The organism is Streptomyces sp. NPDC042100, assembly GCF_055582325.1.
In genome coordinates, this window is sequence record NZ_JBVJDK010000006.1 from 172,223 (window position 1) to 518,956 (window position 346,734).

General features: G+C 73.7%; 289 protein-coding genes and 1 CRISPR repeat array. Of the genes, 151 read left to right on the forward strand and 138 right to left on the reverse strand.

What is annotated here, in order from left to right:
- Positions 1–214 precede the first annotated feature (214 nt).
- Positions 215–958 carry a zinc finger domain-containing protein gene (locus tag ACZ6J5_RS15590; RefSeq protein ID WP_469391631.1) on the reverse strand — a complete coding sequence of 248 codons (744 nt, stop codon included), beginning with the start codon at positions 956–958 and terminating at the stop codon, positions 215–217.
- A 9-nt stretch (positions 959–967) separates the two neighbouring features.
- Positions 968–1,789, reverse strand: a complete 822-nt coding sequence (locus ACZ6J5_RS15595; RefSeq protein WP_469391633.1) for a helix-turn-helix domain-containing protein — start codon at positions 1,787–1,789, stop codon at positions 968–970.
- Positions 1,790–2,640: 851 nt separating this feature from the next.
- On the opposite strand from ACZ6J5_RS15595, the gene ACZ6J5_RS15600 reads away from it, so the two are divergent.
- The 11 genes from ACZ6J5_RS15600 to metG all read left to right on the forward strand — a co-directional run bounded on the left by ACZ6J5_RS15600 (position 2,641) and on the right by metG (position 19,012).
- On the forward strand, positions 2,641–2,847 hold the full coding sequence (locus ACZ6J5_RS15600; protein ID WP_388068419.1) for a helix-turn-helix domain-containing protein: 207 nt from the start codon (positions 2,641–2,643) through the stop codon (positions 2,845–2,847).
- 214 nt (positions 2,848–3,061) lie between these two features.
- Positions 3,062–3,997 (forward strand): tyrosine-type recombinase/integrase, encoded by a 936-nt coding sequence (locus tag ACZ6J5_RS15605; protein WP_469391635.1) that lies wholly within the window; start codon positions 3,062–3,064, stop codon positions 3,995–3,997.
- Positions 3,998–4,147: 150 nt separating this feature from the next.
- Complete coding sequence (locus ACZ6J5_RS15610; protein WP_469391637.1) at positions 4,148–5,743, forward strand: hypothetical protein; 1,596 nt, start codon at positions 4,148–4,150, stop codon at positions 5,741–5,743.
- A gap of 535 nt (positions 5,744–6,278) precedes the next feature.
- Positions 6,279–6,929: a hypothetical protein gene (locus tag ACZ6J5_RS15615; RefSeq protein ID WP_469391639.1), complete on the forward strand. Its 651-nt coding sequence runs from the start codon at positions 6,279–6,281 to the stop codon at positions 6,927–6,929.
- An 11-nt stretch (positions 6,930–6,940) separates the two neighbouring features.
- On the forward strand, positions 6,941–9,691 hold the full coding sequence (locus ACZ6J5_RS15620; RefSeq protein WP_469391640.1) for a toll/interleukin-1 receptor domain-containing protein: 2,751 nt from the start codon (positions 6,941–6,943) through the stop codon (positions 9,689–9,691).
- A 57-nt stretch (positions 9,692–9,748) separates the two neighbouring features.
- A complete protein-coding gene (locus ACZ6J5_RS15625) occupies positions 9,749–10,531 on the forward strand; it encodes a hypothetical protein (RefSeq protein WP_469391642.1) in 783 nt (260 codons plus the stop codon).
- Positions 10,532–10,569: 38 nt separating this feature from the next.
- Complete coding sequence (locus tag ACZ6J5_RS15630) at positions 10,570–13,380, forward strand: WD40 domain-containing protein (protein WP_469391644.1); 2,811 nt, start codon at positions 10,570–10,572, stop codon at positions 13,378–13,380.
- A 205-nt stretch (positions 13,381–13,585) separates the two neighbouring features.
- The gene (locus tag ACZ6J5_RS15635; RefSeq protein WP_469391646.1) at positions 13,586–14,095 is read left to right on the forward strand and encodes a hypothetical protein; all 510 of its coding nucleotides are present in this window, start codon (positions 13,586–13,588) and stop codon (positions 14,093–14,095) included.
- Positions 14,096–14,196: 101 nt separating this feature from the next.
- Complete coding sequence (locus ACZ6J5_RS15640) at positions 14,197–15,762, forward strand: ATP-binding protein (protein ID WP_469391648.1); 1,566 nt, start codon at positions 14,197–14,199, stop codon at positions 15,760–15,762.
- 8 nt (positions 15,763–15,770) lie between these two features.
- Positions 15,771–17,027, forward strand: coding sequence for an AAA family ATPase (locus ACZ6J5_RS15645; protein WP_469391650.1), 1,257 nt, complete (start codon positions 15,771–15,773; stop codon positions 17,025–17,027).
- Positions 17,028–17,287: 260 nt separating this feature from the next.
- Entirely contained in the window at positions 17,288–19,012 is a 1,725-nt protein-coding gene (metG, locus tag ACZ6J5_RS15650) for a methionine--tRNA ligase (protein WP_469391652.1), read from the forward strand.
- Between the two features lie 86 nt (positions 19,013–19,098).
- Here metG and ACZ6J5_RS15655 read toward each other — a convergent pair whose 3' ends face one another.
- From ACZ6J5_RS15655 to ACZ6J5_RS15730, 16 genes are all read right to left on the reverse strand, one after another.
- Positions 19,099–19,797, reverse strand: a complete 699-nt coding sequence (locus ACZ6J5_RS15655; RefSeq protein ID WP_469391654.1) for a DsbA family protein — start codon at positions 19,795–19,797, stop codon at positions 19,099–19,101.
- A 17-nt stretch (positions 19,798–19,814) separates the two neighbouring features.
- Positions 19,815–21,833 carry a bifunctional copper resistance protein CopD/cytochrome c oxidase assembly protein gene (locus tag ACZ6J5_RS15660; RefSeq protein WP_469391656.1) on the reverse strand — a complete coding sequence of 673 codons (2,019 nt, stop codon included), beginning with the start codon at positions 21,831–21,833 and terminating at the stop codon, positions 19,815–19,817.
- Positions 21,820–22,473, reverse strand: a complete 654-nt coding sequence (locus tag ACZ6J5_RS15665) for a copper resistance CopC family protein (RefSeq protein WP_469391658.1) — start codon at positions 22,471–22,473, stop codon at positions 21,820–21,822. Before ACZ6J5_RS15665 ends, ACZ6J5_RS15660 begins: the two co-directional genes overlap by 14 nt.
- 141 nt (positions 22,474–22,614) lie before the next feature.
- Positions 22,615–23,292 (reverse strand): hypothetical protein, encoded by a 678-nt coding sequence (locus tag ACZ6J5_RS15670; protein WP_469391660.1) that lies wholly within the window; start codon positions 23,290–23,292, stop codon positions 22,615–22,617.
- Positions 23,293–23,483: 191 nt separating this feature from the next.
- On the reverse strand, positions 23,484–24,689 hold the full coding sequence (locus tag ACZ6J5_RS15675) for an LLM class flavin-dependent oxidoreductase (RefSeq protein WP_469391662.1): 1,206 nt from the start codon (positions 24,687–24,689) through the stop codon (positions 23,484–23,486).
- Positions 24,686–26,026 (reverse strand): NtaA/DmoA family FMN-dependent monooxygenase, encoded by a 1,341-nt coding sequence (locus ACZ6J5_RS15680; protein WP_469391664.1) that lies wholly within the window; start codon positions 26,024–26,026, stop codon positions 24,686–24,688. The genes ACZ6J5_RS15675 and ACZ6J5_RS15680 overlap by 4 nt, the downstream gene beginning before the upstream one ends.
- 145 nt (positions 26,027–26,171) lie before the next feature.
- Positions 26,172–27,086, reverse strand: coding sequence for a fumarylacetoacetate (FAA) hydrolase (locus tag ACZ6J5_RS15685; protein ID WP_469391666.1), 915 nt, complete (start codon positions 27,084–27,086; stop codon positions 26,172–26,174).
- Positions 27,087–27,168: 82 nt separating this feature from the next.
- Positions 27,169–28,455 carry a pyridoxal phosphate-dependent aminotransferase gene (locus ACZ6J5_RS15690; protein WP_469391668.1) on the reverse strand — a complete coding sequence of 429 codons (1,287 nt, stop codon included), beginning with the start codon at positions 28,453–28,455 and terminating at the stop codon, positions 27,169–27,171.
- A gap of 112 nt (positions 28,456–28,567) precedes the next feature.
- Entirely contained in the window at positions 28,568–30,403 is a 1,836-nt protein-coding gene (locus tag ACZ6J5_RS15695; protein WP_469391669.1) for an AMP-binding protein, read from the reverse strand.
- On the reverse strand, positions 30,400–31,545 hold the full coding sequence (locus tag ACZ6J5_RS15700) for a Glu/Leu/Phe/Val dehydrogenase dimerization domain-containing protein (protein ID WP_469391671.1): 1,146 nt from the start codon (positions 31,543–31,545) through the stop codon (positions 30,400–30,402). Before ACZ6J5_RS15700 ends, ACZ6J5_RS15695 begins: the two co-directional genes overlap by 4 nt.
- Before the next feature lie 71 nt (positions 31,546–31,616).
- Entirely contained in the window at positions 31,617–32,180 is a 564-nt protein-coding gene (locus tag ACZ6J5_RS15705) for a type 1 glutamine amidotransferase (RefSeq protein ID WP_469391673.1), read from the reverse strand.
- Positions 32,181–32,194: 14 nt separating this feature from the next.
- On the reverse strand, positions 32,195–33,016 hold the full coding sequence (locus ACZ6J5_RS15710; RefSeq protein ID WP_469391675.1) for an amino acid kinase family protein: 822 nt from the start codon (positions 33,014–33,016) through the stop codon (positions 32,195–32,197).
- Positions 33,013–34,101: an N-acetyl-gamma-glutamyl-phosphate reductase gene (gene argC, locus ACZ6J5_RS15715; RefSeq protein ID WP_469391677.1), complete on the reverse strand. Its 1,089-nt coding sequence runs from the start codon at positions 34,099–34,101 to the stop codon at positions 33,013–33,015. The genes ACZ6J5_RS15710 and argC overlap by 4 nt, the downstream gene beginning before the upstream one ends.
- On the reverse strand, positions 34,098–34,949 hold the full coding sequence (locus ACZ6J5_RS15720; protein WP_469391679.1) for an ATP-grasp domain-containing protein: 852 nt from the start codon (positions 34,947–34,949) through the stop codon (positions 34,098–34,100). Before ACZ6J5_RS15720 ends, argC begins: the two co-directional genes overlap by 4 nt.
- A gap of 1 nt (position 34,950) precedes the next feature.
- A complete protein-coding gene (locus ACZ6J5_RS15725; RefSeq protein WP_046912295.1) occupies positions 34,951–35,136 on the reverse strand; it encodes a lysine biosynthesis protein LysW in 186 nt (61 codons plus the stop codon).
- A 108-nt stretch (positions 35,137–35,244) separates the two neighbouring features.
- Positions 35,245–36,399, reverse strand: coding sequence for an isopropylmalate synthase (locus tag ACZ6J5_RS15730; RefSeq protein WP_469391681.1), 1,155 nt, complete (start codon positions 36,397–36,399; stop codon positions 35,245–35,247).
- Positions 36,400–36,633: 234 nt separating this feature from the next.
- On the opposite strand from ACZ6J5_RS15730, the gene ACZ6J5_RS15735 reads away from it, so the two are divergent.
- Positions 36,634–37,428, forward strand: coding sequence for a maleate cis-trans isomerase family protein (locus tag ACZ6J5_RS15735; protein ID WP_469391683.1), 795 nt, complete (start codon positions 36,634–36,636; stop codon positions 37,426–37,428).
- 144 nt (positions 37,429–37,572) lie between these two features.
- Here the strand turns inward: ACZ6J5_RS15735 and ACZ6J5_RS15740 are convergent, their stop codons facing one another.
- From ACZ6J5_RS15740 to ACZ6J5_RS15755, 4 genes are all read right to left on the reverse strand, one after another.
- Complete coding sequence (locus tag ACZ6J5_RS15740; protein WP_469391684.1) at positions 37,573–38,274, reverse strand: response regulator transcription factor; 702 nt, start codon at positions 38,272–38,274, stop codon at positions 37,573–37,575.
- 18 nt (positions 38,275–38,292) lie between these two features.
- Entirely contained in the window at positions 38,293–39,606 is a 1,314-nt protein-coding gene (locus ACZ6J5_RS15745) for an IS701 family transposase (RefSeq protein ID WP_469391686.1), read from the reverse strand.
- A 559-nt stretch (positions 39,607–40,165) separates the two neighbouring features.
- The gene (locus ACZ6J5_RS15750; protein WP_469391688.1) at positions 40,166–41,398 is read right to left on the reverse strand and encodes an MFS transporter; all 1,233 of its coding nucleotides are present in this window, start codon (positions 41,396–41,398) and stop codon (positions 40,166–40,168) included.
- A 206-nt stretch (positions 41,399–41,604) separates the two neighbouring features.
- Positions 41,605–42,171: an SDR family NAD(P)-dependent oxidoreductase gene (locus tag ACZ6J5_RS15755; protein ID WP_469391690.1), complete on the reverse strand. Its 567-nt coding sequence runs from the start codon at positions 42,169–42,171 to the stop codon at positions 41,605–41,607.
- A gap of 134 nt (positions 42,172–42,305) precedes the next feature.
- Here ACZ6J5_RS15755 and ACZ6J5_RS15760 point away from each other — a divergent pair, with 134 nt between their 5' ends.
- The gene (locus tag ACZ6J5_RS15760; RefSeq protein WP_469391692.1) at positions 42,306–45,830 is read left to right on the forward strand and encodes an AfsR/SARP family transcriptional regulator; all 3,525 of its coding nucleotides are present in this window, start codon (positions 42,306–42,308) and stop codon (positions 45,828–45,830) included.
- A gap of 115 nt (positions 45,831–45,945) precedes the next feature.
- On the opposite strand, the gene ACZ6J5_RS15765 is transcribed toward ACZ6J5_RS15760, so the two are convergent.
- Both ACZ6J5_RS15765 and ACZ6J5_RS15770 read right to left on the reverse strand, forming a co-directional pair.
- On the reverse strand, positions 45,946–46,626 hold the full coding sequence (locus tag ACZ6J5_RS15765; RefSeq protein ID WP_469391694.1) for a ScbR family autoregulator-binding transcription factor: 681 nt from the start codon (positions 46,624–46,626) through the stop codon (positions 45,946–45,948).
- Between the two features lie 360 nt (positions 46,627–46,986).
- Positions 46,987–47,562 (reverse strand): TetR family transcriptional regulator, encoded by a 576-nt coding sequence (locus ACZ6J5_RS15770; protein WP_469391696.1) that lies wholly within the window; start codon positions 47,560–47,562, stop codon positions 46,987–46,989.
- A gap of 342 nt (positions 47,563–47,904) precedes the next feature.
- On the opposite strand from ACZ6J5_RS15770, the gene ACZ6J5_RS15775 reads away from it, so the two are divergent.
- The 4 genes from ACZ6J5_RS15775 to ACZ6J5_RS15790 all read left to right on the forward strand — a co-directional run bounded on the left by ACZ6J5_RS15775 (position 47,905) and on the right by ACZ6J5_RS15790 (position 51,404).
- Entirely contained in the window at positions 47,905–48,333 is a 429-nt protein-coding gene (locus ACZ6J5_RS15775; RefSeq protein WP_469391698.1) for a cell division protein SepF, read from the forward strand.
- A gap of 874 nt (positions 48,334–49,207) precedes the next feature.
- Positions 49,208–50,428: an AAA family ATPase gene (locus ACZ6J5_RS15780; protein WP_469392154.1), complete on the forward strand. Its 1,221-nt coding sequence runs from the start codon at positions 49,208–49,210 to the stop codon at positions 50,426–50,428.
- On the forward strand, positions 50,425–50,781 hold the full coding sequence (locus ACZ6J5_RS15785; protein WP_469391700.1) for a nucleotide pyrophosphohydrolase: 357 nt from the start codon (positions 50,425–50,427) through the stop codon (positions 50,779–50,781). The genes ACZ6J5_RS15780 and ACZ6J5_RS15785 overlap by 4 nt, the downstream gene beginning before the upstream one ends.
- Positions 50,782–50,906: 125 nt before the next feature.
- Positions 50,907–51,404, forward strand: a complete 498-nt coding sequence (locus ACZ6J5_RS15790; protein ID WP_469391701.1) for a DUF6099 family protein — start codon at positions 50,907–50,909, stop codon at positions 51,402–51,404.
- A gap of 50 nt (positions 51,405–51,454) precedes the next feature.
- Here the strand turns inward: ACZ6J5_RS15790 and ACZ6J5_RS15795 are convergent, their stop codons facing one another.
- Positions 51,455–51,721, reverse strand: coding sequence for a hypothetical protein (locus tag ACZ6J5_RS15795; protein WP_469391703.1), 267 nt, complete (start codon positions 51,719–51,721; stop codon positions 51,455–51,457).
- A gap of 247 nt (positions 51,722–51,968) precedes the next feature.
- Between ACZ6J5_RS15795 and ACZ6J5_RS15800 the strand changes: the two genes are divergently transcribed.
- The 17 genes from ACZ6J5_RS15800 (at position 51,969) to ACZ6J5_RS15880 (ending at position 81,278) form a co-directional block, all read left to right on the forward strand.
- The gene (locus ACZ6J5_RS15800; protein WP_469391705.1) at positions 51,969–52,892 is read left to right on the forward strand and encodes an LLM class F420-dependent oxidoreductase; all 924 of its coding nucleotides are present in this window, start codon (positions 51,969–51,971) and stop codon (positions 52,890–52,892) included.
- Between the two features lie 4 nt (positions 52,893–52,896).
- Complete coding sequence (gene mmuM / locus ACZ6J5_RS15805) at positions 52,897–53,811, forward strand: homocysteine S-methyltransferase (RefSeq protein ID WP_469391707.1); 915 nt, start codon at positions 52,897–52,899, stop codon at positions 53,809–53,811.
- A gap of 263 nt (positions 53,812–54,074) precedes the next feature.
- Entirely contained in the window at positions 54,075–55,577 is a 1,503-nt protein-coding gene (locus tag ACZ6J5_RS15810) for a 3' terminal RNA ribose 2'-O-methyltransferase Hen1 (RefSeq protein ID WP_469391709.1), read from the forward strand.
- On the forward strand, positions 55,574–58,102 hold the full coding sequence (locus ACZ6J5_RS15815) for a polynucleotide kinase-phosphatase (protein ID WP_469391711.1): 2,529 nt from the start codon (positions 55,574–55,576) through the stop codon (positions 58,100–58,102). Before ACZ6J5_RS15810 ends, ACZ6J5_RS15815 begins: the two co-directional genes overlap by 4 nt.
- Positions 58,103–58,482: 380 nt before the next feature.
- Complete coding sequence (locus ACZ6J5_RS15820) at positions 58,483–59,208, forward strand: Crp/Fnr family transcriptional regulator (RefSeq protein ID WP_469391713.1); 726 nt, start codon at positions 58,483–58,485, stop codon at positions 59,206–59,208.
- Positions 59,209–59,293: 85 nt separating this feature from the next.
- Positions 59,294–60,160, forward strand: coding sequence for a nucleotidyl cyclase domain-containing protein (locus ACZ6J5_RS15825; protein WP_469391715.1), 867 nt, complete (start codon positions 59,294–59,296; stop codon positions 60,158–60,160).
- On the forward strand, positions 60,157–62,520 hold the full coding sequence (locus ACZ6J5_RS15830) for a hypothetical protein (RefSeq protein ID WP_469391717.1): 2,364 nt from the start codon (positions 60,157–60,159) through the stop codon (positions 62,518–62,520). Before ACZ6J5_RS15825 ends, ACZ6J5_RS15830 begins: the two co-directional genes overlap by 4 nt.
- Positions 62,517–63,902, forward strand: coding sequence for a hypothetical protein (locus ACZ6J5_RS15835; protein ID WP_469391719.1), 1,386 nt, complete (start codon positions 62,517–62,519; stop codon positions 63,900–63,902). The genes ACZ6J5_RS15830 and ACZ6J5_RS15835 overlap by 4 nt, the downstream gene beginning before the upstream one ends.
- Complete coding sequence (locus ACZ6J5_RS15840) at positions 63,899–64,483, forward strand: Pycsar system effector family protein (protein WP_469391721.1); 585 nt, start codon at positions 63,899–63,901, stop codon at positions 64,481–64,483. The genes ACZ6J5_RS15835 and ACZ6J5_RS15840 overlap by 4 nt, the downstream gene beginning before the upstream one ends.
- A 7-nt stretch (positions 64,484–64,490) precedes the next feature.
- Positions 64,491–66,977 carry a VWA domain-containing protein gene (locus ACZ6J5_RS15845; RefSeq protein WP_469391723.1) on the forward strand — a complete coding sequence of 829 codons (2,487 nt, stop codon included), beginning with the start codon at positions 64,491–64,493 and terminating at the stop codon, positions 66,975–66,977.
- 76 nt (positions 66,978–67,053) lie between these two features.
- Positions 67,054–70,533 carry a tubulin-like doman-containing protein gene (locus ACZ6J5_RS15850; protein ID WP_469391724.1) on the forward strand — a complete coding sequence of 1,160 codons (3,480 nt, stop codon included), beginning with the start codon at positions 67,054–67,056 and terminating at the stop codon, positions 70,531–70,533.
- The gene (locus ACZ6J5_RS15855) at positions 70,530–73,085 is read left to right on the forward strand and encodes a hypothetical protein (RefSeq protein WP_469391726.1); all 2,556 of its coding nucleotides are present in this window, start codon (positions 70,530–70,532) and stop codon (positions 73,083–73,085) included. Before ACZ6J5_RS15850 ends, ACZ6J5_RS15855 begins: the two co-directional genes overlap by 4 nt.
- The gene (locus ACZ6J5_RS15860) at positions 73,082–75,178 is read left to right on the forward strand and encodes a serine/threonine-protein kinase (RefSeq protein ID WP_469391728.1); all 2,097 of its coding nucleotides are present in this window, start codon (positions 73,082–73,084) and stop codon (positions 75,176–75,178) included. Before ACZ6J5_RS15855 ends, ACZ6J5_RS15860 begins: the two co-directional genes overlap by 4 nt.
- A complete protein-coding gene (locus ACZ6J5_RS15865) occupies positions 75,178–77,310 on the forward strand; it encodes a hypothetical protein (RefSeq protein WP_469391730.1) in 2,133 nt (710 codons plus the stop codon). The genes ACZ6J5_RS15860 and ACZ6J5_RS15865 overlap by 1 nt, the downstream gene beginning before the upstream one ends.
- A 48-nt stretch (positions 77,311–77,358) precedes the next feature.
- Positions 77,359–78,591 (forward strand): arginine deiminase, encoded by a 1,233-nt coding sequence (locus ACZ6J5_RS15870; RefSeq protein WP_469391732.1) that lies wholly within the window; start codon positions 77,359–77,361, stop codon positions 78,589–78,591.
- A gap of 97 nt (positions 78,592–78,688) precedes the next feature.
- Positions 78,689–79,699, forward strand: a complete 1,011-nt coding sequence (gene argF / locus ACZ6J5_RS15875) for an ornithine carbamoyltransferase (RefSeq protein ID WP_469391734.1) — start codon at positions 78,689–78,691, stop codon at positions 79,697–79,699.
- Positions 79,700–79,835: 136 nt separating this feature from the next.
- The gene (locus tag ACZ6J5_RS15880; protein WP_469391735.1) at positions 79,836–81,278 is read left to right on the forward strand and encodes an amino acid permease; all 1,443 of its coding nucleotides are present in this window, start codon (positions 79,836–79,838) and stop codon (positions 81,276–81,278) included.
- On the opposite strand, the gene ACZ6J5_RS15885 is transcribed toward ACZ6J5_RS15880, so the two are convergent.
- Positions 81,229–81,684, reverse strand: a complete 456-nt coding sequence (locus tag ACZ6J5_RS15885; protein WP_469391737.1) for an ATP-binding protein — start codon at positions 81,682–81,684, stop codon at positions 81,229–81,231. The genes ACZ6J5_RS15880 and ACZ6J5_RS15885 overlap by 50 nt on opposite strands.
- Before the next feature lie 341 nt (positions 81,685–82,025).
- On the opposite strand from ACZ6J5_RS15885, the gene ACZ6J5_RS15890 reads away from it, so the two are divergent.
- Complete coding sequence (locus ACZ6J5_RS15890) at positions 82,026–82,853, forward strand: enoyl-CoA hydratase family protein (protein ID WP_469391739.1); 828 nt, start codon at positions 82,026–82,028, stop codon at positions 82,851–82,853.
- Positions 82,850–85,126, forward strand: a complete 2,277-nt coding sequence (locus ACZ6J5_RS15895; RefSeq protein WP_469391741.1) for a bifunctional salicylyl-CoA 5-hydroxylase/oxidoreductase — start codon at positions 82,850–82,852, stop codon at positions 85,124–85,126. The genes ACZ6J5_RS15890 and ACZ6J5_RS15895 overlap by 4 nt, the downstream gene beginning before the upstream one ends.
- A gap of 39 nt (positions 85,127–85,165) precedes the next feature.
- On the opposite strand, the gene ACZ6J5_RS15900 is transcribed toward ACZ6J5_RS15895, so the two are convergent.
- Together ACZ6J5_RS15900 and ACZ6J5_RS15905 are read right to left on the reverse strand one after the other, a co-directional pair.
- The gene (locus tag ACZ6J5_RS15900) at positions 85,166–85,996 is read right to left on the reverse strand and encodes a PaaX family transcriptional regulator (RefSeq protein WP_469391743.1); all 831 of its coding nucleotides are present in this window, start codon (positions 85,994–85,996) and stop codon (positions 85,166–85,168) included.
- A 4-nt stretch (positions 85,997–86,000) separates the two neighbouring features.
- Positions 86,001–87,656, reverse strand: coding sequence for an AMP-binding protein (locus tag ACZ6J5_RS15905; RefSeq protein ID WP_469391745.1), 1,656 nt, complete (start codon positions 87,654–87,656; stop codon positions 86,001–86,003).
- A gap of 167 nt (positions 87,657–87,823) precedes the next feature.
- Between ACZ6J5_RS15905 and ACZ6J5_RS15910 the strand changes: the two genes are divergently transcribed.
- The 3 genes from ACZ6J5_RS15910 (at position 87,824) to ACZ6J5_RS15920 (ending at position 91,360) form a co-directional block, all read left to right on the forward strand.
- Entirely contained in the window at positions 87,824–89,302 is a 1,479-nt protein-coding gene (locus ACZ6J5_RS15910) for an acyl-CoA dehydrogenase family protein (RefSeq protein ID WP_469391747.1), read from the forward strand.
- On the forward strand, positions 89,299–89,697 hold the full coding sequence (locus tag ACZ6J5_RS15915; RefSeq protein WP_469391748.1) for a RidA family protein: 399 nt from the start codon (positions 89,299–89,301) through the stop codon (positions 89,695–89,697). The genes ACZ6J5_RS15910 and ACZ6J5_RS15915 overlap by 4 nt, the downstream gene beginning before the upstream one ends.
- A 112-nt stretch (positions 89,698–89,809) precedes the next feature.
- The gene (locus ACZ6J5_RS15920; RefSeq protein WP_469391750.1) at positions 89,810–91,360 is read left to right on the forward strand and encodes an MFS transporter; all 1,551 of its coding nucleotides are present in this window, start codon (positions 89,810–89,812) and stop codon (positions 91,358–91,360) included.
- An 88-nt stretch (positions 91,361–91,448) separates the two neighbouring features.
- On the opposite strand, the gene ACZ6J5_RS15925 is transcribed toward ACZ6J5_RS15920, so the two are convergent.
- The 3 genes from ACZ6J5_RS15925 to ACZ6J5_RS15935 all read right to left on the reverse strand — a co-directional run bounded on the left by ACZ6J5_RS15925 (position 91,449) and on the right by ACZ6J5_RS15935 (position 92,867).
- Complete coding sequence (locus tag ACZ6J5_RS15925; RefSeq protein WP_469391752.1) at positions 91,449–91,745, reverse strand: helix-turn-helix domain-containing protein; 297 nt, start codon at positions 91,743–91,745, stop codon at positions 91,449–91,451.
- A complete protein-coding gene (locus ACZ6J5_RS15930) occupies positions 91,742–92,509 on the reverse strand; it encodes a hypothetical protein (RefSeq protein WP_469391754.1) in 768 nt (255 codons plus the stop codon). The genes ACZ6J5_RS15925 and ACZ6J5_RS15930 overlap by 4 nt, the downstream gene beginning before the upstream one ends.
- A gap of 199 nt (positions 92,510–92,708) precedes the next feature.
- Positions 92,709–92,867, reverse strand: a complete 159-nt coding sequence (locus ACZ6J5_RS15935) for a hypothetical protein (protein WP_469391756.1) — start codon at positions 92,865–92,867, stop codon at positions 92,709–92,711.
- Between the two features lie 164 nt (positions 92,868–93,031).
- Between ACZ6J5_RS15935 and ACZ6J5_RS15940 the strand changes: the two genes are divergently transcribed.
- Entirely contained in the window at positions 93,032–95,854 is a 2,823-nt protein-coding gene (locus tag ACZ6J5_RS15940) for an AfsR/SARP family transcriptional regulator (RefSeq protein WP_469391758.1), read from the forward strand.
- A gap of 24 nt (positions 95,855–95,878) precedes the next feature.
- Here the strand turns inward: ACZ6J5_RS15940 and ACZ6J5_RS15945 are convergent, their stop codons facing one another.
- Positions 95,879–96,778, reverse strand: a complete 900-nt coding sequence (locus ACZ6J5_RS15945) for a serine/threonine protein kinase (RefSeq protein ID WP_469391768.1) — start codon at positions 96,776–96,778, stop codon at positions 95,879–95,881.
- A gap of 62 nt (positions 96,779–96,840) precedes the next feature.
- Here ACZ6J5_RS15945 and ACZ6J5_RS15950 point away from each other — a divergent pair, with 62 nt between their 5' ends.
- From ACZ6J5_RS15950 to ACZ6J5_RS15965, 4 genes are read left to right on the forward strand one after another with little or no spacing between them, the layout of a single operon-like run.
- The gene (locus tag ACZ6J5_RS15950) at positions 96,841–98,400 is read left to right on the forward strand and encodes a PD-(D/E)XK nuclease family protein (protein WP_469391770.1); all 1,560 of its coding nucleotides are present in this window, start codon (positions 96,841–96,843) and stop codon (positions 98,398–98,400) included.
- On the forward strand, positions 98,397–99,527 hold the full coding sequence (locus ACZ6J5_RS15955; protein ID WP_469391771.1) for a pPIWI_RE_Y domain-containing protein: 1,131 nt from the start codon (positions 98,397–98,399) through the stop codon (positions 99,525–99,527). The genes ACZ6J5_RS15950 and ACZ6J5_RS15955 overlap by 4 nt, the downstream gene beginning before the upstream one ends.
- Complete coding sequence (locus tag ACZ6J5_RS15960; RefSeq protein WP_469391773.1) at positions 99,520–103,050, forward strand: pPIWI_RE_Z domain-containing protein; 3,531 nt, start codon at positions 99,520–99,522, stop codon at positions 103,048–103,050. Before ACZ6J5_RS15955 ends, ACZ6J5_RS15960 begins: the two co-directional genes overlap by 8 nt.
- Positions 103,051–103,058: 8 nt before the next feature.
- Complete coding sequence (locus tag ACZ6J5_RS15965) at positions 103,059–105,782, forward strand: pPIWI_RE module domain-containing protein (RefSeq protein ID WP_469391775.1); 2,724 nt, start codon at positions 103,059–103,061, stop codon at positions 105,780–105,782.
- Between the two features lie 60 nt (positions 105,783–105,842).
- On the opposite strand, the gene ACZ6J5_RS15970 is transcribed toward ACZ6J5_RS15965, so the two are convergent.
- Both ACZ6J5_RS15970 and ACZ6J5_RS15975 read right to left on the reverse strand, forming a co-directional pair.
- Positions 105,843–107,372, reverse strand: coding sequence for a helix-turn-helix domain-containing protein (locus ACZ6J5_RS15970; protein WP_351661050.1), 1,530 nt, complete (start codon positions 107,370–107,372; stop codon positions 105,843–105,845).
- Between the two features lie 284 nt (positions 107,373–107,656).
- Positions 107,657–108,262 carry a sigma-70 family RNA polymerase sigma factor gene (locus ACZ6J5_RS15975; RefSeq protein WP_469391777.1) on the reverse strand — a complete coding sequence of 202 codons (606 nt, stop codon included), beginning with the start codon at positions 108,260–108,262 and terminating at the stop codon, positions 107,657–107,659.
- Positions 108,263–108,318: 56 nt separating this feature from the next.
- On the opposite strand from ACZ6J5_RS15975, the gene ACZ6J5_RS15980 reads away from it, so the two are divergent.
- Together ACZ6J5_RS15980 and acnA are read left to right on the forward strand one after the other, a co-directional pair.
- On the forward strand, positions 108,319–109,200 hold the full coding sequence (locus ACZ6J5_RS15980; RefSeq protein WP_469391779.1) for an alpha/beta fold hydrolase: 882 nt from the start codon (positions 108,319–108,321) through the stop codon (positions 109,198–109,200).
- Positions 109,201–109,357: 157 nt separating this feature from the next.
- Positions 109,358–112,072, forward strand: a complete 2,715-nt coding sequence (gene acnA, locus ACZ6J5_RS15985) for an aconitate hydratase AcnA (RefSeq protein WP_469391780.1) — start codon at positions 109,358–109,360, stop codon at positions 112,070–112,072.
- Between the two features lie 62 nt (positions 112,073–112,134).
- Here acnA and ACZ6J5_RS15990 read toward each other — a convergent pair whose 3' ends face one another.
- The gene (locus ACZ6J5_RS15990) at positions 112,135–112,275 is read right to left on the reverse strand and encodes a hypothetical protein (protein ID WP_469391782.1); all 141 of its coding nucleotides are present in this window, start codon (positions 112,273–112,275) and stop codon (positions 112,135–112,137) included.
- Between the two features lie 955 nt (positions 112,276–113,230).
- On the opposite strand from ACZ6J5_RS15990, the gene casA reads away from it, so the two are divergent.
- The 7 genes from casA to cas2e all read left to right on the forward strand — a co-directional run bounded on the left by casA (position 113,231) and on the right by cas2e (position 122,757).
- Entirely contained in the window at positions 113,231–117,871 is a 4,641-nt protein-coding gene (casA, locus tag ACZ6J5_RS15995) for a type I-E CRISPR-associated protein Cse1/CasA (RefSeq protein WP_469391784.1), read from the forward strand.
- Between the two features lie 58 nt (positions 117,872–117,929).
- A complete protein-coding gene (gene casB / locus ACZ6J5_RS16000; protein ID WP_469391786.1) occupies positions 117,930–118,691 on the forward strand; it encodes a type I-E CRISPR-associated protein Cse2/CasB in 762 nt (253 codons plus the stop codon).
- Between the two features lie 79 nt (positions 118,692–118,770).
- A complete protein-coding gene (cas7e, locus tag ACZ6J5_RS16005) occupies positions 118,771–119,997 on the forward strand; it encodes a type I-E CRISPR-associated protein Cas7/Cse4/CasC (protein WP_469391788.1) in 1,227 nt (408 codons plus the stop codon).
- Positions 119,994–120,737, forward strand: coding sequence for a type I-E CRISPR-associated protein Cas5/CasD (gene cas5e / locus ACZ6J5_RS16010; RefSeq protein ID WP_469391790.1), 744 nt, complete (start codon positions 119,994–119,996; stop codon positions 120,735–120,737). Before cas7e ends, cas5e begins: the two co-directional genes overlap by 4 nt.
- Positions 120,728–121,444, forward strand: coding sequence for a type I-E CRISPR-associated protein Cas6/Cse3/CasE (cas6e, locus tag ACZ6J5_RS16015; RefSeq protein ID WP_469391792.1), 717 nt, complete (start codon positions 120,728–120,730; stop codon positions 121,442–121,444). Before cas5e ends, cas6e begins: the two co-directional genes overlap by 10 nt.
- Positions 121,445–121,447: 3 nt before the next feature.
- Positions 121,448–122,398, forward strand: coding sequence for a type I-E CRISPR-associated endonuclease Cas1e (gene cas1e / locus ACZ6J5_RS16020; RefSeq protein WP_469391794.1), 951 nt, complete (start codon positions 121,448–121,450; stop codon positions 122,396–122,398).
- On the forward strand, positions 122,395–122,757 hold the full coding sequence (gene cas2e, locus ACZ6J5_RS16025) for a type I-E CRISPR-associated endoribonuclease Cas2e (RefSeq protein ID WP_469391796.1): 363 nt from the start codon (positions 122,395–122,397) through the stop codon (positions 122,755–122,757). The genes cas1e and cas2e overlap by 4 nt, the downstream gene beginning before the upstream one ends.
- 158 nt (positions 122,758–122,915) lie before the next feature.
- A CRISPR array of direct repeats spans positions 122,916–124,104; the repeat unit is 29 nt; unit sequence GTGATCCCCGCGCACGCGGGGTTGGTCCC.
- Between the two features lie 910 nt (positions 124,105–125,014).
- Here the strand turns inward: cas2e and ACZ6J5_RS16030 are convergent.
- The gene (locus ACZ6J5_RS16030) at positions 125,015–128,857 is read right to left on the reverse strand and encodes a GH92 family glycosyl hydrolase (RefSeq protein WP_469391798.1); all 3,843 of its coding nucleotides are present in this window, start codon (positions 128,855–128,857) and stop codon (positions 125,015–125,017) included.
- 402 nt (positions 128,858–129,259) lie between these two features.
- Here ACZ6J5_RS16030 and ngcE point away from each other — a divergent pair, with 402 nt between their 5' ends.
- From ngcE to ACZ6J5_RS16075, 9 genes are all read left to right on the forward strand, one after another.
- The gene (gene ngcE / locus ACZ6J5_RS16035) at positions 129,260–130,699 is read left to right on the forward strand and encodes an N-acetylglucosamine/diacetylchitobiose ABC transporter substrate-binding protein (RefSeq protein ID WP_469391800.1); all 1,440 of its coding nucleotides are present in this window, start codon (positions 129,260–129,262) and stop codon (positions 130,697–130,699) included.
- 40 nt (positions 130,700–130,739) lie between these two features.
- Positions 130,740–131,669, forward strand: a complete 930-nt coding sequence (locus ACZ6J5_RS16040; protein WP_362473309.1) for a carbohydrate ABC transporter permease — start codon at positions 130,740–130,742, stop codon at positions 131,667–131,669.
- Positions 131,670–131,684: 15 nt separating this feature from the next.
- On the forward strand, positions 131,685–132,638 hold the full coding sequence (locus ACZ6J5_RS16045; protein WP_362473306.1) for a carbohydrate ABC transporter permease: 954 nt from the start codon (positions 131,685–131,687) through the stop codon (positions 132,636–132,638).
- A 155-nt stretch (positions 132,639–132,793) separates the two neighbouring features.
- Complete coding sequence (locus ACZ6J5_RS16050; protein WP_469391803.1) at positions 132,794–134,005, forward strand: ROK family transcriptional regulator; 1,212 nt, start codon at positions 132,794–132,796, stop codon at positions 134,003–134,005.
- A gap of 122 nt (positions 134,006–134,127) precedes the next feature.
- Positions 134,128–135,228: a sugar ABC transporter substrate-binding protein gene (locus ACZ6J5_RS16055; protein ID WP_469391805.1), complete on the forward strand. Its 1,101-nt coding sequence runs from the start codon at positions 134,128–134,130 to the stop codon at positions 135,226–135,228.
- A 149-nt stretch (positions 135,229–135,377) separates the two neighbouring features.
- Entirely contained in the window at positions 135,378–136,181 is an 804-nt protein-coding gene (locus ACZ6J5_RS16060; protein ID WP_469391807.1) for an ATP-binding cassette domain-containing protein, read from the forward strand.
- Positions 136,178–137,461 (forward strand): sugar ABC transporter permease, encoded by a 1,284-nt coding sequence (locus tag ACZ6J5_RS16065; RefSeq protein WP_469391809.1) that lies wholly within the window; start codon positions 136,178–136,180, stop codon positions 137,459–137,461. The genes ACZ6J5_RS16060 and ACZ6J5_RS16065 overlap by 4 nt, the downstream gene beginning before the upstream one ends.
- A 220-nt stretch (positions 137,462–137,681) precedes the next feature.
- Positions 137,682–139,601 (forward strand): 1-deoxy-D-xylulose-5-phosphate synthase, encoded by a 1,920-nt coding sequence (gene dxs, locus ACZ6J5_RS16070; protein WP_469391811.1) that lies wholly within the window; start codon positions 137,682–137,684, stop codon positions 139,599–139,601.
- Positions 139,602–139,745: 144 nt separating this feature from the next.
- Positions 139,746–141,254: an amino acid permease gene (locus ACZ6J5_RS16075; protein ID WP_469391813.1), complete on the forward strand. Its 1,509-nt coding sequence runs from the start codon at positions 139,746–139,748 to the stop codon at positions 141,252–141,254.
- 55 nt (positions 141,255–141,309) lie between these two features.
- Here the strand turns inward: ACZ6J5_RS16075 and ACZ6J5_RS16080 are convergent, their stop codons facing one another.
- The 6 genes from ACZ6J5_RS16080 to ACZ6J5_RS16105 form a co-directional block, all read right to left on the reverse strand.
- A complete protein-coding gene (locus ACZ6J5_RS16080) occupies positions 141,310–141,663 on the reverse strand; it encodes a PIN domain-containing protein (RefSeq protein ID WP_469391815.1) in 354 nt (117 codons plus the stop codon).
- 68 nt (positions 141,664–141,731) lie between these two features.
- Positions 141,732–143,870 (reverse strand): 3-hydroxyacyl-CoA dehydrogenase NAD-binding domain-containing protein, encoded by a 2,139-nt coding sequence (locus ACZ6J5_RS16085; RefSeq protein ID WP_469391817.1) that lies wholly within the window; start codon positions 143,868–143,870, stop codon positions 141,732–141,734.
- Positions 143,867–145,093, reverse strand: a complete 1,227-nt coding sequence (locus ACZ6J5_RS16090) for a thiolase family protein (RefSeq protein ID WP_469391818.1) — start codon at positions 145,091–145,093, stop codon at positions 143,867–143,869. Before ACZ6J5_RS16090 ends, ACZ6J5_RS16085 begins: the two co-directional genes overlap by 4 nt.
- Before the next feature lie 239 nt (positions 145,094–145,332).
- The gene (locus ACZ6J5_RS16095) at positions 145,333–146,616 is read right to left on the reverse strand and encodes an HRDC domain-containing protein (protein ID WP_469391820.1); all 1,284 of its coding nucleotides are present in this window, start codon (positions 146,614–146,616) and stop codon (positions 145,333–145,335) included.
- A 234-nt stretch (positions 146,617–146,850) separates the two neighbouring features.
- Positions 146,851–147,516 carry a response regulator transcription factor gene (locus ACZ6J5_RS16100; RefSeq protein ID WP_017242457.1) on the reverse strand — a complete coding sequence of 222 codons (666 nt, stop codon included), beginning with the start codon at positions 147,514–147,516 and terminating at the stop codon, positions 146,851–146,853.
- Between the two features lie 332 nt (positions 147,517–147,848).
- Complete coding sequence (locus ACZ6J5_RS16105) at positions 147,849–148,550, reverse strand: DUF3000 domain-containing protein (protein WP_469391823.1); 702 nt, start codon at positions 148,548–148,550, stop codon at positions 147,849–147,851.
- 91 nt (positions 148,551–148,641) lie between these two features.
- Here ACZ6J5_RS16105 and hemE point away from each other — a divergent pair, with 91 nt between their 5' ends.
- Positions 148,642–149,718 (forward strand): uroporphyrinogen decarboxylase, encoded by a 1,077-nt coding sequence (hemE, locus tag ACZ6J5_RS16110; RefSeq protein ID WP_469391825.1) that lies wholly within the window; start codon positions 148,642–148,644, stop codon positions 149,716–149,718.
- A gap of 69 nt (positions 149,719–149,787) precedes the next feature.
- Here the strand turns inward: hemE and ACZ6J5_RS16115 are convergent, their stop codons facing one another.
- A complete protein-coding gene (locus ACZ6J5_RS16115; protein WP_469391826.1) occupies positions 149,788–151,161 on the reverse strand; it encodes an FAD-dependent oxidoreductase in 1,374 nt (457 codons plus the stop codon).
- A gap of 26 nt (positions 151,162–151,187) precedes the next feature.
- Positions 151,188–152,207 (reverse strand): DUF4349 domain-containing protein, encoded by a 1,020-nt coding sequence (locus ACZ6J5_RS16120; RefSeq protein WP_469391828.1) that lies wholly within the window; start codon positions 152,205–152,207, stop codon positions 151,188–151,190.
- A gap of 138 nt (positions 152,208–152,345) precedes the next feature.
- On the opposite strand from ACZ6J5_RS16120, the gene hemG reads away from it, so the two are divergent.
- Together hemG and hemQ are read left to right on the forward strand one after the other, a co-directional pair.
- Complete coding sequence (gene hemG / locus ACZ6J5_RS16125; protein WP_469391830.1) at positions 152,346–153,809, forward strand: protoporphyrinogen oxidase; 1,464 nt, start codon at positions 152,346–152,348, stop codon at positions 153,807–153,809.
- Positions 153,810–153,826: 17 nt separating this feature from the next.
- Positions 153,827–154,540 carry a hydrogen peroxide-dependent heme synthase gene (hemQ, locus tag ACZ6J5_RS16130; RefSeq protein WP_469391832.1) on the forward strand — a complete coding sequence of 238 codons (714 nt, stop codon included), beginning with the start codon at positions 153,827–153,829 and terminating at the stop codon, positions 154,538–154,540.
- Positions 154,541–154,562: 22 nt separating this feature from the next.
- Here the strand turns inward: hemQ and ACZ6J5_RS16135 are convergent, their stop codons facing one another.
- From ACZ6J5_RS16135 to ACZ6J5_RS16155, 5 genes are all read right to left on the reverse strand, one after another.
- Positions 154,563–156,257 (reverse strand): alpha/beta hydrolase, encoded by a 1,695-nt coding sequence (locus ACZ6J5_RS16135; RefSeq protein ID WP_469391834.1) that lies wholly within the window; start codon positions 156,255–156,257, stop codon positions 154,563–154,565.
- A gap of 124 nt (positions 156,258–156,381) precedes the next feature.
- Positions 156,382–157,122 (reverse strand): TIGR04222 domain-containing membrane protein, encoded by a 741-nt coding sequence (locus ACZ6J5_RS16140; protein ID WP_469391836.1) that lies wholly within the window; start codon positions 157,120–157,122, stop codon positions 156,382–156,384.
- Positions 157,123–157,178: 56 nt separating this feature from the next.
- A complete protein-coding gene (locus ACZ6J5_RS16145; RefSeq protein ID WP_469391838.1) occupies positions 157,179–158,228 on the reverse strand; it encodes a TIGR04222 domain-containing membrane protein in 1,050 nt (349 codons plus the stop codon).
- Positions 158,225–159,625: an MbnB/TglH/ChrH family RiPP precursor modification enzyme gene (locus ACZ6J5_RS16150; protein WP_469391840.1), complete on the reverse strand. Its 1,401-nt coding sequence runs from the start codon at positions 159,623–159,625 to the stop codon at positions 158,225–158,227. Before ACZ6J5_RS16150 ends, ACZ6J5_RS16145 begins: the two co-directional genes overlap by 4 nt.
- A gap of 126 nt (positions 159,626–159,751) precedes the next feature.
- Complete coding sequence (locus ACZ6J5_RS16155; protein WP_469391841.1) at positions 159,752–160,447, reverse strand: NUDIX domain-containing protein; 696 nt, start codon at positions 160,445–160,447, stop codon at positions 159,752–159,754.
- 49 nt (positions 160,448–160,496) lie between these two features.
- Here ACZ6J5_RS16155 and ACZ6J5_RS16160 point away from each other — a divergent pair, with 49 nt between their 5' ends.
- A complete protein-coding gene (locus ACZ6J5_RS16160) occupies positions 160,497–161,255 on the forward strand; it encodes a DeoR/GlpR family DNA-binding transcription regulator (RefSeq protein WP_469391843.1) in 759 nt (252 codons plus the stop codon).
- A gap of 110 nt (positions 161,256–161,365) precedes the next feature.
- On the forward strand, positions 161,366–161,692 hold the full coding sequence (locus tag ACZ6J5_RS16165; RefSeq protein ID WP_469391845.1) for a hypothetical protein: 327 nt from the start codon (positions 161,366–161,368) through the stop codon (positions 161,690–161,692).
- A 41-nt stretch (positions 161,693–161,733) separates the two neighbouring features.
- Here ACZ6J5_RS16165 and ACZ6J5_RS16170 read toward each other — a convergent pair whose 3' ends face one another.
- Entirely contained in the window at positions 161,734–162,456 is a 723-nt protein-coding gene (locus ACZ6J5_RS16170) for a peptidyl-tRNA hydrolase (protein ID WP_469391847.1), read from the reverse strand.
- Between the two features lie 81 nt (positions 162,457–162,537).
- On the opposite strand from ACZ6J5_RS16170, the gene ACZ6J5_RS16175 reads away from it, so the two are divergent.
- Entirely contained in the window at positions 162,538–163,215 is a 678-nt protein-coding gene (locus tag ACZ6J5_RS16175; RefSeq protein WP_469391849.1) for an AIM24 family protein, read from the forward strand.
- A 25-nt stretch (positions 163,216–163,240) separates the two neighbouring features.
- Here the strand turns inward: ACZ6J5_RS16175 and ACZ6J5_RS16180 are convergent, their stop codons facing one another.
- The 3 genes from ACZ6J5_RS16180 to ACZ6J5_RS16190 form a co-directional block, all read right to left on the reverse strand.
- On the reverse strand, positions 163,241–164,158 hold the full coding sequence (locus tag ACZ6J5_RS16180; RefSeq protein ID WP_469392156.1) for a polysaccharide deacetylase family protein: 918 nt from the start codon (positions 164,156–164,158) through the stop codon (positions 163,241–163,243).
- Positions 164,159–164,196: 38 nt separating this feature from the next.
- The gene (locus ACZ6J5_RS16185; RefSeq protein ID WP_469392158.1) at positions 164,197–165,027 is read right to left on the reverse strand and encodes a PPK2 family polyphosphate kinase; all 831 of its coding nucleotides are present in this window, start codon (positions 165,025–165,027) and stop codon (positions 164,197–164,199) included.
- Positions 165,028–165,141: 114 nt separating this feature from the next.
- Positions 165,142–165,765 (reverse strand): TetR family transcriptional regulator, encoded by a 624-nt coding sequence (locus ACZ6J5_RS16190; protein ID WP_469391850.1) that lies wholly within the window; start codon positions 165,763–165,765, stop codon positions 165,142–165,144.
- A 75-nt stretch (positions 165,766–165,840) separates the two neighbouring features.
- Between ACZ6J5_RS16190 and ACZ6J5_RS16195 the strand changes: the two genes are divergently transcribed.
- Positions 165,841–166,797, forward strand: coding sequence for an oxidoreductase (locus ACZ6J5_RS16195; protein WP_469391852.1), 957 nt, complete (start codon positions 165,841–165,843; stop codon positions 166,795–166,797).
- Here ACZ6J5_RS16195 and ACZ6J5_RS16200 read toward each other — a convergent pair whose 3' ends face one another.
- The 3 genes from ACZ6J5_RS16200 to zapE form a co-directional block, all read right to left on the reverse strand.
- Positions 166,798–168,171 (reverse strand): alkaline phosphatase PhoX, encoded by a 1,374-nt coding sequence (locus ACZ6J5_RS16200; RefSeq protein WP_469391854.1) that lies wholly within the window; start codon positions 168,169–168,171, stop codon positions 166,798–166,800.
- 124 nt (positions 168,172–168,295) lie between these two features.
- Positions 168,296–168,724 (reverse strand): OsmC family protein, encoded by a 429-nt coding sequence (locus ACZ6J5_RS16205; protein ID WP_362473219.1) that lies wholly within the window; start codon positions 168,722–168,724, stop codon positions 168,296–168,298.
- Between the two features lie 60 nt (positions 168,725–168,784).
- Positions 168,785–169,870 (reverse strand): cell division protein ZapE, encoded by a 1,086-nt coding sequence (zapE, locus tag ACZ6J5_RS16210; RefSeq protein ID WP_469391856.1) that lies wholly within the window; start codon positions 169,868–169,870, stop codon positions 168,785–168,787.
- A 36-nt stretch (positions 169,871–169,906) separates the two neighbouring features.
- Between zapE and ACZ6J5_RS16215 the strand changes: the two genes are divergently transcribed.
- The 4 genes from ACZ6J5_RS16215 to msrB all read left to right on the forward strand — a co-directional run bounded on the left by ACZ6J5_RS16215 (position 169,907) and on the right by msrB (position 173,170).
- Positions 169,907–170,677, forward strand: a complete 771-nt coding sequence (locus ACZ6J5_RS16215) for a pyrimidine reductase family protein (RefSeq protein ID WP_469391858.1) — start codon at positions 169,907–169,909, stop codon at positions 170,675–170,677.
- Positions 170,678–170,783: 106 nt separating this feature from the next.
- Complete coding sequence (locus ACZ6J5_RS16220; RefSeq protein WP_469391860.1) at positions 170,784–171,254, forward strand: indole-3-glycerol phosphate synthase; 471 nt, start codon at positions 170,784–170,786, stop codon at positions 171,252–171,254.
- 92 nt (positions 171,255–171,346) lie between these two features.
- On the forward strand, positions 171,347–172,747 hold the full coding sequence (gene murC / locus ACZ6J5_RS16225) for a UDP-N-acetylmuramate--L-alanine ligase (RefSeq protein ID WP_469391862.1): 1,401 nt from the start codon (positions 171,347–171,349) through the stop codon (positions 172,745–172,747).
- Positions 172,748–172,762: 15 nt separating this feature from the next.
- Positions 172,763–173,170, forward strand: coding sequence for a peptide-methionine (R)-S-oxide reductase MsrB (msrB, locus tag ACZ6J5_RS16230; protein ID WP_469391864.1), 408 nt, complete (start codon positions 172,763–172,765; stop codon positions 173,168–173,170).
- A gap of 51 nt (positions 173,171–173,221) precedes the next feature.
- Here the strand turns inward: msrB and ACZ6J5_RS16235 are convergent, their stop codons facing one another.
- The gene (locus ACZ6J5_RS16235; protein ID WP_469391865.1) at positions 173,222–173,659 is read right to left on the reverse strand and encodes a Fur family transcriptional regulator; all 438 of its coding nucleotides are present in this window, start codon (positions 173,657–173,659) and stop codon (positions 173,222–173,224) included.
- Between the two features lie 206 nt (positions 173,660–173,865).
- On the opposite strand from ACZ6J5_RS16235, the gene katG reads away from it, so the two are divergent.
- On the forward strand, positions 173,866–176,091 hold the full coding sequence (gene katG, locus ACZ6J5_RS16240; protein ID WP_469391867.1) for a catalase/peroxidase HPI: 2,226 nt from the start codon (positions 173,866–173,868) through the stop codon (positions 176,089–176,091).
- A gap of 45 nt (positions 176,092–176,136) precedes the next feature.
- On the opposite strand, the gene ACZ6J5_RS16245 is transcribed toward katG, so the two are convergent.
- Together ACZ6J5_RS16245 and ACZ6J5_RS16250 are read right to left on the reverse strand one after the other, a co-directional pair.
- Entirely contained in the window at positions 176,137–176,745 is a 609-nt protein-coding gene (locus ACZ6J5_RS16245; protein ID WP_469391869.1) for a hypothetical protein, read from the reverse strand.
- A gap of 13 nt (positions 176,746–176,758) precedes the next feature.
- Positions 176,759–177,532, reverse strand: coding sequence for an SDR family NAD(P)-dependent oxidoreductase (locus ACZ6J5_RS16250; protein WP_469391871.1), 774 nt, complete (start codon positions 177,530–177,532; stop codon positions 176,759–176,761).
- 211 nt (positions 177,533–177,743) lie between these two features.
- On the opposite strand from ACZ6J5_RS16250, the gene ACZ6J5_RS16255 reads away from it, so the two are divergent.
- Complete coding sequence (locus ACZ6J5_RS16255) at positions 177,744–178,508, forward strand: dienelactone hydrolase family protein (RefSeq protein WP_469391873.1); 765 nt, start codon at positions 177,744–177,746, stop codon at positions 178,506–178,508.
- Positions 178,509–178,599: 91 nt separating this feature from the next.
- Here the strand turns inward: ACZ6J5_RS16255 and ACZ6J5_RS16260 are convergent, their stop codons facing one another.
- Positions 178,600–178,812 carry a hypothetical protein gene (locus ACZ6J5_RS16260; RefSeq protein WP_469391875.1) on the reverse strand — a complete coding sequence of 71 codons (213 nt, stop codon included), beginning with the start codon at positions 178,810–178,812 and terminating at the stop codon, positions 178,600–178,602.
- A 91-nt stretch (positions 178,813–178,903) separates the two neighbouring features.
- Positions 178,904–179,296, reverse strand: coding sequence for a VOC family protein (locus ACZ6J5_RS16265; RefSeq protein WP_469392160.1), 393 nt, complete (start codon positions 179,294–179,296; stop codon positions 178,904–178,906).
- A gap of 109 nt (positions 179,297–179,405) precedes the next feature.
- On the opposite strand from ACZ6J5_RS16265, the gene ACZ6J5_RS16270 reads away from it, so the two are divergent.
- The 5 genes from ACZ6J5_RS16270 (at position 179,406) to ACZ6J5_RS16290 (ending at position 183,530) form a co-directional block, all read left to right on the forward strand.
- Entirely contained in the window at positions 179,406–180,041 is a 636-nt protein-coding gene (locus ACZ6J5_RS16270) for a nucleoside/nucleotide kinase family protein (RefSeq protein WP_469391877.1), read from the forward strand.
- Positions 180,042–180,058: 17 nt separating this feature from the next.
- Positions 180,059–180,637 carry an isochorismatase family protein gene (locus ACZ6J5_RS16275; protein WP_469391879.1) on the forward strand — a complete coding sequence of 193 codons (579 nt, stop codon included), beginning with the start codon at positions 180,059–180,061 and terminating at the stop codon, positions 180,635–180,637.
- Positions 180,638–180,906: 269 nt separating this feature from the next.
- Positions 180,907–181,866 (forward strand): DUF1444 domain-containing protein, encoded by a 960-nt coding sequence (locus ACZ6J5_RS16280; protein ID WP_469391881.1) that lies wholly within the window; start codon positions 180,907–180,909, stop codon positions 181,864–181,866.
- A 35-nt stretch (positions 181,867–181,901) separates the two neighbouring features.
- On the forward strand, positions 181,902–182,303 hold the full coding sequence (locus ACZ6J5_RS16285) for an FKBP-type peptidyl-prolyl cis-trans isomerase (protein ID WP_469391883.1): 402 nt from the start codon (positions 181,902–181,904) through the stop codon (positions 182,301–182,303).
- 93 nt (positions 182,304–182,396) lie between these two features.
- The gene (locus ACZ6J5_RS16290; RefSeq protein ID WP_469391884.1) at positions 182,397–183,530 is read left to right on the forward strand and encodes an aminopeptidase P family protein; all 1,134 of its coding nucleotides are present in this window, start codon (positions 182,397–182,399) and stop codon (positions 183,528–183,530) included.
- On the opposite strand, the gene ACZ6J5_RS16295 is transcribed toward ACZ6J5_RS16290, so the two are convergent.
- The 3 genes from ACZ6J5_RS16295 to ACZ6J5_RS16305 form a co-directional block, all read right to left on the reverse strand.
- On the reverse strand, positions 183,499–184,863 hold the full coding sequence (locus tag ACZ6J5_RS16295; protein WP_469391886.1) for a cytochrome P450: 1,365 nt from the start codon (positions 184,861–184,863) through the stop codon (positions 183,499–183,501). The genes ACZ6J5_RS16290 and ACZ6J5_RS16295 overlap by 32 nt on opposite strands.
- 125 nt (positions 184,864–184,988) lie before the next feature.
- Entirely contained in the window at positions 184,989–186,740 is a 1,752-nt protein-coding gene (gene treZ / locus ACZ6J5_RS16300) for a malto-oligosyltrehalose trehalohydrolase (RefSeq protein WP_469391888.1), read from the reverse strand.
- A gap of 92 nt (positions 186,741–186,832) precedes the next feature.
- Entirely contained in the window at positions 186,833–187,876 is a 1,044-nt protein-coding gene (locus ACZ6J5_RS16305; protein WP_469391890.1) for a GNAT family N-acetyltransferase, read from the reverse strand.
- Positions 187,877–188,005: 129 nt separating this feature from the next.
- On the opposite strand from ACZ6J5_RS16305, the gene ACZ6J5_RS16310 reads away from it, so the two are divergent.
- Together ACZ6J5_RS16310 and ACZ6J5_RS16315 are read left to right on the forward strand one after the other, a co-directional pair.
- Positions 188,006–188,563, forward strand: a complete 558-nt coding sequence (locus ACZ6J5_RS16310; RefSeq protein WP_469391892.1) for an FHA domain-containing protein — start codon at positions 188,006–188,008, stop codon at positions 188,561–188,563.
- A gap of 108 nt (positions 188,564–188,671) precedes the next feature.
- On the forward strand, positions 188,672–189,874 hold the full coding sequence (locus ACZ6J5_RS16315) for a cytochrome P450 (RefSeq protein WP_469391894.1): 1,203 nt from the start codon (positions 188,672–188,674) through the stop codon (positions 189,872–189,874).
- Positions 189,875–189,905: 31 nt separating this feature from the next.
- On the opposite strand, the gene treY is transcribed toward ACZ6J5_RS16315, so the two are convergent.
- Positions 189,906–192,272, reverse strand: coding sequence for a malto-oligosyltrehalose synthase (treY, locus tag ACZ6J5_RS16320; RefSeq protein ID WP_469391895.1), 2,367 nt, complete (start codon positions 192,270–192,272; stop codon positions 189,906–189,908).
- 90 nt (positions 192,273–192,362) lie between these two features.
- Here treY and ACZ6J5_RS16325 point away from each other — a divergent pair, with 90 nt between their 5' ends.
- The gene (locus tag ACZ6J5_RS16325; protein ID WP_469392162.1) at positions 192,363–193,577 is read left to right on the forward strand and encodes an MFS transporter; all 1,215 of its coding nucleotides are present in this window, start codon (positions 192,363–192,365) and stop codon (positions 193,575–193,577) included.
- Here ACZ6J5_RS16325 and glgX read toward each other — a convergent pair.
- On the reverse strand, positions 193,546–195,666 hold the full coding sequence (gene glgX, locus ACZ6J5_RS16330) for a glycogen debranching protein GlgX (RefSeq protein ID WP_469391897.1): 2,121 nt from the start codon (positions 195,664–195,666) through the stop codon (positions 193,546–193,548). The genes ACZ6J5_RS16325 and glgX overlap by 32 nt on opposite strands.
- A 147-nt stretch (positions 195,667–195,813) precedes the next feature.
- On the opposite strand from glgX, the gene ACZ6J5_RS16335 reads away from it, so the two are divergent.
- The 4 genes from ACZ6J5_RS16335 to ACZ6J5_RS16350 all read left to right on the forward strand — a co-directional run bounded on the left by ACZ6J5_RS16335 (position 195,814) and on the right by ACZ6J5_RS16350 (position 200,236).
- On the forward strand, positions 195,814–196,644 hold the full coding sequence (locus tag ACZ6J5_RS16335) for a Tat pathway signal sequence domain protein (protein ID WP_469391899.1): 831 nt from the start codon (positions 195,814–195,816) through the stop codon (positions 196,642–196,644).
- An 83-nt stretch (positions 196,645–196,727) separates the two neighbouring features.
- Positions 196,728–198,029 carry a copper amine oxidase gene (locus ACZ6J5_RS16340; RefSeq protein ID WP_469391901.1) on the forward strand — a complete coding sequence of 434 codons (1,302 nt, stop codon included), beginning with the start codon at positions 196,728–196,730 and terminating at the stop codon, positions 198,027–198,029.
- A 146-nt stretch (positions 198,030–198,175) separates the two neighbouring features.
- Positions 198,176–199,426, forward strand: coding sequence for an SAV2148 family HEPN domain-containing protein (locus ACZ6J5_RS16345; protein WP_469391903.1), 1,251 nt, complete (start codon positions 198,176–198,178; stop codon positions 199,424–199,426).
- A gap of 87 nt (positions 199,427–199,513) precedes the next feature.
- Positions 199,514–200,236: an exonuclease domain-containing protein gene (locus ACZ6J5_RS16350; RefSeq protein ID WP_469391905.1), complete on the forward strand. Its 723-nt coding sequence runs from the start codon at positions 199,514–199,516 to the stop codon at positions 200,234–200,236.
- Here the strand turns inward: ACZ6J5_RS16350 and ACZ6J5_RS16355 are convergent.
- Complete coding sequence (locus ACZ6J5_RS16355) at positions 200,233–201,060, reverse strand: alpha/beta fold hydrolase (RefSeq protein WP_469391907.1); 828 nt, start codon at positions 201,058–201,060, stop codon at positions 200,233–200,235. The two genes, ACZ6J5_RS16350 and ACZ6J5_RS16355, sit on opposite strands and share 4 nt — an antisense overlap.
- Positions 201,061–201,112: 52 nt before the next feature.
- Positions 201,113–201,970 (reverse strand): phosphotransferase enzyme family protein, encoded by an 858-nt coding sequence (locus tag ACZ6J5_RS16360; RefSeq protein WP_469391908.1) that lies wholly within the window; start codon positions 201,968–201,970, stop codon positions 201,113–201,115.
- A 137-nt stretch (positions 201,971–202,107) separates the two neighbouring features.
- Between ACZ6J5_RS16360 and ACZ6J5_RS16365 the strand changes: the two genes are divergently transcribed.
- From ACZ6J5_RS16365 to mgt, 4 genes are all read left to right on the forward strand, one after another.
- Positions 202,108–203,061, forward strand: coding sequence for a carbohydrate ABC transporter permease (locus ACZ6J5_RS16365; RefSeq protein WP_469391910.1), 954 nt, complete (start codon positions 202,108–202,110; stop codon positions 203,059–203,061).
- Entirely contained in the window at positions 203,058–203,897 is an 840-nt protein-coding gene (locus ACZ6J5_RS16370; protein ID WP_469391912.1) for a carbohydrate ABC transporter permease, read from the forward strand. Before ACZ6J5_RS16365 ends, ACZ6J5_RS16370 begins: the two co-directional genes overlap by 4 nt.
- Positions 203,897–205,213 carry an extracellular solute-binding protein gene (locus ACZ6J5_RS16375; RefSeq protein ID WP_469391914.1) on the forward strand — a complete coding sequence of 439 codons (1,317 nt, stop codon included), beginning with the start codon at positions 203,897–203,899 and terminating at the stop codon, positions 205,211–205,213. Before ACZ6J5_RS16370 ends, ACZ6J5_RS16375 begins: the two co-directional genes overlap by 1 nt.
- Positions 205,214–205,282: 69 nt before the next feature.
- Positions 205,283–206,476: a macrolide-inactivating glycosyltransferase gene (gene mgt / locus ACZ6J5_RS16380; protein WP_469391916.1), complete on the forward strand. Its 1,194-nt coding sequence runs from the start codon at positions 205,283–205,285 to the stop codon at positions 206,474–206,476.
- A gap of 52 nt (positions 206,477–206,528) precedes the next feature.
- Here the strand turns inward: mgt and ACZ6J5_RS16385 are convergent, their stop codons facing one another.
- Complete coding sequence (locus ACZ6J5_RS16385; protein WP_469391918.1) at positions 206,529–206,828, reverse strand: hypothetical protein; 300 nt, start codon at positions 206,826–206,828, stop codon at positions 206,529–206,531.
- A gap of 525 nt (positions 206,829–207,353) precedes the next feature.
- Here ACZ6J5_RS16385 and ACZ6J5_RS16390 point away from each other — a divergent pair.
- From ACZ6J5_RS16390 to ACZ6J5_RS16400, 3 genes are all read left to right on the forward strand, one after another.
- Entirely contained in the window at positions 207,354–207,920 is a 567-nt protein-coding gene (locus tag ACZ6J5_RS16390) for a DUF1697 domain-containing protein (protein ID WP_469392164.1), read from the forward strand.
- A gap of 67 nt (positions 207,921–207,987) precedes the next feature.
- Positions 207,988–208,593 carry a mycothiol-dependent nitroreductase Rv2466c family protein gene (locus ACZ6J5_RS16395; protein ID WP_469391920.1) on the forward strand — a complete coding sequence of 202 codons (606 nt, stop codon included), beginning with the start codon at positions 207,988–207,990 and terminating at the stop codon, positions 208,591–208,593.
- A gap of 55 nt (positions 208,594–208,648) precedes the next feature.
- Complete coding sequence (locus tag ACZ6J5_RS16400; protein ID WP_469391922.1) at positions 208,649–209,221, forward strand: TIGR03086 family metal-binding protein; 573 nt, start codon at positions 208,649–208,651, stop codon at positions 209,219–209,221.
- A gap of 13 nt (positions 209,222–209,234) precedes the next feature.
- Here ACZ6J5_RS16400 and ACZ6J5_RS16405 read toward each other — a convergent pair whose 3' ends face one another.
- From ACZ6J5_RS16405 to ACZ6J5_RS16465, 13 genes are all read right to left on the reverse strand, one after another.
- A complete protein-coding gene (locus ACZ6J5_RS16405; RefSeq protein ID WP_469391924.1) occupies positions 209,235–209,975 on the reverse strand; it encodes a sirohydrochlorin chelatase in 741 nt (246 codons plus the stop codon).
- Positions 209,976–209,980: 5 nt separating this feature from the next.
- A complete protein-coding gene (locus tag ACZ6J5_RS16410) occupies positions 209,981–210,880 on the reverse strand; it encodes an ABC transporter permease (protein ID WP_469391926.1) in 900 nt (299 codons plus the stop codon).
- Complete coding sequence (locus tag ACZ6J5_RS16415) at positions 210,867–211,664, reverse strand: ABC transporter ATP-binding protein (protein ID WP_469391928.1); 798 nt, start codon at positions 211,662–211,664, stop codon at positions 210,867–210,869. The genes ACZ6J5_RS16410 and ACZ6J5_RS16415 overlap by 14 nt, the downstream gene beginning before the upstream one ends.
- A 33-nt stretch (positions 211,665–211,697) precedes the next feature.
- On the reverse strand, positions 211,698–212,810 hold the full coding sequence (locus tag ACZ6J5_RS16420; RefSeq protein WP_469391930.1) for an aliphatic sulfonate ABC transporter substrate-binding protein: 1,113 nt from the start codon (positions 212,808–212,810) through the stop codon (positions 211,698–211,700).
- A 212-nt stretch (positions 212,811–213,022) separates the two neighbouring features.
- The gene (locus tag ACZ6J5_RS16425; protein WP_469391932.1) at positions 213,023–214,381 is read right to left on the reverse strand and encodes a sulfate adenylyltransferase subunit 1; all 1,359 of its coding nucleotides are present in this window, start codon (positions 214,379–214,381) and stop codon (positions 213,023–213,025) included.
- Complete coding sequence (cysD, locus tag ACZ6J5_RS16430; protein ID WP_469391934.1) at positions 214,381–215,316, reverse strand: sulfate adenylyltransferase subunit CysD; 936 nt, start codon at positions 215,314–215,316, stop codon at positions 214,381–214,383. Before cysD ends, ACZ6J5_RS16425 begins: the two co-directional genes overlap by 1 nt.
- Entirely contained in the window at positions 215,313–215,894 is a 582-nt protein-coding gene (gene cysC / locus ACZ6J5_RS16435; protein ID WP_469391936.1) for an adenylyl-sulfate kinase, read from the reverse strand. The genes cysD and cysC overlap by 4 nt, the downstream gene beginning before the upstream one ends.
- Positions 215,894–216,610, reverse strand: a complete 717-nt coding sequence (locus ACZ6J5_RS16440) for a phosphoadenylyl-sulfate reductase (protein WP_469391937.1) — start codon at positions 216,608–216,610, stop codon at positions 215,894–215,896. The genes cysC and ACZ6J5_RS16440 overlap by 1 nt, the downstream gene beginning before the upstream one ends.
- Positions 216,607–216,786 (reverse strand): hypothetical protein, encoded by a 180-nt coding sequence (locus ACZ6J5_RS16445; protein ID WP_469391939.1) that lies wholly within the window; start codon positions 216,784–216,786, stop codon positions 216,607–216,609. The genes ACZ6J5_RS16440 and ACZ6J5_RS16445 overlap by 4 nt, the downstream gene beginning before the upstream one ends.
- Positions 216,783–218,480 carry a nitrite/sulfite reductase gene (locus tag ACZ6J5_RS16450; RefSeq protein ID WP_469391941.1) on the reverse strand — a complete coding sequence of 566 codons (1,698 nt, stop codon included), beginning with the start codon at positions 218,478–218,480 and terminating at the stop codon, positions 216,783–216,785. The genes ACZ6J5_RS16445 and ACZ6J5_RS16450 overlap by 4 nt, the downstream gene beginning before the upstream one ends.
- Before the next feature lie 126 nt (positions 218,481–218,606).
- Complete coding sequence (locus tag ACZ6J5_RS16455; protein ID WP_351188065.1) at positions 218,607–218,690, reverse strand: putative leader peptide; 84 nt, start codon at positions 218,688–218,690, stop codon at positions 218,607–218,609.
- A gap of 145 nt (positions 218,691–218,835) precedes the next feature.
- Positions 218,836–219,405, reverse strand: coding sequence for a GNAT family N-acetyltransferase (locus tag ACZ6J5_RS16460; RefSeq protein ID WP_469391943.1), 570 nt, complete (start codon positions 219,403–219,405; stop codon positions 218,836–218,838).
- Positions 219,406–219,578: 173 nt separating this feature from the next.
- Complete coding sequence (locus tag ACZ6J5_RS16465) at positions 219,579–220,886, reverse strand: GAF domain-containing protein (RefSeq protein WP_469391945.1); 1,308 nt, start codon at positions 220,884–220,886, stop codon at positions 219,579–219,581.
- 560 nt (positions 220,887–221,446) lie between these two features.
- On the opposite strand from ACZ6J5_RS16465, the gene ACZ6J5_RS16470 reads away from it, so the two are divergent.
- Complete coding sequence (locus ACZ6J5_RS16470; protein WP_469391947.1) at positions 221,447–222,571, forward strand: YihY/virulence factor BrkB family protein; 1,125 nt, start codon at positions 221,447–221,449, stop codon at positions 222,569–222,571.
- 82 nt (positions 222,572–222,653) lie between these two features.
- Here ACZ6J5_RS16470 and ACZ6J5_RS16475 read toward each other — a convergent pair whose 3' ends face one another.
- From ACZ6J5_RS16475 to ACZ6J5_RS16490, 4 genes are read right to left on the reverse strand one after another with little or no spacing between them, the layout of a single operon-like run.
- The gene (locus ACZ6J5_RS16475; RefSeq protein WP_469391949.1) at positions 222,654–226,367 is read right to left on the reverse strand and encodes an SAV_2336 N-terminal domain-related protein; all 3,714 of its coding nucleotides are present in this window, start codon (positions 226,365–226,367) and stop codon (positions 222,654–222,656) included.
- Positions 226,357–227,379 (reverse strand): AAA family ATPase, encoded by a 1,023-nt coding sequence (locus tag ACZ6J5_RS16480; protein WP_469391951.1) that lies wholly within the window; start codon positions 227,377–227,379, stop codon positions 226,357–226,359. The genes ACZ6J5_RS16475 and ACZ6J5_RS16480 overlap by 11 nt, the downstream gene beginning before the upstream one ends.
- A gap of 37 nt (positions 227,380–227,416) precedes the next feature.
- Positions 227,417–229,237 carry a VMAP-C domain-containing protein gene (locus ACZ6J5_RS16485; protein WP_469391953.1) on the reverse strand — a complete coding sequence of 607 codons (1,821 nt, stop codon included), beginning with the start codon at positions 229,235–229,237 and terminating at the stop codon, positions 227,417–227,419.
- On the reverse strand, positions 229,237–229,692 hold the full coding sequence (locus ACZ6J5_RS16490) for a CU044_2847 family protein (RefSeq protein ID WP_469391955.1): 456 nt from the start codon (positions 229,690–229,692) through the stop codon (positions 229,237–229,239). The genes ACZ6J5_RS16485 and ACZ6J5_RS16490 overlap by 1 nt, the downstream gene beginning before the upstream one ends.
- A gap of 90 nt (positions 229,693–229,782) precedes the next feature.
- Between ACZ6J5_RS16490 and ACZ6J5_RS16495 the strand changes: the two genes are divergently transcribed.
- Positions 229,783–230,496 (forward strand): helix-turn-helix domain-containing protein, encoded by a 714-nt coding sequence (locus tag ACZ6J5_RS16495; protein ID WP_469391957.1) that lies wholly within the window; start codon positions 229,783–229,785, stop codon positions 230,494–230,496.
- On the opposite strand, the gene ACZ6J5_RS16500 is transcribed toward ACZ6J5_RS16495, so the two are convergent.
- Complete coding sequence (locus ACZ6J5_RS16500; protein ID WP_469391958.1) at positions 230,454–230,918, reverse strand: VOC family protein; 465 nt, start codon at positions 230,916–230,918, stop codon at positions 230,454–230,456. The genes ACZ6J5_RS16495 and ACZ6J5_RS16500 overlap by 43 nt on opposite strands.
- A 380-nt stretch (positions 230,919–231,298) precedes the next feature.
- Between ACZ6J5_RS16500 and rsgA the strand changes: the two genes are divergently transcribed.
- Positions 231,299–232,453 (forward strand): ribosome small subunit-dependent GTPase A, encoded by a 1,155-nt coding sequence (gene rsgA / locus ACZ6J5_RS16505; protein WP_469391960.1) that lies wholly within the window; start codon positions 231,299–231,301, stop codon positions 232,451–232,453.
- Between the two features lie 76 nt (positions 232,454–232,529).
- Positions 232,530–233,951: a bifunctional transcriptional activator/DNA repair enzyme AdaA gene (locus tag ACZ6J5_RS16510; protein WP_469391962.1), complete on the forward strand. Its 1,422-nt coding sequence runs from the start codon at positions 232,530–232,532 to the stop codon at positions 233,949–233,951.
- A gap of 123 nt (positions 233,952–234,074) precedes the next feature.
- On the opposite strand, the gene ACZ6J5_RS16515 is transcribed toward ACZ6J5_RS16510, so the two are convergent.
- From ACZ6J5_RS16515 to ACZ6J5_RS16525, 3 genes are all read right to left on the reverse strand, one after another.
- Positions 234,075–234,557 carry a DUF456 domain-containing protein gene (locus ACZ6J5_RS16515; protein ID WP_469391964.1) on the reverse strand — a complete coding sequence of 161 codons (483 nt, stop codon included), beginning with the start codon at positions 234,555–234,557 and terminating at the stop codon, positions 234,075–234,077.
- Between the two features lie 54 nt (positions 234,558–234,611).
- Complete coding sequence (locus tag ACZ6J5_RS16520) at positions 234,612–235,049, reverse strand: hypothetical protein (RefSeq protein WP_469391966.1); 438 nt, start codon at positions 235,047–235,049, stop codon at positions 234,612–234,614.
- Positions 235,050–235,238: 189 nt separating this feature from the next.
- A complete protein-coding gene (locus ACZ6J5_RS16525; protein WP_469391968.1) occupies positions 235,239–236,222 on the reverse strand; it encodes a helix-turn-helix domain-containing protein in 984 nt (327 codons plus the stop codon).
- A gap of 233 nt (positions 236,223–236,455) precedes the next feature.
- Between ACZ6J5_RS16525 and ACZ6J5_RS16530 the strand changes: the two genes are divergently transcribed.
- From ACZ6J5_RS16530 to ACZ6J5_RS16545, 4 genes are all read left to right on the forward strand, one after another.
- Positions 236,456–240,232: a S8 family peptidase gene (locus ACZ6J5_RS16530; RefSeq protein WP_469391970.1), complete on the forward strand. Its 3,777-nt coding sequence runs from the start codon at positions 236,456–236,458 to the stop codon at positions 240,230–240,232.
- 132 nt (positions 240,233–240,364) lie between these two features.
- Positions 240,365–241,597 (forward strand): protein phosphatase 2C domain-containing protein, encoded by a 1,233-nt coding sequence (locus tag ACZ6J5_RS16535; protein WP_469391972.1) that lies wholly within the window; start codon positions 240,365–240,367, stop codon positions 241,595–241,597.
- A gap of 27 nt (positions 241,598–241,624) precedes the next feature.
- On the forward strand, positions 241,625–243,367 hold the full coding sequence (locus tag ACZ6J5_RS16540; protein ID WP_469391974.1) for a pyruvate dehydrogenase: 1,743 nt from the start codon (positions 241,625–241,627) through the stop codon (positions 243,365–243,367).
- Positions 243,368–243,442: 75 nt separating this feature from the next.
- Positions 243,443–243,847 (forward strand): ATP-binding protein, encoded by a 405-nt coding sequence (locus ACZ6J5_RS16545; protein ID WP_469391976.1) that lies wholly within the window; start codon positions 243,443–243,445, stop codon positions 243,845–243,847.
- 28 nt (positions 243,848–243,875) lie between these two features.
- Here ACZ6J5_RS16545 and ACZ6J5_RS16550 read toward each other — a convergent pair whose 3' ends face one another.
- Positions 243,876–244,934: a DUF2637 domain-containing protein gene (locus tag ACZ6J5_RS16550; RefSeq protein ID WP_469391977.1), complete on the reverse strand. Its 1,059-nt coding sequence runs from the start codon at positions 244,932–244,934 to the stop codon at positions 243,876–243,878.
- A gap of 220 nt (positions 244,935–245,154) precedes the next feature.
- On the reverse strand, positions 245,155–246,012 hold the full coding sequence (locus tag ACZ6J5_RS16555; RefSeq protein ID WP_469391979.1) for a (2Fe-2S)-binding protein: 858 nt from the start codon (positions 246,010–246,012) through the stop codon (positions 245,155–245,157).
- A 148-nt stretch (positions 246,013–246,160) separates the two neighbouring features.
- Here ACZ6J5_RS16555 and ACZ6J5_RS16560 point away from each other — a divergent pair, with 148 nt between their 5' ends.
- Together ACZ6J5_RS16560 and ACZ6J5_RS16565 are read left to right on the forward strand one after the other, a co-directional pair.
- Entirely contained in the window at positions 246,161–246,922 is a 762-nt protein-coding gene (locus tag ACZ6J5_RS16560; RefSeq protein WP_469391981.1) for a GntR family transcriptional regulator, read from the forward strand.
- Positions 246,923–247,001: 79 nt separating this feature from the next.
- The gene (locus tag ACZ6J5_RS16565; RefSeq protein WP_469391983.1) at positions 247,002–248,534 is read left to right on the forward strand and encodes a WD40 repeat domain-containing protein; all 1,533 of its coding nucleotides are present in this window, start codon (positions 247,002–247,004) and stop codon (positions 248,532–248,534) included.
- Positions 248,535–248,706: 172 nt separating this feature from the next.
- Here the strand turns inward: ACZ6J5_RS16565 and ACZ6J5_RS16570 are convergent, their stop codons facing one another.
- Complete coding sequence (locus tag ACZ6J5_RS16570; protein WP_469391984.1) at positions 248,707–249,501, reverse strand: hypothetical protein; 795 nt, start codon at positions 249,499–249,501, stop codon at positions 248,707–248,709.
- 161 nt (positions 249,502–249,662) lie between these two features.
- Complete coding sequence (locus tag ACZ6J5_RS16575) at positions 249,663–251,354, reverse strand: PucR family transcriptional regulator (protein ID WP_469391986.1); 1,692 nt, start codon at positions 251,352–251,354, stop codon at positions 249,663–249,665.
- Between the two features lie 298 nt (positions 251,355–251,652).
- On the opposite strand from ACZ6J5_RS16575, the gene ACZ6J5_RS16580 reads away from it, so the two are divergent.
- The 5 genes from ACZ6J5_RS16580 (at position 251,653) to ACZ6J5_RS16600 (ending at position 258,401) form a co-directional block, all read left to right on the forward strand.
- The gene (locus ACZ6J5_RS16580) at positions 251,653–252,543 is read left to right on the forward strand and encodes an FAD binding domain-containing protein (RefSeq protein WP_469391988.1); all 891 of its coding nucleotides are present in this window, start codon (positions 251,653–251,655) and stop codon (positions 252,541–252,543) included.
- Positions 252,544–252,545: 2 nt separating this feature from the next.
- Positions 252,546–253,142: a (2Fe-2S)-binding protein gene (locus ACZ6J5_RS16585; RefSeq protein ID WP_469391990.1), complete on the forward strand. Its 597-nt coding sequence runs from the start codon at positions 252,546–252,548 to the stop codon at positions 253,140–253,142.
- A 2-nt stretch (positions 253,143–253,144) separates the two neighbouring features.
- A complete protein-coding gene (gene pucD / locus ACZ6J5_RS16590; protein ID WP_469391991.1) occupies positions 253,145–255,550 on the forward strand; it encodes a xanthine dehydrogenase subunit D in 2,406 nt (801 codons plus the stop codon).
- Positions 255,551–255,754: 204 nt separating this feature from the next.
- A complete protein-coding gene (locus ACZ6J5_RS16595) occupies positions 255,755–257,221 on the forward strand; it encodes an NCS2 family permease (RefSeq protein WP_469391993.1) in 1,467 nt (488 codons plus the stop codon).
- Between the two features lie 43 nt (positions 257,222–257,264).
- The gene (locus tag ACZ6J5_RS16600; RefSeq protein ID WP_469391995.1) at positions 257,265–258,401 is read left to right on the forward strand and encodes an XdhC family protein; all 1,137 of its coding nucleotides are present in this window, start codon (positions 257,265–257,267) and stop codon (positions 258,399–258,401) included.
- A gap of 28 nt (positions 258,402–258,429) precedes the next feature.
- Here the strand turns inward: ACZ6J5_RS16600 and ACZ6J5_RS16605 are convergent, their stop codons facing one another.
- A complete protein-coding gene (locus ACZ6J5_RS16605; RefSeq protein ID WP_469391997.1) occupies positions 258,430–258,669 on the reverse strand; it encodes a hypothetical protein in 240 nt (79 codons plus the stop codon).
- Positions 258,666–259,358, reverse strand: a complete 693-nt coding sequence (locus ACZ6J5_RS16610; protein ID WP_469391998.1) for a TNT domain-containing protein — start codon at positions 259,356–259,358, stop codon at positions 258,666–258,668. Before ACZ6J5_RS16610 ends, ACZ6J5_RS16605 begins: the two co-directional genes overlap by 4 nt.
- Positions 259,359–259,523: 165 nt before the next feature.
- Between ACZ6J5_RS16610 and ACZ6J5_RS16615 the strand changes: the two genes are divergently transcribed.
- Together ACZ6J5_RS16615 and ACZ6J5_RS16620 are read left to right on the forward strand one after the other, a co-directional pair.
- On the forward strand, positions 259,524–260,036 hold the full coding sequence (locus ACZ6J5_RS16615) for a helix-turn-helix domain-containing protein (protein ID WP_469392000.1): 513 nt from the start codon (positions 259,524–259,526) through the stop codon (positions 260,034–260,036).
- A gap of 3 nt (positions 260,037–260,039) precedes the next feature.
- Entirely contained in the window at positions 260,040–260,474 is a 435-nt protein-coding gene (locus tag ACZ6J5_RS16620) for a hypothetical protein (RefSeq protein ID WP_469392002.1), read from the forward strand.
- 117 nt (positions 260,475–260,591) lie between these two features.
- Here ACZ6J5_RS16620 and ACZ6J5_RS16625 read toward each other — a convergent pair whose 3' ends face one another.
- Positions 260,592–261,197: a TetR/AcrR family transcriptional regulator gene (locus ACZ6J5_RS16625; protein WP_469392004.1), complete on the reverse strand. Its 606-nt coding sequence runs from the start codon at positions 261,195–261,197 to the stop codon at positions 260,592–260,594.
- A 129-nt stretch (positions 261,198–261,326) separates the two neighbouring features.
- On the opposite strand from ACZ6J5_RS16625, the gene ACZ6J5_RS16630 reads away from it, so the two are divergent.
- The 5 genes from ACZ6J5_RS16630 (at position 261,327) to ACZ6J5_RS16650 (ending at position 265,209) form a co-directional block, all read left to right on the forward strand.
- Complete coding sequence (locus tag ACZ6J5_RS16630; RefSeq protein ID WP_469392005.1) at positions 261,327–262,490, forward strand: acyl-CoA dehydrogenase family protein; 1,164 nt, start codon at positions 261,327–261,329, stop codon at positions 262,488–262,490.
- 26 nt (positions 262,491–262,516) lie between these two features.
- Positions 262,517–263,101 (forward strand): GNAT family N-acetyltransferase, encoded by a 585-nt coding sequence (locus ACZ6J5_RS16635; protein ID WP_469392166.1) that lies wholly within the window; start codon positions 262,517–262,519, stop codon positions 263,099–263,101.
- A 35-nt stretch (positions 263,102–263,136) separates the two neighbouring features.
- Positions 263,137–263,901 carry an SDR family NAD(P)-dependent oxidoreductase gene (locus ACZ6J5_RS16640; protein WP_469392007.1) on the forward strand — a complete coding sequence of 255 codons (765 nt, stop codon included), beginning with the start codon at positions 263,137–263,139 and terminating at the stop codon, positions 263,899–263,901.
- Between the two features lie 58 nt (positions 263,902–263,959).
- Entirely contained in the window at positions 263,960–264,652 is a 693-nt protein-coding gene (locus ACZ6J5_RS16645) for a TetR/AcrR family transcriptional regulator (protein WP_469392009.1), read from the forward strand.
- A 161-nt stretch (positions 264,653–264,813) separates the two neighbouring features.
- Positions 264,814–265,209: a Zn-ribbon domain-containing OB-fold protein gene (locus ACZ6J5_RS16650; RefSeq protein ID WP_469392011.1), complete on the forward strand. Its 396-nt coding sequence runs from the start codon at positions 264,814–264,816 to the stop codon at positions 265,207–265,209.
- Between the two features lie 62 nt (positions 265,210–265,271).
- Here the strand turns inward: ACZ6J5_RS16650 and ACZ6J5_RS16655 are convergent, their stop codons facing one another.
- From ACZ6J5_RS16655 to ACZ6J5_RS16670, 4 genes are all read right to left on the reverse strand, one after another.
- Entirely contained in the window at positions 265,272–266,228 is a 957-nt protein-coding gene (locus ACZ6J5_RS16655) for an electron transfer flavoprotein subunit alpha/FixB family protein (RefSeq protein WP_469392012.1), read from the reverse strand.
- A 33-nt stretch (positions 266,229–266,261) separates the two neighbouring features.
- Entirely contained in the window at positions 266,262–267,047 is a 786-nt protein-coding gene (locus ACZ6J5_RS16660; RefSeq protein WP_469392014.1) for an electron transfer flavoprotein subunit beta/FixA family protein, read from the reverse strand.
- A 28-nt stretch (positions 267,048–267,075) separates the two neighbouring features.
- On the reverse strand, positions 267,076–268,227 hold the full coding sequence (locus ACZ6J5_RS16665) for an acyl-CoA dehydrogenase family protein (protein WP_469392016.1): 1,152 nt from the start codon (positions 268,225–268,227) through the stop codon (positions 267,076–267,078).
- 102 nt (positions 268,228–268,329) lie between these two features.
- Complete coding sequence (locus ACZ6J5_RS16670) at positions 268,330–268,821, reverse strand: hypothetical protein (protein WP_469392018.1); 492 nt, start codon at positions 268,819–268,821, stop codon at positions 268,330–268,332.
- Positions 268,822–269,600: 779 nt separating this feature from the next.
- Between ACZ6J5_RS16670 and ACZ6J5_RS16675 the strand changes: the two genes are divergently transcribed.
- From ACZ6J5_RS16675 to ACZ6J5_RS16705, 7 genes are all read left to right on the forward strand, one after another.
- Positions 269,601–271,181 carry a vanadium-dependent haloperoxidase gene (locus ACZ6J5_RS16675; RefSeq protein WP_469392019.1) on the forward strand — a complete coding sequence of 527 codons (1,581 nt, stop codon included), beginning with the start codon at positions 269,601–269,603 and terminating at the stop codon, positions 271,179–271,181.
- Between the two features lie 11 nt (positions 271,182–271,192).
- Positions 271,193–271,708, forward strand: a complete 516-nt coding sequence (locus tag ACZ6J5_RS16680) for an HPP family protein (protein ID WP_469392021.1) — start codon at positions 271,193–271,195, stop codon at positions 271,706–271,708.
- A gap of 5 nt (positions 271,709–271,713) precedes the next feature.
- On the forward strand, positions 271,714–272,634 hold the full coding sequence (locus ACZ6J5_RS16685; protein ID WP_469392023.1) for a sulfurtransferase: 921 nt from the start codon (positions 271,714–271,716) through the stop codon (positions 272,632–272,634).
- Positions 272,627–273,058, forward strand: a complete 432-nt coding sequence (locus tag ACZ6J5_RS16690; RefSeq protein ID WP_469392025.1) for a cupin domain-containing protein — start codon at positions 272,627–272,629, stop codon at positions 273,056–273,058. Before ACZ6J5_RS16685 ends, ACZ6J5_RS16690 begins: the two co-directional genes overlap by 8 nt.
- Before the next feature lie 253 nt (positions 273,059–273,311).
- Positions 273,312–273,794: a cobalamin B12-binding domain-containing protein gene (locus ACZ6J5_RS16695; protein WP_469392027.1), complete on the forward strand. Its 483-nt coding sequence runs from the start codon at positions 273,312–273,314 to the stop codon at positions 273,792–273,794.
- A complete protein-coding gene (locus ACZ6J5_RS16700) occupies positions 273,791–277,099 on the forward strand; it encodes an FAD/NAD(P)-binding protein (protein WP_469392029.1) in 3,309 nt (1,102 codons plus the stop codon). The genes ACZ6J5_RS16695 and ACZ6J5_RS16700 overlap by 4 nt, the downstream gene beginning before the upstream one ends.
- On the forward strand, positions 277,096–278,940 hold the full coding sequence (locus ACZ6J5_RS16705) for an acyl-CoA synthetase (RefSeq protein WP_469392031.1): 1,845 nt from the start codon (positions 277,096–277,098) through the stop codon (positions 278,938–278,940). Before ACZ6J5_RS16700 ends, ACZ6J5_RS16705 begins: the two co-directional genes overlap by 4 nt.
- Before the next feature lie 45 nt (positions 278,941–278,985).
- On the opposite strand, the gene ACZ6J5_RS16710 is transcribed toward ACZ6J5_RS16705, so the two are convergent.
- The 5 genes from ACZ6J5_RS16710 to ACZ6J5_RS16730 all read right to left on the reverse strand — a co-directional run bounded on the left by ACZ6J5_RS16710 (position 278,986) and on the right by ACZ6J5_RS16730 (position 284,761).
- The gene (locus ACZ6J5_RS16710; RefSeq protein WP_469392033.1) at positions 278,986–280,371 is read right to left on the reverse strand and encodes an ABC transporter ATP-binding protein; all 1,386 of its coding nucleotides are present in this window, start codon (positions 280,369–280,371) and stop codon (positions 278,986–278,988) included.
- A gap of 65 nt (positions 280,372–280,436) precedes the next feature.
- Positions 280,437–282,170 (reverse strand): ABC transporter permease, encoded by a 1,734-nt coding sequence (locus tag ACZ6J5_RS16715; RefSeq protein ID WP_469392035.1) that lies wholly within the window; start codon positions 282,168–282,170, stop codon positions 280,437–280,439.
- A gap of 400 nt (positions 282,171–282,570) precedes the next feature.
- The gene (locus tag ACZ6J5_RS16720) at positions 282,571–282,924 is read right to left on the reverse strand and encodes a hypothetical protein (RefSeq protein WP_469392037.1); all 354 of its coding nucleotides are present in this window, start codon (positions 282,922–282,924) and stop codon (positions 282,571–282,573) included.
- Positions 282,925–283,126: 202 nt separating this feature from the next.
- Positions 283,127–283,615, reverse strand: coding sequence for a winged helix-turn-helix domain-containing protein (locus tag ACZ6J5_RS16725; RefSeq protein WP_469392039.1), 489 nt, complete (start codon positions 283,613–283,615; stop codon positions 283,127–283,129).
- Between the two features lie 561 nt (positions 283,616–284,176).
- Entirely contained in the window at positions 284,177–284,761 is a 585-nt protein-coding gene (locus tag ACZ6J5_RS16730) for a TetR/AcrR family transcriptional regulator (protein WP_469392041.1), read from the reverse strand.
- 193 nt (positions 284,762–284,954) lie between these two features.
- Here ACZ6J5_RS16730 and ACZ6J5_RS16735 point away from each other — a divergent pair, with 193 nt between their 5' ends.
- Both ACZ6J5_RS16735 and ACZ6J5_RS16740 read left to right on the forward strand, forming a co-directional pair.
- Positions 284,955–285,503, forward strand: a complete 549-nt coding sequence (locus ACZ6J5_RS16735) for a carboxymuconolactone decarboxylase family protein (RefSeq protein WP_469392043.1) — start codon at positions 284,955–284,957, stop codon at positions 285,501–285,503.
- A 150-nt stretch (positions 285,504–285,653) separates the two neighbouring features.
- Entirely contained in the window at positions 285,654–286,667 is a 1,014-nt protein-coding gene (locus ACZ6J5_RS16740) for a LysR family transcriptional regulator (RefSeq protein WP_469392045.1), read from the forward strand.
- A 124-nt stretch (positions 286,668–286,791) separates the two neighbouring features.
- On the opposite strand, the gene ACZ6J5_RS16745 is transcribed toward ACZ6J5_RS16740, so the two are convergent.
- Entirely contained in the window at positions 286,792–287,247 is a 456-nt protein-coding gene (locus ACZ6J5_RS16745; RefSeq protein WP_469392047.1) for a tellurite resistance TerB family protein, read from the reverse strand.
- 148 nt (positions 287,248–287,395) lie between these two features.
- Positions 287,396–288,841, reverse strand: a complete 1,446-nt coding sequence (locus ACZ6J5_RS16750; protein ID WP_469392168.1) for a glyceraldehyde-3-phosphate dehydrogenase — start codon at positions 288,839–288,841, stop codon at positions 287,396–287,398.
- A gap of 289 nt (positions 288,842–289,130) precedes the next feature.
- On the opposite strand from ACZ6J5_RS16750, the gene ACZ6J5_RS16755 reads away from it, so the two are divergent.
- Together ACZ6J5_RS16755 and ACZ6J5_RS16760 are read left to right on the forward strand one after the other, a co-directional pair.
- A complete protein-coding gene (locus tag ACZ6J5_RS16755) occupies positions 289,131–290,261 on the forward strand; it encodes a hypothetical protein (RefSeq protein WP_469392049.1) in 1,131 nt (376 codons plus the stop codon).
- A 26-nt stretch (positions 290,262–290,287) separates the two neighbouring features.
- The gene (locus ACZ6J5_RS16760) at positions 290,288–291,229 is read left to right on the forward strand and encodes a DUF3592 domain-containing protein (RefSeq protein WP_469392051.1); all 942 of its coding nucleotides are present in this window, start codon (positions 290,288–290,290) and stop codon (positions 291,227–291,229) included.
- 76 nt (positions 291,230–291,305) lie between these two features.
- Here the strand turns inward: ACZ6J5_RS16760 and ACZ6J5_RS16765 are convergent, their stop codons facing one another.
- Both ACZ6J5_RS16765 and ACZ6J5_RS16770 read right to left on the reverse strand, forming a co-directional pair.
- Positions 291,306–291,953 carry a sigma-70 family RNA polymerase sigma factor gene (locus ACZ6J5_RS16765; protein ID WP_469392053.1) on the reverse strand — a complete coding sequence of 216 codons (648 nt, stop codon included), beginning with the start codon at positions 291,951–291,953 and terminating at the stop codon, positions 291,306–291,308.
- Positions 291,954–292,065: 112 nt separating this feature from the next.
- Positions 292,066–292,923, reverse strand: coding sequence for a hypothetical protein (locus ACZ6J5_RS16770; protein ID WP_469392055.1), 858 nt, complete (start codon positions 292,921–292,923; stop codon positions 292,066–292,068).
- Between the two features lie 233 nt (positions 292,924–293,156).
- Here ACZ6J5_RS16770 and ACZ6J5_RS16775 point away from each other — a divergent pair, with 233 nt between their 5' ends.
- The 3 genes from ACZ6J5_RS16775 (at position 293,157) to ACZ6J5_RS16785 (ending at position 296,188) form a co-directional block, all read left to right on the forward strand.
- Positions 293,157–294,287: an MFS transporter gene (locus tag ACZ6J5_RS16775; protein WP_469392169.1), complete on the forward strand. Its 1,131-nt coding sequence runs from the start codon at positions 293,157–293,159 to the stop codon at positions 294,285–294,287.
- Positions 294,284–295,399 carry a sugar ABC transporter permease gene (locus tag ACZ6J5_RS16780; RefSeq protein ID WP_469392057.1) on the forward strand — a complete coding sequence of 372 codons (1,116 nt, stop codon included), beginning with the start codon at positions 294,284–294,286 and terminating at the stop codon, positions 295,397–295,399. Before ACZ6J5_RS16775 ends, ACZ6J5_RS16780 begins: the two co-directional genes overlap by 4 nt.
- Positions 295,400–295,507: 108 nt before the next feature.
- A complete protein-coding gene (locus ACZ6J5_RS16785; RefSeq protein ID WP_469392059.1) occupies positions 295,508–296,188 on the forward strand; it encodes a GNAT family N-acetyltransferase in 681 nt (226 codons plus the stop codon).
- Positions 296,189–296,272: 84 nt separating this feature from the next.
- Here the strand turns inward: ACZ6J5_RS16785 and ACZ6J5_RS16790 are convergent, their stop codons facing one another.
- From ACZ6J5_RS16790 to ACZ6J5_RS16800, 3 genes are all read right to left on the reverse strand, one after another.
- Complete coding sequence (locus ACZ6J5_RS16790) at positions 296,273–298,222, reverse strand: DNRLRE domain-containing protein (protein ID WP_469392061.1); 1,950 nt, start codon at positions 298,220–298,222, stop codon at positions 296,273–296,275.
- A 180-nt stretch (positions 298,223–298,402) separates the two neighbouring features.
- Positions 298,403–298,936, reverse strand: coding sequence for a hypothetical protein (locus tag ACZ6J5_RS16795; protein WP_469392062.1), 534 nt, complete (start codon positions 298,934–298,936; stop codon positions 298,403–298,405).
- Between the two features lie 44 nt (positions 298,937–298,980).
- Positions 298,981–300,213, reverse strand: a complete 1,233-nt coding sequence (locus ACZ6J5_RS16800) for an acyl-CoA dehydrogenase family protein (protein ID WP_469392064.1) — start codon at positions 300,211–300,213, stop codon at positions 298,981–298,983.
- Between the two features lie 212 nt (positions 300,214–300,425).
- Here ACZ6J5_RS16800 and ACZ6J5_RS16805 point away from each other — a divergent pair, with 212 nt between their 5' ends.
- A complete protein-coding gene (locus tag ACZ6J5_RS16805; protein ID WP_469392066.1) occupies positions 300,426–302,387 on the forward strand; it encodes a CoA transferase in 1,962 nt (653 codons plus the stop codon).
- Complete coding sequence (locus tag ACZ6J5_RS16810) at positions 302,384–304,228, forward strand: class I adenylate-forming enzyme family protein (protein WP_469392068.1); 1,845 nt, start codon at positions 302,384–302,386, stop codon at positions 304,226–304,228. Before ACZ6J5_RS16805 ends, ACZ6J5_RS16810 begins: the two co-directional genes overlap by 4 nt.
- A 58-nt stretch (positions 304,229–304,286) precedes the next feature.
- Here the strand turns inward: ACZ6J5_RS16810 and ACZ6J5_RS16815 are convergent, their stop codons facing one another.
- From ACZ6J5_RS16815 to ACZ6J5_RS16825, 3 genes are read right to left on the reverse strand one after another with little or no spacing between them, the layout of a single operon-like run.
- Positions 304,287–305,051, reverse strand: a complete 765-nt coding sequence (locus ACZ6J5_RS16815; protein ID WP_469392171.1) for a metal ABC transporter solute-binding protein, Zn/Mn family — start codon at positions 305,049–305,051, stop codon at positions 304,287–304,289.
- Positions 305,048–306,019, reverse strand: a complete 972-nt coding sequence (locus tag ACZ6J5_RS16820) for a metal ABC transporter permease (protein WP_469392070.1) — start codon at positions 306,017–306,019, stop codon at positions 305,048–305,050. Before ACZ6J5_RS16820 ends, ACZ6J5_RS16815 begins: the two co-directional genes overlap by 4 nt.
- On the reverse strand, positions 306,016–306,651 hold the full coding sequence (locus tag ACZ6J5_RS16825; protein ID WP_469392072.1) for a metal ABC transporter ATP-binding protein: 636 nt from the start codon (positions 306,649–306,651) through the stop codon (positions 306,016–306,018). Before ACZ6J5_RS16825 ends, ACZ6J5_RS16820 begins: the two co-directional genes overlap by 4 nt.
- A 178-nt stretch (positions 306,652–306,829) precedes the next feature.
- Here ACZ6J5_RS16825 and ACZ6J5_RS16830 point away from each other — a divergent pair, with 178 nt between their 5' ends.
- The gene (locus ACZ6J5_RS16830) at positions 306,830–307,588 is read left to right on the forward strand and encodes a DJ-1/PfpI family protein (protein ID WP_469392074.1); all 759 of its coding nucleotides are present in this window, start codon (positions 306,830–306,832) and stop codon (positions 307,586–307,588) included.
- 176 nt (positions 307,589–307,764) lie between these two features.
- Here the strand turns inward: ACZ6J5_RS16830 and lysA are convergent, their stop codons facing one another.
- Positions 307,765–309,099 (reverse strand): diaminopimelate decarboxylase, encoded by a 1,335-nt coding sequence (gene lysA, locus ACZ6J5_RS16835; protein WP_469392076.1) that lies wholly within the window; start codon positions 309,097–309,099, stop codon positions 307,765–307,767.
- A 13-nt stretch (positions 309,100–309,112) separates the two neighbouring features.
- A complete protein-coding gene (locus tag ACZ6J5_RS16840) occupies positions 309,113–309,466 on the reverse strand; it encodes an SAV_915 family protein (protein ID WP_469392078.1) in 354 nt (117 codons plus the stop codon).
- 281 nt (positions 309,467–309,747) lie between these two features.
- Here ACZ6J5_RS16840 and ACZ6J5_RS16845 point away from each other — a divergent pair, with 281 nt between their 5' ends.
- The 3 genes from ACZ6J5_RS16845 (at position 309,748) to ACZ6J5_RS16855 (ending at position 312,611) form a co-directional block, all read left to right on the forward strand.
- The gene (locus ACZ6J5_RS16845; protein WP_469392079.1) at positions 309,748–310,947 is read left to right on the forward strand and encodes a hypothetical protein; all 1,200 of its coding nucleotides are present in this window, start codon (positions 309,748–309,750) and stop codon (positions 310,945–310,947) included.
- A gap of 106 nt (positions 310,948–311,053) precedes the next feature.
- A complete protein-coding gene (locus ACZ6J5_RS16850) occupies positions 311,054–311,893 on the forward strand; it encodes an isocitrate lyase/PEP mutase family protein (protein WP_469392081.1) in 840 nt (279 codons plus the stop codon).
- A gap of 85 nt (positions 311,894–311,978) precedes the next feature.
- Entirely contained in the window at positions 311,979–312,611 is a 633-nt protein-coding gene (locus ACZ6J5_RS16855) for a phosphoribosylanthranilate isomerase (RefSeq protein WP_469392083.1), read from the forward strand.
- Positions 312,612–312,711: 100 nt separating this feature from the next.
- Here the strand turns inward: ACZ6J5_RS16855 and ACZ6J5_RS16860 are convergent, their stop codons facing one another.
- The 8 genes from ACZ6J5_RS16860 to ACZ6J5_RS16895 all read right to left on the reverse strand — a co-directional run bounded on the left by ACZ6J5_RS16860 (position 312,712) and on the right by ACZ6J5_RS16895 (position 318,697).
- On the reverse strand, positions 312,712–313,506 hold the full coding sequence (locus ACZ6J5_RS16860; protein ID WP_469392085.1) for an aspartate racemase/maleate isomerase family protein: 795 nt from the start codon (positions 313,504–313,506) through the stop codon (positions 312,712–312,714).
- Positions 313,503–314,894, reverse strand: coding sequence for an MFS transporter (locus ACZ6J5_RS16865; protein WP_469392087.1), 1,392 nt, complete (start codon positions 314,892–314,894; stop codon positions 313,503–313,505). Before ACZ6J5_RS16865 ends, ACZ6J5_RS16860 begins: the two co-directional genes overlap by 4 nt.
- 42 nt (positions 314,895–314,936) lie before the next feature.
- Positions 314,937–315,632, reverse strand: coding sequence for an HAD family hydrolase (locus tag ACZ6J5_RS16870; protein ID WP_469392089.1), 696 nt, complete (start codon positions 315,630–315,632; stop codon positions 314,937–314,939).
- Positions 315,629–316,582, reverse strand: coding sequence for a pseudouridine-5'-phosphate glycosidase (locus ACZ6J5_RS16875; RefSeq protein WP_469392091.1), 954 nt, complete (start codon positions 316,580–316,582; stop codon positions 315,629–315,631). Before ACZ6J5_RS16875 ends, ACZ6J5_RS16870 begins: the two co-directional genes overlap by 4 nt.
- 67 nt (positions 316,583–316,649) lie before the next feature.
- Positions 316,650–317,366 (reverse strand): DsbA family oxidoreductase, encoded by a 717-nt coding sequence (locus tag ACZ6J5_RS16880; protein ID WP_469392092.1) that lies wholly within the window; start codon positions 317,364–317,366, stop codon positions 316,650–316,652.
- Positions 317,363–317,851, reverse strand: a complete 489-nt coding sequence (locus tag ACZ6J5_RS16885) for a nucleoside deaminase (protein ID WP_469392094.1) — start codon at positions 317,849–317,851, stop codon at positions 317,363–317,365. The genes ACZ6J5_RS16880 and ACZ6J5_RS16885 overlap by 4 nt, the downstream gene beginning before the upstream one ends.
- 7 nt (positions 317,852–317,858) lie before the next feature.
- A complete protein-coding gene (locus tag ACZ6J5_RS16890; RefSeq protein ID WP_046908007.1) occupies positions 317,859–318,176 on the reverse strand; it encodes a DMT family transporter in 318 nt (105 codons plus the stop codon).
- A 107-nt stretch (positions 318,177–318,283) separates the two neighbouring features.
- Complete coding sequence (locus ACZ6J5_RS16895; RefSeq protein ID WP_469392096.1) at positions 318,284–318,697, reverse strand: DMT family transporter; 414 nt, start codon at positions 318,695–318,697, stop codon at positions 318,284–318,286.
- A gap of 128 nt (positions 318,698–318,825) precedes the next feature.
- Here ACZ6J5_RS16895 and ACZ6J5_RS16900 point away from each other — a divergent pair, with 128 nt between their 5' ends.
- The 8 genes from ACZ6J5_RS16900 (at position 318,826) to ACZ6J5_RS16935 (ending at position 324,928) form a co-directional block, all read left to right on the forward strand.
- The gene (locus ACZ6J5_RS16900) at positions 318,826–319,281 is read left to right on the forward strand and encodes a MarR family winged helix-turn-helix transcriptional regulator (RefSeq protein ID WP_351668719.1); all 456 of its coding nucleotides are present in this window, start codon (positions 318,826–318,828) and stop codon (positions 319,279–319,281) included.
- A 387-nt stretch (positions 319,282–319,668) separates the two neighbouring features.
- Positions 319,669–321,189, forward strand: coding sequence for an AMP-binding protein (locus ACZ6J5_RS16905; RefSeq protein ID WP_469392099.1), 1,521 nt, complete (start codon positions 319,669–319,671; stop codon positions 321,187–321,189).
- A complete protein-coding gene (locus ACZ6J5_RS16910; RefSeq protein WP_362481425.1) occupies positions 321,186–321,455 on the forward strand; it encodes an acyl carrier protein in 270 nt (89 codons plus the stop codon). Before ACZ6J5_RS16905 ends, ACZ6J5_RS16910 begins: the two co-directional genes overlap by 4 nt.
- A 42-nt stretch (positions 321,456–321,497) precedes the next feature.
- Positions 321,498–321,872, forward strand: coding sequence for an ectoine synthase (locus tag ACZ6J5_RS16915; RefSeq protein ID WP_362481427.1), 375 nt, complete (start codon positions 321,498–321,500; stop codon positions 321,870–321,872).
- 85 nt (positions 321,873–321,957) lie between these two features.
- The gene (locus ACZ6J5_RS16920; protein ID WP_469392102.1) at positions 321,958–323,109 is read left to right on the forward strand and encodes an acyl-CoA dehydrogenase family protein; all 1,152 of its coding nucleotides are present in this window, start codon (positions 321,958–321,960) and stop codon (positions 323,107–323,109) included.
- Between the two features lie 18 nt (positions 323,110–323,127).
- On the forward strand, positions 323,128–323,838 hold the full coding sequence (locus tag ACZ6J5_RS16925; protein WP_469392104.1) for a transglutaminase-like domain-containing protein: 711 nt from the start codon (positions 323,128–323,130) through the stop codon (positions 323,836–323,838).
- A 12-nt stretch (positions 323,839–323,850) separates the two neighbouring features.
- Positions 323,851–324,672 carry a maleate cis-trans isomerase family protein gene (locus ACZ6J5_RS16930; protein WP_469392106.1) on the forward strand — a complete coding sequence of 274 codons (822 nt, stop codon included), beginning with the start codon at positions 323,851–323,853 and terminating at the stop codon, positions 324,670–324,672.
- Between the two features lie 4 nt (positions 324,673–324,676).
- Positions 324,677–324,928, forward strand: coding sequence for a DUF6253 family protein (locus ACZ6J5_RS16935; protein WP_469392108.1), 252 nt, complete (start codon positions 324,677–324,679; stop codon positions 324,926–324,928).
- 126 nt (positions 324,929–325,054) lie between these two features.
- Here the strand turns inward: ACZ6J5_RS16935 and ACZ6J5_RS16940 are convergent, their stop codons facing one another.
- Positions 325,055–326,398 (reverse strand): esterase-like activity of phytase family protein, encoded by a 1,344-nt coding sequence (locus ACZ6J5_RS16940; protein WP_469392110.1) that lies wholly within the window; start codon positions 326,396–326,398, stop codon positions 325,055–325,057.
- Positions 326,399–326,522: 124 nt separating this feature from the next.
- Positions 326,523–326,738: a DUF397 domain-containing protein gene (locus ACZ6J5_RS16945; RefSeq protein ID WP_469392112.1), complete on the reverse strand. Its 216-nt coding sequence runs from the start codon at positions 326,736–326,738 to the stop codon at positions 326,523–326,525.
- 140 nt (positions 326,739–326,878) lie between these two features.
- Here ACZ6J5_RS16945 and ACZ6J5_RS16950 point away from each other — a divergent pair, with 140 nt between their 5' ends.
- A complete protein-coding gene (locus tag ACZ6J5_RS16950) occupies positions 326,879–327,484 on the forward strand; it encodes a hypothetical protein (protein ID WP_469392116.1) in 606 nt (201 codons plus the stop codon).
- Between the two features lie 24 nt (positions 327,485–327,508).
- Here ACZ6J5_RS16950 and ACZ6J5_RS16955 read toward each other — a convergent pair whose 3' ends face one another.
- The 6 genes from ACZ6J5_RS16955 to ACZ6J5_RS16980 form a co-directional block, all read right to left on the reverse strand.
- Positions 327,509–327,874 carry a hypothetical protein gene (locus tag ACZ6J5_RS16955; RefSeq protein WP_469392118.1) on the reverse strand — a complete coding sequence of 122 codons (366 nt, stop codon included), beginning with the start codon at positions 327,872–327,874 and terminating at the stop codon, positions 327,509–327,511.
- A gap of 79 nt (positions 327,875–327,953) precedes the next feature.
- Complete coding sequence (gene meaB / locus ACZ6J5_RS16960) at positions 327,954–328,943, reverse strand: methylmalonyl Co-A mutase-associated GTPase MeaB (protein WP_469392120.1); 990 nt, start codon at positions 328,941–328,943, stop codon at positions 327,954–327,956.
- 4 nt (positions 328,944–328,947) lie between these two features.
- Complete coding sequence (gene scpA / locus ACZ6J5_RS16965) at positions 328,948–331,149, reverse strand: methylmalonyl-CoA mutase (protein ID WP_469392121.1); 2,202 nt, start codon at positions 331,147–331,149, stop codon at positions 328,948–328,950.
- Positions 331,149–332,996 (reverse strand): methylmalonyl-CoA mutase family protein, encoded by a 1,848-nt coding sequence (locus ACZ6J5_RS16970; RefSeq protein ID WP_469392123.1) that lies wholly within the window; start codon positions 332,994–332,996, stop codon positions 331,149–331,151. Before ACZ6J5_RS16970 ends, scpA begins: the two co-directional genes overlap by 1 nt.
- Before the next feature lie 117 nt (positions 332,997–333,113).
- Positions 333,114–334,952 carry a glycoside hydrolase family 15 protein gene (locus ACZ6J5_RS16975; protein WP_469392173.1) on the reverse strand — a complete coding sequence of 613 codons (1,839 nt, stop codon included), beginning with the start codon at positions 334,950–334,952 and terminating at the stop codon, positions 333,114–333,116.
- A gap of 363 nt (positions 334,953–335,315) precedes the next feature.
- The gene (locus ACZ6J5_RS16980) at positions 335,316–336,326 is read right to left on the reverse strand and encodes a questin oxidase family protein (protein ID WP_469392125.1); all 1,011 of its coding nucleotides are present in this window, start codon (positions 336,324–336,326) and stop codon (positions 335,316–335,318) included.
- Positions 336,327–336,633: 307 nt separating this feature from the next.
- Here ACZ6J5_RS16980 and ACZ6J5_RS16985 point away from each other — a divergent pair, with 307 nt between their 5' ends.
- Entirely contained in the window at positions 336,634–337,014 is a 381-nt protein-coding gene (locus tag ACZ6J5_RS16985) for a BlaI/MecI/CopY family transcriptional regulator (protein ID WP_469392127.1), read from the forward strand.
- 4 nt (positions 337,015–337,018) lie between these two features.
- Positions 337,019–337,951, forward strand: coding sequence for a M56 family metallopeptidase (locus tag ACZ6J5_RS16990; RefSeq protein ID WP_469392129.1), 933 nt, complete (start codon positions 337,019–337,021; stop codon positions 337,949–337,951).
- A gap of 34 nt (positions 337,952–337,985) precedes the next feature.
- On the opposite strand, the gene ACZ6J5_RS16995 is transcribed toward ACZ6J5_RS16990, so the two are convergent.
- Positions 337,986–339,206, reverse strand: a complete 1,221-nt coding sequence (locus tag ACZ6J5_RS16995) for a serine hydrolase domain-containing protein (RefSeq protein WP_469392131.1) — start codon at positions 339,204–339,206, stop codon at positions 337,986–337,988.
- Between the two features lie 75 nt (positions 339,207–339,281).
- Positions 339,282–340,208: a hypothetical protein gene (locus ACZ6J5_RS17000; protein WP_469392133.1), complete on the reverse strand. Its 927-nt coding sequence runs from the start codon at positions 340,206–340,208 to the stop codon at positions 339,282–339,284.
- A 126-nt stretch (positions 340,209–340,334) separates the two neighbouring features.
- Between ACZ6J5_RS17000 and ACZ6J5_RS17005 the strand changes: the two genes are divergently transcribed.
- Positions 340,335–341,594: an SLC13 family permease gene (locus ACZ6J5_RS17005; RefSeq protein WP_469392134.1), complete on the forward strand. Its 1,260-nt coding sequence runs from the start codon at positions 340,335–340,337 to the stop codon at positions 341,592–341,594.
- A gap of 77 nt (positions 341,595–341,671) precedes the next feature.
- On the opposite strand, the gene ACZ6J5_RS17010 is transcribed toward ACZ6J5_RS17005, so the two are convergent.
- The gene (locus ACZ6J5_RS17010) at positions 341,672–342,457 is read right to left on the reverse strand and encodes a DeoR/GlpR family DNA-binding transcription regulator (protein ID WP_469392136.1); all 786 of its coding nucleotides are present in this window, start codon (positions 342,455–342,457) and stop codon (positions 341,672–341,674) included.
- Between the two features lie 149 nt (positions 342,458–342,606).
- Here ACZ6J5_RS17010 and ACZ6J5_RS17015 point away from each other — a divergent pair, with 149 nt between their 5' ends.
- The 3 genes from ACZ6J5_RS17015 to ACZ6J5_RS17025 all read left to right on the forward strand — a co-directional run bounded on the left by ACZ6J5_RS17015 (position 342,607) and on the right by ACZ6J5_RS17025 (position 346,487).
- The gene (locus ACZ6J5_RS17015; RefSeq protein ID WP_469392138.1) at positions 342,607–343,482 is read left to right on the forward strand and encodes an SIS domain-containing protein; all 876 of its coding nucleotides are present in this window, start codon (positions 342,607–342,609) and stop codon (positions 343,480–343,482) included.
- Positions 343,483–343,659: 177 nt separating this feature from the next.
- On the forward strand, positions 343,660–344,508 hold the full coding sequence (locus tag ACZ6J5_RS17020; protein ID WP_469392140.1) for a class II fructose-bisphosphate aldolase: 849 nt from the start codon (positions 343,660–343,662) through the stop codon (positions 344,506–344,508).
- A gap of 107 nt (positions 344,509–344,615) precedes the next feature.
- Complete coding sequence (locus ACZ6J5_RS17025) at positions 344,616–346,487, forward strand: CASTOR/POLLUX-related putative ion channel (protein ID WP_469392142.1); 1,872 nt, start codon at positions 344,616–344,618, stop codon at positions 346,485–346,487.
- A 150-nt stretch (positions 346,488–346,637) separates the two neighbouring features.
- On the opposite strand, the gene ACZ6J5_RS17030 is transcribed toward ACZ6J5_RS17025, so the two are convergent.
- On the reverse strand, positions 346,638–346,734 hold a 97-nt coding region (locus tag ACZ6J5_RS17030), incomplete at its 5' end, for a substrate-binding domain-containing protein (protein WP_469392175.1).

A 346,734-nucleotide genomic window follows, 5' to 3' on the forward strand; every position in this document is an offset into this window, starting at 1 on the left:
ACCGTGAACCCGGACCGTGAACCCGGACCGTGAACCCGGACCGTGAACCCGGACCGTGAACCCGGACCGTGAACCCGGACCGTGAACCCGGACCGTGAACCCGGACCGGGTTCGGCGCTGCCCGAGGCGAGCTCGTGGCCGCAGAGCCCGGCCGAGGCTGGGCCGGGAGGAACTGCAGGGGGTGCGCCTGCTGTGGGCGATGCGCCGCCTGCTGTCAGTGGCGCGGCGAGCGGGTGCCGTTCGGGGCTGCCGGCGGTGGGACGGGAGACGCTGTGCGCGGCCGGGAGCGGGACGCTTCGGCGTGTTCCACGCGGGATGGATGAGGCTGGGAGCTCAGGGTGTTGCGGTGCACGGTGCCATCCGGCCCGATACGCCGGTCGCGGCAGGGGTGGTCCTTGGGGACGCCGCAGTGCGGGCACGGAACGCCGAGGGGATCGGGGAGCCCCTTCGCCACGGCAGCTTGGCGTGCGGTGCGTCCGGGGCGGAAGGGGGCGAGGGCGGCTTGGACGTCTGAGGGGATGGGCGAGCCCACGCTCTGGAGGCAGGCACCGATGTCGGCGGAGCGCGAGGCGCCGGTGGTGAGTTGGCGGTGGGACGAGGGCGCCTCGGTTCCTGCGGCGACGGCCTGCCGGTTGGCGGACAGCGCGGCTCGGTAGGCGGCAGGGTCGTCCGGGTTGGCCGCGGGGACGGGATCGGTGTGACGGGCGAGCTGGTCACGTTGGTAGGCGCGCCACTGTCGGATTATGTCCGCGGGCTGGATCCGGTACGCAGAAGTGCAGATGTGTTCCCGAGCTGCTTTGCTGGCGTCCCATCCGTGTTCGGTGGTGGCGGGGACGTCGTGGAGCAGTTCGTGCCAGCGGTTGATCTCGTCACGGGCCTCATTCGCGTCGGAGTGGGCCGTGCGGGGGTCGAGCTTGCCTATGTAGGCGAGGAGGACGGCGATTTCGCGGCGGTTCAAAGGGGTGGGCTACTCCGTTCCGGTCGGTTCTTCTAGGGCGGCGAGGAGGGCGGCCGAGTGGGCCTGGGAGCGAGTCCGGGCCGGCGAGGTGGTGGCACCTCCGGGCAGGGCATAGAGCGCTGGATGCCCAGGGGCGGGAGGGCGTTCACGGGTGATCCACGCGCGCCAGTCGGCGGCCCAGGCAGCCGCGCTGCGTGGTGCCGAAGCCGCCCGGTAGGCACGCCATTTTTCGTCCGCCGCGCGCAGAGCCTGCTCTCCGAGTCGAACGTGATGTTCTTCGGCCCGGAGCCAGTTGCGGGTGCCCTCGTCGATCTCCCACTCTGCGGCGGGGATGGGAGGAGCAGAGCTGCTGCTCTGACCGTTCACCTTCGATTCCACACCGTTCTGGGGGTCGGAATCCGCGCTCCCTTCGGGCCGGAATCCGGTCCCCTCGCGGGTCGGAATCCGAGCCCGGGTGCCGTGTTCTGGCCCTCCCGGCGATGGGATGGCGGGGTCGGATTCCGTTCCTGTGGGGGCCGGAACAAGGTCCCCCTCCAGGGCTGCGTCGGCGAGGAAGTGGGCGGTGACGGGAAGGTGGTAGTACTTCTCGCCCCGTGGTCCCTTCCGGCCCGGGATCTCGACCAACTCCGGGTCGGCGCCCGAGACCAGCCGGTCGAGGGCGTCGCGGACCGCAGTGCGTGAGGCGTTCGCTCGCCTCATGAGGGTGGGGACGGACGCGTAAGCGACGCATCGGCGGTCGACACACCGGTCGGCGATCAGGGCGAGCACCATGCGGGCGGTGCCCTTGCTGCGGCTGTGTTCCCACACCCATTCGCGGGCGTCGAGGCTCATCGAGTGCAATCTCCTGGTGGGATTCGGGGACAGGGAATGTGGCAGTAGGCCAGTTACAACACAGCCACACCCCGGCGTGGAAGTCCAGCTTTCAGGTAGAAAGCCGTCATGGCTCCCGCACCGGCCCCATGACAGTAAGCCCGATTCCCCGGTCACCGAAATGATCATGCTGATTCCATCGGTATCTCGCATCGCTCACGGCAGAACTGAATGGGCTTCCCCAGCGCCCTTTGAGCAAGTTAAAACACCACTCATGTCGCTGCGCCCACCCGAAATCGCCCCCGTCGGACGAGCCGTCGCCCGCACCACCGACGCGCCAGAACCCTCTCCGGCTGCTCCCGGCGTCAGCTCGCTGCCGGCGTCACCGCGCCGGTCCGCCTCTTGGCCTTCAGTGCGCTCTGGGGCGTCGAACGCGCCCTCCGAAGCTGCGTCATCGGCGGCCTCACCGCCATCGTCGCCGTGCTCGGCACCCCGTCGCGCAACCTCCTCGCCGCCCCTCTCGCGTGCCCGGTCACGACCAGAGTTGGCGAAATATAGCCGACGATCCCCGGTTTTCGAAACCGGGGATTCTCCGGACTATTGGTTGTCCCGGAGCGCCCGCCGGGCCAGTCGATGTCAGAAGTCCGCCGACCTCATGCGAGGGATGCCTTGTCCGATTCACCCCACGTCGACCGTGGAAACCCTGCCGTGGTTGCGAGGAGGTGGGCTGCGTTCCTTCTTCGCCGCCCAAAGAATCTGGTCGTAGGTGGAAGTCGTACTAGTTGATTTCGCCGCCACGGTCGAGAACGCCCTGTTTCATTCCAGGTCAGATTCCGCACCCTGCTTCTCCTGTTCACGCAAAGGAACCGCCTATGGCCCCGCGCCTGCTGTCCATACCTGCTGTTGCCGCAGCCCTGGACGTCGACCGCCGAACGGTCTACCGCTTCATCGCCGCCGGCGAGCTGCCCGTCGTCGACCTGCGCACAGGACCGGCTCGCTCTCGTGTCCGCGTACCCGCCGCGAGCCTGGACGACTTCATCAACAGCAGGGCGGTCGCACCGTCGGCGCGGCGCCGCTGACCAGGACCAATCCCGTCCGTACGCGAACACAGGAAGGATCGGAACCACGTACCTCCGGAAGCTGAAGTCCGGCAAATGGCAGGCGACCGTCCGCAACCGGGCTGGAGACCGGTTCAGCGAGTCGTTTCCCCTCAAGGCCCAGGCCCGCGCCTGGGGTACCGAGATGGAGACCGAGTTCTCCCGCGGAAGTCTGCGGGACCCGCGAGCTGGCGAGATGGCGTTTCGCGAGTGGCACGCCCGCTGGTGGCAGGCCCGCGTCGTCGAGCCCCACACGCTGCGTGGCGACGCCTCCAGCATCAAGAACCACGTGCTGCCCCACTGGGCCGACTGGGAGATGTGGGCCGTCACCCGCATGGACGTCCAGAGCTGGATCCGTGGACTGGTTGAGAAGGGGGTCGGCGCCTCGGCGATCAAGAGGGCGTACAACCTGTTGTCGTCCATCATGCGGGCGGCCGTCGACGACGATGTCATCGCGGTCAGCCCCTGCCGGAACATCGACCTGCCGCAGATCGCGGTCAAGCCGCCGCAGTGGTTCACCCTCGACCAGGCGCAGAGCATCGTCGACGAGCTACCGGCCCCGTGGCGCACCATGTGCCTGCTCGGCTTCTACACGGGCCTGCGCTGGGGCGAACTCGCCGGCTTGCACCGCCATCGGATCGACCAGCGCCGTTCCCGCTTGTTCGTGGTGGAGGTCAACACCAAGAGCGGTATCAAGGAGTACCCCAAGAGTTCGAGGAGCCGCCGGGAGGTTCCGCTTCCGCCACACGTCCTGGACGCCCTCGAACGGCACATCCACCCGCTCGAACGCGACGCCCTGGTCTTCGCCACCATTACCAAGGGGCGCGCTGGCCGTCGCCTCGACGACGGCAACTGGCGCCGCCAGACCTGGTGGCCGGCTATCGAGAACGCCCACTACTTCGACACCGACGGGGAGCAGCTCCCCGTCCCGCACTATCCGCCCCACTCCATGCGACACACCTGTGCCTCGTGGCTCGTCCAGAAGGGAGTCTCGCTCTACGAGGTCCAGCACCTCCTCGGCCACGAGAGCTTCCAGACCACCCAGCGCTACGCCCACCTGCAACCAGACGCCCACAAGGCCGTGCTCGGGGCCTGGGAGCGCTTGGACGTCCCGCTAGCCATCGACGCATGAAGGGTTCTGTGCCCCGCCTACATGGGCGGGGCACAGGCGTTGGGCGCTGGACCACAGCGGTATTACGGTTGGCCACTCAAGTGACGTCCTGGCTGCGCTCTGGGGGAGTCAGTCCGCCTATAGGGGCGTTCACCGGGGAGGGGAGCCGTTGTGCAGGCGCTGTATGCCGTTGATTTCGACGTCCAGGACGCTCAGTCCGCTCAAGGGCGAGAGCACGTCTACGAGCGTCTCCGTCGTCATCTCTCAGAATGGCTTGGTGACCGTGGACGCATAGAGGCGCCGTCCATCCATGATCTGGACCAATCTGGACAGGCCGAACTGGCAGGCAAGATCCCTGGCCACGGCCTGCGGCTGGTGAGTTGGTCCGCTGCGGGAGACGAGCGAACCCGTGCTCTGCGTTTGACCATCCACCAGCCATTGGCCGATGGCCCGGCCCAATTTGTTACCCGAGTCACGGTTTCCAAGTCGGCGGAAGGAGGCGGAGGGCTCAGGGTGGTGATGGGGAGGGAGATCCCTGACGGCTGGATTGCGCCTGTGCAGGATCCGCCCCTCAAGCGCCCCAACCTGCTGCGTGCAGTGTTTGGGGACCAGGAACTCGAGGTGCGGGTGCTGGGCCAGCTTGCCACGGGCCGATACGAGCGGATTCGGGAGGAGCCGCACGCGGACGTGCTCCTCGAGTCGCTCGCGCTGAGCACCCGCCTGCCCATCCTCTTGGTGCATCCCAGGGATCCAGCGGGGTGGAGCGCCGCGGCCCTTGCCTCCGCGCAATTGGCTGGACTGGCCCAGGTCGTAACTCTGAACTACGTCACCGCGCAGACCGTTCGCCGGGTCCACGAACAGGTGGCAGTTCCCAGCGGTGGGGCGCGGTTGGTCTGGCCTAACCTCGGTCTTGCCCATCCAGCCTATTCGCGCGAGGAGGTGTCTCAGCCCTCCTTCGTGGAAAGGCGGCTGATGCCGTCGCTCGCGCATCTTTCCGTAATCGCCCGCGGCAGTGACACGGCGTGGGAGGTGGCGCGTCAGGCTTCGTACCGGGCCGGGGCGCGCAAGGCGTCGGAGGAACTGTCGCGCGCCCAGGCTGCTGGTGACACCAACGCTGAGCTCAAAGCGTTGAAGGACCATGCGAGGCAGCTTGAAGAGGATGCAAAGTCGTGGGAGGACATGGCTCAAGCCTGTATGGAAGAGCGCGACAAGGCACGCTCGGAAGCCGCCGTCGCAGAGGTGTTGCGTCAGGACCGCGACTACTGGAAGACGCAGTATCTGGAATTGTCGAAGGGCGGGGCTGGCCAGGCTGTAGAGGTGGACGCCTGGAGCGAGATCCCCGTTCTGGCAGGGGATGCTCTGCCCACGTTCGAGGCTCTTACCAGGGTGTCGGAAGGGCGTATCGTCTTTACGGCGAAGGCCGTGCGCGCCTGGAAGGTATCAGAGTATCCGCATCCTCAGGAGATGACTGACCAGCTGATCGCCCTTGCGCAGGCGGCGATGGACCTGTACTCCAGCCCCGGCAAGATGCCGCGCCTGGACGAGTGGTTCTACGACAACCACGGATTGAAGTACGCGAACAGCGACGAGAAACTCAGCAAGAACAAAGAGAAGCGCTACTTTGAGTTCGAAGGCAAGCGCAGGGACGGCTTGCAGCACATCAAGGTGCGCGATGCAGTGTCGCCCAACGAGGTTGGGCGGGTTTATTTCGACCGCGACTTCGAGGGGAAGCGGCTGATCGTGAACCATGTTGGGCTGCACCTGTAGCTGGACGTCCCGTGACGCTCGTTTGACGCTCTGGCCGGCCGAGAGGCCGCCCAGAGCGGCTGTAAATCTGCGTTGACCTGCGACGTTGCAGATTCCCCCTGCGCGCGACCACTTCCCGATGACGCACCATGTGGAGTGCGTGGCGATTCTGGAGCCTGCTGACAAGCGCCGCTGACCTGGTGTTTCCCCCGTCCTGACGGGGCCTCAGCGTAAATGAGCCGTCTTCCGTGCCAGGGTGAAGTCCTGGTGCGGAAGGCGGCCTCTTCATGCCGAGTCCGGCGTTTCAGGGGCTGTGAGGCGGGCAGGGTACGTGGATGCCGGCCCCGGCGGTTCGAGGGCGCGGGGTCGCTCGGTGATTCCGGTTCCGGATGGTCGGGTTTCGCGGAAGCCGTCCCGCGCGAGGCATGTGCCTGGATACCATCCGGCCCTGCTTCCCAGTCGATCAGTCTTGTTCCGGCACAGGGGGAATGCCATGGCTCCCAGGACGCAACGGCCCTTACGGCGGCGGATACCGCGGTGCGCGCGCGGCTCGGCCGTGCGGCGGGTCGCGGTGCTGGTCCCGGCTCTGGTGCTGGTGTTCGTCAGCGGGTGCGCGGGCGGCACCGGCGCGGACGGCAAGAGCACGCGCGGCACGAACGGATCGGCCCGGTCGGCGACGCCTTCCCCCGCCTCGTTCCCCTCGGTTCCGCCCGAAGCCGCTCACTGCCCGGGTACGGTCCTCGATCACCGGGACATCAGCCATCCCTACCTCGGGGCGGTCCGCGTGTTCCTGATCCGGCGGACCGGCTCCGGCGCTCCCACCGGGTGCGTCGCCTCCGTCACCGGCAGCGGCGACGCACTGGCATCCATCGACGTGACCATCTACGAGAACGACCTGCATTTCGCCTCGCCGGAATCCGACGCCACCAAGAACACCTTCGTGATCTACAACCCCGGACGCTATGACGGGGTGCTGGTGCTCGTACCCGCCAAGGACGGGTTCGAGGACGTCAGGTGGACCGACCCGGACCTCCACTACCGCGGCGGCAGGTACGCCTTCTACTACGCACGGCTCGCCGGCCCCGGCGCGGACGGCCGGTACACGATCGTCCAGTCCCAGAACTCGTGCAACCCCAGCTGTGCCGAGGGCGCCACCTCGAACATCACGCTGCGCTGGAACGGCCACGAATACCTGCCGACCGGATGAGGGCGTGGCGCATGGCCCGCCGCCGGCGGCTCAGGACCGAACTCGGATACGGCGCCTTTCTCTCCTACAGCGGGGAGCGCGACCGGGGATGGCTGCCGCATCTGCGGCGGGCGATCGAGAAGCAGTCCCGCCCCTGGTACCAGCCGCCTCGGATCAGGGTGTTCCTCGACGACAGCAGCATTTCGATCGGGCCCGACCTCGGGGGAAAGATCGAGGCCGGCCTCGCCCGCTCGGACTGGCTCGTGGTCATGGCGTCACCGGAGGCGAAGGCCTCCGAGTGGGTCGACCGGGAGATCGCGTGGTGGTTGAGGCACAAGTCGGTCGACACCATCCTGCTCCTCGTGACCGCGGGGCTGCTGGTATGGGACGAGCAGCGTGGCGACTGGGACCCTGAACTCTCGACGGCGCTGCCCGCCCGCCTGCTGGGACGGTTCACGCGGCAACCCGTCTGGAAGGCTCTGGTCCTGCGCCCACCCGGGAGCGGGAGCGGCGCCGGTCCCGTGCCGGACGTGGACGGTGTCGCGCTCGGTATCGCGTCCGTCGTCCGTGGCCTCGCGGAGGAGGACCTCAGGTCGGAGGGCATCCGCGACACCCGGCGCAACCTGCGGACGGCCAGGATCACCGCGGCCGTACTCGGCTTGCTCCTCCTGGTCGCCAGTACGGTGTCCGTCGTCGCGCTGATCGCGCGGGCCGAGGCGGCCCGCCAGCGGGACCACGCCGTGGCCCAGCAGTTGATCGGCCAGAGTTCCTTCCTCGCGACCCGTGACCCGTTCGGCGCCCGGCTGAAGGCGCTGGCGGCATGGCGCATCGATCCCACCCCGGAATCCCGCCTCGCCATGCTCAACGCCGCCGCCGACCCGGCGTCCGGACTGCTCGCCCATTCCTGGCCCGTGGAATCGGTGGCTTTCAGCCCGGACGGCAGGACCATCGCCACCGGGAGCGGCGACGGCCTCATACGGCTCTGGGACGCGGCCACGCAGCGGAGGATCGGGGGTGCCTACAGCGGGCACCGCCTGGCCGTCACCTCGGTGGCCTTCGGACCGGGTGGCGAGACCCTGATCAGCTCGGGCTCCGACGGTACGGCCCGGCTCTGGAGCATCGCCGGCCACAAGCAGATCGGTGACGCCTTCGACGCCCGGGCCGGGATGCTCTCCTCGGCCGCCCTCAGCCCGGACGGGAAGACCCTCGTCCTGAGGGGCGACGGCGCCGCCGGGGCCGTACAGGTGTGGGACGTGGCGACGCACCGCCGGATCGGCGGTCCGCTGGGAGGCCGCTCCCAGGGCACTGGCCCCGTGGCCTTCAGCCCCGACGGAAAGACCTTCGTGACCGGCATCGGCCATGAGGTGAGGCTCTGGGACACCGACTCCCGTGCGCCTGTCGGCAAGGCGCTGACGATGGGCGACGGCGAGATCACGTCCGTCTCCTTCAGCCGTGACGGCCGTACCGTCGCCGCCTCCGACGCCGACGGCGACGTCCGGCTCTGGGAGACCGCCACCCGGGCCCCGATCGGCGAGCCGTTCAGCGCCGATGGCCGATGGGCCGACTCGGTGGCCTTCAGCCCCGACGGCGGGGTGTTCGCCGCCTCGTACGCCGACGGCAGCGTGCGGCTCTGGGACATCGCGGGGCACACCCAGGTGGGAGCTCCGTTCACCGGCCACATCAGCGACGTCCGGGCCGTGGCCTTCAGCCCGGACGGCTCGACCCTGGCCAGTGCGAGCGAGGACACCACGGTCCGGCTGTGGGACGTCCGGGCGCAACGGCAGATCGGCACACCGATCGGTACCGGGCCCCAGGGGGCGACGGAGTTCAGTTCTCGTGGGCATGTCCTCGCCCTGGGCGGATCCGCCTCCGCGGTGCGTTTCTGGGACATCGCCTCGCGCCGCCAGATCGGTGAGCCGCTGGTCTCCCGCGACGTGGACACGGGTGCTCCCTTCGCCCTCGGCCCCGATGGCACCGTGCTCGCGACCACCTCGTTCGCGACCAACGACGACGTGACGCTCTGGGACGTCGCGACGCGCCGCCGCATCGGCGAGCCACTGCCCGCCGGACCCGGCAGCGTCCGTGCGATGGCTTTCAGCCCCGACGGCGGGAGCCTCGCCACGTCCGTCGGGAACTCGGTGCGGCTCTGGGATCTGGCGACGCGCGGCCGGATCGGCAGGGAACTCGCCGTCAGCTCGTGGAGACTCGAATTCAGCCCTGACGGCAGCACCCTCGCCACCAACACCGATGACGACACCGTGGCCCTCTGGGACGTCGCCACGCAGCGCCGGATCGGCGAGACGCCCCCGAGTCACACGTCACAGATCAACGCGCTCACCTTCAGCCCTGACGGCACGATCCTGGCGACCGCGAGCCGCGACAGTACCGTCCGGCTCTGGAACGTGGCCACGCGCGAACAGATCGGCCAGCCGCTGACCGGGCATCGCGGCGGCGTGACGTCCGTCGCCTTCAGTCCGAACGGGAGGACGCTGGCCACCGGCAGCATGGATCACACGGTCAGGCTCTGGGACGTCTCCACCAGGCAGCAGATCGGTGCCCCGCTCGAAGGGCACAGCGCCGACGTCACCGGTGTGGGATTCGGTCCCGTCGGGAAGACGATCGCCGCCTGGGGCGAGGAGGGCTCCATACGGCTGTGGGACGCCGAGTCGACGGTGGACCCGGTGGACTCGCTGTGCCGGTGGGCGAGGGGTGCCTTCGACGCCGGCCGGTGGCGCGAGTACGTACCCGCGGGCCCCGCTTTCCGGCCGCTCTGTCCGCGTTGACCCCTCGGGGGCTATCTTCTTCCTACCACGGGGCACGACGGGGGAACGGACGAGACGATGAGCGACCAATTAGCGCGATCCAGGGCCCGGTTCGCGGGTGGGAGGCGCATCCTCGACAGCACTCCGCTCCGGCTCGTCGCGGCCACGGCGGTCGGCGCGCTCACGGGGCTCGTCCTCTTCAGCCTCACCCAGGTGACCAACCGCAGCCTCTTCGTCATCACGGGCGCCGTCGCGGGTGCGATGGCCGTCCTGGTCGTGCAGTGGTACCAGCGCACGGCGCGCCTCACCGAGGTCAAGGTCTCCGTCCCCCAGCTGAGCGAGCTCACCTTCGCCGTCAACAACGACTCCCGCCAGGTCGCCTGGCAGATGTTCGTCGAGACGGTGACCCGCGTGTCCACGCAGCCCCTGGCGAGCGACGAGGGAGTCGTCCGGGAAGCGCTCACCTCCCTGTACGGGCTGTTCGCGACGACGCGCGAGACCCTCAAGACCGCCCGCCCCTCGGCCCCCGTTCCCGGCGGGCAGACGGTCGAGTACCTGGCGATCACCATGCTGAACCGTGAGTTGAGGCCCTTCCTGTCCCAATGGCACCCCCGGCTGAGGGAGTTCGAGCAGGCCCACCCTGACGGCCCGGAGTCCGACTGGGCCGACAACGCCGCCTGCCGGGCGGAGTTGCAGCGGGTGCAGCGTGACATCCACGCCTACGCGGTGGGCTTCGCCCGCCTGGCCGGTGTACGGGAAGCCGAGTCGATGATCGGCCAGGTTCCCGCCCCTCGTGCCCCGGACGACCGGTCCGAGAGGAGCGCCAGTCCCTCGGCGGACAGCACCCGGCGCCCGCGCTGAACGCCCCGGAGGCCACGGGCGGCGGCACCGCCCCGGGCGTGCGGCGTGAGGCCGGGGAGCCGACCGGATACGACGCCTTCATCTCCTACAGCCACAGCGGGGACAGGGAGATCACCAAGGCCTTCCAGAGCCGATTACAGACCTTCAACCGGCCCTGGTACAAGCCGAGAAGCCTCAGGCTGTTCCGCGACGAGACCAACCTGGCGGCAAGCCCCCATCTGTGGCGCGAGATCGAGCGGGGACTCACCGGGTCCCGGTGGCTCGTACTGATGGCCAGCCCGGCCGCCGCGGCTTCCCCCTGGGTCCGCAAGGAGATCCGCTGGTGGCTCACCCACCGGTCGGCGGACACGCTCCTCATCGCCTGGACCGACGGAACACTCGTCTGGAACGACTCACGGACCTCGTTCGACTGGTCGAGGACCGACGCCCTCCCGCGCGAGGAGATGGACGGCGCCTTCGGCGAGCAGCCCCGCTGGGTCGACCTGCGCTGGCTGCACGGCGCGGAGCGGACCGGTGCGGCCGACCCGCGGTTGACCGAGTGTCTGGCGGAGTTCGCGGCGCCGATCACGGGCAGGTCCAAGGACGAGGTGATCGGCGACCACGTACGCCAGCACCGCCGGACGGTGCGCCTGGTGTGGTCGACCGTGGCCGTGCTCACCGCTCTGCTCCTGGTCGCGATCGCCGGGGGCGTCACGGCGTACCAGCAGCGCAACGCCGCTCGGGCCCAGGCCCTGATCGCGCAGTCCCGCCAGCTCGTCGCGGAGGCTTCGTCGATCAGCGACACCCAGCCCGACCTGGCCCGCCAACTGCTCGTCCAGGCCTACCGGCTCGCTCCGACCGCCGAGGCGGCCGGGGCTCTCGTCGGCAGCCGCGGCCTTCCCCGCGTCATCGACGGGATCGGCGCTCCTCGCGGGGTCGCGTGCAGCAGCGGGGGGCTCCTCGCCGTGGCCGATGACCGGGTACGGCTCTTCGATCTGGCCACCGGCGCACTGCGCGCCTCACTGGAGGAGCCGGACAGCGGCGTCGCCGCCGTCGCGTTCAGCCCGGACGGACGACTCCTGGCGATCGGCGACGCCGACGGCGGGGTCCGCCTGCTCGACGTGGCGTCAGCGGACAAGCCCAGGACCGTGGCGGTCGTGGCCGCGGCGGGCGGCGACACGAGGGAACTCGTGTTCACCCCCGCCGGCAGGCTCCTTGTTCTGACCGCCACGGGCGGGTCCGTACTCGACATCGAGGACCCGGCCCGCCCCCGTTCCCTGGGGTCCCTGCCCCCCGAGACGATCGCGGCCGGCCCCACGGGCTCGCTGGTCCTCACGGAGTCGCATGAAGACCTCTCGCTCGGACTGTGGACCCTGTCCGGCTCGGCCCGAACGAGCCGGGTCGCCGCCCTCGCCCCTCCGTCCGACCGTGCGCGCGTCACCAACGCCCGCGCCGCGTTCAGCGCGAACGGCCACCTTCTGGCGGTCGGCGGTGCGGACAACCGGGTGCGGCTGTGGGACGTCGCCGACCCCGCCCGGCCGGCGATCCGCTCGGATCTGCACACGCAGGGGCGCGACGGCGTCAGCAGCCTGGAGTTCTCCTCGGACGGGACCGTCCTGGCCCTGGGCGGCAACGACGGAGTGATCACCCTGTGGGATGTCGCCGACCCCTTCCGCCCCCACTCCGGCGCCCGCCTGACCGGCTACCCGGGATTCGCGTCCGTCTCCGGCATCGCCTTCGGCCCTGACGGGCAGACCCTGGCATCCATCGCGAGCGACCGGGAGCAGCGGACGTCGGCAAGGGTGTGGGCCGTGTCGGGCTACGACAGGACCTCCACCCTCACGGTCCTGCCGACGAAGGGAACGTTCCTTCCCTCCTTCAGCGCTGACAGCCGGCTGCTGGCCGCGGGCGGAGAGCCGACCACCGTGTGGCGGATGGACGACAAGCCGGGACTCCGCCGCGCGGCCACCGTCGAATCCTTCAACGCAGGTGGTCAGGCCGCGGCGTTCGGCCGGGACGGCCGCACCCTGTTCTCCGGTCTGCCCGTGGTCGCGTGGGACATGACGGACCCGGCGGCTCCGCGAAAGGTGACCCCACCGGCCACGCGTGACGACGGCGGTACGGCCATCGGGGTGAACCCCGTGCTTCCGCTGCTGGCGACGGGGACGGGGCCGCAGTCCCGTTCACCCGCGCCCGTGGGAACCGTGCAGCTCTGGGACGTGGCCGACCGGACACGTCCCGTGCTCGTCGGCACCCTCGGGGGTGCCGCGGTCGGCCGCCAGAGCATCGCGTTCAGCCCGGACGGCGGACTCCTGGCCGCGCCGACCGACGAAGGAGGCGTGCGGCTGTGGAACATCGCCCAGAACACCCGGCCCACGGCCGCGGGAATCATCGACGTGCCGGGGGCGAAGGCCACCGCGTTGGCCTTCGCCCCCGGCCACCGCACCCTGCTCGTCGGCGACGACAGCGGGGCGATCACCACCTGGGACGTCTCACGTCCCGCGCGGCCGTCACGCGGGGGCAGCGCCGCCCCGCACGCCGGCCAGATCAGCGGACTCGCCCATCACCCCGGCGGCGCGCTCGCGGCCGGAGCCGCGGAGGACGGGCGCATCCGGCTGTGGGACACGAGCGACCCGGACCACCTCGTGGAGATCGCCTCCCTCGCCACCGGCGGCGTGTACCCGCAGGCGTCCCTCGCGTTCAGCCCGGACGGCGGTCTCCTCGCGGCCAGCGGCGACCGGGGCACGCGGCTGTGGAGCGTGGACCCGGCCGCGATCCTGCGGCGGTTGTGCTCGGAGTCCGCCCGCATCACCCGCGACCAGTGGAACCAGTACCTCCCCGACCAGCGATACGACCCGCCGTGCGCCTGAGCGCACGCGAACGGAGGACACGATGACAAGCGGCTTACGGCGCGGAACCACCTCGTCCCTCGCCCTGCTCACGCTTCTCCCGCTCATCGGCGCGTGCGGCTCACCCCGCCCGGCTCCGCCCGTCCCACCCCTCACTCCCTCGTCCGTCGCCCCGGCGCCCGAGTCCCCCTCGCCCCCTCCGCCGTCCTCGCCGGATCGGGCCCCGGTGCTCGTCGGCCCGGCGCCGGCCGATCTCCATGACGTGGACTGGTCGAAGACCCCTGTTCCGGGCGAGTTCTGCGGCGTCCCGGGACTCGTCACGCTCGACACAGAGGGCAACGCCACCGCGACGTCCCGAACGTGGGGCACCGTGCGCATCCGACGGGGGACCAGCGTCGCGTACGGCGACACGGACGGTGACCGACGCGACGAGGCGGCCGTCTACCTGGGGTGTGATGACAACGGGTCGACGATGAGCGGACAACTCGTCGCCGCATACGTCGTGTTCACGCACCAGGGGAACGGCCTGGCCGCGCTCGGTGCGATCACGCCGCAGCAGAAGTCGGCCCAGTACACCACCGCGCTCGTCGGACTGGAGTTCGCGCCCGGCCGTATCACCGCGCATGAGCGCTGGTACCGCCAGACCGACGCCCACTGCTGTCCCAGCGGGAACGCCGACACCGTCTGGACGCGGGAAGGGGACCGCCTGACACCGGGAGCGCCCCGTGTCGTCTGATCGGGCCTTCGCGGGCGGCCCCGGTCGGGGCCCCTGAAAGGCTGCCCAACTTCCCTTCTCTGACGTACGATCCGGGAAACCCGGCTCGCTGAGAGGCGTACGTGGCAGGCACTCATAACCAGCAGGTCCTCGCGGAACACAAGGCGAAGTTCGAGCGGACGGTCCTCGGGGGCAGAGAGTTCAACAGGCTCCTTCGCGAGATGGGTGCGGAGCCGTACCGGTTCGTGGAAGACCGATTGGACGCGCGGCGCTGGTGGATCTACATCACGCTGCCGACGAACGTGCAGGACACTTTTGACCTGCACCTTGAGGTGCTGTGTCTGTCGGCCTCCTACGAACGAGTGGAACCGCGGACGCTGGACACGATCGCGGCTCGGTTACGCAAGGGCGAGGCGCGACTCGATCCGGACTTCGCGATCCTGCTCACTCCGGACTCGGGGGCGGAAAACCTCGTCCGCCGCCGCCGAGGGCAGCTGCCGATCCTGACGATCGACTCCAAAGAGCTGACGGAGACCAAGGTCAGGATAGGACTGCGTGAGCGCATCGCGCAGATCATGGTGACGCACGATCACTACGACCTGACCAAGCCGATCACCGAGCCCACGGCGTTCTACGGTCGTCGCGTCGAGGTGCGGGAACTCGACTTCGCCTTGGACCGTGGGCAGTCCGTGGGCATCTTCGGCCTGCGGAAAGCGGGGAAGACTTCGCTGCTCAACTATGTCGAGAACCATCGGGCGGAGCACGGCAAGCCGGTGATCAGGCTGGACATGAGTGGACTGTCGGCCGAGCAGTTCCAGCTCGGCCTGCTCGTGGAATGCCACAAGCTGGTGCGTGGCATGGCGGGCTCCGCCCCTCGTCTGACCCTGCTCACCCGTGACGGCAGGCCTCACCCCACCGCCGCTGTCCCGACGCACTGGCTCAACGATCTCGACATCCTGCTGGATGCCCTTCCCGGTCGTCTGGAACTGTTCATCGACGAGATCGACCAGGCGTGGCCCGGCGGCAGGTCGAACCTGGAAGAGGACGAGGCGCGAGCGCTCCTGAGGTGCCTCACCCAGCTCCGGGGCGTCATTCAGCGTCGCGAGGCCGAGGGCAAGGACGGGATCTGCATCGTGTGCGCGGGGGTCGATCCGGCGATCTTCGAGCGTCCGCTCCTCAAAGGACGGGACAACCTGCTCTACAAATTCGTCCGGCTGTCCTTTCTGTCGCCGATGAAGAAGGACGAGATGCAGGAGATGGTGCGGAGCCTCGGACGGCGTATGGGTCTGCGCTATCGCGACCCCGCGACGATCGACTTTCTCTTTCGGGAGTTCGGCGGCCATCCGCTTCTCACCCGCAAGGCCTGCTCCGCGGCCGCGGGTACGCGCCCTGATGACGTCATCCCGTGGCACGTCCCCCTGGAGGCGCTCCAGGAAGCCATGGACCAGCGCGGCCCCAATACCCCACGCTCCGAGGTGGAAGACGTCTTGAAGTCCTTCACCGACTGGTTCGGTGACGAGGCCGCGATGCTTCCCCTGCTGTGGTCGGAGGATCCGGAGGAGCGGCGAGACGCCCGGGAATGGGCGGAGAGCGAACCGGACATGGCCGCGCACCTGGTGTTGTACGGAATCACCGATGAGAAGTGGGCCCCGAGGATCCACGCCATGCGCTACCTGGTGCTGAAGTGAGGACGTGAATGAGGCTCTTGCCTGGCCAGCGCAGATGGGTCGACCAGGTATGCGAGTACCTGATAGACGGCGAGACGGTCATCGCCCGCGGGGTGCCAGGCGCTGGAAAGACCGTCCTGTTGGAAGCGGTGGCGCGCGAGCTTGGCGAGACGAGTGTCCGCACCCGAGGGCGAACGTACACGGATGACAATCAGGAAGAGCGAGTCACCGCTTTCCACCGGGATGTCTCCGCAGCCCTGGCCCGGTCTGGTGCGGCCCATCTGCTCTTCGACGACTATCCGCACGCTTTGCGCAATTCCCGTGGTCTGCGCCTCCAGAGGCAGTTGTTGAAGCTCTTAGTGGATGGCGACCGGTCTTTGGACATCGGTGCACTCCTGACCGGCCGATGGGGACGCAGCATGCACCTCGTCTCCACCGGCTCGCCGCTGGTCGCGCGTGCTCGCGTGGTCGCGCTGCCCCTTGCCGACGCCGCGGACTTCGAAGCCGTGGGCTGTGGCCGATCAGTGGACGCGATCGAGAGCGTCGGCGGGAATCTCGCGCTGCTCTCCAAGGCCGCACCCGTCCTGGGGCGCGTCGCTCTTCATCAGGTGAACCAGTCGGCCGAGACCCTCGCACCCCGGTGGGTCCGTGACGTGCCGTGGGGGGCGGCTACGTGGATCAAGGGCGTGCTGCGGGAGGGCCCGGGGCCGCTGCCCGCCGACGACTCGGCGGCCGAGGCGCTGGCTCCGCTGCTGGTCCCGGCCGGCGATCAGCGATACGGGGTCGTGCGTGCCCTGCACTCGGAGGCGGCGCGTGTCGCCCTGGAGGGGCGGGTGCCCACGTGGCCCGCGGACTGGCAGCGGTCGGCGAAGACCTTCGCGGGATTCCTGGCGGGGGTGCCCGAGGCCATCTGGGTGGACCGATACATGGCGGTGAATCCCGCGAGGCTCCTGGGATTCATCCGGGCCGTCCGCTCCGACTGCCGCACACCGCTGCGGATGCTGATCGCCGAGAACGGCAACGACATCACCTTCACCCCCGGAGACGTGGCGGCTTTCAGGGGGCAGAACTGCGCGATGAGGGTGATGCACCGTGGCGACCGGAGGCAGCTTCACGACCGCCACCTGATCTTTCTGGGGGACGCGGAGGGCGGCATCGTCCTGCCGACCGCACGGGTCCTGATGTGCCAGGATCCGCCTGGATCGGCTGTCGCCGTCCGGGCTCCGACGCTCGATCGCAAGCTGGTGCTCGACGCGTGGGACCGCGCCTCTCCTCTGCGTGTGTGAGGGCTCCATCCGTGGCGGGTCCCGATGACCGAGGGGGAGCGGGGACCGGCCGGCGGGGCCGCTCGGGGAAGCCGGCCACCGCGGCCGCCCCCGAAACTCAGGCGCTCCCCTGTGAGCCCGTTCGCTACCATGGCCGTGGCTTGCAGAGGCGGTTCGTCACCGTGTGTGACGGGGACTGTGCTGATCGGCTGCGACCCTCCCATCTTGGCGCGCCGTGGCTGGAGCCCCGGCGCCGTACGTACGAAATGGAGCATCCGAGGATGGCTCGACACCTGGTAACCAGCGCGCTTCCCTATATCAACGGGATCAAGCACCTGGGCAACATGGTCGGGTCGATGCTTCCCGCGGACGTCTACGCGCGGTACCTGCGGCAGCGCGGCCACGACGTGCTCTACATCTGCGCCACCGACGAGCACGGCACGCCCGCCGAGCTCGCCGCCAAGGCCGCCGGGCTGACCGTCGCCGACTTCTGCGCGCGGGCGCACGACGCGCAGAAGGCCGTGTACGACGGGTTCGAGCTCGCCTTCGACTACTTCGGGCGCAGCTCCTCCGCGCAGAACGTCGAGATCACCCAGCACTTCGCGCGCAAGCTGCACGAGAACGGCTTCATCGAGGAGCGGGTGATCCGCCAGGTGTACTCGCCGGCCGACGGGCGCTTCCTGCCCGACCGGTACGTCGAGGGCACCTGCCCGCACTGCGGCTACGACAAGGCCCGCGGCGACCAGTGCGAGAACTGCACCCGCGTGCTCGACCCCACCGACCTCGTCGACCCGCGCTCGGCGATCAGCGGCTCCACGGACCTGGAGGTCCGCGAGACCAAGCACCTCTTCCTGCTGCAGTCCAAGCTCCAGCACGAGGTCGAGGAGTGGATCTCCCGGGTCAGCCACGAGTGGCCGCACCTCTCCACCTCCATCGCCCGCAAGTGGCTCACCGAGGGGCTCAACGACCGGGCCATCACCCGCGACCTCGACTGGGGCGTCCCCGTCCCCGCCGACACCTGGCCCGAGCTCGCCGCCGAGGGCAAGGTCTTCTACGTCTGGTTCGACGCCCCGATCGAGTACATCGGCGCGACCAAGGAGTGGGCCGACGCCGCCCCCGACGGCGAGGTCCGCGACTGGAAGTCGTGGTGGTACGAGGCCGACGACACCGTCCGCTACACCCAGTTCATGGCCAAGGACAACGTCCCCTTCCACACGGTCATGTTCCCGGCCACCGAGCTCGGCGTGCGCGAGCCCTGGAAGAAGGTCGACGTCGTCAAGGGCTTCAACTGGCTGACCTTCTACGGCAGCAAGTTCTCCACCTCGCAGAAGCGCGGCGTCTTCACCGACGCCGCCCTGGAGATCCTGCCCGCCGACTACTGGCGCTACTTCCTCATCGCCAACGCGCCCGAGTCCGACGACTCCTCCTTCACCTGGGAGCACTTCACCGCCACGGTCAACAAGGACCTCGCCGACACCCTCGGCAACTTCGTCAACCGCGTGCTGTCGTTCTCCCGCAAGCGCTTCGGCGACGAGGTCCCGGCCGGCCACCCCGCCGGCGAGGCGGAGGCGAAGCTGGGCGAGGAGATCGCCCGGCTGCTCGGCGAGTACGAGGAGCAGCTGGAGGCCCTGCAGTTCCGCAAGGCCGCCGCCGCCCTCCGCGCGCTGTGGTCCGCGGGCAACTCCTACCTGGAGGAGAAGGCCCCCTGGCTGGAGATCAAGACCGACCCCGAGGGCGCCGCGCTGACCCTCCGCACCGCGATGAACCTGATCCACCTCTACGCGGTGGTCTCCGAGCCCTTCATCCCCGCCTCGGCCGCCGCCATGCGCGGCGCCTTCGCCCTCGCCGGCGACACCGCCGCCTGGGTCGGCGCCGACCAGGCCCGGGCCCTGGACGCCGTCCCCGCCGGCACCGCCTTCACCGTCCCCCCGGTCCTCTTCGCGAAGATCACCGAGGACGACCTGGAGGCGTACCGCGCGCGCTTCGGCGGTGCCCTGGAGGCTTGATCGCCGGGGGCTGATCCCCTGGGCGTGCGGCGGGTGAGCCCCGAGCGCTGTTGCGTTTCCCGCGCTCGGGGCTCAGCCCTGTTCCGTCACGGGGCCGCGAGGTGCCGCTCTATCAGCGCCTTCAGGTCCTCGTAGCTCCTCGGCTCGGCCTTCTTCCCCTGCACGAAGAACGTCGGCGTGCCCCGCACCCCCAGCGCCAGCCCGTCGCGCTGGTCCGCCGCCACGCGTTCCGCCGTGCCGGGCGCCGCCACGTCCGCGTCGTAGCGGGTCATGTCCAGGCCCAGCTCGCGGGCGAAGCCCCGGAAGACCGCGTCCTTCGGGGTCTGCGCCTCGCCCCACTCGCGCTGCGTCTCGAACAGCCTGTCGTGCATCGCGAGGAACCGGCCCTGCCGGGCCGCGGCCTCCGCCGCGCGCGCCGCCGAGCCGCTGTTGCGGTGCCCCGGCATGGGGAAGTAGCGGGCCACGAACGTGACCCGGTCCCCGTACTCCTTCTTCAGCCGGTCCAGCACCGGATGGAAGGCCCCGCAGCCCTCGCACTCGAAGTCCAGGAACTCGACCACGGTCACCCGGCTCTTCGCCGGGTTCGTCAGGCGGTGGCTGTCCGGGCGGACCACCTGGGCGTTCGCCGCCGGCTCCGGCAGGGCGGCGGCGTCCGTCCCCTGCTCCGGCGCGGGGCGGAACAGCAGGAACGAGCCGAACGCGACCGCCAGCGCCGCCAGCAGGACCGCCGCCGCCGACAGTTGCTTCCTCAGTCGCTTCCTCGGTGCGGTGCGGGTGTTGTCCATGGGTTCTCTCCTGTCGGTCATCGGGGCCTGCGGTTGTGCAGCGCGGCCAGGTACGCGTTGTACGCGGCCAGTGGGTCGTCCGCGTCGGCGCGGTCGATGCGGCGGTCGATCCGGCGGGCCTCGCGCGCGTCCGAGCGCACCCACTGGATCGCGAGGATCACCGTCGTGATCAGGACCGGGATGTCACCGGTCGCCCAGGCGATGGCGCCCGCGTTGTACTGGTCGTCCGCCAGTGACGGACCCCAGCCGCGCCCGACCGTCGTCCACCAGCCCTCGGCCAGCAGATCGGTCGAGCTCATCAGCGAGATGCTGAACCACGAGTGGAACGGCATCGTCAGGATCAGCACGAACAGGCGCCCCAGGTGCGGCGGCCGGCGCGGGCCCGGGTCCACGCCGATGACCACCCAGAAGAACAGCAGCCCGACCGCCAGGAAGTGCGTCAGCATCGCCAGGTGCCCCAGGTGCCCCAGGTGCCCCAGGTGGCTCCGCATCAGCCGCTCGAACAGCGGCGTGTAGTACACGGCGAACGCCGAGCCGATGAAGAGCGCCCCCGCCACCGCCGGATGCGAGATCACCCGCACGTACCCGCTGTGCAGCAGCCTCAGCAGCAGCTCCCGGGGCCCCGGCGCGGCGTCCTTCGCGGCGGCCGGCAGGGCCCGCAGCGCGAGCGTCGCCGGAGCGCCGAGCACCAGCAGGATCGGCACCGTCATCGCCAGGATCATGTGCTGGCCCATGTGCACGCTGAACATCACCTTGCCGTACACCGCGAGCCCGCTCATCGAGGCCAGGACCGTGACGGCGAGCCCCAGGAACCAGGAGACCGTACGGCCGGGCGGCCAGCGGTCGCCGCGCGCCCGCAGCCTGCGCACCCCCGCCGTGTACAGCAGTCCCGCCGCCCCCGTGCCGAACGCGAAGACCGGGTCGACGTGCCACTCCGTGAAGAGCGGCGTCCACGGGAAGCCGCCCAGCGGCCCCGGCATCGCGAAGCCCAGCGCCTCCTCCACCGGGCCCGGCTGCGCCACCGCGGGCGGCGGCGTCCGCGCCAGGCCCACCGCGAGGCCCGTCGCCACGCCCATCAGCAGCAGTTCCCCCGCCGCCAGCCGGACGAACAGCCGCGCCCCGCCCGCTCCCTCCGCGCCGAGCGCCGCCACCGTCCGCCGCCGGTGCCACAGCCCCGCCAGGGCCAGGAGCAGCAGCAGCGCCGTCTTCGCCAGGACCAGCCGCCCGTACGCGCTGGAGAACAGGTCGCCCCAGCCGGGCAGCCGGACCGCCGCCCCGACCACGCCCCCGGCGCCGACCGCGAGCAGCGCCGCCCCCGCCGTACCGCTGAACCGGCGCACGGCCACCGCCGCGTCCGGATGCCGCCGGGCCACCAGCGGCAGCACGGCGAGCAGCCCGCCGACCCAGACCGAGGCGCCCGCCAGATGGACCGCGAGGGACACCACGGCCGCGTCGTGCCCCGCCGAGCCCGCCGCGTGGCCCGTGAACGCCGGCGGCAGCAGCCCCGCGAGCGCGGCCAGCAGCCAGAACCTGGCCCAGCCCGTCGACGTCACCCCCTGGCCGAAGGTCGCGAGCAGCAGCCCCAGCGCCGTCGTCAGGGCGTACGCGGTGCCCCTGGTGTCGGTGACCGCGAAGTCCAGCAGCACGGACGGTTCCAGCACCTCGGCCACCGGCCGCGCGAACAGGTCGGACAGCGTGAACACCGCGACCGCCGCCGAGGCCACCGCCCACACACCGCCCGCCGCCGACGCCCACAGCATCGCCCGCGCCCGCGCCCCGGACAGCCGCCGGGGCCCCGGCAGCAGCACCGCCGCCGACAGCAGCGCGCCGACGGCGGCGACCGCCGCGCCGTCCGCGACGGTACGGGACAGGGGCAGCGCCCAGCGGGTCAGCGGGCCCGCGTCGGCGATCCCCGGCACCACGGCCCCGGCGCCTCCGGTGCCCGCGACCACGGCCGCCACGGCCGTCAGCGCCGCGAGCGCCGCGGCGGGCGCCGCGACCCGGGCCCGGCGCGCGGCGACGTCAGCGGGCGGCATCGTCCCCGGCCCTCCTGCGGCGGCGGACCGTGCGGGTCATGGCCACGGCCAGGCCCACGAGCCCGATGCCGAAGCCGATCCCCACGGCCTTGAGGCTGGTCACCGCGCGCTCCCCGGAGGCCTTCGCCGTACGGGAGAGGGTGGGGGAGGGCGACGGGGACGGGGACCGGGACAGGGACGGGGACGGGGGCGTCGGCGTGGCGGGCCGCTCGCTCGCGGGCGGCGCGGTCGGCTTCGGCGGGCGGACCGTGAACGTCGACGAGCCCGCGACCGGGTGCCCGTCCGCGGACACCACCCGGTACCCCACCGTGTAGCCGCCGCCCGGCGCCCCGGCGCCCGGCGGCCTGAGGGTCAGGCGGACCTCGCGCCCCGTCACCTTCGGCGCGCCGGCGCCGAGGGCGGTGCCGTCCGGGCCGGTGACGGCGAGCTGGGCGTACTTCCGCGACATGGGATCGCTGAACGTGAGCGTGACCGCGCCGGGTACGGCGGTGAGGACCGCCCCGTTCGCCGGGTCGGCGCCCGTCAGGTCGGTGTGGGCGGCGGCCTGCGGGGCGGAGACCGCCAGCAGGGCGGCCACGGCCGGGGGAAGGAGAAGGGAACGCGCCGCCGTACGGGCGGGGCGCGCGTGCCTGATGCGCATGGGAGAGGTCTCTCTGCCGGCCCCGGCCCGGTCGGGGCGGAGCGGCGGCGTGGTGAGGAGACCGCGGGGACGGCGCGCCGGGAACCGCTCGGGGCGGCGGAACGGTACGGCGGGGACGGCGTCGTGCCGTGCGTCGTCGCGTCAGGCCGCGAGGCGGAGACCGGTCACGGCCCGCGGCCGGAACGGAAGCGTCGGGAGCGGGGCCTGGCCGGGGGGAGCGCGCCCGGGGCAGGGGTACGCGAGGGCCACCGGCCGCAGCGGGGCCACGTCGCCGGCCGGCCGGAGCACCGGGCCGTGCGAGGGCGCCACGCGTCCGAGCAGTGGCAGCAGGGCGTACACGATCTGCTGGGCGGAGTCCGCGACCGGCCGCGCGCGCAGCAGCAGCGACTCGGTCGTGCCCAGCAGCCGCGCCGCGAGCAGCAGGGTGACGGCGTGCCCGCACAGCAGCACCGACGGGCCGGGCCCGGCGCCGGCGTGCTCGGCGAGTCCCGTCAGGTGCCCGCCGACCGCGCGTGCGCCGGTCAGTCCCGCGCACGCCTCCGGGACCACGTAGCAGAGGTGGTACGCGGCCTGGGCGCCCACGAAGGCGGCCAGGAGCTGGGTGTCGGTCAGCCGCCGCCGGGTGAGCACGAGGCCCAGCGACAGCGCGAGCGCGGTCACCAGGGCCAGGGCCAGCGGGCGCGCGGTGTGCCCCTGGAGCAGGGCGTGCCCGCCGACCGGCAGCAGCACGCACAGCACCGCGAGGACCCCGGCCCGTACCGCCCGCAGCGCGCCTGCCCACGGCTGCGCGCCGTACGGGGTGCGGAGAGCGGCGACCATGGCGGGCTTTCGGGCTGGGGAGGGGCGGTGGGGGCGCGCGAGGAGCGGCCGGAACGCAGCGTACCGGCCGCTCCTCGGGCCCCGCGCACCGGCCGCCGCCGAGGGGGCCCGAGGCCCCTCCCCGGTTGTCACCGACGGGCCTGACGGCCTCTCTCCCCCCGGCCGTCACCGACAGGCCGCCGCCCCTTCCCTCAGCCCTTCGCGTACCGGCTCGTCGGCCGGGGCAGGCCCAGGTGGCCGCGGAGGGTCGTCTCCGTGTACGCCGTGCGGAAGGCGCCGCGCCGCTGGAGCTCCGGCACGAGGCCCCGGGTGATCGCCTCCAGGTCGTGCGGGAGCGTCGCCGGACGGAGGCGGAAGCCGTCGAAGCCCAGCGGCCGCCAGTCGAGGAGCAGGTCGGCGAGGGCGGCCGGGGTGCCGGTGAAGAGGTGCGCGTCGGAGGCGAGCTCCGCCCCGGCCAGGGTGTCCAGCTCGTCCTTGCGCGCCTTCGCCGCCGCCTCGGTGTCGTCCAGCACCACCACCAGGTCCGCGAAGCGCCTGAGCGGGCGGGCCGCCAGGTCGCGGCCGGTGACGCGGACCGCGGTGTCGACCTCGGCCAGGATCCGGCGGGCGTCCGCCGCGTCGTCGGGTGTGACGAACACCAGGTCGGAGGCGCGGGCGGCGAACTCGTACGGCGTCGACGCGTGCGCCAGGCTCGCGACCAGCGGCTGGCCCTGCGGCGAGCGCGGGGTGATCGACGGGCCCCGGACGCTGAACAGCGGGCCCTCGAAGTCGACGGCGTGGAGTTTGGCGCGGTCGACGAAGCGGCCCGTCGCCGTGTCGCGTATCTCCGCGTCGTCCTCCCAGCTGTCCCAGAGCCGCCGCGCGACCTCCACCACGTCGGTGGCCTCGGCGAACAGCGGGCGCAGCCGGGCGGCGATCCGCTCCTCGCTCAGCACGTCCTCGTCGGTCAACTGCGGGGTGTCGCGCCGCCCGAAGTGGCGGGCGTCGGCGGCGCGGGAGGCGATCTGCGGGCGCCAGCCGGCCCGGCCCCGGGCGGCGTGGTCGAGGGTCGCGATGCCGACGGCGAGGTGGAAGGGCTCGGTGTGGGTGACGTTCGTCGTCGGTACGAGGCCGATGTGCGAGGTCAGCGGGGCCACCCGGGCCGCCACCAGGACCGCGTCCAGGCCGCCCCTGACCTGGTCGGTGCGGTCGTCGGGGCGGTGGAAGGCCGCGGACTGCTGGCCCAGGGCGTCCTCCAGCGTCACGAAGTCGAGCAGCCCGCGCTCCGCCTCGGCCACCAGGTCCGCCCAGTAGCCGGGCGAGAACAGCTCGGCCGGGCGGGCGTCCGGAGCCCGCCAGGCCGCCGGGTGCCAGCCCGCGTCGTTCAGCGCGACGGCCAGGTGCAGCGGCGGGGTCATGATGCCTCCTCGGGGGACCGCAGGGCGCCAAGGCCCAGGTGTTCACGGAGCGTCGTGCCGGTGTAGTCCTCGCGGTAGACGCCCTTCTCCTGGAGCAGCGGGACCACCCGGTCCACCAGGTCGTCGAGCCCGCCGGGCGTCAGGTGCGGCACGAGGACGAAGCCGTCGGCGCCGTCGCTCTGCACGTAGTGGTCGATGGCGTCGGCGACGGTGCGCGGGCTGCCCACGAAGGTCTGTCCGCCGTGCACCTCGATCATCAGCTCGCGGATGCTCAGACCGCGCTCGTCGGCCAGCTTCCGCCACCGCCGGGCCGTCTCCTCGCGGCCCTTGCGGAACACCGAATGCCCCTTCAGGACAAGGGACTCGGGCTCCGGGTCCACGTCGGGCAGCGGGCCGTCCGGGTCGTAGCCGGACAGGTCCCGGCCCCACACGCCCTCCAGGTGCGCGATCGCGGTCTGCGGACTCACCTGCGCCCGGGTGATCTCGTCGGCGTACGCGACGGCCTCCTCGTCCGTGTCGGCGACGATCGCCGTGGCGGTGGGGAGGATCTTCAGCTGCTCGTGCGTGCGCCCGTACGCGGCGAGCCGCCGCTTGACGTCCGCGTAGAAGGCGCGGGCGTCCTCCAGCCTGCTGTACTTGCTGAAGATGACCTCGGCGTCCGAGGCCGCGAACTCCCGGCCCGCGTCCGACTCGCCGGCCTGGATGATCACCGGGTGCCCCTGCGGTCCGCGCGGGGTGGTGAACCGGCCCTCGATGTCGAAGTGCTGCCCCCGGTGGGCGAAGCGCCCCGCGCCCTCGCGTACGAAGCGCCCGGCCGAGGCGTCCGCGAGCACGTCGCCCTCCGCCCAGCTGTCCCACAACTCCCGCGCGGTCTGGAGGAATTCGGCGGCCCGGGTGTAGCGGTCGGCCTCGTCGAGGAAGCCGCCCCGGCGGAAGTTCTCGCCGGTGAAGGCGTCGTAGCTGGTGACCACGTTCCACGCGGCCCGGCCGTCGCTCAGCAGGTCCAGGGTGGCGAGCTTGCGCGCCACCTCGTAGGGCTCGTTGAAGGTGGCGTTCACGGTGCCGGCGAGGCCGAGCCGGTCGGTCACGGCCGCGAGGGCGGCGAGCACGGTCAGGTTGTCGGGGCGGCCGACCACATCCAGGTCGTACACCTCGCCCTTGTGCTCGCGCAGCCGCAGCCCCTCGGCCAGGAAGAAGAAGTCGAACTTGCCGCGTTCGGCCGTCCGCGCCAGCCGGATGAAGGAGTCGATGGAGATCTGACTCTCGGAACGCGGGTCCGACCAGACGGTCACGTTGTGGATGGCCGGCAGCTGTACCGCGAGGTGCACCTGTTTCACCGTGCCTCCTCCTTCTCGGTTCTGGGGACGGGGGCCGGTCTGCTGAGACGAGCCTGCCTGGACACCTGTACGAGTGCCCAGGCCGACCGGCCCTGTTTCATGAGCTGTTCACGGAGCGGGGCCCTGGACGGCGTGCCCCGCCGCGTCACGCGAGCGGAGCGGGGCTCACGTAGGTGACCTGGTTCTCGAACGCGATCCCGTGGCTCTTCACCTCGATCGCGATCCGGTCCCCGTCGGCGATCCGGAAACCGTCGTGGAAGCTGGCCTCGTCCGCGCCGAGCAGCACGTAGTTGACCAGCCCGGGACGCCGCACCGCCGGGAACGAGAACAGGTGCGCCGCCATGTCCTTCACCCGGAAGTACAGCGCGTCGCCGCCGCACTCGAAGCCGCCCTCCCAGGCGGTCGCGCCGTCGCGGGTGATGGTCACCCGCCCGTTCGCGGAGCGGGGCGGCTCGCCGAGGAACAGCCAGGGCGCGAGGGCCGTGTCGCAGAGCTTGCAGTACGGGTTGTAGCCCGGGTCCGTGCGGTGCAGGCCGATGTCGCAGAGGTCGTTGCCGAAGGTGTAGCCCGCGTAGTGCGGGGTGCCGTCGGCGTCGTTCACGTAGACCAGGGCGACCTCGGGCTCCTCGATGAGCGCCACCGGGTTCGCGGGCACGGTCAGCGGCTCGCCGGGCAGCCGGATCCAGTCGCCGAAGCCCTTGAAGAACCACTTCGGCGGAGTGAACTCGGCGCCCTCCGGCTGGGTCTCGCCGCCCCACTTCTTGCGGTGCGTGCCCATGAAGCCGCTCAGCAGCGCGTTGCCGGTGCCCGTCGGCAGGAGCGGCGGGATCAGCTTCAGCCCGGGGTCGTCCGAGGGCACGGTCACGGGCGTGACGCCCTCGGTGACGGCGGCCCGGATCGCCTCCGCCGAGCCGTCGGTGGCGATGAACGCCGCCGCCAGCCGGCCCTCGGCCACCGGGTACAGGGTGTGCGGGGCGTCGGGCTCCCCGGGCGTGCCGAAGCCGACGTGGCGCTCGCCGCGGTACAGGGCCTCGAAGAGGCTGGGGGTCGGAAGGGACATGGGAAGACCTCCTGGAACGTTCGGGTGAGATTCGGGGGAGATTCGGGTGGGAGGGGAAGGACGGCGGGTGGGCGCCGGCCGGTCAGCGCGGGCCCGGCTTCGCCAGGGCCGCCACGGCCTCGCCGACCCACGCCACGGAGTCCCGGATCCACGGCAGCGCCAGCGGGTCCGGCGCCGCGAGCGCGGTCAGCCGCTGCTCGTCGGTGTCGCCGTACAGGCGGCTCGTCGCCACCCGGATCCGCAGCGCCTCGGCGGGTTCCCCGAAGGCGCTCGCCGGGAGCACGCCGACTCCGTGCCGCTCGCTGAGGAAGCGGGCCACGTCGTCGCCGCCCCGGACACCGTGGGTGCGGGAGAGTCGCTCTCGGAGCGGAACGAAGTCCGGGTAGAGGTAGCAGGTCGCCCGTACCGGGGCGAGCAGGGCGCCCGCCGCGGTGAAGTGCCCGGCGACCGCGCGCACCACCGTCTCGTGCAGCCGCCGGGCCGCCGCGATGTGCGCGGTCACCTCCGGCGGCTCCCCGAAGGCGTACGCGGCCACCGTCTGCACCGGCGCGGGCGGGCTCGACCAGATCTGGCTCGCGACCGACACCAGCCGCCCGTGCAGCTCCCGCCCGGGCTCCCCGTCCGGCAGCCGCGCCACGCCCGTGCGCCAGCCGCCGAGGGCCAGGTTCTTGGTCAGCCCCGTGGTCACGACGGTCCGCTCGGGCGCGTGCAGCGCGGGGGACTCGGCCGGCGCCCCCGTGTCGTACACGAGGTCCCCGTAGATCTCGTCCGAGACCACCACCAGGTCCAGCTCCCGCGCCACCGCCGCGAGCCGGCGCACGGTGCCGGGCGAGGCGATCGTGCCCGTCGGGTTGTCCGGCACCGTCACCACCACGGCCCTCGGGTCGCGCCCGGCCGCCCGCGCCGCAAGGACCGCCTCGCGCAGCCGCTCCGGGTCCGGCACGCCGCCCTCGCCCGGCGGTGTCGGCACGGGGAGCGGGCTCGCCCCCGCCAGCCGCGCCTGGGCCGCGTAGCTCACCCAGCTCGGCACCGGCACCACCACGTCCCCGCCGATCGCCAGCAGCAGCGCGAACAGCAGCGACTTGCTCCCGGGCCCGGCCACGACCCGCCCCGGGTCCACCCCGATCCCGCGCCGTGCCCAGTACCCCGCGGCGGCCTCCCGCAGCGCCGCGCTGCCGGGCACGGGGCCGTACGCGTTCTCCTCGGCCGCCGCGGCGAGGCGGTCCCGCAGCACCGGCAGCACCGGCAGGCCGATCTCCCCGCTGGCCATCGACAGCACCCGCTCCCCGGCCTGCCGCCGGCGGGCGAGCGCCTCGTCGGCGGCCAGGGTCGCGGACATCGAGACGGGGGCGGGGGCGGGCGGCGGCATGGGGCACTCCAGACGTGGGGTCGTATCGACGGAGGGGGGACAGGGGTTTCCGCGCACGGCGGGGGTGGCGGGGGCGGGGGCGGGGGTGGCTGGGGTGGCGGAGCGGGGCAGGTCAGGCGGGTGTCGGGCCCGCCCCGTACCGCTGCCGGAGTTCCACCTTGCGGACCTTGCCCGTCAGGGTCTTCGGCAGCGCGGGCAGGACTTCCACCCGGTCCGGAAGGAACCGGTCGTCCTGCCCCGAGGCCAGCAGATGCGCGCGGACCTCGGCCAGGGTGGGGCCCCCGGCCGCCGCCGCGTCCGACGGGACCACCACCGCGCAGATCACCGGCGGCTCGCCGGCGGCGGCCCCCGGCAGGCCCACCAGCGCGGCCTCGACCGCCTTCGGATGCGCGCCGATCACGGCCTCCAGCTCGGTCATCGGCGCCACCGCCCCGTCCCGGACGATCGCGTCGCGCGACCGTCCGATGATCCGGATGCCGCCCTTGCCGTCGTCCCGGGCGAGGTCGCCGGTGTCGAACCAGCCGTCCGCGCCGAACTCCGCCGCGAACGCCTCCTCGCGCCGGTAGTAGCCGAGCGCGAGGGACGCCCCGCGCACCCGCAGCCGGCCCACGCCGCCCGCCGCGCCCTCGGTGTCGATCCGGGTCTCCATGGCCTCGATGGCGCGCCCGTTGCTGTGCGCCGCCCAGTCCTCGGGGTCCGTGGGGCGGGTCATCGTGACCGGGCCGTTCTCCGACATGCCCCACAGCGAGTACGTGCGCGCACCGAGGGCCTCGTGGACCTCGTCGGCCAGTTCGGCGAGGACCGGGGCCGAGCCGATCACCACGTGCCGCAGCGTGCCGGTGTCCCGCTTCTCCGCGCGCTGCGAGGCGACGACGTCCGCGAGGGTGGCCGGCGGCCCGTACAGGAGGGTGGCGCGGTAGCGCTCGACCAGGTCGAGCAGCGCCTCGTTCTTCCGTACGTCCTGGAAGGCCACCGTCCCGCCGACCATGACACCCGCGAGGACGCCCTGCGCGAAGCCGGAGTAGTGGACGAGCGGGGTGGACACGGCGGCCACCCAGTCGTCGCCGAGCCCGAAGGCCTCGACGTAGCCTCGGATGGCCGAGTGCACGGTGTTCTGGCTGTGCAGCACGCCCTTGGACTCGCCCGTGGTGCCGGAGGTGAACAGCACCACGAACGGCTCGTCGGCCGTCAGCGGGGCCCGGCCGGCCAGGATCGCGGCGGCCTCCGGGCGCTCCTCCCGCGCCTCGGCCACGGCGTGCTCGTGGAAGGAGAGGGCGCCTCGCGGCGCCTGGCCGTCCACGACCAGCACGTGTTCCAGGGTGGGGAGTTCGTCCTTGAGGCGGGTGGAGATCTCGGCCAGCGGCGTGCCCGACCACTCGGGCAGCGTCACGGCCACCCGGGCGCCGGTGAGGCCGAAGCGGTGGCGCAGCTCCTCCTCCGGGCAGATGGGCGAGATGGGGCAGATGACCGCGCCGATCCGGATGCACGCGAACATCAGCGGCACCATCTCCCAGCGGTTCGGGAGCTGCACCGCGACGAAGTCGCCTCGCTGCACGCCGAGTTCGATGAGCGCGAGGGCGAAGCGGTCGGTCAGTACGCGCAGTTCGGCGAAGTCCAGCGTGTCGGTACGGGACTCGGGGATCCGGCGGCCCGCGATGGCGAGCTTGCGCGGGCGCTCGCGGGCCTGCCGGTCCAGGTCGTCCAGGAAGGTCTCGTCCCGCCACCAGCCCTGGCGCCGGTACGCGGCGCCGGCCTCGGCGGAGAGGTGCGCGGAGGCCGCCCAGGCGGCGGGCTCCCCGACGCCGGCCCCGGCCGAGGCCCCGGCCGCGCCCGCCGCCTCGCGCACGCCTCCGTCCTCGCGCACGCCTCCGTCCTCGCGCACGCCTCCGTCCTCGCGCACGCCTCCGTCCTCGCGCCTGCCCCCGGCCCCGGTCGTCGTGCCCGTCATCCGTGCAGGTCCTTCCGGCGCACGGCCAGCAGCTCCGGCAGCGGGTCGCCCGCGCGGCCGTCCGCGATCTCCAGCAGGTCGCGGGTGTTCCGCCGCACCCGGTCGCCGACCCAGTCGAAGACCCACGCCTTGCGGGCCTCCGCCGCGAGCTCGAAGGGGACGACCCGGGTGACGGCGAGGGCGGCCGAGGCCGCGCCGCCGATGTTGGCGATGACGCCCGGCACCAGCGTGCCGCCCGAGGCGGCCACCTTCTCCTTCGCGGCGGCGGTGGAGGCGAGGTTGGCGCCCTCGACGACCAGGCCGGCCTTCAGCCGGTGCGCGTTCTCGGCGGTGAGCGCGTACTTCTGCGCGGCGAGGATCAGCAGGTCGGCCGGCACGTCGAGCCAGGCGTCCGGGCCGCTGGACAGCGTGACGCCCGAGGGCAGCCGCGAGCGGTCGATGCGCCCGAACTCGTCCGTGATGGCGATGAGTTCGGTGACCGGGAGACGGTCGGCGCTGATCGTGCCCTGGACGTCGGCGACGCCCACGACGACGTGCCCGCGCTCCTCCAGGAAGCTCGCCACGGCCCGGCCGACCGCGCCGAAGCCCTGCACCACGACCCGGGCGGCCTCGCTGCGGCCCCGGGTCTCCAGGGCGGTGAGCGCGGCGACACCGACGCCGTGGCCGGTGCAGTCGATCAGCGGCTCGTAGTAGGTGCGCCAGTCGATCGGCATGTCGGGCGCGCCGAGCCGGAAGCGCGGGTCGTAGCCGGCCTCGTCGAAGAAGACCGCCCGGTCGGCGGGGGTGACGCCCATGTCGATGCCGAGGTGGATGCCGCCGTGCAGCAGCGGCTTCACGGTGCGGCCGAAGGTGCGGAAGGTCCGCTCGCGGTCGGCGCCCTCCGCGTTGTCGGGGGTCGCGACGATGCCCGCCTTGGCGCCGCCGATGCGCAGGCCCGCCAGGGTGAACTTGTCGGTCATGTCACGGGCGAGGCCCGCGACCTCCTCCTCGGAGACGCCGGTCGTCATCCGGGTGCCGCCCATCGCGAGGCCGTCGACGAGGGTGTCGACGACCACCCAGCCCTTGACCGCGCCGCGGCTGCCGTTGAGGTGGACGGTGAAGGCGGGTTCCTGCGCCTGCGGATTGTCCACAGCGTCGCTCATGTGTCGCCACTTCCTTGGGTACGTAGGTGAGGTGGGGGTGGGGGAGGTCCGGGCCGCCGGGGCCGCCGGGGTCACCGGTAGAGGGCGGTGAAGCCGCGCAGGATCTCCAGGCCGTCGGGGCGGAACTCCACGTGCGCCTGGGAGCCGACGATCCGTCCGTCGTCCGAGCGCAGGAACTCCACAGGCGCGTTGTCGGACCAGCCGATGGCGCGGAAGCCCGCCGGGGCCTCCTGGAGGTAGAGGGTGTGCCGGTGGAAGACCGTCACGGTCTTGTCGACGTGGGCGAAGAGCGGCTCGTTCGTGTCGACGGTCGCCTCGTACCCGCCGACGCGCTGCGGGCCCTCCGCGAGCCGGCCGCCGTTGGCGACGGCGATGATCTGCATCCCGCCGCAGATGCCGTAGACGGGGACGTCGCTGCCCATCACGAGGTCGATCAGCGGCCGGTAGTGCTCGGTCTCGTAGGCCCGCACCTTCGTGCCGCTGAGCACGATGGCCTGGTGACGGCCGTCGAGCCGGGCGGGCACGCCCGCCACGTCGGTGACGTCGGTGTCGGATCCCAAGGTGTCCAGGCGGGCGCGCAGTTGCTTCAGGGACAAGGTCCCGTTGTTGACGACGAGTACCCGGGGTCGGGCCATGGTGCCTTCGCTCCTCAGCTTCGGGTGATGACGGTGCCGGTGCGCCCGGCGAGCAGCTCGCTGACGGAGGCGGCGCCGATGACGACCCGCTCCACCCCGCCGTCCAGGGCCTCGCCGGCGGCCCGCAGCTTCTTCCGCATCCCGCCGGTGGCGCCCTTGTCGCGGAACGCGGCGGCGGCCCGCGCGTCGATCCGGGACACCGGCTCGCCGTCGATCAGCAGATGGGCGACATCGGTGACCAGGACCAGGTCGGTCGCGCCGGTCGCCGCGGCGAGGGCGGCGGCGGCCCGGTCGGCGTCGGTGTTGACCTCGCGCCCGGCGGCGTCGCGGGCCAGCGGGGTGACCAGGTGGGCGTGGCCGGGCCGCAGGTCCTTCAGGAGCGCCGGGTCGACGCCGGTGATCGGCCCGACCAGGTTCTCCAGCTCGACGAGCTGCTTGTCCCGCCACCACCAGCGCTCGGCCTCGCCCGCGGCGACCAGGCCGTCGGAGCCGAGCAGCCGCTCGCCGCCGATGCCTCGGGCGGCGAGCCGGGCGAAGACCTCCTCGGCCAGCTCGGCGCTGACCGTCTTGATGTCCTCGATCACCTCGGGGGTGGTCCAGCGGCTCTGGTTGCCGTAGCGGTCGCGGAGCACCGCGGACGGCTCGCTGTAGCGCGGGCGGAGCCGCTTGAGCGGCTTGGACCAGCCGTGCACGAGGACCAGGGGATGCGTGGCGCCGTACGCGGCGAGGTCGTCCCACCAGGCGCCGGACAGGTCGTCGAGGCAGCTCCCGCCGAGCTTGACGACGGTGGGGACGGGCGCGCCGGACGGGGCCGGCGGCTTCGGAACGGCGCTCATACGGGCAACACCGGCTGCATCGTCAGCCCCGTCTCCTCGGGCAGCCCGAACCGCAGGTTCGCCGCCTGCACGGCCTGGCCGGCCGCGCCCTTGACCAGGTTGTCCAGCGCCGAGAGCACGACGATCCGGCCGTCGTCCTCGTCGTACAGGACGGTGACGTCGCAGAAGTTGGAGCCGAGCACGGCCTGCGGGTCCGGCACCGGGATCAGCGTCTCGTTGTGCCGGCGGACCCGGACGAAGCGGTGCTCCTTGTAGAAGCGCAGATACGCCCGCTGGAGCTCGCGCTGGGACACGGGCTCGTCCGTGAACACGTAACTGCTGGTCAGCAGCCCGCGGACGTGCGAGACGCCGTACGCGGACATGCTCAGCGAGCCGATCGAGCCGGGCTTGCTCCGGACCAGGAAGTCCTTGACCTCGCCCGCGTGCCGGTGCCCGGTCGGGGCGTACGGGGCGATGGCGCCGTTGCGGAAGGGGTGCAGGTCCGCCGTGCGGAGCTGGAGCCCGCCGCCGCTGGAGCCGCTCTTGCCGTCCACCACGACCGTCTTCAGGTCGAGGCCGAGGCCCAGGGTGAGCGGGGCCAGGCCCAGGGTGATGGAGGTGGCGTAGCAGCCGGGCAGCGAGATCAGCGGCGCGTCGGCCAGCCGCTCCCCGACCAGCTCGGGCACGCCGTAGACGAAGCGCTCGGCGAGCTCGGCGCTGCGGCTGACCTTCGGGTACCAGCGGTCGTGCAGCTCGGGCGTCCGGATGCGGAAGGCCCCGCTGAGGTCGATGACGGCCGGGACCCGGTCGGCGAGCAGCGCCGAGAGCTCGGCGGAGACCGGCGCCGGGGTGGCGAGGAAGACCACGTCGAGGGTGTCGGCGAGCTCGTCGACGTTCTCGGCGGTGACCGGGCGGACGGTCAGTCCGCCGAAGTCGAGCCGCAGCCCGGGGTGGAGCTCGGACGGGCGGCGGCCCGCGTTGGAGGAGCCGCCGAGGAAGGCGAGCTCCAGGTCGGGGTGCTGGGTGATCAGCCGGATGAGTTCGCCGCCGGCGAGTCCCGAGGCGCCGACGACGCCCGCGCGGATCGGGCGGGTGGTGCGCGTCATGCGAGCAGCTCCTGGAGGTAGCGGCCGACGGCGGCCGGGATGTCCGCGCCGGTCGCGGAGGCCACCGCCCGGAAACCGGGGGCGTGGTTGACCTCGTTGACGACGTAGCCGTCGGGTGTGCGGAACAGGTCGACCCCGTAGATGCCGGGGCCGAGTTCACCCACCACCCCGTCCACGATCTTCAGGACGTCCGGGTCGTGGGCCACGGCGCGGCTGCTGTTGCCGAGCGCCGCGTTGTTGCGCCAGTCGGTGCCCGCACTCTCGAACTCGGCCGCGCCGACCACCTCGTGGCCGACGACCAGGCAGCGCACCGAGGTGCCGCCGCCGATGTACGGCTCGACCAGGCAGGCCTGCTCGAAGGCGTGGCCGAGGTCCTCGACGTAGTCGTACACCGAGTGGGCGAGGTCGGCGTCCCGGACGAGCGTGACGCGCTTGCCCATGCCGCCGAAGATCGGCTTCAGGACCACGGGCGTCGACAGCTCGGCGACGGCCCGCTCGAAGTCCTTGCGGGAGAGCACGAGCCGGAAGTCCGGCACCGGGACCCCGGCCCTGCGCAGCTCGGCGCGCAGGGCCGCCTTGTTCTCGCAGACGTGGATGGCCCGCGCGGAGTTCAGCACCCGCGCCCCGGCGGCCTCGGCGAGCGTGGCGACGAGGCCGCCGCGGGTGTAGCTGCGGCTGCGGACGAGCAGGGCGTCGAAGCCCTGGAGGGAGGGGGCGTCCTCGTGGCCGAGGGCGAGAGACTCGTCGTTGACCCATTCGACGGTCAGGCCGAAGTCCGGGCCGGCCTGGATCAGCTTGCGTTCCTCCCAGCTGATCCGGTCGGCGACGATCGCGATGCGACGGGCCATCTCACTGACCCCAGTCGCGCAGCTGCACCTCGACCATCTCCAGCGTGAGCGTGCCGTCCTGGACGGCCTCCACGCGCAGCGTCAGCATGCACTCGGGGCAGGAGAGGGTCTCTCCCTCGCCGATCGGGGGCACGGTCAGGTCGGTCTCGCACTCGGGGCAGACGCCGGTGAGGGTGGCGGTGGGCATGGGTGAACTGCCTTTCGGTTCAGGTGAGGTTGAGGTGAGGTGAGGTTGATGTGAGATGAGGTGAAGGGAACGGAAGGGAACGGAAGGCGATCGTGGGAGCGGGCAGGCTCAGGCCGCCGACTGGAAGTCGATCGCGGCCTTGCGGATCGCGTCCCGGTCGAGCAGCGGGGCGCCCCCGCGCTCCTGGCGCTCGGTGAGCCAGGGGGTGAAGGCCTCCACGTCGACGAACACGCCGGAGCCGTCCAGCGCCCACTTCACGAGCGCGGGCGTGAGCCGGGTGCGGACCAGCAACTCGCGCGAGTTGCCGACCAGTTCGGCGGGCAGCGTCTCGTAGGCCTCGGGGTGGGTGAGCTGACCGGGGAGCTCGTACGCGAAGGCGTGCGAGGTGGTCGGCCCGGACTGGAACGCCTCGCCGAGCCCCGCGCCCCTGAGGGCGATCCGGGACAGCTCGGTGAGGTGGGTCAGGTCGAAGCGGGTGTCGCCGTGGATGACCCGCAGCGAGGTGAGCAGCTCGGCGAGCGGCGCGTTGCCGCCGCGCTCGCCGATGCCGCCGACGGTCGCCGAGATCCACTGGGCGCCCGCCCGGACGGCGGCGAGGGAGTTGGCGACGGCCATGCCCAGCATGTTGTGGGAGTGGATCTCGATCTCGGACCCGTCGATCTCGGTGAGGTCGCCGATCACCTCCTCCATCTGCCAGGGCGAGAGGTACGCGACGGTCTCGGCCAGCCGGAAGCGGTCGGCGCCCGCCTCGAAGCCCGCCGTGACGTACGGGACCAGCCGCTCGCGCGGGGTCCGGGCCCCGTCCTCGCCGCTGAAGGTGACGTGGAAGCCGCGCTCCTTGGCCTGGGTGATCGCCGAACGGGCCAGCGTCTGGAGGAACTTGGCGCTCGGCGAGCCCAGCTTCAGCTTCGCGTGCTGCTCGGAGGTCGGGATCGAGTACATGATGTGGCGCACGCCCAGCCGCTCGGCCTCGTCCAGGGCCCGCCCGACCTGCTGGCGGTCCCGCACCACGACGAGCGTCATGCTGCGCTCGGGCGTCACGGCCTCGTGGGTGGCGAGCACCAGGTCGGCGTCCTTCGAGCCGGGGCCGGACACCATGCCGACCTCGACCAGCTCGACACCGGTCCGCACGAGCAGGCCGGCGATGGCCGCGGCGTCCTCGGGGCCGAACTCGACGCCCGCCATGTGCGCCGAATCCCGCAACGTCGCATCGGATACGCGGGGGAGGTGCTGGGGCGCCTCCGGCCTTTCTCCTGCTGCCATTTCCTCACTCCTTGTCGGGGGTTCCCGGATTTACGGGACCTGGGGGACTGGCGGCTTGTGATCACCACACTCCATCGGCCGCATGTAAGAAACAAGGGGAATCGGGTCAGGGCTCTGTAGGGGAATGTCAGGCAGTGTCAGGAACGACAGGGCGTGCAAGGCCGTTGTGAGCGGGGTGTGTTTTCGCCGGCCTTCCGCTGCCGGACGCGCGGGGCGCGCCCTACTGTGCGGGCCATGGACCTTTTCTCGCTGCCCCGACTCGGTGTCGTCGTCCCGCCGGAGAACCCCACGGCGGAACCGGAGTTCAACCGGCTGCTGGGAGCCGGAATGCACGTCTACACGGCCCGGTTCCCCACCACTCCGGGTGTCGGGCTCAAGGAGATGCTGGAGACCTACAACCGGGTGCTGCCCGAGACGCTCGGCGGCTTCGGCGCCATGCGCCTGGACGCCGCCGTCGTGGCGTGCAGCGCCTCCCACTACCTCTTGGACCCGGACGGGGACCTCGCCCTGTGTGAGGAGCTCTCGCGGGAGGCAGGCTTCCCCGTCCGCTCCTCGACGCAGGCGATCCTGGCCGCGTGCGAGGCGCTCGGCGTGCGCCGGCTGACGCTCGTCTCCCCGTACCAGCCGTGGCTGACGGAGGTCTCGCGGACCTTCTGGGAGCGGGCCGGGCTCACCGTCGACGACGTCGTCCTGGTCCCGGCGGGGCGGACACCCGAGGGCGCCGAGCACTTCGACCCGTACGAGGTCACCGCCGAGCGCATCGGCGAGCGGATACGCCTCCACCTGCGGGAACACAAGCTGCCCGAGGGCTCGGCGCTGCTCTTCACCGGTACGGGCATGGGCACGCTGGCCGCCCTGACGGAGCTCGCCGCCCGCCCGGACACCGCCGGCCGCCCGCTGCTCTCCTCGAACCTGGCGTCCGCGTGGTGGGCGCTGCGGGCGGGCGGGGGCGCGGGGGCCGCCGAGGCGCATCCGCTGGTGCGGCGGCTGGCCGCGCAGGTGGAGGTCGCGGCGGCGGGCGCGCGCTGACGCGGGGGAGACGGGGCGGGGGCTGACGCGGGGGAGGCGGGCGGTCGGGGGCGGACCGGTATGCGGCCCGCCCCCGTTCTCCGCCCCGCCCCCGTCTCCGCGTGTGCCCTCGCCCCCGCCCTCGCTCTGCCCGGTCTCCGGGTGTCAGCCCGCCGTGGTCTCCGGCAGCCGGGCGTAGGCCTTGTGGTGCCCCATCCGGTAGCCGACTCCGCGGACCGTGATGATCCAGCGGCTACAGCCGAGTTTCGCGCGCAGGGTGCTCACATGGGTGTCTATCGTGCGGCTCGTGGTGGCCCATTCGCTGCCCCACACCTTCGCCATGAGTTCCTTGCGGGAGATCACGGTCTCGGAATGCGAGGCGAGTACGTAAAGCAGCTCGAATTCCTTCGAGGTGATATCGACGAGCCGGTCTTCGAGCCGCACTTCCCGGGCCCGTGGATCGATGTGCAGCGGGCCGAGGAAGATCTCCTCGGGAATCGCCGAATGAGGTCTCCGGGCCCGGCGGAGAACGGCCTCCACACGGGCCGCGATCTCCCGGAAACCCCAGGTCTGCGCGACACAGTCGTCCGCGCCCGCCTTCAGGGCGAGGACCCGTTCCAATTCGTCGTCGCTGCGGGTGAAGGCGATCAGCGGGACATCGCTCTCGGCCCGCAGATTGCGGCAGACCTCGATGCCGTCGACGTCGGGCAGTTCGAGCGACAGCAGCACGAGGTCGGCGTCGCGGTAGGTGCGCAGGGCGTGTGCCCCGCTGTCCACGCTGCGGGCGGCGAAGCCCTGGCGGCGCAGATCGCGCACGAGTGACGCGGCGGAGGAGGCTTCCCGTTCCACCACGAGTACGTTTCTCATCGTCGCGGGCCCTTCTCGTCAGCCCGCGGCCCGGGCCGGCACCGGGGCGGGGCCGCGGAACGGCGGTACGGGGGCGCTGCCGCGCCGGCGCAGGTGCTGGTAGGCGTAGGCGGCGGACGTCATCGTCATGTGGTGGTGCCAGCCGGGATAGGAGCGCCCCTCGAAGTCCAGCGCGCCGAAGCGTTCCTGGAGCGCGGTGACCGTCGACCGGATGGTGGCGCGGCTGCGCATCAGCGCCAGGATCCGGTCCACCCGCCGGTCGGCGAGGCTGGTGATCCAGTACCGGGCGGGCCGCAGCCCGTCCGGGTCGGGGAGTTCGAGCAGCCGGTAGCCGCGCTGCGCGCCGTCGGCGCCGACCGTGCGCAGCGGGAGCCGCACCGTACCGGCGTACGTGTAGAGGGGCGCCCGCGCGCCGCCGCGATAGCGCGGGTCGGCGAGCGGGACGGGACCCGACAGGGCGGTGGGGACGGGGACGGCGGCCGGGACGGTCACGGGGACGGTGTCGAGCATGGCCGCCTGACGGGTCAGCGCATACGGCTGGCGCGCGTTGCGTTCGTCCATCAGGACGCCCACGGTCGTCACGGTCGGGGTGCGGCGCCCGCCGATCACCACCTGGCCGGGATTCACCTCGCACAGGATGTCCGCGCGGTGCCGGGCCAGCCCGGCGAGCACCCCGCTCGCGTCCTCGCTGCGGGTCAGGTCGAGCACCCACGGCAGCCGGGGCAGCCGGGGCTGGGCAGCGGCGCCCGCCGCGTAGTCGAGCACGCAGGCGCCCACCGAGCGGGCCGTCTCCTCGTCCGGTATCCGCGCCCGCAGCCGGCGCTCCTGGTCCCAGCCCCACGGCCCGTCGAGCACGAGGCTCCAGTCGACCGGGAAGCAGTGCGCGTCGGTGACCAGGAACAGCCCCACCGCGCGCTGGCCGTTGACGGTGCGGCCGGTCTCGGCGTCGACCCGGCGGTGCACTCCGACCGAGTGTTCCCCGCGTTTGGGGATGAGGAGCTCCGTGGCGGTCCAGGCGTAGGGAGCGGCGCCCGCAGCGACACGGAGCGCGAGTCTGCGGCGCACCGGCTCCCAGTCCCAGGTGCTGGTGTTGATGAACTGGTGCAGGCTGTGCGCCGCGGCCGGCGGTAAGCGCTCGGTGCGGGCCATGCTCCGGGGCGTCTTCCGGCCGGAGACATGGAGCAGGCCTCGTAGATAGGCACGGGCCCAGCGGCGTTGCTCCGCTCGGTGGAGGGGTCGGAAGATCTCCTCCAGGAACGCGTGCAGGTGGGTGTCCTCGTACCCCGCGGTCGCGCGTGCCGTGCCGGTCGTGGTCGACGTGCTTGACGACATGTGACGCTACGCCCCCTCGTACTCCTTCGCGCGCACCCCAGTCGGTGCTCCGCGTGCCGTACGAAGCTCAAAAATACCGTCTCGAAGGAAAATTTCACGGGCCACTCGGCGACTTTGCTCATTCGCCCTCTGACCTGCGGAAACGCCCCCTGTTCGGGGGCGTGCGGGACCCCCTCCCGGCACCGCGCGGCGGTGTGCGGCCGGGGGCCGGAGAACGGCGTGAAAAGCACCCCTCGGGCTTGCGCCCGCTGGTCACACGGCCAGGGCGCGGGCCGCGGTCCGGGGCGTTCCGGCGGGGTCGGGACACGTGTTCGGGCGCACGTGTCAACAGCTCGTGAACAATCGACGGACGGGGCGCCGGGACACCCCGGCGGGCGGGGACACCCCGGTGTGACGGGGCGTCCCCGTCACACCGGGGAGCCGCCGAAGGCCCGGGGGAAGGTGTGCCTTCGGCGGCTGCTCGGGAGCGGTCGGGGTGCCGGCCGCTCCGGTCGGTGGCGTACGGGTCCGGCGGGTCTGGCCGGTCCGGCGGTACCTCCTGGTACTGCGCGGGACCCGGTCAGGTGGTGGGGCGCTGGCCCGGGAAGCCGTGGGCGCGGGCGGCCAGGACGACCACCAGCACCGGCGCCAGGAGCAGCAGCACGGTCCACGGGAAGGAGTCGCTGCCGACCGCGTCCAGCAGGACGCCGCCGATGATGCCGCCGCCGGCCATGGCGACGTTCCACAGCGTGACGAGCATCGCCTGCGCCGAGTCGGCCTGTTCGCCGCCCGCGTCGGCGACGGCCGTCTGGAGCAGCGTCGGCACCCCGCCCCAGCCGAGGCCCCACAGGGCGGCGGCGACGTAGACGAGCGCGGTGTTGTCCGAGAGCACCGCGAGCAGCGCCGCCGCCAGGGCGACGAGCAGGGTGCTGGCGACCGTGAGCGCGCGCAGCCGGCGGTGGATCTGCGCGCCGACGATCCAGATGCTGGCGAGCGACGCGCCGCCGAAGACGAGGAGGACGAGGTCGGTGCTGCCGCCGAGGCCCACGTCGTCGAGGAACGTGGCGATGTACGCGTACAGGATGGTGTGCGCGAGTACGAACACGAGCGTCACGAACAGGACGGGGTTCACGCCCGGCACCTTCAGCGCCCGCAGCATCTTCGGGCGCTCGCCCGCCTCCTGGCCCGGGTAGTCCGGCACGGCGGCGCTGATCCACACGAGCAGGAGGACGGTGAGTCCGGTCATCGCGAAGAAGGCGACCCGCCAGCCGAGCTGCGAGCCGAGGAAGGTGCCCGCGGGCACGCCGAGCGAGAGCGCGACGGGAATGCCCGCCATGGCGATGGCGATCGCCTTGCCCTGGAGGTGGACGGGCGACATGCGCCGCGCGTAACCGGCGAGCAGCGCCCAGGCGAGACCGGCGGCCACACCGGCGACGAAGCGCGCGACCATCGTCACCTCGTAGACCGAGGAGACGGCGGTGACCGTGTTGGCCACGGCGAAACCGGCCATCGACGCGAGCAGCAGGCGCTTGCGGCGCCAGCGGGCGGTCGCGGCGGTGAGCGGGATCGCGGTGAGCGCGGTGCCGAGCGCGTAGATGGTGACCGTCTGGCCGGTCGCGGACTCGCTGACGGCCAGGTCCTTGCTCATCGCGGGCAGCAGACCGGCGGGCAGGGTCTCGGTGAGGCTGGTGATGAAGACGGCGGTCGCGAGGGCGAGCAGGGCGAAGAGCGGCAGCTTCTGCGGCTCGTCACCCCCGCCCGCCGCCGCCGGTGGCGACGCGGGAGCGGCGGTGGTGTCGGGTGAGGTGCTCATCTGGTGTGCTCCGGAGGGAGGAAGGAAGGGGGACGGGGACGAGAGAGAAAGACGGGGGTGGGGATGGGGGTGGGAGTGAAAGAGAAAGACGGGGGTGGGGGTGGGAGTGGGAGTGAAAGACAGGGATGGGGATGGAGATCGGTATGGGTACGGGGTCGAAAGAGAAAGGCGCGGGCTCGGGCGGGACTTGACGGATTCCGTGTGGCCTAGGCCGGGCCGAGGCCGCCGTCCACGGGCAGGTGGGCGCCGGTCGTGAAGGTCGCGTCCGTGGCGAGGAAGAGCGCGGCACGCGCGACCTCCTCGGCGGAGCCGAGCCGGCCGAGCGGCGGCAGCGGCGGCGGGGCGACGGGCGGCGCCGCCTCGATACAGCCCGGGGCGACCGCGTTGACCCGGATGCCGCGCGGCGCGAGCTCGGCGGCGAGCGCCCGTACGGCCTCCGGGGACGGGGCGGGCGCGGTCAGCACCACGGCGCCGCCGTCCCGCAGCAGCGGCAGGAGGGGCCGGGCGGTCGCGACGGCGTCCGCGAAGAGCAGATCCGGGCCGTCGAGGCCGTCGAGGCCGTCCGGCCGACCGGCCGCGTCGTACGAGCCGTCCGGGCTCTCGACGACGTGGGCCGCCGAGCCGAGTTCGGAGCGGGCGTGGGCGCCGTCGGCCGCTGTGCGGGCGGTCAGCAGCACGCGCGCCCCGCCCTCCACCAGCCGCTTCGCGATGGCCAGGCCGATCCCGGTGTCCTGGCCGACCACGACGGCCCTCCTGCCCGCGTACCTGGTCATGACCGCCGCTCCTCTCCGCCGCCGGGTGATGGTTCTCCCCGACTGTGCGCCCGGCCGCTTCGGGGACGCTTCGGATGCGCTGACGGTCGGCTGACGCGCGTGTGCCGAGGCGGGGGCGGGGTACGGTGGCCGACATGCGCTTTGGGGTACTGGGACCGCTCGTGGTGTGGGACGACGAGGGCGCGGCGGTCACGGTCCCCGAGGTCAAGGTCCGTGCCCTGCTCGCCGACCTCCTCGCCCACGACGGGGACCCGGTCTCCGTCGACCGCCTCGTGCAGGACCTGTGGGGCGACGAACCGCCCGGCAAGCCCACGGGCGCCCTCCAGGCCAAGGTGTCCCAGCTCCGGCGGGTCATCGGGCGCGACCGGGTGGTCCACCAGGCGCCCGGCTACCGGCTGCGCCTCGACCGCGCGGCCCACGAGGTGGACGCCGACCGCTTCCGCGCCCTGGTGGCAGAGGCCCGCACCGTACGGGACCCGCGCGGGCGGGCCGCGCTGCTGACCGACGCCCTCGACCTGTGGCGGGGGCCCGCGTACGCGGACTTCGCCGACGAGGATTTCGCACGGGGGGCTGCCCAGCGCCTGGCCGAGCAGCGCCTGTCGGTGCTGGAGGAGCAGGCGGAGGCCCGGCTCCTGGCCGGTGACCACGTGCTGCTGGCCGGGGAGCTCGCGGCCCTCGTCGACCGGCACCCGCTGCGGGAGCGCCTCCGCGCGGTCCAGATGCGGGCCCTCTACCTGGCGGGCCGGCAGAGCGACGCGCTGGCCACCTACGAGGACCTGCGCGCCCGTCTCGCCGACGAGCTCGGCGTCGACCCGGGCCCCGCCCTGACCGCCCTCCACCAGGCCGTTCTGCGCCAGGACCCGCGCCTGGGGGAGGCGTCGGAGGCGGGCGCGGGGGCGTCGGGGACGCCAGGGGCGCTGGGGACGCTGGGGGCGCCAGGGGAGGAGCGGTCCGCCGCACCGGCCCAGTCGTCCGCGACCCACGCGAGCGATGCGACCCACGCGGGCCATGGGCTCTACACGGGCCACTCGCCCCGCTCGTCTCACCCGGCCTCCCTCGCAGGGCCCACGGCACCCGACGCCCCCACCCCCACCCCCACCCCGACTCCCTCCAATCTCCCCGTCCCCCTCACCCACCTCATCGGGCGCGAGGAGGCCGTCGCCCAGGTGACGGGTCTGCTCGGCGGCACCCGGCTGGTGACGCTCACCGGGGCCGGCGGCGTCGGCAAGACGCGGCTCGCCGTGGCGGCGGCCGAGGAACTGGCCGGGCGGCCGGAGCGGGCCGAACTCGGCGACGGCGTATGGCTCGTGGAGTTCGCGGGTGTACGCGGCGGCACGGCCGCCGACCTGGCGCAGGTCGTCGCCGCCACCCTCGGCATCCGCGACGACGCCCCGGCGGCGCTGCCCGGCACCGGCGCGGGCGCCGCGGGCGCGCCCTCGCCCGCGCACCGGCTCGCGGCGGCGCTGCGGGACCGGCGCAGCCTGCTGGTCCTGGACAACTGCGAGCACGTGGTGGACGCGGCGGTGGAGCTCGCGGAGCTGCTGCTGCGGACGGCACCGGGCCTGCGGGTCCTCGCCACCAGCCAGGAACCGCTGGGGCTGGCGGGGGAGGCGGTGTTCCCGGTGGAGCCGCTGGGGACGGCGGACGCGGTGCGCCTGTTCAGCGAGCGGGCCTCCGACCGCGACCCCGGCTTCCCGCGCGACCCGGCCGCCGTCGCGGCCGCCGACCGCGAGGCCGTGGCCGAGATCTGCCGCCGCCTGGACGGCATCCCGCTCGCCCTCGAACTCGCCGCCACTCGCGTACGAGCGCTGGGGGTACGGGAGTTGGCGGCGCGGCTCGGTGACCGGTTCCGGGTCCTGAACTCCCGTCGGCGTGGTGTCCCGGAGCGCCAGCAGACCCTGCGGGCGGTCATCGACTGGAGCTGGGAGCTGCTGAGCGCCCCCGAGCGCATCGTGCTGCGGCGGCTCGCGGTGCACAGCGACGGCTGCGACCTGGACGCGGCGGAGGCGACCTGCGCCGGGGACGGGGTGACCCGCGAGGAGATCCTCGACCTGGTGACGCGCCTGGTGGACCGGTCGCTCGTCGGCGTGGTGGACGGGCCGACCGGGCGGCGCTACCGCCTGCTGGAGTCGGTGGCGGCGTACGCGACCGAGCGGCTGCACGAGATGGCGGACCTGGCGGCCGTACGCGACCGGCACCTCCGCCACTACCTCGCTCTGGCCGAACGCGCGGAGCCCCGGCTGCGCGGCGCGGGCCAGCGCACCTGGCTGGCCCGCCTGGACGCGGACGCGGGCAACCTGCGCGCCGCCCTGGACGAGGCGATACGACGCTCCGTCGCAGGGGGGCAGGCATCCCCCGAGGCCCCTCCCGCGACACCCGGGGGTTGGTCCTCCGAGGCCGTCCGTCTCGCCACCGCGCTGGCCTGGTGGTGGCTGCTGCGCGGGCGGCTCGCCGAGGGGCGCCGCAGTCTGGCGGCGGTGCTCGCCACCGCACCCGACGACCGTCCGGCGGATCCGGAACTCGCCCTCCTTCACGGCGCCTTCGCGCTGCTCACCGGCGACCACGCGGAGGCGTGCGCGCTCGCCGACGCGGTCGCGACCGCCGACGGCGTGCCCGACCCCGTACGGCGGGCGCGGGCGCTGTGGCTGTGCGCGTACGGCCTGTTCAGCGTCGGTGACCCCGCCGAGAGCGCGGCGCTGAACACCCGGGCGCTCGGCCTGTTCGACGCGGCGGGCGAAGGGTGGGGCACCGCCGCCGCGCTCGGGCTGCGCGCCACGCTCGCCATGGCGGGCGGCGATCTGGCGGGGCTCGGCCGCGACGGGCTGCGCAGCGCCGAGCTCTTCCGTGAACTGGGCGATCGCTGGGGCGAGTTGCAGACGGTTTCCCCGCTCGCGTCGCTCGCCGAGATCAAGGGTGACTACGCCGACGCGACCCGTCGCCAGCGCGAAGGGCTCCTCATCGCGAGGGAGTTGGGTCTTGAGGCGGAGGTGTCGGCCCGGCTGTCCGGGCTCGGCCGGCTCGCCCTGCTGGACCACGACTGGGACCGGGGCCGCGATCTGCACGAGCAGGCCCGCCGGATCGCCGCCGAACAGGGTTACAAATACGGCGAGATCCACTCCGAGATGGGCCTGGCGCTCGGCGCCCGCCGCTCCGGCGACCTCGGCGCAGCCGAGACCCACCTGCTGCGCATCCGGGACGGTTACGCCGAGCTGTCCTCGGCGGCGGGTGACCACCTGCTCTTCGCCGAGCTCGGCTTCCTGGCCGAACTGCGCGGCGACGCGGCGGGGGCCGCCGCGCACCACCTGCGCGGCTGGTCCGTCGCCCGGGCGCTCGACGAACCGCGCGCGCTGGCGCTGTCGTTGGAGGGCCTGGCGGGCGCGGCACTGCCGGCCGGGGGCGCCCGGGGCCCGGCGGTCGCCGCGCTGCTGCTGGGCGCGGCGGACGCGGCGCGCCGGGGCGTGGGAGCCCCGCTGCCGCCCGCCGAGCGGGGCGACGTGGACCGCGTCGCGCGGGCGGCCGGGGTGGCGCTGGGCGGGGCCGGGTACGAGGCCGCGTTCGCCAGGGGCGCCGGACTGACCGCGTACGAGGCCGTGGCACGGGCCGGGGAGGAACTGAACTGGCCCCTGGACCAGCCGGTCACGGACGGACCGGCGGACTGACGGAAGGACCGACCGCCCTGCCGACGGGCACGCGGTGACGTGTGCGGTGTGGGGTGTGCGGTGTGGGGTCTGGGGTCTGAGGTCTGGGGTGTGAGGTGTGACGCGGGCGGGGCGATCAGCCGCGCGGCGCGGACGGGCAGAGTTCGATGTCCTCCTCGGCGCACGGGATGATCGCCCGCACCACCGCGATCGTGCGTTCCGGCAGGTCGGCACGGTTGTTGAGGACCCAGGAGATGTGCTGCGCCCCGAAGAAGGCGGAGACGAGGACGGTCGCGAGATTGGTGGACGCGGTGAGGGCGCCGGGGGGGTCGGCCCCGTCGCCCGCGGTCTCCTTGGCGAGCCAGGAGGTGATGAGGTCCGTGTACCCCTCGTACGGGAGCGGGATCTGGGCGCCGATCAGCTGGCGTTCCAGCTGTAGCCGGGCCCCGGCCTGGAGCGCGGTCTCGTCACGGAAGGCGACGGCGGTGCGGATCAGCAGCTCGGCGACGGCGCTGACCGGCGGAAGGCCCAACTCCTCGACGGTACGGGCGATCTCGCCGATCCGGCGGTTGAAGAGCTCGGTCACCGCGACGGCCAGCGCGTCCTTGTTCTCGTAGTGAAAGTAGACGGCGCCCTTGGTCATGCCGGCCGACTGGGCCACGTCCAGGATGGTCACCGCCGGATACCCCTTGGCGGCGAAGGCGGAGGCGGCCGAGGCGAGCACCCGTTCCCGTGTCCGTACCGCGCGCTCCTGCTTCAGCTCCTTGGTGACGGCGGGAGCCGAAACGCTGAAGATGTCGCCCGAGTTGGCTGCCATGCCCCGTCCCATTCCCGCGGCCCCACTGATCCCCGTTTCGTACCGCCGGGAAGGAATCGTACGGGAGGGTGGCCGAAAACCGAAGGGCGCACCGCGCGCGCCGCGCCGCGCTCGCGGCGGCCGCTCCCACATCGGGGGAAGCGGCTCCGGACGGGCGCGCGAGACAGTCGAGTTGGGCCCGGACGCGTGCCCGCTGAGACCCCATCCCATGGGCGGCCCGCCCGCGCCCGGCACCTCCGCGCGCCGCCCGCTCGCCGGCACGAACCCCGGCTCGAACTCGCCGGTGCCCGGGGGTGGGCCTCTACGCGGACCATGACGTGGACCTCTGGCCGGCTTCCGGGCCGACGCTTACGCGGCTCTCTACGCGGCCCTCCCGCCGGCCTTCTCCCCGGCCTCCAGCAACTGCCAGACCTGACAGACCTGCCGGGTGCTGTGGGCGGGGGAGGCGTCGGTCGGCGCGGTGTAGCCCATGCCGAGCATCAGGGACAGGAACATCGAGCCGAGGACCTCGGGGCTGTGGGTCGCGGCGAGTTCCGCCCGGTCCTGGGCGGCGGTGACGAGCCGGGTGAGCTCGACCGTCAGGTCCGTGACCGCCTGCGGGGCGGTGTCGCGCGCGGAGGCCTCCTCGTACGCGAGGCGCAGGCCCGCGCGGAAGCGGAGGTCGGTGTGCATCCGGTGGACGAAGCCGACCGTGACGCGGTGCAGGACGGCGAGCGGCGGATCGGACTCGCCGATCGTCCGGAACAGCTCGCGCCACCCGGCGTCGAAGGCGGAGGTGAAGACGGCGGCCAGGGCCTCCTTCGAGGAGAAATGGCCGTACAGCGCGCCTTTGGTCATCCCCGCCTGGACGGATATGCGCTGCAGGTTGGCCCCCGCGAAGCCGTGCCGGGCGAATTCCTCGGCCGACGCGTCCAGGAAGCGTTCCTGTGTCCTCACCGCTCTCTCCTGCTTCGCCACGGTGTCCCTCCGGAGTCGCTCGGTCACGGAAAATAACAGTCTCTGGAGAATTTTTTCTCGTGGGAGCTCTCATACCCCGGGGCGCGGCGCCATGGCAACCAAGCGATCCCGTCGAGATGGTGACGGAACGGCACGTACCGGCGGACGCGGCGGCGAGATCGGCGCGAAGGCGTGCGGCGATGGCGAGAAGCGGACGGCGGGCCGATCCGAGATGACACGGCGAGCCAAGGGGTGATCTTGTGGGGGCTGCCCGGGTGAGACGAGCCCAGTCCGCTCGTGTCGCTGTTGGGCCGAACGGGTGAGTAACGGGAGGATGGGTCCATGAGTAGGTACGAGAGGTACGACGTCACCGACGAGCAGTGGGAGGGCCTCGCGCAGGTCGTGCCTCTGCGCGGCCGTGACGAATGGCCGTCCAGGGTCGACCACCACACGATCCCCGAGCAGTACGGAGCGGCCGAGCAGCGCCGCATGGTCGTGCTGCGTGTCCAGGTCTTCGCCGACGCCCGCGAGGTCGCGGAGTACCTCATCGCCCAGATCCCGGTCCTCCTCGATCTGACGAGCGCCGACACCGAGGTCGCCAAGCGGATCCTCGACTTCAGCAGCGGCGTGGTCTTCGGCCTCGGCAGCGGGATGCACCGGGTCGACCGGAACGTCTTCCTCCTCGCGCCGGCCGGTACGGAGGTCGAGGGCGCGGAGGCGGAGTCGGTGGAGGACGTCGACAGAACCGGGGTCACGGTCCCCCGTTCGTAGGAAGGTCATTCAGACGTAACGGTTCGTCACGCGGAGCGCTGCGTACGGTCCGATCATGACCACCACCGGCGGCTCCGCCCCCGCCCGCACGTCCCCCTGCCCGCCCGCCCCCACCTGCGAGGGCGCCGGCCCGACCCGCCCGGATCGGCCCGACGCCGGGGCGGCGGGGACCCTTGGGACGGAGGGGGCCGGCGGCGGGCTCGACGGGGCCGAACCGGACGTTCCCGTACGCCCTTCGGCACCCGGTTCCGGCGCGGGCGCGACGCCCGGTTCGGGTGCGGTGCCCGGTCCGGGTGTGGTGCCCGATTCCGGCTCCGGCGCCGCCTCCGGGCCCGGGGCCGAGCCCGCTTCGGGCTCCGGCGCGCCCGTCCCCGGCCCCGACTCCACCCTGAGCGTCCCCGTCCCCGGCCCCGACTCCACCCTGAGCATCCCCGCCCCCGTCTCCGGCTCCGCCCCGAGCGCCCCCGCGCACGCCCCCGACTCCGCCCCGAGCGTCCCCGCCCAGGGCGGCACCCGGGGACGCACTCGCACCCCGGGCCAGACCCAGGCTCCAGGCCAAGCCCAGGCTCCGGGCGGGACCCAGCCTCAGCGCCAAGCTCAGGCTCCGGGCCAAGCCCAAGCTCCACGCCAAGCCCAAGCTCAGGGCCGGTCGCAGGCTCCCGGGCGGCCCCAAGTGCCGGGCCGGGTGCCGCCGCCTGGCCGGGTCCCGCCCCCCGGACTGGTGCCGCCCCCCGGCAGGATCCCGCCCGCCGGTCCCGCTCAGGCTTCCGGTCGTGGCCGGCCCCCGGCCTCCGGTCGTCCCCCGGTCCGGGGCCTCGCGCCCGCCCGGCGCCCGTCGCCGCCGTTCCAGAACCCGGCGCCCTACCCGGGCCCCATTCCCGGCTCCGCCTCCGCCTCGGCTTCCGTCTCCGGGGGGCGGGGGCAGCAGCGGCCGGTCGTCACCGAGCTGCGGCTGTCCGCGTTCGCGGTGCACCGGGCGGCCGTGCTGCCGCTCGGGCCCGTGACCTTGCTGCGGGGGCCCAGCGGCAGCGGGAAATCGAGCGCGCTGCGGGCGTACGAGGCGCTGGCGATGCTCGGGGCGGGCGCCGGGCTCGGCGAGGCGCTGCCGGACGCGGCCGATCTGGTCCCGGAGCGGGCACGGCCCGACGCGCAGGGAAGGCGGGGCTTCCGGATCGGCTGCACGGTCGAGGGGTCGGCGGGCCCGGTACGGCTCGATGTCGCCGTCCAGGCGGAACCCCGGCTGCGGATCGTCGGCGAGCGGCTCACCGCGAACGGCCGCACCCTCCTGGCCACCGCCCTGCGCGACCCGGAGCGCAGCACGGTGCAGGCCGAGTGGCACACGGCGGGGAGCACTCCGGTCACCCGGGGGCCGCTCCCCGACGACCTGCTCGGCACCGCCCTGCTGCCGCTGCGGGTCGCGGGCAAGACCAAGGGGCAACTGGAGGTGCTGGCGGCCGCGGAACAGGTGCTGGTGGGATTGCGGTCGGTGTTCGCGTGCGACCCGAGGCCCGCGGGGATGCGGGCGCCGGTCCCGGTCGGCGAGGGCCGGCTGCGGCGCGACTGCCGCAACCTCGCCGAGGTGCTGCACCGCACGGCCACCGAGTGCCCGCGCCGGCACGCGCGGTTCGCGGCGGTGGCCGGCGCGGGCTGCGCGGGGCCGGTCACGGGGCTCGGGCTGCGCGAGCCCGCCGAGGGCCTGGTGCAGGCGGTGCTGGAGCGCGGCGCGGGACGGGGCCCGACCCCGCTGGGCCGGCTCGGGGAGGGCGAGCTGCGCTATCTGGCCCTCGCGCTCGTCCTGCTCACGGGCCCGGGGGTGCTCGCGGTGGACCCGCTCGCCGAGGTCCCCGAGGCGATGCGGACGCTGACGGTCCTCGCCGACGGCCTGGACCGGGGGCTCGACCCGCGCCAGTTCCGCGAACTGCTCGGGCTCGCGGCCTCGATCTGCGCCAACGGGCACATGCGGCTGGTGGGCACGGTGGGGACGGCGTGGGGCGCGGGGCCGGGCGACCCGGGCGAGGCGGGGGAGCCGGGCGAGGCGGGCGGTGCGGGCGGAGACTGGGGGCCGGGGGTGACGGTGGTAGACCTGGGGACGTGACCGAACCAGATGTAGCGGGCCTGCAGCGCCGCCTCGCCGACTTCGCGGCCGCCCGGCGGTGGCAGCCGTACCACAACCCCAAGAACCTGGCGGCGGCGCTCAGCGTCGAGGCGTCCGAACTCCTGGAGATCTTCCAGTGGTTGACGCCCGAGCAGGCTGAGCGAGTGATGGAGGACCCGGACACCGCGCACCGGGTGGGCGACGAGGTGGCGGACGTCCTCGCCTATCTGCTCCAGTTCTGCACCGCGCTCGGGGTCGATCCGCTCGCCGCGCTGGCGGCGAAGATCGACCGGAACGAGCTCCGCTTCCCGGTCCGCGCCGAGAACGACACTCATCGTCACTCTTCGGAGTGATCGACTTATCCCCACCGAGCCACCTGTCCACAGATTTCCGAATTCCCCTGGTGTTTGGGCTCAGTCGGCCTCACGCTGGGTAATGAATTGATGGGCAGTAAGTCATAAGAACGGGGGCGGCGTTGATGGAAGCGGAGCGACTCATCGCGACCGGTCGACACGCGTTGGCCGAGAGCCGCACGGCGCTGGACATCGTGGCGGAGGCCTGGCAGGCACAAGTGCTCGCCCAGGCGATAGGAAGTCATCTGCTGCTCTGCGGACTGCTGGAGCTGCGGAGCGAGGCGCGGGGACTGAGCGAGATCGGGGTGGGGCGCGGTCCGGTGGACCACCCCACGCTGCGCGGCGGGGTGCCGAGGGCCGCGCGGCTCACCGAAGTGGCGGACGAGCGGGCCGCGTTGACGGCGCTCGCGGCGCTCCTCGGCGAGGTGGGATTCGCCCTGGTCGGAGTGGCCTGCGCCACGGACGAGGAGGGGCTCTACTGGCAGTGCATAGAGGCGATCGACGCCGCCGACGAGGCCGGTGACCGGGTGCGCGGGATGCTGCGCCGCCTCACGGAGCGGGAGCGCGGCCGTCCGCCCGACCCGGCGCGGGGGCGGGCCGGTCCGAGACCGGGCCCGCGATGAGGAGCGCCCCGGCCTCGGCCGGCCCGGGGCGGGGAGTGCCGGTGAGGGCGTCAGTCGAGGCCGCCGCCGCGCGGCTCCGCGGTGCCCGCCTGGCGGTCGGCGGAGGACTGGATGTCCGCGTCGAGCTGCGTCAGGTCGGCCGAGAGCGCGGCCATCAGCTCCTCCATCTGCTGGAGCAGGCCCTTCGGAGCGCCGCCGCTCTGCTGCTCGGGCACGGTCGGCGCCGGCTGTGCCGACTGCTGCCCCGGCGGCACCGGAGTCACCTGCGGTACGGGCTGCTCGGGCACGGCCCGCTCCGGCGCGGCTTCCTGGGACATGTCGGCCTCCTGGCCCAGGCCCCTCCGCTGCGGGAAGGGCCACGAGAAGGTGCGTCGCACCGGCAACGGCCGCCGGCACGCGGGCCGGGCGGTCCGGCTCCGCCCGAGCCAACGACGGGTCACGGGCCCCGGTCACTGGCCTGGCGGGACGCCGCCCGCCCAGGGGGCGGATATTCACCCGACCGGGCCGGTGGTGATCGTTCGCTGACGAAGTGGTTGACGCACCCGCGCGGTGCAGGATGGAGGCATGGACCTTCGCATCTTCACGGAGCCCCAGCAGGGCGCCGACTACGACACTCTTCTCAGGGTCGCCAAGGCCACCGAGGACCTCGGCTTCGACGCGTTCTTCCGCTCCGACCACTATCTCCGGATGGGACCCGGCGACGGGATGCCCGGACCCACCGACGCGTGGATCACCCTCGCCGGGCTCGCCCGGGAGACCCGGCGGATCCGCCTCGGCACGCTGATGACGGCGGGCACCTTCCGGCTCCCCGGCGTGCTGGCCATCCAGGTCGCCCAGGTCGACCGGATGTCCGGCGGCCGGATCGAACTGGGCCTGGGGGCGGGCTGGTTCGAGGAGGAGCACCGGGCGTACGGCATCCCCTTCCCGAAGGAGAGGTTCGGGCGTCTGGAGGAGCAGCTGGAGATCGTCACCGGCCTCTGGGGCACCGAGCCGGGCAAGACCTTCTCCCACGAGGGGCGGCACTACCGGATCGAGGACTCGCCCGCGCTGCCCAAGCCGGCCCAGGCGCGGATCCCGGTCCTCGTCGGCGGGCACGGGGCGCGCCGCACCCCACGGCTGGCCGCGCGGTTCGCGGACGAGTTCAACATCCCGTTCGCCTCGCTGGAGGACACGGAGCGGCAGTTCGGGCGGGTGCGGGACGCCGTCGCGGAGGCCGGGCGTCCGGCGGACGCGCTGGTGTACTCGAACGCGCTGGTCGTCTGCGTCGGCCGGGACGACGCCGAGGTCGCCCGGCGGGCCGCAGCGATCGGACGGGAGGTCGCCGAGCTGAAGGCGAACGGCCTCGCGGGGACGCCCGCCGAGGTCGTCGAGAAGATCGGGAGGTACGGTGCAGTCGGCTCCCGCCGGATCTACCTCCAGGTGCTCGACCTGGACGATCTGGACCACCTGGAGCTGATCTCGACACAGGTCCAGACGCAGCTGGGGTGACCCGATGAAACCCGTACGTACGCTCGCCGCCGCCCTCGCCGAGCAGGTGCTCGTGCTCGACGGCGGGCTCTCCAACCAGCTCCAGGCGCAGGGCTGCGACCTCTCCGACGCGCTCTGGTCCGCCCGGCTGCTCGCCGACGGGCCGGAGCAGATCGAGGCGGCCCACGCGGCGTACGTACGTGCCGGGGCGCAGGTCCTGATCACCTCCAGCTACCAGGCCACGTTCGAGGGCTTCGCCCGGCGCGGGACCGGGCGGGCCGAGGCGGCGCGGCTGCTCGCCCGGAGCGTGGAGCTGGCCCGGGCGGCGGGGGAGGGCACGGACCGGGAGGTGTGGGTCGCCGCGTCCGTCGGGCCGTACGGGGCGATGCTCGCCGACGGCAGCGAGTACCGGGGCCGGTACGGGCTCTCGGTCGGCGAGCTCGAACGGTTCCACCGGCCCCGGGTGGAGGCCCTGGCTGAGGCGGGCCCGGACGTCCTCGCCCTGGAGACGGTGCCGGACGCCGACGAGGCGGAGGGCCTGCTGCGCGCGGTCGAGGGCTGCGGGGTGCCGGTCTGGCTCTCGTACACGGTCGACGGGCTCCGCACCCGGGCCGGGCAGCCCCTGGAGGAGGCCTTCGCGGTGGCGGCCGGACTCGACGGGGTCGTCGCCGTCGGTGTGAACTGCTGCGACCCGCGCGACGCCGGGCCCGCCGTGGAGATCGCGGCCTCGGTCACCGGCAAGCCCGTGGTCGTCTACCCCAACAGCGGCGAGGAGTGGGACGCCGGGGCCCGCGACTGGCGGGGCGGGGCCACGCTCGCCCCGGACACCACCGCCCGCTGGCGCGCGGACGGCGCGCGCCTCGTCGGCGGCTGCTGCCGGGTCGGCCCCGACCTGATCGCCGGGCTGGCCGGCACCCTGGCGGCCGGGCCGGGGAAGTAGCCCGGCCGGAGGCGGCCCCCGTCCGGCTCCGGTACCGGCCCCGTCCGCCTCGGGCTCCGTCCGGCTCCGGCCCGTCCGCCCCGCTCCCCGTCTGCCTCCGGTACCGGCCCCGTCCGCCCTGCTCCTCGTCCGGCTCCGGTACCGGCCCCGTCCGCCCGATCCCCGGCCGGCTCCGGCTCCGGCCCGTCCGCCCCGCTCCCCGGGTGCTCTCCCCGCCCGAAAATGCCTGGTCGGTGCGGGGGCCGGTGGTCATACTCGGACGGGTGTTCCTGACGATCAGTACCACCGGTACCCCTGAGCGCCCCGCGACCGATCTCGGCTTTCTGCTGCACAAGCATCCCGAGAAGGCGCAGGCGTTCTCGACCTCGCACGGCACCGCCCATGTGCTGTACCCCGAGGCGAGCGCCGAGCGGTGCACGGCGGCGCTCCTCCTGGAGGTCGACCCCGTGGCCCTCGTGCGCCGAGGCAGGGGCAAGGGCCGGGGCGGCGCTCCCGACGCCGCGCTGGCGCAGTACGTGAACGACCGGCCCTACGCCGCGTCCTCGCTGCTCGCCGTCGCGCTCGCCAAGGTCTTCAAGAGCGCCCTGCACGGTTCCTGCGCGGCCCTGCCGGAGCGCGCCGCCGAGCCGCTGCCGCTGCGGATCGAGATCCCCGCGCTCCCGGCCCGAGGCGGCGCCGCCCTGGTCAGCCGCCTGTTCGGCCCGCTGGGCTGGGCGACGGTGACGGCCGAACCGCTCGCGCTGGACCCGGAGTTCCCCGCCTGGGGCGATTCGCGCTACGTGCGGCTGGTCCTGGAGGGCGAACTGCGGCTGGCCGACGCGCTGAACCAGCTCTACGTCCTGCTGCCGGTGCTCGACGACGCCAAGCACTACTGGGTCGCCCCCGACGAGGTCGACAAGCTGCTGCGCGCCGGTGACGGCTGGCTCGCCGGGCACCCGGAGCGGCAGCTCATCACCAGCCGCTACCTGGCGCGCCGCTGGGGACTGACCCGCGCGGCGACCGAGCGGCTGGAGCTGACGCGGCTCGCCGAGGCGGACGGTCTGGAGGTGGAGGACGTCGACAACGCCGTCGACGAGACCACTGACACCGAGGAGCGGCCGGTGCCGCTCGCCGAGCACCGGCGCTCCGCGATCCTGGAGGCCCTGCGCGCCGCCGGAGCGGCCCGGGTCCTCGACCTGGGCTGCGGACAGGGCCAGTTGGTGCAGGCGCTGCTCAAGGACGTCCGGTTCACCGAGATCGTCGGCGTGGACGTGTCGGCCCGCGCCCTGTCCGTCGCCGCCCGCCGGCTCCGCCTGGAGCGGATGGGCGAGCGGCAGGCGTCCCGGGTGAAGCTGCTCCAGGGCTCGCTCACGTACACCGACAAGCGGCTGGCCGGCTATGACGCCGCCGTCCTCAGCGAGGTGATCGAGCACCTGGACCTGCCTCGGCTGCCCGCCCTGGAGTACGCGGTGTTCGGCTCCGCGCGCCCCCGGACGGCGATCGTGACGACCCCGAACGTCGAGTACAACGTGCGCTGGGAGTCGCTGCCCGCCGGGCACGTCCGGCACGGCGACCACCGCTTCGAGTGGACCCGCGAGGAGTTCCGGGGCTGGGCGGCCGGTGTCGCGGCGGCCTACGGCTACGAGGTCGCCTTCGTGCCCGTGGGACCCGACGACCCCGAGGTCGGCCCGCCGACCCAGATGGCCGTGTTCACCCGTACCGGAACCACCGAGGGACCCGCCACCGCTCCCCGTACCGACGAGGCCTTGAAGGAGGCCGGCGCATGACCCGTACGCTTCCCGTCACCGACCTGTCCCTCGTCGTGCTCATCGGGGCCACCGGCTCCGGCAAGTCGACCTTCGCCCGGCGTCACTTCGAGCCGACCGAGATCGTCTCCTCCGACTTCTGCCGGGGGCTCGTCGCCGACGACGAGAACGACCAGAGCGCCAGCAAGGACGCCTTCGACGTCCTCCACTACATCGCCGGCAAGCGGCTCGCCGCCGGACGGCTGACCGTCGTCGACGCCACCAGCGTGCAGCGCGAGGCGCGGCGGCAGCTCGTCGAGCTCGCCCGCGCGCACGACGTGCTGCCCATCGCGATCGTCCTCGACCTGCCCGAGGAGGTGTGCGCGGAGCGCAACGCCACCCGGCCCGACCGGGCCGGGCTGCCCCGCCACGTCATCCAGCGGCACCGCCGCGAGCTGCGCCGCTCGCTGCGCGGGCTGGCCCGGGAGGGCTTCCGCAAGGTGCACGTACTGCGCTCCGAGGAGGAGGTGGCGGAGGCCGAGGTCGTGCGGGAGAAGCGCTTCAACGACCTGCGCCACCTCACCGGCCCCTTCGACGTCATCGGCGACGTGCACGGCTGCCGCTCCGAGCTGGAGACCCTGCTGGGCAAGCTCGGCTACGTGGACGGGCGCCACCCCGGGGGCCGTACCGCCGTCTTCGTCGGCGACCTCGTCGACCGGGGTCCGGACAGCCCCGGCGTGCTGCGCCGGGTCATGGGCATGGTGGCCGCCGGGGACGCGCTGTGCGTGCCGGGCAACCACGAGAACAAGCTGGGCCGCTGGCTGCGGGGCCGCACGGTGCGGGAGACGCACGGGCTCGCCGAGACGATCGAGCAGCTGGGGCGCGAGCCGGAGGAGTTCCGCGCCGAGGTGTCGGCGTTCATCGACGGGCTGGTCAGCCACTACGTCCTCGACGAGGGCCGGCTGGTGGTCTGCCACGCGGGGCTGCCCGAGAAGTACCACGGGCGCACGTCCGGCCGGGTCCGCGCGCACGCCCTGTACGGGGACACGACCGGCGAGACCGACGAGTTCGGCCTGCCGGTGCGCTACCCGTGGGCGGAGGAGTACCGGGGCAGGGCGACCGTCGTCTACGGGCACACGCCGGTCCCGGACACCTCGTGGATCAACAACACCCTCTGCCTCGACACCGGGGCCGTGTTCGGCGGGCGGATGACCGCGCTGCGCTGGCCCGAGCGCGAGCTCGTCGACGTGCCGGCCGAGCGGGTCTGGTACGAGCCGGCCCGGCCGCTCGTGGCCGACGCGCCCGGCGGTCACGAGGGCCGGCCGCTGGACCTGGCCGACGTGCACGGGCGCCGGACCGTGGAGACCCGGCGGTCCGGCAACGTCGCCGTGCGCGAGGAGAACGCGGCGGCGGCGCTGGAGGTCATGAGCCGCTTCGCCGTCGATCCCCGGCTGCTGGCGTATCTGCCGCCGACGATGGCGCCGACCGCGACCTCGCGGCAGGAGGGCTACCTGGAGCACCCGGCCGAGGCGTTCGCCCAGTACGCCGCCGCCGGGGTCGGCGAGGTCGTGTGCGAGGAGAAGCACATGGGCTCGCGGGCCGTGGCGCTGGTCTGCCGGGACGCCGGGGCGGCCCGGGAGCGGTTCGGCGTGGACGGGCCGACCGGCGCCCTGCACACCCGTACCGGCCGCCCGTTCTTCGACGACCCGGAGACGACCGAGCGGGTCCTGGCGCGGCTGCGGGAGGCGATCGGCGCCGCCGGGCTGTGGGACGAGCTCGACACGGACTGGCTGCTGCTGGACGGAGAGCTGATGCCGTGGTCGCTGAAGTCGGCGGGGCTGCTGCGCAGTCAGTACGCGGCGGTCGGCGCCGCCTCCCGCGCGGTCTTCCCGGACGTGCTGGGCGCGCTGGAGCGGGCCGCCGGGCGCGGGGTGGCCGGGCTCGACGGGCTGCTGGAGCGGCAGCGGGGGCGGGCGGCGGACGCGGCGGCGTTCACCGAGGCGTACCGGCGCTACTGCTGGCCGACCGAGGACCTGGAGGGCGTGCGCTTCGCCCCGTTCCAGCTGCTCGCCGCGCGCGGGCGCTCGCTGGCCGGCGTGCCGCACGACGAGCAGCTCGGCCTGCTCGACCGGCTGGTGGAGCACGACCCGAGCGGGCTGCTCCAGGCCACCCGCCGGCTCGTGGTCGACCCGTCCGACGAGGACGCGGTGCGGGCCGGGGTGGACTGGTGGCTCGAACTGACCGGCGCGGGCGGCGAGGGCATGGTGGTGAAGCCGCTGGCCGCCCTGGTCCGGGACGCCGGCGGGCGGCTCGTACAGCCGGGTGTGAAGGTGCGCGGCCGGGAGTACCTGCGGATCGTGTACGGCCCCGAGTACACCCGTCCGGAGAACCTGGCGCGGCTGCGGGAGCGTTTCCTCGGCCACAAGAACTCCCTCGCGCTGCGGGAGTACGCGCTCGGCCTGGAGGCCCTCGACCGGCTGGCCGACGGGGAGCCGCTGTGGCGGGTGCACGAGGCCGTGTTCGCGGTCCTCGCGCTGGAGTCGGAGCCGGTCGATCCGAGGCTCTGACCACCCGCGATCTGTCGCGCGCATGACCGAAATTCGGTCATGCGCGCGACGGAATCGCGCCGGGCACCCGGCGCCCCGCGCGCCCGTTTCCCCGGGAGTGAGCCCGTCGTACACGCGCCCGTGACCTCGGCGCCCGCCGTACGACGGGCCCGTCGGGGCGGCCGCGGGGCCGGGGGGTGACAGGGGGCGCAAGCGTGCCGAAAACGGCGCTCCCTTGCGCCCCCGGTGTTCATCGCCGAGCGCGTTGACGCGATTCTCGGCCAGCCTCTAGCGTTCTCACCCCACGGCGTGACACAGCGTCAACACTGTGACTCTGGTTGTCCCTTGGTGTGGGGAACGGGCACGCGAGCGAGCAAGTCGTGCGGGGGTGTGAGCGAGAGTTGAGTCTTTTCGGCCAGGACCGCTCCTTCCTCCACGCGCTTCCCGCGTCCGACCGCCGCGACCTGCTCGCCGAGGGCGCCCCGCGCTCCTACGAGCCGGGCGAGATCATGATCCGGGAGCGGGACACCTCCGCGTACGTCCTGGCCCTGCTCTCCGGCTGGGCGGTCGTCTCCGTCGGCACCGAGCGCGGCGCCCGGCTCATCCTGGCGCTGCGCGGCGCCGGCGAGGTCGTCGGCGACCTGGCCGCCGTCGACCAGGGCCCGCGTTCGGCCACCGTCACCGCGCTCGGCCGCGTCGAGGCCGTCGCCATCTCCGGCGACCGCTTCCGGCGCTTCCTCGCCACCCGCCCGCACGCCACCTCGCTCATCATGCGCCAGCTCGCCACCCGGCTGCGCAGCGCCGACGTCGAGCGCCGCTCGCTCGCCTCCGAGACCGTCCTGCGCCGGCTCGCCGCCCGCCTGGTCGAACTCGCCGAGCGCGCCGGCCGCCGGGCCGAGACGGGCACCGTCCTCGAACTCCCGCTGCCCCAGCACGATCTGGCGGCGGCCATCGGGGCCACCCGCGAAGCCGTCGCCAAGGCGCTGCGGCTGCTGCGCGAGCAAGGGGTCGTCGACACCGCCCACCGCACCGTGGTCGTCGTCGACATGCCCCTGCTCGTCCTCCTCGCGCAGGGGCGCGCACGCCCCGGCGCGGACTCCTCCGATAAATCACCCCCGGCTGTGTAAACGGCTACATCGCCCGCGCACGCCGGCCGCCAGGCTTGTCACGTCACCACCTCACCACCACGGAACCACGTCATGAGGAGTCCGAGTGAGCAGTACGGGAGCGAGCGCGGGAGCCATCCACCGGCTCGTCGTCTTCGGGGACGTCGTCGGCTCCGGACGCCTCGGCATGGACGAGAAGCGGCTGACCAGGGCGGCCATGTACGAGGCGTTCGGCGAGGCGTACGCCTCCGTCGGCATCGAGCCGGGCACCGTCCACCAGGAGGACCGGGGCGACGGCATCCTCGCCGCGCTCCGCCCTGACGTGCCGCCGACCCTCATGGTCGGCCGCTGGATCGACACCCTGTACGAGAGCCTGCGCGAGCACAACACGGGCCGCCGGGCACCGCTGCGGATGCGCGTCGGGATGAACGCGGGCCTCGTCCTCGACGACGGGCGCGGGCTCGTCGGCCGGGCCGTGGACCTCGCCTGCCGGCTCTGCGACAGCGCCCGCGCGAAGCAGATCATGACGGACGCGCCGGACGTGGACCTGCTGATCGTGGTCTCCGACTGGCTCTACCGGAACGTGGTCGTCGAGGGCGGGCGCTATGTGGAGCCCGCGCACTACCGGCGGGCGCCCGTGGTCGCCAAGGAGACCGACGAGGACGCCTGGTTCCACGTACCCCGGCGGCCGTCGCCGCCGCTGGGCGCGGAGGGGCCGGGGTGGCCGGACGCGCCGGTCGCGCCGGTCGGCTCGGCCGGGTCCGTCGCCCCCGGCGGGCCCGGGGGTCCGGAAGGTGACACACAGACCGGCGGTGGGCCGTCGCGGGGGGACGGCTCACCGCCTCGAAAGCCGCGCGTGGGCGGCGGGGACCGCACGTACACGGCGGGCCGGGACATGCAGGTCGTCGAGGCGGAGACCATCCACGGCGGCGTGACCGGATTCCGCACCAAGGGCAGGGGGGACCGGGCGTGAGCGACGACGACTTCGACCGAGGCGGCGCGGGCGCCGACGGTCCGGGCGGGCCGCCCGGCGGCGACGACCGGGGCGACCGGGGCGACCGGGCGGACCGGGGTGACCGGGGTGACCGGGCGGACCGGGGCGAGGGCTCCGACAAGGGCGCCGACGGTCCCGCCGAGCAGCCGCAGGCCAAGGCGTTCGAGAACGCCGTGCGCGGCTACCGGGGCGGCTCCGGCACCGGCGGCGCCGCCACCGCCGCCTCCGCGCGCCGCACCCTCGCGCGGGAGCCGGGCGACCGCCACACCTTCGTCGGCCGCGACGCCACCATCCACGAGGGCGACTTCCACTACAGCATCTCGCTCGGCGCGCGCCCCCACTTCGTCCACGGCGCCGTCCCGCGCGACACCCTCGACCACCTCGACGCCGTGTACTGCGAGACCGCCGACTACCAGCGCATGAAGGACCGGCTGCGCGGCAACCGCGTCCTGGTGCTCTGCGGAGAGCCGGGCAGCGGGCGCAAGGCCACCGCGCTCGCGCTGCTCGCCGAGGTCGCCAAGGGCCGGGTCTTCCGGCTCGACCCCCGGCACGGCGTCGACGAGATCACCGCCGACAACCTCGAATCCGGGGCCGGCCACCTCATCGAGCTGCTCGCCGAGGACGAGCGCACCGAGAGCGAGCCCCGGCACTCCCGGGGCGAGCGCACCGACCCCGCCGAGCGGCCCGCCGTCCGCGTCTCCGAACTGCACCTGGACCGCTTCGCCGGTCTGTTGGACGAGGCCGACGCCTACGGCGTGCTGGTCGTCGGCGGCGGCGACCTCGCCGAGCGGCTGCTGCGCGGACGGTACGGCGTCTTCTACGCCCCGCCGCCCGCCGACGAGGTGCTCCACCGGCACCTGCGGCTGCTGCTGCGCGGCGAGTCCGAGGAGGCCACCGCCGCCGCGCGGGCCCTCGCCGGCCGCGCGGACGTGGTCGCCGCCCTCGGCCTGGAGGAGCTCCGCCCGCGCGAGGCCGCCCGGCTCGCCGACCTCCTGGCCCGCCACCGGCGCGGGGAGCTGACCGACGAGCGGCTCCTGGAGGACTGCGCCGCGTTCGTGCGGGCCCAGGCGCGCGAGTGGTTCGCGGGCGCCGACCGGCCCGGCACCCTGCCCGAGGCGCTGCCCGTCCTCAACGCCACCGCCTTCCGGATCGCCGTGGCCGTCTTCAACGGCTCCGCGTACAGCATCGCGGCCGAGGCGGCCGAACTCCTCGCCTGGGAGCTCGCCGTCACCCTCGACCCCGGACGCCCCGCCGGACGGCGCCTGTTCGGCACCCACGCCGAGCACCGGCCGGTCCTCGCCCGCGCCGTCCTGGAGGACACCGAGCTCGACCTCGGCCCCGCGAAAGTGCCCGCGCGGGCGGTGCGCTTCCAGGGCGACGCCCTCGCCACCGCCGTCCTCGCCGAGGTCTGGCACGGCCACCACAACGTGCGCGGCCCGATCGCCCGCTGGCTGCGCGCCCTGTGCGACGACGAGCGGCCCGAGGTCTGGGTCCGCGCCTCCATCGCCGCCGGCGTGCTCTGCTCCTGGGACTGGATCCACGGCTACGGAGAGCTGGTCGCCCCGCTCGCGGTCCGCGACGAGCCGGTCGCCCGGATGGCCGCCGCGACCGCGCTCGCCGAGGCGGCCCGCGACCCCCTGGTCCGCCCCGCCGTCGCCGCCACCGTCAAGGAGTGGGCCGCCTCCGACGCGCCCGTCCTCGTGGAGAGCGCCCTGCTCACCCACGGCTACGCGCTGGCCGCCGGCGGCGTCGAGCGCTCGCTCGACGCCCTCGCCCAGGTCGTCAGGGACCACGACGCCGACGACGTCGAACTGCTCGGCCCCGCCACGTTCAGCGTCGCGAGGCTGCTCGCCTCCGGCGATCCCGAACCCGTGCTGCGCCGGCTCGCGCGCTGGCTCGACGACGGCCGCCAGAACCTCGCCAACCTCGTGCACATCACCCTGATCACGACCCTCACCACCCGCACCACCCACCTGTGGGGCCTGCGCGACGTGCCCGAACTCGACGCGCACGCGAGCCGCCCCCTCCTCGTCGCGCTGCTCGCCACCCGGCCCGAGCTCACGCCCGCGCTCGGCGCGCTGCTGCTCCGCACCCTGAACACCGCGCGCGCCGCCGAGGCCGCGCTGGACGGTCTCGGTGGCCTGCTGCGCCGGGCCGCGAAGGACGAGACGGCCCTCGGGCTCGTCTGCGGCCTGCTGCCGCTGCTCGCGGTGGAGCGCCGCGACCGCGACCGGCTCCGCGGCCTGCTCAACGAGCTGGTACGGGACCGGGACCGACCCCTGAACAAGAGCGCGGCGCGCCGCATGTGGGACGCCGTCGCGGAAGGAGCCAAGCGATGAGCGGAGCCGGCCAGGGCGGAGCCCGGGGCCCCCAGCACCCCGCCGGACAGCCGGGCGGACAGCCCGGCGGACAGCAGTGGGGCGCGCCCGACCAGCGGCGGCGGGCCGGCGCGTCCGGCGGCGCGCCCGGCACGGGCGCCGACGGCCCGCTGGGACCGCTGATCCGGGAGGTCGCGCCCCCGTACCGGCGCACCAGCGGCCTCATCGCCGCCGTGCTGCTCTACCGCAACGGCGGGCACCGGATCGTCTGGCCCGACCGGAACGAGGACAACGACAAGCCCCTGCTGCGCGCCCCGTACACGGTCTTCGAGGTGCAGCTCGGGCAGAACGTCACGGAGTTCTCGCTCAAGCTCCCGGCCGCCGGGGACGGGGCCTCGTTCAACGCCCGGGTCCGGGTCAAGTGGACGGTCGAGGACCCGTACCGGGTGGTGAAGGAGCAGGTGTGGAACGTCGCGGAGCTCCTCCACGACGACCTGCTCGACGGACTGCGCTCGCTCTCCCGCCGCTTCCGCCTCACCGAGGCCCAGCGGGCCGACGAGGCCGTCCGCGACGAGCTGAGCACCGGCCGGCTCGTCCTCGGCCGCGAGATCGGGCTGCGCACGCAGGTGTACGTGTTCTTCGACCTGGACGAGCAGGTCCGCGAGGAGATCGCCCGCGCCGACAAGGTCGAGGTGACCGTCCGGGCCGACGCCCGGGAGGCCGAGGCGGAGCTGCGCCGGGAGGAGTGGGAGCGGAAGAAGATCATGGCCCGCGCCGCCGACCTGGAGGACATGTTCCGGCGCGGCGACCTCGCCCAGATCGCCCACCACATGGCCAAGAACCCGGACCACGAGTGGGAGATCCGCACCCAGCTCACGCGGGAGAAGCGCGAGGGCCAGGCCGACCTGCTGGAGGTGTTCAAGCGGCTGCTCGACTCCGGCGTGCTCGAACGGCACGAGATCGACGAGCAGGCGTTCCAGATCCTCCAGCACCTGCGCGGCAGCACCGGGGCCGTCATCGGCGGCGTCGCCGACCGGGTCCTCGACTCCGCCCGGGGGCCCGGCCGCCGGGCGCTGGAGGCGGCGGCGGCCCCGGAGCCGACCGCGCCCCACTGGGACGACGAGGAGGCGCCGGACGGTCCGCCGGACCCGCGTGTCTACGAACCGACCCGGGTCCAGGCCTCGTTCGAGCGGGACGGGGACGGGGCTGCGGGCAGGGGTGGGTCCGGCGGCGGGGACGGGGCCGGGTACGGGGACGGTGGGCGGGAGCGGGGCCGCGGCCCCGCCCCGGACCCGGACGGGTACGCCCCCGAAGCCGGCCGGCCCGCCTCCGGCTCCTCGGGCTCCTCCGGCTCCTCCGGCGCGCGGCCGAGCGCGGACTTCGACGACTGGGACGACGAATGACCACCGCCGACCCGCCGGGTACGGGGCCCGCGGGTGCCCCCGGGCCGGGGCGCGCCCCCGGCCCGGGGGCCGTCCCCGCGCCCCCGTCCGGGCCCGGGTCCGGCGCCCTCCCCGCCACCGCGCCCCTCGAACTGCGGGGCATGGCCGAGCAGTTGCTGGCCACCGTCCGCGAGGACATCGGCCGGGCCGACACCAAGGCGGCGATCCTGCTGTCCGGTGCCCTCGCCTTCCTCGCGGTCGTCTTCTCCCGCGGCCAGGACCCGCTGCCCGGCGGCGGGCTCGCCCTGCTGGGCGCGGCCGGCCTGCTGTGGACGCTCGGCGTCCTGATGCTGGTCTCCGTCGTCCTGCCGCGCACCCGGTTCGGCGCCGAGCGCACCCTGCTGCGCGAGCTCACGGCCGGCACCACCGCCGGTGACCTGCGGGCCCGCCTGGAGGGCTCCGCCACGGACGCCACCGGCTGGCTCCTCGAACAGGCGAGCGTCCACGGGGTGGTGCTCGCCGCCAAGTACCGATGGCTACGGCTCGGCGTCGCGTCCCTCGTGCTCGGCGCCGTCCTGGCCCTCCTCAGCGAACTGTGGTGAGTTGACCATGCAGTGGAGACACCCGAGGGGCGTCCTGCTCCTCGCCGGGGCGCTGTTCGCCCTGTCCGGCCCGTTCGGCGGTCCCGCCGCCGCGGCGCCGGCCGGGGCCGCGTCCCGGACCCCGGCCGCCGAGGCGGCCGAGGGGCCCGACCCGATCGACTTCGCCGTCGTCGTGGACCAGTCGCGCAGCCTCGCCGACAAGGACCTGGTCCGCGAGACCGAGGCGGCCGCCGCGATCACCCAGGGCGAGATATCCGACCGGTCCCGCGCCATCGTGCTGGGCTTCAGCAGCGCCGAGAAGGCCGGGCAGGCGGCGGTCCGCGACATCTGCCCGATCCTCCCCGTCGACGAGGCCGGCCGCCAGAAGCTCAGCGACTGCGTCCAGGACCTGACCCGGCGCGACGAGGCCCGGATGGGCCCCGGCACCGACTTCCCGGCGGCGATCGGCCAGGCCGTCAGCCGCCTCACCTCGGGCACGGCGGCGAGCACCGTGAAGACGCCCGGGGCGCCCGCCACGCCCAAGGTGCTCTTCCTGCTCACCGACGGGAAGCTGGACGTCGGCGACAGCCCCGAGTACGGCACCGACCCGGCCGCCCGCCAGGCCAACGGGGCCCGGCGGCTCGACGAGGAGCTGGCCAAGGCCCGCGAGGCGGGCGTGCAGGTCTGGCCGCTCGGCTTCGGCACCGGGATCGACGAGCGCGCGCTGACCGCCATGGCCGAGGGCGGCTACCGGGGCGCCTGCTCCGACGTGCCCGGCTCCACGCCCCGGATGCGGGTGGCCGGCACCTCCGCCGAACTCGACGCGGTGCTCCAGGAGACCTTCGCCGCCGCCCGCTGCGCCCGGATCGAGCACGGCACCGTCGGCAAGCCGCCCGCCGACCTGTACGTCACCATCCCGCCGATCGCCACCGACGGCTCGCTCACCGTCGGCAAGCACGACCCGAAGGTGCGCGTCACGTACTACGACCCGGCCGGCCGCAAGGTCCCCACGCACGGCACCTTCGACGGCTCCACCTTCGAGGTCAGCGGCGAGGACGGGCCGGTGGAGGCGCTGCGGGTGCGCAACCCGCTGCCGGGCCGCTGGCGGGTCCGGATCGAGGCGCCCGAGGGCCACCGCGACCGGGAGGTCGCCGTACGGGCCATCTGGCAGGGCCGCCTGCGGTCCGTGCTCACCCTGGACCCGGCCTCGCCGCGCGCGGGCGAGCGGGCCGTGGTCGAGGTGCGGATGCAGACCAGGCGCGGGGTCGTCGTCACCGACCCCGGGCAGCTGGCGGGCATCGGCGTCACGGTCGAGCTGAGCGGTGCGGGCTTCGCCCCGGTCACCGCCCGCCTCGCCGACGACGGGAAGGCCCCGGACCGCCGGGCGGGGGACGTCCGGTTCACGGGCGCGCTCACCGTCCCGTCCGGCGCGTCCGGCGCGCTGAAGCTGGTCGCCCGGATGTCCGCGCCGGGCGTCACCTCCGACCGGCTCCCGCTGTACACGGTGACGACCGTCGGCACCCCCGAGGTCACCGCCGGGCTCTCCGTCGACCGGGTCACCGTGTACCCGGGCGGCACGGTCCGAGGCACCCTCTCCGTGACCAACAACGGGACGGGACCGCACACCCTGCGGATCGGCCTCACGGACGGGACGGGAGCCGCCGGGGACACGACCGGGGCCGGGACCGCCCCAGGCTCGGCGACCGGCTCCGCCGCTGCCCCGGCCCCGGCCTCCGGCTCCGGCCGGCTGGCGGTCTCCCCGGCCACCGTGACCGTCGCCGCCGGCAGCCGTACGACCGTGCCGTTCACCGTCACCGTCGGCAAGGGCACCCCGCTCGGCGAGCTCGGCGGCCAGGTCGCCGTCGTGGACGCCGCCGCCCCCGACCGGCCGCTCGACACCGCCTTCCTCGACGTCCGCGTCGAGGCCCCGCCCACCTGGTGGGAGCGGTGGTGGCCCTGGGTCGTGGGCGGCGCCGCCCTGCTCGCCGCGGCCGGGGCCGTCGTCGGCGTCCGGCTCGCCGCCCGGAGCCGGCGCCGGGTCCTCGCCGGCACCCGGCTCGAACTGCGGCGGGACGGGCGGACCGTGGACACCCTCACCATCCGGGCCGGCCAGAGCGCGGGCGGCGAGTTCCTGTTCGCCGTCGACGCGCTGCGGGGCGCCGCGCCCACCCTGCGCCGGGCACGCGGCGGCGGCGCCGCCCACCGGCTGCGCAGGACCGGCGCGGGCGAGCTGCTGCTGCGCCTCCACGGGGGCCGCGAGGAGCCCGTACGGCCCGGGGAGGCGGTCGCCGTCGAGGACTGCGAGCTCCTCGTGCGCGGCGCCTCCGGCGCCCGTACCACCCCTCGTACCGGCGGCTTCGGCATCCCCTGGCTCCGGCCCCGCCCCCGCCCCGGCACCCCGGGACCCGGCGGCGGGGGAGCGGCGGCGGACGGCGGCACCACCTGGCAGCCCGGACCCGCACCCGACCACGACGGCGGCACCGACACGAGAGGCACCTGGAACGGGGACTTCTGACCCCGCCCGGCGAGCGACACCCCCAACGACCGAACCACGGGGTCCTCAGGTCCTCAGGGTCCTTCAGGGAGACGACATGAAGATCTACCAGCCCATGCTCTTCGTCGGACTGGGCGGCACCGGCGGACGCATCGGCAGCGAACTGGAACGCAGCCTGCGCCGTGAGCTGTGCGGGCCCGACGGCACCGAACTCGTCGACGGCGGGCGGCGGCTGCCCTTCCAGCTGCCCGACTGCCTGCAGTTCGTGTACGCCGACTTCAGCGAGTCCGAACTGCTGCGCCAGCCGCAGTTCCGCGCCAAGGGCGCCGAGGGCGCCGCCTACGCCCGTACCTCCCGCATGGTCCGCGACCTGCTCCCCACCGACTACGACTCCTCGCCCGAGGTCACCCGGATGCTGCGGGTCGCCCTCCACGAGGAGACCCGGCTCTGGCTGCCGCCGCAGGCCCGCCAGCCGCGCGTGGCACCCCTGCACAACGGCGCGGGCCAACTGCCCACCGTCGGCCGGGCCGCGCTCTTCGCCACCATGCGCTCCGGCCTCGAACCCGTCCTGCGCCAGCTCCGCGAGGCCATCGGCGCGATCGGCAACTCCGCCGGCGACCTCCAGCGGGTCGGCGGCGGCCGGATCCGCGGCTGTGACGTCTTCGTCGCCTTCTCCGTCGCGGGCGGCACCGGCGCGGGCATCTTCTACGACTTCATCCACCTCATCGGACACGAGTTCCGCCGCTCCAAGGTCCCCGGCGTCAAGATCTACCCGCTGGTCGTCATGCCCTCCGCCTTCCCGCCCGAGGCGGGCGGCGGACGCGAGGCCGAACTCAACTCCGCCCGCGCCCTCGTGGACATCTCGCGGCTCGTCGACGACCAGAACGTGCCCGACGCCCTCGACGAGGTCGGGGACGTCGAGCAGCGCGGCCGGATCAGCGTCCACTACCCCGGCGACGGCGTCGTCGCCCTGCGCCCGTCCACCGTGCAGACCGCCTTCCTCTTCTCCAAGCCCGCCGTCATCGGCACCGAGGACCTGCGCCGCTCCATCACCGCCATGGTGCTGTCCCTCATCGGCACCGAGCTCAGCGAGGACAACGGCGCCGCGAGCCGGGCCGAGGACGACTACCAGTCCTTCGCCGCCAGCTTCATCAACAAGAGCGTCGAGCGCTCCACCCCGGCCCGCACCGGCATCGGCTACCGAGGCATGTCCACCAGCCTCGCCGCCTCCCTCACCGTCCCGGTCGACGACCTCGCCGAGATCGTCGCCGCCCGCCTGCTCGCCCAGGCCGTCCGCGGCCTCGGCGAGAAGGCCCGGCGCGGCGGACGCGAGGACAAGCAGCTCGTCCAGGACATGTTCAACCGCTCCGGCGTCGGCCGGCTGTGGAGCCGCGAGGCCCCCGACGTCCCCGCGCCCGAGCAGCTCCCCAAGGGCAGCCGCGCCATCACCCAGGCCCTGCGCGACCGGCTCGGCGACATGGAGGACTCGCTGCGCCGCCTGGAGTCCGAGCTGGCCCGGGAGGTGCCCCGGCTCACCGAGGACTTCAAGCCCGGCACCGCCGCCCGCGAACTCCTCGGCATCATCAGCCCGTTCCGCCTGGAGGCCGTCCTCAACGGGCTGCCCGGCCACCCCGACCGGGTCGCCTCCGTCGGCTTCACCGGAATGCTCGACAACCGGCGCAACGACCCCGAGCGGCCCCCGGACCTCCCGGCCGCCGCCCCCGTCATCCCGCACATCAAGCGCAGCGCCGGCGGCCTCGTCCCGGCCCGCTGGAGCGACCCGGACGTGCAGGAGGCGCTGGCCCGGCAGGAGGCCTGGTACCAGTGGCGGGCCCGCGCCCTGTGGCACCGCGCCTGGAAGGCCGGCGACTCCCAGTGGCGGCCCCCGCTGCTGCGGATACTCGGCGAGCTCGGCGAGCTCGCCAAGGTCCTGCGCACCCACGAGCAGGACGAGGGCAAGCAGTTCGCCGACCGGCGCCGCGAGCTCTACCGCGACGACCGCACCGGCATCTCCTATCTGCTGCCCCCGCAGAACAGCCTGCGCGCCTTCTACGACGACGTCCTCGACCGGCTCGTGCAGAGCGAGGGCCTGCCCGAGAACACCGACGCCGCCGGCCTGCTCGAACGGCTGGTCCGCCCCGAGGACTGGCGGCGCGCCCTCGACGCGGTGCGCCGCTCGCCCGGCGCCGCCGTCAAGGAGATCAAGCAGGTCGTCGAGCGGCGGGTGAAGAAGCTGTTCGGCGAGGCCAACGACGACCGCTTCGACCGCCCGCTGCTGCCCTCGATGGAGCTGCTGCTGCGCGCGGCCTCCGGCGACGAGTCCGCCGAGTCCAAGGTGGACCCGCGCTGGCTCGGGCAGTTCCGCTCCGCGCTCGCCGGGCTCCTCCCGGTCGGCTTCACCCCGGACGGCGGCGGCCCGCTGAAGATCCTCATCGTGCACCCGGCGAGCGAGTCCGACGGCCGGGCCAGCGAGTACCTGCGCCAGGAGCTCAACCTGCCGCCGCGCGCCACCCAGGAGTACCGGGCCGTCGACACCGACTCCCTGACCGTCGTCCTCTTCCGCAGCGGCATGAACCTCACGGACATCTCCGAGGTCCGCAACGTGCTGACGCTCTGGGCCGAGGCGCGCGACTCGGCCGGCCAGGACGACTTCCTGCACTGGCGCCAGCGCCTGGGCTACCAGGACGACTGGCTGGTCTCCACCGAGGACGACCGGCAGCGCATCCTGCACCGCCTCCTCAACGCCATGTGGAACGGGCACATCCACACCGAGGGCCGCCCCGACTCCCCGGACCTGGTCCGCATCCGCCTCCAGGAGGGCGAGTCCGCGACCATGTCGCTGCGCCTGGAGGGCTTCGACGGCGCCCTGTCCAGCTGGGCCGGGCTGCTGCGCGCGTACGAGCGGTGGGCGCTGCTCGACGAGGGACAGATCATCGAGGAGTTCTGCGAGCGCCTGATGCGGGCCCTGCCCAAGGGGCTCGCGCACACCCCGGCGGCACCGGCCCCGCTCTTCACCCACTTCGTGGAGAAGGTCGCCCCGCGCCAGCTCGTCCTCCTCGACGAACTGGCCGCCGAGTACGGGGACGAGGACGCCGAATGGCTCGCCCCGCTGCGGCACTTCTGGACGGTCACCTACCAGGGCGCCCTCGACATGCGCTTCTCCGGCGCGGGCCGCGCCACCCGCCCCACCCTCCGCGCCCTCTTCGAACGGCACGCGCCGGGCCGGGGGGCGGCCGACGCGGGCCGGGGAGCGGCCGACGCGGGCCGGGGAGCGGCCGACGCGCGCCGGGGGCCGGAGACCGGCCGGGGGTCCGATCCGGGCTGGGGGGCCGAGCCCCCGGGCGCGGACCGGGATCCGGGCCGGGACGCGGGCTGGGATCCGGGCCGTGATGCGGGCTGGGACACAGACCGGAACACAGACCGGAACACAGACCGGGACACGGGCCGGGACGCGGGCGGCGGGCGCGGGGCTGCCGGTGGCGGGGCGGGGCGGGACCGCGGGCCGTCCGCGTCCGGACCGGAGTACGCGCCCGAGGACGGCGGCTACCCCTGGGACCTGGAGGGGGACGACGAGTGAGCGACCGCGCCCCCCTGGACCAGCCCGTACCGGGCCACGCCGTCCTGCTCGACCTGCGGGCCGGCGGCTACGCCCCCGCGCACGCCGACCGAGGCGCCGACGCGGCCGTGCACCGGGCGCTCGCCGCCCCGCAGCCCGGCGGCGAGCGCCGCTTCCTCGTCGTCGACGACGCCGACCGGCTCGTCGCCCACCAGCTCCTCTACGAACGCCTCTCCTCCTACGGCCCCGCGCAGATCGTCTGCCTGGCCGTGGGCGCGCCGGGGGAGCGGACCCTGCGCCGCTCCCTGACCCTGCGGCCCCCCGCCGCCGGGGTGCTCTGGCTGCTCGACGACTTCCGGGGCCCCGGCGCGGACGCCCTGCGCCCGCTCGTGGACGTGCTCGCCACCCCCGAGGTCTTCGACGCCGTGCTCCGGAGCCTCGGCCGGGTGGTGCACGGGGTCGCCGTCCCCTCCGTCCGGATCCTGGAGCACGACCTCACCGACGAGGCGCGGGAGCGCGCCTGGCGGCAGGCGATCGAGGCGCTCACCGGGCCCGAGGTCCCCACCCCCGCCTCCATCGGCCAGGTCCCCGGCGAACTGGCCCTGCTGCTCGACGAGTCCGTGCCCCGCTCGCTCGCCGGACACGCCTGGCTGCCCGCCCACGGCCAGGCCGGGGCCCAGCTGAGCGCCTGCGAGGACGCCCTCGACGAGGCGGTCGAGGCGCACGCCCGGGTGCGCGGCCCGGCGGGGCTGCTCGGCGCGGCCGGCCGGGACGCCGACCTGCCCGGGGACATCGAGCGGCTGACGCTGGCCCTCGCCCGCTTCCGGACCACCGTCGCCGAGACCTTCGCGCTCGCCGGCGGCACCCGGCCCACCGTCGAGGAGCGCGGCCTGCTGCGCGACCGGGGCGTCCAGCTCCCGGACCTGCCACGGGAGATCACCCGCACCGGCATCGTGCCCGCGCTGCGCGACCACACCCACGAGCTGCTCGGCCGGCGGCTGCCGCTGCGCTCGGTCGCCGCCCGGCTCACCGCCCTCGCGGCCCGCACCGCCCCGGCGGGCAGTGCCGCCCGGCTGGCCCGCCTGGACGCGATCTGCGGGCCGGTGCAGCTGGACCGGCTCGGCGGGCGGCACCCGTTCCTGGCCGGGGGCTCCCGGCCCGCCGCCGCGCTGGTGACCGGCGTCCTCGCCGCCCTGGCGGGGGTGTGGCCCGGGGCGGGCTGGGTCCTCGGCCCGGTCGTCGGCCTGCTCGCCGCGCTGCTGGCCCACCGGATGCTGCGCCGCCGGCCGAACCGCTCGCCTGACGGACGCCTCGACGGCGGCGGGAGCACCGGCACCGCGCCCCGGCTTTTCGGCGGCCTCGTCGGCGGCTTCGCGGGGGCGGCGGCGGGCGGCTGGCTCGCCCTGCCCGCGTGGGCGGGCGCCACCGCCGCCGCGCTGGCCGCGGCCCTGGTCGTGCTGCTCGCCCTGCGCGACTGGACCCGGGGCGTGGACGACTGGTGGGACCGGGCGGACCCGGAGGCGGCGGGCCGGATCCTCAAGGAGATCCAGGGCCTGCTCGTCACCACCGCCGTCCACGACTGGCTCTTCGCCGAGGTGCGGCACCACTGCTCGGACGGGGCCGGGGCGGTCGCCCGGCTGCTGAAGGGCCTCGCGGCGACCGCGCGGTCGCACGGCGGAGAGCCGGACCCCGACCCGTACGGGACGGGCCGCCGCCCCGCCGACGAGCCCGCGCCGGGCGCCGCGCACCGGACGGAGGCGAACGGCTGGGACTGGGACGACTCCCCGGAGACCGACGCCTACGGGAGCGGGTACGGGGGCGGGTTCGGCAGCGGGTTCGGCGACGGATCCGGGAGCGTTTCCGGCAGCGGCCCCGGCGGAGCCGCCCACTCCGGTACGGCTCCTGGGGTGCCGACCGGCGGCGGAGCCCGCGCGGGAGGCGCCCCGGCGGGGGCCGCCGCCGGTACCGGTACGGGCGGCGACGCCGGGCCCCGCCCCGGGACGGCCGCCCCGGCGTGGCTGGAGCGGCGGTACGGGGACGGCGGCCCCGCCCTGGTCGACACCCTCGCGGGCGACTTCTTCGACGGCGTCGCGGCGCTCCTCGACACCTGCTGGGCGGGGATCGAGCGCGACCCGGGCAACGCGGGCCGGCACCCGCTCGACGGGCCGATGGCCGAGCTCCTCGACGAGGCCAGGACCCGGCTGGAACGCGACGCGGCGGCCTCCCCGCCGCCCGGGCGGGACCGGGGCGAGCGGCCCGACGCGGCCCGCCTGACCGGGGTCGCGCCGGACGCGGTCGCGCGCCTGATAGGCGACGACGACCCGGCCCGCACCGTCCCGCTGTGCGGCCCCGAGCACCTGCGGCTGCTCTCCCACGAGCCGGGCGCGGTGCGCCGGGTGCGGTTCGTGCCGGAGACCATGCGGCGCGGGACGACCGGCGACGACATCTGGCGGGGCGCCGTCGAGGACGTGGTGTGGACGGACTCCGGCCGCCACGCGGGCGTCCTGCGCCTCGTACCGCTGCGGGCGGACGTCGTGCGCACCGTGCGGGCGGAGGAGGGCGGGGCCACATGAGCGAGGCCGACCCGGAGGAGCTGGAGTTCCTGACCCACGGACAGGAGTGGTTCCGGGGCACCGCCGTCCCCGGCGAGGAGCGGCCGGCCCCCGGCCGGCCGCACCTCCTGACGCGGCGGCTGGTCCTGGACGACGGCCGGCGCGTCGTGCAGTTCCGGCTGCCGCGCGCCGCGCAGGGCGACCCCCGGGCGTACACCCTCCTGGAACGGGAGATCGCCGCCGCCGTCGCCCTCGAACGGCGGTACGGGAAGGAGAAGTTCGCCGATCTGTTCACCCGTCTCACCGGCTTCGACCTCGAAGGGCCGGAGCCCTTCGTGCTCTACCAGGGCGCCCCCGGCGCCCCGCTCGCCGACTGCCTGTCCCGGCTCGGCGGCGAGGAGCAGCAGAAGATCGTCGGCCAGCTCGCCGTCGCCGTGCGCCTGCTCGGCGCGGCCGGACTCGTCCACCGGTCCCTCGACCCCGGGACCGTCCGCTGGAACGGCGCCCACGTCCGGCTGGGCGAGCCGTACGCGGTGCAGCGCGCGGGCGAGCCCCGCGAGCCCTTCGGCCCCGCGCCCTGGGCCGCGCCCGAGCAGCGCGCGGGCCGGGGCGCCGCCGACACCCGCGACGACCTGTGGTCGCTGGCCAGGATCGCGTACTACCTGCACTCGGGGTACCCCGGCCCGCCCGGTCTCGCCGACCGCGCCGACGGGCCGCCCGCCGACCTCGCCGCCTACCGGGGGCTCAGCGCCCTCGCGCAGAGCGGGCTGTTCGCCCCGGCGGCGGCGGCCCGGCCGTCCCCCGCCGAGGTGCTGCGGCTGCTGCGGATGTCCGACCCGCTCGCCCGGACCGCCGACGCCGCCGACCCGCTCGACCAGGGCCGCGAGCGGTACGCCGCCGAGCTCGCCCGCAAGCGGGAGACCCTGCGCGAGGCGGCGGCCCGGCGGGAGCGGGAGGCGCGGGACGCGGCGGCCGGCCGGCCCTCGCAGCGCCGCCGCTTCCCGCGCTTCGGCCGCGAGCCGGAGCGGCCTGCCCCGCCCGCCCCGGCCGAACCTCCCGGCCCGCCCCCGCCGCCCGCGCGGATGTGCCCGTACTGCCTGCTGCCCGTCCACTACGACCCCGAACTCCTCGTCACCATCGACGCCATGGGCAACCGGACCCCGCTGGACCTCGGCGGCGAGCAGCGCCCCGCCCGGCTCAAGGACGCCCTGCGCACCGCCTACCACCTGTGCCCGCACGCCTCGGGCGAGGAGGCGCACGAACTGCCCGTCCCCTACCTCACCAACGGCGAGCCGCTCACCATCGCCTTCGTCGGCAGCTCCGCCGTCGGCAAGACGCACCTGATGGCCGCGATGCTCGGCGAGGTCGAGCTCGGCGGCCTGGAGCCGTACGGACTGCGGGCCCTGCCCCTCAACCCCGACGCGCACCGCGCCTACCTGCGCGACCGGGTGCAGAGCCTCCAGCAGGGCCGGCAGCTCGGCCAGACCGGGCAGCAGGACTTCGCCCTCTTCGCGGACGGCCTCCTCGTCTCCGCCCCCGGCCGCACCCCGCGCCCCGTCGTCTTCTTCGACCTCGCGGGCGAGGACCTCGCCCGCGACGGGGCGGTGACCAGCTTCCTGATGGGCGTGGACGCCTTCGTGTTCGTCGTGGACCCGCTGCGCGCCCTGCGGATGCCCTCGCTCGACCCGGTCCGCAACCTGTACCGGATGGCCCAGCGCGACCTCGGGGACGAGGCCTTCACCACCGTCCTCAACCGGCTCGAACGGACGGACGGCTTCGTCCCCGCCCCCGCCGCCGTCGCGATCAACAAGAGCGACCTGCTCCGCTTCGAGCCGGTGGTCGACCACTGGCTCGGACGGGCGCTGCCCGAGCGGTACGACGAGGGGGACGCGGGGGCCGAGAGCCGGGACGCCTACGCCTTCCTCCACCACCACGCCAGCCCCGCCTGGCTGCGGCCCTTCGACGACCACGCCCACTGCACCCTGCACTTCGTCGCCGCCACCGGGGGTCAGGCACGCGGCGACCGCTTCCCGCACGGCGCCCGCCCGCGCCGGGTCCTGGCCCCGCTGCTGTCCGTGTTCGCCGCGTGCGGGCTGCTTCGAGGGAGAGGCTGATGGCACGAAACCCCGACGAACTCGACCAGGTCGTCTTCCGCTGGGACAGCGGGAACGCCTCCGGCTCCACCGGCTTCGGCCCCGTCGCCTGGTCGGGCGAGCGGGCCGACGCGGAGGGGCTGTTCCACGCGGCCGGCTCGCTGCTGCGGGCCAGCGGAGAGGAGACCAGGCCGGCGCTGATCCGGCTCCAGCGGCGGGGCAGCGACGCGGTGCTGGTCCGCCGGCTGCCGTGGACCGACCCGCGCGGCGGGGCGTCCACCCTCTGCCACGCCCTGGTCGGCTCCCCGGACGTGCTGAGCCCCGCCACCTGTCTGGGGCTGCACACCTGGGACTGGGAGGGCGCCGCACTGCCCCTCGCCGAGGTACGCGACGGTCTGGGGACCGTACGGGAGCGGCAGCTCCTCGACGCCGCGCACCTCGGGCAGTCCGCCCTCGACGGGCGGATCCCCGAGGTCGCCGAGGAACTGGGCGGCGCGGCGGCCGAGCTGCTGCGCCACCCGGAGGGCCGCTTCACCTTCCTCGACGAGCGCGGCGACACGGCGCTGCCCGTGCTCTGGGGGCTGCACAGCATGTTCGGCCACGTCCACCGGAGCTGGACCTTCGCCAGTCATGACACGGCCGAACTCCCCGCCATCCGCTTCGTGTTCGTCAGCCGCTGGGCGGGCGCCGCCGCCCGCAACACCGACCGCCACCGCGCGGACCCCCGGCAACGCCGGGGCGACCCGGCGGAGTCGGCCGCGTCTCGGCTGGTCGAGCACCACCTGCGCGGTCTCGCGGCGGGCGACAACGGGGAGTTCGCGGTGGGCAAGGCGTTCCTGGACGCCCACACCCGGCGTCCGGACGCCCCGCTGCTGGCCACCGCCCAGACCGCCGCCGACACCCTCGACCACGACCGCCGTGCCCGCCCGGCCACCCCCGCGCGCCCGGCCCCGGCGCCCCCGGCCGAGCCGGAGCCCGTGCACGGGGGCGGCGGCGGGGCGAGGGAGGAGCGGGAGGGCGCGGGCGGTACGGAGCCCGCCCGTACGCCCGAGGAGTCCCCGCCGCACACCTCCCAGCCCACGCCCAAGCCCCAGCCTCAGCCTCAGCCCAAGCCCCAAGTTCAACCCCAAGCCCCACCCGAACTCGAACCCGAACCTCAACCAAGCCCCAAGCCCCAAGCCGCCACCTTCGCCAACTCCTCCACCTCCTCCACCCCCTCCCCTCTCTCCACCTTCTCCACGTCCCCCACCCCCTCCCCCTGGGCCGGCCCCGTGAAGCACGGGCGGCGGTTGCGGCGGCGGCGGGGGGTCGTCGTGAGGGACGGGGGGCTCGGCGGGCGGCTGGAGCGGGTGCAGAACGTCGGGCAGGCGAGGCCCGTCGTGCGGGAGGCGTCCGACGCGGACCTGCTCGCCGTGCTCCGGGGGCCGACGCTCCCGCGCGGCCTGCTCACCGTCCTGGTCCAGGAGGCCGCGTACCGCTTCTCCACCTGGAACCGGCGGCTCCGCGACGAGTTGCGCGATCTGGTCCTCGCCGAGGAGTACTTCGTCTTCCGCGTCCACCGGCATGACAAGGTCGGGCCCGTCGAGCGCGCCGCCGACGCGGCGGCCCTGCACCGCTGGGCCGTGCACCCGGCGCTGCGCGGCGCGAGCGGTGAGGCGGCGGCGCGCGAGCTCGCGGAGCTGCTCGCCCGGTTCCGGGCCAGTCCGCACCCCGAGGCCAGGGCCGTGTTCTTCATGATCGTGGGGGACGAGCGCGCGGAGCTGCCGGTGTCCGTGCTGCGCGGCCTGGTCCTCGGCGCCCACCGGTCCACCGAACGGGACCGCTCGTCGGGGGCGGCGGCAGCGGGTGGGCCGGCGCCCGCCCCGCCCCCGGCACGGACCGCCCCGCCGCCCCCGCCCCGCCCCGCCGAACCGCCCGCCGCCCCACTTCCGCCCCAGTCCCCGTCCCCGCGCCCGTCCCCGTCCCCGTCCCCGCCCCCGTCGTCGTCCTCGTCCCCGTCCTCGTCCCCGCCCTCCGACGGCCGGCGCTCCGACGCGCATGTGCCCGCGCCCGCCGGGCAGGGGCCGTCGCGGGACGGGCGGCTGATCGTCGCGGTGCTCGTCGCAGTCCTGGTGCTGCTGATCGTCGGCACCATCGTGGCGGTCGGGTCCTGACGCGGCGAGAACCACGCGCGAGCCGCCCGGCTCCGTCAGGATGGGCGCATGGGATTCCATGTCGATTCCGAGACCGGGCGGCTGCGCCGCGTCATCCTGCACCGGCCCGATCTGGAGCTGAAGCGGCTCACCCCGACCAACAAGGACGCCCTCCTCTTCGACGACGTGCTGTGGGTGCGCCGGGCCCGTCAGGAGCACGACGGCTTCGCCGACGTGCTGCGCGACCGAGGCGTCGAGGTGCACCTCTTCGGGGACCTGCTGCGCGAGGCCCTGGAGCTGCCGGCCGCGCGGGAGCTGGTGCTCGACCGGGTCTTCGACGAGAAGGAGTACGGGCCCCTCGCCACCGACCACCTGCGGGCGGCCTTCGACTCCCTGGACACCGCCGCGCTGGTGACGGCGCTGGTCGGGGGGATGACCAAGCGGGAGTTCCTGGCCGGTCACCGCGAGCCGACCTCGGTCCGCTTCCACGCCCTGGAGCTGGACGACTTCCTGCTCGGCCCGCTGCCGAACCACCTCTTCACCCGGGACACCTCGGCCTGGATCTACGACGGGGTGTCGATCAACGCGATGCGCTGGCCCGCCCGGCAGCGCGAGACGGTCCACTTCGAGGCGATCTACAAGCACCACCCGCTGTTCACCGGTCCCCAGGCGGGCGGCTTCCACCACTGGTCGGAGGGGCAGGCCGACTACCCGTCGACGATCGAGGGCGGCGACGTCCTGGTCATCGGCAACGGCGCGGTACTCATCGGGATGAGCGAGCGCACCACCCCGCAGGCGGTGGAGATGCTGGCCCGAGGGCTGTTCGCGGCGGGCTCGGCGCGCACGATCATCGCGCTGGACATGCCGAAGCGGCGGGCGTTCATGCACCTGGACACGGTGATGACGATGGTGGACCAGGACACGTTCACCCAGTACGCGGGGCTCGGCAACCTGCGCTCGTACACGATCGAGCCCGGTGACGAGGGGCGGACGCTGCGGGTGACCGACCATCCGCCGGAGCGGATGCACAGCGCCATCGCCGCCGCCCTGGGGCTCCAGGACATCCGGGTGCTCACGGCCACCCAGGACGTCCACGCGGCCGAGCGTGAGCAGTGGGACGACGGCTGCAACGTGCTGGCGGTCGAGCCGGGTGTCGTCGTGGCGTACGAGCGGAACGTCACCACCAACACCCACCTGCGCAAGCAGGGCATCGAGGTGATCGAGATCCCGGGCAGCGAGCTGGGCCGGGGGCGGGGCGGTCCGCGCTGCATGAGCTGTCCGGTGGAACGAGAGGCTGTATAAGAATTCTGAATTACGTATAGACTTCCAGGGTCCTGATCCGTGCGGGCGTCCACGCCGGCCCCGCGCGATCCCTCCCGATCCCCACCAGGAGCGCCCCATGGCCACCGACCTCACCGGCCGCCACTTCCTCAAGGAGCTGGACTTCACCGCCGAGGAGTTCCGCGGCCTGATCGCGCTCGCCGCCGAGCTCAAGGCGGCGAAGAAGGCGGGTACCGAGGTGCGGCGCCTGCGGGGCCGGAACATCGCCCTGATCTTCGAGAAGACCTCCACCCGCACCCGCTGCGCCTTCGAGGTCGCCGCCGCCGACCAGGGCGCCGCCACGACCTACCTGGACCCCGCCGGTTCGCAGATGGGGCACAAGGAGTCGGTCAAGGACACCGCCCGGGTGCTGGGCCGGATGTTCGACGGGATCGAGTACCGGGGCGACAGTCAGGCGGCCGTCGAGGAGCTGGCCGCCTTCGCCGGCGTCCCCGTCTTCAACGGGCTCACCGACGACTGGCACCCCACCCAGATGCTCGCCGACGTGCTCACCATGACGGAGCACTGCGCCAAGCCGCTGACGGAGATCGCCTTCGCCTACCTCGGCGACGCCCGCTTCAACATGGGCAACTCCTACCTGGTCACCGGCGCCCTGCTCGGCATGGACGTGCGGATCGTGGCCCCGAAGGCGTACTGGCCGGCCGAGCACGTCGTCGCCGAGGCGCGGCGGCTCGCCGAGGCGAGCGGCGCGCGCGTCACGCTCACCGAGGACGTCGCCGAGGGCGTGCGCGGCGCCGACTTCGTCGCCACCGACGTATGGGTCTCGATGGGGGAGCCCAAGGAGGTCTGGGACGAGCGGATCGCCGCACTCGTCCCGTACGCCGTGACCATGGACGTGCTGCGCGCCACCGGCAACCCGGACGTCGGCTTCCTGCACTGCCTGCCCGCCTTCCACGACCTCGGCACCGCCGTCGGCCGCGACATCCACGCCCGGCACGGGCTGACCGAGCTGGAGGTCTCCGACGAGGTCTTCGAGTCGGCCCACTCGGTCGTCTTCGACGAGGCGGAGAACCGGATGCACACCATCAAGGCGGTCATGGTCGCCACGATGGGCGACCCGGCCGTCTGAGCCTCGCGCTGTATGGAATTGCGCCCGATTGGGTGAATATGCGGGGTGGGGTCTACGATCGCATCCTTCAGGGGGGTTCGGGCATACATGCCCGGACCCCCCTCGCGTCTGCCCGACCAGAGATGAGAACCACCGCATGTCCCCGTCCGCCCGGCGGATCAAGTCCCCCCAGCAGCTGATCGCCGAATCCGGTGCCGACCTCGAAGGCCACGGCCTCAAGCGCACCATGGGCCTCTTCCAGCTCGTCTGCTTCGGCATCGGCGCCATCGTCGGCACCGGCATCTTCGTCGGCCTCTCCGACAGCGTCGCCGAGGCCGGGCCCGCCGTGGTGGTCTCCTTCGTGCTCGCCGCGATCACCTGCGTCTTCACCGCCTTCTCCTTCGCGGAGCTGGGCAGCGCGATCCCGGTCTCGGGCTCCTCGTACTCCTTCGCGTACGCGAGCCTCGGCGAGCGCGTCGCCTTCCTCGTCGGCTGGTGCCTGCTGCTGGAGTACGGCGTCTCCGTCTCCGCCGTCGCGGTCGGCTGGAGCCAGTATCTGAACGAGCTGTTCGACAGTCTCTTCGGCTTCCAGCTGCCCACCGCGCTCTCCGCGGGGCCCGCCGACGGCGGCGTGGTCAACCTGCCGGCCGTGATCGTCATCCTGCTCGCCGCGACGCTGCTGGTCCGCGGCGTGCGCGAGAGCGCCCGCGCGACCGCCGCCATGGCCGTGCTGAAGATCGGCATCCTGATCGTCTTCTGCGTGATCGGCTTCAGCGCCTTCGAGGACGGCAACCTCTCCCCGTTCGCCACCCACGGCACGGCCGGCATCACCGCGGGCGCCTCCGTCGCCTTCTTCTCGTACATCGGCTTCGACGCCATCACCACGGCCGGCGAGGAGGTGAAGAACCCGCGGCGCAACATCCCGCTCGCGATCCTCATCTGCATCGGCGTGGTCACCCTGCTCTACTGCGCCGTCGCCCTCTCCGCGATCGGGGCGCTCGGCGCCGACGCCGTCGCCGACAAGCCGGCCGCCCTCTCCCTGATCGTCAACCAGGTGACCCACTCGACCGTCGGCGGCGGGATCATCGCCTTCGGCGCGGTCGTCGCCATCGCCTCCGTGGTCCTCGCCGTGATGTACGGGCAGACCCGCATCCTGATGTCGATGTCCCGCGACGGACTCGTGCCCCGCGTCTTCGAGCGGGTCTCGCCCAAGAGCGCCACCCCCGTGGCCAACACCTGGATCGTGGCCTGCGTCTTCGCGGTGCCCGCGGCCTTCGCCTCGCTGGACGTCGTGGTCAACCTGACGACGATCGGCACCCTCGCGATCATGGCCGTCGTGAACATCGCGGTGATCGCGCTGCGCCGCCGCGACCCCGGGCTGACGCGCTCCTTCCGGGTCCCGCTCTACCCGGTCAGCCCGATCATCGGCGTCGGCTTCTGCTGCTATCTGATCTGGGGCACCGGCTGGTCCACCTGGGTGCAGTTCGCCGTCTTCCTGGTGGCCGGCGCGCTCGTCTACGCGCTGTACGGGCGCCGCAGGTCCCGCCTGGTCACGGCTCCGGCGGGCGACGACGCTGCGCCGGCACGGCCGGGAGCGTGAACCAGACCGCCTTGCCCTGCGCGGTGGGGCGGTGCCCGCAGTCGCTGCTGAGGGCGCGGATCAGCAGGAGTCCGCGCCCGTGCTCCTGCCAGGGGTCCACCGGCACGCCCGGCTCGGGGCGGATCAGCTCCCCGGGGCCCGCGGGCCGGCCGTCGTGGACCTCTATCTGACAGCCGCCGGGGGCCGGGAGCAGCTCCACGACCAGCTCGATGGGGCCGTCGCCCGCGGTGTGCTCGACCGCGTTGGCCACCAGCTCGGCGGTCAGCAGCTCCGCCGTGTCCCGGTCCGCGGCTCCGCCGCCCACGTCGGCGAGGGCGGTCCGGACGAGCGCGCGGGCGATCGGCACGGCGGCCGTCGTATGGGGCAGCGCGATACGCCAGGATGCGGAGCCGGGGACTTCGAACACGGCGGGGGCCTCCGTTCGGGGCGCGTGCGGAGCGGTGGGGGCGTCCTGGTTTCCACCTTACGGAGTGGAATCGCCGGATCCAGAGGCGGCCGTCCGGCAGGGCGGGGGACCTGGGTCCGCGAGGTGCCGGGACCTTCGTGGCGCGGGGCCGGGACCCGGGCCGGCCCCGCGCCACGAGCCGGTCCCGGGCGGCCCCGGGCCGCCCCGAGCCCCCGCCGTGGCACGCCATGGCGCCCCGTATCGCGGACTCGTGACGACAGTCACAACAGAGTGATACCCTCGCGAAGGCGATGCCAGTGCTGCCGTACCCGTACGCGCACACCCCAGGGAGGCCGTCCCCCATGAGCCCCTTCACCGGCTCCGCGAGCCGCACCGAACGCTGGCGGCACCTGCGCCTCACCGTCGACGACGGGGTCGCCACGATCACCCTCGCCCGCCCCGAGAAGCTCAACGCCCTCACCTTCGGCGCCTACGCCGACCTGCGCGACCTGCTCGCCGAGCTCTCCCGGGAGCGGGCCGTGCGCGCCCTCGTCCTCGGCGGCGAAGGGCGCGGCTTCTGCTCCGGCGGCGACGTCGACGAGATCATCGGCGCCACCCTCTCCATGGACACCGCACAGCTCCTCGACTTCAACCGGATGACCGGCCAGACCGTCCGGGCGCTGCGCGAATGCCCCTTCCCCGTCATCGCCGCCGTCCACGGCGTCGCCGCCGGAGCCGGGGCCGTCCTCGCGCTGGCCGCCGACTTCCGGGTCGCCGACCCCACCGCCCGCTTCGCCTTCCTCTTCACCCGCGTCGGCCTCTCCGGCGGCGACATGGGCGCCGCCTACCTGCTGCCCCGGGTCGTCGGACTCGGCCACGCCACCCGCCTGCTCATGCTGGGCGACCCCGTCGGCGCCGCCGAGGCCGAGCGCATCGGGCTGATCAGCGAGCTCACCGACGAGGGCGCCGCCGACACCCGCGCCGCCGCCCTCGCCCGCCGCCTCGCCGAGGGCCCCGCGCTCGCCCACGCCCAGACCAAGGCCCTGCTCACCGCCGAGCTCGACATGCCGCTGGCCGCCTCCGTCGAGATGGACGCGGCCACCCAGGCCCTGCTCATGCACGGCGAGGACTACGCCGAATTCCACGCCGCCTTCACCGAGAAGCGCCCCGCGAAGTGGCGGGGCCGATGACCGGGCCCGGCGCGCCCCTGCGGATCGCCGTGGCAGGCGGCGGCCCCGGCGGGCTGTACGCCGCCGCGCTCCTCAAGCGCGCCGACCCGCGCCGCCGGGTCACGGTCTGGGAGCGCAATGCCCCGGGCGACACCTTCGGCTTCGGCGTCGTGCTCTCCGACGAGACCCTCGGCGGCATGGCGGACGCCGACCCCGTCGTCCACGCCGAGCTGCGCGCCGCCCTCGTCCGCTGGGACGACATCGACATCGCCCACCGGGGCCACCTGCTCCGCTCCACCGGCCACGGCTTCGCCGCCCTCGGCCGCCACCGGCTCCTGAAGATCCTCCAGGACCGCTGCGCCGCGCTCGGCGTGGACCTCCGCTTCCGCACCGAGGCCCCGCCGCCCGCCGCCCTCGCCGCCTCCCACGACCTCGTGATAGCCGCCGACGGCGTGCACAGCCGCGTCCGCGAGGCCCACGCCGAGACCTTCGGGCCCACCCTCACCACCCACCGCTGCCGCTACATCTGGCTCGCCGCCGACTTCGCCCTCGACGCCTTCCGCTTCGAGATCGCCGAGACCGAGCACGGCGTCATGCAGCTGCACGCCTACCCCTACGACACCGGCTCCTCCACCGTGATCGTCGAGATGCGCGAGGAGGTCTGGCGCGCCGCGGGCTTCGACGAGCTCGACGAGACCGAGTCCGCCGCCCGCTGCGCCAAGATCTTCGCCGAGGTGCTGCGCGGCCGCCCGCTGCGCGGCAACCACTCCGCCTGGACCGCCTTCCGCACCCTCGTCACCGCCCGCTGGTCGCACGGCAACACCGTGCTGCTCGGCGACGCCGCCCACACCGCCCACTTCTCCATCGGCTCCGGCACCAAACTCGCCGTCGAGGACGCCGTCGCCCTCGCCGCCCACGTCGACCAGGCCCCCACCCTCGCCGAGGCGCTCGCCGGCTACGAGGCAGAACGCCGGCCCGTCGTCGAGTCCACCCAGCGCGCCGCCGTCGCGAGCCTGCGCTGGTTCGAGGAGCTCGCCGACCGCCTCGACCGCCCGCCCCGGCAGTTCGCCTTCGACCTGCTCACCCGCAGCCGCCGCGTCACCCACGACAACCTGCGGCTGCGCGACCCCGCCTTCACCACGCTCGTCGAGCGCGACTTCGGCTGCCCGCCCGGCGTCCCGCCCATGTTCACCCCGCTCCGGCTCGGCGGCCTCACCCTGCGCAACCGGGTCGTCGTCTCCCCGATGGACCTGTACGTCGCCGAGGACGGCGTCCCCGGCGACTTCCACCTCGTCCACCTCGGCTCCCGCGCCCTGGGCGGCGCCGGACTCGTCATGACCGAGATGGTCTGCGTCAGCGAGCACGGCCGGATCACCCCCGGCTGCGCCGGGCTGTGGACCGACGAACAGGCCGACGCCTGGGCCCGGATCACCGCCTTCGCGCACGCCTCCGCCCCCGGCACCGCGATCGGCGTCCAGCTCGGCCACTCCGGCCGCAAGGGTTCCACCCGGCTCATGTGGGAGGGCATCGACCAGCCGCTGCCCGACGGCAACTGGCCGCTCGCCGCCGCCTCACCGCTGCCGTACCGGCCCGGCGTCAACCAGATCCCGCGGGCTCTCGACCGGGCCGGACTCACCTCCGTGCGCGAGGAGTTCACCGCCGCCGCCCGGCGCGCCGCGCGGGCCGGCTTCGACCTGCTCGAACTGCACTGCGCCCACGGCTATCTGCTCTCCGGCTTCCTCTCCCCCCTCACCAACCACCGCACCGACGCCTACGGCGGCGACCTCGCGGGCCGGCTCCGCTACCCCCTGGAAGTCTTCGACGCCGTACGGGAGGCGTGGCCCGCCGACCGGCCCATGACCGTCCGCATCTCCGCCACCGACTGGGCCGAGGGCGGCACCACCGCCGAGGACGCCGTCGCGATCGCCCGCGCCTTCGCCGACCGAGGCGCCGACGCCATCGACGTCTCCACCGGACAGGTCGTCCCCGACGAGCGCCCCGAGTACGGACGCTCCTACCAGACCCCGTACGCCGACCGGATCCGCGCCGCCGTCGGCGTTCCCGTGATCGCGGTCGGCGCGATCTCCTCCTGGGACGACGTCAACTCCCTGCTCCTCGCGGGCCGCACGGACCTCTGCGCCCTCGCCCGGCCGCACCTCTACGACCCGCACTGGACCCTGCACGCCGCCGCCGAACAGGACTACACGGGTCCCGCGGCCCCCTGGCCGGCCCCGTACCGAGCGGGCAGCCGCCGCCCGCCGACGGGCCGCAAGGAGACCTCGTCCGGGTCCTGAGCCAGGGCTCCGCCGGCGAAGGGGCCGGAGGGGGCCTCCTCAGGCCCGCGCCCCGCCCGAGGATCCGCCCGCCACGAACTCCCCGCCGCGCGCGTGCAGCCGCTCGTGGAGGCCCGCGAAGACCTCCGCCGAGCGGCTGCCCGGCCAGTTCTCCGGCAGCAGCTCCAGCGGCAGCACCGGGTCCGCGTAGGGCAGCCGCCGCCAGGAGTCCAGGGCCGGGAGGTAGGCCCGGTACGCCTCCTCCGGGCTGCCCGGCGCCGCCGACCAGGCGCGGAGCACCGGCTCGTGGGCGTCCAGGAACTCCTCGTGCAGCTTGGCGATGGACGGCAGGTCCCACCAGCGGGCCACCGCCTCGGCCGTGGCCGCGAAGCCCAGGTGGTCGCCGCGGAACAGGTCCACGTACCCGGACAGGTCGAGCCGCTCCAGGGTGTGCCGGGTCTCCTCGTACAGCCGCGCCGGGGCGATCCACACGCCCGGCGCGGCCGAGCCGAAGCCCAGCCGGGCCAGCCGCGAGCGCAGCAGGTGCCGCTTGTGGCGCTCGGCCTCGGGGACGGAGAAGACGGCGAGCACCCAGCCGTCCGAGAGGCTCGGCTCGGTCCGCGCGTAGATCCGCCGGTCGCCGTCGTCCAGCAGCATCCGCGCGTCGTCCGACAGCGCGTAGCCGGCGGCCCCGTCGGCGGTCCGGGCCGGCAGCAGCAGCCCGCGCCGCTTCAGCCGCGACACCGAGGAGCGCACCGACGGCGCGTCCACCCCGAGCACGCCGAGGAGCCGGATCAGCTCCGCCACCGGCAGCGGCGCGCCGTCCGGCGACCGGCCGTACGCGCCGTACAGGGAGACGATCAGGGAACGGGGGGTGTGCTGCTCGGCCACGTGATCACTTTAGGCGGTGGGCGCGCTCCGGGGGCGGACCGGTCCGGTCCTCCGCCTCCCGCAGCCGGTACCGCTGGAGCTTCCCCGTCGCCGTCCGGGGCAGCTCGTCCAGGAAGACGATCTCGCGGGGCGACTTGTACGGGGCGATCCTGGCCCGGACGAAGGCGCGCAGGGCCGCCGCCGTGCCCGCGTCGCGCGGCACCCCGGCCCGGACCACCGCGTACGCCACCACGATCTGCCCGCGCAGCTCGTCCGGGTGCCCGACCACGGCCACCTCCAGGACGTCGGGGTGGGCGGCCAGGGCCTCCTCCACCTGAGGTCCGGCGATGTTGTACCCGGCCGAGATGATCATGTCGTCGGCGCGGGCGACGTAGCGGAAGTAGCCGTCGGGCTCGCGGACGTACGTGTCGCCCGTGATGTTCCAGCCGTCGTGCACGTACTCCGTCTGGCGCGGGTCGGCGAGGTAGCGGCAGCCGACCGGGCCGCGCACCGCGAGCAGCCCCTCCTCGCCGTCCGGCAGCTCCCGGCCGCCCGGCCCGACGATCCTGGCCTGCCAGCCGGGCACCGGGCGGCCCGTGGTGCCGGGGCGTATCTCCCCGTCGGCGGCGGAGATGAAGATGTGCAGCAGCTCGGTCGCGCCGATCCCGTTGATCAGCTCCACGCCGGTCCGCTCCCGCCAGTCCCGCCAGGTCCCGGCCGGCAGGTTCTCGCCCGCCGAGACGCAGCGGCGCAGCGAACCGAGGTCGTGGTCGCCGATCTCGTCCAGCATCACCCGGTAGGCGGTGGGCGCGGTGAACAGCACCGACACCCGGTGCCGGTCGATCGCGGCGAGCAGCTGCTTGGGGCCCGCCTGCTCCAGCAGCACCGCGCACGCCCCGGCCCGCAGGGGGAAGACGACGAGCCCGCCCAGGCCGAAGGTGAAGCCGAGCGGCGGGGAGCCGGCGAAGACGTCGTCCGGCTCCGGGCGCAGGACGTGCGCGGAGAAGGTGTCGGCGACGGCGAGCACGTCCCGGTGGAAGTGCATACAGCCCTTGGGGCGCCCGGTGGTGCCGGAGGTGAAGGCGATCAGGGCCACGTCGTCGGCGGCGGTCGGCACGGCCTCGTACCGGTCCGGCTTGCCGATGGAGAGGGTGAGCAGGTCGTCCGGGCCCTCGCCGCCGAACGGGATGATCCGCAGCCCCGGCACCTCCGCCTTGGCCAGCTCGTCGACGGCCCGCACGTCGCACAGGGCGTGGCCGCACCGGGCCATCTCGGCCATCACGGCGAGCTCCGCGGCCCGCGCCTGCGCGAGGACGGTGACGGCGACCGCGCCCGCCTTCATCACGGCGAGCCAGCAGGCGGCGAGCCAGGGGGTGGTGGGGCCGCGCAGCAGCACCCGGTTGCCGGGGCGCACGCCGAGGTCCTCGGTGAGGACGTGCGCGATCCGGTCCACCCGCTCGCGCAGCTGCCCGTACGTCCAGTGGCCGCCCTCGCCGTCGAGGAAGACCGGGCGCCGGGCGCCGAACCGTTCCACCGTGCGGTCGAGGAGTTCGGCCCCGCAGTTGAGCCGGTCGGGGTAGGCGAGCTCGGGCAGGTCGAACAGCAGGCGCGGCCACTGCCCGGAGGGCGGCAGATGATCGCGGGCGAAGGTGTCCTGGTGGGCCGAGGGCGTCAGCTCCATGCGTCCGTCCCCCTGTCGGGTGGGATCGTCGTGGTGGGGTCGACCGTCGCTCGAAAAGCGTATCGTGATGGTGACGACAGTCAACGGTTCGCGATACGCCGTCTCGGTTCCGGTCGGCCGTAGCGCGCTTCCGCCGTCGGCGCGCGAGCGCCAGAGAGGGCGCCCACATGCCCGCATTCTCGCTCGATCCGGAACAGACCACCTGGTGCGCGCGGCTGCGGACGCTCGCGGCGGAGCGGCTGCGCCCGCTCGCCGAGCGGGGCGAGCCCGGCCGGGTCAACCGGCCCCTCGTCGCCGCCCTGGGCGAGCACGGACTGCTCGCCCGGCTCTTCGGCTCCGGCGCCCTCGACCTGTGCCTGATGCGCGAGTCCCTCGCCCAGGTGTGCACCGAGGCCGAGACGGCGCTGGCCCTCCAGGGCCTCGGTGCCCACCCGGTCGCCTCCTTCGGCAGCCCCGAGCAGCGCGGGCGCTGGCTGCCCGAGGTCGTCGCGGGCCGGGCCGTCGCCGCCTTCGCCCTCTCCGAGCCGGGCGCCGGCTCCGACGCCGCCGCCCTCGCCCTGCGGGCCGTCCCCGACCCGGCCACCGGCGGCTGGCGCCTGCACGGCGAGAAGCGCTGGATCTCCAACGCGCCGGAGGCGGACTTCATCACCGTGTTCGCCCGTACGGGGGAGCCCGAGGGCCGCGAGGGCGACGCGGTTCGCGAGAGCGGCCAGGGCGATGCGGCGGGGCCTGCCGGCGCGGGCGGGCCGGACGGGTCGGGCGGGCCGGACGGGCCGGACGGGCCTGCCGGGCCTGCCGGGCCGGGCGGGACGGACGGGACGGACGGGTCGGGCGGCGCGGACCGCGCGGGGGGCGCCGGGGACGCCGGGGGCCCCGGCGCCGCGTCCGGCGCCCGGGGCGTCAGCGCCTTCCTGGTCCCCGCCGACCGCCCCGGCCTGACCGGCGAGCCGCTGGACATGCTCGCCCCGCACGCGATCGGCGGGCTGGTCTTCGACGGCGTCCCCGTCGGACCCGAGGACCTGCTCGGCGAGCCGGGCCAGGGCTTCAAGGTGGCCATGGGCACCCTCAACCTCTTCCGCCCCAGCGTCGGCGCCTTCGCGGTCGGCATGGCCCAGGCGGCCCTCGACGCGACCCTCGCCCACACCGCCGACCGGCGCGCCTTCGGCGGCGTCCTCGCCGACCTCCAGGCCGTCGCCCACCAGGTCGCCGAGATGGCCACCCGCACTGAGGCGGCCCGGCTGCTGGTCTACGCGGCGGCCGAGGCCCACGACCGGGGCGAGCCGGGCGTGCCCCGGCGCGCGGCCATGGCCAAGCTGCTCGCCACCGAGACCGCCCAGTACGTCGTGGACACCGCGGTCCAGCTGCACGGGGCCCGCGCCCTCCAGCGCGGCCACCTCCTGGAACACCTCTACCGGGAGGTCCGGGCGCCCCGGATCTACGAGGGCGCGACCGAGGTGCAGCGCACGATCATCGCGAAGGAGCTGTACCGGGACGCGCGGCGGGGTCAGACGGCATCAGGCCCCGCAGATGCATCAGAGGCTTCAGGCGCATCAGGCGCATCAGGCGCATCGGGGGCATCGGGGGCGTCGTCACCCGGCAAGGAAATGTCATACGATGCCGCGTCCCGGGCAGGAGTCCCCGCATGAGCCTGCACCGCCACAACCCCGTCGAACTGTCCCCGCCCGCGGGCTTCAGCCACGCCGTCACGGCCACCGGCTCCCAGCTGGTCTTCCTCGCCGGGCAGACCAGCCTCGACCGGGACGGGAAGGTGACGGGGGAGACCCTGCCCGAGCAGTTCGAGACCGCGCTCGGCAATCTGCTCACCGCGCTCCGGTACGCGGGCGGTTCGCCCGCCGACCTCGCCCGGGTCACCGTGTACGCCACCGACGTCGCCGACTACCGCCGGCACTCCGCCGAACTGGGCCGGATCTGGCGCCGGTTGGCGGGCCGGGACTATCCGGCGATGGCCGTCGTCGGGACCGTACGCCTGTGGGACGAGCAGGCGCTGGTGGAGATCGACGGCTTCGCGGTCCTGGAGTGACGGGACCCGGGCCACCGCCCGAAGATCAACTGGTCCGGTACGGGGGCCGGGCTTAGGGTCGAAAGGTGGACTGACCGGCCCACGGCTTCCTCAGGTGAGGGCGCGATGCGCCATGAGCACACCCAAGCCGACCACCCCGCAGGCCGTCGCCCCGAAGAGGAGCCGCGACGGCAAGGGCATCGCCCTCTTCGTGATCGCCTCCTGCCAGTTGATGGTGGTCCTCGACATCACCATCGTGAACATCGCGCTCCCGCACATCCAGAGCGCCCTGGGCTTCTCCACCACCAGCCTGTCGTGGGTCGTCAACGCCTACACCCTCACCTTCGGCGGTCTGCTCCTGCTCGGCGGGCGGGCCGGTGACATCCTCGGCCGCCGCCGGGTCTTCATCTTCGGCGTCCTGCTCTTCGGACTCGCCTCGCTCTTCTGCGGCCTGGCCCAGAGCGAGTGGCAACTCCTGGCCGCCCGCGCGCTCCAGGGCGTCGGCGGTGCCATCGCCTCGCCGACCTCGCTCTCCCTCATCACGACCACCTTCGACGAAGGCCCGGAACGCAACCGGGCCTTCGGTGTCTTCGCGGGCGTCTCGGCGGGTGGCGGCGCGATCGGCCTGGTGGCGGGCGGGATGCTCGTCGAATGGCTCGACTGGCGCTGGATCTTCTTCGTGAACGTGCCGATCGCGCTGCTCATCGCCTTCCTCACGCCCCGGCACGTCAAGGAGTCCGAACGGCACCCGGGCCACTTCGACCTGGCCGGCGCGCTCTGCTCGACCCTCGGCATGGCCGCCCTGGTGTACGGCTTCATCCGCGCCGCGCAGGAGGGCTGGCGGGACCCGTACACCATCGGCTCCTTCGTGGCGGCGGTCGTCCTGCTCGTGGCGTTCGTCCTCAACGAGCGGCGCTCGCAGCAGCCCATCACCCCGCTGCACATGTTCGCCGACCGCAACCGCTCCGGCACCTACGCCATCATGCTGTGCCTGGCGGCGGCGATCTTCGGCATGTTCTTCTTCCTCACCCTGTTCGTCCAGCAGGTCCTCGGCTTCAGCCCGCTGTCGACGGGCCTCGCCTTCCTGCCGGTCAGCGCGATCATCGCGGTCGGCGCCGGGGTCACCTCCAACCTGCTGCCGCGCTACGGCCCGAAACCCTTCATGGTGGCGGGCTCGCTCCTGGCGGCGGGCGGCCTGTCCTGGCTGACCCTGACGGACGTCGACTCCACCTACCTGGGCAGCATCCTCGGTCCGATCCTGGTCTTCGGCCTCGGCATGGGCCTGATGTTCGTCTCGCTCACCATCATGGCCCTGTCCAACGTCGAACAACGCGAGGCCGGCGCGGCCTCCGGGCTCCTCAACGCCATGCAGCAGGTGGGCGGTTCCCTCGGTCTGTCGATCCTGGTCACGGTCTTCGGCACCGCCAGCCGCAACGAGGCCGACACCCAGGTCCCCCTCTTCCTCTCCCAGGCGAACCCCCTGGAGAAGGCCCAGTTCGCGAGAACCGGCCAGCTCCCCCCACCCTGGAGCGACCAGGTCCTCAGCTCCGGCGTCTCGGCGGGCTTCGTCACGGCCGCGATCTTCGGCGTGGTCGCCTTCCTCATCGCCCTCCTCGTCATCAAGGTCCGCCCCTCGGACATCGAACGCCTCAAGGGCGGGGGCGTGATGCCGGGCGGCGGCTGAGCAGCACCATGACGCGTGTTGCCCCGGGGCATGGACCCCGGGGCAACACGGTGTGCGAACCGAGACGGTTACGCGAGGGGCGTGGGGGCTAACGCATGTCCCACAGATCGTCGTCGCGCAGCGCGTCCGGGTCCGGTTCCAGGTCCGGCTCCAGCGAGTACAGCGGACGCTGCTCGATTCCGAGCGTGCGCATCAACTCGGCCGTCGGAACACGCAGCTTTCCTCCGAGACGGATGACCGGGCAAGGAAAGACACCTCTCTTGTTGAGGCGGTAGGCCGTAGCCGTGGAGATGTCGAACACCCGGGCTGCCATGCGCATGTCGACTGCGACCGGAAGGTCGAACAGCTCGGTGAAGCCGACGGGGCCGCCGGCCCGGCGGCTCACGACGCCCGCCGGGCGGTGGGACGGATCGGCAGCGTGCCCACACGGCGCCGGGACCGCCGGCTCCGCTGACGGCGGCACGCCCCGTGGGGCCGCTCGCTCTGCTCGATCCCGGCGAGGGCACCGTCGCGCAGCTGCTCCGGACGCACACGGAAGCGCAGCGAGGCGCGCAGTCCGTCGGGCCCGTCCGGCCGGTCCACCCGCACCTCCAGGCCCGGCTGGGGCGCGGACGCGTCCGGCAGCCGGTCGGCCTCGGCGACCGAGCGGTCCTGGGTGACGCGCTCCACCTGAGTGGACGGCACCTCGCGCAGGCCGGACCGAGCGAACGTCCAGGCCCTCGCGCGTGTCGCCTTGAGCAGCGCCTCGACGGCGAGCGGGTCGCGGGGGTCCAGCACCTCCAGTTCCTCCAGCAGGGCGAGGACCATCTCGGCCTCCACGTCCTCCCGGTCCACCCGCAGCCGGCTGCAGACGCGGTGCGCTGTGCCGGTCAGTCGGGGCAGGGCCAGCCAGATCACCAGAAGGGTGCCCTTCCCCTGGGGCGTGCGATCGGTCCGTGCCGCGGTGAGCGCCGCTTCCCAGACGGCCGCGGTGAGCCTCGGGTCCGTCTCGGCGCCGTAGAGAGCCTCGTACGCTTCGGCGGCCGTCAGACGCAGCGGCGGACCGTCCGTTCCCGCGTCGGCCGTGAGCAGTGCTTCCTCCTGGGAATGAAGGGCGTCGAAATGCAGCCTCACCGAGGCGAGCATGCTCGCGGAAGAGTGATGGATCACGAATTTTCCTCTCTTCATGCCGATGGTGGACCGGCCGGGTGACGGGCCGGGGCCGTGTGCGTGTGTGTACGCGTGTGTACGCGTTTGCACGGCCCCGAACCCTCCGGCCGGGAATCCGCACGGCCGACCTAGGGCACGTGACGGATGTGCGAGGGGGGCGGGAGGGCGCCCGGGGAGGGCGCCCTCGGGGCGGTGAGCCTTAGACGGTGTCGGTGTTCGAGGCGTCGGGGGTCTCGGCGCGCGGGGTCGCCGGGGTCGTCCCCTCGACCGGGTCGGGCGTCCGCCGCCGGCGGGTGGGCGGGAAGCCGGGCGACAGACGGAGGCGGCTCAGCCGTCGGCTGCGGGGGCGGTTGGCCATGACGCAGTGGTCCTTTCTGATGGGGATCCTGCCGTTCTCTCACTCTTTGGTGAGCGGCTGAGTCACATCGTGCCCCCGAGGGCCGAGGCCCCGCAGAGGCGAAACTGAGCGATAACTGAGAGCCGGGGGCGCGAAGGAGCATCGGTGTGTGAAGGAGGCCGCCGATGCGCACGGTTCAGGGACATCGCATCGGGCCGTTGGGGTCGGCCTGTCAGGAGAGGCGTGCGGAGGATCGGTTGGCGAGTGTGCGTGTGCTGGGTCCGATCACGGTTGAAGTGGCGGACAGAAAGCATGTGTTGAGGACGAAGGTGGGCGCCCTGCTCGCCCTTCTGGTCACGTCGAGGGGGCTCCAGTGCGGCCGGGAGGAGCTCATGGACGCCCTGTGGCCGGGCGGGGACGAGAAGAAGGCCACCACGAGCCTGAACACGACCGTCAAAGGGCTCCGCACGCTGCTGGGCGACGAGTGCGTGCCGCACGCCGGCAAGTCGAAGCTCTGTACCTTGCGGCTGCCGCCCGGAAACGTGGACTACCTGAGGTTCCTGGAGGGCTGGCGACGGGCTCGCGACCTGAAGTCCGCTCCTGAGCGGTTCAGGCTCCTTCGCGCCGCCTCGGACGAGTGGTCGGGCGACGATCCGTTCTACGGTCTCGCGGCGAGCGGTCTGCAGGTGACCAGGGAGCGGATGCGCGCGGAGCGCACCGCGGTCGCGTGCGAACTGATGCGGGCGGCGGAGGAGGCGCGGGAGGGCGAGTTCCTTCGTGAAGCGTCCAAGGAGTGGTACGAACGCTCACCCGAGTATGCCGAGATCCGCCGGTTCTACCTGCTCGCGCATGGTCGGGACATGTCCAAGCCGCAGCTCGACAAGGTCGTCACCGGATGGGAGCGTCTCTACGGGGATCCGCTCGAAGACGAGAGGCTTCAGCCCGTCATCGATTGGATCCGTAAGGCACCCCTGACGGGAGGGCCGTTCTCACTCTGGGTTCCGGACGAACTGCCCCGTGAGGAGCGAATCCCGCTCGGACGGGAGGACCTGATCCACGAGCTGGAAGAGACCGCTCTCGCGGCACGGGACGCCGGCAGGACGGCGGTGATCGTACTCAGCGGAATGGCGGGCGTGGGCAAGAGCGTGCTGGCCCTGCATGTCGCGCACCGGATCAGGCGACGTTTTCCGGGCGGATGTCTCCACGCCGAGCTGAACGGGTTCACCGAGGGCACGTCGCCCACGGACCCGGAGCATGTTCTGAACGACCTCCTGGCTGCCCTTTTGCCGCACTCCACGGTGGAGGGTCTGGACGGCAAGGTCAAGGCTCTGCGCACTGCCTTGGCCTCCCGGTCGGCCCTCCTCTTCTTCGACAACGCGTTCAACGCCAAGCAGGTGCTGCCTCTGCTGCCGGGCGCCGGTGCCTGCGTCGTGATCATCACCAGCCGGGACGCGCTGTGCGGCGTGACCGGCCCTGATGTGCACATGTACACGGTGGAGCCGCTGTCGGACGAGGCCGCGCTGCGGGTGCTTCAGGAGAAGGTTCCCGAGAAGGACCGGAAGCTTTACCAGAAGCCTTTCCAGGATCTGATCAGATTCTGCAGGAACCTGCCGCTGGCTCTGACCATCGTGGAGCGGCGCCTCGCCGATCGCCCGCTGAGCGCCATCCGGGATCTGGTGAGGGAACTTCAGGAGGAGCGGCGGAGGTTGGACGGGCTGGACTATCCGGAAGACGAGCTGTCGGTGCGTGCCGCCCTGCACTGTTCCGTACGGGTGCTGAGCGAGGAGGCGCGGGTGTTGCTGTGGCAGATCGCGGTGCACCCCGGGCCCAGCATGTCGTGGCAGGCCGCGATGGACATGGGCGCGGCCGTACGAGGGATGCGCACGGAGCGCGCGTTGCGGGATCTGGTCGCGGCCAGTCTGGTGATCAAACAGTCCGGACGGTACCGCCTGCACGACCTGGTTCGTGTGTTCGCCCGGTATGACGTGAACCCGCTCCCGCCGGAGGAGGCCGCGGCCCTGGAGCAAGCCACCGTGCACCGGAGCATGGAGCACCTGCTGCACAACGCCCGCGCCTGCGACAGGGTTCTGGACTCGCAGCGTGAGTTGCCCCTCGGAGATCCCGAGGGCGTGACGGTGGCCGAATTCTCCTCGCCGGACGCGGCGAGGGTCTGGCTGGACGAGGAGCGGGAGACCATCAAACGGTGCCTCGCGCTGGCGACGGCGCGCGGCATGGACCGCTATGTGTGGCTGCTGCCGATGGTCATGGTCACCTACCAGTGGAACCGCCGGTACCTGGACGACGCGCTGTGCGGTCTCCAGGAGGCCCGCGTCGCCGCGGAGCGGGTGGCCTCCCCGGTTGATGAAGCCATGGTCTGCCGGATGCTGGCGGGGACGAGATGGCGCCACGGGCTCTACGACAGGGCCGCCACCGATCTGACCCGAGCGATCCTCCTCAGCCGGGCGGATGAGAGCGAACAGGGGAGGCTGAGCCTGGCCCGGTCTCTCTACACCATGGCGCTCAACCTCCGGAAACAGCAGAAGACGGAGCCGGCCGAGGAGCACTTCCGCCAAGCCCTTGAGTCCTACCGGGAGCTGGACGAGCCGGTAGGGCAGGCGGCGGCCCTGAACGGGATCGGCGCGGTCCACCTCGACCGGGGCGAGTACGGCGAGGCGCGGGGACGGTGCGTGGACGCCCTCCAGGTGATCGAGCGGACGGAGGAGCGCCGGGGCCTGGCCGACATCCTCTTCACGCTGGCCAAGGTGCATCTCGCCTGCGAGCAGCGGGACGAGGGCATCCGCTGCTACCGGGAGGCCTGCGACATCTACCGGGAACGGGAGCAGTGGACCGACGAGGACAAGGCGCGGTTCCTCTTCGCCGAGGTCCTGGTGACCGTCGGGCGCGTCCCGGAGGCGATCGCGGAGTTCGAGCGGGTCCACGTGCTGCGCGAGCGGATCGAGGGCGCGGACGTGCAGGAGGTCCGGGACCGGCTGGAGCAGCTGAGGTGACGCCCTACGGCCTGGGACGAGGCGTCACAACCACGGTGAGCGGGTGCGGTAGTACTCCGTGGGGTCGGGGCGCAGCATCCCAGGAGAGGCGGCCGATCCGGGCGTGGGAAGGTGAGGCCGGATCCCCTCCATCACCTCGCGCACGTCGCGCGGGCGGTCCGCGGCGTCCCAGGCCACCATACGGAGCGCGAGGTCACGGAACTCCTCGGGTACGGCGGCGAGCCGGTCCGGCGGCAGCACGGGATAGCCGCGCTCGACTCGCTTCTCCGTGCCCCCGTAGGGCAGGCGCATGACGGTCATCTCCAGCAGGATGCAGCCGAGTCCGAAGATGTCGTCCTGCGGGGTCAGCCCGTCACTGGGCTCGTGCTGCGCGTCCGACGCGTATCCGGGGGTGCCGTGTTCGCCGTTGGTCGGCTCGTCGAATGGGACTGTCAGTCCCATATCGATCAGGCGGAGGCGGCCGTCTGGCTCCACCATGATGTTCTCGGGCTTCAGGTCGCAGTGCACGAACTTTTTCTCGTGCACCCGCCACAGGATCTCGCAGAGCTGTCCGATGATCGATGCGGTCGTGCCGGGGTGCTTGATCGGCTGCTTGCCCGCCATGGCGTTCCGCAGAGGACGGCCTTCGATGAACTCCATGACCAGGCATCGGTCTCCGTTGAGCGTGCCGGTCGCGAGAAGGCGGGGGATTCCGGGAATCCCCCTCAGTTCGTGCATGATCTCACCCTCTCGGATCAGGTCCTCTCCCGCGCCCTGGTGGTAGCTGAGCTTCCCGATCCGCCAGGAGTGCTGTGCCTTCACCAGCACCTTGGCGCCGTCGCCCAGGCGGTAGCCGACGTGGGCCGCTCCATTGGCTCCCTCGTCGAGGAAGTTCTCGATCTCGTAGCGCTTCTCGACGTTCCCGATCTCATCGATCTCGCTCATGACGCCTCCGCCAGCCGGCCCCGTACAGGGCCGGTTTCTCGTATGTGGTGAAAGGAGAACCCATGTCACAACCGTGGCTGCCCCCGGAAGGGGTGCGCCGTACGTCCCAGACGATCACGGTATCCATCGGGATGTTCAAGGGGGGCGACTTCCGCTGCCCTGCCAAGGACGCTCTCAAGGCGCGCGGCTACCGGCCGGTGGTGCCGCTGCCGCGCCGCGGCGAGCGGCTCCGGCACTTCACGCTCGGGCCCTTCATGGACGCCCACGACGCGCGGAACCGCACCATTGCCGCAGGCGGGAGCGGGGCGCCCGAGGCCCCGGCGCACGAGGGGCTGCGGGCCTGGACCGAGCACGGGCTCGCCCTCTACGAGACGGCATTCCCCGCAGACCCGGCGCACCCCCTGGACGAGGTGGCCGAGCGGTGGACGTATCGCTACCGGGCGACGGGCGCGGAGGCGCTCAACGCGGAGGAGTACCGGTTCACGGTGTGGGGCAGGTGCCTGGCCTCTCCCGATGGGGCGCTGCGTGAACTGCGCCTGCCGGTACACCGGCTCGGCGAGGATCCGCCGCCCGAGGGGTTCATCGCGGCGGCGGCGCTCGTCCTCGCGGAGGGCGATCCGGGCCCGAGGCCGCAGCGCGTGAGGATCGTGGAGTTCGCGCTCCTCGACGGGCGCACGCGGGAGCTCTTCGAAGGGAGTCGCACGCAGGCCGTCGCCCTCTATCGGCAGCACGGTCCCGGGGGGCTCTCGGAGATCCTGAACGGACGGGAGTTCCGGCCGAGCGGCTCCTGCGCGGAATGTCCGTTCCTGGGCGTGTGCCCGGCGCTTCGCACCGCTCCCGGACTGCTGGGAGTCGAGGCGAAGGGGCGGCCCAGGCGTACCTGGTCCGTCACCAACGGGCGCAACTACGTGGCCTGTCCCGCCCGCGACCACATGCGCCGGTTGCACCTGCCGACGATCGACGCCGTCGAGCGGGACGCCACGGCGGAACGGGGCCGGGCGCTGCACGCGTACCTCGCCCAATGCCACGGCTCGGTCCTGCCGTGCACGGTCGAGGTCCCGGAGGAGTGGGTGCCGGCGGGTTTCGAGCTCCCCGACCACGAACGCGCGCTGGGAGCAGCGCTGTTGCGCCGCCACGCCGCCGTCTGCCCGATGCGGTGCGTGAAGGACGGCACGGACGTCCGTGCCGAACCCCGGGTGGTCCGCTACGACCCGGCAGCCGACGTCGTGGTGATGGCCGCGCCCGATCTGCTCTACCGGGACGCCGGCTCATGGGTGTGGCGCGAGACCAAGTCGAGTGCCACGGAGTGGCGTTCGAGTCGGCCTCTACTGGAGCGATATCCCCAACTCGCCCTGGCTGTGTTGCTCGTGGCGCGCGGCGATCTGGGAGGCGAGCCCGCGCGGGCCAGGGTGGAACTGGAGGTCCTGCGCCCCGGCGGCGCGGACCTGGAGGTCATCGACCCCTTCGCGCCCACCCACCGGGCCGCCGCGAAGGAGGTCCTGCGGACGATGGTCGCCGACTGGCACCAGGACGACGCGTACGCGCCCGCCCCCGGCCGAGCCTGCGCCCGGTGCGAGACGGCCCGCTGGTGTTCGGCGGCCGTCCGGGAGGTCGCCGCGTGAAGACGGACGGTTTCGGCCGCCCCGGTGACCCCGAGGGCGCGGCGGGCTCGTCGGGCGCCGAGCTCTTCCAGGAGCTCGCCCGCGTGGTGACGGCCCTCTCCGAGGTGGGAGGGCTGCGCGCGTTCACCCTGCCCTACCCGGTGATCGCCCAGCGCGCGCTGGACCGCATGGTGGCGCACTGCCTCCACATCGGGGAGGCACCGCCGAAGAGCCTCCCCGAACTGTGGGAGTGGTGCCGGTACAGGACGGCGGACGACCCGGTTTTCAAGGTCCCCGGCTCCCTCGTCGCCCCGGACGCGACGCTGGTCGACCCGTACGGCCGGATGCCCACCCGCACCTGCCTCGAACTGGCGGCCCACGGCCCTCAGGGGCTCGCGACGCAGGCGCGCGGCCTGCTGTACGACCTGGAGGCGCGGAGCCGGTCGGCCGCGAGGTTCCGGCGCTGCCGGGCGTTCCTGGCGGAGAACCCGGTGGTCGACCAGGACGACAGGCTTCGCCGGACGTCCGGCTGGAACAGGGTCGTGTGGGACCTGATCAAGGAGCTCTACCGGCCCGTACCGGAGTTCTCGTTCGTCGAGGGGGTCCTCCCGTGCTGCCCTGTCTGCCGTCTTCCCGCCCTCCCCGCCGGCCGGGCCGCCGTTCCGGCGGGACCGACCGCGCCCCGCGGCGAGGTCTGGTGCGAGGGGGACGACTGCCCGCGGGACGCGGCGCTGAAGCCGGTCCGGGCACCCGACCGGACCTTGCTGCTCCGCCGTTCCCTGCGCGTCTTCCTCACCCTGCCGTACCCGACCGAGAAGGACGTCCTGAACCGGCTCGACGACGCTGGCTACGCCCACGAGGCGGTACCGGAGCACCTGTCCGCCTTCCGTGTCCGGGACGGGAGGCCCGGCACCACAGTCGTACGGGTCTACGACCGCCTCCAGCCCGGTCTGCTCGCGGCCCGGCTCGCCGCCGGTCCGCCGCTCGCCGACCGCACCCTCGTCGCGGTGCCCGCGCGTCTCGCCGAACAGCCCGGATACCGCGCCGCCTTCACCGCCGCCCTGCCCGAATCGCTGAGGGACCGGCTGGTGCCGAGCGCCCCCGACGTGATCGTGCGCCACCTCAAGGAAGGGACCACCAGTGCGTAGCATCACACCACCCCTGAACGACGTACTGAGCGAACTCCAGGGTCTTCTCGGGAAGTCGGTCAAACGACCGGCTCTGGAAGCGCTCTGCCAGGTGGAACTCGGCCTGCACCTCCAGCGGCGACTGCTTCCGGAGGATCCCGCGGGCAGCGCCTGGGTGCTCTTCAGCGGATACGCGTTCGCCGAGGCGTTCGGCACGCCGCTGCCTCCGGACGCCGAGAAGACGCTCCGCGTCGCCCGGTACTCCCTGTGGACGGTGCGCAGGGGACGGGCCTGGCGCGAGGCCCTGGACCGGTACCAGCTGCTCGACGCCCGGGTGCGCGCCTTCGACGTCCCGGACACCGAGGCTCCGGCGGTCCGGCAGGAGTTCTCGGTCGCGGAGGGCCGGTTCGACGTCTACGACCGGCTGCTGAGGACAGCCCCGCCGCTGGCGGGCCAACGGCTTCCGGTCGCCGGCCCGGGGCGGCACGCGTTCACCGTCAGCCGCTCCCTGGCCGTGGTGGACCTGCCCGCCGTCCCCCACACACCCCTCGTCGCCCACGACCTGGACCGCGTCCCCGCCGGCGGAGGCGCACCGCTGGTCTTCACCAGGAAGGACCTGGAGCACACCGCCGCCGACATGGACGCGAAGTACGCGGCCACCGGGGGGACGAAGCCGCCGCGATGGGTGGACCGGCTCGGGGCGTTCGAGCTGTCCGTCAACGAGAACGGGGTCTTCCGGAAAGTCCGCGATTTCGAGTTCACCATCGACGGGATCCAGCATCTGCTGGGCATGGTGGGCGCGGGCAAGAGCACGCTGCGCGACGTCATCGCCGTCCACCTGGCAGGGCTGGGGCTGAGCACCACCATCGTCGTCACCGATGTCGCGGAGGTGCTCAAGCTGGTCGAGACGTACAACCTCTACACCGACGGCGCCGCGGCCCCCGTGCTCGGCTACTCCGGGCGCGAACGGCACGCCCAACGGCTGCACCGCCGACTGGCCGGACGCGGCGAACACCGACTGCTCGCCCACGACGACCCCGGCTTCGCCTACCTGGGGACCTCCTGCGTCCTGAACACCCTGCGAGAGGAAGCCTCGCCGGCCACGGAGCCGCTGGCGTTCGGCGAGTCACCCTGCGTCCGGCTCAGGCCGCCGCCGAAGCCGGGCCGCACCGGCAACGGAAAGAGCGAACCCGCCTGGCAGGAGAGCCCGAGCAGCTGCCCGTACTGGTCCGCCTGCCCCCGGCACCACGGATCCCGGGCCATGGTCGGCGCGCGCGTCTGGGTCACCACCCCCGGCGGCCTGATCGACGCCGCACCGCCACGCCCCCAGAACGGCGAGCGCATCCGCTACCTAGAACTCGCCTCCCGGCGCAGCGACCTCATGATCATCGACGAGGCGGACCGGGTGCAGATGCAGCTGGACCAGATCTTCGCGCCGGCCGCGGTCCTCGTCAGCGGCGAGGACAAGGGCCTCATCGACGTACTCGCCAGGCACAAGATCCGCGAACTCGCGGCCAGCGGGCGCACACAGCTCTCCGAGCGTGACGTCGAGACGTTCTCGGCCGCCCTCAACACCGCCGCCTCCGCGACCGACCGGCTCTACGCCATGCTCGTGTCCGACTACGACCTGCGCTGCTGGGTCCGCACCGGGTACTTCAGCTCCTGGACCCTGCAGATCGGCCTGCTCGACCAGCGCTACCCGCTTCCCGAGGACAGCGGCCCCGAGCATGAGAACCACGGGCCCCGGGAGGCGCTGGGCCGGCTCCTCGACGCGTTCCGTGACAACCCCTTCGGCGACCGGGCGCGCAGGACGGACGAGGACTTCGGCCGGATCACCGCCCTGCTCAACGAGGTGCTGCACACGGGCAACCCCGAGAACACCCGGCGGCACCTGGTCCGGGTCATGAACGACGTGCTCCGGCTGGACGACACGTACATGGAGTCGCGTCGGCGGACGTACGAAGAGGAACTGGCCGTATGGGAGCGCGAACAGAAGGAGTCCCGCAGGCGCACACCCGAGACCGAAGGCGGGAAGAGCCGTGCGAAGAAGCGCCCGAAGTCCCCGGAGGAGTGGCGGAGGGAGCTCGCCAAGCAGTTCGAGTTCACGCTGCTCGTCAGCGCGCTCGAACCGCGGCTCGCCATGATCAACGCAATGTGGCCGCGGGTCGAGTCCGCTCTCAACCTGCGCTTCAACGAGATGTACCGGCGCCCGGACGACTACGGTCCCATGGTCCCGGAGGCCCCCATGGGCAATGTCCTGGGATTCCAGTTCCAGGTCGCCGGCGAGGACGAGGGCGGCGTCCGCAGCGGCGAGCTCAGCTTCTTCCGCTGCAGCGGCGTCGGCCGTGAACTGCTGCGCGCCATCCCGCACCTCGCCTCCGTGGACGGGCGCCCCGGTACCCAGCTGCTCCTCATGTCCGGGAGCAGCTGGGCCGGCGCGTCCAGCCGCTACCACGTCCGCGTCCCCGTCGGCGCGATCATCGAGCCGTCGCGGGAGCTCACCGAACGCATCGCGTCCGAGAGCAGGATGCGGTTCGAGTTCATCAAGGACGGCGACGCCTATCTGCGCCTGTCCGGAAGCGATGCCGACGAGCGGCCGGAGAAGCTGCGGCGCATCGCCCGTCACCTGGGACAGAGCGAGGACGACGCGCCCAACGGCGGCCCCCTCCAGGTCGAGCTGCTGAACCTTCCGGCCGAACGGGCCAAGATCCTCCTCCTGGTCGGCAGCTACACCGAGGCCCGGGTGGTCGCCGACACCCTGCACAACCTCAACTCCCGCTGGAAGGACAGCGTGATCTGCCTCGTATCGGACGATGAGGACATCGCCCCCGAGGACGAGACGCCCTCCGCGCATCGAGCCCGGTCCCTGCGCCGGGGGGATGTCGAGAGCCTCTGGCACAGCGGCGCGGACGTCCTTGTCGCACCGCTGCTCGCGGTGGAGCGCGGGCACAACATCCTCAACGAGGAGAACGAAGCGGCCATCGGCACCGTCTACTTCCTGGCCCGCCCCAACCCCCACCCCGACGATCTGCACCTGGCCGTCCACGCCATCAACGACTGGATCGTCCGGGCCATCACGGGTGAGGCGTTCGCCTCCTGGGTGCGGGAGGGGCGCACCGTCGAGGAGGGCGCCCTGGAAGTCCGGCGCCTCGCTCGCTCCCGCTGGTATGAGCTGCTGGCGCGGTCGATGGCCTGGAGCCGTCTCGGGGACGAGCGGGAACGCGTCACCTGGGACCTGATGGTGCTGATGTGGCAGGTGATCGGACGGCTGCTGCGCGGCGGCGTGCCCGCCAACGTCGTCTTCGTCGACGTGGCCTTCGCGCCCAACCTGGGCGGACCGTCCGACGCGCCCGACACCCCCGAATCCAGCCTGCTGCACAGTGTGCTCGCCGTGCTGGAGCCCTACTTCGACGACTCCGGCAAGTCCGCCGAGGAGCAGTACATCGCCCGAGCCCTGTACGGGCCGCTCCGGCGGATGCTCAGCCGCCTCCTTCACGGCCTCGACGCACAGCCCCAGGACGAGCGACCCCACCCCACCCGCTAGGAGGAACCATGTACCCGAGCATCCGCTCCGCGGCGTACGAGCCCGACCCGGGCCACGGGCCGTGGCGTGAGGACCTGCGTGTGCTCCGCCTCGGCGAGGAGCTGCACGCCGAGCTCACCCGGATCAACGCCGCCGCGAAAGGGGACGGGAACCACCCCGACCGGCTCCCCGTACGCAGGCTCAATTCCCTCCTCCAGGCGATGGCGCCGGGTGTCATCGCGACCGGTCGCAACGCGGGCGCGGACGGCAGCCTCCCGTGGCTCTACGCCCGCGAGCCCGTGCCGCCGGACGTGCTCGCCCCGCTGGTCGGCACCTGGGCCTCGGCGCTTTTCCAGGACGGCATCGAGGCAGAGGAGGAGGGCGGCGTCCCGGAGCTGGAAGCCAGGCTGCTGACCGAGGACCCGGCCGTCCCGGCGCTCCTCCCGGAGTGGGCCACCGAGAGTGTCGACCTCACCGAGACGGCCATGTCGCCGGGCGGCACCGCCGAACCGGCGCCTCGGCTGTACGGCCTGCTTCCGGAGTGGGTCGCCTTCCGGCTGGCCGCCCGCCCGTTCCGGACGGGCGGCGCCACGCTGCACTTCCGGGTCGAGAGCTCGGGCAGCGGGACCCGGCTCGTCTCCTGGCCGCCCCAGCGCTACGAGTACCGCAAGAAGACCTGGTACTACTCGGCCTGCCTGAACATCGCCGTACACACGGTGCCGTTCGCCTCCCGGTTCCGCGTCCACGTCTCGACGCAGATCCGCCGGTGGGCCACCCAGGTGGACGTGCGACCGCACCAGCTCGGCGGCGCGACCGTGCTCCTCGACACCCCGCTGCCCTGGCCTGAGGGCCCCGATCGCGGCTACCGGCTCACCGCCAACACCCTCGGCTACGACCGGCGTGCGAAGCGGATCGCCTGGCGCCGGCACAGCTCGGCGCCGCTGCTGCCGGATCTCGACATCGTGCGCCGCTATCCGGAGGCCGAGGACGTCCTCACCCACCCGGAGCGCTGGATCAACGGTCAGGGGGAGGTGGCCGTCGGCATCGTCTACCACCCGACGCTCGGTCCGCACCCGGTGGGACCCGGGCTGCTGCCGAGGGAACGCGCGGACCTCGACGCCTGGGTCGAGGAGGGCATGGTCCCGGTGCTGCGCAGGGTGCCCGACCTCGTCAGGGTCACCCGGCGCAACACGCCCTCGCTGCTGCCCCGCTCGGGGACCAAGGCCGACCCGCAGTCCCGCGAGGCGCGGCTGACCCTCCACCGCCGCGCCGCCCTGGCCCGCGCCCTGGGGGATCGTCCGCTGGAGGTGGACATCCGCTGGCAGTCCAAGGATCTGCGGGACGCGCTCCTGGCCGAGCTGCCGAGGCTCGTCGGGTTCGGTCCCGCCGAGAGAGTGGAGCGGGACTCCGACGAGCACTGGCGGTGTGGAGGGGAGGGTATCGAGATCCTGGTACGGGCACGCCCGGCGGGCGCGCTGGCCGATGCCCTGCCGGTGTCCAAGGACCGCGGCCGGCCGAGGGGCGTCAGGTTCGCCGAGGCGGTGGACGGGCGCTGCGCGCTGGTCGCGGAACGCACGGCCCCTCCTGAAGGCGGGCTCGGGATCGTGATCGCGGAGATCGCGGGCAAGGACCGCTTCGCGACGGCTCCGGACGCGGACCCCAAGCACGCGCTGCGCGTCGCCTGGGCGCGGCAGGGGTGGCTCACCCAGTTCGTCAACGTGTCCGACGACAAGGACAGCGCGCGGGAGCACCGGGCCCGGTGGACCGTGCTGGACGCGTTCCGACAGCTGGGTGCCATCAGCCCGCCCGCCCACCGGGTGGGCGCCGGGATCCCGGGCGACCTCCAGTACGCGGCCCTCTGGTTCGTCCGGCACACCAGGAAGGGCCCCACCCGGCGGCCGGTCCGCAGGGTCGTCGCCGTGCGGGTCCGCCCCGGCGCGGGACTGGGCGTCATCGAAGGCTGGGACGGGGAGCGCGGGGTGTGGATTCCGTACCCGGAGCTGCTGCGGCTGCTCGCCGCGGCCCGTGAGCCCGTGGGGGAGGTCCCGCAGGTGGAGCGGCAGATCCGGACCCTGCTCTTCCAGCTCCGCGACCGGCCGACGCTCCTTCTGACGGATCTGGCGAACCTCCGCCAGTGCTGGCCGCACCTGCGCAACGGCGCGCTGGCCCGTGACACCCTCGGCTTCGGCACCGAACCCGGCCAACGCCACACGGTTTACGGGCAGGACCTGCGCGTGGTGGGGGTGCGCGACGCGAACGGCCGTGAGGAGGTGGCCGAGTGGTACGCCCGCGACTCCGGCGGCGAGGTGGGATTCGCCGAGGGCGTGTGGGGGACCGGTGAGGAGAGCCGCGTCTTCGCCAGTACGACCAGCCGCCCCCACACCGCGGCGAAGCTCCCCAAGGGGCTGATGAAGCTGGTGCCGACGGCGAAGAACCGGACCGCCCCGGGGAAGACGGCCTGGAACCCGGGGCAGCTGGAGATCACCGTGCTCGGCTGTCTGTCGGAGAAGGTGCTCGCGGAATCCGGGCGCGCGGGGCAGACCTCCGACCAGCCGGCGGAGTGGGCGACCCTGGTACACCAGCTGCGGCAGCACGACGACTACCCGCCCCTCGCCCGGCCCCTTCCGCTGCACCTGGCACGTCTCGCCGGTGAGTACGTGCTGCCGCTCGCGGAACGGGAGACGGAGCGGGACACGTCCGGGCGGGGCGGGGAGCGAAAGGAGCGCCCCGCCGCCGACGCCCGGCCCGAGTGACGGGGAAGGGCGGGGGGCCGCCGCGCGGTGACGCGACGGCCTCCCGCCGTACGCCCCGGCTCAGATGTCCCGGAAGATCTCGATCTGCGCCCCCACCGAGTTGAGCCGCTCCGCCAGCTCCTCGTAGCCGCGGTTGATCACGTAGACGTTGCGCAGCACCGAGGTGCCCTCCGCCGCCATCATCGCGAGGAGGACGACCACGGCCGGGCGCAGGGCCGGCGGGCACATCATCTCGGCGGCGCGCCAGCGGGTGGGGCCCTCGACCAGGACGCGGTGGGGGTCCAGGAGCTGGAGGCGGCCGCCGAGGCGGTTGAGGTCGGTGAGGTAGATGGCGCGGTTGTCGTAGACCCAGTCGTGGATCAGGGTCTTGCCCTGGGCCGTGGCCGCGATGGCCGCGAAGAAGGGCACGTTGTCGATGTTGAGGCCCGGGAAGGGCATCGGGTGGATCTTGTCGATCGGCGCCTCCAGCTTGGAGGGGCGGACCGTCAGGTCGACCAGGCGGGTGCGGCCGTTGTCCGCCGCGTACTCGGGGGACCGGTCGTGGTCGAGGCCCATCTCCTCCAGGACGGCGAGCTCGATCTCCATGAACTCGATCGGGACCCGGCGAATCGTCAGCTCGGACTCCGTGACGACGGCGGCGGCGAGCAGGCTCATCGCCTCGACCGGGTCCTCGGAGGGGGAGTAGTCGACGTCGACGTCGATCTGCGGGACGCCGTGCACGGTCAGCGTGGTGGTGCCGATGCCGTCGACCCGGACGCCTAGGGCCTCCAGGAAGAAGCACAGGTCCTGGACCATGTAGTTGGAGGAGGCGTTGCGGATGACGGTCACGCCGTCGTGGCGGGCGGCGGCCAGCAGGGCGTTCTCGGTCACGGTGTCGCCGCGCTCGGTCAGCACGATCGGGCGGTCGGGGGAGACCGAGCGCTCGACCTGGGCGTGGTAGAGGTTGTCGGTCGCCGTGATGTCGAGGCCGAAGCGGCGCAGCGCGATCATGTGCGGCTCGATCGTGCGGGTGCCGAGGTCGCAGCCGCCCGCGTACGGCAGCTTGAAGCGGTCCAGGCGGTGCAGCAGCGGGCCGAGGAACATGATGATGGAGCGGGTGCGGATCGCGGCCTCGGCGTCGATCGACTCCATGTCCAGCTCGGCCGGCGGCACGATCTCCAGGTCGACGCCCTCGTTGATCCAGCGGGTGCGGACGCCGATGGAGTTGAGGACCTCCAGGAGCCGGAAGACCTCCTCGATGCGGGCGACCCGGCGCAGCACCGTGCGGCCCTTGTTGAGGAGCGAGGCGCAGAGCAGCGCGACGCACGCGTTCTTGCTGGTCTTGACGTCGATGGCGCCGGAGAGGCGGCGGCGGCCGACGACCCGCAGGTGCATCGGGCCGGCGTAACCGAGAGAGACGATCTCGCTGTCGAGGGCTTCGCCGATGCGGGCGATCATCTCAAGGCTGATGTTCTGGTTGCCGCGCTCGATCCGGTTGACGGCGCTCTGGCTGGTGCCGAGCGCCTCGGCGAGCTGCGTCTGCGTCCAGCCACGGTGCTGGCGGGCGTCACGGATGAGCTTGCCGATGCGTACGAGGTAGTCGTCTGCCATGCCGTCACGTTATCTCAGATATGAGATGACGTTCTCGTTAGGGTGGGCCATCGGAGTGACGGGGTGTGTGCGAGTGGGTGACGCGCTCCCCGTGGAGGGGGAGTTCGGGCCCACGTTCCCGGCACGCCCGAGACCCGCCCGCCACTGACGGACCGTGAGACCTCGGCTTGACCGATCATCCTCCTATGTACCTTTTATGGCAATCATTCGGGTGTGTGCGGCGTGTCGGCCCGATGCGTACGGCGCCTCGGCCCGGCGTGTCCGGTCGGTCCGGTCCTCCCGTGTCACTCCGTCTCCCGCAGCCGGGCCCGCTGGATCCGGCGGGCCAGCGCACGCCGCGCCGAGGGGCCGCCGGACTCGCCGGACGGGCCCGACGGCCCGCGCGTGTCGAGCGCGCGGGCGATCCGGTCGTACGCCTCCCGGTACGCGCCCGGCAGTTCCGCCGCCCGCTCGCGGAGGTCCGCCTCGACCAGGCGGCGCAGCGCGTCCACGTCCTGGGGCGTGAACCGCTTCCGGCCGCGCGCCAGCGCGTGCGCCGGGCGGGTGCAGTGGGCCGTGCCGTCCAGCGCCTCCGACAGCTCCTCGGCCAGTCCCCACAGGCGCCCTTCGAGCCACGGCGCGTCGTCCGGCTCGGGCTCCGCCGGGTCCGCCCGCTCGCCGGTGCGCGGCTTGGCGAGCTGCTTGGAGACGGCCGGCTGGCTCATCCCGGCGAGCCGCGCGAGACGGTCCTGCGTCCAGCCCGCGTCCGCGAACAGCTGGATCATCCCGGCGCGCGTCCTGCGCATCTCCTCGCCCGCCCGGATGACCTCGTTCATCTCCGCGAACAGGTCCGCGACCTGCCGCTCGGTCAGGCCGCCGGGCGTCGTGCCCTTGTCGCTCCCCGTCGTCATGACTCAGTTATACCCGCCCCTCGACGGGATCCATAACCCCGTTATATAACGTGGTTATGAGTACGCCTCCCGCTTCCTTCTCCGCCCCTGACGGCACCCGTCTCGCCCACCGCCGCACCGGCTCCGGCGGCCCCCTCCTGTGTGTCCCCGGCGGCCCCGCCGACTCCGCCTACCTCGGCGACCTGGGCGGACTCTCCGCCCGCCGCGCCCTGGTGATCCCCGACCTGCGCGGCACGGGCCGCTCCGCCGTGCCCGCCGACCCCTCCTCGTACCGCTGCGACCGTCAGGTCGAGGACGTCGAGGCGCTCCGCCGCCACCTCGGCCTCGACCGCTTCGACCTGCTCGGCCACTCCGCGGGCGCCGACATCGCCGCCGGGTACGCCGCCCGCTATCCGCACCGCGTCGCCCGGCTGGTCCTGGTGACGCCCGGGACGCGGGCCGTCGGGGTCGAGACCTCGGCCGAGACCCGGCGTGCGCTGGCCTTGGAGCGCGCGGGCGAGCCGTGGTTCCCGGCGGCCTTCGCCGCCTTGGAGGCGATCGTCGCGGGGGAGGGGGGCGACTGGGAGGCCATCGCCCCGTTCCTCCACGGCCGGTGGGACGAGGCCGCCCGGCGGCATCACGACCGGGCCCGGCCCGGCAACCCCGAGGCCGTCGCGGGCTTCGGTGCCGAGGGCGCGTTCGACCCGGACGCCACCCGCGCCGCGCTCGCCGGCTTCCCCGGTCCGGTGCTGCTGCTCGCCGGTGCCCGCGACCTGAACAGCCCGCCGGTCACGGTGGCCGCGTACGCCGCCCTCTTTCCGGGCGCCACGCTCCACGTCCAGCCGGACGCGGGGCACTATCCGTGGCTCGACGACCCAGAGGGCTTCGCGGCGACGGTGGAAGGCTTCCTCGCTGCGACGTCCGCCACAGCGCGGCCGGGCATGACCGACCGCCGGTGATGTACTAGAGTTATCTCGACATCGAGATATCTGCCGAGGCGCACCGCTGCCGCCACCCCGGTAAGGGTTACCTAACTTAGCCTTACCTTAGCGGATCGACGACGTGTACGTGGCGGCAGGATGTGGTGGAACGCGCACATATATGAAGGAGACTGTCGTGTCGGCGAACAGCTTCGACGCCCGCGCCACGCTGCGCGTGGGTGACGAGTCGTACGAGATCTTCAAGCTGGACAAGGTCGAGGGCTCGGCCCGGCTGCCTTACAGCCTGAAGGTTCTCCTGGAGAACCTGCTCCGCACCGAGGACGGCGCGAACATCACCGCCGACCACATCCGGGCGCTCGGCGACTGGGACTCCCAGGCCCAGCCGAGCCAGGAGATCCAGTTCACGCCGGCGCGCGTGATCATGCAGGACTTCACCGGCGTGCCCTGCGTCGTCGACCTCGCCACCATGCGCGAGGCCGTCGCCGCCCTCGGCGGTGACCCGGCGAAGATCAACCCGCTCTCCCCGGCCGAGATGGTCATCGACCACTCCGTCATCGCCGACAAGTTCGGCACCAACGACGCCTTCGCGCAGAACGTCGAGCTGGAGTACGGCCGCAACAAGGAGCGCTACCAGTTCCTGCGCTGGGGCCAGACCGCCTTCGACGACTTCAAGGTCGTCCCCCCGGGCACCGGCATCGTCCACCAGGTGAACATCGAGCACCTGGCCCGCACGGTCATGGTCCGCAACGGCCAGGCCTACCCCGACACCCTCGTCGGCACCGACTCCCACACCACCATGGTCAACGGCCTCGGTGTGCTCGGCTGGGGCGTCGGCGGCATCGAGGCCGAGGCCGCCATGCTCGGCCAGCCGGTCTCCATGCTGATCCCGCGCGTCGTCGGCTTCAAGCTGACCGGCGAGCTCCCGGCCGGCACCACCGCCACCGACCTCGTGCTCACGATCACCGAGATGCTGCGCAAGCACGGCGTCGTCGGCAAGTTCGTCGAGTTCTACGGTGAGGGCGTCGCCGCCACCTCCCTCGCGAACCGCGCCACCATCGGCAACATGTCGCCCGAGTTCGGCTCCACCGCCGCGGTCTTCCCGATCGACGGCGAGACGCTGAACTACCTCAAGCTCACCGGCCGCTCCGCGCAGCAGGTCGCGCTCGTCGAGGCGTACGCCAAGGAGCAGGGCCTCTGGCTCGACCCGGCCGCCGAGCCCGACTTCTCCGAGAAGCTGGAGCTCGACCTCTCCACCGTCGTCCCGTCGATCGCCGGCCCGAAGCGCCCGCAGGACCGCATCGTCCTCGCGAACGCCGCCGCGCAGTTCGCCCAGGACGTGCGCAACTACGTCGCCACCGCCGACGAGGCCGGCCAGGAGTCCTTCCCGGCCTCCGACGCCCCCGCCGTCTCCAACGGCGTCCCGTCGAACCCGGTCGAGGTGACCGCCCCCGACGGCACCACGTACACGATCGACCACGGCGCCGTCACCGTCGCCGCGATCACCTCCTGCACCAACACGTCGAACCCGTACGTGATGGTCGCCGCCGCGCTCGTCGCGAAGAAGGCCACCGAGAAGGGCCTGACCCGCAAGCCGTGGGTCAAGACCACCCTCGCCCCGGGCTCGAAGGTCGTCACCGACTACTTCGACAAGGCGGGCCTGACCCCGTACCTCGACAAGGTCGGCTTCAACCTCGTCGGCTACGGCTGCACCACCTGCATCGGCAACTCCGGCCCGCTGCCGGAGGAGGTCTCCAAGGCGGTCAACGAGCACGACCTGGCCGTGACCTCGGTCCTCTCGGGCAACCGCAACTTCGAGGGCCGCATCAACCCCGACGTCAAGATGAACTACCTGGCCTCCCCGCCGCTGGTCGTCGCGTACGCCATCGCGGGCTCCATGAAGGTGGACATCACCAAGGACGCCCTCGGCGTGGACCAGGACGGCAAGCCGGTCTACCTCGCGGACATCTGGCCGACCGAGGCCGAGGTCAACGACGTCGTCGCCAACGCCATCGGCGAGGACATGTTCAACAAGTCCTACCAGGACGTCTTCGCGGGCGACGCCCAGTGGCAGGCGCTCTCCATCCCGACCGGCAACACCTTCGAGTGGGACGCCGAGTCCACCTACGTGCGCAAGCCCCCGTACTTCGAGGGCATGACGATGGAGACCACCCCGGTCACCGACATCGCCGGCGCCCGCGTCCTGGCCAAGCTGGGCGACTCGGTCACCACCGACCACATCTCCCCGGCCGGCGCCATCAAGGCCGACACCCCGGCCGGCAAGTACCTCACCGAGCACGGTGTGGAGCGTCGTGACTTCAACTCCTACGGCTCGCGCCGAGGCAACCACGAGGTCATGATCCGCGGTACCTTCGCCAACATCCGCCTGCGCAACCAGATCGCGCCGGGCACCGAGGGCGGCTTCACCCGCGACTTCACCCAGGCCGACGGCCCGGTGTCGTTCATCTACGACGCCTCGCAGAACTACCAGGCCGCCGGCACCCCGCTGGTCATCCTGGGCGGCAAGGAGTACGGCTCCGGCTCCTCCCGCGACTGGGCCGCCAAGGGCACCGCGCTCCTCGGCGTCAAGGCCGTCATCACCGAGTCGTACGAGCGCATCCACCGCTCGAACCTCATCGGCATGGGCGTCCTCCCGCTCCAGTTCCCGGCCGGCCAGTCGGCCGACTCGCTCGGCCTGACCGGCGAGGAGACCTTCTCCATCGCCGGTATCACCGAGCTGAACGAGGGCACGACCCCGAGCACGGTCAAGGTCACCACCGACACCGGTGTCGAGTTCGACGCGGTCGTCCGCATCGACACCCCCGGCGAGGCGGACTACTACCGCAACGGCGGCATCATGCAGTACGTGCTGCGCAACCTGATCCGCGGCTAAAGCGCCAGACGTAAGGGCCCGTCTCCCCAGGGGGACGGGCCCTTACGCATGCGCCGGGACGGTCAGCCGAGCAGCTCCACCTCCGCCAGCTCGCCGGCGCCCGTGCCCGAGGGCGCCAGCTGGTACTTCGCGTACGAGAGCGCGCCTTCGCCGTCCCGGTCTTGCGGATGTGTCGGCGAGATCCATCTGTAGACTCGCCCCACACCTATGGGGCGTGCACCCGCCTTTCCGCCTCCGCGTAGCCGTCGACGGACACGCAGAGGAGACCGTCCCCGCCTCTGCGGGGCTGACCCCCACGAGTTTCTGGGGTACGTGCTCGGGTGCGTGTTGCTCCCCGCGTCCGCGGGGTTGGATGATCTTCAATCTGCGCGGCCGTGGGGTGATCGCTCCCAGCTGTGAACCATGAGTTTCTCGACGTAGGTAAAAAGTCAATCACTCGAGGAGCGCGGTCCCTTGAGGGAATGAAGAACGCTCGATCTGGCGTCAGTCACTCTGCGGATGCGATAACTTACTCGTTGTGACGAGGCGGCCCCCGGTTCAGGGGCACTCGGCCCGTCGCGCGGGGGAGGTCTGCCCTCCTCTGTCCTCATTGGTGCACACCTCTCCAGGAGAACAAAGTGGCGAATAGCCATAACCAGGGCGACGGCCGTGATCAGCGCGGGGCAGTGACCGCGCTGCTCACGGCAGTGGTCGCGTCGGCACCCCTGGCCCCCTCGCCCGTCATGGCGTGGATCTGGGGCATTGCGGTGGTCGTGGTCGTGGTCGTCGTCGCTCTGGGGCAGAGGGGCAGAGACCTCGGCCCCTGCGGCTCCGCTCGTGGCGTCTAGCCGATTCCCGGCTCCGTAGGCGCCCTGACCCTCGCCTGGATCGACGTTTGAGCCCAGCGGCCCTCGTGCTCATCGACCGACCCGGCAAGTTGGACCGACGGCGGCCAGCGACAACCCGACCGGCATCCTGGGCTGGCCGTCCGCACCAAGCGCCGTGCCCCCAGACGGGGTTGGATTGAGGGCTCGTCCTCGGGCGGCTACGGCCCTCCGGGGCTGTCGACGACCGAGCCCATCACGCGCGCAGACCTTCGAAGGCGCCACCATCCAGACCCGACGTCGGTCTCTCCATGGACCCTTTCGGAACACCACAGCCCGGCGGGGGTATGCAGCCATGCCGCATTCAGTACCGAGTTCGCACGATCCCGGCTCCGGGTCACCCTTCGATCTCCTTTCCCCCGCCGCCAGAAGGGCCTGGGGAAAGCACGACAGGCGGACCGAAGAGTGGCTCCCCCTATGGCGCCACATGGCGGACAGTGCCGCAGTGGCAGGGGTGTTGTGGGATGAATGGGTACCCAACCGGGTGAAGACACTCGCCGCCGAAGCGCTGCCCGGGGGCGCAGACGACGCACGTCGCCTGCTGGTCTTCCTCGCCGCCGCCCACGATGTCGGCAAGGCGACACCGGCTTTCGCCTGCCAGGTGGAGGGTCTGGCGGATCGCATGCGGTCGGCCGGGCTCGCAATGCCGTATCAGAAGCAGTTCGGCACAGATCGGCGCATGGCTCCGCACGGGCTGGCGAGTCAACTCCTGCTCCAGGAGTGGCTTTCCGAGCGGTTCGGACTGGCCGACCGCCTCTCCGGGCAGTTCGCCGTGGTGGCGGGTGGCCATCACGGTACGCCGCCAGACCACCAGCAGATCCACGATCTCCGGCTCCGCCCCCGGCTCCTCCGGACCCCGGGGACGAGCGAGGGCACATGGCGTTCTGTGCAGTACGAGTTGATGGACGCCTGCGCACAGGTCGCCGGGGTCACGGACCGGTTCCGGCACTGGTCGTCGGTGCGCCTGCCGCAGACGGCGCAGGTGGCGCTGACAGGTCTGGTGATCGTCTCCGACTGGATCGCGAGTTCAACGGAGTTGTTTCCGTACGCCCCCTCATCCTGGTCGCCGCGGGGCCCCGAGGGAGAGGCCCGGCGCCTGTCGGCGGCGTGGGCTGGGCTCGACCTGCCGGGGCCTTGGACGGCGGCGCAACCGGAGGGTACGGCTGCCGAGTTGTTCAGGGACCGCTTCGCACTGCCGGACGGTGCGGTGATCCGGCCGGTGCAGGAGGAGGCGGTACGGATGGCCCGGGCGATGCCCGCGGCCGGGCTTCTGATCATCGAGGCGCCGATGGGCGAGGGCAAGACGGAGGCGGCCTTCGCGGCGGCGGAGATCCTTGCCGCCAGGACCGGGGCCGGTGGCTGTCTGGTGGCCCTGCCGACCCGGGCCACGGGAGACGCGATGTTCCCGCGTCTGCTGAGCTGGCTTGACCGCCTTCCCCCGGACGGCCCGCGCTCCGTCGTGCTGGCGCACGCGAAGTCGGCGCTCAATGAGGTCTGGTCAGGGCTGATGCGTGCCGGGGACCGTACGATCGCCGCCGTCGAGCCGGACAGTACGGATGCCGTGCCCAGCCCCGGGGCGGCCGTCCGCTCCGGCCCTTCGGGACTCCACGCGCACCAGTGGCTTCGGGGGCGGAAGAAGGCTCTGCTCTCGTCGTTCGCGGTGGGGACGATCGACCAGGTGCTCTTCGCCGGGCTCAAGAGCCGGCATCTGGCGCTGCGGCATCTGGCGGTCGCGGGCAAGGTCGTCATCATCGACGAGGTCCACGCCTATGACGCCTATATGAACGCCTACCTCGACCGGGTGCTGGAATGGCTGGCGGCGTACGGAGTACCGGTGGTGCTGCTGTCGGCGACGCTTCCCGCGGGCCGGAGGAGGGAGCTCGCGGCGGCCTACGCGGGAGAGGAAGCGGGTCACCCGGGGGGCGTCACGGACGTACCGGAGGACGCGTACCCGCTGCTCACCGCCGTGGCTCCCGGGGCGGCGGTGACGACCGCGTGCCCGGACCCGGCCACGGGCCGCCGCACCGAGGTGCTGCTGGAGAGAGTGGACGACGATCTGTCGCTGCTGGTTCGGCGGCTGGCGGACGAACTCCGGGACGGTGGCTGCGCACTGGTCGTACGGAACACCGTCGACCGGGTGCTGGAGGCCGCGGAACGGCTGAGGCTTCACTTCGGCACCGACGCCGTGACCGTGGCGCACTCCCGGTTCCTCGCGGCCGACCGGGCGGGCAAGGACACCGAGTTACGTGAGCGTTTCGGTCCGGACGGGGAGCGTCCCATCGGGCCGCACGTCGTCGTGGCCAGTCAAGTGGTCGAGCAGTCACTCGACATCGACTTCGATCTGCTCGTCACCGATCTGGCTCCGGTGGACCTGGTGCTTCAGCGCATGGGGCGACTGCACCGCCATCCACGCCTCCGCCCGCCCCGGCTGGCCCAGGCCCGGTGCCTGGTCACCGGCGCCGACTGGCGGGCCGACCCTCCCGAGCCCGCGCGCGGCTCGCTCGGCGTCTACCGGGGGCCGCACACACTGCTGCGGGCGGTCGCGGTCCTCGGCCCGCATCTGGACGGGGCTCCGCTCGTCCTGCCCGACCACATCAGCCCGCTGGTCCAGTCAGCTTACGGGGACGGTCCGGTCGGCCCCGCGCACTGGGCTTCCGCGCTGGCTGATCACCGTCGCGCCTACCTCAACGCCCTCGCCACGAAACGGGAGAAAGCCGATGCCTTCCGGCTGGGACCCGTCCGCCGGGCCGGACGGCCGGTGATCGGCTGGCTCGACGCGAACGCGGGCGACGCGGACGACGCCCGCGAGGGGCGCGCTCAGGTACGCGACAGTGAGGAGAGCCTGGAGGTGCTGGTCATCCAGCGCCGCCGGGACGGCCGGCTGACCACCGTCGACTGGCTCGGCGGCGGAAGGGGCGGGCTGGAGCTGCCCGAGCACGCGCCGCCGACGCGCTGGGCCGCCGAGGCCGTCGCCGCGAGCGCTCTGACCCTGCCCTGGCAGTTCTCCAAGCCGTGGGCGATCGACCGGACCATCGCCGAGCTGGAGCGATTCGCCGTTCCGGCCTGGCAGGTCAAGGAATGTCCTTGGCTGGCAGGTGAGTTGCTGCTTGTCCTTAACGAGGATTGTCAGACCCGTCTGTCAGGCTTCGACCTCCGATACAGCCGTGCCGACGGACTTCGGGTGACCCCCGTCGGCGCACCGGAAGCAAAGGTGCCTGATCCCGTGCCGAACTCATTCGACCTGGTTTCCCGGCCTTGGCTGCCGGTCCAGCGCCTCGACGGCACAATGGCGGAACTCTCGCTGCTGGAGGTCTTCGCACACGCCCGTGATCTGCGGCGTCTTGTGGGTGATCTGCCCACACAGGAGTTCGCGCTTCTCCGGCTGCTGCTGGCGATCCTCCACGACGCGGTGGAAGGACCTGCGGAAATGGAGGACTGGGAGGAGCTGTGGCGTGCGACGGACCCCTTCTCCACCGTGCCCGGGTACCTCGCCCGGCATCAGGACCGGTTCGATCTGCTCCACGCGCAGCGCCCCTTCTTCCAGACGGCGGGCCTGCACACGGAGAAGAACGAGGTCGCCTCACTGAACCGGATCGTCGCTGACGTTCCGAACGGGGAACCCTTCTTCGCCATGCGCCGGCCCGGTGCGGACCGGCTCTCTCTCGCCGAGGCCGCCCGGTGGCTGGTGCACACACACGCCTTCGACCCGTCGGGGATCAAGTCCGGTATGGCCGGTGACGACCGGACCACGGGCGGCAGGGTCTATCCCCAGGGCACCGGCTGGGCGGGCAACCTCGGTGGTGTCTTCGCCGAGGGGGAGTCCCTGCACGAGACCCTGCTGCTGAATCTGATCCCCACGGACGAGGACCTGCTCACCGTCGACCGGCGCGGGGACATGCCGGTCTGGCGCCGGGAGGAGGCGCCGGGCCCCGGCCCGATCGCGGAGGACCCCGAGGTCCGCCGGCCTTCCGGCCCCCGTGATCTCTACACCTGGCAGTCACGGCGCGTCCTCCTGCACACCGAGCACAGCGAGCGCACCGAGGACACCGAGGACGACGCCGGCCGTGCCGGCCTCACCGTCACCGGGGTCGTCCTCGGCTACGGCGACCCGCTCACCCCGCACGACCGGTGGAAGTCAGAGCCCATGTCCGGCTGGCGCCGCAGCGCCCCGCAGGAGAAGAAGCTGGGCCGTCCGCTGGTCTACATGCCGCGGCAGCACGACCCCACCCGCGCCGCGTGGCGGGGCCTCGGCAGCCTGCTGTACGCGCAGCGCTCCCCGTCGGACGGCACAGGGCGCGGCACCCCACAGACTCTGCCTTCGGGAGTGGTGAAGTGGCTCGCCCTGCTCACCACCGAGGGAGTGCTGCCGAAGGGCTCCCTCATCCGGGTACGACTGGTGGGGGCGGTGTACGGGACTCAGCAGTCCGTGGTGGACGAGGTGGTCGACGACGGGGTCACACTGCCCGTCGTCCTGCTCCACGAGGAACGGCCGTTCCACGGCGCCGCGGCGGTGGACGCGGTCTCGGACGCGGAGCAGGCGGTGACCGCGCTGGGACACCTCGCGGGCAATCTCGCGCGCGCCGCGGGATCGGACCCGGCCCCGCTGACGGAGATCGCCCGCGACCTGGGATTCGGCGCGCTGGACGGTCCCTACCGGCAGTGGCTGCGGAACCTCGGGGGGAGCGACGACCCGGTGGCCGACCGTGCCGCATGGCAGGCGACCGTGCGGCGGATCGTCCATCGCCTCGGCCGGCAGCTGCTCGACACCGCGGGTTCGGCCGCGGCGGAAGGGCGAATCATCGATCTCCCGCGTACGGGCAAGCGCTGGGTGGACGACGCCCGCGCGGATCTGTGGTTCCGGACCAGGATCAACAAGATCCTTCCGGTGGGCGACCCGCCGCCGGAAGCCGGTGCGCCCCCACGACCGCTCACCTGACGAGCCGTTCACTCCCCTGCGAACACCACCCTCACACCGACGCCACGGAGCACTCTGGATGACCACGACGGAACAAGAGCCCGCACCCCGGCAGCCCGCCGGTCCGTCCCATGAACGGCGGCAGCACGGGCCCGGTCCGGCGGGCGTAGCCACTGCCCGCTGTGTCTCCCGGCTTCAACGCGGCTACCGCCGGGACAACCCGGCCGCGGTGGCGGCCCTCGCCCGGCTGCGGCGCGGTGCCGGGCAGACCGCGCACACGGTGCAGGACCACTGGGGCCTGGGAGGGCTGGAGGAACTGGGCGACGCCCTCGCGGAAAGCAGCACACGCGTACGCCGGGAACACGCCGAGGAAGCGGTGTACCTGGCGGTGACGCTCTGGGCCCTGCACCAGCAGTCCCTCCGCGACGGCGACATGCACAGCCCCGGGGCGACCTTGGGGGGCGCGGTCCGGACGCTCATCCAGAAGAAGACGGAAGAGAAGCCCGGCTCCGACGACTCGGAGAACGAACCGCTGCGCAAGCGGCTCGTCCGGGTCGGTACCGCCGAGTCCATCGGCTCGGTGGCCGTCCGGCTGCGGGAGATCGTGCTGTTGCTTCGCGGAGGGCAGGTGCCGCTCGACTACGGGCGCCTGGCCGATCAGCTCTGCCGCTGGCAGACGCCGTCGGGACGCGCGGCGGTGCGGCGCGAGTGGGGCCGGGAGTTCCACCTCGCCGCTCCCCGCCGCAGAAGCGCGGCGCGGAACGGGGGCGACGGGAGCGACGCGATCGACCCGTCCCTGAGCTTCGGCGACACCGACGACGACTACGGCCCGGGGGACTGATCACCCCGCGTCTCTGTCGGCCCCTTCCCTTTCCCCCTTGTCCTCCCCTTCGTCGCGCACACAGAGGAACCGAGCGTTCATGAACCGGACCATCATCGACATCCACGTTCTCCAGACCGTCCCTCCGAGCAACCTCAACCGGGACGACACCGGTACGCCGAAATCGGCCGTCTACGGCGGCAAGCGCCGGGCCCGGGTCTCCAGCCAGGCATGGAAGCGGGCCACCCGCAAGGCCTTCGCCGAACTGCTCGACCCCTCCGAGCTGGGGGTCCGGACGAAGCGGGTGGTCGAGGTACTGGCGGAGAGGATTTCCGTCCTGGACACATCGCTCTCCCCGGCAGCGGCCGAGGAACTGGCCGCGGAGACCCTGGCGATCGCGACGGGAGTGAAGCTCACGGTCCCCAAGCGCAGGAAGGGCGGAGGCGACGATGAGGCCGAATCCGCCCCGGAATCGACCTATCTGATGTTCCTGAGCAGCCGCCAGTTCGACGCGCTGGCCGCTCTCACCGTCGAAGGCGCATCGGACGGCGATCTCAAGACGCTCAAGGAGTTCTTCAAGACCAGGGAGAACAAGGCACGCGCCCGCCGGTCGGTGGACACCGGGCACTCGGTGGACATCGCCCTCTTCGGCCGTATGGTGGCGGACTCGACCGATCTCAACGTCGACGCGGCAGCCCAGGTGGCCCATGCCCTGAGTGTGCACGCGGTCGAGGTCGAGTCGGACTACTTCACGGCCGTCGACGATACGAACACGGACGCCGAGATGGGTGCCGGCATGATCGGCACCGTCGACTTCAACTCGTCGACCCTCTACCGCTACGCGGCGGTCGACGCCAACCGGCTCCAGGAGAGCCTGGGTGGTCTGAGCGAGGACCGGACGCCGTCCGCGGACCCCACCAAGCGGGCCGTGGAGGCCTTCCTCGAAGGATTCATCACCTCGCTCCCCACGGGGAAGATCAACACCTTCGGCAACCACACGTTGCCCGCAGCGGTGATCGTCAAGCTCCGTACCCGGCGCCCGATCAGTTTCGTCGGGGCCTTCGAGGAGCCCGTGGAGGCGGCTGAGGAGGGCGGCTTCCTGCGCCGGAGCTGCGAGCGGCTCGCCACGTACGTACCCGAGCTGGAGAAGGCGTTCGGGCTCACGGACAAGGGCGGGACCTGGGTGCTGCGGGTTGGTCAGGACACCGAAGTTCTCTCCTCCCTGGGCGAAGAGCTGGCTCTTCCCGAACTGGTGACGGCCGTGGGAGCGGCGGTGGCCGACCGGCTGAAGGCCGGGGAGAGCACCCAGGCGGAGACCGGAGCATGAGCGTGCTGCTGCTGCGGCTCGCGGGGCCCCTCCAGGCCTGGGGTTCGGCGGCCCGCTTCACCCGCCGCACCACCGAGAACGCACCCACCAAGAGCGGCGTCCTCGGGCTCCTGGCCGGTGCCCAGGGGCGTTCCCGGGAGGCGGATCTTTCCGATCTCGCCGCGCTCGAGTTCGGTGTACGGATCGATCAGCCCGGCAGCCGGATGCGTGACTTCCAGACCGCGCACCACGCCGACTCGGGCAAGTCCATGCCGCTCTCCGAACGCTTCTACCTCGCCGACGCGGTCTTCGTCGCGGCGGTCGCAGGCGAGCCCGGACTCATCCGGGCGCTGTACGAGGCGCTGCTGGACCCGGTCTTCCTGCCCTACCTCGGGCGGCGCTCCTGTCCTCCGTCACGGCCGATTCCGATGTCGGAGCCGCTGGGGACGAGCCTCAAGGATGCGTTGGAGAGAGCGGAATGGCAGGCGTCGAGGTGGTACCGGAATCGGTTCTCTGGCAGCGGGCGTCCGGAGAGGGCTTCGGGCGCCGGACCGGAGGCGCTGGAGGTTCTGCTCGACTGTCCGGCCGGAGAGACCCCTGATGCCACGTTCCGTGACCTTCCGCTGAGTTTTGATCCCCGCCATCGGCGCTACGGACTGCGCGGTGTGCGCTGGGGCGAGTCGGCGCCCGTACAGCCGCCGGCCCACGACCCGACCGATGGACTCCCGCCCGCCGCACCGAGGACCACCCGATGTATCTGACCCGCTTCCGTATCAACACCGCCCGATCCGATGCCCAGCGGCTCCTCGGCTCACCGCATCTCCTGCACGGTGCGGTGAACATGTCCTTCCCGGTGCCTCCGCCGCGGGACGGATCGGGCCCCCGGGTGCTCTGGCGCGTGGACCACGACACCCCCACCGAGACCCGGCTGTTCATCGTCAGCCCCACCCGCCCCGACCTGACCCATCTGGTCGACCAGGCGGGCTGGCCCGCCGCCGGTGAACCCGGCTGGGCGACTTTTGAGTACGGGCAGTTCCTCGACGCACTCGCCAAGGGGGACACCTGGGGCTTCAGGCTCACGGCGAACCCCGTGCACAACATCCATCACCAGCACAGCGCCGAGGGCGAGGAGACGAAGCGCGCCGCGCACCGGACTCCACGGCACCAGACGCGCTGGCTCATCGAACGCCAGGAGCGGGCGGGGTTCGAGGTGGTGCGGAAGCCGATGGAACGGCAACTCCTGGAACGGGGTGACGAACACGAGTTGATTGTCCGCGATCAGCGCGCCCTCCAGTTCCGCAGGTCTCCCGCCAGGTCCGGCCGTGACGACGTACGCATCACCAGGGCCACCTTCGACGGCCGGCTGCGCGTCACGGACCCGGACGTCTTCCGCCGAACACTCACCCACGGTCTGGGCAAGGCCAAGGCGTACGGCTGCGGCCTCATGACCCTCGCCCCGGTGCGGTGAACGATGGGCACCATCGGGCGGCGGGGAGCCTCCTCGCCACGCGACCTCGCCAGGATCGGTGATCGCATCTCATTCGTCTATCTGGAACGGTGCACCGTGCACCGGGAATCCAACGCCATCACGGCGGAGGACGCCGACGGGGTGACGCAGATCCCGTCCGCCACCATCGGCATCCTGCTCCTCGGACCGGGAACGCGCATCACCCATCAGGCCATGTCCGTCCTCGGCGATTCCGGCGCCGGCGTGGCCTGGGTCGGCGAGCACGGGGTGCGCTACTACGCGGGCGGCCGGGCCCTCACCCGCTCCTCCGGCCTGGTCGAAGCACAGGCCACGGCGTGGGCCAACCGGCGTACACGGCTGGACGTGGCGCGGGCCATGTACCGGCTCCGGTTCCCCGACCAGGACCCGGCCGGCCGCACCCGCCAGGAACTCCTCAGCATGGAGGGAGGGCGCGTCAAGGCCTGTTACCGCGAGGAATCGGTCCGCACCGGCGTGCCCTGGGTCCGCCGCGAGTTCCACCGCGGCGACTTCTCCGCAGGCGACGCCCCCAACCAGGGCATCACCGCGGCGGCCCAGTGCATGTACGGCATCGCCCACGCCGTCGTCGCGGCGCTCGGCTGCTCACCCGGCCTCGGCTTCGTCCATTCCGGACACGAGCGTTCGTTCGTGCTGGACGTGGCCGACTTCTACCGGACCGAGATCGCCATCCCGGCCGCCTTCGACGCGGCCGTCGAAGGCGAGGAGGATGTCGCGGCCCGCACGCGACGGCTGCTACGCGACCGCATCAACGAGACGCGCCTGCTGGATCGTTGTGTCCGGGACATCAAGGACCTCCTCGGATTCGACGGCACCCGCGACACGGGCGATGCGGCCGAGGACCGTGCCACCCTCCAGTCCGACGGGGACGTACATGTCGAAGGCGGCCGCAACTACGGCAATGAGGTCATCTGGTGACCGTCATCGTTCTCACCAATTGCCCAGTCGGCCTGCGAGGATTCCTCACCCGCTGGCTTCTGGAGATCTCTCCGGGAGTCTTCCTCGGCTCTCCCTCGGCCCGCATCCGCGAGGCGCTCTGGGACGAGGTCCGCCAATACGCCAACCAAGGCCGTGCTCTGCTCGCCTACCAGACGAACAATGAGCAGGGCTACACCTTTGAAACCCACGATCACGCGTGGCACCCCACCGATCACGAGGGACTGACGCTGATCCGTCGCCCGAACCCCGCTTCGGACCGCCCGGCACAGCGAACGCCTGCGGTTCCCCCGCAGGGGTGGAGCAAGGCGTCCAAGCGCCGCAGATTCGGCGGCAGGTAGGGGGGATGGCGCCCTTTGCGAGGTCCGGAGCGGCGGGCATGAGCATGCAAGACAGAGACTCATCGAAAGCTGTAATGCGGGATAAGTGCTCAATGTCGCAATCTTGGGAAGTAAGTAAAAGCAGGCACCTGACCGGATAAGGTCGCTGGTCAGCTCCTGTGATCCCCGCGCACGCGGGGTTGGTCCTCGGCCCGCCACACCGACACGACGGCCGGGCGGGTGATCCCCGCGCACGCGGGGTTGGTCCGCGGAGAGGACGAGCGCCAGCTTCTTCTCGGCGGTGATCCCCGCGCACGCGGGGTTGGTCCCGCCCCGGGCCACCACACCTACACCGCCACCGTGTGATCCCCGCGCACGCGGGGTTGGTCCCGCGTCCGACTACATGGACGAGGCCGCCGGCCTGTGATCCCCGCGCACGCGGGGTTGGTCCCCTCATCGTCAGCGTCGCCACCGCCGTGGGCTCGTGATCCCCGCGCACGCGGGGTTGGTCCCGGATCAGCGCGGAGCGGTTGTTGTGGCCCCAGGTGATCCCCGCGCACGCGGGGTTGGTCCCGTACTGCGAGCCGTCCTTGCGCGTGCGGCGTGGTGATCCCCGCGCACGCGGGGTTGGTCCCTCGGCACCGAACGAGTACTGCTGGGACGTCTCGTGATCCCCGCGCACGCGGGGTTGGTCCCGTCCCAGACGCCCCCCACGGATTCTTCCAGGGGTGATCCCCGCGCACGCGGGGTTGGTCCCCAGCAGGACGATGAGCGCCGGGACGAGAACGAGTGATCCCCGCGCACGCGGGGTTGGTCCGGCCGCCGGTCCACACGCTGAAGAGCACGAGGCGTGATCCCCGCGCACGCGGGGTTGGTCCCGACCGCGACCAGCGACACCTGCTGCTCGACCGGTGATCCCCGCGCACGCGGGGTTGGTCCCGCGTCGCCCACACCGGGCGCGCCGGGAAGGCCGTGATCCCCGCGCACGCGGGGTTGGTCCCCGGCCGGGCTCATCGATCCACGAACCGTCGATGTGATCCCCGCGCACGCGGGGTTGGTCCCCGTCTCCGGCTGTGTGATGTACCAGAAAGACTTGTGATCCCCGCGCACGCGGGGTTGGTCCCAGCGACATCGGCGCCCTCGCCAACGCTACGGCGTGATCCCCGCGCACGCGGGGTTGGTCCCGGCGACAACACACCTCGCCCCGCCAACCGGCAGTGATCCCCGCGCACGCGGGGTTGGTCCCAAACCGGCTGGTCCGCGCTGAAACAGTTCTACGTGATCCCCGCGCACGCGGGGTTGGTCCCGGGGGTGTGCGGGAGTCGGTACGGGAGACCCTGTGATCCCCGCGCACGCGGGGTTGGACCGCCCGAATGCCGGCGCGCTTGCCCGAGGCGCCCGGATCGTTCCATGGTCCGGCCTCCGGGGCCACAGACCGTTCATCAACGTCCACGCCTTGGCGAGGCGAGGGATCGCCAGTGGTACCTCGCTGCTGTTCCTGGGGGCGGACCAGGCCATTGCAGACAGCACCCGTGGACCGTGGTCTGCGATGGCGTCGGCTCCAGGAACGTGGGCGGAGAGCTCATGGGCTGGAGACGGTGGGCACGCCATCGGAGGGTGCAGGCGGCGCAGCTCGCGCGTCTCGGCCTCGATCTCGGCGGGCAGGCGCGTGGGACTCTTCCGTGGTCGGCGGGAGCGATCCAGCAGGCCCCGCATGCCTTCCTGCTCGACCCGCCGTCGTCAGCTGCGCAGGGTCTGGAGCGAGATGCCGTACCGGGCCGCGACCCCATCGGTCGCAGACCTGCCGAGCCCTTCGCGGACAGGCCGGTAGGGGGACTCGGCCGGCCGCTTTACACCCACGACTCCGACGGAAGCACACCGCTGCCGCATCGTCAGGTGGGGGACTGCGGACGTTCAGTCGAACGTGCCAACCATGTCCAGAGTGCAAACGGTCAAGCGTCTCCTGAGACCTCTCACCGGCAACAATCGCCAGTGAAAGCGAAGCAGGGCGACTCACTCATGTCGCGCGTTCAGAGGCGCTGCGTTAGCAGTTGGAGAGCTCGGCCAGATGTGCATCCCATGCCCGGAGACCATGGTCATGGTGGAGCTCTGAGGTCAGAATCACTGCTTGAACGCCATCACCCCTCGAAATCCCGCAAAACTACCGCGTCGCGGAAGTCTGTCTCGGTACGTGCTGCGCAATTCGATCCGCGGCTGAGAAGCCGGGCCTGAGGGCCCGTCCCTTGGGGGACGGGCCCTCAGGCGTGCGCCGGGACGGTCAGCCCAGCAGCTCCACCTCCGCCAGCTCGCCGCCCGAGCCGCCCGAGCCCCCCGGGCCCGTCGGCACCAGCCGGTACTTCGCGTACGAGCCCGGCTTCGCCACCGAGAACACCCGGGTCTGCCGGTCCCAGGCGAAGGACTCGCCCGAGCGCCGGTCCAGGTCCCGCCAGGCGAGCCCGTCCGCCGAGCCCTGGAGCACCCAGCCCGTCGGCGCCTTCGTCCGGTCGCCGGTCGAGGTCAGCGTGTACTGGACCGCCTTCCCCGGCGCCGCCACCGGCAGCTCCAGCGGGCCGGCCAGCACGCCCGCCGTCGCCGAGGTGTCGTCGAACAGCGGGCCCGCGCCCCGCAGCAGGTCCGCCCGGGGCTCCGGCACCCCGTCGCCCTTCGTGATCGAGACCGGCGCCGCCGAGCGGCCGGTGCCCCAGGCCGAGGGCTTGGCGCCCATGTCGAAGCGCAGCACCCCGCCCTTCGCCAGCAGGTCGTGCGGCAGCGCGGTCGAGGTCCAGCGCTTCCCGTTCAGCTTCACGTCCTGGACGTAGATGTTCCGGGCGCTGTTGCGCGGCGCCTCCACGACCAGGGTGCGCCCGTTGTCCATCCGGACCGTCGCCTTCGTGAAGAGCGGCGAGCCGATCGCGTACTCCCCGCCGCCCATCACCAGCGGATAGAAGCCGAGCGCGGAGAACAGGAACCAGGCCGACTGCTCGCCGTTGTCCTCGTCGCCGTGGTAGCCCTGCCCGATCTCGCTGCCGGTGTAGAGCCGGGAGAGGACCTCGCGGACCTTCTCGGCCGTCTTCCACGGCTGCCCGGCGGCGTCGTACATGTACGGCACGTGGTGGGCGACCTGGTTGGAGTGCCCGTACATGCCCATCCGCACGTCCCGCGCCTCCGTCATCTCGTGGATGACGCTGCCGTAGGAGCCGGCCAGGTCCGGGCTCGCCGTCTCCGGGGTCGAGAAGTACGCGTCCAGCTTCTTCGCGAGGCCCGCCCGCCCGCCGTACAGGTTGGCCAGCCCCCGGGAGTCCTGCGGGGCGGTGAAGGCGTAGCCCCAGCCGTTGGTCTCCGTGTAGTCGTAGCCCCAGACCCGCGGGTCGTACGACTCCGAGGGCAGCCGCCAGCCGCCCTTCGCGTCCCGCCCCTGGAAGAAGCCGGCCTTGGCGTCGAAGAGCGAGACGTAGTGCCGGGCCCGGTCCTGGAAGTACTCGGACTCCTCCCGGTAGCGCTTCTCGCCGGTCTTCTCGTAGAGCGCCCGGCCCATCCTCGCGATCCCGTAGTCGTTGAGGTAGCCCTCCAGCGACCAGGACAGGCCCTCGTGGGTCTCGGTCGAGGCGTAGCCGGTGAAGGGCGAGGTCTCCATGCCCTTGCGGCCGACGCCCCGGCTGGGCGCGACGACGGTGGCGTTCTTCAGCGCCGCCTCGTACGCCGCCTTCGCGTCGAAGTCCACGCCCTTCACGTACGCGTCCGCGAACGCCACGTCCGAGGAGGTGCCGGTCATCAGGTCCGCGTAGCCGGGGGAGGACCAGCGGGAGATCCAGCCGCCGTCCTTGTACTGCTGCACGAAGCCGTCGACCAGTTCGCCGGCCTTGCGCGGGGTGAGGAAGGAGTACGCCGGCCAGGCCGTCCGGTAGGTGTCCCAGAAGCCGTTGTTGACGTACGCCTTGCCGTCGACGATCTTCGCGCCGGTCCGGGTCGGGGTGTCGGGCCCGGCCGGGGCGGAGAACGGGCTGGCGTACTTGTAGCCCGAACCGACCTTCTCGTAGCCGGAGTTGGGGTAGAGGTAGAGCCGGTAGAGGCTGGAGTAGAGGGTCACCAGCTGGTCGGGGCTCGCGCCCTCGACGGTGACCCGGCCGAGCACCTCGTCCCAGGCGCGCTGGGCCCGCTCGCGGACGGTGTCGAAGCCGGTGCCCTCGGGGATCTCGTCGGCCAGGTTCGCCTTCGCCTGCTCCACGGAGATCAGCGAGGTCGCGATCCGCAGCCCGACCGTGCGGTCCGCGCCCGCGTCGAAGCGGAAGTGGCCCTTCACACCCTGCTCGGACGGCTTGCCGGAGCCGGTGACGGGCGCGTCGAAGACGCCGTACACGAACATCCGGCCCGCGCCCGTGGACAGCCCGCTCTTCACGTCCGAGAACCCCGTGAACGAGCTCGTCGCCGGGTCGAGGGTGAGCCCGCCCTGGTCGGTGACGTTGTCGAAGAGCACGCTCGCGTCCGCGCCCGGATAGGTGAAGCGCATCGCCGCCGCGTGGTCGGTCGGGGCGATCTCCGCCTTCAGCCCGTTCTCGAAGGTGACGCCGTAGTAGTGCGGCTTCGCCGTCTCGTTCTCGTGCCGGAAGGGCAGCGCCCGCGCCGTCCGGTCGGCCGGCGGGGGCCCGGCGGCGGCCGAGGGCATCAGCTGGAAGGTCTGCCGGTCGCCCATCCAGGGGCTCGGCTCATGGCTGGCCGACAGCGCCTGGAGGACCGGAAGGTTGTCGGCGTTGTTGCCGCGCGCGTACTCGTACAGCCAGCTCTGGGAGGCGGAATTGGTCACCGGCGTCCAGAAGTTGAAGCCATGCGGCACCGCCGTGGCCGGGAAGGTGTTGCCGCGCGAGAAGGCGCCCGAGGAGTTGGTGCCGCGGGTCGTCGAGGCGTAGTCGGAGAGCCGGGCGAGCGGCCGGGCCGGCTTCTGTCGCGTCAGCGACAGGTCGTCGATCCAGCCCTGGAACTTCGCCGGGCCCTTGGGGGAGTCGTACGCCACCAGGATCCGGTCGACGGTCTTCCCGTTCGCGACCGCGCCGATCCGGGCGGTGACCTGGTTCCACTGGTTGACGTAGAGGCGCTTGGCGGCGCCCTGGCCGCGCGGGGTGAGCAGGCCGCCGTGGGTGTCGGTGGCGCCGAGCTCGCTCAGGTAGGTGCCGTCGGTGAAGGCGAGGTCCACGGCGGCGTTCGTGGCGGGGTAGTTCAGGTCCGTCTCGTTCATCGCCGGGAAGATCCGGTACGCCAGCTCGGTGTCACGGGCGATCCGGACGTCCACGTCGAAGACCTTGTTGTACGACCAGGCCCGGCCCTCGCCCCGGTGGGTGCCGGCGTAGCGCAGCGCCCGCTTCCCGGTGAAGCCCGCGCCCGCCTTGGCGGTGGGGGAGCCGCTGGGCCCGCGGTCCACCTGGCTGCGCATCTCCTCGGGGACGGGCTGGGAGGTGTCCCCGTTCGAGAACTGAACGTCGGCGAGCTGGGTGAGGCCCGCGCCCGCGTTCTTGGTGATCTCCAGCCGGTAGTGGGCGTACGCCGTGCCGCCGCCCGCGAGCTCGTACGAGCGGGTCTCGAAGCGCTTGGCGAAGGACTCGCCCGCGCGGGTGTCGAGGACCGTCCACTCCTTGCCGTCCGCCGAGCCCTTGAGCGTCCAGTCGCGCGGGTCGCGCTCGGCGGCGTCGTTGGCGGAGGTCAGCGCGTACGCCGCCAGCCGCACCGGTTCGTCGAGGTCGAACTCGATCCAGGCGGTGGGCTCGAACACCAGCCATTTGGTGCCTGGTTGGAGATCGGTCAGGTTCTCCTTGACCTCGCCCGAGCCGGCGTTCTCGCCGCTGGCGCGCAGGGTGGTGACGCGGTCGGTGACGTTGCCGGGGATGCCGGTGGCGAAGCCGCCGTCCACCCCGCTCGTCCGCTTCTTGCCGTCCGGGCCGACTTCGACGGTGTTCCGCCAGGTCGGCTGGGTTTCGTCCGCTTCGAAGGAGCTCGTGAACTCCCGTGCGGAGGAGTCGTGTTCGGTCGAATGGTCCGTTCGGTCCGGAAGCGCCTGAGCCACCGTGGGGGTGAGGCTCAGGACGAGTGCCGCCGAGGCCGCCAGACAGACCGCTCTGAGAGGGGGACGCATGCCGTGTCGTCGCTCCTGCCGGTGATGGTTAGACAACGTTGTCATTCACGCCGAGCAAGTCCCCAGGAGACGGCCAAGTGGGGGGTGGTGTCAAGGGTGTTGAGGGCAAAATCAGGGAGGAAATGGGGCAGAAGCGCCCGGGAGATGCCGCAGGTCTCAACTCGGAGACGACTCTTGGGGAAAGCTTGTTTCGATCTTGCTCCGGCGGCGGGAAGTGGACTATACCTGTCGGCGTCCCGCCCGTTGTGACGCTGCGCACGACGGCCCGACCCATGTACCACCCAGCTGCACACGTACGACCCAGCTGCAATTGACCGCGGTGGCGGGGCCCTTCGCCTGAGGCGAATCTCTACGGGTGACCGGTACACCGCCAGAGTCCTGAATGAAGGCGAGGACTTGAGCATGGGATCCACCCCCGCCCAGAACCATGAGGGCCTCGGCCGTCGCGATCTGATCAAGCGTTCCGCCGCCCTCGGTCTGATCTCGGTGCCGACCATGAGCTTCCTGTCCGCGTGCGCCTCCGGTGGAGGCGGCGAGACGGGCAGCGACAAGCCCAAGGGCGAGAAGACGAAGGACAACCCCTTCGGCATGACCAAGGGCGGCAAGATCGACGTCGTCGTCTTCAAGGGCGGCTACGGCGACGACTACGCCAAGGCCTGGGAGGCCAGCTTCAACAAGAAGTGGGGCGTCACCGCGACCCACACCGGCACCCAGGAGATCACCGGCAAGCTCCAGCCCCGCTTCAACGCGGGCAACCCGCCGGACATCGTCGACGACTCCGGCGCCCAGAAGATCAAGATCGACGTGCTCGCGAAGAACGGGCAGCTGCTCGACCTCGCCGAGGTCCTCGACGCGCCGTCCGTCGACGACCCCGCCAAGAAGGTCCGGGACACGCTGATCCCCGGCACCATCGACGCCGGCCTCCAGGAGGGCAAGGTCGTCGCCCTCAACTACATCTACACGGTGTGGGGCCTCTGGTACTCCGGCAAGCTCTTCAAGGAGAACGGCTGGACCGAGCCGAAGACCTGGGACGAGTTCCTGGCGATCTGCAAGGCCGCCACCGCCAAGGGCATCGGCGGCCTCGCCCACCAGGGCAAGTTCCCGTACTACATCAACGTCGCCATCATGGACCTGATCGCCAAGAAGGGCGGTCTGGACGCCATGAAGGCGATCGACAACCTGGACCCGAAGGCGTTCGTCGGCTCCGCCGCGGCCAAGGAGGCCGTCGAGGCGGTCTACGAGCTGGTGGAGAAGGGCTACCTGATGGCCGGCACCAACGGCCTCACCCACACCGAGTCGCAGACCCGCTGGAACCAGTACAAGGCCGCCTTCATCACCTGTGGCTCCTGGCTGGAGAACGAGCAGCTCAAGCAGACGCCGGAGGACTTCGACATGAAGTTCATGCCGATGCCCCTGCTGCCCGGCAGCGCCATGCCGTACGAGGCCATCCGGGCCGGCTCCGGCGAGCCCTTCATCATCCCCTCCAAGGCCAAGAACCTCACCGAGGCCAAGGAGTTCATGCGGATGATGCTGTCGAAGGAGTGGTCGACGCTCTTCGCGAAGGAGGCCAACTCCCTCACGATCCTCGCCGACGGCGTGGACCCGAGCGTCAAGCTGCGCCCCGGCACCCAGTCGACGGTCGTGGCCTCCAAGGCGGCCGGCACCAACACCTTCCGCTACCTGTACACCGAGTGGTACAGCGAGATGGACACCGAGATCCAGAACGCCTCCAACGAGCTGATGGCCAAGCGCATCCAGCCCGCCGAATGGCTCAAGCGGGCCCAGGCCGCCGTCGACAAGGCCGCCAAGGACCCGGCGTCCAAGAAGAACCACCGCGACTGACCGCCTAGCAAAAACCGGGGACATCAGGGACAGGAACGCCATGCGCAAAGGGCAGTACCAGTTCGTCACGGGATTCCTCTTCATACCCGTGGCCCTTTATCTGGTCTTCGTCATCTGGCCGTACATCCAGACGATCGGCTACTCGCTGACCGACTGGAAGGGGCAGTCGCAGACCTTCTCCTTCGTCGGATTCGACAACTACGTCGCCCTGTTCCAGGACGACGTCTTCCTGGGAGCGGTCTGGCACAACATCCTGTTCCTGGTGTTCATCCCGGTGATCACCATCCTGCTGGCCCTCTTCTTCGCCTTCATGGTGAACGCGGGAGGGCGCAGCAAGGCCGGAGGCGTCGCCGGCGTCTCCGGGTCCAAGTTCTACAAGGTCGTCTACTTCTTCCCGCAGGTGCTCTCGCTGGCGATCCTCGCGGTGCTCTTCGGCGCCGTGTACCGCAGCGACACCGGCGGCATGCTGAACGGCCTGCTGCTCAAGCTCGGCCTGATCGAGGCCAACGATCCGATCGAGTGGCTCAACGAGCCCAACTTCGTCCTGTGGGCCCTCATGGCGGTCGTCGTCTGGCACGGCGTGGGCTTCTACCTGGTGCTCTTCTCCGCCGCCATGCAGTCCATCCCCCGGGACATCTACGAGGCCGCGCTGATCGACGGCGCCGGCCGCGCCCAGTCCTTCTTCCGTATCACCCTGCCGCTGCTGTGGGACTCGGTGCAGACCGCCTGGGTCTACCTCGGCATCGTCGCCATGGACATGTTCGTCCTGGTCTCCACGATGACCTCGGGCGACTACGGCGGCGGCCCCGACCACCACAGCGAGACCATGTCGACGGTCATGATGCGCAACTTCCTCTACTTCGGTAAGAGCGGTTACGCCTGTGCCATGGGCGTGGTCATGCTGCTCCTCACCCTGATCGTGTCCGTGGTCACGCTGCGCGCCACCCGCCGCGAGCGCCTTGAGTTCTGAGCGGGAGAACCGACGATGACTGCACCCATCCAGAAGTCCGACGCGAGCCCGGCCACCGAGCCGGACGGGGCCCCGGTGCCCCGGCAGCGCGCGGCCGGCCAGGGCCGTACCCCGGCCCCCGGCCCCGCCCGCGAGGGCGTCGTCCTCAACGTCTTCTCGCACGGCTTCCTCGCCGTGTGGGCCCTGCTGATCGTGCTGCCGCTGCTGTGGCTGGTGCTCAGCTCCTTCAAGACCGACTCCCAGATCGCCGGCTCGGCCTTCGGCTGGCCGTCCAACTGGTCGCTGGACGTCTTCGGCCGCGCCTGGAGCAAGGGCATCGGCGACTACTTCGTGAACACCGTGATCGTCCTGGTGTTCTCGGTGCCGCTGACCATGCTCTTCGGCTCCATGGCGGCGTATGTGCTGGCCCGCTACCAGTTCTGGGGCAACCGGGTCATCTACTACTTCTTCGTCGCCGGCGCGATGTTCCCGGTCTTCCTGGCCCTGGTCCCGCTCTTCTTCATGGTGAAGATGCTCGGGATGCTCAACACCTACCAGGGCCTGATCCTGGTGTACGTCGCCTACTCGATGCCCTTCACCGTCTTCTTCATGCACGCGTTCTTCCGGACGCTGCCGACGGCGGTCTTCGAGGCGGCGATCCTGGACGGCGCCTCGCACACCCGGGCGTTCTTCCAGGTCATGCTGCCGATGGCCAAGCCGGGCCTGCTCAGCGTGGGCATCTTCAACACGCTGGGGCAGTGGAACCAGTTCGTCCTGCCCACCGTGCTCATGCAGCCGCAGAGCGGCGACGACCCGGAGCGGTACGTGCTCACCCAGGGCCTGATCCAGCTCCAGCAGCAGCAGGGCTACGAGACGGACCTGCCGGTGCTCTTCGCCGGTGTCACCATCGCCATGATCCCGATGCTGGTCGTCTACCTGTCCTTCCAGCGGCAGGTCCAGGCGGGTCTCACTTCGGCCACGCTCAAGTAACGACATCCGCGCCACGAGGTCCGGTCCCGGGGATTCCGCCCGGGACCGGACTTTTTGCGTCCGCTTTCGGCTACCGTCGAGGACTTGACGACGACAAGCCCTACGAAGGAGCTTGGAGTTCATAACTTGTACACGTCGTAGGGTGGAGAGAGTCAATGGAGACTCCGGGGTCGCAGTCGTCGCTGCACCGGGCCAATCTGGAGCGGGTCGTCCGGGCGGTCCGGATGGCCGGTTCGCTCACCCAGGCGGAGATCGCCCGCGCGACGGGCCTGTCCGCCGCCACGGTCTCCAACATCGTGCGGGAGCTGAAGGACGGCGGGACCGTCGAGGTCACCCCCACCTCCGCGGGCGGGCGCCGGGCCCGCAGCGTCTCGCTCAGCGGCGACGCGGGCATCGTCATCGGCGTCGACTTCGGCCACACCCACCTGCGGGTCGCGGTGGGCAACCTGGCCCACCAGGTGCTCGCCGAGGAGGCCGAGCCGCTGGACGTGGACGCCTCCGCCGCCGAGGGCTTCGACCGGGCCGAGCAGCTGGTCACCCGGCTGATCGGGGCCACCGGGATCGGCCGGGACAAGGTCGTCGGCGTGGGCCTCGGCGTGCCCGGCCCGATCGACGTCTCCTCGGGCACCCTGGGCTCCACCTCGATCCTGCCGGGCTGGAGCGGGATCAACCCCGCCGAGGAGCTCTCCGCCCGGCTCGGCGTCCCGGTGCACGTCGACAACGACGCCAACCTCGGCGCCCTGGGCGAGCTCGTCTGGGGCAGCGGCCGGGGCGTGAAGGACCTCGCGTACATCAAGGTGGCCAGCGGCGTCGGCGCCGGTCTGGTGATCGACGGGCGGGTCTACCGGGGCCCGGGGGGCACGGCCGGCGAGATCGGCCACATCACCCTCGACGAGTCGGGGCCGGTGTGCCGCTGCGGCAACCGGGGCTGCCTGGAGACCTTCACCGCCGCCCGGTACGTGCTGCCGCTGCTCCAGTCGAGCCACGGTGCCGACCTGACCATGGAGCGGGTGGTCCAGCTGGCCCGCGAGGGCGACCCCGGCTGCCGCCGGGTGATCGCCGACGTCGGCCGGCACATCGGCAGCGGCATCGCCAACCTCTGCAACCTCCTGAACCCGAGCCGGGTGATCCTCGGCGGCGACCTCGCGGAGGCCGGTGAGCTGGTCCTGACGCCCATCAGGGACTCCGTGTCGCGGTACGCGATCCCCAGCGCCGCCCGGCAGCTCTCGCTGGCCCAGGGGGCGCTGGGCGGCCGGGCCGAAGTCCTCGGCGCGCTCGCCCTCGTTCTCAGCGAAATGGGCGATTCGACGCTTTTGGAGGGTGGCGTGGGGAGCTCCCTCAACGGGGCCACTCTTGCGTTCACTTAGATAACGGATGGCACCGTTGTCATCTCGTTAAGGATTTACTCCTTGACGGCGACCCTGCGGCCGAGTTGACTTCCAGCCACCTCGGCCGCAACGTCGCGGCCTCGTCAGGGAGGCAACCCCACATGAACGCAATGACGCGCCGCGTCGTCATAGGCACGGCCGCGGTTTCCATGGCCCTCTCCCTCGCCGCCTGCGGCAAGGCGGGCGACAGCGGTTCGGGCGACGCGAACGGCGGCGACAGCAAGACGATCGGCCTGCTCCTGCCGGAGAACAAGACCACCCGCTACGAGACCTTCGACCGCCCGATCATCGAGGCGAAGATCAAGTCCCTGTGCTCGGACTGCGAGGTCAAGTACAACAACGCCGCGCAGGACACCGAGACGCAGAAGAAGCAGTTCGACGCGCTCGTCACGCAGGGCGTGAAGGTCATCATCCTGGACTCGGTCGACTACAAGGCCACCAAGTCCTGGGTCCAGCAGGCCGAGAAGAAGGGCGTCAAGGTGGTCGCGTACGACCGCCTGGCCGAGGGCCCGATCTCCGCCTACGTCTCGTACGACAACGAGAAGATCGGCCGCCTCCAGGGCGAGGCCCTGGTGAAGGCGCTCGGCGACAAGGCGAAGGACGCCAACGTTGTCATGATCAACGGCTCGCCGACCGACCCCAACGCCCCGCTGTTCAAGAAGGGCGCCCACAGCGTCCTCGACACCGGCGTCAAGAAGGTCGTCTACGAGCAGGACATCCCGGACTGGTCCCCGGACGAGGCCAACAAGAAGATGGGCGCCGCCATCGACTCCCTGGGCAAGGCGGGCTTCCAGGGCGTCTACTCCGCCAACGACGGCATGGCCGGCGGCATCATCACCGCCCTCAGCAAGCAGGGCGTCAAGGTCCCGGTCGGCGGCCAGGACGCCGAACTCGCGGGTCTGCAGCGGATCCTGAAGGGCGATCAGGCCTTCACCATCTACAAGCAGATCAAGCCCGAGGCCGAGACCACCGCCGAGATCGCGGTCAAGCTCCTCAAGGGCGAGAAGATCGACGACCTCGTCCCCGTCAAGGTCACCAGCCTCACCGGCGAGTTCAAGGACATCCCGGCCAAGCTGTACGACGCGCAGGTCGTGACCAAGGAGAACATCGCCTCCACGATCATCGCGGACAACGTCTACAAGGCCGCCGACATCTGCACCGCCGAGTACAAGGCGGCCTGCGAGGCCGCGGGCATCAAGTAGCCCGCCCCGCCCCCCACGGAAGACCATCCGGCGCCCCCGCCCCACATCCACGCCCCGCAAGCGGGGGCGGGGCGCCGGACCCCCTCGCTGCTCGCGGTGTCCCGCCGCGCTCCTCGCATTACATCCCCGCCGGTCAGGCGGCGAAGGAGATGATTCACGTGTCCGCTACGCCCGTGCTGGCGTTGCGCGGGGTCTCCAAGCGGTTCGGCGCCGTCCAGGTGCTCACCGATGTCGATCTGGAGATCCATGCCGGAGAGGTCGTCGCCCTGGTGGGCGACAACGGCGCCGGCAAGTCGACCCTCGTCAAGACGATCTCGGGTGTCCACCCGATCGACGAGGGCACCATCGAATGGGACGGCCGCCCCGTCCAGATCACCAAGCCCCACGACTCCCAGAACCTCGGGGTCGCCACCGTCTACCAGGACCTGGCGCTCTGCGACAACCTCGACGTCGTCGCCAACCTCTTCCTCGGCAGCGAGCTCAGCTCCGCCAAGGTGCTCGACGAGATCGCCATGGAGAAGCGCGCCCGGGAGCTGCTGGACACCCTGTCCATCCGCATCCCCTCGGTCCGCATCCCCGTCGCCGCCCTCTCCGGCGGTCAGCGGCAGGTCGTGGCCATCGCCCGCGCCCTGATCGGCGACCCGAAGATCGTCATCCTCGACGAGCCCACCGCCGCCCTCGGCGTCGAGCAGACGGCCCAGGTCCTCGACCTGGTGGAGCGGCTGCGCGAGCGCGGCCACGGCGTCATCCTCATCAGCCACAACATGGCCGACGTCCGCGCCGTCGCCGACAAGGTCGCCGTGCTCCGCCTCGGCCGCAACAACGGGGTCTTCGACGTCGAGGACACCACCCACGAGACGATCATCGCCGCCATCACCGGCGCCACGGACAACGCCGTGACCCGCAGGCAGGCGCGCAAGGCCGACCAGCCCGCGAAGGAGGACTCCCAGTGAGCGACCTCGCCAAGACGCCCGCAGCCCCCGCCGAGGGCCCCGCCGCGCCCGTACCGGCCGTGGACCCCCGCCTCCTCATCCGCGAGGAGGGTGTCAAGGGGTACTGGACGGAGTTCACCCGCAAGATACGCGGCGGCGAGCTCGGTTCGCTCCCCGTGATCCTGGGCCTGATCGTCATCGCGGTCGTCTTCCAGATCCAGAACGCCAACTTCCTCTCCGCGAGCTCCGTCGCCAACGTCGCGGTGTACGCCTCCGGCCTCGGCATCATGGCCGTCGGCATCGTCTTCGTCCTCGTCCTCGGCGAGATCGACCTGTCGATGGGCTCCGTCGCCGGCGTCGGCGCCGCGGTCTGGGCGGGGCTCCAGGTCGGCAACGGCATGAACCAGTGGCTGTCCATCGTGCTCGCGGTGCTCACGGGCACCGTGATCGGCGCGCTGCACGGCTTCTTCTTCGCCAAGATCGGCGTCCCCGCGTTCGTCGTCACCCTGGCGGGCTTCCTCGGCTGGATGGGCCTCCAGGAGTGGCTCATGGGCGGCGAGGGCTCCATCAACACGCCGTCCGGCAGCGTGGTGGAGAACCTCACCAACTACTTCTTCGCCGACAAGATCGCCGCCTACGGCCTGGCGCTCGTCGCCGTCGCCGCGTACCTGTTCTCCCTGCTGCGCGACAGCGGCCGCCGCAAGGCCGCCCAGCTCCCGGCCCGCCCGGTCGCCGAGATCGTGCTGCGCACCGCCGTCGTCGCCGTCCTGGTCTTCGTCGTCGCGTACGTGATGAACGAGCCCGCCGGCGCCCGAGGCCTCCCGCTGGCCCTGGTGCTCTTCGTGGCCGTCCTGGTGATCGCGGACTTCGTGGCCCGCCGCACCCTCTTCGGCCGCAAGGTCTTCGCGGTCGGCGGCAACGCCGAGGCGGCCCGGCGCGCCGGCATCAACGTGGACCGGGTCCGGATCGCCGTCTTCGCGATCTCCGGCACCCTCGCCGCCTTCGGCGGACTGTTCATCGCGAGCCTCTCCGGCGGCGCGACCAAGAGCCTCGGCGGCGGCAACACGCTGATGCTGGTCATCGCCGCGGCCGTGATCGGCGGCACCAGCCTCTTCGGCGGCCGGGGCAAGGTCTGGTCCGCCCTCCTCGGCATGATCGTCATCCAGTCGATCCAGCAGGGCCTGAACATGATCGGCATGTCCAACGCCATCCAGAACATGATCACCGGCGCGGTGCTGCTCGCCGCCGTCGTGATCGACTCGGTCTCCCGCCGCACGCAGAAGACCGCGGGGCGCGCCTAGGGCGTGTCCGGGCGGGCGTAACGCTCGCCACACTCCGCCCGGCGCCGAGAACCGGCGCCGGGCGCTGCCGCGTCCGGACCAGTGCACGGCCGCACGGATCAGCGGCGTGTCGGCCATTCGAGTGACCCTCGGTACCCCGGCCCGATGCCCGCGATCCAAGACGGAACATTAGACTCGACAAATCGGCAAGCTCGACCAGCTCAAACGCAAGGAGGCACGGGTGGCTCTGCTGACCCGTATCAGGGGACCGCGAGATCTGGACCGGCTCTCCTCGGAACAGCTGGACCAGCTGGCCGGAGAGATCAGGTCGTTCCTCGTGGACGCCGTCTCCAAGACCGGCGGGCACCTCGGCCCCAACCTCGGCGTGGTCGAGCTGACCATCGCCCTGCACCGCGTCTTCGACTCGCCCAAGGACAAGGTGCTCTTCGACACCGGGCACCAGAGCTACGTCCACAAGCTGCTCACGGGCCGCCAGGACTTCTCCAAGCTCAAGATGAAGGGCGGCCTGTCCGGCTACCCCTCGCAGGCGGAGTCCGAGCACGACGTCATCGAGAACTCGCACGCCTCCACCGTCCTCGGCTGGGCCGACGGACTGGCCAAGGCCAACGAGATCCGCCGCAAGGACGACCACGTCGTCGCGGTCATCGGCGACGGCGCCCTCACCGGCGGCATGGCCTGGGAGGCGCTGAACAACATCGCCGCCGCCAAGGACCGCCCGCTGGTCATCGTGGTGAACGACAACGAGCGTTCCTACGCCCCGACCATCGGCGGCCTCGCCAACCACCTGGCGACCCTGCGCACCACCGACGGCTACGAGCGCTTCCTCGCCCGTGGCAAGGACATCCTGGAGCGCACCCCGGTCGTCGGGAAGCCGCTCTACGAGACCCTGCACGGCGCCAAGAAGGGCCTCAAGGACTTCATCGCCCCGCAGGGCATGTTCGAGGACCTCGGCCTGAAGTACGTCGGCCCCATCGACGGGCACGACATCGAGGCCCTGGAGTCCGCGCTGACCCGCGCCAAGCGCTTCGGCGGCCCGGTGATCGTGCACTGCCTCACCGAGAAGGGCCGTGGCTACCAGCCGGCCCTCCAGGACGAGGCGGACCGCTTCCACGCCGTCGGCAAGATCCACCCCGACACGGGTCTGCCGATCGCTTCCTCCGGCGCCGACTGGACCAGCGTCTTCGGCCAGGAGATGGTCGAGCTCGGCAAGGAGCGCGCGGACATCGTCGCGATCACCGCGGCCATGCTCCAGCCGGTCGGCCTCGACAAGTTCGCCAAGGCCTTCCCCGACCGCGTGTTCGACGTCGGCATCGCCGAGCAGCACGGCGCGGTCTCCGCGGCGGGCCTCGCCACCGGCGGCCTCCACCCGGTCTTCGCCGTCTACGCGACCTTCCTCAACCGCGCCTTCGACCAGGTCCTGATGGACGTGGCCCTGCACAAGTGCGGCGTCACCTTCGTCCTGGACCGGGCCGGTGTCACCGGCACCGACGGCGCCTCCCACAACGGCATGTGGGACATGTCGATCCTCCAGGTCGTGCCCGGTCTGCGGCTCGCCGCGCCGCGCGACGCCGAGCAGGTCCGCGCCCAGCTGCGCGAGGCCGTCGAGGTCACCGACGCCCCCACCGTGGTCCGCTTCTCCAAGGGCGCGGTCGGCCCGGCCGTCCCGGCGCTGCGCCGGATCGGCGGCATGGACGTGCTCCGCGAGCCGGGCACCGACAAGCCGGACGTGCTCCTCGTCTCGGTCGGCGCCCTGGCGCCGATGTGCCTGGAGATCGCCGACCTGCTCGACAAGCAGGGCATCTCCACCACCGTGGTCGACCCGCGCTGGGTCAAGCCCGTCGACGAGGCCCTGCCCCCGCTCGCCGAGCAGCACCGCGTGGTCGTCACCGTCGAGGACAACAGCCGCGTCGGCGGCGTCGGCTCGGCGGTCGCCCAGGCGCTGCGCGACGCTGGCGTCGACGTCCCGCTGCGCGACTTCGGCATCCCGCCGGTCTTCCTCGACCACGCCTCCCGGGGCGAGGTCATGGCGGAGATCGGGCTCACCGCCCCGGACATCGCGCGCCAGGTCACCGGCCTGGTCTCGCGGATGGACGGCAGGTTCGAGGCGAGCGCCAAGGCCGTGGCGCCCGTCCGGGACTGATCCGGCGGGGGCCGGCGGCGGACCGCCGGCCGGCTCGCTGAGCGTCACCTTTGGGCCGGTCGGTTCACTCTTCGGAGTGCCGACCGGCCCTTACGCGTGCATTCCGGCCCGGGGGCGGGCAGCCCACCCGGCAGGAGGTGCGACATGAGTACGGACCAGCGACCACCCGCGAGCGCAGGGGTGTTCCGCACCAAGTCGGTCGAGCAGTCGATCCGCGACACCGAGGAGCCGGAGCACGCCCTCAGGAAGTCCCTGTCCGCCTGGGACCTCACGGTCTTCGGCGTCGGCGTCATCATCGGCACCGGCATCTTCGTCCTCACCGGCAAGGTCGCCAAGGAGAACGCGGGCCCGGCCACCGCGCTCGCCTTCGTCGTCGCCGGCATCGTCTGCGCGCTCGCCGCCCTGTGCTACGCGGAGTTCGCCTCCACGGTGCCGGTGGCGGGATCCGCGTACACCTTCGCGTACGCCTCCATCGGCGAGCTGCCGGCCTGGATCATCGGCTGGGACCTGGTCCTGGAGTTCGCGCTCGGCACCGCCGTCGTCGCCGTCGGCTGGTCCGGCTACGTGCGCTCGCTGATGGACAACATCGGCTGGCACCTGCCGGCCGCCCTCGAAGGCCCGGACGTGGCCGGCGGCACCTTCGACATCCTCGCGTTCCTGCTGGTACTGGTGCTGACCGCGGTCCTCGTGCTCGGCATGAAGCTCTCGGCGCGGATCACCGCCGTGGTCGTCTCCATCAAGGTCATGGTCGTCATGATCGTGATCGTCGCGGGCCTGTTCTTCATCGTCGGCGACAACTACAAGCCGTTCATCCCGCCCGCGGTCACCCCGCCCGGCGGCGGCTCCGACTGGACCGAGCCGCTGGTCCAGCTGATGTTCGGCTACGCGCCGACCAACTTCGGCGTGATGGGCATCTTCACCGCCGCCTCCGTCGTCTTCTTCGCCTTCATCGGCTTCGACGTGGTCGCCACCGCCGCCGAGGAGACCAAGCTGCCGCAGCGGGACATGCCCCGAGGCATCCTCGGCTCGCTGCTCATCTGCACGGTCCTGTACGTGGCCGTCGCCCTCGTCGTCACCGGGATGCAGAAGTACACCGAGCTCTCCGTCAGCGCCCCGCTCGCCGACGCCTTCAAGGCCGTCGGCCACCCCTTCTACGCCGGTGTGATCAGCTTCGGCGCCGCCATCGGCCTCACCACCGTCTGCCTGATCCTGCTGCTCGGCCAGACCCGGGTGTTCTTCGCGATGAGCCGGGACGGGCTGCTGCCCCGCTTCTTCTCCATCACCCACCCGCGCTTCAGGACCCCGTACCGGCCGACCATCCTGCTCGGCGCGGTCATCGCCGTCGTCGCCGGCTTCACCAGCATCAACGAGCTGGCGACCCTGGTGAACATCGGCACCCTGTTCGCCTTCGTCGTGGTCGCCGTCGGTGTGATCGTGCTGCGCCGCACCCGCCCCGACCTGCCCCGCGCCTTCCGCACCCCGTGGGTCCCGGTACTGCCGGTCATCTCGATCGCCGCCTCGGTCTGGCTGATGCTCAACCTGCCCGCCGAGACCTGGTTCCGCTTCGCCGTCTGGATGCTGATCGGCTTCGTCGTCTACTACCTGTACGGCCGCACCCACAGCCGCCTGGCCCCGGAACGGGCGAACGGCTAGGGCCGGTCGTCGAAGTCCCGTCGTCGCGAGGCGGACGGGAGTGTGACGACACCCCCTAGGGCAGGCTCCGCGGGCCGGCGCAGTGCCCGCCGGCCTCCGCCACCCGCCGCCGCAGCTCCCGGTCGGCCGTGACCACCAGACACGGCTGGCCGGCCGCGTTCCGGACCAGCTCCACGATGTGGTCGTCACCGCTGCCGGGCGCGTCCTCGACCCGTACCCCGGGCACGGAGGCCACGCCCCGGGCCCGGCCCTCCACCACGAGCACGATCTCGTACGGGCCGCCCTCCGGAGGCCCGCCGCGCGCGGCGAGCCGGTCCCGCAGCCGCTCGGCGGCCCCGAACCGGTCCTTCCACCACCCATCGGGTACGGACCCCACGACATTCGCCCCGTCGACGATCAGCAGCTCCATGGCACCCAGCATGACGGCCCCGGCACCGCCGAAGCGGAACCGGGGCCGTCAGGGGCCGTACGGCGGGGTTACGCGGGGACGCTCGCCACGCCCTGCGCGAGGAATCGCTTGCCGTTGACGCGCTCGGAGACGCCCTCACGGTCCAGGTACGGCGTGATGCCGCCCAGGTGGAAGGGCCAGCCCGCGCCCGTGATCAGGCAGAGGTCGATGTCCTGCGCCTCGGCGACGACACCCTCCTCCAGCATCAGGCCGATCTCCTGCGCGACCGCGTCCAGGACGCGGGCGCGGACCTGCTCCTCGGTCAGGACGACGTCGCCCTGCTTGAGGAGGGCGGCGACCTCGGGGTCGAGCTCCGGCTTGAAGCCGTTCTCCGGCTTGTAGACGTAGAAGCCGCGCTTGCCGGCCTCGACGACCGCCTTCAGGTTGGGGGAGACGGTGAAGCGCTCCGGGAAGGCGCGGTTCAGGGTCTCGGAGACGTGCAGACCGATCGCCGGGCCGACCAGCTCCAGGAGCACCAGCGGCGACATCGGCAGGCCGAGCGGCTCGACGCCCTTCTCGGCGACGGCGACGGGGGTGCCCTCGTCGATGACGTTCTGGATCTCGCCCATGAAGCGGGTCAGGATGCGGTTCACGACGAACGCCGGGGCGTCCTTCGTGAGCACGGCCGTCTTCTTCAGCTTCCTGGCGACGCCGAAGGCGGTGGCCAGCGAGGCGTCGTCGGTCCGCTCGCCGCGCACGATCTCCAGGAGCGGGAGGATCGCGACCGGGTTGAAGAAGTGGAAGCCGACCACGCGCTCGGGGTGCTGGAGCTTCGAGGCCATCTCGGAGACCGACAGCGAGGAGGTGTTGGTGGCGAGGATCGCGTGCGCCGGGGCGACCGCCTCGACCTCCGCGAACACCTTCTGCTTGACGGACATCTCCTCGAACACGGCCTCGATGATGAAGTCCGCGTCCGCGAAGCCCTCGGCCTTGTCGAGCACGCCGGAGACCAGGCCCTTGAGGCGGTTGGCCTTGTCCTGGTTGATGCGGCCCTTGCCGAGCAGCTTCTCGATCTCGCCGTGGACGTAGCCGACGCCCTTGTCGACGCGCTCCTGGTCGATGTCGGTCAGGACGACCGGCACCTCCAGGCGGCGCAGGAAGAGCAGGGCGAGCTGGGAGGCCATCAGGCCGGCGCCGACGACGCCGACCTTGGTGACCGGGCGGGCCAGCGACTTGTCCGGCGCGCCGGCGGGGCGCTTGGCGCGCTTCTGCACCAGGTTGAAGGCGTAGATGCCGGAGCGGAGCTCGCCGCCCATGATCAGGTCCGCGAGGGCCTGGTCCTCGGCGTCGTAGCCCTTCTGCAGGTCGCCGTCCTTGGCTGCCTCGATGATGTCGAGGGCGCGGTAGGCGGCAGGGGCGGCGCCGTGCACCTTGGAGTCGGCGATGGCACGGCCCTTGGCGACGGCCTGGTCCCAGCCCTCGCCGCGGTCGATCTCCAGGCGCTCGACGGTGACGGAGCCGTTGAGGACGCCGGCCGTCCAGATGAGGGACTGCTCCAGGAAGTCGGCGCCCTCGAAGAGCGCGTCGGCGATGCCGAGCTCGAAGACCTGCGCGCCCTTGAGCTGGCGGTTCTGGTTGAGGCTGTTCTCGATGATGACCGAGACGGCCTTCTCCGCGCCGATCAGGTTCGGCAGGATCGTGCAGCCGCCCCAGCCGGGCACCAGACCGAGGAAGACCTCGGGCAGAGAGAAGGCCGGCAGGGCCTTCGACACGGTGCGGTAGGTGCAGTGCAGACCGACCTCGACGCCGCCGCCCATGGCCGCGCCGTTGTAGTACGCGAAGGTCGGCACGGCGAGGCCCGCGAGGCGCTTGAAGACGTCGTGGCCGCCCTTGCCGATGGCGAGCGCGTCCTCGTGCCGCTTGAGCAGCTCGACGCCCTTGAGGTCGGCGCCGACGGCGAAGATGAACGGCTTGCCGGTGACGCCGACGCCGACGATCTCACCGTTCGCGGCCTCGGCCTCGACCTGGTCGATCGCGGTGTTCAGGTTCGCCAGCGACTGCGGGCCGAAGGTGGTCGGCTTGGTGTGGTCGAAGCCGTTGTCCAGCGTGATCAGCGCGAACCGGCCCGCGCCCGCGGGGAGTTCGAAGTGACGTACGTGGGCCGAGGTGACGACCTCGTCCGGGAAGAGCTCGGCGGCGCCCTTCAGAAGCTCTGCGGTGGTGCTCACTTGCTGCCTCCGGCGTCCTTGTGGTTCGGGTTCTCCCAGATGACCGTGGCGCCCATGCCGAAGCCGACGCACATGGTGGTGAGGCCGTAGCGGACCTCCGGCTGCTCCTCGAACTGGCGGGCCAGCTGCGTCATCAGACGGACGCCGGAGGAGGCGAGCGGGTGGCCGTACGCGATGGCGCCGCCGTACTGGTTGACGCGGGCGTCGTCGTCGGCGATGCCGTAGTGCTCCAGGAAGGCGAGGACCTGGACGGCGAAGGCCTCGTTGATCTCGAAGAGCTGGATGTCGTCGATCGACAGACCGGCCTTGGCCAGCGCCTTCTCGGTCGCCGGGATCGGGCCGTAGCCCATGACCTCGGGCTCCACGCCGGCGAAGGCGTAGGAGACGAGGCGCATCTTGACCGGGAGGCCGTTCTCGCGGGCGAAGTCCTCGGAGGCGATGATCGAGGCGGTGGCGCCGTCGTTCAGGCCGGCCGCGTTGCCCGCGGTGACGTTGCCGTGGACGCGGAACGGCGTCTTCAGGCCCGCCAGCGACTCCAGGGTGGTGCCCGGGCGCATCGGCTCGTCGGCGGTGACCAGGCCCCAGCCGGTCTCACCGGCCTCCGGCGAGGTGCGGCGCACCGAGACCGGCACCAGGTCCTGCTGGATCTTGCCGTCGGCGTACGCCTTGGCGGCCTTCTCCTGCGAGCGCACGGCGTACTCGTCGGCGCGCCGCTTGGTGATGGAGGGGTAGCGGTCGTGCAGGTTCTCGGCGGTCATGCCCATGAACAGGGCGGACTCGTCGACCAGCTTCTCGCTGACGAAGCGCGGGTTCGGGTCCACGCCCTCGCCCATGGGGTGACGGCCCATGTGCTCGACGCCACCGGCGATGACGGCGTCGTAGGCGCCGAAGGCGATCGAACCGGCCACCGAGGTGACGGCGGTCAGCGCACCGGCGCACATGCGGTCGATGGAGTAGCCGGGCACGGACTGCGGCAGCCCCGCGAGGATGCCCGCGGTCCGGCCGAGGGTCAGGCCCTGGTCGCCGATCTGCGTGGTCGCGGCGATGGCGACCTCGTCGATCTTGGCGGGGTCGAGACCGGGGTTGCGGCGCAGCAGCTCCCGGATGGCCTTGACGACGAGGTCGTCGGCGCGGGTCTCGTGGTAGATGCCCTTCGGGCCCGCCTTGCCGAACGGGGTACGGACGCCGTCGACGAAGACGACGTCCCTGACGGTACGAGGCACGATGGCTCTCCTCCAGGGTGCGGGATGGCACTGCTGCGGGCGCACTGCCCGGCACGCGCCTAAGCGCGCGCTTGCTCCCCCATGCTACTTGTGAGTAACCAGACTGCCCAGTCCCCCCGCGCCAAGCGGCGAAGGTCACACCGCGCGACGGTACGCCGAAGCCCCCGGACCGGGGGCCGGGGGCTCGTGCTCGGTGGCGGTGTCGCCCGTACTTCGTCAGGTCCGGGGCGGTGGGGACGTTACGGGTGGGCCTGGAGAGCCGTGGTCAGGAGCGGGGTCACCAGGCCGACCTGCCACGCGCGGGCGCCGTGCGCGGTGAGCGCCTCGGCGACCGTGTCCGCGGTCACCGGTGCCGGGGGCTCCCAGCAGACCCGCCGCACGGTGTCCGGCGTGATCAGGTTCTCCTGCGGCAGGTTCAGCTCCTCCGCCAGCGCCGACACCGCGGCGCGCGCCGCCGAGAGCCGGGCCGCGGCGGCCGGGTCCTTGTCGGCCCAGGCGCGCGGCGGCGGGGGACCCGCCGGCTGCTGGCCCGGCTGCGGAAGCTCCGACTCCGGCAGCGCCTTCGCCCGGTCCACGGCCGCCTGCCACTGCTCCAGCTGCCGCTTGCCCATCCGCTGGCCGTAGCCGGGCAGCGCCGACAGGGCACCCGCGTTCGGCGGCAGCGCGAGGGCCGCCTCCACGATCGCCGCGTCGCTCAGCACCTTGCCGGGGGAGACGTCCCGCCGCTGTGCCACCTTGTCCCGGGCGGTCCACAGCTCGCGGACCACCGCCATCTGACGGCGTCTGCGCACCTTGTGCATCCCGGAGGTGCGGCGCCAGGGGTCCTTGCGCGGCGGGGCCGGCGGGGCCGAGGCGATGGCGTCGAACTCCTCCAGGGCCCAGCCCAGCTTCCCCTGCCGGTCGAGCTCCTCCTCCAGCGCGTCGCGCAGGTCGACGAGGAGCTCCACGTCGAGCGCGGCGTAGCGCAGCCAGGGCTCGGGCAGCGGGCGGGTGGACCAGTCGACGGCGGAGTGCCCCTTCTCCAGGGCGTAGCCCAGGACGGACTCGACCATCGCGCCGAGGCCGACCCGGGGGAAGCCCGCGAGGCGTCCGGCGAGCTCGGTGTCGAAGAGCCGCGTCGGCACCATGCCTATGTCCCGCAGGCACGGCAGGTCCTGGGTCGCGGCGTGCAGGATCCATTCGGTGCCGGCCAGCGCCTCGCCGAGGGCCGTCAGGTCCGGGCAGCCGACCGGGTCGATCAGCGCGGTGCCCGCGCCCTCGCGGCGGAGCTGGACGAGGTAGGCGCGCTGTCCGTAGCGGTAGCCGGAGGCGCGCTCGGCGTCCACGGCCACGGGGCCCCGGCCGGCCGCGAAGGCGGCGACGACCTCGGCGAGGGCCTCGGCGGTCTCCACGACGGGCGGAACGCCCTCGCGGGGTTCGAGCAACGGGATCGGCAGCCCACTCGCAGGGACGTCGTCGTCCGAGGGGGCGCCCCCGGTGGTTCGCAGCGCTGTGTCGCTTGCGGTGTCTTGGGCGTCGGTCACCTGTCAAGGGTATCTGCGAATGGCAAGCACCCGCCGACGGAACGGCCGGAACGACCGGGGTGGTCGCGCCGGAGGGAACGTTCCGTCGACAGGTGCCGGGGGTTTGTCCACGCCGTGGAGCCTGCCGGGGCTCGGTGCGTCAGCGGTTCGGGGCTTCGGGGCGGGGGAGGGAGGTGGAGAAGGGGACGGAGAAGGGGACGGGGAGGGGGAGGGGGACGAGAAGGGGGGTGCCGCTCAGTGGATGATCCCGGTGCGCAGGGCCACGGCGACCATGCCGGCCCGGTCACCGGTGCCCAGCTTGCGGGCGATGCGGGCGAGGTGGCTCTTCACGGTCAGGGCGGACAGGCCCATGGAGACGCCGATCGCCTTGTTGGACTGGCCCTCGGCCACCAGCCGGAGCACCTCGACCTCACGGCCGGAGAGCTCGCGGTAGCCGCCCGGGTGGCTCGGGGCACCCGGGGGGCGGCGGTGGCCGAGGCGGGCCGCGGCGGAGCCGATGGGGGCGGCGCCGGGGCGGGTCGGGTGGCCGATGTTGGTGCGCGTACCGGTGACGACGTAGCCCTTGACGCCGCCCGCGAGGGCGTTGCGCACGGCGCCGATGTCGTCGGCGGCGGACAGGGCCAGGCCGTTGGGCCAGCCCGCCGCGCGGGTCTCGGACAGCAGGGTGAGTCCGCTGCCGTCCGGGAGGTGGACGTCGGCCACGCAGATGTCGCGCGGGTTGCCGACGCGGGGGCGGGCCTCCGCGATGGACGACGCCTCGATGACGTCGCGCACGCCGAGCGCCCACAGGTGGCGGGTGACGGTGGAGCGGACGCGCGGGTCGGCCACGACGACCATGGCCGTCGGCTTGTTCGGGCGGTAGGCGACCAGGCTTGCGGGCTGCTCGAGGAGAACGGACACCAGGCCTCCTGGGAAGGTGCGGGACGGAGCCGGCTCGGGGAAGAAGCCGGGGGCGAACCCGTGCTGTGAAGGGGTCACTGACTCCTTCGGCAGCTGGGCCGCCCGCCTTTAGGGAAAGATCACGATTTGGTGAGTAATAATTGGGGCAATTCGGACGCGTGATCGATCATCGTACGAGCCGTACGCGCCGCGCCACCAGATCTGTCCGGAAATCGACGTTCTATACGGCCCGGCGCCCCCACGCGCACGCCCCGGCCTGCTAGGACCTGTCGTCACACTCCCGTCGTCGCCCGGAGGGCGTCGCGAGGCGGGCGGGAGTGTGACGACAGGTCCTAGGGCTGCTGCGGTCCGCGCCGCTGCGGCAGCGAGACGACCCCCGCGCCCGAGGTCGTCCCCGCCCCCGGATCGGCCGGCGTCGGCGGCAGCCCCGCGATCTGGCAGAGCAGGTCGCACCAGGCCGCCAGGTGCGCCCCGGTGTCCGGCACCCCGCCCGCCCCCTCCCGGGGCGTCCACGAGGCGCGGATCTCGATCTGGGTCGCCGGACGCCGCTCCGCCAGGCCCCCGAAGTAGTGCGAACCCGCCATCGTGACGGTCCCGCTCGCCTCCCCGTACGCCAGACCGCGCGCCTCGAACGCCCCGGTCAGCCAGGACCAGCAGACCTCCGGCAGCAGCGGATCGGCGGCCATCTCCGGCTCCAGCTCGGCCCTGACCAGGGTCACCAGCCGGAAGGCGCCCTTCCAGGCCTCGTGCCCGGCCGGGTCGTGCAGCAGCACGAGCCGGCCGTCCGCCAGATCGTCCTCGCCGTCCACCACGGCCGCCTCCAGGGCGTACGCGTACGGGGCGAGCCGCTGCGGCGGCCGGGTCGGATCGACCTCGATCTCCGGCCGCAGCCGGGCCGTGCGCAGCCCCTCGACCGCCCGCCCGAACGCGGGAGGCACCGGGTTCTTCTCCGTGGGGTCCCTGTCGCCCGCCGTCTTCTCCGTCCCTCGAATGCCGTCGGAATGATCGGAAAAATGTCCCTGAGCCGCAGCCATGCGGGGAAGAGTAGGCGGAACGGGGCCCGTGCGCAGGGAGGGACACCCGCGCCGGGCGAGCGGCTTCTCGCCACATGCGAAGATTCTGGGCGTGAGCGCCATTGACAGCCCGAAGGGCCAGCAGACGAAGCACCAGCCGCAGACGTACGACTCCGCGTTCCTCAAGGCGTGCCGCCGGGAGCCGGTGCCGCACACGCCGGTCTGGTTCATGCGGCAGGCCGGGCGGTCGCTGCCCGAGTACCTCAAGGTCCGCGAGGGCATCCCGATGCTCGAGTCGTGCATGCGGCCCGAGCTGGTCACCGAGATCACCCTGCAGCCCGTGCGCCGCCACAAGGTCGACGCCGCGATCTACTTCAGCGACATCGTCGTCCCGCTGAAGGCCATCGGCATCGACCTCGACATCAAGCCCGGCGTGGGCCCCGTCGTCGCCGACCCGATCCGCACCCGCGCCGACCTGGCCCGGCTGCGCGACCTGACCCCCGAGGACGTGCACTACGTCACCGAGGCCATCGGGATGCTGACCGGCGAGCTCGGCGCCACCCCGCTCATCGGCTTCGCCGGCGCGCCGTTCACCCTCGCGAGCTACCTCGTCGAGGGCGGCCCGTCCCGCAGCCACGAGCACACCAAGGCCCTCATGTACGGCGACCCGCAGCTGTGGGCCGACCTGCTCGACCGCCTCGCCGAGATCACCTCCGCCTTCCTCAAGGTGCAGATCGAGGCCGGCGCCTCCGCCGTCCAGCTCTTCGACTCCTGGGTCGGCGCGCTGGCCCCCGCCGACTACCGGCGCTCGGTCATGCCCGCCTCCGCCAAGGTCTTCGACGCGGTCGCCTCCTACGGCGTCCCGCGCATCCACTTCGGCGTCGGCACCGGCGAGCTGCTCGGCCTCATGGGCGAGGCGGGCGCGGACGTCGTCGGCGTCGACTGGCGCGTCCCGCTCGACGCGGCCGCCCGCCGCGTCGGCCCCGGCAAGGCGCTCCAGGGCAACCTGGACCCGGCCGTGCTCTTCGCCTCCCGCGAGGTCGTCCAGGAGAAGGCCGACGAGGTCCTCGCCGCCGCGCGGGGCCTGGAGGGCCACGTCTTCAACCTGGGCCACGGCGTCATGCCGGCGATGGACCCGGACGCCCTGACCGGGCTCGTCGACCACGTGCACACCCGCACCGCCGTCTGAGCCGCTCCGCGCCCGCGACGGCCGTCCCCATGCCCCGGGGACGGCCGTCGCCGCGTCCGGCGCCCCGGCTCAGCCCGCCGCCCGTACCGCCGCCACCGCCTTGCGGGCCGCCACCAGGACCGGGTCCCACACCGGGGAGAACGGCGGCGCGTACCCCAGGTCCAGGGCGGTCATCGCCTCGACCGTCATCCCCGCCGTGAGCGCCACCGCCGCGACGTCCACCCGCTTCGCCGCGCCCTCCCGGCCGACGATCTGGACCCCGAGCAGCCGCCCGGTGCGCTTCTCGGCCAGCATCTTCACCGTCATCGGCGCCGCCCCCGGGTAATAGCCCGCCCGGCTCGTCGACTCGATCGTCACCGTCACGTACCGCAGCCCCACCGCCCGGGCGTCCTTCTCCCGCAGCCCCGTCCTGGCGATCTCCAGGTCGCACACCTTCGACACCGCCGTGCCGACCACCCCGGGGAAGGTCGCGTAGCCGCCGCCCACGTTGGAGCCGATGATCTGGCCGTGCTTGTTGGCGTGGGTGCCCAGCGGGACGTGCCGCTCCCGCCCCGACACCAGGTCCAGGACCTCGACGCAGTCGCCGCCCGCCCAGATGTCCTCGTGGCCCCGCACCCGCATCGCCAGGTCCGTCAGCAGTCCGCCGTGCGCGCCCAGCGGCAGCCCCGCCGCCCGCGCCAGCGAGGTCTCCGGCACCACGCCCATGCCGAGCACCACCACGTCCGCCGGGTACTCGCCCGCGTCCGTCGCCACCGCCCGGACCCGGCCGTCCCCGCCCGTCAGGATCTTCGTCACGGCCGCCGAGCCGACCGTGGTGATCCCCAGGCCGTCCATCGCCTCGTGCACCAGCCGCCCCATGTCCGGGTCGAGCGTCGCCATCGGCTGCTCGCCCCGGTTGAGGACCGTCACCTCGAAGCCCCGCCCGAGCAGCGCCTCCGCCATCTCCACGCCGATGTACCCGGCGCCCACGACCACCGCCCGCCGGCCCCGGGCGAGCCCCAGCGAGTCCAGCAGCGCCTGCCCGTCGTCCAGGGTCTGCACCCCGTGCACCCCCGGCGCGTCGATGCCCGGCAGCGGCGGGCGCAGCGGCCGGGCGCCGGTCGCGATCACCAGCTTGTCGTAGCCGGTCCAGCCCTCCGCGCCCGACTCCAGGTCCCGGGCCAGCACCCGCCGCCCGGCGACGTCGAGCGCGGTCACCTCGGTGCGCGTCCGCAGGCCGATGTCCCGGGCCCGGTGCTCCTCGGGGCTGCGGGCGATCAGCTCGTCCCGGGCCGTGACGTCGCCGCCGACCCAGTACGGGATGCCGCAGGCCGAGTAGGAGCTGAAGTGCCCCCGCTCGAAGGCGACGATCTCCAGCTCCCCGGGCCCCTTGAGCCGGCGTGCCTGGGACGCGGCGGCCATGCCCGCCGCGTCCCCGCCGATGACCACCAGTTGTTCCGTCATGCGCCCACGCTACGACGGGACGGCGCTCAGGGGGCGGTCCCCTCCTGGTCCGCCGCCGCCCCGGCGTCCTCGGCGGGGCGCGCCGGGACCGGCACGCCGGACGCCGTCCGCGCCTCGGGCCGCGCCCACGGCTGGTACGGCCCGCCCGGCTGCGGCTGCGGCCGACGGGGCAGCCGGGGCCGGATCACCCGCCGCCAGAGCACGAAGCCCACGAGGAGCAGCAGCAGCCACGGCGCCAGGGCGGCGAGCACCACCAGCGTCCAGGCGAGCGCCGTGACCAGCGCGCTCCAGCCGCCGTCGAGCGCGTCCAGGAACCCGGGCCGGTCGTCCTCGGCCGCCGCGGCGGCCTCCGGCTGCCGCAGCTCCAGGGTGATCGTCGCCAGCGTCGTGCTGTCCTTCAGCGCCGCCTGCTGCGCCAGCAGCGACTCCAGGTCCGCCTGGCGGCGGCTCAGCTCCGCCTCCAGGGTCACCACGTCGCTCAGCGCCGTCGCCTTGTCCATCAGCGCCCGCACCCGCGCCACGCTCGCCCGCTGGGTCGCGATCCGGCTCTCCACGTCCACCACCTGGCCGGTGACGTCCTTGGCCTCCGCCTTGCGCGACACCAGCTTGCCGGAGCCCGCCAGTTCGGTGAGGACGGCGTCGTACCGCTCCTCGGGGACGCGGAGCACCACCCGGGAGGTCACATGGGTGTCGTCGATCCGCTCGGTCGTCTCGCCCTCGACGTGACCGCCCGCCGCCACGGCCGTCCGCCGGGCCGCGGTCAGCGCCTTGACGGTGTCCTCGACCTCGACGGCCATGTCGGCGGTCCGGATCACGTGCTGCCGCGCCACCGGCGCCGGTGCCTTGCTCCCCGGCTTGGCGGCCGGCGCCTTCTCCGCCCCGGCGGCGCCCGCCCCGGAGCCCTCGTACGCCGGCTTCTGCGCGGCCGTGTCCGACTGCGCCGTCGCGGAGTCGCTCCCGCCCGCGCCGGCACAGCCGGTCAGCAGCAGACCGCCCGCCAGCAGCGCCGCCGCGACCGCTCTTCCCCTGTCTCGCCCAGCTCGCATACGTGACCCCCCAAGGCCGTTGACTCCGTTGCCCGTTTGACGAAGCGGACCTGATACGGGTTGCCGTCCGCCGGTCGCGAAGCGGTCACGGTCCGGCCTCGGAACGGGCAGCCGTGGGCGATTTGAGAGAGTGGTCCCATGAACGCGAACGCGCAGCCCACGGGCGGACCGGACGTCGTCGTCATCGGAGGCGGCATCACCGGCCTGGCCGCCGCCCACCGCCTCGTCACCTCCGGCGCCAGAGTCACCCTCCTCGAAGCGGGCGGCCGGCTCGGCGGCAAGCTGCTCGCCGGGGAGATCGCCGGCGCCCCCGTCGACCTCGGCGCCGAGTCCCTGCTGGCCCGCCGCCCCGAGGCCGTCGCGCTCGCCGAACGGGTCGGCCTCGCCGACCGCCTCCTGGCCCCCGCCACCGCCACCGCCTCCGTCTGGTCCCGGGGCGAGCTCACCCCCATGCCCAAGGGCCACGTCATGGGCGTCCCCGCCGACGGCGCCGCCCTCGCCGGGCTGCTCTCCGAGGAGGGCGTGCGCCGCGTCGCCCAGGACGCCGCGCTCCCGCCGACCGAGCTCGGCGAGGACGTCGCCATCGGCGCGTACGTCGCCGAGCGCATGGGCCACGAGGTCGTCGACCGGCTCGTCGAACCGCTCCTCGGCGGCGTCTACGCGGGCGACGCCTACCGCATCTCGATGAAGGCCGCCGTCCCCGCCCTCTTCGAGGCCGCCCGTGCCCACGGCACCCTCGCCGAGGCCGTCCGCGCCGTCCAGCGGGCCGGCGCCGCCGTCCCCGCCGACCCGGCGGGCGCCGCCACCGGCCTCGGCGGCGCCGTCTTCGCCGGCATCCGGGGCGGCGTCGGCACCCTGCCCGGCGCCGTCGCCGACGCGATCCGCGCCGCCGGCGGCGAGATCCGCACCGGCACCCCGGTCACCGCCCTGCGCCGCACCGGCCCGCGCGGCTGGCAGGTGGTCACCGCCGACCGGGTCCTCACCCCCGACGCCGTCGTCCTCGCCACCCCCGCCGGACCCGCCGCCGCGCTCCTCGCCGGCCTCGCGCCCGCCGCCGCCGGCGAGCTCGCCGCCGTCGAGTACGCCTCGATGGCCCTGGTCACCTTCGCCTTCCGGCGCGCCGACACGGCCGGCCTGCCGCCCGGCTCCGGCTTCCTCGTGCCGCCCGTCGACGGGCACACGATCAAGGCCTCCACCTTCTCCAGCCAGAAGTGGTCCTGGGTCGCCGAGTCCGCCCCCGGCCTCTTCGTGCTGCGCACCTCCGTCGGCCGGCACGGCGAGGAGGAGCAGCTCGGCCGCGAGGACGCCGACCTCGTCGACGTCTCCCTCAAGGACCTCGCCGCCGCCACCGGCCTCACCGCCCGGCCCGTCGCCTCCACCGTGACCCGCTGGACCGGCGGCCTGCCGCAGTACCCGGTCGGCCACCTCGCCCGGGTCGCCCGGGTCCGCGCCGCCGTCGCCGGGCTGCCCGGACTGCGCCTCGCGGGCGCCGCGTACGAGGGCGTCGGCATCCCCGCCTGCGTCGCCTCCGGGCAGCGCGCGGCCGACGAGATCATCGCCACGTCGGAAACGGCCGACCCTGGTGCGGGGCACTCTTCGTGACGGGCGAGAATAGGCGCATGAGTGCGCCCGAAAAGATCCCGAACGCCGGTAAGAAGGCGAAGGACCTCAACGAGGTCATCCGCTACACCCTGTGGTCCGTCTTCAAGCTGCGCGACAACCTGCCCGAGGACCGCGCCGGCTACGCCGACGAGGTCCAGGAGCTGTTCGACCAGCTCGCCGCCAAGGACATCACGATCCGCGGCACGTACGACCTGTCCGGTCTGCGCGCCGACGCCGACGTGATGATCTGGTGGCACGCGGAGACGAGCGACGAGCTCCAGGAGGCGTACAGCCTCTTCCGCCGCACCCGCCTGGGCCGCGCCCTGGAGCCGGTCTGGTCGAACATGGCGCTGCACCGCCCCGCCGAGTTCAACAAGTCGCACATCCCGGCCTTCCTGGCCGACGAGACCCCCCGCGACTACGTCTCGGTCTACCCCTTCGTGCGCTCCTACGACTGGTACCTGCTGCCGGACGAGGACCGCCGCCGGATGCTCGCCGACCACGGCAAGATGGCCCGCGGCTTCCCGGACGTGCGCGCCAACACGGTCGCCTCGTTCTCGCTCGGCGACTACGAGTGGATCCTGGCCTTCGAGGCCGACGAGCTGCACCGGATCGTCGACCTGATGCGCCACCTGCGGGCCTCCGAGGCGCGGATGCACGTCCGCGAGGAGATCCCGTTCTACACCGGCCGCCGCCGCAGCGTGGCGGACCTGGTGGCCGGCCTGGCCTGACGGCCGGCCCCACCGAACCCGGTCACCGCCCCGCGTCCAGCCGGGCGGCGACCCCTCGACCCGGAAGATCAGACGGCCCGCGGAGCTCCGCCCGCCGTTCCAGCGACACCGGGTCCGGCTCCGGGTGCGGCGCGCACGACGCGCGCCGCACCGGCGTCCCTCCCGACGGCTCCGCCGTCCCGCCGGGCACCGCCCCGGTGAGCAGATAGCGCTCCAGGTGCGCGTTGACGCACGTGTTGCTCCCGCCGCCGATGCCGTGGGTGCCCGCGTCCCGCTCGGTCACCAGCGCCGCGCCCCACAGCCTGCGCTCCAGCTCCCGCGCCCCCTCGTACGGGGCCGCCGCGTCCCGCTCCGCCGCCAGGATCAGCACCGGCGGCAGCACCCCGGGACCGGTCCGCACGTCCAGCGGCGTCTGCCGGGGCGCCTTCCAGTACGCGCAGGGCAGATTGGCCCACACGTTGTCCCAGGTCTCGAACGGGGCCAGCCGGGCGAGCCGGGTGTTGTCCCGGTCCCATCGCGCGAACTCCTCCGGCCAGGGCGCGTCGTTGCACTCCACCGCCGTGTAAACGGCCGCCGCGTTCCCCGGGTCGCCGGCCTCGGCCTCCCCGCTGCGCGGCGCCTCGGCGGGACCCGCCTGGGCGAGCAGCGGCTTCGCGTCGCCCTTCAGATACGCCCCGAGGGCGCCCGCGCGGGCGGGCCAGAAGCGGTCGTCGTAGAGCGCCTGGAGCATCGCCCCGTGCAGCTGCCCCGGGCCGACCCGCCCGCCCGCGGGGGCGGCGGCCAGCTCGGCCCGGACCTTCTCGTAGCTCTCGGCCACCTCGGCCTGTGTGGCGCCGAGCCCGTACACGGCGTCGTGCTTCGCGGCCCAGGTGCGGAAGTCGGCCCAGCGGCGCTCGAAGGCGAGCGACTGGTCGAGGTTGTTGGCGTACCAGATCTGCCGGGGCGCCGGGTTCACCGGCGCGTCGAAGACCATCCGGCGCACCCGGTGCGGGAAGAGCGTGGCGTACAGGGCGCCGAAGTAGGTGCCGTAGGAGGCGCCCATGTACGTGAGCCGGGGCTCGCCGAGCGCGGCCCGCAGGACCTCCAGGTCGCGGGCGTTGTTCAGCGAGTGGTAGTGCCGCAGCGCCGGGCCGGTGCGCCGGGCGCAGCCCTGGGCGTACGTGGTGGCGCGGGCGACCCGCTCCCGCTTGAAGACCTCGGAGGGCAGCGTCGGCGCTGGTGTGGGGCCCTTCGGCCGGTCGGCCGGGTCCTGGCAGGAGACCGGCGCCGAGCGGCCCACCCCGCGCGGGGCGTAGCCGACCAGGTCGTAGGCGGCGGCGATCCGCTGCCAGGCGGGGAGCTCCGCGGCCAGCGGGAAGTACGTGGAGGAGGCGCCGGGCCCGCCCGGGTTGTAGACCAGCGCGCCCTGCCGCTCGCCCGTCGCCCGCACCCGGCTGACGGTGAGCGCGATCCGGGTGCCGTCGGGGTCCGCGTAGTCGAGGGGCACCCGTACCGTGCCGCACTCGACGGGGGCGGGCAGGTGCTCGGCGGCCGGGCAGGGCCCGAAGCGGATGCCCTCGGCGGCGGCGGCGCGCGCCGCGAGGGTGGTGCCGCGCGTCTCGGCCGGGGGCGCGTCGAGCCGGGGCGCGGCGCCGGCCGGGGCGGCGGCGCCGGGTGCCAGCAGGGCGGGGGCGACGAGGGCGGACAGCAGGAGCGTGTGCAGCGCGGCGGACCTCATCCGCGCCTCCCTTCGGCCGGTGCGGCGAGCATGCGCGCGAGGCGGGCCGGACCGGGGTCGGTGCGGCCCGGGCCACGGCGGCGTGACGACCAAGGGACCCCGGGGCGCGGGCGAAGTAAAGGACCTACGCCGGGTGTTGCCTGTCATGTACCCGGAAGGCGGCACGCAGCTCGGGCTCCAGCACCGCGGTGCCCCGCTTGGCGAGCGCCGTCAGCGGGTCGGCGAGCGAGAGGCCGGCGAGCAGCCGCCGCCCGGCGGGCGAGGCCCAGCACGCGTAGCCGGGGCTCTCGGCCCGGGCGATCAGCAGGCACAGCCCCGCCGCCAGCAGCGGCAGCGCGAACCAGCCGAGCACCGGCGCCCGCTCGCCCGAGGGCACCAGCAGCTCCGCGCCCGTCGCCAGGGCCAGGGTCAGCAGGAACGCGGCCCGGACCGCCCGCGCGCCCGAGGCCACCGAGACCCGCGCGTCCTCCGGCAGCGCGAGCCCGCGCGCGACCAGGTCCTCGGCCAGCGCCCGGACGCTCGCGTCGTCGGCGACCAGGGGCCGCACCGCCGGGATGCGCGACTGCCCGTCGGGGCCGATCGCCCCGAGCACGGCCCGCTCCAGCTCGTCGCGCCCGCCGGTGTCGGCCGTCACCGTCGCCCAGCCGGTGTGCGCGAGCAGCACCATCCTGGCCCGGTGCATGGAGACCAGGGTGAGGTCGGTGACCCGCAGCGGCCCGCCCGCGAGGTAGGCCGCCTCGCTGACGCTGAGCCCGCCGGCGTCCCGGGGTGTGCGGGGGTCGGCCGCCGCGGTGGCCCGGCACACCCGGGCGCAGCTGACACCGCAGACGACGAAGGCGACGAGGAGCAGCGGGACCCAGACCATGACCCGGTTGTACGGGAGGACCGCCCGCCCCGCCACCGGAACGGCCGGTCCCGTGCTCAGGAACTGCTGCCGCAGGAGCTGGAGGAGGAGGACCCGCAGGAACTGGAGCTTGAGGAGCAGGAGCTGGAGGAGCCCGAGGAGCAGGAACTCCCGCCGGACGAGCAGGAGCTCGACGAGCCCGACGAGCAGGAGCCGCCGCCGGAGCAGGAGGCGCCTCCGGAGGTCCCGGAGCAGGAGCTCCCGCCGCCGCAGCCGCCCCCGCCTCCGCTGTCGCCCCCGGCCGCCGCCGCGCACCACACGACCGGCAGCAGGGCGCCGTCGTCGGAGCCGGAGCGCCCCGACGACGCTCCCGAGCGGGCGCGCGGCGCCGCCCCCCGGACGCGGGCCGCCGTCGCGAGCTGCTCGCGCAGCACCGGGTCCGGCAGCGCCCGCAGCCCGTACAGCGCGACGAGCGTGCCCGGGTCGCCCTGTCCGGCGTACAGCCGCCCGAAGGCCGCCGTGGCGCTCCGGCCCGCCGGTGACACCCGGCTCGCCGCCGAGGAGCCGCGCACCGCGGCGGTGACGATCACGGCGGCGATCACCGGCAGCACCTTGAGGATGAACGGGACCGGGGTCTCCCCGGCCGCGAACTGCACGACCGTCACGACGAGGGCGACCGGCAGCATCGCCACCGCCGCGATGCCCAGCCCCAGGCTCCAGCGGACCACCCGGCGCCGGTCGGCGGGTGCGGCGATCAGCCCGCGCGCCGCGAGCCCGTCGCCGGTCTCCTGGACCGCCGGGTGCCGCATGACGGCGAGCCGCAGCGTCGCCAGGGCGCCGTGCGGGGCGGCGGCCAGCTCGTCCAGGACGGCCCGCTCGACGGGATCGTGCGCGACGGGCCGCAGGACCCGGACGATGCCGGGGCCGCCGACCGCGATCCGGCCGTCGGCGCCCAGCGAGGCGAGGGCGGAGTCGACGGTCCTGGCCGGGCCGCCGTTGAGGAACGCGGCCTCGTAGCGGTCGTGGACGGGTCCGCCCGGACCGCTCCGGGCGCGCCGCGCGAGGACGGTCAGCAGGACGAGGGCGGCGGCGCCGCACCCGTAGAAGAGGAGCACGGGCAGGCTCACGGCGCCGTCACCCCCCGGCCGAGCGCGGTGCGGACGCGGTGCGCGAGGCGGGCGGCGGGGCCCGGCGGGCGGATGCCCGCCCGCTCGCGCCACCAGGCGGTCAGGGCGCGCCGGGCCGCCGGGTCCCGCGGGCGGTCCGCGACCAGCAGCCCCTCGACGAAGTCCAGGGCGTCGTGGCGGTAGCCGTCGGTCATGGGCCGGTGCCGGGCGTACGCGAGGAAGGCGGGGCGGTACTCCGCGCCGAGGATCTCCGGGAGCTCGGGCGCGACCTTGGCCACGATGTCCGCGCGCTTGGCTGCGAGCGACCGGCTCTGCACGCCGAGCCGCCGCACGTCGAAGCCCTCCGGCGCGGGCGTCCCGGCGACCAGCGCCGACAGCAGCGCCGCCTGGGCGAGACCGACCCGCTGCCGGGCCACGGCGGGCGCGGTGGCCGGGTCCGTGCGCGGCTCCGGCTCCCGCGCGGGGCGCCGTGGGGCGGGCACCCTGGCAGCCCGCGCGGCGGGCGCCGTCGGCCGGGCCGGCATGGCGCCGCCCGAGACCCGGGCGCCGGCCCCGATGAGCAGCGGGCGCGGGCGGGCCGCCGCCAGGGTGCCTCGGATGGCGTCGAGCTCGGCGGCGAGCTCGGCGGGCGCCGGGAAGTTCTCGTCCCGCTCCAGCAGCACGCCGGGCGGCGAGACCCGCGAGGCGAGCTCGGCCAGGACGTCCAGGACCGGCCGGGACACCGGGTGGGCGTGGGTGTCGTGCCAGACCCCGTCCCGCTCCACCCCGCCCGCCACGTGGACGTACGCGATGGCCTCGACGGGCAGTTCGGCGAGCGCCCGCGCGGGGTCCTCGCCCCGGTTGACGCGGTTGGTGTGCAGGTTGGCGACGTCGATGAGGAGCCGCACCCCGGTACGCTCCACCAGCTCCGCCAGGAACCGCCCCTCCGACAGCTCCTCGTCCGGCCAGGCGACCAGCGCCGCTATGTTCTCCAGGGCCAGCGGCACCGGCAGGGCCTCCTGCGCGATCCGGACGTTCTCGCACAGCACGTCGAGCGCCTCCCGGGTGCGGGGCACCGGCAGCAGGTGCCCCGCCTCCAGCGACGGCGACGCGGTCAGCGGCCCCCCGGCGCGGACGAACGCGATGTGCTCGGTCACCAGCGGCGCGCCCAGCAGCTCCGCCTTCCGCGCCAGCGCGGCGAGCCGCCCCGGGTCGGGCCGCTCGGCGCCGCCGAGCCCCAGCGACACCCCGTGCGGGACCACGGTCACGCCGCGCGCCCGCAGCCGCTCCAGGGAGCCGGGCAGATGCCCGTCGCACAGGTTCTCCGCGACGACCTCCACCCACTCGACCCCGTTCAGCGCCTCCACCGCGTCCGCGATCTCGGGGCGCCAGCCGATACCGATACCGAGTTCCTTCATGTCCCCCTCCATGTCCCCGTCCGTCGGTCCCCGAGGTGATGGCCCGGAACCAGGCGTTCGAATCCGGACATGGGGACGTTCAGAGGTTCATTTGAGGTTCCGCGCCGCCACCCTCGGGAGCGGGCCTCACGCGGCCCGCGAGAAGGGCCCCTCCAGCGCGGCCCACTGGAGCAGCAGGATGGTCTTCCCGTCGGCGACGCGTCCGTCCCGGACCATGGCGAGGGCCTCGGCGAAGGGCACCTCGAGCACCTCGATGTCCTCGCCCTCCTCCGCCAGGCCGCCGCCGCTGCCGGTGCGGTCGGCGGTGGTGTAGGGGGCGGCGAAGAAGTGCAGGCGCTCGGTGACGGAGCCGGGGCTCATGTACGCGTCGAGGACGTGGGTGAGCGGCCCGAGCTCGACCCCCAGCTCCTCGGAGCTCTCGCGGCGGATCGCGGCGAGCGGCTCGTCCCCGTCGAGCAGTCCGGCCGCCGCCTCGACGAGGAGGCCGTCGGGGTGGCCGTTGACGTAGGCGGGGTAGCGGAACTGACGGGTGAGCAGCACGCACCCGCGCCCGGTGTCGTACGGCAGGACGACGGCGCCGTCGCCCCGGTCGTAGGTCTCGCGCTGCTCGGTGACCCAGCGTCCGTCGCGGCGCCGGCGGTCGTAGGTGGTGCGGCGGAGCACGTGCCAGCCCTGGGAGGTGAGCTCCACGTCGCGGACGACGACGTCGGGGTTCCGGTCGAGGTCCCGGCCGGCCCGGTCGAGGCCGGTCCGGCCCCGGTGGTCGGGGACGTCGATGCCGGGGCGGGGCCCCGTGGAGTCTGCTGCTTCGGTCGTGGTCATGGTGCGCTACCGTACACGCATAAACGTGCAAGAACAGGAGAGAACGAGGATGCTGGCTGCTGAACGGCGCGACCACCTGCTCGGACTGCTCGCCCGCCAGGGCAAGATCGTCGCCAAGGAGGTCGCCGCCGACCTGGGCATCTCGGAGGACAGCGTCCGGCGCGACCTGCGCGAGCTCGCCGCCGAGGGGCTCTGCCACCGCGTCTACGGCGGCGCCCTCCCGGTCTCCCCGGCCGTGGCGGACTACGCGGCCCGCGCGGGCGTCGCCCCCGACGGCAAGCGGAAGGTCGCCGCCGTCGCCGCCGGGCTCGTCCGGCCGGGCGGCGCCGTGATCCTCGACGGCGGCACCACCGCCCTCGCCGTCGCGCGGGCCCTCCCGCCGGAGCTGGACTGCACCGTGATCACCCACAGCCCGACGATCGCGGCCGCGCTGCTCGACCACCCCCGGGCCGAGCTCTTCCTGCTCGGCGGCCGGATCTTCAAGCACTCGGCGGTCGCGTGCGGCGCCGCCGCCGTGGAGGCGGCCCAGCGGGTTTCGGCCGACCTCTGCCTCCTCGGCGTCACCGGCGTCCACCCGGACGCGGGCCTCACCACCGGCGACGCCGAGGAGGCCGCGATGAAGCGCGCGCTGGCCGCCCGGGCGGCCGAGACCTACGTCCTCGCCTCTTCCGAGAAGGTAGGCGCGGCCTCACGATTCCGCGTCCTGCCATGGGCGGACGTCACGGGCCTGATCACCGACGCCGACCCCCGCCACGAGGCCCTCGCCCGGCTCGCGGAGCACGGCGTGGAGGTCCTGACGGCGGGGTGAGATCCGGCCGTCCTCGACCGGGCCCCCTGGTGACCGGCGAGGGGCCGCTCGTAGGTTCCCGGCGGCGACGGGGGCACCTCCCGCCGCACCGATGATCCGGGAGGGTCCACATGAAGGCACATCAGCGCGTCGCGGGAGCGGTCGCCGCCCTCGTCCTCGGGGCGGGCAGCCTCCTGGCGGCCGCGCCGGCCGCGACGGCGGCGCCGTCGTCGGAGACGGCGCTCAGCTGTTCGCACCAACTGATCGCGACCGCACAGAACAAGGGCGCGAACATCACGTGCACCGGCGGGTGGTTCACCGGGGTCATCGACTGCAAGCGCACCGACAACGGCTACGTCTACACGCACTTCGGCAACCGCGTGCCGTCGGGCGGCACTTCGACCGTCTGGTGCGACGTCACCGCCAACGTGATCTTCGCGGGCGGCATCGCGACCTGACGCGGCGGGCGGCGGGCCCGTCACCGGGCCCGTCCTCGCCCCTAACCCACCAGCCCCGCCGCCCCGTACTCCGACACCACCGTGCACGAGCCCGGCGCGATCTCCGTGAAGCCCGCGTCACGGACCACCGGCAGGCCGCTCGTCGTGAGCCGGGTCCAGTGGTCCGAGGCCGCCGTGCGCACCGCCAGCGGGAATCCCGCCGCGCGCCAGGTCTCGCGGGCGGCGTCCGGCAGGGCCCACCACAGGAGCTGCGCCCCGTGGCCGGTCTGCGCCATCGTCTTGCCGGCCGACATGTCGAGCTCCGGGTTCAGCCACAGCACGGCCGCGCCCTCCGGCACCGGGCCCGGCGCCGCCGGGTCGTCCAGGTCGGTGCCCGAGACCTGGAGCTTGGCCAGCTCCTTCGGCCAGCCGTCCAGCGGCACCGGCGGATAGACCCGCACCTCCGCGCCGCCCGCGCCCTTCACCGTGATCCCCGGCAGCGCCTCCGCCTTGCGCCACTCCGCACCGCGCGCCCGGCGCACGACCTTGCGGATCCGGGCGTCCTGCCAGTCCTCGACCGCCCGCGCCCACTCGCCCTCGCCGAGCGAGCGGTCGTCGGCCAGGATCTCCAGGACCGCGCGCGCCGAGGTCTCCAGGGCGTCGGTACGGGCCGGGGGCGCGTCCCGCTCGATGCGGACCACCAGGGGGAGGACGTACTGCGGCTTCTCGTCGCGGGGGTCGCGGGGGTCGCGGGGGTCGCCGGTCGCGGTGTCGTTGCTGCTCACCCGGCAAGTCTGCCACCGGCCCGGACGGGCGTCCCGCGCGATTCTTGTAGGAACGGGGGCTTCCGGGACAGGATGCCGTCCATGAAGAGTGATCTTTTCGCCAGCGAGCACCTCGCCGAGGCGGCCACGTTCCCGGGGATGACCCTCCAGAACGCCAAGTCGGTCAAGTACACCGTCCAGGGCGAGATGCGGGCCCTCCAGGGCTCGATGGTCGCCTTCCGGGGGAACCTGCAGTTCGAGCACAAGAGCCAGGGCCTCGGCGGCCTCCTCAAGCGCGCCCTGACCGGCGAGGGCCTGCCGCTGATGACCGTCCGGGGCCAGGGCGAGGCGTGGTTCGCCCACGAGGCGCAGAACTGCTTCATCGTCGAGGTCGAGCCGGGCGACGCGCTCACCGTCAACGGCCGCAACGTGCTGTGCTTCGACGCCTCGCTGGCGTATGAGATCAGGACGGTCAAGGGCGCCGGAATGACCGGCGGCGGCCTGTTCAACAGCGTCTTCACCGGCCACGGCAAGATCGCCCTGATCTGCGAGGGCAGCCCGATCGTCATCCCCGTCGCCCCCGACGCGCCCGTCTACGTCGACACCGACGCCGTCGTCGGCTGGAGCGAGCAGCTGCGTACCTCGCTGCACCGCTCGCAGTCGCTCGGCTCGATGGTCCGCGGCGGCTCCGGCGAGGCGGTCCAGCTCAAGCTGGAGGGCCAGGGCTTCGTCATCGTCCGCCCCAGCGAGCTCACCCCGCAGAAGAAGTCGGCCAACTGACCCGGCCCGCCCGCGCCGCCGCCGCTCAGCGGCCCATGAGCTCCGAGACCTTCACGAAGCGGTAGCCCTTGGCGCGGAGCTCCGGGACGATCCGGCGGATCGCCCGCTCGGTCACCGGGGCGGCGCTGCGGGTGCAGTGCATGACGACGAGGGAGCCCGGCTTCACGCCGTCGAGGACCTGGTCCGCGACCGCGTCCGGGTCCTTCGCGAACGCGTCGCCGCTCACCACGTCCCACTGCACGGCCGTCACGCCGAGGGGCGCGAGCGCGCGCAGCGCCTCGTCGTCGTAGCAGCCGCCGGGGAAGCGGAAGTACGGGACCACCCGGGTCGCCCCGGCGTCGCGGAAGGCGTCGAAGGCGCGCCGGACGTCGGCGGCCATGTCCGGCGCGGCCACGGTCGGCAGGCCGTAGCAGGGGCTCGCGAAGGCGTAGTGGCTGTAGGAGTGGTTGGCGATCTCGAAGCGCGGGTCGTTGCCGATGGACCGCGCCTGGTCCGGGTACTCCTCGGCCCAGCGGCCCGTCATGAAGACCGTCGCGTCGACCTTCAGGCGCCGCAGGGTCGCGATGAGCGCCGGGTTGTCGAAGTGCTCGCCGCGTGCCGCGCGCGGGCCCTGGTCGGCCGTCATGTCGGCGTCGAAGGTGAGGGCGACGACCTTCTCCGCCCGCCCGGCCCGCTCCGCCTGTCCGGCCTGCCCGGCCTTCTTCCCGGCCGGGCCCGGCGCGGCCCGGCGGCTGAACACCGGCGTCAGGCCCCCCGGGCCCGGGGCCAGGGTCGGGGGCGCGGTGGGCGTCTTCGCGGCGGGGGCCGCCGGTGCCGGGCTCTTCGGTGCCGGGGTCGCCGGGCCGGTGCTCGGCGAGGACGCGCCCTTCGCCGGGGCGGGCGGTGCGGCGGCGCCCCCGTCGCAGCCGACGAGCACGGCGCCCAGCAGGGCGAGCGCCGACAGTCTTCGTACGGGAATGGTCACCCGGCGAAACTAACCGATCATTGGGCGAGCAATCGCCTTCGGCACTCCGCCACGTCGAAGTCGCCCGGCGGATAGCGCGGGTCCAGCTCCGCCAGCTGCTCCGCGAGCAGCGTGCTGATCGCCCAGTCGCGGTACCACTTGCGGTCCGCCGGGACCAGGTACCAGGGCGCCGCCGCCGAGGAGCACCGCTCCAGGGCCAGCTCGTACGCCTCCCGGTACGCCGGCCACAGCGCCCGCTCCTCGATGTCGCCCGGGTTGAACTTCCAGTGCTTCTCCGGCGTGTCCAGCCGCTCCAGGAGCCGGGCGCGCTGCTCCTCGTACGACAGGTGCAGGAAGACCTTGACGACCGTGACGCCGTCCTCGGCCAAGGCCTCCTCGAACGCCCGGATCTCGCCGTAGCGCGCCTCCAGCTCCGCCGCCGGGGCCAGCGAGCGGACCCGGGCGATCAGGACGTCCTCGTAGTGCGAGCGGTCGAAGATGCCGATCTCGCCCGGCCGGGGGAGCGCCTTGGCGATCCGCCAGAGGAAGGGGTGGCTCCGCTCCTCCTCCGTCGGCGCCTTGAAGGCCTGGATCCGGCAGCCCGAGGGGTTGAAGTGGCCGATCACGTGCTTGACCGTGCCGCCCTTCCCGCTCGTGTCCATGCCCTGGAGGACGAGCAGCAGGCGCCGCCGGTCGCCCGCCGTGCTCGCCGCGTAGAGGCGCTCCTGGAGACCGGCGAGTCCGGGGCCGAGGGCCGCCGTCGCCGCCAGCCCGGCCGCCTTGTCCTTCGGGCCGCCGGGGGTCGCGCGGGCGTCGTACGCGGTGAGGTCGATCCGCTCGCCCGGCGGGACCCGCAGCAGCGCCCGCAGCCCGCCGGCGGGGCCCGGACTCCCCTCGCCGTTCCCCTTGGGCTTCTTCGGGCTCTTCTTCCCGGCCACGGCGGCTCCTTCCCTCACGTCGAGCTCACGTCGAGCGGTGTTCCCTCACCGATCGTGCGCGTCCAGCGCCGGGCCCACCACCGCGAAGGCCCGGTCGAGCAGGGCCAGCGGGGCCTCCGCGGCCCCGCTCTCGCTCCACCGCTGGAGCGCCGTCCGGAACGCGACCAGCGCCGTGCCCGCCGCCAGCCGGGGGTAGAGGTCCGCCTCCGCGTCGAGCCCCGCGCGCCGGGCCAGCTCCGTCGCCAGGGTCTCCTGCCAGGCGGACTGGCGCTCCAGGAAGCGGGCCAGCAGCGCGGGGGTGCCGAGGATCAGCCGCACCACCCGCAGCGCCCGGGCCGCGTGGTCCGGGTGCGCGTCCGTGCAGGCCAGCAGCGGCACCGCCACCGCGTGGCGGAGCGAGCGGGACGGCGGCTCGCCGGCCGGCCGGCCGGACAGCTCCGCGTGGATGTCGGCGCCCATGCCCGCCAGGAACCGCACGACCACGTCCTCCTTGGACGCGAAGTAGCGGAAGAAGGTCCGCTTCGAGACCCCGGCCGAGGCGGCGATCTCGTCCACGGTGACCGCGTCGAAGCCCCTTCGGGCCAGCAACTGCAGGGCCGCTTCGCTGAGTTCGGTCGCCACGAGCAGGCGTTTGCGTTCCGCCAGGCTGACGGTCGGTTCGGTGGGCATGGCGGCCATCCTAGCCCGCGATGTCACCAAGGGCAGTACTTGACACCGAGTGACAGCGGAGGCAGCGTGTGCCGCATGACAGAGCAGCAGCGGCGCTGGAACGCCGACCTCATCCCCGACCTGACCGGACGCGTCCTCGTCGTCACCGGGGCCAACAGCGGCCTCGGTCTCGCCACCGCCCGGGAGCTCGCCGCGCACGGCGGTCATGTGGTGCTCGCCGTGCGGGACGAGGGCCGGGGCCGGGCCGCCGCCGACGCGATCCGCCGGGCGCACCCCGGCGCCCTCCTGGAGGTCCGCCGGCTCGACCTCGCCGACCTCGGATCCGTACGGGAGTTCGCCGACGGGCTGCGCGCGGCGCACCCGCGCCTGGACGTCCTGGTCAACAACGCGGGCCTGATGGCCCCGCCGTACCGCCTCAGCGCCCAGGGCCACGAGCTGCAGTTCGCCGTCAACCACCTGGGCCACTTCGCCCTCACCGGGCTGCTGCTCGACCCGCTCGCGGCCGGCCGCGACCCCCGGGTCGTGACGGTCAGCTCGCTCGAACACCGCAAGGGGCGGCTCGGCCCCGCCGACTTCGACACCCTCGAAGGCAGCGGCGGCGACGGCGGGCGCGGCTATACGCCGATGGGCGCCTACCGGCGGGCCAAGTTCGCCAACGCGGTCTTCGGCCGCGAGCTCCAGGACCGCCTGGCCACCGCCGGGAGCCCGGTGCGCAGCCTCCTCGCGCACCCCGGCTTCACCGCCACCAACCTCCAGAGGGAGACCCCGGTCGCCCTCGTCCGGCTGGTCTTCGGGCGCGTCCTCGGCCCGCTGCTCGCCCAGCGCCCGGAGTCCGGCGCGCTGCCGCAGCTGTACGCGGCGACCGCCCCGGACGCCGAGGGCGGCGCGCTCTACGGCCCGGACGGCCCGGGCGAGCTGCGCGGGGCGCCGCGCCGGGTGGCGCTCGCGCCGGCGGCGGCCGATCCGGGGACCGGCCGCCGCCTGTGGGAGCTCTCCGAGCGCCTCACCGGGGTCGCGTACGCGCGCTCCTGATCAGCACCAGGGGCCGGTCACCGCGAAGGTCGTCCCCGGGGTGTAGCAGTTGACGAACATCGTGCGCCCGTCCGGGGAGAAGGTCACCCCGGCGAACTCGCCCCACTCCGGGGCGTCCGGCGTCCCGATGTTCTGCGCGCCCCGTGCCACCGGGTACACCTCGCCCTTCCGGTTCACCCCGTAGACGTGCTGGGCCCCGTCGCCGTCCTCGCAGACCATCAGCCCGCCGGACGGCGCCAGACAGATGTTGTCGGGCGACTCGCCCGGCAGCCGGATGTCGGTGTCCGGGCCGAAGACCACCACCAGGGTGAGGCGGCGGCGGTGCGGCTCGTACCGCCACACCTGGCCGAAGTGGGTGGCCCCGGAGCCGTTCTCGGCGCGGGCGAAGGAGGAGACGAAGTACACGGCGCCGGACCCGCCCGCCGGACCGGCGCCCCAGTAGCAGCCCTCCAGCTTCTGGGCGTGGGTGATGCCGCCGGGCCCGAAGTCCTGGAGCCTGATCGGGGTGGCGGCCGCCCGCGGGTCGGGCACCGGCACCCAGCGGACGCCGTCGAAGCGGGCGCCCGGCTCCTGGACCACCGACAGGTCCGGCACCCCCGGCACCCGCATCGCCTCCAGGGCGCCGCCCGCGCGCAGCGAGCCGGGGCCGCCGAGCGGCTTCTCGGGCAGGAAGCGGTAGAAGAGGCCGAAGGGGTGCTCGAAGGCGTCCTCCGTCTCGTAGACGATCCCGCTGCGCGGATCGACGGCGACGGCCTCGTGCGCGAAGCGGCCCATCGCCTTCAGCGGGACGGCGCCGGTGCGGTGCGGGTCGGCCCCGTCCACCTCGAAGACGAAGCCGTGGTCCTGGGTGTAGCCGTTGGTCCCGGCCCGGTCCTCGGTCTCCTCGCAGGTGAGCCAGGTGTTCCAGGGGGTGGGCCCGCCCGCGCAGTTGACGGCGGTGCCGGCGAGCGCGACCCGTTCGCCGAGGACCCGGCCCCCGGTGTCGAGTGCGAGCGCCGTGCAGCCGCCCCTGGCGGCCGGGTCGTAGGTGAGGCCCGGGACGGTGGGCACCGTGGTCTTCGCGGTGGCCCGGTTCTCGTGGTTGCGGACCAGGTGCACCCGGCCGCGGCGGCCGGGGAAGGCGCCCATGCCGTCGTGGTTGCCCGGGACGGGCCCCTCGCCGGAGCGCAGCGGCTCGCCCTGCCGGGAGAGCACCCGGTACGAGAAGCCGGCCGGGAGGTCCAGCAGCCCGGCCGGATCGGGGAGCAGCGGTCCGTATCCGGACCGGCCGCCGAGCGGCACGGCGGCCGCGGTGCCGGCGAAGAGTTCGCCGAGGGCGCCGGTGAAGGCGATGCCGAGGGTGCCGGAGAGGATCTGACGTCGTGTCGCGGTCATGAGGCAACGACCCACTTCTGTTGGCGGACAGGGGTGGTGTGACGTGTGACCCGCACGTGTGTACCACGCACGGCGCGGCCCGTGAACCGGGCGGGTCACACGTCGCCTCGCGCGACGGGTGGGCTCAGCCGAGCAGTTCGGCGGTGAGCGTGATCGTCGTGCCCGCCAGCGCCTGGCTCACCGGGCAGTTCTTCTTGGCGTCCTCGGCGAGCGCCTGGAACTGGTCGGCGTCCAGGCCCGGCACCTCGCCGCGCACGGTCAGGTGGATGCCGGTGATGCCCTGGCCGGGCTGGAAGGTGACGTCCGCCTTGGTGTCCAGGCGCGTCGGCGCGTTGCCCGCCTTGGCCAGGCCGTTGGAGAAGGCCATGGAGAAGCAGGCGGAGTGCGCGGCCGCGATGAGCTCCTCCGGGCTGGTCTTCCCGTTCGGCTCCTCGGACCGGGCCGGCCAGGAGACCTCGTAGGAGCCGAGGCCGGAGGAGTCGAGGGAGACGACGCCCTTGCCCTTGAGGAGGTCGCCCTCCCAGACGGTGTGGGCGTGACGGACGGTGGCCATGGTGGAAGCCTTTCGATCGGGTACTGCGCTTCGGGTACTGCGATCGGACAGGCACCCAAGCTACTGCGCGACCAGCCCCTTGGCGTCCCGGGCCAGGGCGGTGAGCCGGGAGATCGCCCGGAAGTACTTCTTCTTGTACCCGCCGTTCAGCATCTCGTCGCTGAACAGGCGGTCGAAGGGCAGCCCGGAGGCGAGCACCGGTATCTCGCGGTCGTAGAGGCGGTCGGCGAGGACCACGAGCCGCAGCGCGGTCGACTGGTCCGGGACCGGCCGCACATCGGTGAGGCAGACGGCCGAGAGGTCGTCGGTCAGCGCGCCGTAGCGGCTCGGGTGCACCCGGGCCAGGTGGTCGAGCAGGTGCGGGAAGTCGTCGAGCGAGGCGCCCGGGGTGGCGTACGCGGTCCTGGCGACGGTCTCGTCGCTGAAGGGCGCGGGGGCCTCGGGCAGACCTCGGTGGCGGTAGTCCTGGCCGTCGATGCGCAGCGGCCGGAAGTGGGCCGAGAGGCCCTGGATCTCGCGCAGGAAGTCGGCGGCGGCGAACCGGCCCTCGCCGAGCTTGCCGGGCAGGGTGTTGGAGGTGGCGGCGAGCGCGACACCCGCCTCGACGAGCTTGCCGAGGAGCGAGGAGACGAGGACGGTGTCGCCCGGGTCGTCCAGCTCGAACTCGTCGATGCACAGCAGCCGGTGCCCGCTGAGGGTCCGCACGGTCTGCTGGAAGCCGAGGGCGCCCACCAGGTTGGTCAGCTCCACGAAGGTGCCGAAGGCCTTGAGCGAGGGCTCGGCCGGGGTGGCGTGCCAGAGGGAGGCGAGCAGGTGGGTCTTGCCGACGCCGTAGCCGCCGTCCAGGTAGATCCCGCGCGGGCCGGCGGGGGCGGCGGGCTTCCTGGCGAACCAGCGGCGCTTGCCGGAGCCGGAGGCGTGGGCGCCGCCGAGGCCCTCGGCGAAGGAGGAGAGGACCTTGACCGCCTCGATCTGGCTGGGCTGGTCGGGGTCCGGTATGTAGGTGTCGAAGCGCACGGCGTCGAACCGGGGCGGCGGCACCATCTCCGCGACGAGCCGCTCGGCGGGGACGTGGGGCTCTCGCGAGCAGAGCGAGAGCGGGGCCGCTTCGGTGGAAGCCGCTTCGGTTATGGCACGGGTCGACACAGTTCCCCACTGTAAGCGCCATGTCAGACTGCGGGGATGCGACGCCTGTTCCCTGTGACGGACATGACAGCCACGGACCCGGACGGGGAGTGGACCCTCGACGAGCTCGCCGACGCGTACGCGTACCCCGCGGAGGCCGCCTCCGGTCCCTGGCTGCGGGCCAACATGGTCTCCTCCCTCGACGGGGCCGGACAGCACGACGGGCGCTCCCAGCCGCTGTCCTCGGACGCCGACATGCGGATCTTCGGGACCCTGCGGGGCCTGGCCGACGTGATCGTGGTCGGCGCCGAGACGGTCCGCCAGGAGGGGTACCGGCCCGCCCGCGCGCGGGAGGCCTTCGCGGCCCGCCGGGCGGCGGCGGGGCAGGGGCCGGCGCCGGTGATCGCGGTCGTGACCGCCTCCCTGGACCTGGACTTCTCGCTGCCGCTGTTCACCTCCCCGCTGGTGCCGACCCTGGTCCTGACCGGCGCGGAGGCGCCCGCCGACCGGGTGGCGGCGGCCCGCGCCGCCGGGGCCGAGGTGCTGGTGGCGGGGGAGGGGCGCGGGGTCGAGCCGGAGCGGGCGGTGGCGGTGCTCGCGGAGCGCGGGCTGCGGCGCCAGCTGACCGAGGGCGGGCCCCGGCTGCTCGGGCAGTTCGTGGCCGCCGGGGTGCTGGACGAGCTGTGCCTGAGCCTGTCGCCGACGATGACGGCGGGGGGTGCGCAGCGGATCGCCGGGGGCCCCTCCGTGGAGGTTCCGCGACGGTTCGCCGTCGTGTCGGTGCTGGAGTGGGACGGCTTCCTGTTCACCCGCTACCGTCGGATCTGACAATCAGCGGAATTTGTCGTTCCGCTTTGCGTCGGCTGGGCACACTTACTCACGCAATCCCCGTGCGGGCACGGGGAAGGATGGTTTCCGCAGAAGGGCTCCTGAGGTGTTCACAAGCGTTCTGATGATCGAGAAGCCCCTGACGGCCGTCGACGTGGACTTCGTCACCACGCTGCACGGCGATGAGGGCGTCTCCTTCATCGTTCTGATGCAGCCGCGCGGTGACCAGGCCGATGTACTGCTGCGCGCCATCGACGACGTGGCCATGGGCGAACTGAAGGAGGCGGCCCGCGAGGGCGAGGAACCGGAGGGCAGGGACGCCCGCAAGCCGGCCGAGCAGGCCCTGGAGCACTCCCTCCAGGCGCTGAGAGCGGCGGGCTGCGAGGCGGTCGGACAGGTGGTCGAGGACCATCCCCTGGACAAGATGAAGTCCGTCGTCGAGGAGGCCGAGGCCGACGAGGTGATCGTGCTGACCGCCCCGCACTACGTGGAGGAGTTCTTCCACCGCGACTGGGCCTCCCGGGCCCGGCACAAGGTCGGCGTGCCCGTCCTGAAGCTCTTCGCGCACAGCGAGTAGCCGCGCGCCGTCGGGGCGGGCGTCCCGGGACGCCCGCCCCGACGCACTAGGCTGGAGCCTTCCAGACAGACGCACCCCGGGGAGAGATCCGCATGGCACCCGCCATCCCTGCCGCCATGGAACGGCCGCACTTCATCGGCATCGGCGGTGCCGGAATGTCGGGCATCGCGAAGATCCTCGCCCAGCGCGGCGCCAAGGTCGCCGGCAGCGACGCCAAGGAGTCCGCGACCGCCGAGTCCCTGCGCGCCCTGGGCGCCACCGTGCACATCGGCCACGCCGCCGAGCACCTCGCCGAGGACGCCTCCGCCGTCGTCGTCTCCAGCGCCATCCGCGCGGACAACCCCGAGCTGGCCCGCGCCGCCGAGCTCGGCATCCCGGTCGTGCACCGCTCCGACGCGCTCGCCTCCCTCATGGACGGCCTCGGCGCGATCGCCGTCGCCGGCACCCACGGCAAGACCACCACCACCTCCATGCTGGCCGTCGCCCTCACCGAGCTCGGCCTCGACCCCTCGTACGCCATCGGCGGCGACCTCGCGGGCCCCGGCACCAACGCCCGGCACGGCGACGGCGGCCTCTTCGTCGCCGAGGCCGACGAGAGCGACCGCAGCTTCCAGAAGTACGACCCCCAGGTCGCGATCGTCCTCAACGTCGAGCTCGACCACCACGCGAACTACGCCTCCATGGACGAGATCTACGAGTCCTTCGAGGCCTTCGCCGCCAAGATCCTCCCCGGCGGCACCCTCGTCGTCGGCGAGCACTCCGGCGCCCGCGAGCTGGCCCGCCGGGTCGCGGGCCGCGAGGACCTGCACGTCGTCACCGTCGGCGAGTCCGAGGACTCCGAGGCCCGCATCCTCAAGATCGTCCCCAACGGGATGAAGAGCGAGGTCACCGTCGCCCTCGACGGCGCCGAGCACACCTTCACGGTCTCCGTGCCCGGCCGCCACTACGCCCACAACGCCGCCGCCGCCCTGGTCGCCGGCTCCCGCGCGGGTGTCGACCCGGCCGAGCTGGCGCAGGCCCTCACCGCGTACACCGGGGTCGGCCGCCGCCTCCAGCTCAAGGGCGAGGCCGCCGGCGTCCAGGTCATCGACTCGTACGCGCACCACCCCACCGAGATGACCGCCGACCTGGAGGCCATGCGCGGCGCCGCCGGGGACGCCCGGCTGCTGGTCGTCTTCCAGCCGCACCTCTTCTCCCGCACCCAGGAGCTGGGCCGGGAGATGGGCGAGGCCCTCGCGCTCGCCGACGGCTCCGTCGTCCTCGACATCTACCCGGCGCGCGAGGACCCGATCCCCGGCGTCACCAGCGAGCTGATCGTCGCCGCCGCCCGCGCGGCCGGCGCCGAGGTCGCCGCCCTGCACGACAAGGACGCCGTGCCGGAGGCCGTCGCGGGAATGGCGAAGCCCGGCGATCTCGTTCTCACCATGGGCGCGGGCGACGTGACGGACCTGGGTCCGCGGATCCTGGCCCGCCTCGACGAGTCGGCGAAGTAGCGGAGGAGCGAGCTCATGGCGTACGAGGTCGAGAAGACGGACGCGGAATGGCGGGACGAGCTGTCCCCGGCGGAGTACCAGGTGCTCCGGCAGGCCGGCACCGAGCCCGCGTTCCGCGGTGAGTACACGGACACGAAGACCAAGGGCGTCTACTCCTGCCGGGCGTGCGGCGCCGAGCTCTTCACCTCCACCGAGAAGTTCGAGTCGCACTGCGGCTGGCCGAGCTTCTACGACCCGAAGGACACCGCCGCGGTCGAGCTGATCCCCGACACCTCCCACGGCATGACCCGCACCGAGGTCCGCTGCGCCCGCTGCGGCTCGCACCTGGGCCATGTCTTCGAGGGCGAGGGCTACCCCACCCCGACCGACCAGCGGTACTGCATCAACTCGATCTCGCTGCGGCTGGAGCCGGCCGAGAGCTGAGCGCGCCACCAGAAGAGTCCTGGCGAAGGGCCCCCGGAAGGGGGCCCTTTCTCATGCCCGCTCCGGATCCTCCGCATCCTCCGCGCACTGCGGACACAGCCCCCGGTAGGTGACCTCCACCGCCGTCACCGTGAAGCCGAAGCGGTCCGCGTCCGCGAGCCCCGCCAGCGGGTCCCCCTCGGGGCGCACGTCCCGGACCGCCCCGCAGCCCGAGCACACCAGGTGCTGGTGGGCCTCGTGCGCGTTCGGGTCGTAGCGCTTGGCGCGGCCCACGCTGGAGACCTCCAGGACCTCGCCGAGCGAGACGAGCTCGCCCAGCGTGTTGTACACGGTCGCGCGGGAGATCTCGGGCAGTCTCGCGGTGGCGCGGGCCAGCACCTCGTCGGCGGTGAGGTGGATGTGCTCGCCGGAGAGGACCTCGGCGACCACCCGGCGCTGTGCCGTCATCCGCCAGCCCCGTCGGCGGAGCCGCTCCAGAAGATTGCTCATGGTCACCAGCCCTTGCAGCGCTCGGTCGGCGCGAGTCAGCGCCGGTGCGGCGCGAGTAATCCGTACGGGTCCGGTTGTCGTATTGACTTGGACTGAGTCCACCATAGGATCGACTCCAGTAGTAGCCAAGAGGGTGTGCGCCGGTCACACCGACGCCTCAGCAGTTCCCGAGCTCCGTGATCCGAATGGTTCGGAAGGAAAGACCGATGTCTGAGCAGAAGCACGATCCGCTTGTCACCGAGGACGAGGCGGCGGCGCAGGGTACGGGCGGCTGCCCGGTCGTCCACGGCCGCGCCGCGCATCCCACGCAGGGCGGTGGGAACCGTCAGTGGTGGCCGGACCGGCTCAACCTGAAGATCCTCGCGAAGAACCCCGCCGTGGCGAACCCGCTCGGCGAGGAGTTCGACTACGCGGAGGCGTTCCAGGGCCTCGACCTCGCCGCCGTCAAGCAGGACATCGCCGAGGTGCTCACCACCTCGCAGGACTGGTGGCCGGCCGACTTCGGCAACTACGGCCCGCTCATGATCCGCATGGCCTGGCACAGCGCCGGCACCTACCGGATCAGCGACGGCCGAGGCGGCGCCGGCGGCGGCCAGCAGCGCTTCGCCCCGCTGAACAGCTGGCCGGACAACGCGAGCCTGGACAAGGCCCGCCGCCTGCTGTGGCCGGTCAAGAAGAAGTACGGCAAGGCCATCTCCTGGGCCGACCTGATGGTGCTCACCGGCAACGTCGCCCTGGAGACCATGGGCTTCGAGACCTTCGGCTTCGGCGGCGGACGCGTCGACGAGTGGGAGCCCGACGAGGACGTCTACTGGGGCCCCGAGACCGAGTGGCTCGGCGACGCCCGCTACACCGGCGACCGCGAGCTGGAGAACCCCCTCGCCGCCGTCCAGATGGGCCTCATCTACGTCAACCCCGAGGGCCCCAACGGCAACCCGGACCCGATCGCCGCCGCCCGCGACATCCGCGAGACCTTCGCCCGCATGGCGATGAACGACGAGGAGACCGTCGCCCTCATCGCCGGCGGCCACACCTTCGGCAAGACCCACGGCGCCGGCCCCGCCGACCACGTGGGCGCCGACCCGGAGGCCGCGCCGATCGAGCAGCTCGGCCTCGGCTGGAAGAGCACCTACGGCACCGGCGTCGGCAAGGACGCCATCACCTCCGGCCTCGAGGTCACCTGGACCGAGACCCCCACCCAGTGGGGCAACGGCTTCTTCAAGAACCTCTTCGAGTACGAGTACGAGCTCAGCAAGAGCCCGGCCGGCGCCCACCAGTGGGTCGCGAAGAACGCCGAGGCGGTCATCCCCGACGCCTTCGACGCGTCGAAGAAGCACCTGCCGACGATGCTCACCACCGACCTGTCGCTCAAGCTCGACCCGGTCTACGAGCCGATCTCGCGCCGCTTCTACGAGCACCCCGAGCAGTTCGCCGACGCCTTCGCCCGCGCCTGGTACAAGCTCACCCACCGCGACATGGGCCCCGTCGTCCGCTACCTCGGCCCCGAGGTCCCGAGCGAGGAGCTGCTCTGGCAGGACCCGCTGCCCGCCCGTGAGGGCGAGGCGCTCGGCGCCGCCGACCTCGCCTCCCTCAAGGAGAAGATCCTCGGCTCCGACCTGTCGGTGACCCAGCTGGTCTCCGCCGCCTGGGCCGCCGCCGCCTCCTTCCGCGGCAGCGACAAGCGCGGCGGCGCCAACGGCGGCCGCGTCCGCCTGGAGCCGCAGCGCGACTGGACCGCCAACAACCCGGACGACCTGGCCCAGGTGCTGCGCGTCCTGGAGGGCGTCAAGGAGTCCTTCGACGCCGCCGGCGGCGCCCGGGTCTCGATCGCCGACCTCGTCGTCCTCGCGGGCAACGCGGCCGTCGAGAAGGCCGCGAAGGCGGCGGGCGTCACCGTCGAGGTCCCGTTCTCCGCGGGCCGCGTCGACGCCTCCCAGGAGCAGACGGACGTCGAGTCCTTCGCCGCCCTGGAGCCGCAGGCCGACGGCTTCCGCAACTACCTGGGCAAGGGCCAGCGCCTCCCCGCCGAGTACCTCCTCGTCGACAAGGCGAACCTGCTCACCCTGTCCGCCCCGGAGATGACGGTCCTCGTCGGCGGCCTGCGCGCGCTGGGCGTCACCCAGCCGGGCACCTCCCTCGGCGTCCTCACCGAGACCCCGGGCACCCTGACGAACGACTTCTTCGTCAACCTGCTCGACCTGGACACCGCCTGGCAGTCCGTCTCCGACGACCAGACCACGTTCGAGGCCCGCGACGCCTCCGGCGCGGTCAAGTGGACCGGCACCCGTGCCGACCTGGTCTTCGGCGCCAACGCCGAGCTGCGCGCCGTCGCCGAGGTGTACGCCTCCGACGACGCCAAGGAGAAGTTCGCGGCCGACTTCGTCGCCGCCTGGGCCAAGGTCATGGACCTGGACCGCTTCGACCTGAGCTGAGCCGCCGACGGCCCCGCCCCGGACACACCGTCCGGGGCGGGGCCGTCAGTGCGCCCGCTCCAGGTGGGCGTCGACGGCGTCCGACACCGCACGCAGCGCGGCCCGGTCCGCCCAGGACAGCCGCGCCCGCAGCCCCTCCGGCCCCGGGAACAGCGCCCGCGCCCGCTGGGCCTCCCCGCCGTACCCGGCCGCCAGCTCCGCGCAGTACGGATGCTCGGCCTCCAGCAGCGCCCCGACGCGCTCGCCGGGCGGCCCCGGCTCGTCCATCAGCACCGCGTCCAGCCCGAACAGCAGCGGGAACACGCGCGGGAACTCCCAGCCCTCCAGGGGCAGCTCCGCGAAGTCCGCCGCCCCGGCCCGGTCCCGCGCCCGCAGCGCCCCCGCGAGCGCCCGCAGGAACTCCGCCGGATCCGCCTCGCCGGCGGCCCGCGCCACCCGCTCCCGGAACGCGGCGGGCGCCCCGCCCAGCCCGTCCGCGGCCAGCTCCAGCGCCCCCGCCGCCGCGTACGGCGAACAGTTCCAGAACGCCAGCGCGTCGCCGCGCAGCAGCCGCACGTACCGCCCCAGCTCGGCGTCCAGCTCCAGCCGGCCCGCCGACTCCCGCACCGACACCGCCAGTTCGAGCAGCCGGACCACCGGCCCGTCCGTGAACACGCCCCGCACCTCCTCAGTGGACGGAGAGCCCGCCGTCCACGAACACCGCCTGCCCCGTCACGTACCCCGAGGCCCGGCTCGCCAGGAAGACGGCGGCCCCCTCGAAGTCCTCCGCGAGCCCGTTGCGCCCGACCAGCGTCCGCGCCGCGAGCTCCGCCACCTTCACCGGATCCGAGCTCAGCCGCGCGTTCAGCGGCGTCATCACGAAGCCCGGCACCAGCGTGTTGCAGGTGACACCGTACGGCGACCACGCCTCCGCCTGCGAGCGCGCCAGCGACTCCAGCGCCCCCTTCGACACCCCGTAGGCCCCCGACTGCACGAACGCCCGGTGCGCCTGCTGCGAGCTCACGTGGATGATCCGCCCGAAGCCCCGCTCGGCCATCTTCGGCCCGAAGCGCTGCCCGAGCAGGAACGGCGCCTCCAGGTTCACGCCCATCGTCCGGTCCCAGACCTCGTCCGAGAGCTCGGACAGCGGCGGACGCAGGTTGATCCCCGCCGAGTTCACCAGGATGTCCGGCTCCCCGAACACCTCCACGGCCGCCTCCGCCGCCGCCCGCACCCCGTCCCGGGTGCCCAGGTCCCCGCTCACCCACGCCGCCGTCAGCCCCTCGGCCGCCAGCTCGTCGACGGCCGCCTTCAGCTCCGCCTCCCGGCGCGCCACGATCACCACGGACGCGCCCGCCCGCGCGAGGGCCCCCGCGATCGCCCGGCCGATCCCCGAGCTGCCGCCGGTGACCAGGGCGGTCCGGCCGGCCAGGGAGAACAGCTCGTCCAGGTACGTGCGCATAGCGGTGTTCCTCGCATCTTCCGTGAGAGACCGAAACCCCTTGGTGCCGCGCGGCCGACGGCTGTTACGGTGGAGACGGCCGTGTGAGAGACCGAGGAGGTGGTACCCGTGAACGCTACATCGACATGGGTGCTCCCCTCAGGGGTCACGGTCGGGCGCTAGGCAGGGCGTCCGGGAGCGCCGATTCCACGCACTCCCGAAAGGCACCGCCATGCGCGTCGCCCCCTCCCCGCACTTCACCTCCGAGCGCCGCCTCGACGACGGCGTCCTCGAACGCGCCTTCCTCCTCGACGGCATCCCCGGCTTCCTGTGGACCCCCGAGGCCACGCCCGGCACCACCGCCCCCGCGCCGCTCGTCCTCATCGGCCCGCCGCCCCTCGGCCTGCCGAAGGCGTACGCCCGCCTGGCCGGACGGGCCCGGCACTACGCGGCGGAGTACGGCTTCGCCGCCGCGACCATCGAGCTCCCCGGCAGCGGCGACCGCCCCCGCTGGGAGGCCGCCGAGCAGGCCCGTGCCGCCCTGCGCCGGGCCATCCAGGCCGGCGAACCGGTCGGCCCCGACCTCGTCGACGCGCTCGTCCTCCCGCTGGTCGAGAGGGCGGCCCCGGAATGGCGGACCGCCCTCGACGCCCTCCTCGCCCTCCCCGGCATCGGCGGCCCGGTCGGCTACGAGGGCGGCCTGGTCTCCCTCGGCGTCCGGCTCGCGGCCACCGAACCCCGCATCGTGGCCGCCGGTCTCTTCGCCGGCAGCCGGATCCCCGCCGCCGTCGTCGAGGAGGCCCGCACGGTCACCGTCCCGCTGTTCGTCCTCCTCCAATGGGACGACGAGGGCAACGACCGCCAGGAAGCCCTGGACCTCTTCGACGCCTTCGCCTCCCGGGAGAAGACCCTCCACGCCAACCTCGGCGGCCACACCGGCGTCCCGGCCCACGAACTGGACGCCGGTGCCAGGTTCTTCGCGCGGCACCTGAGGTGAGGTGACGGGCGCTGACACCCGGTGAGGCCCCGGACCCGGTCCGGGGCCTCACCGGGCCGCGCGTCATGCCGCGCCCAGCGCCTCCGCCGGGTCAGCCGGGCCGCGCGGCCCGCCGGGCAGAGCCCGGCGGGGAAGCCCCGGGCGCGGCGGCGGGCGCGGCGGCCGGGGCCGGGGGTGCGGCCGGGCCCGGCGGCGGTTCCTGCGGGATCTGCGTGGTCAGCGTGGTCTGGGCGCCGCCGGTGCCGCTCTTCGAGCGGGCGCCCCAGGAAGCCGCGTCGACCATCTCCCGGTACGGGACGCTCATCCCCTCCCCGCGCGAAGTCGGCCGCAGGGCGGGCCGGGTGGCCGGATCCGCCCGGTGCGCGTCCGAGGGGTGAGACCCGCCGGTCCGGGGTTCAGGCCCCGGCCGGCTGGAGCAGGTCCCAGCGGTTGCCGTACAGGTCCTCGAAGACCGCGACGGAGCCGTACGGCTCGTGGCGCGGGGCCTCCAGGAACCGGACGCCCTCGGCGGTCATCCGGGCGTGGTCGCGGGCGAAGTCGTCGGTGTGCAGGAAGAAGCCGACCCGGCCGCCGGTCTGCGCGCCGACCGCCGCCCCCTGGGCCTCGTCCTTCGCGCGGGCGAGCAGCAGTCCGGTGCCGCCCGCCCCGCGCGGGCGGACGACGACCCAGCGGGTGCCGTCGCCGCGGTCGGTGTCCTCGGCGAGCTCGAAGCCGAGGGCGCGGGTGTAGAAGTCCACGGCCTCGTCGTAGTCGCGGACGACGAGGGTGACCAGCGCGAGGGCGGGCAGGGCGGGCGGGGACGGCTGGCCCGGCTGGGGGGCCGGGACGGAAGGCTCGGTCATAAGGGCAACGTAATACGTATGACGACGGCAGTGCCAACGGGCGCGCGGTGCGAGAATGCCCCGCATGGACACGACGGGACACGAACAGCTCGACCGGCGGGCGGAGGCACTCGCCGACGCCGGAGGGCGCCGTCTGCTCGGCATCGCGGGACCGCCCGGCGCCGGCAAGTCCACCCTCGCCGCCCGCCTGGCCGCCCGGCTCGGCGACCGGGCCGTGCTGGTCCCCATGGACGGCTTCCACCTGGCCCAGGCCGAACTGGAGCGGCTCGGCCGGGCCGGCCGCAAGGGCGCCCCCGACACCTTCGACGCCGCCGGGTACGCGGCGCTGCTCCTCCGGCTGCGCGCAGCCGAGCCCGGCACCACCGTCTACGCGCCCGCCTTCGACCGCGCCCTGGAGGAGCCCGTCGCCGGATCCGTCGCGGTGCCGCCCGAGGTGCCGCTGGTGATCACCGAGGGGAACTACCTGCTGCACGACGAGGGCCCCTGGGCCGCCGTGCTGCCGCTGCTCGACGAGGTCTGGTACCTCGACCTCGACCCCCGCGTCCGGGTGCCCCGGCTCGTCGCCCGGCACGTCCGCTTCGGCAAGGACGAGGAGGCCGCCCAGCGCTGGGTCGCCCGGTCCGACGAGGCCAACGCCCGCCTGGTGGAGGCCGGGAGGGGCCGGGCCCACCTCGTGGTGCCCGGCGACTGACCCGTACGGTGGGCCGCATGACCCATGTGCCGGCGCTCCTCGTCATCGACATGCAGAACGCGCTCGCGGAGATCGCCCACCGCGGCCCCGAGACCATCGCCGTGATCGCCGGACTGCGGGCCCGCGCGCGGGCCGCCGGGGTCCCCGTCGTCACCGTCCAGCACCAGGGCACCCCCGGCGGCGAGCTCGCGCCCGGCACGCCCGGCTGGCGGATCGTCCCCGAACTCGCCCCGGAGGAAGGGGAGCACGTCATCGCCAAGACCACCGCCGACGCCTTCCTCGACACCGGGCTCGACACCGCGCTGACCGCCCTCGGCGTCACCGAACTCCTCGTCACCGGCTTCGCCACCGAGATCTGCGTCGACACCACGGCCCGCCAGGCCCTCAGCCGCCGCTACGACCTCGTCCTCGTCGCCGACGGGCACACGACCTCGGTGCGCGGCGCCGAGGGCCCCTACGCCGAGCCCGACCGGTCCGTCGCCCACCACAACGAGATCTTCCGCCACCTCGACTTCCCCGGCCGGGGCATCCGCGTCCTGCCCGCCGCCGAGGTCGACTTCACCGCGCCGGAGCCCGCCGTCCAGCCCGCCGTCTAGAGCGCCCGCGCACGCCGGGTCCGGCGGCGGCCGGGACCTCCGACCCGGTGGCCGTGCCGCTGCTCGCGCCGCGCCTGGTCCATCGGGTCGAACTGCTCCGCCCGGCCGGTGAACCCGGCTGTCCGGACGCCGAGTTGGCCGCCCGACTCGGTGCCCCGGCACCGGCCAGTCGCTAGGCTGACCCGCACGGCACGGCACGGCACGCACGGAACACACGGCACGGCACGCACGGCACGGATGGCGGACACGGCGACGAGAGGCGGACGGACGTGGGGTGGTTCCGGCGAGGGCCCAGGAGGGACGACGAGGACGCGCCCAGGGACCCGGCGTTCTCGTACCTCTCCGAGCGCGAGGCCGCGCTCTTCCGAGGCCGGGTCCGCGAGGCCTTCGCGGAACTCGGCCTCGAAGTGACCGTCTACGCCGACGCCGTCACCGACGACTCCGGGCGCCGTTTCGGCCTCGGCACCCTCGCCGCCGTCTGCCACCAGGACCCGCGCGGCACCCACGTCTGGCCCGGGCTGGTCCGCCGGCACGTCCGCCTGTGGGTGCGCGCCCTGGACGGGCCCTCGGCCCTGGACACCCTGCCGCCCGAGCAGATCCGCGCCCAGCTCTACCCGAGGGTGGTCAGCGCCGAGGGCATCGACCCCGGCACCTTCGGCTACGCCCGCACGGTCGCCCCCGGGCTCTACGAGGTGCTCGCGCTCGACCTGCCGGAGAGCGTGATGACCCTCACCGACGAGGCGCTGGAGCGCCTCGGCGATCCCGCCCGGCTGCGCGAGCGGGCCCTGCGCAACCTGCGCGACCTGCCCGTCGAGGGCCACGAGACCGTCAAGGACGCCGACGGGATGCGCTTCGAGGTCGTCCTCGGCGACTCCTTCTACACCGCCAGCCGCGTCCTCGACCTCGACGCCGTCGTCCGCCGGGTCACCGGCCGGCCGCTCGGCGAGGACGGGGCGCTGGTCGCCCTGCCCTTCCGGCACCAGCTCGCCTTCCACCCCATCCGCGACACCAGCGTCGTGCCCGCGCTGGGCGCGATGGCCTCCTTCGCCGCCTCCGGCTACGAGGACACGCCCGGCGCCATCAGCCCGTACGTCTTCTGGTGGCGGGACGGCACGCTCACCCAGCTCAGCGAGCACGCGGAGGAGGACGGGCAGCTCCGGATCGTGGTCGGCGACGACTTCCAGGACCTCCTGGAACGGCTCATCGTGCGCCACCCCGACGGCCCCTGAGGACCGCCCCGGCGATCCTGGGTAGCGTGGGCCGCATGAACAGCACAGACGGCGGCGCGCACGAACCGACCAGGCCCGAGATCGCCCGCCCGGAGGGCCCCGCGCCCACCGAGCTGACCGTCCGGGACCTCGTCGTCGGAGACGGCCCCGAGGCCCGCCCGGGCAATGTCGTCCGGGTCCACTACGTGGGGGTCGCCTTCGCGTCGGGCCGGGAGTTCGACGCCTCCTGGGACCGGGGCACGCCCTTCAAGTTCGCCCTCGGCGGCGGCCGGGTCATCAAGGGCTGGGACCGGGGCATCCGGGGGATGCGGGTCGGCGGCCGGCGCGAGATCACCGTGCCCCCGCGCCTCGGCTACGGCGACGCGTCCCCCACGCCCGCGATCCCGCCGGGCTCCACGCTCGTCTTCGTCGTGGACCTCCTCTCGGTCGCCACCTGACGCACCGGCGGCCCCCGGCCCCCGGGTCGTCCGGGGTCGCGCCCGCCCCGGGGGCCGGGCAGGATGGCGTACGTCGCGAGGAGGAGACCGCCCATGCCCGAGAGCACCGCGCCCACGCCCTTCACCGCCGAGGACTACCGGGCCAGGATGGCCCGCGCCGCCGACTCCGCGGCCGAGGCGGGACTCGCCGGGGTGCTCGTCGCCCCCGGTCCCGACCTGGTCTATCTGACCGGCTACCAGCCCACCGCGATCACCGAGCGGCTCACCGTCCTCGTCATCGCCCCCGGCCGCGACCCGGTGCTCGTCGTGCCCACCCTGGAGGCCCCGGACGCCGCGAAGGCCGTCGGCGCGCCCGCGCTGACCCTGCGCGACTGGACCGACGGCAGGGACCCGTACGCCGTCACCGCCCCGCTGCTGGACGCCTCGGGGCGCTTCGGCGTCAGCGACAACGCCTGGGCCATGCACCTGCTCGGCCTCCAGCGGGCGCTGCCCGGCAGCTCGTACGTCTCCCTCACCCAGGCCCTGCCGATGCTGCGCGCGGTCAAGGACGCGCACGAGCTGGCCCGGATCGCCGCCGCCGGGGCCGCCGCCGACCGGGCGTACGGCGAGATCCTCATGGTGCGCTTCGCGGGCCGGAAGGAGACCGAGGTCGCCGCCGACCTGGCCCGGCTGCTGCTGGAGTTCGGGCACTCCCAGGTCGACTTCACCGTCGTCGGCTCCGGGCCCAACGGCGCCAACCCGCACCACGAGGCCGGGGACCGGGTGATCGAGCACGGCGACATGGTCGTCCTCGACTTCGGCGGGCTCAAGCACGGCTACGGCTCCGACACCACCCGCACCGTCCACGTCGGCGAGCCGACCGACGAGGAGCGGCGCGTCCACGACCTGGTACGGGAGGCCCAGCAGGCCGGGTTCGAGGCGGTCCGCGCCGGGATCGCCTGCCAGGACGTCGACCGGGCCGCCCGCGCGGTCATCGCCGACGCGGGCTACGGCGAGTACTTCATCCACCGCACCGGCCACGGCATCGGCGTCACCACCCACGAGCCGCCGTACATGATCGAGGGCGAGGAGCGGCCGGTCGTCCCCGGCATGTGCTTCTCCATCGAGCCCGGTGTCTACCTGCCCGGCCGCTTCGGCGTCCGGATCGAGGACATCGTGACCCTCACCGAGGACGGCACCGGCCGCCGCTTCAACGTCACTCCCCGGGAGATGGCGATCGTCGAGTGACCGCCCGCAGCCGCAGGTCGCGCATCTCCAGCGTCACCGAAGGCGCCAGCCGGCCCGGGTGACCGGCCACGGACTCCAGCCGCCAGCGGCTCGCGACGGTCGCCAGCACCAGGCTCGTCTCGATCATGCTGAAGGTGTCTCCGACGCACTTGCGGGCGCCCAGCGCGAAGGGCAGGAAGGCGTGCCGGGGCGGCTGCGGGCGCTCCGGGTCCCAGCGGTCCGGGTCGAAGCGGGTCGGGTCCGGATAGAGCTCGGGCCGGTGGTGGATCAGATAGGGGCTGTACGCGACGCTGGTGCCGCGCGGCAGCCGGTGGCCGCCCAGCTCCGTGTCGGCGGTGACCGCCCGGGTGAAGAACCAGCCCGGTGGGCGCAGCCGCAGCGTCTCGGTGACGATCCGCCCGGTCAGCGGCAGCCTCGGCAGGTCCTCGTGGGTGGCGGGCGCGCCGTCGAGGACGGCGTCCACCTCGGCGTGCAGCCGCTGCTCGACCTCGGGGTGCCGGGCCAGCAGGTCCAGCGCCGAGGTGAGGGTGGCGGCGGTGCTCTCGATCCCGGCCAGGAAGAAGGAGACCACCGTGTCGACGATCTCGGTGCCGCTCATGCCGGGCCGCCCGTCCTCCGGATCCTCCGGGTCGTGCGCCGCCACCAGCGCCGAGAGCAGGTCGCCGTAGTCGGTGGGGTCGGCGCGGCGCGCGGCGATGACCTCCTCGACGGCGGCGTGCAGCCGGGTCCGGGCGCCGAGGTGGGCGCGGTTGCCGGGGAGCGGCAGCCGGTCCAGCGGCGGCACCATGAGCATCCGCCGGTAGAGGCTCTGGACGACGGTGGTGACGTCGCCGAGGAGCCGTCCGTGGGCGGCCGGGGACAGGGCGTCGGAGAACAGTGTGGCGGTGGCGATGGCGGCGCTGACCCGCAGCATCTCGGCGGGCACGTCCAGGACCTGGCCGGGGCGCCAGGCGTCGGTCGTCTCCCGGGTGCGGTCGGTCATCGCCCGCGCGTAGTCCGGGAGCCGGCCCGGGTGGAAGGCGGGCTGGGACAGCCGCCGCAGCCGCCGGTGGTCCTGGTGCGGGCAGGAGATCACGCCGTTGCCGATCACCTCGCGCAGCCGGTCGTAGAGCGGCCCGCCCTTGTCGAACGTGCGGTCGTCGAGCAGCGCCTGCCGGGTCAGCTCCGGGTCGCAGATCACGACGACGCCGATCGGGCCGAGCCGGACGCGGACCAGCTCCCCGAGGGCGGGCAGCGCGGTCAGGAAGGCCAGGGGGTCCCGCAGCAGCGGCACCACGTGCCCGAGCAGGGGCAGGGCGCGGGGAGCGGTGGGGATCGAACGGAAGTCCTTCATGCCGCACGTGTCTAGCGGGAGCGGCCGCCCCGTCCCCGCACGGCGCGGGAAACGGCAGGTCAGGCCCGGTTCACCCGGGCCGCCACGGGTTGACGCCGCAGCGCGCCGGGGCGGGCCTCGGCCGCTCACCCGTCCGTGAGGACCACCGCCGACTCGGCGGGCAGGCGCAGCACGCCGTCCGGGCCCGGCGGTTCGGTCCGCTCCCAGGCGGCGAGGACCCGGTCGCGCCCGTGGGAGCCGAGCGGGAGGCGGGCCGGCGTCCCGGCCAGGTTGACCGCCACGCGGACCTCGCCGCGCCGGAACACCAGCCAGCGGGCCTCCTCGTCGAAGGCGACCTTCACCCCGGCCAGGTCCGGGTCGGTCAGGTCCGGGAGGGTGCGGCGCAGCGCGATCAGCTCCCGGTACCAGGTCAGCAGCCGCTTGTGCGGCTCGCGTTCGCGCTCGGAGCGGTCCAGGACCGAGCGGTCGCGGGTGGCGGGGTCCTGCGGGTCGGGGACGTCCTCCTCGGCCCAGCCGTGCGCCGCGAACTCCCGGCGCCGGCCCCGCCGTACGGCCTCGGCGAGCTCGGGGTCGGTGTGGTCGGTGAAGTACATCCAGGGGGTCCCGGCCCCCCACTCCTCGCCCATGAACAGCATCGGCACCGAGGGGCCGGTCAGCACCAGCGCCGCCGCGCAGGCGAGCAGCCCGGGGGAGAGGGAGGCCGCGAGGCGGTCGCCGGTGGCCCGGTTGCCGATCTGGTCGTGGGTCTGGGCGTAGCCGAGGAAGCGGTGTGCGGGGGTGCGGGCCCGGTCCACCGGGCGCCCGTGGTGGCGGCCCCGGAAGGTGGAGTAGGTGCCGTCGTGGAAGAAGACCCGGGTCAGGGTCTTGGCCAGCGCGGCCATCGGGGCGCGCGCGAAGTCCCCGTAGTAGCCCTGCGACTCGCCGGTCAGGGCGGTGTGCAGGGCGTGGTGGAAGTCGTCGTTCCACTGCGCGTGGAGGCCGAGTCCGCCGGCCGGGCGGGGGGTGGTGGTGCGCGGGTCGCCCGCGTCGGACTCGGCGATCAGGAAGTGCTGCCGGCCCTGCTCCCTGGCGAGCTCGTCGACGGCCGCCGACAGCTCCTCCAGGAAGGTGAGCGCCCGGGTGTCGGCGAGCGCGTGCACCGCGTCCAGCCGCAGCCCGTCGATCCGGTAGTCCCGCAGCCAGGCGAGCGCGCTGCCCAGGAGGTAGGCGCGGACCTCGTCCGAGCCGGGCGCGTCCAGGTTGACCGCCGCGCCCCACGGGGTGTGGTGGGTGTCGGTGAAGTACGGGCCGAAGGACGGCAGGTGGTTGCCGGACGGGCCCAGGTGGTTGTGGACCACGTCGAGGACCACGCCGAGGCCGAGGCCGTGCGCCGCGTCGACGAAGCGCTTGAGCGCCTCGGGCCCTCCGTACGGCTCGTGCACCGCCCACGGCGCCACCCCGTCGTACCCCCAGCCGCGCACTCCGGGGAAGGGGCACAGCGGCATCAGCTCCACATGGGTGACGCCGAGCCCGGCGAGCTCCCCGAGCCGGGCCGCCGCCGAGTCCAGGGTGCCCTCGGGGGTGAAGGTGCCGACGTGCAGCTCGTACACCACACCGGCGCGCAGCCGCAGCCGGGGGGCCGTGTTGCGCCAGGTGTACGCGTCGTGGTCGACGACCGAGGCGAGGCCGTCCGGGCCGTCGGGCAGCCGCCGGGCCCGGGGGTCGGGCAGCGTCGGGCCGCCGTCGAGGGAGTAGCCGTAGCGGTCGCCGTCGGCCGCCGGGGCGACGCCGCTCCACCAGCCGGGCCGCTCGGCGTCCCGCTCCAGCGGGTGGCCGGTGCCGTTCAGCTCCAGCGTCACCCGGTCACGGGCCTGCGGCGCCCACACCTCGAACAGCACGGGAGGGTCCCCTCGTCGAGGGCGCGCGGACACCGGAGGCCGGCTCCGCCGTCCGCGCGCCCGCGTCCACGGCTACGGGACCATCCTGGCAGTCAGGAGGCCGGTCCGCCCGGCGCATCGGCGATCTTGCCGGGCCCGTCGTCGCCGTCGTGGGCCGCGTGGCCGGAGTGGTGGTCGTGGTTCTCTTCGGCCGGCCGGTCCCACACGTAGTTGACCGCGCGCTCGAAGGTCGCGTACCCCGTGCGGGCGAAGGAGTTCGCCATGGGGACGTTGCCGAGGTCGGTGGCGGCCCGGATGCGGGGCACGTCCTCGGCGGCGAGGACCCGGGTGCCCTCGGCGAGCAGGTCGTCGATGTAGCCGTGGCCGCGATGGGCGGGCAGCACGCCGATGTACGCGATGATCGGGTGGTAGTTGTTGCGCGCGGGGACGACGAAGCCGACCGGCTCCCCGGTGCCCGGCAGCTCCGCGATCCGCCACCACGCGCGGGGCGTGGAGTAGTGCGCGAGCTCCTCGTCGTAGTGCAGCTCGGCCGCCTCGCGCGGCGAGAGGCCGGAGGCCAGGTCGGCCCGGCCGTGCGCGTCGAGGGTGCCGTCCATGACCGGGGTCATCAGCGCCAGCAGGTCCTCGCGGTCCCGGACCGGCCGGAACGCCAGCCGCCCGGTGGGCGCCGGCACGGGCGTGCCCGCCCGCCACTCCAGCCGCAGCCGCTCCACCAGCGGGCGGGCGCCCGAGGCGGTCAGCACGCCGAACAGGGCCTCCAGGGCCGCGCGGGTCTCCGGGACCTCGCGCCAGTCGGCCGGGATGAAGCGGCCGTACTCGGGGCGCGGGGCGCCCGCCGGGACGACGGCGGCGGTCGCCGTCTCCAGGAGGCGCAGGCCGATCGCGGCCGCCTCCTCCGCCGGCAGTGCCGGGTCCAGGTCGAAGAAGTCGAGCGCCTGCGGGCCGGCGCCCTCCCTCCCGGTCCACCAGGCGATCCGCCCGAGCAGGCGGTCGCCGTCCAGCGCCACCCACATCCAGTCGGGGCGGCGGCGGCCGGTGGCCAGGTCATCGGCGAGCTCGTGGTCGAGCACGTAGTCGAGGCCCTGGAAGAGAGCGAGCTCGTCGGGTCCGGCGAGCGGTCGAACGGTGTACGTCATGTACGGGGGTCCCCCTGGTAGTCGAATCGGCAGACCGTATCAGCGCAGGTCGGCGTGGCGCCCGCGAGTTTCCGGGGGGCGGGGGGACCCTTCTGGACACCTCGGGCCGGTCCGTCCGACAATCGTCAGGTGACGACACCCTTCGAGCTCCCGGCCGGGCGGCCGGACGCCCCTCGGCTCACCGACGCCGAGCGGGACCGCGCGCTCGCGGTGCTCCGGGAGGGAGCGGCCCAGGGGCGCCTGTCGCACGACACCTTCCTGTTCCGCATGGAGCGGGCGCTGGCCGCCCGCCGCTCGGACGAACTCGCCCTGCTCATCGCGGACCTGACGACGGATCCGCCATGGACCCGGCGGGTGGTGGGCGCGGTCGAGAAGGTGTCCGCGTTCACCATGAGCGTCCGGCGCGCCTGGCGGGTCGAGCGGCTGCCGAAGCTGCTGCTGCCGCTGCCGGGCCCGCAGCCGCTGCGGATCGGCCGCGACCCGGTGAACGGGCTGCGTCTCAGCCACGAGACGGTCTCCCGCCTGCACGCCGAGCTCTCCCTCCAGAGCGGTCTGTGGGTGCTCCGCGACCTCGGCTCCACCAACGGCACCACGGTCAACGGGCGCCGTGTGACGGGTGCGGTGGTGGTGCGCGCGGGCGACCAGGTGGGCTTCGGGCAGATGAACTTCCGGCTCGCGCCGAACTGACGCGCCGACCCCTCCATGTATCACCCGAACGGCGGTATACCTGCTGCGACCGGGTCTGCTCGGTGTTCGGCTGGGGAGACGCGCGCCGCTGACCGACGAGGGGGCGAGATGAGCGACGATCCGCACCACCCGGACCAACCGCACCACCCGCACGGCCCGATCCACCCGCAAGGCACGCACCACCCCGACCACGCGGACCACCCCGACCACGCGGACCACCCCGACCACGCGGACCGCACACAAGGCCCGGACAGCTCAGGCCGCACGCGCCACCCGGACCACGTGCCCCCGCCGCCCGGCCCCGCGCCGTGGCGGGACCACTGGGCCGCGCTTCCGGCGATGGCCCGGGCCCCGCGCGGGACCGCCGTCCCGCCCCGGGACCGCACCGTCCGCCGGATCGCCCCGAGTCCGCTGGACCCGGGCGCCACCCGCGACCCGTACCGCGTCTACCGGGTGCTCCGCGAGGAGTTCCCGCTCACCCACGACCCGCTGCTGCGGGCCTGGGTGCTCAGCCGGTACGCCGACGTCGCGAGCGCCCTCACCGACACCCGCTTCACCCACGGGCACCGGCCCGGCGACCCGCCCTGCGCCGCGAGCCACGGCGGCCCGGCCGCCGGCGACGAGGCCGAGCTGCGGGCCGTCGTCGAACGCACCGCGTTCGTCCTCGCCCGCCGGATCGCCGCCCGCCCGCAGGCCGACCTGGTCGCCGAGTTCTGCCACTGGCTGCCCGCCGGCACCGTCGCCGCCGCCGTCGGCGTGCCGTACCGGGACATGATGAGGCTGGTCCGGGGCCGGGCCGCGTCCGCGCTCGTCGGACACTGCACCGGCCAGATAGGCGTCCGCGAGAAGGCCCTGGCCGCCTTCCTCGCCGCCGTCCTCGCCGACCCTGACCAGGTCGCCGCGCTCCGGGACGCCCCGGCGGGCCTGGTCGCCCGCGCCTGGACCGAGTCGCTGCGCCGCGACCCGCCGGTCCAGATCGTCATGCGCCGCACCCGCGCCGAGGTGCGCACCGGCTCGGGCGTGCTGCCCGCGGGCGCCCAGGTAGCGCTGCTGATCGGCGCCGCGGGCCGCGACCCGGAACGCTTCCGCGACCCGGACCGCTTCGACCCGCTGCGCGACGACCCCGGCCAGCTCACCTACGGCAGCGGGCTGTGCCCGGCCGTGGACCTCGCGGCCCTGGAGGCGGAGTACGCCCTGCGCGCCCTCTTCCAGGCCATGCCCCGGCTCCGCCTGGCGGACGGCTTCCGCCCCCGCTGGACCGGCGTGATCACCCGCGCCCCCAGCACCCTCCTGGTCCGCCCGGGAGGCTGAGGCCAGGACCGCTCCGGAGCCGCCCCGCGGTTCACTCCGCCCGCACCAGCAGCCCCACCGGCCGGGCCGCGAAGAGCTCCGCCAGCGGCACCGGCGACTCCGGCCCGCCGGTGAACTCCCGCCCCCCGTCCAGCGGGTCGAGCCACCGGCCCTCCGGCAGCCGCAGCGCGGTGTCCCGCCAGCCGCCCGCCTCGGCCAGCCGCAGCGGCAGCCGGGTCACCGCGGTGAGCACCTGCCCCGAGCGGGTGAAGGCGAGGCAGTGCGGGGCGGCCGGGCCCTCGGCCGCCACCGGGAGGTACAGCGAGAGCGGGCCGAACAGGCCCGGCCGGGCCCGCCGCAGCCCGAGCGCCGCCCGCACCAGCGCCGTCTTGGCGTCGTCCGGGCCCGGCGCGAAGGGCGCCCGGTTGTCCGGGTCCACCAGGGCCCGGTACTCCCGCTCGGTGCCCTGGTAGAGCTCCGGCACCCCCGGCATCGTCAGCTGGACCAGGGTCGCGCCCAGCACGTGCGCGCGGATGTGCGGCTCCAGGGCGAGCGCGGCGGGCGCCGCCGTGCGCAGCGGGACGCGCCCCGGGCCCGCGGCCACGAACTCGGCGACCGCCCGCTCGTACGCCTCGTCCGGCTCCGTCCAGCTCGTGTGCAGCCCCGCCTCGCGCACCGACTTCAGCACCGCAGGGCCGAGCCGCGCCGGGTCAGGGGCGCCGAAGCCGAAGGCCGTCTGCCAGGCCGTCCACGCCAGGTGCGGATCGGGCGCGGGCACCCCGGAGGTCTCCGCCAGCAGGTCGGCCCAGCGCCCCGGGCACTGGGCGAGGACCGCGATCCCGGCCCGTACGTCCGCGCTGCGCTTGGTGTCGTGGGTGGTCAGCACCGTCCCGGTGCCCGGCCAGTCGCGCGCGATGCGGGCGCAGTAGGTGTGGAACTCCTCGGGCGACACGGCGGGGCTGCCCGGGTCGCCGCCCACCTCGTTGGCCGAGAGCAGCGGGGTGTAGCGGTAGAAGGCGGTGTCCTCCACGGACTTGGCCCGCAGTGCCGAGGAGGTCTGCGCGAACCGGGCCCGGAACACAAGGTGGTCCGGCCCGTCGCCGAGCGTCCCGAGCGCCAGCTCCCGCACGGTGTCCACCGCCGTCGCCTCCTCCGGCACCGCGAACGCCGCCTTCGCGCCGCGCGCCGCCTCGGGGGTCAGCACCCGCTCGCCGCCCGCGCGGTAGGTCCGGTACACCGGCACCCGGACCAGCAGCTCGCGCACCGCCGTGTGCAGCGCCCAGGGCGCGTGGTCGCGCAACTCCGGCTCGGCGGCGCAGATCCGCCCGGCGATCCGGGTCAACGCGGCGGTCTCCGCCGACAGTTCATGGGTGACGACCTTGTAGGCGGCCCGCCGGGCGGTCGCCTCCCAGTAGCCGCCCCGGTCCCCGGCCCGCCCCACGAACTCCCGGTAGACCTCGGCCAGTTCCGCGCTGCCCGCCGGGTCGGTGAACACCCCGTCGAGCTGCCGCAGCGCGTCGTAGCCGGTGGTGCCCGCCACCGGCCAGGAGGCGGGCAGCGGTTCGGGCCCGGTGAGGATCTTCTCCACCACCGTCCAGCACCGCCCGCCGGTCGCCGCCTCCAGCCGCTCCAGATAGCCCTCCGGGTCGGCCAGCCCGTCCGGGTGGTCGATGCGCAGCCCCTCCACCACGCCGTCCGCGACCAGCTCCAGGACCTTCGCGTGGGTGGCGGCGAAGACCTCCGGGTCCTCGACGCGCACCCCGATCAGGTCCGCGATCGTGAAGAAGCGGCGGTAGTTGAGCTCCGTGCGGGCCAGCCGCCACCAGCCGAGCCGGTACCACTGGGCGTCCAGCAGCTCGTCGAGCGGCAGCCCCTCGGTGCCGGGGCGCAGCGGGAACTCCTGCCCGTCCAGGGCCAGGACCCCGTCGGCGACCCGCATCCGGTCCCGGACCTCGGGCAGCCGGGCGGGCAGCACCGGCAGCAGCACCCGCCCCTCGCCCGCCGCCCAGTCGATGTCGAACCAGCGGGCGTACGGGGACCCGGGGCCGTCCCGCAGCACCTCCCGCAGCGCGGGGTTGTGCCGGGGCGAGGCCGCCATGTGGTTGGGCACCAGGTCGAGCACCAGCCCCAGCCCGTGCCCCCGGGCCGTCGCGGCGAGCGCCCGCAGCCCCGCCTCGCCGCCCAGCTCGGCCCGGACGGCGCGCGGGTCGGTCACGTCGTAGCCGTGCGTCGAACCGGGCACGGCCTCAAGGACCGGCGACAGGTGCAGGTGCGAGACCCCGAGCCCGGCCAGATACGGCACGGCCCGCTCGGCGGCGGCGAAGGGGAACTCGGGCTGGAGCTGGAGGCGGTACGTGGCGGTGGGCAGCGTCCGCTCGGACGAGGGGTGTCCGGGCCGGCCCGGCGAGGAGGACGTCATGCGAACGTACGTACCCGGCCCGGAGGCTTCTGTGTCATCGACGCATGCGCCCGTTCGAGTGCATCGCGTTAGGTTCGCGTGATGCTCCGGATGTATCGCGCCACGCTGTCCCCGCTCGGACCGGTCCTGCCGGTCGTCTCCTTCCTCGGCCGGCTGCCCACCGCCATGTGCCAGCTCGGCAGTCTGCTCCTGGTCGCCGAGACCAGCGGCTCGCTGACCACGGCGGGCCTCGCGGGCGGCGCGCTCGCCGCCGGACAGACCCTGGCCGGGCCGCTGATCGGACGGCTCGCCGACCGGCACGGCCAGCGGCCCGTGGTGCTGGCCGCCGCGCTCGCCAACGCCGTCGCGGTCACGGCCCTGGTGCTCGCCGCCCTCGACCGGGCCGGCACCCCGCTCCTCATGGCGCTCGGCGCGCTCGCCGGGGCGACCGTCCCGCAGATCGGCCCGCTCGCCCGGACCCGCTCGGTGAACCTGGCCCGCGCGGCCGGCGCCGACGACCGGGCGGTCGGCACCGTGCTCTCCTTCGAGGGCACCCTCGACGAGGTCTCCTTCGTCCTCGGCCCCGCCCTGGTCGGCCTGGCCGCCTCCCTGGCCCACCCGGCCGCCGCCCTGCTGACCGCCGCCGCGCTCCTCGCGGTCTGCGGCACCGCCTTCGCCCTGCACCCCACCGCCCGCTCGGCGGATTTGGGCGGTGCCACCCGGACGAGTGCCGCCGAACGGACCCGGCTGCCCGCCGCCACGTACGCCCTGCGGCTCACGATGGTCCTCCAGGGCGCGATGTTCGGCGCGTCCCAGGCCGGGATCACCGCGCTCACCGAGCGGCTCGGCAGCCCCGACCAGGCCGGGCTCGTCTACGCCGCGATGGGCGTGATGAGCGCCGCCGCCGGTTTCGCGATGGCCGCCGTGCCCGCCCGGATCGGCCTGGGAACCCGCTGGCGCGCCGCCACCGCCGCCCTGGTGGTGCTCGCCGCGCCGCTGGTCCTCGTCGACAGTCTGGGCGGCCTGTACGCGGGTGTCGTCGTCCTCGGCGTGGCCTACGCCCCGCACCTCATCACGGTCTTCGGGCTCACCGAGCGGATCGTGCCGCCCGCCCGGCTCGCCGAGTCCATGGCCTTCCTCACCAGCGGCATCGTCGGCGGCCAGGCCCTCGCGCTGGCCGTCTCGGCCCCGCTCGCCGACACCCACGGGGCCCCGGCCGCCTTCGCGGTGGCGGCCGGGGCGGCCCTGGCCTGCGCCGTGCTGTCCTGGACCGTGCGGACCCGGACCGGGGAGCTCAGGCCGGCCGTCGCAGCACCGTCAGCGTGAGCGGGGCGAGCGTCACCCGCTCGCCCGCCGTCACGGTCGGGCCCGCCTCCGGCGGCATCCCCTCCGGGTGCGAGGTGTCCACCACGACCTTCCAGCACTCGCCGTGGCTGTCCGGCACCTCGAACTCCAGCTCCTGCGCCGAGGCGTTGAACATCAGCAGGAAGGAGTCGTCGGAGATCCGCTCGCCCTGCGGGCCCGGCTCGGAGATCGCGTTCCCGTTGAGGAAGACGGTCAGCGCCTGCGCGTTGCCCGCCTGCCAGTCACGGGAGGTCATCTCCCCGCCCGAGGGGGTGAACCAGGCGATGTCGGTGAGCTCGTCGTGGGTGCCCTCCACCGGGCGCCCGTGGAAGAAGCGGCGGCGCCGGAACACCGGGTGCTCCCGGCGCAGCCGCACCATCGCCCGGGTGAACTCCAGCAGCGTGGCCTCCGGTTCGGCGCCCGGCTTGGGCCAGCGCACCCAGGACACCTCGTTGTCCTGGCAGTAGGCGTTGTTGTTGCCGCCCTGGGTGCGCCCGAACTCGTCGCCGTGGCTGAGCATCGGCACGCCCTGCGACAGCATCAGCGTCGCCAGGAAGTTGCGGGTCTGCCGGGCCCGCAGCTCGCCGATCCCGATGTCGTCGGTGTCGCCCTCGGCGCCGCAGTTCCAGGAGCGGTTGTGGCTCTCGCCGTCCCGGTTGCCCTCGCCGTTGGCCTCGTTGTGCTTGTCGTTGTACGAGACGAGGTCGCGCAGGGTGAAACCGTCGTGGCAGGTCACGAAGTTGACCGAGGCCAGCGGGCGCCGCCCGTCGTCCTGGTAGAGGTCCGAGGAGCCGGTCAGCCGCGAGGCGAACTCCGCGAGCGTGCGCGGCTCGCCCCGCCACAGGTCCCGCACGCAGTCCCGGTACTTGCCGTTCCACTCGGCCCACTGCGGCGGGAAGTTGCCCACCTGGTAGCCGCCCTCGCCCAGGTCCCAGGGCTCCGCGATCAGCTTCACCTGGCTGACCACCGGATCCTGCTGCACCAGGTCGAAGAAGGACGAGAGCCGGTCCACCTCGTGGAACTGGCGGGCCAGGGTGGCCGCCAGGTCGAAGCGGAAGCCGTCCACGTGCATGTCGGTCACCCAGTACCGCAGGCTGTCCATGATCATCTGGAGCACGTGCGGGGACCGCATCAGCAGCGAGTTCCCGGTGCCGGTGGTGTCCGTGTAGAAGCGCGGATCGTCGCCCAGCCGGTAGTACGAGGGGTTGTCCAGCCCCCGGAACGAGAGCGTCGGCCCCAGGTGGTTGCCCTCGGCGGTGTGGTTGTAGACCACGTCGAGGATCACCTCGATGCCCGCCTGGTGCAGCGCCCGCACCGCCGACTTGAACTCCAGCACCTGCTGGCCCCGGTCGCCCCAGGAGGCGTACGTGTTGTGCGGCGCGAAGAAGCCGATGGTGTTGTAGCCCCAGTAGTTCGACAGGCCCGCGTCCACCAGCCGGTGGTCGTTGACGAACTGGTGCACCGGCATCAACTCCAGCGCCGTCACGCCCAGTTCCTTCAGGTGGCCGATGACCGCCGGGTGCGCGAGCCCCGCGTAGGTGCCGCGCAGCTCCTCCGGCAGGTCCGGGTGGAGCATCGTCAGGCCCTTCACATGGGCCTCGTAGATCACCGTGTGGTGGTACTCGGTGCGCGGGCGCCGGTCGTCGCCCCAGTCGAAGTACGGGTTGACCACCACCGAGGTCATCGTGTCCGGCGCCGAGTCCAGGTCGTTGCGGGCGTCCGGCCGGCCGAAGGGGTAGCCGTACACCGACTCGCCCCACCGCACCGCGCCCGACACCGCACGCGCGTACGGGTCGAGCAGCAGCTTCGCCGCGTTGCACCGCAGCCCCCGCTCCGGGGCGTACGGCCCGTGGACCCGGAAGCCGTACCGCTGGCCGGGCATCACGCCCGGCAGATAGGCGTGCCGCACGAAGGCGTCGGTCTCGCGCAGCTCCACCGCCGTCTCCGAGCCGTCGTCATGGACCAGACACAGCTCGATCCGGTGCGCGGCCTCCGAGAAGACCGCGAAATTCGTTCCCGCGCCGTCGTAGGTGGCGCCCAGGGGGTACGCCTGTCCCGGCCAGACCTGCATAGGCGAACTCTTCCACTTCTGATCCGGCTGCAAGGGGTGTACTTCGGCCAGATCCTGCCCGAAAGAGGCGCAACCTCCTAGGACTTACGCCCGTCCTACCGGGTGACCACACAGAAATAGGGGAAATCCTGCGTCAAGGGGGGAAGTGTGTACGAAATAGTGCGCCGTCACCTGGGCAAGGTGGTGGCGGGTACGGCCATGGCGGTGACGGGGACCGCCATCGCCGTCGCGGTCGCGGTGCCGGGCATCGCCGGCGCCGACGACGCGCCGCCGGGCCGCGCGCCGGGCCAGGAGGCCAGGGCCGCCGGGGGGACCGGATCGGACGGGGGAGCGGGCGGCGGCGGTGCCGCGCCGGGCCCCGCGGCCCTCGCCTCGGCGCCGCCCGAGGGTGCGAAGGGCATCGGCACCGACCCGCTCACCGACGACGAGCTGAAGCGGGCCGAGGCCCTGGCGCTGACCCCGCCCGGGGCCGCCGCCCAGAAGAACGCGGCGGGCGGCCGGGGCCCCCAGCACCTCGCCACCGAGCTGGCCGACCCCCTCCCCGGCGAGGAGGCCGGCGGCCCCCGCCGCGCCGTCGTCCGCTTCTACGACTACGGCCGCGACGAGCTCATCACCCGCACCGTCAACCTCGCCACCGGGGCCGTCGAGCAGTCCGGCGCCCAGCGCGGGGTGCAGCCCTCCGCCCACCCCGAGGAGCTGCGCGCGGCCCTCGGGCTGATCCTGGCGAGCCCGCTCGGCAAGGGCGTCAAGGAGGACTACAAGGACGCCACCGGCAAGGAGCTCACCTCCGCGGACCAGCTCTGGTTCAACGGCGACCTCTACCGCACCTACCGCGAGGCGAAGGTCCCCGCGGCGCTCGCCCGGTGCGGCGAGCACCGCTGCGTCCGGCTCGTCACCAAGGTCCGCAACGGCGCCTGGATCGACACCCGGGGCCTCGTCGTCGACCTCAGCGCCCGCACCGTCACCCGCGTCGGCTGACCGCCGGCCCGCACCACCGCCGGGCCGGGCCGACCGCCGTCCCGGGAACCATCCGCACATCCGTACCGAGGGAGTACGCACCCATGTCCGTACCGCGACTTCGGCGTGCCCGCAGGCGGGGCGCCGTCCTCGCCGCCGGCGCCCTGCTCGGCACCACCGTCGCCACCACCACCGCGGCCACCCCCGTGAGCGCCGCGCCCGCGCCCCCGCCCGCCGACTGCTCCGCCGCCTACCGGATCGAGCAGAAGCTGGACGGCGGGACCGTCTGGCGCATGTGCTGGCGCTACTCCACCGACTCCGGGCTGATCCTGGACAAGGTCACCTACCAGCCGCCCGGCGAGCCCGCCCCGATCCGGGTCCTCAACAGCGCCAAGCTGGCCCAGATCCACGTCCCGTACGACGACGGCAACGCCGAGTACGACGACCTCACCGGCGCCGGCTTCGGCTGGGGGCTGCAGAACCTGAAGCCGGGCGAGTGTCCCGGCGGCACCATCACCTCGGTGAAGGTCCCCGAGGTCGGCAAGGTCAACGGGCTGTGCACCACCACCCGGGCCCGCGGCCACGCCTACCGGATGGCCGCCGACGAGGGCGGCAAGGTCTGGCAGGCCCAGGGCAAGGACCTGCTCGTCTACTCGGTGAACAAGGTCGGCTGGTACGAGTACATCACCGAGTGGCGGTTCTCCTCCGACGGCACCATAGGCGCCAACGTGGGTGCCACCGGCAGCCTCTCGCCGGTCGACTACAACGCCACCGACGGGCGCGGCTGGCCCATCGGCAAGGGCGCCCGCGACTACGCCACCAGCCACGCCCACAACGTCTTCTGGAAGCTGGACTTCGGCCTGGACGGCAGCTCCAAGGGCCGGATCGAGCAGTACGACTCCAAGGTCACCCCGCCGGCCGCCTCGGGCGGCGGCCCGACCGTGAAGACCACCCGCACCGCGGTCACCAAGGAGCTCGCCGGGGACGCGAAGAACATGCGCTGGTGGCGGGTGGTGAGCGCGACCGGCAAGAACAAGGACGGCCACGCCCGCTCGTACGAGATCGTGCCCGGCCACACCAACAGCTACGCGGGCCGCCCCTTCACCCGGCACGACGTCTACTTCACCCAGGCGCGGGCCTGTGAGCAGTTCGCCAGCAACAACATCCTGAACTGCGGCCCGAACGCGCCCGACAGCGTCGACAAGTGGGTCAACGGGGAGACCCTGACCAACCCGGCCGTGTGGGTCAACATCGGGTTCCACCACATCGCCCGGGACGAGGACCAGCAGCCGATGCCGGTCCACTGGCAGGGATTCCAGCTCGCGCCCAGGGACGTAACCGCTATGAATCCGCTCACTCCGGCTGATCTCGCCGGGCAGAACGGAGCCCCCGTTCCGAGCAGTTGAGCAACGGGCCGGTCGATCCTGCTGCATCGCCTCCCGCTCCCGGAGTACCCTTCCTTGATCGTTGTCAGAGGCCGGTCGGGAAGAGTCGGCCAGAGGGTCGTCCACTCGGCCGGACCGGGTGTCCGGGAGCAGAAGGCGGTGCGCGGGTGAGCTCGGGAGGTCTGGAGCTGCCCCCAGGGGACGCGGGTCGTGAGTCGGAGCCGGCGGAGCCCGCCGTGCCGCCCGGCGCGGTCTCCGTGGCCCGCCCGGTGGAGATCGGGGCCGAGCTCGACTGGGGCGCGGAGGCGTGGAGCGAGGTGCGCACCCGGGCCCAGCGGGCCGGCCGTGCCTACATCTGGCTCAACCTGGTCGAGCAGCGGCTGCGGGCCGTCGTCGCGGCGGTGCTGCGGCCGGTGTACGAGCCGGTGCACGGCGAGGAGTGGGTGGTGGCCGCCGCCGGGCCGGCCGGGCAGGAGTGGGTGCAGCGGGCGGTGGCCGTCCGCGAGGTCTCGCGGCGCAAGGGCTATCTGCTCGACCCGGCCGACGACAACGTGCTGAGCTTCCTCACCCTCCCGCAGCTGCGGGAGCTGATGGTCCAGCACTGGCCGTGCTTCGAGCCCTACTTCGACGACCGGCGCGAGGTCGAACTGGCCCTGGACGAGCTGGAGGTGACCCGCAACGTCGTCTCCCGCAACCGGGCCCTGTCGCTGACGGTGCTGGCCCAGTCCGAGCGGGCCTCCGCCCGGCTCCTGGAGATCCTCGGGAGCGGGGCGGGGGTGCCCTCCGCCGACCGGCTGCCGGTGGACGCCGTCGAGGACCTGGTGGGCGACCGCTACGCCGACGTGGTCTCCGTCCACCCCGACCGGGTCAGGCTCCAGCGGCAGCTGCCCGCCGAGGACCTGTTCGGCGGGGCCCGGCGGCTCGACGCCACGGGCATAGGCCTGAACCTGCTGGTGCAGAACTTCTCCGGGCGCCGGATGATCCGGCTCGCCGAGTCCGGCTGCCGGATCCGGCTGCTCTTCCTCAACCCGGCCAGCAGCGCGGTCAAGCGGCGCGAGCGGGAACTGGGCATCAAGAAGGGCGAGCTGAGCCGCGCGGTCGAGATGAACATCCTGCACATGCGGCGGGTCCGGGCCAGCCTGCGCGACCCGGGGGCCTTCCAGATCCACGTCTTCGACGAGACCCCGCGCTTCACCGCCTACCTGGTCGACGGGGACGGCCCGGACGGGGTCGGCGTCGTCCAGTCGTATCTGCGCAAGGCGCGCGGCATGGAGGCGCCGGTGCTGGTGCTGCGCGGCGGCGGGCGGAACGTGGTGCGCGCCGGGCACGGCCCCGACCGGGACGGTGAGAACGGACTTTTCGCGACATATCGGGAGGAATTCGAGTCGGTCTGGCTCGATTCCCGGCCCGTCTCCTGACCCCCGCCCGGAGCCCCGGGGCCGGATTGTCAGTGGCGCGTGCGAGGGTGTTCAGCACCACGGGGGAGATCACGTAAGGAGGACCCGATGGCTTGGCACGCGGAACCGCTGGTCGGCTTCGACCTGGAGACCACCGGCACCGAACCGCTGGAGGCGCGGATCGTCACGGCCTCGGTCGTCGGCGTCCACGGCGGCCGGGTGGTCCGGCGGCACGACTGGCTCGCCGACCCCGGCATCCGCATCCCGGAGCAGGCCTCCGCGATCCACGGCATCAGCAGCGAGCGCGCGGCGGCCGAGGGCCGGCCGGTGCGCGAGGTCGCCGACGAGATCGCCGAGACCCTGACGGGGTACTGGCGGGACGGCGTCCCGGTCGTCGCCTACAACGCGTCCTTCGACCTGACCCTGCTCTCCGCCGAGCTGCGGCGGCACGGCCTGCCCTCGCTGAGCGAGCGCCTGGACGGCGCCCCCATAGGCCCGGTCATCGACCCCTACACCATCGACCGGGCCGTCGACCGCTACCGGCGCGGCAAGCGGACCCTCGAAGCCGTCTGCGCGGAGTACGGGGTGGAGCTCACCGCCGCCCACCAGGCCGCCGCCGACGCGCTGGCCGCGGTCGGGGTGGCCGTCGCGATAGCCGGCCGGCACGCCTCCGTCGCCGCCCTCGACCCGGCCGAGCTGCACGAGCGCCAGATCGGCTGGTACCGGGAGTGGGCCGAGGACTTCCAGTCCTTCCTGCGCCGCAAGGGCAGCGCGGACGCGGTCGTCGACCCGTGCTGGCCGCTGCGCGCCCCGGCCCCGGTGGCCGGCTAGCCGTTCTCCTTGAGGAAGGACAGCAGCAGCTCGTTGACCCGCTCGGGCCGCTCCAGCGGGAACCAGTGCCCGGCGTCCTCGACCCGCTCATAGCGCCAGCGCACCGGGGCGAGCGGCGCCACCGAGGTCATCTGGCGCTCGGTGAGATAGCGGTCCCCGGAGGACCAGACGCCGAGCACCGGCATGGTGAACGGCGTCGGCGGGGCCGGCACGCCCAGCTGGACCTCCATCGGCAGGGTGGCCCGGTAGATGTTCAGAGCCGCCGTCAGGGCACCCGGGGCGCGCAGCGCCTCGACGACCTCGTCCAGGTCGGCGTGCCCGCTCAGCATCCCGCGGAGGTTGGCGAAGTCGTCGCGGGACAGCCACTCCTCGGCGAGCCCCTCGAACTGGAACATCGTCATGTGCCACATCCGCTGGCGCTCCTGCCAGCCGTCGGGGCCGAGCACCGCCGTCATGTCACCCGCCGACATCACCGTCAGACTCGCCACCCGCTCGGCGGCGAAGTGCGCGAGCCCCTGCGCCACCCCGGAACCCCAGTCGTGGCCCACCACATGACAGCGGTCGACACCGAGCCGGCCGAGCAGCTCCAGCATGTCGCCGAGGTGCTTCGCCACGTGGTAGGCCTCGACACCGCCGTCCGGCCGGTCCGACCCGCCGAAGCCGCGCAGGGTCGGCGCGACCGTCCGGAACCCGGCCGCGTTCAGCGCCGGGATCTGGTGCCGCCACAGCCGGTGCGAGTCGGGGAAGCCGTGCAACAGCAGCACGACCGGTCCCTCGCCGCTCACCTCGACGTCCAGCGTGACGTCCGACAACTCGATCCGCATCACAACACCCCGATCCAGGAGGTCCGTTGGTCGGGATCATGATGACAGGAGGTCAGAACGGGTACCAGCGCACCTCGGGGTCGCCGTCCCGCAGCGAGGCCACCCGCCGCTCGAACTCGGCGAGCGCCTTCGGGTTCGACGGCGCGTGCTGCGCCACCCAGGCACAGCTCGCGGTCTCCCGCGCGCCCCGCAGCACGGCGCAGCCCTCCCACTCCCGCACGTCCCAGCCGTACGCCTCGGTGAAGGCGTCGTAGGCCGCCGGGTCCAGCCCGTAGCGGTCCCGGGACAGCGCGAGCACCACCAGGTCGTGCTCACGCAGGTCGGAGGAGAAGGTCTCCAGGTCGACCAGGACCGGGCCGTCCGGGCCGACGTGCACATTGCGGGGGAGCGCGTCGCCGTGGATCGGGCCGGGCGCGAGCCGGGGGACCAGGGCCGCGGCGGCCGGTGCGAAGGAGTCCCGCCGGTCCCGCAGGAACGCCGCGTCCGCCGGGTCGATGGCGTCGCCCGCGAGCCGCAGCCAGCGCTCCACCCCGCCGAGCAGCTCCCGGCGCGGCAGGGTGAGGCCGGCCGGCTCGGGCAGCGCGTGCACCCGCCGCAGCAGCGGCGCCAGGTCCCTCGGCTCCGGGGGCCGGACCGCGTCGGGCAGCCGGTGCCAGAGGGTGACCGGGTGCCCCTCGGCGACCCGGGGCTCCGGCTCCGCCGCCCGCACCGCCGGGACGCCCGCCTCCGCCAGCCAGCCGGCCAGGGCCAGCTCCCGCTCGGCGCGCGGCAGCAGCTCGGCGTCCCGGCCGACCTTGGCCACCAGCCCGTCGAGGGCGAAGACCGCGTTCTCGCCCAGCGCCAGCAGCGCCGCGTCGGCCGCCCGCAGTCCGGCGGCGGCCAGGATCTCCCGTGCCCGCGCCTCGTCCATCGCTCTCTCCTCACAGCCGTCGTTATCGCGCCAAAGTCTCGCATCCGCGCAGGTCGCCTTGACGCGGCGACGGACCCTTTGGACGATGACGGCCCTGGAGTGCCCACCGGCTCGGCCGTGCGAAGGGGGCGGGGACCGTGAGCGTGACGACCGCGGACCGGCGCCCCGCGCGCCGCCGGAAGCCCCCCGCGCCCGGCCCCGGCCGCCCCCGCCCCGGCCCGGGACCCGGCTTCGGCCCGTGGTTCCTGGTGCTGCCCGCGCTGCTGCCGATCCTGCTGCTCAGCGTCGGCCCGCTGCTCTACGGCGTCGCCCTCGCCTTCACCGACGCCCAGTCCGGCCGCACCCGTGCGACGAGCTGGATCGGCGCCCTCAACTTCCGGGACCTGCTGCACGACGGCCTGTTCTGGGAGTCCTTCCGGATCGGCCTGGTCTGGGCGGTCGGCGTCACCGTCCCCCAGTTCCTGCTCTCCCTCGGCCTCGCCCTCCTCCTCGACCAGCGGCTCCGGCTGCGCGGCCTGGCCCGCGCCCTCGCGATCGTCCCCTGGGCGATGCCCGAGGTCGTGGTCGGCATCATGTGGCGGCTGGTCTACCAGCCGGACGCCGGCATCCTCAACGAGACCCTGCGCGCCCTCGGCCTCGGCGAGGGCCGGGTCTGGCTCGGCGGCCTCGCCACCGCGCTGCCCGCCGTCCTCGTCGTCGGCGTCTGGGCCGGGATGCCGCAGACCACCGTCGCCCTGCTGGCCGGCCTCCAGAACACCCCGCGCGAGCTCCACGAGGCCGCCGCCCTCGACGGCGCCGGGGCCTGGCGCCGCTTCCGCACCGTCACCTGGCCGGCGCTGCGCCCCATCGCCCTCGCCATCAGCGCCCTCAACCTCATCTGGAACCTCAACTCCTTCGCCCTGGTCTACGTGCTGACCGGCGGCGGACCCGGCGGCCGGACCCGGCTGCCGATGCTCTTCGCGTACGAGGAGGCCTTCCGCTACGGCCAGTTCGGCTACGCCGCCGCCATGGGCTGCGTGCTGGTCGCGGTGGTCTCGCTGCTCCTCGCGCTGTACCTCGTCGGACGGCTGAAGGGGGACCCGGACCGGTGAGCGCCTTCCGTACCAGCGGGCCCGCGCGGCTCGGCCAGTACCTCGCCCTCGGCGCGTATCTGCTCTTCCTCGCCTTCCCGCTGCTCTGGCTGGTCTCCACCGCCTTCAAGCCCGCCGTCGAGCTCGGCGCCCCGCACCCGGCGTGGATCCCGCGCGAGCCCACCCTCGACAACTTCCGGCGGGCCTTCGCGGAGCAGCCGCTGCCGCGGGCGGCCGGGAACAGCCTGCTGGCCGCCGGATCCGCGGCCCTTGTCGCCGTCCTGGTCGCCACCCCGATGGCCTATGTGCTGGCCCGGCACCGCTCCCGGCTCACGGCCGCCGCCACCGGCTGGGTCGTGGTCAGCCAGGCCTTCCCCTTCGTCCTGCTGATCATCCCGCTCTTCCTGGTCCTCAAGCGCCTCCACCTGATCGACAGCCTGGCCGGGCTGACGGCGGTGTACGTGGTGTGGTCGCTGCCCTTCGCGCTGTGGATGCTGACCGGCTACGTCCGGGCCGTCCCCGTCGAGCTGGAGGAGGCCGCCGCCGTCGACGGCGCCGGGCGGCTGCGGATCCTGGTCTCGGTCACCGCCCCGCTGCTCGGCCCCGGGATCGCCGCCACCGGGCTGTTCGCCTTCGTCACCGCGTGGAACGAGTTCTTCTTCGCGCTGGTCCTGCTCAAGTCCCCCGAGCGGCAGACCCTGCCCGTGGTCCTCACCCACTTCCTCGGCGCCGAGGGGGTCGCCGACCTCGGCCCGCTGGCCGCCGCGGCCCTCCTCGCCACCCTCCCCTCGCTCCTCGTCTTCGCCGCCATCCAGCGCCGGATCACCGGGGGCGTGCTCGCCGGGGCGGTGAAGTGATGCGCTGGGGCCGTCCGTTCGCCGCCGCGCTCGGGGCGCTCGCGCTGCTCCTGGCCGGCTGCTCGGCCCCCTCCGGGGAGCGGGGCGACGGCGTGGTCCGGCTGCGCTTCCAGTCGCTCGCCTGGCAGAGCGAGTCGGTCGCCGCCAACAAGGAGCTGGTGCGGGAGTGGAACGCGGCCCACCCCCGGGTCCAGGTCGCGTACGTGCAGGGGAGCTGGGACTCCGTCCACGACCAGCTCCTCACCGCCTTCGAGGGCGGCGAGGCGCCGGACCTGATCCACGACGCCTCCGACGACCTGGCCGACTTCGCCCACGGCGGCTATCTCGCCGATCTGCGCGGGCTGCTCTCCGAGCGGCTGCGCGCCGGCATCCCGGCGCGGAGCTGGGCGACCACCACGTTCGGGGCGGGGGTGTACGGGGTGCCCTTCCTCCAGGAGCCGCGCGTGATCATGGCGAACCGGACGCTGCTCGCGCGGGCCGGGGTGCGGATCCCGACCCCCGAACGGCCCTGGAGCTGGGCGGAGTTCCGGCAGGTCGCCAGGGATCTGACGGCCTCGATGGGCGAGGGGCGGTACGCGGTGGCCTGGCCGCTGCGGGAGCCGGTGTCGGTCTCGCTCAACCTCGGCCTCTCCGCCGGGGGACGGCTCTTCCACCGGGAGCCCGGCGGCAAGGCGGTGCTGCGCTTCGAGGCGGGCGACGCCGTCGTGCCCGGCACCATCCGGGCCATGGTCCGCACCGACCGCACCGCGTCCCCCGCGACCCTCGGCAGCGGCGGCTCGGACACCCTGCCCGGCTTCTTCGGCGGCCGGTACGCGATGGTGCCGCTGGGTTTCTCGTACCGCCAGCAGATCGTCCAGCAGGCGCCGCCGGGCTTCGACTGGACGGTGCTGCCCGCGCCCGCCGGGGCGGCGGGGCTCGCCCAGGGGGTCAGCCCGCAGACCCTGTCGATCGCGGCGGACAGTCCGCACAAGGAGGAGGCCGCGCGCTTCCTGGAGTTCTTCCTCCAGCCCCGCAACACGGTCCGGCTCGCGCGCGGCGACTGGATGCTGCCCACCTCGACGGCCGCCCTCGCCGACCCGTCCCTGCGCACCCCCGCGTACGGCTGGGCCACCGGTGTGGCGGTCGCGCGGGAGCTGAGCCCGGCGCCCGCCCCGGCGGTGCGCGGCTATCCGGAGTGGAAGGACAAGGTGGCCACCCCCGCGTTCCAGGAGTACTACAGCGGCGCGATCGACACCGCCGGGCTGCGGAAACGCCTGGTGGACGACGGGAACCGGGTGCTGGCCCGCTACCAGAGGGAGTTTGACGACAGGCTCTAGCGGTCCCGGTCCCGGTCCCGTCATCGTAATCGAATAGACGAGACGTTTCGTCTTGTCTAAGGTGAGGGCATGACCACGACCCCCCGCTCCCACCTCGCCATGTTCTCCATCGCCGCCCACGGGCACGTGAACCCCAGCCTCGACGTGATCCGCGAGCTCGTCGACCGGGGCCACCGGGTCAGCTACGCGATCCCCGCCGCCTTCGCCGAGAAGGTCGCCGCGACCGGCGCCACCCCCGTCGTCTACCGCTCGACCCTCCCCACCGACGACGACCCCGACGCCTGGGGCACCGAACTCATCGACAACATCGAGCCCTTCCTGGCCGACGCCGTCCAGGCGCTCCCGCAGCTCGCGGCGGCCTTCGCCGACGACCGGCCCGACCTGGTGCTGCACGACATCACCTCGTACCCCGCCCGCGTCCTCGCCCACGGCTGGGGCGTCCCCGCCGTCTCCCTCTGGCCCAACCTGGTCCCCTGGGAGGGGTACGAGGAGGAGGTCGCCGGGCCGCTCTACGCGGAGCTCAAGGCCTCGCCGCGCGGCCGGGCGTACTACGACCGCTTCACCGCCTGGCTCACCGCCCACGGCGTCCGCACCCACCCCGACCCCTTCGTGGGCCGCCCCCGGCGCGGACTCGTGCTCATCCCCCGCGCGCTCCAGCCGCACGCCGACCGGGTCGACGCCTCCGTCTTCACCTTCGTCGGCGCCTGCCGGAGCGAAGGCGACGGCGCGGGGGAGTGGAAGCGGCCCGAAGGGGCGGGCAAGGTGCTGCTGGTCTCGCTCGGCTCCGCCTTCACCAAGCGGCCCGCGTTCTACCGCGCCTGCGTCGAGGCCTTCGGCGGGCTCGACGACTGGCACGTCGTGCTCCAGATCGGGAAGTTCGTCGACCCGGCCGAGCTCGGCCCGGTCCCCGCCAACATCGAGGTGCGCTCCTGGGTCCCGCAGCGGGCGATCCTCGCCGAGGCCGACGCCTTCATCACCCACGCCGGCGCCGGCGGCAGCCAGGAGGGGCTGGCGACGGCCACCCCGATGGTCGCCGTGCCGCAGGCCGTCGACCAGTTCGGCAACGCCGACATGCTCCAGTCGCTCGGCGTCGCCACCCGTCTGCCGATGGAGGAGGCCACGCCCGAGCGGCTGCGCGCGGCCGTGCTCGCCCTGGTCGCCGACCCGGAGGTCGCCCGCCGGGCCCGCGCGCTCGCGGAGGAGATGGCCCACGAGGGCGGCACCCGGCGCGCGGCCGACCTGATCGAGGCGGAGCTGGCCTGACCGAGACGGAACGGCCCTGGCCCCGGCCGCGCGCCGGACGCCCCGGGCGGGCTCAGACGGTGGTGGCGAGCCAGCCGACGGTCTCGGTGGTGTGGCTGCCGTCGCTCTTGAAGCTGCCGCCGTTCAGCTCGTTGAAACGGATCTTGAAGCCGGTGACGGTGACGTCGTGGACGCGGATGCCGGGCGTCTCCGGCCCGTTGAAGGTCTGCGTCAGCGGCAGCACCACGACCGTGGAGCCGGCCGGGAACGGGGTGGGGAACGTGACCTGGGTGAAGGTGCTGGTGTCGCCGCCGGTGGTCTCCACGGGCTGGGTGGAGTTCAGCTGGATCCTGCCGGTCTGGATCAGGCTCATGGTGCCGCCTCCTGGTGCGAGGGGTTCGGGTGCGGCCGTCGGGGGACGGCACGAGGGAGCCTCGCCGCCCCGGCCGCGCGCCATGCGGGGCCACCTGAACGAGCGACGCCGAACAGGTCAGTCCCCGCAGCCCCGTCGCGCCCACCGTTCCCCGCCGCCCCTCCGGCCCCGGCGGGCCGGTCCCGCCGCCGATCGTTTCTGCGGCCGGTGAACTGGGCCGCCCCGAGCGCCCCGGGCCGCTCCGCCCCGGACCGGCGGCGGAGCCCGTCCCGCCCGGATCGGCACGGTCGGAGACCCGCCGCGCCCGCCGCCCGCAGTCGTATATCGGACGGCTCGTCCGGATCGCGTATTACGAAACCTTGTTGAATAAGTCACAGCCGCGTGGAGCACTTGCCTGAGGCCTCCCCCATCGGCCAGGGTTTCCGCCAGCTACCGGATGCTTCTCCTCCGCTAGCCGCCGCAGGCGGCCGTCGCGCCCTCCCCCACGGGGCACGGCGGCCGTCCTAGGCTGACGCCATGCCGACGATGCCGACGACCTACGCCGCCCTGCTCCGCGGGATCAACGTCAGCGGACACCACAAGGTCCCCATGGCGGAGCTCCGTTCCCTCCTCGAAGGGCTCGGCCACCGCGAGGTGCGCACCTACCTCCAGAGCGGCAACGCCGTCTTCACCGCCGACCGCGAGCCCACCCAGGGCGCCGAGGACGAGCTCGCCGCCGCCCTGGAGACGGCGATCGAGGCGCACTTCGGCTTCCGCGTCCCCTGCCTGGTCCGCGACCACGCCTACCTCGCCGCCGTCGCCGCCGACTGCCCGTACCCCGCCGCCGAACTGGAGGGCAGACAGCTCCACGCCCTCTACCTCTCCGCGCCCGTCACCCCCGAGCGCTACGCCGCCATCGACCCCGAGGCCTACCGGCCCGAGGGGTTCGCCCTCGGCGACCGGGTCCTCTACCTCCACGCCCCGGGCGGACTCGGCACCTCGAAGCTCGGCGAGGCCCTCTCCCGCCCCGCCCTCCACAAGGGCCTCACCGTCACCGCCCGCAACTGGAACACCGTCGCCAAACTCGTCGAGCTGACCGCCCCCACCCCGTGACTGGCCCACTTCCGTCGCGCGCGAATGGCCCGGACCCCCGGGCCAACGGCCGCCTAGGGTGGACACCATGACGACGACCGTGGACTTCTACTTCGACCCCGCCTGCCCCTTCGCCTGGATCACCTCGCGCTGGATCCTCGAAGTCGAGCGGCAGCGCGACATCGACCTCCGCTTCCGCCTGATGAGCCTCTACCTCCACAACGAGGGCAACGAGCTCCCCGACTGGTACCGCACCCTCGTCGACGCCTCCATCGGCCCCGTCCGGGTCGCCGCCGCCGCGGCCGAACAGCACGGCGAGGAGATCCTGCGCCCCCTCTACACCGCCTACGGCACCCGCATCCACGAGCGGAGGAACAAGGACTTCGACGCCGTGATCGCCGAGTCCCTCGCCGAGCTCGGCCTGCCCGCCGCCCTCGCCGACGCCGCCCACGACCCCTCCCACGACGCCGCCGTCCGGCGCAGCCACGACGCCGGCAAGGACCCCGAGGCCGACGCCTACGTCGGCACCCCCACCCTGCACGTCGACGGCACCGCCTGGTTCGGCCCCGTGCTGCGCGCCATCCCGCGCGGCGAACGCGCCGCCGAGCTCTTCGACAGCTACCGGGTCCTCACCGGCCATCCCGACCTCTTCGAGCTCAAGCGCACCCGCACCGGCGGCCTCGACTTCGGGTGACGGCTGTCGCGAAACTTCAAGACCGGGCCGGGCGGCCCTCCGTAGCGTCGCGGACATGAACGAGATCCACGCACACCTCACCGTCTGCGCCGCCGAAGCCGCCCGCGTCACCCGCGCGGTCACCCCCGAGCGGCTCGCCGAGCCGTCGGTCTGCGCCGACTGGACCGTCGGCGAGCTCGCCGACCACCTCGTCCTCTACACCGCGCACGGCCTCGAACACCGCGCCCTGCGCACCCCGCTGCCCGAGGAGACCGTCCAGCGCGCGTTCACCGCCGAGGCCGACTGGCCCGAGCGGTACGCCGCCCAGCTCGACCGGGCCCTCGCCGCCTGGGCGAGGCCCGAGGCATGGGAGGGCGAGGTCGACCTCGGCGGCACCCTCGTCGCCGCCCCCGAGATCGCCTCGCTGATCGTCAAGGAACTCGCCCTGCACGGCTGGGACCTGGCCGCGTCCACCGGCGGGCACTTCAGCGTCCCCGAGGACACCGCCGCCTTCCTGCTCGACGTCGTCGAGCGGTACGCGGAGGTCTTCCGGCGGTACGAGGGCTTCGCCGCGCCGGTCGCCGTCCCCGCGGACGCCGACGCCTTCACCCGCGCCCTCGCCCTCAGCGGACGCACGCCGCGGGGCTGACGCCGGACAGGACCTAACCCGCGACGGCCGCGAGCCGGCCGGCGGTCGCGGCCGTGTACCGCTCCAGGAGCAGCCGGGCCAGCTCCGGGGCCGGGCCCAGCACGTCCGCCAGCACGTCGGCGCCGGCCGCGCCCGCCGCGATGCGGTCCGGGAGGCGGCCCGGCGCGATCACGTACGGGGCCACGGCCACCCGCCGGACACGCGGCTCGGCGCGCAGCGCCCGTACCGCCTCGTCCGTGCGGGGAAGAGATGCGGAGGCGAACGCGGGCCGCACGGAGCACCAACCGGTGCGCCGCAGCTCCCGCGCCGTTTCTGCGATCACCGCGATCGCCTCCGGGTCGGAGGAGCCCGCCGAGGCCAGGACGACCCCGGTCGAGCTCTTGTCGCCGGGCGCGAGCCCGGCCTCGTACAGCCGCCGTTCCACCGCCGCGAGCAGCAGCGGCGAGGGGCCGAGGACCTCCGCCTGCCGCACCCGCAGCCCGGCCGGGGCCCCGCGCAGCACGGCGGGGATGTCGGCCTTGGCGTGGAAGGCGCGGGTCAGCAGCAGCGGCAGCGCCACCACCTCCCGCACCCCGTCGGCGGCGAGCCGGTCCAGCACCCCCGGCACCGAGGGCAGGGTGAAGTCCAGGAACGCCGTCTCCACCCGCAGCCCCGGCCGCAGCGCGCCGGCCCGGCGCACCAGCGCCTGGACGGTCGCCGCGTGCCGCGGGTCGCGGCTGCCGTGGGCGATGACGAGGAGGGTGGGGGCGCTCATGGTGCTCAGCCCTTCACCAGCAGGCCGCGGCGGCGCAGCACGGCGCGCTCGACCGGGCTGAAGATCAGCAGGTCGATGGCGACGCCGACGAGGAGGATCAGGAAGATCGCCAGGAAGATGCCGGGCATGTCGAAGTTGTTGCGCCCGTTCTCCAGGAGCTGGCCCAGGCCGAGGCCCAGGTCGGGGGAGGAGGCGATGATCTCCGCCGCCATCAGCGAGCGCCAGGAGAACGCCCAGCCCTGCTTCAGGCCCGCCAGGTAGCCGGGCAGCGCGGCCGGCATCACGATGTGCCAGGCGCCCTTGAGCCCGGTCGCGCCGAGCGTCCGCCCGGCCCGCAGGAACAGCGGCGGCACCTGGTCCACGCCGGCCACCAGGCCGTTGGCGATGGACGGGACGGCGCCGAGCAGGATCACCGCGAACATCATGCTGTCGTTGAGGCCCAGCCACAGCACCGCCGGGGCCACCCAGGCGACCGAGGGCAGCGACTGGAGCCCGGACAGGATCGGGCCGATCGCCGTGCGCACCACGCCCACCCGGGCCACCAGGAGCCCCAGCGGGGTACCGATCGCGAGGGCGAGGAGGAAGCCGAGCAGGGCCCGGGAGACGCTGGTCCACAGGACGTCGAGGAGGGTGCCCTCCAGCCACATCGTGGACAGGCTCTCCCACACGGCGCCGGGCGAGGGCAGCTTGCCCTCGTCGGCGACCTTCAGGGTGACCAGCAGCTGCCACACCACGAGCACCAGCGCGATGGCGAGGACCGGCGGCAGGACCTTCTTCAGGAGGACCTCGCGCACCGGGGCCCGGCGGACCTGCACGCTGTCGAGCGCGTCGAGTCCCGCCTCCAGACCCGCCAGGTCGTCGGTCTTCACCCGCGCGGCGGGCGGTGTCGTCTCAGTGCTGGCCATGGCGGCGGATCTCCCCACGCAGTTCTTCGGTGATCTCGACGGACAGCTCCGCGACGGCGGCGTCCTCGATGCGGCGCGGCTGCGGGATGTCGATGGTCCACTCGCGGGCGATCCGGCCCGGCCGGGAGGACAGCAGGACGACGCGCTCGGCCAGCCGCACGGCCTCGCGCACGTTGTGGGTGACGAAGAGGACCGAGAGCCGGGTCTCCCGCCAGATCCGGGTGAGCTCGTCGTGCAGCACGTCCCGGGTGATCGCGTCCAGCGCGGCGAACGGCTCGTCCATCAGCAGCAGGTCGCTGGCCTGGGCGAGCGCCCGGGCCAGCGCCACCCGCTGCCGCATCCCGCCGGACAGCTCGTGGACGCGCTTGCCGTACGAACCGCCGAGCCGTACGAGTTCGAGCAGCCGCTCGGCCTCCGGGCGGCGCTCGGCCTTCGGCAGCCCGCGCAGCTTCAGCGCGAGCTCGATGTTCTTGCCCGCGGTCAGCCACGGGAAGAGGGCGTGCTCCTGGAACATCAGGGCCGGCCGGCCGCCGGGGGTCTCGATGGACCCCGCGGACGGCCGGTCGAGCCCGGCGACCAGGTTGAGCAGGGTGGACTTGCCGCAGCCCGAGGCCCCCAGGAGGGTGACGAACTCGCCCGGCGCGACATCGAGCGAGATGTCGTCGAGGACGAGCTGTCCGCCGGCGGGTCCGCCGAAGGACTTCGAGACGTGCTCGATGCGCGCGGCGTGACCGGCCGCGCGGACGCGGTCCTCGGCCTTGGCGAGCGTCGTGGTCGTGGCCATGGTCGTCACCTCCTGGGTGGGGCTGCGGCTGGGTTACTTCGCGCCGAGACCGGCGTCGGAGACCTCGGGCTTGCCCGCGGCCTTCAGGACCTTGTTGAGCACCTTCAGGTCGTAGATGCCGTTCAGGTCGGGCTGCTTGAGGAGACCGGCCTTGACCGCGTGGTCGGCCTGCGCCTGCAGGGTGGCCGCCAGCGGGTCGTCGGTGAACTGGATCGACGGCCAGGCGCTGTCGATGACCTTGTCGCCGAGCGGCTTGCCCGACAGCTCCTTCAGCTTGGCGTTGGCCGAGGCCTTCGCCTTGTCCTGGTTGGCGTTGATCCACTCGTTGGTCTTCACCGAACCGCGCAGCACCGCCTCCACCACGTCGGGGTGCGCCTTCAGGAACTTCTGCGACACGATGATGTTGGTGATGACGAACTTCTTGTCCGGCCAGATGTCGGACTCGTCGAGCAGCACCTTCGCGCCCTCGCTCACCAGCTTGGACGCGGTCGGCTCCGGCACCCAGGCGCCGTCGATGGAGCCGGACTTGTAGGCGTCCGGGGTGATCTTGTTGTCCGTGCGGACCACCGAGACGTCGCCCTTGCCGCTCTGGGCGTCGACCTTCCAGCCCTTCTCGGAGATCCAGTTGAGGAAGGCCACGTCCTGCGTGTTGCCGAGCTGCGGGGTGGCTATCTTCTTGCCCTTGAGGTCGTCCAGGGTCTTGATCTTGGCCGGGTTGACGACCAGCTTCACGCCGCCGGAGGCCGAGCCGCCGACGATGCGCAGGTTGGTGCCCTTGGACTTGGTGTAGCCGTTGATGGACGGCGAGGGGCCGATGAAGCCGATGTCGATCGAGTCGGCGTTGAGCGCCTCGATCTCGGAGGGACCGGCGTTGAAGGTCGACACCTTCAGCTGGGTGCCGCCCAGCTCCTTCTGGAAGATGCCCTCCTGGTCGCCGACCAGCGCGGTGGCGTGCGTCAGGTTGGGGAAGTACCCGAGCCGTACGGTGTCGGCGGAGAGCTTCGTGCCCTCGGCGGCCACCTTCTTCTCGTCGTTCTTCTTGGCGTCGGAGCCGTAGCCGCAGGACGCGAGCGCCCCGACGAGCAGGGGCAGGGCGGCAGCGGCGGCCAGGCCGCGGCGCAGGGTGGTGCGGGTGGTGGCAGGCACGGGAGGTGTTCCCCTCGATTCAGCTTCTGCGAAGTCTTCGTCTGTGTCTATGTCGTACGGGGTGGCACGGGTCGAGCAGCGTGACGCCGCGACAGCGGCGCGTGGAGGTCAGCACGCACATCGCGCGACACCTCCCCGGCCCGCGCCGAGCGCACCGGAACCCACCCGGCCGCCCTCCTTCGCGAAGGTGGCCCAGAAGTCCTGAATCATCGTCAGAAGTCCCATCCTTCTTCGTTGTTCACGTCGTTCGCGACCGGTTCGGCGATCGCCTTGGCGGAAGCGAAGGACTCGCCCGCCATGCCGGCCGCGAGCGTGGTGCCGTCCGCGGGGTCGATCAGCAGGAACGAACCCGTACGGCGCGAGTCGGCGTACGCGTCGAGCGCGAGCGGCTCGGCGGTGCGGACCTTGACCCGGCCGATGTCGTTGGCGACCAGCCGCCCGGGCTCCGGGTGCTGGGAGAGGTCGTCCAGGGTGAGCCGGGACGGGATCTCCTTCACGATCGCCTTGACCGTACGGGTGGTGTGCTTCAGCAGCACCCGCTGCCCGACGGTCAGCGGGGTGTCCGCCACGTGGCAGACCGTCGCCTCGACGTCCTGGCTGGTCGCCGGGGCGTCGCCGACCGGGGCGAGCAGGTCGCCGCGCGAGATGTCGATGTCGTCGGCGAGCCGGATCGTCACCGACTGCGGCGCCCAGGCGATGTCCACGGACTCGCCCAGCGCGTCGATACCGGCGATCGTCGAGGTCCGGCCCGAGGGCAGCACGGTGACCCGCTCGCCGACCCGGAAGGCACCGGCGGCGATCTGGCCCGCGTAGCCCCGGTAGTCCGGGTGCTCGGCGGTCTGCGGACGGATCACGTACTGCACCGGGAAGCGCGCGTGGCAGGCCGTCAGGTCATGGCTGACCGGGACGGTCTCCAGGTGCTCCAGGACCGTCGGACCGCCGTACCAGTCCATGTTCGCCGACGGCTCCACCACGTTGTCGCCGGCCAGCGCCGAGATCGGGATCGCGGTGATCTCCGGGACGCCCAGCTCGGAGGCGTACGTGGTGAACTCCTCGGCGATCGAGGCGAAGACGGACTCCCGGTACTCGACCAGGTCCATCTTGTTCACGGCCAGGACCACGTGCGGCACCCGCAGCAGGGCGGCGACGGCGGCGTGCCGGCGGGTCTGCTCCACGACGCCGTTGCGGGCGTCGACGAGGACCACGGCCAGCTCGGCCGTCGAGGCGCCCGTCACCATGTTCCGGGTGTACTGCACGTGCCCGGGGGTGTCGGCGAGGATGAACCGGCGCCGGGGCGTCGCGAAGTAGCGGTAGGCCACGTCGATGGTGATGCCCTGCTCCCGCTCGGCCCGCAGGCCGTCGGTCAGCAGCGCCAGGTCCGGCGCCTCCTGGCCGCGCGAGCGCGAGGCGTGCTCCACGGCCTCCAGCTGGTCGGCGAGGACCGACTTGGAGTCGTGCAGCAGCCGGCCCACCAGGGTGGACTTGCCGTCGTCGACGGACCCGGCGGTGGCGAAGCGCAGCAGGGTGGTGGCCGCGAGCTCGGCGGCCGGCTGCTCGGTGGACGTGCTCATTAGAAGTACCCCTCGCGCTTGCGGTCTTCCATCGCGGCCTCGGACAGCTTGTCGTCGGCGCGGGTGGCCCCGCGCTCGGTGAGCCGGGAGGCGGCGATCTCCGTGATGACGGCGTCCAGCGTGGTGGCGTCGGAGTCCACCGCGCCCGTGCAGGACATGTCGCCGACGGTGCGGTAGCGGATCAGGCGCGTCACGACGGTCTCGGACTCCTTCGGGCCGCCCCACTCGCCCGCCGTCAGCCACATGCCGTTGCGCTGGAACACCTCGCGCTCGTGCGCGAAGTAGATCTCCGGGAGCTCGATCTTCTCCCGCTGGATGTACTGCCAGACGTCCAGCTCGGTCCAGTTGGAGAGCGGGAAGACCCGGACGTGCTCGCCGGGGGCGTGCCGGCCGTTGTAGAGCTGCCACAGCTCGGGCCGCTGCCGGCGCGGGTCCCACTGGGAGAACTCGTCGCGCAGGCTGAACACCCGCTCCTTGGCGCGGGCCTTCTCCTCGTCGCGCCGCCCGCCGCCGAACACGGCGTCGAAGCGGTGCTGCTGGATCGCCTCGGTCAGCGGGACGGTCTGGAGCGGGTTGCGGGTGCCGTCGGGGCGCTCGCGCAGCTTGCCCGCGTCGATGTACTCCTGCACGGAGGCCACGTGCAGCCGCAGCCCGTGCTCGGCGACCACCCGGTCGCGGTACTCGATGACCTCGGGGAAGTTGTGCCCCGTGTCGACGTGCAGCAGCGTGAAGGGGACCGGCGCCGGGGCGAAGGCCTTCAGCGCCAGGTGCAGCATGACGATCGAGTCCTTGCCGCCGGAGAAGAGGATCACCGGCCGCTCGAACTCGCCCGCCACCTCGCGGAAGATGTGGACGGCCTCCGACTCCAGGGAGTCGAGGTGCGACAGCGCGAACGGGCTGCCGGTCGCCTCGTGGACATGAGCGACAGTGGTCACAGCAGACCCCTCTCGGTGAGCAGCGCGTGAAGCTGCGCCGCGGACTCCTGCACGGTCTGGGTGTGGGACTCGATCCGCAGATCCGGGTTCCGCGGCTCGTCGTACGGGTCGTCGACGCCGGTGAGCCCGCTGAGCTCGCCCGCGGCCTGCTTGGCGTACAGCCCCTTCACGTCCCGCACCGAGCACACCTCGACCGGAGTGGCGACGTGCACCTCGACGTACGGGGTGTCCTGGGCCGTGTGGCGCTTGCGGACCGCCTCGCGGCTGTCCTCGTACGGGGCGATGACGGGGACGAGCACCGTCACGCCGTTGGAGGCGAGCAGCTCCGCGACGAAGCCGATGCGCTGCACGTTGGTGTGCCGGTCCTCGCGGCTGAAGCCGAGGCCCGCGGAGAGGAACTCGCGGATCTCGTCGCCGTCGAGGACCTCGACGGGCCGGCCCTCGGCGCGCAGCCGGCCGGCCAGCTCGTAGGCGATGGTCGTCTTGCCGGCGCTCGGCAGGCCGGTGAGCCAGACGGTGGCACCGGTCACGTGGTTCTCCTGGGAGGTCTCGGTGTGGGGGGCTTGGGGGGTGGTCATCAGGTGTGCAGTCCGCACTCGGTCTTCGCGCGCCCGGCCCAGCGGCCGGACCGGACGTCCTCGCCCTCCTCCACCCGGAAGGTGCAGGGGGCGCAGCCGACGGAGGGATAGCCGTCCATGAGCAGCGGGTTGGTGAGCACGCCGTGCTCCAGGACGTACGCGTCGACGTCGTCCTGGGTCCAGCGGGCGATGGGGGAGACCTTGACCTTGCGGCGCTTCTCGTCCCAGCCGACGACCGGGGTGTTCGCCCGGGTCGGGGACTCGTCGCGGCGCAGGCCGGTGGCCCAGGCGGCGTACGCCGTCAGGCCCTCCTCCAGCGGCTTCACCTTGCGCAGCGCGCAGCACAGGTCCGGGTCGCGCTCGTAGAGCTTCGCGCCGTACTCGGCGTCCTGCTCCTCGACCGTCTGGCGCGGGGTCAGGGTGATGACGCGGACGTCCATCACCGCGTCGACCGCGTCCCGGGTGCCGATGGTCTCGGGGAAGTGGTAGCCGGTGTCGAGGAAGACGACGGGCACGCCGGGCAGGGCGCGCGAGGCGAGGTGGGCGACGACCGCGTCCTCCATGGAGGAGGTGACGCAGAAGCGCGCGCCGAAGGTGCCCGCGGCCCACTGGAGGATCTCCAGCGCCGAGGCGTCCTCCAGCTCCTCGCCCGCCCGCTCGGCCAGCGCCTTCAGCTCGGCCTCGGTGGTGTCCGTGCCGATCGGAGTGATCGTCATGTCTCGTCCCTTCCAGGGGTGTTGCCCGAAGCGCCCGGGGCGAGGAGCCCCAGGAACTTCAGCTGGAAGGCTCGGCTGCACGCCCGGCATTCCCAGGCGCCGTGGCCCTGCTCGTGCGGTCGGAGGTCCTCGTCCCCGCAGTACGGGCAGTGGAAGGGGGCGGCTCGCTCGCTCACGACAGCGCCTCCTCCGGGGCGCGCGCGGCCCAGGTGGCGAAGCGCTCGCCGGGCTCGCGCTCCGCCTGGAAGCGGGTGAGGACCCGCTCGACGTAGTCGGGCAGTTCGGCGGAGGTCACCTTGAGGCCGCGGACCTTGCGGCCGAAGCCCGCCTCCAGGCCGAGCGCGCCGCCGAGGTGTACCTGGTAGCCCTCGACCCGGTTGCCCTCGTCGTCCAGGACGAGCTGGCCCTTGAGGCCGATGTCGGCGACCTGGATGCGGGCGCAGGCGTTCGGGCAGCCGTTGATGTTGATGGTGATCGGCTCGTCGAACTCCGGGATGCGGCGCTCCAGTTCGTCGATGAGCGAGGCGCCGCGGGCCTTGGTCTCGACGATGGCCAACTTGCAGAACTCGATGCCGGTGCAGGCCATCGTGCCGCGCCGGAACGGCGAGGGGCTGACCCGCAGGTCCAGGGACTCCAGGGCGGAGACGAGCGAGTCGACCTGGGCCTCCTCGATGTCCAGGACGATCATCTTCTGCTCGGCGGTGGTGCGGACCCGCCCCGAGCCGTGCGCCTCGGCGATCTCGGCGATCTTGGTCAGGGTGGCGCCGTCGACCCGGCCGACGCGCGGGGCGAAGCCCACGTAGAAGCGTCCGTCGAGCTGCCGGTGCACGCCCACGTGGTCGCGCCACCGGCCGGCCGGCTGCTGCGGGGCGGGCCCGTCGGTCAGCTTGCGCTTCAGGTACTCGTCCTCCAGGACCTGGCGGAACTTCTCCGGGCCCCAGTCGGCGACGAGGAACTTGAGGCGGGCGCGGGTGCGCAGGCGGCGGTAGCCGTAGTCGCGGAAGATCGAGATGACGCCCTCGTAGACGTCGGGGACCTCGTCCAGCGAGACCCAGGTGCCGAGCCGCACGCCCAGCTTGGGGTTGGTGGAGAGGCCGCCGCCGACCCAGACGTCGAAGCCGGGGCCGTGCTCCGGGTGCTCGACGCCGACGAAGGCGATGTCGTTGATCTCGTGCGCCACGTCGAGCAGCGGCGAGCCGGAGACGGCGGACTTGAACTTGCGGGGCAGGTTGGAGAAGTCGGGGTTGCCGACGATGCGGCGGTAGATCTCCTCGATGGCGGGGGTGCCGTCGATGATCTCGTTCTCGGCGATGCCGGCGACGGGGGAGCCGAGGATGACGCGCGGGGTGTCGCCGCAGGCCTCGGTGGTGGACAGGCCGACCGCCTCCAGGCGGTTCCAGATCTCGGGGACGTCCTCGATGCGGATCCAGTGGTACTGGACGTTCTGCCGGTCGGTGAGGTCGGCGGTGCCGCGCGCGAACTCCTGGGAGATCTCGCCGATGACCCGCAGCTGCTCGGTGGTCAGCCGGCCGCCGTCGACGCGGACGCGGAGCATGAAGAACTCGGCGTCCAGCTCCTCCGGCTCCAGGACACCGGTCTTGGTGCCGTCGAGGCCCTCGCGGCGCTGGGTGTAGAGGCCCCACCAGCGCATCCGGCCGCGCAGGTCGTTGGGGTCGATGGAGTCGAATCCACGCTTGGAGTAGATCGTCTCAATACGTGTCCGCACATTGAGACCGTCGTCGTCCTTCTTGAACTGCTCATTGCCGTTCAGCGGGGTGAAGTGCCCCGCGGCCCACTGACCCTCGCCACGGTGACGCCCGGCCTTGCGGCGGGGGGTGGCGGGAGCGGGGTTTTCCGGGTTGGCGGCCATGGCGATATGTCCTTCGGGACTGCGAGAGGGCGGCTCTGACCTGCACACTCGCGCTCAGAATGGAGGGCGGCGCGACAGTGCGCAGAGAAAGGGACTGCAGGAAGATGCGCGGCGGTGCTGGTTCGATCAGCGCGCCGAACAGATGGCGCTGGACATGCGGCCGAGGTCGACGTGCCGCCGACTCACCAAGGCAATTCCAGTTCCAGACATGACGGAAGCGTGTCACGGGACTTTGGACCCAGTCCAGCATTATCCAGAATGTGGACTTAGGTGTCTCGCTAGGCGAGACGGTGTGGTCTGGGTCACGCAAAAGGGGCCCAGTTCAGGGCCCCTTCGACTGCTGGTGGACGACGGCTCAGGCGTACGCGCCCGGCCACGGTCCCGGATTCGCCGGCTCCGCCGTCTCCTCGGTCTTCGTGTCGAACAGGCGGAAGCCGCGCCGCTCGTAGTTGGCCATCGCGTGCGGCCCGTCCAGGGAGCAGGTGTGTAGCCAGACCCGCTTGGTCGGCTCCCGGTCCGGCCAGCGCTCGGCCAGGTCCCAGGCGCGCTCCACCCCGTACGAGAGCAGCCGTCCGCCGATCCCGCGGCCCCGGAAGGCCGGGATCAGGCCGAAGTAGACGATCTCCACGACCCCGTCGTCCTGCGGGTCCAGCTCCACGTAGCCGGCCGGCGTCCCGTTCTCGTACGCCACCCAGATCTCGGCGCCCGGCTTCTCCACGATCGCCTGCCACTGCGGGTAGGTCAGCGACAGCCGGTCGGTCCAGCGGATGTCACCGCCGACCGCCGTATAGAGGAAGCGGCTGAACTCCGCCGAGGGCACCCCGGCCCGCTCGATCCGCAGGTCGACGCCCTCGGGCGGGGCGACCGGGTTCAGGTCGGACGGCGAGGTCTGTTCCAGCGACCAGGTGGTGAGAGTGATGCTCATGGGCTTATCGCATCACGCGGAGCGCCGGATTCCTACAGGTGGCGGACGTGGGGCTGGTGTCCTCGGACACATTGTCCGTCATCCGGACAGCCGGTGGACGGGTACGGCCGGGGCCCCACGGCCGGGGCTCCACGGGCGGGCCGGGCGGCACGGCCGGGCCCCATGGCCGAGCCCTATCCCCTCGGCCCCGTCCTCCCGCGCGCCGCGAGCACCGCCGGCGCCGTGGACCGGGGCAGCAGGTCCACCGGGTGCTCGGGGCCCCGCAGCTCCACCTCGACCTCCTCGCTGAAGCGGTACGGGCGGTGCGCGAGGACCCCCGCCAGATTCCGCCGCACCCGCGACATCTCCGCCCGCACCGTCACCGTCCGGGTCCGGTCGCCGAACACGTCCTCCGCCAGTTCCGCCGCCGTCCGCCCCTCCGGGTGCAGCGCGAGCACGTACAGCAGCTCCGCGTGGCGCGGGCTCAGCTCCTGCGACCAGCTCCCCGCCGCCCCCGACACCTCCACCGTGCACCGGCGCGGCCCGCTCAGGTCGAGCACCACCCGGCTCGCCGCACCCGACCCGGTGTCGGCGGGCCCCGCCTCCTCCTCGGCCCGCAGCAGCCAGCCGCCCGGCAGCGGCTCCACCGCGCACATCCCCAGCGACGGCAGCCAGACCCGGCCGGCCCGGAGGGACTTCGGCAGCGCCAGCCGGTCCACCGGCGCCGTCCCGGTCACCGCCGCCGTCCAGCCGTGGGTGTCCACCGCGACCGCCCGGCCGCCCACCCGGCACAGGATCGGCGCCGCCACCGACCGCAGCCGCTCGATCGACCGCAGGTGCCGCTGCCGCAGCTCCGCCTCGGCGAGCCGCGCCACCGACGCGACCAGCGCCAGCGTCGCCGGGTGGAAGCTCGACGCCGGACCGCTCACGTCGACGATGCCGAGCAGCCGCTGGTCGCGCGGATCGTGCACCGGCGCGGCGGCACAGGTCCAGGTGTGCAGGGTGTGCACGTAGTGCTCGGCCGAGTGGACCTGCACCGCGCGGTCCATCGCGAGCGCCGTGCCCACCGCGTTCGTACCGGTCGACCCCTCGCTCCAGGCCGCGCCCTCCTCCAGGCAGATCCCGTTCGCCTGCCGCAGCACCCCGGTGTTGCCCTCCCGCCACAGCACCCGGCCCTGCTCGTCCGTCACCACCATGATCTGCAGGGAGGCGTCGGCGATCCCCGCGAGGCCCGCGCTCAGCGTCCGCATCACCTCGCCCAGCACCGTCGCCCGGCGCCGCATCTCCAACTCCTCGCGTTCCAGCAGCACACTGCTCGTGCCCCGGTCCGGGTCGAGGCCGATCCGGACCATGCGCTGCCAGGAGGCGTCGATGACCGGCCGGGGAGCCAGCGGCGGCGTCCGGCCCGCCAGGGTCTCCTCCCGCACCCGGTGCAGCAGCCGGCTCGCCTTCCCGGCGTCCATCGCGGCGAGCCGGTTCAGGTCCAGCTTCGTGTTGTTCATCGGTCCCTCCAGCTCCTGGCTCCCCGCCGCGCCGCGCCGGTGATGTATCGGTTCTGCTCCCGGTCCCGGCCGGGCGTCCGGGCCGGGCGCGCCCACCGGGGCCGCCGCCGCCCATCGTGCCGCTCCGCAGAGCGACGCGAAGGGCGCTTGGGGTAATCCTGCAACCCCTTGCAACTCTGGCGACCCCCGCCCCCGTCCACGACCCTGGTGCCGAAGCGGAGGGTGGTGCCGTGTCGGCGCAGCACCACCCTCGGCTTTTCCGCGCGTGCCGACCTCCCCGGAACGCCCGCCGAACGGCGGACGGCCCCACGGGTCCACCCCTGGGCACGCGCGGACATCACTCCCAGGACGGTCCGCCCGCACGCGAGTTCACGCCACCGGACGGGCCCGCCCCACCGCCGGCCCCGCACCGGCCGGGGGCCGGATCGGACGGCCGTTCGCCCCCGTCCCCCGCTCCGGTGCCCGTGCCGGGCCCGCCACGCGCGGAACACGGCTCACCAGCGAAGGAGCCCGGTCGGTCACGGTACGGGTGCCGCCGACCGTGCCGATACGGTAAGGACGTGCAGGCAGCGAACGAAACACCCGAAAGGCCCGAGCGCCGGCCCTGGAGCAGGCTCCACCGCGCTCGCGTCCTCTACCGCAACGTCTCGAAGCGGAAGATGGTCTGGCTGCTCCTCAAGGACACCGTGAACTCGTGCGTCGAGTACCGCATCCTCGGGCTCGCCGCCGAAGCCGCCTTCTTCACCCTGCTGTCGCTGCCCCCGCTGCTGCTCGGCCTGATCGCCCTCCTCGGCTACGCCGACGGGTGGACCAACACCGACACCGTCGCCAGCATCGAGAAGAACATCCTCCACGCCGCCGGAACGGTCCTCTCCGACCGAGGCGTCAGCGAGTTCGCCCGTCCCCTCCTGGAGGACGTCACCCAGGCCAAACGGCCCGAGCTCATCTCCCTCGGCTTCGCCATCGCCCTGTGGTCCGGCTCCCGCGCGGTCAACGTCTTCATCGACACCATCACCGTCATGTACGGGCTCGACGGGCACCGAGGCATCGTCAAGACGCGCCTCCTCGCCTTCCTGCTCTACATCGTCGCCCTGCTCATCGGCGCCGTCGTCCTGCCGCTCGCGGTCGTCGGACCCGACCGGATCGTCGAGTTCGTCCCCTGGGGCACGGAGGTCGTCTCCGTCCTCTACTGGCCGACCGTCGTCCTGCTGTCCATCGCGTTCCTGACGACGCTCTACCACGTGTCCGTCCCCGTCCGCTCCCCGTGGATCGAGGACATCCCCGGCGCCCTCGTCGCCCTCGGCATGTGGTTCCTCGGCAGCGTCCTCCTGCGCGTCTACCTGACCAGCCAGGTCGAGGGCCCCACCATCTACGGCTCCCTCGCCGCCCCCATCGCCGTCCTGCTGTGGATCGGCATCTCCGCCTTCGCCGTCCTCGTCGGCGCCGCCGTCAACGCGGCCATCGACCGCGTCTGGCCCTCCGTCGCCACCGCCGCCGCCCGCGAGGCCAACGACCGCGTCCGCGCCGCCCAGGCGGCCGACCTGGTCGCCCGAATCCGCGCGGAGGCCGACGACGTGGACGAGGACGACCCGGACATGCCCTCCGAGTTCCCCGAACGCTGGTCGAAGTTCCTGCCCCCGGACGACGTCAAGTCCCGCCTGCACGCGGGCTGGGAGAAGGACTGACCCCCGGGTCCGATGAGACCCGACCGGCCCCGTACGGTACGGGCTCGACAGCGGGCCCGCTCCGACGGATCCCGCCCCGCCGCTACGTCACCGGCACCCCCGGCCCCTCGCCCGGCGTCACCACCACGACGTGCCGCCAGCCGCCCGCGGTCGGCGTGATCGTGCCGAAGTCCCGCCGCCGCGCCCGCGACAGCCGCCCCCGCAGCCCGTGCGAGACCAGCGCCGTCACCACCAGCCGCGCCCCGGCCGCCTCGGGCCCCGGAGCCCGCCGACCCGCCTCGGCCAGGTCCAGGGCCGCCCCGTCCGACTGGTCGTGGACGACCACGACCAGCCGCGCCGGCCGGGCACGGCCCCCCGGGAGCCGCGCCGCCAGCTCGTACGGGAAGGTCCCCACCAGCCACTCCACGAACGCGACCGCGTCGGCCTCCGGCGGGAGCGGCGCCAGCATCGGCGAGACGCCCCGGGGAGCCCGCAACTCCCCGGCGCCCGCCCCCCGCACCAGCGCGGCCACCTCCGCCATCGTCTCGCCCGCCCAGGGCGCCAGATCCTGCGCCGCGACCACCACCCGGCCCGGCGACACCGCCTTCGCGACCCGCTCCAGCGAGGCCAGCCGCTCCTCGATCCGCTCCCGCGCCTCCAGCAGCCGCACCCGCTCCGCCGCCGCCCAGGTGCCGAGGAGCCCCGCCAACGGCGGCCCGTACCAGAGCGCCAGCGCGCCCCGCAGCTGCGAGCGCGCCGCCGTGTGCTCCCCGCGCGCCAGCAGCCGCTCCGCCTCGGCCACCCGCTCCTCGGCCCGGCCCACGTCCAGGAACCGGTCCGGCAGGTCCAGCGCGTACCCCCCCTCGACCCGGCGGGCCGGAATGCCCAGCGCCTTCAGGTGGTGCACGTACTGCGTCGGCCGGAGCTTCGGGTGCTCGCTCAGCGCCTCCGCCATCTCCGCGTCGGTCACCACCCGTCCGCGCGCCGTCAGCAACCGGGCCAGGAACGGGTTCGTCTGGTACGCGTTCTCGCCGACGTCCTGGCCGCCGATCCACGCCTGCGGCCTGCCCAGCAGCCGGTAGTCCGAGGTCGTCGCCTTGAGCTGGCCCGGCAGCCGCAGATTGGCCAGCAGCGTCGCCCCCCTGCGGCGCCGGTGCGGGGCGGCCGAGAGCAGTCCCGTGACGGCCTGCCGCAGTTCGGGCGGCAGCGTCGGGTCGAGCGGCGGCCCCTCCTCCGGCGTCCCGCCCCCGGCCGAGCCCGCGAGGGGCGGCGGAGCGCCCGTCAGCATCTCCAGCAGGACGCACCCCAGCGCGTACAGATCGGAGTCCGGCGTAGGCCGCCCCCACTGCCGCTCCGGCGCCAGGTAACGCGCCGTCCCCGGCGAGCTGTCCAGCCCCGGCTGCCGCACCGGGGACGGGAACTGCGAGGTGCGGTCCGGGTCCTCGTGCGGCGGGGAGTACGGCCAGCGCAGCCCGTGGTGGCAGAGCCGGGGCGGCCCGTGGCCGTGGTCCACGCCGAGCACCTTCGACGGCGTCAGGTTCCCGTGCGGGATGCCGCCCTGACCGAGCACGGCCGTCCCGTGGTGCAGCGCCCGCAGGCCGTTCAGGACGCTCCGCGCGATCGACGCCGCCTCGTCCACCGGCAGCGGGCCGCCCGCCTCGTCGAGCCGCTCCCGCAGCGAGCGCCCCGGCGCGAGTTCGGCGACCAGGCAGCAGCCCTCGTCCAGCGCGAGCGCGTCGAGCACCTTGATCAGGTTCGGCGCCGTCACCCGGGCGACCTCGTAGCCGCCCGCCAGGAAGTTCGCCCCCGCCGACCGCCGGTCCCGCCCGTTGTGCCCGGCGACCACCGGCTCGCCCGGCGCCGGGAACGGGAAGTAGGACAGGGCCACGTGCCGCTGGAGGTAGCGGTCGTACCCCCGCCACACCCGCGCCGTCCGCCCGCCGATCCGCTCGTACACCTCGTACCGGTCGGGGTCGAGCGGCGGCGGCCCCTCCGCGGGGCCGGGGCCACCCGGACGCGGCGCCGTCTCCGCGGACCCGGACCCGGACCCGGACCCGGAAACGGACCCGGAAACGGAAGCGGATACGGACCCGGCCCCCATCCCCGACCCGGCCCCCATCCCCGACCCGGCCCCCATCCCGGCCCCGGGCCCCCTCCCGGTCCCGCCCCCCGTCCCGGACCCGGCTCCCGGTACGGATCCGGCCGGCACCGACCCGCGCGGCCGCTCCGGCCCCCGCAGCAGCCGCACCGTCTCCTCGCTGACCAGCGCGAACGGCCGGCCCACCGCACGGTCCGGGGACCGCCCCTCCAGGCTCGCCACCAGCGCCCGGAACTCGCCGGGCAGGGCGCCCGCCCGCGCCTCGATCTCGGCGCTCACCCGGGCCAGCAGCTCCGCCGTGCGGACCAGGGACGTCCGGGGCAGCGCGCCCAGCAGCACCTCCCGGACCCCCGGCCGGAACGCGTACGCGCCGGGAGCCGCGCCCGGGTGCGCGCGCAGCATCCCGCTCAGCACCACCTCCGCCAGGTGCCCCGGCTCGGGCCGCCGCTCCACCGCCGCCTGCACCAGCCGCATCACCGGCAGCCGCGCCGAGCCGACCGCCAGGTGCGCGGCGAGCCGGAACGCCTGCGGCGAGGCCAGCGCCCGGAAGCGCAGCACCAGTTCCTCCGGGTCGGCGTCCGCCGGGACCAGCCCGTCCTCCGGCACCACCGGCCCGCCGGGCACCACGAACGCCGCCGCGCCCGGCACCTCCGCCCCGGCGGGGGAGGCGACCAGCGCCGCCCAGTGGCCGAGCCAGCCCTCCGCCGGCTCCAGCACCGGCAGCGGGACGCCCGCCCCGTCCGGCACCCCGTCGTACGGGACGAAGCCCAGCGCCGTGTTGGGCACGCCCGCGGCGGGCGAGACGAACCGGCCCGGCACGGCGGGCGCCGCGGTGTGCCGCCACAGCCGCTCCGGCAGCGGCTGCACCAGCGCGACCGGCGCCTCCCCGGCGAGCGCCGCCAGCTTCCGGCGCCAGCGCGCCCCCGCCGCTCCCTCCCGCCACTGCGGCCCCATGGCGTCGCTCACCACCAGCACCGCCGTGCGGCCCCGCTCCCGGTGCCGCCGGGGCAGCCGCCCGTCCTCGCCCAGCCGCAGCACGTCCAGCGTCCGGAAGGCCCCGGTCTGCGCCAGGACCGTGTGCAGCTCGCGGACCAGCGGGCGCCACATCGGCATCGTCGGGCCCGTGTCGTACACGATCCACAGGTGCAGCCAGCGCTCCTGACGGGGCCGCAGCACCGGCAGCCACGGGCGGCGGCCCGCGCCCAGCGCCGCGATCCGGTCGACCGTCGCCGCCTCGTCCACCTCCCGCCCCGCCGGGCCCGGCACCGTCCGGCGCAGCGGGCGGAGCGCCCGCTGGAGGGCCAGCGGGCGGGCGAGCATCGGCGGCGCGGGCGCCAGCAGCGGACTGTGCGCGGGCCCCGCGTCCCCCGGTCCCGCCGTCGGGGCAGGACCCGGTGCGGGCGGGCCGGCGGGCGGGTGCAGCGGCACCCGTGGCGGCGGCAGCGGCGGCCCGGCCCCCGCCGGGGGCGGCGGGGCGACCGGGACCGGCGGTGGGCCGGGCGCGGGCGGGTGCGCCGCCCCGGCGGGCCCCGCCGCGGGGCCCGGCACCCGCCCCGGGCGCACCCGCCCCGGCGGCCCCGGCTGCCGCTCCGGCACCGACAGCCGCGCCAGCCACAGCAGTTCCGCCAGCTCGCGCCCGGTCGGCGGCTCCGTCCCGGCCGCCGCCAGGACGCCCGCGAGCGCGCCCAGCGCCGACCCGGCCGCGCGGTCAGACGTCATCGACGTCCCACGACTCCGCCGCCCGCCCCAGATACGGCATCAGCGCCTTCGCCAGCTCCTCCCGCGACCCCGCGTCGAGCCCCGCCGTCCGGGTCAGGTAGACCGCGTTCAGCAACTGGTCGGTGGCCAGCTCGCCCGCGCTGCCCCGGCGCAGGAACGCGTCCACCAGCGCGTGGTCCCGCTCGTCGAGCTCGCCCAGGTGCGCCCGCACGATGTCCTCCAGCTGCCGGCGCGGCGGCTGGTGCAGCTCAAGCCGCACACAGCGGCGCAGGAACGCGGGCGGGAACTCCCGCTCGCCGTTGCTGGTCAGCACGACGAACGGGAACGCCCGGCAGCGCACCTCCCCGTGCCGCACCGGCACCCGCTCCTCCGAGTCCGCCACCATCACCTCGGCCACCGGATGCGACCGCGCGGCCCGCACCAGCTCCGGGATCTCGTACTGCCCCTCCTCCAGGACGTGCAGCAGATCGTTCGGCAGGTCCAGGTCGCTCTTGTCGATCTCGTCGATCAGCAGCACCCGGGGCCGCTCGTACGGCAGCAGCGCCGTGCCCAGCGGCCCGAGCCGCAGATGGTCCTCGATCGCCGCGTCCCCGGCCGGCCGCTCCCCCTCGGCGGCCCGGCCCGCCGCGTACAGCCGCGACAGCGGGTCGTAGCGGTACAGGCCGTCGGTCAGCGCCGTCCGGCTGGTGACGTTCCAGCGCAGCACCCGGCCCAGCCGCAGCTCGCGCGCCACCGCGTAGGGCAGGCTCGACTTGCCGCTCCCCGGCGGGCCCGTCACCAGCAGCGGACGCCGCAGATGCAGCGCCGCGTTCACCAACTGCACCGTCTCCGACGTCGGTTGGTACGTGCGGGCCCGGTGCACCCGGCCCGGCGCGCCGCCCGCCGCGTCCTCCTCGCGGGCCGGCGGCAGCGCGGGCCCGCCGTCGAACGCCCGCCACGGCGGCGGCGCGGGCAGCGCGTCGACGCCGTCGTGCGGCGCGCTCGAACCGGTGTACACGGGCCAGAGGGACATCGCGTGCGGCTCCAAGTGAAAGGTACGGGAAGGTCGTTCAGCCGACGGGGGAATGGCGCAGCGGGCGGACGTCCGGGAACCGGCGCGGATCCTCCCACACCAGGGACACCTGCGCCGCCCAGTGCGGTTCTGGCCCCTCGTGCAGAAAGGCCTCCTTGCGCAAGCGGAAGACCACGTCCGGGAGTTCGGCCGGAGGCAGCCGGGATATCCGCTCCGCGATCCGGTCCAGGAAGCCGCTGCCCGAGCAGTCCCCGGCGCACGGGCCGCCCGGCGGGCAGCCGTCGCGCGGCCACAGCACGATCGGCGCGGGCGCGTCCAGGGCGGCACCGTACAGGCTGCGCTCCCGCGAAGCCGTCGGCGGCCGGCCGAAGCCCACCGCGCCCCGCACGTCCTGGAGCAGCACCGAGAGCTGGGCCGGGCCCTGCGGGGTGGCACAGGCCACCCGGTGCAGCGGCGAGCCCTCCTGCCGGTCCAGCTCCTCCCACACCCGCTTCAGCGCGAACTGCTGCCGCCCCTTGGACCGCCGGTCGTGGTCGAGCACCACCACCGGCGAACTGCACCCGAGCGGCGGCTCCTGGCCCCGCTTGCGGGTCCACTGGTCGACGTCCTTGTTCAGCCAGGACCGGGGCAGCGCGAACGCGATCAGCGGACGCCCGTCGACGATCTCCTCGTACGCCTCGTCGATCCGGTCCAGCACCCAGCCCCGCAACCGGGCCGCCGTCAGCCGCCGTTCGCTCACCAGCAGCCGGTCCCCGCCCCGGTACACGGACACCTCGGCGATCACGCTGGCACCGTCCGCCCCGCTGCGCCGCACCTCCACCAGGATCGGCGTCCAAGGCGCGGCCCCGGCGGCCACTGCGGGGCCGACCCGCTCGGAACCCCCGGCTCGCTCGCCGGCCTCGGCCGCCCCGGCCCGCTCGGCGGGCGGGACCGGCGCGGTCTCCCGGCGCGGGCCCCGGTGCCGGTCCCGGTGCTCGCGGGCCCACCCCCGGAAGGCCCGCCGCAGCTCCTCGTCCTGTGTCAGATCGGCCACGCGCAGGGCCAGTTCGGCGAGCGGCAGCCGCCCGCGCACCGGGGTGGTCTCGGACAGCAGGTGCCACACGCCCCGCCACAGGTCCCGGGGCGGCGCGGGCGGCAGCGGGGGCCCCAGCGGTCCGGTCGCGGCGGCCAGCAGCCGCTCGACCGGCACCGGCAGCGGCCCGGCCCGCTCCACCAGCTCGACCAGACCGCGCTTCTCCTCCGGGGAGCAGCCCGGGGTGGGCACCAGCGCGGCGAGCGCGGGCACGTACCGGGCCAGCACCCGGGCGGGGATGATCCGCGCGTTGCGCACCACCGGGTCGTACGAGGCGACCATGCCGACCACGGTCCCGTCCGCCGCGCGCATGGCCGCCGCGCCGCTGAAGCCGTGCGAGGGCTCCTGCCCGAAGCCCTTCCAGTACTCCGCCTGCTGCCACTCGTCGTGGATCAGCTGCCCCGCGGCGGTGGTCCGCAGCTCCGTCTGGGCGCCCTCGTGCCCGTACCCGTCGGGGAAGCCGTACGCCACCAGCCGAGGCGGCTCCCGGTCCCCGGCCGGCTCCTCGGGCCCGGCGAACGCGATCGGCGGCACGGCCACCGGCCGGTCCAGCGTCAGCACCGCGACGTCGCCCGGGTCGGCCGGTCCGCCGCCCCACGGGCCGCGCCGGGCCACCCGGGCCCGCACCTCCCCGAGGCCCTGCGCGCCGGGGAACCAGACCGTGGCGTCCGCGCGTCCGTCCACCACGTGCGCGCAGGTCAGGACGGTGTCGGCGGCCACCAGGAAGCCGGAGCCCAGCACCAGCCCCGCCCCGTCGACCCGCGCGTGCCAGGCGGGAGAACCCATCAGCGCGGGCCGCCGCCGGCGCTCGTGCCGTCGGCATCCGGGCCGCCCGCGCCGACGCCCCGGCCCGCGTCGCCCGTCCCGTCCTCCGGGGCACCCGCCTCACGCGCCGCCGGGACGGAGACCGCGGCCTCCGGGCCCGCCGCGCCCGGCGACCACGTCAGCTTCACCGTCAGGTGCCCCTCGACCGCCGTCTTCGCGATGACCGCGCCCGCCTCGGCCGTCAGCTTCACCCCGAACTCCAGCTCCACCGCGTCCGGCCGCAGCGCGCCGCCCCGGAACACCGCGAGCGCCGATTCGGCCGCCGCGCGGATCCCCACCAGCGCCTCGTCGAGCGTCTGGCCCGCGCGGACCAGGGAGTTGCCGCCGCGGGAGACCGGGCGGGCGCCGGGCTGGTCGCCGTCCGCCTCCACCAGGACCGTGCCGTCCCCCGTGCCGAACTCCATGAGTGTGCCCACAACTACCCCCGTGGCCCTGACAGTCGGTTCGCGCACCATTCTGTCCGACGGCCCCGCCCGTGTCAGCGGATCGGCGCCTACCCTGGAGGGGTGTACGAGGAACGCCCCGCCCGCCTGCCCGGCGCGGTCGTCTGGACCCGCGCCACCGGCCCCGCCGAGGTCCCGGGACCGGTCCTGCCGGACGGCTGCATGGACCTGATCTGGGCCGACGGCCGGCTCCTCGTCGCGGGCCCGGACACCCGGGCGCACCTGACCGGCACCCCCGCCGCGCACTACGCGGGCGTCCGCTTCGCCCCCGGCGAGGCGCCCGGGGTGCTCGGCGCCCCGGCGAGCGCCCTGCGCGACCTGCGGGTCGACCTCGCCGAGCTGTGGGGCGCCGGCCGGGCCCGCCGGCTCGCCGACGGCGTGACCGGCGCCGCCGACCGGGCCGCCGCCCTGGAGCGGCTGGTGCTGCGCGCCGCCGCCGACGCGCCGCCGCCCGACCCGCTGCTGCGGGCCGTCGTCGCCGGGCTGCGGGCGGGCGAGCCGGTCGGGGCGGTCGCCGACGCGGTGGGCCTCGGCGCCCGGCAGTTGCACCGGCGCTCGCTGGCGGCCTTCGGCTACGGGCCCAAGACGCTGGCCCGCGTGCTGCGGCTGCGCCGGGCGCTCGCACTGGTGGCGGCGGGGGTGCCGTACGCGGACGCGGCACACCGCGCGGGCTGCGCGGACCAGGCCCACCTGGCCCGGGAGATGCGGGCCCTGACGGGCACGACCCTGACCGCCTACACGGCGCCGGTGCCGGCGCCCGCGCCCGCGTCGGCGTAGAGCGAGACCCCCGCGCCGTCCGGGTCGAGCACCACCGCGTACCGCTGCCCCCACACGGCGTCCCAGGGCTTGAGGTGCCCGCGGTGTCCGGCGCCGGTCAGGGTCGCGTAGACCGTGTCCACGTGGTCCGGGTCCGCGCAGCGGAAGGCGAGCGCGATCCGCTCGCCGCCCGTGGGGCGGGTCCAGCCGGGATCGAACGAACGGACGACGTCCTCGGTGTCCCACATCACCCGCAGCCCGCCGGGCAGGGTCAGTTCCACGTGCGGGGCGTCCTCGGCGCCGGCCGGCGGGTCCAGGCCGAGCAGCCGGTAGAAGGCGAGCGAGGCGCCCATGTCGGCGGTGACGAGGCCGATGACGTCGAGGCGCGGGACGGGCCGGGCGGTCGCCCCGGCCCTTGTGTCGTCCGGAGAGGTGTTGTCCATGGCCACGACCGTAGACGGCCCCGGGCTGTCCGTCTTGTACGGATCGGACACCGGGTCCGCGGGCTCCCCGGGGCGTTGCCTGACGGCCGCCCGGAAAATGCTTGGCGCCCCCACGGGAGGCTCGGCTACGGTCAGGACACCGAGAGGCCGTGATCAGCAGACCGCGGCCGGCCGGCCGCGGTCCGAGGACCGAGGCCGCAGGACCATCACGACCAGGAGGTGTGACCGATGGCTGTCGTCACGACGGGCTCCGCCCGCATCCAGATGCTCATCCACACCACCTCCGTGGCCACCGGCTGACGTCCCCGACCGGCTGACGTCCTCCACTGTCCGCGCGGACCACCGCGCGGCGCCGGGGCCACCCCTGTGAAGGGTCCCCCTTGTCTTTCCCGCTTTCCCCCTCCGCTTCCTCCGCTTCCTCTGCTTCTCCCTTCTCCGCCGCCGCCTCTTCCTCCTCCTCTTCCCTGGCCCCCTACGGCTGGGACGAGGACTGGGCCGCCGCGTTCGCTCCGTACGCCGCGCAGGGCCTGCTGCCCGGCCGGGTCGTCCGGGTCGACCGGGGCCAGTGCGACCTGGTCACCGAGGCCGGGCTGGTGCGCGCCGACACCGCGTTCGTCACCCCGCACGACCCGCTGCGGGTGATCTGCACCGGTGACTGGGCCGCCGTCGACCCCGAGGGCGTCGGCGACCCCCGCTACGTGAGGGCCTGCCTGCCCCGCCGTACCGCGTTCGCCCGCTCCACCTCCTCCAAGCGGTCCGAGGGGCAGATCCTCGCCGCCAACGTGGACCACGCGATCATCACGGTCTCCCTCGCCGTCGAGCTCGACCTCGGGCGCGTCGAGCGCTTCCTGGCGCTCGCCTGGGAGTCCGGCGCCCAGCCGCTCGTCGTGCTGAGCAAGGCCGACCTCGTCCCCGACCCCGTCGGCCTCTCCTACCTGGTCGAGGACGTCGAGACGGTCGCCCCCGGCGTCCAGGTCCTGCCGGTCAGCTCGCTGACCGGCGAGGGGCTCGACGTGCTCCACGCGGTCGCCGCCGGCGGCACCAGTGTGCTTCTCGGCGTCTCCGGCGCCGGGAAGTCCACCCTCGCCAACACGCTGCTCGGCCAGGAGGCCATGGAGGTCCAGGCCGCCCGCGACGTCGACGGCAAGGGCCGCCACACCACCACCACCCGCAACCTGCTCGCCCTGCCCGGCGGCGGCGTGCTCATCGACACCCCCGGTCTGCGGGGCGTCGGACTCTGGGACGCCGAGGCGGGTGTCGGCCAGGTCTTCAGCGAGATCGAGGACCTGGCGGGCGACTGCCGCTTCCCCGACTGCGCCCACGAGACCGAGCCCGGCTGCGCCGTCACCGCCGCCATCGCCGACGGCACCCTGCCCGAGCGCCGCCTGGACAGCTACCGCAAGCTGCTCCGGGAGAACCGGCGGCTCGCCGCCAAGACCGACGCCCGCCTGCGCACCGAGATGCTCAAGAACTGGAAGCGGCAGGGCGCCGAGGGCCGCGCGGCCATGGACATCAAGCGGGGCCGCATCCGCTGAGGCGCGTCCCCGGCACCTCGGCTCGGCGTCCGAAAACCGCCAGCCGGGGCCGGGGCCCTCCCGCACACTGGAGGGCATGGAGGACACGGACACGCACACGGAGACGCCCGCGCACCCGCCCGCGCGCAGGGACACGGACACGGTCACGGCCACGATCACGGACGCCCGGTACGAAGCCGTGAGCAGCCGCGACGCCCGCTTCGACGGAGTCTTCTTCTTCGCCGTCTCCACCACCGGCATCTACTGCCGCCCGAGCTGCCCCGCCGTCACCCCCAAGCGGCGCAACGTCAGCTTCTTCCCCACCGCGGCCGCGGCCCAGGGCCACGGCTTCCGGGCCTGCCGTCGCTGCCGCCCCGACGCCGTGCCCGGCTCCGCCGAATGGAACGTCCGGGCCGACGTCGTCGGGCGCGCCGTCCGCATGATCGGCGACGGCGTCGTCGACCGCGAGGGCGTCCCCGGCCTCGCCGTACGCCTCGGCTACAGCGCCCGCCAGGTGCAGCGCCAGCTCACCGCCGAACTCGGTGCCGGGCCCGTCGCCCTGGCCCGCGCCCAGCGCGCCCACACCGCGCGGCTACTGCTCCAGACCACCGGCCTGCCGGTCACCGAGATCGCCTTCGCGGCCGGTTTCGCCAGCGTGCGGCAGTTCAACGACACCATCCGCGCCGTCTACGCCCGCACCCCCACCCGGCTGCGCGAGGAATCCGGCACCGGCACCGGCACCGGGCAGCGCCGCGCGCCGGCCGCCGGGGTGCCGCTGCGGCTGGCCCACCGGGGCCCCTACGCCGCGGGCGAGGTCTTCGACCTGCTCGCCGCCGAGGCCCTGCCCGGCGTCGAGGAGGTCGTCGGCACGCCCGGAGCCCGCACCTACCGGCGCACCCTGCGCCTCCCGTACGGCACCGGGATCGTCTCCGTCGACGAACGCTCCCCGGGCCGCTGGCTGGAGGCCCGTATCCACCTCACCGAGCTGCGCGACCTCACCACCGCCGTCCAGCGGCTGCGCCGCCTGCTGGACCTGGACGCCGACCCGTACGCCGTCGCCGAGCGCCTCGGCGCCGACCCGGTGCTCGCCGCCGAGGTCGCCGCCCGCCCCGGCGTCCGCTCGCCGGGCACGGCCGAACCGGAGGAGTTCGCGGTACGGACCCTGGCCGGCCCGGACCGGGCCGCCCGGCTGCTCGCCGCGTACGGCACGCCGCTGGAGACCCCCAGCGGCGGCCTCACCCACGTCTTCCCCGAGCCCGCCGCGCTCACCGCCGATCCGGTCGCCGGGCCGCTGGCCCGCGCGCTCGCCGACGGCACTCTCCGGCTCGACCCCGGTGCCGACCGGGCCGCCACCGCCGCCGCGCTGGACACCGTGCCGGGCCTGACCGCCCGCGCGGCCACGGCCATCCGCACCCGCGCCCTCGGCGACCCCGACGTCGCCCCGGAGGGCCTGCCGGAGCACCCGGAGTGGCGCCCCTGGCGCTCGTACGCGGCCCGCTACCTGCGCCTCACCCCCTGAAGCCCCGCAAGGGCCCCGAGCCCCCGCAAGGGCCCCGAGCCCCCGCCCAGAGCCCAGAGCCCAGAGCCCAGAGCTCAGAGCCCTGAGCCCAGAAGCCCTGAAGCGCCCGCCCCGGGCCCCGGCTCAGCCCCAGAGCACCGCCCCCGCCCACGCCCCCACGATCAGCAGACAGGCGAAGAGCTCCACCAGCACGCTGGTGCCCGCCGCCCGCATCACCGTGCGGGTGGCCGCCCGCGCCTGCCCGTGGCCGCCGAGCCGCAGCCGTTCGGAGAGGTAGACGCCGCCGACGAAACCGGGGATCGCGCCGACCACCGGGACCAGCAGGAAGCCCAGGAGCGCGCCGGCCCCCGCGTACCCGACCATCCGCCGGGTGATGCCGACGCCCCGGAAGCGGCGCGGCGGCAGCTGCCACACGACCACCTGGGTGAGGAGCAGCAGGCCCGTCGAGGAGACCAGCAGGATCCAGGCGAGTCCGGTCTGCTCGTGCAGCGACCACCAGAGCATCCCGGCCCACACCAGCCACGTCCCCGGCACGCCGGGCGTCAGCACCCCGAACAGTCCGAGCAGCATCACCATCGCGATCAGCAGGAGCTGCCACACACCCATCTGCCAAGGGTGCCGGAATCCGCGTGTCCGCGCAGGTCGCGGGGTGCGTACGGGTCAGCCGGCGGCGAGCGGTATCGCGGCGGCGACCCGGTCGCGGGCCTTGCGGTCGATCAGCGGGAAGATCAGCTTCAGCGAGGTCTCGCTGTACGGCGAGGAGAGCACGAACGAGGAGTTGAGGATCCGCTCCCTGATCTCCGAGCGGTAGAGGTGGGCGCGCTGGATCGTCATCGTGTGCTCGACCGGCTTCGCCGTCACCCGGTCCACCCGGAAGACCAGCAGCCGCCGGTCGGTCATCAGCAGGTACATCGGGACCGGTACCGGCACCACCGCCAGCGCCCCGCCGCTCAGGAGCGCCGAGGCGACCCCGTAGGCGGCCGTGCGGCGCACCGTGACCGAGCTCAGGTTGATCAGCGAGGTCACCTCCACCCGCTCCCCCTCCTCCAGCAGCGGCGCGGCGAAGGCCAGCAGGGCGCGCAGGCGCCTTCCGTTCATGGGTGCTCCTGGGGGAGAGGGCCGCGGAGAGCGACGGGAACAGGGGAAGGGAAGAGGTCACGGAGTGAAACGCGGCCGCCACGATACGGCCATGTCTTGGCGTGCCCACGCCCACCCCCTGGCCCGGCAGGCCCCACCCCCTGGCCCGGCAGGCCCCGCCGGCCCGCCCTCACCGGCCCGTCCCGCTCCCTACCGCCGGGCCACCCACCCCTTCTCGTACGCGTGCCAGCCCAGCTGCAGCCGGGTCGTCACTCCGGTCAGCTCCATCAGCCCCTTCACCCGCCGCTGCACCGTGCGCAGCCCCAGCTCCAGCTGCTTCGCCACGCTCGCGTCGGTCATCCCGGCCAGCAGCAGCGACAGGATCTCCAGGTCCGTCGCGTCCGGACCCGGCGTCTCGTCCTCGGTCACCAGCGCCCCCGCGCCGAGCCGCAGCGGCAGCGCCTCCCGCCACACCGACTCGAAGAGCCCCGTCAGCGACTCCAGCAGCCCGCTCGCGTGCACCACCAGCGCGGCCGGCTCCGCGCCGCGCCCGGTCAGCGGCACCATCGCGAGCGTCCGGTCCGCGATCACCAGCTTCGTCGGCACCCGGTCCACGATCCGGATCCGCTCCTCGCGGCCCAGCGCCGCCGACAGCTCGATCAGCCCCGAGGGCAGCGTCAGCACCTCGCGCTCGATCACCACCCGGTAGCCCACCCCGCGCTCCGCCGCCTGCGCCTCCGCGTCGTTCTCCATCCCCGACACCGCGATCGGCTTGCCCGTCACCAGCGCGCAGACCTCCTCGGTCGCGCCGAGCTGGAGCTGGAGGAAACGATGGGTGACGGCCCCCGCGCCCGTCACCACCTCCACCAGGTCGTGCACGGCCGGCTCGGCCGCCTCCGCGCGGTACTCCCGGGCCAGCAGCGCCGCCGCCAGCTCCGCCTGCTCCAGCTCGTGCCGCTGCTGGGTGAGCAGCGCGCCCAGCGCCACCCCGGGCGGCGCGGCGACCCAGCGCCCGGTGCGCGCCGAGGACTGGGCCGCCAGGCCCTGGGACTCCAGCCGGCGCAGCGCCCGCTCGGTATCGGTCTCCGGCAGCGCGAGCCGGTGCGCCAGGTCGGCGACCTCCGCCGCGCCCAGGGCGACCAGCGCCCGGTAGGCGGACTCCTGCCGCTCGTCGAGTCCTATCGCACCCAGCATCGCTGACCCCACCCCTCACCGGACGTCCCCGGACGACCCGGACATTCGCCGGACGTTCACCGGACGCCTTCGTTCCGTTGGCGCTCTGGCGGGAAACGGCCACGGCGCATTCCCGCCGCGCCCATCCTGCCTGCACCACCCTCACCTCTGCCAATGTGGCGCCACCGCAGCACCAACAGCCTCTGGCCATAAGGCTTTTATGCCCTCATGACCGGAATCAGATGGGGAGAGCGATGCGCCCGATTTCGCGTACGGCCCTGGGGGCGGCGACCGCCGCCGTCCTGGCCGTCACCGCGGTCGCGGCGTCCGCGGCCGAAGCGCCGCAGGACGCCCACGCGACCGGCAAGCGACCACTGGTCGGCGGCAAGGCCGGCCAGGACGGGCAGCGGCCCGCCACCGTGACCCTGGTGACCGGCGACCGGGTGCTGGTCACCCGCGACGCCGACGGCAACCCGGCCGCCGCCGCGCTGCCCCGCGAGGACGGCACCGTGCCCCTCGTCCAGACCCGCCGCTCCGGCCAGGACCTCTACGTCTACCCCGAGGGCGCCACCTCCGCGCTGGCCGCCGGCCGCGTCGACGAGGAGCTCTTCAACGTCACCGGACTGGTCCGTCAGGGCTACGACGACGCCGGCTCCGCCACCCTGCCGCTGATCGCCGTCTACGGCACCGACCTGGCGACCGCCCGCGCCGTCCCGCCCGCCCCGCGCGGCGCCACCCGAGGCCAGGTCCTCAAGACCGTCGACGCCGTGGCCCTCACCGCCGACAAGAAGCGGGCCGCCACCTTCTGGGCCGACGTCACCGGACCCGCCACCGCCCGCTCGGCCGGCGGCGGCCTGAAGAAGCTGTGGCTCGACCGCAAGGTCCAGGCCACCCTGGAGCGCTCCACCGCCCAGGTGCACGCCCCCGAGGCCTGGGCCGCCGGCTACGACGGCACCGGCACCAAGGTCGCCGTCCTCGACACCGGCGCCGACGCCGAACACCCCGACCTCAAGGGCCGGATCGTCGCCTCGCGGAACTTCACCGACTCCGACAGCACCGACGACCGGCAGGGCCACGGCACCCACACCATCTCCACCGTCGGCGGCTCCGGCGCCGCCAGCGGCGGCAAGAAGAAGGGCGTCGCCCCCGGCGCGGCCCTCCTCAACGGCAAGGTCCTCGACGACTCCGGCTCCGGCGCCACCTCGTGGATCATCGCCGGCATGGAATGGGCCGTCGCCCAGGGCGCCGACGTCGTCTCCATGAGCCTCGGCAACCCCTCCGAGACCGACTGCACCGACCCGATGAGCCTGGCCGCCGAGCAACTCGCCCAGAACGAGGGCACCCTGTTCGTCATAGCCGCCGGCAACTCGGGCCCCGGCAACAACACCGTCTCCGCCCCCGGCTGCGCCCCCAGCGTGCTCACCGTCGGCGCCGTCGACCGCGACGACTCCACCGCGTGGTTCTCCAGCCGGGGCCCGGCCTCCGACGCGGGCCACACCCTCAAGCCCGAGATCGCCGCCCCCGGCGTCGGCATCTCCGCGGCGGCGGCCGGCGGCCGGGGCGTCTACGCCTACCAGTCGATGTCCGGCACCTCCATGGCCACCCCGCACGTCGCCGGTGCCGCCGCCATCGTCAAGCAGCGCCACCCCGACTGGACCGCCCGGCAGATCAAGGCCGCCCTCGTCTCCTCCGCCGACAGCGGCGTCCCCGGCGACACCCGCCAGGTCGGCGGCGGCCGGCTCGACGTGAAGGCCGCCATCGGCCAGACCGTCCTCGGCGCCCCCGCCGTCCAGGGCGGCACCTTCAACTGGCCCCAGGACCGCACCGACCGCACCACCGCGTCCGTCCCGTACACCAACACCGGCGCCAAGCCCGTCACCCTGCGCCTCGCCGTAGAGAAGGTCACCGGCAACGACGGCTCCGCCGTCCGCTCCCCGCTCGCCCGCCTCGACACCAGCACCGTCACCGTCCCGGCCGGCGCCACCGTCCGCGTCCCGCTCCGCCTCGACCCGGCCGCCCGCCTGGAGCGCGCCCAGTACGGCGACGTCACCGGCCGCGTGGTCGCCACCGGCCCCGGCGGCGTCCACGTCGCCACCCCGTTCGCGCTGTACGTCGAGCCCGAGACCGTCACCCTGCGGGTCAAGCTGATCGACCGCCACGGCAAGCCCGCCGACGGCGCCTCCTCGCTCGACGTCATCGGCACCGACGACTCCAGCGGCTCCCGCCGCTTCAACGAGGGCTCCGCCGACCAGGTCTACCGCCTGCGCGCCGGCAGCTACTTCCTCTCCTCCTTCGTCACCACCCCCGACCCGGGCGCGAACACCAGGCTGACCGACTCGATCAGCTACCTGGCCCGCCCGCGGCTGGAGCTGCGGAAGGACACCACGGTCGTCCTCGACGCCCGCGCCGCCCACCGCCTGTCGGTCCGCACCGACAAGCCGTCCGAGCTCCGCGGCGCGACCCTCGCGTTCTCCCGTTCCTGGGACGGCACCTGGCTGCACGCCGGCACCGCCACCGGCCCGCGCACCGTCCGCGGCTACTACGCCTCCGTCGAAGGCCGCGCCGGTGAGGGCGACTTCGAGTTCGGCAGCTACTGGCGCGCCGCCGCCCCGCAGATCGAGCGCCTCGCCACCCGCGACGGACTGCGGCTGCACCCGCTGACCGCCTCCATCGCCTCCGACAACCTCGACGGCACCGGCTCCGCCCGGCTCGTCGACGCGGGCACCGGCACCCCCGAGGAGCTCGCCGCCGCCGGGGTGAAGGGCCGGATCGCCCTGGTCCGCCTCCCCGACGACACCACCGAGGCGAGCGGCCTCGCCCGCGACGCCAAGAAGGCCGGCGCCCTCGCCGTCCTCACGTACCACCAGGCCGAGGGCCGCTGGTACCCCGGCGGCGGCTTCACCGGACCGGGCCTGCCGGTCCTCTCCGTCCCCGCCGACGAGGCCGTCGCCCTGCTCGACCGGCTCCGCACCGGTGAGACCACCCTCACCTGGAAGGCCACCGCGAAGAGCCCCTACCTCTACAACCTCGCGTTCCCCGAGACCGGCCAGGTCCGCGACGAGCGCGCCTACCGGGTCCGGGACCGCGACCTCGGCCGCACCGACTCCCGCTACGGCTCCTCCGGCATCGCCGCCGACTTCATGGAGTTCCCCGCCGCCTACCGGCCGGACGGCACCGCCGTCACCTTCGGCTCCCTGGAGACCGTCCCCGCCCCCGGCACCCGCACCGAGTACTACAGCGCGGGCGACACCTCCTGGCGGCAGCTCGTCGGCAGCAGCTTCCCCTACGGGGAGCTCATGGTCGGCGCAGCCCACCGCTACACCGCGGGCGAGCGCCGCGCCGAGCGCTGGTACGACGGCGTCATTGCCCCCACCGCCCCGCGCGACGCCACCGGCACGCCGGTCCTCGTCGCCGAACGCCAGGGCAACCTCATCGGCTTCGCCAACGCGATGTGGGGCGACTCCACCCACCACGCCGAGCCCGGCTCCTTCGGTGACATCGGCAACCTCCGCCTGAGCAAGGACGGCGAGGTCATCGACGAGACCGGCCGGCCGTCCGGAGTCTTCGAGGTGCCGTCCGAGCCCGGCACGTACACGCTGGAACAGAACACCATGAAGCTCGGCAGCCGGGTGTGGGCCCGCTCCACATCCGTCAACTCGGCCTGGAAATTCACCTCCAAGCTCGACGAGAGCGTCTATTCTCAGGGCATCCCGATTCTCTTCCCCCGGTACGACCTTCCGGAGGACGGACTCAAGACCCTCGCCGCGACCGACGGCCAGCGGATCGGCCTCAGCGCGACGGGTCACGCGGGCTACACCCCCGCGGCCCTCACCTCGGCCAGGCTCTCGTACTCCTACGACGGGGGCGAGACCTGGACCGAAGCCCGGGTCTCCCGGCAGGGCGGCGGCTGGACCGCGACCGTGAACCACGCGGGCGCGACCGGCAAGCAGGTCACCCTGAAGACCGAACTGACGGACGCCCGGGGCAACTCCGTCACCCAGACCGTGGTCCGCGCCTACGACGTGCGCTGATCACGCCGGTCCGCCGGGCGTCCTTCCCGTGGGGGGTGGGGTCGCCCGGCGGACCATTCATTCCATCCGACTTCCGCGAGACATTTCCGGATGTCCCGTTTTCTGACGGCCTGCACGGTGGACAATAAGGGCATGACTCAGCAGGGGGACAACTGGTGGGACAAGCTCTACGACGCCGCGGCCCCGGACACCGGGCCCGTCGCGACCTCCGACAGCCTCGACGAGCGCTTCGACTCCGCCGCGGGCACCACGACGGCGGGCACCACGACGGCCGGTACGACGGTCGGTACGGCGGTCGCCCCCGAGGCGCCGCCCTGGGAGCTCGCCACCGACGAACCGGCACCGCCCCCGCCGCCTGAGGAACCGCCCGAGCCCACCCTCCAGGTCCCCGCGCCCCGCCCCCGCGCCGGCCACGTCGGCACCCGGCCCCCCACCTACGAGGCCGAACCCACCGCGCTGCCCGCCGCTCGCCCCGAGGCGCTCGCCGCCCTGGTCGCCGACACCGTCCTCGACGGGGCCCGCTACGGCGCCTACACCCTGCGCGCCGCCTCCGTCCGAGGCGACTCCGCCCGCTACCGGGGCGAACCCCGCCGCGACGCCCTCCTCACCGCCCGCTTCGGCCACGACGAGGCCGCCCTGGTCCTCGTCGCCGTCGCCGCCGGACCCCGCGCCTCCGACCACGCCCACCTGGCCGCCGCCGACGCCTGCCGCTGGATCGCCGAAGCCGTCGGCCGCAGCCACGCCCGGCTCTCCGACGACATCCGCACCGGCCGCCGCGGCGACCTCAAATCCGGCCTCCACCGGCTCACCGACCGCACCACCACCCGGCTCCGTGGCCGCGCAGCCGACCTCGGCCTCACCCCCGAGGAGTACACGGCGGGTCTGCGCTGCCTGCTGCTCTCCGCCGACCCCGGCTGCCGCACCCGGGTCTTCTTCGGCATCGGCGCCGGCGGCCTCTTCCGGCTCCGCGACGGCGCCTGGCAGGACATCGAACCGCTGCTCCCGGAGCCCGCCCCCGGCGCCCCCGTCGTCGGCTACGGCTCCCCGCCCCCGCCGCCCCCCGAGACCCCCACCATGGACCTCGGCGTCCCCACGCCCCCCGGCCCCGTCCCGCCGGAACCGCCCCCGCCGCCCGCCGAACCCTTCCGCTTCCGCGCCTCCGTCGCCCGCCCCGGCGACACCCTGCTGCTCGCCTCCCCGGGCCTGGCCGGGCCGCTGCGCGGCGAACCCGCCCTCGCCCGCGAGCTCGCCGACCGCTGGGCCGGCGCGGAGCCCCCCGGACTCGCCGCCTTCCTCGCCGACACCCAGCTCCGCGTCACCGGCTACGCCGACGACCGCACCGGGGTCGCGGTCTGGGAGGCGTAACCCGCCGGGCCATGGGTTGATGGACCCATGGCCAAACAGAATGTCGCAGAACAGTTCGTCGACATCCTCGTCCGCGCCGGCGTCCAGCGCCTGTACGGGGTGGTCGGCGACAGCCTGAACCCCGTCGTCGACGCGATCCGCCGCACCTCCGCCATCGACTGGATCCAGGTGCGGCACGAGGAGGTCGCCGCGTTCGCGGCGGGCGCGGAGGCCCAGATCACCGGCCGGCTCGCCGCCTGCGCCGGCTCCTGCGGACCGGGCAACCTGCACCTCATCAACGGCCTGTACGACGCCCACCGTTCCATGGCCCCGGTCCTCGCCCTGGCCTCCCACATCCCGTCCAGCGAGATCGGCCTCTCCTACTTCCAGGAGACCCATCCCGACCAGCTGTTCCGCGAGTGCAGCCACTACAGCGAGCTCATCTCCAGCCCGAAGCAGATGCCCCGGCTGCTGCACACCGCGATCCAGCACGCGGTCGGCCAGAGCGGCGTCAGCGTCGTCTCGCTGCCCGGCGACGTCGCCTCCGAGCCCGCGCCTGAGAAGGCCGCCGAGATCGCCCTGGTCACCGCCCGGCCCACGGTCCGCCCCGGCGACGGCGAGATCGACGCCCTGGTCCGGATGATCGACGCGGCCGAACGGGTGACGCTGTTCTGCGGCAGCGGCACCGCGGGCGCCCACACCGAGGTCATGGACTTCGCCGCACGGGTCAAGGCCCCCGTCGGGCACGCCCTGCGCGGCAAGGAGTGGATCCAGTACGACAACCCGTACGACGTCGGCATGAGCGGACTGCTCGGCTACGGCGCCGCCTACGAGGCCACCCACGAGTGCGACCTGCTGATCCTGCTCGGCACCGACTTCCCGTACAACGCCTTCCTGCCCGACGACGTCAAGATCGTCCAGATCGACGTGCGGCCCGAACGGCTCGGCCGGCGCTCCCGGCTCGACCTCGCCGTCTGGGGCGACGTCCGCGAGACCCTGCGCTGCGTCACCCCGCGCGTCCGGGCCAAGGCCGACCGCCGCTTCCTCGACAAGATGCTGAAGAAGCACGCCGACGCCCTCGAAGGCGTGGTCAAGGCCTACACCCGCAAGGTCGAGAAGCACGTCCCCATCCACCCCGAGTACGTGGCCGCCGTCCTCGACGAACTCGCCGACGACGACGCCGTGTTCACCGTCGACACCGGCATGTGCAACGTCTGGGCCGCCCGCTACCTCACCCCCAACGGACGCCGCCGCATCATCGGCTCCTTCAGCCACGGCTCCATGGCCAACGCCCTGCCGCAGGCGATCGGCGCCCAGTTCACCGACCGCAACCGCCAGGTCGTCTCGATGTCCGGCGACGGCGGCTTCACCATGCTGATGGGCGACTTCCTCACCCTCGTCCAGTACGACCTCCCGGTGAAGGTGATCGTCTTCGACAACTCCTCGCTGGGTATGGTCGAACTGGAGATGCTGGTGGCCGGATTGCCCTCGTACGGAACCACCAACAAGAACCCGGACTTCGCCGCCATCGCCCGCGCCGCCGGCGCCTACGGCGTCCGCGTCGAGAAGCCGAAACAGCTCGCGGGCGCCCTCAAGGACGCCTTCCGCCACAAGGGACCCGCCCTCGTCGACGTCGTCACCGACCCCAACGCGCTCTCCATCCCGCCCAAGATCAGCGCCGAGATGGTCACCGGCTTCGCCCTCTCCGCCAGCAAGATCGTCCTCGACGGGGGAGTGGGCCGGATGCTCCAGATGGCCCGTTCCAACCTGCGTAACGTGCCTCGCCCCTGACGTTCATGAATGCGCGCCTCCCCAGGGGGCATTCATCCCCGTGAGCCTGTTCGATCCGACGCAGGGGTGGGGGATATGGCCGGGGAGGCGCGACAGCCGACTCAACTGCTCAGAAAGGTGGGACGCACCGATCTCACCGCGGTGCCGGAGGTGCGGCACGCCTTGCGGGCGTTCCTGGCGACGTGGGGCGCGCCCGGCGCCGGCGACGTCGCCGAACTGCTCACCAGCGAGCTGGTGACCAACGCCCTGATCCACACGGACGACGGCGCGGTCGTGACGGCCACCGTCGAACCCGCGCAATTACGGGTCGAGGTCAGGGACTTCGTCTCGGGACTGCGCCCCCCGCGCTCCCGGCCCGCCGACGACGACCCGCACGGCCGGGGACTGCTCCTGGTCCGGGCCCTCGCCGACTCCTGGGGAGTGGAGAACCACGAGGTGGGCAAGGTGGTCTGGTTCGAACTGAACGGCGGGGCCGCCTGAGGCGGCCCCGCCGTTCATATGAGGGAACTCAGCCGAACTGCTGCTCCAGATCCGCGAGCTTGCGCTCCAGGGAGTCGAGCCGGGGCAGCGTCTGGGTGTCGTCCTCGGCGGTGAGGTCCACCGTCCGGGGCTCAGCGCCCTTCACGGCTTGCAGGGAGGGCCGGTGTCGAAGCGGCAGCTGTCCGGGGTCCGCTATGGCGGGCTCCGCGACGGCGGCCTGCACCGGCGTCGCGGAGCCCGCACCCGTGCCGGTCCCGAGGGCCGACACCTCCACCTGACGGCCGCCCCCGCGCCCGAAGGCCCGGTGCTGCCGGTTGAGCGCCTTCAGCCGCGCCCGGTCCAGCTTCGCCTGCTCCCGCCTGCGGATCCGGTTGGCCTCCTTCTCCTTGCGGTCCTCGCGCACCTCGTCGACGGCCTCGTCCAGCGTCCGTACGCCTTCCAGGAGCATCAGCGACCAGGCGCCGAAGGTCTCCCGGGGCGCCCGCAGCCAGCGGACCATCCGGATCTGCGGCAGCGGCCTCGGGATCAGCCCCTGCTCGCGCAGCGCCGCCCGCCTGGTCTGCTTCAGCGCCCGGTCGAAGAGGACCGCGGCCGACAGGGACATCCCCGCGAAGAACTGCGGCGCCCCCGCGTGGCCCAGGCCGCGCGGCGCGTGCACCCAGTTGAACCAGGCCGCGGCCCCCGCGAACGTCCAGACCAGCAGGCGCGACCCGAGGGCCGCGTCGCCGTGGCTGGCCTCGCGGACGGCGAGCACCGAGCAGAACATGGCCGCACCGTCGAGTCCGAACGGGACCAGGTACTCCCAGCCCCCGGTGAGGTTGAGGTTCTGCCGGCCGAAGCCGACGAGCCCGTGGAAGGAGAGCGCCGCCGCGACCGCGGCGCAGCAGAAGAGCAGGACGTACGAGGCGGTGCCGTAGACCGCCTCCTTGCGTCTGCGGCGCTCCTCGCTGCGCTCCCAGGAGTCGTCGGCCGCGGCCTGGTCACCGGCGCGCTTCCCGCGCGCGAGGACCGCCACCGCCGTCAGGACCCCCGCCACCATCACGCCGCCCGGAAGCAGCCAGTCCAGCGATATGTCGGTCAGTCTCATCGGGGTGTCCCTTGCCTCGCAGTTGTGCCTCGCAGTTAGGCCGATACGGCGGCCCATACTGGCCGACCGGAACGGGCGGGCACGGGGTTTCGGGGCAAGAGCACGCCATCGGGTCCGCAGGCCATACGAATAGGGAGAATCGACTCGAACTGAAGCCTAGGTAACCGGATACGGGTGCGAATCCGATCACCCCGAAGGGCGGTGTAGGCGCGGGCCCCGGTCAGCCGGCGGCGGCGAGCCTGCGCACCCGCTCCTCGTCGGCGGTGCGGGGGCAGGTCGTGCAGGTGTCCTCGGGGCGCAGGGTGTAGAAGAAGCAGCAGGTCGCGCGGTCCCGGGTGGCCCGGGAGGCGCCGCAGGCCTCGGCGGAGCCCGCCAGCTCACGGAAGCCGGCCGGTCCCACGTACGGCTTGGCCGTGCGCGGCATCAGCAGCTCCAGCTCGGCCCTGGCCCGCCGCTCCTCGCCGAGCAGCTCCCCGATGTACCAGAGCCCCTCGACGATCTCGTCGGTGACCATGCCCCACAGCGCCCGCCGCCCCCGCCGCATCCGGGGCCCGAAGCCGGCCAGGAGCTCCTCGAAGTGCTCGCCGAGCGAGGCCCGCACCTCGGCCCGCAGCGCCTCCTCGTCCGGCACCACCCGGGCGCCGGGCAGCGCGGCGGCGGGGTCGCCGGGCAGGCAGGCGAACTCCTCGACCCGGACCGCGAAGCGCCCCAGAGCGCGATGGAAGGCCACGTTCCGTGCCGGCAGCCGGGGCACCCGGCGGTGCAGGAACCAGGGCAGCGTCACCAGCAGGCAGGCCGGCCAGGCGTACCGGTGCAGCCCGAAGCTCGCCACCACGTCGGGCCGGGCCGACTGCCCGTAGTCCCGGCGCACCTGGGTCTCGTCCCAGGCGAGAAAGGCGTCCAGGGCGGCCCCGCCGGCCCCGAGCCCGTCCGCGCCGACCCACCCCGTACCGCGGGGCAGGGACGCGTCCCGTTCGTGTTCGTCGACGCGCAGACCGGGGAAGACCTCGCCGAGCCGGGCGTAGGAGGCCGCGACGGGCGAGGCTGAGGGAGACGGCAGCAGAGCGGGGACGGCCATACGGGACCACCGAATCGCGATCGTTAGCAGGTTAGCCTTACCTTACCCGATACGCATGGTGTTTGAACTGCGACGCCGTCCGCCTATCGTGCATAACGGACCCCGGCACCGCGAGCCGGGCCCGGCACCAAAGCGCAGGAGGACCCGGGTGGAGCAGGGCAGTACGCGCGAGCGGACCACGGACCGCTCGGCCACGGCGGCGAGGGTCCCCGAACAGACCCGCGCCCAGGACGTCCGAGGCGAACACACCCACGGCGAGGACCCCGCCCCCGGTCCGGCCCCCCGCCCGGTCCGCCGCCACTCCGTCCGCGGCCAGATCCTCGAAGCCCTCCGCACCGCCCTCGTCGGCGGCGAACTCGTCCCCGGCGAGGTCTACTCCGCCCCCGCGCTCGGCGAACGCTTCGGCGTCTCCGCCACCCCCGTCCGCGAGGCCATGCAGCGGCTCGCCACCGAGGGCGCCGTCGAGGTCGTCCCCAACCGGGGCTTCCGGGTCACCGAGCGCACCCCCACCGAGCTGGCCGAACTCGCCGAGATCAGGGCCCTCATCGAGGTTCCCGTCATGCTCCGCCTCGCCCGCACCGTCCCGGCCGACCGCTGGACCGAACTCCGCCCGCTCGCCGAGGCCACCGGGGCCGCCGCCGCCCGAGGCGACCGCGCCCACTACGCCGAGGCCGACCGGGCCTTCCACCGCGCCGTCCTCGCCCTCGCCGGCAACCGCCAGCTCCTGCTCATCGCCGACGACCTGCACCGCCGCTCCCAGTGGCCGCTGGTGAGCGCCCCCGCCACCACCCACGGCGAACTCGTCGCGGACGCCGCCGAGCACAGCGCCCTGCTCGACGCCCTGATCGCCCAGGACCTCCCGGTCGTCTCCTCACTCGTACGGGAGCACTTCGCGGGGGCGCAGGACTGACGACGCGAGCGCCCCGGGCGACTAAGGTCGACCACGTCAGCACGACACCCGTCGCGACCGCGCCGACCGAGAGGTGCCCATGCCGTCCGTCCGCGCGGAGCGCCCCGGGGCCTCGGCCCTGCTCGGCTGGCTCACGGACCCCGAGGCCCCGCGCCTCTGCCTCGTCACCGAAGCCCCCGGCCTGCTCGACTGGCTGGCCGGGCAGACCCCCCGCGCCGCCGGCCGCCGCCGCACCGCGCGCGCCCTGGTCCCGCTGGCGGGCCAGTCCGCCCTGGGCGCCGCCTGGGCGATCGCGTCCCACCTGGGCGTGGTCGCCACCTCGCCCGCCGACCTGGTCCACGTCCTGGCGACCACCGAGCCGGGCCGCACCCCGCGCACGATCCTTCTCCTCCCGGCCCTCCACGCCTCCGCGGAACCGGCCCGCATAGCCGAACTGCTGAGGGACCTGGCCACGCAGGGCAGGATCCGGATCGTCGTGGAGACCCGCGAGGGCACACCGGAGCAGGCGATCCTCACGGCGTCGAGAGCGAGGGTGATCGACGCGGAACAGCACGAGGCCCCGCCGGCCCCGGCCGCGAAGGACGGGCCCCTCCCGGACCTCTCCGACCCCACCGCGGTGGTCACGGCGGACCCCTACCGGGTGACGGCGGGCTACGTGCGGGACGCGGACGACGGGCACGGCGGCCTGCGCGCGGCGTGGCTGCGCGCCGGACAGGCCCTCTGCGCGGCCGGCACCCCGGCGGACCGCGCCCTGGCCCTCCTGACGTCCCTGGGCGACGGCGCGGACCCGAGGCTCGCGCCGGCGCTACGCGAGATCGCGGAACCGGCGCCCTGGAAGGTGCGGTGGACGAGGGTCACCGGCGACGTGGCACCCCCCTGGCCGGGCCCGGTCGCCGCGCTGGCGGTCCAGGGCGGCACCGTCCTCGCGGCGGACCGCACCGGCACGGTCCGCCTCCTGGACGCGGCGGACGCCCACCCGAGGGGCCGCCTGGACCACCCGGTCCGGGGCCGGCTGACGGCCCTGGCCCCCACCCCCGACGGCACGGTCCTGCTCCTGGACGAACGGGGCCGCCTCCACACGGTCCCCGGCACGGCCCCCCGCCCGCCCTACCTCCAGCGCCTCACCGAAGCGGTGGCGGCGACGCTCACCCGGCACCCGGGCACGGCCCTGGCGGCGATCCAGGGCTCGGTGATCGTGGGCGACCGGCTGGGCTCGGTGCACGCCTTCGGCCTGACCGGCCTGCACCAGGCGGCGCCGCACAGCGGCAGGGTGACGGCGGTGGCGGCGGTGGAGTCGGAGACCCCGTTCGTGTGCAGCGGCGGCACGGACGGAACGGTCCGCCGCTGGATCCCGGGCGAGGACCCGGACCCGGCCCCCCTGGCGGAACGCCCGTCCCCGGTCGTGGCACTGCACGCGGCGGAGACGCCGTACGGCCCGTTCGTGGCGATGGCGTGGGCGGACGGAACCGTACAGCTGCACGCCCCGACGACTAGCGCCCACCGCACCTTCCGCCCGGGCCCACCCGTGAGGGCGGTGGCGGTGACGCGGGACGCGGGACTCCTGATCGGCATGGACGAGTCCTTGACGATCCTGGACCGCGCCACCAACTGAACGAGGAACGAACGGGAGCGGGGGGCGGGGAGGGGGGTGCGTTCAGGACGTAAAGCGTGATTTGTGGCGCGGAACAAGAAGCGGCTCTCGACAACCGCCCGCCCCGCGCCGTAAATCATGCAGTCCAGAACGCACCCCCCTCCCCGCCCCCCGCGGCACCACCCCGCCACCCCTACACGGCAGGCCGCGGAGTCAACTGAGAGGCGAGCCAGGTAGGAACCCCACCCAGCAGCCGGAACAGCCGCAGCGCCTCGGCGCGCAGCCGCCCGGCCTCGGGCTCGACCTCGGCCTCGGCGAGCGAGGCGAGAGCCGGGGCGGTCCCGACGAGATACCCCAGCTCCTCCCGGATGCGCAGCGATTCGGCGAACCCGTGCCGGGCCTCGGCCAGCTCCCCCTCGCGCAGGGCGAGCCCGGCGAGATGCCGCCAGGTGAACGAGAGCAGCAGCGAGTCGCCGTGGGCGGCGGCCCCGGCGTGGGCCTTGCGGTAGGCGGCGCGGGCGGCCTGCGGGGACTCGCCGAGGTTCTGCGCGATGAGCCCGCGCCGGAAGTCGAGAAGGGCCCGCCCGGACGACTCGGGTTCGAGCAGGGCGGCGGCGCGCCCCAGGGCGGCACGGGCCTCGTCGACGCGGTCCCGGACCCCCAACAGGGTCGAGGCGTACGCCAGGTACCCCCGCTCACACGCGGCGGCCCCCCGCTCCTCGTCGGTGCGGGCGACGGCCTCGGCCGCCCGGAGCGCGTCCTCCGCGTCGCCCCAGCCCTGCTCGGTGTAGAGGCACCGTTCGATCAGCAGGGCGGCCCGCTCCAGGGCCGCGGCGGGTTCCGTGGCGCGTGGGGCGAGCAGTTCGGCCGCGTCCGTCCAGCAACCGCGGGAGCGGAGTCTCCAGACCGCCGTCTCCAGTGGGGTTCCCCGGCCGTACGCCACATTGCCCTCCCCGAGCGCGCCATCGAGCTGTGAGTAGGAGCGCATCTCAGCACGCCCACGGCCCCGGGGCCAAGGGGTCGGGTGAAAGATTTCACAAGGAGGATGACCGCGATCGGGCGCCGGAACGCGGAACGGGGCGGCAGTGACCTGCCACCCCGTCAACTCCGTTGATCACCCGAAGAGATGAACGGATCACATGGAACGGATCAGCTCATCCGCAGCGCGAGGAAGAAGTCGAGCTTGTCCTCCAGCCGGGACAGATCCCGCCCGGTGAGCTGCTCGATCCGCCCGACCCGGTACCGCAGCGTGTTCACGTGCAGGTGGAGCCGGGTGGCGCAGCGGGTCCAGGACCCGTCGCAGTCGAGGAAGGCCTCCAGCGTCGGGATGAGCTCGGCTCTGTGCCGCCGGTCGTAGTCGCGCAGCGGGTCGAGCAGCCGCGCCGTGAAGGCGCGCCGCACGTCGTCCGGCACGAACGGCAGGAGCAGCACGTGCGAGGCGAGCTCGTGGTGCCCGGCGGCGCAGACCCGCCCCGGCCGGGCGGCGGCGACGCGGCGGGCGTGCCGGGCCTCCTCCAGCGCCCCGCGCAGCCCCTCGGCGGAGTGCACGGCGGCGCTGACGCCGAGGGTGAGCCGCCCGTCGTCGGAGAGACCGGAGGACAGCGGCGCCCGCACGGCGGCGAGCAGCGCGTCGGCGTGCAGCCCGAGCGCGACGGCGGGCGCCTCGTCCTCGCTGTCGGGCAGCGGCGCGGCGGCCAGCGGCACGAGCGCGATGGCCTCGTCGCCGCTGTGGGCGACGGCGATCCGGTCGGCGGAGTCGGCGCCGGCGGGGTCGACCAGGATCTCCTCCAGAAGCGCCTGGGCGACGGGCCCGCTGTCGAGCGTCCCGCCCTGCCCGGCGGTCTCGTCCCACTCGACGCGGGCGACGACGACCTGCCAGTGCGGCGCGCTGCCGAGCCCGGGCAACAGGACGGGCGCGGCGACCCGGAGCCGGGCGGCGATCTCGGCGGGCGCGGCTCCGGTCTGGACGAGCTCCAGGACCTCCTGGGCGAGCCGTCGCCGCACCGTGCGGGAGGCGTCGCGGCGGTCCCGCTCGACGGCGATGAGCTGGGTGACGCCCTGGAGCAGGTCGAGCCGGGCGGCGGGCCAGTCGCCGGCGTCGGCCTCGACGGCGAGCAGCCAGTCGGAGAGGACGGTCTCGCGGACGTCCCGGGCGGCGGGCGCGGCGCCGCGCCCGGTGTTGCGGATCGGGAAGAGGGAGTAGGTGCTTCCGCCGAGGTTCAGCCGGTGCGGCCCGCGCCGCCCGGTGCGGGTGGCGGCGAGGTGTTCGCCCGCCAGGGTGGCGGCGAGAGACGGCTCCAGGGGCTCCCCGGCGCCGGCGATCTGGCGTCCGGTGGGGGAGAGCACCCAGGCCCGGAGGTCGAGGTCGGACCCGAGCAGATCGAGGACGACCTCGGGCCCGCCCCCGGCGGGCCCGGAGGTCATGAGCCGCCGGTGCCGGTCGACGACGGCGGCGAGGTCCCCGGCCCGCTCGCCGGACACCTGTCGAACAACATGCTCGGTGATCGTCGCGAAAGCAACGGACTCGTTTACTGCGAACAGGGGAAGGCGGTGGCGCGAACACGCCTGTACGAGATCGTCGGGGATGTCGCCGAGCTCGGCTTCGCCGGCGGCCAGCGCGGCGACCCCGGCGGCGGCCAGGATCCGGACGAAGGGCTCGGCGTCGTCCGCGTCCCGCAGCCAGGCGAGGCCGGTGAGGACGAGCTCGCCCCCCGACAGATAGCGGCTGGGGTCCTTGAGGTCCGTCGTCATCACGCCACGGACGGTGCGGTCCAGCTCCTCGTCGCCGCCGAGCAGGCGCAGCCCGAGCGCGTCGTTCTCCAGCAGTGCGCGCAGCCGCATGTTGTCGCCGCCGTTCCTTCTCGTGGGTGTCGCGTTGTCGCCGGTGGCGTGGTGCCACCGTTTCCAGGGGAAAACGGAGAGGTTTCTGCTTCCCGCCGTTCGTTCGAATCTACAAGACGAGGATGGCAGCCAGCCAACTCCTTCATGTTTTCGGTGACTGCACCCGGACGACACGGGCTTGTGTACTAGGCCACACACCGCGTTAACAGCTCATGAAGAGATCGTCGAGGGCCGGCCGTCATCCCAGGCCCGTACGGACGACCCCCCCGTTCACTAGAAGCACAAGAAGAGAGCCACCATGGACTTCCTTCGCCCCGCCAGCTGGGAGGAGGCGCTCGCCGCCAAGGCCGAGCACCCCACGGCCGTGCCCATTTCCGGTGGTACCGACATCATGGTCGAGATCAACTTCGACCACCGGCGTCCCGAGTACCTCCTGGACCTCAACCGTATCGAGTTGCTCCGCGAGTGGGAGGTCGGCGAGGAGAACGTGCGCCTCGGCGCCTCCGTCCCGTACACGCAGATCATGGAGAACCTGCGTACGGAGCTCCCGGGCCTGGCGCTCGCCTCGCACACGGTGGCCTCCCCGCAGATCCGCAACCGCGGCGGCGTCGGCGGCAACCTGGGCACCGCGTCGCCGGCCGGCGACGCCCACCCCGCGCTCCTCGCGGCCGGCGCCGAGGTCGAGGTCGAGTCGGTGCGTGGCAGCCGCTTCATCCCGATCGACTCGTTCTACACGGGCGTGAAGCGCAACGCGCTGGAGCCCGACGAGCTGATCAAGACCGTCCACGTGAAGAAGGCGGACGGCCCCCAGCAGTACTCGAAGGTCGGCACCCGCAACGCGATGGTCATCGCGGTCTGCGCCTTCGGCCTGGCGCTGCACCCGGAGACCCGCACGGTCCGCACCGGCATCGGCTCCGCCGCGCCGACCCCGATCCGCGCCAAGGAGGCCGAGGCGTTCCTGAACGCGGCCCTGGAAGAGGGCGGCTTCTGGGACAACGGCAAGATCATCACCCCGTCGATCGCGAAGCAGTTCGCCGACCTCTGCTCGGGCGCCGCGAACCCGATCGACGACGTCCGAGGCACCGCCAAGTACCGCCGTCACGCCGTCGGCATCATGGCTCGCCGCCAGCTCGGCTGGACCTGGGAGCAGTACCGCGGCAACGGCCGCACGCTTGAGGGAGCTGCATAACCATGCGCGTCAATTTCACGGTCAACGGTCGTCCGCAGGAAGCCGACGACGTCTGGGAGGGCGAGTCCCTCCTCTACGTCCTGCGCGAGCGCATGGGCCTGCCCGGCTCGAAGAACGCCTGCGAGCAGGGCGAGTGCGGCTCCTGCACCGTCCGCCTCGACGGCGTCCCGGTCTGTTCCTGCCTGGTCGCCGCCGGACAGGTCGAGGGCCGCGAGGTCGTCACCGTCGAGGGCCTGGCGGAGTTCGCCAAGGAGCGCGCCGAGCACTCCGGCCACGGTGGCTGCGCCTCCGGCGCCTGCGGCACCTCGCTCGACGAGGCGAAGCGGTGGCAGGCCCGTCCGACGCAGGACTCGCAGACCGGCGAGGGCGTCGAACTGAGCCCCATCCAGCAGGCGTTCATCGACGCCGGCGCCGTCCAGTGCGGCTTCTGCACCCCGGGTCTGCTGATCGCGGCCGACGAGCTCCTGGAGCGCCAGAGCGACCCGTCCGACCAGGACATCCGCGAGGCCCTCTCCGGCAACCTCTGCCGCTGCACGGGCTACGAGAAGATCCTCGACGCGGTCCGCCTGGCGGCCGCCCGTCAGGGAGAGGCGGTCTGACCATGGCGCAGAACACGCGCACCGCTCCGGCGGGCACGCCGACCAACGTCACCCAGAACCACACCAAGGGCGGCATCGGCGAGTCCACGCTCCGCCCCGACGGCACCCTCAAGGTGACCGGCGAGTTCGCCTACTCCTCGGACATGTGGCACGAGGACATGCTGTGGGGCCAGACCCTGCGCTCCACGGTCGCCCACGCCGAGATCGTCTCCATCGACATCTCCGAGGCCGTCGCGATGTCCGGCGTCTACGCCGTGCTGACCTACGACGACCTGCCGGCCGAGGTGAAGAACTACGGCCTGGAGATCCAGGACACCCCCGTCCTGGCCCACGGCAAGGTCCGCCACCACGGCGAGCCGGTGGCGCTGGTCGCCGCCGACCACCCGGAGACCGCCCGCCGCGCCGCCGCCAAGATCAAGATCGAGTACAAGGAGCTCCCCGTCGTCACCGACGAGGCCTCCGCGCTCGCTCCGGACGCGCCGCTCATCCACGAGGGCCGCGACGACCACCACTCCGGTCACGTCCCGCACCCGAACATCGTGCACCGCCAGCCGATCATCCGCGGAAACGTGGCGGAGGCCCGGAAGCGGGCCGACGTGATCGTCGAGGGCGAGTACGTCTTCGGCATGCAGGACCAGGCCTTCCTCGGCCCGGAGTCCGGCCTGGCCGTGCCCGCCGAGGACGGCGGCGTCGACCTGTACGTCGCCACCCAGTGGCTGCACTCGGACCTCAAGCAGATCGCCCCCGTCCTCGGCCTGCCCGAGGAGAAGGTCCGCATGACGCTCTCCGGCGTCGGCGGTGCCTTCGGCGGCCGCGAGGACATCTCGATGCAGATCCACGCCTGCCTGCTGGCGCTGCGCACCGGCAAGCCGGTCAAGATCGTCTACAACCGCTTCGAGTCCTTCTTCGGGCACGTGCACCGCCACCCGGCGAAGCTGCACTACGAGCACGGCGCCACCAAGGACGGCAAGCTCACCCACCTGAAGGCCCGGATCGTCCTCGACGGCGGCGCCTACGCCTCGGCCTCCCCGGCCGTCGTCGGCAACGCCTCCTCGCTCGGCGCCGGCCCCTACGTGGTCGACGACGTCGAGATCGAGGCGGTCGCCCTCTACACCAACAACCCGCCCTGCGGCGCCATGCGCGGCTTCGGCGCGGTCCAGGCGTGCTTCGCGTACGAGGCGCAGATGGACAAGCTGGCGGCCAAGCTGGGCATGGACCCGGTCGAGCTGCGCCAGCTCAACGCCATGGAGCAGGGCACGCTCATGCCGACCGGCCAGGTCGTGGACTCGCCGGCCCCGGTCGCCGAGCTGCTGCGCCGGGTCAAGGCCCGCCCGATGCCGCCGGAGCGCCAGTGGGAGTCCGCCGGCGAGGGCGCGGACGTCCGCGCGCTGCCCGGCGGCCTGTCCAACACCACGCACGGCGAGGGCGTCGTCCGCGGTGTCGGCTACGCCGTCGGCATCAAGAACGTCGGCTTCTCCGAGGGCTTCGACGACTACTCGACCGCCCGCGTGGTGCTCCAGGTCATCAACGGCGAGCCGGTCGCCATGGTCCACACGGCGATGGCCGAGGTCGGCCAGGGCGGCGTCACCGTGCACGCCCAGATCGCCCGTACCGAGCTCGGCGTCACGCAGGTGACGATCCACCCGGCCGACACCCAGGTCGGCTCCGCCGGCTCGACGTCCGCCTCCCGGCAGACGTACATGACCGGCGGCGCGGTGAAGAACACCTGCGAGGCCGTCCGCGAGAAGGTCCTGGAGATCGGCCGCCGCAAGAACGGCTCCTACCACCCGGCGTGGGCGACCGCCGAGCTGCTCCTGGAGGGCGGCAAGGTCGTCACCGACGGCGGCGAGGTGCTCGCGACCCTCGCGGACATCCTGGAGGGCGAGGACCCGATCGACCTCGAACTCGAGTTCCGCCACCGTGCCACGGTGCCGTTCGACCTGGTCACCGGCCAGGGCGACGGCCACGTCCAGTACACCTTCGCCGCGCACCGCGCGGTGGTGGAGGTGGACACCGAGCTCGGCCTGGTCAAGGTCATCGAGCTCGCCACCGCGCAGGACGTCGGCAAGGCGCTCAACATGCTCTCCGTCGTCGGCCAGATCCAGGGTGGCACCACCCAGGGCCTGGGCGTCGCGGTGATGGAAGAGATCATGGTGGACCCGAAGACCGCGAAGGTGCGCAACCCCTCCTTCACGGACTACCTGATCCCGACGATCCTCGACACGCCGACCATCCCGGTCGACGTCCTCGAACTGGCCGACCCCAACGCGCCGTACGGCCTGCGGGGACTCGGCGAGGCCCCGACCCTGTCGTCCACCCCGGCCGTCCTCGCGGCGATCCGGAACGCGACGGGCCTGGAGCTCAACAAGACGCCGGTCCGCCCCGAGGCGCTCACCGGCACCCTGTAGGACCTCTCCGGACGGTGCGTGCCTCCCAGGAACGTCACACTTCCCCCGCCCGCACCGTCCGGGGACACCGCACCAACCGTTCGTCTCGGGCCGTCCCCCGGGTCGTGCAGCCCACGTGATTTCCCAAATCCCGCAGCTTCACAGATCAGAAACATCCTTCGAAGTCTGATGCGGGTGCCCCTTTGAACCTTGGGAGTAGGCCCCATGACCCAGTCGTCAGTGGAGCCCAAGACCACCGCCGAGGACGCGGGCTCCGGCTCGCGCAACCCCGCCGGCAGGTCTTGGCTCGACCGGTACTTTCACATCTCGGAGAGAGGATCCACCGTCGCGACGGAGATCCGCGGCGGCGTCACCACCTTCATGGCGATGGCGTACATTCTCCTGCTCAACCCCCTGATCCTCAGCGGCAAGGACGTGGACGGCAATGTCCTCAGCCAGCCCGCGCTGATCACCGCGACGGCGCTGTGCGCCGCCGCCACCACGCTCCTGATGGGCTTCTGGGGCAAGGTCCCGCTGGCCCTCGCCGCCGGACTCAGCGTCTCCGGCGTCATGGCCTCGCAGGTCGTCCCCGTCATGACCTGGCCGCAGGCCATGGGCATGTCGGTCGCGTACGGCGCGGTCATCTGTCTCCTGGTGGTCACCGGCCTCCGCGAGATGATCATGAACGCGATACCCCTCGCGCTCAAGCACGCCATCACCATCGGCATCGGTCTCTTCATCGCGATCATCGGCTTCGTCAAGGCCGGTTTCGTCCACGAGAACCCCGCTCCCGGCGGCGGTCCGGTCACCCTCGGCCCGGCCGGTGAGCTCCAGGGCTGGCCCGTCCTGATCTTCGCCGTCACCCTGCTGCTGATCTTCGCCCTGCAGTCCCGCAACGTCCCCGGCGCCATCCTCATCGGCATCGTCGCCGGCACGGTCGTCGCGGCCGTCCTCAACGCGGTCGCCGACATCCCGGCCAAGGCCTGGTTCTCCGGCGCCCCCGAGCTGCACGGCAGCGCCGTCTCCGCCCCGGACTTCTCCCTGATCGGGCACGTGTCCTTCAGCGGCTGGGGCGACGTCGGCTACATCACCATCACCATGATCGTCTTCACCCTGGTGCTGGCCGGCTTCTTCGACGCCATGGCCACCATCCTGGGCGTCGGCACCGAGGCGAAGCTGGCCGACGACAAGGGCCGGATGCCGGGCCTGTCCAAGGCGCTGTTCATCGACGGCGCGGGCGGCATCCTCGGCGGCGCCGGCGGCGCCTCCGGCCAGACGGTCTTCGTCGAGTCCGCCACCGGCGTCGGCGAGGGCGCCCGCACCGGCCTGGCCTCCGTGGTCACCGGCGCCTTCTTCGCCCTGTGCCTCTTCTTCACGCCGCTCACCGCGATCGTGCCGCAGGAGGTCGCCGCCGCGGCCCTGGTCGTCATCGGCTCGATGATGATGCAGAACGCCAAGCACGTGGACTGGAGCGACCGCTCCGTCGCGATCCCGGTGTTCCTCACCGTGGTCCTGATGCCCTTCACGTACACCATCACCACCGGTGTCGCGGCCGGCGTCATCTCCTACGTGGTCATCAAGAGCGCGCAGGGCAAGGCGAGGGAGGTCGGCGGCTTCATGTGGGCGCTGACCGGCATCTTCGTCATCTACTTCGCGATCAACCCGATCGAGAGCTGGCTGGGCGTCGGCTGACGACGCCCGTAACGCCCTCCACACACCATTCCGAGGAGTCGAGATGCTGGACATCGCCGAAGAGCTGCACCGGTGGGTCGAGCAGGGACGCGTGTTCGCCGTCGCCACCGTCGTGGCCGTCGGCGGGAGCGCGCCCCGGCAGCCGGGCGCCGCACTCGCCGTCGACAGCGACGGCACGGCGATCGGATCGGTCTCCGGAGGCTGTGTGGAGGGCGCGGTCTACGAACTGTGCCGGCAGGCGCTGGAAGACGGCCGCACGGTCGTCGAGCGCTTCGGCTACAGCGACGAGGACGCCTTCGCGGTGGGTCTGACCTGCGGCGGCATCATCGACATCCTCGTCACCCCGGTGCGCGGCGGGGTCTACCCCGCCGCGCTGGCCGCCGCCGCCTCGGGCGAGGCGGCGGCCCTGGCCCGGATCGTCGAGGGCCCCGACGACCTGATGGGCCAGGCCCTCCTGATCCACCCCGACGGCTCGTACGAGGGCGTCCTCGGCGGCCACCCCGAGCTCGACCGCACCGCCGCCGCCGAGGCCCGCGCGATGCTGGACGCGGGCCGCACCGGGACCGTGGCGATCGGCGAGGACGGCAGCCGCTGCGGACAGCCGCTGACCCTCCTCGTGGAGTCCTCCGTCCCGGCCCCGCGCATGATCGTCTTCGGTGCCATCGACTTCGCCGCCGCGCTGGTGCGCGTCGGCAAGTTCCTCGGCTACCACGTCACCGTCTGCGACGCCCGCCCCGTCTTCGCCACCAGGCTCCGCTTCCCCGAGGCCGACGAGATCGTCGTCGCCTGGCCGCACCGCTACCTGGCCACCACGGACGTCGACGCCCGCACGGTGCTCTGCGTCCTCACCCACGACGCCAAGTTCGACGTTCCGCTGCTCCAGATCGCGCTCAAGCTGCCCGTCGCCTACATCGGCGCCATGGGCTCCCGCCGCACCCACGAGGACCGCAACAAGCGCCTGCGCGAGGTCGGCGTCACCGAACTCGAACTGGCCCGCCTGCGCTCCCCGATCGGCCTCGACCTCGGCGCCCGCACGCCGGAGGAGACCGCGCTGTCCATCGGCGCCGAGATCGTCGCCAACCGCCGGGGCGGCACCGGCACCGCCCTCACCGGCGCCCACACCCCGATCCACCACGACGGCCCCCGCGAACCGGCCGGCCGGCTCGGCTCGGTGGCCTGACCGGCCGGCGGGAATCACCGGACGGGCCCTAAAGCGCCAGGTCCCGGAGGTGGGCGCAGGCCGCCGTCTCCGTGGTGTGCCGGGTCACCGGGTGGTGGGTGCCGCGTTCGTACACGCCGGTCTCCCAGCCCTCGCCGTCCGGTGCCGCCCGGAGGTAGACGAAGTCGGGCGGGGTGGGGACGGGCTCGTGCGCGCCCTCGATCCAGTACGCCTCGTCGGGCACCCCGGAATCCCGGAGCGCCCGTGCGAGGCGTTCGCGTGCGGTCACGCGGCCAGGCGTACCAGGTAGCCGTTGTCGAGGAGCCACTTCACGTTGAGCCGCTGGCCCTCGCCCGGGTTCAGGAAGGCGGCGTCCAGTTTGATCTGGCGCCCGCCGCCGGGCTGTTCGAACCAGGGGGCGATGGAGCCCTCCCAGACCACGAAGGTCTTCGTCACCTCGTACAGGTGGTAGTCGCAGGCGAAGGCCGCGTCCCGGGTGTTGAGGTTCTGCGGGGGCAGCGCGCGCTTGGCGTACGGGTCGCCGGCCGGGGCCAGGTAGCCGCCGTACTCGGAGCCGAAGCGGTCGAGCCGCGCGCCCTCGGCGAGGGCCTTGGGGGCCTTGTCCACCTGCCCGTTGACCTCGCCGAAGCCGTCGTTCGGCGGGTACTTCCAGCTCCCGGTGTCGGCCGGGCCCTCCCAGTACTTCTTGAGGAAGTCGGCGGAGGAGAGCCGCCCGGTGCGGTGGTAGTTCCTGAGCAGCGGGCCCACCGGCTCCTGCCACTTCCTCGGCAGGTGCTTCGGCCCGAGCCGCTTGTCGCCCTCGAACTCGCCGGTGCACGGCGCGTGCGGGCCGGCCGTCGCGCCGGGCGCCGGCGGCGGGGCGGTCTCGGCGGCGGCGGGCGCGGTGGCGAGGGCGGCGGTGACGCCGAGGGCGGCGAGGACGGCCCGGATCCTCAGGGCGGTACGGCTGTGCTCCACGCGGATGTCTCCTTGGGACGCGGTCGGACGGTGGTCGGACAGGTGCGCGGCACACGGTAGTGGATCAAGCGCGCAGGGTGACCGAACCCGGGCGGGAACCGGCCACGAGCGGACCGGCCGGGTCCTGCCTCCTTCTCGATTACTCCTGTACATGACAATCGCGGGATGCCGGATGGAGCCCGTACGCCCCGCGCGGCCGCCGGAGCCGCCGGGCCCCCGCCGGGGGACCTGGCGGCCCGGATCGACGCCTTCATCGACCGCCACCTCGGCGAGCCCGGACTGACCCCCGTGGTGGTCGCCGAGCGGCACCACATCTCGGTGCGCGCGCTGCACCGGCTGTTCCAGCGGGAGCCCGACACGGTCGCCGCCACCATCCGCCGCCGCCGGCTCGAACGCTGCCGCGCCGATCTCGCCGACCGGCGGCTGCGCGGCCGGTCGATCGCCGCGCTGGCCGCCCGCTGGGGCTTCCTGGTCCCCGCCGAGTTCAGCCGCGCCTTCCGGGGCGCGTACGGCGTGACGCCCCGCGACTTCCGCCGCGAGGCCGCCCGCCGGCACGAGCGCGCGGCGGGCGCGCGCCGAGCCGGGCGCGGATCCACAAGAACCCGCGCGGTGCCGGTGCCACGCTGGGGGTCCGCGGATTCTCAGGGGGAGAACCCGCAAGGGACGGAAGCGAGTTGATCCATGACGGGGAAGAAGATGTTCGTCGCCGCGGCGGCCCTGGCCATGACGGCGCTGCCGCTGGCCGGTGCCGGACCCGCCGCCGCGACGACGTCCGGCGCGGACTCCCGGGTCTCCTGCCCGAGCGGCTACTACTACTGGTGCGACGAGCTCGGCGCCAACGGCATCATGGCCTCGCTGTACATCCACAACGGCGCCGACACCGGCGGCCACGACTGGGCGTACGCCAGGCTCCAGACGCTGCACGCGGGCCAGAACCTCTGGGTGCTGACCTCGAACGGCAGCGGCGGCTGGGACTGGTACGGCATCCCGGCCAACGACTCGATCGGCGACGGCTACCGGGAGGCCAAGTTCGACAAGTCCGACGCGGGCGTCCTGATCAAGATCGCCGTCTACGACTACGACAACGGCCGGTACATGTACAGCAACGCGCACTGACCCGGCGCCCCGGAGCCCGGCACCCCCGTGGTGCCGGGCTCCCGGGGCGTGTCCGACGACTCCCGCCGGGTCCGGCCCGCCCGGCACGCGCGCTCGGACCGGCCCTCGTACGGCCCGCTACCCCCGGCGCAGCCCGTTCAGCAGCAGCTCCGCGAGCTGGTCGTAGGCCTCGGCGTCGGCCAGACCGGTGGCGGCGGCGACCTGGCGGCGCTGGATGCGGACCATCACGGAGGAGATCACGTCGGCGGCGAAGGTGACGTGCACCTCGCGGAACACCCCGGCCGTCACGCCCTCCTCGATCAGCTCCTGGACCCGCCCGGCCGCCGCGCGGGTGTTGCGCTCGTAGACCTCGGCGGCCGGTTCGAACGCCGCCACGTCGTCGAAGAAGCGCGGCGAGACCGGCGCCAGTTCGGCCGAGACCGCCCGCAGATAGGCGGCCAGCCGCTCGGCCGGGCCGGTCGCGGCGGCCAGTACCGCCTCGACGCGCACGGTCGCGCGCCGGAAGAAGTGGACCACGGCGGCCCGGACGAGCTGCTCCTTGCTCCCGGCCAGCCCGTACAGGGTCCGCTTGGAGCAGTGCAGCCGGGCGGCGAGATCGTCCAGGGTCAGCTGGGCGAAGCCCTCCCCGACCAGCAGCGCCACCAGCTTCTCGAAGAGCTCGGAGCGGCGGGCGGCGCCCCGTCCCGTGAGCTTGGGCGCGTCGGCGGCTGAGGTCTCGATCACCCGAACAGTATGCCGGGTCGCCTCCCGCGGGGGCTTGTGCCGACACCCATCTGCGCTACTCTCACCGGTACTGCCGTACCCCTCGCAGTACCGTTTCGCGTATCAGCCCGCGTCCTGACTGGAGTCGCCATGGATGTCGACCGCCTGCTTCCCACCCCCGAAGCCGCGGACCTCATCGCCCTCGCGCGGGAGATCGCCGACAAGGAGCTCGCGCCGCGCGCCGACGCGCACGAGGAGGCCGAGACGTACCCGGAGGGCCTGTTCGCGACCCTGGGCCGGGCCGGGCTGCTCGGCCTCGCGTACCCCGAGGAGTTCGGCGGCGGCGGTCAGCCCTACGAGGTGTACCTGCAGGTCCTGGAGGAGCTCGCCGCCCGCTGGGCCGCCGTCGCCGTGGCCACCAGCGTCCACACCCTCGCCTGCCACCCCCTGCACTCCTTCGGCACGCCCGAGCAGAAGGAGCGCTGGCTGCCGCAGATGCTCGAAGGGCGCCTGATCGGCGGCTACAGCCTCTCCGAGCCGCAGGCGGGCTCCGACGCCGCCGCCCTCAGCTGCAAGGCCGAGCGCACCACCGGCACCACCGGCACCACCGACGGCGCCGCGTACCGGATCACCGGCAACAAGGCGTGGATCACCCACGGCGGCAAGGCCGGCTTCTACACCCTCTTCGCCCGCACCGCGCCCGGCAGCCACGGCATCTCCTGCTTCCTCGCGCCCGGCGAGACCGAGGGGCTGACCTTCGGCAGGCCCGAGCGCAAGATGGGCCTCCAGGCCGTCCCCACCACCTCCGCCCACTGGGACGGCGCCCTCGTCGACGCCGACCGGCTGATCGGCGAGGAGGGCCAGGGCCTCCAGATCGCCTTCAGTGCCCTCGACTCCGGCCGTCTCGGCATCGCCGCCTGCGCCACCGGGCTCGCCCAGGCGGCGCTCTCCGCCGCCGTCGCGTACGCCAACGAGCGCAGTACCTTCGGCCGCAAGATCGTCGACCACCAGGGTCTCGGCTTCCTCCTCGCCGACATGGCCGCCGCCGTGGACGCCGCCCGCGCCACCTACCTCGACGCGGCCCGCCGCCGCGACCTCGGCCGGCCCTTCAGCCGCCAGGCCAGCGCGGCCAAGCTGATCGCCACGGACACCGCGATGAAGGTCACCACGGACGCCGTGCAGGTCCTCGGCGGCTACGGCTACACCCGGGACTTCCCGGTCGAGCGCTACATGCGCGAGGCCAAGATCATGCAGATCTTCGAGGGGACGAACCAGATCCAGCGCCTGGTCATCAGCCGCCAGCTCAAGGCCTGAACGGAAGAGAGGCCGGACCCTTGCCCATCTCCGGACCCCCGCCCCGCCCCGCCCCGCACGGAGCCCCGCACGGAGCCCCGCCGGTCCGCTGCCGTCCGGCCCGGCCCGCCGACCGGGCCGCGATCGGGGCGCTCGACGACTCCTTCACCACGGACCGGGTGTACGAGGTGCGGGCCGCCGCCGACGGCTTCACGCTGCGCGAGACGCCGGTCGACCCGCCCCTGGTCAAGGTCTTCCCCGACGAGGGCGGCGACGGGGCCTTCGAGGGCCTGCGCGTCGAGGTCGCCGTCGAAGGGCCGGGCGGGGACGTGGTGCGCGGCTATGTCGCCTTCGGCGTGGAGGAGTGGAACCGGCGCCTGATCGTCGACACCATCGCGGTGACGCCCGCGCACCGCGGCGCCGGGGTCGGGCGGGCCCTGATGGAGCGCGCCTGCGCGTACGGGCGGAGCCGGGGCGCCCGTACCGCCTGGCTGGAGGTGACCAACGTGAACGCGCCCGCCGTCCGCGCGTACCGCCGGATGGGCTTCGAGCTCTGCGGGCTCGACACCACCCTCTACCGGGGGACGGCGAGCGAGGGCGAGACCGCCCTCTTCATGAGCAAGCCGCTGTAAGCGGTCAGCACGAGCACGCTCTCACAAGGAGACCCATGGACATCGCTGGTTCCGCCGCACTCGTCACCGGTGCCGCCTCCGGGCTCGGAGCGGCCACCGCCGCCGCGCTCGCCGCGAAGGGGGCCACCGTCTACGGCCTCGACCTCGGCAAGGCCGTCGACGCGGCAGGCGCGGAGCTGCCCGACGGGGTGACCCTGATCGCCGCCGACGTCACCGACGAGGAGCAGGTCCGGGCGGCGCTCGCGCGGATCGACGAGGACGGCGCCGAGCTGCGGCTCGCGGTCAACTGCGCGGGCATCGCCCCCTCGTCGCGGATCCTCGGCCGCAAGGGCCCGCACGACCTCGGGCTCTTCCGGGCCGTCGTGGACGTCAACCTGGTCGGCACCTTCAACGTGATGCGGCTGGCCGCCGAGGCCATCGCCCGCCACGAGCCCGACGCGCACGGCCAGCGCGGACTCGTCGTCAACACCGCCTCCATCGCCGCCTTCGAGGGGCAGGTGGGCCAGATCGCGTACGCCGCCTCCAAGGCGGCCGTCGCCGGGATGACGGTCACCGCCGCGCGCGACCTCGCCTCGTTCGGCATCCGTGTCGTCACGATCGCCCCCGGCATCGTCGACACCCCGATGATGGCCGGATTCAGCGAGGAGATCCGGGCCGGACTCGCCGCCGGCGTCACCTTCCCGCAGCGGCTGGCCCGTCCCGAGGAGTACGCCCGCCTGGTCACCATGATCACCGAGCACGACTACCTCAACGGCGAGACGATCCGGATGGACGGCGCCCTGCGCATGGCGGCCCGCTGACCCCGGGCATGGCACCAAGTGCCGTCGCGCGAGGGATCCGAGTGCTAGGTTTCGGGGTATGAACACCCACCCCGCCAAGCCCTCGATGCGTGACTCCCTCGTCGCGGCGGCCTTCCAGCTCTTCCTGGAGCGCGGCTACGAGCAGACCACCGTCGACGACATCGTGAAGACGGCCGGGGTGGGCCGGCGCTCCTTCTTCCGCTACTTCCCCTCCAAGGAGGACGTGGTCTTCCCCGACCACGAGCAGAGCCTGGCCGACATGACCGAGTTCCTCGCCGCGAGCGAGGACACGGACGACCCGCTGCTGCGGATCTGCGAGGCCACCCGCCTGGTCATGCGGATGTACGCCGAGAACCCCACCTTCTCCGTCCAGCGCTACCGCCTCACCCGCGAGGTGACCGGCCTGCGCACGTACGAGCTCTCCGTGGTCTGGCGGTACGAGAAGACCCTCGGCGACTACCTCCGCACCCGGTTCGCCGACCGCCGCGACGGCACCCTGCGGGCCAACGTGATCGCCGCCTCCGTCGTCGCCGCGCACAACCACGCGCTGCGCCACTGGCTGCGCTCGGGCGGCGAGGGCGACCCGCTGGCCGAGGTGGACCGGGCCCTGGAGTTCGTCCGGGAGACCTGGAGCCCGGAGCCCGCCGCGCCCGCCGAGGGCGACGACGACGTGGTCGTGGTGATCACCAAGCGGTCCACCCCGATGTGGCGCGTGGTGCGCGAGGTCGAGTCGAGCCTCGGGGAGAACTGAGGGAACGCGTCGGGAGCGCGGCGGGAGCGCGTCGGAACACTTCGGAACGCGAGGGGATCTCAGTATCGTCAATTGAGGGAACTCAGGTCTTTATTACTGGCACTGAGTGCCATACCCTCGCTCCATGCACGGTTGAGCCGCCGAGTGCAAGGAGAATCATCGTGTTCCACACCGGGTCCACGGGTCTGCGCAGCGGGGCCGCCGTCCTCGCCGAGGAGTCGGCCGCCGCGCCCGAGCTCCACTTCCAGCGCTGCCGCTGGTGCCACACCACCACCTTCCAGCGCCTGCTCTGCCCGACCTGCGGGTCGACCGACCTTTCCCCCGAACTCAGCGCGGGGGAAGGGGTGGTGTCGGTGCGGCGCGGCTTCACCGCGGCCGAGGCGGACCTCTGGCCGGTGCACATGGCGGAGGGTTTCGTGGTGCGCTGCCGGGTCGACGGGCCGCCCCACGCGGTGCGCCCCGGGGTCCGGGTCAGGCTGGCCGCCGGCACCCTCGGCGCGGGCCGCAGGCCGGTCGTCCGGCTCTGCGAGGAGGCCACCCTGGACGGCTGGTTCTGAATGCGCGGAAGGGGGGTGAGTGGCACAGAGTGCCACTCACCCCCCCTTTTTTCTTTTCCGGGTCAGCGCGCGCCGATCTCGTCCGTCAGCTGCGGCAGCACCTCGAACAGGTCGCCGACCACGCCGTAGTCGACCAGGTCGAAGATCGGTGCCTCCGCGTCCTTGTTGACCGCGACGATCGTCTTCGAGGTCTGCATCCCGGCCCGGTGCTGGATCGCGCCGGAGATGCCCGCCGCCACGTACAGCTGCGGGGAGACCTGCTTGCCGGTCTGGCCCACCTGGTTGGAGTGCGGGTACCAGCCCGCGTCCACGGCGGCGCGCGAGGCGCCGACGGCCGCGCCGAGCGAGTCGGCCAGCTTCTCCACGACCGCGAAGCCCTCGGCCGCGCCGACGCCGCGCCCGCCGGAGACGACGATCGCCGACTCGGTGAGCTCCGGGCGGCCGGTGGAGACCCGCGGGGTGCGGGAGACGACCGTGGCCGCGTTGCCCGTGAAGGCGACGGTGACCTGCTCGACCGCGCCCTCGGCCGGAGCGGCCTCGGGGGCGGCGGAGTTCGGCTTGACGGTGATGACCGGGACGCCGCGCGAGACGGCCGACTTCACCGTGTACGAGGCGGCGAAGACCGACTGGGTGGCGACCGGGCCGTTCGCCCCGGCCTCCAGCTCCACGGCGTCGGTGATCAGGCCGGAGCCCAGGCGCAGTGCGACGCGGGCCGCGACCTCCTTGCCCTCGCCGGAGGAGGTGACGAGGACGGCGGCGACGCCCTTGTCCTTCGCGATCTGGGCGAGCGCGTCGACCTTCGGCACGACGAGCCGCTCGGCGAACTCGGGGCCGTCGGCGACGTACACGGTGGCCGCGCCGTACTCGGCGGCCTTCGCCGCGAGGGAGGCGGCGGCCTCCCCGGCGCCGAGGACGACCGCCGAGGGCTCGCCGATCCGGCGGGCCAGGGTGAGCAGTTCGAGGGCCGGCTTGCGGACCGCACCGTCGGCGTGGTCCACGAGGACCAGGATCTCAGCCATGATTCCTTGCTCCTGAAGTGGGGTGACGGCGGATCAGATGAACTTCTGGGCGGAGAGGAACGCGGCGAGCTGCTTGCCGCCCTCGCCCTCGTCCGTGACGATCGTGCCCTGGGTGCGGGCCGGGCGGGCGTCCGCCGACTCGACCAGGGTCCAGGAGCCCGCGAGGCCGACCTCGTCGGCGTCGACGCCGAGGGCGTCCAGGTTCAGCTTCTCGATCGGCTTCTTCTTGGCGGCCATGATCCCCTTGAAGGAGGGGTAGCGCGCCTCGCCCGACTGGTCGGTGACCGAGACGACGGCCGGCAGCGGGGCCTCGACGAGCTCGGTGGCGGCGTCGCCGTCGCGGCGGCCCTTCACGGTCCCGTCCTCGACGGACACCTCGGAGAGCAGGGTGGCCTGGGGCAGGTCCAGCCGCTCGGCGAGCAGCGCGGGCAGCACGCCCATGGTGCCGTCCGTCGAGGCCATGCCGCAGACGATCAGGTCGAAGCCGGTCCGCTCCAGGGCCTTGGCGAGGATCGCGGAGGTGCCGATGACGTCCGAGCCGTGGATGTCCTCGTCGCTGACGTGCACGCCCTTGTCGGCGCCCATCGACAGGGCCTTGCGCAGCGCGTCCTTGGCGTCCTCGGGGCCGACCGTCACGACGGTGACCTCAGCGTCGTCCGCCTCCTCGGCGATCCGCAGCGCCTGCTCCACCGCGTACTCGTCGAGCTCCGAGAGCAGACCGTCCACCTCGGCGCGGTCGACGGTCAGGTCGTCGGCGAAGCCGCGGTCGCCGGTGGCGTCGGGAACGTACTTCACACAGACAGCGATCTTCAGGGTCACGGCCTGTCTCCTTTCAACGGACGGGTGGTTACGGGAGGTTGCGGGCCATGACGATGCGCTGGACCTGGTTGGTGCCCTCGTAGATCTGGGTGATCTTGGCGTCGCGCATCATGCGCTCGACCGGGTAGTCGCGGGTGTAGCCGTAGCCGCCGAGGAGCTGGACGGCGTCGGTGGTCACCTCCATGGCGACGTCGGACGCGAAGCACTTGGCGGCGGCGCCGAAGAAGGTCAGGTCGCCGTCGAGGCGCTCGGACCTGGCGGCGGCGGCGTAGGTGAGCTGACGCGCGGCCTCCAGCTTCATGGCCATGTCGGCGAGCATGAACTGGATGCCCTGGAAGTCGGCGATCGGCTTGCCGAACTGCTTGCGCTCCTTGACGTAGCCCTTGGCGTAGTCGAGGGCGCCCTGGGCGATGCCGATGGCCTGGGCGGCGATGGTGATGCGGGTGTGGTCGAGGGTCTTCATCGCCGTGGCGAAGCCGGTGCCCTCCTCGCCGATCATGCGGTCGGCGGGGATGCGGACGTTGTCGAGGTAGACCTCGCGGGTGGGGGAGCCCTTGATGCCGAGCTTCTTCTCCGGGGCGCCGAAGGAGACGCCCTCGTCGCTCTTCTCGACGACGAAGGCGGAGATGCCCTTGGAGCGCTTCTCCGGGTCGGTGACGGCCATCACCGTGTAGTACTCGGAGACGCCGGCGTTGGTGATCCAGCGCTTGACGCCGTTGAGCACCCAGAAGTCGCCGTCGCGCACCGCGCGGGTCTTCATGCCGGCCGCGTCGGAGCCCGCGTCGGGCTCGGACAGGGCGTACGAGAACATCGCGTCGCCCTTGGCGAGCGGGCCGAGGTACCTGGCCTTCAGCTCCTCCGAGCCGGACAGCATGACGGGCAGCGAGCCCAGCTTGTTCACGGCGGGGATCAGCGAGGAGGAACCGCAGGCGCGGGCGACCTCCTCGATCACGATCACGGTGGCCAGGGCGTCGGCGCCCGCCCCGCCGTAGGACTCGGGGACGTGGACGGCGTGCAGATCGGCCGCGACCAGCGCGTCCAGCGCCTCCTGGGGGAACCGCCCCTCCTCGTCCACCGCCGCGGCGAACGGGGCGATCTTCGCCTCCGCGAGGGCGCGGACCGTCTCGCGGAGCATGTCGTGCTCCTCCGACAGGCGATACAGGTCGAAGTCCTTGGCCATGATCTGGGGCTCCCCTAGCAATGCTTGTGGCACTTTGGCACTGAGTACCCTCAGCAAAACACACTCAGTGCCATGATGCTAGTGGTCCGGGAGCCCCGTCGCTCAGAAGCCGGGGCGCGGGCGCGTCGTGAGCACCACCGCCGCGGCGAACAGCACCACGTTCTTCACCACGAACTCGCCCACCAGCGTCAGCAGCACCGGATGGGCGTGGTCGAAGGCCAGCTCCGGGGTGACGAACAGCACCGCGAAGGTCCCGAGCAGATGCCCGCCGAGGACCGGCAGCAGCAGCGCCCCGGCCCGCCCGGTGAGCAGCCAGACGCCGAGGACGATCTCCGCCCAGCCGAGCGCCGGCACGAACCAGCCGCCCGTGTCGAAGGGCATCACACCGGCGACGAGCGCCGCCGCCGGGCTCAGCCCGATCGCCTTCAGCACCCCGAACCAGACGAACACCCCGCCGAGCCCGGCCCGCAGCAGCCCCAGGCCGAAGCGGTGCAGGCGCGGCGCGAGCCGCTCGAAGAGGGACGCCGGCGCCGCCGGGGCGGGCGGGCTCGCGGGACGGCGGGTGGACGGGGTCAGCTGCGAGGAAACGGTCATGCGCGGCCACTCCAAACGGATCGCAACGGGGTACGGGATCGGTGAGGTGTCGGCGGACGCGGGCCGCTCGCGGCGGGGCCGCACGGGACGCGCGTCCGAAGGGGGAGCGTCCGGCGGCCGGCGGCCCGCGGGCCCGCCCACGAGGAGGGGCGGCGCCGGGGTGGCCGGGGTGACCGGGGTGGACCCGGGAGCGGGCGCTCCGGGGTCGGCGGTGCGGTGGCGTGCGGCGAGGCGCGGTGCCGCGCCTCGCGGTGGTGCGGGTGGTGCGGGGCGCGCGTCGCGGTGGCGCGGTGCCGCGCGTCGCGGTGGTGCCGGGCGCGGTCCCCGGACGGCCGGAGTCGCCCGCGGGCCCACCGGCGTGCCGGAGCCGCCGGTGCCGCGGGCCCGCCGGCGTGCCCGGCCGGCGGGTGCGCCCCGCCCCGTGCCCCTCCGGCCGCTCGCTCCCGCCCCACGGGTGCGGATCGGCCGGGCCGGGGCCGGTGGTGACCGGCCGCTCCGCGTGGGGGAGCCGGACCGGACCGGGCGGGACCGGGTGCCGTGCCCGCGTGGCACGGCGTACCCGTCCCGGCGGTGCCCGGCGCCCCACACGCTAGCCACTTCCCGGGGCCGCGGCGACGCCCATCGAGTCCTTGCATGTCCGCGATGGAAGAAGCCGATAGGCCGTTGCCCGCGGCGATCGGATCTGGCCAGCCTGAGCTCTGTTCGACCTCTGTTTGAACGACCTCCGTCCGAACGAGCGATCCGCTCCCGCCCCGCACCGCACGCGAAGGAAACCAGGGATGTCTCAGCGACCCGTCTCACCCGCCCCGGCCATCACCCCGGCCACCACCCCGGCCGCCCCGGCGGCCCGCGCGCCGCTGACCCGGCGCCGGGTACTCACCGTCACCGCCGCCGCGGCCGGCGCCTTCGCGCTCGCCCCGGGCGTCGGCACGGCCTCGGCGGCACCCGTCACGCGGTTCGAGGCGGAGACCCGCACCGGCCGCCGGGCGCCCGGCGCCGGCGGCGAGCCCAGCGTCGTGGTGCGCTGGAACCAGGCCGCCATGGACGCCATCCTCGGCCGCTACCAGGCCGCCGGAAACCGCTTCGGCCCCGCCACCGTCAACGCCAGAGCCCTCGCGATCATCCACAACTGCGTCTACGACGCCTGGTCCTGTTACGACCGCCACGCCGTCGGCACCCGCTACGGCGGCGCGCTGCGCCGCCCCCGCGCCGAGCGCACCGTGGACAACAAGAACGAGGCCGTCAGCTACGCCGCCCACCTCGCGCTGCTCGACCTCTTCCCCGAGTACAAGGTCGCCATCGACTCGATGCTGAGCAGCCTCGGCTACGACCCGGCGCTCACCGACCCGCGCCGCGACAGCCCCGCCTGGATCGGCCGCCGCACCGCCCAGGCCGTCCTCGCCTACCGGCACGCCGACGGCGCCAACCAGCTCGGCACCCCCGCGTACACCGACACCACCGGCTACGTCCCCAGGAACCCGCCGCAGACCGCCGGCGCCTTCGACCCGTCGACCGTCGTCGCGCCCGAGCACTGGAGCCCGCTGATCGTCGGCGGCAAGACCCAGCGCTACCTCACCCCGCAGTTCGCCGTCATGAAGCCCTTCGCGCTCAGCCGCCCCGACCAGTTCACGGTCGCCGCGCCGCCCGCGTACCCCTCGGTCCGGATGACCGCCGCCATCGAGGAACTCCTCGACATCAGCGCGCACCTGACGGACGAGCAGAAGGCCATCGCCGAATTCTGGCTCAACGACGACGTCACCCCGCCCGGCGCCCAGCAGATGTGGGGCCGCTACGTCTCCGCCCGCGACGGCCACGGCGTCGACGAGGACGCCAAGCTCTTCTTCGGCCTCAACATGGCCGAGTGCGACGCCGCCATCGGCTCCTGGGCGGTCAAGGCCCAGTACGACTTCGCCCGCCCCTCCACCCTCATCCCCTACGACCGGCGCGGGCAGCAGGTCCGGTCCTGGGGCGGCCCCGGCAAGGGCACCGTCACCATGAACGGCGTCGACTGGCAGGCGTACGTGGCCGTGCCCCCGTTCCCCGCCACCGTCTCCGGCCACAGCACCTTCTCCGGCGCCGCCGCCGAGTTCCTCCGCCGCTTCACCGGCACCGACGCCTTCGGCGACTCCTACCGCTTCAAGGCCGGCACCTCCACCGTCGAGCCCGGCCTCACCCCCCGCACCGACGTCGTCCTCACCTGGCCCACCTTCAGCGAGGCCGCCCACCAGGCCGGCATCTCCCGGGTGTACGGCGGCATGCACTGGAGCTTCGACAACGAGCCCGGCATCGCCATGGGGCACCGCATCGGCCGGGTCGTCCACCGGCAGGCCGAGCGCTACTTCACCGGCTCGCACCGCTGAGGAGACCGACGATGACCCAGACCCAGCAGCCCGCCCCCGCCAAGAGCGGCAGCGGCGCCCCGCCCTTCCCCGGCGCCCGGGCCACCGCCCTCGGCACCCTCGCCACCACCGTCTCGCTGCTCGTCCTCGTGGCGCTCGGCGAGGCCACCGGCAACCTCCTGATGATCGCGCCGCTCGCCGCCACCGCGATGATCATCTGCTCCACGCCCGCGCTGCCGCCCGCCCAGCCCCGCAACGTCCTCCTCGGGCAGCTCGCCTCCGGCGTCCTCGGCCTCGCCGCCGTCGCCCTCTTCGGGCACAGCCTGTGGGTCGCGGCCGCCGCAGCCGGACTCAGCGTCGCCCTGATGCTGCCGCTGCGCGCCATCCACGCCCCGGCCGCCGCCACCGCCGCCCTCGCCGTCCTCCAGCACCCGGCGCCGCTGCGCTTCCTCGTCCTCCTCACGATCGGCAGCGCCCTGCTCGTCCTCGTCGGCCTGATCGCCTCCAAGGCCGGCGTGATCGCCAAATACCCGACGTACTGGTGGTGAACCCGATGACCCGAGACACCCTGCTCGTCAGCGCCGAGGCCCTCCGGGAGCTCCTCGGGCGCCCCGGCAGTCCCGGCGGCCTCGTCATCGTCGAGATCACCGACGGCGGCAACGACGGCGGCGGCCGGGCCGGCCGGATCCCCGGCGCCGTCCGCCTCGACTGGAGCGGCGACCTCCAGGACCCGGTGCGCCGCGACGTCATCGGCCCCGAGACCTTCGCCGCCCTCCTCGGCCGGCACGGCATCGGCCCCGACGACACCGTCCTCTTCTACAGCGGCAACAACAACTGGTGGGCCGCCGCCGGATACTGGCAGTTCCGCCTCTACGGCCACCGCGAACTGCGCCTCCTGGACGGCGGCCGGGCCCGCTGGGAGGCCCTCGGCGGCCCCCTCACCACCGAGGCGCCCGACCGCCCCGCCACCCGCTACCCGGCGCCCGCCGGACCCGACGAGTCCATCCGGGCCCGCCGCGACGACCTGCTCGACCACATCGGCCGCCGCACCCTGCTCGACGTCCGCTCCCTGGAGGAGTACCTCGGGCACAGCAACACCCCGCCCGGCGTCCCCGAGGACACCGGCGTCCGCTGCGGCCACGCCCTCTCCGCCGAGCACCTGCCCTGGCACACCGCCATCCACCCCGACGGCACCTTCCGCGACGACGCCGAACTGCGCGCCGCCTACGGGGCGCTGCCCACCGACCGGGCCACCGTCGTCTACTGCCGGGTCGGCTGGCGCTCCGCCCACAGCTGGTTCGTCCTGCACGAACTGCTCGGCCGCACCGGCATCCGCAACTACGACGGCGCCTGGCGCGAGTTCGGCTCCCTCATCGGCGCCCCCATCGTCAACGGCCCGCAGCCCTGGGGCCCCGACGGCATCCCGTCCGTCGTCGCCCAGCGCACCCCCTCGGAGGTCACCGCCCGTGCCTGACGTCACCGTCTTCCGCGACGTGCTCCGCGACGGCTTCCAGCAGACCGAGCTGCCCTGGACGCCCTGGACCGAACCCGGCCGCGAGGGCGTCGAGTTCGTCGTCCTGTGGGGCCCCGGCCACGCGGGCGAGGAGGACTCCGCCTCCCTGCTGCTCCGCTTCCCGCCCGGCGCCCACGGCGACTTCCACGAACACCTCGGCCACGAACTGATGCTGGTCCTCGACGGCACCCTCGACCACAGCGACGGGCGCCGCTTCCACCGGGGCGACCTCGTCGTCGAGGAGCCCGGCACCCGCCACCAGATGTCCAGCGCGACCGGCTGCACCGTCCTCGCCGTCCGCGCCCGCCCCGCCTCCCCGCGCACCCCGGAGGCCGGCGAGATCACCACCGGCGTCGGCGCGGGCGCCGCCGCCGACGCCGCCTGAGCCGGCCGTCCGGCCGCCAGATCCCGGTCCAGATCCCGGTCCCGGTCCCCGGCCACGCCGCCGGGGCCGGTCCGACCGGCGCACCCGCACCCCGTGCCCGTACCGCGCGCGAACCCTCCCCGCCGTGCCGCGCACACCCCTCGTACACCCCCTCCGCCCCCCTGGCACCCGTGCGTCTCCGCACGCCCCGGGAGCCCCGGGCGCGACCGCGCACGCCCGCACGCCCCGCATCCGCACCGTCTCTGGAGTCGTCATGCACCCCTCGTACCGTCCGGACAGCGACAGTCCGCGCCGGGTCCTGCTCACCACCGGATCCTCCGACGCGCACACCTGGAACCTCGTCCACCTCCAGCTCTTCCTGGAGGAGCACGGGCACTCCGTGCTCAACCTCGGGCCCTGCGTGCCCGAGCGGCTGCTCGTCGACACCGCCCGGATGACCCACCCCGACCTCGTCGTCCTCTCCTCCGTCAACGGCCACGGACACCAGGACGGGCTGCGCGCCGCCCGCGCCCTGCGCGCGGACCGGCGCACCCGGGAGATCCCCATGGTCATCGGCGGCCTCCTCGGCATCTCGCCCGAAGGCGCCGAGCGGCGCACCGCCGAACTCCTCGACGCCGGCTACGACGAGGTGTACGCCGACGGCACCGCCCCCACCGCCCTGCTGAAGCGGCTCGCCGGCCCCGCCGCGCCCGCCGCCGCGCTCAGAGGCGCGTGTACCGGGCGGGCCGCGGCGTGACCCCTGCCGCGCAGCCCGATCTCGGCGCGTTCGTCCACGAGGCCGCCCAGGCCGGAGAACTCGTCGTCCAGCCCCGGATGGGCATGGTCGCCCCCGCCGACATGGCCGCCGGCGTCACCGCCGTCGCCGAGCTCCCCGAGCGGACCGTCGCCACCCTCACCATCGACAGCTACACCCGCGTCGGCGACCACGCCGCCGCCACCGCCGCCCTGCGCGCCGGACAGCCCCTCAACGGCTTCCCGCTCGTCAGCCACGGCCCCGCCACCACCGCCCGCGTCGCCGCCTCGGCCGGCCGCCGCACCCCCGTCCAGGTCCGGCACGGCTCCGCCGACCCGATGGCCATCTTCCGCACCATGACCGCCGCCGGACTCGCCGCCAGCGAAGGCGGCCCCGTCTCCTACTGCCTGCCCTACGGGCGCACCCCGCTCGCCGAATCCGTCGCCGCCTGGCGGGACTCCGTGCAGTTCCTCACCCAGGAGAGCCGCGACCAGGGCCGCCGCGCCCACCTGGAGTCCTTCGGCGGCTGCCTCCTCGGCCAGCTCTGCCCGCCGTCGCTGCTCGTCGCCGTCTCCGTCCTGGAATGCCTCTTCTTCGCGCAGAACGGCGCCACCAGCGTCTCCCTCTCGTACGCCCAGCAGACCCACGCCGCCCAGGACACCGGCGCCCTCGCCGCGCTGCGGCTGCTCGCCGACGAGCTGCTGCCGCCCGCCGTCGACCGGCACCTCGTGCTCTACACCTACATGGGCGTCTACCCGCGCACCGTGCCCGGCGCCCGGCTGCTGCTGCGCCGCAGCGCCGAACTCGCCGTGCGCGGCGGGGCCCAGCGCCTCATCGTGAAGACCGAGACGGAGGCGCACCGCATCCCCACCGTCCAGGAGAACCTGACCGCGCTGCGCGTCGCCGCCGACGCCGCCCGCGCCGCCCGCGCCCGCACCGGCGCCGCCGCGCCGCCGGGCGGCGGCCTGGCCGGGGCCGACACGGAGGAGATCCTCGCCGAGGCCCGCGCCCTGGTCGGCGCCGTCCTCGCGCTCTCCGACGACCTCGGCACCGCGCTCCTCAAGGCCTTCGACCGGGGCCTGCTCGACGTGCCGTTCTGCCTGCACCCCGACAACCGGGGCGCGGCCCGCTCGGCCGTCGCCGCCGACGGCCGGCTCCAGTGGACCGACCTCGGCGCGCTGCCGCTGCTCACCACCAGCCGGAGGACCACGCCGATGACCTCGCGTCAGCTCGCCGGGATGCTCGGCCGGGTCGCCCGCGAACACGACCTGGCGGCCGAGACCGACCCGCCGCCCGAGCCCGCCCCGCCGCCCGCCCCGCGCTGCCTCGCCGACCCGGTCCGCCCGCCGCTGCGGGTCGCCTTCGCCGGCATGGGCCCGCGCGGCCTGTCCGTCCTGGAGCGGCTCGCCGCCCACTGCGCCGAGCGTCCGCCGGGCCGCCGGATCGAGGCGTACGCGATCGATCCGCACGCACCGGGGGCCGGCCGGATCTGGCGCACCGACCAGTCGCCGCTGTTCCTCATGAACACCCCGGCGCAGGAGGTCACCATGTTCTCCGGCCCCGCCGACGCCGGACCGCACCGGCCGGGCGCCGGACCCACCCTCGGCGAGTGGTGGGCGGCTGAGGACCCCGCGCACGCCGAACCCGAGGGCTATGCCCCGCGCCGGGTCTACGGGCGCTACCTCGCCTACGTGATGGAGCGGATCGAGGCGACCCTGCCGCCCTGCCTGACCGTCCGCCGGGTGCCCGCCCGGGTGCTCTGCGCCGACCGCGCGCCCGGCGCCGGCGCCGAAGGGGCCGCCACCGAAGAGGCCGGGGCCGTGCGGGCCGGGGCGGAGGCGGCCGGGGCCGGGGCCGGGGCGGCGGGCGTCCACCGGCTGCGGCTCGACAGCGGCGACGTCCTGACCGCCGACCGGCTGGTCCTCGCCACCGGCCACCCCGTCACCCTGCCGGACGCGGCCGAACGCGCCCGCGCGGAGTTCGCCCGCGCCCACTCCACCCCCGCCCGCCCCGTCCGGTACGTGCCCGGCGGCTCGGCGGCCGAGATGCCGCTGGCCGACATCCCGGCGGGCGCCAGCGTCGGCGTCATCGGCATGGGCCTCACCTTCTACGACGTGCTCGCCGAGCTCACCCTCGGGCGCGGCGGCGCCTTCACCGAGGGCGGCGACGGGCTGCTGTACCTGCCGAGCGGCAAGGAGCCCCGGATCCACGCCGGTTCGCGCGGCGGAGTGCCGCTGCTGACCCGGGGCGCCAACCAGAAGGCACCCGGCCACCGCTACCGCCCGGTCCTCTTCACCCCCGGGCGGATGGCCCGGCTGCGCGAGGAGCACGCCCCGCTCGACTTCGAGCGGTCCGTGCTGCCGTGGCTGCTCGCCGAGGTCAACACGGTGCTGCTGGCCACCCGGATCCGGCAGGTCCACGGGCCCGACGCGGCCCGGGAGTTCACCGAGCGGGCGGAGGACGGGCTGGCCCGCGCCCCGGAGCTCCCGGTGCTCCAGCGGATCGCCGCCGGCTACCGGATCGACCCGCTGCCGCTGACCGGACTCGACGCGCTGGCCCGGCCGTTCGGCGAACGCCGCTTCGGCTCGCCCGCCGAGTTCCACAAGGTGCTCACCGAGTGGCTCCGCGCCGACCTGGGCGACGCCCGGCTCGGCAACGCGGACGGCCCGATGAAGGCGGCGGCGGACGTGCTGCGGGACGTGCGGCAGACCATCCGGAGCGTGGTCGACTTCGGCGGGCTGACCCCCGAGTCGCACCGCTGGTTCCTCGCCGTGTTCGGACCGGTCGCCTCGCTGGTCTCGACCGGCCCCCCGCAGCTGCGGTCCGAACAGTTCCTGGCGCTCCTCGCGGCCGGGGTGCTCGAACCCGTCGGCCCGGGCGCCCGCTTCGGCACCGACCCGGTCGAGGGCCGCTTCACGGTCGAGTCGGCGGCGGTGGAGAACTCCTGGACCCCGCTGGACGTCCTCGTCGACGCCCGGGTCCCCGGCACCGACCTGGCCGCCGACCGCGATCCGCTGATCCGGTCCCTGCTCGCCGACGGCCGGATCCGGCGCTTCGTCAACGCGGCGGAGGGCGGACCCGGCGGCGGTGTACGGGAGTTCGCCACCGGCGGCATGGACTGCACCGACGCGCCGTTCCACCCGCTCGGCGCGGACGGGGAGCCGGACCGGACCACCCATGTGCTCGGCATCCCGAGCGAGCACACCCGCTGGTTCACCCAGGTGGGCAGCGGGCGGCCCGGCCCGTGGGGCTCCTTCGTCAAAGACGCCGACGCGATCGCCTCGGCACTGATCGGAGCGGCGGAATGAGCACCCTCGCCCGTCCCGGCGCCGCCTACGCCGCCCACCGGGCGACGGCGGCGCACGAGGAGTACCGGGCCGCCCGGGACCTGCTGCTGAGGCTGCGCGGCGACCGCGAGGCGGCCGAGGCCGCCTTCCGGTGGCCGAGGGCCCGGCACTTCAACTGGGCCCTGGAGTGGTTCGACGTGGTCGCCGAGGGCAACGAGCGCACCGCCCTGGAGATCCTCGGCCGGCCCGCCCCGGACGGCACGGTCCCGGTCACCGACCGGGTCACCTTCGCCGAACTCGCCGCCCGCTCCGACGAGGTGGCGGTGTCCCTGGCGGAGGCGGGGGTGCTCCCCGGCGACCGGGTGCTGATCCTGCTCGGGACCCGTACGGAACTGTGGGAGACGCTCCTCGGCTGCATCAAGCTCGGCGCGGTCGTCGTCCCCGGCTACCAGGACCTCACCCGCGACGAGGCCGCCGACCGGCTCGCCCGAGGCGGCATCCGGCACGTCGTCTGCGCCCCCGGACTCATCCACCTGATCGGCGGGTCGCCCGTACCGGGGCTGCGCATGGCGCCGGACGCGGCGGGACTGCCCGGCTGGACCCCGTACCCCGGCACCCGCGACCCCGACCGCCGCCGGCCCTTCCTGCCCGCCGGGCCGACCCGCGCCGCCGACCCGTCGTTCTGCTACTTCACCTCCGGTACCACCTCGCTGCCGAAACTGGTCGAGCACTCCCACGCCGGCTACGGCGTCGGGCACCTCTCCAGCCTCTACTGGAGCGGGCTGCGCCCCGGCGACCGGCACCTCAACCTGTCCGCGCCCGGCTGGGCCAAGCACTCCTGGTCCAGCTTCTTCGTCCCCTGGACGGCCGGCGCCACGGTCGTCGCCCCGCCGGACGGCGGGCTCCCGCCGTCCGCGCTGCCCGGCGTCCTGGCCGCCCAGCGGATCAGCAGCCTGTGCGCGCCGCCGAGCGCGTGGCGGGCGATGCTGCCGTACGTGACGGAGGGCCGGGGCGCGCCGAGGCTGCGGGAGGCGACGGCGGCGGGGGAGCCGCTGACGGCGGAGGTCACGGACCGGATCGAGGCGGCCTGGGGGGTACGGGTCAGGGACGGCTACGGCCAGACGGAGGCGACCGCCCTGATCGGCCGCGCCCCCGACACCCCGGCCCCGCTCTCCCCGCTGGGCCACCCGCTGCCGGGCTACCGGATCGTGCTGCGGGACCCGGAGACGGGCCTCGCGGGGGAGGCGGGGGAGGTGTGCGTGGACCTGACGGACCGGCCGCCGGGGCTGATGCGGGGATACATAGACGAGAGGGGCGAGGGGGACGAGAGGGACGAGAGGGACGAGAGGGGCAAGGGGGACGAGGGGGCCGAGAGGGCCGAGAGGGACGGGCGGCGCGGACGGCGCGGGAGGGACGGCGCGGGCGGTGCGGGCGGTCCGGACCCGCGGACCGCCGCCGTCTTCGCCGACGGGCTGTACCGGACCGGCGACCGGGGCGAGCGCTGCGCCGACGGCTCGATCCGGCTGCTGGGGCGGATGGACGAGGTGTTCAAGTCGCGGGGGCACCGGATCTCCCCGATGGAGATCGAGGCGGTGCTGCGCGGCCACCCGGCGGTCGCGGACGCGGCCGTGGTCCCCGGCCCCGACGAGCACGGCGGCGGTCTCGCCCCGTACGCGGTGGTCGAGACCCGCAACGCCTACCAGGCCGAGCTCTTGGAGCGGGAGCTGACGGCCCTGGTGGCGAGGCGGCTGGCGCCGGTCTTCGTCCCCCGGGGCGTCGCCGTGGTCCCGTCCCTGCCCCGCACCCGCTCGGGCAAGGTGCGCCGGGGCGCGCTGCGGCCGGACGGGCGGATCGTCCCGTAGGGGGGTCCGCCCGCCCGGCCGGGGGCGGACCTCTTCCGGCCCTCCTCACGCCGCCCCGGCGCGCGTCCCGTCCTCGGTCGGCAGGAGCAGGACGCCCTCGTCGGAGTCGTACTCGTACAGCTCCGCGTAGCGGCCCCAGGTGGCGGCCGTGCTGAGCTGCCGGTGGGCGTCGGGGTCGCTCAGCCGGCTGCACAGCCGGGTGATCAGGTCGGACTCGCGCAGCTTCCCGTTCGGGGAGGCGAGCAGGACGACCCGGATGGTGGAGATGAGCGGCACGTTCGCGAGCGCCGCGCCGGCGAAGAGCCGCTTGCGCAGCAGGATGTCCGCGCGGGCGAAGGCCATGCCGTCGGTGGTGAGGTCGAGGCGGTTGGACACGATCTTCGCGTAGCCCAGCAGCTGGGCCGCCTCGACGACCGGCATCAGGTCGTCGAACTCGTAGGAGAGCGCGGTCGCCAGGGCCGAGAGGTCGATGGCCCCGCCGCGCGACTCCAGTACCTCCAGGAGCCCGGTGAGCGCCTCCAGGTCGGCCGTGGGGAGCAGCACGTGGTGCAAAAGGTTGTCCCTGACACCGGCCGTCTCGGGGGCGCGCTGCCCGGTCAGGGCCTCGTAGGCCTCGCCGACGACCGCGCCGAACTCGGCCGAGGCCCGGTTGCGGGGACGGGGCAGGTCGACCTCGATCTCCCCCTTGATGCGGCCGGGGGACGAGTCCAGGATCAGGATCCGGTCGGCGAGCTGGACCGCCTCCTCGATGTTGTGGGTCACGAGGAGCGCGGTACGGGTGGGGCTGTCGGCGTGGTTGAGCAGTTCGATCAGCTCGGTGCGCAGGGTCTGCGCGGTCAGCACGTCGAGTGCGGAGAACGGCTCGTCCATCAGCAGCACGTCAGGCTCGACGACGAGGGCGCGGGCGAAGCCGACGCGCTGGCGCATACCGCCGGACAGCTCCTTGGGATAGGCGTTCTCGAAGCCGTCGAGGCCCACCATGTCGATGGCCGCCAGGGTCCGGCGCTCGCGCTCCTCGGCCGGAACGCCCTGCGCGCGCAGGCCGAGTTCGACGTTCTGGTGCACGGTGAGCCAGGGCATCAGGGCGAAGGACTGGAAGAGCATGGCGGTGCCGGGGTTCGGCCCGTCGACCAGCGTGCCCCGGTAGTGGACGGTGCCGCTGGTGGGCGCGAGCAGGCCCGCGACGTGCCGCAGCAGGGTCGACTTCCCGGAGCCCGACCGGCCGAGGAGCGCGACCACCTCCCCCTCGTACAGGGTGAGGTCGACGTCCCGCAGGACGGGCAGGGGGTTGCCCTGGTGTCCTTCGAAGTCCTTGCGGATGTCCCGGACGGAGAGGACGGGGGTGCGGCCCGCGGTGGACGACGCGGCCTCGGCCGGGTCGCCCGCCCGGTTCGTCGCGCGGTCGGCGCCGAGGGTGTCGGTGGGGTTCATGATGTTCCTCGCAGAGGGAGTGGGGCGTTCGGAGCGGGTGTTGCGGAGCGGGTTCCTGGTCCCGTTCACATCGCGCACCTCCGCTCGGCGAAGCGGTACAGCGGGCGCCAGAGCACCTTGTTGAGGATGAGCACGTAGACGCTCATCACCACGACGCCCAGGATGTTCGCGGGGTAGTTGCCCTGTTCGCCCGCCTGCTGGAGGTAGGCGCCGATGCCGATCGTGGTCAGCGTGGTCGTGCCGTACGTGACGATCTCGGCCTGGATGGAGGCGTTCCACGCTCCGCCGGACGCGGTGAGCGCACCGGTGACGTAGGACGGGAAGACGGCGGGGAGGATGACCGTCTTCCACCGGAGCCAGCCGCGCACACCGAGGTCGCCGGCCGCCTCGCGCAGGTCGCCGGGGATGGCGCTGGCACCGGCGATGACGTTGAACAGCACGTACCACTGCGCGCCGAGCGCCATCAGCGCGATGCTGCCCCAGCCGAGGGAGATCCCGGAGACGCCGAGGACCAGGACGGCCAGCGGGAAGAGGAAGTTGGTCGGGATCGAGGCGAGGACCTGCACGATCGGCTGCGCGATCCGGCTGACCTTCGGGTTCATGCCGATCCACACACCGATCGGCACCCACACCACCGTGGAGAGCGCGACCAGGAGCAGCACCCTGCCGTAGGTGACGAGGCCGATGAGGGCGGTGTGGCCGATCTCGGAGTAGCTGATGTTGTCGGTGATGTACACATAGGCGCGCCAGACGATCCACAGGACGACCGCGGTGTACGCGACGTAGAAGACGACGTCGATCCGCTTGGTGCGCACCGGGTCCTGGCGCAGCCGGCCCTTGCTGGTGCCCAGCACCCGCATGGCGCGGTCGATCCTCTCGCCGGCCGGGCGCAGGGCGCGGCCGACGCGGGTGGGCAGCGAGGAGCGGCGCAGCAGGTCGAGGACCCAGCTGCGGGGCTGGACGGCGATCTCGCAGTCCTCGGTGCGGAAGCGCTCGGCCCAGGCGGTGATCGGCCGCCAGAAGAGGAAGTTGACGCTGAGGACGAGGATCACCATGGTCACGATGCCGAGCATGATGCGGCCGTTCTCGGCGTTGCCGACGGCGACACCGACGTACGAGCCCACGCCGGGCAGGGCGTTGTCGGCTCCGTTGACGCTGATGGTCTCGGAGGCGACGAGCGCGAACCACGCCGCGCCGAAGCTGATCATGCCGTTCCAGACCTGGGCGATCATGCCGCTGGGCACGTCGACCCGCCAGAACCGCTGCCAGCGGGTCAGTCGCATCATCCGCGCGGCTTCGTCGAGTTCGCGCGGCTGGGTGATCAGCGACTGGTAGAACGCGAGCGCCATGTTCCACGCCAGCGCGGTGAACACCGCGAAGATGGAGGCGAGTTCGAGTCCGAGCGTGGAGTGGGGGAACAGGGCGACGAACCCGGTGACCGTGATGGTGAGCAGCGCCACCACGGGCACGGACTGGAGGACGTCGATGACCGGGACGATGACCTTCGAGGCGCGGCGCGAACGGGCCGCCCAGGTGCCGAAGACGAAGGTGAAGATGATGGACGGCACCAGGCCCGCGAACAGCCGTAGCAGGGTGCGCCCCGCGTAGTAGGGGAGTTCGGCGGGGTCGGTGGAGATGGTCGGGGGCTGGTCGGGGTGGTAGGGCTGGTTGGTGGAGGCGCCGATGCGGACCAGGCCGTACAGCAGGGCGACGAAGCCGAGCAGGACCAGCAGGTCGGCCGGGCTCAGGCGGGCGGAACGCAGCGCGCCGCGCGACGGAAAGGGGCTGAACTTGGACATGGAGAAACCTGAAACCTGAAAGGTGCGGGCGGCGTTCGGGCGCGGGCGTGGGTGTGCCACGGCCTCGGCCCGGCCGGCCTCGTGATGGGGGAGCCCTCTGAGCGGACGGGTGTCGTGCACCCGGCGGGGGTGGGGAGGATCGCTGGGCGCGCGGCGACGGCGGGGGGAGAGCCGTTTCAGCGGCGGCGCGGCCTCAGGTGACTAGGAGGTTCGTTGAAGCGCACAACGACCACCTCCTCGATTCATGCGGTACGAGTTCCGAGAACAATGAGTATCAGGGCGGGGATTTCTCGGCGGATCCCGGCCATCGTCACGATGGTTGCACGTCGGTTAAGCGGCGGTCAAATTCCCTTCGCTCGCTCCGCCGTTTCCGCGCATTCCTGAATTTCCTTTCAGGAAATCAGGAGTCACGCGCGAGGGCGGCCTGCCGTGCGGCGTCCCGCGCGGCCTGTGCGCGCGACGCGTGCAGCCGCCTGCGGGTGTGCGCGCAGCGGCGCGCGAAGGAGGCCGTGTTGTCGCAGACCCGGTAGAGGAGGGCGATGTCACGGACCGAGGGGAGGGCCTTGGGGCGGTCCGTGCGGCCGGGGACCGCCCCCGGGCCGAAGCGGCGGATCAGGTCGTCGGCGATGAGCTGGTAGCGCGGCGGATGCGCCGCCGCCGAGGCGTCGGCGGCGGCGGCCGGTGCGGCCGGGCGCCGGGCCGCGCCCTTTCCGGGCCCACGCTTCTTGCGGCGCTTGCGGGCGGATTCGGTCATGGAAACCTCCTGAGAATCCGAGCGGATCAGGAAACGGATCCGCGATCAATCGGTTGCAGGCAGGATTCCCCTATTGTTCTTCAGTTCTTTCGGCCTTTTCGGCTTCTTCGGCTTCTTCGGTTTCTTCGGCTTCCGGCGGGGTGCGGAGTGGGGAATGCGGGCCGCCCCCCGGCGGTCGGCGAACCGGTGGAGGGACGGGGTCTCACCGGTCGGCCGGGGCTTCGCCGGCCAGGGTGTACGCGCCCGTGGGCCCGGTGCGGAGCAGCCCCCGGCCCTCGGCGCCGAGCTTGTCGCGCAGCCGTCCGGCATGGGCGTCGACGGTCTCCCCGTCCCGGTCGCCGGTGGCGACGCGCTGCCAGACCAGCTCCAGCAGGCGGGTCCGGGACCAGGCGCGGCCGCGGTGGGCGGCGAGATGGGCGAGGAGCTCGAACTCCATGCAGGTCAGGTCGAGTTCGCGGCCCTGGATCCGGGCGCGGCGGCTGCCGCAGTCCACGACCAGAGGGCCCGCCCGGTGTACGGGGGTCCTGGGCAGGTCGTTCGCCTCGGCGAAGAGGAAGGCGTTCGGCCGGGACAGGGGCCGGCGGCGGAGCGCGCCGCTGCCGGGTCCGGTCGGCGATCGGCGGCCCGGGATGCGGCAGTTGGCCGCCAGGGTCTCGGGGCGGCGGGTGTCGGTGCAGAGGGTGTCGTTCATGTCGTCACCTCCATGGGTGCGAAGAGTTCTGGGTTCAGCGAAGGGCGCGCCGGACGGCCGACGGTGGTACGCGGCGGGCCCGGGCGCGGGGAGCCCCGGAGGCCGTACGGGTGTGGCGGAGCGGCGCGGGACGTACGGTCGCGCCGGTGCCGGGACGGGCCCTGGGGAAGAGGCTGGGGAAGAGGGCGGCGAAAGCCATGACGGCCCCTCGTGGTGAGACGGCGGCGTCACGCCTCACCTGAAGGAGGTGCGGGCGTCAGCGCATGCCGAAGAGCGGCGGGCACGCGGGGAGGTGCCCGGAAGGGTAAGTGCGACTCCGACTCGGACTGGTGTCCAAGGTCCCGCCTCCCTTCCCGCTCCGGTGCGCTCGCCACTGTGGCGGTTCCGCACGCGTCGTAAACCTCAAACCCGAGGGTAGAGGGCATGATTCGGCCCGCCCAGGGACCAAGGTCCCTACTTGCGGGTCCCGGTTCCGGTCCCGGCACCGGGCTCCGGGGCGCCCGGGCCGGGCCGCCCGGGTCAGGCCGCCCGGGTCAGGCCGCCCGGGTCAGGCCGCCCGGGTCAGGCCGGGTCGGCCGACGGCTCGCGCTCGGCGGTGCTCAGCAGGACCGTGGCGACCGCGCGGGCGCGGAGGGCCGCCTCGGTGGTGCCCTCGCGCAGGGCGGTGACGATGGCGCCGTCGCCGAGCAGGGCGAGCTGGCGGGCGAGGGTCTCGTGGTCGCGGTAGCCGCCGTCGGCGAGCAGCCCGTCGAGGCGGGCGATGACCCTCTCCTTGTGCTCGGCGGCCACGTGGTGGGCCGGGCTCTCCGGGTCGGCCGTCTCGACCATGGTGTTGATGAAGGCGCAGCCGCGGAAGTCGGCCGAGGCGAAGCGCTCGGCGAGGCCGTCGAAGAGGGCGAGCGGCAGCTCGGGCCGCTCGCGGGCGCTCGCCTCGATGCGGCCGTCGAGCCACGCCCGCCACATGCCGTCGCGCCGCCGCAGCACCTCGACGACGACGTCGTCCTTGCTGGGGAAGTGGCGGTAGAAGGAGGCGCGGCCCACCCCGGACTCGGAGAGGATCCGCTCGATGCCGACGGCGCGGATGCCCTCCTCGTAGAAGAGCCGCTCCGCCGCGCTGAGGAGCCGTTCTTTAGCGTTCGTGGCCATACCAGACGGTACCACTCGGTTCCGTCGTGGCGGGATCCCCGTACCGGACCGGGCGCCTCCCGTTGCGCCGGATGGAACCGATCGGTACCGTCAGGATGGTACCGATCAGTTCCGTCTTGCGATTCCGTCGCGCGATTCGGCCGTGCGGCTCCGTCGCGCGATCCCGTCTCGCGTTCGGCTCAAGGAGAGCGTCATGCCCCGCCTGCCCCAACTGACCGTCGACACAGCCAACGAGGAGCAGCGCGAACTGCTCGAGGGCACCCTCAAGCAGCTCGGCAAGCTGCCCAACCTCTACGCCGCCCTCGCCAACGGCCCCGCCGCGCTGCGCGGTTACCTCGCCCTGCGCGAGGCGCTGGTCGGCGGCGCGTTCAGCGCCCGGCAGCGCGAGCAGCTGGCGCTCTACATCGCCCAGCGCAACGACTGCACCTACTGCGTCTCCGCGCACACCCTGCGCGGCGGCAAGGTCGGGCTGAGCGAGCGGGAACTGCTCGACACCCGCCGGGGCGCCGACGCCGGCGACCCGCACATGGACCAGGTGCTGCGGATCACCGGCGCGATCATGGAGACCGGCGGCCGGGTCACCGACGCCGCCCTCGCCGACGCCCGCGCCGCCGGTGTCACCGACGCCGAACTGGCCGAAATCGTCGGGCATGTGGCGCTCAACGTGCTGTCCAACTTCTTCAATCACGTTGCGCAACCGGAGTTGGACTTTCCGTTGGTCCCGGCCCAGCTCGCCGAGTAGAGTCCTTCGCGGCCGACCAGGGGTGCCGGCGCGCGAGGGAGCGTGCCGGCACCCCTGTGGTGTGACAGACCGACTGGGGCGATCGAACGGGTGGCGTGACCTGTCATCCGAGTCCAGCTGCCGCCGGGGGGCGGCAAGGGGGTTATTCACGTGGACATCGACGCAAGAACCCTTCGTACCTTCCGTGAGGTGACCCTCACCGGGTCCTTCACCCAGGCGGCCCGCCGCCTCGGGTACTCGCAGTCCAGCGTCACCGCGCAGATGCGGGCCCTGGAACGCCAGGTGGGCGAGCCCGTCTTCGAGCGCCTCCCGAACGGTGTGCGCCTCACCCGCGCCGGCACCGTCCTGACGGACTACGCGCGCCAGATCCTCACCCTCGTCGGCGAGATGGAGACCGCACTGCGGCGCCCCGCCGCGCCCCCGCCGAGGATGACCGTCGGCATCGTCCCCGCCCTCGCGTACGGGCAGCAGCTCGCCCGCGTCACCCACATCGGCCGCCGGCTGCTGTCCGGCGTCCAGCTCGCCCTGCGGGTGATGGGCACCGCCGAGATCCACGACGCCTTCCGCGCCGGGTCGATCGACGGCGCGCTCGTCCTCACCGTCGTCGAGGCCGAGGACCCCATGGCGGGACCGGCCGGACTGCCCGACCAGCCGCGCGCCGAGCGCCCGGACGACCTCACCGAAGTACGCCTCCAGGAAGTCGAGTTCGTACCCGTCACCGGCGTCTCCCGGGCCCGTGGCCGAGCCTCCGCGGGCCGCCAGGTGGTCATCGCGGACCCTGACTGTCCCTCGCAGCGCTGGCTGCCCGAATTCCTCCGGCTCCGCTCCGACGGGCCGCCCGAGATCCACGAGCTCGGCTCCATGGCCGGGGTCCGCGCCGCCGCCCAGTCCGGGCTCGGCTGCGCGATGCTGCCCATGGCGCTCGCCGCCTCCGCGCGCGAGGCCACCGGACTGCGCCCGCTGCCCGGCGTCCCCCGGATGCGCTGGAACGCCTCACTGGTCTCCGCGCGCGCCGACGACCGCCCCGCGCTCGACTGGGAGAACCTCACCGAGACGCTCCGCCAGGCCACCGCGCTCGCCTGCGCGGTCTACCCGGACCGGCAGGAGGACCCGGCCGCGCTGCCGGCCCTCGACCCGGGCGTCGCGGGCCGCCCCGCCCCCTGAGGCGCGGACCGTCCCGCCCCCCTGAACCGGTGCCGCGGCACACCGCCCCCTCCCCGGACCCAAACCCCCGACCGGGCCCCGAGGACGGCGGTGCGCCGCGGCACCTTCTCGCGCTGCCGGGCGACTACAGGTCGAACTCGTGCGGCGGCAGGTCGAGCGCGAAGCATGCCTCGCGGACCACGGCCTGCTCGGTCTTGTCGAAGTCGCCGTCGGCGCCGCCGATGATGATGCCGATCTGCACGACGGCGCGGGCCTCGGCCGGCTTCTTCTTCGCCTTGGCGACCTCCTGGAGCACGCTGACCTTGCCGAAGTCGAAGTCGGCGGCCAGCTTGTCGAGGTTGGCGTCGAAGCGGCGCTGCAGGTCGAGCGCGTCGAAGTTCTGCAGCACCTCGTTGGTCGCGATGAGCTGGGCGACGCGGCGCCGCTCGGACGGGTCGATCGTGCCGTCCGCGGCGGCGACCAGCGCGCACATCGCCATGCTCGCGTCGCGGAAGGCGCCGCTCTTCAGGTCGTTCTTCTTGGCGAGCAGCTGGGTCTGCATCGTCGATGCGGACTCCTTGATGCGGTCCCACAGGGCCATGGGGCAAGCACTCCAGACGTCGGTTGTTTCTACTGGCTTGTAGAACGTACCAGTGGGTCCGGTGGTTCCCGGAAACGCCGAACGGCGGCGGGGCGAAGGCCCCGCCGCCGTTCGGCGTGCGCGCGATGTACCCGTCGGACCGGCCGGATCAGACCGCCGGAGCCGGGAAGGTCGGGTACTCGACGCCCGAGACGTGCTGGACGACCCGGATGACCTGGCAGGAGTAGCCGAACTCGTTGTCGTACCACAGGTAGAGGATCGCGTTGTCGCCGTCGACCTTGGTCGCGCCGGCGTCCACGATCGACGCGTGGCGCGAGCCCACGAAGTCCATCGAGACGGCGTCGGGGGCCGTGGTGAAGTCGATCTGGCGCTTCAGCGGCGAGTGCAGCGAGACGTCGCGGAGGTACTCCAGGACCTCCTCGCGGGTGGTCTCGCGGCCCAGGCGCAGGCTGAGAATCGCGATCGAGACGTCCGGGACGGGGACGCGGATCGAGCTGCCCGTGATCGGGGCCTTCAGCTCCGGCAGCGCCTTGGCGACGGCCGAGGCGGCACCGGTCTCGGTGATCACCATGTTGAGCGGCGCGGACCGGCCGCGGCGGTCGGCCTTGTGGTAGTTGTCCAGCAGGTTCTGGTCGTTCGTGAACGAGTGGACGGTCTCCACGTGACCGCGCAGCACCCCGTACTCGTCGTCCATCGCCTTGAGCGGCGGGACGATCGCGTTGGTGGTGCAGGACGCGCAGGACAGGATCTGCTCGTCCGGCTTGATCGTGTCGTGGTTGACGCCGTGGACGATGTTCGGGACGTCGCCCTTGCCCGGAGCCGTCAGCACGACCTTGTCGATGCCGGGGCGCAGGTGCTTGGAAAGCCCCTCGCGGTCGCGCCACTTGCCGGTGTTGTCGATCAGGATGGCGTTGTCGATCCCGTACGCCGTGTAGTCGACCTCGGAGGGGTCGTTGGCGTAGATCACGCGGATCGAGTTGCCGTTGGCGACGATGGTGCTGTTCGCCTCGTCGACGGTGATGGTGCCCTGGAACTGGCCGTGGATCGAGTCCCGGCGCAGCAGCGAGGCGCGCTTCACCAGATCCTGGTCGCCGCCGCCGCGCACGACGATGGCGCGCAGCCGCAGCCCGTTGCCGGAGCCGGCCTTCTCGATGAGCAGGCGGGCGACCAGGCGCCCGATGCGGCCGAAGCCGTACAGGACGACGTCACGACCGTCGCCCCGCGCGATCTTGTTGGCGCCGACGGCGCCGGCCACGGCCTCGGCGGTGAAGTCCGCCACGGACAGGCCGCGGTCGTCGGCCTTGTGCTCCGCGGCCAGCATGCCGATGTCGATCTGGGACGGGCCCAGGTCGAGGGTGGTCAGCGCCTCCAGGAACGGCATGGTCTCGGTGACCGAGAGCTCCTCGCCGTCGATCTGGCGGGCGAATCGGTGGGTCTTGAGAATGCTCACCACCGACTTGTTCACCAGGGAGCGGCTGTGCAGGAGGACGGTGACGTCCTGCTCCCGGTGCAGCCTCCCGATGATCGGAATCATGGACTCCGCGATCTCCTCGCGGTTCTTCCAGTTCGTGAACGAGTCCTCGTTGACAGTCACAGAAAGCATCTCTCGATCGAGCTAGGCAGTGCTCATATGCTAACCCGACCGTCATACCCGCCTACAAGGGGTCCCCGGGGAGGCGGTCGTCACGTCCCCGTGAACCGGTCATCTTCGAGTCGCCACCGCCGCCCCGCCCCTCCCTCCCGCACCCATGGCACCGCCTCCGGGCCCGTGAGCTGCGCCCCCGCCGCCCGCGCCGCCGCGCCCCGGATTGTCCAAGGACCGCCGTGCGCGAGGACGCCGCGCACGCCTACCGCCCGCCGCCCCCACCCGCCACAATCCCCGTATGACGATCAGCCCGGCAGCCGTGGGCGCACCGCCACGCCGCCCCGCCCTCCACCACGCCCACTCCATGCTCACCGGCGCCGTCATCGGCGGCTCCCTCGCCGCGCTCGTCGTCGGCACCGTCATCGAACACGTCCTCCTCTTCGTCGCCGGCCTCGTCGTGCCCACCGCCTACGGCCTCCTGCACGTCGCCGCCGGCGCCCCGAGGCGCGCCCGCGAGGCGGCCCAAGTTCCCCACACCGCACTGGCGTTGATCGAAGACCGGCGCGCCACCGGAGGGGAGACCAGCGACGTGCCCGTCCGCTTCGACGTCACCGTCGCCCCCGACGACGCCCCCGCCTACCGCGTGGTCTTCGTCCAGGGCATCAACCTCGTCGACCTCCCCGACTATCGGCCGGGCGGCATCGTCGTCGTCCAGTACCCGCCCGACCGCCCCTGGCAGGTGCGGATCGTGCGCCGCCCCACCCCGCGGTGGGAGGAGCGCGCGGAGGGCGCCCGCATCGACTCCGCCCCCGGCCCCGCCGTCACCTCCGAGGTCCCGCGCGACGGCGCCGCCGTCGGCTGGCTGACCCTCCTCGTGCTGCTGCTCTCCGCCGCCGCCGTGGTCTTCTTCTTCCGCGCCGAACTCTTCGGCCCCGGCCCCGCCGACCCCGCCGCGCCGCCCGCCGCCACCGGACCCGCCGAGACCGGCGCCCCCGGGACCTCCGGCGGCTCCTCCACCGTCGTGTCCTCCGCGACCGGCACGGTTACCCTCGGCCCCGGCCGCTCGATGCTCGACCAGGGCGAACTCCGCCGTTCCATCGAGGCGTTGACCCGAAGCGGCGGCCAGGAGGACCGCCGCCTCCTCACCCTCGTCGTCCAGGACAGGCAGCTCACCGCCGTCTTCACCCCCGCCGGCTCGCCGGCCCCCGGCTTCGACCCCACGCGCCTGCCCTACGACCGGATTCCCGCCCTCGTCCGCGAGGCCACCACCACCCTCGGCGTGCGCACCCCGCACAGCTGGCAGCTGACCGCGGAGAACCTCACCGGCGCCCTCACCCTCAGGATCGGCGTCACCGGCGCCGGCGGAGGCGCCGCCGCACTCGAAGCCGACGCCGCCGGAACCGTCCAGCGCCGTACCCCGGCCCACTGACCGACGGAAGGACCAAGGAGCATCTGATGGACATGGGTACGGGCATGGGCTGGGGCTGGCAGGTCTCCCTCACGGCGTGGTGCGCGCTCTCCGGCGCCGTCGCCCTCGTCGGCTACGCACGCTCCCTGGCCGGCGTCACCGCCGCCCAGCGCGCGGTCCGCGTCACCGGCCGCATCGACCGGGTCACCCCGCCGCGCCACGGATCCTCCGGCCGCGAGGGCATAGCGGTCGTCGTCACCTTCCAGGACCCGGGAACGGGCGAGGAGTTCACCGTCACCAACGAGGGCGACCGAGGCGACCTCGTCCGCGTCGCATGGCCCGGCCGGGCGGTCGGCCTCCGCTACCCGCCCGGCCGGCCGCACGCGTACCGCTTCGTCAACGACCTCCAGGACGGCCGCCGCGGCCTCGGCCTGCCCCACACCGCCCTCTTCCTCCTGTACGCCGGGCTGGTCACCGCCGCCGCCCTCGCCTGGGGCTGGCCCTGGGCGCTGCTCGGCGCCGGCGCGCCCTGGACCCTGTGCGCCGTCCTCTACCTGCCCGGCACCATCCGGGTCACCCGCGAGCGCGCCGCCGCGCTGTCCGCCCTCGCCCCGGTGCCCGGCCGGATCATCGCCGTCCTCACGGACGTCACCGTCGACCAGGACGGCGACACCGCCACCCACCACCAGCCGGTCGTCGCCTTCACCACCCACGAGGGCACGGACGTCACCGCGTACTGGCCCGTCGGCGTCAAGGACCCCGACCGCCTCAAGGCCGAGGCGGCCACGGCCGGTTCGGGGGCGAAGGGCCCGGTCGGGACGCTCGGCCGGACCCTCTCCATCCACTACCGCCCCGACGACCCGGCCGTCTTCACCCCGGACCTCCCGGGCGAACGACGCTCCCGCCGCGCCGACTTCGGCTGTTCCGTCCTCGCCGTCCTGCTGGGCCTGGCGGCCCTCGTCAGCGGCGGGATCGTTCTGGCGTCCTGAGCGGGTACGGGGCCGGGTGCGGGTGCGGGGCCGGACCCGGGGCCGGGAGGCCCGGCCCCGGGCGGCGGGCCCGCCGTCAGGCGAGGGCCAGCGCGGGCGCCCGCGCCGCAGCCGCCGCCCCCGCCGTGCCTTCCTCGTGTCGCAGCAGCGCCAGCAGCCCCGCGCGGGCGCGGGCGACCCGCGAGCGCACGGTGCCGACCGGGCAGCCGATCGCCTCCGCCGCCTCCGCGTACGGCAGCCCCAGCAACTGGGTCAGCACGAACGCGTCACGGCGCTCACCGGGGATCGCCGCGAGGAGCTCGGCCAGCGCGATGCCGTCCTCGAAACCCGGCAGATCGCGCGGCTGGGCGTGCTCGGCCGCCGTCTGCCAGTCGTCCCGGTCGGACAGCCGGGGCCGGGCGGCGGCATGCCGGAGGCTGTCGACGACGGTACGCCGGGCTATCGACAGCAGCCAGGTACGGGCCGACGAACGGCCCTGGAAACGGGGGAGCGCGGCGAGCGCTCTGAGGAACACCTCCTGGGTCAGGTCGTCGGCGGACTGGCGGTCCGCGCTGAGATAGGCCACGTAGCGCCACACGTCACGGTGGAGCGCGCGCACGAACTGGTCGGCCTTCGCCGGGTCGCCGTCGCGGGCCGCCAGGGCCAGCAGCGTCGTCGCCGCGTCGGACTCGGCCGAATGGCGGGGCGGAGCGGGCGCCCGGTCGAGGGCAGGTGTCATCGCCATGGGTCCTCGGATCCTCGTCAAGGAGTGCGGAAGGAAAGGCACAGGGGTGCGCCGGCCGGCCCCGAGGGCACGGCCGGGGCCCCGGGCGCGGGCCCGGGGGATCCGGCTGTCGTCAGCCGACAGCGACCGCCCGTGGCGGACCGCGTGAGACGAGGGAATGGGCGAGGTGGAGCCGCCGGGGCGGTCGGTCGTCACCCGGGCGCACGGGCCGGAACCTCGGCCGGTCCACGCCCACCGGCACCACCGCGAGCAGCAGCCCGAGCGGCCGGAACAGCCCGGCCGGCAGCGCCCGCAGCAGGCGGAACGCCGCCCGCTCCCCGTACGCCAGCCACACCCCGCTGAGCAGCGCGGCCAGCAGGTGCGCCGCCAGCATCCCGAAGGACGAGGAGACGGGGAGCCCGGAAGGATCACCGCCGGGTCCGAGACCGCCCCCGAGATCGACCCCGAGATCGACCCCGAGACCGGGCATGTGCCCCATGGCGAGATGGGCCATGTCCATCGGCGACATGTCCGGGGGAGCCATGTCGAGCGGCACCATGTCGGCGGGACCCATGCCGGCCGGAACCATGTCGGCGGGCGACACGGATGTCGCGCCCATGGCCGCCGAACCCATGGCCGCCGAACCCGTGGCGGCCGAGGACATGTGCGCGCCGGACAGGGCGGCGCCGCCGCCCCCGTGGCCCAAGCCCACCCCCACGCCCGAGGCGGGCGAGACACCGGCCTGGGCCCAAGAGAACACCGAGTGCAGCACGGTCTGGACCGCCACCGCCGCGGCCGTCACGGCCGCCAGGCCGCGCTCGCGGGCGGCCGTCGCCCAAGCCGCCGCCGCCGTCGCGGCGAAGGCCGCGCCGAGCCCCCAAACGGGCACCGGGCGACCCGACATGAGGATGTGACCGGTGGCGGCGAGCAGCACGCAGACGGCCGCGAACAGGGCGGCCCGTACCGCTCGCGCTAACCGGTCCGGTGTCATGGCGTGCCCATCCTCGCACCCCTCCCCGCCGCCCCGCCCGCCCCCTCGCCGGGCGCGGAACATGCCTACGCGAGATGTGGCCCGTCCCACAAGAGGGCCCGGGAACTCCCCGGCGCTCCCCGCCGACTCCTCCTCCCGGAAGCGGCCGGAGACACCGGACGCGGTACGGGGAGGGGTGGCCGTTGAGCGAGGAACGCCCGGCGCGCGGGCTGACCGCGCTGCTCACGACGGCCATGGCGTTCTCGATGCTCCAGCTCTTCCTGCTCGGCGCGCTCGGCCCGCGCCTGGTGGACGGGCTCGGCGTCTCCGCGACCCTGCTCGGCCTGACCACCACCGTCGGCTTCGGCACCGCCGCCGTGCTGTCGCCGCTCGGCGGACGGATCGTCGACCGGGTCGGCCCCCGGCACGCCCTCGTCGCCCTCCTCGCGCTCTCCGCGCTCGCCCTCGCCCTCATCGGCGCCGCCCCCGGCCCCGGGGCGCTGCTCGCCGCCGTCGCCCTCGGCGGCGTGCCGCAGGCCCTCGCCAACCCGGCGACCAACAAGGCGATCCTGGCGGCCGTCCCGCCCCCGCGCCGGGGCGCCGTGACCGGCACCAAGCAGTCCGGGGTGCAGCTCGGTGCCTTCGCCGCCGGGCTGCCGCTCGCCTCCGCCGCCGGGGTGCTCGGCTGGCGCGGCGCCGTCTGGGCGGCGGCCGCCGCCGCGGCCCTCGCCGCCGTGTGGGCCTGGCACATGGTGCCGCCGCACATGGCCCCCGCACCCACCACCGTCCCCGGCGGCCCGGCCGTCGCCGACCGCCGCCCGGTGGCCTGGCTGGCCGGATACTCGCTGCTCCTCGGCGCGGGCATCGCCTCCGTCAACACCTACCTCGCCCTGTACGGCGCCGGGCGCCTCGGCATGGGCCCGGCGCTCGCGGGCGCCCTGGTCGCGGTCCTCGGCGTCGCCGGCATCGCGGGCCGCGTCGGCTGGTCCCGCGCCGCCGTCCCGGGCCGGGCGCCCTGGCTGCCCGGCCTGCTGGCCGTCGGCGCGGTGGCCGCCGCCGTCCTGCTGGCCCTCGCCGAACACGCCCCGCCTCTGGTGTGGGCGGGCGCCGTCGCCGTGGGCGGGCTCGCCGTCGCGGGCAACGCGGTCTCCATGGTGCTGGTCCTCCAGCGGTCCGCGCCCGGACGCGCCGGACAGGACTCGGCGCTCGTCGCCGCGGGCTTCTTCGCCGGGTTCGCCGTCGGACCGCCGCTGTTCGGCCTCCTCGCCGCCCGCGCCCGCTACGGCCAGGGCTGGGCGCTGGTGGCCGTCGAGTTCGCCCTGGCCGGGGCGGTCGCCCTCACCTGGGCGCTGCGGGACCGGCGCGTCCGCGAGGGCGAGGCATGACCGCCCCGGACTGGGCCGAGTCGGCCCTCGCCCTGCTGGTGCACCGGGCCGGCGGGACGGCCGCGCAGGTCGGTTCCCGCTTCCCCCTGTACGCCGACCCGGACGACGGGCGCTGGACGACGACCGGCCGGGGCTCCTGGACCGGCGGCTTCTGGGCCGGGCTGCTGTGGCTGCGCGCCCGGCACCGGGCCGGGGTCACCGCCGCGGACCCGCTCGCCGCCTCCGCGTGCACCGCCCGCCTCGCCCCCTGGGCCACGGCCGACACCGCGACCCGCGGGCTGATCCTCTGGTACGGCACCGCCCTGGCCTTCGCCGACCCCGCCGCCGACGCGCTGCGGGCCCGCGCCGCCCGCGCGGCCCTGGACGCCTGGGACCCGGGCCTGGGCCTCGTCCCCTGGGGCGCGGCGCTCGGCGGGGAGCGGCTGCGGGCCAGGGCGGACGGGGCGCCCGGTCTCGTACCGCTGCTCACCTCCGCCGGGCCGGCCGGGGCGCGGGCGGCGGGCGCGCACCTGCGCCGCCACCTGGAGCTGTGCCTGCCCGGCGGCGGGGGCCGCCCCCGGCCGTCCTGGCGGTACGACACCGACACAGCCCGCTGGGCCGAGGACGGCGAGCCGGGCCCCGGCTGGACCCGGGGTGAGGCCTGGCTCCTGCTGGCCCTGGCGGACGCCCTGCTGCGGGTCGGCACCCGCGAAGGCCCGCCCACACGGCCCCCGGAGGACCTGGCCGAGGCGGCCGAACAGCTCCTGGAAAGGGGCGAGTTCCTTACCGGGCCGCTCGTCCCGCCCGCCGACGCCCGGCGCTCCTCGGGCCCTCCGGACACCTCGGCCGCCGCGATCACCGCCGTAGCCCTGCGCAAGCTCGCCCTGGTCCCGGGCGCCCCCTGGGCCGCCGCCTGCGCGACCCGCTCGGAGGCGGTCCTGCGCCACCTCGCCGACACCCGGCTCACCCGGCCCGGGCACCCCTCGGGCGGGCGGCCCGGCGGGATGCTCCTGGACGGCTGCTACGAACCCGCCGGGGACACGGCACCGAACCGTGAACTCATCTGGGGCGACTTCTTCCTCGCCCTGGCCCTCGCCGCCCGCCGCGGCGACGTCGACCTCACCCGCGTCTAGGGCCTGTCGTCAAAGTCCCGTCCGCCTCGCGACGCCTGGCACGCGCTCTCGCCGCTGAGCTGCGAAAACCGTTGGTTCCCGAGGTGGGGAGCGGCCTAGCATCCGGCCATGAGCGAGGACGGGAACGGGAACGGGAACGGGAACGGGAACGGGAAAGAGGACGGGATCGAGGACGTGAAAGAGCACGTGAACGAGCACGTGAGCGACACGGACGGCGACGGCGCGGCGGGGGAGGAGCGGGTGATCGTCTGGCGGGGCGCGGGCGTCGGGTTCTCGGCGGTCGACGTGGACGACACCGAACTCCTCGCCGCCTGGCGGGCCGACCCCGTGGCCTTCCACCACATCGGCTTCTGGCCGCGCCCGTTGTCCGCGCTGCGCGAGCGGATCGAGCGGTGCGTCGAGGACAACGAGCGGGACGACTTCCTGGTGCTGCGGCCCGACGGCACCCCCGTCGGGCACATCGCGCTCACCGAGCAGAACCAGGTGGACGGCACCGCCGAGGTCGAGCTGCTGCTCGCGGCCCCGTACCGGGGGCACGGGTACGGGCCCGCCGCGCTCGACGCCCTCGTCGACCTGGCCTTCGGCGAGCTGCCGATGCACCGGCTCACCGCGAACACCCACACCTCCAACGCGCCCGCGCTCTCCGTGCTCGCCGCGTCCGGCTTCACCCGGGAGGGCGTCGCCCGCTCCGCCTGCCTGCACCGGGGACGCCGCTACGACATCGCGCGGTACGCGCTGCTGCGCCCCGAATGGGAGCGGCTGGACCGGCCCCGCGCCTGGGACGCCTGAGCGGAGCGGAGAAGGTACGGGAAGACCGAGGCCCCGGGCCGGTTCGCGCAGGGACCGGTCCGGGGCCTCGGCCCGGGGGCCGCGTCACTTATAGGCGGCGACCGCCCATGTCACCTTGTAGTGCTTGCTGTTCTCGCTCCACCGGTACTGCTCCTTGCCGGCGGTCCGGCCGGCGATCTCGATCCAGCTCGTGGTGTAGGTGGGCTTGCCGTCCGAGCCGGTGTTGGCCAGACCGCAGTCCTTCGAGCAGGTCGTCGCCACCCGCTGGGACACCGGGTCGCTGCCCACGCTGTTCAGCATGGTCCGCGAGTTGGCGAGGTCGTTGGAGTAGTCCGTGCACCAGCGGTTGGCGCCGTTCGGGATCTCCTGTACCGCCGCCAGCGTGGGCCACTTGGTGTACGTGTCCTTGTGGCAGTCGGCGGCGCCGCTCTTGGAGAACTGGACGACGCCCGCGTTCGCGCCCACCCAGAAGCGGTCGGGGTTCCCGTACACCGGGGTCAGGTCGTGACCCCAGGCGCCCTCGCCCTTCGGGTTCTTCGGCAGCGGGTACGAGGTGCCCGTCGTGTTCGCGAAGCGCTTGGTGGCCGGGTCGTACGTGAGCTTGCGCAGCTCCAGACCGCCGAGCACCCACACGTCCCTGCCGTTCGCGTCGGCGACGACCTCGTGCGCGCTGTTCAGCGGGATCGTCTGCACCGGCGTGCCGCTCCAGTTGCCCTTGCCCGGCCGGCCCTGCTCCCTGGTGTACAGCTCGACCTTGCCCGGCACCCCGTCCACGCCCGCGAAGGCGGCGACGACGCTTCCGTCGGGCAGCAGGTCCACGCCGTGCAGGTCGCCGGGCTCACCGGCCCCCTTGACGTTGATCGCCCAGTGGTAGCCGGACAGCGCCGGGTAGGGGACGACGCCGATGAAGCCGCTGCCGCCGTCGCCGGTGATCAGCACGTTCCCGCTGCCGTACGCCCCGCCGGGGCGCAGCTTGTGCGAGGTGCCGCCCTTCCAGTCGGCGCCCTTCAGCGTCGCGTCCTCCACGGAGTGGTACGCGTCCGGCAGCCAGCGCTGGTACGGCTTGGACGCCTCCCACACCGAGGGGTTCGCGGAGTCCAGGAACTCCAGGGTCTCCTCGGCGGCGGGGTAGCCGCCCGCGTACGGCGGACCGTACTCGTTGCCCGTGATCAGCGGCGTCGAGCCGGCGTTGAACTCGACCTCCAGCGTCGGCGTGAAGTACGACTTGGTGCAGGCGCGGTCCTGCGTGGCGCCCGCCGGGTTCATGGAGCAGAAGTCGTGGTAGCCGGTGACGCCGGTCGCCGCGTCCGGGGCGCCCTCGCGCCCGCTCAGCCGGATGCCGTAGTTGGGCGTGGTCGTGCCCGCCCGGGTCCAGCCCTTCACCATGTCGGTGACGTCGACGCGGACGATGCCCTTGGACTCGTCCGGCAGGTAGGTGTCGGGCTGGTCCTCACAGCCGGCGACGTTCGGGTGCCCGACGCCGAACCAGGAGCCGATGCCCTCGCCGACGGCGGGCTGGTTCGCCCAGGTGATCGTGGACTGGTTCCACGGCTCGGTCACCCGGTACACGCCGTACCAGGAGTTCTGTCCGCAGTCCGGGGCGGCCACGAAGGAGTTGTACATCCGCAGGTACGCCCGGTTGATGTTCGCGCCGGTCAGCCGCGAGACGTCGAACTGCAGGAAGCTGCGGTACCTCGTCGCGCCCGCGTCCGGCGTGCCGACGTGCAGCAGGTGCCCCTGCGAGTGGTCGGCGTCGTCGGTGCTGCTGATGTACGTGTCCTGGAGGCGCTTGATCAGGTTGCGGGGGCCGCTCTGCGCGAACGGCGAGACCGCGCCGGTGTCGGCGGTCGCCGCCGCGGGCGCCGCCCGCAGGGACTGCGCGGGCGCGGACTCCGCCCGTGCCGTACCGGGGGCCTCCGGCGCGGGGCCCTGGGCCACCAGCAGGGTCGTCGCCAGCGCCAGGCCGCTCGACAGGCCCAGGATTCTCCGTCCCCAGCGTTTCGGATGTCGGTCCTTCAGGGGGTGTCGGGACACCGGTGCTCCCCTCCTGGCGGCGCCCCGCGCCGGTCGTGCGCGTGGGGGCCTCGGCCGCCGGTCCGAACGGGTGTCCGGTCCGGTTCGGTCGACAGTACCCGCGAGTGCGCAGGCCACGGGCCCGCGAACAGGCGGCCTCCGGTGCCCGAACGGGCCCGCGTGACCGGCACCTGGCCCGCGCTAGGGAGTGTCCAGCCACTCCCGCAGCAGCGCCTCGCGCTCCCCCTGCCGAGGCGTGCCGCCCTCCCGCGCGCGACCCCAGCGGGCCATCGCCGCCAGCGTCGTCTCCAGGGTCGCCGCACCCTCCGTCAGACGCGACAGCAGCTCCCGCGACAGGTCCGCCTCCGTCGGGGAGTAGCCCCGCGCCGCCGCCACGTACGCCCGCAGCTCCCGCGTCCCCTCGGCGTCCTCCACCGCCACCGTGAGCAGCGGCGGCGCCTCGCCGCCCAGCCCCACGCCGCTCGCCATCGCCAGCTCCAGCACCGTGCCGATCGCCAGGTCCTTCACCGCGCCGACCTGCCGCAGCAGCGTCTTCACCGGCACGTCCGACACCGTGAGGGCCCGCACGTCCTCCCACAGGTGCAGCCGCGACTGCCCGTCGCCGAGCCCCACCACCGCCTCCGGGGTCAGACGTATCCCGGGGGCGTGCCCGGACGGCTTCGCGCCCACGTACACGTCGCCCTCGGCGATCCAGAACAGACCCACCATGGCCATGGCCCGCACACTCGATTCTCTCGGTCAGCAAGGTGAACAGTCAGTCAAGTCGCCCTCGGCAACGCCCCGCCGGCCACGGAAGTTCCCGTCGCCGCCTCGGTGGCCCGCAGCACCCTGCGGGCCACCGACGTGATGTGCAGCTCGTCCGGCCCGTCGAGGATCCGCGCCGTCCGCCCCGTGCGCAGCAGCGCGGGCAGCGGCGTGTCCGGGCCGAGCCCCGCCGCGCCGAACACCTGGACGGCGCGGTCCGCGACGTCCTGCAACGCCCGCGCCGCCGCCGTCTTCGCGAGCCCCACCTCCACGTGCGCGTCCCGCCCCGCCGCGACCAGCGCCATCGCCTCGTACGCCAGCGGGCGGGCCGAACGCAGCGCCAGCAGCGCCTCGAAGACGTGCCGCTGCACCAACTGGTGCCCCGCCAGCGGGCCCTGGACGCCCCGCCGCTCCACCGCCCGCGCGCACAGCAGGTCGAACGCCCGCCCGGCCTGCCCGAGCCAGCGCAGCGCGCGCAGCGCGCGCCCCAGCCGCAGCCGCTCGCCCGCCACCGCCAGCGCTCCGCCCGGCGGGCCCACCAGCGCGTCCTCCGCCACCTCGACCCCGTCCAGGGCGATCTCGTACTGCCCCGTCGCCCCGAACACCGGCAGCTCCCGCACCACCCGGAACCCCGGCGCCCCGGCCGGCACCAGGAACAGCGAGAGCCCGTCCCGGTCCCCGGGGACTCCGGCCGTCCGCGCCAGCACGGTCACCACGTCGGCGTCCCGCGCGTGCGACACGAACCACTTGCGCCCGCTCACCCGCCACCCGCCGCCCGGCCGCCGCTCCGCCCGGGTGGCCGTCAGCACCGGCTCCGTGCCCGGCACGTCCGGCTCCGTCATCGCGTAACAGGCCCGCAGCCCGCCCCCGACCAGCCCCGGCAGCAGCTCCTCGCGCAGCCGAGGCGAGCCGTGCCGCGCCAGCATCCGTACGTCCAGCAGCGAAGCCGAACCCAGCGCCACCGGGCCGTGGTCGCTGGCGCCCTCCGCCTCCGCGAGAGCCCCGTAGGCCGCCAACGACAGCCCGCCGCCGCCCAGTTCCGCCGGCAGCGGCAGGGCCCACAGCCCCTCCTCCCGCGCCCGCTCGCGCAGCCGTGCCCGGAGCTCCGCGGCCCTCGGCCCGCCCTCGTCCAGCGGCCCCTCGTGCGGGAACACCCGCTCGCGCACGAAGGCCGCGACCCGCTCCCGCAGGGCCTCGTCCAGCGCCTTGTCGCCGGGTGTGTCCCGCTCCGCCATCGCCATGGCCATCGCCGTCTCCTCAGCTCTCGCCCCGTCGTCCGCTGCCGGGAACTCGGCAGAACACGCGTCCGACTGTCTGCCCATGGACCGCCGGGACCGCCGGGACCGCCGGGCCGCCCGGGCTCCGTGGGCCGCGTGCGTGCACGTGGTCGGGCGCGGCCGACCGGCGGTTCCCGAGCCCCACCGCACCCGACCCCGACCCGCGCCTGGAGGAGAACCGCATGGCGTCACCGACGACGAGCCCGGGCACCCCACGCCCCCTCGACGGCCTCCGCTTCGCGCTCGCGGGCCCGGCCGCGCTCACCCGCGTGACCGACGACCACCTGCGGCGCCTGGGCGCCCGCGCGTCCCGGCCCGCACGGCCCGCCCGGGCCGGGACGGACGGTGACGCCGCCGCCGTCACCGACACCGCCTTCGCGGAACTCCGCGTCGGCGGCGCCGGGTTCGGACCCGTCGAGGCCCGGATCCGCTGGGGCGCCCCCGGATCGGCGGCCCGCGACGAGGCCACCGCGCAGGCCGTCACCGGGATCATGGGCGTCCACGGGCGCCGCCACGGCAGCCCGCGTGGCCTCGCCGTCGACCTCCTCGGCACCGCCGCGGGAGTCCTCGCCGTCCAGGGCCTCCTCGCCGCCCTCCTCGGACGCGCCCGAGGCGGCACCCCCGCCGCCCGCGTCGAGACCTCCGCCGAACGCGCCGGACTCCTCCTCGTCTCGCAGTACCTCGCCGCCGCGGGCGCCGACGAACCCGAAGCCGTCGAACTCGCCCCCGGAGGACCCCCGTTCACCTCGCGCGACGGCGTCCGCTTCGAACTGGAGACGCTGGACCCCGGCGCCTGGGCGGCGTTCTGGCGGGAGCTCGACGCACCCGCCGAGGCGATACGGGAGGGCTGGCGCCCCTTCCAGTTCCGGTACGCCACCGCCTGCGCGCCCCTCCCGCCCGCCCTGCACGCCACCGTCCGCGCCCACGGCATCCAGCGCGTCCGGCAGGCCGCCGCCCGCTCCGGCGCCGAGGTCTGCGGGCTGCGCACGCTCGCCGAGCGGGCCGCCGAGGACGACGGGGCGGATCCCTGGTCGCTGCGCGTGCTGGGAGCCGGGCCGCCGCCGTCGGCCCCCGGCTCCGGGGCCACCCCGCCGCCGCTCGGGCGGCCCCTCGACGGGCTGACGGTCCTGGAGGCCGGGCGCCGGATCCAGGCACCGCTCGCCGCCCACCTGCTGGGCCTGCTCGGCGCCCGCGTGATCCGGATCGAACCCCCGGGCGGCGACCCCCTGCGCGGGATGCCCCCCGCCTGCTCCGGCGTCTCCGCGCGCTGGCTCGCCCTCAACCGGGGCAAGGACGCCGTCGAGCTCGACATCAAGTCGCCGCGCGACCGGGACGCCCTGCGCGCGCTCGCCGCCGACGCGGACGTGTTCCTCCACAACTGGGCCCCCGGAAACGCCGCCCGGCTCGGCCTGGACGCCGCCGACCTGAGCGCCGCGAACCCCGCCCTGGTCTACGCGTACACCGGCGGCTGGTCGGACCGGATCCCCGACGCCCCCATGGGCACCGACTTCATGGTGCAGGCCCGCACGGGCGTCGGCGAGGCCGTCCACCCGGCCGGCGAGGCGCCCGTACCGTCCCTGCTGACCGTCCTCGACCTGCTCGGCGGGCTGCACGGCGCCGAAGCCGTCCTCGCCGGGCTGCTGCTGCGCGAACGCACCGGCCGGGGCGTCCGGGTGGAGTCCTCGCTGCTCGGCGCGGCCGACACCCTGCTCGCGCCCGCCCTGCGCCGGGCCGCCCGGGGCGCCGCCCCGCGCGGCCCGGCCGGGTTCCGGGCCCCCCTCGCCACCGCCGACGGGCACGTCGCCCCCGCCGACTCCACCGCCCGCGCCGCCGCCGCGTACGACCTGCGCGCCCTGCGGACCCCCGAGGCCCTGGCCCTGCTCCGCTCCCACGGCCTCGCCGCCGCGCCCGTCGTCACCCACCTCCGCGACCTGCTGACCCCGGTGCCGGTGCCGGTGCCGGTGCCGGAGCCAGAGCCAGGGCGCGCCCGCAGCACCACCGCCACCGCCCTTGCGATTGCCACCGCCTCAGCCCCTGCCAGCGTCACCGTCACCGTCCCCCCGCGCACGTCCGGCCCGGTACCCCCGATCGGCCGTGACGCGCACGGGGCGCCCGTCGTTCCCGACCCCTGGAGCTTCGCGTGACCGTCGTCCTGCACGATCTGCTGCCCGCCCGGCTCCGCCGCTCCTGGGCGGACGAGGGCCTCTGCCCCGACCTCGACCTCTACAGCCTGTTCCGCGCCCGGCGGATCGCCGACCCGCACCGCACCGCCGTCATCGACGCCAAGGGCGCGCTCTGCTACACGGCCCTCGACCGCAAGGCGCGATGTCTCGCCGAGGGACTCGGAGCGCTCGGCGTCGGCCCCGGGGACGTGGTGGGCGTGCAGCTCCCGGACGGGCGCGGCGCCGTCCTCGCCGATCTCGCGCTCGCGGCCCTCGGCGCCGTCGCCCTGCCGTTCCCGGTGGGCCGGGGGGCGGCCGAGGCCGAGAGCCTGCTGCGGGGCGCCGAGGCCGTCGCCGTCATCGCCGCCGCCGCGCACCGGGACCGCGCCCCGGCGGCCGAACTCCTCGCCCTCTCACCGGCACTGCCGGCCCTGCGCCACGTGATCGCCGCCGGGCCCGGCACCGTACCCGAGGGAACGGTGCCGCTGGCCCGGCTGCTGCGCGGCGCCCCCGGCGGATTCCGCCCCGCCCGCCCCGACCCGGACGGCGCCGCCCGCATCCTCGTCTCCTCCGGTTCCGAGGCCGCGCCCAAGATGGTCGCCTACTCCCACAACGCCCTCGCGGGCGGGCGCGGCAACTTCCTCGGCTCCCTCATGCCCGAGCCGGTCCCGCCCCGCTGCCTCTTCCTCGTCCCCCTGGCCTCCGCCTTCGGCTCCAGCGGCACGGCCGTCACCCTGGCCCGGCACGGCGGCACCCTCGTCCTGCTCGACCACTTCACGCCCGAGGCGGCGCTGGCGGCCCTGCGCGCCCACGCGCCCACCCATGTCCTCGGCGTCCCCACCATGGTCCGGATGATGCTCGAACACCTGGAACGCACGGGCGACCCCCGCCCCCTGCCCGCCCCGACCGCGCTCGTCCTCGGCGGCGCCCCCCTCGACGAGGCCACCGCCACCGCCGCCACGGCCGGCTTCGGCTGCCCGGTCGTCAACCTGTACGGGTCGGCGGACGGCGTCAACTGCCATACGGGGCTGGAAGGACCGCCGGGGGCGTCCGGATCGGCCGGGGCGGCGGCGGTGTCCGGATCGCCTGGGGCGGCGTCCGCGGGCATCGTGGTCGGCCGGCCCGACCCGAGGGTCGCCGACATCAGGATCGCCGACCCCGAGACCCACCGCCCGCTGCCCGGCGGCCGGATCGGCGAGATCGTCTCGCGCGGGCCCATGACCCCGCTCTGCTACGTCGCCGCCCCGGAACTCGACGCCCGCTACCGCACCCCCGAGGGCTGGGTCCGCACCGGCGACCTCGGCTACCTCGACGCCGAGGGCCTGCTGCACGTCGTCGGGCGCCTCAAGGACGTCGTGATCCGGGGCGGCGCCAACATCAGCCCCGCCGAGGTGGAACGCGAACTCGCCGCCCACCCCCGGATCCGCGACGTCGTCTGCGTCGGCGTCCCCGACCCGCTGATGGGGGAGCGGCTCGCCGCCTGCGTCGTGGCCAGGGGGCCGGGCGCCGCCCCGGACCTCGCCGTGCTCGGCACCCATCTGACCGCACGCGGTCTCGACCGCCACAAGCACCCGGAGCTCCTGCTCCTCCTCGACGCCCTCCCGCTCACCGCCGCCGGCAAGCCCGACCGGGGCGCGCTGCGGGCCCGGGCCGGGGCAGCGGGGGCCGCTCGGGCCGCCGGGGTCACCGGGGTCACCGGGGTCACCGGGGTCACCGGGGTCACCGGGGTCACCGGGGTCACCGGGTCGGCCGGGACCGCCGGGACCGCCGGGGCGACCGAGCCCCGGGTTCCGGCCCCGGCCCCGGAACCCGTCGCTCGCTAACGCCGCCCCCCGGGACCCCGGGGAGCGGGCTGGGCCGAGGCGGGCCGGCCGCCCCGTCTCAGCCCAGCCCGCCCATCCCCTTCCGCAGCTCCGCCGCCGCCCCCCGGTACACCGCCAGCAAGTCCAGGTCCCGGCCCGGGTAGTTGACGATCTGGACCTGGCGGGCGCCCGAGTCGGGCAGGACCGTGCCCGTCGACATGTGGGCGTTGTCGACGACCAGCGCGGGCTTCTTCGCCGACAGGGAGGCCAGTTGGGCCGGGGTGACCGGGTCGGGGCCGTACGTGCCGACGGTCGTCGCGCCCGCGAGGGTCGCCGCCCAGGCCGTGTAGACCTGCGCGACGGCCGAGGGGCTGCGCCCGCCCGGCCAGGCCGCGCGCAGTTCGCCGCGCAGCCGTGCCACCTCCGCGTCCAGCCCCGTCTTCCAGTCGGCCGCCGCCTGCCTCGTACCGAACAGGCCGCCCAGGCGCGCCACTTCCGCGGCGGCCTTCGCGGGCTCGTTGTCCAGGTTCACCTCGATGAGCCGCGCCTTCGAGCCCGCCGCCTCCTTGATCTTCGCGGCGTACGGTTCGAAGGGCGCGTACAGCACGAAGTCCGCCCCGGCGACGGCCGCCAGGTCGGAGGGCTTCGGGTCGTAGTCGGGGGCGTGGTGGACCGACTGCGGCACGATCACCGTGACGTCCTCGGCACCGGCCGCCTTGGCGAAGGCGCCCTCCCACGTGGTCGTCGCCACCACCACCGGCTTGCCCGGCTGCCCGCCCGCCGCGCGGTCCGGAGCCGCCTTCGAGGCGCCGCAGCCGGTGGTCAGGACCAGGGCCGCGCTCAGTGCGAGGACGGGAAGGACCGGGCGGACCCGCCGGGCGGGGAGTCGGAGGAGGGGAGGAGAGCCGGGGAGGCCGGGGAGGCCGGGGAGACCGGGGGAGCGGAGGGAGGGGACGGCGGTGGTGCGGACGCGGCAGCGCGCCATGGGCGGAATCTCCGTTCGGGGATGAGATGGACGGCGAGCACCACGGTCCCCGCCGTCAGGACCAGGACCGGGCCCGGTGGCCAGTCCAGCCACAGGGCCAGCAGGAAGCCCGTCAGGTTGACGCCGACACCGATGCCGACCGCCCACAGCACGATCGACCGCAGCGAGCGGCCCAGGCGCCGCGCGGCGAGCGCGGGCAGCAGGGTGAGGGCGTCGACGAGCAGGGCGCCGGTGAGCTTGATCGCCCCGGCGACCGCGACCGCGACGAGCACCAGGAGCGCCGTGGTCAGCAGCCGGACCGGCACGCCCGAACACTGGGCGAGCTCCCGGTCGTACAGCAGCAGCGCCACCTCGCGCCGCCGCCACCACAGCAGCGCCGGGACGGTCACGGCCAGCGCCGCCAGGACCACGAGGTCGGCCGTGCCGACGGACAGGATCGACCCCCACAGCAGGGCGAACGCGCCGGACGCGTTGACGCCCGACACGGCGAGCACGAGCAGCGCGCCCGCGATGGCCAGGCTCATCAACAGGCCCATCGCGCCCGAGAGTCCGTCCGGGGTGCGGGCCAGCGGCGCCACGCCCGCGCCCGACAGCGCGCAGGCGACCAGCGCGCACAGCATCGGGTCGAGCCCGGTCAGCAGGCCGACCGCGATGCCCAGCAGGGCCACGTGCATCATCGCGAACCGCACCGGCATGATGTCGAGGCCGACGATCACGACCCCGATCACCGGCAGCCCCACGGCCGCGAGCAGCAGCGCGAACCCGGCCCGCCGCACCGGCACCAGGTCGAGCAGCGCGCCGAGGTCGGCGGTGGCGAGCGCGTTCACCGGACCTCCCGCAGCCGGCCCGCGGCCATCTCCAGGACCCGGTCGCAGCGGGCGGCCAGGGCCCGGTCGTGGGTGACCACGACGAGCGTCACGGGCAGCGCGGCCAGCACGTCGGCGGCCTCCTCCTGGCCGTCGAAGTCCAGAGCGGCGGTGGGCTCGTCGGCGAGCAGGACCCGCGCGCCCGCCGCCACGCAGCCGAGCGCCCGCGCCAGGTACATGCGCTGCAACTGGCCGCCGGACAGGGTGTGCACGGGGCGCGAGGTCAGGCCCCCGACGCCGAGCCGGCCCGCCGCATCGGCCGCCTCGGCCGGCGCGCCGCCGCTGGCCAGGAGCTCGTCGCCGCGCAGCGGGAAGCGCCCGGCGGCCGGCTTCTGCGGGATCCAGGCGCAGGCCCGCCGGCGCGCGCCCCACTCGGCGGGGGTGCGGGCGGTCCGGCCGCCGACCTCGATGACGCCGCTGGTCCGGGGGTGCAGCCCGAGGACCGCGCGCAGGAGCGTCGTCTTCCCGGAGCCGTTGGTGCCGGTGAGGGCGACCCGCTCGCCCGCCGCGATCTCCAGGTCGACGTCGGCGACCGCTTCGGTACGCCCGTGGCGGCAGCCGACGCCCCGCATCCGTATGTCCAGTCCGCCCATGCCCCGCCCGCCTCTCGCCCGGCCCGCGGCCCGGCCGGGCACGCGGGGGCGGGGGAGAAGTCGGCCCGCCGGGCCCGGGGGTTCCCGGAGACCGGACGGAACCGGGGGGAGCCGGACCCCGACTCCCTGCTGGGAAACACCACTCATCCCACCTGGCACGACAGCCTCAGGAGTTCCCATGAACCGCAGGCAGTTACTCCGTACGACCGCCGCGGGCGCCACGGCCGCCGCGACCGCCCTCGGGGCGACCGGCGCCCTCACGGCCACGGCCGCTGCCGCCGGCGCCGCGCCGACACCGGCCCGGGACGCCGCGCCGCCCCGGAACCGCCCGCTGCACGTGCACATCCCGCTCTTCGACGGCGTCGAGGAGCTCGACTTCGCCGCCCCCTACGAGGTGTTCTCGGCCTCGGGCTTCTTCACCACCCGCCAGGTGGAGGTCCGTTACGTCTCCGCCACCGGCGCCCGCTCCGTCACCGCCGCCTACGGCACCGCCGTCCGGGGCCTGCGCCCCTGGGCCCCCGAGGAGGCCGATCTGCTGGTCGTCCCCGGCGGCGGCTACGCGCGGCGGGACAGCCCCGGCGTCTGGGCCGAGATCGACCGGGGCGCCCTGCCCCGGGCCCTCGCGGCGGCCGTCCGCCCGGGGCTGACGGTCGCCGCGCTCTGCACCGGCGTCATGCTCCTGTCGGCGGCGGGCCTCACCCGGGGCCGCCCCTGTACCACCCACCACAAGGCGAAGGCCGACCTCACGGCGCGGGGCGGACGGGTCAAGAACGCCCGGGTCGTCGACGACGGCGACCTCGTCACCGCCGGGGGCGTCACCTCGGGCCTCGAACTCGCCCTGTGGCTGGTCCGCCGCGAGCTCGGCTCCGACACCGCCACCGACCTGGAGACGATGCTGGAGTACGAGGCCCGGGGGACGGTCTGGACCTCGGCGTAGCGCCGGGACCGGCCCCGGGTCCCGGGCCCCGGAACTCCCCGCCCCGGGCCCGGGAACTCCCCGCCCCGGGCCCGGGAACTCCCCGCCCCGGGCCCGGGAACTCCCCGCCCCGGGCCCGGGAACTCCCCGCCCCGGGCCCGGGAGCTCCTGGCACCGGGGCCCGGAGCTCCCGTCCCCTACAGCCCCACGTCGCGCGCCCGCAGGTCCGCCTGGGTCTCGCGGCGGACGAGGAGCCGGGCCGCGCCGCCCGCGACGGCGACCACGGGCGGCCGGCCGACCAGGTTGTACGTGGAGGCCATCGACAGGTGGTACGCCCCGGCCACCGGCACCGCCAGCAGGTCTCCGGGACGTACGTCCGAGGGCAGCGCGACCTCCTCCGCGAGCACGTCCCCGGCCTCGCAGTGGCGTCCCACGACCGTCGCCCGGCGCGGGGCGGCGGCGGACCGGCGCCCGATCAGGCGCGGGGCGTACCGCACCCCGTACAGCGCCGGGCGCGGGTTGTCGCTCATGCCGCCGTCCACGGCGACGAAGAAGCGCTCGGGCGTCGCCTTGACGGCGAGCACCCGGTAGACGGCCACCCCGGCGGGGCCCGTCACCGCGCGCCCCGGCTCGACGAGCAGCCGGGGCACCGGCAGCCCGGCGCCCGCGCAGCTCTCGGCCAGCTCGGCGCGCACCCGGCGGGCCAGCGCGGTCACGTCGAGGGCGGGGTCGCCGGGCCGGTACGCGATGCCGTGCCCGCCGCCCAGGTCGAGCTCGTCCAGCACCACGCCGTGCGCGTCGCGGGTCCGCGCCATCAGCCCGACCAGCCGGCGCACGGCGACCAGGTACGGCTTGACGTCGGTGATCTGCGAACCGAGGTGGCAGTGCAGCCCGGTCAGCCGCAGCCGGGGCTGGCCGAGCACCCGGGCGATCGCGTGCTGGGCGTGCCCGTCGCGCAGCGACAGCCCGAACTTCTGGTCGTCGGAGCCGGTGCGGATCTTGGCGTGCCCGCCCGCGCAGATGCCCGGGGTGACCCGCAGCATCACCCGCTGCCGCTCGTCCGGGGCGACGGCGGCGGCGATCCGGGCGATCTCGGCGGGGCTGTCGATGACGATCCGCCCGACGCCGAGCCGCAGCGCGGTCCGCAGGTCCTCGGGAGACTTGGCGTTGCCGTGCAGCAGGATCCGCTCGGGCGGGAAACCGGTCGTGACGGCGAGTTCGAGCTCCCCGGCGGAGCAGACGTCCAGGCCGAGGCCCTCCTCCTCGACCCAGTGCGCGAGGGCGCGGCACAGGAACGCCTTGGCCGCGTAGTGGACCTCGGCGCCGGGGAAGGCGTCGCGATAGGCGCGGCAGCGCTCGCGGACCTCGGCCTCGTCGAGGACGTACAGCGGGGTGCCGTGGCTCCCGGCGAGCTCGTCCAGCGGCACCCCGCCGACGGACAGGCGCCCGTCGGGCCCCTCGACGGTCCCGGCGGGCCAGACGGACAGCCCGTCGGCGGGCGCGGCGACCGGAGGCAGCGGCGTGACGGTCATCTCGGCCCGCCCCTCAGCACGCGGAGGGCGTCAGGGCGAGCGGCGCGTCCGGCACCCGCGGCGCGTCCGGCGGCGGTGCCGTCAGGGCCGGGTCCACGGTGACGGTGTCGATGCCCAGGGGACGGACCAGCGCCCGGAGCGCGGGTTCGGCGAGCGGGGTCCACGGCTGGGCGGCGCCGAGGACGGCCCGCAGCCGGGCCGGCGTCGTGAAGGCGACCGCCGTACGGGCCCCGACGGGGGTCCGGAAGAGGCGGGCCGCGCAGCCGTGCGGGACCGGCCGGACGGGGACGCAGAGCCGTCCGGCCGGCACCTGTTCAGCGGGCTCGGGATCGTCGCCGTACAGCTCGCCGCACTGGACGTGGGTCATGGTTCCTCCCGGGAACGGGCGTGCGCCCCGGCGCCGTTCGCGCCGGAGCCGACCACGAAGCTACGCCCGCCCGGTCCGCCCGGGACCTCCCCTGACGCGGCCCTGACGCCGGTTTGACGCGAATCGTTCGCCGGAACGCGCCCGGAAGGGAGTCGGAACGGAGCCGGGAACGGACGCTTCGGGCGGGCGGGCCCGGCGGTCCGGGGCGGGCCGGCGACGAGATTGCGCGATATTGGTCGATCACCTCGATCCACGCGCGGCGAGCTGGCACGCTTGCCGTCGTGACGTACGTCGTAACCGTGGAAACGCGCATAGCCGACGGTGCTCCGGAGCTGGACGAGCTCAGCCGGATCGGGGCCGGGACGCTGCTGGAGCGGGGCTTCGACTCCGTGGCCGGGGTCGAGGGGCCCGACGGCGTGGAGGTCGACGTCCTCGACGTCGTGGTCGGGGTCCATCCGGGCGGCGCGGTGCTCAAGGTGTTCGTCGAGGCACCCTCACTGGAGATCGCGGAGGACGCGGTCGGCTCCGTGACCCAGGAGGTGCTCGAACGCTCCGAGGTGCTGGCCGAATGGACCGTGGAGAGCAGCGAGGTCAAGCTCCACACCGATCTGGCCCGGGAGAGCCTGGAGGCCGCCGACGGGCCCGACGCCCCGCCGAGCGACCCGCAGGTGCGGCGCGCCCAGCACGCGCTGAAGGCGGACGAGGCGGTCGAGGCGGCCGAGGAGACGCACGACCCCGAGGCCGAGATCCGGGCCATGGCGGCGCGGCTGAGGTCGTTCACCCCGGCCGACTTCGGAGCCGCCGCCCCCGCCTCAGCCGAGGGCGACGCCGAGGGCGACGCCGAGGGCGATGCCGAGGCCGCCGGGGGGCCGGTCGTCGGGCCCGGGGGCGCCGAACTGGCCGCCGGGGCGCTCGTGTACGGGGCGGAGGTCCTGATCGACGAGCTGTACGACGACGTGCAGGCACTCGCCGAGGAGGACACCGACGTCGCGGGCTGCGAGGGCCACCTGTGGCACCTGGACCAGTTGCCCTCCCGCTACGCCTCCCGCTACGACGAGCTGTTCGCCCGCCGCTTCCTCGTCACCGCGATCGCCCTCACCACCCGCCTCACCGACGGCGGCTTCGACCGGCTCGGCTGCCTGGCGGAGGAGCTGGTCCTGAAGTTCCTCCTGGAGCAGGCGCACGTCACTCTCGACCTGTACGGCCTGCTGGACGCCGAGGTCACGGCGGCGCTGGAGCACTTCGCGGCGGAGGTGTACGAGGACGGGGACGTGGAGTGGCTGTTCGCCGACGGCCCTGAGGCACCGGAGGCGGCGCGTCCGCCGGGGCGCCCCGGACCCGTCCCGGGCGCCCCGGCGGACGCGCCGCCTCCGGTCCTCGGCTTCGGCACCTGGTTCACCCCCTTCGGCGAGGACCGCTACGTCCACCCCTACGCGGCGGACGAACACCGCCAGGAGCAGGAGGACGCGGAGAGCGCCTGAGCCTTCCGGCGCGGCCCCACACCCGCTGGGCCCCTCCGGCGGACCGTGGTGCCGGCGGGGTGTGCGCCGTGATCGCCCGTCCGGCTCTCGTGGTGCAATGCTGCTCATGGCGAATCTTCTCGATGTGGCGCGGCTGTTCCGCTCCCTGCACGTACCGGGCACGCCGCTGGTCCTGCCCAATGCCTGGGACGGCGCTTCCGCCCGTGTGGTGGCGGATGCGGGCGCCGCCGCGATCGCGACCACCAGTGCCGGGGTCGCCTGGTCGCTCGGCCTCGGCGACGGCGATCACCTGACCCGCGACCAGGCGCTCGGTGCGGTGGCCCGGATCGCGGCCACGGTGGACGTGCCCGTCACCGCCGACATCGAACGTGGCTACGCGACCGACCCCGACGGCGTGGCCGAGACCGTCCGAGGCGTCCTCGCGGCCGGAGCCGTGGGGATCAACCTGGAGGACACCCTGCGTCCCGTCGCCGAGCAGGCCGAACGGATCGCGGCCGCCCGCGGGGCCGCGGACGAGACCGGCATCCCGCTGTTCATCAACGCCCGCATCGACACGCACCGCCTGCCGCCCGGCGACCGCACGGCCTGGCTGGACGAAACGCTCGCCCGCGCCCGTGCCTACGCCACGGCCGGCGCGGACGGCGTCTTCGTCCTCGGCGCACCGGATGCCGGGACGGTCAGGACGCTCGTGCGTGCGCAACCTCTTCCGGTGAACGTCCTGGCCGGCCCCGGCGCACGGCCCGTGTCCGAACTCGCCGAGGCGGGAGCCGCCCGTGTCAGCGCGGGATCCTCCCTCGCCGAGGCGGCGTACGGGCTGGCCCGCCGGGCCGCGCGTGAACTGCTGGAGCAGGGCACGACGACCTCGCTGGAGGGCGGATTCGACTACGCCACCCTCAACGCGCTGCTCCTGGCCGAGCCCGCGCACCCGGACGCGGGCAGGTCGTGACACGGTCGACCGCGCGCTCGGCTCCCTCGCGGAGCTCGTACATCCGCTTGCTTGTGATGATCAGGAACGGCAACGAGGAGGAACAGTGTTCGTCAAGGTGTGCGGGCTCGCCACGACCGGCGACATCGACGCGGCCGTGGCGGCCGGGGCGGACGCGGTCGGGCTGGTGATCAGCGGCACCAGCGTCCGGGGCCTGGACTGGGACACGGCCGTGCGGCTGGCCGCGCACGTCCCCTCGCCGGTGCGGTCCGTCCTCGTCGTCAACGACACGGCCGCCGCCGACGCCGCCCGAGCGGCCGGCGAACTCGGCGTCGACGCGCTCCAGTTGCACGGCACGTACACCCGGGCCGACTTCGACGAGGCCGCCCGCGTCTTCCCCCGCCTGTGGCGGGCCACCTCCCTGAAGGAGAGGCCCGACACCCGGGTCGGCGCCTACGGCGAGGACGTGCTGCTGCTCGACTCGCCCCGCGCCGGCTCGGGTGCCCGCTGGGACCTCTCCCTCCTCGACACGGCCCGCCCCGAGGGCACCTGGCTGCTCGCCGGCGGCCTCGACCCCGGCAACGTCGCCGAGGCGATCGGGCGGGCCCGCCCCTGGGGCGTCGACGTCTCCAGCGGCGTCGAGTCCGCCCCCGGGGTCAAGGACCACGCCCGCATCGGGGACTTCGTCGCGGCGGCGAAGGCGGCGAAGGCGGCGGGGGCGGCGGAGGACGCCGGGTAGGCCCTCGCCGGTGTCCCCGGCCGTGACGCGCCCGGGCATGGCCGTGCCCCGGCGGCGGGGGACGGCGCGCCGGGGCACGGGGTTCGGGGCCCCGGGGTGGTTACGGGTGGGGCCGCTGCGGGGTCAGGGTGGCGAAGAGGGCGCCCGGCGGGGGTGTGGGGGGTTCCGCCGCCTCGCGCAGGGCGTACCAGAGGACGGACTGGTTCGCCGTGATCACCGGGACGTCCAGCGCCTTCTCCAGGAGCGGCACCTGCTCCTGGGTGCGGAAGCCGCTGCCCGGGACCAGCACGCCGTCCGCCCGCCCGCCCGTCGCCTCGAACGCCGCGACCGTCTGGCGCCGCACCTCCTCGCCGTCGATCGCCCAGCGAGCCCCCTCGTCGAAGGCGTTGTACGGGGCGATGTGCGCCCACTCCGGGCCCAGTTCGAAGGGGTGGACGAACACCTCCTCGACGCCGTGCGCCGTCAGGTACGCCTCGGCGGCGCGGTGCGTCGGCGGGGTGAACCACGGCGGCATCACCACCAGCGGGCGCCGCACGCCCGCCGCGGCCAGCGCCCCGGTGAGGGCCTGCCCCGAGGTGAACACCGGCGTCCCGTGCGTGTGGGCCGCCGCCGCCTCGGCGAACTCCGTGTCGAAGCCCGCGCCCCCGAAGAAGCTCGGCGAGCCGAAGCAGAACGCGATCCGGTCCACCCCGAGCCGGCCGAGGAAGTCCAGCGAGCGGACCACGTCGGGCGCGTCGGCCAGCAGCCGCGCCGTGCTGCCCGTGTACTCGGCGTCGTCCAGCCGAGGGCACTCGAAGCGCGCCGTGTGGACGCTGGTGCCCGCCGGGGCGGCGCGCCAGATCTCGGTCTCCGGCACGGGATCGTTGTGGATGACCAGGATGCCCAGGCGGGTCATGCGGCGGCGTCCTTCCCGCGCAGGGCCGCGAAGCCGCGCCAGCCCCACACCGCGCCGACCGCCGCGATCCCCGCGGCCACCAGGAAGCCCGGCAGGAAGCGGGAGTCCGCCGGCTGGTCGCCGAGCAGGATCACCAGCACCGCCACGCCGAGCGCACCGCCCGCGTACTGACTGGTCGTCATGAGCGCGCCCGCGACACCCTGGTTGGCGTCGTCCACGTCCCGGGTGCCGCCCACGAACATCGAGGTGTAGATCATGCCGTGGCCCAGGCCCGACACGATCAGGCCCGGCAGCATCCCGGTCCAGTACGAGGTGGTGTGCACGCCCAGCGCCAGCAGCACCAAGCCCGCCGCGCCGACCAGGAACGCGATCGGGGTGCTGACCCCGACGCCCACCTTCGGGATGATCCGGCCCGCGATCATGTTGCCGAGCGTGATGCACACGGCCAGCGGCAGGAAGGCGATGCCCGCCGCCAGCGGCGCCATGTCCCGGTTCTCCTGCAGGAACAGCGTCACCAGGTAGAACTCGACACCCGCCACGCTCGCCATGTACAGCGCCGTCGCGCCGCAGCCGACCAGCAGCGTGCGGGTGCCCCGCAGCGAGCGCTCGATCAGCGGCACCTCGCTGGTGCGCTCGCGCAGCGTGAACACCACCAGGCCGGCCAGCGCCGCCCCGAACGAGATCAGCGTCGACGGCGCCCCCCAGCCGTCACCCGCGGCGAAGGTCAGACCGAAGACCGAGGCGAGCACGGTCGCCGTGCACAGCACCGCGCTGAACACGTTCAGCGGCTTGCGGGTGCGCACGTCCGCCTGTCCCAGGAACTTCGGCGCGGCGAGCACGCAGATCAGCGCGAACGGCAGGTTCACGAAGAACGTCCAGCGCCACGACACCGTGGTGAGCAGACCGCCCACCACGACACCCGCGGCCAGACCGCTGGCGCCCACCGTGCCCCACACGGCCATCGCCCGGGTGCGCTCCCGGCCCGCCTCGAAGCTCGTGTTGAGCAGGGCCAGGATCGAGGGCTGGAGCGCCGCCGCCGCGACGCCCTGCGCGGCACGGGAGACCAGCAGCACCGCCGCCCCGGCCGCCAGACCGCCGGCCAGCGACGCCACCCCGAAGAGGGCGAGCGCGGCGATGAACAGGGTACGCGGGCCGATCCGGTCGGCGATCCGGCCGCCGAGGATCAGGAAGCCGGCGAAGAACACGCTGTAGGCGCTGACCACCCACTGCATGGCCGAGCCGGACAGATCGAGGTCGGCGCCCATGCTGGGCATGGCGACGAAGATGACGGAGAAGTCGAGGGCGATCAGGAACTGCGCCGCTGAGATGGTCAGCAGGCTGCCCGTGGCGCTCCGCTTCGCTGTGGAGGAGGTGAGTGTGGCTGTCATGTCCCCTGGTCTCTGCTGGTTCTCTGCTTCGGGTGCGGACGTCTAGTGCGGTGCGGGCAGGTGCGGTGCCGGAGGCGGCGGTGCCGGCAGGGTGCCGAGGGTCTCGGTGAGCGCCGCCACGGAGTGGACCACGCCGTGCGCCCCGGCCGTGCGCAGGTCCCCCTCGGCGGCCACGCCGTACGTCACGCCGACCGCGCGCATCCCCGCCGAGCGGGCCATCCGCATGTCGTCGACGGCGTCCCCGACCACCACGCAGGCCTCCGGACCGCGCCCGAGCTCCCGCGCCGCGAGCAGCGCCAGGTCCGGGTGCGGCTTGCCGCGCTCGGCCATGCCGTGGCAGACGACGGCGTCGAACAGCCCGTACAGCCCGGCCGGGTGCAGCAGTTCCTCCGCGCTCGGCCTGATCTTGCTGGTGACGATGGCGATCCGGTGCCCCTGGGCGCGCAGCCCTTCGAGCAGCTCCGGCACCCCGGGGAAGACCAGCTCACGGGCGCGCGGCACGGCCCGCTCCCGGAACAGGCGCCGGAAGAGCTCGACCGAGGCGAGCACCTCGGCGTCGTCCTCGGGCAGCTCCGTCAGCTCCGCGAACGACGCGGCCAGCGGCCGCCCGATCGTGGCCCGCACCCGCTCCTCCGAGGCGCTGCGGCCCCGCTCGGCGAGGGTGGCGTGCAGGGTCGTGGCGATCGCGGACGGGGTGTCGAGCAGGGTGCCGTCCAGGTCGAAGAGGACCGCGCTCACCGCTGCTCCTCCTTGGCGACGTGCACCGCGAACTCGGCCGCGAGCTCGGTCGTCGACTTCAGCACCGACACGTTGGCCGCCGCCGTGCGGCCCTCGGTGGCCTCGGCGATGGCCTTGAGCAGGTACGGGGTGACCGCCGGGCCCGTGATGCCCTCGCGGGCGGCGAGCTCGGTGGCCGTGGCGAGCGCGTCGGCGATCTCCCGCGACGGGATCCCGTCGGCCTCGGCGATCGGGTGGGTCACGAGGACGCTCGTGTCGTTGCCGGACCGCCAGTGGGCCCAGGCGGCCCGGGCGACGTCGGCGAGGTCGTCCAGCCGGTGCGGGTTGCGCACCCCGCTGGAGACCGACAGATAGGCGGGGAAGTCCTCGCAGCGGTAGCCGATGACGGGGATGCCCGCGGTCTCCAGCCACTCCAGGGTCCACTGGGGGTGCAGCATCGACTTCGCCCCGGCGCACACCACCGCGGTCCGCGTGCGGGTGAACTGGACGAGGTCGGTGGAGATGTCGAAGCTGGTGGGGGCGTCGCGGTGGACGCCGCCGATGCCGGCGACCGCGAAGACGCGGATCCCGGCCAGCTCCGCGGCGAGCAGCGAGGAGGAGACGGTGGTGCCGCCCGGCCCGCCGGCCGCCAGCGTGACGCCGATGTCCCGGGTGGAGACCTTCGGCACCTTCCCGTACGCGCAGAACCGGTCGAGCAGCTCGTCGTCCAGGCCGACCCGCAGCTTGCCGTCGAGCAGCGCGATCCGGGCCGGCACGGCGCCCCGGGCGCGGATCCCGGCGTCCATCTCGCGGGCCAGGGCCAGGTTGTCGGGGTACGGGAACCCGGACAGGACGGAGGATTCGAGGGCCACGACGGGTCTGCCGGTGGCCAGGGCTTCTGACACCTCCTCGCCGAGGGCGAGCAGAGTCGGGTCGAATGCCGGCGCACGAAGGTGCGAGGAGGTGGTCATGAAGGGTCCCCTTTCTGTCGTACTGCGGAGCCGTGCCGTTTCGTCTCGTGCTTGCTGTACTGCCGCCTTACGCGCAGCCCGTGCCGTCGGCGCGACAGACCACGCCGTCGAACGCGGCGGACTCGGCGAGCCGCGCGCGCTCGTCCAGGACGGCCTTGCGCAGCTGCGCCGCGCTCGGCACGCCCTCCAGGCGGGTGTCGCCGACGAGGATGGTGGGGACGGCCTGGACGCGGTTCGCCTCGGCGTCGCGCAGGGCGTCCTGGTGGCGCGCGGAGTAGGTGCCGTCCTCCAGGGCCGTGCGGTACGCCGGGCCGTCCAGCCCGATCTCCTCGGCGAGGGCGACCAGGACGTCGAGCCGGCCGAGGTCCTGGTCCTCCTGGAAGAAGGCCCGGAACAGGCGCTGGTTGTACGTGTCGCCGAGCCCGTGCTCCACGGCGAACTGCCAGCCTTCGAAGGCCAGTCGGGTGTACGGCTGGGGCGAGACCGTGGGCAGCGTGATGTCCACGCCCAGGCGGCGGGCCATCGGGTAGACGGCGCGCTTCCAGATCTCGGGCAGGTACGGGTCCTCGGGGCGCAGGGTGGCCTTGGGCTCGGCGCGGAGCTCGAAGGGCTTCCACTCGATCTCGACGTCCAGGCCCTCGACGGCCTCCTCCAGCGGCTTCTCGGCCAGCATGCAGAAGGGGCAGACGTAGTCGGACCAGACCTGGATCCGCACCTTCCCGGGTGCGTCGGGCGTACCGGGCGTAGCGGGTGCCTCGGCGGCCGTCGTGCTGTCGGTGCTCACGTGTGGACGCTCCCTCGGTTGGCCAGGTACTCCTGGAAGGGCACCTCGTGTCCCTCGACCGGGAGGTGGGTGGTCCTGATGCCCCACTCGGTGGGATCCGTACGGTAGATGCCGTACGAGCCGGCGTAGTCGAAGCCGTACCGGGCGGCCGTCCCCCGGTCGGCGGCGTAGACGATGTGCTCGACGCCGAAGTAGAGGGCGACCTGGTAGCACAGGGCGCAGGGTTCGCCGGAGGCGATCAGGGTCGAGCCGTGCACGGCGAACGAGCCGTGCTGCCGGGTGGCGTTGCGCAGGGCGACCACCTCCGCGTGGGCGGAGGCGTCGCGCTCCTCGCGGACGCGGTTGAAGCCGGTGCCCAGGACCCGGCCGTCGTGGCGGACCACGATGCCCGAGAAGGGGATGCCGCCGGAGGCGACGTGCTCGCGGCTGATCCGGACTGCTTCCACCACCTGCTTGGTCAGGTGGTCCTTGGCTGCGGTGGTCACGGCGGGCTCAGACGGAGGTCACGCGCAGGATGATCGCGCCGCCGATGATCGACGCGAAGGAGAGCAGCCGGGCGAGCGTGATCTTCTCCTTGAAGATGATCGCGCCGAAGACGACGGTGCCGACGCCGCCGATGCCGGTCCAGATCGTGTAGCCGACCGACACGTCCAGCTCCAGGAGGGCGTGGGAGAGCGTGTAGATGCCGCCGGCCGCGGCGAGCAGGGTGAGCACGCTGGGCCACAGCTTGGTGAAGCCCTGGGTGGCGTTGGTGCCGAGGGCGAAGAGGATCTCGAAGACGATGGCGATGCCGAGGTAGACCCAGGTCATGGGAGCGGCTCTCTCTACTGGAAGCGGAGGCGGGAGGGGAGGGCGCGTGGGGGAGGGGCGAGGGGCGGGAGGGCGCGGGGAGGAGCGGTGGAGCGGGGAGCGGGGGCTCAGACCGACGCGGTGGCGCGCTCTTCCGTCACGGTCTCCTCGGCGGCCTTCTTGTCCGCGGCGATCTTGTCCGTGACGCGCAGGGCGGTGCCGCCGCCGATGATCAGGACGAAGGCGAGGACCTTCCAGATCGTCATCGGCTCGTCGTAGATCAGCGTGCCGAAGATGACCGTGCCGACGCCGCCGATGCCGGCCCAGACCGTGTAGCCGACGCCGACGTCGATGTACTTCAGAGCCTGGGAGAGCGTGTAGATGCCGCACGCGGCGGCCGCGGCGGTGAGGAGCGAGGGGCCGAGGCGGGTGAAGGCGTGGGTGGCCTCGGTGGAGAGCGCGAAGGTGATCTCGAACAGCGACGAGAACAGCAGCCAGGCCCAGCCGATGTTCTGGTTCTTCTGTGTCTGCTCGGCGGACACTTTGCCTCCATAGTTGTTTGTTCGTGCAAGTACCTTGGGATAGTGAGCTCCCAAGTTCTGCGCGGCGTTCGCTAGGATCTTGCATGGTCATATAACCTGTTGTCAAACCCCCTTTTGAGGAGAGGTACATGAACAACGCCACCACCACGTCTCCCGCGCCCACCTCCGACCAGGCCGTCTGGGACCGCGTCCTCACCCTCCACGCCCGCGTGGAGCGCGAGCTCGCGAACGCGCTCCAGCGCCGGCACGGCATCGGTCTCTCGGAGTACCGGGCGCTGGAGAACCTGTCCTCCTCTCCCACCAGCGAGCTGCGGATGCAGGAGCTCGCGGACAAGATCGGGCTCGGCCAGTCCTCGGTCACCCGGCTCGTCGAGCGGCTGAAAGGCGCCGGCTACGCGTTCAAGGACCTCTGTCCCTCCGATAAGAGGGGGGTCTACGCGGTGATCACCGACGAGGGCCGCAGCCGCTACGTCGCCGCCCGCGCGACCTACGCCGAGGTGCTCTCGGGGGCCCTCAACTCACAGGGGTCCGACCCCGCGCTCGCGGCCACCGTGGCCTCGCTGCGCAGCGCCCGCCCGGCGTAACCGCCCGCCCCGAGCGCGCCCCCGTCCCCGCGGCGCCGCTCCCGCCGCCCTCCCCGCCCCCGCGCCGAACGTGCCCCGCCCCCGCTCCGCACCCTCCCCGAACGCCAGGCCGTCGCCTCCACCGTCTCCCTTCGCCGGAGACGGAAGGGCGCGGCCTTTCTGCGTTCACACGCCCGCAGCACGGCTTTAATGATCTTGACTTAGAGTGTTAGTTGTATGTGCAAGCGGTGAGCTAGGTCACAACGCGACCGTTCGGTATATGCTTGACCCTGCATGGAAACTCGGTAATGTCTGGTTCGGCGCAGATCGGTTCGAACAGAGATCGAACAGAACTCGAACGGACCGAACGGTGCTTGGCCAGTCTTTTCCAGACCATGCGGGGGAAACGTGCCATCGCCCAGCCTTGCCAGGAACATCGCCGCGCACGCCGAGCGGCAGCCGTCCTTGACGGCACTCGTACGCAACGACGAGCGGCTGACCTACGGGGAGCTCGCCGAGCTGGTGGCGCTCCTGTCGGAGCGGCTCCGCGCGGCGGGCCTCCCGGACGACCGGCCGGTCTGCATCCCGGCCCGTAAGGACCCGGCGACCGTCGCCCTGATGCTCGCCGCCTTCGGCCGGCCGCTGGTCGTGCTCGCCCCCTCCGCCGAACTCGGCGAGGAGGCCCTCGACCGGATCTGCCGCCAGGCGCGGGTCTCGGCCAGGCTCTCCGCCACCGCCGACGGCACCCTCACCGTCGTGGCCCAGCCCGGCGACGAGACCGCCGCCGAGGGCTTCGCCCGCCCCGAGGCGGGCGCCGCCCGGCTGATCCTGACCACCTCCGGCTCCACCGGCACCCCCAAACTGGTGCCCATCGGGACCGACGCCTTCGACGCCTTCGCCGCCTGGGCCGTCGAGGAGTTCGGCATCACGGCGCGGGACGCCTCCCTGTCCTACGCCCCGCTCAACTTCGACCTCGCCCTGCTCGACGTCTGGACCTTCCTCGGGGCCGGGGCGCGGGTCGTCCTGGTCGACCGCGAGAAGGCCGCCGACGGGGCCCATCTGCGCGGCCTGCTCGCCGACGGCACGGTGAGCTTCGTCCAGGGCGTGCCCCTGCTCTACCGCCTGCTCACCGAGGGCGCCGGAAGCGCCGAGGCCGCCGCGGGCGCCGAGGGCGTGGCCGGCTCCCGGCCGGGGCCCGTCTTCGAGGGGGTCCGCGACGTCGTGCTCACCGGGGACGCCGTACCGCGAGAGCTCCTCGGGCGGACGGCAGAATCGTTTCCTCGGGCGCGCTTCCACAACGTCTACGGCTGCACCGAGACCAACGACAGCTTCCTGCACCCCGTCGACCCGCCCACCGCCCACGCGCGGCACGGCAAGATCCCGATCGGCCGTCCGCTGCCCGGCGTCGAGGCCGTCGTCCTCGACGACGAGGGCCGGCCCCTCACCGGCGCGGGCAGCGGCGAACTCGCCGTCCGCACTCCCTTCCAGACCACCGGCTACCTCCAGGAGTCCCTCAACCCGGATGTGTTCACCGTCCGCGAGGGCCGGGTCTTCTACCGCACCGGGGACATCGTCACCCGGGACGCCGACGGCCTGCACTTCCTCGAAGGCCGCTCCGACTGGCAGGTCAAGGTGCGCGGCGTGCGCACCAACCTCCAGGAGGTCGAGTCTGTCCTCGCCGGCCACCCCGACGTCGAGGAGGCGGCCGTGGTCGCCCTCCCCGACCCGGAGGCCGGGGTGCGGCTGCACGCCCGCCTCACCAAGCGGGCCGGCACCCGCCTCAACTCCCTGGCCCTGCGCTCCTACGCGGGGGCCAACCTGCCCCGCCACGCCATCCCGTCCAGCGTCCGCATCAGCGAGCTCCCGCTGCCCCGCACCTCGACCGGCAAGCCGGACCGCAACAAGATCAAGGAGGAGATCAGCGCATGAGCGCCGCCACCCGTGACATCGCCGGAGAGATCCGCGCCCACCTGCTCACGAAGTACCTCAAGGGCGAGGACGTCACCGCCGAGGACCTCCCCGGCGACTACGAGCTGATCGAGTCGGGCGTCGTCGACTCGCTGGGCCTCGTCAAGCTCATCCAGTACATCGCCACCACCTACGGCGTGCCCGTCGACGACATCGAGATCGGACCGGACAACTTCCGCACGATCGACGCCATCACCAAGACCATCACGGACAACACCGCCCTCTGAACGGCCCTTTCAGGTAACCGCACTTCCCTAAGAGGAGTCACCATGTTCACGCGCACGCTTGAGGACGTCACCCCGGTCGAGTGGGGCAACGGCACCAGCCACCGGCTGCTGACCGACGCCGACAAGATGGGCTTCACGGTCTGCAAGACGCTCGTCCGCAAGGGCACCAACTCCGCCCTCCAGTACCGCAACCACCTGGAGGCCTGCTACTGCATAGCCGGCTCCGGCGCGGTCGTGCACAAGGACGGCACCGTCTTCAAGATCAACCCGGGCACGATCTACGTCCTGGACGAGCACGACCCGCACTACCTCGTCGCCTCCGAGCACGAGGACCTGCACCTCATCTCGGTCTTCAACCCGCCGCTCACGGGCCAGGAGCAGCACAGACTCTCCGAGGACGGATTCTCCCAGTACTAGGCGGCACCACGTTCCCGGGCGGGCCGTACCGCGCGGCACGGCCCGCCCGGGAACGCCCGCCCCGCCCGCACCAGGAAGGAAGACCGTGACCGCCGACGTACTGCCGCACCCGACCGACCGGGACGGCCCGCTCACCGAACTCGTCGCCCCCTATGCCGACGTCCTCAACGCCGACCTCACGGAGCTGGACGCGGCCGGCGTCTTCTCCCGCGCCAAATGGCAGGCGATCAAGGACAGCGGCATCCTGCGCACCCCCTTCAAGGCGGAGCACGGCGGCAGCGGACGCAGCTTCACCGAGACCATGAGCGCCCTGGAGGGCCTCGGACGGCACTGCCGCGACGCCGGCATCGCCTTCTCCGCCTCCACCCAGATCGTCTCCCTCGCCACCCCGCTGGAGAAGTTCGGCTCCGCCGAGCTGAAGGCCCGCCACCTGCCCCGCATCCTCTCCGGCGAGGCGATCACCGCCCACGCCATCACCGAGGAGTCCGGCGGCTCCGACGCCATGAACATCGCCACCGTCGCCGTCCGCGACGGCGACCACTACGTCGTCGACGGCGGCAAGATGTTCATCACCAACGCGCCCGTCGCCGACCTCTTCCTGCTCTACGTGCGCACCGGCAAGCCCGGCCCCTTCGGCCTCACCTGCCTCCTCGTCGAGCGCGACACCCCCGGCCTGGAGATCGGCGAACCCCTCGACAAGCTGGGCCTGCGGACCTCCCCCCTCGGCCGGCTGAGCTTCGACCGGCTGCGCGTCCCGGTGACCAACCGGGTCGGCGCCGAGGGCGGCGGCTTCCTCATCCTCGACTACGTGATGAAGCGCGAGATCCTCTACGCCTTCTCCCTCACCCTCGGCGAGATGCGCCACCGGCTCGACACCGTCCTCGGCTTCGCGACCGAGCGCACCCAGTTCGGGCAGCCCATCGCGAGCTACCAGGCCGTCAGCCACAAGATCGTGGACATGCGGATCGCCGTCGAGACCGCCGCCAAGTGGCTCGCCGACACCGGAGCCAAGGCCGAGCGCGGCGAGGACATCTCCCTCGACCTCGCCGCCACCAAGATCGTCGTCTCCGAGGCCAACGTGAAGACCGCCCTGGACGCCGTCCAGATCCACGGCGGCCGAGGCGTCCTCACCTCGTACGGAATCGAGCGCGGCCTGCGCGACTCCGTCGCCGGAACCATCTACTCGGGCAGCAGCGAGATCCAGCGCAACCGCATGGCCGCCCTCCTCGGACTCTGAGCTAGGAGCTCTCCCGTCATGAGCATCGCCCTCGACGAACTGCACGCACTGACCCGGCCCACGGACTTCCTCGACCACGAGTCCGACGAGGTCCAGAACTTCGTGGACTCCGTCGTCAAGGACCGTGCCGCCGACCGGCGCGAGAACGCCGTGAAGCTCTACTACGCCGTCCGGGACGGCCTCGACTACGAGGTCTACGACACCGACCTCAGCCCCCGGGGCCTCAGGGCCTCCAGCGTGCTCGCCGCCGGGCAGGGCTTCTGCCTGCACAAGTCGGTCGTCTACGCCGCCGCCGTCCGCGCCCTCGGCATCCCGTCCAAGCTGGTCTACGGCGACGTCCGCAACCACCTCGCCAGCCCGCGCCTGATCTCCCACATCGGCGGCGACGTCTTCTTCCACGGCCTCACCCAGGTCTACCTGGACGGGCGGTGGGTCAAGGCCACCCCCGTCTTCAACAAGCTGCTGTGCCGCCTCTACGGCATGGAGGCCCTGGAGTTCGACGGCACCGGCGACTCGCTCTACCACCCGTACGCGGGCCAGGGCGGCAAGGGCGCCATGGAGTTCCTCAAGGACCACGGCTCCTTCGACGACGTCCCGTACGACTTCGTCATCTCCACCATGCGCGCCAAGCACCCCAACTTCCTGAGCGGCGAGGGCGACGGCACCGTCAAGGGCGGCTCGCTGGCCGCCGAGGCCGGCACCGCCACCGACCCCGCCGCCGGCAGATAAGGACCCGAGAGCATGAGCAGCGCCACTCTCCCGCCGTCCGTGCCGCCGTCGGACGGCTGGGACGCCGTGACCCGCGTCGGCGTCGTCGTCCCCTCGGCCGACATCGGCCCCGAGGCCGAACTCCAGTGCCTCGCCCCGGACTCGGTGACGATCCACGCCTCCCGCATCGACTTCGGCGGGATGCTCCCCGGCGGGCACATGGTCGCGGAGAAGATCCCCCAGGACCCCATCACGGCGTTCGTCGAGCCCCCGGCCGTCGACAACGCCGTCGCACTCCTGGCCGACTCGCCGCTGCACGCACTCGTGCTCGGCTTCACCAGCTCCTCGTACGTCCTTGGCGTTGACGGCGAGAACGCGCTCTACGAGCGGCTCGCCCCCCGCACCCGCGGCATCCCGCTCACCGGCACCGCCCGCGCCGCCGTCGCCGGCTTCCGCGCCCTCGGCGCCCGGCGCGTCGCCCTCGTCAACCCGCCCTGGTTCGACGACAAGCTCTCCCGGCAGGGCGAGGAGTACTTCGAGGCCCAGGGCTTCGACGTGGTCCACCACGGTCCGGTCGGGCTGCCCTCCGAGCAGACCGCCATCACCCCGGAGAACCTCTCCGCGTGGATCCGCACCGCCGTCGCCGGCGCCCGCCCCGATGCCGTCCTCGTCGCCGGCAACGGCATCCGCGCCATCGGCACCGTCCGCGGCCTGGAGGCCGAACTCGGCTTCCCCGTGCTGACCGCCAACCAGGTCGCCCTGTGGCACGCCCTGCACCTCGCGGGCGCCGCCGGCACGGCCGCCCGCGTCACCGACTACGGGCGCCTCTTCCGCGCCGTACCGAAGGAAGCGTGACCGGATGCTGCCCGCCGACGGCTACGTCGCCGTGTTCACCACCCCCGAAGGCGACGTCTACCGCACCCCCCTGGTCTGCTGGCGTGCCGACGGACCGAACGTCTACGGAGTGACCCTCCACAAGGGCGGGCTGCGCAGGGCCGAGGAACTCCCCGGCTTCACCCGCTACGCCGTCAAGCCCGACTGCGCCTGCGACGCGACGGACCCCGCGCTCGGGACCGTACCCGCCGTCGGCAGGCAGTTCGCCGCCCGGTAGCCGCCCCCTCCGAGGGAACTTCCCCCCACGAACTCCCCCCACGCGAAAGCCGCCCGCCCCCTGCCCGCCGGACCACAGGACCGGGGGAGGGGGCGGGCGGTGTGCGTGCGCGCGGGGGCCGGGAGGTCAGCGCAGCGGACGGCCCAGCCGCACCTTCACCAGCGTCGTCTCGATCCCGCTGTCCACCAGCCGCCCCGCCGCGTCGAAGGCGCCGGGACCGTCGGTCATGCCGAAGTCGTTGTCGTTGAGCAGCACCAGGGTCCGCTCGCCCTCGACCGCGATCCCCTCGATCTTCCCCGGGACGCCCTCGACCGTGTTCAGGTCCACGACCAGCCGCTTGGCCGCCACCGGGACGCCCGAAGCGGCCGGGTCGGCGAGCTGCTCCAGGGCCGGGCTGGTCGCCGGCGCGTCCCAGGCGGAGCCCAGGATGTCCGCGCCCCGCCGCAGCCGGATCTCGTACAGCCGCGCCGCCTTGTCGGTGCGCTCCTGCACGAGGAGGCGGTCGCCGCCCAGGACGACCAGCGCCGAGATCTTCAGCTCGGAGGTCTTGGTCTGGCCGGGCTCGACCTCGCCGACCGGGTCGAAGCGGTACGCGTACTCCGCCGTCACCTTCCCCTGGCGCGGCGAGAAGCGCAGCAGGCGCGTGGTGCGGGAGTTCTCGCCGGTCTCCTTGTCGGGGTTGAGCAGCGGGCTCTGCAGCGCCATCACCAGGTCGCCGCCGGGCAGCAGCGCGAGGCCCTCGAAGCCGCGGTTGATCTTGCGCTGGAGGTAGATCGACGGCAGCGACTCGATCACCGGGTAGCCGGCGCCGGTCAGCCCCAGCCCCTTGGGCACGTGCCGGGCGAGCACCCGGCCGCGCGGCGAGACGTGCACGAGCGAGGGCCCGTACTCGTCCACCAGCCAGAAGGAGCCGTCCCGGTCCCGCACCAGGCCCTCGGTGTCCAGGCCGTTCGGGTCGTAGCCCAGCGGGGTCTTCGCGTCGTACGTGTACGGGGCCTCGTCCCGGCCCGGCTGGTTCGGCAGCCCGGTCACCGGGGCGCCGGAGGAGGTGGTCAGCGGGATCGCCTCCAGCACCTGGATCCGGCCGCCCACCGCGCGGATCCTGACGATCGCCGGGTCGAAGCCGGGCACCGGGAAGGTGCGGCGCTTGTCCTTGCCGACGGCTATCTGCCCGTTGGGCCCCCGGTCGGTGACGGTCCAGTACTCGCCGTGCCGCCCGGCCGGGTACAGGTCGCTGCCGATGCCGCCCAGGTCCACCCCTCGGTCGTCGGCGACGCTGCCCGGCAGCAGCCGGTTGCTGAACCCGGCCAGCGGGATGTCGGGCAGGGTCGCGGTGGCCACGACCCGGGCGGACGAGCCGTGCGGCGCCGGGGCGCCCTGGGCGGGCCAGGCGACCGAGGTCAGGACGAGGGCCGCGGACAGCGGCAGAACGGCGGCGGCGGCGCGCCGCGCGCGGGAAACGGAGGTCATGGCGGGGATGGTCCAGACCGAGGGTGAGTCCCGGATGGCGCACGGGGGTTGCCCGGGTGAACCGGAGACGACGGCTGGGCGCCGCGGCCCCGCGCCGCCCTCCGAGCGACGACGGCGACAGGTCCTAGCCGAACTCCCCGGCGCGCACGCCCGCGCAGAACTCCGCCCACTCCGCGGCGGTGAACCGCAGGTCGCCGCCCCCGGGACGGCGCGAGTCGCGCAGCGCGACGGCCCCCGCGCCGAGCCGGGTCACCTCGACACAGCCGCGGGCGGCGCTGCGACTGCTCTTGTGCCAGACCGCGTGGGTCAGGTTCTGCGCGTACAACGGGTCCTTGTTCATCGGGGCGCTCTCCTCTCACCCCCAGCGTCCCGGCGGCACGTCCCTCCCGCAATCGGGGTTCGGCCACCCCGGTGGAGTGGGTACACGACGGACGGAACCGGTGGAACGGCGCACCGGAGACCCGGCGAGGGGGGCACACGATGGCGGATCCGGCCGCGCTCTACGGTGTGATCGGCGCCGTGGGCGGCGCGCTCCTGGGGGCGTTCGCCGCCGTCAGGGCGGCCTCGCTGCAGAGCAGGGCTCCCGAGCGGGCGCGCCAGGAAGCGCGGGCCGAGGCCGAGATCGGGCGGCTCGTGGACCTGCGCAGCGCCACACGGGAGGTGCTGGCCCTCCAGGAGGCGGCGATCGCGAGCCTGCGGACGGGCGAGGAGGTCGACCTGGACGTCTTCACCCTGGAGACCATGGTGGCGCTCAACGCGGCCCGCCGGGCCGCGGACCTGGCACTGCTGGACGGCCTGCACCTGCGGATCAGCCCGTACAGCATCACGTCCTCCCGGGAGCTGGGCCGACTGGGACGAAGACGCCGAGCCGACTGGGACGGGCAGGACGACGCCCTGAAGATCCTGATCGACCTTCAGGAGCTGACCGGCGACATCCGCGCCGCCGTGCTCCACCGGTCGCGCGGGGACGTCACCCCGATGCTCGACGACCTCGACGCCTCGTTCGACCGGGTGGGGCGCCTCCGAGGGGCCCTCATCACCCTGCTCCTCGACCGGGTCGAGGACGCGCGCCGACGCCTCGGCTGAGGACGCCGGCCGCCGCCCGCCCGCTCAGTCCAGGTCCGTCAGCTCGTCCGCGTAGATCTGCGACAGCGGCTGCGGGCCCACGTACTGCTGGCAGTTGCACTGGCCCGCCTCGTAGCGGACCGGCTTCTTGTGCTCGTCCCAGGCGGTGGGCACCTCCACGCGCTCGTGGCAGCGGCCCCGCTTGTCGTGCTTGGCGAGGTGGTGGGTGCAGCCGCAGACCGGCTCGGGCGACTTGTGGACCGCCTCCAGGGCGAGCCGCTCCTGCTTCGCCGCCTCCAGGACCTCCATCTTGCGCTCGTGCCGGTGCCTCAGCGCCGTCCGCACGTTGTCCGCCGCCCACGCGAACCCACCCGTCCAGAACAGGACGAGGACCACCCATATCCAGTTCACACCGTGCCCCTTCCCCCGTGAAGGCCCCCCGCGCGGCTTTCCCCCGGCGAAGCCCTCCGATCAGTCTAGGCCGCCCTCCCTACGGATCGCAGCCCTCCCCGAAGGCGCCCAGGATCCGCTCCGCCGCCAGCGTCGCCGTCAGCTCGCCGTCCCGGACCAGCCGCTCCACCTCGGGGGTGAGCGCCCGCACCGCCGGGTCGGCGTGCAGGCGCCCCAGCAGCTCCTCGCGGACCATCGACCAGGCCCAGCCGACCTGCTGCTCCCGGCGCCGGGCCGTCAGCCGGCCCGTGGCGTCCAGGAGGGTGCGGTGCTGCTCCAGGCGCTCCCAGACCGTGTCCAGGCCCGTCGACTCGCGGGCGCTGCAGGTCAGCACCGGCGGCGTCCACACCGCGTCGCCGCCGTGCATCAGCCGCAGCGCGCCCGACAGCTCCCGGGCCGCCGCGCGGGCGTCCGTGGCGTGCGGGCCGTCCGCCTTGTTGACGGCGACGACGTCCGCCAGCTCCAGGACGCCCTTCTTGATGCCCTGGAGCTGGTCGCCGGTGCGCGCGAGGGTGAGCAGCAGGAAGGAGTCGACCATGTCGGCGACGGCGGTCTCCGACTGCCCGACGCCGACCGTCTCCACCAGGACCACGTCGTAGCCCGCGGCCTCCATCACCACGATCGACTCGCGGGTCGCCTTGGCGACCCCGCCGAGCGTGCCCGCGCTGGGGGAGGGGCGGACGAACGCCGCCGGGTCCACGGCGAGCCGCTCCATCCGGGTCTTGTCGCCGAGGATCGAGCCGCCGGTACGGGTCGAGGACGGGTCCACGGCGAGCACCGCCACCCGGTGCCCCAGGCCCGTCAGCATCGTGCCGAAGGCGTCGATGAAGGTGGACTTGCCGACCCCCGGCACCCCGCTGATCCCGATCCGCCGGGCCCGGCCGCTGTGCGGCAGCAGCCGGGTCAGCAGCTCCTGGGCCAGCACCCGGTGGGCGGGCCGGGTGGACTCCACGAGCGTGATGGCGCGCGCCACCAGCGCGCGCCTCCCGTCCCGTACGCCCTTCTCATACGTGTCGATGTCGATCGGCATGGGATCAGCGGTCGTCCCCCGAGGCGGGCCCCTGCTCCGCGTGCCCCAGCTCCGCCGACAGGCGCCGCACCAGGTCCGCCGCCGCGTCGGGGATGACCGTGCCCGGCGGGAAGACCGCCGCCGCGCCCATCTCCAGGAGCACCGGCACGTCCTGGGGCGGGATGACCCCGCCGACCACGATCATGATGTCCTCGCGGCCCTCCGCGGCCAGCTCCTCCCGCAGCGCGGGCACCAGCGTGAGGTGGCCCGCCGCCAGCGAGGAGACGCCCACGATGTGCACGTCCGCCTCGACGGCCTGCCGGGCGACCTCCGCGGGGGTCTGGAAGAGCGGGCCGACGTCGACGTCGAAGCCCAGGTCGGCGAAGGCGGTCGCGATCACCTTCTGGCCTCGGTCGTGCCCGTCCTGGCCCATCTTGGCCACCAGGATGCGCGGCCGGCGTCCCTCGTCCTCCTCGAAGGCGTCGACCAGGGCCCGGGTGCCGTCCACCGAGGGGGACGCGCCTGCTTCGTTGCGGTACACGCCGGAGATCGTACGGATCTGGCCCGCGTGCCGCCCGTAGACCTTCTCCAGGGCGTCCGAGATCTCGCCGACCGTGGCCTTCGCGCGGGCCGCGCGGACCGCGAGCTCCAGCAGGTTGCCCTCGCCGCCGGCGGCCCGGGTCAGGTCGTCCAGCGCGTCCCGGCAGGCCCGCTCGTCGCGCTCGGCGCGCAGCCGCCGCAGCTTCTCGATCTGCTGCGCCCGCACCGAGGAGTTGTCGACCTTCAGGACCTCGATCTGCTCGTCGCCGTCCACCCGGTACTTGTTGACGCCGATGACCGGCTGGCGGCCCGAGTCGATCCGCGCCTGGGTGCGGGCCGCGGCCTCCTCGACGCGCAGCTTCGGGATGCCCGCGTCGATGGCCTGCGCCATGCCGCCGGCCGCCTCGACCTCCTGGATGTGCTGCCAGGCGCGCCGGGCCAGGTCGTAGGTGAGCCGCTCCACGTAGGCGCTGCCGCCCCACGGGTCGATGACCCGGGTGGTGCCCGACTCCTGCTGGAGCAGCAGCTGGGTGTTGCGGGCGATCCGCGCCGAGAAGTCCGTCGGCAGCGCCAGCGCCTCGTCGAGCGCGTTGGTGTGCAGCGACTGGGTGTGCCCCTGGGTCGCGGCCATCGCCTCCACACAGGTGCGGGTGACGTTGTTGAAGACGTCCTGCGCGGTCAGCGACCAGCCGGAGGTCTGCGAATGGGTGCGCAGCGAGAGCGACTTGGCGTTCTTCGGGTCGAACTCCTTGACCAGCTTCGCCCACAGCAGCCGGGCCGCGCGCAGCTTGGCGACCTCCATGAAGAAGTTCATGCCGATCGCCCAGAAGAACGACAGGCGCGGTGCGAACGCGTCCACGTCGAGCCCCGCCTCCCGGCCCGCCCGCAGGTACTCGACGCCGTCGGCCAGCGTGTACGCCAGCTCCAGGTCGGCCGTCGCGCCCGCCTCCTGGATGTGGTAGCCCGAGATGGAGATCGAGTTGTAGCGGGGCATGTTCCGCGAGGTGAAGGCGAAGATGTCGGAGATGATCCGCATCGACGGCTTCGGCGGGTAGATGTAGGTGTTGCGGACCATGAACTCCTTGAGGATGTCGTTCTGGATGGTCCCCGCCAGCTTCTCGGCCGGCACCCCCTGCTCCTCCGCCGCCACGATGTACAGCGCGAGCACGGGCAGCACCGCGCCGTTCATCGTCATCGACACGGACATCCGGTCCAGCGGGATGCCGTCGAAGAGCTGCCGCATGTCGTAGATCGAGTCGATGGCCACCCCGGCCATGCCGACGTCGCCGGTCACGCGCGGGTGGTCGCTGTCGTAGCCCCGGTGGGTCGGCAGGTCGAAGGCGACCGACAGGCCCTTCTGGCCGGCCGCCAGGTTGCGCCGGTAGAAGGCGTTGGACTCCTCGGCGGTGGAGAAGCCCGCGTACTGCCGGATCGTCCAGGGCTGGTTGACGTACATCGTCGGATAAGGGCCGCGCAGGTACGGCGCCACCCCCGGGTACGTGCCGAGGAAGTCCAGGTCCTCCAGGTCACGCCCGGTGTACAGCGGCTTGACGCCGATGCCCTCGGGCGTCTCCCACAGCAGGTCGTCGCCGCCGGTCGAGCGCTTGAGCGCGGCACGCCACTCCTCGGCGCTGCCCGAGGGCGAGGGGGATCCGAGGCCGATCCCGGTGAAGTCGGGGATTCCCATCAGGACACTCCCATGCGGTCGAGGGTGGCGGAGAGCACGGCGACCGCGTCGCACCCCGCGAAGACGTGGCTGTCGACACCGGCGTACGTTCCCCGGCCGGCCAGGGAGACGTGCGCGGCGCCGGCCGCGCGCAGCTCGGCGGCGGCCGGCTCGGCCCGCTCCTCGTAGAGGGCGTCGCTGGAGCACAGGCAGGCCTCGGCGGCGCCGCTGTCGGCGAAGGAGCCCTCGGTGACCGGCTCGACGCCGCCCGCCTGGAAGAGGTTCGCGGCGAAGGTGAGCCGGGAGGTGTGCGCGGCGGCGGGCCCGAGCGCGGCCAGGAAGACCTTCGGGCGGGCGCCGGTCGCCGCGAGGTGCGCGTCCGAGCGGGCCCGCAGCGCCTCGAAGGCCTCGTCGCGGCGCACCCGGGGCAGCCCGCCCGAGGGCGCGGCGGGCGCGGGCGCCCGGACCACGGGCTTCTCGCCCAGGTGCGGGAACTCGCTGACCCCGGTGACCGGTTCGCGCCGCTTGGCCAGCGCCGTCGAGCGCTCGGCCCAGGTGGCGGCCAGGTCCCCGGCCAGCCGGCCCGAGCGCAGCACCGCCGCCTGGCCGCCGTCCCGCTCGATGCCCTGGAAGAACTCCCAGGCGGCCGAAGCGAGTTCGTCGGTGAGCCGCTCCACGTACCAGGAGCCGCCCGCCGGGTCGATGACCCGGGCCAGGTGCGACTCCTCGATGAGGATGGTCGAGGTGTTGCGGGCGATCCGGCGGGCGAAGGCGTCCGGCAGGCCCAGCGCGTGGTCGAAGGGGTGGACCGTGACGGACTCGGCGCCGCCGACCCCCGCCGCCAGCGTGGCGAGCGTGGTCCGCAGCATGTTCACCCACGGGTCGCGGGCCGTCATCATCACCGAGGAGGTCACCGCGTGCTGGAGCTGCGCCCCGGCCGCCGGGGCCCCGCAGGCCTCCGCGACCCGCGCCCACAGCCGGCGCGCGGCGCGCAGCTTGGCGATCGTCAGGAACTGGTCGGCGGTGGCCGCGTAGCGGAACTCCAGCTGTCCGAGGGCCCGCTCCACCGTCAGCCCGCCCGAGGTCAGCGCCCGCAGGTAGGCGACGCCGGTGGCGAGCGAGGCGCCGAGCTCCTGCGCGGCCGAGCCGCCGGCCTCGTGGTACGGCAGGGCGTCCACGGTCAGCGCCCGCAGCCCCGGGTAGGACTCGGCGCACAGCCGGGTGAGGGCGACCGTGGCGGGGAAGCCGTCGCCGTCGTAGGCGGCGCCGGTGCGGGCCTCGGTGCCGAGCGGGTCGGCGCCCAGGTTGCCGAGGGCCGCCTCGGGCGCGATCCCGCGCCGGGCGTACACGTCGAGGAGCTCGGCCGCGGCCGTCGGGGTCTCCGCCCCGGCGTCCAGGACGACCGGGGCCAGGTCCAGGTAGACGTCCTTGAGGACCCGGTCGAGCCCGCCCGCCGGGATGGCGTCGGGGCCGACGGCCAGCCACAGCGAGGTGACGCCGTTCTCCAGGTCGGTGAGGACGGCCTCCGGGTCGGCCACCGCGTGCCGCTGGCGCACGTCCCAGCCGTTCGCCGTGTTCCCCTCGGCGCGGCCGGCCCGGACGAAGGGGGCGAACCCGGGCAGTCCGGCGTCAGGGGTCGCGGGGGCCCCGAGGGTCCCGGGGGTCCCCGGGGTCGCGTCCGCCGTGTACAGCGGGCGGGCCCGCAGGCCGTCCCCGAGCGCGGTGGACAGCGCGTCCTCGGCCTCGGTGTCCGGAACGTCCTTGCCCGACCTGCTCAGTACGCCCGCCACGAGGCGCTGCCACTGCGCATGGGTCGCTGCGGGGAATTCGGCGGCCAGCGAAAGGCCGTCGTCAGGCAGCACAGTCATGCTCGGATGCTAGGACAGCCCCACAAAGGAGCGCAGGGGGATCCGCTGTGACCTTGACCTCCCCTGATCGCCCTTGAGGGCGGGCCGCATCCGTGCTGGCGGCGGCCCCGCGCGGGCTCAGCCGGCCGCCCCGTCCAGCTCCTCGTCCAGGGCGATCGCCGCCGAGATCAACGCCAGATGAGTGAACGCCTGAGGGAAGTTGCCGAGTTGCTCGCCCGCCGGTCCGATCTCCTCGGAGAAGAGCCCCACGTGGTTGGCGTACGTCAGCATCTTGTCGAACGCGTAGCGCGCCTCGTCCAGCCGCCCGGCCCGCGCCAGCGCCCCCACGTACAGGAAGCTGCACAGCGAGAAGGTGCCCTCGTCGCCCGTCAGCCCGTCGGGCGCGGCGGCCGGGTCGTAGCGGTAGACCAGGCTGTCGGTGACCAGCTCGGCGCCCATCGCGTCCAGCGTCGACAGCCAGCGCGGATCCGACGGCGCGATGAAGCCGACCGCCGGCATCAGCAGCAGCGAGGCGTCCAGCACCCCGCTCCCGTAGTGCTGCGTGAACGCCCGGCGCTCCGCGCTCCAGCCCCGCTCCATCACCTGACGCAGGATCGCGTCCCGCGCCGCCGTCCACCCGGCCAGGTCGGCGGGCCGCGCGAACCGGGTCGCCAGCCGGACGCCCCGGTCGAAGGCGGTCCAGCACATCACCCGGCTGTACGTGAAGTCCCGCCGCCCGCCCCGGGTCTCCCAGATCCCCTCGTCCGGCCGGTCCCAGTGGTCCGCCAGCCAGTCCAGCACCCCCGACACGGCCAGCCAGCCGTCCCAGCCGATCCGCCGGGCCGCGCTGCCGCCCTCCCGCGCCAGGCCGAACACCGCCTCCCCGTAGATGTCGAGCTGGAGCTGCCCGGCCGCCCCGTTGCCCCTCCGCACCGGTGCGGAGCCCCGGTAGCCCTCCAGGTGGTCCAGGGTCTCCTCGTCGAGGTACGGGTCGCCGTCCACCCGGTACATGATCTGCAGCGGCTCGCCCGTCACCGTCCGCTGCTCCCGCAGCCGCTCCCCGAGCCACAGCCGGAAGGCGCCCGCCTCCTCCTCGAAGCCGAGGCCGAGCAGCGCGTGCACGGACAGCGAGGCGTCCCGCACCCAGGTGTAGCGGTAGTCCCAGTTGCGCCCGCCGCCGATCCGCTCGGGCAGCCCCATGGTGGCGGCGGCGACGGGCGCGCCGGTCGGCGCGTACGTGAGCAGCTTCAGGGTGATCGCGGAGCGGTTGACGTCCGCCTGCCAGCGGCCCCGGTAGCGGCTGCGGCGCACCCAGCGGTGCCAGAAGTCGCGGGTCCGCCGGAAGTCCTCGGCCAGCGACGCCCGGTCGGCCGGCGGCGGCAGCGGGGCGCCCGCCTCGTCCAGGGTCAGCACCACCGCCGCCAGCTCCCCCTGCGCCAGCTCCGCCTCCGCCCGCACGTCCCGCCCGTCCGGGCCGTCGCGGCGCAGCTCGACCGGGCCCGCCGTGCGCAGCGCCGCCTGGATCCCGGCCCCGGTGAACACGGCCGTGTCCGGCCCCGCCAGGTCCAGGGTGTGCCTGGCCCGCCCGTAGTCGAAGCGCGGCCGGCACTCCACGGAGAACCGGACCCGCCCGCGCGGCACCCGCAGCACCCGGATCAGCCGGCGCCGGGCCGAGGCCGTCTCCGGCCGGTCCGGGGGCATGAAGTCGGCGACCTCGCCCACCCCGTCGGGGGTGAGGAAGCGGGTCACCAGGATCGCGGTGTCGGCGAAGTACAGCTGCCGGGTGGTGACCCCGGGCGCGTCGACGGTGACGGAGAAGTGCCCGCCGCGCTCGTGGTCCAGCAGCGCGGCGAAGACGCTCGGCGAGTCGAAGCGCGGCGCGCACAGCCAGTCGACGACCCCGTCCGAGGAGACCAGCGCCGCGGTCTGGAGGTCACCCACGAGCCCGTGGTCGGCGATCGGCGGATAACGGCGCACCGGACTCACGAGACCTCCCGGACCGGACGGGGAGCACCGCCCCGGACCGCCCCGGACGGCCCCGCCGTGCCCCGAGCCTCACGGCGATCGGCCGCCGCGACCACGCGGGATCGGCCGAACGGGTGAGGGCGGCGCGGGGTGGTTCCGGTGCGGAGCGGCCCTGGTGCGGGGTATCGGAGTGGGGCGAGCCCGGCGCGGGGTGCCCCCGGCGGCGGGGTGGGCGGCCTGGGCACGGGGTGCCCCCGGCGGCGGGGTGTCCTGGGCGCGGGGTGCCTCGGCGGGGGACGGCCTGGGCGTGGGGTGCCCCTGGCGGCGGGGTGTCCTGGGCGTGGGGTGCCCCCGCCGGCGGGGTGTCCCTCGCCGCTACCGCAGGGGCTCGCTCAGCTCGATCGCGCGCAGGGCCGCCGCCAGCGCGGGGGCGTCGCCGACGTCGAGGGCCGTGTCGGTCAGCTTGATGACGTGTTCGTCGCCGTGCGCCAGGGCCCGCTCGAAGACCTCCTCGGCCGTCACGGAGCCGGCCGGCGCGTACGCGACCGGGGCGTCCGGCGCGTACATCGCGGTCACCGCCGCCGACGCGGTCCACGCCGCGCGCAGGCTCGGCGCCCACAGCGCCCGGGGGAGCGCCGGGAGGGCCCGCAGCACCGCGTTCGGGGCCGTCGCCGCGTGCACCAGCATCGTCTCCTCGCCGTGCCCGTGGGTGGCGTACCGGTGGGTGGCCGCCCGCACCAGTTCGGTCAGCAGCCGCCGCGCCTCCTCCGGCTCCGTCACCCCGTCCGCCCACACCGGCAGCGCCCCGACCCGGGCCAGCCGGTCGGGGAAGCCGCCGTCCCGCTCCCCGATCGGCCGGACCGCGTCGAGCGCGTCGGCGGCCCGCGCGGCGCCGGGCAGCGGCACCAGGCCCGTGACGGGGCGGTGGCGCGCGGCCCAGTAGCCGAGGCCGTGCGCGAGCTCGGTGAGCCGAGGCGCGGTCGGCTCGCCCGCGAGCAGGGTGCGCACGGCGTGCCCGACCCGGATGACGGGGTGCGTGGATCCCCCGTACAGGCCGGGCAGCAGCCGGGGCCACCACACGGCGAGCACCTGGCGCCAGGGCCGCTCGGCGAGCTCGCGCTCGAAGCGGGCGATCCAGTCGGCGGCCCGCCGGGGGTCGCCGAGCGCGCCGTGCCAGTCGGCGTCGGTGACCGGCGCCACGCGGGCCGGGAAGTCCTCCAGCCGGGACGCGTACCGGTCGAGCCAGCGGTGCACCGCCGCCTGCCGCCCCCGGGCGGCGAGCGCCTCGACGGCCATCGGGGCGTGGTTGGTGAGCCGCCCGAGCCGCTCGGGCCCGGCGGAGTGCAGACGCTGGAGCGCCTCGTCGAGGGTGCCTGTCGTATCCATGCGGGGGACGCTATGCGCGGCGGCCGCGCGGCGGAACGGGCCACGGACGTAGGACGGGACGTAGGCGGGGCGTAGGGCGGGGCGTAGACGGGGCGTAGGGCCGGACCTGGGGCCGGCCCAGGACGGCAGTCCCGGCCCCCGGGCGCGCGCCGTGCCCCGGCCCGGGGGGGCGCGCCGTGTTCCGGACGGACCGTCCCGGGGCCCCTCCGGCGTCGTCCCGGCCAACGCCGGTGGGACGGCGGATGGCGCGTCAGTACGATGGACGGCCGGGCACGGGTCCCGGAAGCGCGAGGCGGAGGGCGGCAGGATGACGGAGGTTCCGCGACGGCGGGGACAGGGCGAGCTGGAGACCCTGGTGCTGGCCGCGCTGCGCGCGGCCGACGGGCCCGTCACGGCCGGCTGGGTGCAGGAGCGGCTCGGCGGCGACCTCGCCTACACCACCGTCATCACCATCCTCACCCGGCTGCACGCCAAGGGCGCCGTGGCGCGCGAGCGCGCGGGCCGGTCCTTCGAGTGGACGGCGGTCGCCGACGAGGCGGGCCTCGCCGCGCTGCGGATGCGCCGGGTCCTCGACGGCGAGTCCGACCGCGAGGCGGTCCTCGCCCGGTTCGTGACGGGACTCTCCTCGGCCGAGGAGCAGCTGGTGCGCGAACTCCTGGCCCAGGCCGGGGAGGACGGGGAAGACTGACGCCATGGGGGTCTTCGTCTTCCTGCCGCTCGTCCTCCCGCTGACCGCCTGGCCGGTCGCCCGGCTGGCCGAACACCATCTGCACCCGCGCACCGCGACCCGGATGCTCACCGCCGTCGCCGCCGTCCTCGCCCTGTGCAGCACCCTCTGCCTGGCGCTCCTCATGGTCGTCGGCACGGCCCAGCTCCCGGGCAACCCGCTGCCGGACGCCTGGTCCGACCCGGAGGTGCGGGCCGCGGTGCCCTACGACGAGGTCGCCGGCCGGCTCGCGATCCCCGCGCTGCTCGCCGTGCTGGTCGCCTGCGGCGGCACGCTGCTGCGGCACCGGCGGGTGCGCCGCAGGGCCGGGCGCGCGCTCGCCGCGCTGCCCGCCCGCGCGGTCGCCGTGCTGCCCGACGAGGTCCCGTACGCCTACGCGCTGCCCGGCGGGCGCCGGGACCGGGTGGTGGTCAGCCGGGGGATGCTCGCGCGCCTGAGCTCCCGCGAGCGGCGGGCGCTCTTCGCGCACGAGCGGGCCCACCTGGAGGGCCGCCACCACCGCTACCTGCTGCTCGTCCAGGTCGCGGCGCGGGCCAACCCGTTCCTGCGCCCGCTGTCCACCGCCGTCGGCTACACCGCCGAGCGCTGGGCCGACGAGGAGGCCGCCGCGCGGGTCGGCAGCCGCCGGACGGTCGCCCGCGCCATCGGCAAGTCCGCGCTGGTGTCGGCCGGGACGCCGGGCCCGACGCTGGCCGGCTTCGCCGCCCCCGGCCCCGTACCCAGGCGGGTGGCGGCGCTGCTCGCGCCCGCGCCGGCCGCGCGCGCCTGGCCGGGGGTCGGCACGGCCACCGGCATGGCCGCCTGGGGCGCCGCCGCGGGGACCGCCGCCTCCGCCCTCTCCTCGGCGAACTCGGCGGTCACCCTCTACGCGATCCTCCACACGGCCACACCGCTGTAGTCCGGCGCCGGGCGCCCGGCGTCCCGCGTCCGGCTCAGCCGATGGCCAGCGGGTCGCCCGGGGCGAGCGCGGCGGCGATGCGGGTCGCGACGGCTTCGGCCTGGTTGCCGTCGGGCGTGGTCGCCGTCTTCGTCGCGGACACGGCGATCGCGAGCCGCTTCTTCGGCAGGTACGCCTGGATCGCCGCGTACCCGGAGAAGGACGGGTTCTGCAGGATCCAGCCGTTGACGACGATGACGCCGAGACCGAAGTGCTTGGCCTCCGTCTGCTTCAGGCAGATGGCGGCGGGGCAGTGGGCGGTCCCGCCGCCGAGGCCCACGGTCCCCGGGTCCAGCAGGGTGCGGTACGCGCGCGGCGAGAGCAGTTCACCGCTGCCGATGCCCTCGGCGGACCGGGCCAGGTCGCAGATGTGGGTGGTGATGACGGCGCCGGGCGCGGTGGTCCACGACGGGTTCCAGAAGGTGGACTCCTCGTAGATCCCGCGGTCCGAGGTGAAGGCGTGCAGGACCGGCGCCGGGATGTCGGGGGTGAGGCCCGCCCGGGTGTTCCGCAGCCCCAGCGGTCCGGTGACCCGCCGCTCCACGAGCTCCTGGACCGGCATCCCGGTGATCTTCTCCAGCGCCTGCGTGAGCAGCAGGTAGTTGGCGTGCGAATAGCTCCAGCTGGTGCCCGGCCGGTACCAGAACGAGTGGCTGTACGGGAAGGCGAGCAGCTGGTCCGGGGTCCACTGCCGGAACGGGTGCGGCCCCAGCTCCTTGCCGAACGCCGGGTCGGTGACGTAGTCGTGCAGTCCGCTCGTGTTGTTCGCGAGCATCCGCAGGGTGATCTCGTGCGCCCTGGGCACGTCCGGCAGCCACCGCTCGACGCTGTCGTCCAGGCTCACCCGGCGTTCCTGGACGAGCTGGAGCAGGGCCGTCCCGATGTGCGCGAAGGCGACCGAACCGGCCCGGAAGTGCATGTCGGGCCGGGCGGGCACCCCGGTCATGGACTCGCCGAGCGCGTCGGTGAGGACCTCGCGCCCGTCGGCGGTGACCTTGACCTCCACGGAGTTCAGCCGCAGCTCGGCCTTGGCCCGCCGGGTGATGTCCAGGACCTGCCGGGCCCGCGCGTCGAGCGGGCGCGCGGTCCGCTCGCACGGGCGGTCGCCGTGGCCGCCGCCCTCCCCGAGGGCGGCGGCGGGGACGACGGCGGCGGTCTGCGCCACGACGGCGAGGAGGGCGGCGCACAGGGCCGCGCGAAGGGTGGTGCGTCTCATGCCCGTACTGTCACCGCGTCCAGGGCCCGCGCCCGCCCGCGACTCCGGCGGGACCTCCGTACGGGGGACGGGGGCTTAGGCGCGGTGGCCGAGGCGCAGCAGGGCCTCCGGGAGGTCGTCGAGGTAGCCGCCGAGCTTCTGGAGGGTGGTGCGGGGGGAGCGGTCGGCCGGGGTGCCGGGGAGCCGGGCGTGCCCCTCCTCGGGCGTCCGCACGGAGTCGTACAGCGGCTTGCAGCTCCCGCCGGTCTCCTGGAAGGTGTCCAGCCGTTCGAAGAACTCGTCCAGGTCGGTGGGGAGCGCCGTCCCGGTGTTCGCCTTCCACAGCTCGGCCCCCGAGGCCGCGCAGGCCCGCACCTGGTCGTGGAGGTGCGAGCGCACCCAGGCCCGCTGGAGCCCGGGGCTGCGGTCGAAGGCCCGCCGGGTGAGCTCCATCGCGAACGCCGCCCGGAGCTGGCTCGCGTCGTCCGCGGCCCGGATGCCGAAGCGGGGCGCGGGCGGCGGGTGGGTGAGCACGGCGGAGCCGCCCGGCAGGATCGGCACCGAGGTCCCGGTCCTCGGGCCCGCCGCCTCGGCGCCGGTCTCGGCGGTGAGGTCGCCGGAGGTGCCGTCGGCCTCGCCGGAGGTGAAGTAGGCGTGCTCGCCCGGCCCGTAGACGTCCACCCAGAGGACCGCGGGCGTCAGGTTGGTGACGACCGTGCAGGTGCGGGACGGGTTCGCGCGGGCGGAGAGGTACGGCTGGAGGCCGGGGACCAGGGGCAGCGGCTCGCTCGCGTCCGGGCAGAGCCCGGCGGCCTCGCCGCCCGGCGCTTGCCCGGCCCTGTGCGTGGCGCCCGCGCTTCCCGTGACTCCCGTGACGCCCGTCGCGCCCGCGCTTCCCGCTACTCCCGGGTGCCCGAGGTGCCCCTGCGGTGCCGCGGCCGCGCCCGGACCCGTGAGCAGGAGGGACGCCGTGGTCGTGGCGGCGGCGGCCCAGGCGGCCGCGCGTCCGGCGGTGACCGTCATGACGACTCCGCCCGTGCTCCCCGAGGTGCGGGGACTTCCCGAGGTGATGCCTCCAGCATCTCTCCGCCGAGGCACCCCCGCACCCCCGTGGACCTGCCCGGAAGCGCGTGCCGGATGATCGGGCCCATGCTGTTCGCTTCCCTGTCGGCCGGTGCCCTCGTCCTGGTGCTGGTCTGCGCCGTCGCCCGCCCCTTCGGGTGGTCGGAGGCGGTCTTCGCGGTGCCCGCCGCCGCCCTCCTGGTCCTGGTGGGCGCCGTCCCGCTGGAGCACGCGCGTGAGGAGGCGGAGCGGCTGGGGCCGGTCATCGGCTTCCTGGCGGCGGTCCTGGTACTGGCGAAGCTCTGCGACGACGAGGGGCTCTTCCACGCCTGCGGGAGCTGGATGGCCCGCTGGGCCCGCCGCCGGCCGCGCCGGCTGCTCGGCGCGGTGTTCGCGCTGGCCTCGCTGATCACCGCCGCCCTGAGCCTGGACGCCACCGTCGTCCTGCTCACCCCGGTCGTCTTCGCCACCGCCGCCCGGATGGGCGCCCCGGCCCGCCCGCACGCCTACGCGAGCGCCCACCTGTCGAACACGGCCTCCCTGCTGCTGCCCGTCTCCAACCTCACCAACCTGCTGGCCTTCGCCGCCACCGGGCTCAGCTTCACCCGCTTCGCGCTGCTCATGCTGCTGCCCTGGGTGGTGGCCGTGGCCGTCGAGTACGCGGTCTTCCGGCGCTTCTTCGCCGCCGACCTCGCGGACCCCGCCGACCTCCCGGACGCTCCGGGCGAGGCGGCCGCCCCGGTCGAGGTGCCGGTCTTCCCGCTGGTCACCGTCGCCGCCACGCTCGCCGGCTTCGCCGTCGCCTCCGCGCTCGGCGTGGACCCCGCGTGGGCGGCGGCGGCCGGCGCGGCGGTGCTCGCGGTCCGCGCCCTGCTGCGCGGGGACACCGGCCCGGTCGCGCTGGTGCGCTCCGCCGCGCTGCCCTTCCTCGCCTTCGTCCTCGGCCTCGGCGTCGTCGTCCGCGCCGTCGTCGACAACGGGCTCGGCGACACGCTGGGCGCCCTGCTGCCGGACGGCACCTCGCTGCCCGCGCTGCTCGGCACCGCCGCGCTCGCCGCGCTCCTCGCGAACCTGATCAACAACCTGCCGGCGGTCCTCGCGCTCGCCCCGCTCGCCGCGCCCGCCGGTCCCGGCGCGGTCCTCGCCGTGCTGCTCGGCGTGAACATCGGCCCCAACCTCACGTACGCGGGCTCCCTCGCGACGCTGCTGTGGCGGCGCATCGCGCACGAGCGCGGCCACGACGTGCGGCTGGGGGAGTTCACCCTGCTCGGCGCCCTCACCGTGCCCGCCGCCCTGGCCGCCGCCACGGTGGCGCTGTGGGTCTCGCTGGCGCTCCTCGGCACCTGATCCGCCCCCGGCGGGTCCCGGCCGGCCCGGCCGGGAGCGCGCCGCGCCCCTTGTCAGCGGGCGGGCGCGCGGGGAGCCTAGACGCGCCGGACGTCGACGCCCTGCTCGGTGAGCGCCTCGACGACGGGATCGGGGGCGTCGTGGTCGGTGACGAGGATGTCGATGTCGGAGATGGCGCAGACGCGGGCGAAGGCCCGCCGGCCCAGCTTGGTGGAGTCGGTCACCACGACGAGGGTGGCCGCCCGCTCCGCCATGGACCGGTTGGCGCTCGCCTCGCCCTCGTCGTGGGTGGAGGCGCCGAAGTCCGGGTCGACCGCGTCGATGCCGAGGACCGCGTAGTCCAGGGAGAGCCCCTGGAGGGTGGCCGCCGCGAGCGGGCCGGTCAGCTCGTAGGACTGCGGGCGCGCGACCCCGCCGGTCACGACCGTCTTCACGTACGGGCGGACGGCGAGCTCGTTGGCGATGTTGACCGCGTTGGTGACGATGGTCAGCGCCGGGCCGCCGGTGTGCCCGGCGAGGTCGCCTCGGGTGGCGAGTTCGCGGGCGACCTCGGAGGTGGTGGTGCCGCCGTTGAGCCCGACGATCGCGCCCGGCGGGACGAGCGCCGCGGCGGCGCGGGCGATGCGCTGCTTCTCGTCCGCCTTGCGCGCGGTCTTGTAGCGCAGCGGCAGGTCGTAGGTGACACCGCTGAGGACGGCGCCGCCCCGGGTGCGGGTGAGGAGCTGCTGGCGGGCGAGCTCCTCCAGGTCGCGGCGGACCGTGGCGGGGGAGACGCCGAGCAGTTCGGCCGCCTCGCCGACCTCGATGCTGCCCTTCTCGCCCAGCGCGTCGAGCAGCCGCGTCCAGCGCTCGTGCGTGCTCATCACCGTTCTCCTCGCCTCGTGACCTCGGGGGCCGAGCGTAACGCGCACCCGCCCCACCTGAGCAGTCACTGCACATGCTTGCTCAAAGTTGCGCACAGACTCTATAAAGGAGCCAACTTCAATCATCATCGGTTCGGGGAGGCGCCGCCATGAGTCATGTCGACACGGAGATAGCCAGCCAGCCCGCCTGCTGGCGCCGCGCACAGGAGCTGAAGCCCGCCGGACTGCCCGAGGACGGCGAGCGCGTCGCCGTCCTCGGCTGCGGCACCTCCCTCTACATCGCCCAGGCGTACGCGGTGCTCCGCGAGAGCGCGGGCCTCGGCGAGACCGACGCCTTCGCCGCCTCCGAGTACCCCGCCCACCGCCGCTACGACCGGGTCGTCGCCATCACCCGCTCCGGCACCACCACCGAGGTCCTCGCCGCCCTCGCCCGGGTCCCCGAAGGCACCCCCACCACCGCGCTCACCGGCGACCTCGCCACCCCCGTCGTCGACGCCGCCGGCACCGTCGTCGACCTCTCCTTCGCCGACGAGAAGTCCGTCGTCCAGACCCGCTTCGCCACCACGGCGCTGGTCCTGCTGCGCACCGCCCTCGGCCTCGCCCCCGACGACCTCGCCGAGCAGGCCGAGCGGGCCGTCGCCGAGCCGCTGCCCGAAGCCGCCGTCGCCTCCGGGCAGTTCACCTTCCTCGGCACCGGCTGGACCATCGGCCTCGCCAACGAGGCCGCCCTCAAGCTGCGCGAGGCGGCCGGCGCCTGGACCGAGTCCTACGCGGCCATGGAGTACCGCCACGGCCCCATCAGCGTCACCGGCCCCACCAGCACCGTCTGGTTCCTCGGCGCCCCGCCCGCCGGACTCCTCGACCAGATCGCCCCGACCGGCGCGTACGTCTCCGTCTCCGACACCGACCCGCTCGCCGACCTCATCCGCGCCCAGCGTCTCGCCGTCGCCCTCGCCGGCCGCCGGGGCCTCGACCCCGACGCGCCCCAGGGCCTCACTCGCTCCATCGTCCTGGCCGGCTCCTGACCCCGGCGGGCGGTCCTGACGCCGCCCGCCGGTGACGCCCGGCCCGCCCCCGCCGGCCCCCTCCCGGCGGCGGGCGGGACCGGGTCCCGGTCCCGGTCCCGGTCCCGGTCCCGGGCCCCGGTTCCATCCCCGCCCCGCCCCGTCCCCGCACTTCGCCGAGCAAGGAGCAGCACCCCCATGCCCCTCACAGGAACGGGCGAGATCGTCGCACCGGCCGCCGCCGCGGGCCGCGGCGTCGGCGCCTTCAACGTCATCCAGCTCGAACACGCCCAGGCCATCGTCGCCGGCGCCGAGGCCGCCGGGACCCCGGTCATCCTCCAGGTCAGCGAGAACACCGCCCGCTACCACGGCGCCCTCGCCGCCATCGGCACCGCGACCCTCGCCGTCGCCCGCGCCGCCCGCGTCCCCGTCGCCGTCCACCTCGACCACGCGACCTCCGCCCCGCTCGTCGAGGAGGCCGTCGCCCTCGGTTTCACCTCCGTCATGTTCGACGCCTCCACGCTCCCGTACGAGGAGAACGTCGCCGCCACCGCCCGCGTACGCGCCCGCTGCCACGCCGCCGGAGTGTGGGTCGAGGCCGAACTCGGCGAGGTCGGCGGCAAGGACGGCGTCCACGCTCCCGGCGCCCGCACCGACCCGGACGAGGCCGCCGCCTTCGTCGCCGCCACCGGCGTCGACGCCCTCGCCGTCGCCGTCGGCACCTCGCACGCCATGGCCACCCGCGACGCCGCCCTCGACTTCGCCCTCATCGCCGCCCTGCGCGCCCGGCTCCCCGTGCCGCTGGTGCTGCACGGCTCCTCCGGCGTCGCCGACGCGGACCTCGCCACCGCCGTCGGACACGGCATGACCAAGGTCAACATCGCCACCCACCTCAACCGGGTGTTCACCCGAGCCGCCCGCGAAGTCCTCGACGCTGACCGGGCCTTGGCCGACACCCGCCGCTACCTCGGGGCCGGCCGCACCGCCATGGCCCACGAGGTCACCCGGCTGCTCGGCGTCCTCGGCTCCCGCGCGCTCGCCGTCTGACGCACCCGCGCCGGGCGCCCGCCGCCCCCCGGGCACCGGCTGCGAGAATGACCGACGCCCGCGGCCGGAACCCCCGGCCCGGCACGGGGAACAGGGGGGGATCAGGGGTGCGCGAACGGCTACGGGCCCGGTTCCGGTACTGGTTCGACGGCACGATGGACCGAGGCACACCCGCCCTCATCAGCTGGCTGGCCCTCGCCTCGCTGCTGCTGATCGGCGTCGCCTCCACCCTGGTCGTGCTGTTCACCGACACCGACGCCGAGAACAACGGCGGCTGGGCGGGCGTCGCCTGGATGAGCCTGCTGCGCACCCTGGACCCCGGCACCATGGGCGGCGACACCGGAGGCCCGGTCTTCCTCGGCCTCATGCTGGCCGTGACCATCGGCGGCATCTTCATCGTCAGCGCCCTCATCGGTGTCCTCACCACCGGCCTCAACCAGCGCATCGCCGAGCTCCGCAAGGGCCGTTCCACCCTCCTGGAACGCGGCCACACCATCGTGCTCGGCTGGTCCGACCAGGTCTTCACGGTGGTCGCCGAACTCGTCGAGGCCAACCAGAGCGAACGCCGCTCCTGCGTGGTGATCCTCGCCGACCGCGACAAGGTCGCCATGGAGGACGCCATCCGTGAACGCGTCCCCGACCCCGGCCGCACCCGCGTCGTCTGCCGCTCCGGCAACCCGCTCACCCGCGCCGACCTGGAGCTCGTCAGCCCCGACACCGCCAAGTCCATCATGGTGCTGCCGCCCACCGGCGCCGACCGGGACGTAGCCGTCATCAAGGTGCTGCTCCTGCTCAACAGCCGTACGTGGCAGGCCGCCCGCCCGCACATCGTCGCCTCCGTGCACGACTCGGAGAACCTCGCCGCCGCCCGGCTCGCCGCCGGCCCCGACGCGCTGGTGATCGACGCCGAGGACATCGCGGTCCGGCTCATCGCCCAGGCCCACCGGCAGACCGGCCTGTCCACCGTCTTCAACGAACTGCTCAGCTTCGTCGGCAACGAGTTCTACTTCCGCGAGGAACCCTCCCTCGTCGGCGCCACCTACGGACAGGCGCTCGGCGCCTTCTCCCGAGGCGTCCCCGCCGGAATCCACCGCACCGACGGCCAGGTGCTCGTCAACCCGCCCATGGATACCGTCATCGGCCCCGGCGACCACCTGCTGATGGTCGCCGAGGACGACCTCCTCATCAGCCTGGCCGACGGCCCGCAACCGGTCGTCGAGAGCGCCGTCACCACCGCCCCCGGCCAGCCGCCCCGCCTCGACCGCACCCTGCTGATCGGCGAGAACTCCCGTACCGCGAAGCTCGTCACGCTGCTCGACAGCTTCGTCGAACCCGGCTCCACCCTGGACATCGCCGCGCCCCGCCGTCCCGACGCCGTGCCGCGCGAGCGGCTCGCCCACCTGTCCGTCGGCTTCAAACCCTGCGAGCCGACCCGCAGGTCCTCGCTGGAGGCCCTGGACCTGGGCGGCTACCAGCACATCGTGGTGCTCTCCGACGACACCGTCCCCCCGGGCCGCGCCGACGACCGCACCCTCGTCACCCTGCTCCACCTGCGCGACATCGAAGTCGCCCTGGGCGACCCGTACTCGATCGTCACGGAGATGCACGACGACGCCAACCGCGAGGTCGCGCAGGTGACCAAGGCCGACGACTTCATCGTCAGCACCAAGGTGATCAGCCTGCTGCTCACCCAGCTCACCGAGAACCGGGACCTGTACGATGTCTTCGCCGACCTCTTCGACCCGGAGGGCTCCGAGATCTACCTCAAGCCCGCCTGCGACTACGTGATCCCGGGCGTCCCGGCGAACTTCGCCACCGTCGTCGAGGCCGCGCGCCGCCGAGGCGAGACCGCCATCGGCTACCGCCTCGCCCGGCACGGCGAGGCACCTCCCACCTACGGGATCTTCCTCAACCCCTCCCGCACGGCACCGCTCGTCTTCGAGGAGCGGGACGCGGTCGTCGTCTTCGCCGAGAACTGACCCGCCGAGAACCGACCCGCCGGGAACCGGCCCGCCGGGCGCCGAACGGCCGGGTCCCGCGCGCCGAACACCGCGGACGGCGCGCGGGACCCTCCCGACCGGTGCTCCCCGCGCGGCGAGAGCCACTCCTCCGCGCGGGGCCGGTGGTCACTACGGCTTCTGGAAGCCGGCGTCCTGGAGGATCTTCTGGGCTTCGGGGGTGCTGAGCCAGGTGACGAAGGCGGTGGCGGCTTCGGTGTTCTTGCTG

Bases quoted from the DNA above. Each gene is read 5' to 3' on its own strand.
- ACZ6J5_RS16665 (WP_469392016.1), bottom strand. From the start codon at position 268,227: ATGGCCAAGGACTTCGACCTGTATCGCCTGTCGGAGGAGCACGACATG.
- ACZ6J5_RS15915 (WP_469391748.1), top strand. From the start codon at position 89,299: ATGAGCCTGCACCGCCACAACCCCGTCGAACTGTCCCCGCCCGCGGGC.
- ACZ6J5_RS16150 (WP_469391840.1), bottom strand. From the start codon at position 159,625: ATGAAGGAACTCGGTATCGGTATCGGCTGGCGCCCCGAGATCGCGGAC.
- ACZ6J5_RS16205 (WP_362473219.1), bottom strand. From the start codon at position 168,724: ATGGCCACCGTCCGTCACGCCCACACCGTCTGGGAGGGCGACCTCCTC.
- ACZ6J5_RS16235 (WP_469391865.1), bottom strand. From the start codon at position 173,659: ATGAGCAATCTTCTGGAGCGGCTCCGCCGACGGGGCTGGCGGATGACG.
- pucD (WP_469391991.1), top strand. From the start codon at position 253,145: ATGGCGCAGAACACGCGCACCGCTCCGGCGGGCACGCCGACCAACGTC.
- ACZ6J5_RS15720 (WP_469391679.1), bottom strand. From the start codon at position 34,949: ATGGCCCGTCGCATCGCGATCGTCGCCGACCGGATCAGCTGGGAGGAA.
- ACZ6J5_RS16400 (WP_469391922.1), top strand. From the start codon at position 208,649: ATGAACGAGATCCACGCACACCTCACCGTCTGCGCCGCCGAAGCCGCC.
- ACZ6J5_RS16570 (WP_469391984.1), bottom strand. From the start codon at position 249,501: ATGCGCTCCTACTCACAGCTCGATGGCGCGCTCGGGGAGGGCAATGTG.
- ACZ6J5_RS15690 (WP_469391668.1), bottom strand. From the start codon at position 28,455: ATGCCGCCGCCCGCCCCCGCCCCCGTCTCGATGTCCGCGACCCTGGCC.
- ACZ6J5_RS15675 (WP_469391662.1), bottom strand. From the start codon at position 24,689: ATGACCCCGCCGCTGCACCTGGCCGTCGCGCTGAACGACGCGGGCTGG.
- ACZ6J5_RS17020 (WP_469392140.1), top strand. From the start codon at position 343,660: ATGCCCCTCACAGGAACGGGCGAGATCGTCGCACCGGCCGCCGCCGCG.
- cas6e (WP_469391792.1), top strand. From the start codon at position 120,728: ATGTATCTGACCCGCTTCCGTATCAACACCGCCCGATCCGATGCCCAG.
- ACZ6J5_RS16935 (WP_469392108.1), top strand. From the start codon at position 324,677: ATGCTGCCCGCCGACGGCTACGTCGCCGTGTTCACCACCCCCGAAGGC.
- ACZ6J5_RS16615 (WP_469392000.1), top strand. From the start codon at position 259,524: ATGCCGGATGGAGCCCGTACGCCCCGCGCGGCCGCCGGAGCCGCCGGG.
- katG (WP_469391867.1), top strand. From the start codon at position 173,866: ATGTCTGAGCAGAAGCACGATCCGCTTGTCACCGAGGACGAGGCGGCG.
- ACZ6J5_RS16055 (WP_469391805.1), top strand. From the start codon at position 134,128: ATGAACGCAATGACGCGCCGCGTCGTCATAGGCACGGCCGCGGTTTCC.
- ACZ6J5_RS16270 (WP_469391877.1), top strand. From the start codon at position 179,406: ATGCCCCGCATGGACACGACGGGACACGAACAGCTCGACCGGCGGGCG.
- ACZ6J5_RS16840 (WP_469392078.1), bottom strand. From the start codon at position 309,466: ATGACCCACGTCCAGTGCGGCGAGCTGTACGGCGACGATCCCGAGCCC.
- ACZ6J5_RS16485 (WP_469391953.1), bottom strand. From the start codon at position 229,237: ATGGGTTCTCCCGCCTGGCACGCGCGGGTCGACGGGGCGGGGCTGGTG.
- argC (WP_469391677.1), bottom strand. From the start codon at position 34,101: ATGACGCGCACCACCCGCCCGATCCGCGCGGGCGTCGTCGGCGCCTCG.
- ACZ6J5_RS15950 (WP_469391770.1), top strand. From the start codon at position 96,841: ATGTCACAACCGTGGCTGCCCCCGGAAGGGGTGCGCCGTACGTCCCAG.
- ACZ6J5_RS16385 (WP_469391918.1), bottom strand. From the start codon at position 206,828: ATGAGCCTGATCCAGACCGGCAGGATCCAGCTGAACTCCACCCAGCCC.
- ACZ6J5_RS16580 (WP_469391988.1), top strand. From the start codon at position 251,653: ATGGACTTCCTTCGCCCCGCCAGCTGGGAGGAGGCGCTCGCCGCCAAG.
- ACZ6J5_RS16780 (WP_469392057.1), top strand. From the start codon at position 294,284: ATGACCGCCCCGGACTGGGCCGAGTCGGCCCTCGCCCTGCTGGTGCAC.
- ACZ6J5_RS16535 (WP_469391972.1), top strand. From the start codon at position 240,365: ATGACTCAGCAGGGGGACAACTGGTGGGACAAGCTCTACGACGCCGCG.
- mgt (WP_469391916.1), top strand. From the start codon at position 205,283: ATGACCACGACCCCCCGCTCCCACCTCGCCATGTTCTCCATCGCCGCC.
- ACZ6J5_RS15745 (WP_469391686.1), bottom strand. From the start codon at position 39,606: ATGTCGTCAAGCACGTCGACCACGACCGGCACGGCACGCGCGACCGCG.
- msrB (WP_469391864.1), top strand. From the start codon at position 172,763: ATGGCGTACGAGGTCGAGAAGACGGACGCGGAATGGCGGGACGAGCTG.
- ACZ6J5_RS16930 (WP_469392106.1), top strand. From the start codon at position 323,851: ATGAGCAGCGCCACTCTCCCGCCGTCCGTGCCGCCGTCGGACGGCTGG.
- ACZ6J5_RS16060 (WP_469391807.1), top strand. From the start codon at position 135,378: ATGATTCACGTGTCCGCTACGCCCGTGCTGGCGTTGCGCGGGGTCTCC.
- ACZ6J5_RS16970 (WP_469392123.1), bottom strand. From the start codon at position 332,996: ATGACTGTGCTGCCTGACGACGGCCTTTCGCTGGCCGCCGAATTCCCC.
- ACZ6J5_RS15595 (WP_469391633.1), bottom strand. From the start codon at position 1,789: ATGAGCCTCGACGCCCGCGAATGGGTGTGGGAACACAGCCGCAGCAAG.
- ACZ6J5_RS15790 (WP_469391701.1), top strand. From the start codon at position 50,907: ATGGAAGCGGAGCGACTCATCGCGACCGGTCGACACGCGTTGGCCGAG.
- ACZ6J5_RS15735 (WP_469391683.1), top strand. From the start codon at position 36,634: ATGGACCTTTTCTCGCTGCCCCGACTCGGTGTCGTCGTCCCGCCGGAG.
- ACZ6J5_RS16305 (WP_469391890.1), bottom strand. From the start codon at position 187,876: ATGACGTACACCGTTCGACCGCTCGCCGGACCCGACGAGCTCGCTCTC.
- ACZ6J5_RS16120 (WP_469391828.1), bottom strand. From the start codon at position 152,207: ATGCGAGCTGGGCGAGACAGGGGAAGAGCGGTCGCGGCGGCGCTGCTG.
- ACZ6J5_RS16275 (WP_469391879.1), top strand. From the start codon at position 180,059: ATGACCCATGTGCCGGCGCTCCTCGTCATCGACATGCAGAACGCGCTC.
- ACZ6J5_RS16795 (WP_469392062.1), bottom strand. From the start codon at position 298,936: ATGGCCATGGTGGGTCTGTTCTGGATCGCCGAGGGCGACGTGTACGTG.
- ACZ6J5_RS16465 (WP_469391945.1), bottom strand. From the start codon at position 220,886: ATGAACAACACGAAGCTGGACCTGAACCGGCTCGCCGCGATGGACGCC.
- ACZ6J5_RS16215 (WP_469391858.1), top strand. From the start codon at position 169,907: ATGCGACGCCTGTTCCCTGTGACGGACATGACAGCCACGGACCCGGAC.
- ACZ6J5_RS15765 (WP_469391694.1), bottom strand. From the start codon at position 46,626: ATGGCAGCCAACTCGGGCGACATCTTCAGCGTTTCGGCTCCCGCCGTC.
- ACZ6J5_RS16685 (WP_469392023.1), top strand. From the start codon at position 271,714: ATGACCCGAGACACCCTGCTCGTCAGCGCCGAGGCCCTCCGGGAGCTC.
- ACZ6J5_RS16785 (WP_469392059.1), top strand. From the start codon at position 295,508: ATGAGCGAGGACGGGAACGGGAACGGGAACGGGAACGGGAACGGGAAA.
- ACZ6J5_RS15845 (WP_469391723.1), top strand. From the start codon at position 64,491: ATGCAGTGGAGACACCCGAGGGGCGTCCTGCTCCTCGCCGGGGCGCTG.
- ACZ6J5_RS16155 (WP_469391841.1), bottom strand. From the start codon at position 160,447: ATGACCACGACCGAAGCAGCAGACTCCACGGGGCCCCGCCCCGGCATC.
- ACZ6J5_RS16925 (WP_469392104.1), top strand. From the start codon at position 323,128: ATGAGCATCGCCCTCGACGAACTGCACGCACTGACCCGGCCCACGGAC.
- ACZ6J5_RS16260 (WP_469391875.1), bottom strand. From the start codon at position 178,812: ATGAGCGTCCCGTACCGGGAGATGGTCGACGCGGCTTCCTGGGGCGCC.
- ACZ6J5_RS15905 (WP_469391745.1), bottom strand. From the start codon at position 87,656: ATGGAGCTGACGCCCTCGGCCCACCAGGACACCTTCGCCCGCGATCAT.
- ACZ6J5_RS16510 (WP_469391962.1), top strand. From the start codon at position 232,530: ATGGAGGACACGGACACGCACACGGAGACGCCCGCGCACCCGCCCGCG.
- ACZ6J5_RS16545 (WP_469391976.1), top strand. From the start codon at position 243,443: ATGGCCGGGGAGGCGCGACAGCCGACTCAACTGCTCAGAAAGGTGGGA.
- ACZ6J5_RS16550 (WP_469391977.1), bottom strand. From the start codon at position 244,934: ATGAGACTGACCGACATATCGCTGGACTGGCTGCTTCCGGGCGGCGTG.
- ACZ6J5_RS15935 (WP_469391756.1), bottom strand. From the start codon at position 92,867: ATGGCCAACCGCCCCCGCAGCCGACGGCTGAGCCGCCTCCGTCTGTCG.
- ACZ6J5_RS16390 (WP_469392164.1), top strand. From the start codon at position 207,354: ATGCCGACGACCTACGCCGCCCTGCTCCGCGGGATCAACGTCAGCGGA.
- ACZ6J5_RS16640 (WP_469392007.1), top strand. From the start codon at position 263,137: ATGGACATCGCTGGTTCCGCCGCACTCGTCACCGGTGCCGCCTCCGGG.
- ACZ6J5_RS16250 (WP_469391871.1), bottom strand. From the start codon at position 177,532: ATGCGCACGTACCTGGACGAGCTGTTCTCCCTGGCCGGCCGGACCGCC.
- ACZ6J5_RS15705 (WP_469391673.1), bottom strand. From the start codon at position 32,180: ATGGCCCGACCCCGGGTACTCGTCGTCAACAACGGGACCTTGTCCCTG.
- ACZ6J5_RS16105 (WP_469391823.1), bottom strand. From the start codon at position 148,550: ATGGCTGCGGCTCAGGGACATTTTTCCGATCATTCCGACGGCATTCGA.
- ACZ6J5_RS15860 (WP_469391728.1), top strand. From the start codon at position 73,082: ATGAGCGAGGCCGACCCGGAGGAGCTGGAGTTCCTGACCCACGGACAG.
- ACZ6J5_RS15815 (WP_469391711.1), top strand. From the start codon at position 55,574: ATGACCCGTACGCTTCCCGTCACCGACCTGTCCCTCGTCGTGCTCATC.
- ACZ6J5_RS16715 (WP_469392035.1), bottom strand. From the start codon at position 282,170: ATGTCCAAGTTCAGCCCCTTTCCGTCGCGCGGCGCGCTGCGTTCCGCC.
- ACZ6J5_RS16940 (WP_469392110.1), bottom strand. From the start codon at position 326,398: ATGACCTCCGTTTCCCGCGCGCGGCGCGCCGCCGCCGCCGTTCTGCCG.
- ACZ6J5_RS15600 (WP_388068419.1), top strand. From the start codon at position 2,641: ATGGCCCCGCGCCTGCTGTCCATACCTGCTGTTGCCGCAGCCCTGGAC.
- ACZ6J5_RS16575 (WP_469391986.1), bottom strand. From the start codon at position 251,354: ATGCGGCTGCGCGCACTGCTGGAGAACGACGCGCTCGGGCTGCGCCTG.
- ACZ6J5_RS16945 (WP_469392112.1), bottom strand. From the start codon at position 326,738: ATGAACAAGGACCCGTTGTACGCGCAGAACCTGACCCACGCGGTCTGG.
- ACZ6J5_RS16910 (WP_362481425.1), top strand. From the start codon at position 321,186: ATGAGCGCCGCCACCCGTGACATCGCCGGAGAGATCCGCGCCCACCTG.
- ACZ6J5_RS16175 (WP_469391849.1), top strand. From the start codon at position 162,538: ATGAAGAGTGATCTTTTCGCCAGCGAGCACCTCGCCGAGGCGGCCACG.
- hemQ (WP_469391832.1), top strand. From the start codon at position 153,827: ATGAGTGCGCCCGAAAAGATCCCGAACGCCGGTAAGAAGGCGAAGGAC.
- casA (WP_469391784.1), top strand. From the start codon at position 113,231: ATGCCGCATTCAGTACCGAGTTCGCACGATCCCGGCTCCGGGTCACCC.
- ACZ6J5_RS15890 (WP_469391739.1), top strand. From the start codon at position 82,026: ATGAGCCCCTTCACCGGCTCCGCGAGCCGCACCGAACGCTGGCGGCAC.
- ACZ6J5_RS15710 (WP_469391675.1), bottom strand. From the start codon at position 33,016: ATGAGCGCCGTTCCGAAGCCGCCGGCCCCGTCCGGCGCGCCCGTCCCC.
- ACZ6J5_RS15920 (WP_469391750.1), top strand. From the start codon at position 89,810: ATGAGCACACCCAAGCCGACCACCCCGCAGGCCGTCGCCCCGAAGAGG.
- ACZ6J5_RS16355 (WP_469391907.1), bottom strand. From the start codon at position 201,060: ATGCGGATCGAGTTGTCGGACGTCACGCTGGACGTCGAGGTGAGCGGC.
- ACZ6J5_RS16585 (WP_469391990.1), top strand. From the start codon at position 252,546: ATGCGCGTCAATTTCACGGTCAACGGTCGTCCGCAGGAAGCCGACGAC.
- ACZ6J5_RS16760 (WP_469392051.1), top strand. From the start codon at position 290,288: ATGGACATGGGTACGGGCATGGGCTGGGGCTGGCAGGTCTCCCTCACG.
- ACZ6J5_RS15645 (WP_469391650.1), top strand. From the start codon at position 15,771: ATGAGGCTCTTGCCTGGCCAGCGCAGATGGGTCGACCAGGTATGCGAG.
- ACZ6J5_RS16190 (WP_469391850.1), bottom strand. From the start codon at position 165,765: ATGCCCACCGAACCGACCGTCAGCCTGGCGGAACGCAAACGCCTGCTC.
- ACZ6J5_RS16140 (WP_469391836.1), bottom strand. From the start codon at position 157,122: ATGGTCTGGGTCCCGCTGCTCCTCGTCGCCTTCGTCGTCTGCGGTGTC.
- ACZ6J5_RS16195 (WP_469391852.1), top strand. From the start codon at position 165,841: ATGACAGAGCAGCAGCGGCGCTGGAACGCCGACCTCATCCCCGACCTG.
- ACZ6J5_RS15980 (WP_469391779.1), top strand. From the start codon at position 108,319: ATGAGTACGCCTCCCGCTTCCTTCTCCGCCCCTGACGGCACCCGTCTC.
- ACZ6J5_RS16730 (WP_469392041.1), bottom strand. From the start codon at position 284,761: ATGGCCACGAACGCTAAAGAACGGCTCCTCAGCGCGGCGGAGCGGCTC.
- ACZ6J5_RS16890 (WP_046908007.1), bottom strand. From the start codon at position 318,176: ATGACCTGGGTCTACCTCGGCATCGCCATCGTCTTCGAGATCCTCTTC.
- ACZ6J5_RS16530 (WP_469391970.1), top strand. From the start codon at position 236,456: ATGCGCCCGATTTCGCGTACGGCCCTGGGGGCGGCGACCGCCGCCGTC.
- ACZ6J5_RS16720 (WP_469392037.1), bottom strand. From the start codon at position 282,924: ATGACCGAATCCGCCCGCAAGCGCCGCAAGAAGCGTGGGCCCGGAAAG.
- ACZ6J5_RS16415 (WP_469391928.1), bottom strand. From the start codon at position 211,664: ATGGCCACGACCACGACGCTCGCCAAGGCCGAGGACCGCGTCCGCGCG.
- ACZ6J5_RS16735 (WP_469392043.1), top strand. From the start codon at position 284,955: ATGCCCCGCCTGCCCCAACTGACCGTCGACACAGCCAACGAGGAGCAG.
- ACZ6J5_RS15835 (WP_469391719.1), top strand. From the start codon at position 62,517: ATGAGCGGAGCCGGCCAGGGCGGAGCCCGGGGCCCCCAGCACCCCGCC.
- ACZ6J5_RS16325 (WP_469392162.1), top strand. From the start codon at position 192,363: ATGTATCGCGCCACGCTGTCCCCGCTCGGACCGGTCCTGCCGGTCGTC.
- ACZ6J5_RS16075 (WP_469391813.1), top strand. From the start codon at position 139,746: ATGAGTACGGACCAGCGACCACCCGCGAGCGCAGGGGTGTTCCGCACC.
- ACZ6J5_RS16850 (WP_469392081.1), top strand. From the start codon at position 311,054: ATGGCGAATCTTCTCGATGTGGCGCGGCTGTTCCGCTCCCTGCACGTA.
- ACZ6J5_RS16555 (WP_469391979.1), bottom strand. From the start codon at position 246,012: ATGGCCGTCCCCGCTCTGCTGCCGTCTCCCTCAGCCTCGCCCGTCGCG.
- ACZ6J5_RS16995 (WP_469392131.1), bottom strand. From the start codon at position 339,206: ATGAGACGCACCACCCTTCGCGCGGCCCTGTGCGCCGCCCTCCTCGCC.
- ACZ6J5_RS16040 (WP_362473309.1), top strand. From the start codon at position 130,740: ATGCGCAAAGGGCAGTACCAGTTCGTCACGGGATTCCTCTTCATACCC.
- ACZ6J5_RS16565 (WP_469391983.1), top strand. From the start codon at position 247,002: ATGCCGTCCGTCCGCGCGGAGCGCCCCGGGGCCTCGGCCCTGCTCGGC.
- ACZ6J5_RS16675 (WP_469392019.1), top strand. From the start codon at position 269,601: ATGTCTCAGCGACCCGTCTCACCCGCCCCGGCCATCACCCCGGCCACC.
- ACZ6J5_RS16255 (WP_469391873.1), top strand. From the start codon at position 177,744: ATGCGCGTCGCCCCCTCCCCGCACTTCACCTCCGAGCGCCGCCTCGAC.
- ACZ6J5_RS15665 (WP_469391658.1), bottom strand. From the start codon at position 22,473: ATGCGCATCAGGCACGCGCGCCCCGCCCGTACGGCGGCGCGTTCCCTT.
- ACZ6J5_RS16340 (WP_469391901.1), top strand. From the start codon at position 196,728: ATGTCCGTACCGCGACTTCGGCGTGCCCGCAGGCGGGGCGCCGTCCTC.
- ACZ6J5_RS17005 (WP_469392134.1), top strand. From the start codon at position 340,335: ATGCTGTTCGCTTCCCTGTCGGCCGGTGCCCTCGTCCTGGTGCTGGTC.
- ACZ6J5_RS16800 (WP_469392064.1), bottom strand. From the start codon at position 300,213: ATGGCCATGGCGATGGCGGAGCGGGACACACCCGGCGACAAGGCGCTG.
- hemG (WP_469391830.1), top strand. From the start codon at position 152,346: ATGAACGCGAACGCGCAGCCCACGGGCGGACCGGACGTCGTCGTCATC.
- ACZ6J5_RS16990 (WP_469392129.1), top strand. From the start codon at position 337,019: ATGGGGGTCTTCGTCTTCCTGCCGCTCGTCCTCCCGCTGACCGCCTGG.
- ACZ6J5_RS16395 (WP_469391920.1), top strand. From the start codon at position 207,988: ATGACGACGACCGTGGACTTCTACTTCGACCCCGCCTGCCCCTTCGCC.
- ACZ6J5_RS15775 (WP_469391698.1), top strand. From the start codon at position 47,905: ATGAGTAGGTACGAGAGGTACGACGTCACCGACGAGCAGTGGGAGGGC.
- ACZ6J5_RS16915 (WP_362481427.1), top strand. From the start codon at position 321,498: ATGTTCACGCGCACGCTTGAGGACGTCACCCCGGTCGAGTGGGGCAAC.
- ACZ6J5_RS16600 (WP_469391995.1), top strand. From the start codon at position 257,265: ATGCTGGACATCGCCGAAGAGCTGCACCGGTGGGTCGAGCAGGGACGC.
- ACZ6J5_RS15865 (WP_469391730.1), top strand. From the start codon at position 75,178: ATGGCACGAAACCCCGACGAACTCGACCAGGTCGTCTTCCGCTGGGAC.
- ACZ6J5_RS16290 (WP_469391884.1), top strand. From the start codon at position 182,397: ATGCCCGAGAGCACCGCGCCCACGCCCTTCACCGCCGAGGACTACCGG.
- ACZ6J5_RS16350 (WP_469391905.1), top strand. From the start codon at position 199,514: ATGGCTTGGCACGCGGAACCGCTGGTCGGCTTCGACCTGGAGACCACC.
- ACZ6J5_RS16645 (WP_469392009.1), top strand. From the start codon at position 263,960: ATGAACACCCACCCCGCCAAGCCCTCGATGCGTGACTCCCTCGTCGCG.
- ngcE (WP_469391800.1), top strand. From the start codon at position 129,260: ATGGGATCCACCCCCGCCCAGAACCATGAGGGCCTCGGCCGTCGCGAT.
- ACZ6J5_RS16900 (WP_351668719.1), top strand. From the start codon at position 318,826: ATGAACAACGCCACCACCACGTCTCCCGCGCCCACCTCCGACCAGGCC.
- ACZ6J5_RS16825 (WP_469392072.1), bottom strand. From the start codon at position 306,651: ATGGGCGGACTGGACATACGGATGCGGGGCGTCGGCTGCCGCCACGGG.
- ACZ6J5_RS16410 (WP_469391926.1), bottom strand. From the start codon at position 210,880: ATGGCCAGCACTGAGACGACACCGCCCGCCGCGCGGGTGAAGACCGAC.
- ACZ6J5_RS15740 (WP_469391684.1), bottom strand. From the start codon at position 38,274: ATGAGAAACGTACTCGTGGTGGAACGGGAAGCCTCCTCCGCCGCGTCA.
- ACZ6J5_RS15660 (WP_469391656.1), bottom strand. From the start codon at position 21,833: ATGCCGCCCGCTGACGTCGCCGCGCGCCGGGCCCGGGTCGCGGCGCCC.
- ACZ6J5_RS16440 (WP_469391937.1), bottom strand. From the start codon at position 216,610: ATGACGATCACTCCGATCGGCACGGACACCACCGAGGCCGAGCTGAAG.
- ACZ6J5_RS16480 (WP_469391951.1), bottom strand. From the start codon at position 227,379: ATGTCCCTCTGGCCCGTGTACACCGGTTCGAGCGCGCCGCACGACGGC.
- ACZ6J5_RS16160 (WP_469391843.1), top strand. From the start codon at position 160,497: ATGCTGGCTGCTGAACGGCGCGACCACCTGCTCGGACTGCTCGCCCGC.
- ACZ6J5_RS15940 (WP_469391758.1), top strand. From the start codon at position 93,032: ATGCGCACGGTTCAGGGACATCGCATCGGGCCGTTGGGGTCGGCCTGT.
- ACZ6J5_RS15795 (WP_469391703.1), bottom strand. From the start codon at position 51,721: ATGTCCCAGGAAGCCGCGCCGGAGCGGGCCGTGCCCGAGCAGCCCGTA.
- ACZ6J5_RS16655 (WP_469392012.1), bottom strand. From the start codon at position 266,228: ATGGCTGAGATCCTGGTCCTCGTGGACCACGCCGACGGTGCGGTCCGC.
- ACZ6J5_RS17015 (WP_469392138.1), top strand. From the start codon at position 342,607: ATGAGTCATGTCGACACGGAGATAGCCAGCCAGCCCGCCTGCTGGCGC.
- ACZ6J5_RS15945 (WP_469391768.1), bottom strand. From the start codon at position 96,778: ATGAGCGAGATCGATGAGATCGGGAACGTCGAGAAGCGCTACGAGATC.
- ACZ6J5_RS15725 (WP_046912295.1), bottom strand. From the start codon at position 35,136: ATGCCCACCGCCACCCTCACCGGCGTCTGCCCCGAGTGCGAGACCGAC.
- ACZ6J5_RS15605 (WP_469391635.1), top strand. From the start codon at position 3,062: ATGGCGTTTCGCGAGTGGCACGCCCGCTGGTGGCAGGCCCGCGTCGTC.
- ACZ6J5_RS16315 (WP_469391894.1), top strand. From the start codon at position 188,672: ATGAGCGACGATCCGCACCACCCGGACCAACCGCACCACCCGCACGGC.
- ACZ6J5_RS15670 (WP_469391660.1), bottom strand. From the start codon at position 23,292: ATGGTCGCCGCTCTCCGCACCCCGTACGGCGCGCAGCCGTGGGCAGGC.
- ACZ6J5_RS16405 (WP_469391924.1), bottom strand. From the start codon at position 209,975: ATGAGCGCCCCCACCCTCCTCGTCATCGCCCACGGCAGCCGCGACCCG.
- ACZ6J5_RS16670 (WP_469392018.1), bottom strand. From the start codon at position 268,821: ATGACCGTTTCCTCGCAGCTGACCCCGTCCACCCGCCGTCCCGCGAGC.
- ACZ6J5_RS16985 (WP_469392127.1), top strand. From the start codon at position 336,634: ATGACGGAGGTTCCGCGACGGCGGGGACAGGGCGAGCTGGAGACCCTG.
- ACZ6J5_RS17010 (WP_469392136.1), bottom strand. From the start codon at position 342,457: ATGAGCACGCACGAGCGCTGGACGCGGCTGCTCGACGCGCTGGGCGAG.
- ACZ6J5_RS15685 (WP_469391666.1), bottom strand. From the start codon at position 27,086: ATGTCCCTTCCGACCCCCAGCCTCTTCGAGGCCCTGTACCGCGGCGAG.
- scpA (WP_469392121.1), bottom strand. From the start codon at position 331,149: ATGGGAATCCCCGACTTCACCGGGATCGGCCTCGGATCCCCCTCGCCC.
- ACZ6J5_RS16630 (WP_469392005.1), top strand. From the start codon at position 261,327: ATGGATGTCGACCGCCTGCTTCCCACCCCCGAAGCCGCGGACCTCATC.
- ACZ6J5_RS15975 (WP_469391777.1), bottom strand. From the start codon at position 108,262: ATGACGACGGGGAGCGACAAGGGCACGACGCCCGGCGGCCTGACCGAG.
- ACZ6J5_RS16360 (WP_469391908.1), bottom strand. From the start codon at position 201,970: ATGGACGAGGCGCGGGCACGGGAGATCCTGGCCGCCGCCGGACTGCGG.
- ACZ6J5_RS16765 (WP_469392053.1), bottom strand. From the start codon at position 291,953: ATGGCGATGACACCTGCCCTCGACCGGGCGCCCGCTCCGCCCCGCCAT.
- ACZ6J5_RS15965 (WP_469391775.1), top strand. From the start codon at position 103,059: ATGTACCCGAGCATCCGCTCCGCGGCGTACGAGCCCGACCCGGGCCAC.
- ACZ6J5_RS16135 (WP_469391834.1), bottom strand. From the start codon at position 156,257: ATGAGGTCCGCCGCGCTGCACACGCTCCTGCTGTCCGCCCTCGTCGCC.
- ACZ6J5_RS16200 (WP_469391854.1), bottom strand. From the start codon at position 168,171: ATGACCGCGACACGACGTCAGATCCTCTCCGGCACCCTCGGCATCGCC.
- ACZ6J5_RS15870 (WP_469391732.1), top strand. From the start codon at position 77,359: ATGGGATTCCATGTCGATTCCGAGACCGGGCGGCTGCGCCGCGTCATC.
- ACZ6J5_RS15895 (WP_469391741.1), top strand. From the start codon at position 82,850: ATGACCGGGCCCGGCGCGCCCCTGCGGATCGCCGTGGCAGGCGGCGGC.
- ACZ6J5_RS15760 (WP_469391692.1), top strand. From the start codon at position 42,306: ATGCGCTTTGGGGTACTGGGACCGCTCGTGGTGTGGGACGACGAGGGC.
- argF (WP_469391734.1), top strand. From the start codon at position 78,689: ATGGCCACCGACCTCACCGGCCGCCACTTCCTCAAGGAGCTGGACTTC.
- ACZ6J5_RS16595 (WP_469391993.1), top strand. From the start codon at position 255,755: ATGACCCAGTCGTCAGTGGAGCCCAAGACCACCGCCGAGGACGCGGGC.
- meaB (WP_469392120.1), bottom strand. From the start codon at position 328,943: ATGCCGATCGACATCGACACGTATGAGAAGGGCGTACGGGACGGGAGG.
- ACZ6J5_RS16295 (WP_469391886.1), bottom strand. From the start codon at position 184,863: ATGAAGGACTTCCGTTCGATCCCCACCGCTCCCCGCGCCCTGCCCCTG.
- ACZ6J5_RS16745 (WP_469392047.1), bottom strand. From the start codon at position 287,247: ATGGCCCTGTGGGACCGCATCAAGGAGTCCGCATCGACGATGCAGACC.
- ACZ6J5_RS16860 (WP_469392085.1), bottom strand. From the start codon at position 313,506: ATGACCCGCCTGGGCATCCTGGTCATCCACAACGATCCCGTGCCGGAG.
- ACZ6J5_RS16475 (WP_469391949.1), bottom strand. From the start codon at position 226,367: ATGACGTCTGACCGCGCGGCCGGGTCGGCGCTGGGCGCGCTCGCGGGC.
- ACZ6J5_RS15755 (WP_469391690.1), bottom strand. From the start codon at position 42,171: ATGACCAGGTACGCGGGCAGGAGGGCCGTCGTGGTCGGCCAGGACACC.
- ACZ6J5_RS16425 (WP_469391932.1), bottom strand. From the start codon at position 214,381: ATGAGCACGTCCACCGAGCAGCCGGCCGCCGAGCTCGCGGCCACCACC.
- metG (WP_469391652.1), top strand. From the start codon at position 17,288: ATGGCTCGACACCTGGTAACCAGCGCGCTTCCCTATATCAACGGGATC.
- ACZ6J5_RS16115 (WP_469391826.1), bottom strand. From the start codon at position 151,161: ATGACGGAACAACTGGTGGTCATCGGCGGGGACGCGGCGGGCATGGCC.
- lysA (WP_469392076.1), bottom strand. From the start codon at position 309,099: ATGACCGTCACGCCGCTGCCTCCGGTCGCCGCGCCCGCCGACGGGCTG.
- ACZ6J5_RS16875 (WP_469392091.1), bottom strand. From the start codon at position 316,582: ATGACCACCTCCTCGCACCTTCGTGCGCCGGCATTCGACCCGACTCTG.
- ACZ6J5_RS15840 (WP_469391721.1), top strand. From the start codon at position 63,899: ATGACCACCGCCGACCCGCCGGGTACGGGGCCCGCGGGTGCCCCCGGG.
- ACZ6J5_RS15850 (WP_469391724.1), top strand. From the start codon at position 67,054: ATGAAGATCTACCAGCCCATGCTCTTCGTCGGACTGGGCGGCACCGGC.
- ACZ6J5_RS16755 (WP_469392049.1), top strand. From the start codon at position 289,131: ATGACGATCAGCCCGGCAGCCGTGGGCGCACCGCCACGCCGCCCCGCC.
- ACZ6J5_RS16500 (WP_469391958.1), bottom strand. From the start codon at position 230,918: ATGGACAACACCTCTCCGGACGACACAAGGGCCGGGGCGACCGCCCGG.
- ACZ6J5_RS15750 (WP_469391688.1), bottom strand. From the start codon at position 41,398: ATGAGCACCTCACCCGACACCACCGCCGCTCCCGCGTCGCCACCGGCG.
- ACZ6J5_RS15880 (WP_469391735.1), top strand. From the start codon at position 79,836: ATGTCCCCGTCCGCCCGGCGGATCAAGTCCCCCCAGCAGCTGATCGCC.
- ACZ6J5_RS15655 (WP_469391654.1), bottom strand. From the start codon at position 19,797: ATGGACAACACCCGCACCGCACCGAGGAAGCGACTGAGGAAGCAACTG.
- ACZ6J5_RS16725 (WP_469392039.1), bottom strand. From the start codon at position 283,615: ATGAACGACACCCTCTGCACCGACACCCGCCGCCCCGAGACCCTGGCG.
- ACZ6J5_RS15910 (WP_469391747.1), top strand. From the start codon at position 87,824: ATGCCCGCATTCTCGCTCGATCCGGAACAGACCACCTGGTGCGCGCGG.
- ACZ6J5_RS15800 (WP_469391705.1), top strand. From the start codon at position 51,969: ATGGACCTTCGCATCTTCACGGAGCCCCAGCAGGGCGCCGACTACGAC.
- ACZ6J5_RS16375 (WP_469391914.1), top strand. From the start codon at position 203,897: ATGCGCTGGGGCCGTCCGTTCGCCGCCGCGCTCGGGGCGCTCGCGCTG.
- ACZ6J5_RS15620 (WP_469391640.1), top strand. From the start codon at position 6,941: ATGGCCCGCCGCCGGCGGCTCAGGACCGAACTCGGATACGGCGCCTTT.
- ACZ6J5_RS16050 (WP_469391803.1), top strand. From the start codon at position 132,794: ATGGAGACTCCGGGGTCGCAGTCGTCGCTGCACCGGGCCAATCTGGAG.
- ACZ6J5_RS16450 (WP_469391941.1), bottom strand. From the start codon at position 218,480: ATGGCCGCCAACCCGGAAAACCCCGCTCCCGCCACCCCCCGCCGCAAG.
- ACZ6J5_RS16045 (WP_362473306.1), top strand. From the start codon at position 131,685: ATGACTGCACCCATCCAGAAGTCCGACGCGAGCCCGGCCACCGAGCCG.
- casB (WP_469391786.1), top strand. From the start codon at position 117,930: ATGACCACGACGGAACAAGAGCCCGCACCCCGGCAGCCCGCCGGTCCG.
- cas5e (WP_469391790.1), top strand. From the start codon at position 119,994: ATGAGCGTGCTGCTGCTGCGGCTCGCGGGGCCCCTCCAGGCCTGGGGT.
- ACZ6J5_RS16515 (WP_469391964.1), bottom strand. From the start codon at position 234,557: ATGGGTGTGTGGCAGCTCCTGCTGATCGCGATGGTGATGCTGCTCGGA.
- ACZ6J5_RS16455 (WP_351188065.1), bottom strand. From the start codon at position 218,690: ATGTCTGGAACTGGAATTGCCTTGGTGAGTCGGCGGCACGTCGACCTC.
- ACZ6J5_RS16620 (WP_469392002.1), top strand. From the start codon at position 260,040: ATGACGGGGAAGAAGATGTTCGTCGCCGCGGCGGCCCTGGCCATGACG.
- ACZ6J5_RS16030 (WP_469391798.1), bottom strand. From the start codon at position 128,857: ATGCGTCCCCCTCTCAGAGCGGTCTGTCTGGCGGCCTCGGCGGCACTC.
- ACZ6J5_RS16705 (WP_469392031.1), top strand. From the start codon at position 277,096: ATGAGCACCCTCGCCCGTCCCGGCGCCGCCTACGCCGCCCACCGGGCG.
- ACZ6J5_RS16950 (WP_469392116.1), top strand. From the start codon at position 326,879: ATGGCGGATCCGGCCGCGCTCTACGGTGTGATCGGCGCCGTGGGCGGC.
- ACZ6J5_RS16865 (WP_469392087.1), bottom strand. From the start codon at position 314,894: ATGACAGCCACACTCACCTCCTCCACAGCGAAGCGGAGCGCCACGGGC.
- ACZ6J5_RS15730 (WP_469391681.1), bottom strand. From the start codon at position 36,399: ATGGCAGCAGGAGAAAGGCCGGAGGCGCCCCAGCACCTCCCCCGCGTA.
- ACZ6J5_RS16775 (WP_469392169.1), top strand. From the start codon at position 293,157: ATGGCGTTCTCGATGCTCCAGCTCTTCCTGCTCGGCGCGCTCGGCCCG.
- ACZ6J5_RS16695 (WP_469392027.1), top strand. From the start codon at position 273,312: ATGCACCCCTCGTACCGTCCGGACAGCGACAGTCCGCGCCGGGTCCTG.
- cas1e (WP_469391794.1), top strand. From the start codon at position 121,448: ATGGGCACCATCGGGCGGCGGGGAGCCTCCTCGCCACGCGACCTCGCC.
- ACZ6J5_RS16540 (WP_469391974.1), top strand. From the start codon at position 241,625: ATGGCCAAACAGAATGTCGCAGAACAGTTCGTCGACATCCTCGTCCGC.
- ACZ6J5_RS15700 (WP_469391671.1), bottom strand. From the start codon at position 31,545: ATGAGCGACGCTGTGGACAATCCGCAGGCGCAGGAACCCGCCTTCACC.
- glgX (WP_469391897.1), bottom strand. From the start codon at position 195,666: ATGCAGGTCTGGCCGGGACAGGCGTACCCCCTGGGCGCCACCTACGAC.
- ACZ6J5_RS16520 (WP_469391966.1), bottom strand. From the start codon at position 235,049: ATGAACGGAAGGCGCCTGCGCGCCCTGCTGGCCTTCGCCGCGCCGCTG.
- ACZ6J5_RS16980 (WP_469392125.1), bottom strand. From the start codon at position 336,326: ATGGATACGACAGGCACCCTCGACGAGGCGCTCCAGCGTCTGCACTCC.
- ACZ6J5_RS15625 (WP_469391642.1), top strand. From the start codon at position 9,749: ATGAGCGACCAATTAGCGCGATCCAGGGCCCGGTTCGCGGGTGGGAGG.
- ACZ6J5_RS16830 (WP_469392074.1), top strand. From the start codon at position 306,830: ATGAACCGCAGGCAGTTACTCCGTACGACCGCCGCGGGCGCCACGGCC.
- treY (WP_469391895.1), bottom strand. From the start codon at position 192,272: ATGACGTCCTCCTCGCCGGGCCGGCCCGGACACCCCTCGTCCGAGCGG.
- ACZ6J5_RS16525 (WP_469391968.1), bottom strand. From the start codon at position 236,222: ATGCTGGGTGCGATAGGACTCGACGAGCGGCAGGAGTCCGCCTACCGG.
- murC (WP_469391862.1), top strand. From the start codon at position 171,347: ATGGCACCCGCCATCCCTGCCGCCATGGAACGGCCGCACTTCATCGGC.
- mmuM (WP_469391707.1), top strand. From the start codon at position 52,897: ATGAAACCCGTACGTACGCTCGCCGCCGCCCTCGCCGAGCAGGTGCTC.
- cysC (WP_469391936.1), bottom strand. From the start codon at position 215,894: ATGACCACCCCCCAAGCCCCCCACACCGAGACCTCCCAGGAGAACCAC.
- ACZ6J5_RS16080 (WP_469391815.1), bottom strand. From the start codon at position 141,663: ATGGAGCTGCTGATCGTCGACGGGGCGAATGTCGTGGGGTCCGTACCC.
- ACZ6J5_RS16710 (WP_469392033.1), bottom strand. From the start codon at position 280,371: ATGAACCCCACCGACACCCTCGGCGCCGACCGCGCGACGAACCGGGCG.
- ACZ6J5_RS16285 (WP_469391883.1), top strand. From the start codon at position 181,902: ATGAACAGCACAGACGGCGGCGCGCACGAACCGACCAGGCCCGAGATC.
- ACZ6J5_RS17000 (WP_469392133.1), bottom strand. From the start codon at position 340,208: ATGACGGTCACCGCCGGACGCGCGGCCGCCTGGGCCGCCGCCGCCACG.
- ACZ6J5_RS16165 (WP_469391845.1), top strand. From the start codon at position 161,366: ATGAAGGCACATCAGCGCGTCGCGGGAGCGGTCGCCGCCCTCGTCCTC.
- ACZ6J5_RS16805 (WP_469392066.1), top strand. From the start codon at position 300,426: ATGGCGTCACCGACGACGAGCCCGGGCACCCCACGCCCCCTCGACGGC.
- ACZ6J5_RS16460 (WP_469391943.1), bottom strand. From the start codon at position 219,405: ATGAGCATCACTCTCACCACCTGGTCGCTGGAACAGACCTCGCCGTCC.
- cas7e (WP_469391788.1), top strand. From the start codon at position 118,771: ATGAACCGGACCATCATCGACATCCACGTTCTCCAGACCGTCCCTCCG.
- ACZ6J5_RS15695 (WP_469391669.1), bottom strand. From the start codon at position 30,403: ATGACGGGCACGACGACCGGGGCCGGGGGCAGGCGCGAGGACGGAGGC.
- ACZ6J5_RS16680 (WP_469392021.1), top strand. From the start codon at position 271,193: ATGACCCAGACCCAGCAGCCCGCCCCCGCCAAGAGCGGCAGCGGCGCC.
- ACZ6J5_RS15970 (WP_351661050.1), bottom strand. From the start codon at position 107,372: ATGGCAGACGACTACCTCGTACGCATCGGCAAGCTCATCCGTGACGCC.
- ACZ6J5_RS16770 (WP_469392055.1), bottom strand. From the start codon at position 292,923: ATGACACCGGACCGGTTAGCGCGAGCGGTACGGGCCGCCCTGTTCGCG.